This window comes from Halolamina sp. C58, from assembly GCF_051195095.1.
GTDB lineage: Archaea > Halobacteriota > Halobacteria > Halobacteriales > Haloferacaceae > Halolamina.
Window position 1 is genome coordinate 1 of record NZ_JBNTJY010000002.1, and the last position, 434,638, is coordinate 434,638.

A 434,638-nucleotide genomic window follows, 5' to 3' on the forward strand; every position below is an offset into this window, starting at 1 on the left:
TGGTCTTGCGTATCGGTTACCGTTCGCTGTCCGCCGGCCGAACCGGGGGACACCGAACTACCAAGGCTCGCATCAGAAGCCGTCCTGTGGCGGACCACGGGGGCGGCGTCCTCATCTTTCTTCGGACCCGTATGTTTCGCTCGATGGGTCATAAACCCATCGAAGCGAGCCGGGTCCACGCACCGTCCCGGATCGCCCCGGGCCGCGGCGCGTTCTTCGCATTCCATTCGATGGGTGTGGAATACTTAACCCTGATGTTTCGATCGGCCACTGGGTGGCGTTACCGTGCGAGAACGTTCCCACGATTCGCCGTCGATACCGGCGAGCCGGTATATAAGGGAACCGTTTATAAGGACTGGGGGAGCAATAAAGGGTGAACGATGAGTTCGCCGGCAGACTCAATTGAGATCCAGAACGTGGTCGCATCGACGGGTATCGGGCAGGAGCTCGACCTCGAAGCGTTGGCGGAGGACCTCCCGGGCGCCGACTTCAACCCCGACAACTTCCCCGGCCTCGTCTACCGGACGCAGAGTCCGAAGGCGGCGGCGCTGATCTTCCGCTCGGGGAAGATCGTGTGCACGGGCGCGAAGAGCATCGACGACGTCCACGAGGCGCTGGGCATCATCTTCGAGAAGCTCCGCGACCTCACCATCCCGGTCGAGGAGGACCCGGAGATCACCGTCCAGAACATCGTCTCCAGCGCCGACCTCGGGCACAACCTCAACCTCAACGCGCTCGCGATCGGGCTGGGGCTCGAGGACGTCGAGTACGAGCCCGAACAGTTCCCCGGTCTCGTCTACCGCATGGACGAGCCCGACGTGGTGATCCTCCTGTTCGGCTCGGGGAAGATCGTCATCACGGGCGGGAAGCGCACCGAGGACGCACAGGAGGCAGTCGAGCAGATCGTCGAGCGCATCGAGGGGCTCGGGCTCCTCAGCTGAACCGGCGACGCCGCCTCCCGACCCGTTTTTCGTCGCGCTGACGCAGTGTGATACCGGCGCAAGAGGAATAACCCTCCAGTACGAAGCCGCCGGTAGTGGCATCCCGTGACCACGGCCCGGACGGCCGGGGCGCCCCGGGCCCAGAGACGACGCACCGTACGGCCGAGCAGGCGGCGGTCCCCGAGGCTGCCCGGCGACGGCCGGAGGACCCGCCGATCCGGAACCCCGGCCAGTACTCCCTGACCGACCACGTCCGCGAGCGGCTCGCACAGGGCGGCCGCTACGTCACCCTCGACGGGATCGACGCCGCGATCCGCGGGGGGCAGCTCCGCTGGAACAGCAGCGACGGCTGGCGGTTCGCCCGCGTCGAGGCGGGCGTCCGGCTCGTCGTGGTCGTCTGTGACACCGAGACCGCCTCGCCGGTGGTCGTCACCGCGTGGACGGAGATCGCCGACATCGGCGCCGCCCAGCGCTCGGAGCGGTGGGACCGGACCGACGTGGAGACGATCCGGCTCCGCAGCACGCTCTCGGAGCGCTCCGACGAGCACGTCCCCGAGCACATCCGCCCGCGGGACGTCCCCCGGCCGTTCTACGTCCGCGGCCACGAGCTGGTCACCGAACCCGGCGACGGCCACCTGCGCTGTGTCGACTGTCACGGCCGGTTCCGGTCAAAGGGCGAGCTCGACCGCGCCGACTGCTCGCGCTAGTCGAGCGGCCGCGCCCGCGTCGTCCCCGGAACGAAACACAGCGCGTCGAACGCCTCGCCGACCGAATACGCTGTCAGATACCCCGTCGGGTCGCCGTCGTACGTCGCCCCGACCGAGAACCGTTCTCGCGGCGCCGTCAGCCACTCACGCAGCCGCGGGTCCCCACCCCCGCGCCGGAGATCCAGCAGCGCAGTCCCGACGCCCGCCTCGTCGAGCGCCGACTCGACAGTCCCCGGAACGGGATCGGAGAGTTCGAACGACGTGAGCCCGCGTCCGTCGCCAGTCCGATCGATCGCCTGGAACGATCCGCGACCGAACGCGAACCCGACCGCGTAGTAGTCGTCGCCGTACCACGCCGCGAGCTGGCTGCCCATCGACGGTGCGGCGACCTCGAACGCGCGGTACGCGTGCCGATCTCGGTTGACGTGTGCGTCGTGTCCCCAGATGGCGACGGGCCCGTCGGCCCGCTCTTCGATCCGTGCGACGTTCTCGGCCATCACGCGGTCACGGACGCGAAGCGCTTCCCGCATCGCGGCCGACTCGGCGTCGCTGCCTTCGTCGGCCGCCTCCCAGTCGACGAGCGTACGTTTGTACGCCGTCGCCTGTTCGATCACCCGGAGCGGCCGACGCGCCTGCCCGTCGCTCCCGAGCGCGTCGCGTACGCGAGGGATCACACGCTCCGCAGTGTCGATCCGCGCCTCGACCCGATCGTCGTTCGCGGGGCGAGTCCCGTCGTCGCCGATCAGGTGGAGAGCGTCCGTGAGAGCCGGCGGGAGTTCGTCGCCGAACTCGGCGAGGAGCGCGTCGACCGCGCCCTGCGTGTACTGTGCGTCGAACCCACGGAACCGAACACGGTCGTCGAGCGGCCGCCCCTCGTTGAACCCTCGGAGCCACTCCACCAGCGCGAGCAGTTCGTCGGTCTGCCACGTCCAGAAGTAGAGATCCGCGAGCCCGGCGTCCGGCTCCCCCCGGCCGTGGACGACGTACTCGTCGAGTGCCCGCGCCTCCGGCGCGTTGGCCTCCATCGCGAACGTGCGCACGCCCACCTCGGTCACGAGCCAGCGAAGCAGCCGGTGCTTGAGTCGGAAGAACTCGCGTGTCCCGTGCGTTCCCTCCCCGAGCGCGACGACTGCGGCGTCGCCGATCTCCTCGGGCAGCGCGTCGTCCGCGATGTCGGTCGTTGGGTCACACGTGCCGAGTTCGTGTGCGTGTGCACGCAGGCCCGCGATGACGGACGCGGGGTGTTCTGTCTCGTCGGTCGATTCAGTTCGTGTCGTGCCGGTGGTGTCGTTCGTCATCGTCGTGGATGTCGGTAGTGAGCGGGCGCTCCGGGGTCGAGAAAACGGGCGGCGACGGCCGGCGGACGCGCGGCTACCGCACGCGATCCACCGACGATCGACCGACGCTCACCGACGAACGACCAGCATCGTCCGCCTGCTCACGCGGGCGACCCAAGAGCGTTTCCCCGACTGCTCGACGACGCCCCGCGGTCGCAAGCCGTATTCCCCACGACCGCCAACCGCGGGTAATGACGGATCTCACTCTCTCGGAGTTCTACGACGCCGTCGAGGCGGAGGGGCGGCCGCTGCTCACGGCCGACGAGTTCGCCCGCCGCCTCGACGAGTCACAGGCCGACGCCGACGAGGCGCTCTCGTCCCTCGCCGAGGACGGGCTGCTCGAACGCGTCGACGTGGAGAACGATCCCGTGGTCTGGTACCCGACCGAGTGGGGCGAGCTCGCTTCGCGTGAGCGCGTGGTCGTCTTCCCCGAACGGCGGGAGATCGTCGTCGACCGCCCGACCCAGTACACGCAGGCCCGCCTCTCGCAGTTCGCCCACCTCGTCGACACCACGGGCACCGAGCCCGGCACGCGCGGCTACCTCTACCGGATCCGTCCGGAGGACGTCTGGTCCGCTCCCTTCGACGGCGTCGCCGACCTGATCCTCGCGATGCGGGGCGTGTTCCCCCGCCGGTACGAGGGGCTGGAGGAGTGGGTCGAGAGCCAGTGGAAGCGGGCCAACCGCTTCCGGCTCGACACCCACGAGGACGGCTACACCGTCCTGACCGCCGCGACCGACGACCTGATGGGCAACGTCGCGATGGAGAAACTCGACGACGACGCGATCCGGGCGCCCATCTCCGACACCGAGGCGTGGGTCAACGAGGACGCGATCGCGAGCATCAAACGCACCCTCTACGAGGCGGGCTACCCCGTCGTCGACGACCGCGACCTCGAGAGCGGCGACCCCATCGACGCCGAACTCACGACGGACCTCCGGGAGTACCAGCAGTCCTGGGTCGACAGCTTCCTCGAGAAGCAGGCCGGCGTACTCGTGGGGCCGCCCGGCTCGGGGAAGACCGTCGCCGCACTCGGTGCGCTCGCGTCGGTCGGGGGAGAGACGCTGATCCTCGTCCCCTCGCGCGAACTCGCGGGGCAGTGGCGCGAGGAGATCGAGCGCCACACCACGGTCGACGCGGAGCAGGTCGGCGAGTACCACGGCGGGCAGAAGCAGCTCCGGCCGATCACGATCGCCACCTACCAGATCGCGGGGATGGACCGCCACCGCTCGCTGTTCGACGACCGCGAGTGGGGGCTGATCGTGTTCGACGAGGCCCACCACGTCCCGGCGCCGGTGTTCCGTCGATCCGCCGCGCTCCAGAGCAAACACCGCCTCGGGCTCACTGCCACCCCGGTTCGGGAGAGCGACGACGAGACCGACATCTACACCCTGATCGGCCCGCCGCTCGGGACGGACTGGTCGGCGCTGTTCGACGCCGGCTTCGTCGCCGAACCGGAGGTCGAGCTCCGCTACCTCCCGTGGGACGACGAACTGGCCGAGAACGAGTACGCCAGCGCCGACGGTCGGGAGCGCCACCAACTGGCCGCCACCAACCCCCGGAAGGTCGAGGAGATCGAGCGCCTGCTCGCCGACCACGACGGGAAGGCGCTGGTGTTCGTCGACTACCTCGATCAGGGCGAGGCGATCGCCGACGAGCTCGACGCCCCGTTCGTCTCGGGCGAGACCCCCCACCACCGCCGCGAGCGCCTGTTCGAGTCGTTCCGCACGGGCGAGCGCGACGCGTTGGTGGTCTCCCGCGTCGGCGACGAGGGGATCGACCTCCCCAACGCCGAACTGGCGGTCGTCGCGTCGGGCCTCGGCGGCTCCCGTCGGCAGGGTGCCCAGCGCGCGGGCCGCACGATGCGCCCGGTCGGGCGCGCGGAGGTGGTCGTGCTCGCAACCCACGGCACCCGCGAGGAGGAGTTCGCCCGCAAGCAGATGCGCCACCTCGCGGAGAAAGGCGTCCGCGTCCACGAGACGGTCGTCGGCGACGAGACGGACGAGCCGGACAGCGACGAAGGTGACGGCGCGAACGACGACGAGGGGAGCGGCGACGGCGAAGGCTCGACGGAAACAGACGCCTGAGCCGGAGCGAGTTCCCAGCCGGGCGCCGAAATCAGTCCCCGCGAATCCGGCGGACCGAGAGCGTTTAGGCGCCGGCCGCCGGCGACGGGCACATGGGCGACGAGCGACAGGCGACGTTCGGCAGCGACGGCACGCTGGAGACCGATCGGCCACCGGAAGCGACCGGCGAGGACGACTTCGGCGAGGAGAAAGACCCCGACGAGACCGACGGCGGCTTCAGCCGCTACGTCGTCTCCAGCCTGCTCCAGAAGGCGGTCCGGCGCTCCGACGAGGAGATCGCGGCGTGGGCCGCGTGGGAGCTCGCGCGCTCGGGGTTCGGCTGGAACCTCTGGGAGCGACTGAACCTCTACGTCGTCGAGGACCTCCGGGCCGGGCAGGACATCGCGACGCAGGTGGCGCGCTACGAGGAGCTGGCGACCGAACGCTGGGAGCCCGACGAGTGGCGGGGCCGCCTCTGTGCCGTGCACGCGGCGCTCGCGTGTGCCCGCGCGGAGTCCTCCCGTGAGGCCGCCAACGCCGACGAGTACTTCGGCGCCGTCGCGGAGCGCCGCGCCGAGGCCCGCGAGCGCGGCGAGGAGCCGAGCCACGACTTCCCCGTCAGCGACCTCGAACCCGGCGGCCGCTTCGACGCGGTGTTCGACGGCCACACCGGGGAGGGGTCGCGCCGCGGCCGTGGCACGGAGTTCTTCAAGACCCACGGCGCCCGCGTGGGCCCTGAGGGCGAGGGCGACCTCAGCGCCCGCTGGCAGCGCCTCGCGATGGTGCTGTCCTCCACGGAGTTCGACGAAGCCGACATCGAGCGCGCACTGGAGCCCACGGACGCCGACGATCCGTGGGCCGAGCCGGAGTCGTAGGCAGTCGGCTCGTCGCCGATACCGGTCGGGAGCGAGTGGAGCGGACCCCCTCCGGAACCACTTTTTAAGCGTGTTCGGGGTGGAGGCGGCGTATGGATCTCACGGGGGTTCGCGTTCTCGACCTGACGCGGCTGCTGCCGGGGCCGTACGCGACACAGCTCCTCGCGGACATGAACGCCGACGTCGTCAAAGTCGAGGAGCCGGGCGTCGGCGACTACGCGCGGTCCATGGCGCCGAAGACGCAGGAGGGCGTCGGGACGATATTCGCGGCGGTGAACGAGGGGAAGCGGAGCGTCACGCTCGACCTCGAGGACGACGACGGGCGCGAACTGTTCGCCGAACTGGTCGAAGACGCCGACGTGGTGATCGAGCAGTTCCGGCCGGGCGTCGCCGAGAAGCTCGGCGTCGACTACGAGTCGGTTCGCGAGCAGAATCCGGAGATCGTCTACTGCTCGCTCTCGGGGTACGGGCAGGGCGGGCCGTACCGCGATCGAGTCGGGCACGACCTCAACTACGCGAGCGTCGCCGGGCTGGTCGACATGACGCGGGAGCGGACCGACGGGAAGCCCGCGATCCCGGGCTACCCGATCGGCGACATGGCCGGCGGGCTCTTCGCCGCGTTCAGTATCGTGAGCGCGCTGCTCAGCCGATCGCTCGGCAACCGATCGGGGAGCTTCGTCGACGTCTCGATGACCGACGCGATACTGTCGTTCGCCCAGCCAGTGGCGTCGGCGGCGTTCGCCGGGAACGATCCGCGCCCGCGGGAGACCGAACTGACCGGGAAGCTCCCCTGCTACGACCTCTACCGGACCGCGGACGACCGATACGTCTCGATCGCCGCGCTCGAACCGAAGTTCTGGCGGAACCTCTGTACGGCGCTGGACCACCCCGAACTGATCGAGAAACACCACGCCGAGGACGACGCCGTCCGGGAGGCGGTCCGGGAGACGCTCGCGACGACGTTCCGGTCGAAGACGCAGGCGGAGTGGGAGGCGGAACTGGGCGAGCAGGACGTGATGTTCGCGCCCGTCCGGACGCCGAATGAGGCGATCGACGATCCCCAGATCAGGAGTCGCGGCATCGTCGGGGACGACGGCACCCCCCGGGTCGGGTTTCCCGCGAAAGCGACGCCGGAGCGCCGGCGCGGGCCCGATACCGGACTGCCGGAGATGGGCGAACACACGAGGGAGGTGCTCGAGTCGGTCGGCGTCGACGCGGCAACGATCGAGGCGCTGCGCGAGCGGGACGTGATCTGATCCGGAGCTCGGACCGTCGCCGACGTACGTGACGCTGGTCGATCGAGCGTCGGAAGGAGAAAGTCCGCCCTCCCCGATTTGAACTCCGGAAGACGACCTCGCTGCGCTCGGCTGCACTTCCGTGCTCAAATCGGGTCGGTCGTCCTTCACACCCAACACCGTTCGCTATCGCTCACGGGTGTTGAAGTTCAGTCCGCCCTCCCCGATTTGAACGGGGGGCAAGCCGATCTACAGTCGGCTGCTCTACCAGTCTGAGCTAAGGGCGGGCACTTCCACGTAGGTCCGGGTTCGGACTTAAGGATTGTCTCTTGGCCTCGCTACGTGAGTCAGTATCGCCCGACGACGACGGCCCCTCTGACGACCGAATCGGCCGGGGACGCCACTCGATTGCTCCCTCCGAAACGGGTAAGCACCCGGCGAGAGGAGCGTTCCCCGTGTCTTTCGCCGCCGTCGAGGATCGAGTCCCGCCGATGGCCGCGCTGGCCGTCGCCGTCGTCGCCGTCAGCACCAGCGCCATCCTGATCCGCTGGTCGGGCGCGCCGAGCGTCGTGAAGGCGTTCTACCGCGTGCTGTTCACGACCGCGTTCCTGCTGCCGTGGGCGGTCGGCCGCTACCGCCACGAGTTCCGGGCGATCGAGCTCCGGGATCTGGGCGTGGCGGGGCTCACCGGCGTCGCGCTCGCGCTGCATTTCGCGTCGTGGTTCGAGAGCCTGAACCACACCTCCGTCGCCGCCAGCGTGACGCTGGTCCAGAGCCAGCCGCTGTTCGTCGCCGTCGGCGCGTGGGGGCTGCTCGACGAACGGCTCACCCGTCGGATGCTCGTCGGCATCGCCGTCGCGCTGGTCGGCGCCGCCACGATGTCGCTGGGCGATCCCCTGCTCGCGGCGATGGGGATCGGCAGCTCGTCGGGGCTGGCGGGCACGAGCACGTACGGCAACGCGCTCGCGCTCGTCGGCGCCGTCTGCGCCGCCGCGTACGTGCTCGCCGGGCGGTCGCTCCGACAGCGCGTCTCACTCGTCCCGTACGTCGTCGTCGTGTACGTCGCCTGCTCGGTCGTCCTGCTCGCGATCGCCGTCGCACAGAACGCCCCGCTCGTCGACTACCCGCGCCACGAGTGGCTGCTGTTCCTCGGGATGGCGGTCGGTCCGGGGATCTTCGGCCACACCGTGATCAACTGGGCGCTCGCCCACGTCGAGTCCGGCGTCGTCTCGGTCAGCCTGCTGGGCGAGCCCGTCGGGAGCACCGTGCTCGCGATGCTGCTGCTCCCCGGCGAGGTGCCGACGCCGACAACGATCGTCGGCGGCGCCGTCGTCCTGCTGGGGATCTACCTCACCGCCGAGGCGCGGAACCGTGACTGACCCGTCCCGTTTCGCGACCGGCCGGCCCATCGATTCCGACACGGCGCGGCGGTACGTCGGCAGTCAGATCGCGCTGTTTCTCGCGACGCTGCTCCACGCGCTGCTGACGTGGCCGCCCGCGGAGGCGGTCGCGCTGTTCGCCGGCGGTATCGCGGTCGCGTTCGCCGTCGAGGCGCCCGCGATCCGGGCCGGACTGTTCACCCACCACCTCCGGCCGAAACTGGCGGGCGTCCCCGTCTCGATCCTGCTCGCGTGGCCCGCAGTCGTCTACCTCGCGGTCCGCGCGGCGTCGCTGGTCGTCGGCGGCCCGGTTGCCGTCGCCTGGCTGGCGGCGGTGCTCGCGACGCTGGCCGACGCCGCAGTCGAACCGCGAGCGGTCCGCGACGGCGCGTGGGCGTACGCGGACGTGCTCCCCGGCCCGCGCGTCCGCGGTGTGCCGTGGTGGAACGCCGCGGGCTGGCTCGGCGTCGTGTTCGTGACGGCGCTGCTGCCGGCCGCGGTGTGAAAAGTGGCTACTCCAGCAGTTGCTTCGTCCGCCGGTGGCGGTAGCGGAACATCGGCTCGAACCCGACGACGCCCAGCGGCCCGAGCGCCCGCCCGAGCCCACCCAGCGGGAGCCGGTAGACGACGCGGTCCTCGATCACCGTCCCGTCGCCGTCCCCCCGGAAGCGGTGGGTGTGCTTCCAGCGCGGGAACGGCCCGCCGCGCATCTCGTCGCGGAACCACGCCACGCCGTTGCCCTCCTCGCGGTCGGTGATCACCGAGGTCCAGCGCTGGCGCGGCCCGACGCCGAACGGGCGCAGCGACATCTCGATCTCGCTGCCCTGCATCAGCACTTCGGGGTCGGGCTCGCCGTCGGGGCCGCGGACCTCCCCGACGGCGAGGTTCATGAACCCGGGGGTGAGTGCCTCCAGCCCCTCGACCCGGGAGTGGAACGCCCAGACCTCCGAGAGCGGGGCGTCGACGCGAGTGCGGCGCGTGTACGTGGGCATAGGTAGGGCTACGGGCGGCGTCGGGATAACGGCGGGGGCTACCGGCCGGTAGGCGTGGAGAAACGTCTGGCGCACGACGCCACGACAGCGGCGACACGAATCGCTCGGCTACAGCCTATCGGCGTCGATCTCCATCCCGGGCGGGGTCACGACGAGGAACCCCCGGAAGTGGGTCAGCGACCCGCCCTCCGCCCGGATCTCTCTGGCGAACCCCGCCGCCAGCGTGTTCAGGTCGCCCGCCACGTCGAGGACGAGCACGTCGCCCGACCGGACGGCGTCGATCCATTCCTCGTCGTCCGTCTCGCCGTCCAGCACACCCAGCACCACGTCACCCACCGCGTCGTCGTTGTCGGGGAGCTCCTCCTCGGCGCGGGTGAGGTCGAGGCCGAAATCGCTCATACCCGCCGTTGGGCGGGAGACGGTTAAAAACCAGTCGGCGACGGCCGATGTACTGAAACGGGTGGCCGCACAAGAGGTGGTATGGCCTGTGACCACGAGCTCGACAGCGAGTACCTCACGACCACCGACAGCACCGTCACGGATATCCGCGGTGCCGGCGAGTCGCTCCGGATCGACGTCATCGTCCCCTGCCCGGACTGCGGGCAGGCGCTCGAACTCACGCTGACCGAGGAGAGTCGCGAGGAGGTCGACGTCGACTTCCCGCTCGACGACGCCGAGATCGCCAACAGCTAACGCCGGCGTCGGGAGCGCCCTACTCCTGGTACGCGATGCGGACCTGTTCCCAGCGGCCTTTCTCGACCAGGTGTTCCTGTAGCGTCTCGGCGTAGCGTTCGAGCAGCTCCTCGGCCTCGTCGATCCGTTCGGGCTCGCCGCCGTCGTCGCCGCCGACGCCGAGGGCGTCTTTCACCGAGGAGAACACGCCGCCCCCGCCACCATCGCTGCCGCCACCGGGGCCGGGGCCCATCCCCTGTTCCATCTTCTCGACTTCGGGCATGATCCCCGCCAGCTTCTCGGTGTTCGGCACGATTCGGGCGTTCTCGGGATCGTCGGCGTCGACGATCTCGAACTCCGCCGCCGTCATGATCAGCCCCCACTCCTGGTTCGAGAACGGGGAGTCACGGACCTCCGCGGAGAACTGCTGGTCGACCGCCATCCGTTCGCCGACGATGGCGTCGGTCCAATCTGACTCGCTCATACCGCCCCGTACGCCGAGGGTGCGTTTCAGGGTTTCCCCAGCGCAGTCGCCGCGCACCATCGATCGAACGCCTGCATAACTTACAGCGATACTCCCCATGAGCCCCGCGCGTTATCGCCCGTCTTTATCCGATATCCCAGTCCGATTTCCCTCGACACAACTAGAGTAGAAACGCATGCAAGCGTCGCGGTGAGTCCGAACCCGACCCCGACAAGTACTTATACCACGACCCGATCCGAACGGGCACGGAGATGAGCCGAACCATCCGCCGCGTCGCGCTGTTCGCACTCTACCAGCTCACGGTCCTGCTCGGGATCGCGCTGCTGCCGGTCGCGCTGTTCACCCGTCGACTCGGGATCCCGCTGCCGCTCGGCCGGGCCGTCGACGGGACGAAGGCGGCCTACGAGGCGACGGAGTAGCGGGACTGTTTTCGCCGAACGCCGGCCCCCGAAGCGGCGCCGCCGGGGGTTTCGAAAGCGGGGAGTTCTCCCCGAAGGGGTGGCTTTATCAGCGTTCCCCGATTAGCGTTCGTCAATGCGAACACCTGCTGATCGGTCAGGACTCGACCCGCTGAGCGGCGACCAGTCCGACGTTTTCGGCCCCGAACTCGGGGAGTTCCCCCACGCCGACGAGCGTCGTGCTCAGGCCGCGACTGACGAAGGGATGAAGACCGGGACGACCACGATCGGCATCAACGCCGGCGACGCGGTCGTGCTCGCGACGGACATGCGTGCCAGCATGGGCAACATGGTCTCCAGCAAGGACGTCCAGAAGGTGGAGCAGATCCACCCGACGGGCGCGCTCACCATCGCCGGCTCGGTGTCGGCGGCCCAGTCGCTGATCGAGACGCTGAAAGCCGAGTCGAACCTGTTCGAGGTCCGCCGCAGCAAGCAGATGTCGATGCAGGCGCTCTCCACGCTGACGGGGAACCTCCTCCGCTCGGGCGCGTTCTACATCGTCTCCCCCATCCTCGGCGGCGTCGACGACACCGGCGCGCACGTCTACTCCATCGACGCGCTGGGCGGCACGACCGAGGAGAACTACGCCGTCTCCGGCTCCGGCTCCCAGTTCGCGCTGGGCGTGCTCGAACAGGAGTTCGACGAGGAGATGGGCGTCGAGGACGCCAAGACCGTCGCGACGAAGGCGATCAAGAGCGCGATGGAGCGGGACACCGCCTCCGGCAACGGGATCAACATCGCCGTCGTGACCGACGAGGGCGTCGAGGTCACGAAGGAGAAGGACATCGACTCGCTGCTGTAAACCGATCGCGGCGCGCGACCGGCAGCGACCGTCGTGTCGCTGCTCGGAGCCGATGCCGCGATCGTGTCTGCCACATCGGCACGACGTTACCTCCACGTTCTCCCGCGTTTTCCACGATCGACCAGCCGTGCGGCCGTTCTACGTCCAGTCCGCGAACGCCCCCTGTAGCAGCGTCTCGCGCTGCTGGTGGACGTACTCGCGTTTGGTGTCCTGCACCGCGTCGGCGAACGACTCGCCGCTCTCGATCCGGTCGCGTACGCGGTCGAACTTCCAGGACGCCGGCGTCACGCGGTTCTCGACGCGGTAGCGCAGCGGCGTGAGATACTCCTCGGCGGCGGCCGCCGAGCAGCCCGCCGACTGCAGCCCCGCCCTCGCGTTCGCGAGCAGGTCGTCGTACAGGTCGTCGGTGTCGGTCGTTCGCTCGCCGTCGGCGGTGATCCAGTGGAGGTCGGCGTCGAGCCCGGACCGCATGGCGTCGTAGAAGTTCGACTCGGCGGTCGCCCAGTCGAGCTCGTCGACCGGATGGCCGTGCCGGGGGAGCTGCTGCATCAGCCCGGCGAAGGCCGCGAGGAAGGAGACGGTGTCCTTCACCGTCGGCTGGCCGGGCAGCGGGCGGAACTCGATGCGTGCGTTGGCGTCCGAGCGGGTCGAGCCACCGAACACCGGCCGCACCCAGCGCCAGTACGTGCCGTGTTTCGCCCGGAACGTGGGGAACTGGTCGTCGAAGCGGTCGCCGTCCTCGTCGTCGGTCGGGATCGGTACCACCACGTCGTCGCCCGCGATGCGGTCGACGGCCTCCTCGACGGTGTCCAGATCCGGCGGGAACGTGACCTTCTCCGCGTCGGCGGTGTTGAGCACCGACTCGAAGACGGCGATGCGGTGCTCCATGTACGCCTCGTCGAGGATCGTCTCGGCGTCGACGCCGTCCGCGTAGAGGTCCGGCGGGAAGAACGGCGCGTTCACCCCCAGCGCGAGCAGCGGGCCGGCGATCCGGAGCGCGTACGTGTGGTGCCGGGGGAGGTCGGCCGCCCGACTCATCTGGTAGTGGGGCTGGATCGACGTGATCAGGCTCTCGGGCATCACCGTGTCCGCGTCGAGGTCGACGTTGGGCGCGTCGACGCTCATCGGCGGGTCGATCGCGTCGGTGTTGGACATCGCGTGGTAGCGCACGGCGTCGCTCATGTTGACCGCGATCCGGACGCCGTCGTCGACGACGCTGTCGGTGAGGTACTCCCGCGCGGTTTCGCCCGCGGGCGGGATCGTCCAGATGCCGTCGCTGACCAGCCGCATCCCCTCGGCTTTGGTGCAGTCGCGAGCGTTCTGGAGGTGTGAGCGGATCTCGGCGGACTGTGCGGCCATCCCGTAGCTGTTGAACGGCTGCGGGCTGGTGGTCATCTCGGCGTTGTGCAGCCCGAGCTCCTTCTCGAAGTCGATCAGATCGAACAGCCGTCGGGGCACCCGCATCAGCGTGCCGTCGGTCGCGTCGTTCTCGGCCCAGCGGCCGTCGGCGGCGGCGTAGAACTCGTACTCCATTCCCACCACGGCGCGGTGGTTGTCGAACGCCCCCTCGCGGAGCAGCGACTTCACGACTTCCGCGTCCTGAGCGGCCTGTTGGGCGAACGCGTCGGGGTCGACCGACTGCAGTTCCCTGACGCGGTCGGCGAGCGTCTGCTCCATGCTCGTGGCTGTGTGTACGGACAGGGAAGAACCCGTGGGCCGACGGTCGGCGCCGCATCGGCGGCCTTTTTTGGGGGTTGCTCCTACCCCCCTCAGATGCAGTTCGCCGCCTTCGCCGACCGCGCCGCCGAACTGGAGGCCGAGCCCGCCGACCTCGAGACCGTCTCGCTGGTCGCGGGGCTGCTCCGGGACGCCGGCGACGAGATCGAGACCGTCGCGCGCTTCCTCCAGGGCCGGGTGTTCCCCGGCTGGGACGCCCGCACGCTCGACGTGGGGCCCGCGCTCTGCTACGAGGCGCTCGCGAAAGCCGCCGGCACGAACGTCACCGCCGACGACGTGGAAGAGCGACTCGCCGACGAGGGGGAGATCGGCGCCGTCGCCGAGGGGCTGAACCTCGGCGGCCAGCAGGGACTGGGCGCGTTCGCGGGCGGCGACGAGGACACCGACGGCCCCACGCTCGCCGAGGTCGACGAGGCGCTCCGGAAGGTCGCCGCCGCCGAGGGGGCTGGCAGCGAGGACACCAAGCTCGCGACGCTGTTCGGGCTGTTCTCCCGGGTGAGCGACGAGGAAGCGAGATACCTCGCCCGGCTCGTGCTCGGAGAGATGCGCCTCGGCGTCGGCGAAGGCGCCGTCCGCGACGCGATCACCGAAGCGTTCGCGGTCGAGGCCGGCCTCGTCGCCGACGCGCTGCAGGTCAGCAACGACTACGGCCGGGTCGCCCGGATCGCCCGCGACGAGGGCGACGAGGGGCTCCGGGAGATGGGCCTCACCGTCGGCCGGCCCGTCCAATCGATGCTCGCACAGGCCGGCACGGTCACCGGCGCGCTGGAGTCCTGGGAGGAAGTCGCCGCGGAGATCAAGTTCGACGGCGCACGCGTCCAACTCCACCACCACCCCGACGGGATCGCGCCGCCGGCAGCCGACCGCGAGCCGATGCCCGACGATCCGACGGTCCGACTCTACTCCCGGAACACCTCGGAGGTGACCGACGCGCTCCCCGAGATCCAGGAGTTCGCGGCGGAGCGACTCACGGCGCCGGCGATCCTCGACGGCGAGGTCGTGGCCGTCGACGACGACGGCGGGCCGCTGCCGTTTCAGGAGGTGCTCCGGCGCTTCCGTCGGAAACACGACGTGGAGGAGATGCGCGAGGCGGTCGAACTCGAACTCCACGCGTTCGACTGCCTGCTCGACGGGCGCGAGGGGAGCGAGGGTGCGGACTTGCTCGACGCGCCGTTCCGGGAGCGCCACGCGCGACTGACCGAACTGCTCCCCGACGCCGCGAGCGAGGTACTGTACAGCGACGACGCCGACGAGATCGAGGCGTTCGAGCAAGAGGCGCTTTCAGCAGGCCACGAGGGGATCATGCTCAAGCGACCCGACTCGGCGTACACCCCCGGAGATCGCGGGCAGGACTGGCTCAAGCGCAAGCCCGACGTGGAGACGCTGGACTGCGTCGTCACCGGTGCGGAGTGGGGCGAAGGCCGCCGCGCGAACGAGTTCGGCACGTTCCTGCTCGCGGTCGGGAGCGACGACGGCTACGAGACCGTGGGGAAGGTCGCGACGGGGATCACCGACGAGGAGCTCGCCGAACTGACGGCGCTACTCGAACCCCACGTCGTCCGCGAGGACGGGCAGACCGTCGAGTTCCGGCCCGAGGTCGTGTTCGAGGTGGGGTACGAGGAGATTCAGGCGTCGCCGACGTACGGCGCCGGCTACGCGCTGCGGTTCCCGCGGTTCGTCGGCGTTCGTGAGGACAAGTCGCCCGAAGACGCGGATACTGTCGAGCGTGTGGAGCGGTTGGCCGAGGGTGTGGATTCGGGGTCGGTGGACGACTGATCGATTCGGAGATCGTTTGCGTCGACGGTTTCGCTTACTGGGTACTGCAACAGCGACAGCATCTCGTTCGTAGACCACTTGCGACCGCACCGCCCCGCACAGCCCTCACGCCTCCCCAACCGATTCGCTCCCTACGGTCGGTCATCCCTCGCGCGCTCGTTCGCGCCGTCGGCGTCGTGCGGGCGACCCACGCGTCGCCCGCACTGCCAGCGGGACCTCCGGTCCCGCCCTGCTCACGTCGCGCGCCACCGCGACCGCGGTGCGGTGGCGGTGGACGCCTCGCGATCGGCGACCGTCGCCGATCGCGGGGGGAGGGGTGGGGACTCCGGTCTGTGCCGGGCCTCGTGCCCGGCACCCTGCGGTCACAAGTGGTCAGCGATCGAGATGCCGTTGCTGTCGGGGTAATCACCGAAAATCGATCCACCGACCCAAAATACCGCTCCACAAACCCCTAAGACCGCCCCGGCCAACTCACGACCATGACCGTACACCACGACGGCCTCGCCGTCACGTGGCTCGGCTACGCGACCACCCGCATCGAGACGCCCGGCGGCTTCGTCGCCTACCTTGACCCCGGCCGCTACGGCGTGCTCACGGGCGACTGGACCCCCGTCGGCGGCGGGAATCCCACGGAGGCCGCCCATCCGCGGGCGACCGACCACCGTCCCCAAGACGCCGATCTCGTCTGTGTCACCCACGACCACCACTACGACTCCGACGGCATCCGCCGCGTCGCGAACGAGGAGACGACAGTCGTCGTCTACGAGGCCGTCGACCCGTCGGGGATCGACCGCGACGTGGACCCGCTCTCGGAGCTCCCGGGCGAGGTGGTCCGGATCGGCGAGGAGGACCACCTCGCGGTCGACGGCGTCGACGGTGGTGCGGATGTGTGGTCCGTCCCGGCGTACAACGAGCCCGACGGCCCGCGGGCCGACGCGGGCGGCACCGTGAGCCACCCCAAAGGGTTCGGTGTGGGCTACCGGCTCTCGCTCGGCGGCACGTCCGTGTTCTGGCCCGGCGACAGCGACGCGCTGGACGCGTTCGCGGAGCTCTCGGCGTCGCTGTTCCTCGCGAACATCGCCGGCACCGTCGTCAGCACCGCCGAAGAGTCGGCCGACCTCGCCGAGCGGATGGCGCCGGATCTCGTGCTGCCGGTCCACTACAACACCATCGAGATTCTGCAGGCCGACTCCGGCGCGTTCGCGAAAGACGTTGCGAAACGCGGGATTCCGGTAGTACTCGACGAACAGACGCGGTAGAACAGCGAGAGTCGAACCGCCCGCTCAGTGCCCGGTCTCGCCGGACGGCGCCTCCATCGACTCGATCTGGAGGATCACCACGTTCGCGGTCGTGTCCTTCCCGTCGACGGTGCCCTCGACGACCAGCGCCGACAGCGGGGTCGGGCCCGCGCGCACGGCGTCGCCCTCGTGGAACTCCTTGACCGAGCCGCGCAGGTGGAGCTCCGCCCGACAGAGGTCGGGGTTGTGAACGCTCGTGAGGCGGATCTCCTCGACGTTGACGCCCGAGAGCTCCTCGCCCTCGTGGACCAGCGGCACCGACGCCGGCTCGTCCAACTGCTGGACATCGAGCGCGTCGAACGCGTTCGTCGTCGGCTTGTAGCCGCCCTTCGGGCCAGGGACGCCCTCGACCAACTGGAGCGCCTTCAGGCTCTGCATCTGGTTGCGAATCGTGCCGGGGTTGCGGCCCACCTCCTCGGCGATCGCCTCCCCCTTGACTGCGGACTCCTGCTCCCCGTGGAGGTTGACGAGCGCCCTGAGAATCGTACGCTGGCTGGCTGTCAGCTCTATCGAAGACATTTGTTGACTGATTGCCCACCGGAGTACATAAATCTGCGGCCCACTCCGGAATCGCTGGAAACAGTCTGGAAGGATGCGACGAAAAACTGCTGTATCCGTTCAAAAGGCCGGCGCAGCCCGGACGGATGTGGGTATCGCCGAACGACAGGCCTTTGCCGCCGCCGGGTGGAGGCCCGGACATGAACGGCAAGCGCGTGCTCGTCACCGGCGGCGCGGGGTTCATCGGCTCGAACCTCTCGAACCACCTCGCGGCGGACAACGAGGTGATCGCGCTCGACAACTGCTACCTCGGCACGCCCGAGAACCTCGCTGACGACGTGATCTTCGCGGAGGCGGACGTGCTCGACGACGACCTCCCGACGGACGTGGACGCCGTGTTCCACCTCGCGGCGCTGTCCTCCCGGGAGATGCTGGAGGAGAACCCCCGGGACGGCGCCCGCGTCAACATCGAGGGGTTCGTGAACGTCGTCGAGCAGGCGATGGCCGACGGGTGTGAGACGTTCGTCTACGCCTCCACCTCCTCGATCTACGGGAGTCAGGAGGAGCCCTGCAGCGAGGAGATGCCCGTCGAGGCGTCGACGGGGTACGACGCGTCGATGATGGGCCGGGAGCGCTACGCGGAGTACTACTCCGACTTCCACGATCTCACCCTCGCGGGGATGCGTTTCTTCTCGGTCTATCAGGGGTACGGCGGCAACGAGGAACACAAGGGGGAGTACGCCAACACGATCGCGCAGTTCGCCGACGCCATCGCCGACGGCGAGTCGCCGGTGCTCTGGGGCGACGGCACCCAGACCCGCGATTTCACCCACGTCGAGGACATCGTCCGCGGGCTCGAACTCGCCGCGGAGAACGAGCTCGACGGCGTGTACAACCTCGGCGTCGGTGATCCGTACACCTTCAACGAGATGGTCGACATGATCAACGAGGAGCTCGGCACCGACGTCGAGCCCGTCTACGAGCCCGTCCCGCTGGAGAACTACGTCTACCACACCCACGCCGACCCCTCGAAGTTCAAGCGGGAGACGGGCTGGGAGCCCGAGATCAGCTTCGAGGAGGGAGTAAGTCGAGTGTGCGAACCGTACAAGGAGACCGAGAGCGAGCGCGAACGGCTGACGGAGTAGCTACTCGCTGTCCGCCAGCCCGGAGGAGTCGGGCTGGAGGACGCCGATCAGCCCGAAGAGGTACCCGAGGCCGAGCAACAGGAGGCCGACGCCGCCACCGGTAGTAGCCGCGCCGAGTGACACGAAACCGCCGAGGAGGAGCGTCAACAGTCCGAGTCGGTAAACTGTCTGATTCACGGCCCGCAGCTTCCCGCGGTCGCCACCTCGTTCTTTCGCCTCCTCGCCCGGAGCGCCGAGTTTATCACCCGGAACCGCCCCACTCCAGCCATGCGCGTCGAGAACTCCTTCATCCCCGTCCGCGGCGTCGGCGAGACGACCGAACGCCGGCTCTGGGAAGACGACATCACCCACTGGGACGATTTCCACCCGAGCGCGGTCGGTCGGAAGACCGGCGACCGGATCAACGAGTTCATCGACGAGGCCCGCCCGCGGCTCGACGCCGGCGACGCCGCCTTCTTCGACCAGCAGTTCCCCTCCAGCGAGCGCTGGCGACTCTACGAGAACTTCCGCGAGGGCGCGTGTTTCTTCGACATCGAGACCACGGGGCTGGATCACGATCGGAACAAAGTCACGACCGTCTCGTTCCACCGCGACGGCGAGACGACGACGCTCGTCAACGGCGACGACCTGACCGCCGAGAACGTCCGCGCGCAGTTCGCGAACGCCGACCTGCTGGTGACGTTCAACGGGAAGCGCTTCGACGTGCCGTTCCTCGAGACGTCCTTCGGCCTCGACGTGGAGACGCCCCACCTCGACCTGATGTACACCTGTAAGAAACTCGGGCTCTCGGGCGGGCTCAAACCGATCGAGCAGGAGATCGGGATCGAACGCGAGCGCCCGGACATCTCCGGCCGCGACGCGGTCCGCCTCTGGAAGGAGCACGAGCGCGGCGAGGACGGTTCGCTGGAGACGCTGATCTCGTACAACCGCGAGGACGCCGTCAATCTGCGGACGCTGGCCGACGAGGCGACCGAACGACTCGACCGTCGGACCTTCGTGGACGGCTGAGTCGGCGGCTCCCGGAGACTTTTGTACCACCGGACAGAGTCCCGCGGATATGGGAGAGAACGGCGGCGACGAGAGCAGCGACGCGTCCGGCGGCGAGCCACGTCGGCGCTCGGCCGACGCGTCCGGAGAGGACGGCACCGTCCCGCGGGTCGATCTCGGGCTACGGGAGCTGTCGGTGTCGGTAACCGGGCAGTCGGACGACGATCTCGAAACCGTCGCGGAGAGCGCCCAGGAGCTGATGGGCTACCTCGTCGCGGAGGCCGACGGGCTGGAAGAGGACCACGACGAGTACGGGCTGAGCTGACGGCCTATATCGACTGGACGATGTCGCCGACCCGGCGGGGCTCCCCCGAGATGCTGGGGTTCTCCTCGACGATCTTGAGCACCTCGTGGTCGGTCACGTCCGGGTAGGACTTCTCGGTCGCCTCCTCGATCAGCGCCTTCTCCAGCCGGAACTCGGTGCCCTCGTAGACGACGTCGACGCCCTGCTCGTCGAACGAAAGTGCGGTCATGCGCCGACGTACGACCGCGTCGGGGTTAACCCCACGCTTCCGGAGCGAGCGTCGGCGGCCTCACCGCCGAACGCGGCCGGATGGCCGGGAATCCTGTCGGGATTCAGAGCTATGTCTGACGGAGCCTTTTAAGTGTGGAGACCGATCCCTCGGGTATATGTCGCTCCGTCAGGACCCGCTCGACGAACTGTCCATCCCCAGCGGCACCGTGGTCGAGGAGCACGACCTCGTCACCGACGGTGACGTGCTGGTCGGTGGGCAGTCCACCGTCGAGTTCGGGGTGCGCGGTCGCTCGGTCGCGGCCGGCGAACGGAGCAGCTTCGGCGGCCACATCGAGGCCGAGAACGACTGTCGGCTGGACATGTGGACCGACGTGGACGGCGACGTGCTCGTCGGCGACGACGCGTACTTGGGGGAACGGGCGCGGATCGGCGGCCAGCTGATGGTGTCGGGCGACCTCGACATCGGCGACGACGTGGAAATCGAGGAGGGGTTCGAGGCCAACGGCTGGATTACGATCCGGAACCCGATGCCGACGCTGGTGTTCTACTTCATCGTGCTCTCCCAACTGCTCCGGCTGGGCGAGGAGGAAGCCGCCGACGATCTGGCGTACGCGCTCGCCGACGGCGGCGAGGCCGAGCAGGCGCCGCTGGTGATCCCGCGGGGCTCGTCGGTGTCGGACGACGCGTGGCGGGTGTCGACGCCCGCGACGATCGGCTCGGACTGCCGGCTCCACGGGAACATCCGCGCGACGGAGGTGACGATCGACGAGCGCTCGGAGCTGTTCGGCAGCGTCCGCGCCCGCGGCGACGTGCATCTCCACACCGGGAGCGTGATCCACGGCGACGTGAGCACCCGGGACGGCCGCGTCACGATCGACGCCGGCGCGAACGTCCGCGGCGACGTGTCCTGCGGCGACCTCCGGGTCCACGAGCGCGCGAACGTCGAGGGGACGATGCGCGCCGACGGCGAGATCCAGTTGGTGCAGTCCGACGACGGGCCCGAACCCGGGGAGAACCCGCAGGAGCAGACGCCGGACTTCTGAGTTTTCGACGACCGATGTTCACGGTTGCTGTCGGCGCGAAGCAGGAGCGCCCCTCGTGGGCGCGACCAGCGCGAGGGACGACTGAGGCGAGCGTAGCGACGCCGAAGGAGTCGGCTGGGGAGGTGTGTGGGCTGTGCGGGCGGGCGGGACTGAAAGGGGCTGTCGGCTCGACGAACCCGGACGACGTAAGCACCGCAAGGAGCGAAGCGACTGAGGAGCACAGCGAGTCCCGGGAGTCGAGCCGACAGGGGCTTTCACGGTGTTGCTGGCCCTGTACACTCGACGGACGACTCAAAGCGACAACCGATCAGAAGCAGTAGAAACCCTAGCGCAAACCCAGAACTCGCAGTATCGACCGAAAGGCAGTTCCTCCCGTCCGGAGAACCCACACCCAAATGCTCTCGGTCGCGCTCGCCGGCAAACCCAACGCCGGCAAGTCGACGTTCTTCAAGGCCGCCACGATGGCCGACGTGGACGTGGGGAACTACCCGTTCACCACCATCGACCCGAACCGCGGCGTCAGCCACGTCCGCACCGAGTGCCCCTGTCTCGATCGCGACGAGCGCTGTGACAGCGACAACTGCCGCGACGGGAAGCGCTACGTTCCGGTCGAACTGCTCGACGTGGCGGGGCTCGTCCCCGGCGCTCACGAGGGGCGCGGGCTGGGCAACCAGTTCCTCGACGCGCTGACCGACGCCGACGTGATCCTGAACGTCGTCGACGCCGCCGGCGCGACCGACGAGGAGGGCGAACCCGTCGAAGTCGGCACGTACGACCCGACCGAGGAGGCCACGTTCGTCGAGGAGGAGATGGACCGCTGGCTCACGGGCATCGTCGACCGCAACTGGGAGTCCGTCGAGCGCAAGTCCCGCTCGCCCGACTTCGACATCGACGAGGCGCTGCACGAGCTCCTGACGGGGTTCGGCGCCGACGAGTACGACGTGACCGCGACACTTCGGGGGATGGCGTACCCCGACAACCCCCGGGACTGGACCGACGAGCACCGCGAGACGCTCGCCCGCGACCTGCGCGCCCGAACGAAGCCGATCGTCCTCGTCGCGAACAAGATCGACATCGCGCCCGAGGAGAACGTCGAGGCGCTGCGGGAGACCGACAAGCCCGTCGTCCCCTGCACTGCCGACGGCGAGCTCGCGCTCAGAAACGGCGCCGAGGCGGGCATCCTGAACTACGACCCCGGCGACGAGGAGTTCGAGATCGTCGGCGACGTGAGCGAGAAGCAGGAGCAAGGGCTGGAGAAAATCCGGGAGACGATGGCCGCCCACGGCGGCACCGGCGTCCAGCAGTCGCTGAACGAGGCCGTCTACGGCCTGCTCGACCGCATCACCGCCTACCCCGTCCAGAACGAGTCGAAGTGGACCGACGGGACGGGGACCGTCCTCCCGGACGCGTTCCTGCTGCCCGAGGGGTCGACGCCGAAAGATCTCGCCTACGCCGTCCACTCCGACATCGGTGACGGCTACGTCCACGCCGTCGACGCCCGTGCGGGCCGGCGGATCGGCGAGGACCACGAGCTCGAAGAGGGCGACGTGATCAAGATCGTCTCCACCGCGTCCTGATGAACGGGGGCGGAAGCGAGAACGGGGGCCTCGAACGACGGCTGCTCGCCGACCTCCAGCCGAGCCAACTGCTCGTCAGCAGCGAGAAACTCCGGGACGTGCTCGACTGGTGGGACGCCGACGACCCCGACCCCGAGCCGCTGCCGTACCTCCACCCAGTCGAGGACCTCGGACTCGCTCCCGAACGGGTCGAGCCGGGGCGAGTCGTGCTCGCGGACGGGCACACGCGCGCACTCGCAGCGGTGCTTTCGGGGACCGAGACGCTGCCGGTCGTCCGTGATCCCGACAGGGAGACGCTCTCGATGGGGATCTACAGGACGTGTCTCGGGTGGTGCGTCGACGCCGGCGTTCGCCGGCCAGCGGACCTCGTCGGGCGCGTGGTGAGCGACGAGACGTTCCGGACCGAGTGGGTCCAGCGGTGTCAGGCAGTCGCCGAGGAGTGAGCGCGACCCAAAAACGCTATTCCGCCGTTCTCCCACCGACCACACAGTGGTGGGCGAGTTCCGCACCAAGGACGGCCGCTGTATCGTCGCGGAGGACGGCCTCCGCATCCGGGTCGGCGAGCGGAGCCCGCTGGGGACGCTCCGCGACGCGCTGACCGACGAGGAGATCCCCCCGGTTCGGCGCGCGGGCGTCGCGCTGTTCGGCCTCGCGGTCGTCGTCGGCGTCGCGCTGGCGGTCCGGACGCTGCCCGTGTGGCTCTCGGGCGCCGGCGCGGGGCTGCTGCTCGCGTGGCTCGCGTGGTCGCGCCTCCGCGGCGGGCAGCCCGAGAAGGAGATCAACATCCAGTACGACGCCGTCGAGAGCGTCGAACCGGAGTACGGGCTTCCCCTCCTCACGCGGCCGCGGTTCGTGATCCGCTACCGCTCGGAGGGCGGCGTGAAGCGGCGCTACGTGCTCTGTCCCTCGCGGCTCTACGGCTTCGGCGCCTACGAGCGCGGGAAGGAGCTCTTCGCCGAACGGGGGCTGTGGCAGGATCCAGGGACGACCGACGACGAGTAGCCCGACCATGGCCCGCGAACCCGACCCGAAGCGCGCGTCCCGTCGGGTCGCCGCGGACCTGCGGGTCTGGCTCGGCGGCGCCCCGGTGACGTGGGGCGCCGTCGCGCTGCTGGTCTGCTGGCACGCGCTCGTTCCGCGGCTCGCGGCCGCGTTCGGCGCGGACCGCTTCGGGACGTGGTTCGTCGCGCGGGCGTCGCCCTCGCCGGGGTGGGTGCTCGCGGTGCTCAGTCACGCGGATCTGAACCACCTCGCCGCGAACCTCCTCTTTCTGGTGATCTGGGGGACGATCGCCGAGCACGCGCTCGGGGCGCGCCGCTACGCTGCGTTCCTCGCCGGCACCGGCGTCGCCGGGATACTGGCCCAGGTCGCCGAGTACGTCCTCACGGGCGTCAGCGGCGGGGTCGTCGGCGCCAGCGGCGCGGCACAGGCCACCGCCGCGTTCGCCGCCGTGGCGCTGGCGCGGGGTCGCGGCCCCGTCGAGACGCCGGCGCTGCGCCGCGGACTGGTCTCGGGCGCGGTCGCGATCGTCGCCATCCAACTGCTGAACGACTTCGCCGGCACGTCGACGGTCGTGCCGGAGAGCTCCGGCGTCGCCCACCTGACGGGGATGGTGCTCGGCGCCGGGTACGCGCTGGTCGAGACGGGGCGTGACCCTCGATCGGGCAGTCGATAACTCCCCGCCGCACGCGCTGAATCGGCCGCTGGCTACTGGAGCCGGGCGACGCGCTCGCCGTCCTCCGTCTCGACGGCGACCAGCCCCTCGTCGGCCAAGTCGTCGAGGATCCCCTCCAGCCACTCCCGGCCGTGCTCGCCGTCGGGGGTGTAGTCCACCCGGATGCGATGGCCGAGATCGTCGACCGCGACCGCGTCGTGCTCGCCCAGCACGCGGACGATCCGCCCGCGGAACTGCCGGCGGGAGCCCTCGAAGCTCGGCTGCTCGGGCACGTCCGGCGCGGTGAAGTCGCCGGTCTCGTAGGCGTGACACCACCGGCGCCACGGGCAGCCCGCCTCATCGCAGTTGGGCGATTTCGTGCAGGCGACGCCGCCGAGCTCCATGATCGCGTTGTTCCAGACCCGCGACTCCCCCTCGGGCATCAGTTCGCCGGCGGCCGCCTCGAACGCCGCGTCGTCGTCCGGCACGTCGAACGCGCGGTAGGTGACGCGCTCGACGTTCGTGTCCACGACCGCGTTTCCGTTGTTGAACGCGAACGACGCGACCGCGTTGGCGGTGTACGGGCCGACGCCCATCAGCTCCTCCAACTCTCCGGGCTCCTCCGGGTACTCGCCGCCGTACTCCTCGACGATCTGGTTCGCGGCCTCGTGGAGGTACTTCGCGCGGTTGTTGTAGCCCAGCGAGTGGTCGGTCCAGAACGCCACCACCTCGCTGCGGTCGGCGTCGGCGAGGGCGTCGACGGTCGGCCACCGATCGCGGAAATCACTCCACGCCGAGATGATGCGGTCCAACTGAGTCTGCTGGCTCATCACCTCGCTAACGTGGATCTCGTAGGGGTCGTCGGTCTGCCGCCACGGGAACGGCCGGTGGTCGGCCTCGTACCAGTCGATCAGCGCCTCGCGGACGGCGTCGAGATCCAGATCCGGAGGGAGAGGGGCGTCGGCGGCGCTCGTCCCGCCGTCGGCGTCGGTCATGCACGGGAGTGAGGGCCGGCGTCGCTAAAGCGGCGCGGTCGGGGACCGGACAGAGGAGCGATCCCACCCCGGCCGACCGTCGCCGGGGTGCGAGCCACAAGCCGTATTCCCCTCCCGCCGAACCGTCGGGCATGAGCCTCGACGACCTCGACGAGAACGTGACCGCGAACTACGCCGCGCTGGGCGAGGAGACCGAAGTCGCGCTCGACCCCGAAACACGGAACGAACTCGCGATGCTGCAGGCGGCGATGGGCACCGACGCCGACGAGCTCCTCCGCCGGGGGATCCACGCGCTGTTCCAGCAGGCAGTCAGCAGCGGCGACCTCGACTTCCACCTGCGGACCGGCTACGACGTGACGTACGACGAGTACCTCGCGGGCGCGACGTACGAGGAGATGACCGGCGCCGATCAGTACCCCGAGCGCGACGAGGACCGACGGTACAACATGTAGCTCGACCTTTTGCTGCGGGCCCCGGAGGGCCCTTGCAAAAGCTCGACCAAAAGCCTGCGTCGGCCCCTTCGGGGCCTCCTTGGCCCGCTCGCTCCCTTCGGTCGCTCGCGGTGATACGCGAGAACAGTATCCGCAGCCCGTGACGGCAGAAACGGAGGAACCCGACGGCCGCCTCAGTTCGCGGCTTCGATCGCGTCGACGAACAGCTCCGCACCGAGTTCGATCTCGCGTTCGGTCACGTCCATCGGCGGCAGCACGCGGATCGTCTGCTGCCCGCAGGCGAGCAGCAGCAGGCCGCGCTGGAAGGCGGCGTCGACGATGTCGTCGCGTAGCTCCTTCGACTCGAAGTCGACGCCGAGCATCAGCCCCTTGCCGCGGACGCTGGTGACGCCGTCGAGGTCGGCGTCCCGGAGGAGCTCCTGGAACTGCCGGCCGCGCTCGACCGCGTTGTCGAGCAGGTCGTACTCCGCGATGGCGTCGATGGTGAACGCGCCGCGGGCGGCCGCGACGATGTCGCCGGCGCCCCACGTCGAGGAGAGCCGCCCCGTCTCGTCGGGGAACGTCTCGCTGTCGGAGATCGTCGCGCCGACGCGCATCCCCTTCGCGGAGGTGATCACGTCGGGGTCGTAGGGGTAGTGCTCGGACGCCCACCACTCGCCGGTGCGGCCGAGGCCGGACTGAATCTCGTCGGCGATCAGCGTGATGTCGTGCTCCTCGGTGACATCGGCGACGTCCTGAGCGAACGCCTCGCTGGGGAAGCGGTAGCCGCCCTCGCCCTGGATCGGCTCCATGATCAGGAACGCGACCTCCTCGGGGTTGACGTGGCCCGTCTTCGGGTCGAGTTTGGAGCGCAGCGCGGACGTGCCGCCCGCGAAGTAGCCGCACTCGCAGTTCTCGGGCGCGCCGTCACACGAACAGAACGGGAAGTCGTGCACCGACGCGATCTCGGGGAAGCGACGGCGGTACACCTCCTTCGAGCGGTTGAGCGAGAGCGCGCCCAGCGTCCGGCCGTGGAACGCGCCCTCGAAGGTGAGCGCGTACTTCCCGAGGGGGTTGTGGTCGTAGGAGATCTTCATCGCGTTCTCGACCGCCTCGGCGCCGGAGTTCGAGAGGAACACGGTGTCCATGCCGAACTCCTCGGCGGTGGCGGTGATGCGATCCATCAGGCCGGCGGCGCCGGGCAGCCCCTCGCCCGGCGGCTTGCCGTCGGCGGCGTAGAAGTCCTGTCCGGCGATCTTCACCGGGTCGAACAGGTCGAACTCCGAGAGCGGCTCGGTGATCTTGGGGTTGTTGTACCCCAGCGGCGCCGCGGCGACGTGGCTGGTGAAGTCCATCAGCACGTTGCCGTCGACGTCGGTACAGAACGGACCCTCGGCGGGGGCGGTGTGATCCCAGACGAACTCGTAGACGTACGTGCTCGGTGCGGCGAACTCGTGGTGGTAGTCGACCCACTCCGTGGCTCGGTCGCCGGGGAGGTCGCTAACCTCCGGCTCCGCGGTATCCCGGTCCATGCTTGAGGGAACGGGGGGGCTGTTGTTAAGCTGGCGGTCCGCTCAGAACCCAGGCCCGAACAGCATCGCCGCCCCCGCCACCGCCGCGGTGACGGCCAGCAGCAGCACCGACCAGATCGCCACCGAGCGGGCGAACCGCCGCGGCCCGGAGAGGGTGAGGCCGGCCTTGACCGCGATGCTCGACGCCGACGCCAGCAGCACGGCGATCACGGCGGGGCCGCCGGCGACGCCGCCACCGATGTACAGCAGCGTCGCCGAGGTGGTCGCGCCCGCCGAGGAGACCAGCCCCGAGATCGCCGCGCTGACGAACAGCCCCGCGGTGCCGAAGCGGGCCTGGGCGAACGCCGAGCCGACGAGGATCACCGCGAACACCGCGCCGAAGGTGAGCGCGTTCCGCATCGAGAACGGGCTCTCCAGCTCGACGTCGAGCGACGTGTCCCAGTCGGCGGTCAGCGCGGCCGCGCCCACGCTCGCGAGCACCAGCGCGCCCAGCGGCGCCGCCGCCCCGACGAGCACGGGCACCCCCGAGGTGAGGGTGAAAAAGAGGACGATCCCGAGGTTGCGCGCCGCCATCGCGGCGTCGGCCAGCAGCACCGCGGCGACGGCGTACTCCGTCACCGAGTCGCGCTGGCGGACGTGATCGAGCATCGAGCCCACGACCGCCGTCGACGACGCCAGCCCGCCGAAAAAGCCCGTGATCGCGACGCCGCGCCCCCCGTAAGTCCGGACCAGCGCGTAGTTCGCGATCCCGATCCCGGCGACGGTGACGACCATCAGCCACGCGACCCGGGGCGGGAAGCCGACGCCGAAGAGATCCATCTCCTCGGCGGGCAGCAGCGGGTAGATCACGAACGCGAGCACGGCGAACTCCGTGGAGGAGCGCAGTTCGGCGCGATCGAGTCCGCCGGCGAAGGAGTGGAGCTCCCGTTTGAGCACCAGCAGCGCCGAGGAGATCACCGCCACCGTCACCCCCTCGATCACCAGCCCGCCCGCCACGAGCGCGCCGATCCCGTAGGCCACGAACATCGAGACGCTGGTGGTCAGCGAGAGCGAGGCGTCCGCGCTGTCGCTCTGGAGCTCCCGGACCGCGAGCAGCCCGCCCAACAGCAGGACGAGCAAGCCGCCGACCGCCACCAGCGCGCCGGTGGCGGCGACACGCTCGGCCAGCAGCGTCGTCGTCGCGCCCGACAGCGTCAACAGCGAGAACGTCCGCACGCCCGCCGACTTCTCGGACCACTCGCGTTCGAGGCCGAGAAACAGCCCCAGCGCGCCGGCGATCGTCAGCCTGACCACCGGCTCCGAGAGGGGGGCGGCGAACAGCGTGTCGGCCTGCAGCGGCAGCATGGGTCGCTACGTACCGCACCCGGCACGTAAAGGTCTACGGGCCCGCGAGCCGATCGGGCCGGGAACACGCTTATACTCGCGCCGGTCCCCTCGGGAGGTATGGAGTTCTCGGCGGTCGACAAGGGGCGACTGGCGTGGGGGCTGCTCGGCCTCGCGCTCGCTGGCGCGCTGGCGTTCGTCGCCTACTCCTTCGTCGGGACGTTCGTCTTCGGCCTCTTCGTCTACTACGCGACGCGACCGATCTACCGGCAGCTCCGACGCGCGTTCGACAGCCCCAGCCTCGCCGCCGCCGTGTCGCTGTTCGCGCTCGTGCTGCCGGCGCTGGCGCTGGTGGCGTACGCGATCACCATCGTGCTCCAGGAGCTCGACCGCTACGCCCAGACGACCACGATCGACGTCGAACAGCTCGGCATCGACCCGGCGCTGCTCGACGGGATCGCCGACCCGGAGAGCCTGCTGCAGGACGGGATGGTGGAGATGCTCACGTCGGCCGAGCTGTCGGGACTACTCCGATCGGTCGAGTCGGCGTTCGGCACCGTCGCGGTGCTGGGCATCGCCGGCATCCACCTGTTCGTGATGCTGGCGATGGCGTTCTACCTGCTGCGGGAGGACCACCGGCTCGCGCGCTGGTTCGTCCGGAACTTCGACGACGACCGGGGGACCGTCCGGAGCTTTTTCCGCGCGGTCGACCGGGACTTCAACTCGATCTTCTTCGGCAACATCCTCAACGCGATCCTGACCGGCACGATCGGCGTGATCGCCTACTCCGTGCTGAACGTGTTCGCGCCGTCCGGCGGGTCGATCCCGGCACCCGCGCTGGTGGGGATGCTCGCCGGCATCGCGAGCCTGATCCCCGTCGTCGGGATGAAGCTCGTCTACGTCCCGGTGGCGCTGGTGCTGTCGGTCCAGTCGGCGCTCGCTGGCACGCCGGGCGGGTTCGCGTTCGTCGTCGCCTTCGCGGCGGTGTCGTTCGTGATCGTCGACACGATCCCGGATCTGGTGCTCCGACCGTACGTCTCCGGCCGCTCGCTCCACGTCGGCGCGCTGATGCTCGCGTACACGCTGGGGCCGCTGCTGTTCGGCTGGTACGGCATCTTCCTGATGCCGATGCTGCTGGTGTTCGTCGTCCACTTCACCCGCATCGTCCTGCCCGAACTCGTCGCCGGGGAGCCGATCGAGCCGTACGCCGTCGATCCGAGCTACATCACCGTCGATACGGGGGAGTTCGTGGAGGGCGAAGACGACACACCGGGCTTGGGGACCGAGAGCGAGGGTTAGTCGAGGTCGACGTACTGCTCCTCCCACTCCCGTCGAGCCTCGATCTCGCGGGTCCCGCGGCGGGTCAGCGTGTAGTAGTTGGTCCGGCGGTCGCGCTGGCCCTTCTCCACGAGCCCCTTCTCGACCAGCGTGTCGAGGTTCGGGTAGAGCCGCCCGTGGTGGATCTCCGACTCGTAGTACTCCTCCAGCTCCTCCTTGATCGCCAGCCCGTGTGGATCGCCCTCGCCCGCGATCACGTACAGCAGATCGCGCTGGAACCCGGTGAGGTCGTACATCGTGTTACTTTCCAATTATTTCGTAGACCTGATAAAGATTACGCAGATCTCCATGTTCACGGCCGTTGACGCCCGATCACCGGCGATCGAGTGACGGGGGTCCGATCCGGCGAGTCGACATATCCGTCACGGGGAACGAGTCGAGCGACGTGACTACTGACGTGAGAACGAAAACGCCGGGCGGGCCGAGAAAACCGGCCGGGCCCGGCGTCGAAACGGTCCCCGCTGACGCTTCGGCCCTCCAGACGAAGCGTCATCGGTCGTTGGCCGTCCCCTCGGTTAAACGTAGCGTTGTCCCGAATCCGACACTAGATGTGTTCCTCCTCGAGCACCCACCCCAGCGCCCGCTTGTAGTAAGTGAACATCTCCCTGACGCCCTCGTGGTTCATCTCCTCGCTGTCGAGCTGTTCCTGCAGGAACTCGTACTGCTCACGGATCTCGGACTCGTCACGCATGGGCCGGCGTAGGACCCGCGGGCGCTTGGGCGTGGCGGCGCGGTGTCGCGACTCGCGGGCTCGCCGCTCCCGCTACTTGCGGTCCAGCCGCTGGAGCCCGTGCCAGATCGCGTCGACCATTCGGTCCTCGCCCTCGCCGTCGGCGTCGTCCCAGCCGCGGGCCAGCGCGTCCTCGACGACGGGCAGCGAGTGGTTCTCGAAGTTGTTCATCCCGCGGAACGCCTCCAGCGCCTCGCGCTGGGGCTCGGCGAACGCGGCGACAGTTTCGGCGTCCTCGACATCGAGGTGGCCCAGATCGACCAGCGTGTCGGCGACCGCCTGTGCGGTCTCGCCAGTCAGTTCGGTTACGTCCTCGGGCTCTTCCCGGGCCAGCAGCGTCACGTCGTAGAGCTTGAACACGCGTTCCAACTCCTGAATCGGCGTCTCGTGGTCGTCGACGCGCACGTCGATCCAGCGATCGTTGCCGCCGTCGTAGCCGCCCTCGGGCTTGACGACGTACAGCGCCGCGGCCTGCTTCCCGCGGCTGTCGCCGCCGGCCTCGTCGCCGGCCTGGAGCGCGGCGAGCAGCCGCTCGGGCAAGCCGCCGTCGGCCTCCTCGAACGTCTCCGCCATCGCGTGGATCGTCTCCTCGTTCTCGAGGATGTTCCCCTGGGCGGTGTAGTTCTCACCCTGCACGTCGAGCGCGGTGTCGAAGCAGTCCTCGCCCGTGAAGCCGGCGACGGAGCCGTCCGCCCCGACGATTCCGACCTGTCGGCGCTCGGCCTCGTCGTCTTCGTCGGTCAGTCGCTCGATCGTCTCCTCGGCGGTCAGCCCGTTTCGGAGGTGGTCGAGCCCGTCCGCGCCGTAGGCGACGTTCGCGAAGCTCTGCGTCGCGATCGCGCCCGCCTCGGCGTCCGCGAACGGGACGACCGAGCCGACGCTGACGAACTTCGACTGGACGGCGATCCCGATCGCATCGTCCTCCGTGGCCACGATAGAGAACGTCATGGACGATGGATCGGTCGGCGGCGAGAAAAGCGTTGACGCCGCGGCAGCCGCAGTGGGGGACGATCAGTCCGTCGACGCGGCCGCGGTCGCCCGTGTCCGGCGGTCGTGTCCGGTCTTCTCCGCGGTCAGGGGCTGCTCCGCGACCAGTTCGCAGTCGAAGGCGGGGTGTTCGGCGAAGTGCCGGACGAGCAGGTGTCGGCGGCTCCCCGACACCGCGTCGTCGCCGGCGGCGGCCCCGACCGCGCTCGCGTCGAACCGCTCGGGCAGCCGCTCGTACAGCGTGGTTATCGTCCGGAAATCCCGGAACTGCTTCGCGTTGCCCGCGGAGTCGGCGCCCCGGCGCGAGACGACGTAGCTGCCGTCCGGGCGGTTCTCGCCGGCGGTCCGAACGAACTCCCGTCGCCCGGTCAGCGCCGCGGTCAGGTCGTCCCGCAACGCCGTCGCGGCCTCGCGGGAGAGTCGGTGCTCGCCGTCGGGGAGCGACAGAACCAGTTCGCCGTCCCGGGTGGCCTCAGCGCCGACCGATTTCTCGATCAGCCGCCTGTCGACGGCTTCCTCTATCCTCGACGGATGTCGGGTGGGACATCGTGCCCGATGGTAGGACTGGTCCTCACTTATCCGTGACGGGTGGACGGGGCGGACTCACACACGACCACGCCGCCCGACCACCGTCGTTTTGCCGCCGGCGCCTCCACGGTCGGACATGAAGATCCGCGGCGAGCGCGAGTGCAAGAACTGCGGCACGCGCTGGTCCTACTACGAGACGGGGGAGGCGAGCTGTCCCGACTGCGGGAGCCTCCGGAGCGTCGCGGTCGAGGACGAACGCCGGCGCCACACCGACAGCCCCGCCGAGATCGACCTCACCCCCCACCGGACCGCGCTCGCGGACGGCGAGGAGCTCCTCGACATCGCCGACGACGTGGCGTCGGACTGCCGAGCGTACCTCCGCAAACGGGGGTTCCTCCGCGGGGGCGAGCTGCTCGCGCTGGACGACACGTACCTCGCGGTCGGGGAGCTTCGCGCGGCGATCACCGACTACCGCCGGGACGCGCGCTTCGGCGCCGGGTACGACGAGCCCGACCGGGAGGCCGCCGAGCGCTACCTGCTCGACCTCCTCCAGGGCGCCGACGCCGGCGAGCGCCCCGCGCCCGCGGACGTACCCGACTCGCTCGCGCCCGCCCGAGGACTGGCGTACGCGGCGGCCGTGGAAGCCTACCGCGACGACGTGGCCGCCTTCCTCGACGACGAGCCCGACGAGGACGCCCGCCGGACGCTCGGCCGGATCCGCGATCAGGAGAAGCGACTCGACGCGCTGGAGGGCGATCTCCCGCCGGAGACGGTCGAGTCGCTCGTGCGGGCGTGTCGGGACCTGTACCGCTACCTGAACGGCGATGAGTCGGCACTCGCGACCGCGCGGCAGCGACTCGACGAGCTGGCCGAGAGTTGAAGGCCGATGGCGCGACCACTCACGCCGTGATCTGACGAACCGACGGCCGGACGCCGGAGGCGGGCGGGAGCAGGGCTCTCCCGTCCCCCTCGATCGCGGGAGCGCGGGGCACGTCCGGTCGCATATCTCTCCCCGCCTGTTCGCCATATGGTAACACGTTTTCAGCCAGCTTTATCACCGGACCCTCGCATTTGCGGCGTATGGAACACGCACTCGCAGTCGTCGGACCGGACGACGTGACAAAGGAGCTGGTTCGGGAGGCCGGCGAACTCGCGGCCGGGGTCGACGCCCGGCTCACGCTGCTCTGTGTCGTGAGTGAGGAGGAGTACGCCGAGGAGCGCGAGGCGCTGGAGGCGATCCCGGAGGCCGACGTGAGCTACTCCGTCGGACAGGCGCTGGAGGGCGCCCGGAGCTTCGCGAACGACATCGGCGTCGAGACGCTGGAGGGCGTCGACATCGAGTACGAGACCGCCGGCGCGGTCGGCGACCGGGCCGAAACCGTGATCGACGGCGCCCAGAACCACGGCTGCGACCACATCTTCATGACCGGCCAGCGCCGCTCGCCCACCGGGAAGGCGATCTTCGGCGACGTGACCCAGCGCGTCATCCTCGACTTCGAGGGGCCGGTGACCGTCGTGACGGAGTAAAGATCAGCCACGGCGCGTGACCTGCGACAGCCTCCGTGCTGTCGCGACGGAGCCGACGCCGTGACTGTGTGAAACCAACTCGGCGCGTGACCTACGACAGCCTCCGTGCTGTCGCCGCGGAACCGACGCCGAAACTCTACTCCAGATCGAGATCCACACCCGACTGCCGAGCCGCGGCCGTCACCGTGTTCCGTAGCAGCATCGCCCGAGTCATCGGTCCGACACCGCCGGGGACGGGCGTGATCGCGCCGGCGACTTTCGAGGCGCTCTCGTACTCAACGTCGCCGATCAGTTCGCGGTCGTCGCCCTCGCCGACGGCGTTGATCCCCACGTCGATCACCGTCGAGCCGGGCGCCAGCATCTCGCCGGTGACGAGTTCGGGGACGCCCGCGGCGACGACCACCACGTCCGCCCGGGAGACGTGGGCCGCGAGGTCGTCGGTCTTCGAGTGACAGACCGTCACCGTCGCGTCGGCGCCCTCGCCGCGACCGAGCAGAAGGTTCGCGAGCGGCTTCCCCACGAGCTCCGAGCGACCGACGACGACCACGTCCGAGCCGGGGATCTCCACGCCCGCCTCCAACAGCAGTCGCTGGATCCCCAGCGGCGTACACGGGACGAATCGGGGGTCGCCGGTCACGAGCCGCCCGACGTTCTCCGGGTGGAACCCGTCGACGTCCTTCTCGGGGTCGACCCGGCGCAGCGCCGCCGGCTCGTCGACGCCCTCGGTCAGCGGCCGCTGGATCAGGATCCCGTCGATCGCGGGATCCTCGTTGAGTTCGTCGATCGTCTCGAACAGCGCCGACTGGGGAGCGTCGGTGTCGATCTCGACGTGGCGGCTCTCGATACCCACGTCCTCGCAGTCGCGCTGCTTCATCCGGACGTACGTCTCGCTCGCGGGGTCGTCGCTCATCAGCACGGTCGCCAGCCCCGGGGTCACGCCCTCGCTCCGGAGGCGATCGACCGCCCCCGAAACGCTCTCTCGTACCGCCGCAGCGACGGCCTCGCCGTCGATCACGTCCGCCCGGTCGGCTCGCTCCTGAATGGCCTCGCTCACGGTCGATACGGGGGGCTACGCCCACTTCAACCCTCGGGTACGTGCATAGATCGAACGACACACCACCCACAGTAGACAAGAACGTGAATTACTCCGTCATCCGTCGGAGTCGGAGCCGCACGACTGTGTTCCCGTCCCGGCGCTCGAACGACACGTCGCCGCCGACGGATTCGACCGCCCAGCGGACGAGCCACAGCCCGAGGCCGCTACCGTGCTGGAGCTGCGTGATGTCGCGGCTGCCCGTGACGGCGGCGCGCTCGGCCTCCGGGATTCCCGGCCCGTTGTCGACCACGAGCAGATCGATCCACTCCTCGGGGGCTGGCTCGAACGTCTCCGCCCGGAGGTCGACGGTCGGTGAGTCGGCGCCGTGGACGATCGCGTTCTCGACCAGCTCCTCCAGCGCGAGCCGGAGATCCGAGGTCGCGAGCACCGCGAGATCGTCGAGGTCGTCCTCGACGCGGACCGTCGCGCCGGGGAACTGCTCCCTGGCGCCCGCCGCGACCGTCCCGAACAGGTTCGCGACGTCGATCGTCGATCGCTCGGTTTCGGGGCTCTCGATGATCTGTCGGATGCGCTTTGCGGTGTCGCTCAGGTCGATCAGCCCGTTGGCGGCCTCGACGAGCGCGGCGGCCTCCGACTCGATATCCGGATCGTCCGCCCGGTCGAGCACGTTCTCGGCCCGGCCGATCACGACGCCGAGGTCGTTGCGGAGGTTGTGTCTGAGCAGTCGGTCGAGCACTTTCACGTGGCGCTCGCGGCGCTCGATCTCGGTCACGTCTGTGTAGATGCCGAACGCGCGGACGGAGCCGTTCTCGGCGTACGGAATCCCCCGGAACAGGAACGTCCGCGCGCCGTGGGCGGTCTCCCGCCTGACTTTCGCCCCGGTCACCTCGCCCTCCCGGACCCGTTCGTTGATCGCTTCCGGCGGCGTGTCCCGGGCTCGCTCGCCGGCGGGCAGGCTGAGCACCTCGTCGATCGGCTGCCCGACGATCGCCTCGCGGTCGACGCCGAACACGTCCGCGAACGCGTCGTTGGCCGCGCGGATCACCGGCCCGCCCTCGGCGTGTTCGGCGTCGACGACCGGATCGGGGAGGTTCTCGAACAGCGTCCACAGGCGCTCGTGCTCCCGGCGGAGATCCTCGCGGGTCTCCGCCAGCGTCGAGCGGTCCTCGACGATCCCGACGAGCGTCCGGCCGCGGTCCGTGTGTTCGAGCACCGAGAGGTCGACGCGGGCGGGGAACGACTCCCCGTCGGGCGAGTCGATCCGGAGGTCGAGCGAGAGCTCCGAGACGCCCTCGCGGAGCCGGCTCTCGGCGCCGTAGAACTCCGTCACGTCGACGAACTCCACGACGTGTTTGCCGACGATCTCCTCCCGGTTCATGCCGAGGCGTTCGGCCAGCGGCGTCGAAACGTAGTCGATCAGCCGGTCCTCGTCGAGCACGAACACCATCCCCTGAACCGATTCGAGAACGGCTTCCCGGCGACGCAGTTGGGTCTCGCGCTCGGCCCGATCGAGCGCCGCGGTCACCGTCGTCGACAGCAGCCGCGCCAGCGAGACGTCGGCCTCGTCGAACGCGTCGGGGGCGGTCGAGCCGACGCTCATGACGCCGTGGTCGCCCAACGGGAGCGAGATCGTCGAGTTGACCTCGCCGAACTGCGCCTCGTCGAGGTCGAGCGAGATTCGCGAGCTCCCCTCCTCGTAGACGGCCCCGGCGATGCTCTCGCCGACCCCGTAGCGCGACCGTGTCGGCATCAGTTCGTCGACCGGGTCGGTCTTGGCCGCCACCCGGAGCCCGTCGTTGCCGCGGTCGGAGAGGCGGACGACCACGACTTCGAGGCCGAGCACGTCCCGGGCCGCCTCGCACGCGATCTCCGCGATCGCGTCGGGCGTCTCGGCCGCGAACAGCCGGCGAGTCGTGCCGTGGAGCCGGTCGAGCACCACCCGCCGACGCTCGGCCGCGTCGAGTTCGACAACCGTGATCGTCGCCCCCGCGTCCGTCGGGCGGGCAGCCAGCTCCAGCCAGCGGTTCGCCGGCATCAGCCGCTCGACCGTCGACACCGTCCCGTCGTCGGCGTCGAGATCGTCCATCCCTTCCAGCCGGCCGAGGTCGGCCCACGGTAGCGCCTCGTGGAGATCGCTGGCCAGCAGTGACTCGGCGTCCCGGCCCAGCAGTTCGGCAGCGCGCTCGCCGACGTAGCTGATCCGCCCCTCCTCGTCGACGGTCAGCGTCCCCCGCGGCGGGCGTTCGTCGGTCGGCGTCGCCGTTCCGGTCGGTGCCGGCGGGTCGCCGGCGGCCTCCCGAGCAGTGTCGTGGTTCGAGCCCCTCCCGTCGGCGATCGAGTGTGAGCCCGACTCGACGGTCGCGAGGCGGTCGAGGAGCGTGTCGACTCCCCACTCGTCGGTATCCTGAGGGAGCACGACATCGACGCCGGCCGCGCTCGCGGCACCCACGCCGTCGGCGGTCGTCGCCGGCGGACAGTAGGCGATCGGCGCCGGCGTGGCCGCGCGGAGTCCGTCGAGGTCGGCGTCGTCCGTCCCGACCACGACCGCCCCGGGACGGTAGCGAGTCGCCGCACTACTGCCCGTTCCCGGGTCGGCACTCCGGAGCGACCAGCCGCGCCGCTGGGCGAGGCTGTCGACCGCGTCGGGCGGCGCCGAAGCGCCGATCCAGAGGAGGGTCTCGCTCATCTACCGTCTACTGCCGTCCCTGAGGCATAAACGGTCCGCTCCGACTACTCGTACAGCGGGTGTTTCTCGGTCAGCTCGCCGATAGTCTCGGACACCTCGGCGAGCACGTCCTCGTCGTCCGGGGCGTCGACCACGTCGGCGATGCAGTCGGCGACGGTCCGGCAGTCGCTCGCGGTGAACCCGCGGGTCGTGATCGCGGGCGTGCCGACGCGGATGCCGGAGGGGTTGAACGGCGAGCGCGTCTCGCCGGGGACGGTGTTGGCGTTGAGGACGATCCCCGCCGTCTCGAGCGCCTCCTCGACGTCCTTCCCGCTCGTGTCGGGGTGGGACGGGCGCAGGTCCGCGAGCACGAGATGGGTGTCGGTGCCGCCCGACACGAGGTCGAGGCCGCGATCGCGCAGGCGCTCGGCCATCGCCTCCGCGTTGGTGACGACGCGGGCGGCGTACTCCTCGAACTCCGGCGTGAGCGCCTCCTTGAACCCGACCGCCTTGCCCGCGATGTTGTGCATCAGTGGGCCGCCCTGCATCCCGGGGATGACGGCCTTGTCGACGGCCTCGCCCCACTCCTCGCCGCACATGACCATCCCGCCGCGACCGGCGCGGATCGTCTTGTGGGTCGAGCCGGTGACGAAGTCGGCGATGCCGACCGGCGACGCGTGCTCGCCGGCGGCGACGAGCCCGGTGATGTGGGCGATGTCGGCGAGGTGGAGCGCGTCGACGGACTCCGCGGTCGCCTGGATGCGCTCCCACTCGACCTCGCGGGGGTAGGCGGAGTAGCCCGAGACGATCATGTCGGGCTCGAACGCCTCGGCCTGCTCGGCCAGCCCCTCGTAGTCGATGTACCCCGTCTCGTCGTCGCACTCGTAGTGCTGGACCTCGAAGTGCTCGCCGACGAAGTTCGCGGAGTGGCCGTGGCTGAGGTGGCCGCCGTGGGTCAGATCGAGGCTCAGAATCTTGTCGCCGGGGTCGAGCGCGGCGATGTAGACGGCCATGTTGGCCTGCGAGCCGGAGTGGGGCTGGACGTTGACGTGCTCGGCGCCCCAGAGCTCCTTCGCGCGGTCGATCGCGAGCTGTTCGACGGTGTCGGCGTGCTCGCAGCCGCCGTAGTAGCGCTGCCCGGGGTATCCCTCGGCGTACTTGTTGGTGAGGCTGCTGGACTGGGCGTCCATCACCGCCTCGGAGACGTGGTTCTCGCTGGCGATCAGCGTGATCGTGTCCCGCTGGCGGCCGGTCTCGGCTTCGAGCGCGTCCGCGAGCTCGGGGTCGACCTGTCGGACGTGATCGTGCTCCATACGCGCAACCGGGGCCAGGTCCGGGTTAAGCTTGACTGTCGCCGCCGCCCGACAGAGATTTAGCGCCGGCCTCACGTATCGCGGGACGGACGCATGGACGTCGAGATCGACGGGGACGGTGTCCGCGCCGTCGACGAAGCTAAAACCGCCGTCCGTGTCGAGGCCGACGGCTGGGAGCCGAGCGCCGCCGCGCCCGCGCTGGACGCGCCCGTGGATGCCGAGCTCACCGGCCGGACCGAGCGACTGGAGTTCCCGCCCGTCGTCGTCGCTGTGGACGACGTCGATGGCGAGGAGTCGACGACGCTGGGTGGTCGCGAGGGGCCGATCTCGTTCTCCCCCGGCGCGTACGAGCTCCGGATCGCCGCGCCGGTCCGGACGTTCCTCCGGATCGACGGGCCGTTCAGCCTCGCTCAGCCCGAGTTCGACCGGACCGTCGTCTCCTTTCCCGGGCCGACGGCCGTCAGGCTGGGGTTCCAGAGCCGGGCCGACTCGACACGGGAGTCGGTCACCGTCCCCCGAAGTCCGGAGGGGGTCGCGACCGCGCTCTCGACGCTTTCGGCCGCCTTCCGGTCGACGACGGCCGACCGGTCGTTCAGTTCGATGCGGGAGCGCCCGCCCTCGCTGACGTTCGGTGAGACGGTCTCGATCCCCGACGCCGTTCGCGAGGCGGTTCCCGAGCACTCGGTCGAGCTCCGGCTCCCCCGCTCGCTGTCGGCGCTGCTGCCGGCGGCGTCGCTGGCACACTACCTCGGCGCCGAGGTCAGCGTCGCCGAGGGGGTCGAGCCGTCGCTCCGCGCAGGGGGTGAACGGATCGATTTGGGACAGGGACGCTGCTACGAGCGGCGGGTCGCGGCGCTGCTCCGGCGGACGTTCTGGCTCGACTGTCTGGTTCGAACCGCCGGCCCCCACGACGCCGCCGTCCGGACGGCCGACCTGCTCGACCGGCTCCCGATCGACGCCGACGCGCTCTACGACGCGGAGATCGCCGAACGGCTGCTGGCGTACCGGGCGGTCGACATCGACGCCGTCGCCGACGCGTTCCCGGAGTGGCACCTCTCGATGTACGTCGAGCCGACGTACGACGGCGTCCGGTGTCTGCCGTTCATGCTCGCCGACGTGCCGCAGCTGTTCACCCCCCGGAGCAGCCCGCTGAGCGACGAGGACCGGCTCGACAGCTCGCTCTCGGCGTTCTACCGGGCGGGCGTGGCCGCCCCCGACCCCGTCGAGCTCCGGGACGCCGAGCTGGGCCCGAGTCGATACCACGGGTGGCTGGCCGACGGCGTCGCCATGGACACGTTCAAAACGCTGCCGGCGGCGTACGAGAACCGATCCCTCTACCGGGGGCGGGCCGACGGCCCCATCTCGGTGGTCGCGGTGCTCAACGAGGCCGAGATGCGGGAGGAGCACTCCCGGGCCGCCGACATCTACCGGCGGCGGGCCGAGAAGCTCGACATCGACATCGACGTGCGGGAGTCGCTGACGGTCGACGAGCTCGCGAACGTGATCGAGCAGCGCCACGACCTGCTCCACTTCGTCGGGCACTGCGAGCCGTCGGGGCTACGCTGTCCCGACGGGACGCTCTCGATCTCGTCGGTCGACCGCTCCCGGGTCCAGACGTTCTTCCTCAACGCCTGTGGCTCCTACGAGGAGGGGAAGGCGCTGGTCAGGAAGGGGAGCGTCGCGGGCGCGGTCACGTTCGAGAAGGTGCTCAACAGCCACGCGGCGAAGGTCGGGACGATGTTCGCGCGGCTGGTCGCCCACGGCTACGCGATCGAGCGGGCGCTCGCGTTGGCCCGCCGGCGGGTGATCATGGGGAAGGACTACGCGGTCGTCGGCGACGGCACACACGTGCTCACGCAGACGGACTCGCTGGCCGGGACCGAGGCGAAGCTGGTCCGGGACGGCGACGCGTTCACACTCACCCACGGGATGCTGTCGCCGTCGCTCGCGGGCGGTCGTGCGTTCCTCAACGTCGACCGAGACTGCCCGCCGGTGTTGATCGGCAACGAATGGGAGCTCGAGATGGACGCCGCGGAGGTCGTCCAGTTCCTTCGACGGGGGGAGTTCCCCGTCGTCTACCGCGGCGACATCCACTGGTGTACCGAGCTCGCCGAGGAGCTCGCCGCCGAGACGGCCGGTCGCTAATCCTCTATCGGCTCGGGGCCGGGGTCGGCCGAGGCGTCGTCGGCCGGTTCGAACGGCACCCCGTCCGCAGCCATCGCCCCGTCCTGCACGGCGAGTAGGACGAGCATCGCCGCGACGGCCACGACGAGCCGCGGGTGGCGCGCGACGAACTCGCCGATCCGAACACCGATACCCGATAGCGTTCCGTTCCGTGCCATGTAGTATCATGGTTCGCCGACACTGAAAAGAGTTGTCCCAATTACACGACGAAGGCGGGGTTGTTTTCCTCGATACGATCGTTCAGAATTTCCGTTAGAAGCCCTGAGACGGCAGTATACCCGTTAATATTAAATACCGAGTGACGCATATACTCTCCTAGAAATGAGTTCGAATTTACTCGGCGACGAAATCGAGGATATCCTGCGGGAGAGCATCGAAGACGCCGACGGCGAGATACTGTTCGTCGGTCCCTCGGCGGCCGCGGTAGAGGCGCTGATCGGGCTCGGCACCGAGTTCGACGGCGAGTTCCCGACGGTGAAGCTGCTGGCCGACGAGCGCCTGCTCAAGGACGTGATGGACGACTTCCTCGTCGCCAGCAACGCCGCCGACCTCGTCGAGGCCGGCAGCCTCGAGCTGCGGACGCTCGAGGGCGGCGTCGACAACGCGCTGCTCGTGACCGAGGCACGGACCATTGCGGTCGTCACCGCCGGCGACGCCGTCGCGGGGCTTGCCACCGACGACGAGTCGTTCGTCGGGCAGGCCCACGAGGACTACAGCGCACGCTTCGAGGCCGCCGAGACGTTCAACCTCCGGACGCCCGCGATCTCGCGGGTTCGGGAGACGATGGAAGACGACATCGGCGAGCAGTCCCGCACCGACTTCGACGCGGTGCTCGACTCGCTCGAAACCGCCCGCGGCGACGGCGACGGGCTCGACGAGGTGACCATCTCGCTGCTGGTCGCCGCGAAGAACGACGTGCTGCTGTACGACATCAGCAAGTGGGGCGAGGACGTGGGAATCGCCTCGAAGGCGACGTTCTCCCGGACCAAGACCCGCCTCGAGGAGCTCGGCCTGATCGACACCGAAAAGGTGCCCATCGACGTGGGTCGCCCCCGCCTGCGTCTGAAGCTCGGCGACGATCGGCTCCACGACGCCGACGCCGAGGAGCTCGCCAGCGTCGCGCAGTCGATGATCGCCAGCTGAGCCGGCACCCGTTCCTTTTTGCGAGCGGCGCCCCCCTCCCGAGGTATGGATATCGGAATCGTCGGGAGCGGCCCCGCCGCCGACGCGATCGAGGCGGCGATGGGCGACCTCGACGCACGCGTGGTCGAGACCGGCAGCGGCGAGTTCGCCGACGTCGGGCTCTGTTTCGTCGTCGGCGCCGCCGGCGCGGACGCGTTCGAAACCGCGGCCGCGAGCGGACTGGATCGGTGGATCGCCGTCGAGATCGGCGGCGTCGGCGGCCACGCCGTCGACGAAGTGGACGCCGCGGTCTCGGCGTTCACGCCCGGCTCGGGCTGCTACCGCTGTCTGGAGCGGCGCGTCGCCGCGACGGTCGAGGGGGGTGACGACCCGTCCGCGCCCACGAGCGCCGTGCGCTACGCGGGTGCGGTCGCCGGCCGCCGGGCGACGAGGATCCTGACTGGCGAGGATTTGGGCGGCACGGTCGTCGAGATCGGCGAGGCAGACGTGCAGCGCCGGTTCCAGCCGGTGCCGTACTGTCGCTGCGCCGGCGGGCGGGACCGGACGCTCTCGCTCTCCTCCCGAGAGACCGACCTCGACGACGCCGTCGGCCGTGCCGAAGCCGCGGTCGACGACCGCGTGGGGCTGATCGAACAGGTGGGCGAACAGGCGTCGTTCCCGCTGCCGTACTACCTCGCGTCGATCGCAGCGACGGAGGGGTTCTCCGACGCGAGCGCGGCCCCCTTCGCCGCCGGCGCGGCCACCGACTGGAACGAGGCGTACATGAAGGCGCTGGGCGAGGGGTTGGAGCGCTACGCGGCCGGCGTCTACCGAAACGCGGAGTTCCGGCACGCGCCCGCGACGGCGCTCGACGACGCCGTCCAGCCGACCCGCTTCGTCACGAGCGACGGCTACGACCCGGATCCGGACGCCGAGCGCCCGTGGCTGCCGGGGCTGGATCTCGTCGACGAGGCGGGCGTCTGGCTCCCCGCCGAGGTCGTCCAGTACCCGCCGCCCGAGCGGCGGATCAAGCCGCCGATCACCACGGGGCTCGGCCTCGGGAGCTCGACCGGCGAGGCGGTGATCTCGGGGCTGTCGGAGGTGATCGAGCGCGACGCGACGATGCTCGCGTGGTACTCCGACTACGAGCCGCTGGGGCTGGCCGTCGACGACGAGCGCTTCCGCGAACTCGAGAAGCGTGCTCGTGCCGAGGCGCTCTCGGTCTCGGTCACGCTGCTCACGCAGGACGTCGACGTGCCGGTCGTCGCCGCGACGGTCCACCGCGACGACGAGTGGCCCCGATTCGCCGCCGGATCGGGCGCCGCGCTCGACCCCGTCGACGCCGCCACGGGCGCGCTCGCGGAGGCGCTCCAGAACTGGATCGAGCTCCGGGACATGGGCCCCGAACAGGCCGCCGAGGAGGGCGGCGCGATCGGCGAGTACGCCGACTTCCCCGACCGCGCTCGGGAGCTCACCCACCCTGAAACGACGGTGCCGGCCTACTCGGTCGCCGACCCCGCCGCCGAGCTCTCGGGCGATGCCGCACTCGACGCCCTCGTGGAGCACGTCGACGACGCCGGACTCACGCCGTACGCCGCCCGGACGACGAGCCGCGACGTGGCCGCGCTGGGGTTCGAGGGCGTTCGCGTCGTGATCCCGGAGGCACAGCCGCTGTTCACCGGCGAACCGTTCTTCGGCGACCGACTGAATCGCGTGGCGGCGGCGATGGGGTTCGAGGCGCGGCCGGAGCGGGCGTACCACCCGTTCCCGTGACCACGCGGCGAGCAACGGACTCTCCCCTCCGTCGGACGGTCACCGGCGATGCCGCGGGTGGGTGTCACCGAACTCAGCCGATCAGCAGCCGGAGGTTCATCGAGGTGGTGAACGCCCCGATCAGCGCGAGCGCGACCGGCGGGAGGTAGTACAGCGCCCGGTCATCTCGGCCGGTCGCGCCCACGCTGATCGCGAGACAGAGCAGGAACACCCCGAGTTTCAGCCCGACGAGCCCGGCCGGGCCGAACGCGTCGGTCGCCGCCCGAACGAGCGCGTTGGTCTCGACCACGTTCGGGTTCCGGTACAGCAACACGAGCGTCGTGAGCACGTCGCCGGCGCCGTAGGTCGCCGCGGCGATCGCCCACAGCAGGACGAACTCCCGGCTGTCGGCCCCGGTCGGGAGTCGAAGACGGTTCTCCATCCGTCCCTCAACGCCGCGGGAGCGCAAATAGGTAGCTGGTCCGAGTAGGTCGCTATAGCAGCACGTCCTTTACGTCGCCCTCGCCCGCCCGGCGAACCACCGCGCGGACCGGCTCCTCCGCGCCCGCGAGGTTGTCCGAGTCGCCGTCGAGCGTCAGCAGCTTCGCGGGTCTCCCTTCCTCGATCAGCCCGTACTCCTTCCCCGCGAGTTCGGCGCCGTTTCTGGTGGCCATCCGGAGCACCTCGGTCGCGCTCACGTCGGCCAGCTTCGCGGCGAACTCCATTTCGCGGAACATCGACGGGGAGTTCAGCATCACGTTGTCCGTCCCGAGCGCGACGGTCGTTCGCTCGACCAGCTCGTGGATCGGCGCGACGCCGACGTTCGTGACGAGGTTCGAACGCGGGCAGACCACGACGGGGAGCGCCTCGTCCTCGATCCGGTCGAGGTGCTCGTCGCGGGGGTGGACGACGTGGATCAGAAAGGCCGGGTCGAGATCCATCGCGGGCGTGAGGTCGTGCGGGTCGCGCTCGCCGGCGTGGATCGCGAACGGTTTGCCCGCCTCGCGACAGGCTTCGCGCAGGTCGCCGAACTCGCTGTCGCGGGCGCCGCTGGCGCCGAACCCGTCGGCGGCACGCATGGCGGCGGCGCTCTCGCGGCCGAAGATGACGGGATCGATCTCGCGGTCGGCGAGCGCGTCGCGGATCGCCTCGACGCCCTCGACGCCGCCCTCGCGGAACTCCAGGAACGCCGCGGTGCCCGAGGACTCCATGAACCGGAGGCTCCGAGCCATCGCGGCGACTTTCTTCTCACGGCTGGCCTGCCGCAGGAGGCGGTGTTTGAGCCCGTCCGGCGGCGCGACCAGTTCGTCGAGCGAGAGGCCGCCGCCGGCCTCCTTCGCGATCGAGTCGCCGATGTGGGTGTGGGCGTTGACGAACGCCGGGAGCACGATGTCCGTCGAGTCGGTGGCGGTCTCCTCGACGGCCGCGATCTCGCCGTCCTCGACGACGACGCGCCCCTCGATCGGGGTGAACGACTCACCCCGCAGGATCGTCCCTTCGAGCGTGGTAGCCATACCGGAGCATGAATCCGGGGAGGCATGAACGCGACGGGACGCTGCCGTCGACGACCGCCGCTGTCGGACTGGCCGGGACGACGAACGTGGCGTCCGGCGGCATGGGGGGTGCCGACTCGCGCGAGCGCCGGGAACCTTCGGGTCCGGAACCGACAAGCCGTCGGGGGGCGAACAGCGAACCGGCCGATGACGACGGCACCGGGCCGAGCCGGACTCGGCATCCGGCGACGACGAGCCCTATGAGTGCCGAGGCCGACACTTTCGGTCCCGTTAGTCAGTTACCGGAGAGGAGACACTGGACCGGCGTTGCGTGCCAGCGCGCCCGCTACCGCTCCCAACTCGCGTCCGTCGCGCCGAACGCAAATTGTACAGGAACATTTATTATATTTCTCGTCACAGTGGGCAACACGTCATGTCGGTCGTACCTGTACGCGAATGACTCCTTCTCGGCCGTACAGCTCCCAGACCGACCCGCAGATACTCCAGCCGTGAAAACACACCCCCAGCACCCGACCGAACCGAACCCGACCACCGGCGCGCCGACCGACGCGACACCCGCCGAGACGGCGACGCACGCCGAGGCGTCGGCCGACGACGACGGCCGACAAGACGAGCCCGAGTCGTGGGTCGCCCGGTGTCAGGCGCAGTTCGACGCCGCGTCCGCCGACCGCCTCCGCAACCTCGCCGACGACGCCAACCACGCGATGCCCGACGGCGTCTGACCCCGCGGCGCCGTTTCATCCACCCGTCGTGACGGGGATCCGTCGACTCGACGCAGTGAATTTTTATATCCCTCCGGCGGAGAGGGTGAGTGTGAAATACACACATGGCATCTTTTGACGACTACAGGGATGCGGGTCGGACGCTAACTGAACGACCCGCGGTGGCCGCGGTGGGGCTCGCGATCGGCTACCTCCTCGTCGATCTCGTCGCCAAGCTGGCCGGCGTCGAGGTCGGCGCCGGCGGCGTCCACCTCCTCGGGGGGTCGACCGCGGTCTCGCAGGTCGGCCGGTACGTGCTGGACGGGCTGATCGTCGGGCTGGTGATCGGGCTGGCCGGCGTCGGGCTCTCGATGACGTACAGCATCCTCAGCTTCGCGAACTTCGCTCACGGTGACTACATCACGACGGGCGCCTTCTCGGGCTGGTTCGCCGCCTATCTGGTCGCCTTCTTCACGCTCAACGTCGAGGTCCCCTTCGGCGAGGCGTTCCTCGTCACCGCGCCGTCGTTGATCTCGGTCGTCAACGCCCCGCTGGCGCTGCTCGTGGGGCTCGTCGCTTCGGGGGGGATCACCGTCGGTGTGGTGCTCCTGCTCGACCGGATCGTCTACGAGCCGATGCGGGACAAGGGCGGCATCCCCCTGCTGATCGCGTCGATCGGGGTCGCGCTCGCGATGCGGTACGCGATCGTGTTCGTGTTCGGCACAAGCACCCGCGGCGTGACCGAGACGGGGTCGATCCCGTCGCTCGACATCCCGATGGTCGACGGCTACGTGCCGCTCAACGCCCACGAGGCCACGCTCATCGTCGCCGCGGTGACGCTGATGTTCGGTGTCCACTTCCTCCTCCAACGGACGAAACTGGGGAAGGCGATGCGCGCGATGGCGGACAACAAGGACCTCGCGCAGGTCACGGGCATCCCCACCGAGCGCGTCGTCCGCACGACGTGGATCGTCGGCGGCGGGCTCGCGGGGATCGCCGGCTTCCTGATGGTGCTCGAACGCGGGACGCTCAACTACAACGTCGGCTGGCGGCTGCTGCTGCTGATCTTCTCCGGGGTGATCCTCGGCGGGATCGGCAGCGTCTACGGCGCCATCGGCGGCGGGATCATCATCGGCATCGCCTCGCGGCTCTCGCTGGTGTGGATCCCCTCCGACTTCGCGCGGGTCGTCGCGTTCGCCGTGATGATCCTCGTGCTGCTGTTCCGCCCGTCGGGGCTGTTCGGAGGGGTGAAAACCGCATGAGCGTCGCCGACCGCGCGTGGGCGGCCGTCCCGGGGTACTTCAAGGAGAACGACACCCGCCTGATCGCCGGGCTGTTGCTCGGGACGTACGTGTTCCACGGCGTGCTGGCCGGCTTCCTCGCCGGCGTCAACAACGCCTCGGTGGCAAACGCCGTCGCCAACTCCGCCAGCAACATCACGTTCCTGATCGCGGTGTACGCGCTGCTGGCGCTGGCGCTGAACCTCCACTGGGGGTACACCGGGCTGTTCAACATCGGCGTCGCCGGCTTCATGGCCGTCGGCGTCTACTCGATGTCGATCCTCGCGGCGTCGCCGACGGGGTCGCCGCCGGGGCTGGGGCTGCCGGTGCCGGTCGCGATCGTCGGCGCGCTGCTGATCACCGCCGTCGTCGGCGGGCTGGCGGCGCTGCCCGCGCTGCAGTTGGACGCCGACTACCTCGCGATCGTCACCGTCGGACTCTCGGAGATCATCCGGCTGGTGCTCAACGCCAGCTACTTCGCCGGCACCGTCACCGATCCGGAGGCGACCAGCTACAACGTCGTCGACGTGTTCGGACTGCAGTTCGGCACCGGCGGGGGGCAGGGGATCTCCACCCCGATCAACAGCCCGGCACGGGCGATCTACGAGACCGAGTCGGGACTCACCGCGATCGGCGACGTGGTGTACGGGCTCGCAGACACGGTCGGCGTCGGGACCAGCGTGGTCGTCGGCGGGACGTACGCGGTGGTGCTGCTGGTCGTGTTCGTGACGCTGTACTACGTGCTCCTCAGCCGCATCGGGAACTCCCCGTTCGGCCGCGTGCTGAAGGCGATCCGCGAGGACGAGCTCGTCGCCCGCTCGCTCGGCAAGGACACCCGGCTGTTCAAGATCAAGGTGTTCATGGTCGGCTGCGCGCTGATGGGGCTGGGCGGCATCCTCTGGCAGGGCTCCTACGGCTTTGTCAACCCCAACACGTTCCGCCCGATCGTGACGTTCTACATCTTCACCGCGCTGATCGTCGGCGGCTCGGGCTCGAACACCGGCAGCGTCGTCGGCGGCGCGGTGTTCGCGGCGTTCCTGCTCGAAGGGCCCCGCCGGATCGCGGGGTTCGTCGACGCCGTCGCGCAGCTGTTCTTCGGCTCGCTCCCGCGGCCGACGAACTTCTACGAGGCGATAGTCACGCTCAATCCGCTGGCTTGGGCCGGCTACCTGGTCGACAACGTCGCCTACCTGAAGTTCATCTTCCTCGGGGCGGTGTTGGTGTACCTGATGCAGAACCGGCCCGAGGGGCTGCTGGGCGGCCGCAGCGAGATCGCCGCCAGCGTCGACCTCAGCGACCGAACGGGGGGTGAGAGCGATGAGTGACGCCGACGGGCCCGAGAAGCCGGTCGACGCGACGCCGCCGGAGGAGCTCTCGGACACGCAGGACAGCGAGACCGAGCGTGCGGCACAGGAGATACCACCGTCGATCCCGCTCCGCGTCCAGAACCTCGAGAAGCACTTCGGAGGGATCACCGCCGTCGACGGCGCCTCCTTCGAGGTCGAGTCCGGCTCGCTCACGGGGCTGATCGGCCCCAACGGCGCGGGCAAGTCGACGACGTTCAACTGCATCACCGGCGTTCACGAGCCCGACGGCGGCACCGTCACGTTCCAGGGTGAGGACATCACGGGGCGCTCGCCGCCGGAGATCGCGACCCGCGGGCTCGTCCGAACGTTCCAGATCGCCCGCGAGCTGGAGGAGATGACGGTGCTCGAGAACATGATGCTCGCCCCGCAGGACCAGATCGGCGAGAAGCTGTACAACGCCGTGCTGCCCGGCCTGCGCGACGACGTGATCGAGCAGGAGATCGAGCTCCGGGAGGCGGTCTGGGAGATGCTCGAACTGTTCGAGATCGACCACCTCGCCGAGGAGGAGGCCGGCAACCTCTCGGGCGGCCAGCGCAAGCTGCTCGAACTCGCCCGGGCGCTGATGGTCGACCCGGAGATGCTGCTGCTCGACGAGCCGTTCGCGGGCGTCAACCCGACGCTGGAGGAGAAGCTGCTCGACCGCATCCACGACCTGACCGAGCAGGGGTACACGTTCCTGCTCGTCGAACACGACATGGACCTGATCATGGAGAACTGCGAGCACGTCATCGTCATGCACCAGGGGACCGTCCTCGCGGAGGGGACGCCCGCGGAGATCAAAGACGACGACCGCGTCGTCGAGGCGTACCTCGGGGGTGAGGTATGAGCGCCGACGGCGAGGCACAGCCGGCCGACCAGCAGGACGCGGCGGTCAACGCCACCGAGTTCGTCACCAGCGAGGAGAGCCTGCTGCAGGTGGACTCGCTGGACGCCGGCTACGGCGACCTCCAGATTCTCGAGGACGTGGACCTCAACGTCGAGGACGGCGAGTACGTCACGATCGTCGGCCCGAACGGCGCGGGGAAGTCGACCGTGATGAAGTCCATCTTCGGGCTCACCACCCTGATGGGCGGCACCGTGGAGTTCGACGGCACCGACATCACGGGGAAGAAACCGGAGGACGTGATCCACCTCGGCCTCGGCTACGTTCCCCAGTCCGACAACGTGTTCCCGACGCTGACGGTGCTCGAGAACCTCGAGATGGGTGCGTACATCCTCGACGAGGTGCCACAGGACCAACTGGACGCCGTGTTCGAGCGGTTCCCCATCCTCGAGGAGCGCAAGGGACAGAAGGCGGGAACGCTCTCCGGCGGCCAGCAGCAGATGCTCGCGATGGGGCGGGCGCTGATGCTCGACCCCGACCTGCTGCTGCTCGACGAGCCCTCGGCGGGGCTGGCGCCCGACCTCGTCGAGGACATGTTCGACCGCATCGACCGGATCAACGACGCCGGCACGGCGATCCTGATGGTCGAGCAGAACGCGAAGGAGGCGCTGCGCCGCTGTGACCGCGGCTACGTGCTCGTGCAGGGCGGGAACCGGTTCATGGACGACGGCGACGCGCTCCTGCACGACGAGCAGGTCAGACAGGAGTTCCTCGGCGGCTGATCCGAAAAACGGGAGAGTCGGCGGCCGATCTCGAAAACGCGGAGTCGGGGTCGGCTACCCGCCGAAGGCGATCGAGTCGACCTCGGTGAAGTCCCGATCCTCGACCTCGTAGATGCCGTAGGAGACCGCGGTCATGTCGCCGTTGTCGTCGAAGTTGACCGCCGACGACGCGCCCTGATAGTTGACGTCGTCGCCCGCGGCGGCGGCCTCGACGGCCTCGACGAGCTCGCCCGGGGCGAACTCCTCGCCCTCGGGGTTGGCCGCACGGCGCATGTTGTCACGGACGGCCGGGCCGTCGTTCTCTCCGGCGTACACGTTCGCGAGGAAGCTGACCGCCGTCGCGTCGTAGGCGTGAGCGTTGAACACGCCGGGTTCGCGGTCGTACTCTTCCATGTACAGCTCGTCGAACGCGTCCCGCCCGGGGCCGGACGCCTTCGGCCCCGTTCCGGTGACGTTGCCCATGTCGTTGTCGACCTCGTCGGGGAGCTGATCGTCGAGCAGCCCGTCGGTGACGACGATGTCCTCACCGGTGTCGTAGTTGCTGTAGTAGTCACGGAACAGCTGGATCCCCGAGGCCGGGTAGCCGATCACGACCAGCGTGTCGGGCTCGCCCTCGAGTGCGGACTCGAGCTGTGAGCTGTAGGAGTTCTGCTCCTGCTCGAAGGAGACCTGACTGGAGACGCTCCCGCCGTGTTCCTCCTCGAACGTGCTGGTGAACGACTCCGAGAGCGCCTGCCCGTAGTCGTTGTTGACGTACATCGTCGCGGCCGTGCTGTTGCCGAGCTCCTCGGCGGCGACCTGCGCGATGACCTGCCCCTGCAACGCGTCGGACGGGGCCGTCCGGAAGATGAAGTCGTCGTCGTCGAGGTCGGTCACCGCGGGGGAGGTCGACGACGGCGAGCAGCCGACCGTCTGGTTGGGGATGAGCACCTGCTGGGTCACCTGCATGTTCACCCCCGAGGACGCCGGCCCGGTGATCGCCGGATAGCCGTTGTTGACCAGCGTCTCCGCGCCGGAGATGCCCGCCTGTGCGTTCGTCTCGGTGTCCTCCTCCTGGATGTCGAACGTGAACTCCGTCTCGCCTTCCAGCTCCGACGCCGGGAGGATCGCCCCGTCACGGATCGGGCCGCCGAGGTTCGCGAGGTCGCCCGTCAGCGGCAGGAGGACCCCTTGCTGTATCGTCCGGCTCCCGCCGCCGCCGCCGAGGCAGCCGGCGACGCCGGTCACGCCGGCCGCACCGACCGCCCCGGCACCTTTCAAAACGTCACGGCGTGTGACTTTTCGTACCATAGCGGGCGTGTCTTCTATGTTCACCCTTATAAATGTGTGTCAATGTCAGGCACAACACGCCCCCGTAGTCGTCGAGAGAGGACGCCGGCCCGCTCGCTCAGCGTCCCTCGTCGAGCAGTTCGCGGGCGACGATGTTCTTCTGGATCTCGGTCGTGCCCTCGTAGATCTGGGTGATCTTCGAGTCGCGGTAGAGCCGTTCCACGTCGAAGTCGTCGACGAACCCCGCGCCGCCGTGGATCTGGACCGCCTCGTCGGCGACGTCGGTCGCCACATCCGAGGCGAACTCCTTGGCCATCGACGCCAGCATAGTGAGATCCTCCTCGGCGTTGTCGACGCTCCAGGCGGACTTGTACGTGAGCTGGCGGGCGGCCTCGGTCCGGGTGTGCATCTCCGAGAGCTTGTGCCGGATCGACTGGAACTCGGAGATGGAGCGGCCGAACTGCTCACGCTCCTCCGCGTAGGAGAGCGCGCGCTCGGCGGCGCCCTTGGCGATGCCGACGGCCTGCGCCGCGACCATGGTTCGCGTCTCGTCGAAGAACTGCATCAGCTGGGGGAACCCCATCCCGCGCTGGCCGACGAGGTTCTCCTCGGGCACGCGCACGTCGTCGAATCGGAGCTCCGCGGTGTCGCTCGCCCGAATCCCCATCTTCCCGGTGATCTTCTCGCTCTCGAACCCGTCGCGGTCGCGCTCGACGAGGATCTGTGAGAACCCCGTGTAGCGGTCGCCCACGTCGGGGTCGGTCTCGCACATCACGACGAAGTAGTCGCCGACGGAGCCGTTGGTGATCCACATCTTCGACCCGTTGAGCACCCACTCGTCGCCGTCCTTCCGCGCGCTCGTCGAGATCGAGCTCACGTCGGAGCCGGCGTGGGGCTCGCTGATCGCCGCGCCCATCACCGCCTCGCCCTCGGCGATCGGTCGGAGGTACTCCTCCTTCTGTTCCTCGGTGCCGTACTCCATGATCGCTTCGGCGCCGAAACCGGCGCTGGTGACACAGAGCCCGATCCCGGGGTCGACCGCGAACAGCTCCTCGGTGATCAGCGCCATCTCCAGCGTCGAGTAGCCGACGCCGCCGTACTCCATCGGGAAGTGCGCGCCCGTCAGCCCCATCTCGGCGGCCTTCTCGACGATCTCGGCGGGGTACTTCTCCTCGCGGTCGTACTCGCCGGCGACGGGCGCGATCTCGTTCTCCGCGAACCGGCGCACCTCGTCCCGTAGCTGCTCCTGCTCCTGAGTCAGTCCGAACTCCATGGACTATACAACGAGAAACAGGTGAAGAATTTTTCGCCGAACGGGAGCGTAAGCCCGCCGATCGTCGCGGAGGTCGGCTGAACGCCTTCGTGGTCGCCACTAACCGGCCCGTCTGCTCGAACTCTCCCAGTCCGAACGCTGTCCACGCCGCGCGAAGGTCCGGGAGACGCTCTCCGAACTCGGCGACTGATACGTGATCCACAACCCCCGACTCCCCGGCGGCGACGTGCCCAACGAGGTGACGGACGACGAGCTCACGGCCGGCAGCGAGGACCAGCTCCCGTACCTCGTCGACACCGACCGTGGTGTGACGCTGTACGAGGGCGACGAGATCGTCGAGTACGTCGAACAGCACGACGAGTACTCCTGCCAGTCTACGGGGGAACCGTTACCAGAAGAACCGGAACAGGATCGTGAACGCGGCGTAGGCGCCCACCGTCGAGAGCACGGGCACGACGTTCTGCATGATCAGCACCCGACCCGTCGTCGCCGGGTCGAACAGATCCGAGGCGGCGGGGATGTCCTCGGGCTCCTCCTCGCCGATCTCCGGGACTTCCTCGCCCGGCTCCTCGGCGGCCAGCGCGCCGACGGAGACTTTCGCTTCCTCCTCGCCGCGAACCCCGCCGGAGACCGTCGCCGTCCGGGTCGCCCGCCCCCAGCCGAGGCCGACGATGGAGGTGGTCGCGATGATCACGAACGAGGCGGGGATCCCGATCGCCGAGAGCCCGATCACGATCGACGAGGAGACGACGGCGACGACGATCGCGGCCGTCAGCGGCAGGTCGGTGATGTCGTTCCCGAGCGTGTCGAGCGTCCGCCGGGCGATCGTGAACGCCCCGACGGCGACGGCAGCACAGCCCAGCAGGATCATCATGTTCACGTCGACGCCCGCGCCGACCAGCGGCGCGATCGCGTTCGCGATGTTCGACGTGCCCGAGGCGAACGCCATCAGGCAGCCGATCGTGATGACGATGATGCCGCCGAACAGCTCCCGGCGGGTCGTGTTCGGACCCGGAACGGGCCGCGGGACCACCCCGGAGCGTTCGACCTCCATCAACGGCCCCTCGCTGCTGTTGATCGCGACCCACTGGTTGATTCGGGGGTAGAGGTAGCGGCCGATCATCCCCGACACCCAGAAGCCGACGATGGGCGCGACGATCCACCAGACCGCGATCTCGCCCATCACGACCCAGTCGAGCTCGCCCGTCGCGACGCCGAGGCCGGCGATCGAGCCGACCGCGGTCATCGACGTCGACGCCGGGACGCCGAAGTAGTTGCCGACGAACAGCGCGCCGCCGATGAAGAAGAGGACGACGATGCTCGTCTCGATCGTGAACACGCTGGCGCTGGTGATGAGCTCCTCGCCGAGCTTGTCCACCACGCGGCGACCGATCGTCCACGCGCCGACGAAGAAGAACACGCCCATCAGCGCCGCGGCGCCCGTCTTGGAGATCGCGTCAGAGCCGACCGCCGGCCCGAACGCCGGCCCGGTGGTCGACCCGCCGATGTTGAACCCCACGAACAGCGCCACGGCGATCCCCACGAAGAGAAGAACCTCGACCATACAGGAGGGAGTGGCGGCGTGCTCTTAAGCAGTTGGAACGGCCCGTTCCGGCGGTCGGCAGTCCGAGGCGGGGACGGCCGAGCGCCGCCGCGATGGCCCGCCGAGAGAGATGGGTATACCCGTCTGGAACTCGATGTTTCGATATGACCGTCCACAGACAGCGCTCGCAGGAGGAGCCCCGATGAGGGCGTCACGCGTCGACGCCGTCGTCGACATCGCTTACGGCCTGACGATCTTCGTGGCCATCGTCCTGATCCTCGAACTCGGGACGCAGGTCGGCGTCGCGTTCGGGCTCGGGGCGCTGCTCTCCTACCTCATCCACATCGCCTGGAAGATGGCGCGGTTCGACCCCGAGTGGATGACGCAGGAAGTGACCGAGAAAGTGAGCGAGGAGGTCGAGGAAACCGTCACCGAGACCGTCAGCGAGACGGTGAGCGAAGAAGTCGAGGAGACGGTCAGCGAAACCGTCAGCGAGGAGGTCGAACAGACCGTCAGCAAGGAGGTCGATCAGGTGAGCGACACCGTGACCGAGAAGGTGTCCGAGGAGGTCGAGGAGACCGTCACCGAGACCGTCAGCGAGACGGTGAGCGAGGAGGTCGAGCAGACCGTCAGCAAGGAAGTCGACGAGGTGGCCGACAAGGTCAGCGAGGAAGTGACCGAGGAGGTCACGGAGAAGGTCACCGAGGAGGTCGAACAGACCGTCGAGAAGACCGTCGCCGAGGGCGTGGACGCGGCCGACGAGGCTGACGGCGAGAAGCCGAGAACCGACGACGAGACGGCCGAGGACGAACCCGAGAGCGACGACGAGCCGGAAACGGACGACGGCCGGCCCGACGACACGGAGGACGAACCGGGCGAGGACGAGCCCGATCCGGAAGACCGGAAGTAGCTCGTCACTCTCGCGCCCGTTCGGGGCGGCAGAGTCGCCATCGTCCCGAGAGAGTTCGTGTTCTCTTTTCGAGACGATCGCCTCGACCACCCGGCGAACCGCTCCCCGATTCGTTTTTCGACGCCACGAGCCCGACAGCGTGTGGTAACGCCTCCCCGATACGTTCATACGTATCTGTCCGATAGGGGACGACACGATGATGCTCCCGACCCACGCGCTGTTCGGGATGCTGCTGGCGCTGCCGGTCGCCGCGCTCGCGCCCGAACACGCCACCGTGGCGCTGGGCGCCGGCCTCGCCGGCGGCGTCCTGCCTGATCTGGATCTGTACGCCGGCCACCGGCGCAGGCTCCACTACCCAGTGGGGTACAGCGTGCTGGGCGGCGTCGCCGCGGTCGGCGCGGTCGGCGCCCCGTCGCCGCCGATGATCGCCGCAGCCGTGCTGTTCGCCGCCGCCGCGAGTCACAGCCTCCTCGACGCGTTCGGCGGCGGACTGGAGCTCCGGCCGTGGGAGGCCACCGACGACCGCGCGGTGTACGACCACGTCCGCGGCCGCTGGATCGCCCCGCGACGGTGGGTCCGGTACGACGGCGCACCGGAGGACCTGCTGCTGTCGGTCGGGCTCGCGATCCCGGTGGGACTCCACGTCGCGCCGCCGTTCGATCGCCTCGTGGTCGCGTCGCTGGCCGTCGCCGTCGCCTACGCGGCCACGCGGCGCGTGCTCCCGCGGCTCGCGCGAGTGCTCGTGACGGAGGTGCTCCCCGGGCGCGTCCCGCCGGCGCTGTTGGCGCGGCTCCCCGCGCGGTACGTCGAAGACGATCCGGGACGGGGAGCGTGAGCCGTCCAGAAGCTACTTCCGTGTGGTATGGCCTCCTCGACACATGGAGCCGCTGACAGTCGCCGTCGTCGCCGTCGAGGGGGCGTTGCTGGTCGCGCTCTGGGTCGGCTACCGGCGGGGGAACACGGCGGCAGTCGTCAACACCCTCGGGGCGGCCTGTCTCACGCTCGTCCCCCCCGCGCTGGCGTGGGCGCTCGGTACCGGCGCCGCCGGCTTCCGCACGCTCACGTTCTGGGTCGCCGTCGCGGGGTTCCTCCACGCGCTCGGCATGCTCGGTCGCTACGAGTCGGTGGGCTGGTGGGACCACCTCACGCACACGCTCTCGGCGGCGCTGGTCGCCGCACTGCTGTACGCGGCCCTGCTCGTCGTCGCGCCCGGGAACGCCGTCGTCGGCACGCTGCTGGGCACGTTCGCGCTGGGCGTTCTCTGGGAGATCGGCGAGCTGATCGCCCGCGATGTCGCCGAGCGCTACGACATCGAGCCGGTACTGGTCCACTACGGCCGCCGGGACACCGCGCTCGATCTGGTGTTCGACGTAGTGGGCGCGGGGCTGGTCCTCACGCTCGACCTGCGGTCGTTCCTCCCGGTCGCCGAGGCCGTCGTCGGCTGAGTCGGCCGAACCGCCGGCTCCCCGCCCATTGCTGTCGATATCCGGCACGTCGATCGTCGAACACGACGGCGAAAGAAGACCCATTATCAGTGCGGAGCACGAGCGTGGGAGTAACGCTCACATGTCCGAACAGTACGACCTCGTCATCGTCGGTGGCGGCATCAGCGGCGCGTCGCTGCTGTACACGACCGCGAAGTTCACCGACATCGACTCGATCGCGCTCGTCGAGAAGGAGCCGGAGATCGGCGCGATCAACACGCATCACACCAACAACTCCCAGACGCTGCACTTCGGCGACATCGAGACCAACTACACCTTAGAGAAGGCCGAGGAGGTCAAGGAGGGCGCCGAGCTGCTCGCGGGCTACCTCGAGAACCACGACCCCGACCGCGAGATGCACGCCAAGCGGAGCAAGATGGTGCTCGGCGTCGGCCGCGAGGAGGTCGACAGTCTCGAACAGCGCTACGAGGAGGAAGGGTTCGGCGACCTGTTCCCCAAGCTCGAACCGATCGGTCGCGAGGAGATCGCCGACCTCGAACCCAAAGTCGTCGAGGGACGCGACCCCGACACCGAGATGCTCGCGCTCCAGACGCCCGACGGCTACGTCGTCGACTACGGCGCGACCGCCGAGTCGTTCGTCGAGGCCGTCGCGGACGACGCCGGCGTCGACGTGTTCACCGGCACGAAGGTCACGGAGATCACCCCCAAGCCCGACAGCCACACGATCGAGACGGACGCGGCGGGCACGTTCGAGGCCGACGCAACCGTCGTCGCCGCCGGCTCCCACAGCCTCCAGATCGCCAAGGAACTGGGCTACGGGCAGAACAAGGCGCTGCTCCCCGTCGCGGGCAGCTTCTTCCTCGCCGACGACCTGCTGAACGGGAAAGTGTACACCCTCCAGATGAAGAAGCTCCCCTTCGCCGCGGTCCACGGCGACGCCGACGTGCACGACGGCAGCATCACCCGGTTCGGCCCGACCGCGAAGCTGGTGCCGGCGCTGGAGCGCGGCCGGCTCTCCACGGTCGGCGACTTCCTCGACGTGTTCGGGCTCAACGCCGCCTCCTTTTTGAGCTACGCGAACATCCTCGCCGACCGCATCCTGCTGCCGTACGTGCTCCGGAACCTCGTCTACGACGTGCCGGAGATCGGGCCGCGCCAGTTCCTCCCGCACGTCCAGAAGGTGGTTCCCAGCGTCGAGCTCGACGACATCGAGCGCGCCAAGGGGTACGGCGGCGTCCGCCCCCAGATCGTCGACACCGAGAAGAAGTCGCTGGACATGGGCGAGGCCAAGATCGTCGGCAACGACGTGATCTTCAACATCACGCCCTCGCCGGGCGCCTCGACCTGCCTGAAGAACGCGATGCGGGACACCCACACGGTCGTCGAGTTCCTCGACGGCGAGTACGAGTTCGACGAGGACGCGTTCCGCGAGGACACGATCGGGGAGTTCCCGCGGGCGGAGTAGTCAGCCGGACTCGTCGGCTCCGGCCGGCGTCACGTCGTACGTTTTGAGGAACTGCTGGACCGCCTCGTCGGTGCCGACCAGCGTGAGCTCCTCGCCGCCGGAGAGCGTCCGTTCGGGGTCGACGACCCTCGTCTCCCCGTCCTCGTCCTCGACGGCGACGACCCGACAGCCCGTCTTCTCGGCGATCCCGGAGTCGGCGATCGTCGATCCGGCGAACGGCGTCGCGGGCACGCGGATCAGCCGGACCTGCCCGCCGGGATCCAGAACCTCCTCGCCGCGGAGCGCCCGGGCCACCATCCGTGCGCTCACCCGCGGCACCGACAGCACGTAGTCGGCACCGGCGCTCAACGCCTTCCGGGTGGCGTCGCTCTCGGTCACCCGCATCAACACCTCGATCTCCGGATTCATCTCCTGGGCGAGCACCGCCGAAAGCAGCGCCGCCGAGTCGTCGGGCAGCCCGATCACGATCGCGTCGGCGTCGGTGACGCCGGCCTCGCGCAGCGTCTCCCGCGCGCTGGCGTCGCCGACCACGTCGACCGTCTCGTCCGCGACGAGATCGATCGTGACGGTCTCGATCCCGGCGTTTTCGATCGTCTCGTTGGCGGCCTTCCCGACCTCGCCGAGGCCGGCGACGACGATGCGGTCGTGGCGGCCGAACTGTCGGCGCGAACGGGTGAACTCGCTCAGCTTCTCCAGCGCCTCGGTGCGCTCCGAGACGAGCAGGACGGTGTTGTCCCGGATCACCGCGTCGGGGTCGGGCGGGAGCTGGAGCTCGCCGTCGATCCAGGCGCCGATGATGTTCACCCCGGTCCGTTCGCGGATCTTCGAGTCACGGATGCGGCTCCCGACCAGATCGCTCCCGTGGGACACCGGCACCTCCGCCACCTCGATGTCGCCGCCGAGCTCCACCGTCTCCCGGATCTCGGCGGTGAACGACTCGACCGCCTTCGCCGCGAGGTGGTGGCCGAGCACGCTCTGGGGCGAGAGCACGGTGTCGGCGCCGGTCGAGCGCAGCACGCCCGCCATCTCGCTGTCGTCGGTCAGCGCGATCACGTCGATGTCCTCCCGGATCGACCGGACCGTGAGGATCGTGTTGACGGTGGCGTCGCCGGCGTCGGTGATCACCGCCCGCGCACTGTGGATACTCGCGCGCTCGAACGCCGCGGCCTCCTGTGGCGACCCGTGGATCGCGGCGTACCCCTCGTCGGCGAGCGCCTTCGCCTCCGCCTCGTCCGAGGAGAGCAACACGTAGTCGATGTCGAGCTCCCGGAGTTCGTCCAACAGCACCGCCGAGTCCCGGCTGTACTCGCAGATGATCACGTGGTCCCGCTTGGGCGAGAGCCGGCTGTCGAGGTCGACCTCCGCCTCGTTGAACAGCGGGATTACCACCAGCCGGAGCGTGAAGAAGCCGACGGCGATGCCGCTCAGCTGGATGAGCACCATGAAGACGTTCATCAGCGGGTGGTCCCAGGGCGAGTCGGCGCCGTACCCCGTGGTCGTCATCGTCTCCACGACCGTCGTCAACGCGTTGAAGATCGTGTACTCCGCCCCCTCGCCCTCCAGCGTTCGCATCCCGTAGAAGTAGACGACCGTGAGGAGCAGGACCATCGCCACCAGCCCCACGATGTAGTACGCGACCAGCCGGTGGCGGCGGGAGAGATCGGAGAGAGAGTCCGGGAGTGAGACCATTCAGTTGCCGGATGGGGGTCCCCCGACTCAAAAAGCGTTGCTGCTGGCCGGATCCGCCGCAGCCGCCTCGCGGCGTTTAACTCCGGCCGGCCACAACCCCCGGCGATGGCAGACGACTACGGCGGCATCCTCGGCGCGTTCCCCTACGCGTTCCGGCGGAGCGACTCGCTGCTGTTCCGGTCGTACGTGCTCGTCGCCGGGCTCGCGACGCTGCTGTTGGCGCTGACCTGCGTGCTCGCGATCGTCGTCGTGTTCGGGCAGACCGCCGGCGCCCGCGGCGGGAGCTTCACCCTCTCGCGGTCGTTCATCGCCCTGCTGGGGCTGCTGGCGGTGCTGCCGATCGTCGGGCCCGTCCTGCTCGCGGCGCGCACGCGACGGCGTGGGGGCCGGCTCAGCAAGTCGTACGACCCGCCGGCGAACTACGAGCCGCTGCTGGCGGTCGGCGGCTACCTGTTCCTGCTCTCGCTGTACCTCGGCCTGATCGCGTCGATGCCCGAGACGTTCGTCCTCGACGGCGAGACGGTCACCCGACCCGAACCCTCGGGTCTGTTCGCGCCCGTCCTCGCCGCGCTGTACGCGCTTCCGGCGGCCGCCTCGCCCATCCTCCCGCTCACGGCGGCGGCGGTGATTCTCCTGATCCACCGGCGGCTGCGCTGAGCCGCGGGCGAAATCCGGAAGGGGCTCGGGCGCCCAGTGAGCGTATGAGCGACGCCGAGATCGACGACGCGGTCGAGGGGACGTTCCTCGTCACGCACGCCGACGACGACAGCGCAGTGTTGCGGGACGTGGACCGCGGGCAGGTGCACACGCTCTCCTCGAACCCCGGGCTCTCGGAAGACGACGCCGTGGAGGGGGTCGTCGCCCCCGAGCCGCCGCTGGAGGTGACTGCGGAACTGGTCGAGGTCGAGGAGCGACGCTCGCTGTCGATCAGCGAGAGCCGCGAGCCGCCGACGAAGCAGGAGCAGGAGATCGCCGCCGCACAATCCGTCGGCGAACTCACGAAGGAGGAACGCGCCGGGATCGGCGAACTTCACGTGATCAGCGTGCCCGAGGAGGAGACGGAGGCGGCCGTCGAGGACGTGCTCGAGGACCGCGAAGCGACGCTCGGGCGTGCAGCCCGCCTCGGCGTGAACCGGGTCGAGATCCGCTCGGAGCCGGGGATCGTCAGCGTTCGCTACCTGCCGTAGCCGTCGGTCTCACCCACACCGTTATTCCCCTCGCCGCGTCAGGGGAGGTATGACCGTCTACGAGACCGACCTGCCCGGGGTCGGGCGGAAGTTCGACCTCGACCTCGACGCCGGGGGGGTCGTGTCGGTAGTCGTCCACCACGACGGGCGGTGCGAGCTGTACCGCCGCCCCGCCCGCGACGAGAGCGGGGAGAAGCTGCTCGACCTGAACGGCGAGGAGGCGAACAAGCTGGGCTCGATCCTCGAGGGCGCCTACTTCGAGTCGGTGAACGTCGACGCGCTGTCGGCGCCGCTGGGGGACGCGATCATCCAGTGGGTGGAAGTGACCGAGGGATCGGCGTTCGACGGCACGACGCTCGGGAACGGCGAGTTCGAACACGAGACGGGCGCGACGGTGATCGCGGTCCAGCGCGGGGAGGAAACGGTGTCGAACCCCGATCCCGACTTCGAACTCGCGGGCGGGGACCTGCTCGTCGCGGTCGGCACCCACGAGGAGCAGGCCGCGCTGAAACAGCGCGTTCAGGACTGATCCGTCGCCGGGAGTCGTTCCGCCACTCGCTGGATCAGTCCCGCGTTCCGCATCAACACCGTTCCGAGCACGCTCGTCAGCAGGACGTACCCCACCGTGAACGCCGGGATCGTCTCACGCAGCGCCGGGGTGGTTCCGGCGGTCAGGAGGAACGCGGCGATCACCAGCGAGAACTCCCCCCGGGGCACCAGGGCGGCGCCCATCTTCGACGCCCCCTCGACGGAGAGCCCCCAGCTCCGCCCGGCGGCGTAGCCGCTGCAGATCTGGCCGGCGACGGTGACCGCCGCCGCGGCGAGCACGAGCCCGGCGACCGAGCCCACCACCCGCGGGTCGGTACCGAGCCCGACGACGAAGAAAAAGACCGCCGCGAACAGGTCCCGGCTGGGCGCGAGCAGGTCCTGAATCCGGGCGGCGTGGGAGGTCTGCCCGAACGCCGCGCCGACGAGGAAGGCGACGATCGCGTCGCTGACACCCGCAGCAAGGCCGAAGCCGGAGACGAGCGCGGTCGCGCCGAGCACCGCGAGCAGGAACAGCTCGCCCGAGCGCACGTCGAACACGCGGTCGACCCACTCGCTGCCGTAGTACGCCAGCAGCGTGAGCGCGGCCAGCACGACCGCCGCCTGCCCGAGCGTCCGGCCGAGGGAAGCCACGTCGGCGCCGCCGAGCAGCACCGCCGAGAGCACCGCGAACGCCGCGGCGGTGAGCACGTCCTCGATCACGATCACGCCGAGGATCGCCTCGCTTTCGGGGTCGGCGATCCACTCCAGATCGATCAGCGACTTCGCGATGATCACCGTCGAGGAGTTGAACGTGATCAGGCCGACGAACAGCGACTCGACGAGCGAGAAGCCGAACGCGAGGCCGACGACGATCCCCAGCGGGAAGCTGACCGCCACGTCGACGGCGCCGGAACGGAGGAACTGCGAGCGCTTCCGGATCAGCGAGGCGAGGCTGAGTTCGAGGCCGACGAAAAACAGCAGCAGCACGACGCCGAGATCGGCGAGCAGGCCGACGACCTCCGTGGACTCGACGACGGTGAGCGAGACGCCGCCGACGGCCGGCGCGTACGGGCCGAGCAGGACGCCGACGAGGATGTACGCCGGGATCACCGACTGGCCCAGTCGGAGCGCGAGTAGCCCCCCGAGCGCCAGCGCGGTCAGGAAGATCCCCGCGGTGAGGACGAGGTTCGCCTCGACCATACCCCGAGGGGACGCGCGGGGGGAATGACTGTTGCGGTGGGGCTATCCGGCGCCGAACGCCGCGGCGAGCGTCGCGACGTACAGCACGCTGCTCACGGCGGCGAACGCCGCGTAGACGAGCGCGGGGACGGCCAGCGACTCGGTCGCGTCGTACGCCGCGGCCGCGACGCCGATCACCGCAGTTCGGGTCGCGACCACGAGCACGCCGCCCGGGGAGCCGACATCTGGCACGAGAACGGCTGCGACGAGTCCGAGCCCGAGGAGCACGGGGAGCCACGGCAGCACGCCGGGCGAGCCGTCGCGTTCGTCGGCGTAGACGCCGACCCCGAGCGCGAGCACGAACAGGATCGCGACCGCGGCGCGGTCCCCCCAGATCGACAGCCACGGGCCGTTCCCGAAGCTGCCGTACGTGACGACGGTCGGCGCCGCCAGATAGGCCCCAAGCAGCGTGGTCGCGACGACGGCGAGAGTGCGCTCGTCGCCGAGCGCGTGCCGGAGCGCCCCCTGAACCAGCCCGTGGTAGAGCAGCGCCATCCCGGGCACGAACAGCGCGATCCGGGCGAGCGTGCGGACGGTGAAGACGCGACCCGGGTCAGCGACAGTCGACGCGACGTGATCGACTCCCGTCCCCGTCCGGACCGCGAGGTAGAAGAACGGGAGCGTGGCGAGAAGCGCCGTCGCGGCCACCACGGCGGCGACGAGCCGTCCGTCGTTCCGGTCCGGCATCGAGGTCGGGAGCGGGTAGCCCCGCCACGCCGCGCACGACGCGACGAGCACGCCCGCCCAGCCGAGGGCGAGCGCGTTCCGGACGAGCAGCAGCGACGTGGCGCTGTCGAGGAAGAACGGGTCGAGCGCGGCGTCGAGGAGGACGGTTCCGGTGACGAAGCCGAACAACAGCGTGACGACGATTGCGAGTTCGACGACGACGGCACGCTGGCGCAATGCGTCGAGGGAGGCACGGGCGGCGTGGCGGGGAGCCATACTCTGAGCCGACGGCAGGGTCGTAAAAATAGCTTCCCGTGGCGCTACTCGTCCTCGAACTTCAGCGCGACCGAGTTGATGCAGAACCGCTTGCCGGTCGGCTCGGGACCGTCGCTGAACACGTGGCCCAGGTGCCCCTCGCAGTTGGCGCAGACGACCTCGGTGCGGGTCATCCCGTGGCGGGTGTCCTCGCGGGTCTCGACGGCGTCGTTCTCGGCGGCGTAGAAGCTGGGCCAGCCGCAGCCGGAGTCGTACTTCGTCTCGGAGTCGAAGAGGATCTCCCCACAGCCTTTACAGCGGTAGACGCCGTCGTCGTCGCGGTTCACGTGCTCGCCGCTGAATCGGGCCTCGGTGCCGCGCTCGCGGAGGATCTCGTACTCCTCCTCGGTGAGCTGTTCGCGCCACTCCTCGTCGGATCTGTTCGGTTTGGTGTCCGGCTCGCTCATGGGTGGTGTTGGGGGTGGACGGGTCTAACGTTTCCGCCGATTTAGTTGGTGAGTGGTTCGTCGGTGCTTGACGGGACGTGGCTGTTGCGACTGCGACGGTAGTCGGCTCCCGCGACAGCAACAGCATCTCGACGCCTGGCCACTTGTACCGCAACCGCACCGCGATGGTCTTCCCCGCATCCTCGCGGGTCACTCCGTTCCCCGCTCGGTATCCCGCGGCCTCCTGTCAGTCGGCCGCGCCTCCTCCCCACGGGCTCGCCGACCGGTGGCGAGCCCTCGCGTCCACCGCGACCGCACCGCTGCTGCGGTTGGCGCGAAGCGCGAGGGACGAGTGAGCGACTGTAAGGAGCGAACGAGTCGGCTGGGGAGGTCTGAGGCTGCGGCGCGGTGCGGTCACAAGTGGTCTAGCACCGAGATGCTGTCGCAGTCGCTGTTCCCGTCTCGAACGCAGTCGCGGTCGCTGTTCCCGTACGTGACAGGTCGTTCACTACCACGACTATCCACCAAACCTACACCAGCCGCTCCTTCGTCGACGCTCCCGGAAAACCGAACGTCCGTGAGGAACTACCGACAGAGCGCCCGCACGTCGTGCAGATCCGCCACCTCGTGGTCCGGCTGCACCGATAGCTCGTGGTGCTCGCGATGCGGCCGACGGATGAACGCCGACTCGACGCCGGCGTTGACCGCCGCGGTGATGTCGCTCTCCCGGTCGCCGACGTACAGCGCGTCCTCGGCGTCCAGATCCGACAGCGCCTTCTCCAGGAAATGTGGGTCGGGCTTCTTCCGGCGCAGGTCCGAGATCGTCGGCTGCCGGCCGTAGGCGGTGTCGAACAGTCCCGACACCCCGTAGTGGTCGAGCAGGAAATCCACCGTCTCCTGCTGGTTCGAACTCACCACGCCCATCGGGAGATCCAGATCCGACAGCGTCGACACGTCGTCGAACAGCTGCTTCCCGCCGGCGTGGACGTGCTCGCGCTGGGCCTCGTGGGACGCGCGATCCCGCACTCGCCAGAACTCCTCGACAGAGAGACCGTACCGCTCGCAGACTTCCGACAGCGACTCCGGCGTCACACCGACGACGACCTCCTCGACGTGCTCGGGATCGGGGTCGTCGACCCCGGCCTCCTCGAACGCACGCCAGGCGGCCTCCTGCAGCACGTCGTAGTCGGTGGTGTCCACCAGAACGCCGTCGTTGTCGAACACGACCGCGTCGTAGCTCATACGTATCAGACGTGAACGGCGGTGAAAAAGCTTGTGTGGGCCGAAACAGGCGGGCAGTCGGTCACCGCCGCGGTTGCCCGGCGGCGCTCAGTCGTCGGCGGTCCCCGCCGCCCCGTCGCTCGCCTCGTGGATTCGCTCCCCTTCGTGGAGCCGCGACGCGATCGAGTACGTCTGCTCGCGCTCGCGCCGGGTCGGGTAGTGCGCCGCGAGGTAGCGCGCGACCGCCGTCGCGAGCACGCGCCGCTCCGCGGGGTCGTCCCGGCGGTCGAACTGCCGCAGGCCGGCTTCGAGCGCCTGAAACGTGTGGAACCCAGTGTCCTCCCGCAGCAGCGCGCCCCCGAGTTCGGCCTTCAGCCGCTCGGGGTCGCCGCCGGCGTCGAGGAAGTTCGCGGCGTGGGCGCCGGCGGCGTTCACCTCGCCCTCCATCTCGAAGCAGTGCAGGAGTTCTCGAATCGCCGCGTCCGGGTCGGCGCTCTCGTCGATCGAGGGCTCGGGCGCCGGCGGCGTGTTGAGGAAGCGGTCGAGGTAGACGTTCGTCGCCGCGTCGTACACTCCGCGGTACAGTTCGGTCGTTGGCGCGCGCTGGGCCGCGCGGTGGACCGCGTTCGCGTACGTGAACGTGTGGTGCACCGTGTTCCAGTCGTTGAACTCGTTGGCCGTCGAGAACTGCGCGACGCGTTTGCCCGCCGCGAACGCCACCGCGCTGGCCAACTGCTCGACGGTCGCGCCGCCGCGGATCGCGTCGTCCAGCGCCGCGTACACGTCTTCGGGCTCCTCGCTGTGGAGGCGGTCGGTGAAGTCGTCGGGCTCGGTCCACTCCGTCCCCTCTCCTTCGGCGACCATCTCGTCCAGTCGGTCGAACGACTCGGCGCTGCGGCCCGCGAGATCGTCGGGCTGGCGCCACGAGGAGAGCTCCTCGCTGCGTTCCGCCATCGCGAGGCCGCGCACCAGCGACGCGAGCACGTCCGCCGTCTCGGGGTGGTCCCAGCCGATATGGTCGAGCGCCTCCGTGGCCTTGTTCAGGTGGTCGAACCGGTGGCCGGTGTCGAGGTAGCGGTGGTCCGTCGCCGCCGCCGTGAGCATCTCGGTCAGCTGCTCGGGCGTGCAGTCGGCGGCCACCGCGGTCCGGAGCACGCGCTCGGCGCCGTCGGCGTCACGCACCTCGACGTTCTCCCGGAACCACGCCTTCAGCCGGGAGAACGGCACGTCCGTCGCCTCGAACGCCTCCTGATCGAACTTCGGCGGCTGGTCGGCACAGTCGCTCGCGACCTGTACGAGGCCCTGATAGAGCGCGCGCTCCCGGTCCGCGGCGTCGAGGTCGGGCAGCCGGTTCTGCAGCGCCGTCAGGATCGTCAGCCCGGAGCTCCAGCCGCCCTCGCGGTACTTGGTGCCGAAGACGACGGCCGTCTCGAACGGCTCCACGGGGTCGACGCCGGCGCGCTGGAGACCGATCGCGGATTTGGCGAGCACGAGCCGGAGGTTCTGCTCCAGCCCGTCCTCCAGTCGCTCGGCCCAGTGGACCGCCGGCGGCTCGTCGCGCTGGGGGTCGGGATCGACGTACACCGTGCCGTCGACGACTTCGACGGGGTAGCTCTCCACGTCGTCGGCCCACGGGTCGAACGTGTCCCCACAGGAGAGTTCGAACCGCGCGTGGTGCCACTCGCAGGTGAGTACGCCCTCGTCGACGCTGCCCTCCGAGAGGGGAAAGCCCATGTGCGGACAGCGGTTGTTGACCGCTCGGAACTCGCCCTCGTGGTGGAATACGACGACGGGCGTGCCGTCGGCGCTCGCGACCGTCCTGCCCTCCTCGCGGAGCGTCGATTCGTCGGCGACTTCGACGAAGCCGTCGGGGACTGTGGCATCCATACCCACGGATGGGGCCGAGAGTCACTAAAGCGTATCCTGAAGAACGTTTCACCGCGTCGCTTCGACGAGGACGGGATCGCCGGCGGCTCAGTCGGAGGCCATCGCTGGCGCGTGGTTCTCGGCCATCTCGAGCACGTCGTCGAAGAAGTCGAGCGAGTCGTGGGGGCCGGGGTTGGCCTCGGGGTGGTACTGACGCGTGAGCACGTCGATCCCGACGCCCTCCAGCCCCTCGGCGGTGCCGTCGTTGACGTTGACCTGCGTGACCGCGAGCTCGCCCGGGTCCGCGACGCTGTAGCCGTGGTTCTGGGTCGTCATGATCACGCGGTCGGTGTCGAGGTCACGGACCGGCTGGTTCAGGCCGCGGTGGCCGAACTCCATCTTCTCGGTCTCACCGCCCAGCGAGCGGGCGACGACCTGCTGGCCTAGGCAGATGCCCGCGATCGGGAGCTCGCCCGCGAACTCGTCGACGACCGCGCCGGCGGCCTCGAAGTTCGCCGGGTCGCCCGGCCCGTTCGAGACGAACACGAGGTCCGGCTCGACGGCGGCCACCTGCTCCGGCGTCGAGTCGTACGGCAGCACGTGCACCTCGGCGTTCCGGGCGGTCAGCGAGTCGACGATCGACCGCTTCGCGCCGCAGTCCAGCAGCGCGACGGTGAGCCCGCTGCCCTCGTACACCTGCGGTTCGTCGACACTGACCTGCGCGCCGATGTCGGTGTGCTCGCTCATCTCGACGCACTGCTCCAGCTGTGCTTTGGCCTGCTCGGGCGTCGCGTCGGGGCCGGCGGCGACGCCACACCGCATCGCCCCCTGCTCGCGGATCGAGGTGACGAGATCCCGCGTGTCGACGGCGTCGATCGCCGGAACCCCCTCGCGCTCGAGCCAGTCGGCCACGTCCTCGGTGAACTCGTGGGCGACGGCGACTCGGGGCTGGACCGAGTCGGACTCGAAGCGCTCCTCCCGGACGCCGTAGTTCCCGATCAGCGGGTAGGAGAACGTCAGCGCCTGCTCGGCGTAGGAGGGGTCGGTCAGACTCTCCTCGTAGCCGGTGTAGGCGGTCGTGAACACTAGCTCGCCCCGGCCCGTGCCGGGGGCACGCGAGCGTCCCTCCACGACACGACCGTCGGCCAGCGCGATGTACGCGCTCATTACGAGATACGTACTCATCGTCGCGTATAACTGTGTCGTTCGAAGGTTTCCTACGAAATTCGTAATCGGTATGACGGGGGCGTCCCAGAGGACTGTATGGACGAACTCGATCGGGAGATCCTGAACATCCTCCGGCGGGACGCCCGGACGCCCTACACCGAGATCGCCGAACGGGTGGGGACCAGCGAGGGGACGGTGCGGAACCGCGTCGAGGGGATGGTCGACGACGGCGTGATCGAACGGTTCACCGTCACCACCCGAACCGGAAACGTGAAGGCGATGATCGAGATCTCGGTCGCGATGGACGTAAACACCGACGAGGTGGGGAAGCGGCTGGCGGAGTGGGACGAGGTGGACTTCGTCTGGCAGGTCTCCGGCGAGGACGACATCGTGCTGATCGTCGACTGCGTCGACACCCGCGCGGTGAACGAGCTCATCTCGCGGGCCCGCGAGCAGGAGGAGGTCGAGGAGAGCACCACCCGGCTGATCCTCGACGAGCGGCTCGGCACCTAAAGCGCTCCGGCGGGCGGATCGCGTGCCACGGCGGGAGCGTTTTTCCCTCCGAGTCCCCGACTGTCGAGTGCATGACCGACGCGCTGTTCATCGTCAGCGAGGAAGGCTACTGGGCCGAGGAGTGTATCGACCCGCTCACCACACTGGACGACGCCGGCGTCGACGTGACCGTCGCGACGCCGACGGGCGAGCCGCCGGTCGTCGACGAGCGCTCGCTCGATCCCGAGGACATCGGCGAGGAGGAGGCCGACCGCCTCCGCGAGATCCACGAGACCGACGAACGGCTGAACGACCCGCTCGCGGTGGCCGAGGCCGAGCCGGGCAGCTACGACGCGGTGGTGTTCCCCGGCGGCCACGGCACCGAGTGGGACATCAATCAGGACAAACACGCCCGCGCCGCGCTCCGGACGGCCGTCGAGGGGGAAGACGGCAAAGCGCTGGTCGTCTGCCACGCGGTCGGCATCCTCGCGTTCACCCGCGACAGCGACGGCGAGTTCCTCGCCGCGGGTCGTGACGTGACGGGGTTCCCCAACGCGTGGGAGGAGGGGATCGTCGACGAGAACGACCTCTTCGAGGGGCGGAAGCTGCCCTACTGGGTCGAGGACGAGGTGAAGACCGTCGGTGCGAACTGGGACGCCGAACTCGACGCGGACACGTCGGTGACCGTCGACGGCGATCTGGTCACGGCTCGGGGCCCGGGCTCCTCCCACGAAGCGGCGCTGACGCTGCTCGAGGAGCTGGGCGTCGAGGCCTGATCGGACTCGTTCGGCATCGAAGCGACCTTACCCCCGGTGGCCAATGACCCCCGTATGAGCACCGAGAACGCCGACGCGGGCGGGGGCACCGAGCCCCACCCCAACGCAGCGCAGGACGTGATCGCCGTCGACGGCGACGACGAACCGACCGGGCTCGCGAACCGCCTCGACGCCCACACCGGCGAGGGGCAGCGCCACCGCGCGTTCACCGCGCTGGTGTTCGACGAGGAGGGGCGGATCCTCCTCGCCCAGCGCGCCGCGAACAAGCGCCTCTGGGACACCCACTGGGACGGGACGGTCGCTTCCCACCCCGTCAAGGGACAGAGCCAGATCGAGGCCACCAAGCAGCGACTGGAGGAGGAACTCGGCGTCACGCCGGACCAGTACGACGATCTCGAAGTGACCGACCGCTTCGAGTACAAGCGGCGCTACGAGCGCGAGGGGCTGGAGTGGGAGGTCTGTGCCGTGCTGCAGGTGACGCTGCAGGACATCACGCTCGATCCGGACACCGAGGAGATCGAGGGGCTGCTCTGGGCGGACTACGACCTGCTGTACGAGAACCCCGAGTGGTACCGCCAACTGCGGCTGTGTCCGTGGTTCGAGATCGCGATGCGCCGGGATCAGGAGGGCGAGACGGTTGCGGACGGTCGTGTCGGCTTCGAGCGGTAAGCGGGGGTACGAACCGCAGACCGAATTCTTTCGGCGGTGGTTGGACAGCCACCGCGAACAGCAACTCGATCAGCGACCACGAACAGCAAGGGCATCTCGATCGTTGGCCACTTGCGACCGCACCGCCCCGCACCGCCCACAGACCTCCCCAGCCGACTCCCTCCTTCGCTTCGCTCAGTCGGTCGTCCCTCGCGCTGACACGCGGCACGAGGCCGCGTGCGCTTCGCGCCGACCGCCGCAGCGGTGCGGTGGCGGTGGACGCCTCGCGATCGGCGATCGCCGCCGATCGCGGGGGGAGGGGTGGGGACTCGGCGCTGCGCCGGACCCTGTGTCCGGCGCACTGCGGTCACAAGTAGTCAGGCATGGAGATGCTGTTGCTGTCGCGGTTCCGGTTGCCGTCGCGGTTGCTGCCACCGTCCCAGTCCAGTAGTCGACGATCAGACCGATCCCGAAACCCGACGAAAAACGGCCGAATCTACTCCTTCATCGCCCAGACACCCACGACACCCAAAAGCAGCGCCGGGACGAACGGCAGCGCCAGCATCGCCACCATGAACGGGACGTGATCCGCCAACAGCGTCGGGTAGACGTAGATGATCCCGGGAATCACCAGCGTCGCCAGCGCGACGACGGCGACGAGCAGCGTGCCGCTGGGGCCGCCCTGCTCACTCTCGCCGTCGGCGTCGTCCGTGCCACCCTCGACGCCGCCGGGCGTGTGCGTGTACCCGTCGTCCTCAGAGCTCACTGTCGGGCTTTAGCACCACCTTCCCAAAGCCCTCCCGGTTCTCCAGCATCTCGTGGCCGCGGGCGGCCTCGGACATCGGCACCACCTCCCGGATCCGGGGCTCGAACGTCCCGTCCCAGACGAGCGAGAGCGCGTCGTCGGCCTCGCCGGGGGTGGCCATCGTCGACCCCAGTACGGAGAGCTGGTTCCAGAAGATGCGGTTCACGTCGGTGTGGGGCTGCCCGCCCGCGGTCGCGCCGCAGGTCACCAGCTTCCCGCCTTTCGCCAGCGAGGCCAGCGAGTCCGACCACGACTCGCCGGCGACGTGATCGACCACCACGTCGACGCCGCGCTTGCCCGTCAAGTCCCGGATTCGCTCGGCGTAGTTCTTCTCCGTGTAGTCGATGACGTGGTCGGCGCCGCAGTCCGCGGCGTAGCCCAGCTTCTCCTCGCTGGAGGCGGTGGCGTACACCTCGCCGCCGACGTGGTCGGCGATCTGGACCGCCGCGTGGCCGACGCCGCCGGAGGCGCCGAGCACGAGCACCGAGTCCGTCGGCGAGAGCTCCGCCCGCGTCACGAGCATCCGCCACGCGGTCTGGAACACGAGCGACGCCGAGCCCGCGACCGCCCAGTCGACGCCCTCCGGGACGGGAACGAGGTTGTCCGCCGGGACGACGGCCTGTTCGGCGTGGACGCCGGGGCGGTGCTCGCCGATGATCTGGTAGCGCACGCACATCGATTCCTCGCCGTCGCGGCAGAACTCACAGCGACCGCAGGCGACGCCCGCCGACACCGCCACGCGGTCGTTCTGCTCGAACCGCTCGACGTTCTCCCCGACCTCGACGACGACGCCCGCCGCGTCGCTGCCGGGCGTGTGGGGCATCTCCAGATCGACGCCGGGCATCCCCCGCCGCGTCCACACGTCGAGGTGGTTCAGCGCCGCGGCCTTCACGTCGATCTTGACCTCGTCGGGGCCGGGCGTCGGGTCGGGGGTTTCGTCGTACTGGATCACGTCGTGGCCGCCGTGGCCGTGGAACTGGACGGACTTCATGCGTGGATGGTTGACGGCCGGGCGACATAACTGGTCGGGGCGGCGGGCCGCTCACTCGACCGCCCGGCGGTCGATCGCCGCGGTGAGCTCCCGCATGAACGTCGCGACCGTGTTGCCCATCAGATACACCGGGTAGCCGTCGTCGAGGCAGCGATCGAGCACGCGATCCGCCGGCATGGACTCGTCGTGGTGGACGAAATCGGCGTCGACGCGCCGCTCCAGCAGCCGGGCGTGCGAGCCCGCGACGTGGACCCGCCCGACGAGGTCGTGCTCGGCGAGCCACGTGAGGTAGTGGACGAACGCCGCGGTCCGGCCGGCCCGGTCGCGGCGCGTGTAGACGAACGGCGTGATCGTCGGCTCCGCGAGGCGGTCGACGAGGAACTGCCGGAGGAGCTCGGTCGACTCGATGTCGTTCATCATCGCCCCGTTCGCGACGAGCCCGCCCCCCGCGAGCCGCCGCCAGCCCCACTCCGCCCGGAGCTCGTCGACGTAGGACTCGATCCGGGCCGGCGACAGCGGGTCGAGGTCGAGCGTGCGCAGCACCTCGTCGACGGCGAACGCCGACCGCGCGCCGAGCACGTCCTCCATGGGAGAGCCCGACCGCGGCTCGGCGACGGTGAACGCGTTCCCCGTCTTCTCGAACTCCCGCCGGAGGTAGTCGTTGATCGCGTCGTTGCGGTCGGCGCTGATCACGTGGGCGTCTTCCGGAACCGTCCGAGCGAACACGCGGGCGATGTCGGTGAGCTCCGCGCCGAGCGTCGACTGGTGGTCCCGGCGGACGTTGAGGATGACGACGACCTGCGGGTCGAACAGCTCGTTCGCGAGCCGCGTCGTGTACTCGCGGATCCCCTGATTCTCGGCGACGACGGCGTCGACGGGGGCGTACCTCCGGAGCTCCCGTTCGTTCTCGTACAGCCGGGTCGGCCCGCTTCGAGCGATCTCCTCGCGCTCGCGGTTGTGGTAGGAAAACGAGCGGTCGCCGGTGACCTTGGCGTACGTCTCGAACCCGCGGTCGACGAGCAGCTCGTTGAGCCAGCGGACGACCGTCGACTTCCCCCGAACGCCGGAGACGGTCACGCGGATCGGCGTCCGCTCGACCCGCTCGTAGTGTGATCGTCCGCGGTCCGCGACGTGTCGGACGGCACGGATCGAGTCGGCGACCGACTCCCGGAGCCGCGAGAGTGGGTGTCGGTCGCTCATCGCTCCTCCTCCGTCTCCGCGACCAGCGGCGAGTCGTCGATGTCCGCGCCGTCGACCGAGACGTTCGCGAACACCGACTCGCGGGCGAACGCCGCCGCGTCGGGGATCGACGCTTCGAGCCGGCGGAGTTCGACGGCTGCGAGCCCGACGACGACGATCCCGACGAGAGCGTACGGGACGGGGCCGTCGGAGATCAGCCCCGTCGCTGGGACGTCGACGAAGGCGTAGATGGTGGCGTAGAAGATCGCGAACAGGGCGGCGGAGATTCGGATGTGGGCGCGGCGGTTCGTCGGCGTGACGCGGTGGAGGTTGTACGCGCCGATGCCGACGAACAGGCCGATGAAAAACAGCGTGATCCCGGGGGCGGAGACGGGGCGGAGCACGCCGATCGCGAGCGCGTAGAGGACGCCCAGCCCGAGCGAGAGCGCGAGGAGCACTCGCCCGTACAGGAGCGTCACCCAGTGGACGTAGGAGACGAGGAAGAACACCGCGGTCGCGCCGATCGAGAACACGGCGATCGCGGGGCCGTACCGGACGCTGAACACGGCCAGCAGCGGGATGATGATGATCCCCGCGAGGCGGAGGTCGTACCGTTTCCGGAACCCCTCGTAGATCGCGACGTCGACGAGGAGCAGCGAGATCGAGAGCCAGCTCGGGGTGACCGTCGCGAGAGCCGTCCCGCGGGGCTCGATCCCGATCCAGCCGACGAAGTCGCTGGTCGGCAACGCCAGCACGGGCGGCGTCGGCGGTCCGACGCGCGCGAGCAGCGCCAGCGAGAGCGTCCCGACGGCGACGAGCGCCGCGTAGCAGCCGGCCATCGCGAGGAGGTCGGCGCGGCGGTTCTCGGGCTCGATCCGCATCAGGTTGTACGCGGTGACGCCCGGGAAGATGCTGGCGATCACCTCGGCGTTCTCGAAGGGAAGCTGTGCCGGCAAAAGCCGGGAGACTGCGAAGCCGACGGCGACCGTCGCGATCGCGCCAACGCTGACGGCCGCCAGGAAGAGCCGCCGGCCGTAGTTGAGCGTGTACTCCCTGAGCGCCCAGAGGACGCCCCACGCGGCGGCGGTACCGGTCACGAAGATGACCAGCGAGAGCGGCTCCCGGAGCGTGTAGATGACGAGCAGCGGGACCACCATCACGCCGCCCAGCCGGTAGCCGTACGCCTGTGAGAGGAACGCGACGACCCCGAGGCCGACGATCATCACGACGCTCGCGGCGATCATGGACTCCTCAGATCGATGGTCGGGCAGGCGCATTAAGCCGTTTGCTCATTGGTCCGAACGGAGCCGGACGACCTCTCGGTCGGTTCGGGCGCCGTGGGGCCACGGCGAACCGCGAGCGCCCGGAGTTTTGTGTCCCGCGCCCGGACGGTCGGCTATGGGCGACGATCACGCGCACGACGACCACGGCGAACCCGGCACGCACGATCATCACCACCACGACCGCGACCACCTCGGCGTCGCCGTGCTCACCGTCTCCTCTTCCCGATCCCTCGACGAAGACCCCGCCGGCGACCGGATCGTCGACGCCCTGAAGAGCGCCGGTCACGAGATCACCACCCGCGATCTGGTCCCGGACGACTACGACACGGTACAGGGCACCGTCGAGCGGTTCGTCGATCGCGACGACACCGACGCCGTGGTGACGACCGGCGGCACCGGCGTCACGCCGGACGACGTGACCGTCGAGGCCGTCGAGCCGCTGCTCGCGAAGGAGCTCCCCGGCTTCGGCGAGCTGTTCCGGCGGCGCTCCGCCGAGGAGATCGGCACCATGGTCGTCGCGACGCGGGCGACCGCCGGCGTCGCCGACGGCGTCCCCGTGTTCTGTCTCCCGGGAAGCGAGAACGCCGCTACGCTGGGCGCGGAGCTGATCGTCTCCACCGCCGGCCACCTCGCGGGGTTGGCGAGTCGAGACGAGGAGGACGGCCCGCACGAACACGACGACGAGGGAGACGACCACGGCGACGGGCACGACCACGGCGAGGACGGCGCCGACGGGCACGCTCACTGACGCTCGGTCCGGACCGACAGAATCACGTCGGCCCTGCGAGAACCCCCTCCAAGAATGTTCGACAAGGTGCTCGTCGCGAACCGCGGTGAGATCGCGGTGCGAGTCATGCGCGCCTGCGAGGAACTGGGCGTCGACACCGTCGCGGTGTACTCCGAGGCCGACAAACACGGCGGCCACGTCCGCCACGCCGACGAGGCGTACAACGTCGGCCCCGCCCGCGCGGCCGACTCCTACCTCGACCACGAGGCCGTGATCGAGGCCGCGGAGAAGGCCGGCGCGGACGCGATCCACCCCGGCTACGGCTTCCTCGCGGAGAACGCCGAGTTCGCGGGCAAGGTCGAGGCTCACGACGACATCACCTGGGTCGGCCCCGCCGCAGACGCGATGGAGCAGCTCGGGGAGAAGACCAAGGCCCGACAGACGATGCGGGAGGCCGACGTGCCGATCGTCCCCGGGACGACCGAGCCCGCCGAGAGCGCCGAGGAAGTGAAGGCGTTCGGCGAGGAGCACGGCTACCCCGTCGCGATCAAGGCCGAGGGCGGCGGCGGCGGCCGCGGGATGAAGATCGTCGAGGGGCCCGAAGAAGCGGAAGACCAGTTCGAGAGCGCCAAACGCGAGGGGGAGGCGTACTTCGACAACGCCAACGTCTACCTCGAACGCTACCTCGAGAACCCCCGCCACATCGAGGTGCAGATCCTCGCCGACGAGCACGGCAACGTCCGCCACCTCGGCGAGCGTGACTGCTCGCTCCAGCGCCGCCACCAGAAGGTGATCGAGGAGGGGCCCAGCCCGGCGCTCACCGAGGAGCTCCGCGAGGAGATCGGCGCGGCCGCCCGCCGGGGCGCCGACGCCGCCGGCTACTACAACGCCGGCACGTTCGAGTTCCTCGTCGAGGAGGAGGACCGCGACGCCGAGGCCGGCGAACTGCTCGGGCCGGACGCGAACTTCTTCTTCCTCGAAGTCAACACCCGGATTCAGGTCGAACACACCGTCACGGAGGAGCTCACGGGCATCGACATCGTGAAGTGGCAGCTCCGGGTCGCCGCGGGCGAGGAGCTGGACTTCTCGCAGGACGACGTGGACCTCTCGGGCCACGCGATCGAGTTCCGGATCAACGCCGAGCACGCCGACGAGGAGTTCCAGCCCGCAAGCGGCGGCACGCTCGACACGTACGACACGCCGGACGGGATCGGCATCCGCGTCGACGACGCGCTCTCGGAGGGCGACGAGCTGGTGACGGACTACGACTCGATGATCGCGAAGCTGATCGTCCACGCGAGCGACCGCGAGGAGTGTCTCGCCCGCTCGAAGCGGGCGTTCGGCGAGTACGACATCGAGGGCGTCGTCACCATCTCGCCGTTCCACCGGATGATACTCGACGACGAGGCGTTCGTCAACGGCACGCACACGACGAAGTATCTCGACGACGAGCTCGACCACGCCCGCATCGAGGAGGCCGTCGAGACGTGGGGCACCGAGTCCACGAGCGAGGAGGGCGAGGAGAGCGAGACGACCACCCGCGAGTTCACGGTCGAAGTCAACGGCAAGCGCTTCGACGTCGAACTCGAAGAGGAGGGCGCGCCCGCGATCCCGACGCCCGAGACGAGCAGTAGCGGCGGGAGTCGTCCCTCCGGCGCCGGCGGGAGCGGCGGGAGCGACGACGGCGGCTCGGGCGGCAGCGAGCCCGACGTGCCCGAGGGCGGCGAGTCCGTCGCCGTCGACATGCAGGGGACGGTGCTCTCCGTCGACGTCGAGGTCGGCGACGAGGTCGCGCCGGGCGACACCGTGGCTGTGCTCGAAGCGATGAAGATGGAGAACGACATCGACGCCGAGCGCGGCGGCACGGTGTCGCAGGTGCTCGTCGAGGAAGGCGAGAGCGTCGACATGGGCGACGTGCTGGTCGTGCTGGAGTAAGGTCGGCGTTTTTCGCGTTCGTTCTGAGGTTTCTCTTTTCTCGGACGGTTCAGTCGTTGGCGACTGGAACGGCTACTGCGACGGCGACAGCGTCTCGATCGCTGGCAACTGGGACGACGACCGCGACGGTAACAGCATCTCGATCGCTGACCACTTGCGACCGCAGGGTGCCGGACACAGAGTCCGGCACAGCACCGAGTCCCCACCCCTCCCCCCGCGCTCGCCGACCGTCGGCGAGCGCGAGGCGTCCACCGCCACCGCACCGCGGCCGCGGTGGCGCGCGACGTAAGCCCCTCCGTGGGCGAGCCAGCGCGAGGGACGAGTGAGTGAACGCAGTGAACGAACGAGTCGGCTGGGGAGGTATGAGGACTGTGCGGCGCGGTTGCGGTCACAAGGTGCCAACGAACGAGCTGCTGTCGCTGTTCGCGGTCGAAACACCGAACTACGGAGTGACGTTCGCGGTCGCAGTTCTCGAACGGTCTCGAGCGATCACTGGAAACGAAACGCCGCCGTCGACGGAACTACCGCAGAATCCGCAAAACTACTCAGACGGCGCCAGCTCCACCTGCGTCAGGTCCCGGTCCAACGCACACGTCTCGTGGGGCGGCTCCCCCTCGACCTCCTGAATCTGGTACTCCTCGTCGAAATCAGCCCCGAGCGGCTCACACAACGGGTGGGAGGGGCAGTCCGAGTGGGGACACTCACCCGCCAGCTTCGCCTTGCTCCCCGAATACGCTGACTTCGAGGGGACGTTCGCGGGGACCGACGTGGGCTCGACCTCGACGGCCCGCACCCCCTCGTCGTGGACCGCGCAGTCGAGGATCTGCGTGTTCTCCCGCACGTCGACGACCTCGTAGCGGGTACCCGCCTCGATGTTGAGACACTGACTCCGGTAGGGACAGCCTTCACAGCCCGAGGCCTCCCCCTGATAGACGAACTCCTGTCCCGGCTCGGCGAGCCGGGCGCCGACGAGCGTGACGGTGGTCATGGGCGAACGTAGCTCCGCGGCGGGGTTAAGGCTCTCGCCCCGGTTTCAATCCTCCCGGCCGGTTCGTTCGTCCAGTTCCGTGAGGTACGCCTCCCGGGGCTGCTGATACGCCGCGCGGTAGTCGATCTCCCCGTTCGCGAACCGCTCAGCCACGTCGATCGCGGCGTCGACGGCCGCCGCCCGACTGTCCCGCGTCTCGTTTTCGAGTTCGATCTCGGGCTCCGCGAACAGCGTGGCGTGCCACTCCTCAGTGGCGTACTGGCCCGCGCCGGGGCGGTTCGCCCGGGAGCCGTTGGTGACGTAGATCGTCGGCAGACACGGCGCCGGAAAGGCGTCGGCGTCGAACACGTCCGGACGGTAGGCGAGGATGATCCGGCCGTCCCGCTGCTCGGTCCAGACCGTCCAGGACTCCGGGAGGTCGTCGAGACCCATACTCGGCCGTGGGTCGCCGAGGTGGATAGGCCTCTCGCTCCGGAGAGCGCCCGGCCCGCTACCCGAACTGCAAAGCGGCGGCCGACCCCACGGCCGGCATGGAGACCGCCCTCTGGTGGGTCCGGGCCGACGCCCGCCTGCACGACAACACCGCCCTCGTCGCCGCCGCCGAGGCCGACGAACTCCTCCCGGTGTTCGTGGTCGATCCACGGCAGTACGGGGAACGAGCCTACGGCGGGCAGCGCTCCTTCGCGTTCCAGAAGACCGGCGCGTACCGCGCGCGCTTCCGGCGGGAGACAATCGCGGACCTCCGCGAGTCGCTCGACGACGAAGGGTCGGGGCTGCTCGTCCGCGAGGGGCGGCCGGGCGAGGTGGTTCCCGAGGTGGCCGCCGCGGTCGACGCCGACGTGGTCCACTTTCAGGCCCTCCCCGCGCCCGAGGAGCGTGAGGCCGCCCGCGCCGTCGTGAGCGCGCTCGGGGACGCGGGCGTGCGGACCGAGAGCCACTGGACGTCCACGCTCCACCACGTCGCCGACCTGCCCGAGGGAGTGCAGGGAATCGACGACACGTTCACGCCGTTCCGGCAGTCCGTCGAGAGCGACAGTCGGGTTCGGGAGCCGCTTCCCGAGCCGGAACTGCCGCCGACGCCGGATCTCGGCCGGCTCGACGGCGGTCACGGCGCGTTCCCGACACTCGACGATCTCGGCCTCGAACGGCCCGAGTACGACGACCGCGGAGTGCTGGCGTTCGAGGGCGGGGAGACCGCGGGACTCGACCGACTCGAGGCGTACGTCTGGGAGGGAGATCACCTCCGGGCGTACAAACGGACGAGAAACGGGCTGCTCGGGGCCGACTACTCCTCGAAGCTCTCGCCGTGGCTGGCGGCGGGCTGTCTCTCCCCGCGGTACGTGAAGCGGGAGGTGGACCGCTACGAGGCCGAGCGCGTCGCGAACGACTCGACGTACTGGCTGCTGTTCGAGCTCCGCTGGCGGGACTTCATGGCGTTCCAGACCGCCAAGCACGGCGGGCAGTTCTTCGCCCGGAACGGGATCAGGGAGCGCGAGGATATCGACTGGGCCGACCCCGGGAGCGACCCGGCCGCTCGCGAGCAGTTCGAGCGCTGGAAACGTGGGGAGACGGGCATCCCGTTCGTCGACGCCAACGTGCGCGAACTGAACGCGACAGGGTTTATGAGCAACCGTGGCCGGCAGAACGTCGCCTCCGTCCTCGCGAACAGCTTGCGTATCGACTGGCGCCGCGGCGCGGCCTACTTCGAGACGCAGTTGGTCGACTACGACCCCTGCTCGAACTACGGCAACTGGGCGTACGTCGCCGGGGTCGGCAACGACAGCCGGGACAGCGCCTTCGATGTCGTGGAACAGGCCAAACGGTACGACGAGGACGGCGAGTACGTCCGCCACTGGCTCCCCGAACTCCGGGGGCTCCCGCCCGGCTACGTTCACGAGCCGTGGAAGATGGACCCCGAAGAGCAGGCGGCCTACGGCGTGGTACTCGGGGAGGACTACCCCGAGCCGATGGTCGACCTCGAAGCGAGCGACGAGCCGTTCCGTTAGGGGAGTCCGGCACCCCTCGCCCACGAGACGAGCGTGAGCGCGACAGCCAGCGCGCCGACTCGGAGCGCGACCGACACCGGCGACCGCCGGGAGAGGCCGTACCAGCAGAGCCCGAGCGGGATCGAGACGATCCCGAACGCGATCGGGTCCGGAAACGAAGGGTTCCACCACAGCAGCACGCCGAACAGCACGAGGCCGAGGAGGGCGACGGCGAGCCGGCGCGGGGAGTGTGAGTCCACCGTCGGCACGGACGGTCGCCGGCGAGAAAAACGTACTGACGGCCGGGGCTACTCCTCGAACGCCTCGGCGTCGAACCGCGTCGCCCGCTCGCGGATCGACTCGTACTGATCGCGGTAGTTCGCGACCGCGTCCGGGCGGTCGTTGCTCAGGACACCGACGACCGCGCCGCCCTCGTGGACCGTGATGCCCGCGTGTTCGAGCGACGACCCGTTCAACAGCCAGAGCGCGTAGGGGAGCGACTCCTCGGTCACGAACACGTCGACCGCGTCGGTCGCGAAGAACTCGGCGACCTCCGCCCGCGCCGGCGTGCTCGACTGGAGGGAGTCGAGCGTGTCGGCCGTCACGACGATCTCGACGGCGAGCCCCTCCTCGATCACGGCGTCCTCGAGCATCGAGACGTAGTTGGTCTTCACCACCGGCGCGAACCCGCGGAGCGTGTCGGCGTCGGGCAGCCGGGAGAGCACCTCCGACAGCGCCGTCTCCGGCAGCGCCGGGTCGGCGTAGGTCACCGTCCCGCCGTCGAGGATATCGGGGCTGACGGGCGCCTCGTCGGGGATCGCGGCGAGCAGCGGCTCCGCGGCCCCGAGCGTGTCGGTCGTGTCGCGGTACGCGCGGTGGGTCTCGAGCGCGAGCTGTCCGGCGTGGGTCGCCTCGAACCGGCCGCCGACCCCCTGGACCAGCCCCGTCTCGACCAGATCCGTGATCGCGCGATCCACCGTCGATCGGGAGACGTCGACGGCGTCACCCAGCTCCCGCTTGTCGAGTCGGTCGGTCGAGAGGGCGGCGAGCACGTCGCCGCGCTTGCGGAGGACGTCACGGACGCGCTGTCCGTCGACGCCGTCTGTATCCATACTCGATGCTGGGGAACGCGACCCTAAATCGGTTTCCGCTGCGTCACGGCTCAGAGCAGCCCGCTCCCGAGGACGTGCCGCCAAACTGACACCGCGAGCGCGCCGTTCACCACTGTCGCGACCCACGCGATGGTGAACCGTTCGGAGAGGATCCGGGAGGCAGACGCCGGGTCCGTGCCCTGAACCGAGTGGTACACGTCGACGTAGAACGCCGTCACACCCCCGAGGACGACCGCGGCGATCGGGTAGCCGAGCGCGAACGAGAACCCCGCCGCCGCGGCGGTCGCGATCGCTCCGACTGCGACGGTGGTGGCCACGCCGAGCGCGGTCGCGAACGTCTCGACGCCGGCCTGTCGGTCGAAGTGCACGTCGGCCGCCTGGTGGAGGACGTGGTAGCCGAAGCTGTAGCAGGCGACGACGCCGACCGCGACGAGGATCGCCGGCGCGATCCCGCCGGCGATCAGCACCGCGACGGGCAACACGAGCAGGCCGGCGTCGACGCCGGTCGTGACGACGTGGTTCCAGACCCCCCGCTCCTTGAACCGCGGCGGGTAGGAGTAGGTGAAGCCGAAGCCGATCACCGCGACGCCCGCGAAGAGTACCCACCAGCCGGCGACGGTAGCGACGGCAGCGTACAGCGCGAGCGCCGCCACGAGGTACCCCCCGAGCAGCCACCACGCGCGATCGACGCCGAGGCGTTCGACCGCCGACGCGATCACGTCCTTCTCGGGGTTCGTCGCGTCGACCGCGCGGTCGTGGATGGCGTCGGCGACCGACGCCTGAAACTTCGCGGCCATCGTCGCCGCCGCGTAGCCGACGGCGACCCACCGCGCTGTCGGCCCGGGCCAGCCGCCGACGCGGACGCCGAGACCGACCGCGAGCAGCACCGAGGCGACGTTGTAGCCGGCGGTCGCGGACAGCCGGCTCACGACGGCGACGGCGCGGAGCTGGGAGACGAGCTGTCGGCCCATTCGGGGGAACGTCCGCGTTTCTGTGGTTAATGGCTGTCCGTTCGCGACGAGTCGACCGGGAGCTGCACGGATCGGCAGCCAGTGAGCAGATACTCGGGCCGCGAAACCGTGCTCGGCCGGCCCGAAACGAGCCGAGAACCGAGGTAAAGGGGTTCGATCCACTACGATCGACTACCGCCGGAGGTATCCCACATGACCGACTCCCCCGCAGTTCACGGAACGAGACGCAGCGTGCTCAAGACGACTGGCGCCCTCCTCGCGGCCGGCGGGCTGCTCGGGAGCGCCGGAACGGTGGCCGCCGCCGACGGGTGGGCGACCGCCGAAACGCCGACCGACCGAACGCTCCACGCGGTCGTCGAAACCACTGTGGGCGCGTTCGCGGTCGGCGGCGGCGGCGACGTGCTGCGACGGACCCAGAACGGCTGGACCCGGGTCGTCGACGGCGGCCCGACGGGGAACGGCAACGACCTCTACGGCGCCGCGACGACCGACGACGGCGAGCGGCTCTGGGTGGTCGGCGCGTCGGGCGCGATCGGCGAGTACGACGTGCAGACCGGCTCGCTGGTCGATCACTCCGCGCCCAACGACGTGACGAACAACTTCAACGACGTGAGCGTCGTCGGCGAGGCCGGCGACGCGAACGTGTACATCGCCGGCGACTCCGGGAAGATCTACAACAGCTTCGACAACGGCGCGACCGAGACGTGGGACCAAGTCACCCCGGGATCGGGGTCGGCGATTCAGGCCATCGACTTCCACGGCCCGACCAGCGGCCACGCGGTCGACGGCAACCAGACCGTCTTCGAGACGACCGACGGCAGCGTCTACGAGAACATCGGGATCGCCAACGCCAACGTGAACTTCTACGCCGTCGACTCCGACGGGACCGACAGCGTTCACGTGGCCGGCGGCGGCGCGATGGTCCACCGCTGGGACGGCGCGCGCTGGACGCCGACGGATCTCGGCGACGCCTCGCTCCGGGATATCGAAGTCGAGGGCGGCGCGGGGTACACCGTCGGCGGCGGCGGCGCCGTGTTCGAGTACGCCGACGGCGAGTGGCGTCGCGAGTCGACGCCGACCGGCGCGAACCTGAAGTCGGTCCGCCGCGGCGACACCGACATCGCCGTCGGCGCCAGCGGGACGGTCATCGAGAAGTAGCGTCCCCGACGTGCGTTCGTACGGTCGGGGCTGTCAGAGGCAGCCCGAACCGATCGATTCCGACCGACTCCGGACGCGTGCGGTGTCGGCCCTCCGACGTGCAGCCGTTCTTCCGGGAACGACAACAGTGGCTGGCAAGTCGCGGGCGACGGACAGCCTCGAGTCGGGTATCGGCGACGACGGCTCGCGAAGCTCACCGCTCGAACAGCGGCGTCGACAGAAATGCTCGGTCGGGGATTTGAACTCGACGAGACGTGCTCGCGTTCGCTGCGCGCGACTCGTCTGCTCAATTCCCGCTTCCCTGCGCCGCTCCTCGTCACGAGTTCCTCGGAGAATGCTCGGTCGGGGATTTGAACCCCGGTCATCGGCTCGAAAGGCCGAAATGATTGGCCGGACTACACCAACCGAGCGCAACCGAATATCGGCGGGCGGATCGTATAAACGCTACCCTTTGGGTCGCCCGTGGGGGTCGGAACCGAGGAGCGTTACTTCCCCTCGAACTCCGGCTCCTCGTCGCCCATGAACGCGGTGACGCCCTCCATCAGGTCGTCGGTGTTCATCAGGTGGCCGAACGCCTGACTCTCGACTTCGAGGCCGGCGTCGGTGTCGTCGCGGCCGGCGAGCATCGCGCGCTTGGTGTAGCGCTGGGCGATCGGCGGGCCGGCCGCGAGGTCTCGGGCCAGCTCCCAGCCGCGGTCGAGCAGTTCGCTGTCCTCGGTGACCTCGTTGATGAAGCCGTACTCCTCGAGCTCTTCGGCGTCGTAGCGGTCGGCGGTGAAGATGATCTCCTTCGCGCGGCCCTCGCCGACGATGTGGCGCAGGCGCTGGGTGCCGCCCCAGCCCGGCAGCAGGCCGAGGTTGTGCTCGGGCTGACCGAGTTCGGAGCGCCGGCTGGCGACACGGAGGTCGGCACAGGTGGCCAGTTCCATCCCGCCGCCGAGGCAGTAGCCGTCGATGGCGGCGACGACCGGCGCGTCCAGCGACTCGAGCTTGCCGAACGTCTCCTGTCCGAGCTTCGAGAGCTCGACCGCGTGCAGCGGGTCGCCGCCGCCGGCGGCCATCGACTGCACGTCCGCGCCCGCCGAGAACGCACGGTCGCCCTCGCCGGTGAGCAGCACCGAGCGCACGTCCTCGTGGGCGTCGAGCTCGTCGATCGCGGTGTCGAGCTCGTGGAGCAGCTCCTCGCTGATCGTGTTCATTCGGTGGGGCCGCGCGATCTCGATGTGGCCGACGTAGCCGTCGACGGAGACGTTCAGCACCTCGTACGCCGTCTCGCCGCTTTCGTCGTCACCCGCGCCGTGGAACCCCGCGCCGGACTCCGCGAGTTCGCGTAGCGACTCCTCGGCCTCGTACCGGTCCTCCTCGGTCGCCTCGTACAGCTCGTCGAGCGTCTCGACGAGCGCGTCGAGCCCGTAGTCGTCGGCCATCTTCGCCGGGCCGTCGGGGAAGCCGGCGCCGAGCTTGACCGCCTCGTCGATCGCCTCGGGGTCGGCGACATCCGCGGCGACCAGCCCGGCGACCTCGTTGGCCATCACGGCGAGCAGGCGTTCCTGGAGGTCCACGCGGCCGGCGTCGGTCGGGATCTGGGCGCCGTCGCCGCCCTCGTAGTCGTAGAAGCCGCGGCCGGTCTTCTTGCCGAGCTCCTCCTTCTCGACTTTGTTCGCCAGCAGCGGGCAGGGCCGGTAGGCGTCGCCGAGCTCCTGGTACATGTACTCCAACACGTGGTAGCCCACGTCGATGCCGACCTGATCGGCGAGCTCGAACGAGCCCATCGGGAGGCCCAGATCGTACTTCGTGGTGGAGTCGACCTCCTCGATCGTGCCGTCGTCGGCCTCGACGATCCACGCCGCCTCGTTCATCAGCGGCACGAGCACGCGGTTGACGATGAACCCCGGCGAGTCCTTCCGGACGCGGACGGGCGTCTTGCCCAGCGACTCGGCGAGGGACTCGATCGTGTCGAGGGTCTCGTCGGCGGTGTGGGCGCCGGAGATGACCTCGACCAGCTGCATCCGCACGGGCGGGTTGAAGAAGTGCATCCCGCAGAACTGCTCGGGGCGGTCGCTGACCTCCGAGAGCTCCGTCACCGAGAGGCTGGAGGTGTTGGTCGCGAAGATCGCCTCCGGCGGCGCGTGGTCGGCCACGTCGCGGTACACCTCCTTCTTGATGTCCATCTTCTCCGGGACGGCCTCGATCACCACGTCGGCGTCGCCGACCGCGGCGTCGAGGTCGACGACCGGCGTGACGCGGTCGAGCGCGCCGTCGGCGTCGGCCTGACTGATCTGGTCTTTCTCGGCCAGCTTCTCGAGGCTCCACTCGATCTGCTCGTAGCCGTTCTGGACGAACTCCTCGTTGATGTCCCGCATCGTCACGTCGTAGCCCGCGAGCGCGGCGACCTCGGCGATGCCGTGGCCCATGTTGCCCGCGCCGAGCACCGCGATCCGGTCGATATCGTCGGGATCCATGCGCGGGTAGTCGGCCGGACAGCGGTTGAACGTTTCCCTCTCCCGTATCGGGAACGGGCTCGGAGTTGCTCCGCGTGGATCGCGGGCACCGCGGCCGACACCTCTTACCCCACGGCGGACCGAGGGGGAGGGGAATGGAGATCGAGCCGGCGACGATGGACGACGCCGACCGGATCGCGGAGCTGTGGGTGGATCTCGCGCGCGACCAGCGCGCACACGGCTCCCACCTGTTGGCGGCGCCCAACCGCGAGTCGGTCCGCGAGGGGCTGGCCCGGGCCATCGTCACCGAAGGCGTGCTGATCGCCCGGACCGCCGAGGGCGACCTCGCGGGGTTCGTGGAGTTCGCCCCGGAGACCGGCGGCTTCCGGCAGGACGTCGATCGCGGCGTGATCGAGAACATCTACGTGCGGCCGAGCCACCGCGGCAGCGGCGTCGGCGGCGAGCTGCTCGCGGCGGCCGAACGCCGGCTGCTCGACGCCGGTGTCGACCGGATCTCGCTGGAGGTGCTCGCCGACAACGAGGCCGCCCGCCGGTTCTACGCGCGCCACGGCTACGACCCCCACCGCGTCGAGATGGAGAAGGCACCCGAAAACGACACGCACTCAAAGGAGGACTGAGTAGCGACGGCTGCGCCTGGAGAGCATGGGTGGTTCATGCACTCGACTTGTAATCGAGACTTCCCGGGTTCGACTCCCGGTCCAGGCTTCCTGCGAGGAGCGAACGCGACGAGCGGAAGCGCCGCCGTCGGAACCCATTTCCACGACCGCCGAGAACCACCGGCGAATGGCGTACGAATCGTGGCAGCCGCTGGTCGCCGGCCTGTTCCTGCTTCTCGCCGGGGGGATCCACGCCGTCGCCCCCTATCAGGCCGCACGGAAGGCCGCGATGGAGGAGGGGAACGAGGACGAGGTCGCCGACGAGTGGGAGATCGACGCCACACAGATCGTCGGCGCGATCACCGCACTCGTCGGGTTGTCGATCCTGATCTCGTCGATCTGGCTGTGGTGAGCCGGCGTCCGATATCCCCAGAAGTTACCTGCTCCGTCGTGTAGCCATCGCCAATGCCGGACGGCGATGATCAAGAGGAGTCGGTACGGGAGGCGATCGAGCAGTCCGAGCACGGCGCACCCGCGGCGGGGGCGGTGCTTCGCGACCAGTTCGAGACCCACGAGGTGTTCCAGCGCATCATCGCTGCCGCCGACGAGGAGGCCACCACGGGTGGGCGCGAGCTGTTCTTCAGCAGCCTCGCGGCGGGGTTCTCGATCACGGTCACGTTCCTGCTGTACGCGTCGCTGACCGCGTCGACCGACGGCCATCCGATCCTCAGCGCGCTGCTGTACCCGCTGGGGTTCGTGTTCATCATCATCGGCGGCTACCAGCTGTACACCGAGAACACGCTCCCACCGGTGGTGCTGGTGCTGGAGCGGCTGATGAGCCTCCCGCGACTGCTGAAGATCTGGGGGATCGTGATCGTCGGGAACTTCGCCGGCGGCGGGGTCGGCGCGCTGGTGCTCGCCCGGACGGGTGTGCTCTCACCGGAAGCGGCGCAGGCCGCGACGTACGTCGCTCGGAAGGGTGTCGAGACGAACTTCTGGCCCCTCTTCTTCAAGGCGGGCTTTGCGGGGCTGATCGTCGCCGGCGTCGTCTGGCTCGTCTACGCGGTCCGGGACAGCGTCGCCCGGCTGCTGATCGTCTACCTCGCCTTCCTCGCGGTGCCGCTGGGGAACCTCTATCACTCCGTCGTCTCCTTCACCGAACTCGCCTACCTCGCCTTTGCGGGCTACCCCGTGTTCCTCGACGGGCTGTTCTGGTTCGTGCTCCCGGTGCTGCTGGGGAACACCGTCGGCGGCGTGCTGCTGGTGACGGTGGTCAACTACTTCCAGACGACCGAACAGCGCCTCGACATCGCCCGCCGCGACGGGTTCGACCGGGAGCTCACCCCCCGCGAGCTCCTGTTCGGCGGGCTGGCCGGGCGGTCGTACGTCCACAAGCTGGTCCACGAAGAGGAGGAGTAGCCGTCGACGCCCGCGCTCGGGCCGCGAACGGCGCCCCGATACTGTTTTGTAGCTGTGGTAGCTACTTTTCGGCCGTAATGGGTGAAGTCTGCTCGACGTGCGGGCTGCCTGAGGAACTCTGCGTCTGCGAAGACGTCGCGAAAGAGTCCCAGCAGATCAGTATCCGCATCGACGAGCGCAGGTACGGCAAGGAGGTAACGATCATCGAGGGGTTCGATCCGAAAGACGTGGACATGGACAGCCTGTCCTCGGACCTGAAGTCCAAGTTCGCGTGTGGCGGCACCGTCGAGGACGGCGCCATCGAGCTCCAGGGGAACCACAGCGGTCGCGTGGAGGACTTCCTCCGCGACAAAGGCTTCAACGTGGCCTGACCCCCTCCCTGCCGGCCCGGTTCCCGCCCGGTGACGTGGGAACTATGTCGGTCCCGCACCGAGCAGCACCGTGCACAGAGCTGTCGCCGTCGCTGTCGTTCTCTTGCTCGCCGGCGTCCAGCCAGCGACCGCCGTCACGGCAGGCGGCGCCGACGCGAGTTCGTGGACGGCCCACGACGCCGAACGAGCCGTGGATTCCGCGGCGTCGCCGACGATCGCGGTCGACACCGTCCTCTCGCTTACGCCCCAACGCCCGGGGTCGATCGGCGTCGTCCAGACGTTCGAGATCCCCGCGGAGGTGACCGAACTCAGGGTCACGCTCGATCCGCAGTCGAACGTCACCGACGCCGACGGGTTCAGCCACGTCGACGGGCAGACCTGGGCGTGGGACGGCGAGACCGCCGCGCCGCGGCTCCGCTACGGGATGGCGGCCAACCGCACCACCGACCGGGACGGCCCGATGGGCGCCGACGGGTCGTACCTCTACGCCGACGTCGGCCAGTGGGCGCTGGTCCAGCAGCCCAATCTCGGCTACCAGTGGCGCTACCGCGGCGCCGACTCGATCAGCGTCGACCGCACGACCCGCGTCGACGGCGCGGGCGCCGTCGGCGAGACGACGGCGTTTCTCGGCGCCCACACGACGTACACGCGGGCGGTCGCCGAGCAGGAGATCACGCTGATCGTGCCCGAGGCCGCCTCGCTCGCCGACCCCCCAGAGGAGATCCTCGACGGGCTCGGGAACGCCTCGCAGGCGCTCCACGTGGGCGACCGTGACCCGACCGTGTTCGCGGTCGCGGCACCCACCGATCGAGTGAACTGGGCGGCACAGGGTATCCAAGTCGGCGACACCGACTTCTGGGTCCGTGCGCCACAGTCGATCGACGACGTCGGGAACGCGTGGCTCCACGAGTACGTCCACACCCGGCAGTCGTTCCGGACCGCCGACTCCGGGCGGTGGGTCACGGAGGCCAGCGCGACGTGGTACGCCGCGCTGCTGAGTCACCGACACGAGGGGGTGAGCTTCGCCCGCTTCACCGAGTTCCTCGACCGAGGGACGAACGAGCCGCAAGCGAGCTCGGTGCTCGCCGACCCGACCGACTGGGCGAACAACGCGAACTACTGGAAGGGGGCGCTGGTGACCGGGGAGATCGACCGCCGGATCCGCGTCGCGACCGACCGCGGCGCCACGTTCCAGCGCGTGCTCGCGTCGCTCAACGAGCGCACGTCCCCGATCACCAACGAGGACGTCCTCGCGGCCGTCGCGGACGCCGGGGGGCAGTCCACCCGGACCCCCGCGGAGCGGCTCACGACGACCAGCGACGCCCCCGAGGTCTGGAACCGGAGCGCCCACCGCGAGGCGTTCGGCGGCGACGCCGCGCTGCTGCGGGTCGAGTTCGACCCCGCGACCGACGTGCGCGCGACCGGTCCGTACCGCAACGCGACGCTTTCTCCCCCGGTCACGCTGGCGGCCGGCGAGACGCTCTCGCTACGAACGGCCGTCGAGAACCTCGGCGGCGCGTCCGGCGAGTACGCGGTCACGCTCCGGGTCGACGATCGAACGGTCGCGACGGCGAACGGGACGCTCGCCCCCGGCGAGCGGACGGCGGTGTCGCTGACTCACGAGTTCGAGGAGCCGGGGCGCTACACCGTCTCGATCGCCGGCGAACGACTCCCCGTCGCGGTCCGCGAGCCGGCGACGCCGACGGTGACCGATCTCGCGGTCGAGCCGCGGACGGTCGAGCCGGGCGGCGAGACGACCGTGACCGCCACCGTGGCCAACGACGGGCAGGTACCGGGGAACGCGACGATCCCGTTCACCCGGAACGGCGAAACCGTGACGACTCGGACGGTCACGCTCGGCCCGGGCGAGCGTGAGACGGTGTCGGCGACCGTCGAACTACCGGCGGCGGGCGAGTACCGCGTCGGCGCCGGCGGCCGCGCGGTCGACGTGCGTGCGGTCGCGCCGACGACGGAGACAACCACTCCCGGGTTCGGCGTCCCGGTCGCGATCGTCGCCGTGCTCGCGGCGCTGGGGCTTCGACGGTCGGGGAGCTAGCTGCTGGAGCGCGATCCTCGATCGCGAGAAAGGTTCGGAAACCGCCGAGAGTCGCCCTAGAACGGCGCCGCCGGCCCCTCGTCCGGCTCCGCGTCGTCGCCGCCGGACTCGATTTCGCCGTCCCACTCGCTCAGTCCGCCGGCCATGCTCTCGACGGTCGCGTCGGTGATCCCCTCGTACGACTCGATCAGCTTCGCGGCCTGCACGCTGGACTTGCCGTGGGGACAGACCGTCACCACGTGGTCGGCGTCGGCGAGTTCGGCCACGCGGTCGGGGAGCTGTCTGAACGGGACGTTCAGGCTGCCGGGGATGTGGCCGCGCCGGAACGCCGGCGGCTCGCGAATGTCGACCACCGTCGGGGGCGCGCCGTCCGCGAGCAGTTCGGCCACGCGCTCGGTCGAGATCTCGTCCATAGTGACCGTGGCTCGCTCGGACGGTTGAAGCTCACGGACCGCGACGGGGCTACAGCAGCCCCTCCTCGTCGGCCAGCGTGAGCCCCTGCAGCGTGGCCTCGTTGATCGGCCGCGAGCGGACCGTCGGGATCGCCTCCTCGATCGGGATCGCCCGCGGCGTGAGGAACTCGTTGTCGTCGAGCTCCTGTCCGACCGGTTCGAGCCCCTCGGCGAACACGTAAGCGCGCTTGTGTCTGAGCGCGCCCGTCGCGACCCAGACGTCCTCAAGGAGCGACAGCGAGTCGGCGCGGAACCCCGTCTCCTCGCGGAGCTCCCGCCGGGCCGCGGCGGTGAACGACTCCTCGGCCTCGACGACGCCGGCGGGCAGTTCGAGCTGCTCGTGACGGATCGTCGGCCGGTACTGCTCGACGAACAGCACGTGGTCGTCGGTGACGGCGGTGACGACGACCGCGGTCGCGAGCTCGGCCCAGTAGTAGCGCTTCCGGCTGCCGTCGGGCTGTTCGATCAGGTCGTACCCCCCGACGAACCAGCCGGTCTCGTACTCCGGCACGCTCTCGATCACGCGCCAGTCGGGGTGGGGGTCGGGCAGCGACTCGTGCCGGCGACCGTCGTCCGGCGGGTACTCACCCATCCGACTGCTCGGGCGCGTCGTCTTTCAGCATCGGCTGGTAGATCCGGCCGAACGCCTGCCGGCGGAGGGTGCCGATCGCCGCCTCCTCCTCGGACTGGAACGTCGCCGCGACGGCTTCCTCGGTGGCGGGGGCGGCGTGCCAGACCACTCGCTCGACGCTCTCGGAGCCCGTCTCGTGGACGTCGTACCCCGGGTGGGCCTCGCGCCACGCCTCCCACTCCTCGCGGTCGCCCACGCTGACCGACAGTAGCGACGCGAACAGCGCGTCGCGGGCGGTCTCGACGACCTCGCCGGTGACCCGACGGTCGTACTCCTCGCGGTCGAACTCCATCGCCTTGGCGGTCTCGCGAACGACCGTCTGGGCGGCGGGACCGACGCTCTCGAACGCCTCGGCCGCCTCGGTCGGCGTCTCCGGGGAGAACACTCCTTCGGTTCGCATACGTGGGAATCCCGGGCGGACGGGCTTACCGGTGACGATGGTGGGTCAACTGTCGCTCTCGTCGCTGTCGTCGTCCTCGGCGGCCTTCTCCCGGCGCTTCCGCGTCATCTCCCGTGCCTCGGCGACGGCCTCCTCGGCCGCCTCGTCGATGAACCCCGAATCGGGCACTTCCGCGGGATCGGCGATCTCTTCGGTCGGATGGCTGCCGGATCCGTCGTGGTCGTGCTCGTGATCGTGGCCGTCGCCGGTCGGAATCTCGGTCTCCGCGCGTTCGGCGGTCGCGTCGTCGTAGTCGACTTCCTCGGCGTCGTCGACGATCTCGGCGGCGAGCTCGGGGGGCGTGTGCTCGCTCCACTCCTCGACGTGCTCGTCGAGCCACGCCTCGTGGTCCTCGCCGTGGAGCATCGCGGTCATCGCGAGGTGGTTCGCCAAGTGCTCGTCGTCCTGCTGAGGCGAGCCACAGACCGGACAGCGGTATCCCATACCCGGGTCTCGGCCCGGAGGGGGAAAACAGGTGTGCTCGGCGGGAGCGATCCAGCACGCAGGCTGGAGCGGGTCGCGCGCCGCGTTGAGTCCCACAGAGCCGCGGCATGGCGCTCCGTCGCTCCAGCACGCAGGTTGGAACAGGTCACGCGCCGCGGCTCAGTTCCACAAAGCCGCGGCATACGCTCCGTCGTCGCGACACGGAGGTCGCGACAGGTCGCCAGCCGCGGCTTAGTTCCGCCACTCCTCGACGTCGAGCACCATCACGAACGCGTCCTCGCCGTCGTCGTAGTATCCGGCCACCCGCCGGACGCGCTCGAACCCCACGTCCTCGTACAGCGACTGGGCCACGTCATTGCTCTCCCGGACTTCGAGCTTCACCACGTCCGCGCCGGCGAGCGCCAGCGTGAACAGCACGCGCCGGAGGAGCGCGCGACCGACGCCCTCGCCCTGCATCTCGGGGTGGACGGCGATATCCTTCAGGTGGCCCAGATCGCGGCCGTGGTTCGCGTTCACGTCCGCGATCGCGTAGCCGACGACGGCGCCGTCCCGGACCGCGACGAGGAACCCCCGGTTGCCCAGGAACCGCTCGAAGGAGGCGAACGGCCACGGCTGGGGGAACACCGACTTCTCGATCCGGAACACCGCGAGGAGGTCGGCCCGGTCCGCCTCCCGGATGGTGAGATCCGTGGCGTCCGTCGCGTCCGGGTGGGAAGTCACGTCCGTGACGTAGGGGGGTGATCGGCATAAACGGCGTGGCCGGCGACGACGCCGGCGAACGCGGCCCGCTGCGGCAGCCGTTCAGTACGTATCAGACCGTTCACGCTTCGGTGCTTACTTGCGTCGGGGTCGAGAACACGAACGGACACGATGCCCCACCGAATCCTCGTCATGGGTGACAACCACGGCGACGTGCAGTCGCTCCGGCGAGTGCTCGAGGACGCCGGCGACGAACCGTTCGACTACGTCGTCCACGTCGGCGACTTCACGAACGCTTGGCGGACGGCCAGACAGACCGACGACGAACGGAGGGGGAAGGAACGCGGGGCGGAGCAGTTGAGGTCGGTGGCGCCGGTACTGGAGCGGTTCGACGAGCTCGCGGCGCACGGGCTGGTGTGGGTGTACGGCAATCAGGACTACTTCGGCGACCTCGACGAGGACCTCTCCGTGGGGACTGAGCTCCCGGACGACGACGTGGCGACGGTCGGAGAGCTGGCGTTCACCAACTCCCTCGATCACGTCGGTCCCGAGACGGTGCTGGTCACGCATATGGAGCACTGGCGGCTCGTGGACAGTTTCGACGGGCTGGCGCACTTCTGTGGCAACTCCCACCGCGGCCGACACACGGGCCGGCGGCTGAACTCGGCGTTCCTCCAGTTCCGCGACCCGCGGGCCGAGGAGCGGCGCTTCGGCGGCTACTTCGTCGCCGAACTCGACGGCGACGGCCTCGACGTGGAGATGCGGTCGATCGGCGAACTCACACGGGTCGAGTGTGACCGCCACGGCGAACGCGGGGTGCAGTTCCAGCCCGAGTCGAAGGGGTGTATGTTCTGTAACGAGGACGGAACCCTGTGGCGGGAGATGTGTGCGTCGGGGTACTACGGCCTCACCCACGATAGCGACCGTGAAACCGTCGATGACGAGGAGCTGATCGAGTACGCGGCGCGCCTCTGGGACGACCCGCCGGCGGGGTTCCGCGAGCAGTTCGAGTCGTACCTCGCGGACCTATCTGACGATCGGTACTCGCCGCTAACGCGGACCAACGACGGCGCGCTCACGGTCGCCGAGAACAGCTACTCGTACTGACGAGCCGAACGGCGGTCGACACTCTCGGATCGAGGAGGCGATCCGCGAGCCCGCAAAAAACCGAAGAGGTTGATCGGGGAACGAGAGCGACGCTCCCGTCGACGTGATTGGCTACACGATCACGGCAGCAGGCTCCGGGCGATCACCCGACGGTGATCGCCGCTCGCGAACCGTGATCGGTTTTCAGTCGTCAGCCGGCGCGGCGCCGCTGCCACCCTCGGCCTGCTGCTTCGTCCACGACAGCTTGCCACCGGCAGCGAGGATCTCGCGCTCGCGCTCGGAGGCGTCAAGGTGGGCGGTGCCCTCCCACTCGTCGTTGACGCGGAAGGTGAACTCCTCCTGCCCGGAGCGCACGCCGGCGCCCACGTCGTCGACGATCTGGACGTTGTCGCCCTGCTCGATCTGCTCGTAGTCGTCCTCGTCGATCGTCAGCGGGACGAGGCCGAAGTTGAACAGGTTCGCCTTGTGGATGCGGGCGAAGCTCTGTGCGAGCACACCCTCGACGCCGAGGTACATCGGACAGAGGGCGGCGTGCTCACGCGAGGATCCCTGACCGTAGTTCTCGCCGGCGACGAGGAAGCCGCCGTCGGCGTCCAGCGCGCGCTGGGCGAAGCTCTCGTCGACACGCGAGAGCGTGAACTCGGAGAGCTTGGGCACGTTGGAGCGGAACTTCAGGATGTCCGACGTGGCCGGGATGATGTGGTCGGTCGTGATGTTGTCGCCCATCCGGAGCAGCACCTCGCCTTCGAGGTTGGACTCCAGGGCGTCCTTCAGCGGCACGTCGCCGATGTTCGGGCCCTTGACGAGCTCGTCGTCGACGGCCTCGTCCGGCGAGATCAGGTCGGCGTCGTGCTGGTCGTAGTCCGTCCCGAGCTCGAAGCCGGGGTCCTCCAGATCGCCGAGTTCGTCGGCCAGATCACGCGGGTCGATGATCTCGCCCTTGATGGCCGCGGCGGTCGCGACCTCCGGCGAGCAGAGGTAGACGGAGTCGTCCTCGATCCCGGAGCGACCCTCGAAGTTGCGGTTGAACGTCCGCAGCGAGACGGTGTCGCTGCCGGGGACGTGGCCGATCCCGATACAGGCGCCACAGGTCGCCTCGGAGAAGTTCACGCCGGCGGCCATCAGCTCGGCCGTCCAGCCCTCGCGGGCGAGCATCTCGGAGGCCTGCTTCGAGGCGGGCGCGATGATCATCTCGGTCTTCTTGTTGACCTCGCGACCCTCGAGCATCTTCGCGGCGGGGAGGATGTCCTCGTAGGCGCCGTTGGTACAGGAGCCGATCATCACCTGCTCGACGGACTTGCCGGCCGCCTCGCGGACGGGCACGACGTTGTCCGGCATCGACGGCTCGGCGATCATGGGCTCGATCTCCGAGAGGTCGACGACGATCTCGTCGGCGTACTCGGCGTCCTCGTCCGGCTGCAGGTCGACGTAGTCCTCGGGGCGGCCGACCTCGTCGAGCCACTCCTTCGTGCGCTCGTCGGTCGGGAAGATCGAGGAGGTGGCGCCGAGTTCCGTCCCCATGTTGGTGATCGTGGTCCGCTCCGGCACGGAGAGCGTCTCCACGCCCGGGCCGGTGTACTCGAACACCTTGCCGACGCCGCCCTTGACGCTCAGGCGCCGCAGCAGCTCGAGGATGACGTCCTTCGCGGTCGCCCACTCGCCGAGCTCGCCCTCGAGTCGGATGTTGACGACCTCGGGCATGTCGACGTAGTAGGCGCCGCCGCCCATCGCAACGGTGATGTCCAGCCCACCAGCACCGATCGCCAGCTGGCCGAGGCCGCCGGGCGTCGGCGTGTGGGAGTCGCTCCCGAGCAGCGTCTTGCCGGGCGCGGCGAAGTTCTCCTTGTGGACGTTGTGACAGATCCCGTTGCCCGGCCGGGAGAAGTGGGCGCCGTAGGTGCCCGCCGCCGAGCGCAGGAAGCGGTGGTCGTCGGTGTTCTTGAAGTCGAACTGGTACGTCTGGTGGTCGCAGTACTGCGCGGCGAGTTCGGTCTGAACTTCGTCGAGGCCGAGCGCCTCGAACTGCAGCCACACCATCGTCCCGGTGGTGTCCTGAGTCAGCACCTGATCGATCTCGATCCCGATCTCCTCGCCGGGGGTCAGCTCGCCCTCAACGAGGTGATCGTCGAGGACTTTCTCCGTGATTGTCTTTCCCATATCGTACTGAGATGGGCTCGGAGCAGTGATAAATCCGGCGAGAAACGGCGCAGGCGGCGAGGCCGCCACACGCGGTCGAGAGAGCCGGTCACGACGCCTTCGGCAGGGTTTTGTCGCCGACGGATCGACACCAATCCATGTTCCACTCCGGAGCCGAGGTCGCCGCCGCCGTCGACGGCGCCGACGACGACGCGGTCCAGCCGAACGGCGTCGACCTCACGCTCGACGCCGTGTTCGAACAGACCAGCCCCGGCTACGTCGGCCGGGAGGGGAAGTCCGTCGGCGAGCGCAGCGAGGTCGACCCCCACGGCGACGACCCGCCGATCTACCGGCTCGAACCGGGCGACTACGTCGTCCGCTACGGCGAGCGGCTGGCGGTCCCCGCGGACAGCGTGGGCTTCGTCCTGCCGCGCTCGACGCTGCTGCGCAACACCTGCTCGCTCGATACGGCCGTCTGGGACGCGGGCTACGAGGGCCGCGGGGAGGGGCTGCTGCAGGTCGGCCGGGCGATCGAGATCGAGCAGGGCGCCCGGATCGGGCAGTTCGTGCTCGCCGACGCGGAGAGTGCGGGGACGTACGACGGGAGCTATCAGGGCGAGAACTGAGGCGGCGATGGGATTCGTCGGAGCAACGGGCTGAGAGGGACTTGAACCACGGTCACTCCCGTTCGCTCTCGCTGCTCACCTCCCGCTCCCTGCTTCAACTCCCTCTAGCGACGCTTCTCACAGTTCACTGCGTTCACCGGAGAAGCGGGCTGAGAGGGACTTGAACCCCCGACCGTCTGGTTAAAAGCCAGACGCTCTCCCAAACTGAGCTATCAGCCCTCACGCCGACCAAGGACGAGCACCGGGTAAGCGTTTACGGTTCCCCCGGAAGCTAAACCCTCTCCCGCCGACCCCTCGGTCATGGAGATGCGCACGTTCGCCGAGCGACTGATCGAGTTCCCCACCGTCGGCGGCGGGGAGGCCGAGGCCGCGGCGTGGACCAGAGCGCGCCTCGACGACCTCGGCTTCGAGACGTACGAGTGGGAGGCCGACGCCGAGGAACTGGCCCAGCACTCGTCGTTTCCGGACGACCCCGACCTGATCGACACGGAGAACCGCCCGAGCGTCGCCGGCGTGCTGGAGTTCGGCGATCCCGACGCCGGCCCGACGCTGATCTTGAACGGCCACCTCGACGTGGTGCCGGCCGACGAGGACGCGTGGTCGTCGCCGCCGTTCGAGCCGGTGTGGGGCGAGACCGACGACGGCGAGGAGGCGCTGACCGCACGCGGTGCAGTGGACATGAAGGCACCCGTGGCGGCCTGCGTGTTCGCCGCGCTGGACGCCCGAGAGCGCGCCGAGGACGCCGACCTGCAGGGCCGACTCGTCGTCGAGGCCGTCGCCGGGGAGGAGGAAGGCGGCATCGGCGCCGCGGCGGCCGCGCTGTCGAACCCCTACCCCTTCGAGCGCGACGCGGCGATCGTCGCCGAGCCGACCGAACTGCGGGCGATCACCGCCACCGAGGGGACGGTGATGAAGCGACTGGAGATTCAGGGCCGGGCCGCACACGCCGCCTCGCGCTGGCGCGGCGAGGACGTGCTCCCGCACTTCGAGCGCATCCGGGCGGCGTTCGAGGATCTCGAAGCCGAGCGGTCCGAGAGCGTCACCCACCCGCTGTACGAGGAGTACCCCGTCCCGTGGCCGATCGTGATCGGCACCGTCGAGGCGGGCAACTGGGCCTCTTCCGTGCCGAGTTCGCTGACCGCCGAGATGCGGTTCGGCGTCGCCCCCGGGGAGAGCGTCGACGAGGTGGAGCAGCAGTACGAGGAGGCGCTACAGGCCGTCGTCGACGCCGACGACTGGCTCGCCGAGCACCCGCCCAGCTTCGAGCGGTTCAGCATCCAGTTCGAGCCCGCCGAGACGGACCCCGACGAGCCGATCGTCCGGACGCTCCGGGAAGCGATGCTCGACACGGGGCTGCCGGATACGGACCCCCGCGGCGCGACGTACGGCGCCGACTCCCGACACTACGTCGCCGCCGGTATCCCGACGGTCGTGTTCGGGCCGGGCAGCATCGAACAGGCCCACTTCCCCGACGAGACGATCGAGTGGGCCGACGTGGAGCAGGCCCGAGAAACGATCGCGGCGACCGCCGTCCAGTTCCTTCAGTCGTAGCGCTCGGCGAGCAGCTCCCCCACCAGCTCGCTGGGGGTGGTGTTGTTCATCGACGCCTCGCGGCGGAGTTCGCGGTACGCTCCGACCGACAGCGAGAGCTCGATCCGGCCGAGCTCGATCCCCGCCTCGCGGAGCGCTTCCTGCGCCGACGCGCCGTCGTTGACCCGGCTCGCGAGCGATCGGACCTGCCGGACCGTCAGGTCGTGGTCCAGCACCGCCCACGCGAGATCCAGCCGTGCGGGGCCGTCGACCCGGGCGAGGTGTTTGGCCGCCGAGGGCGCGATCTCGCCGCGGGCGACGTGGCGCCGCACCGACTGCGGCAGGTCGTGGACCCGCGCCCACGTCCGGATGAACGACACCGAGACGCCGCCGGCGCGCTCGGCCGCCTCGCGGTAGGAGCCGACCCCGCGCACGAGCGCCGCACACGCCGCCGCGCCCCGGAGCATGTCGACGCAGTCGTCCTCGCCCTGACAGCCGGCGAACTCCTCGAGCACGTCGGCGGCGCGGGCGACGCTCTCGGGGTCGTCGGGGTCGAAGTCGATCGCGTCGCTCGCGCGCTCGCCGGTGATCTCCGGGTCCGCACGCACGACGGGCTCGCCGACCCGCGAGCGCCGGTCGGTCGTCGCCGGCACGTCGTCGGTCGGTTCCTGCCGGCTCGCTCGCCGGTCGCCGGCGCGAGCCTCCTCGTCGCGCTCGGGGTCGGGTTGTGACATTACCTGCCGGTTCGGCCCCCCGGTGGAAAAGCCTCCCGCGCCCGGGTGGACGTGACACACACCGGCTCGAAAAACGAATCGCCGTCGCGGCTCAGAACGTGATGATCTCGTAGTCGTCGTCGACCAGCGACCGGATGCTCGGGTGGCCGTCGTGGTCGTCGAGTTGGACCACGCCGGCGTCCTGTACGGCCTCGTCGACGCCGAAGGCGCCCGAGCAGTAGTCACACGCCGAGGCGTCGTCGCGGACCGCGGCGTAGAGCTCGTGGTAGTCGTGGCTCTCGTCTTCGAGTTCGGGGATCCACTGGGTGCCCGCGCCGTCGAAGATCAGTTCGAGCTCGTCCTCGTCGTTCTCCGCGAACTCCTTGGCGGCTTCGAGCCCGTTGACGAGTCGGCCGAGGTTGGTGTGTCCGTCCGTCCCTGCGAGGATCACGATGGCTGCGTTCGTCATGCGAGTGGAGCGACGGCCCCCGGAGGGAAAAGGAGGAGCGAACCGCCCGGTAACGGGGTTACGTCGCCCTCACCCGGGCGGGGCGCTGTCGGCTCAGTGGTGGTGCTGGTGGCCGCCCCCGCCGCGGGAGAACTGCCCGGAGAACGCGCGCTGGACCACCTCCGGGAGCGCCGGGTGGACGTGGATCGACTCCCGGATGTCCCGGACGGTGCCGCTGCCCGCCGTCATCGCGGTCACGACCTCCTGGATCAGCGTCGACGCGTCCGGACCGACGATGTGGCAGCCGAGGATCTCCCCCTCCAGATCGATGAGCACCTTCACGAACCCGTCGGCGTGCATCGCGTCGCCGCGGGCGGTCTCGTCGTAGCGGTACGTGTTCGTGGCGTACTCCCGATCCGCGGCCCGGAGCTCGTCCTCGGTCGCGCCGACGCCGGCGACCTCCGGCGAGCCGAACACCGCGTACGGCATCGCCGAGTAGTCCACGGGCTCGGGCTCCTCGCCGAAGATGTTGCGCGCGACGGACTGCGCCTCGTGGTTGGCGCTGTGTTTCAGCAGGTACTCGCCGACGATGTCACCCAGCGCCCAGACCCCCTCGGCGTCGGTGCGGAGGTACTCGTCGGTCTCGACGAACCCCGCCTCGTCGGTCTGAACGGCCGTCTGCTCCAGATCGAGCGTGTCGGTGTTCGGGACCCTGCCGGCGGCGACGAGCAGTTCGTCGCCGGCGACGCTGAGCGCCTCGCCGCCCTCGACGACGCCCGGGTCGTCACCGTACTCGTAGGGCAGCGCCTCGACGGTGATCTCACCGTTGGCTTCCGCGACCTCGGTGACGGCGTACCCCGTCTGCACGTCGAACCGCCCGCGGTAGCGGTCGGTGAACGCCGCGGCGACCTCGGGGTCGGTGTTCGGGAGCAGCTGCGGCCGCCGGCCGAGTATCGTCACATCGCTGCCGAACGTGCCGAAGAAGTGGCCGAGCTCCGCCGCGATGTAGCCGCCGCCGACGATCACCAGCCGGTCCGGCGGCGACTCCAGTTCGAGCGCCTCGGTGCTCGTGAGGTAGTCCACCGCGTCGATGCCGTCGATGTCCGGGATTCCGGGGCGCGTCCCGGCGGCGATCAGGACCGTCTCCGCGCGGATTCGGGCGCCGTCGTCCTCGCCGGCTCCTCGTGCCGGCGAGCCGTCGTCCTCGCCGCCGTGAATCTCGACCGTCCGATCGTCGACGAACCGCGCCTCGCCGTCGAACAGTCGGTGTCGCTCCGATGACTGCAGGCCGCTGCGGATCGACGCCGAGGACTCGGCCACGTCCTCGTTCACCTCCCGGACCATCTCGGCGAAGTCGACGGCCTCGATCTCGGCGTCGATGTGGAACTCGCCGGCGCTTTCGATCGTCTCGTACACGTCGGCGTGGTAGAGCAGCTGTTTCGAGGGGATGCAGCCGCGGTTGAGGCAGGTGCCGCCCAGCGGCCCCTTCTCGACGACGGCGACGGACTGCCCCCGGTTCGCGGCGACGTTCGCCACGTCGAGCCCGGAGCCTGAACCGATCACGAGAAAGTCGAACTCCTCCATACCCGGGGTACGGCCCCACGGGCCTTCAATCACGAGTTACCGGGAGGTAACCGTCTCAGACCAGCGAGACGCTCGGATCCTCGGGCTCGGTGATGTGCTGTTTCCCCCAGTCCCGCATGGCCGAGATCACCGGCTCGAGCGACGCGCCGTGGTCGGTCAGCGAGTACTCCGTCCGGACGGGCTTCTCGCTCACGATCTCCCGGTCGATCAGCCGCTTGCTCTCCAGATCGTCGAGCACCTCCGACAGCACCTTGCTGGAGATGCCGTCGACGCTGTCCTCCAGTTCGCTGAACCCACTGGGCCCCTCGTTGAGCAGCCGGTGGATCACCACCGGGTGCCACTTCTTCCCGACGAGCAGCGCCGTCGTGGTGACCGGACACCAGTCCTCGCCCGCACACCACACCTGCAGTTTCTCCCCGTCGTCGTCCGTGCGACTCGTCATACACGGCGAGTGGGGCGACGGCGACTTAGAGGTTACTACTGGTAACTGAGTTACAGTTGGGTAGCTTCTCTCCGCGGTCGACCGGACGTTTAAGCGGCGGACGCCGTACGGCCAGATATGGGCAGCGAGTACCGCCGAGCGCTCGCGGTGTGGAGCGTACTGTCCGTCCCGTTCGTCCTCCTCGCGGCGTTCCTCTGGACGCGACAGGATCTCACCCTCGGCTTCGTCGGCCTCTACTGGTTCGCGCCGGTCGTGCTGGCCATCGTCGGCGTGCTCCCGGCGCCGTGGGCGGCTCTGCGCGGCTGACCCGGAGTTCGTCGGGGGGCTCGGTTGGGAACATGTTCGGCCATCCCCCCTTGGTCGTCGGCGTCGAACAACGACGTAAGCCATGTCGCAGCACGACCACGACACCCCCGATCCCGTCACCGACCGCGTGCACGACAACTCCTGGTCCGCGAACCTCGAAGGGCCCGAACACGCCGAGGACCGCGATCTCCTCGTCGAACAGGGGATCGAGGCGGTCGAACACACCGCCCCCGGGAACCACGTCAACCTCGTGACCCACGGCGAGCACGGCCACCCCGAGACGTACCTCTACGACGCGCTCGACGACGAGTTCGGCGACGACGTAGCGTGGGAGTACGTCGAACAGTGCGGCTGCGGCGGCCACGTCCTGCGCGTCCACGTCCAGTAACCGCGTCTCCGACATCCAACCTATGCGCCCATCCACCATCGACACGAGTCAGCGCCCGTTCGTGCTGGTCTGGGAGCTCACGCAGGCCTGCGAGCTTGCCTGCAAACACTGCCGCGCGGAGGCCCAGCCCCAGCGCCACCCCGACGAACTCACGACCGAGGAGGGGAAGCAGCTCCTCGACGAGGCCAGCGAGTTCGGCGAGAACCAATTGGTCGTCCTCTCGGGGGGCGACCCGCTCTACCGCGACGACACGTTCGAACTGATCGAACACGGCGTCGAGCAGGGCCTGCAGATGACGCTCACGCCCAGCGGCACGGCGTCGCTGACCCCCGACCGGATTCAGGAACTGGCGGACTCGGGGCTGCGCCGGCTCGCGCTCAGCATCGACGGCGCCACCCCCGCGGCCCACGACGGCTTCCGGAAGGAGGAGGGGAGCTTCCGGCAGACCGTCGAGGCCGCCCGGGCGGCCAACGAGGCCGGGCTCCCGCTCCAGATCAACACGACCGTCTGTGCCGAGACGGTCGAACAGCTCCCCCAACTCCGCGAGCTCGTCGACGACCTCGGTGCCGTGCTCTGGTCGGTGTTCTTCCTCGTCCCGGTCGGCCGGGGGCAGGTGCTCGATCCGGTCTCCCCCGAACGCGCCGACCGCGTGATGGAGTGGTTGACCGAGGTGAACGACGAGGCCGACTTCGGGATCAAGACCACCGAGGCGCCCCACTACCGCCGGGTCGCGATCCAGCAGCGCCGCTCGGCGACCGACAAGCCCGACAGTGACGCGATCGGCCGCCGGACCGGCATCACCGCCGGCGACGGGTTCGCGTTCGTGAGCCACACCGGCGAGCTCTACCCCTCGGGGTTCCTGCCGGAGCCGGCCGGGAACGTGCGGACGGACAGCCTCGTCGACCTCTACCGCGATTCGCCGCTGTTCGAGAAGCTCCGCGACCCGGACGCGCTGTCGGGGAAATGCGGCGCCTGCGAGTTCCGGAACGTCTGCGGCGGCAGCCGCTCGCGGGCGTACGCGACGACGGGCGACCCGCTGGAGAGCGATCCGCTCTGCCCGTACGTCCCGGAGGGGTACGACGGCCCGCTGCCGAACCCGGCTGACTGACGATGCGGGTCGGCATCGTCGGCGCGGGGATCAGCGGCCTCGCGCTGCAGCACCAACTCCGCGAGCGTGGCGTCGACAGCGTCGCCTTCGAGGCCGATTCGGAGCCGGGCGGCGTGATCAGGAGCCGATCCGTCGAGGGCCACGTCGTCGAGGACGGGCCCCAGCGCACCCGGCTCTCGCCGCCGGTCGCGTCGCTGGTCGACGATCTCGACCTCGACGGTCGAGTCGTCGAGGCGGCGGACCCCCCGCTGTACCTCTACCGTGACGGCTCGCTCCGACGGGTCCCGTTCTCCGTCCGCGAGGGCCTGTCGACGGACCTGCTCTCGCTGCGGGGGAAGCTCAGGATGCTGCTCGAACCGCTGACCGGGCCGCCGCGGGGCGAAGAGACCGTCGAGGCGTGCCTGACCCGGATGCTCGGGGCGGAGGCCGCCCAGTATCTCGTCGGACCGCTGTACGGCGGTATCTACGGCACCCACCCCGACGAGATGCCGATGCGACACTCGCTCGGGCGAGCGCTCGAAAAGCGTGGCGTCGATCGGAGCCTGCTCGTCGCGGCGGTGCGGGCGACCCGGCGGGGGTCGACGCCGCCAGTCGCCTCGTTCGACGGCGGCCTCCAGACGCTCCCGGAGACGCTGTTCGAGCGCCACAGCGAGCGTGTTCGACTCGACACGCCGGTCGAGGCGGTTCGACAGAAAGAGGGTGGGTTCGCGGTCGAAACGCCCGGGGAGACGACGACTGTCGACCACGTCGTATTCACGACGCCCGCAGACGTGACTGCGGAACTGGTCGAAGCGTTCGCGCCCGAGAGTGCGGACGCCCTCCGCCGACTCACCTACAACCCCATGGCGGCCGTCCACCTCGACGCCGCGAGCGACCTCGACGCCGCCGGCTTCCAGGTCCAGTACGACGAGTCGTTCCGGACGCTCGGCGTGACCAGCACCGGCGCGCTGTTCGACCGCGGGAGCCGCCACACCGCCTACCTCGGCGGGGACCGGAACCCCGGGCTCGTCGAGCGGTCGCCCTCGTCGATCCGCGAGATGGCCGAACGGGAGTTCGCGGAGCTGACCGGCGTCGAGGCGACTGCCGTCGACGTCCGCCGGCTCCGCCGCGGGATGCCCGCCTACGACACGACGTGGGACGCGCTGGAGGCGGTCGACCTGCCCGACGGGGCGCACATCTGTGCGAACTACGCCGCCAGAGCGGGGGTTCCGGGGCGGCTCCGCGAGGCCGAGCGGCTGGCCGAGTCGCTGGCCGACGGCTGAACGGGCCGGACGGAGATGTTCGTCCCGAGCGTTTTCAATCGAGGCGCCGTAGCGCGGGTATGAACTCGGTCAGCGTCTCCCGGGAGATCGAAGCGCCGCCGGACGCGATCCGCGAGCGGATGGACGACCTCGGGGCGTTCATGCGCGCCGCGGGGTTCGACGAGGTGGTCGTCGAGGGCGACCGGATCGACCTCGAAAACGGCGTCGGGATCGCGACGATCGAACTCTCGCTCGAACTGGTCGAGGAGCCCGACGCCGCGCTCGCGTACCGCCAGCGCGAGGGCATCTTCGAGGAGATGGTGACGCGGTACACGCTCGAAGAAACCGACGCTGGCACCGAGGTGACCGCGGAGACGGAGTTCGCGATCGACGTGGCGCTGGTCGGGAAGCTGCTCGACTCGACTGTGATCGAGCGCCAGCGTCGCCGGGAGCTGGAGCAGCAGTTCGACTGGCTCGAACGCGAACTCGGCGGTCAGACCGAGTAGGTTGCGCCCAGTTCGGGCGCAGCGGCGTCGTAGCCGTCCGCGCGGAGTTCGTCGGCGAACGCCTCACAGCGGTCGCCGTGGTTCACGAGGATCTCCGCGCCGTCGTAGCTGTCGAGGAACCGCCGCAGGCCGTCGTGGTCGGCGTGGGCGGAGAAGTCGTACCCCTCGACCTGCGCGCTGACGGGCATCACGCGCCCGTCGATCTCCGCCCGGCCGGTCTCCAGCAGTTCGCGGCCGGGCGTCCCCTCGACCTGATAGCCGGTCATCGTGATTTTGTTCACGGGGTTCGCCCGGATCTCGGGGATGTACGTCATCGCCGGGCCGCCGGAGAGCATCCCGCTCGTCGTGACGATCGCGGCGGGCTGGTCGGCGATCCGTTTTCGCTGCCCGTCGCGACCCGTCACGAACCGCGCGTGGGACTTCGCCCGCCGCAGCGCGTCGGGGTCGCGGACGAACTCCGGGTGCCGACGGAGCATCTCTGTCACCTCCTTCCCCATCCCGTCGACGTAACACGGGATGTCGTGCGCCTCACAGATCAGCAGCATCTCCTGTGTCCGCCCGATCGCGAACGCCGGGACGACCACCGTCCCGCCCTCCCACAGCGTCGTCTTCACGCTCTGGGCGAAGCGGTGCTCGACGCTCGCCCGGGGGTCGTGCGCCACGTCGGAGTAGGTGCTCTCACACAGCACCACGTCGGCGTCGGGCCGGGCGGTCGACCCCGCGACGAGCCGCTGGCCGACTGGGGGCTCCCCGGCGTCGAACCCCGCAGGCGGGTCGGCGGCCTCGGGTTCGTCGACGTGGAAGTCCCCGGTGTAGAGGAGTCTGGTGTCGCCGTCGTCGCCGGACTGCGTCCGGCTGCCAGCGGGGCTTCGCCCCGCGTCGTCGACCAGCACGTGCGCGCTGCCCGGGATGTGGCCGGCGTTGTAGAACGTCACCTCGTACCCCGCGGCCTCGAAGGACTCGCGGTAGCCGTGGGTCTCCGAAACCTCGGTCACCCGTTTCACGTCGTTCTCGGTGAACGGACAGTGCGGCGACTGCCCGTGGAGCTTCAGCGTGTCGCGGGCGAGGGTGAGAGCCAGTTCCCGCGTCGGCGGCGTCCAGTGGATCGGCGGCCGATTCCGGCCGGAGAGCAGCGCCGGGATCGTCCCCACGTGGTCGAGGTGGCCGTGGGAGACGACGACGGCGTCGGGCTCGGGCGTCCCGACGGGGTACTGCGGCGGCTCGGCGGTCAGCAGACCGAAGTCGAGCAGCAGTGAGTCGTCGACGAGGACGGCGCTGCGGCCGACCTCGCCGGCGCCGCCGAGGAAGCGTAGCTGCATTCGGTCGCAGTCGGCGGTCCCGGGGTTTCCGTCCGTCGGTTCGTCACCAGACGCTGGGGCTGTACTCGAACTCGTAGCCGGCGACGCGGTCGGCCGGCAGCCCCACGGCCGCGAACATCTCGCGGAACACGCCGCGGTACTCCGCCTCGGGCAGCTCCTCGCCCGCAGGCAGGGTCACCTGCAGCCGGAAGCCGCCGGCGTGGTCGAGTTTGATCTCGTACTCGTGGCCCGCGTCGGTCGTGGAGATCCGCGCGCTCGGGACGACGATGGCGAACGAGCCGAACTCGGTCCCCTCGGCCGCGAACGCGAGGTCGACCCAGCCGTCGCCCTGCGTCTCCGAGGCGGTCGTCGCGGTCGCGCGGTCGGCGAAGGCGGTGTGGGTCCCCGCGAAGTCGGGGTCGGCGTCGACGCCGACCGTGACGAACGGATCCTCGGTTCGCGAGGCTTCGGCCCCGAGTTCGGCCGCCAGCGCGTCGGCGTCGGCGTCCGGGAACAGCAGTTCGATCCGCTCGCGAAGCCAGTCAGCCGGCGGCAGATTCACGGGCCGGAAGGGCTGCTCGACGCCGAGTTCCTCGTCGACGGCCACCAGCCGCGGGGCAGTGACGCCCGTGAAGTCGGCCTCGAGAAAGCGCGTTCCGGAGTAGTGGAAGCGTACCAACACGGCGCGGGCGCCCTCGCCGAAGCGATCCGCGAGCGCGGGAACGTCGAGCGGGAGACCGATCCGGTTCCGGGCGTTGACGTAGAACGGCGATTCGACGGCGTAGCCCGCCGAGCGCGCGCGGTCGAGGGCGGCGTCGTAGTCGAGGTCGGAAACGCTGTCACCGAGCGTGCTGTAGCTCGCGTGGTTCGGGCCGGGGCTGTCGAGACAGCCGGCGAGACCGAGGGCTGTACTCCCTCCGAGCGCCGTGAGGAACTGTCGGCGCGAGGGAGCACGATCCGGAGACATACTGCGAATCATCCACGGCCGAGGCTAAATCGGTTCGGGCCCGAGTGGTCAGCCGTCGTCCTCGGCGCCCGGATACCGCCGCACCGCGAACCGCTCGTAGCCGCCGTAAGCGACCGCGAGCACGCCCATCCACCAGTTCCAGCGGTCGGCGGGGGTGCCGTCGGGCGCGTCCGCGAGTTCGGCGACGATCAGGTCGACCGTGAGCTCCCGGCCGGTGTCGCGGGGGTACCGGCCCGTGTCCGCGAGGTCACTCGCCTGTCTCGCGACGGTGCGGCGCTCGGGCTCGCTGCCGCCGAACCGGTCGAGCGCCGCCGTGAGCGCCTCGGGGTCGAGGCCGCTCTCGGCCGCGGGCTCGTCGGTCATCGGCCGCCCCACCCCCCGGCGGCGAGCGGGAGCGCACGGTCGGGTGTCATCGTGGGATCGAGGGCGTGATCGTTCAAAACGGTTCGGGCGGCGCTGGCGGTCCGAAGCGGCTGAGAGGAGTAAGCCCCCTTCTGTTTCGACCCGGCATTCGGCTGAGCACCCGCGCCCTGCCGTCTCCGGCCGTCCGGACTACCTTCGGGCACGGGCTTGCACCGGCGAGGGTTCGCCGTTCCATCCGTTCCTGCCCGTCGATCTTCGGTGGGTTAGCTCCCTTCCCTTACGGGTCGGTTCGCACACGCTCGCGGGCGAGGCCCGCAAGCGCGTCCCGGCGGCCGTGGGCCGCCGAGCACCTCATCAGTCGAGGCAGGCGGTCTCGTTTCTGTTCCAGAGCCAGCCGTCTCCGGCTCCGGGCTTGCGCCCGGTCGCCCGTCCGGACGGTGGGGGGACTTTCCTCACGCCCCTTGCTCGCGGGCCGGGGCGCGGGAACCGGGCTCTCTCTGCCGGTTCGTCGTAGACGAGTGGCGGGGTTAAGCGGTTCGGTGGGGAGAGCGGGCGTCGGCGGGGGAGAGCAGGCGTGGGCGGGGAGAGGGCGTCAGCGGGGATCGGGAGAGCGAACTCGCGGCTCAGCGCGCCGAGAGGTGAACGTCGCCGGTGCGAGTCTCCACTCGGAGCGTCGGGCCGCCGTCGCCGAGTGCGCCCGAGACAGAGCTCTCGGTCCGCGTGCCGTCCGCCAGCGAGAGCCCCTCGACGGTCACGTCGCCGACGCTGGTCTCCGCGACGAGGTCGGCGTCCAGTTCCGGGGAGAGCGCGGCGTCGATGTCGCCCGTCGAGGTTTCGAACGTCGTGTCGCCGTCGATCGCCGACACGGCGAGGTCGAGATCGCCGACGTCGGCCCGCACGTCGCCGACCGCCGACGCGCCCTCGATCCGCACGTCGCCGGTGCTGGCCTCGGCGGTGACGGTGCCCTCGACGTTCCGGATCGTGGCGTCCCCGACCGAGGAGTCGACGGCGAGGTCGCCCGTCACGTCCTCGACCCGGACGTCGCCGACGCTGGCGTCGATCTCGGCGACGCGGAGCGAGCGCGGGACGCGGATCGTGAGATCCATCGACGGCGTGCCGCCGAGCAGGGAGCTCTCGCCGGTGTAGCGGCTCGCGAGCGTGAGTCGGTCGCCCTCGCGCTCGACCGCGAGATCGAGCTTCGAGAGGTCGCCGCCGAGGGAGCTTGACTGCTTGACCGTATGGACGGCGAGGTCGTCGCGCTCCTCGCCGCGGACGGTCACGTCGCCGATCCGGGCCTCGACGGCGAGCGCCGCGGCGTCTTCGATGGAGACCGTTCGGTCGTCTTCGAGCCGCTTGCCGACGAACGGCGTCGCGCCGGTGCAGCCGGACAGCCCGGCCACGAGAGCCGCACCGACGCCGCCGAGCAGTCGTCGTCTGGTAGGGCTTCGGGTCACACCTCGACTGTCGGGGGCGTCCCACTTCAACCGTGTTCGCCGGCTGTCACGGCGCCCAACCGTCGAAAGCTATTTGTGTCAGGTTCGTTCCGTGAGTCAGGTCCCTTCGAGCGAGTACAGCACCGCGAGGAGGCCCGCGATGTTCGCGAGCAGCACCGCGAGCAGCGTCGCCGCGTCCGAGAGCCCCAACAGCGGGCCGGCGCCGTAAGTGAGGACGAACGGGACGACCGCGATGCAGACCACCCCGATCGCGAGGAAGCGCATCGCCCGGCTGTCGTTGCGGCGGTAGCCCCGGTGGGCCAGCCACGCGACGACGCTGCCCGCGGCCGCGGTCGCGCCGGACGCGAGGACGAGCAGCGTCGCGGCGTCAACCACGGTCGAACACCACCGTGAGCACGATCAGGAGGCCGGCGAGCTGGCTCGCCGTCGCCGCCAGCGCGCGCGTCGTCGCCGACACGTCGCCGACGTTCGTCAGCACGATACGGAGCACGAACGGCACCGTCGTCAGCAGGACCAGCCCGACGAGCAGCCCCAGCATCGGCCGCCCGCCGCCGCGGCGGTACCCCCGGTAGAGCCGCGCCGCGACGGCCAACGAGAGCACCGTCGCGACCAGCAGCGCGAGCAGCGCGGCGAGGACGACGACGGCGGAGCCGCCGGTGGCCGCCTGCAGCAGGGCCGGGTGTGCGGGTGGAACGCTCATTTGAACTCCTCGTACAGGCGGGTGAAGCGGTCGGCGGGCTCCTCCTCCTCGACGTAGTCGACGTCGATCTCGTACCCCTCGGCGCGGACGTGGACGTGGACCGCCTCCAGCACCGCGTCGTACTCCTTGTAGTGGTGGCCGCCGGGGTCCAGCCGCTGCTCGTCGGTCAACAGCCCCGCGGCCTCGAGGCGCTCGACCCGGCGGTAGATCGTCGAGGGGTCGGCGTCGCAGGCGTCGCTGAGCGCCTCGACGGACTTTGGCTCCTCGCGGGTCTCCGCGAGGATCGTCCGGACGTAGTCGTCCCCGAGGAGGTCGACCACGTCCTCGCCGCCGTCGCTCATCGGGTGGGCTGTCGGGGTCCCGGTCGAAATATCCACGGGATACGCACGGCCGGCGGTTCGCGGGGGAGCGGTAAACCGACCGACGCCGAGCTGTCGGCTCGACAGATCGACCCGAACCCTTATTCCGGCACGCACGCCAGCATCGGCCGAGATGCCCTCCATCACGGCGCTACCGGCGCGTGACGGCCGGCTCCGGTCGGTCCTCGCCGCCCCGGTCCGGCCGCAGACGTACCTGAACCTCGCGTCGCTCGTGCTGGCGTTCCCGCTGGGGCTGGTGTACTTCGTGTGTGTAACTGTCGGCCTCGCGCTCGGCGTGGGGCTCTCGTTCGTCCTCGTCGGGCTCCCGCTGCTGGCTGCCGTGGTCGCGGGCTCGGTGGTCGTCGCCGCGTTCGAACGACGGCTCACCGCGTGGCTGCTCGGGGTCGACGTGCCGTCCGGACCGGCGCCGGCCGGGGAGAGCCGGCGGGAACGGCTCCGCTCGCTCGCGACCGAGCCCGGGACGTACGCGCCGCTTTTGTACCTCCCGCTGAAGTTCGTCGTCGGCACCGTCGCGCTCGTCGTCGTGCTGAACGCGCTCGTGACCGGCGTCGCGCTGCTGTCGGTCCCGCTGCACTACGGCGAGCCCGGGCTGTACGTCGGGCTGGTGACGGACCGCCCGGTCGAACTCCACCCCGCACTCCACTTCGGCTGGAACCGCCTGCTCGTCGGGTTCGAGGCGGTCGTGACGATCGACGCGTGGCGGATCCGGACGCTACCGGGGGCGCTCGGCGTCGCCGGGGTCGGAGTGGTCCTGCTGCTGGCCGGCCTCGCGTTCACGAACTGGCTCGCCGGCGTCTACGGGCGGCTGACCGCCCGACTGCTCGCCCGAACGTACGACCCCCTCTCGCTGCTCGGCGACGACTGACCGCTCACCACGCCGCGTCCAGTACGTCCTCGATCTCCGCGACCGAGGGCTGGACCGGCGCCTCCGCGAACAGGCCGTCGTCGTGGATGATCTCGGCGATATCCGGCAGGTCGGCCTGCGAGAGTCCCTCGATCGCGCGGAGTTGGCTGGGGAGGCCGAGATCGTCACTGACGCCCGCGACGGCGTCGACGACCGCCTCCGCGAGTTCGTCGTCGTCCATCGACGGCTCGGCGACGCCCAGCGCGTCCGCGAGCAGCTCCCGCCGGCCGTCGACCTCCGAGAACACGTAGCGCAGGACGTGGGGCGCGAGCACGCCGTGGACCGTCCCCTGGTGGGCGTCGTAGTCGTTCGAGAAGCCGTGCCCGAACGCGTGGATGATCGAGGCGCGGTAGGCGCCCGGCGTGGAGATGCCGTACTGCGCGGCGACGACGCCCGCGACCGCGTCGTCGAACGCCGCGGGGTCGGGATCCTCGGCCGTGAGCGCCGCGAAGCCGGACTGCATCAGCGAGAGCGCGCGGCTCGCGGTGCCGTCGGTGATCGGCGTCGCGTGGGGGGAGTACAGGCACTCGACGGCCTTGTCGAACCCGTTCATCGCCGACGCCGTGAGCACCGAGCGCGGCGTCGTCTCGAACAGTTCGGGATCGTAACACAGCGCCGTCGGCATCAGCCGGCGGTCGCTCACGCCGCCGCTGGGGATCTCGCTAGGGTCCGCGTCGGCGTCGAGCGAGAGGCCGACGCCGCCGATCACCGAGAGGTCAGCGCCCGCGAGCGTCGTCGGCACCGCGATCACCGGGGTGGGTTGGCCGTCGTCGGCGACGGGGACCGAGCCGGAATCGAGGGCGTGCTCGGCGGCCGCGGCGGGGTCGGCGTAGCTGCCGAGCGCGCTCGCGACCTTCGCGGTGTCGAGGCTGGAGCCGCTGCCGACCGCGACGATCGCTTCGGCGCCGGCGTCGCGCACCTCGCGGGCGGCCGCGAGCGCGGCGCCGAGCGTCTTGGCGGGCGTGGTCTCGTCGAACACGCCCGCGAGGAACTCGCCGAGGCCGGCCTCGACCGGCTCCATCACGGCGGGGTTGGCGCCCACGTTCTCGCCGGTGACCACCAGCGCCGAGGCCAGCCCGCGGTCCGCGAGCAGGTCGCCCAAGTCGTCGGCGGCGCCGCGGCCGAACCGGATCTCCCCGGGGTCGTAGTCGAGGGTGAACTGTCGGTCGTCCATACCGGCCACTGGGGGCGGTGCCACATCAAGCCGGCTACCCCGACATCAGTCGAGCCCGTCGAGGAACGCCGCCAGCTCGCGGTTGTAGCGGTCGATCGACTCCCGGAACGGGCTGTGGCCGGCGTCCGGGTAGATCGAGAGTTCCGGGTCGGGCAGGCGCTCGGCGGCCGCGCGGGCGGCGTCGGCGTCGACGACCGCGTCGTGTTCGCCGTGGGTCAGCAACACCGGGATCGACAGCTCGTCGAGGGCGTCGAGGTGGGAGAGCTCACGGTTCCGCATCGCGTCACGAACGTACGGCGGCGCCGCGGCGTTCACCCCGAGCAGCAGGTACCGCTCCTCGGGCGACGGCGCGTCGTGGAAACAGATGCGGACGAAGCGATCGAGCGCCGCGGTCGCGGTCTCGGCGTCGGTCGAGACGATCTCCGGGAACAGGTCGACGTACTGCTGGCCCAGCCACTCGTTGGTCTGCGGCGTGCCGATCCCGAGGACGATCCCGACGAGGTTCGCCCCGCGGACGCGGTCGGTGCCGTGGACCGCGAGGTAGTCGAGCGCGACCAGCGAGCCGTACGACCAGCCCACCAGCGCGAACGAGTCCAGCGAGAGCGCGTCGGCGACCGCGCGCACGTCGTCGGCCCACGCCTCGCTGTCGGCGTACCCCGACTCCGGCTTCTCGGAGTCGCCGTGGCCGCGGAGATCCATCGCGACGAGGCGGTACTCCTCGGCGAGCGACGACCGGAGTTGGTCGCGCCAGCAGAGGTGGCTCTGGGAGTAGCCGTGGACGAACAGGACCGCCGGCGCGTCGCGCGGCCCCGACTCGGCGACGTGGATCGCCGGCCCGTCCGGGCGGGAGACGGTGTGGGTTCGCATCGGTGGCCGTTTCGGCCGGAGGGCCGTGAGCTTTCGGCCGGCGGCACCCCGCGCGGGAGTCAGTCGGATCGACCGCCGTCCACACGCGCGGCCAGCGACAGCGCGCGTTCGCGCAGCGTCTCCGCGTCGGGGGCGAGCAGCCGGACCATCGGCTCCTTGCCGTGGGCGCCGTCGTCGACGATCGCCGCGGGCGCGTCGCCGTCGCGCCGGCTCAGCACGCGCTCGGCGACCCAGTCCATCGTCCCGTCGGCGTCAGCGGGTTCCTCGGTTCGGTCGACCGTCGCGACCGCGAACTGGGCCTCGACGGCCGCCCGAACCGCGTCGCTCGCCCGGAGGTTACAGGCCGCCGTCACGCTCGGGTCGTGCTCGCGGACGCCGAGCAGGAGGCGGGCGACGTGGCTCGACGCGCCCAGCGCGGCGCCGCCGGGGGCGCGCACGCCGCCGGGGACGCGCGTGAGCCGTCCCTCGGTGGCAGCCACGTCCGCGGGCTCGGTCGCCGTCTCGGGGGCGACGGCGACGGTCGTGCCGACCTCCGGGATCAGCGGGGCGACTTCCGGGGTTTCGAGCGCCCGGACCGTCTCACGTACCGCGTCGAGCGCCGCGGGCGCGTCGGCGCGGGCACGGAGCCCCGCGAGGTGGTGGACCGGCCCCGTTCCCGCGCCGAGATCGAGGCCGTGCTCGATCGCGCGATCGAGGAGCGTCTCCGCGTTCTCGACCGCCGCGGGGAGGTCGAGCCCCCGGGCGAGGTCGGCCGCGATCGCCGCCGAGAGCGTACAGCCGCTGCCGTGGCTGTTCGCGTCCGGAACGCGGGACGAGCGGAACTCACAGGTCTCGTCGCCGACGAAGACATCGACCACCTCCTCGCCCGGAAGGTGGCCGCCCGTCACGAGCGCCGCGTCGGCGCCCATCTCCCGGAGCGCTTCGCCGGCCTCGCGAGCGCTCTCGGCGTCCTCGACCGCGGTGTCGGTCAACAGCTCCGCCTCGGCGGCGTTTGGGGTCACCAGCGTCGCCGCGGGGAGCAGTTCCTCGCGGATCACCGCCTCGCCGGCCTCGGAGAGCAGCCGGTCGCCGGCCTGCGCGACGACGACGGGGTCGACCACGACGGGGAACGCGGCGTCCCGGAGTTCGTCGGCCGCGGCCTCGGCCACCTCGGCGTCCGTGAGCATCCCCGTCTTCGCGGCGTCCACGCCGAGGTCGTCGTCGACCGCGCGGATCTGCTCGCGGACCATCGCGGGGTCGGTCCGTTCGCTGGCTCGCACGCCCGCCGTGTTCTGGGCGGTGAGCGCCGTGATCGCCGCGGTGCCGAACGCGCCGCGGGCCTCGATCGTCTTCAGGTCGGCCTGTACCCCCGCGCCGCCGCCGCTGTCGGAGCCGGCGACGGTGAGCGCGACGGGGCGGTCCATCAGTCGTCAGCGGGGCCGGGCTGTGTGCTGGGCATCCCGACGCTCGGCGCGTCGTGACCCAGTTCGTCGATCGCGACCTGTGCGGCCTTCTTGCCGGAGAGCAGCATCGCGCCGAACGTCGGCCCCATGCGTGTCAGACCGTGAGTCGTCGCGGTCGAGAGCCCCGCAGTGATCAGCCCGTCGTGGACCTTGCCCGTCTGTTCGACCACCGCGTCCTCGCTCTCGCCGACCCACATGGAGTCGTGGCCGGGGGAGTCGTGGCCCGGCGCGCCGTACTCGCCGTCCTCGCTGGTGTCCATCCCGACCTCGCCGGTCTCCTCGATCCCCGCGGCGTCGATCACGCCGCGTTCGTGGAGCTTGGAGACGACGACGGCCTCGTGGCCCGTAGCGTCGATCACGAGGTCGGCCTCGACCGCGACGGGGTCGACGCAGGTGAGTTCGCGGGGGAGGGAGTGGACCGGCGTCCAGTTGAGGACGACGCCCGAGACCTCGTGGTCCTCGCGGACGACCACGTCGGTGAACTCCGTCATGTTCTGGATGCGGGCGCCGGCGTCGCAGGCAGCTTTGATCAGCGCGGAGCTCGCGTGGGGCGCGGTCGCGACGTGGAGCCCCTCGACCTCGTCGGTCTCCTCGTAGGGGACGCCGAGCTCGTCGAGCACCTCGTGGGCGGGCTCACGAACGGTGAGCTTGTTCATCAGGAAGCCGCCCAGCCAGAAGCCGCCGCCGAGGTAGTTGTTCTTCTCGACGACCGTCACGTCGACGCCGCGCTCGGCGAGCTCCTTCGCGGCCACCAGCCCCGAGGGGCCGCCACCGACGACTACCACCTCGCCCTCGGTGAACTCCATGAACTCGTCGTGCCACTCGTCGGCGATCGCGCGGGTGACCTGTGCCTCGCTCGCGTCGCTGAACCCGTCGAAGGACATGCGATTACTACGTGGTACTACCGAGTAGTTAAGCGTTGCGTCACCGAGGGGGCCGAAGGGTGCGATCGCGGTCGGCGCGTCGTTGACGGAGCGCTTAGGAACCCCCCGGCGGTACGTCCACGCGATGAGTAGCGACACGGACGGGCGACGGAGCGTCACGTTCACCCGCGACGGCGCGTGGGAGGGGTTCCGTCGGTGTCTCCCCGTCGCCGCGGGCGTCGGCGGCTACGGGCTCGTGTTCGGCGTCGTCGCGCGCCAGTCGGGGCTGAGCGTCGCGGAGGCGGCGCTCATGAGCGCGACCGTGTTCGCGGGCGCAGCCCAGCTGATCGCCGTCGAGCTCTGGGCCGACCCGATCCCGATCGTCGCGGTCGTGACGACGACCGCGGTGGTCAACGCCCGCTACGTGCTGATGGGGGCGGCGCTGCGGCCGTGGTTCGCCCGGCTCCGGCCCGCCCACGCCTACGGCAGCGTGTTCTTCCTGATCGACGAGACGTGGGCGCTGACGATGGGCGAACTGAGCGAAGGGAGCGGCCGCGGCGCGTTCATGCTCGGCAGCGGCGTCGCCGTCTGGCTGTTCTGGGTCGCCGCGACCGTCGTGGGCGCGAGCGTCGGCGCCGCGATCGGCGACCCCAGCCGCTACGGGCTGGACTTCGTGCTGCCCGCGATCTTCGTCGCGATCGCGGTCGGGCTCTGGGAGGGGAAGTCGACGCTGCTGCCGTGGGGCGTCGCGTTCGTCGTCGCGATCGTCGCCGCCGACGTGCTCACCGGGCGGTGGTACATCCTCGCCGGCGGGGTCGCGGGCAGCCTCGTGGAGGTGATCCGTGTCAGCCGTTGACCCGACGGTGCTCGCCGTCGTGGCCGCGATGGCGGTGCTGACCTACCTCACCAAGGCCGGCGGCTTCTGGCTGCTCGGCCACGTCGACACCTCCGAGCGCGTCGACGCCGCGCTCTCCGTGCTGCCCGGTGCGGTCGTCGTCTCGATCGTCGCGCCGGAGCTGCTGAACGGCGGGCCGAGCACGTGGATCGCCGCGGCGGCGGTGGCGTTGCTCACCCGCAAGACGGGGAGCCTGCTGGCCGCGCTGGTCGGCGGGATGGGCGTCCTGCTCGCGGTTCGGGCGGTGCTCTAGGGATCGCGGACCTCGTCGAGCGCGTCGACCGTCGGCGCGTTCACGATCCGGACAGTCCGCCCTTCGCGCGTCACGCGGAACGCGTCCGCGAATGAGCCCGCCGGCACGCGGTAGACGCCCTCGCTTTCGGCCGTCGCGTTCAGCGACTCGGTGAGCAGCCCGCGGTAGGCGCGAGCGAACTGCCGGGCGTCACGCTCGCTCTCCCAGCGCGTCTTCAGGACGTAGCCGTCCGCCGACGAGTCGTCGCCGTCCGCGTCGAAGTACGGCACCAGTTTGTCGCCCGCCCAGCCCGCGGTCACGGGGTGGGAGTAGTTGTACGCGGAGTAGGGGCCGGGGTCGCTCGACAGCGTCCCGCGCTCGATCGCGCGCTGCTGCCACAGCATCGCGAACAGCGTCGCCTCGCCCAGCGTGGTCGCGCTCGCCCGGTCGAACGCCGCGGTCGAGCGGTCGGGGACGATCACGCTCGCCGGGCGGTCGGTCGGGTAGTCGCGGGGGTGGATCAGCTGCTCGCTCGACCGGGGCGGTCGGACGTACAGGTCGTTCACGGCCGCCCAGCCGCCGCGCTGGTGGGCCCGGTGGACGAACGTCGGCCCCTCGCTGTAGGGGGCGTAGACGGTGAGGTACAGCCCGAGGTTCCGGTCGGCGATGCTGCCCGCGCTGCTGCTCGCCGGCCGGTCGATGCAGTCCCACTGCTCGCCACAGCGCTGCTCGTACCGCGCCTCGACGTAGCTGGCGTCGCCCTCGACGACGCCGGTGTGAGCCATTCTCTCGTCGGGGTTGTCGGCGCCGCCGAGCAGCGAGAGCCGCTGGTCCTGCAGCGCGTGCAGCAGTTCGTGGGCCAGCGTCGTCCGGTCGACCGTCGGCGTCTCGTTGCCGCTGACGAGCACGATCCGGTCGCTCGCCGAGGAGTAGTAGCCCAGCACTGAGCCGCCGTAGATCTCGGCGAACGCGCCGCCGACGGTTCGGTCCTCGCCGACGAGCATCGCCGCCTCGTAGCGCTGTTCGCGGGCGCGCTCGGCGGGCGTGTCGACGGTCGTGTCACGACTCGACCCGTTCAAGTACTCCTCCCGGGAGATGATCTCGACGGGGACAGTCTTCCGGAACTCCAGCCGGCGGATCACCTCGACCCGCGCCATCGTCCGGGCGACGACGGCGTCGAGTTCGGACTCGTTCAGCCCGTCGCTCGCGTCGACCGCGAGATCGTCGGTCGCGGCGTAGCCGTTCTCGACGCCCAACCGATCGCCGTCAGGCGACGGCGACGGCGCCGCGGGGGCGGCACAGCCGGCGAGCAACAGACAGCAGACCACAGCGAAGAGGCGGCGGTTCACACCACCCACCTCCGGCGGGGGAACGGAAAAGAGCTACCGCCGGCGGAACAGGAGCGCGCCCCCGAGCAGCGCGACCAGCGCGGTGACCGCCGAGAACCCCGGCGACTCGGCCGTGACCGACGGCTCGGTCACCGTCGGGGAGATCGACTCGGTTGCGGGGGCATCGGTCGGGGTCGGCTCGGCCGTCGGCGTCTCGGCCCCCGCGTCGACCGACCCGCGCACCTCGGAGAGCTGTTCGACCGTCGGCGCGTTCACGATCGTCACCGTGTCGCCCGCGACGGTGACGTGGAACGCGTCGGCGAACGGACCGTCCTCGATTCGGTACGTGCCCTCGCCGATCTGTTCGGCGCCCCAGTACGCCAGCAGCTCCTCGTACGCGTCACGGAACTCGATCGCCTCCGCGTCGCTGTCCCAGACGAGCCGCCAGACGTAGCCGCCCTCGCCGGCGTCGTTCTGGTAGAAGTGCATCCGGTCGCCGTCCCAGCCGGCGGCGGCGTCGAACCCGTAGTTCAGCGGGTCGATCGGGCTGAGGTCGCCGGAGTCGGTGTAGTTGAACCACGTGTTCCGGAAGTTCGGGATCGCGTCGTACCCCTGCGGGGAGCGCCCGGCGTACCACGGGTAGACGAACATCGACGCGACGCCGGCCTGCCCGACCTCGGCGTAGTCGAGGCGGCTCTCCGGGCGGATCCGCTCCCAGTTCTCGCCGTGCTCGTCGGCGAGTTCGACCTCGGTCGGCGGGTCGGTGCCGTAGCGCTCGGGGTGGATCACCTGCTCGGCGCTCTGGGGCGGGGCGTCGTAGAGGTCGTTGACCGCGTCCCAGCCGCCCTGTCGCTTCTGGGCGGCGATAAACGTCGGCCCGTCGCTGTAGGGCTGGTAGTTCACGAAGTAGACCCCGATGTTCGCCGGCCCGCCGCCGCCACCGCCGCCGCTGGCCTCGGGGCGGAGGCAGGTGCCGTTCCACGCGCCGCCCTCGCCACAGCGCTCGCGGTACTGCTGCTGTACGTAGTTGGCGTCGCCCTCGATCAGCCCGCTGTTGGCGTTGGCGCCGTCGCGGGTTTGGCTACTGAAGTTCCCGAGGTCGAACTTCTGGTCCTGTACCGCGTGGACGAGCTCGTGGCCGAGGGTGAGCTCGTCGACCTGGAGGGTGGTCTCGTTGTCCGTGACGAGCACGATCGAGTCCGCGGCGGGGCTGTAGTAGCCGCCGACGGTCGCGCCGCGGTTGGACTGCTGGACCGCCAGCGAGCCCTCCTCTTCGCCGATCAGGAACAGCGCCTCGAACTTCGCGTTGTCGAACGCCCGGAACGCCTCGCTGTAGGAGCTGTTGCCCGAGGAGTTCGCGAACGCCGAGCGCGAGACGATGTCGACGGGCACGGTCGTGTTGAACTCCAGCTCGCGGATCACCTCGACGCGGGCCATCGCCCGCGCGACCGTGGCGTTGAGCTCCGCCTGCGTCAGCCCGTCGCTCTGGTTCACGTCGATGCTCTCGTTGTACCAGTAGCCGTTCTCCCAGCCGATCCGGTCGGTTTCGGGATCCGGCGGGGCGCTCTCGTTGGTCGGCGTCGACTGTTCCGTCGCCGCGACGCCGCTCACCGCGGCGTCGGCGCCCGCAGGTGCCGCAGCCGCGAGGGGGGCGAGCCCGGCGAGGACGACCAGCGTGACAGCGAGGACCGTCGCGACTCGTCGCATAGCCCCACATGGGGAGGCCCACGCAAAAAGACCCCGGCGAGGGAACTAAGACGGCGAGGACCCATCTCCCCGCCGTGTACGATCCAGACAGCACCGCGGTCGTCGTCGTCGACATGCAGCGCGGGTTCTGTCACCCGGACGGCAGCCTGTTCGCGCCCGCGAGCGAGTCGGCGATCGAGCCCGTGACCGATCTCGTCGCCCGCGCCCGCGACGCCGGCGCGAGCGTCGTCTACACGAAAGACACCCACCCCGAGGAGCAGTTCGACGGGAACCACTACTACGACGAGTTCGAGCGCTGGGGCGAACACGTCGTCGAGGGGACGCCCGACGCCGAACTCCACGACGATCTCGACGTTCGCGAGGACGACTACGTCGTCGAGAAACACACCTACGACGCGTTCTACCGGACCGGGCTGGAGGGGTATCTCGACACCCACGGCATCGACGACCTGCTGCTCTGTGGGACGCTCGCGAACGTCTGCGTGCTCCACACCGCCGGCAGCGCCGGGCTCCGTGACTACAAGCCCGTGATCGTCGAGGACGCGCTGGGGTATATCGAGGCGGAGCACAAGGAGTACGCCGTCGAGCACGCCGACTGGCTGTTCGGCGAAGTGAGCGATCTGGGAGCCGTCGAGTTCGCGTGACCCACCGACGCCGTTCGCGAGCCCGGCGTGCCCACTGAACTCACCGGTCGGTCGTTCCTTCCACGCTTCTCCCTGCCGAACCCGAGTAGCGGTTTTACTATCCGAAGCGTCGACTCTGGCAGCGTATGGCGTGCCCGAACTGCGGCCAAGACAGCAAACCACCCGTCCCGCTCGAACACCCCGACTACACCGGTCACCAGATCTGGCAGTGTCCGCGGTGTAACGCCGACATCGGGATGACCTGACCCCGGCGAGGGTCCGACGCTACCGAAACAGCCGGTAGGAGGGCTGGCCGGTCGCGACCAGTCGCTCCTCACCTTCTTCGACGCCCCAGTCCACGTCGTCGTCGCCGTCCTCCGGCACCGTACTGACCACGTCGACGCGGCTGACGCCGATCGTGGAGCCAGCTCGAACCACGTCCGCGGTCGCGTGGAGATCGCCCGTGGCGCGCCGGAGGTAGTTCACGTTCAGGCTCACCGTCGCCACGTCGACGCCGAGGGGGTCCTCGGCGGCGAGCCGCAGCGCCAGCCCGCCCGCAGTGTCGATCAGCGTCGCGGCGACGCCGCCGTGGATCGTCGGCTTCGACGCGAGGTTGGTGAGCTTCTCGTCGAACGGGATGGTGAGCCCGATCCGGCCGCGCTCGACGGTGTCGACCTCGGTGCCCAGCCACGAGAGGTAGCCGTGCTCCTCCTCGATCGCGTAGCGGAGGAACTCGGCGGCCTCGTCGGGCAGCGGCGGAACGTCGGTCATACTCCCGCTGGGAGCCGGCCCACCAAGTAGCCGCCGGGTTCGGGGACAGTTTCAGGCCGGCGCCGGCCCAACCGCCGTCGATGCCCGCGATGGCCGACCTCCCCGAGAACGACGACGGCGAGTACGACCACGACTTCCGAGCCGACCCCGAGCCCTACCGCGTCGGTCGCGGGGAGGAGGGCGTCTTCAAGGTGCAGCCGTACAAGTCCGAACTCCTGCCGCTGTGGGGGTACGCCGACCCCGAAACCGCCGCCGAGGCTGCCGAAGCCATCTACGAACAGTTCCTCCGCTACCGCCGCGACGACGAGTTCGTCGGGATGGACATGGCCCGGAAGTACCTCCGGATGGGGTACACGCGGGCGATGCGGTACGCGCACTACCCCGGCGGGAAGAAGTACGACGAGGACGGCGACCAGCGCGAGACGGTCCGCTGGGCCGACCCCGAGAAGCGCAAGGCCGCGGTGATCTTCGACCACGTCCTCGGCCGAGTCGAGACCGACGAACGGTATCGCGAGCGCAAGCGGGAGTGGCGCGAGCGACGGGGCTAACCCAGCCGGATCGACGCGTCCGCGGGGTCGATCGACACCCGTAGCTCGTCGCCGACCGCGAACCCGTGGCCCTCGTGGAAGACGATCTTGGCGCCGAAATCGGCGAGCGACGCGAACAGCGACAGTCCCGTCGCGCGCTCCGCCCGTTCCGCCCCGCGGACCTCGATCGCGACCTCGCCCCAGTCCACGTCCGCGCCGCCGCCGGCCCGCGGCGTCACCGTCCCGACATCCGTGTCGAGCAGCGAGAGCGACTCCGCCGCGGCGTCACCGTACGCGCCGCCGCCCGAGTAGTGGGCCAGTCCACCGTCGAGCGGCGTGCCGTCGTCGGCCGCGATCGACGCCCAACTCCCCGGGTCGGGGTGGGTCGGCGCGTCGAGGCGGACGTACGTCCGCCCCGTCTCGATCACCTCGCCGGTGCCGCCCCACGGGACGCCCGCGATCGACACGTCCGGCGTCACGGGGATCGAACCCGACGCCCGGTAGGGGTTCGCGTCGGCGGGGCGGAAGCCGAGGTGGAGGTGGTCGTCGACCCAGCGGCCGAAGAAGCCCGATCGGACCGTCTCGCCAAGCGAGTCGCCCGCGTCGACCCAGTCGCCGGCCGAGACGCCGGGATCGACGTGGAGGATCCGGGCGAGCAGGTCCGTGCCGCGTCCGCCGGCCCAGTCGTCGGCCACGTCGAGCACGATCAGGTGGTCGTGGTCGACTGCGTACGGGCGGTCCGGGCACGCGACCGTCCGGGTGTCGATCACCTCGCCGGGAAGCGGCGCGGGCGCCGTGCCGTCGTCGGGGTAGAGATCGACCGCACAGCCGCGGTCGTGGGCCGGATAGGGGGAGTTGTAGCAGGAGAACCGCGCGTAGCGGGCGAGCAGCGCCTCCGGAAGCGGGACGGGCGCCGCACTCGCCGCCTGATCCGCAGCCATGTCCGAGGGGTCGCGACGGCCACGCTTAGGTACGTCGGAGCCGGAGAGTCGGTATGCGCGTGATCCGCGGGCGGGCGGCGACGCCCGACGCCGACCGGGCGGCCACCCGCGAGCTGCTGGGCGCGGTCGCCGACTCGGGAACGCCGGCCGTCCGGGCGTGGACGCCCCACCGCCAGCTGGCGTTCGGCCGGCGGGACGCGAACGAAACCGGATACGAGACTGCCCGGGGCGCCGCACGGGAACGGGGGTTCCCACCCGTCGAGCGCTCGGTGGGCGGGCGCGCGGTCGCCTACACGGGCACGACCGTCGCGTTCGCGTCGCTCGAACCGGTCGCGGACAGCCGCTCGGGGTTGACCGATCGCTACGAGGCCGCCGTCGGTACGGTCGTCGCCGCGCTCGACTCGCTGGGCATCGACGCCGAACGCGGCGAGCCGCCGGAGTCGTTCTGCCCCGGCGACTACTCGGTGCAGGCGCCGTGTTCGACCGGAGACGGTGAGCGGCCCGAGAAGCTGGCGGGGATCGCCCAGCGCGTGACCGCCGGCGCGGCGATGGTCTCGGGAGTGGTGACCGTCGCCGACCGCGAAGAGATCGGCGACGTGCTCGATCCCGTGTACGACGCGCTCGGCGTGCCGTTCGACCCGAACTCCGTGGGCAGCGTCGCGGCCGCGGGCGGGCCGAACGACCCCGACCGCGTGGCTCGGGCGCTGGAGGACGCGATCGTCGACGGTCGACCGACGACGATCGAACGGCTCGCCGACCCGGGCCGGGAAACTTAGGGCGGGGCCACACCCAGTGGACGTATGCTCATCACCGGCGCCGAACTCCCGGACGGCCGCGTCCGGGACGTTCGGACCGACGAGGGCCGCATCGCCGAGATCGAGGACTCCCTCCACTCGCTGCCCGACGAGGAGACCGTCGACGCAGACGGGCTGACCCTGCTGCCGGGCGCCATCGACGCGCACGTCCACTTCCGCCAGCCCGGCCACGGCCACAAGGAGACGTGGGCGACCGGGAGCCGCTCGGCCGCGGCGGGCGGCGTCACCACCGTCGTCGACCAGCCCAACACCTCGCCACCGACCGTCGACGGCGCGGCGTTCGACGAGAAGGCCGAGTTCGCCGAGAACGCCGCGGTCAACTACGGGATCAACGGCGGCGTAAACGACGAGTGGGACCCAGACTCGCTGCTCGCCCGGCCCGTGTTCGCGCTGGGCGAGGTCTTTCTGGCGGACTCCACGGGCGAGATGGGGATCGACGAGGCGCTGTTCGAGGACGCGCTCGCGGCGGCCGCCGAGGCGGGGATTCCCGTCACCGTCCACGCGGAGGACGCCGACCTGTTCGACGAGTCCGCCTCCGGCACTGACGCGGGCGGGGCCGGCCGGGACGCCGACGCCGACCTGTGGAGCCAGTACCGCACCGCCGAGGCCGAGATCGCGGCCGTTGAGGCCGCCTGCGAGGCCGCCCGCGGCGCCGGGGTGGAGATCCACGTCGCGCACACGTCGACGCCGGAGGCGGCCGATCACGCCGACGACGCCGGGATGACGACCGAAGTCACCCCACACCACCTGCTGCTCTCCCGTGACGACCTCGACGAGCTCGGCACGTTCGGACGGATGAACCCACCACTCCGCAGCGAGGCCCGTCGGGAGGAGCTGTACGAACGCGTCGCCGACGGCACCGTCGACATGGTCGCGACCGACCACGCGCCGCACACGGCCGCGGAGAAGGAAGCCGGGCTCTGGGACGCGCCCTCGGGCGTCCCGGGCGTCGAGACGATGCTCCCGCTGCTGCTCGCCGAGGTCCGCGACGGCGGGCTCACGCTCGAACGCGTCCGGGATCTCGTCGCTTCGAACCCCGCCGAACGGTTCGGGCTGGCGGAGAAAGGCCGGGTCGAAGTCGGGTACGACGCCGACCTGACGCTGGTCGACCTCGACGACGCCGAGCCGATCCGGGCCGACGCGCTCCACACGAAGTGTGACTGGACCCCCTTCGAGGGGCGCGAGGCGGTGTTCCCCGAGCTCACGGTCGTCGACGGCGAGATCGTCTACGACGGTCGGGTCGGCGATCGGTTCACCGTGGGAGTCGGGACGAACGTTCGGGCGTAGCGGCGCCCGAGGGTGCCGGACCGTGCAGTTCTCGTATGGGAGCTACCCGCCCAAGAGCGGCGACGCCGTCCCGGCTGTGACAGTCTCGCAAGGCAAGCTTTACATGGAGGTTCAAGTAAATTAGAACGATGCCCGAATGCCAGAACTGCAGTTCGTTCGTTACGCGGCGGTACGTCCGGGTGTTCACTCCCGAGGGACAGGAGACGCCTCGGGTCTGCCCCTCCTGTGAGGACAAGATCCGGGACGGCAGCGACGTACGCGCCGCGCGTTCGACGCGAGGGAACTAAGCGGTAGACGGGTCTTCTTCGACGCTCGAACCGCGGTCGCGGGGCGCGCCCCGCGACAGTCGGCCGGGAAAAACGGGAACCGCAGTCAGTAGCTCCGCTCTTTCGGCTCGTACGTCTTGGCTTCGCCCTCCAGCACCGCCGGCTTGTACCAGAGGCCGGGGCTGCCGTCGTTCCAGGACAGCATCGTGTGCTTGAGCCACTCGTCGTCCTTGCGCTCCTGGTGCTCCTTGCGCCAGTGGGCGCCGCGGAACTCGTCGCGGGCCAGCGCGCCGACGGTGATCGCCTCGGCCACGTCGAGCAGGTTCCGCGTCTCGATCGTGTGGATCAGGTCGGTGTTGTACGTCCGGGAAGGGTCCTCGACGGTGACGTGCTGGTAGTCCTGCCGGGCCTCGCGGATGTCCTCGAGGGCGTCTTTCAGCGCCCCCTCCTCGCGGAACACGTTCACGTTCTCGGTCATCGTCTCCTGCAGCTCCGAGCGGACCTCCGCGTGGTTGATCCCCTCCTCCTTCTCGAGCAGGTAGTGGACCCGGGTGCGCTCGGCCTGTACTGCCTGTTCGACGACGCCCTCGGCGCCCTCGGCGTCGACGGCGGGGTCGCTGTCGCCGGAGGGTGAGGTCGCGCCGCCGTCCGCGAGCGCGCCTTTCTCCGCGGAGGGGAGGTCGGCCTCGCCCAGCGGCACCGGCGAGACGTTCTCGCCCTCCTCGCTGTCCTCGTCCCAGCCGGTGGTGATCTTCGCTGCCTCGTCGACGGCGCCGGCCGCGTGCCGGCCCGCGCGGGCGCCGAACACCGCGAGTTCGGGCAGCGCGTTGCCGCCGAGGCGGTTGGCGCCGTGCACGGAGGCACACGCACACTCGCCGACGGCGTAGAGGCCGTTCACGCAGGTCGAGCCCCACTCGTCGGTCTCGATGCCGCCCATCGCGTAGTGCTGGCCGGGCTTGACGGGCATCGGCTCCTCCAGCCCGTCGACGCCCTCGAAGTCCTCCGCGAGGTGGAGGATGTTCTCCAGCCGGTCGAGGATGCGCTCCTCGCCGAGGTGGCGCATGTCGAGGTGGACGTACTCGTCCTCGATCCCGCGGCCGTTGTTCACCTCGTTGAGTTCGGCGCGGGAGACCACGTCACGCGAGGCGAGTTCGCCGTCGTTGTTGGCGTACCCGTGTTCGAACATGAACCGCTCGCCCTCGCTGTTGTAGAGGATCCCGCCCTCGCCGCGGACCCCCTCGGAGATGAGCACCCCCGTCGACGGGAGCGTCGTCGGGTGGAACTGGATCATCTCCATGTCCTCGATGGGGACGCCGGCGCGGTAGGCCATCGCGACGCCGTCGCCGGTGTTGGCGATGGCGTTGGTGGTGTGGTCGTACACCTGCCCGAGCCCGCCGGTCGCGAGGATCACGCCGTCGCGGGCGCGGAACCCCTCGATCTCGCCGCGCTTGATGTCGTAGGCGACGACGCCGTGGCAGTCGCGTTCCTCGGGTTCGTCCTCGTCGGAGACCGCGAGCCGCGTGACGTACCACTCGTCGTACACCTCGATCCCGCGTTTGACCACCTGCTCGTACATCGTGTGGAGCATGTGGTGGCCCGTCTCGGCGCCCGCGTAGGTGGTGCGGGGGAACGAGAGGCCGCCGAACGGCCGCTGGGAGACTTGGCCGTCCTCGTCGCGGGAGAACGCCATCCCCCAGTTCTCCAGCTGGATCGTCTCTTTCGGACTCTCACGGGTCAGCGCCTCCACCGCGGGGGCGTCGCCGAGGTAGTCCGATCCCTTCATCGTGTCGTAGGCGTGGTCGCGCCAGTCGTCGCCCTCGCGGAGCGCCGCGTTGATGCCGCCCTCCGCCGCGCCCGTGTGGGAGCGGACGGGGTGGAGCTTGGTCACCATCGCCACGTCCGCGCCGTTCTCCTGTGCGGCGATCGCCGCACGGAGTCCGGCGCCGCCGGCACCGACCACGATGACGTCGTACTCTCTCATCTTACCAGAACTTCAGGTTGGATTTGACTGCCTCCCGCTTGAGCTCCTGAATGTGCTCGGTCAGCGGGATGTCCTTCGGACAGACTTCGGTACAGGAGAACTGGGTCTGACAGCGCCAGACGCCGTTCTCCTGCTCGATCAGCTCCATGCGGTGCTGCTTCATCTCCTCGCCCTCCCGCTCGTCCATCGCGAAGCGGTACGCCTTGTTGATCGCCGCCGGGCCGAGGTAGGCGTTCTCGCCGGCCGCGACGTTGCAGGAGGACATACAGGCGCCACACCAGATACACCGGGTGGACATCTTGATCTTCTCCCGGTTCTCGGGCGTCTGGAACTGCTCTTCCAGCTCGTCGTCGGGCGTCTCGTCGGTCTGGAAGTACGGCTCGACCGCCTCCATCTGGTCGTAGAAGTGCTCCATGTCCACGACGAGGTCTTTCACCACGTCCTGGTGGGGGAGCGGTTCGACGCGGACCACGTCGCCGTCCAGATCCGCGATCTGTGTCTGACAGCCGAGGCGCTGGCGGCCGTTGATGAACAGCGCGTCGGAGCCACACACCGCCTGCCGGCAGGAGTGTCGGAACGTGAGCGAGGAGTCGTACGTGTCCCGGGCGGCGATCAGCGCGTCGAGCACGGTCATCCCCTTCTCGAAGGGGATCTGGAACGTGTCGAATCGGGGTTCTGCCTTCGCCTCGACCTCGGGGTCGTAGCGGAACACCTTCAGGGTGACCGCGTCCTCGCCGAGGTCCGGTTCGGCCTCGGCCTCCTCGCGTTCGCGTTCGGCGGCGCGGGCGGCCTTCTCCGCGCGGCGGCGCTCGCCGGGGCTCTGTGGCTCCGGCTCGGCCTCCGGCGTCGATTCGGTCTCGTCGTCGGTCTCGGGTGGTTCGGTTTGCGTACTCATAGTTAGAACAGGTTGGTCCAGACGAGCGCGGTTCGCAGCCCCTGGACGATCAGCACGAGGCTGGCGACGACCAGCACCGCCGTGATCGCGGTCTGCTTCCAGCCGTCGACGCCGTCGCGGTGGACGAGCGTGTTGTGGATGCCGTTGACGCCGTGGAACGTCGCCGTCAGCAGGAACAGCACCATCAGCGAGAAGTACGTCCACGTGCTCATCCGGGCGGACGTGCCGGCGAACGTCACGTCGGCGGCGTGGTTCACGAAGTGCAGGAGGAAGAAGTGGAACGCGAGCACGACGACCAAAAAGGCCGCCGTGATCCGCTGGAGCAGCCACTTCGTCCCCGAGCGGTCGAACGAGGAGTAGTGTTCAGCCATCTCAGAACACCCCCGAGAGGAACGTCGGGACGCTCGCGACGGTGATCGCGCCAGTGATCACCAGCGACGCGTAGAAGCTCTCCTCCTGTGCCTCCAGCCCCTTCCCGAGGTCGATGAACAGCAGCCGGACCCCGTTGAGGATGTGGAACACCGCCACCGCGAGCAGGCCCACCTCCAGCAGGCGCACGATGGCGAGGCTCTCGAGCCCGACGATGGTGTCGTTGTACATCCCCGGGTTCTGGAGCGCCGTCGAGAGCACGGCGATGTGTGTGAACAGGTAGCCGATGAGGACCCAGCCGGTGAACTTGTGGAACAGCCACGCCCACATGCCGGCGGTGAACGAGCGCCACCGTCCGAAGTCCTCGACGGTTCCCCGGTCGTACGACTGACTCATGTAACAGGATCACTCGGTTCGCGGAGGGTATAGAAGTTACCGTCTCGGTGACGCCGGCCGCCGAACGTGTTCCCCGTCGACTGTCGATATCTTCCCGAACCTGCGTCGGGTCAGAACAGCCCCGAGACGAACCCCACACCCATCACGATCAGCACGGCCGCGGAGAACGCCGGGAGGTAGGGTGTGAACCGCTCGACGCGCTCCTCGTGGCGCTCGTAGCCGGCGACCAGCAGCATGGTGAACCCGACGATCCCCGCGATCACCGTCAGCGCGTAGGCGCTCATCAGTTCCAGACAGTGCGTGGAGCCGGCACACAGCGCGATGATCTCGAACTCCTCCTCGTGGGCGAAGCCGAGCAGGAACGCGAACCACGCGATCCCGAACAGGCCGCGCTCGGCCGCCTCGTCGCCGCTGGCGTGGCTGTGGCCGCCGACGAATGGGAGCGCCGTCTTGACTCGATCCCACCAGCTCGGGTCGTCGTGGTCGTGATCGTGTTCGTGGTCGTGGCCATGATCGCCGTGCTCGTGGCCGTGATCGCTGTGCTCGTGGTGGTCGTGTTCTTCCTCGCCGTGGCCGTGGCTGTGCCCGCCGTAGTACTCCCGCAGTCCGAGCAGGATCAGGAGGACGCCGGCCACGAGGCTGATCGGGCCGCCGATCGTGATCCCGTCGACGACCGTGATGGGCTCGTTGACCTGCGTGAGGCTGAAGTACGATTTTGCGTAGAAGAACACTCCGACCATCGCGATGCTGCTGATCAGGTGGCCGACGCCGAGGATCAGGCTGGCCGCGAAGCCGTAGAGCCACTTGTTCGACTGATCAAGCGCGTAGGAGGCCGCGACCGGCCAGCCGTGTCCGGGCTCGACCCCGTGGACGGCGCCGAGCGCGACGGCGCCGACGAGCAGGCCGACCGCCTCGCCGTGGAGCATGTCCGGTAGCCGTGGAGGGATGCGTTTAGAGGTTGGCAAGGCGGAAGTGGGTGGTTGGACAGTAGTTCGATTCACTGCTTCCGCGGCCGCGACAGCATCTCGATCGTTGGCCACTTGCGACCGCACCGCCCGGCACAGCCCTCGAACCTCCCCAGCCGACTCACTCGCTCACGTCCGTTCGCTCGTTCGTCCTCCGAGGGAGCAAAGCTCCCTCGTGCCCTCGCTCGTTTCACTCGCGAGGACCTCGCGCTGACTCGTCCACGGAGGGACTCGCGTTTCGCGCCGACAGCGACCGCGGTGCGGTGGCGGTGGACGCCTCGCGCTCGCCAGCGGTCGGCGAGCGCGGGGGGAGGGGTGGGGACTCGGGACCGTGCCGGACCCTGTGTCCGGCACACTGCGGTCGCAAGTGGTCAAGCATCGAACTGCTGTTGCGGTCGCAGTCTCCGTCGATAACGATCGAGACACCGTCCCTGTCGCAGTCTCAGCAACCCACGGAGGGTCCCGACAGAACCACCCCGAATCGACGGCCACACCGTTCACGTCCCTCCGTGCCGAACCCCCGCGTATGGACCTCACAGACCGCGTCGCCGTGATCACCGGCGGCGCCAGCGGGATCGGTCGCGAAACCGCCATCGAGATGGCCGAGCGCGGCGCGGACGTGGTGATCGCCGACGTGCGCGAGGCGCCGCGGATTCCCGAGTCGGAAGGCGGCGCCGAGGACCCGCGGCCGACCCACGAGTACATCGACGACGAAACCGACCGCGAGGGGCACTTCGTCGAGTGTGACGTTCGCGAGCGCGACGATCTCGAGGTCGCCGTCGAGGCCGCCGAGTCGCTGGGCGGGATCGACGTGATGGTGAACAACGCCGGCGTGTTCCGCACGATCCCGTTCGCGGAGATCGGCGAGGACGAGTACGACCGGATGATGGAGATCAACGCCAAGGGCGCCTTCTTCGGCACGCAGGTCGCCGCCGCGGCGATGGACGAGGGCGCCGTCGTCAACCTCGCCTCCATCGCCGCGCTGCACGGCACGGGGAACCACCCCGTCTACTCGGCGTCGAAGGCGGCGGTGCAGAACCTCACGAAGTCGATGGCCGACGCGCTCGGGCCGGAGATCCGGGTGAACTGCGTGCTGCCGGGGGTGATCGACACCGCGATGACCCGGGAGGACGTGCCGACCGTCGGCGGCGAGCGTGCCGAACGCTACGAGGACGAGATCCCGCTGGCGCGCTTCGGCGATCCCGGCGACGTGGCCGACGCGATCTGCTTTCTCGCGAGCGACGCCGCGAGCTACGTCTCCGGCGCGGGGCTGCCCGTCGACGGCGGACTGAGCGCGGTCTGACGGCCGCCACACCCAAACCGCTCGGCGAGCTACCCACGGCGCGATGAGTCTCCAGCAGGCGTTCCACGAGCTCGTGACGCTCGAACTGGTGCTCGCGTGGTTCGCGGTCTCCCTCGTCTCGGTCGGAATACTCTGGATCGATCTCCGGCGGAACAACGAGGCGCTCCCGTCGATGATGAAGCTCGTCTGGACGCTCACGGTGCTCTACTCCGCGGTGCTCGGGCTCGCGGTGTACTGGTACAGCGGCCGCACCCAGATCCCCGAGGACAGCTTCTGGCGTCGCGGGATGCGCTCGACCGCCCACTGCTACTCCGGCTGTGGGGTGGGCGAGGTGCTCGGCATCACGCTCGCGGCCGGGATCCTCTTGTTGAGCACGCTCGGCGTCGCCGCGACCACGTTCGCGTTCGCGTACACGTTCGGACTCGCGTTCACCGTCGGCCCGCTGCTGCAGGAGGGGGTCGGGCTCCGCGAGGCGCTCTCGGACGCGGTGTACAGCGAGTCCGGCAGCATCGTCGCGATGGAAACCGTCGCGATCGGCTCGGACATCTACCTCGCCGGCGAGGCGACAATGGGCGAACCGGTGTTCTGGGCGTCGCTCGCGGTGTCGCTCTCGCTGGGCTTTCTCGCGGCCTACCCGATCAACCTGGGGCTGCTCCGGCTCGGCGTGAAGGAGGGGATGGGCGATCCCTCCGAGATGTGACCGAGCGCGTTCGCGGGGGCGAGCGTCGGTCGGTGGGCCAAAGGCCCTCGCGCTCCTGCCCCCGACCATGCACGATTCGGAGCGGATCACGCTGGCGCGGCTCCCCTCGGGCGTCGAACTGGAGACGACGGTCCACACGTACGGCGACGGCGACGGGCCGACGCTGTACGTGCAGGCGGCCCAACACGGCCGCGAGATCAACGGGAGCGAGGTGCTCCGACGGCTCCACGGCGAACTGCTCGCGCGGGCGGACGAGTTCTCCGGCACGCTGATCGCCGTCCCCGTCGCCGACCCCATCACGTTCGACCGCGTCTCCTACACCGCGCCGGAGGCGCTGGACTCGGTGAACGCGAACATGAACCGCTGCTGGCCCGGCGATCCCGAGGGGAGCCTCCACGAGCGGATGGCGGCGACGCTGTGGGAGTACGCCGGCGACGCCGACGCCATCGTCGACCTCCACACCGGCGGGAAGGAGATGCTGAGCCACACCGTCTACCTGAAAGGCGACGGGGAGTGTCGCGCGCTCGCGGAGGCGTTCGGGCACGACCTGCTGCTCGCCGAGGCGGCGGGGGAGGACGCCGACGCCGAGTGGCAGGACCGAAACTTCGGCGGGAAGCTCCGCGTCGCGGCCACACAGGAAGGGATTCCGACGATCACGCCCGAACTCGCCCACAACACCGAGCTGGTCGAGGACGCCATCGACGCCGGCGTCGCCGGGATGCTCGACACGCTCCGGCACCTCGACATGCTGCCCGGCGAGGCGGCGCCGACGAACGCCACGATCGCGCGGAACCACCTCGGCCGAGTGAAAGCCGACGACTCGGGGCTGTTCCACGTCGACGGCGACGTCGAACTCGGCGACTACGTGGAGCCCGGCGACCACGTCGGCGCCGTCCACGACCCCACGAGCTACGAGGTGCGACAGGAAGTGAGCGTCGACCGCGAGGGGATCGTTTACTCGCTGGAGCGGGAGGCGACGGTGACCGCGGGGTCGACGCTGGTCGGCGTCGCGCTGCTGCTGGAGGAGTAGCGACCGAAACCGACTTCCGGGGTTGCGGGGTATCTCGAACCGCGCGAGGGTGGCCGAGTCAGGACAAAGGCGGCGGGCTTAAGACCCGCTCCCGTAGGGGTCCGTGGGTTCGAATCCCTCCCCTCGCATCGTCTCCGAACGACAGTGAGGAGCGATGCGTCTCGGAGGATTCGAAGCAGGGAGCGGGAGGTGAGCGAGCGGTAGCGAGCGAACGGGAGCGACCGTGGTTCGAATCCCTCCCCTCGCATTTTCCGGCGCGACCGTCGATCCCAACCCTCTCGGGTCTCGTCTCGACACAAAGCCTTTCAGGAACGTCTAATTATATGTAATTACCATGCTCGGCGGTCTCGCGCGTCCGGACTACCACCTGCTCTTCATCCCTGCCGCGCTGCTGTGTGGTGTCGTGGCAGCGGTTCTCTCGCCGCTGTCGCTCAATGCCGGCGCGGGCGTCGGGTCGCTGCTCGCGAGCGCTGCCGTCGTCGACGGCGTCGCACTCAATCCGCCGACCCAGAACTGAGCCGTCGCTGGTCGAGTAGTTTCAGCGAAAACGGGCCGCGCCGCCGCGAAAAAGCGCGGCGGCGCGAGCCCGGTTGGTCCCCGCTGACGCTTCGGCCCTCCAAAGCGAAGCGTCACCTGAACCATGTGGGTGGAGAAACTTAAAACTACTCGCTACCGGAACTGCTGGTTGCCTTTCGAAACCCACCGACTACGGAGTGATCGCTACTGCCGTCCCGGGTGGTCGGCGGGGAGCCGAGACCGCCCCTCGCCGTAGAGCCGCTCTCGAAGCGTCTCGCCCTCGTACTCGGTTCGGAACAGCCCTCGGTCCTGCAGCTTCGGCACGACCTGATCCACGAAGTCGTCGAGGCTGCCCGTGCGGACCGCCTCCTTCACGTTGAAGCCGTCGACGCCGACCTCCTCGTGCCAGTAGACCAGTTCGTCCGCGACCTGTTCGGGCGTGCCGACGACGATCGGGGAGGTGGAGCCGAGGCCGGAGAACTCCGCGACCTCGCGGACGGTCCAGTCGTGGTCGGGGTCGGACTGCGTGAACGCGTTCATCGTCCCCTGGATCGCTTGGGTCTCGATGTGCTCGACCTTCTGGTCGGGGTCGAGTTCGGAGAGATCCATGTCGAGGAAGCCCGAGAGGAGCGCGAGCGTCGACTCCACGTCGACCGACTGCTTGAGCGCCTCGTACTTCGCTTCCGCCTCTTCCTCCGTGGGGGCGACGATCGGGACGATCCCGATGAAGAACGCGATCGAGCCCTCGTCGCGGCCGGCGTCGGCGGCCCGCTGCTTCACGTCCGCCATGTACTCCACGACGCCCTCCTCGGTCGGCTGGGAGCAGAACACCGCCTCGGCGTTGCTCGCGGCGAAATCCCGGCCGTACTCGGAGGAGCCGGCCTGATAGATCACGGGCGTACGCTGGGGTGACGGCTCGGAGCCGTGGGGTCCCGGAACGTCGAAGAACTCCCCCTCGTGGTCGATCGCGTGGACCTTCTCCGGGTCGGTGTAGCGCCCGGCGTCGGCGTCCCGGACGACCGCGTCGTCCTCCCACGACTCCTCCCAGAGCGCGTAACAGACGTCGAGGAACTCCGCGGCGCGCTCGTAGCGCGTCTCCTTCTCCATGCGCTCGTCGAGCCCGAGGTTCGCGGCGGCGGATTCGAGGTAGGAGGTGACGACGTTGAACGCGACGCGGCCGTCGGTGACGTGATCGAGCGTCGAGAACTCCCGGGCGAGCTGGTAAGGGTGGTTGTAGGTGGTGGACTTGGTGATCGCGAAGCCGAGGTCCTCGGTGGCCTCGGCCATCGCGGGCACGACGAGCGCGGGGTCGTTCGACGGCGTCTGGACGGCCTTCTCGATGGCGGTCTCGCGATCGCCGCCGTACACGTCGTAGATCCCGCGCACGTCGGCGAAGAACACCGCGTCGAACTTCCCGCGCTCGGCGGTGCGGGCCACGTCGGTCCAGTACTCCCGATCGGTGTACTCGCCCGAGCGGTCGCCGTCCCGCCGCCACGTGCCGGGCGAGACGTGCTCGACGGAGTTCATCGTGAAGAGATTGAGGTGGAGCTCGTCGCTCATCTTGGTTGTTGGTTGGCCGCTGTGGGTTAGGAACTACCGGAAGCCGGCGAAACGGTGGGGTTTCGCGGTTCGGAGTCTGGGTTCGTGGATGGGGTGTGTTGGTCGGTATCGTCGACAGTTCTCGCGACCGCGACAGCAGTTCGATCGTTGGCAACTGCAACAGCGACCGCATCTCGATCGCTGGCCACTTGCGACCGCAGGGTGCCGGGCACGAGGCCCGGCACAGCACGGAATCCCCACCCCTCCCCCCGCCGGCGCCGACCGCTGGCGAGCGCGAGGCGTCCACCGCGACCGCACCGCTGCGGCTGTCGGCGCGAAACGCGAGCGCCTCTGTGCGCGAGCCGAGCGCGAGGGATGAGCGAACGAACGTGAGCGAATCGGTTGGGGAGGTCTGGGGGCTCGCGGGGCGGTGCGGTACAAGTGGTCTACGAACGAGCTGCTGTTGCTGTTGCGGTCGCAGTGGTCAACGATCCGAAACGGCACGATCCCGAACACACCGACACACCAATAAACCGAACCGTCTATCCAAACCACTCACCGACCGAATCGACCTAACAGGAACAGTAGTACTCCCGGTCCGTGAACTCCGTATCCAGCAACTGCGCGACCGGCGCCGGATCGCTCGGCCGGTACACGCCCGTCGTCAGATCACCGCTCTCCTCGAACGCGCCCGACACCAGCGACACCCAGTCTTCCGTATCGAGCACGTCCCAGAACGTCTCCTCGCTCGCGAGCAGCGTCAGGTAGTCACGCAGGTACACCCACCGCCCGTCGTCGATCTCGCCCGGCTCGAACGCCTCCCCCACCGTGTCGGCGTACGCCGCGTACGGCAGATTCGCGCCGATCGAGACGGGCAGCGAGATCCACTTCCACGGCCGGGTGTTGATGTCCAGCAGCACATACTCCTCGCGGTCCTGATCGTAGACGAACTCCGACTCGCTGATCCCCTGATAGCCGGCGTCCTCGATCACCGAGAGCGCACGGGCCTCGATCTCCGGCGCGTCGACGGTCTCGACCAGACAGGACGTGCCGAACTCCAGCGGGAAGCGGACGGCGGCGTTGCCCACGACCGCCAGCGGCTCACCCTCCGCGGGCACGTACGACGCCAGCGAACGGTCCTTCCCGGTCGCGATGTTCACCTTCTCCTGCAGCATCACCTCGACGCCGGCCGCGTCGGCGGCCTCCAGCACGTCGTACAGCTCCTCGCTCGTCGCGACCTCGACGACGTTGCTCCCGATCGCCTCCTCGCCCTCGCGCTTGCGGGCGGGCTTGATCACGAGCGGGAAACCGAGCTCCTCGGCGGCCGCGTCGGGGTCCGTCTCGGCGGGGAAGTACGTCTCCGGGTACGGAACGCCCAGCTCCTCCGCGCGACGGTACAGCCGCGTCTTGTCGAGCACGCTGACGTGGTTCTCCCACGGCAGGTGGACGTTCTCCACGCCGGCGTCGGCGAACCCGTGGACCCACTCGTCCATACAGCCGAACGCGACGACCTCGCCCGCGGCGTCCGCGATCGCGGCAAGATCGTCCGCGAACCCCTGCGGATCGTCGAGCGGGTAGCGCACTTCGCCGGCGAAGTCGATCGCGTCCGAGGGGTAGGCGACCCCGTCGGCCATCCGATCGACGGCGATGACGGGCACCCCGTGGGCGTCGAGCGCGCGGGCGACGCTCAGCCCCGTGATGTGTGCGTTCGCGACCACCGCGGGCGTGCGGTCGAACTCGGCGTCGGCGACGGCGTCGACGAGCGCGTCGGTGTCGAGGAACTGCTCGGCCATATCCGCGTTTCGACGCCGGGAGGGAAAAGCTCCGCCGAACCGGCAGTACAGCGGCCGTTCCGGGGTCGCGCCGGCCCGTCCCGCGGCCGTGCGTCGCTGAAAGGGACGCGCTTATTCGCCGCAACCACTTGGGACGGGTATGAGCGAGCTCCCCGACAGAGCCCGGCGGGCGTTCCGCCGTCACGACGCGTTCGCGGCCGAGAGCGACGACGAGGACCGGTTCGCCGCCACAGCGACCCCCTTCGAGGGGACCGTCGCCGCCGAACCCGGCGAGGGCGGCGAGATCCGGTTCGAGATCGTCGTCCGCGTCCCGATGCTGGACGAGGTGACCGAGAGCGACGTGGCCCCGGTCGTCGAGGAGGGCTGGTACGAGACGTTCGAGCGCCGCCTCGACGGGATCGGCGGCGGCGTGCTCGCGGGCGATCACGAGCTCGAACCGACCGTGACCGAGACGGTCCACGAGGGAACGCGGACTGCGGAGGTCCGAGCCACGTTCGCGGATATCGACCCGACACGCGGCGTCGACGACGCCGCCGCAGTCGTCGACTTCGTCGAGGGAACGTTCGTGCAGGGCGTCATCCCCGGCTACGACTACACCGAGCCCGTCTCGGGGATTTTGACCGAGGCGCGGCGGGCGGGCGGCAGCGACGGGATCGAGCAGTAGTTCGAGAACGCTCGCCGGCCGACAGCGACAACGAAAAGGTCACGCGGCACCGAGAGCCGGGTAATGGCTTCGGCGCTCTCGATCGGGTTCCTGCTCGCGCTCGTCGCGGCCCACACCCTCCTCGCGGCGGTGCTCACGCGCTACTTCCGGATCGCGCTCGACACCCGCGGGGGAGCCGCGGTGTTCACCGTCACCGGGATCCCCGTGGTGTTGGTGGGGTCGACGTACCTGTTCTCGGGGCTGCTGGGGCTCGGCCCGGAGCTGGCCAGCCCCGCGATCGTCCTCACCCTGCTCGTCGCGGTGCCGGTCGGGCTGGGCGCGCTCGTCGACGTGCTGTACGTCCCGCCGCCGGAGCAGGTCGAGCTCCCCGAAACGTGGGAGTAGCGGCCGTCACCTCACTCGTGGTCGGCCAGTAGCCGATCGATCACGTCCTCCACCGACGCGATCACCTCCTCGGGCGACTGCGTGCCGTCGACGCGCACGAACCGCTCGGGCTCGGCGTCGATCAGGCGCTCGTAGTTCGACTCCACTTGCGCGAGGAAGGCGGCGTCCTCGAACTGGTTCGTCGAGCCGCTCCGGGCCGCCGCCGTCTCGGGGTCCACGTCGATGTAGATCGTCGCGTCCGGCGGCTCGGTGAAGGCGGCGTGGATCCCCTTGATGTACTCCAGCGGGCGCTTGAGCTCGCTGCCCGAGAGCGCGGCGGCCTGATACGCGTACCGCGAGTCGGAGTAGCGGTCCGAGATCACCAGCTCGTCGTTCTCCAACGCGGGCCGGATCGTCCGCGAGAGGTGATCGGCGTGGTCGGCGGTGAAGAGGAACAGCGTCGCCAGCGGGTCTTCGTCGTCGTCGATGGCGCGGTTCACGGCGTCGCCGTACCACGACTCCGTCGGCTCCCGGGTGAACGTGGCCTCGGGGTGGGAGTCGTGGAGGGCCTCCCAGACGGTGGTCTTGCCGCTGCCGTCCAGCCCCTCCAGCGTGATGAGCATGGACGGAGGGTGTTCGTCGCGGGATTAAGGCGCGTCGGTTCCGGGGCTGCTGCCGCCGCGGCCGGCCGCCGCTGCCGCCGCCATTTAAGTTCGTGTGCGCCCAATTCGCACGTATGGAGATACTCGTCGCCGGCGGTGACGGCTTCATCGGTCGCCCGCTCTGTGCCGAACTCGCCGAGCGGGGCCACGACGTGACCGCGATGTCCCGGAGCGAACCGGCGGAGTCGCTGCCCGACGGCGTCCACCACGCGACGGGCGACGTGACCGACTCCGACTCGACCGAGTCGGTCGTCGACGGTCACGACGCGGTGGTGAACCTCGTGGCGCTCTCGCCGCTGTTCAGCCCGAGCGGCGGCGAGGAGAAACACTTCGAGGTCCACCTCGAAGGAACGAAGAACCTCGTCGCGGCCGCCGAAGAAGCGGGTGCCGAGCGCTTCCTCCAACAGAGCGCGCTGGGCGCCGACCCCGACGGGCCGACCCACTACATCCGGGCGAAGGGGCAGGCCGAGGCGGTCGTCCGCGACTCCGACCTCGACTGGACGATCACCCGCCCCTCGGTGGTGTTCGGCGACGGCGGGGAGTTCGTGAAGTTCACGAAGCTGCTCGCGCCGCCGTACGTCACGCCGCTGCCCGGCGGCGGGAAGACGCGGTTCCAGCCCATCCACGTCGGCGACCTCGTGCCGATGCTCGCCGACGCCGTGCTGGAGGACGAACACGTCGGGGAGACGTACGACATCGGCGGCCCGGAGAAGCTCACGATGGCGGAAGTGGCGCGGCTGGGCCACCGTGCGGACGGTCGGGGGGTGAACGTGCTCCCGATCCCGATGTCGCTGTCGAAGATCGGGCTCTCGGCGCTCGACTACGTGCCGGGGTTCCCGTTCGGGAGCGACCAGTACCGCTCGCTGCAGATGGACAACACCGTCGACGACAACGACGTGTCCGCCTTCGGCGTCGACGAGGACGAACTCACCACGCTCGCCTCGTTCCTCGGCGTTTAACTGTCACGTCGGGTCATCGCTGCCCCGGTGTTTTTTCAACCCCCCGTCTGACCCCATGGTCGTACTATGGCGTGGGCTCCGGGGCTGCCGTCGCTGCTCCTGTTCGCCGTCAGCACGCTCTCCGCGCTGCTGGCGCTGGCAGTCCGCTGGAACCGAAGCGAGCGCTACGCCGGCGGGTTCGTCGCGCTGGTCGCCGTCATCGGCACGTGGACGTTCAGCTACGGCGTGCAGCTCGGGTTCGCGGCTCGTCCGGCACAGCTCGCGTGGTGGCAGCTGACGCTCGCCGTCGCGGGGTTCATCCCCACCGTGTGGCTGCTGTTCGGGCTTCGCTACGCCGGCAAGGACGAGTGGCTCACCCGCGGCGCCCGCCTGACGATGGTGTCCGAGCCGGCCGTGTTCGCGGCGTTCGTGCTCACTAACCCCGGACACCGGCTGATCTGGTCGGAGCTCGATCTCGTCGCCACCGGGCTCGTCCGCGTGTTCGCCCCGGAGTTCGCGGTCGGCTACTACGTCCACATCGCCTACGCGTACGCGATCATCGGCTTCGGTATCTACCTCGTCCTCCGGACGGCGGCCCGGTCCTCGAAGCTCTACCGCCGGCAGGCGGCGACGCTGCTGGCCGCGGTCGTGCCGCCGATGCTCGCCAACGTCGCGTTCACCGTCGGGGCCAGCCCGGTGCCGGGACTCGACCTCACGCCGTTCACGTTCGGCGTCACGGTCACGCTGATCGGGTTCGCCCTGTTCCGGTTCGACCTGCTCGACCGGACGCCGATCGCCCGGGAAGCGGCGCTTGACGTGGTCGGGAACGGGCTGGTGGTGCTCGACGCCGAGGGGATGGTCGTCGACGCCGACGAGCGCGCGCGGCGGGTGCTGACGCCCGCGCCCGCCGCCGGCGACCACGTCTCCGGCGTCTTCCCCGACACGCCCCTCTCCCGGCTCTCGGGGACGACCGTCGAAGGGGAGATGGAGGGGATCCGCCGGACGTACGAGGTGCAGGTCTCCCCGCTCAGGGACGACGAGGAGACCCTCACCGGCTACGCGCTCGTGCTGCGGGACGTGACCGACCGGCGCGCGTACGAACAGCGGCTACAGGTCGCCAACCGCGTACTCCGGCACAACCTCCGCAACGACATGAACGTCGTCCACGGGCTCGCCGAGCGGATCGAGTCGGGCGCGGCCGACGATCCGGCGGCGGTCGCGGCGCAGGTCCAGTCGAAAGTCGACGGCGTGGTCGAGACGAGCGAGAAGGTCCGGGAGATGACCCGGATCGAGCCCTCCTCGGTCGAGGCGGCCGAGCCGGTCGATCTCGGGACGATCGCCGAGGAGGTGGTCACGCGGTTCGACGCCGACCACGCGACCGTCGAGTCCGAACTCCCGCGGACGCGGGCCGCCGTCACCGACGAGGCCGCACTCGAGACGGCGCTGCGGAACCTCCTCGAGAACGCCGTCGAACACAACGACGGCGAGGAGCCGTGGGCGCGGCTGCGGATCGAGGAGACCGACGGGACAGTCTGTCTCCGCATCGACGACGACGGGCCGGGGATCCCGGCGGAGGAGCAGGAGGTGCTCAGACGCGAGACGGAGACGCCGCTGAAACACAGTCAGGGGCTGGGGCTCTGGCTCGCCTCCTGGAGCGCCCGCGCGGCCGGCGGCGAGCTCAGCATCGAGTCCACCGGGGCCGAGGGGACGACGGTCCGGATCGAGTTCCCCGCGGCCGACCCCGAGTAACCGACCGCACAGCCTTTCCCCGCCGGCCGCCCACTGCCGCCCATGCGCGTCACGCTGCTGGGGACGGGGAGCGCCATGCCGCTGCCCGACCGCGTCCAGACCGGACTCCTGCTCGAACGCGACGACCGGGCGCTGCTCGTCGACTGCGGCGCCGGCGTCCTCCACCGCCTCTCGGAAACCCCCGTGGGCTACGAGGACGTGTCGACGGTGCTGCTGACCCACCACCACCTCGACCACGTCAGCGACCTGCTCGCGCTGCTGAAGGCGCGGTGGCTCGCCGGCGAGGAGTACCTCGAAGTGATCGGGCCCGCGGGGACGAAGGCGCTGGTCGACGACCTGCTCTCGGTTCACGACTACCTCGAGGGACGGGTCGACCTCTCGATCCGGGAGGTCAGCGCCGACAGCGAGTTCGAGGCCGCCGGCTTCGAGATATCGACCCACGAGACGGTCCACTCGATGGACTGTCTCGCCTACCGGTTCGCCGGCGAAACGGGGGAGAATGGGGACGCCGGCGAGTTCACGTTCGGCGCCGACGGCGAGGCCAGCAGGTCGATCGCCCGCTTCGCCGACGGCTCGGAGGTGCTGCTCCACGACTGCTCGTTCCCCGACGAGGTGGACGTGGACAACCACCCGACGCCGACCCAGTTGGGCGAGGCGCTAGCGGGAACGGGGATCGACCGCCTGCTGCTCACCCACCTCTACCCCCACACCGAGGGGAAACACGACGAGATGATCGAGAGCATCGAGCGCGCCGGCTTCGACGGCGACGTGACCGTCGCCGAGGACGGGATGCGCTTCGAGGTATGACGGTGCCCGACGACGTGACCGACGAGGACGCGTTCGAGCGCCTCCGCGAGGACGAGTACCTCGGCCCGATCGTCGCCGAGGTCGGCCCCGTCTCGATCGACCCCGCCGAGGACGCCTTCGAGCGCCTGATCGTCTCGATCCTCCGCCAGCAGGTGTCGATGGCGTCGGCGGCGGCGACGCGGGAGCGCCTCTTCGACGCGGTCGAGGTGACCCCCGAGGGGATCCGAGCCGCGGACGACGAGATCCTCCGTGACGCCGGACTCTCCCGGCAGAAGACGCGGTACGTCAACGAGATCGCCGACGCGTTCGCCGAGGCGGGGTGGGACCGCGACGACTTCGCGGCGATGGGCGACGACGAGGTGCGCGAGACGCTCACCGACATCACCGGCGTCGGCCCGTGGACCGCGGACATGTTCCTGCTGTTCGTGCTCGGCCGCCCGGACGTGTTCCCGGTGGGCGATCTCGGCGTCCGTGAGGGGCTGAAGACGCTCGTGGATCACCACGGCGGGGAGCCCGAGATGACCCGCGGGGAGATGCGCGAGTTCGCGGCGCGCTGGGCACCGGTGCGGAGCTACGCGGCGCTGTATCTCTGGCAGGTCGAGGAGGAGCTCGGAGAGCGCGTCGGCGACGTGAATCCGGAGTGAGAGCGGCCACCGCCGGACGACAGCCCGGGACTGCTTAGCTGTCCGGGCCGGACGGATCGAACGCCTGCCACTCCCGGGCGTGTCCGGGCAGCCCGCGCGCCCGGAGTTCGGGGCCGTCGTCGCCCTCGCGAACGTCGATCCGACCGGAACAGAACTGCGAGAGCGTCCTGACGGTCTGGTCGTCGTGGATCGCCGGGTCGATCAGCAGCACGCCGAGGCCGTCGAGCGCGTCGATGCGCCCGACGAGCGTGTGGACGAACCGCGACACCGTCTTGAGGTCGCCGAAGGAGAGCAGCGTCGACAGCGAGAACAGTCCCGTGCGGACGCGGTCGATCCCGGACTGCTCGAACTCGCGGTGGACGTCGGAGTAGCGCATCCCGATCCCGGTCAGGTCAGAGGGGCCCGACACCGGGAGCACCCGCGCCGGCACGTCCGCGTCCTCGTCGCCGACGCAGTCGAGGATCGCCGTGCTGTCGGCGGTGAGCTCCAGCCCCACGTGCTCGCAGTCGGCCGCGATGCGCCGCGAGCGGCGGTTGGTGGTGACGACGATCGCCCCCTCGCCGGCGGGACCGGCGAGCAGGCTGAGGCCGAGTTCGCGTGCTCCCGAGTGCGCGGGGCCGGCGAGGAGGACCGTCGTTCCCGGGCGGATCGGGCCCAGCGGGAGCCCCGGGAACGCGTAGTCGTCACTCATCGGCCACCTCCGCCCCGCCTCGGTCGCCGCGGAGCGTCAGCTGGTCCATCGCTTCCGCCCCCAGCAGTTCGAGCAGCTCCCGGTCGCGCGTCGAGAACTCCCGCGGCGCGTCGTCGTAGATACAGAACGTCCCCACGGCCTCGCCCTCGGGCGTCCGGAGCAGGCTGCTGGCGTAGAAGCGGATGTTCGCCGCCTGTAACCCCTCGTTCTCCGCGAACCGTGGATCCTCGCGGACGTCCTCGATCACGGTCACGTCGTCGTCGAGGATCGCGTACGTGCAGACGGTGTCCTCGCGGTCCATCGGTTCGAGCGAGATGCCGTGACAGGCGAGAAAGCGCTGTTCGTGGGCGTCGATCAGCCCGACTGCGGCGGCGTCGACCCCGAACAGTTCGGTCGCGATCTCGGTCAGTCGGTCGAACGACTCGCCGAGTGCGTCCGGCTCGACGGCGTACCGCTCCAGCGCGGCCAGTCGAGCCTCCTCGTTCTCGGGCAGCGGGTAGGCGGTCTGACTCCGGAACGCGACGGCGTGTTCGACGAGATCGAGTAGCTCCGCGCGGGCTTCGGGGGAGTCCTTCGGCACGTACTCGACGACGATGTCGCCGAACGCGGCGGTGTCGATCTCCTCGATCGGCACGTCGGTGAACAGGAAACAGGGGGTGTCGGGGACGGTCTCGCGGACCTCCCGGACGAGCTCCAGGCCGGTGCCGTCGGGCAGCGACTGTTCGGTGACGAGCGCGTCGAGATCGTCGTCGACGTGGTCGCGAGCGGCCGCGGTCGTCGCCGCTTCCGCGACGGTGAACCCGGCGTCCCGCAGCGTCTCGGCCGTCGCCTCCAGCGAGGCGGCGTCCGAATCGACACAGAGCAGCATACCCCTTATCGGTGGAGGGGGGTTAGGAAACTGGCGACTGATCAAGCGGGGGTCCGCTCGACGATCTCGGCGAGGATCTCGTCCAGCGCGCGGAGCAGATCTCGATCCCGTGGCCCGTCGGCCCACGTCCGGCGATACGTCGCCGTTCGGTTCTCGAACGTCACGCCGACCAGCAGATCCGGGTCCGGGTCGCTGTCGGCCGCTCCCCGGTTCTCGAACGCGTCGAAGGCGTCGCTGGCCTCCCAGTCGAGCCACGTGGGTTCGGCGTCGTCGCCTAGCAGCGCGATCGCTCGGTCGGCGGCCAGCCAGTCGGCGGCCTGTTCGGCGTCGACGTCGGTGTCTCCTGGGAGGAGCAGCAGGTCGGCGTTGTTCGTCGCGCTCACGGTCGGGACCTCCTCGTGGAGCGTGAGGTCGACGCCCTCGGCGACGTACGTCGGCGTCTGGTGGAGTTCGTCGAAGACGAGCTCCTCGGCGGTGCTTCCGGTGCTCGGGAGGCTCGAACAGCCGGCGACGGCGCCCGTGACGGTGGCGCTGATGGCGGCGAGGGCGCGGCGGCGGGGGAGAGCGTCGTGCGACATGGGTCGCGGTTCCGTCGGGACCAGTAAAGGCGTCACTCAAACGCAAAGAGCCGTTTGAGTGTCGGCGTGACACGGGGAGTGGCCACACGCTCCTCGCGACGCTCGTCGCTGCGAGGGAGCAGAAGTGGGCCCTGGCGGATTTGAACCACCGATCGCCCGGTTATGAGCCGGGTGCTCTGAGACCAGACTAAGCTAAGGGCCCTTGTCGAAACGGCGGCATGGCTCACTATTGAGGGTGTCGAAAGAAGCGACGCCGTCGCCAGGGCTCGAACCTGGGACAACCACGTTAACAGCGTGGTGCTCTACCAGCTGAGCTACGACGGCTCACTTTCTCGTACCGTGGTTTCACACAAATGGGTTTCGTTTCCCCCCGGCGGCCCGACCGACACGGTTTCCTCCCGCGCCGCGGAACCCGGAGGTATGACCGACGACGCCCTCGACGCCGTGCTCCAGCGCGTGAGCGAGCGCGTCACGCCCGACGCCGACGAGCGCGAGCGCCTGCGTGCGGTCGCCGCGGAACTCACGGAACGCGCCGAGGCCGCGATCGACGACCTGCCCGTCGACGCCGACGTGACGCAGGTGGGCTCCAGCGCGCGCTCGACGTGGCTCGCCGGCGATCGCGACATCGACCTGTTCGTCCGCTTCCCCACCGAAATCGACCGCGAAGCGCTCGAACGCTACGGGCTGGACGTGGGCCACGCCGTCCTCCCCGAGGGCCACGAGGAGTACGCCGAGCACCCCTACGTCAAGGGGGAGTACGAGGGGTTCGACGTGGATCTGGTGCCGTGTTACGCGGTCGACGCCGCGACCGAGATCCGCTCGGCGGTCGACCGGACGCCGTTCCACGACGCGTTCCTCCAAGCGAGGTACACCCCCGAGCTCGCCGAGGCCGCCCGGCTCCTGAAGCGGTTCATGAAGGGGACCGGGGTCTACGGCAGCGACCTCCGGACCGAGGGGTTCTCGGGCTATCTGGTCGAACTGCTCGTTCTGGAGTACGGCGGCTTCCGGCCGCTTGTCGATGCCGCCGCCGAGTGGCACCCGCCGGTTCGGTTCGATCTCCGCGGGGATGGTGGACCGGCAGCAGTCCCGCCCGACGTGGCCGAGGCAGCCGAGTTCGACGACCCCCTCGTCGTGATCGACCCCACGGACCCGGATCGCAACGTCGCCGCGGTGCTGTCGGCCGCGAACCTCGCACGGTTCCAGCACTACTGCCGGGAACTGCTCGACGAGCCGCGGGAGTCGCTGTTCTTCCCCGAGTCGACCGACCCGATCGACGCCAGCGAGGTTCGTGAGCATCTCGACCGCCGCGGAACGCACGCGGTGGCGGTCGTCTTCGAGACGCCCGACGTAGTCGAGGATCAGCTCTACCCACAGCTCCGGCGCTCGCTCGGCGGCGTCACCGACGAACTCGATCGCCGGGGGTTCGAGACCCTGCGGGCGACGACGTTCGCGAGCGGCGTGGGGGAGGCGTCGTCGGGGCGATCGGTGCTGTTCGTCGAAACGGGCGTCAACGAACTCCCGGCGGTCGAACGCCACGAGGGGCCGCCCGTCCACGTGGGCGACCACGCCGCGTCGTTCTACGACGCCTACGCCGACGACGAGTCGACGTACGGCCCGTTCGTCGACGGCGACCGCTACGTGGTCGAACGCGAGCGCGAGCACCGGACGCCCGAGGCGCTGCTCCGGAGCGACACGCTGTTCGACGTGGCGCTCGGTGTCCACGTCGAAACTGTGCTACAGGAGGAGTACGAGGTGCTGGTCGGCGACGAGACGGCGACGCTGGCCGAGGAGTTCGGGAAGGAGCTTCGGGCGTACTTCGAGCCGGCGGTCTGATCCGACTCAGAGGTCGTGGATCTCGCGGATCCGCTCGACGAGTTCCACCACTTTGTCGGCCGGATCGTCGTCCTCGGGGATCGGTTCGCGCCCGTCGAACGTCTCGTGGACGACGCCGACGCTCTCCGAGAGCGTGTCGAGGCCGTACCCTCCTTCGAGGACGAACGCCAGCGGGGCGTCGAGCCCCTCGCTCAGTTCGCGGACCGCGTCGGTGAACTGGGCGTACCCCTCCGTGGAGACGCGCATCCGGGAGATGGGGTCGTGGCGGTGGGCGTCGAACCCCGCCGAGACCAGCACCAGATCGGGGTCGAATCGCTCGATCGCGGGCGCGATCGCCCGCTCGAACACGTGGCGGTACTCCGCGTCGCCACAGCCCGCCGAGAGGGGCGCGTTCAGCGTCGTCCCCTCGCCGGCGCCCTCGCCGGTTTCCTCGATCGCGCCGGTGCCCGGGTAGAGCCCCTCCTCGTGGGTCGAGGCGTAGAACACGTCCGGGTCGTCGGCGCAGATCTCCTGCGTGCCGTTGCCGTGGTGGACGTCCCAGTCCCAGATCGCCACCCTGTCGACGCCGGTGTCGGGGTCGTCGATCACCGTCCGGGCGGCGACGGCGGCGTTGTTGAAGAAACAGAACCCCATCGCGTCGTCGGACTCGGCGTGGTGGCCCGGCGGCCGGCCGAGCGCGAAGGGGGTGTCCCGGCCGTCGGCGCCGTCGATGGCCGCCCGGGCGGCCCAGATCGCCAGCCCCGCGGACTTCCGGGCGACGTCGTAGGTGTCCTCGCCGGCGACGGTGTCGGGGTCCCACTCGCCGCCGCCGTCCTCGCAGAACTCCCGGACGGCCGCGACGTGTTCGGGGTCGTGGGCGCGTTCGATGTCTTCCGGGTCGGCGGCGGGCGCGTCGACGTACTCGACGCAGTGGCGGTCCTTCATCGCCTCCCGGATCGCGCGCATTCGGTCGGGCGACTCCGGATGTCGGGGGCCGGGATCGTGATCGAGACACCGGTCCGAGTAGCCGAACTGCATTACTCGAACAGGGAGAAGTACGTCTCGATGTCCTCGGCCTGTACGGTTCGGCGGTCGGCGTGGCGGGCGAGCTTGGCGGCCGCGCGGGCGACGTTGTCGGCGTAGTCCTCGAGGATGTCCGCCAGCGCGATCCGGGCCTCCATCGACACCCGATAGCGGTCGTCGATCCGCAGGCGGGCGATCCGGTCGACGGGCGCGACGGGGAGGTCGACGGCGTCGCGTTCGATCACCTGCTCGACGCCGAAGTCCTCGGCCATGAGCGTTTTCCGGCCGTCCTCGGTCGCTCGCTCGGCGGCCTCGACGGCGAGTTCGGCGCCGCGGTCCTGCACGTGCGCCGCGAGTTTCTCGGCCGCGTCGGCGCTCACCCGGAGCCCGTCCGCGTTGCGCCGGATGATGGCGTCGACGGGCGCGAACGGCAGCTCGACGGTCATACTCACACCCCGGGCGTGGCGCGTAAAACGCTTCCCCTCCGCTCTGAGGGCGTGAGGGTGGCTGTGCACTCGTCGTTTCGCGTCGGACGGAATACGCGTGAGCGTCGGCGCGGCTGAGCGAAACGGGGTGTTCAGACGGGGAACGTGAGAGCCACGCGTCGCTCGTCACTTTGCTTCGTGAAAACGTCCGGACGGAGTCCACGCGAGCGAAGCGAGCGTGGGCACGTCCAGTCGTGACTGAACGAAGTGAAGGAACGTCCGGACGGAGATTTGAACGCGAGAGACTCGCTGCGCTCGTCTCTCTGGCTCAAATCTCCGCGACAGCCGTTTCGCTTCACGGACTCCTCGCTATCGTTCGTCGTCGTTGTTCAGCGAAAACGTCCGGACGGAGTCCACGCGAACGAAGTGAGCGTGGGCACGTCCGGTCGTGACTGAACGAAGTGAAGGAACGTCCGGACGGAGATTTGAACTCCGGTCCCTGGCTCCGCAAGCCAAGAGGATAGTCCACTACCCTATCCGGACTCATTTCTACAGACGCCCGACCCGCATAAGTCGGTTCCGGTTCCCGGTCGGCGTGGGGGCGAGGAACAAAGGAGATTTTGTCCGTACCGCGCCCTTATGCAAGGAGCCCCCGTTGTGGGAGGTATGGAACGCAGAACGTTCCTCGCTGGCACCGCCGCGGCGCTAAGTGCGGTCGCCGGCTGTGTCGGCGAGCCGCCCGAGACGCCGGACGACGGGGCAGAGCCGACCGACACCGACGAGGAGACGGACACCGACACGCCGGGAACCGATACGCCGGCGGACGGCACGCCGGACGACACCGATACCCCGGGTGACACCCCGTCCGGGGCGTCGACGGCGATCGTCTCCCGATCGCTCGAACAGCAGGGAGAGTGCGACTCGGGGGGGAACGCGAGCATCAGCACCGAGGGCACCACCGTCACCGTCGAGGGCTGCATCACCGGCCGGAACGGCTGTATGTATCCCGCGCTGGCGGCGGCGAGCTACGACGCCGACGCAGACGAGCTCACGGTCCGCGTGACGACCGAGGACGAGTCCGATCCCGACGAAGCCTGTACGCAAGCGCTCGTCCAGCGCGGCTACCTGGTGACCGTCGAGTTCGACGGCTCGCTGCCCGGGACGACGACGGTGTTCCACGACAGCATGGACGAGGAGCGGCAGGTCGCCCGAGCCGAGACCGACGGCTGAGGCCCGCCCGCCGACGAACCGCCGTCGACCGCAGGACTAAACGCCGGGCTCCCGAACGGGCGGTATGGGCATCTTCGACTCGATCAAGTCCGTGCTGGGCACTCGGGCGGAGGCCGACGCCGCGAGCGCGGCCGACCCCGAGGCGCTGTTCGGCATGAGCACCGCCTACGTCACGATGGAGGCCGAACTCGGCTACGAGTCCGCCGGCGCCGCCGCGCTCTGTTTCTCCGAGGTCGACAGCACCGCCTTCGCCGACGCCGTCGACGAGGTCGAGGCGATCCTCCGGGCCGGCGAGATCGAGACCGGCACCGAGTTCCGCCGCCGGTCGGACGACCACGGCTACCACTGGGTGATTCTCGAGGACGACGACCCGGAGGATCTCGTGACGAGCGTCCACTTCGCCGCCGACGAGTTCGTCGAACAGGGGTTCGGCTCGCGGCTGCTCGCCGCCGCCTTCGGCTTCCAGAAGATCGACGGCGAGGCCGCCGAGTCCGGGGGAAGTTCGGGCGATCGCGGTGCGAGCGCGAGCCGCGCCAGCACCGATCGCGCCTACTGGATCTACTCGTTCCGCCGCGGCGCCTACTACCCGTTCTGCCCCACCGGCGACCACGACCGTAACACCAGGGCGGAGTTCAAGCTCCGGTCCGTGCTGGACGGCGAGCTCGAAATCGAGGACGACGAGTCCCGCTGGTACCCACTCTGGCCGGACACCACCGGCGGCCACCCCTGGGAGTGACCGTGACCGACGAGCCCGCGGTGTACGACCACTACCGACTGAGCGACGGAGCGGACGCCGGCGCCGTCTTCCGCGTCGTCGGCGTCGACGACGAGCGAGTGACCCTCCTCCGCGTCACCGACACGGAGGGGAACCGCGAGGCGACGGGTGAGTTGCGGCATGTCGCGCACGACCGACTCGACCGCGCGTTCACGCCCGCGGACAACCCCGATCCGCGCTTCGAGACGCCGGACTACCTCGCCGCCCTGCTGCTCGTCGGCGGCGTCGCGCTCGCGGTTCACCCCGCCGGCGACCGTCTCGGGGGCGCGATCCTCGCGGTCGGCGGCGGCTACCTCCTCTGGCGCCGGCACTGACGCTGCGTCATCCGTTTTGAGTCCTCGGCCGCGACGAGAGTGCTCACGCCACACGCCCACAGTTTCACTTTCACCCTACTGTTAACGAGGGTTTATCCCGGGTGACGCACAACGACTGGGTATGGCAGAAGACGACCTCGAAAGTCTCCCCGGCGTCGGCCCCGCAACCGCAGACAAGCTCACCGAGGCGGGCTTCGACAGCTTCCAGAGCATCGCCGTCGCGAGCCCCGGCGAACTGTCCAACTCCGCGGACGTGGGCGACTCGACCGCGTCGGACGTGATCAACGCGGCCCGCGAGGCCGCCGACGTGGGCGGCTTCGAGACCGGCGCGACCGTGCTGGAACGCCGCGAACGCATCGGGAAGCTCTCCTGGCAGATCGACGAGGTGGACGACCTGCTCGGCGGCGGGATCGAGACCCAGTCGATCACCGAGGTGTACGGCGAGTTCGGCTCCGGGAAGTCACAGGTCACCCACCAGATGTCCGTCAACGTCCAGCTCTCGAAGGAGAACGGCGGGCTCGACGGCGGCGCGATCTTCATCGACACCGAGGACACGTTCCGCCCCGAGCGGATCGACGACATGATCCGGGGGTTCGACGACGAGATCATCGCCGAGGAGCTCGAACGCCGCGAGATCGAGGGCGAGCCCGGCGACGAGGAAGCGATGGAGCAGCTGCTCGAGTCGTTCCTCGACAACATCCACGTCGCGAAGGCGTTCAACGCCAACCACCAGATGCTGCTGGCGGAGAAGGCGCTCGAACTCGCGAAAGAGCACGAGGAGGGTGACTGGCCGGTCCGCCTGCTCTGTGTCGACTCCCTGACCGCCCACTTCCGTGCGGAGTACGTCGGTCGCGGCGAGCTCGCCGAACGCCAGCAGAAGCTCAACAAACACCTTCACGAACTCGACAAGGTCGGCAACCTCCACAACGTCGCCGTCCTCGTCACGAACCAGGTCGCCTCCAACCCCGACTCCTACTTCGGCGACCCGACTCAGCCCATCGGCGGGAACATCCTCGGCCACAAGTCCACGTTCCGGATGTACCTCCGCAAGTCGAAGGGCGACAAGCGGATCGTCCGCCTCGTCGACGCACCGAACCTCGCCGACGGCGAGGCAGTCATGCGCGTGCAGGACGGCGGCCTGAAGCCCGAGTAAGCCCGCACCGCGGTCTCGTTTTCACTCGTCGGCGTCGTGAGCGGGCAGCGCGTCGACGTCCGCCGTCGTCGCGTCCCGGTCGTCGGGCAGCCGTTCGATGCAGTCGAAACAGAGGAAGAACTCGGCGCCGTCGGCCAGCTCGAGGTCCATCCCCTGCGTCGGGCCGTCGTTGCTGAACGACCAGAAGTCGCCGATACCGCCGCCGATGCGGACTCGTCGATCGCAGCCGTCACAGCGCTGAGTGGCCATCGGCGGCGCTTCGTGGCCGAGGCGGTTAGGGGCTCCGGCGGCGCACAGTCCCGGCCGGATCGCCGGCGCCACGGCTGCCCGGTCGGGCTGCCGGAGAAGGAGCGTTCGGATCAGTCGTCTTTGATCTCCTCGAACTGGTCGAGCAGGGCCTCCGCGGATTCGCCGGAGTCGTAGCTGACGGTCCCGCTGAACTCCTCTTCGGCCTCGGCGAACTCGGTGTCCGCCTGAGAGGTCAGCTGCTCGCGGCGTTCGTGTTCTCCCTCATCATAGGCACCGAATGACATGACAACTACTCTCTTTGTGGGAAGGTAGCATATACGTGTCGGTTAGTTTCACCTCGATCACCGTGACAGACGGGGCTTCGGGAGGCCTCGAAACGTGTAAACCCCCGCCCCGCGGAGTGAAACTGTGGCAAAGCCGCTTCGGTTCCGATACGCCCCCGGGTCGTGGTCCGAGGCGCGCGTTCGTAACGAGCTTCTGCAGGCGCTACAGGCCAACATGGGGGCGGAGATGACCGACCCGTGGTATCGGTCGCCGGACGGCGTCGACGCGGTCCGGTTCGAGATGGACAACGGCGACGTGGCGCTGTTCTGCTGGGACGACGACGCCGGCTACTGGATGGGCAACACCGAGACCCCCTCCGCACTCTGGCGCACCGACAAGGTCGGGTTCGAGGAGGTCCCCTACCCGATCCGGCGGTGGACCGAGCGGGAGCTGCTCGCCCAGCTCACCGAGGAGTCGCCGTGGCTGGAGGCGTACCCGCACCTCTCGTGGTTCTTCCTCCCGGTGTTCCTCTCGAAGGACGGCCGGGAGACCACCCGGGAGTTCTTCCGCGATCACGCCGCCGGCTTCCCCGACGCCGAGCGCGACGAGGCGCTGTCGTTCTACGAGGAGCTGCTCTCGACCGGCGCACTCGACGAGTACCGCGAGACGATGGCGGGCAAGCTCGGCACCTCCGAGACGATGGACCTCACACGGATGTCGGCGACGATGGGGGAGTTCAACGCCGCCGCCCTCCTCCTGGAGGCGGGCTACGAGGTGACCCCCGAGGCAGCGGTGACGACCGGCCACTCGATCGACTACCGCGCCAGCCGCGACGGCGACGACGAGGCGTCGCTGGTCGAGGTGACGCGGCCGCTCCCGCCGAAACACCGCGCCGCGGGCTCACCAGTGACCGCGATCCGGGAGACGGCCGAGACGAAATCCTCCGGCCAGCTCGAGGAGCACGGGGGCGGCGTCACGCTGTTCGTCGACTGCTCCTCGTTCCCGGACGACGACTGGCTCGCGATCGCCGGCGAGCGCCCCGAGGTCCGCCACCGACCCGCGGTCGTGTTCCGCGTCCGACCCTCGGGGCGTATCGAGGCCTACCGGAAGGGCGGGCTCCCGCTGGATCTCGGCGACGCCGTCGAGTGGGTCGACGGCTGACACCGCAAGCGGTTTCTCCCGCGGCCGACAGATTCCACCGATGAGCGTCGTCGCCGACCTCCACACGCACACGACCGTCTCCGACGGCACCTTCTCGCTCGACGGGCTGATCGAGACCGCCCGCGAGGCGGGGCTGGACGCCGTCGCCGTCACCGACCACGACCGCTACCACCCCGAGCTTTCAGTTCCGGTCGAGCGCCGCGGGGAGCTGCTCGTGGTCCGCGGGATCGAGCTCCGCGTCGAGACCGACCACGAGCGCGTCGATCTGCTCGGCTACGGGCTCGAACCCACCGACGCGCTGACCGCGGAGGTCGAACGGCTCCAGCAGGACCGCGTCGACCGCGGCCGGAAGATCGTCGAGAACGTGGAGGCGGAGTTGGGCGTCGACCTCGGCATCGACCCCCACCCGGGGCTGGGCCGCCCCCACATCGCCCGCGCGGTCGTCGAGAGCGACGCTGACTACGACGCCGTCGGCGACGTGTTCGACGACCTGATCGGCGACGACTGCTCGTGTTACGTCGCCCGGACCGTCCCCGACTTCGAGAGGGGCCGGGAACTGCTCGAAGAAGCGTGCGCGTTCGTCGGGCTCGCCCACCCGCTGCGCTACGACGACCCCGAAGCGGCGCTGGAACTGACCGCCGATCTCGACGCCGTCGAGCGCTACTACCCGTACGATCGCCCGGTGTCGCCCGACGACGCCGAGGCGCTCGATCCCCGACCCGTCGAGGCCGCCATCGCCGACCACGACCTGCTCGCGACCGGCGGCACCGACGCCCACGAGCAGGAACTGGCCGTCGACGGCCTCCCGCAGGCTGCGTGGGAGCGCGTCCGCGAGCGCCTGCCCGAGCCGGTCGAACTCGCGGAGAGTAACTGATTTATCCGCCACTCCGGTAACGCGGGCCGTGAACGAGGGGATCGTCGCCGAGATGCCGGGGTGGCTGCAGTCGCTGCTGACCTCGGAGTGGGCGTACGTCGTCCTGTTCGGGGTGTTCGTGCTCGAAGGGGCGATGCTGATGTACTTCGTGCCCAGCGAACTCCTCGTCCCGGGATCGCTCGCGCTGCTGGGCCACGGTCCGGACGAACTCCTCCCCCTGCTCGGCGTCGCCGTCCTCGGCGCCACCGTCGGGCAGGTCGCGCTGTTCACGGTCGCTCGGCGGGCCGGCCGGGAGTATCTCCTGCAGAACAGATGGTTCCGGGTGAGCGAGCGCACGCTGACCCGGTTCGACGGCTGGTTCGACCGCTGGGGCGGCTACGCGGTCGCCGGCAGCAACGCGATGCTGTTCACCCGCGGGATGCTGACGGTGCCGGCGGGGCTGGCGTCGATGGACCGGAAACGGTTCGTCGCCCTCTCGGCGCTGGGGACGCTCGTGTTCGAGTCGGCGCTCGCGGCGCTGTACGTGTTCGGCGTCGACGTGCTCTGGTGAGCTACTCCGCGCGGTCGATCTCGGTCTGCTCCCGCAGCGCTTCGAGCCCCTCGTCGTCGGCGAGCTCCTCGACGCGCTCCTGGAAGTGCTGCTCGCAGAGACCAACCTTGATGCCGTCCGTTTCCGCGGCGTAGACGGCATCGTCGTCGCAGTAGTGACACTTCATACACGAACTGCTAGGCGGGCCAGTCGGTTAAAATCGCGGGTCGCGGCCGACCGGAACGACGCGGTTTTGCCGCCGGAGGCGCTGTTGCCGGCATGGAGCAGCTCCCCCGTCCCGGCCGCGACGACGCCCGGCGCCCGCGGCGCCTGCGGGCCGACGGCGTCCGCTCGCTCGTCTCGGAGACCAGCCTCGACGCGACGGACCTGATCGCGCCCGTGTTCGTCGACGCCACGACCGACGAGCGCGTCCCGATCGAGTCGATGCCCGGCCACGAGCGCGTCCCCGTCGACGACGCCGTCGCCCGCGTCGAGGAGGTGCTCGCGACGGGCGTCGAGGCGGTGATGGTGTTCGGCATCCCGGAGTTCAAGGACGACCGCGGCACCCGCGCCTACGCCGAGAACGGCGTCGTCCAGCGCGCCGTCCGGCAGATCACCGCGGAGACGGACGCCTACGTGATCACGGACGTCTGTCTCTGTGAGTACACGGAGCACGGCCACTGCGGGATCGTCGAGGGCGGCGCCGAGGAGGACCCCCACCTCACGGTTCGGAACGACGAGAGCGTCGAACTGCTCGCCGAGACCGCGGTCTCTCACGCCGAGGCGGGCGCGGACATGGTCGCCCCTTCCGCCAGCCTCGACGGGATGGTCGGCGCGATCCGGGACGGACTGGACGACGCGGGGTTCCGGAACCTCCCGATCATGTCCTACGCCGCGAAGTACGAGTCGGCGTTCTACGGCCCGTTCCGCGACGCCGCCGACGGCGCGCCCGCCTTCGGCGACCGCCGCCACTACCAGATGGACCCCGCCAACTCGCGGGAGGCCCGCCGCGAGGTCGAACTCGACGTGACGGAAGGTGCGGACGTGCTGATGGTCAAGCCCGCGCTGCCGTACCTCGACGTGGTCGCCGACGTGCGCCGCGAGCACGACCACCCCGTGGCGGCGTACAACGTCTCCGGCGAGTACGCGATGCTGCACGCCGCCGCGGAGAAGGGGTGGCTCGATCTGGAGGCGGTCGCCCACGAGTCGCTGCTGTCGATCAAGCGCGCCGGGGCGGATCTGATCCTCACCTACTTCGCGGAGGACGTGGCGCAGTCGCTCTGAGTCGCGCTACCGTCCACGCCCGACCGCTCACGCGAGCGTGTCGCCGAGCGCGATCAACACGGCGAGGCTCCACAAGAACACGCCGAGTCCGTAGAGCAGGAGCGTGAGGCGGAGCGGAACTCCCGTACTCGTCTGGGGTAACAGCCCCGCAGCGTCGAACTCCGCCCCGCCGTCGTCCGTGCTTTCGGTGCCGCCGAGGCTCGTTCGCCCGGCGGTGCCGCCGTTGAGAACGGCGACGAGCAGGCCGACCGCCGTCAACACGAGGATGAACGCGAGCGAGTGCGTCGCGAGGTACACCGTTCCGACCGTGAGCAGGCCGAGGAGGCCGGTGTAGAGCAGGACTGGTTTCCAGAGGGCTCGGAGGGCCATAGGGATCGTCGTCGGAGCGAACGCGGAAATCCCTTCCGCCGAGCGGTGGCTCACGGGGAGGCCGGCTCGCACGGCGTTGGGCGTTTCCGGCGCGCTGCTCGCGGGTCGTTACACTCCCCGCTCGCTTCCCGAGGTGGTTTGCCGTCGCTCGGTCGTTACACTCCCTCGCGACGTTTGCCCACCTCGCGACCGAACCAAACGGTTTTGCGTCGCCGCGTGGACTCCCACCCATGGAGCCGTTCGACCGCGTGCTCGTCGCCGTCGACGGGAGCGAGGAGTCGACCCGGGCCGTCGAGTACGCCGTGACGGTCGCCGACACGTACGACGCCGCGGTTCACGTCGTCTACGTGCTCGGCGACGACGTCGCCGAGAACTACGAGTCGGAGGGGTACGCCGACACCGCCGAGGAGATCGCCGCCGAGCGCGGCGTCGAGATCGAGGCCTCCGCGGTTTCGGGGTTCTCGAAGAACCGCCTCACGCAACACCCCGGCAGCGTCGTGCTCGACACCGCCGAGGAGATCGGCGCGGACTTCCTCGTCGTCCCGCGGGAGCCACAGACCGGGACTCGCGCGGCCGTCTTGGAGAAAACGGCGGAGTACGTGCTTCGCTACGCGAGTCAGCCGGTGCTCTCGGTCTGAAGCCGGATCGCCATCTCCAGCTCGAAGCTCTCGGCATCGGTCGTCTCGAACCCGATCTTCTCGTACAGCCCGACCGCGGCGCGGTTCCAGCGCTCGACGGTGAGCCACACCTTTGTGATCCCCTGTTCGGCGCCGTAGCCCAGCGCCGTCTCGATCAGCGCGGTACCGATCCCCGCGCCCTGGTGGGACTGCAGCACGAAGATCGCGAGCTCGTACGGCGACTCCGTCCCGTTCTCCGGCACCAGCGTCACGTGGCCGATCACCTCCTCGCCGTCGAGGGCGAACACGTTGTAGCAGCCCTCGTCGAGGATACGGTCGAGCCAGTCCTCGAGCTGTGAGGGGCGACTCGGCGGGATCCCCTGTGCCCGGTCGGCGGGGTCGAACGCCTCGTACATCGCTCGCAGCGCCTCGCGGTCGCTCTCGCTGCCGTCGTACGCGCGGATCCGGATCTCTCGCTCCTCCGCGTCCTCGACGGTTCGGGGCGGCGTCGGGAGCTCCCCGACGGCGTCGTCGGGGTAGCGCTCTGGTCCGGTCATACTCACCGAACCAGCTTGACGGTCGTGTGCGCGTTCAGCAGGACGAACTCCGCGATGCTGCCCACGTTGATCTTCCCCATCGGGCTGGTCTGCCCGCCGCCCAGCGCGATCTCGTCGAACCCCTCGCGCTCGGCGATGTCGACCAGTTCGCTCCCCGGGTCGCCCTCGACCTGTCGGATCTCCGCGTCGAGGCCGGCCGCATCGAGCTCCTCGCGTGCTCGCTCGGCGACCGCGTCGCGCGAGCGCGGCGAGCGAGGGTTCTCGACGATCGCGATCGTGAGCTCGTCGCCGACCGCCGCCGCGCGCTCCACCACGGACTCGAGCGCGCGGATCGAGTCGTCGCTCCCGCCGATACCGAGCAGCACCTTCATGCCCGGCCGCATGACCGCTCGGCTGATAAACCCCGCGGGCCGGGTCGGCCGGCCGCGGTGGACAGCCCTATGTCCGTGGCTGTGTCAGGTGGAGGCATGAGCGACGATCCGACGCCGGCGGGGGCGGAGTCCGACGGCGACGACGCGACCGACCGGGAGCGTGAGACGACGGCCGACTCCGCCGAGAACGAGGTCGGCGACGGGGACGATGTCGGCGACGAGAGCACGACCGACGCCACCGAGTCCGGCGCCGACCGCGGCGGGAACGAGAGCCCGACGGCCTCCCGGGACGTGGAGCTCCCCGAAGACGTGCCGGAGGACGTGGCCGAGTACGAGCGCTTCACCAAGATGGACCGCGCGGACTACGACCGCGTCAACGAGTTCCTGCGCGATCGGACGTACATCACCGCCCGCGAGTGGGCGATCGCCCGGCTCTGTGCGGACTTCCGGACCGAGACTGGCGTCGAGATGACGAAGATCGGCGAGAACCTCCCGCGGCTGGTGCCGTTCATGACGGACACGTACACCCCGCAGGCGGTGAATCAGGCCCGCGCCTCCTTCGAGGAGAAAGTCACCAAGGCCGGCGCGACGTTCCTCTACGGCGCGATGTCGGGGTTCTACACCGCCGAGGAGCTCGACGAGACGATGTACGAGGTGACCGAGATCGCGAAGTTCCTGCTGGAGGTCGAGGGCGTTGACCTCTCCGTCGAGGAGGAACTGGAAGCGGAGGACGAGATCTCGCGGGTGATGCGGGAGGTGCGGGAGGCCTCGGCGGAGGTGCGCGGCGAGGAGGTGAAGTGCCCGGAGTGCGGGCACGTTCACGAGGCCGAGTGAGTCAGTGGAGGCCGGGCGCCTCGTCGTCGAGTTCGGTTTCGACGTAGTCCCGGCCGTGATCGGTGATGACGTAGCAGGACTCCACGTCGTCGAGTCGACGGATGAACCGGGTCTCGGAGAGCTCTCGAACGCCGTTGAGGACGGCGGTCCGGCTGGGCGGGTCGTCCATCCGGTCGTCGAGGTTGGCGGCGATCCCGCCGGGCGAGATTCCCACGCCGGACTGGTAGAGCAGTCGGAGCGTCGGCTCGACGGCGTCGGAGTCGAACTCGGGCATGAGCGTGGGTTGTGCCGTCCGGGTGAAAACGTCCGTGGCCGTTATTCGTGGGTGTCGGTTTCTGCGGCGTCGTCGCTGTCTCGATCGTCGGCTACCGGCACAGCGACCGTACCAGCAACAGCATCTCGATCACTGACCACTTGCGACCGCAGTACGCCGGACACGAGGGTCCGGCGAGACCACGAGTCCCCACCCCTCCCCCCCGCGAGCGCCGACGGTCGGCGCTCGCGAGGCGTCCCCCGCCACCGCACCGCGGCCGCGGTCGGCGCGAAGCGCTCGCGGCTCCGTCCGCGAGTCAGCGCGAGGGATGAACGAGCGAACGGATGTGAGCGAGTGAATCGGCTGGGGAGGTATGAGGGCTGTGCGGCGCGGTTGCGGTCACAAGTGGCCAGGCTCACTCCGTGGTGACGTTCGCGGCTGCAGTCGTCGACGAACACGTAGAAGCAGCAGTTCCGGAGCCGACCTATTCCTCGATCCCGCCCTGCTCGCGTTTCCCCGACCTCGCTACTCCCACCGGAATGTCCCGTTCCGCTGCACCACCTCCCCATCCACCTCCATCCGCGAGTCCTCGCTCATGTCGGTGATCATGTCGACGTGGACCGCCGAGTCGTTCGCCTCGTCCTCGCTCCCCTCGGGGAAGTTCGACTCGTAGGCGCGCCCCACTGCCAGATGCACCGTATCGCCCATCTTCTCGTCGAACAGGATGCTGTCGGTGAAGCGGTCGATGCCGCGATTCATCCCGATGCCGAGTTCGCCCAGTCGCTTCGCGCCTTCGTCCGTATCCAGCACCTCCGCGATGGCGTCCTCGTTCTGCTCGGCCGCGAAGTCGACGACCTCGCCGTCCTCGAAGGTGAGGTGGACGTTCCGCACGCGCTGGCTGTTGATCGTCATCGGCACGTCGAAGAACACCTCGCCCTCGGTCGCGTGGGGCGCGGTGAACACCTCGCCGGAGGGGAGGTTGTGGGAGTCGTACGCCACGCTCGCCGCGGAGTTCACGGCGGTGCGGCCCTCGATGGACATCGTGAGGTCGGTGTCCTCCTTGACGATCCGGACCTCGCTCCCGTCGTCCAGCAGCTGCTTCATCTTCGCCATCTCGTCGGCGAGTTCCTCCCAGTCCCGGAGGACCGCGTCGTAGACGAACTCCTGATACGCCGCGTAGCTCATGCCGGCCTGCTGGGCCAGCGCGCGCGTGGGGTGGACCGTCGACACCCAGTCGGTGTCCATCCGCGCCTCGCGGATCCCCTGCCGGGCGCGACCCTTTGCCTGTCGCTTCTCGGCGGGCACGTCGGCGCCCTCGGTGGTGTTTCGGCCGCCGCCGAGGCGGAGCACCGCGTCCGCGTGCTCGTACAGCGCGCGCTCGTACTCGGGGTCTTCGTCGAACTCGGCGCTGTGGGCCCGCGTGTACGCCCGGTCGATCTCGTCGGAGCCGTACAGCGTGACGACGTTCGCGTCGCGCTCCCCCAGTTCCTCGGCGACCGCGACCGCCAGATCGTGGGCCCCCTCGGCGACGGAGAGCACCACGTCGTCGCCCGCCTCGATCCGGGCGCTCCAGTCGACCAGCGTCCTCGCGTGTTCGCGGACTCGTTCGTCCATGTCCGAGGCGTCGGCCCGGGCGCGCAAAATACCCGCGGGACGCCGGCGACCACCGGCCGCGGTTCCGGTTCCGCGACCGCTCGGGACCGCAACGGCTACACGCCTCCCCTCACAGCCTCAGGGTATGGAACTGGGCGTCATCGGACTCGGGCGGATGGGGCAGATCGTCGTCGACCGGGCTCTCGACGCGGGCCACGACGTGGTGGCGTTCGACTTGAGCGCGGAGGCGACCACCGAGGCTGCCGAGGCGGGCGCGACCGCCGCCGACAGCGTCGCCGATCTCTGTGACCGACTGGGCGAGGAGAAACGGATCTGGCTGATGGTGCCGGCGGGCGACCCCGTCGACGCCACGCTCGCCGACCTCGAACCCCACGTCGGTGAGGACGACGTGATCGTCGACGGCGGGAACTCCCACTTCGAGGAGTCGGTGCGCCGGTCCGGAAACACCGACGCGGCGTACCTCGACTGCGGCACCTCCGGCGGCCCCGCGGGCGCGCACCTCGGCTTCTCGCTGATGGTCGGCGGGCCCGAGTGGGCGTACGAGGCGATGGTCCCCGTCTTCGACGCCGTCGCGACCGGGAACGCCGGCCACGACCACATGGGCCCCTCGGGGTCGGGCCACTACGTGAAGATGATCCACAACGGCGTCGAGTACGCGCTGATGCAGGCGTACGGCGAGGGGTTCGAACTGCTCGCGAACGGGCGGTACGACCTCGATCTCGAAGCCGTCGCGCGGACGTGGAACAACGGCGCCGTGATCCGCTCGTGGCTGCTCGAACTCTGCGAGGAGGCGTTCCGCGAGGAGGGGAACGACCTCGGCGACGTGGCCGACCACGTCGCCGGCGGCTCGACCGGCACGTGGACCGTACAGGAGGCGCTGGAGCAGGAGACGCCGGTACCCCTGATCTATCAGGCGCTGGCCGAGCGGTTCGGCTCCCGGGCGCCCGAGGAGGGGCGGTTCTCCCGGCGGCTGGCGAACCGGCTGCGCTACGGGTTCGGGCGGCACGACGTCAAACGCGAGTAGCGCGCGGAAACCACGTTTTCGGAGGTCTCGAACCCGAGACCTCAACATCTAGAACGAGAGATCGAGCCGCCGAAGCCGTCGCTCAGGGTCGTTGAACGACGGGGTAGGCCAACGGGAGTACCCCCGTGGAGACCACGAGGGCGAAAGGCCCCCGCTGTCCGTGCCGTCACCTGTACTCCCCGCCGCCGACGGAAAACACCTCCGACATCCCCGTTCGACCGACGGGGCGCCGAGAGCGCCGACGACTAGAGGTCGGCGTCCCGGAACCAGACGATCCCGACCGCGAGCGGGACTGCCAGCCACAGCAGCATCGCGAGCAGGACGACGCCGTCCGAGAACACCGGCGAGAGTTGGGGACCGAGCGCCTGTGCGGCCCGCTGGTTCGGGATCATCCCCAGCAGCAGGCTGAACATCCGGATCCGGGCCTCCAGATCGCTCATGAACAGGCTGTCGACCAGCGACTTGTACGCCTGAATCGGGTTGAGGATCTTCAGCGCCAGCCGGAGCTGGAACTGCTGGGGCGTCGAGAGGCCGAACAGCTCCGTCGCCGCGCGGTTGACGCCGGTGACGAAGAAGTTCCAGAGGAACCAGAACGTCGCGAACAGCCCGCCGGCGCCGACGAGCGCCTGCTGGTTCGTGTTCGCGGCCGCGGAGACCCCGACGGCGATCCCGACGAACACGACCCCCAGCAACGCGGTCAGGAGGGCGAACTCGACGTAGACGAGGATGTCCAGCCCCGACGCCGCCGGCAGCAACGCGAGCAGCGCGACGAAGAAGCCGATCAACACCGGGAGGCTGACGACCGCACTCCGGCCGAGGAACTTCCCGAGCACCACGTCGTCACGCGAGTGGGGCAGCGAGAGCAGCAGCTTGATCGTCCCCGACTCCCGCTCACGGGTGATCGAGCCGTAGGCCACGACCAGCGCCGTCAACGGGATCAGGATCGCGGTCCCCTGCTTGAGGTAGAACAGGAACCCCCGGAGGATCGCCGCCGCCTCTTGCTGGCTGCCGCCGCCGACGTAGAGCCGGCCGATCGCGGCCCCGGCGAACACCAAAATCGACAGCGCCGACAGCACCCAGAGCCACCGGGAGCGCACCGCGTCCCGGAAGTCCTTCCGGGCGACGGCCTCCCAGCTCATGCGTCCACCTCCTCGGCGGCCCCGCCCTCGCCGGGCGTGTCACCCTCCGTGTACGCGAGGAACAGGTCCTCGAGCGACGACTCGCGGGTCGAGAAGTCCTCGACGACGACCCCAGCGTCTTCGAGCGCGCCGATAACCGCAGTCTTGGCCTCGGGGTCGCACTGAACGGTCACGGTCGTCCCGTCGGTCGAGGCGGCGTCGACGCCGTCGAGCGCGCGCACCGCGTCGAGATCGTCGTCCGTGACGCCGTCGGCGGTGATTTCGAGCGTCGCGCCGGTGCCGACCGCCTCGCGCAGCCCCTCGACGGAGTCCTTGGCGACGAGCTCCCCCTTGCGGAGGATCCCCACGCTGTCACAGACCGCCTCGACCTGCCCGAGTACGTGGCTGGAGAAAAAGACCGTCGCGCCGCGGTCGGCCTCCTCGCGGACGATGTCGCGCATCTCCTTCGCCCCCGCGGGGTCGAGCCCGGAGGAGGGCTCGTCGAGGATCAACAGGTCGGGATCGCCCACCAGCGCCATCCCGAGCGCGAGCCGTTGGGCCATCCCCTTCGAGTAGCCGCCGGCCTTGCGGTCGCCGTCGCCGGCGAGGCCGACGCGGTCGAGCACGGCGTCCGGGTCGGCGTCGGCATCCTTGGACTCGATCGCGAACTCGAGGTGTTCGCGGCCCGTCAGGCGCTCGTACACGGAGAACCCCTCCGGGAGCACGCCGGTGCGCTCCCGGACCGCGACGCTCTCACGCTGGGGGTCCATCCCGAGCACTTCCACCTGTCCTGCGGTGGGACGCACGAAGTCGAGCAGGACGTTGATCGTCGTCGACTTTCCGGCCCCGTTCGGGCCGAGGAAGCCGAACACCTCGCCCTCCTCGACCGTCAGATCGAGCCCGTCGACGGCGGTCACGTCGCCGAACCGTTTCGTTACCCCGTCGAGTTCGATGGCGGCCATGGGCCGGCTTGCCCCGGTTCCCGATAAAGGGTTTCGGCCGGGTCCTCAAGCGTCCCGGCGGACCGATCTAACGCACCCGGCGCATGCCGGGCGAGCGATCAGTTTCGCCCGCCCGTTTCGCGCTCGAATCGACGCTGCAGCGCCCTCCCGGGGGGGTCAGTCACATTTAACGGTACTGGGGTGGTGGATTCTCCAAGGTGATCCGATATTCTTCGTGTCGAATTCCAAACGATCCCGTCCGGCGTCGTCGCCGATCTCGCCTCTCAGATACCCGGCGTGCGGCGGATCGACTACGAGAACGTGTTCTACGCCAGCGACGGTGACTGGATCGAGTCGCTCGTCGTCTCCTCGAGCGTCGACTTCGACCCCGCAGAGGTGCTGGAGTCGCTCGACCGCGTCGAACTGTTCCACCACCAGCTGACGTCGGGGGACTCCGCGACCCAGACGACCCGCCGGCTCACCGTCGTCGCTCACGAGCCGTACCCGTTCCTGCTCGGCGTGGTCCTGCGCAGGAAGGCGATCCCGAACCGACTCGAACTCCGTGACGGCGTCCTCACCGGGATCGTCACCGTCCGGGAGTGGGAGGACTTCCGCTCGCTCGCGGACACGATTCAGGAGCAGTTCGGCCGGTTCGAGCTCCTGAGCGTCAATCAGGTCGAGACGACCGGCGCCCCCCTCGGCTCGGGGCAGATCGGCCGGGTCCTCCGGGACGAACTCTCCGCCGAACAGCTCACGGTGCTCCGAACCGCCTACCGGCTCGGCTACTTCGACGTGCCGCGTGAGGCCTCCGCGGACGACATCGCCGCGGAGCTCGACATCGCCCAGTCCACGCTCAGCGAGCGACTGCGGCTCGCCGAGCGACAGGTGTTCGATCTGGTCTTCTCCATCAGCGGCGACGCCGAGGACGCCGAGACGATCGGCGACTGATCGCCGTCCCAGTTCCCGGTCCAACACCGCCGCGACCGCGGCCCGGCGGATGGGCGTTCGAACTGACAGGAACGGCTCGGCCCCCGGTTGCACATAAAGGATGATGATCATTAGCCCAGTTCGGGGGTAGTTACAGGGGTGTTATCCAGTAACGAGCAGTCGCTATGCCAGACGACCTGCCGTTCGAGATCGAGACGGGGAAGAAATCGCGGCGAAAGTTCCTCCGGATCGCGGGGGCCGCGGGCGCGGCCGGCATCGCCGGCTGTGGCGGCGGCGGCTCCGGCACCGAAACCACCGACGGCGGCGGTGGGGGTGGCTCCGGCGACGGCCGGTCGGTCGAGTCCCAGTTCTGGGAGGAGTGGCCCGTCGAGACGAAGGGGTCGGACGTCAACGACGAGGCGGTCCAGTTCGAGTACACCGCCGTCGAGGGGCAGTCGCTCCCCGCGGTGGACATGCACTTCGCGCAGTCGGAGACGCCGTGGATGCGCGAACATGCGCTGATGATTCAGGATTCGTTCAACACGCTCGGCGTGCCGACGAACCTCATCAACGTCCAGCCCAGCACGCGGTACGGCGAGTTCTGGCGGGCCGACATCGGTCACCCGGTGCCGGTGACGATGAACCTCCACGGGCCGGACCCACAGCGCGGGCTCGACCCCAACCCGTTCCTGATGCGTGCCCACCCCGAGACCGGCGGGAACTACTACAACTACAAGAACGACGAGATCACCGAGCTGCTCGACGAGCAGTCCCAGATGCTCGGCGACACCGAGGGCCGCGCCGAGATCTGTCGCGAAATCCAGCAGCTCCTCAGCGAGGACGCCTACATCATCGCGTCGAACTTCCCGGACGTGATCACGGTGGCGAACACCGCCGACTGGGAGGGGTACGTGCCGACCCCCGGCAACGGGACGACGCGGGACTCGTTCGTCTGGACGCAGGTGAACCTCCAGCCCACGGGCGACTCCTCGACGTGGGTCAAAGGCGTCACCGCCGGGATGCAGGGGACGAACCTGCCGTTCTCGACGGGCGGCCTCGAAGAGAAGCGGCTCCTGAACGTGTACGACGGGCTGTACGACGCCTCGCCGCAGCTGGAGATCGTCCCCGCGCTCGCGGTCGATCACGAGGTCGTCGACGACACGACGATCGAGATGGATCTCCGCGAGGGCGTCACCTGGCACGACGGCGAGCCGTTCGGGCCGGAGGACGTGAAGTTCAGCGTCGAGATGTACAAGGAGAACACGGCGCCCCAGCAGGGGCCGTTCTACACCCCGATCGAGAGCGTCGAGATCGTCTCGACCGAGGGCGGCGGGCGCGTGCGGTTCAACCTCACCGAGCCCGACGCCTCGTTCCTCACGCAACGTGCGGTCCGGAGTGCTATCGTCCCCAAACACCGCTGGGAGGACGTCGACAGCCCCAGCGAGCACAACCCCGACAACCCGGTCGGCACGGGGCCGTTCCAGTTCGAGAACTGGGCGCAGGGCGACGAGCTCCGCCTGTCGAAACACGACGACCACTGGCTCTGGGACGACGACACCCGCCGCGAGCTCGTCGGCGAGGAGCACTTCGTCGCCGGCGACGGCATCGACGAGATGGTCGTCGTGAACGTCGGCAACGTCTCGACGCTGATCGGCGCGATGCAGTCCGGCGACATCGACGCCATCGGGACGACCGTCTCGAACCAACAGGCCGAACGGGCTTCGCAGGCGCAGGGTGTCGAGAAGCAGACCTCCGAGAACTACGTCCCGACGGACGTCCACCTCAACCACATCGTCCCGCTGTTCCGCGACAAGACGTTCCGCGTCGCGCTCAGCCACGCCGTCGACAAGGAGGGGTTCGTCGAGGGCGTCCTCGGCGGCCGCGGGACCGCCATCGAGGGGCAGCGACTCCTCTCGCCGCTGCTGACCCCCTACGCCGCCGAGACCGAGCCCTACGAGTTCGACCGCGAACAGGGGCGGACGCTGCTCCGGCAGGCGGGGTACACGTTCGACGACAACGAGATGCTCCGCTGGCCCGAGGGCGACGCCTGGGAGGCGTTCGCCGAGCGTGTCGACCACGGTCACGCGACCCGCTCGGAGCTCGATCAGCCGGACTTCTCGTAAGTAATGAGTTTTCGTAGATTCCTGATCAAACGGACCGCGATCGCGCTGGTGCTGACGCTCGTCGCCGTCAGTGTCATCTTCGCGACGCTGCGGTTCCTGCCGAGCGACCCGTTCAGCGGGCTGGTCGCGTCGGGCTCGTTGACGCCCGAACAGGTCGCGGAGCTCCGGGCGATGTACGGGCTCGACGAGCCGCTGTACGTCCAGTACCTCAAGTACGTCCGGAACCTGTTCACCCTGCAGTTCGGCGTGTCGCTGACCCAGCAGCGGCCCGTGGGCCAGATCATCGTGCCCGCGCTGGTGAACACGCTGGTGCTGCTGCTGCCCGCGCTCGTCGCGACCGCGATCATCAGCTCGCTCGCCGGGATGTACGCCGGCTGGAACCGCGGCTCGTGGTTCGAGCAGACCGGGATCGTCGTCACGACGTTCTTCCGCGCGACGCCGGTGTTCGTGACGGGGATCCTCCTGCTGATCGTCTTCTCCTACGGGCTGGGTTGGCTCCCCGCCTTCGGGATGCGGAGCCCCGTCGCCAGCCCCGAGGGGTACGCCGCGACGTACCTCTCGGTAGACTTCTTGAAACACTACATCTTGCCGTTCACGGCGACGGCGCTGTTCTTCAGCGGCGACTTCCTGATGCTCGCGCGCAACTCCGTGGTCGAGCGCAAGGGGTCGGAGTTCCTCACGCTCCACCGCGCGAAGGGGCTCTCCGAGTGGGAGCAGCTCGGTCGCGCCGGCCGGAACTCGCTGCTGCCGTTGGTGACGTACTTCGCGCTCCGGACGGGGATGCTGTTCCAGGGCGTCATCACCCTCGAAGTGGTGTTCGCGTGGCCGGGGATCGGCCGCGCGCTCGTGCAGGCGATCCTCAACCAGGACTACCCGACCGTGCAGGCCGCGGTGTTCATCATGGCACTCGCGGTCATCGTGATGAACCTGCTCGCGGACGTGGCGTACGCGAAACTCGACCCGACGATCGACGCGGGTGATGTCTGATGTCCGGATACAACTTCGACACCGAGACCGCGAAGGACCGCCTCCGCTCGGAGGTCGAACGGGGCTGGCGAACGCTGCGTGTGGTCTGGCAGGACAACGGGGCCAAGGTCGGCCTCTCGATCCTCGCCGGCTTCATCTTCATCGGGCTGTTCGGCCCGTATCTCGCGCCGCACCACCCGATCGAGGACACGCTCCGCCAGCAGGGCGCGATCATGCGCCTCCACGAGCCGGCCGCGAAGGCGCCGCTGGGGACGACCTCCTTCGGCAAGGACATCCTGAGCCAGTTCCTCGCCGGCGCCCGGCCGACCCTGATCATCGGCCTGTTCGGCGGCCTCGGCACCGGCGTGCTCGGCTTCCTCGTCGGCCTCACGAGCGGCTACTTCGGCGGCCGCGTCGACGAGGTGCTGATGCGGATGACCGACCTGACGTTCGCGCTGCCGCTGCTCCCGATGTCGCTGGTGATCCTCTCCTTCGTGACCCCGAGCGTCTGGCTCATCACGCTCGTGCTCGTCATTTTCCTCTGGAAGATGCCCGCCCGCGTCATCCGTTCGGAGGTGATGACGGTCAAGGAGCGGACGTTCGTGAAGTCGGCGCGGGCCCGCGGGGCGAGCCACACGCGGACGATGTTCCTCCACGTCGCGCCGAACGTGCTCGGGATCGGCTTCCTGTACACCGCCTACGCGGTCGGCTGGTCGATCGTCGCCGGGGCGTCGCTGGCGTTCCTTGGCTTCGGCGACCCGACCACCACCTCGTGGGGGCGGATGCTCGAACAGGTGTTCCGCGCCGGCGCGATGCGGGTCGCCTGGTGGTGGGTGCTGCCGCCCGCGATCGGTATCGCCGCCGTGACCACTGCGGTCTTCCTCGTCGGTCGCGCCTTCGAGGAGATCGTCAACCCCGAACTCCAGACGGATCAAGAATGAGTCTGCTCGAAGTCGACGACGTGAAGATCACGTACAGCATGCCGGGCGACGACGTCCACGCGGTGAACAACGTCTCGTTCAGCATCGAGGAGGGGGACAACTACGGCCTCGTCGGCGAGTCCGGCTGTGGCAAGTCCACCCTCGCCAAATCGGTGCTCGGCCTCCTCGACGACAACGGGCAGATCGAGTCGGGGAGCATCGAGTTCAACGGCCGCGAACTCCGAGATCTCTCCGAGAGCGAGTGGCGCGACGTGCGCTGGGAGGAGATCGCCTACATCCCACAGAGCGCGATGGACTCGCTCGACCCGGTGATGACCGTCGGTTCGCAGATCAGGCAGGCGATCCGCAAACACCGGGACGTGTCGAAAGCCGACGCCAACGAACGCGTCTCGGAGGTGTTCGACATCGTGGGACTGGACGCCGACCGGACGAACGAGTACCCCCACGAGTTCTCGGGCGGGATGCGCCAGCGCGTCACGATCGCGATGGCACTCGCGCTCGACCCCGACCTCATCATCGCCGACGAGCCGACCACCGGGCTGGACGTGATCGTCCAAGACAAGATCGTCCACAAGCTGATGGAGATACAGGAGGAGATCGACAGTTCGCTCCTCCTGATCACCCACGACGTGGGCGTCGTGGCGGAGACCTGCGACGAGGTGTCGGTGCTCTACGGCGGGAAGGTGATGGAGCAGGGCGCGACGTTCGACGTGTTCGACGACCCGCACAACCCCTACACGATGGGGCTGAAAAACGCGTTCCCGGAGGTCGACGAGCTCGGCGAGCAGGCGATCTCGATCCCGGGTTCGTTACCCGACCTCAACGAGGAGCCCACCGGCTGCGTGTTCCGGGACCGCTGCCCGTTCGCGACCGAGGACTGCGCGGAGGAACACCCGCCGCTCGTCGAGGCCGGGAACCAGCTGTCGGCGTGTTACTACGCCGACGACGCCCCTGACCTGCAGGCGCGGGCGGCCGACCCCGAGACGTGGGGAATCGACGTGGCCGAGGACACCGCGGCCGAGGAGACCGGCGAGGTGATTGTCGAGACCGACGGGCTGGAGAAGTGGTTCAAGCAGAGCCAGCCGATCCTCGACGACCTGCTCGGCGCGGACCCCGACTACGTCAAGGCGGTCAACGGCGTCGACCTCGACGTCCACGAGGGGGAGATCGTCGGCGTCGCCGGCGAGTCCGGCTGCGGGAAGTCGACGCTGGGCGAGGTGCTCTCGGCGCTGCAGTCCCGGACCGGCGGCGACATCCAGTTCGAGGGGCAGTCCGTCGACCAACTGCTCGACGAGGACACCCAGCAGTTCCGCTCGGCGGTCCAGTTCATCTTCCAGGACCCGTTCGACTCGCTGAACCCGCGGCAGAAAGTCCGCGCCGCCGTCGCGGAGCCGCTGGAGATTCAGGGCGTCGCCCCCGACGAGATCGACCGCCGGGTCCGCGAGACGGTCGCCGACGTGGGGCTGAACCCCCCGGAGGAGTACTTGGATCAGTACCCCGAACAGCTCTCGGGCGGCGAGCGCCAGCGCGTCGCGATCGCGCAGGCGCTCGTGCTCGACCCGGACTTCCTGATCTGCGACGAGCCGGCGTCGATGCTCGACGTCTCGCTGAAGGCGAACATCCTCAACATCCTCCGGGAGATGGCGACCGAGCGCGACATCGGCATCGTCTACATCTCCCACGACCTCGCGAGCCTCTCCCAGATCACCGACCGGCTGGCGGTGATGTATCTCGGGCAGATCGTCGAGCTCGGCGCGACCGCGGAGGTCGTCGAGAACCCCCGACACCCGTACGCGGCGTCGCTGCTCGCGGCGTCGCCGAAGGCCGACCCGGACACCGACCGCCAGCGCGTGCTGCTCCCCGGGGAGCCGCCGAACCCGGTGGACCTCCCGAACGGCTGTAACTTCGCACCGCGCTGTCCGAAAGCCACCGAGGAGTGCTGGGAGAACGACCCCGAGCGGTCGGCGTTCCAGGACGGCGACCACGAGGCCGCCTGCTTCTTCCCGGTCGAGGACACCGAGGGAGAACTGCTCGAGGCGTACGCCCGCGAGCGCGAACGCCAAGACGCAGAGGAGGACGCGGAGACCGAAGAGCTGGCGTCCTGACCGGCTCGCCGCGTCGTTCCCTTCGCTGTCTCGGGTCCCACCCAACTACTTATTCTTTGCTGTCACGTAGGGGCCAGATAATGGCCGAAACCGAGCGTTCCGAGGCGGCGTCGCCCGACGAGGGGGACGGGATCGGCTCCCGTCGATTGGAGGCCGAACTCAACACGGCCCGCGCGGAGTTCGAGAGCCTCGTCGCGGAGAGCGACCTCGAGCAGGGCGACGACAACTGGATCCAACGGGGCCGCGAGCTTCTGGACGACGCCGACGCGTCACTCGCGGAGGGGAACGTCGAACAGGGGTGGGCCTACCTGCACGCGGCGACGCGGCTCTCGATGTACGGCGTCGAAGCCGTCGGCGGCGACGAAGCGCTCCGGGGGGAGGGGCGGGCGCTTCTCGTCGAGGCCGAGAACGCCCCGCTCTCGTGGCGTGAGGAGGCGATCCGGAACCGGATCGCGACCGCCGACGGAACCCTGCGGGAGCGACTGACGGCGACCGACCTCCGCGCCGCACAGGAGCTCCTCCACGAAGGGTACGAGAGCCTCCACCGGAAGCGACACTACCTCCAGACACAGTTCCGCTATCTCCGGATCGGCGCCTCGGTCGCCCTCCTCCTCTTCCTGGTGGTCGCCGTCGCCGGAGCGTGGTCGGGACTGTTGCCCACGCCGTTCTTCGAGTTCGGGACCGGCGGGTCCGAGGGGTCCGCCCCCGCGAACTCTGTCTACCCCGTGGTGTTCCTGATCTACGTCGTCCTCTCGGGGATGCTCGGTGCCACAGTGTTCGGGCTCCGATCGCTCCGCAGGCAGCCGGTTTCGACGAGCACACCACAACACCTCACGGGGTTTCAGGCCACGGTGGCTCGGATGGTGGTCGGCGCCGGCTCGGCGCTAGCAGTGTTCTTCTTCGTCCGTTCGGAGTTCCTCGTCGTCGGATCGAGCGCCAGTTTGACGCGGGGCTCGTTCCTCCTCGCGATCGCCTTCGTCGCCGGCTACTCCCAACGGCTCGTCCACACGACCGTCGAGGCGGTCGCCGGGATGGCCGGGTCGGAGCCCTCGGCCGGCCAGTAACGCACGGGGCTACTCCGTCCGGATCAGCACGTCGACCGCGGTCGGCCCGTCCTCGGTGACGACGACGGGGTTGAGATCGAGTTCCGCGACGGCGTCGACCTCGTCGACGAGTCGGCCGACGTTCGCCACCAGATCGACGAACGGCTCGACCGGGAGCGACGGCCCACCTCGCCGGTCTTCGAGCAGCGTCGCGAGCGCGGTCGACTCGACCGCCCGCCGGGCGTCGGCACGGGAGAACGGCGGGACGAGCGTCGCGCGCTCGTCCAGCGCCTCGACGGCGACCCCGCCCGGGCCGACCGTCACCGACGAGTCGAACACCTCCCCCGGCGCGGCGCCGACGAACGCCTCCGTGCCGGCCGTCACCATCGGCTGCACCAGCGCGTCCTCGATCGCCTCGTCACCGACGTACTCCCGGGCCGACTCCACGACCGACTCGTACGCCTGCCGCGCGGCCGCCGGCGAGTCGACACCGAGTTCGACGGCGTCGGCCTCGGTCCGGTGGGGGAGCGACGGCGAGTCGACCTTGATCGCGACCGGCCCGTCGAGGTCGGCGGCCGCCGCGGCAGCCGCCTCGGGCCCTGAGACCGCTCGCGTCGGAACCGTCGGGACGTCGAACGCGTCGAGCAGCGGCGCCGCCTCCGTCCACGTCAGCACCCGCCCGCTGGGCAGATCGAACGCCGGAGTGGCTGGTTCGTCCTGTGCTGCCGAGTCCGGGTACGCCCGAAGTCGGTTTCGCGCGTCGACGAACGAGGTCGTCGAGGCGACCGCGTCGAGACAACGCGAGGGGTCCTCGTAGACAGGAACCGCCGCCCGCAGGCGTTCGTAGGGCTGTGTGGCCGTCGGCTCGTCCGCCTGCTTGCGTCCGGTCCAGAGGACGTACACCGGGTCGTCGGCCCGTTCGACGACGGTTTCGAGGTCCTCGGCGATCGTCTCCGCGCGCTCGTCGACCGCCGAGAGCGCGATCGCGAACACGTAGGCGTCGAACGCCGGGTCGTCGAGGAGCACGTCGGCGATCTCCGGCAGCACCTCGGAGCCGTAGCCGCGGATGTCGGCGGGGTTGTGGAGCTCGCCGTAGGTCAGCAGCTCGTCCATCTCCAGCAGCGCCCGCTCGGTCTCGCCGTCGATATCCGGGAGCTTGAGGTCCCGTTCGGCGGCCATATCGGCGAGCAGGCTCGCGAGGCCGCCGCTCGTCGAAGCGACGCAGACGCGATCCCCCGCGGGCGGGTCGTACGCCGCGTGGGCGCTCGCCCGCGAGAGCAGGTCCGGGATGTCCGGCACGCGCTCGACGCCGCTCTGGTCGAACGCGGCGTCCCACGCGTCGTCGCTCCCGGTGAGCGATCCCGTGTGCGACAGCGTCGCCTCCTCCGCGAGGTCGGACTGCCCGATTTTCACCGTCAGCACGGGAGTGCCGTCCCGGACGGCGCGTCTGGCGACCTGCATGAACCGCTCCGGCGCCTCGATCCCCTCGACGTAGGCACAGATCACGTCGACCTCGTCCTGTTCGGCGAGGTAGGCCACGTACTCGGTCAGTGTCAGGTCCGCCTCGTTCCCCGTCGAGACGACGTGGCTGAAGTGGCGGTCCTCGTCGGCGGCCCGCTCGAAGAACGTGGTGAACGCGAGCGCGCCGGACTGACTGACGAGGCCGATACTCCCGGGTTCGGGCTCGCGAGAACAGGTCGAGGTCAGCGTCGCCCCCCTCGAAGCCATCACACCGATACAGTTCGGGCCGGCGACGCGGATCCCGCTCTCCTCGGCGACGTGTGTCAGTTCGCGTTCGAGGTCGGCGCCCGTCTCGTCCGCCTCGGCGAAGCCGGCGGTGAGCACGAGCGCGGCCGGAACCCCTCGCTCCCCGGCCGACCGCACCACGTCGACGACGTACTCCCGGGGGACGCTGACGACCGCCAGATCGACGGTCTCGGGCACTTCGTCGATCGCGTCGTAACACTCCCGGCCCCACACTGTCTCGCGGTTCGGGTTCACTGGGTAGAGCGCCCCCTCGAACCCGTACTCGAGAAGGTTGTCGACCAGGTTCCCCGAGTAGAACGAGTCGGGGCTGGCCCCGACGACCGCGACGGCGTCGGGGTCGAAAAGCGGTGTCAGATCCGGAACGCGTCCTGCCGGGAGCGTGTCGGCGTCGGTCATCTCTACAGGTGGGTTCGCCCGACGGGGCCTCAACTTCCCGCCGATCCCGACCAATGATCATCCTCGTTTAAACGTCGCTCAGTCGGTGTCTGCCGTCCCGGGGTCGTGACCGTCCTGCCCGCCGAGGGGGTGGAAACACGCCGCCGTGTGGTCGCCGTCGGCCCACGCCGCGGCGTCGGGCTCCTCGCTCCGGCACCCCTCGGTCGCGTTCGGGCACCGCGGGGCGAACCGACAGCCGGCCGGCAGATCGCCCGCGTCCGCGGTGCGGCCGCCGAGGGAGACGCGACGGCGCGACCCGCGCGGGTCCGTCTCGGGAACGGCGTCGAGTAGCGCCTCCGTGTACGGGTGTTTCGGGCGGTTCAGGACTCGCTCGGCCGGCCCCTGTTCGACGAACCGGCCGAGGTACATGATCGAGAGGCTGTCGGCGATCTGGACGAGGCTCGCGAGGTCGTGTGAGATGTACAGCACGCCGATGTTCTCGGTGTTCGCGAGCCCGCGGAGCAGGTTCAGCACCTCCGCCTGGAGCGAGACGTCGAGCATCGACGCCGGCTCGTCGCAGATCAGGAAATCCGGATCGACGACGAGCGCCCGCGCGATCGCGACGCGCTGGCGCTGCCCGCCCGAGAGCTCGTTGGGGTACTTCTCGAGGTAGTTCTCGGCCGGCGCCATCCCGACGCGTTCCAGCGTCTCCCGGACGGCCGCGTCCCGCTCGTCGAGCCGGTGTTCGTGGATCGTCAGCGGCTCCCGGACCAGCTGCCCGACGGTGAGTCGCGGGTTCAGCGACTCGTAGGGGTTCTGGAACACGATCTGGAGCTTCTGTCTGAACGACTGCAGCTCCCCGTCGGCGTAGTGCTCGTGGGACCGACCGTCGAACGTGAAGCCGCCGCCGGTCGGCTCCTCGAGGAGCGCGAGCGTCTGCGCCAGCGTCGTCTTCCCGCAGCCGGACTCCCCGACGACCCCGCGGATCTCGCCGCGGGACACCGTCATCGACACGCCGTCGACCGCGCGGACGTCGGGCTTGTCGCCGCCGAGCACCCCGTCGACGATCTCGCCGCGCTGCTCGTACCACTGCTTGAGACTGCCCGTCAGCCCCGTCACCGGGAGCGACGGCCCGTCGACCGGGAGCCGACCGATCAGCGACCCCGATCGCTCGTACCGCTTCTCGAGGCCGTCGACTTCGAGCAGCACCTCGCCGTCGGCGCTCCGGGTGCCGTCGACGGTGCCGCCCCACGTCGACGGGTCGGCCGCCTCGCGACGCATCCGGCTCGCCTGCTCGGCGTTGTGGCAGGCGACCGTCTGGTCCCGGTAGGGGAGGGACTGGAGCGTCGGGACCGTGCTCGTGCACTCCTCGTCCGCGAACGGGCAGCGGGGTTCGAACACGCACCCCTCCGGCGCGGCGTTCAGATCCGGCGGCTTCCCCGGCACCGACATCAGCTCCTCGCTGTCGTCGCCGACGGCGGGGTTGACGTTCGTCAGCCCCATCGTGTAGGGGTTGGTGGGGTTCATCAGCACGTTGTCGACGCGCCCCTGCTCGAGCACGGTGCCGCCGTAGAACACCGACATCTCGTCGCAGGTCTCCGCGATGACGTTGAGGTCGTGGGTGATCAGCAAGAGCGAGCTGTCGGTCTCCTCCTGTATCTGGAGGATGTTGTCGATGATCCGGTCCTGAACGATCACGTCCAGCCCCGTGGTGGGCTCGTCGGCGATGATGAGCGCCGGATCGAGCGCCAGCGCCATCGCGATCACCGCGCGCTGACGCATCCCGCCCGAGAACTCGTGGGGGTACTCGTCGACACGGTCCGGATCGAGGCCGACGATCTCGAACAGTTCGGCCACCCGTCGCCGGGCGTTCCGCTCGGCCATCTCGCGGTGGGTCTGGATCGCCTGTCGGACCTGCGCGCCGACGGTCATCACGGGGTCCAGCGCGTCGATCGCCGTCTGCGGGATGAACGCGATCTCCTCCCAGAGCAGGTCTTGCCGTGCGGAGGGGCTGAGCGACATGAGGTCCTCCCCGCGGAAGCGGACCTCGCCGGAGACGACCTCCGCGTGGTCGGGCAACAGCCCGAGGATCGCCTTCGCGGTCGTCGTCTTCCCCGAGGCAGACTCCCCCGAGAGCGCGTAGTTGACGCCGTCCTCGATCGAGAACGACACCCCGTTGACGCTGTGGAGGTCGCCGTCATCGGTGTCGTACCGGACGACCAAGTCCTCGACCTCGATGAGCGTCACCGCCGACCCCTCACGACGACTGCCCGAGGCCGTGCGGCGGTGTTTCGAGGTACCGACCCCCGTTTGGGACCCATTGTCGATCGGATCGTTAGGGAATCATCGTTAAGAACTCTCGGGTACCGAGGCGGGCGGTGTTCGAGCGAGCGGCCGAGTACGCACGCTGGGTTCGACAGCCGGTACTCTCGGTGGATCGAAGCCGAAACCCTCAGGGTCCAGTTGTCGCCCGCAGAACTCCCCTCAGAGCACGTCTTCGGGGTCGTGCGTTTCGGCCACACGCTCGGCTTCGGCCGCGTACCGCTCGGCGATCTCGGGGTCGTCGACGGGATCGAGCCGGTCGTCCTCGACGTCGACGGCGGCAGTGGGGCCGTCGCGGGTCGCGAGGCGGTCCAGCGCGGCCTGTCTGGTGAACGCCCGCCCGCCGTCCGGGGTGGCGTACGTCATCGTCACCGTGTTGCGGCTGTCGACATCGCGGTCGACCAGCCAGACGCGAGTCATGGAACCGCGTTGTGGTGGGCGCGGCTTGTAGCCGACGGTCGGATGCGTCCCGCGACACCGAGGGCGTCACGCTCAAACGCGCCGACACCCTACCGCGGATAGATGGACGCGAGCGAGGTTCGAGCGCGCGCCGCCGACCTCCCCCGGGAGCCGGGCGTCTACCGGTTCCTCGAACGCGGCGGCGACGCCGACACCGTGCTGTACGTCGGCAAGGCGGTCGACATCCGCGATCGCGTGCGCTCCTACGCGGACCACCGAGGCGGCGAAGCCGCCTCGAGCCGCGCGAACGGCGAAGCCGTGAGCGGACCGCGGAGCGACCGCATCCGGAAGATGGTCGGGCGCGCCGACGCGATCGACACCGCGGTCACGGACACCGAGACGCAGGCGCTGCTGCTCGAGGCGAACCTGATCAAGCGCCACCAGCCGCGGTACAACGTCCGGCTGAAGGACGACAAGTCCTACCCGCTGGTCCAGCTCACCGACCACGAGTACCCCCGGATCGAGATCACCCGCGACCCCGACGACGCCGCCACGGTGTTCGGCCCGTACACCCGGAAGGGCGAGGTCGAGACCGTCGTGAAGGCGATCCGAGAGACGTACGGGCTGCGGGGCTGTTCCGACCACAAGTTCGAGAACCGCGACCGACCCTGCCTCGACTACGAGATGGGGCTCTGCTCGGCCCCCTGCGTCGACGCGATCGGCGCCGAGAGCTACGCCGAGGACGTGTCGAGCGCGATTCGCTTCTTCGAGGGTGAAACGGGAATCCTCGCCGACCCGCTCCGGCGGGAGATGGAGCAAGCCGCTCAGAGCGAGGAGTTCGAGCGCGCCGCCAACGCCCGGGACCGCCTCGAAGCGGTCGAATCGTTCCACGGCGAGGGCGGCGAGGCGGTCGCCTCACCCGGGAACCGCCGGGAGATCGACGTGCTCGCGGCGGTCGTCGAGGGCGGCGACGCGACCGTCGCGCGGCTCCACGCCGATTCAGGCCAGCTCGTCGACCGCTCGCGCCACCGGCTCGACGCCCCCGAGGGCGAGGACCGCGTCGCGAGCCTGCTCTCGGCGTTCCTCACGCAGTACTACGCCGAGCGGGAGCTGCCCGACGCGATCCTGCTCTCCGAACGGCCCGACGACGAGGACGTGCTCGACTGGCTCGAAACCGCCGGCGTCGACGTGTCAGTCCCCGGCGCGGGGCGGGAGGGGAAGCTCGTCGAGTTGGCGCTCAAGAACGCCCGGAGCGGCATCGGCGGCGACGACGACCCCGTGGGCGCGCTCGGGCAGGCGCTCGACGTGCCCCGCCCGGAACGGATCGAGGGGTTCGACGTGAGCCACGCACAGGGGAAGGCGGTCGTGGGCAGCGACGTGTGTTTCGTCGGCGGGGGCGCGGAGAAGTCCGACTACCGCCGGAAGAAGCTGCCCGACCGCAACGACGACTACGCCAACATGCGCGAGCTGGTGCGCTGGCGGGCCGAACGCGCCGTCGACAGGACGGACGACCGCCCCGACCCGGACCTGCTGCTGATCGACGGCGGGGAGGGGCAGTTGGGCGCGGCGATGGACGCCCTCGACGAGGTCGGCTGGGACGTGCCCTGCATCGCGCTGGCGAAGTCCGAGGAGTTGGTCGTCACTCCCGACGGCGTTGAGCGGTTCGACGACGACGCGCCCCACCTCCACCTGCTCCAGCGCGTCCGCGACGAGGCCCACCGCTTCGCGGTCCAGTACCACCAGAGCGTCCGGGACGAGGTCGCGACGGCGCTCGACGAGGTGGAGGGGGTCGGCCCCGAGACGAGAAAGCGGCTGCTCCGCCGGTTCGGCTCGGTCGACGCGATCCGCGAGGCCGGCGAATCGGCGCTGCTGGACGTGGACGGCGTCGGGCCGACGACGGCCGAGCGGATCGTCCGCCGGCTATGAAAATCTCGTTTCAGTCTCCAGTACCTATTTGCCGTGCGGCGTCGAACCGCCGCCCGTTCGCCGCTCTTGCCCTCCATGGCGAGTCGACGGCGTACCCGAACCATGAAACGAGTCATACTCGTCACGTTACTCGTCGCGCTGGCCGGCGTGCCAGCCGCGGCGGCAGTCGCACCGATCGACGGCGCGACCGACGCACCGGCCCCCGCAGTGAACGACGCCGTCTCGACCCAACAGACCGACGACGGCGACGGGAACTACACGCGGCTCTACGTCGACGCCCGGGACAGCTACCTCGACCTCAAGCCCGGGGAGAGCGACACGTACACCGTCGTCGTCGAGAACGGCGAGGACGAGGCGGTCGACGTGAACCCCCGCCTGTTCACGTCGCCGACCGACCGTAACCCGATCAACGAGTCGTGGGTCGAGATCGACGGCCCCGACACGATCGACGCGGGCGAGGAAGTGGAGTACGAAGTGAGCGTCTCGGTCCCCGAGGACACCGAGATCGCGCGCTACTCCGGCGCGATCGCGTTCACCGACCAGACCGTCTCGACGCCCGGTCGACCGGACCGCCCGATCCACGCGGCCCACATGAGCGTCACCGTCTGGAAGGAGCCGACCGTCCGCATCCTCTCGGAGACGTACATCCACACGCAGGTCGAGGCGGGCGACTCGATCAGCAAGCAGATCGTGATCGAGAACACCGGCGACGAGTCGGTGCCGCTGAGCCCCGAGCGCGCCGAGCAGCGCGGCCACTGCTACGGCACTCACTGCCCGCAGCAGGTCGACCAGTCCTGGATCGATGTCGACGCGCCGAGCCAGATCGCGCCCGGTGAGACCGCGACCGTGACGGTCACGATCTCGCCGGACGCCGACGCCGAGCGCGGCCGCTACGACACCTCGCTCGACCTGGGGCTGCAGGACCCCAACCGCCGCGACGACAACAACTACTGGCAGGAGGTCAGCCTGAGCTTCGTCGTCTGGGAGCAGCCCGAGGAGCCGTACGAGGCCGAGTTCGACGTCTCCGAGCGGACTGACAACGTCACGCTGACGCTGAACCCCCAGAACCGCCGCACCGCGCAGAACGCCGAGGCAGCGAGCTTCGACGTGACGTTCGTCTCGCCCGACGGCGAGCGCATCGAGGCCGAGCGCGTCGAGGTCAGTCAGAGCGGCTACGTCGACCTCGGCTCCTCGCCGCAGCGCGGCGCCCAGCAGGACGGGCCCTACGCCACCAACGGCGGCCAGACCGAGTTCGTCTACGAGCTCGAGGAGCCGGCCGCCGGCGAGTGGACCGCCGAGATCATGCCCGACAACACGATCGGGTTCCAGTACGAGATCACCCAGAACGAGTCCGACGAAGAGTCGGACGAGTAACCCTCTCGCTTCCCCCATTTTTCACGTATCGCGACCGGCCAGCCACGCGTGCCGCGACCGCCGACCTCTCCCCTCGGTGGCCCGAACCCCGAAGCGATGCCATCGGAGATGACCGCACACGTCATCGAGGAGTACGGCGACCCGGACGCCTTCACCGAGACGGAGCGACCGGTTCCCGAGCCCGGCCCCGGCGAGATCCGCGTCGAGGTCGTCGCGTCCAGCGTCAATCCCGTCGACTACAAGATCCGCGCCGGGCACATCCCCGACTTCGCCCCCGAGTTCCCGGCGACGCTGGGCTGTGACGTGGCCGGCGTCGTCGACGCGGTCGGCGAGGGCGTCGACCGATTCGAGCCCGGCGACGAGGTGTACGGAATGCCCGGCGGCGCCGGCCGACAGGGCGCGCTCGCCGACTACGCCGTCGGCCACGCGGGCACGTTCGCCGACGCCCCCGAGTCGATCCCGCTCGCCGACGCAGCGGCGCTGCCCGTCGTCGCGCTCACGGCGTGGGAGATGCTGACCGACAAGGCCGACGTGGGGATCGACGACGACGTGCTCGTCTACGGCGCCAGCGGCGGCGTCGGCCACGTCGGCGTGCAGGTCGCCCGCTGGCTCGGCGCGAACGTGGTCGCGACGGGGTCGACCGCCGCGAAGCGTGACCTCGCGCTCGATCTCGGTGCCGACGCGGCCGTCGACTACACCGAGACGACGACCGCCGAGTACGTCGAACAGTACACCGGCGGTGCCGGCTTCGACACCGTGTTCGACCCCGTCGGCGACGGTCACCTCGCGACCGCGTTCGAGGCCGTCCGGCCGTTCGGCAGCGTCGTCACGACCGAGTCCAGCGCCGCCGAGGAGCTCTCGCTCGCGCCGATGCACCAGAACTCCCTCGAACTCGGCGTCGTGCTGGTGATCCTCCCGGTGCTGCTCGGCGAGGGGCAGGAACGCGTCGGCGACGAGCTGGACGAGATCGCGTCGCTGGTCGACGACGGCGCGATCACGCCCCACATCGACGAGCGGTTCGCGTTCGACGAGGTGGCCGCGGCCCACGAGCTGGCGGAGTCCGGCGAGTTCGTCGGGAAGATCCTGCTGGAGAACGAGTGACGACTCAGTCGGCCCGTTCGATCACGAGCCGGTAGTCCGCGACCGCGCGAGTCTCTTCGCCGCTCCCCGGGTAGAGCAGTTCGACCGACCAACGCCCGCCGGTCGGGAGATCGGTCGTCGACGCCTCGCTCTCGTCCAGCACCGCCCCCTCGTCGTCGAAGAAGCGGGCGGTCGCGGTCACGTCGGCCGGTTCCGACCTTCCGTTCTCGATCGTGGCCTCGACGGCGACGAGTTCGTTCTCGCTCCCCTCGTTCGACCGCGAGAGCGTGTGTTCGACGACGGCGAGCGAGCCGCTCTCCGGCGTTTGGATCGTCGACGGGGTGGGCGTCGGACTGGCGGTCGGTGAATCGGTCGGGGAGTCGCTCCCGTCGCCGACGCTGGAGCAGCCGGCCAGTCCGGCGGCGGTGGTCAGGAGGGCGGTGCGCGCGAGGAGGGCACGGCGGCGCATACGGGTCGCTGGGGGCCACGGACCATATCTTCTGTGACTACCGCCGGAGCAACCACGCGGCGACGAGCAGCCACGGCAGCGCCGCCAGCACGCCCACCGGCGTCGGCCCGAGCAGCGTGTTCGGCTGGCCGGCGACGAACAGTACCGAGACGCTCGCGATCGCGTTGATCGCGCCGTGACCGATACTGGCGGGCCAGACGCTCCCCTCCCGGATCGTGAGCGCGGCGAGGAACGTCCCCGCACCGACCGTGAAGACGAGGAACGCGAGCATCCCGGTCCACGGGAACCCGGGGTAGTCGAAGCCGTAGTTGTACCCCATCGCGACCAGCGGCCAGTGCCAGACCCCCCAGATCACGCCCGAGAGGACGACCGCGCGACGTTTCCCAAGCGGCGCCAGTTTCGGCAGCAGGTACGCCCGCCAGCCGAACTCCTCGCCGAACGCGAACAGCCCGTTGACGAGCGGGGCGATCGTGAGCGCGCTGACGATCTGGATCGCGGCGAGCAGCCACGGGGCCATCCCGACGCCCATGCTCGCCACCTGCTCGCGGAACGCGGCCATCGTCGGGTCGAACTGCCCCGGGAAGACGGCGAAGTAAAGCGCGGCGCCGACGACGGTCAGCACCGCGGGCGCCAGCCACGCGGCGGCGTACGTCCACATCGTCCCCTCGAACTCCGGGCGCAGCCGGTGGCGCTCCCACCCCTCCCCGGTCGCGAGCCGGGCCGCCACGTTCCCCACCGCGGGGCCGAACATGTAGGCGGTCGGGAGCAGCACCGCCGCGAGCGTGATCCCCTCGGCGATCTCGGGGCTGTCGGCGAGTCCGCCGGTGAGCCAGAGCGCGAGCGCGGTCGCCCAGGAGACGCCGAACGCGACGGCGAGGAAGACGCCGATCCGTCGGCGTTCGAGCGTCTCGGGCGTGTCGAGTCGGCCGTCCATGACGAGCGTATCGGCGCGAGGGAAGAAAAATTGTGGCCGTCTGTCACGTCGACCGCGGCGACTACTCGATCTGTGCGTACTGGTCGCGGAGCTTCTCGGCGGCCTCGTCCATCAGGTCGGCCTCGTACTCGGAGAGCTCCCACTCGACGACCTCCTCGACGCCGTTCGCGCCGAGTTTGACGGGGACGCCGAACGCGGTGTCCTCGTAGCCGTACTCGCCGTCGAGCACGATACTCCCCGGCAGCACCTCACCGGTGTCGCGGAGCACCGCCTCGGCCATGTGGGCGACGCCCGTCGCGGGCCCCCACTCGGTCGCGCCCTTGCGCTCGATCACGTCCATCGCGGACTGCTGGAGGTCGGCGAGGATCTCCTCGCGTTCCTCGGGCGTGAACTCCGGATCGCGGCCGTCGACGCGCACCTTCGAGAACACGGGCACCTGCGCGTCGCCGTGCTCGCCGAGGATCGTCGCCTCGACGTTGCCCACCTGCGTGTCGAACCGCTCGGAGAGCACGTAGCGGAACCGGGCGGAGTCGAGCCGGCCGCCGAAGCCGATCACCTTCGAGCGGTCGCGGTCGCCCGTCTCGTACAGGTGACGGTTCAGCAGATCGACGGGGTTGGAGGTGGTGATGGTGACGAAGTCGTCGTTGTGCTCGGCGAGCGAGGCGCCGATGTCGTCCATGATCGGGGCGTTGTCGCCCGCGAGGTCGATCCGGGTCTGTCCCGGCTCCCGGGGGATGCCGGCGGTGATGATGACCACGTCCGAGCCGGCGGTGTCGGCGTACGTTCCCTGCCGGACGGTCGTGTTGGAGTCGTAGGCGACGCCGTGGTTGGCGTCGGCGGCCTGCCCGACGGTCACGTCCTCCTGCTCGGGGATATCGACGTAGACGAGCTCGTCGACGATATCTCGGAGCGCGAGGTTGTACCCGGCAGCCGCGCCGACTGTTCCTGCCGCACCGACGACGCTGACTTTCGTCATGACGCCTATGGGTTGGGCCAGTTCGGGATTAAACGCACCGATGGCGGCGATCAGCCTCCCACCGCGCGTGCCGCGGAGTTCGGAGAACGGACGGCGGGGCGATGCCGAACGGTTATCCCCGTCGGCGGGCTACCGTTCCCGAACATGCCACGGACGCGGAACCGTCGATCGACCCTCCACAGCCCACCACAGGATGCCGAGCGCTGACAGCATCCTCCACCGCTGTCATCTGCTACTCGTCGGCGAGACGTCGTGGCTGACTGGGTTCGCAGACGAGCTCCGGCGGCGGACGACGGCGAGCGTCGACGTGGAATCCGGCGCCGACGCGGCGCTGGATCGCTTCCGACGCGGCGAGGTCGACTGCGTCCTCAGCGCCCAGCAGTTGGCCGACGGCTCCGGCGTCGAACTGCTCGCGACGATGCAGGAGGAGGCGCCGGCGTTCCCGCTGGTGCTCGGCGCCCGCGACGGCTCCGAACGGCTGGCCAGCGACGCGATCGCCGCGGGCGTCACCGATTACGTCCCGATCGACGGGGCGGACGAAACGACGTGGGAGACGCTGTTCGAGCGGCTGGAACGCGCGCTCTGGTCGGCGCGACACACCGCCACCCAGCGCGATCGGGCCAGACAGTTCGAGGCCGTCTTTCAGGACTCCCGAACGGCGACGTGGGTGCTCGACGTCGACGGGGAGCTGCTCCGAGTGAACCACACCGCCCGAGAGATGACCGACGCGTCGGTCGAGCAGATCGTCGGCGAGCCGTTCTGGACGCTGCCGTACTGGGGCGACGCCACGGCCCGGGACGTTCGACAGCTCGTCGAACGGGGCGCCGCCGGCGAGTTCGGCGACGTGGCAGTGGTCGGCGATCCGACCACCGCGGACCGACGGGTGATCGAGCTCTCGATCCACCCCGTCGAGGACGAACGCGGCCGGGTCGTCTCGCTGGTCGTCGAGGGGTTGGACGTCTCCGAGCGGGTCCGGCTGGAGCGGGACCTCCGCCGGTCGGAGAAGCTTCACCGGGCGACGCTGAAGTACATGACCGACACGGTGTTGCTCACCGACGACGACGGCGAGTACCAGTACGTCTGCCCGAACGTCCACTTCATCTTCGGCTACACCGCCGAGGAGATCCGGAACGAGCACCCGATCGAGGAGCTGCTCGGGGACGACCTGTTCGACCGCGAGGAGCTGGCCGCCGAGGGCGTGCTCAAGAACCTCGAGTGTACGGTGACGGACAAGGCAGGCCGGGAGCACACGCTGCTCGTCAACGTCCGGGAGGTCTCGATCCAAGACGGCCGCATCCTCTACACCTGCCGGGACATCACGACCCGGAAGCAGCGCGAGCGGGCGCTCACCACCCTCCAGGGGACGGCACGGGAGTTCCTCTACGCCGAGACCGCCGCGGGGATCGCCCGCCACGTCGTCGACGACACCCCGGACGTGTTCGGCGTCGACGCCAGCGCGGTCTACCTGTTCGACGCCGACGAGAACGCGCTCCGACCGGAGAGCTGGTCGACGGCGTTCGAGCGGCATCACGGCCCGCCGCCGACCGTGCCGGTCGACGCTGACAGCCCCGTCAGCCGGTCGTTCGTCCGCGAAGAGACGCTGCGGTTCGAAGACGTCCACGACGCCCCGGGGTTCGACGATCCGGCGAGCGAGCTCCGGCAGGCGGCGTTCGTCCCGCTGGGCGAGCACGGCGTGCTCGTCGTGGGGTCGAACGAGACCCGGGCGTTCGACGCGGTGACGGTCGAACTCGTGGATCTGCTGGCGGCGACCGCGGAGGCGGCGCTGGATCGCGTCGAGCGGGAGTCCCGGCTGCGCCAGCAGGAGCGGGAGCTCCAGCGGCACAACAGCCGGCTCGCCCAGCTGAACCGGATCAACGAGACGATCCGCGGGATCGATCAGGCGCTCGTCCGCTCGGGGACGCGCGAGGAGATCGAACGCGGCGTCTGCGAGCGACTCGCCGCCGACGATCGCTTCCGGTTCGCGTGGATCGGAACGATCGACGAGAGCGTCGAGGCCGTCGAGCCGCGACGCTGGGCTGGCGACGGGCAGGAGTACCTCGACAGTCGGTCGTTCCCGGTCGGCACCGGGGGAGAGCCGACCGGCCGCGCGGCCGCGACGGGCGAGGTCGCGGGCGTCGACGACGTGGCCGACGACCTGCGCCAGCCCTGGCGCAAGGACGCCCTCGCCCGGGAGTTCCGGTCGTGTCTGAGCGTGCCGCTGCGGTACAACGACCTCTCCTACGGCGTGTTGACCGTCTACGCCGACGAACGGGACGCGTTCGACGGAATGACCCGTTCCGTCGTGGCCGAACTCGGCGAAACGGTCGCCTCGGCCATCAGCGCGACCGAGCGCAAGAACGCGCTGTTGAGCCCGTCCCGCACCCGACTCCAGTTCGCCGTCGACGACCCGAACTTCGTGCTCTCCCAGTTGGCACGACGGGCCGACTGCACGCTCACCTACCGGGGGGGCGTCAGGCAGACGATGGAGGGCAACGACGTGTTCGTCGCCGTCGAGGACGGCGATGCCGACGCCGTCGAAGCCGCTGCTGCGGAGCTGGTCGCCGTCTCGGGGATCAAGCGGATCACCACCGAGGGGACGCGGAGCGTGCTGCGGCTGCGGTTCGCCGAGCAGTTCCTCGCGCTCGAACTCGCCGACCACGGCGCGGTGTTCCACAGCGCGACCGCGACGCCAACGGGGACGACACTCACCGTCGACGTGCCCGAGACCGTCGACGTCCGGTCGGTCTCCTCCCTGATCGCCGGTGAACTCGACGGGGTTGAGCTCCGGTCGAAACGGACGCTCGACGACGCCGCCGATCCCTACGCCGAGTTCCTCGACCGGCTGACCGAACGCCAGTTCGAGGTGCTCCAGACCGCGTACTACAGCGGCTACTTCGAGTCGCCGCGGGGGAGCTCCGGGGAGGCCGTCGCCGAAACGCTACGTATTTCGCCGCAGGCGTTCTACCGGCACGTCAGAACCGTTCAGCGAAAACTGTTCGACACGCTGTTCGACGACGCCACCGATGGGGGTGGTTCATAGTAAACAACGACAGAAAACCGATGTTGAATAGTAAACGGCCAGACTCTGGCGGGTCGAGGCCGTCGGTCGGGACGGAGCGGCGGACGAACGCCCTCCGGCCATCACATGACCGACGACACCCGCGACGAACCCATCCCGTACGAGTGTTTCTCGTGTGGGAACATCGTCCGTACCGACAGCCAACCACTCACCTGCCCCGACTGCGGCGGGGAGATGCGGAACCGACGAACCAGACTCGAGTAACAGTGAGCTCCACGACAGAAGACACGACCGAGCGGGAGAGTAGCGAGGCGACAGAACACGAGTCGGCGCTGGAGACGGCGAAGCGCCAGCTCCACAGCGCGGCCCAGCACGTCGACGTCGACGAGAACGTGATCGAGCGGCTGAAACACCCGAAGAAGGTCCACGAGGTGACCGTGCCGATCGAGCGCGACGACGGCTCCGTCGACGTGTTCACGGGCTACCGCGCCCAGCACGACAGCGTCCGCGGCCCGCACAAGGGCGGGCTGCGCTACCACCCCGAGGTGACCCGCGACGAGTGTGTCGGGCTCGGGATGTGGATGACCTGGAAGTGTGCGGTGATGGATCTCCCCTTCGGCGGCGCGAAAGGCGGGATCGCGGTCAACCCCAAAGAGCTGAGCGAGGCCGAGACAGAGCGGCTCACCCGCCGGTTCGCGGAGGAACTCCGCGACGCGATCGGGCCGAAGAAGGACATCCCCGCGCCCGACATGGGGACCAGCCCGCAGACGATGGCGTGGCTGATGGACGCCTACTCGATGCAGGAGGGGGAGACGACCCCGGGCGTCGTCACGGGGAAGCCGCCGGTCGTCGGCGGTAGCGAGGGTCGCGACGAGGCGCCGGGCCGGAGCGTCGCGATCGTCGCCCGCGAGGCCGCCGACTACTACGACATGCCGCTGTCGGACACCTCGGTCGCGATCCAGGGGTACGGCAGCGTCGGCGCCAACGCGGCGCGCCTGCTCGACGAGTGGGGCGCGAACGTCGTCGCCGTCAGCGACGTGAACGGCGGGATCTACGACCCCAACGGGCTCGACACCAGTTCGATCCCCAGCCATCACGAGGAGCCGGAGGCGGTGCGCAGCCACCCCGCACCCGAGAAAGTGGGCAACGACGAACTGCTCGAACTCGACGCGGACGTGCTGATCCCCGCCGCCATCGGCAACGTCATCACCGCCGAGAACGCCGACGACGTGCGCGCCGACGTGATCGTCGAGGGCGCGAACGGCCCGACGACCAGCACGGCCGACGAGATACTCGAAGAGCGGGGGATCCCCGTGATCCCGGACATCCTCGCCAACGCCGGCGGGGTGACGGTGAGCTACTTCGAGTGGCTGCAGGACATCAACCGCCGCGCGTGGTCGCTCGACCGCGTCCACCGCGAGCTCGAGTCCGAGATGGTCGAGGCGTGGGAGACGGTGCGCGACCGCCGCGAAGAACACGACGTGAGCTGGCGCGACGCCGCCTACATCGTCGCGCTCACGCGGATCGCCGAGGCCCACGACAGCCGCGGGCTCTGGCCGTAACTACCGACCGGCGTTCACATCTGGCCGCCTTCCTCGTACGGCTGGACGACGACGAACCCCGACTCGCCGGTGAACTCCATCTGCATCGACTCGCCGGACTGCTGGCCGATCTCGATCATCTTGTTCGTCCCGATCGACGGCGAGAGGTCCGAACTCCACGCGACGGTCGCGTCGGGGTCGGTCGTGACTGGCGGCGACATCACCAGCGGGTCGCCGTGGGTGGAGATCGCCACGTCGCCGGGGCCGGAGAGGAACACGTTCGTCAGCCCGCCGGCGGCGGCGCCGGAGAGGCTGCCGATCGTGCCGATCTCGTAGTCGACCTGCTCCTCGAAGGCGAGCACGTCGGTGCCGTTGACCGAGATCGACTCGCCGGCGTCGAGCGAGAGGATCTGGACCTTCTTCCCCTGATCGGCGAGGTAGAGCGAGCCGGTTCCCTCCGCCTCCATCACCGGGGTACCCTCGTCGGTGACGGCGTCCTTGACGAGCCCCGTGAGCCCGCCCTCCGCGGACGATTTCCCGGTGAACGTCAGATCGCCGGTGTAGGCGACCATCGTGCCGACCTTGACGGTGACGAGCCCGTCGACCGGAATCTTCAGCAGCCGGTTGTTCTCCTTCTGAAAGCCGTTCGCTTCGCTGTCGGGGCCGTTGGCGTCGATGAACTGCTCCAGTTCCATGGGGACGGTCGACGTTGTGTCGGGATTCGTGAAAAATCCCGGGCGTCCAGAACCACTAACCCCCGGCCACCCGACGCCCGGGTATGGAGCAACTGTTCGCCCCCTGGCGGATCGACTGGGTGGAGCGCGACCCCGAGGACGACGAAGTCGACGGCTGCCCGTTCTGCGTGCTGCCCGAGCGCGACGCCGACCGCGAGAGCCGGATCGTCGCCCGGGGCGCGCACTCGTTCGTCATTCTGAACAACGCCCCCTACGCCCCCGGACACGTGATGGTGATCCCCGACCAGCACACCGGCGAGTGGGCCGACCTCTCGGACGCGGAGCTACTGGACCACGCGAAGCTGAAGGTCGCCGCCATCGACGCGCTGGGGGCGGCGTTCGACCCGGACGGCGTCAACGCCGGCGAGAACCTCGGCGGCGACGCCGCCGGCGGCTCGATCGACGACCACCTCCACACCCACCTGATCCCGCGCTGGAGCGGCGACACCAACTTCATGCCCATCGTCTCGGACACCAAGGTGATCGTCGAGGCGCTCGAAGACAGCTACGACAAGCTCCACGACGCGTTCACCGGGCTACCGGAGGCCGTCGACGATCCCGAAAAAACGGACGCGGTCGAACTGCGGTTCGACTAGAGGAACGGCAGCCCCGGCGACGCGTAGATCGAGGTGACGCCGAGGTACAGCGTGACGAACACGCCGACGAACACGACCGTTCGCAGCCACCAGATCCAGAGGCGGGCGACGCTCGCGTCGGCGCTGCTGCCCTGCTTGATCTCGTCGACCGCCTCCGGCCCGTACACCCAGCCGACGAAGATCACGCCCAGCAGCACCGACGCCGGCAGGAGGACGCTGTACGCCAGCGTGTCGAACCAGCCCAGCCACGCGGTGTCCCACGCGGCGAGCGTGCCGAGCAGGAACAGCGCGCCGCCGAAGCCGAACGCGGTCGCCTTCCGGTCCCAGTCGTACTTGTCGACGCAGTAGGAGGTGACGACCTCGAGCAGGCTGATCGCGGAGGACAGCGCCGCGATCAGGACGACGAAGAAGAACAGCGCGCCGACGGCCCGGCCCGCCATCCCGAGGTCGGTGAACGCCTGTGCGACCGAGACGAACAGCGCCCCGGGGCCGCCGCCGGCGGCGCCCTCCGGCACCGTGCCGAACTGGACGAACAGCAGCGGGATCACGACCAGCCCCGCGAGCACGCCGATCGCGGTGTTGAGGCCGACGACGAGCCCCCCGTCGGCGGGCAGGCTCTCGTCCTCGTCGATGTAGGAGGCGTAGGTGATCATCGCGCCCATCCCCAGCGACAGCGAGAAGAACGCCTGACTCACCGCGAACGGGATCACGGAGCCGAGGTTGTTCGCGAGGTAGCCCAGATCCGGCGAGAGGTAGTAGCCGTACGCGGGCCCGCTCCCGTCGAGCGTGAACGCGTACACCGCGAGCCCGAGCAGCATCACGATCACCGAGGGGACCATCAGCTTCGTCGCCTTCTCGATCCCGTCCTCGACGCCGAACGCGACGATCCCCGCGGTCAGCGCCATGAACACGCCGTGGAACGCGATCGCCTCCCAGCCGACGGAGACGGCGCCGAAGTACGCCCCCGGGCCGCCGAAGTAGCCGCCGGTCAGGCTCCCGATCACGTAGCGGAGCACCCAGCCGCCGACGACGCTGTAGTACGAGAGGATCCACAGCCCCGTGAACAGCCCCAGCCCGCCGACGACGGTCCACGCCGGGTGGTCGAGCCGTTCGAACGCCTCGATCGCGTTGATCTTCGCCCGGCGGCCGATCGCGAACTCGCCGAGGATCGTCGGCAGGCCGATCAGTACCGCCGCGAGCAGGTACACCAGAACGAACGCCGCACCGCCGTTCGTCGCGGTCTTGAACGGGAACTGCCAGATGTTCCCCAGTCCGACCGCGCTCCCGACCGCGGCGAGGATGAACCCCGCACGCGTCGTCCACGTCTCTCGTTGTGCCATGTGTCCACAGGCCGGGCATCCCGGAGAAGTTTCTGTCGGTTTGGCTCGAAACGAACGTCAAAAATCGAACATATGTCCAGATCGACGGTTACCGCTCAACTCAAGTACCGGCGCGCCCCGAATCCGGCCGCATGGACCGAAAGGGGGCTGTCCGGCGCGTCGGCGTCGTCGTGCTCGCCGCCAACCTCGCGCTGGCGCTGCTGAAGACGGGCGTCTGGCTGGAGACGGGGAGCCTCGCGCTCGTCAGCGAGGCGGTCAACAGCGCCTCCGACGCCGTCTACAGCGCGGTCGTCGTCGCGGGGCTCTACCTCACCACCCAGCCGCCGGACTTCGAACACCCCCACGGCCACGAGCGGATCGAGCCGTTCGTCGCGCTGTTCGTCGCCGCGGGCGTGCTCGCCGCCGGCGTCGGGGTGGCGTACTCGGGCGCCACCTCGCTGCTCGCTGGGTCGTACGCGGCCGTCTCGCCGCTGCCGGCGGTCGTGCTCGGCGTCGGTGCCGTCGCGAAGTACGGGCTGTACCGCTACTGTCTGCGGGCCGGCGAGGAGCACAGCTCGCCCGCGCTGGTCGCGACGGCGAAGGACAACCGCACCGACGTACTGACCGCGCTCGCGGCGCTTGCCGGCGCCGGCGGCGCCGCGGTCGGCTACCCCGTGCTCGACCCCATCGCCGCGCTGGTCGTCGCCGTCGGCATCCTGCTGACCGGCGTCGACATCGTCCGGGACAACGTCGACTACCTCGTCGGCGCCGCGCCGCCGGAGGATCTCAGAGAGGAGATCGTCGCCGCCGCGCTCGGCCACCCCGAAGTGCAGGGCGCCCACGACGTGGTCGCCCACTACGTCGGCCCGGAGGTCGACGTGAGCCTCCACATCGAAGTCGAGGGCGACATGACCGTCCGGGAGGCCCACGAGATCGAGACCGAGGTGATCAACGCCATCCGCGACCTGCCCGAGGTCGACGACGCGTTCGTCCACGTCGATCCCAAGGAGCTCGGCGAGTGGAAGGAGGATGACCGGTGGCGCGACGAGCGCGTCGGCTAACGGGCGAGCGCTTATTCGGTTCCGGGCCCCAGCACCGCCATGGCCGGCTACGAGGCGGGGTTTCGGGACCTGACCGCGGAGGTCCGCGACCGCGATCTCCCGGTTGAGGGAACGGTTCCGGCGTGGCTCGACGGATCGCTCTACCGCAACGGCCCCGCACGCTGGACCGTCGGCGACGCCGAGGCCGACCACTGGTTCGACGGGCTCGCCCACCTCACCACGTTCCGGTTCGACGACGGCGCGGTGCGGTACACCAACCGCTTCCCGCGGACCGAGGCGTACCGCGCCGCCGTCGAGGACGGCAGCTTCGCCGGGCAGTTCTCCTCGACCGACGGCTATCTCAGCCGCGTGAAGTCGCTGCTCGACGGCGACGCGACCGACAACGCCAACGTCCACGTCGCCCGGATCGGCGGCGAACTGGTCGCGTTGACGGAGACGCCGAACTGGCTCCGGATCGACCCCGAGACGCTGGAGAGCAAGGGGACGCTCGACTACGCCGACGAGCTGACCGCCCACCACGTCACCGCCCACCTCCGGCGGGACCCCGAGAGCGGCGCCCACTGGGGCTACTTCACGAAGTTCGGTCGGCGGAACGTGTACGTCCTCTTCCGGATACCCGAGGGCACCACGCGCCGCGAACGGGTGGGGAGCGTCCGGGTCGAGAAGCCGGCGTACATGCACAGTTTCGCGCTCACCCCCGAGCACGCGGTGCTAGTCGAACCGCCGCTGGTCACCCGCCCCGCGAAGTTCCTGCTACCCGGGGCCGGCGGCTTCATCGACAACTACGACTGGGAGCCCGACCGCGGGACGCGCTTCCTGATTTTCCGACGCGACTCCGGCGAGCTCGTTCGCGAGACGACAGTGCCGGCGTTTTTCACGTTCCACACCGCCAACGCGTTCGAACGCGAGCGCGACGGGACGACCGAACTCGTCGTCGATCTCGTGGCGTACGACGACGACAGCGCGGTGACCGACCTCTCGATGGGCGCGCTCCGCGGCGGCAATTCTGGCTTCCCGTCGGGCGAACTGCGGCGCTACCGGCTCCCGCTCGACGGCGAGGAAGCGACCCACGAGCAGCTCGCGGACGAGGTGGAGATGCCGCGGTTCTCCCCCGAAGTCCACACCCGCGAGTACGAGCACGCCTTCGCGCAGTCGACGGAGATGGACGGCGGCAACGCGCTCGTTCGTGTCGACGTGAGCGAGGAGGGGAGCGAGCGCGGGATCGCCCGCCGCTGGGAGGAACCGGGCGTCTACTCGGGCGAGCCGATCTTCGTTCCCCACCCCGACGGGGGCGCGGAGGCCGACGGCGTCGTGCTCTCGCTCTGTCTCGACGCCGAGGCCGAGCGGTCGCTACTGGTGGTGCTGGACGGCGACCTGACGGAGCTCGCGCGGGCGCCGCTCCCTCACGCCGTCCCGTTCGGCTTCCACGGTGAGTACTTCCCTGACGGTTAGGCGGTGCTCGTCCCGCCGACGACCGTGACCTCCCGCTCGGCGTCGACGTGGCCCGAGAGGCGGAACGTCGCCGACCCCTCGTCGGTCTGCGTGTCCCCGGTGTCGATCGAGAGCGACGCCATCACCGTCTCGCCGGCGTCGACGGACTGTTCGATCAGGTGGGACTCGTCGTCGTCGGCGATCCGTGTCGGCCAGTAGGCGGCCGCGAGGAACCGACCCGGCGTCTCGGTGGTGTTGGTGGCGGTGAGTTCCACGTCGAGCGTCTCGCCGCGGTCGACGCTGTCGGGCACCGAGAGCGCGTCGAGTTCGAACGACGGCGCCGACGCCGCGAGCGTCTCGCGGGCCTCCTCGGGCAGTTCCCACTCGCCGGACTCGCCGCCGCGTTCGAGGACGATCCGCGGCTCCTCGGCGTCGAGCGGCGAGTCGAGCTCGAACGCGACGTAGCGGGCGTCGTCGCTCCCGCCGAGCTCCGGGCTGCCGACGACTCCGCCTTCGTGGTCGGCGACGGCGTAGTTCTGTGCGCCTTCTTCGCCCGGGTCGACCGCCGCCCACGACTCGCCGCCCGCGTCGAGGCTGAACGCGTCCATCTCGAGTTCGGTGTCGCTGCGGACCGAGGCGACGACGAACTGCTTCCCGTCGGGGGCGACGACGCCGCCAGAGCCCATGATCGACTCGTACGTTACCGCTTTCTCGGCGACGATATCGAACACGGCAACGGTGGCATCCCCGACGGTCCGCTCGGTCGACGCCGGCGGCGGCACCTCTGTTTCGGACGGGGACCCGTTCGGTGATTCGGGGGAGTCGGTCGGTGAGTCGGTGTTCCCCGGCGAATCGCCGATACAGCCGGCGGTCACGAGCGCCGCGGCGAGGCCGAGGCTCCCGGCGAGGAACTCTCGTCTGTTGGAGGGCATCGGGCGAAAATCGGGGCGGCGAGCGTAAGAAGCCTTGTGGGGGAAAGGGCTCGAACTCAGACCGGCGTCCCGAACGCGTACACCGTCTGGTGGCTGTCGACCTCGACCTCGGCGAAGTCGCCGGGTTCGAGGCCGTGTTCGCTGGCGTTCTGGACGACGATCTGCCGGTACGCGGAGTCGCGGCACTTCACCGAGTCGCCGGTGCCCTCCTCGACGACCAGCACCTCGCGGGTGGTGCCGACGAGTTCCTCGTACGCCTCGGCGACGATCTCCCGCTTGAGCTCGCTCATCGCCTTCGAGCGGTCCTTCTTCGTCTGCCCGCCGAGCCCCTTCATCTCGGCGGCGTCCGTCCCGGGGCGCTTGGAGAACCGCGTCACGTTCACCTTCTCCGGGCGGGTCTCCCGGAACAGCGCCATCGACTGCTCGTGGTCGGCCTCGGTCTCGGTGGGGAAGCCGACGATGAAGTCCGTCGAGAGCGTCCAGTGGTCGAGCGTGTCGTCGAACGTCTCCACGATGTCGACGAACTTGTCGACGCGGTGCTGGCGGCGCATGTCTTCGAGCACGTCGTCGCTGCCGGACTGCACCGGCGCGTGGAGGAAGTCGTACAGCTTCTCGTTCTCGGCGTACACCTCGGCCAGCTCCTCGCGGATCCCGTGGACGCCGCCGGGGTTAGCCATCCCCACGCGGACCCGGAACTCGCCGTCGATGTCGCAGATGCGATCGAGCAGTTCGGGCAGCTTCCGCTCGCCCTCGTCCCAGCCGTAGACGCCGGTGTCCTGTCCGGTGACGCGAATTTCCTTCGCGCCGGCGTGGACCAGCGCGCGGGCCTTCTCGACGTTCTCCTCGACGCTCGGGGAGTCGATCCGGCCCGTGGCCTGCTTGGTGATGCAGTACGAGCAGTTGCTCATACATCCCCGGGCGATGGGGAGGATGCCGACGACGCCGTCCAGCACGGGCTCGGTGCCCGGGCCCGGCGTGGGACACTCGCCGTTGGTGACCGCCTCGGGCACGTCGTCCCAGTGGAGCACCTGCGCGTCGAGGTCGGCCTGCTCGAACTCCTCGCTCTGAGCCAGCGCCATGCAGCCGGTGACGATCAGGTCCGCCGTCTGCTCGTCGAGTTCTTCGGCGCGGCGGAGCATGTTGCGCTCGGTCTTCTCGACGACCGTACAGGAGTTGAGGATCGACACGTCCGCCTCTTTCGGCCCGTCCACCCGGTAGTGGCCGGCGTCGCGCAGCGCGCTCTCGATCGACCGACTCTCACCCCGGTTCGACGTACAGCCGTACGTCTCGATGTGGTAACGGGCCATCCTGTCGGAACTGGGCGAGCGGCGCGCAAAAGCCCGACGGTTCCGCGCCCGTTCGACAGCGGGTCGCGATCCGGGAACGGATGGAGGCACTTTCTTGCGCGTGGCCCCGGAATCGGGGGAGTGATGCCCTCCAGACGCGCGTTCCTCGCGGCGATCGGTACCGGCGTCGCCGGCGGCCTCGCCGGCTGCATCGACGGATCCGGCGGCGCTCCCTCACCCGGGAGCGACGAGAGCACCGAGTGGCCAGTCCGGAACTACGACCGCTACGGCACGGCGTCCGTCCCCGACGCCGCCGTCCCCCGGTCGGAGCCGGGCGAGCGCTTCAGCACGCCCCTTGACGGGACCCCGCGCGAACGCCCGATCGTCGCCGGCGGGCGGGTGTTCCAGCCCACCTGGGCCGGGATCGAAGCGCTCAACGCCGAGAGCGGCGAGAAGCTGTGGACCTACCCCGAGGGGAGCGACGAGGGCGCCAGCTTCTACCCCTCGCCGGCGGTCCACGACGGCACCGCGTACGTGGGCACCGAGTCCGGGTTCGTCGCGCTCGACACGGAAGACGGCGAGGAACGGTGGCGGGTCGAGACCGACGGCCGGGTCACCGCGTCGCCGGTCCCGGGCCCCGAGTGGGACGCGCTGTACGTCGGAACCGGGTACGGGGAGGTGCTCCGGGTCGCCCCGGACGGCGACGTCGAGTGGCGGACCTCGGTGTACGGCGAAGTGACCCATCTGGTCGCGGCGCAGATAGCCGGCGTCACCGCAGCCACGAGCGGCGGCGAACTGTTCAATCTCTACGACGGTCGCGGGCTCTGGCGGCAGAAGGTGCCCGGGAAGGTGACTGCCGTCGCCGGTCAGACCGGGAACGACCTGTTCGTCGCGACGTTCGGCGGCGGCGTGCTGAAGCTGCGGACGGCGGCCCATGCCGGCAGAGTCGCGTGGCACGCCGAGAACGGCCCGGTCGCGGACGGGGCCCTCGTGCTGGCCGACGGCGCGGTGTTCGGCGGCGATCTCTCGGGCATCCACCGGCTCGACGCCGGCGACGGAACGCTCGGCTGGGAGCTCGGCGACGACACGTACTCCGTCGCGGCCGCGGGGGACACGCTGTACACCGGCACCGACGGCGCGGTCGTCGCCCGGCGGCTCTCGGGCGGGACGGGTGTCGGTGGGGCCCGGGTGAACGCCGAGCGGTTCCGATACGGGGTCGGCGAGGAGGCCTCGGTGATGGGGGTGACGCCAGCCGACGGCGCGCTGTTCGTCGGCGTGAGCGACAGGGGAGACGGCGAAGAACGGCTGGTCGCGTTGGAGTAACGGGGGCGGTTTATTGGGGCGCGCCCTCGACGATCTCGACGCCCGAACTCGCGCCGATCCGTTCGGCGCCCGCCTCGAACATCGCCATCGCCTCGTCGTAGCTCCCGACGCCGCCGGAGGCTTTGACGGGGAGGTACTCGCTCATCAGTTCCACGTCCGCCACCTCCGCGCCGCCGTCGGCGAAGCCGGTCGAGGTCTTCACCATGTCGGCGCCCGCGGCCTCGGCGGCCTCGCAGGCGGCGTGTTTCTCGTCGTCGCCGAGCAGCGCCGTCTCGATGATCACCTTCACCGGCAGCGGCGTGGCGGCGACGATCTCGGCCAGTTCGTCCGCGACGGCGTCGGTCTCGCCCGCCCGCAGCCGGCCGACGTTGATCACCACGTCGAGCTCGTCGGCGCCGTCGCCGTCGGCGACGACCGCCTCCTCGCGCTTGGCGGCGGGCGCGTTCTGTCCGTGCGGGAAGCCGATCACCGTCGCCAGCGTCACGTCGGGCGCGTACTCGGCGGCCTCGGCCACGTAACACGGTGGGATGCAGGCGTTCATGCCGTACTCCGCAGCCTCGTCGAGGACGCGCTTCGTGTCGGCCCACGTCGTCTCGGGGCCGAGGACGGTGTGGTCGATGCGGGCGGCGAGCTCGTCGCGGTTCATAGCCGCCTCTGCGTGGGCCGCGGTGAAAAACACCGCCGCTACGCGCCGACGCCGGGCGTCGGCGGGCTCGCAAGCGCTCCGTAAGCCTTTCCGCCTCACCGCTCCCCCCGGGAACCATGGTACTCCCCGCCGGCTTCGCGCTGCCGCCGCTGCCGTACCTGCTCGGGCTGCTGCTCGCGGGCGGCGCCGTCGCCGTCGGCCTGCGGCGCCGCGACCCCCCGGTGTCGGCCCGGCTCGTGCTCGCGCTCGTGCCGTGGATGCTCGCGGGCGCGTGGCTCCACGTGCTCGACGTGGTCGGTGCCGTCCCGGACGCGGTCGCCCCGCTGCTGGGCACCCCTGCGGCGTACGTCACCACCGCCGTGCTCGCCGGCGCAGTCTGGCTCGCGGTCGAGGCCGACGACGGGAACGAACGACCGTTCGCCGCCGCCGGCGCCGGGCTCGCCCTGATCGCGCTCGTCGTCGGCGTCCGCTGGGGGCTCGCCGAGGGAACGGTCGGTGTCGTCTGGCCGGCGATCGCGGCCGTGCTCGGCGTCGCCGTCGGGATCGGCGTCTGGGTCGGCCTCCGCCGGGTCGCCCCGGCCATCGACGACGCCGGCGTCGCGGGCGCGCTGGCGATCGTCGCCCACAGCCTCGACGGCGTCTCGACCGCGGTCGGGATCGACGTGCTCGGCGCGACCGAGCGCACGCCGCTCTCGCGGGCGGTGATCGAGTTCGGTGCGACCCTGCCGACCGCCGACCTGCTCGGGAGCGCGTGGCTGTTCGTGCTGGTGAAGCTCGCGCTCGCCGCCGGCATCACGGCGCTGCTGGCGGAGTCGGTCCGGGAGGCGCCCCGCGAGGGCCGGCTGCTGCTCACGTTCGTCGCCGCCGTGGGGCTCGGCCCGGGCGCGCACAACCTCCTGCTGTTCTCGATCACGGGCTGACAGCCCGACTGTCCGACCGACAGCGACAGGTGACTCCCCCGACGACGCTCGGTATGGTCGACCTCCGCGAGGCAGCGCCGGCCGACCGACACGCGATCCGCAACGCCCACGTCGCGTCGATCCGCGGACTCGCCGCCGCGGCGTACGACGACGCGGTCGTCGAGGCGTGGGCCGATGCCGAAAACCGTGATCCGGACGGGTACGACGTCGAATCGGCGGAGAACGTCTTCCTCGTCGCCGTCGCGGACGGCGAGGTGGTCGGGTTCGGCGAACTGGCGGACGGTCCGGACGCCGCCGCGGCGTACGAGTTCGCTGCCGACGCCGAGATCCGGGCGGTGTACGTCTCGCCCGGCCACGCCGGCGAGGGAGTCGGGACCGCGCTCCTCGGGGAGCTAGAGCGCCGGGGACGCGACCGCGGCGTCTCGACGGTCGCGCTGACGGCGTCGGTCAACGCGGCCGGGTTCTACGAGGCGAACGGGTACGAGCGAGTCGCGGAGGCCGAACACGCGTTCGGCGACGGAGACGCGACCGGCCCGGTCGTCGTGATGCGCAAGCGGCGCTGAGTCAGCCCCGTCGGCGCTCCCGGCGTTTGCTGTACCACTCGCGGTCGCGCCGCCAACGCCGGAGGCGCGAGCGAACCGTCCCGTCCAGCATTCCGTGGCCCGGATTCGCGAGGAACTGGACGGTTGCGACCGCGAACACGGGGAGGCTCAGCGCGACGGTGAACGCGGTGAGCGCGAGGTACTGCCCGGTGACGAGATCGACGAACAGCGTGATCGCGAGCAGCCGGAGGCCGGCGACGAACAGGAGCCCGTCGAGCCGGGCGACCAGTCGCTCGCCGAGGCTCCGCCGGCCGGGCCGGCCCGAGTCGAACAGCAGCCGCTCGACGCGGTCGAGCGGGCGCGGCCGGAAGTACGCCCGTAGCGCGCGGGAACGGTGTCTCCGACGTGCCGACATAGTTGGTGAAAGGTAACAAGCCACAAAGAAAGCTCCGCCGGGAGCGGCCGGACCGCGGCGCTTTTGCCCTCGCCGCCGGCAACCGCGAGTATGGCCAAACAGCCCCACCTGCTCGTCGGCGAGGGTGACGTGAACGAGATCGCGCTCATCCCGGGCGACCCGGGCCGCGTCGACCGCATCGCGAAACAGTGTGAGAACGTCGAGGAGGTGTCCCAGAACCGCGAGTACAAGGTCGTCAACGCGGAGTACGAGGGGACCGAGCTGACGATCTGCTCGACGGGGATCGGCTGCCCCTCCGCCGCGATCGCGATCGAGGAGCTGCACAACGTCGGCGTCGAGACCGTCCTCCGCGTCGGAACGACGGGCGCGCTGCAGGAGAACATCGAGATCGGCGACATGGTCGTCGCCACCGGCGCCGCCAAGGAGGAGGGGACGAGCAAGCGCTACGAGTCCGCGACCTACCCGGCCGTGCCGGACTACGGCGTGCTCTCGAACCTCGTCGACGCCTCGGAAGCCAACGGCGAGGACGTGCACGTGGGGCCGATCGTCTCCGACGACGCGTTCTACAACGAGAGCGACGAGTTCGTCGAAGACTGGGAGGAGGCGGGGCTGCTCTGTATCGAGATGGAGGCCGCCGCCGTGTTCTCGCTGGCGCGGCGCCGCGGGATGGCCGCGGGCGCGATCTGCACCGTCGACGGCAACCTCGTGAAGGGGACCCAGAAGGGCGCGACCGACGACGAGGAGCTGCCCGAGAAAGCCAAGAACAACGTCGAACGCGCCATCGGGATCGCGCTCGACGCCGTCGCCGCGCTCTGAGGGATGGATCGTCTCCGGGAACGGGTCCGCGCGGCCTGTCGGCGCGGCCGGTCGATCGAACGCCGCGAGGTCGGCGAGTTCCGCCGCTGGGCCGAGAACACCGACAACCTCGTCCGACTCTCGGCGCTGGTGTTCGTCCCGCTGCTGATCGCGCTGGTGACGCTGCTCTCGAACGCGGTCGCGGCGCTGCCGTACCTCCTGTTCCCGCCGCTGGCCTCCGGGGCGTACACGCTGTTCGTCCGGCCGGAGAGCCGCTACGCGTCGCCGCGGCGCTTCGTCGGCGGGATCACCGCGGGGGCGGTCTGTGGCTGGATCGCGTTCGTGGCCGCGGAGCGACTGCTCCCGGCGGGCGGGACCGTCCCGCCGATCGCCGCCGCGAGTGCGATCGCGTTCACCGCGATCGTGACGTGGGTGTTCGACCTCGAGGAGCCGTCGGCGTTCTCCTCGGCGCTGCTGGTGTTGGTCGTCGACATGGGGACCGGCACGGTCGTGCTCCGACCGCTCCCCGAGTTGGTGTTCCGGCTCTCCCCGCGGTCGGCGTACGTCGTCAGCGTCCTGCTCTCGACGGCGCTGGTGGCCGGCGCGTTCGCGGTCTGGGACAAGACGTTCTACGAGCGCCGGGCGACGTACCTCTACGGCACGACCCACGGCGACGACCACGTGCTCGTCCCGGTCAGAGGCGAGAACGACGGGGAGACCGCGACGATGGCCGCACGGATCGCCGCCGATCACGACGCCGGCAAGGTGGTGTTGCTCGACGTGCTCGACGGGATCGACGCGGACGTGCTGGCCGCCCACCGCGGCGAAGGGGAGCCCGAGTCGGTCGACGAGGCCGACGCCGAACGCGTCCGCGAAGCGGCCGAACGCCTCGACGGGATGGCCGAGCGCCTGCGGACGGACTACGGCGTGCCGTGTGAGGTGATCGTCGCCAGCGGCGACCCCGCGGCGACCGTGCTCGACACCGCCGACCGCGCCAACTGCGACCTCGTGATCACCCCCTACGAGACCGAGGAGGGCGCGCTCTCGCCGTACGTCCGGCGGGTGCTCTCCGGTCCCGTGGACGCGATCGTCCACCGCTCGACCGGGACGACGGACTGGCGGCGCGTGATGGTGCCGATCGCCCGCCCCGGCGACACCGCCCACGCGATGGTGGACTTCGCGAGCCGGCTGGCCGGCGACGACGGCCGAGTCAGCGTCTGTACCTGCATCGACGCCGACGGCTCGCGGCGGGGCGCCGAGCACCGCCTCGCGAACGTGGTGGAGGCGTTCGACGGGCCCGTCGAGACCCGGGTCGCGCGGGCGGAGATCACGACGTACATCGAGGAGAACGCCGGCGCGTACGATCTGGTGATGATCGGCTCCTCCGGCGAGCGCTCGACGGCCTCGCGCCTGATCTCGCCGCCGACGTTCAAACGGTTGCGGACGGTCGACTGCGACGTGGCTGTGGTGGATCGGGGCGACGCCGGGCGATGATTCGTGGTCGTCGATGGATGGGACAGCGACGTTTTTGCGACTTTAGACGACTGAGACGGTAAACGAGACAGCGACAGCATCTCGATCGCTGGCCACTTGCGACCGCAGTGCGCCGAACACGAGGTTCGGCGCAGCGCCGAGTCCCCACCCCTCCCCCCGCCGGCGCCGACCGTCGGCGCCGGCGAGGCGTCCACCGCGACCGCACCGCTGTGGCTGTCGGCGCGAAGCGCGTGCGCCCTCGTGGCGCACGTCAGCGCGAGGGACGAGGGAGCGAAGCGACCGAGTCGGTTGGGGAGGCGTGAGGACTGTGCGGGGCGGTGCGGTCACAAGTGGCCAGGCTCACTCCGCGGTGCTGTTCGCGGTCGCGGTAGCAGGGTTGAACACGCGGCGTCAGTATTCATAGTCGCGGTAATCACCTCGAACCAACGCCGACAACACGCCGAACCGTCGAGAAACCACCGCCGGCCCGAACCCACGAACCGGGAAACGACTACTCCTCGCCCAACAGATCGCTCGCTTCCCGCTCGCTGTCGCCGTGGCCCATCGCGGCCTCCACGAGCAGATGCCCGCCGATCGCGGCGGGGCTGATCACCGTGTCCGCGCCGGCCCGCTTGAGCTTGCTCACGTTCTCCCGCTGGGTCACACCCACCGCGATGTGGATCTCGGGGTTGAGCTGGCGGGCTGTCAGGATGCTCAGCGCGTCCTCGGCGTCGCTGTTGGTGGCGGCGATGACGGCTCGCGCGCGGTCGATCCCCGCGCTCTCCAGCGGCTCCTCGTCGCTCGGGTCGGCCGTCAGGACGTGCACGTCGCGGTTGGCCAGCCGTCTGGTCGCCGCCTCGTCCTCGGTGATGACGACGAACTTCGCCTGTGTTTCCAGTTCTTCGAGGATCGGTTCGGTCAGGTCGCCGTAGCCGAGAACCAACACGTGGTTCTCGAGCGTGTCGAGTTGTTGTTCGGTCATGCGTCCGAGTGCGGCGGAGAGTCGGGCCTCGATCATCGGCGTCAGCACGACACCGAGCGCGACCGCGAAGGAGGCCACCGAGAGCAGAATCGCCGACATGGCGAACAGCCGCGCCTGCTCGGTCTGGGCGTAGATGTCGCCGTACCCCACGGTGCTGCCGGTGACGAGCGTGTAGTAGAACGCGTCGGTGAGGCTGTCGACGCCTTGGAACTCGTCGCGGAACGCGTAGGTGCCGGCCGTGCCGTACGCCTGTGCGGCCACCAGCGAGCCGATCGCGGCGAGCTGGGTCGTCGAGAGGTCGAGCTCGTTGTCGAACGTCCGACGGTTGAGCGCGACGACGGGCAGCGCGAGCAGCGACAGCGCCACCAGCGGGTAGGAGTACTCGCTGGCCTGCAACAGCCCCTGTGCGGCCGTGATCGGGAGCATCACGACCGTCAGGTACCAGCCGGCGCGGTAGCGGCTCCGGAGCATGAACGCCCCGGCCAGCGTGAGAAACCCCGTCAGCGCGCCCGTGAACCCCACCGTCTGCCGGACCATCGGCGGGATGTACGGCGCCAGCGGGCCGGTGACCGTCGTCGTGGAGATGTTGACGATGCCGGTCCCCACCGACAGCGCGGCGACGGCGAACGTCAACAGGATGGAGGCACGCACCCCAAGCCAGTCCCGGTCCCACTGCATACGTGACGGGTGACGGAGCGGGGACTTAAATGGCAGCCGATCCGGCCGCCGCCGGTACGTCTATGTCTCCCCCACCGCTGGCTGTGCGTATGGCGTCGTTCCCGCTCCAGATCCTGCTCGGGGTGTATCTCGGGCTGGTGACGGGCATCGTCCCCGCGCTGGTCTCCTGGGGGCTCGGCTTCACGTTCAAGTACTTCACTAACGTCACCATCCCCGGGTTCGGGACCGTCGTGCTCGCGCTCGCGATCGCGGGGGTCAACGGCGGCCTGCTCGCGCTCAACGACAAGGCGATCACAAACAGCACCAACGGCGTCGCGATCCTCGTCGCGATCGTCGTCGTGCTGATGCTGTCGATGTACGCCCACGCGAAAGGCGACCAGATGGGGGCGGCGACGCCGAAACGGCTCACGCTGAAGAAGCTCGCCGACCGCACCCTCTCCAGCGACGTGGTGGAGTTCGTCGGCAGCCGCGGGCAGGTGAAGCTGAACATCACGGGCGAGGTCGGCGATCTGGAGGGGTACCCGCCGCTGCCCGCGGAGCTCCGGACCGAGATCCGCGAGGCCGAGATCGCGCTGCCGGCGGACCTGCCCATCTCCGAGCTCGAACACCGCGCCGAGGATCGCCTCCGGACGGAGTTCGATCTCGTCGACGCGTCGGTCCGGATCAACGAGCGCGGGCACGCGACCGTCGCCGCCGCGCCGCCGACCGCCGGGCTCTCCAAGCGCGTCCCCAACGGGAAACGCGCGGTGTCGCTGACGACGCTGGTGCCGACGGGGCTGGCCGCCGGCGACGAAGTCCGGCTCCGGACGGCCGACGCCGAGTACGACGGGACGGTCGTGAGCGTCCGGCCCGGGAAGGAGGCGGAGACGCCCGCGGTCACCGACGGCGGCGAGGACGTGGCCGCGCCGCCGACGCCCGCCGCCAAGACCGCCGCGGGCGGGCGTGACCGCGTGACCGTCGCCGTGAGCCGCGAGGCGTCGCGGGCGCTCGTCCAGCACGACGTGACGGGGCTGACGGTGCAGTCCCGCGGCCAGCGCGAGGAGTTCGAGCTGCTGGCGCTGCTGCGGCGCTCGGGGAAGCGCCTCCGCCGGGTGACGGTGAAGGAGGGCGGCCCCCTCGACGGCCACGGGCTGGGCGAGGTGGGCGTCCGGTCGACGTACGGCGTGGTCGTGCTCGCGGCCCGGGGCGACGGCGGCTGGACGGTCGCGCCCGGGAGCGAGTACGTCCCCGCGGCCGGGCAGGAGCTGTTCGTCGTCGGCACGCCGACGGATCTCGACGCGTTCGCGGAGGTGGCGGCGTGATCCTCCAGATGCTGCTCGGGGACGTGGATCTCCTCCCGGCGCTCGGGGGGCTGTTCGGGCTCTCGGTGCTCGCCTTCCTCGTCGCCGCGGGCGTGTCGGTGGCCTACCGCTGGTACTTCCGGGAGCCGATCCCGCGCGGACTCGCGGCGCTGTTCGGCGTCGCGACCGTCGCGCTTTACCTCAACACGGTCGGGCTGCTGGGCCGGGTGATCGGGACGCCCGGCGGCGACCCGTTCGACGCGGTCGGGATCGGGATCGATCTGCTCACGCTGCTGTCGGCGTTCGTCGCGACGATCCCCGGCCGACGCCTCGGCGACTCGCTCCGCTCGGGGGTACTGACCGCGGCGGGCGCCCGCGAAGTCAACGCGAGCGTCGGGCGCGCGCTCCGCGGCGTCGCCCGCCTCTCGTCCGTCGAACTCCCGCCGGCCGACGAGATCGAGGACATGCAGAGCTACGACCCCGTCCCGGCAGCAGTGAAGGCGGAACTGGGCGGGAAGACGCTGCTGTTCCCCCGGGCGGGGACGGAGACGCTCCGCGATCGACTGGTGACACGGCTGAAGGAGGACTACAACGTCGGCTACGTCGACGCCGAACTCGCCGACGACGGGACGGTGACCTACCTCGCGCTCGGCTCGCGGCTCGCGGGGATCGGCCCCACGCTCGGGCCGGGTACCTGTGCCGTCGCGGTCGAGGCCGACCCCGCGAGCGACGCCGGCCCGGGCGACATCGTACAGGTGTGGACGATGCCCGCGCCCCCCGCGGAGGGGAACGACGTCGAAGCCGCCGAGGCTCCCGACGCCGCCGCGCCGGCGCCGAGCGAGGTGGAGGGGGCCCGGCGCGTGACGACCGCGGAACTGCGCGCGACCGCGGGCGAGACGGTGACGCTCGTCGTCGACGAGGGCGACGCCGCGGCGCTCTCGCCGGACGAGCGCTACCGGTTGGTGACGCTGCCCGTGAGCGCACGCGCCGATCAGGAGTTCGCGTCGCTGCTGCGTGCGGCCGACGAGACGCTGGGCGTCGTCGACGTTCCCGAGGGGAGCCCGCTCGTGGGAGTCACGGTCAACGAACTCGATGTCGCCGTCGTCGCGATCCGGGCGTCGTCGGGGACGCTCGACTCGCTGCCGGCCCGCGAGCGCGCGCTCGAACCCGGCGACTCGGTGTACGCGATCGGTCGCCCGGACGTGCTGCGCGGGCTGGAAGAGCGAGCCCGGGGTGGGTGAACGCAACCCTCTTTTCCGCCCGTCGCCCACCCTCGCCCATGCAGTGGAAGCTCTTCGCTGATCTCGCCGAGGCCGCCGGCGAGCGCACCGTCACGGTCGACGTCGACGCCGGCGCGACCGTCGACGACGCGCTCGAAGCGCTCCTGACGGCGAAGCCGGGGCTCCGGGATCGGGCACTGAACGAGGACGGCGAGCTCCGGGAGCACGTCAACCTCCTCAGGAACGGCGAGAGCGTCGAAGCGGACGCGACCGTCGAGTCGGGCGACGAACTCGCGCTGTTCCCGCCGGTCAGCGGCGGATAGATCCGATCCTCTGCAGTTCTCCGGGTAGTTACTCCCGCGGGAAGCCGACGCGCTCGGCGTCGGCGAGCGCGCGATCGGCCGCCGCGTCGATGTCGAACTCCCGGACCAGTTCGCCGTCCCGGAGCAGCGGCTCCAGCAGCGCCTCGCCGTCGGCATCACGGTCGGCGAGCGCGACGTGGTGGCCGCCGTCGTCGGTCCGGTACACCTGCTTCGCCCCCGAGAGCTTCCCGCGCTTGGCGGCCGGCTCCCCGTCGACCGCGACGATGTCGAGCGCGAAGTCGACCGGGTCGGCGTTGCTGACGTAGCCGCCGACGCCGAACCCGTCGGCGACGTCGCGGAGGTGGCGGATGCTCGACGGGTCGATCCCGCCGCTGACGAACACGTCCACGTCCGCGTGGTCGCGGGCGTCGAGCTCCCACCGGACCTCCCGGACGATGTGGCGGAAGTCGCCGCGACGGGAGCCGGTCGTGTCGAGGCGGACGCTGTCGAGGTCGTCGCCCAGCGTCTCGACCGCGCGGAGCACCTCGTCGACCTCGTCGGAGTAAGTGTCACACAGCGTCACTCGCGGCACGTCGGGGTCGACCGCCTCGTCGAACGCGCGCCACGCGTCCTCCTGATTCCCGCGACCGAAAGCGATCAGCAGCGCGTGGGGCATCGTCCCGCCGGCCTCCCGGCCGAGCACCGCGCCCGCGGCGACGTTGGAGATGCCGTCGAGCCCGCCGATCAGCGCGGAGCGTTCGACCATCGCGCCGATCGAGGGGTGGACGTGGCGCGTGCCGAAGCTCAACACGGTCGACTCCGGCGCGGCCCGGCGGGCCCGGAGCGCGTTGGTCGCGACCGCCGAGGCGTGGGAGAGAAAACCCAGAAGCGCCGTCTCGTAGCGCGCGAAGTCGAGGTAGTTCCCCTCGATCCGGCAGACGGGGCCGCCGTCGAACAGCGTCCCCGCCGGCAGCGCGTCGGCGTCGATCGGCAGCCCTTCGAGCAGGTGGGCGGCGTCTTTCAGCCCCGCGAGCAGTTCGAACTCGCCGGTCGGGAACTGGTCGGCGGTGACCTCCGCGACGACGTGGGGGTTCCGTCCCGCGTGGGAGAGCGTCTCGGTCGTCCGGTCGAAGTAGGCGTCCGTCGCGTCGCCTGACTCGATCGCCTCGGGTGGGATGATGTCGAACTCGCTCATGGTGTGATCCCCGCAGTCGCGGGTGACAGTCCGTAGCCGAACTCGTGGGCGTGTGAACAAAAAGTCCCGTCTATCGGGGCGGGCGGAGAACGAGGCTCTTCGACCGCGGCGTTCGAACGCGACGCGTCTCCTTACTCGGGCTCGTCCAACTGCTCGGCCAGCGTGACCGCGTCGCCGGCGACGGTCGTGTAGTCGACGCCGGCCTCGTCGGCGACCAGCCGGATGTGCGACGCGAGCAGGGAGAGCGCCTGCATCCCCTCCTGCTGGGCGTCGTCGGCCTGTTGAGCAAACGTGGAGTCGACCTCGCGGCCGTCGCGGACGACGCCGACGTAGAGGGCGGTGGCGTCCTCGTCGAGCAGGTCGCGGGCCTCCTCGACCCGGCGGGCGAACTCCGGGTCGTCGTCGGCGTCGGTCGGTTCGGCGCCCTCGGAGTCGTCGGCCACGGGAATCAGTCGGGGCGCGGCCGGGCGACGAACAGCGTCTCGACGATGCTGAACGGGTCGTAAACGGACTGGTGGCAGGCGCAGTAGACGCCGTCCGCGCCGCCGAAGGAGGCGGAGGACTGGGTCTGCTTGTACCCCGGCACACAGCAGAAGTGGGTACACTTGTTGAGCCACGCGATGAACCCCTGCTCGGTGCTGGCCTGCAGCCAGTTCACGATGGACTGGTCGGCGTCGGTGTTCCCGTTCGCGATCTCCTCGATGATCGGACTCCGGATCACCTGGATCGGGATGGTGTTCTCGGTGTCCTCCGAGCGCCAGCGACCGGTCGCCGGCTTGCCGAGGCCGGCCTCACCGATGCCGTTGCCCCAGCTCTCGTAGTTCTCGAACATGTCGACGTTGAGCCGGTCGCCGCCCTCGACTGCCTCGCTCTGCCAGTCGTAGGCGGGGCCGGAGTCCGAGCGGAAGTAGTTCTCGGACTCGTAGCTCGGAACGATCCCCTGATACGACTCGACGCCGCAGTACTGGAACCACTCCGAGGAGTAGGTCTGCCCGCCCATCTCGGTCTGGGCGACCTCGATCGTCCGGCCGCCCTGTTCGACCTCCTGAACCTCGGGCCAGACACCCTTGAGGTACCCCTCGTCGTCGATCTCGACGGGGATCTGGGGCATTCCGCGCGGGGCGGGCCCCGCGGTGTTCTCGATGGCCATCGCCGTCGTCGAGCCACCGCCCGACCCCGGCGACTGGGTCGCGGAGTTGATGCCGACCGCGCCGGTCATGCCAACGGCGGCCAGCCCCGCGCCACCGACGACCCCCTTGACGAACCGCCGACGCCCGGACTCGGCGGGATACTTGTCCTCGTCTGCGCTCATGCCCGATATGTCGGTACCGCGTTCTCAAAAGCATGACGAAGCACCCATGCGGGCGACGGGTCGGCCGAAGCGGCGACGAGGCCCGCGGGGACGGCCGTCCGGGGGCGCGAACCGAACGCCGTGACCGTGGCTCGGAGCGGGACGACGCCCGCGACCGCCGGCAGCTACCGGACCTTCCCCCGCGCCTGCACTTCCCAGAGATCCGCGACCTCGCCGTCGCGAACGCCGACGAGCAGATCGTGGAGGTTGATCGTCGTACAGACGTGCGGGACGACGAACTCGATCCGGTCCCCGACCGCGAACGTCTCGTCGGACTCGCTGGTGTCGATCCAGCCGTGCTCCTCGCTGGCGTTGACGTACTCGATATCGTCGCGGTTCTTCGGCACGGGCAGCTGGGGCTTGTCGAGCGAGAACGTCTTGCTGCCGCCGTCGACCACCAGCCGGTCCTCGTCGGGCACCGAGATCACCGTCGTCAGCACCGTCGCGGTGCAGTCGGCTTTCGACACCTCCCACGGCCGGAGTTCGAGTTCGCCCACGTCGTTGAACGGGTACATGCCGGGGTTGATCTCGGTGACGACGGGGTGGCGGGCGCTGTACCGCGAGGTGGCGGTACCGCCGACTTTCACCTCGTCGACGGCGACGCCGGCGGCCTCGATGTCGTCGACGACCGACTCGGCGAGAGCCATCGCTTCCCAGCAGCGCTCCTCGAACTCGGCTTCCGTCGACGCCTCACTCTTGACGTGGGCGTCGTACGCGAGGATGCCGTCGAACGCGAGCGCGTCGGCGTCGGCGATCCGCGCCGCGAGTTCGGGCGCGTCCTCGGGCGCGACGCCGGTCCGGTTCAGTCCCATGTCGACTTCCAGCACTGCGTGGAGCGTTCGGTCGTTGCGCTCTGCCGCGGCTTCGAGCGCGTCGATCGTCGCTTCGGAGTCGACCGTCGTCGCCAGCGCGTCGAGTTTCCCGTCGAGCCAGCAGAGGCGGTCGAGTTTCGACTCGCCGACGACCTGATACGAGAGGTAGATGTCGTCGACCCCGTTGCGGGCCATCGTCTCCACCTCGCCGAGGGTCTGACAGCAGATGCCCGTCCCGCCAGTGAGTTCGACCTCGCGGGCCGCGAGCGCCGCGTTCTTGTGCGTCTTGACGTGCGAGCGGAGATCGACGTCGTGTTCGTCGGCGACGGCGGCGTACTCGCGGATGTTCTCCTCCATCGCGTCGACGTGGGCGAGCAGCACCGGTGTCTCGAGGTCGTCGACCGACTGCCCGAGGCGGGGCGCCATCTCGTCGCTGGTCCACGTGGTCATGCAGGAGAACGCGGCCGGGGACGGCAAAAACGGACGGGAAGGGGCGAGCTATCCGAGCAGCCGCGAACAGGAGCCACAGAGGTTCTCCTCCTTCACGTCGACCTCGCGCACCGTCGGGGAGAACGACATCACGCACTTGCTGTTGTCGCAGTGTTCCAGCCCGAAGTTGTGGCCCATCTCGTGGACCACCTCCTTGCGGATGCGGTCGGCGAACACCTCCGAGGTTGGCTTGTTGGAGATGCCGCCGTCGGAGGAGGTGTTGAGCCGGTGGGTCGAGATCACCGAGCCGCGGCCGTTGAGGTACGCCAGCCCGAACACGTAGTTCCGCTGGCGGTAGTAGAGATCCTCGGTCGTGATGGCGATGTTCTTCTCGCCGGTGCCGGCGTCGCTGGCCACCTCGATGAACCGCTCGGCGCGGTACTGACTCCGCCCGCGGTCGAACGCGTCGTCCGGGATCGCCTGCTCGCTCCGAACGCCGACTTCGCAGTCGTAGACGGCCCGCAGCGCCTCTGACGCCTCGCGTTTGGCACGGCTGGGGACCGACCCGACTGGAACGATGTCGACGCGCATATCTTCACTCACGCCGAGGACCAGCATAAACCCTCGGCATGTCACGTCAAACCGACCCCATGATCGTCAGACGGCTCCGGGACGACGAGCGTGTGCTGGAGGTCGGGATCGGCGACCGAACCGGCGTCGCGGCCCGCCTCGTCGAGGCCGGCGTCGACGTGCGTGCGACCGACGTTCGCCCCGTCGCCGTCCCCGAGGGCGTCAGCTTCCGCGTCGAGGACGTGACGACCGTCGACGAGCCCGAGGCGTTCCATCGCGTCGACACGGTCTACGCGCTCAACGCCCCGGCCGAGCTCCACCGACCGATCCGGGCGCTCGCGGCGGCGGTCGGCGCGACGTTCCGGTTCACCACGCTGGGCTACGAGGCGCCGTCGATCCCCGTCGAGCACGAGACGCTCGGCGGCGGCGACACGCCGCGGGTGACCCTCTACACCGCCGCGACGCGCGACGAGCCTCGCCCGGGGAGTCGCTGACGCCGGCGCGAGCCGCAAACGCCTTTCCGCCCGGGGTCGGAGCGGGGGTATGCACGCTGACGCGGTCGTCCTCGACGTCGACGGGGTGCTGGTCGACGTGGCCGACTCCTACCGGCGGGCGATCATCGAGACGGTGCAGCGACGCCACGGCGGGACGATCGAGCGCGCGACGATCCAGCGCTTCAAGGACGCCGGCGGCTTCAACAACGACTGGGAGCTCACCGACGCGGCGACGCTGTTCGTGCTCGCCCGCGAGGCGGGCTATACGGGTGACGCCGCCGAGTTCACCGACGCGATCGCCGACCACGAGGAGGGCGGGCTGGCCGCCGCCCGCGCGGTGCTGCGCGAGGCCGCGACGCGCGAGGGGTTCGACGCCGACGCGGTCGAAGCCGAGTGGGATCCCGAGGGCGTCCGGGAGACGTTTCAGGCGCTCTACCTCGGCGCGGAGCTGTACCGCGAGATCGAAGAGGCGGAGCCGCCGTTCGAGGCGCCGGGGTATATCCACGACGAGCCGGTGCTGGTCGAACCGGGGACGATCGAGCGACTCCAGTCGGGGTTCTCCGTCGGGGTTCTGACGGGGCGACCCGCCGCCGAAGCGGATATCGCGCTCGAACGCGCCGGGCTCTCGGTCCCCGACGAGCACCGCTTCACGATGGACGACTGGGAGGAGGGCAAACCCCACCCGAGCGCGCTGGTCACGCTCGCGGAGCGGTTCGGCGCGGACTCGGTCGTGTTCGTCGGCGACACGCTGGACGACGTGCGGACCGCGACGAACGCCGGCGAGGCCGACCCCTCGCGCGAGTACCACGGGGTTGGCGTGCTCACGGGCGGGCTGACGGGCGAGTCGGGGCGCCGGAAGTACGAGGCCGAGGACGCGGCGGCTGTGCTCGACTCGGTGAACGACCTGCCAGAGCTGCTAAAGTAGGGTCACGGCCTAACGAGAGCGCTGACTGTCGTACTGACCAGGAGTCCCCGCGGAGCTGTTGTGTGCTACCGGTGTTTTCTCGCGTGTTAGCACCCAACGCTTTTGAAAACCGGCGATGCAACCACCAGTATGGCTCGAGACATCACACGGCGTCGGATGTTGGGCGCCGGTGCCACGATCGGCCTCGGTTCCATCGCGGGCTGTGGGGACCGCGATGGAGCGACACCACAGGACACGGCCTCGGGGGGCGGGTCGCCAACGGCGGGCGTGGAGACGAACACCGAGCAGACCGTCGAAAGCGCGGCCGAGCTGATGGGGGTTCTCCCCGCAAAGTACGTGATCACGAAGAAATCCGGCGAGATCCGGGCGTACGACGGATCGACGCTCAAGATCGCGTTCCGTGGCGAAGCCGGGAGCGACGACGGCGAGGTGCTCCAACGAACGTTCGACGCGACGGACGGCGGCCGGGTGTTCATCCGCCGAGGGGCCTACACCGTTGAACGAGGGCTGCGGGTACCGAACGACTTCACCGAGGTACGGTCGGACTTCGCGTGGCTGCGGTTCGAGGACCACGAGCCATCCGGCTCGGCCCAGGTGGATTTTGCCGTCGAGTCAGCGTCGAACGTCACGGTGAACGGGCTGGTTCTCGACGGGCAGAAACGTGAGCGGACGGGCGGGACACGAACGGCGGACATCTGGGGCGAGTCCTCGTTCGTGACGTTCAGGAACTGCGTCATCTTCGGGGGGAAGTCGGTCGACGGGAGCGCAGGCTACGGGATCGGCGAGGACAACGACGCCGATTACGTCACGATCGACAACTGCGTGGTCCGGGACAGCGACCGACACGCGTACCACCCCTCCGCGAGCCACCACCGGATCGTCAATTCGACGTTCATCGACAATGCACAGCGGACGGGCGACATCTTCGACCTCGCGCTGACCAACGCCATTGTCGCGAACAACCACTTCGAGGCCAACGGGCACGGGATCAAGATCGACGATACCGACGGCGACGTCGCGGGCGGCCATATCGTTATCACGGGCAACGTCTTCGCCGACAACTACCTCCCCGACATCGCCTCCGGACAGATCGAGTTCGCGGACACGAGTGTCGGGTCAGTGACCATCTCGGACAACACCTTCCTCCTGCCCGAGATCGACGCCGAGGAGACCTCGGCACACGTGCTCTTCAACTCCGACCTGGACCTCGGGACCGTCACGATCCGGAACAACCACTTCGAGGGCGGGGGCCCGAACGCTCTCACGTGGTTTACCGAGACGGGCCGCCGGCTCGACACGCTCGTCGTGGAGCACAACACGTTCGAAGACGTGCCACGGGACGTGGGGCTCCTCGCGAGTGCCAACCGACTACTGTTCCGGGACAACTTCATCACCTGCTCCGGCTCGCAGGAGGGTCGTCTCACGGTCACCGAAACCAACTCCGGCGTCGTCTCCGGGAACGTCTGTTACAACGCGACGATCGAGGTCGCCGACGGGTTCGGCCTGGTCACTGAACGGAACCACGAGTTCTGAGTTCGGGACGTGCCCCGATGCGATCCGTCACCGTCGCGAACACGGCGACATGTCTGCCACTCGCGCAATCCTTACGTCGGAACCGGCCCCACCTCGGGTATGGAGATCGCGATACTCGGCGGCACCGGCGACATCGGCGAGGGGCTCGCTCTGCGACTGGCGTACGACACGGGCCACGACGTACTGATCGGCTCCCGCGACCCCGAGAAAGCCGAGACGAAGGCCGCGGAGTACGAGACCGAACTCGACTCCCGGGGCGTCGAGACGACGATCGAGGGCGGCGCCAACGCGGACGTTGCCGCGCTCGCGGACGTGGTGGTCGTCGCGGTCCCGCCGTACTACGTCGACGACACGATCGAGGCGGTCGCCGACGACCTCGACGACGGCGACATCGTGGTCACGCCCGCGACAGGGATGGACCGCGACGACGACGGGTTCCACTACGCGCCGCCGCCCGCGGGCAGCGTCACCGAACACGCCGCGAGCGCGGTGCCCGAGGGGGTCCACCTCGTCGGCGCGTTCCACAACCTCGCGGCGGGGCGGCTAGCCAATCTCGACGCCGAACTCGGCGTCGACACGTTCGTCGTCGGCGCGGACGACGACGCGAAGGGGATCGTGACCGACATCGCCGAGGGGATCGAGGGGCTGCGCGCACTCGACGCCGGCGGCCTCGCGAACGCCGCCGAGGTCGAGTCGCTGACGCCGCTGCTGGTCAACGTCGCCATGAACAACGACGGGCTGCACGATTTGGGATTGGAGCTGAAGTAGCTCAGAACCGCGACTCCAGTTCCTCCCGCAGGTCGTCGGGCTCCATCCCCTTCATCGAGAACAGCACCAGCAGGTGGTAGAGGAAGTCCGCACTCTCGGCCGCGAGTTCGGGGCGGTCGTCGTCTTTCGCGGCGAGGATCAGCTCCGTCGACTCCTCGCCCAGCTTCTCCAACACGGCGTTCTCGCCTTTCTCGTGGGTGAACAGCGAGGCGGTGTAGCTGTCCTCCGGCAGTTCGCGCTTGCGCTGCTCGATCGTCTCGAACAGGGCGTCGATGGTGTCGGCGTCGAGCGGTTCCTCCCCCTCAGTCGCGTTCTCGGGGTCGCTCACTGGCCGCTCACCTCGACCGTCTCGAAGAACGCGAGGTCGTGGATCCGAGAGTCGGCGGTGAGTTCGGGGTGGAACGACGTGCCGACGACGGGGCCCTGTCGGACCGCCACGGGGTCGCCGTCCCAGCGCGCGAGCACCTCGACGGAGCCGGCGTCGTTGATCGGCGCGCCCGAGCCGTCGCCCACCTCGTCGATCAGCGGCGCGCGGATGAACACCGCCGGGAACGGCGAGTCGAGCCCCGCCACGTCCAGCGGGGCCTCGAAGGAGTCCTTCTGCCGGCCGAACGCGTTGCGGTCGACAGTCACGTCGAGCAGGTCGAGCGTGTCGACGCGGTCGTCTTTCGCGTCCGTGGAGGCGACGATCAGGCCGGCACAGGTCGCGAGCACCGGCTTCCCGGCCGCGACGTGGTCGCGGATCTCCGCGTCGATCCCCTCGCGGGCGAGCAGTCGGGAGATGGCCGTCGACTCGCCGCCGGGCATCAGGAGCACGTCGCAGTCCGGGACCGTGCCGGACTGGCGGATCTCCACCACCTCGGCTGCCTCGCCGTGGGCCCGGGCGGCGCGCTCGATGGCGGCGGCGTGTTCGCTCACGTCGCCCTGGACCGCGATGACGCCTGCTTGCATGGCTAGTGATGGGTGAGCGGCGCGCAAAAAGGGTGCGTTCCCGGGGCTCAGAACGCGGCGCGGAGCACCAACACGAGGATCCCGAACAGCGTCCCGGCGGCGACGACCGTGCGGGGGTCCATTCGGATGGCGTTGCGGTCCTCGGCATCGAAGTAGCGGACCAGCCCCGCGCTGGACATCAGTCCGCCGCTGTCGCTTCCGCTCATACAGCCACATCTGGACGTGAGCCGCCTAAAGCTTCCGGAGCGTGGCGGGGAGCGCGAACGGAGAAACCGAACGGAACACCGCCGGCGGAACGCTTATGCGCGGCCACGGCCAACTCCGGGCCACGCATGACCGTCCGACTGAAGGACTTCTACGCCGACTGGTGTGGCCCGTGTAAGACCCAGGACCCGATCCTGGAGGAGCTCGAAGAGGAGTTCGGCGACGTCGAGTTCGAGAAGATCGACGTCGACGCGGATCAGGAGACCGCCAACGAGTACTCCGTCCGCTCGCTCCCGACGCTGGTGATCGAGAACGACGACGGCGTCGTCGAGCGCTTCGTCGGGGTCACCCAGCGCGACGAGCTGGAGGAGGCGCTCGACCGCGCCCAGCAGGGCCAGCAGGCCGCCTAACCGGTTTTCGACCGTTCTCTCGCGTCGCGAACAGCCCGACTAGCCGCCGGTGAGTCGGTCGACGCCCGTGGGAGCTCCCCCGAACGGCGGCGTCGGCCCGCAAGGTAAGCGTTAAACGCCCGCCGAGAGAACCCACGCGTATGGCTAAGTTCGAAGAAGCGGAGGAGCGCATCCTGAACAAACAGATCTGCATGCGCTGTAACGCGCGGAACCCCCAGCGCGCCGAGGAGTGCCGGAAGTGTGGCTACGGGAAGCTCCGACCCAAGGCCAAGGAGCCGCGCTCGGCCTGATCCGGCCCCGTTCTCACACGTTCGCTTACCCCGCCAGCCGCGCTACTCGTCGGGGTACTTCGGCTCCCGGCGCTCGGCCCGCTCCAGCGCGCGCTCGATCACGTCCCGCACCGAGTCGCTGTCCGCCTCGAACGGGTCGCCGTGGCCGGCGTACATCCCCTCCACCGAGTCCGGGAGTCGGTCGAGGATCGTCCGCAGACTCTCGATCAGTCGCTCACGGTCGCCCGACGGGTGGTCGGTCCGGCCGAAGCTGCCGTCGTCGAACGCGCCGTCGTTGTACACCACCACGTCGCCGCTGAACAGCGCCGTCTCGCCGACGAACGCGACGTGGTCGTCGGCGTGGCCCGGCGTGTACACGACCTCGTGGGTCTCGTCGCCGATCTGAACCTCGTCGCCGTCGGCGATCTCGTGGCTCCGGCGCGGGTGGTCGTCGTAGGCGTACAGCTCCGCATCGAACGCGTCGAGCACCGCGTCCAACTGCTCGACGTGGTCGCCGTGCTGGTGGGTGAGGACCACCCGGTCGAGATCGTCGACGTGCTCGCGGATCGCCTCGACGACGCCGGGCATCGCGCCGGCGTCGACCAGCGTCGTGACCTCGCCGTCGACGAGGTAGACGTTCGCGGTGAACTGCTCGGCGTCGGCGGTGACGTTGATCGGAGTCATGCGTGTCGGTTCGGCCGAGTTCCGTAAAACGGCGGCGGCAGCGGCCGACGGTGATGAACAACCGTCGGCGGCGGCAGCGGCCGCCGGCAACGGGCAGCCGGCGTCGGCGGCAGCGGCCGCCGGCACGCAGTCAGCCGGGGGCGGCGACAGCGGCCGCCGGCAACGGGCAGCCGGCGGCGGCGGCAGCGGTCCTGCCGTTCCTTCCGTCGACGTAAGCCCCATCCCGACGGCGATCGTAGCCGTTCCGTATGTCAACGACGGATGCCGGCGTCCAGTTGGTGCGGAACGCCACCGTTCTCGTGGACGTCGGCGACACGACGTTCCTCGTCGACCCGATGTTCGCGTCGCCGGGCGAGAACCCGTCCGTGCCGAACACGCCGAACGACCGCCGAAACCCCCTCGTCCCGATGCCCGACGTCGACCTGTCCTACGACGCTGTGATCGTCACACACCGACACACCGACCACTGGGACGAGGCCGCAAGCGCGGCGCTCGACGCCGACGTGCCGCTGTTCTGCCAGCCCCAGGAGTCGGACGCCTTCGTCGAGGAGGGGTTCACCGACGTTCGTCCCGTCACGGACGACGCCTCGTTCGCGGGCGTGACGATCCACCGAACGCCCGGGCGTCACGGGCACGGCGAGCTCGCGACGGAGATGGGGCCGGTTTCGGGGTTCGTCTTCGAGGCCGAGGAGACGGTGTACGTGGCGGGCGACACGGTCTGGTACGAGCCGGTCGCGGAGACGCTCGACCAGTTCGACCCGGACCTGGTCGTTCTCAACGGCGGCGAAGCGCGCTTCGAGGAGGGCGAGCCGATCACGATGGGCGTCGACGACGTCTCCGCCGTCCGTGCGGCGACTGACGCGACGGTCGGCGTCGTCCACATGGAGGCGATCAACCACTGCCTGCTCACCCGCGAGGAACTGCGGTCGGCGACAGAGAACGTTCGCGTTCCCGAAGACGGGGAACGGATCGGCTCGTGAGGGGGGTCGGCGGCGGAGTCAATCAGCGCCGTCCCGCGGCTCGGCCGGTCGTGCCGGATCGAGCAGTTCCACGGGGTGGGTCGCCGGTCGGTCGAGCAGGTCGCTCAACTGCTCTTCGCAGGAGGTGCCGCTGGCGACGACCCGGCGGGCTTGCTCGCCGTCGCGTTCCCGAACCTCCTCGGACAGCGACTCGCCGACGGCGACGCTGAGTTCGTAGTACTCCGACTTGTAGCCGAAACTGCCCGCCATCCCGCAGCACTCCGCTTCGGTCGTCGCCACGTCGTAGCCCAGCCTGCCAAGCACCGCCTCGGTGTGGGCGTCGAGGCCGAGCGTCCGCTGCTGACAGTGGGCGTGGTACGTCACTCGCTCGCCGTCACCCCGGGTGAGCCGCTCGGGCTCGACGCCGTTCTCCAGCAGGCCGTACACGTACTCCAGGAGCTCGAAGCTCCCCGCGGCCAGCCTCGCCGCGCGTTCGTCGGACAGGAGCTTCCCGTACTCCGCACGGATCATCGCGAGGTCGGAGGGTTCGACGACCACCACGTCTCGGCCGGCCTCGACGTGCGGTTCCAGCGCGTCGGCGACCGACTCCGCCCGCTCGCGGGCGGTCGCGAGCATCCCCTGTGAGAACGGTGCGCGGCCGCTGCCGACCTCGCCGGCGACCCAAACCGGGACGCCAAGCGCCTCCAGCACGCGAACCGCGGCCTTCCCGCGTTCCACGTCGACGTGGTTGGTGAACACGTCCGGGAACAGGACCACCTCACGATCCGCCCGCGGGGTCGCGACGTCGGGGTCGCGCTGTTGATCCCACTGCCGGAGGGTCCGCCGTTGGAACTCGGGGAGCTCTCGCCGGCCGTCGACGCCGAGACGGCGTTCGAGCACCCCCCGAACCGGCGCGCTGTCGGCGAGCCAGTTCGAGACCGGCGCGGTCGCGCTCCCCAATCGCGCGAGCGTTCCGACGTTGCCGAACGCGCGCTTCCCCCAGTCCATCCCCGCTCGCTCGGCGTCGGGGACGAGCCCGTCGACGAGGCCCTCGACGGCGTCCGGCTCCGCGCCGCGGTTGATGCGATCCCGGACGACGGTGTTGATCCACGGCACGTCGATCTTCACGGGACAGGCGTTCACGCAGCGCGAGCAGCCGGTACAGAGGTCGTTGAACTCGGCGGCGGCCTCGGGGTCGAGGGCGTCCTCGCCGGTGCCGGCCTCCCAGCCCGTCGCGATCCCGCCCGTGTACGTGTCGCCGCCGAACGCGTGGCCGCCGACGTGCTGGAAGTTCGCACACGAGTTGCTACAGGCGCCACAGCGCACGCAGTACAGCGTCTCCCGTAGGTCGTCGTCCTCGCGCATCTCGAAGCGCCCGTTATCGACGAGTACAAGGTGGAACTCGCGGTCGTCCTGTCCGCCCCCGATCGGCTCCTCGGCGTCGAAGTCGATCGTCGGCGAGTCGGTCGGCGGCGTGAGCAGGGAGACGTACTGGGCCATCTCCTGCCCGGTCGCGCTGCGGGCCAGCAGCTCGACGAACGGCGGGAGCTCGTCGATCGAGGGGATGAGCTTCTCCACGCCCGCGACCGCGACGTGGGTGTCGGGCGTGACCGCGCACTTGCGCGCGTTGCCCTCGTTGGTGACCAGCGCGAGCGTGCCGCTGTCGGCGAGCACGAAGTTCGCGCCGGTCATCCCCACGTCGGCCCCGCGGATGCGCTCGCCGAGGTGGTCCCGGGCGAACGCGGTGAGCTCCTGGGGGGTCTCCAGGGGCTCCTCGGGGTCGAACCGCTCGTTGAACAGCGTCGCGATCTCGTCGGTCGACTTGTGGAACCCGGGCGCGATGAGGTGGGAGGGCGCCTCGTCGGCGACCTGCAGCACGAACTCCCCGAGGTCGGTCTCGGTCACGTCGACGCCCCGCGCTTCGAGGTGTTCGTTGACTTCGAGCTCCTCCGTCGTCATGGACTTCGACTTCACCAGCGAGCCGGCGTCGGCACACACCTCCGCGACGTACTCGTTGGCGTCCGCGGCGTCGTCCGCGAGGTACACCGTCCCGCCGTTCTCCTCGACGCGCTCGCGGACGGTCTCGATCAGTTCTGGCAGTCGCTCGATGGCGTCTTCCTTGATCTCGCGGGCGTCGGTGCGGAGTTTCTCGCCGTCCACGTCGGCCATCGCCGCGTACCGGCCCTCGTTGAACCCCTGTGCATTCTGCTTGACCGTGGGACCCTCCGTCTCGAGCAGGCGGCGGATCCGTTCGGCTCGGCTCTCGTTCCGGGGCGTGTCGTCGGTACTCATCGATCGGTGAGGACGATCACGTGTACCTCGCGCGGGCCGTGGACGCCCGTGACGGTCGCGCCCATGTCCGCGGTCGCGCTCGCGCCCGTCGCGAGCACCGCGCTCCCACGGTCCGTTTCGATCCGGTCGCGTAGGTCGTCGGCCGCCTCGTCGACGCCGGCTCCCGCCGCCGACGAGCCTCCGTCAACGCCCGCGACGAGGCCGCTCTCCCGCAGGACGGCGACGTGGCGCTCGGGGTAGAGCGAGACGAGCTCGTCACCCTCCGGGCGGGACTCGACGACGACCGTTCCGTAGTCGGCGATCCCGCCGAACGCCGGCGTGACGCCCGTCGTCGCCGCGTCGAGTTCGCCGGGCGTCGGCGGGACAGTGACAGCCTCGGGGAGCGAGACGCCGTCAAAGGGCAGCGGCGTGCCGACGGCTGGCTGTTCGACAGCGTCGGCCATCGCGGCCGGGAACTCGGCGGCCGTCGTCCGCGTCCAGCCGACGCCGAGGCCGTCGAGCGCGTCCGTGAACGTTGGTCCGAGCGACTGACTCATGCGGTGGAGATGGGGCGTTCACCCGATAAACTCTCGGCAGATCCTGTCAGTTGCTAACGATACTGAACGGCCAAGCGTTTATCCACCCTCGGACACAAAGTTTGTATGTAATGGGCTTCGGGAGCTACGATGAATCCGAGCAGGAGAATCAGCAGCTCGACATGAACGACGGCGACGACGCGGTCGACGCCGACGGCGGATCCCACGAGGGCTCCGTCGAGTTCGACAACGGAGCCTCCAACGACGAACTCCTGGACCGGCTTCAGGACATCAAGGACGATTAAGCCGGGCAAGCGCGCACTCGGCGTCGCGTTCTCCGACGGCGAGGCCGTCTCGACCTGTGCGGGCGCCGTGGTCCGCGCCGACCGCGCCGTCGACGGGCTCGCCTTCGAACGCTGTACCGTCGGCGGCGACGACGCGACCGACGCCGTGATCGCGCTGGTCGACCGCATCGACAGACCCGACGTGTCGGTCCTTCTGCTCGCGGGGGTCGCCCCCGCGTGGTTCAACGTTCTCGACCTGCCCCGAATCCACACCGAGACGGGCCTCCCCACGCTCTCGATCTCGTTCGAAGCCAGCCCCGGGCTTGCGCCCGCGATCCGGGCGCAGTTCGACGGCGAATCTCGGGCGTGGCGACTCGACGCCTACGAGTCGCTTCCCCCGCGGCGCTCGCTGTCGGTCAACGACGAACAGCTGTTCGTGCGCGGGGTCGGCGTCGACACGCCGGCCGCGGCTGGCGTCGATACCGAGGCCGACGAACTGCCGCCACTGGCGCCCAACTGCGAGGCCGCACAGCTCGTCCGGGGGTTCACGCCGGAAGGCGGTCGACCCGAACCGCTCCGGGTGGCTCGGGTCGCGGCACGGGCCGGCAGCGAACTGGGCGACCGGCTCGATCCCTGAGCCGGGAGCGACGCGGATAAACCCCGCCAGCGTCAACCGCGAACGATGAGCGAGGAGCCGCCCGAACCGTCGGTCGCGCCGCTGCTCGACGCGCTGTCGGTCCGACGCAACGCCGCCGTCGGCGCCGCCGCCGGGGTCGCGATCGCCGTGCTGGCGTACGTGTTCCGCCTCACCCGCGCCGCGGGGCCGTTCGCGGGCACGCGCGAGTTCCCCGTGCTCGGGGAGACGGGCTGGTTCCTGCTGCTCTCTGTCGTCCTCGCCTCGGCGGCGGCGCTGCTGGTGACGACGGTTCTGACCCTGCTCTCGTTGATCCGGCTGGTCCGCGCGGAAGCGTAGCTACGCGTCGAACTCGCGGGGATCGCCGGCCATCGCCGAGAGCCGCTCGGTGCCCGCCCGCGTCCCTTTCGCGACGAGCACGTCGCCCGTCGAGAGCCGGGTGTCGGCGTCGGGCGAGACTACCCACTCGGTCTCCTCGCCCGGCCGCCGGACCGCGATCACGCGACTCCCCGTCTCGGTGCCGAGTTCGAGGTCGCCCAGCGTGTGGCCCGCGATCTCGGCCGCGTCGGCCACCGTGAGGCGGACGATCACCTCGTCGCTCTCCTCGACGGCGGCGGCAACCACAGGATGGGCGTCCAGCCCGCGGAGCACCCCCTCGCTGATCTCCAGCGCGGCGTCGCTGATCTCCTCCGTCGCGGCCGCAAGGTGGACCAGCCCCCGGAGCTCGATGGGGTCGTCGACGCGGCCGGCCGCACGGAGCGTCCACGCCTCCAGCCGGGACTTGAGCGCGTCGACCTCCGCCTCCAGTTCGACGACCTCCTCGGCGACGGCCTCGCTGTCGAACAGCACCGAGCCGTACGCGAGATCGACCGCGAGCTCGCTGGTGTCCTTCATCGTGACGATCGAGCCGACCGCGCGTTCGAGGTCCTCGATCGGCGACTCCGTGAGTTCGGGCGGCTCGTAACGTTCGCCGGTCGCCGCCTCGTACACCGCGGCCAGCCCCTCGTCGAGCCCGCGGAGCAGGAGCACGTCGCCGGCCCGGATCTCGGTGCCCTCGTCGGGGTTGGTGATCCACGCTCGCTTGCCCGTCTCGCTGGCTCGGCGGACGGCGATGACCCGGACGCCGCGCTCGGTCTCCATGTTGATCTCGCCCAGCGTCCGGTCGGCGTACGCGGAGTCGGCCGCGACGGTTGCCCGGACGAGCGCCTCGGTCGCCTCGGGGATCGCCGCCCGCATCGCCTCGGGGAGACCGATGTCCTCCAAGACGATCTTCGCGATGTCGCCGGCGGCGTCGGCGATCTTCTCGGCGGCGCCGACGACGCCCAGCACGGGCGCCAGCTGCTCTGCGTCCTCAGGGCTGCGGGCGGCCAGCAGCACGCTCATCCGGGCCTGCAGCTGGAGCACGTCCATCCGTTCTTCGAGGGCGAGCACCTCCTCGGCCACCTCGTCGCTGCCCGACAGCACCGCGGAGTAGGAGAGGTCGATGAGCAGCTCGGCGGTGTCTTTCATCTCGGACAGCACCGCTTTCACGCTGACCGGCTCGTACTCGACGTCGGGCATGCCCGGCGGTTCAGCGGGACGGGGGATAAGGGTTGTCGGCCCGCAGCGGGAACGGGGACGGATTCCACGCCTGAGCGGCCGGAACGGCAACGCTTTTTCGTCGACCGACCGAACCCGTAGCCTATGTCAGGCGAGGTTCAGAAAGGTCTGGAAGGCGTCGTCGTCGCGGAGTCCCAACTCAGCTTCATCGACGGGGACGAGGGGCGGCTGATCTACCGCGGCCACGACATCGAGACGCTGGCGGCCGAGGCCAGCTACGAGGAGGTGCTCTACCTGCTCTGGCACGGCTCGTTACCGACCGCCGACGAGCTCTCGGCGTTCACGGCGACGATGGCCGAGGAGCGCGCCGTCGACGACGAGGTGCACTCCGTGCTCGCCGATCTCGCCGCCGTCGACGAGTCGCCGATGGCCGCGCTCCGGACCGCGGTGTCGATGCTCTCCGCGAGCGACCCCGAGCCCGACGCCGATCCCGAGGATCAAACCGCCCGGCTCCGGCAGGGGCGACGGATCACGGCCAAGATCCCGACGATCCTCGCGGCGTACCAGCGCCTTCGCGACGGCGAGGAGCCGCTCTCCCCGCGGGAGGGGCTGAGCCACGCCGCGAACTTCCTCTACATGCTGACCGGCGAGGAGCCCGACGAGGTGGCCGAGGAGACGCTGGACATGGCGCTGATCCTCCACGCCGACCACGGGCTGAACGCCTCGACGTTCACGTCGATGGTGATCGCCTCGACGCTCGCTGACACGTACTCGGCGGTCGCCGGCGGCGTCGGCGCGCTGTCGGGGCCGCTCCACGGCGGCGCGAATCAGGACGTGATGGAGACGCTGATCGAGGTCGATCGCTCGGAGAAGGACGCGCTCCAGTGGGTGAGAGATGCCCTCGACAACGGGCGGAAGATCCCCGGCTTCGGCCACCGCGTGTACAACGTGAAGGACCCGCGAGCGGTGATCCTCGAGGAGAAGTCCCGCGAACTCGGCGACGCCTCCGGCGAGAAGAAGTGGTACGACCACGCCAACGAGATCGAGCAGTACCTCGTCGAGGAGCAGAACTTCGCCGAGAAGGGGCTGGCGCCCAACGTCGACTTCTACTCCGGGACGGTGTACTACCAGCTCGGCATTCCGGTCGACATGTTCACCCCGATCTTCGCGATGAGCCGCGTCGGCGGCTGGGTCGCGCACGTGCTCGAACAGCTCGAGGACAACCGCATCATGCGGCCGCGGGCGAAGTACACGGGCGAGAAGGACGCGGAGTGGGTGCCGCTCGGCGATCGGTAGTCGATTCGGTTGAGACTCTGTTTTTCGAGGGAGAGACGGGCGTTTAAGAGGGATCTTCATCGTCGGGACAGCAGCCGTGAACAGCAGCTCGATTGTGATCTTCATCGCCGGGACAGCAGCCGCGAACAACGCCTCGATCGCTGGCCACTTGCGACCGCACCGCCCCGCACAGCCCTCACACCTCCCCAGCCGACTCCTTCGTTCACTACGTTCACTCCGTCGTCCCTCGCGCGCTCGTTCGTGCACGGAGGCACTCACGTCGCGCGCCACCGCCGGCTGCGGTGGCGGTGGACGCCTCGCGCCGGCGAGATTCGCCGGCGCGGGGGGAGGGGTGGGGACTCGGTGCTGCGCCGAACCTCGTGTTCGGCGCATTGCAGTCACAAGTTGCCAGCGATCGAGCTGCTGGTGCTGTCGCGGTCGCTGTCCCAGTTACCAACGGTCAAGCTGCTGTCGCTATCGCCATCTCATACCCAGCCGAAAAAGACGAACTCACTCCCGGCCACGAAACACGATCACCGTACTGCTCACGAGCAGACACCCCACAAGCCCGGCGAACGCGACGTCGAAGTTGACGTACTGGCCGACGACGCCGACGTACGTCGCGCCCAGCGAGCCGATCCCGATGTAGATGCTGCGCATCGCGCCCAGATCGCCGCCCATGCTGTCGCCCGGGAACGAGTCCATCAGGTACGCCTGCATCACCGGCGGGTACGCCAGCAGCCCCGCGGCGAAGGCGGCGACGGCCGCCAGCGCCACCAGCGAGGTGGAGGCGCTCACCAGCACGATCAGCGAGCCGGCGGCGACGACCAGCACGGCCGGCGCGAGCAGCCCCCGCGGCACGTGATCGCCCAGCCCGCCTGCCAGCGGTTTCACGATGGCGCCGACGACGAACAGCACCGCGAGCGACGCGTTCGCGACGACCGGCGAGAGCTCCTTCGCCTGGAGGTACGTGGGGAGGAAGCTGGTCGCCGACTGCCAGGTGAACGCGTACAGCGCGTAGGCGACGAGCAGCCAGCGCAGCCGCGGGATCCCCAGGATGCGCCGGAACGTGTCGACGATCGCCAGATCCACGGAGGCGAGTTCGTACCCCTCCTCGCTCCAGACGTGGAGCAACAGCGCGATCAACAGCAGCGCGACCGCGACGGGGGCAAACGCCGCCCGCCACGTCGCCACCGCGATCACGACCGTCCCGATCCCGGCCGCGAGGATCCCGCCCACGTCGCCCGAGGCGGTATGGAGGCCGAACGCGCGGCCGCGCTTGGCGACGAACAGGTCCGACACCAGCCCTCGCGCCGGCGTGGGGTAGAGGCCGACGCCGACGCCGATCACGACCGCACCGAACAGGAAGGCGAGGTACGACGGCGCCGCCGACAGCGTGAGGAAGCCCACGGCCGCGAGCGTGAGCCCCGCGACGAGCAGCGTCGTCCGGGAGAGTCGGTCCGAGAGCCGGCCACTCGGATACTGGAGGATCGCGTACGTTCCCCAGACGACCGTGATGGCGAACCCCGACGCGCCGCTGCCGATACCCAGATCGGCTTCAATCGCCGGCAGCAACGGCGAGATGCTCAGCCGGCCGGCCTGTAGCAGCGCCCACCCCAGCGAGACGACGAGCAGCAGGCGTCCGGAATACCCCCGGAACAGACGCTCCTCGTCGGTCGTGTCGTTCACGACGTAGCCCCCGGGCGCGACTCACTTGAACGCGGGCGTCCCGGCCGTTCTCCCCTACTCCTCGTACCGGTACGTCCGGGTTGACTCGCCGCGGAACCGCGGACCCGAGCCGGCAGCCTCGAACCCCGTCGCCGCCGCCGCGGCCCGCATCGCGTCGTCGCCCTCCCGAAGCACGAGCTCGACGGGCAGCCCCTCGGCGCGGGCGAAGCGCAGCGGCTCCCCGAGCAGGCGCTCGCAGGCCGCCCGGTCGCCGCCGAACTGCGTGACGAACACCGCGTCCTCGCGGGCGTCGAAGCTCACGAAGCCCTGCACGTCGTCCGCCGTTTCGTCGTCCACCGCGTCGGCTGCCTCCCCGTCGCCCTCTTCGACCAGCACGCGGACGCTCCGCTCGTGGATCACGTTCCGGAGCACGGGCTCCGGCGCGTCGGTCAGGGCGGCCATCGCCGCCGCGTCGCGTTCGACCGCGTCGCGGACCTCCATTCGACCACCCCTTTCGGTCGTGCCGACTTAAACGCCGGGGCACGGGCGGCGTCGGATTGATTGTGCGGCCGACCGACCCCCCGAGTATGACTGACAGCCCGAGCCCGCCGGTCGCACTGGTGATCGCGCTCACGCTCGCGGTCGGGGGGCTCGTGGTGAGCGGCGTCACCGGCCTGCTCGGCACGTTCAGCGGCGCGCTCGTCGGCGCGGGGACGAACCCCGACGCGGCGGTGCCCGTGCTGGTCGGCGTGGCGCTCGCGGCGTCGGAGGTCGGCTTCGTCGTCGTCGGCTACGCGTTCCGGCGGACCGACGACGGGCGCGATCTCGTCGTGGACTGGATCGGGCGGCCGGGCGCCCGCGACGCCGCGCTGATCGTCGGCACCACGGCCGTCCTCGTCGCGTTCAATCGGATCGCGTTCGCGGTCGGCTCGCTACTCGGGATCGATCCCGCGACCGCCGTTTCCACGCCCGAGGAGCTCTCCGTCGCGGTGCTGGCCTTCGTGATCCCCGCGATGCTGTTCGCGGTCGGCCCCGCCGAAGAGTACCTGTTCCGCGGGGTGATTCAGGGCTACCTGCGGCAGTCGTTCTCCGCGCGGGGCGCGATCGGCTGGAGCGCGGTGCTGTTCACGCTCGTCCATCTGCCGAACCTCATTGCCAACCCCGAGTCGGGCGTGGTGTCGATCCCGGTCTGGCTGGGGATCGGCCTCGTGCTGGGGTGGCTGTACGAGCGGACGGCGACGCTGCTGGTGCCGGTCGCGGTCCACGGCCTGTACAACGTGAGCGTGATCTGGCTGCTGTTCGCCGAACTGGGGATCGTGTGAGGGGCTACCCGAGCAGTTCGTCCAGCCCCCGCGCGGGGTAGCCGACGACCGTGTCGACGCCCGCGCCGTGGAGCCCCTCGACGCGACCGCGGACCGTCTCCTCGTCGCCGACGATCGCGAAGTCCTTGCTCGCCGCCAGCAGCACCTCGCGGGCGCGGCCGGTCGCCGCCGCGTCCGTCTCGTACTCGTCGGGCAGCGCGCGCCGGACGGGCGCGCGCCGGGAGACGTACGCGCCGACGGCGTCGAGGATCGCGTCCTCGTCGTCGCTCAGGACGGTGGGGGCGTACACCGCGAGCTCGCCGTCGAAGCCGGCAGCTCGCAGCGCACGAACGTCCCGCTCAGTCGAGCGCGAGAGCAGTTCGAACTGGGTCGCGCCGGTCGCGAGCGCGACCCGTTCGACCCCCTCGGTGCCGACCCACGCGTCGGAGAAACGGTCGGTCGCCTCGCCGAGCCGCGGCGCGACCGCACGCTGGCCCTCCGCCTCGGTGAGGTACGCGCCGTTGCCCGCGACGAGCACGCGGCCGACCCCCTCGGGGATCGAGTCCGACAGCGAGTCGTCGCCCAACGGGTCGAGGCCGTCGGCGCGAACGGGCGTGGTGACGCGAACGTCGGCCGTCTCGGCCAGCGCCCGGAGCGTGTCCGTGTCCGGGAACGCCTCGCGACCCTCGTAGTCGACGACGAGCGTCGACGCCGCGAGGTCGGTGGCACGGGCGAGATCGACCTCGGTGGGCTTGAGCGCGACCGCGTCGATGCCGACACGCGGGAACGGCCCGACGGCGTCGCTTGTCGTTCGCTGCGCGGTGCTGTCGGGCTGTGTGGTGTCGGGCGTAGTCATAGCTGGCGCTCGTGGGTACTGCGGTAGCTGTGCGAGAACTGCGCGGATTTAGAATCGCGGAACGCGATCCATCGCCTGTGCGGCCATGCACTCTCTCGTATCGTGGTCAGCGGGATAAGCGTGTCGTCACTCCAGCAGCACCGAGAACCCCCAGTCGGCCGACTCACCGTCGCCGAGGTCGTCGGGATCCGGGTAGCGGGCGATCGTCGTCTCGAAACGGTGTTCGCCGACCGGGAGGCAGGCGGCCTCCTCAACCCCGGCAGCGTACAGTTCGAGGTCGGACGTGTGGCTCGCCCCCGGTTCGAGCGTGACCGTCCGGTACTCTTCGGTGGTCCCGACACCCTCGTTCAGCCGCCAGCAGCCGGGATCGGCGGCGTACTCCCCGTCGGCGGGCAGCAGGGCGAGATAGCCGCCCTCGGAGTACTGGTACTCGAACACCGCCGCGCGGGCCTCGCCGATCGCGACCGCTTCGTCGCTGTCGTTCGTCACCGAGACCGCGAGCCGGGGCGGGTGGGCCTCGGTCGCGACGGGCTCGGTGACCGCGACCTCGATAGCGAGCGGGAGATCCGGCTCGTCGTCGACGCTCGCGAGCGTGACTGCCGGCCCGCCGGTCCCCTCGGGTCGCGTGCTGCCCGCGCCACCGTCGCCGTCGGGCAGACCGCTCGTCGGCGTCCCGATCGGGGGGGCCGAGAGACAGCCCGAGAGGGTCAGCAGGGAGGCGCCAGCGAGGACGGATCGTCGGGTGTGCATACGACAGAATGGTCGCGAGCGAGCTTGAACGCTGCGTAGAGACAAAACCGGGCTTGTCTCATACAGCCACGGCATCGGCTCCGTGGTCGGCGCACGGAGGCGTCACCAGAACGCGATGCGTTCTGGTTGGCAGACGAGAGCGACGCTCTCGTCTACGCCGACCAGTCGCGCGCCGTGATTTGCTTACACACAGCCACGGCATCGGCTCCGAGACCGCGCGACGGAGCGCGCGGTCGGTCGCGCGCCGTGGCTGGTTACACGGGGAACTCGGCCTCGGCGTCGACGACGCGGTCGGGGGCCTCCGGCGCGCGCCAGTCGGTCGTGAGTTCGAGCAGCTGCACCAGCATTCGCCCCGTCACGCCCCAGACGGTGTAGTCGCCGACGTGGAAGTAGTGGACGCGGACGTCGCCCAGCTCGGGGCGTTCCCGGCGCTCGGACTCGTAGTTCGCGGGGTCGGTCAGATCCGAGACGGGCAGCGTCGCGATCTCGGCGACCTCGCGGTCGTCGGGCTCGTACTCGCGGTCGGGCACCTGCGCGACGAACGGGCGGATCGCGTAGCCGGAGGTGGTCGTCGTGTCGTCGAGCCGGCCGACGATCGAGGGGTCGGACTCCGGGAGGCCGATCTCCTCGAACGCCTCGCGGCGGGCGGTGGCGGTCAGGTCCGGGTCGAACGGCTCGTGACCGCCGCCGGGGAACGCCATCTGTCCGGGGTGGGAGCCGAGGTGGTCGGCCCGCTTGATAAAGAGTAGCGAGGGCTCGCCGTCGCGCTCGACCACCGGCGCGAGCACGCTAGCCCAGCGCTCCGCGTCGGCGATCGTGACCGGCTCGTAGCTGCCGAGCCCCGACAGTTCCATATCTCACTGTCGGCGGTAGGCGGTCAAAAACGCTTCGTCGGTCTCAGTCGACGACGTCGAGCAGGCGCTCGCGGGTCTCCCGGAGCTCGACCGGCCCCCACGCCTCCACGTCGTAGGTCACGTCGGCCAGCGTCGCCACCCGCTCCTCGTCGCCCTCGTCGACGGCCGTCGCGGCCTCCGCGCGCAGGCGCTCGGCGGCGTGTTCGGCCGCGGTCGCGCGGTCGACCGAACGCGGGGGCACGTCGAGGATGTGGGGCAGGTCCTCGCCCTCGTCGGGGAGCATCGGGAACGCGACGGGGCCGACGATCAGCACCGCGTCGGCGGCCACGTCGCCGTCGATCGCGTCGGCGGGGAGTTCGACGAGGTAGTACTCCCGGATCGCCTCGGCGACGGCCGCGGAGACGGCGTCCTCGCGCACGTCGGCGCCGCGGCGGTAGGCGACCTCCACCAGCGCCTGCTCCAGCTCCTCGCGGGTCAGCGCGTCGAACAGGTCGACGATCCCGGCCAGCTCGTCGTGGGTGGCCTCCTCCATACCCGGAGTGGGGCGGCGGTCGGCAAAAGCGCGCGGGGTCCGTGTTCACTCGGCCGCGGTGTCGCTCTCGACGGCGACGGTCACGGTCGTCTCCCCCACGGGCGTCCGGATTCCGTACTCGATCTCCTCGACGGACTCGGCGTCCCGGACCTCCGCCGCGACGCGCTCGGTGCCGGACTGTCCGGGGTCGAGCGGGATGTCGAACCCCTTCGGAGCGTAGAGGGGGTACGAGAAGTTCACCGCGCCGCGGAACGCGCCCGGGCCGTCGCCGACGTTCTCGGCGGTGATCGCGATGTCGAACGTCGTGTCGGGCGCGACCGTGTCGGGGGCGTCGACCGACCACTCCCACGCGGGCGGCGGCGCCGTCGCGAGATCGGCGTCGAGGGTCCACTCCGCCGGCGCAGGGTCGCGGTCGAGCCGGAGCGTCGGCGGCGATTCGAGTTGGGCGGGCGTCTCGAAGACGAGCCAGCCCCGAGGGGCCTCATCCTCGCGGTCCGGGACGTACGCGCTCCCGGGTACGTCGAGGTCGACGGCTTTCCAGCGCCGAATTTCGGTGGGGGCGTACTGCTCGTCGTCGGCGACGAGCGTGAACGCCGAGCGGGCAGGGGCGGAATCGGCCGGCCGCGCGTCGACGGTGACGAACACGAACTGACCGTCGGCGGGCTGGATCCCGTTCCAGTCCACCTGCTCGATGTGGCGATACGAGTACTGAACGGCCGCCGCCTCGACGATCACGTCGGAGCGCGCGATCGTCCCGGGCGCGGTCGTGGCCGTCGGACTGTCCGTGTCAGTCCCCGTGCCGGGGCCCTCGCCGACACAGCCGGCGAGCCCTGCGGCTACGAGAGTTGTGAGGTACGCGCGTCTGGAGGGCATCCCTCCGGGGTTCGCTGGGGCGTGGTAAGTGCCTTCTGCGGGACGTTGCCGGGAGGAAACGAGAAAACACCCAAACGGTAAGACAGTAGACGGCCAAACGACGCGTATGTCCGGCGGCAGCATCGACATCACGGAGTTCGAGTCCGGGGAGCCCGACGAGTTCCGCGGCGGGAACCCGACCGAGCGGATCATCGAGTTCCTGGCCAGCCACGACGACCGGGCCTGGAAAGCCGCGACGATCGCCGAGCGGACGGGGATCGACGTCGAGACGGTCAGTTCGCTCCTCTCCCGGCTCAAAAAGCGGGGACTCGTCCGGCACAAGAGCCCGTACTGGGCGATCACCGACGACGAGCAGCGTCTCGCAGAAGCACGCGGCGTTCACGCCGTGACCGAGCGATACGACGAGCAGTTCGGGGAAGAGGACCCCGAGGAGTGGGAGACGGCGGACTCGGAGGAGCTGTAGTGAGGCAGATCCGGAACGGCGACATCGTCTGGAGTGACGACGTCTACAAGTCCGGTGACTCCGGCCGACCGCTCCTCGTGGTGGGGAACGCCGAGATGGCCGACCACGGGATGCAGTTCGTCTGCGTCGCGCTCACCTCGCGGACGTACCACGAACATTCGATCGCGATCGGGGAAGACGAGTACGAGGGTGCACCCCTCCCGCTGGAGAGCCACGCACCCTTGGGTGTTCCAGACGCTCTCCCGGGAGCACGTCCGGCGCTACGTGACCACTCTCACTGCCGAGAAACTGCACGAGATTACCCAAGAAGGGAGCGGTTATCTCGGACGCGAAGCGTAGCTCACGGACGCGAAAAAACGGGAGAACGGGTGTTCGACGGAGCGGTACGCGGGTCGGTGGGGACGGTGTGAACTAGCGGCCTACGTTCACATCGCGCCGCCCATGCCACCCATACCGCCCATGCCGCCGCCGGGGCCGCCCTCGTCCTCGTCGCCCGAGGTCGAGAGGTCGCCCGCGGCGATGATGTCGTCGATTTTGAGCACGAGGTTCGCGGCCTCGGTAGCACTGGAGACCGCCTGCTCCTTGGCGTGGGCGGGCTCGACGACGCCGGCCTCGTAGGTGTCCTCGACTTCGCCGCTGAACACGTTCAGGCCGGCGACCTCGTCGCCGCTCTCGTGGGCGGCGCGCAGGTCGACCAGCGTGTCGATGGAGTCCAGCCCGGCGTTCTCGGCGAGCACGCGCGGGACGAGTTCGAGCGAGTCGGCGAACGCCTCGACGGCGAGCTGCTCGCGGCCGGTGACGCTGTCGGCGTACTCGCGCAGGCGGCTGGCGAGCTCGACCTCGATCGCGCCGCCGCCGGCGACCACGCGGCCGTCGGAGACGGTCGTCGCGACGACGTCCAGCGCGTCCTCGACGCCGCGCTCGAGCTCGTCGACGACGTGGTCCGTGGAGCCGCGCAGCAGGAGCGTGACGCCGTGGGAGTCCTCGCCCTCGACGTAGAACATCTCGTCGTCGGCGTCACGGCTGATCGAGCCGTGGCCGAGATCGTCGCTGGTCAGGCCGTCGAACGTGCTCACGACGTTGCCGCCGAGCACGTTCTTCAGGAAGCCGATGTCCGAGGACTTCACGCGGCGGATCGCGAGGATGCCCTCCTTCGCGAGGTAGTGCTGGGCGAGATCGTCGATGCCCTTCTGACAGAACACCACGTCGGCGCCGGTCTCGACGATGGCGTCGACCTTGTCGCGGAGCTCCTGCTCCTCCTGATCGAGGAACGACTGGAGCTGGTCGGGCGAGTCGATGGAGACGTTGGTGTCCACGTCGGCCTCGTCGACCTCGATGGCCGCGTCGAGCAGGAGCGTGTCGGCGTCCGCGACCTCGCTCGGCATGTTGTCGTGGACGGGGTCCTTCGAGACGACCGCGCCGTTGAGCAGGTCGCTCTCGGAGACGCCGCGGCCCTTCTGGGTCTCGATGTTGAGGTTGGCGAGATCGACGACGTGGCTGCCGTCCTCGGCCTCGACGGTGACGGCCTCGACGGCTTCGACGATCAGCTGGGCGAGGTGCTCCTTGTCGAGCTCCGCGCCCTTGCCGGTCATCGACGTCTCGGCGACCTTCGCGAGCAGCTCGGTGTCGGTCGGGTCGATCTCACGCGAGATGTCCTCGATCTCCTCGCGGGCCTGCTCGGACGCGAGGTGGAACCCCTTGATCACCGCGGTGGGGTGGATGTCCTGTTCGAGCAGCTCCTCGGCGTTCTTCAGGAGCTCGCCCGCGATCGCGACGGCCGTGGTCGTCCCGTCGCCGGCCTCCTCCTCCTGAGTCTCGGCGACCTCGACGATCATCTCGGCCGTCGGGTTGTCGATGTCCATCTCCTCGAGGATGGTGACGCCGTCGTTGGTGATAGTGACGTCGCCCATCGAGTCGACGAGCATCTTGTCCATCCCTTTCGGGCCGAGCGTGGAGCGTACCGCCTCGGCCACCGCGCGAGCCGCGGAGATGTTGTACTCCTGTGCGTCCTTGTCCTTCACTCGCTGGGAGTCCTCGCCCATGATGATCATCGGCTGGCCTCCGCCTCGCTGTCGTTGACTCATGTTCAACGACAGATTGTCCGTGGTTCTATATAAATCTGTCGTTGGTGCCGGCCCGATCGAGCCCGCCACCGGATCACGCGAATCGAATAAACCGGCAGAAGGAAGCCCATTCTGGAAAAATCATGTGTCGTAGTAGCATGGCACACCGAGCCCGAATTTGCCGCCTTTATGTACTACTCGGGTAACAGCTGTCCGGACTGAGGACGCGGGAGACGGACGGGGAGGCTCGACGAGGGAGGTCGACGCGGCGAAGCGTCTACGGAAGCTGACAGCTACGGAGAAGGAGTAACACTCGAGGAGTCGAGAGACGGCGAAAACCGCAGGCAGGAGAGGAGAGGGGTGATCGGCGCGGCGGACGGTCAGTTCTCGGACGAATCACCCCCGTCCGGATCCACCAGGTATTCGGCGTCGGCCGCGTCGGGTTCGGGGAGCTCGTCGTCGAACTCCGTCTCCACGTCTCGGGAGGCGAGGCGGTGCTCCAGCTGTCGACGCTTGTTCCGCCCTTTCCGTTCGCGACCGGTTTTCGTGTCTGGCATCGTCACCCGTGACAACGACACACATAGTTATCAACGTTTCGGGGGTGTGCGACCCGCTCCGCGGATCTTTCACGAAAGTTCGGGGTGTTTCGAGGGACAGAGTAATAAACTATGCGGAATACTCCCAAACACCGTGTCAGAGAGTACCACGAACCGAACCGCCCGCCTCGCGGATCCGTCCGAGGCGCGGTCGAACTGCGGCGTCGGCGCCGTCGTCGATCTGGCGAACGGTGCGTCCCACCGGACGGTCGCCGACGCGTTGGAGCTGCTCGGCAACCTCGAACACCGCGGCGCGACGGGCGCCGACCCCGACACCGGCGACGGCGCGGGGATCATGCTCCAGCGCCCCGACCGCTTCTTCGAGGCCGCCCTCGACGCCGACCTCCCGGAGACGTACGCGGTCGGCAGCGTGTTCATGCCTGACGACGCCGACGCCCGCGAGTCGCTGATGGATCGTTTCGAAGACCACCTCGCCGCCCACGGGATCGAGACGATCGCGTGGCGCGACGTGCCCACGAACAACGAAGAGCTGGGCGACACCGCGCTCGACGCCGAGCCGGACGTGTGGCAGCTGTTCGTCGCGCCGGACGGCCTCGACGAGGCAGCGTTCGACCGCGCGCTCTACGTCGCCCGGAAGGAGACCGAGCACGCGATCGAGGACGCCGACCTGCCGGGCTCGGATCGCTTCTACGTCTGCTCGCTCGACCGCGAACGCCTCGTCTACAAGGGGCTGCTCACGAGCGAACAGCTCCCCACGTACTACCCAGATCTCACCGACGAACGCATCGAGTCCGAGATCGCGCTGGTCCACGCGCGGTTCTCGACGAACACGCTGGGCGCGTGGCACCTCGCCCACCCGTACCGAGGGATCGTCCACAACGGCGAGTTCAACACGATCCAAGGGAACATCAACTGGATGCGCGCCCGCGAGACCGACCTCGCGGACGACGCGTTCGGCGACGAGCTCGAGACGCTGAAACCGATCGTCGACGACCCCGAGCAGTCCGACACCGCCAGCGTCGACAACACGCTCGAACTGCTCACCAGCACCGGCCGCAGCGTCGAGCACGCCCTCCGGATGCTGATCCCGGAGGCGTACCGCGACGACGACGAGATGCCGCCCGAGCGCACGGCCTTTTACGACTACCACGCCAGCCTGATCGAGCCCTGGGACGGCCCCGCGCTCGTCGTCGCGACCGACGGGCGGAAAGTCGCGGCGGCGCTGGACCGCAACGGCCTGCGTCCCTGCCGCTACGACGTGACGAGCGAGGGGCGGCTGATCATGTCCTCGGAGGCCGGCGCGCTCGACACCGACCCCGCCGAGATCGAGCGCCGCGAGCGGCTCTCGCCCGGCCAGCTACTCGTCGCGGACCCCGAGGAAGGTCGGGTCGTCCCCGAGGACGAGGTGTTCGACGACCTCGCCGACGAGCAGTACGCCGAATGGGTCGAGCGGGAACAGCGACGGCTCCCCGAACGCGAGTCGTTCGAACCGCGGAGCGACGACGAGCCGCTCCGGGCGAGACAGGCCGCGTTCGGCTACACCCACGACCAACTGGAGGAGATGATCGAGCCGATGGCCCGGGACGGAAAGGATCCCGTCGGCTCGATGGGCGACGACACGCCCATCTCGGTGCTCTCGAACCACGAGCGCCCGCTGTTCAGCTACTTCAAACAGCTGTTCGCGCAGGTGTCCAACCCCCCGATCGACTACATCCGCGAGGAGCTGGTCACCTCCCTCGAAACGCGACTGGGCCACCAGCGCAATCTCCTCGACGAGACGCCCGAACACGCCCGCCAGCTCGTGCTCGACTCGCCCGTCCTGACCGACGACACGACCGAGCGAATCAGGGAGCTCGACGGCGACGACGGGCTCCGTTCGGCGGTCGTCGACACGACGTTTGAGCCCGAGACGGATCTCGAAACCGCGGTGGAGGAGCTGCGCGCCGACGCGACCGCAGCGATCGAGGACGGCGCCGACATCGTCGTGCTCTCGGACCGCCGCGTCGGGCCGGAGCGGCTGGCGATCCCCAGCCTGCTCGCGACGGGCGCGGTCCACCACTCGCTGGTCCGGAGCGGGCTCCGGAACCACGCCGGCCTCGTCGTCGAGTCCGGCGACCCCCGCGAGGTCCACCACCTCGCGACGCTGGTGGGCTACGGCGCGGGCGCGGTGAACCCCTACCTCGCCTACGAGACCATCGAGGACGCCGTCGCCGGGCCCGACGGCGCCGACCGCGAGACGGCGATCGCCGCCTACGTCGAGGCGCTGGAGGACGGCCTGCTCAAGACGATGGCCAAGATGGGTATCTCGACGGTCGAGAGCTACCAGGGCGCGCAGGTGTTCGAGGCGCTGGGGCTCGACGACGACCTCGTGGCCGAGTACTTCGAGGGGACGCGCATCCGGACCGGAGGCATCGGCCTCGACGTGATCGAGGACGACCTGCGCGCGCGCCACGCCGAGGGGTTCGATCGCGAGCCCGAACTCGAACGACAGGGCGAGTACGAGAGCCGCACCGGCGGGATCCGGCACGGCTGGAACCGGAAGACGACGGGAACGCTCCAGCAGGCAGTCCGGCAGGGCGACTACGGAATCTACGAGGAGTTCGTCGACCTCGTCGAGGGTGACGGCGGCGGCCCGGAGACGCTGCGCGGCCTGCTCGCGTTCGACAGCGACCGCGACCCAGTCGATGTCGAGGAAGTCGAGTCGATCGAGTCGCTCGTCGAGCGGTTCTCGACGGCGGCGATGAGTCTGGGCAGCCTCTCGCCGGAAGCCCACGAGAACAACGCGGTCGCGATGAGCCGGACCGGTGGAAAGGCCAACACCGGGGAGGGCGGCGAACCCCCCGAGCGGTTCGATACCGAGCGCGCCTGCGAGGTGAAGCAGGTGGCCTCCGGGCGCTTCGGCGTCACCGCCGACTACCTCGCGAGCGCCGAGGAGATCCAGATCAAGATGGCACAGGGGTCGAAGCCCGGCGAGGGCGGCCACCTCCCCGGCGAGAAAGTCAACGAGATGATCGCTCACGTGCGCTACGCGACGCCCGGCGTGGGGCTGATCTCGCCGCCGCCGCTGCACGACATCTACTCGATCGAGGACCTCAAACAGCTGATCTTCGACCTGAAGTCGGCCAACCCCGACGCCGACGTGAACGTGAAGCTGGTCTCGGAGGACGGGATCGGCACCATCGCCGCCGGCGTCGCGAAGGCCAACGCCGACGTGCTCCACGTCTCGGGCCACGACGGCGGCACCGGCGCCTCGCCGAAAACGTCGATCAAAAACGCCGGGCTGCCGTGGGAGCTGGGACTGGCTGAAGCGAATCAGTTCCTCCGGCAGACCGGGCTGCGCGACCGGATCCGGGTCAGCGTCGACGGCGGCTTCAAGACCGGCCGCGACGTGGCCGTCGCCGCCGCGCTCGGCGCCGAGGAGTACGTGTTCGGCACGGCGTCGTTGGTCACCTCGGGCTGTGTGATGGCCCGGCAGTGTCACGAGAACACCTGCCCGGTCGGCGTCGCGACCCAGAACCCCGACCTGCGGGACCGCTTCCCGGGCGAGCCCGACCACGTCGTGAACTACGTGACGTTCGTCGCCCGCCACCTGCGGGAGATCATGGCCGAGCTGGGAGTCACCGACCTCGACGAGCTGATCGGCCGGCCGGAGCTGCTGACCCAGTGCGACACCGACCACCCGCGGGCGAGCGAGCTCGACCTCTCGCCGATCCTCGCCGACCCCGGCCCCGAGCCGCGGCACAAGGTGCGCGAGCAGGCGCACCCGGGCGTCGAGGACCACTACGACCGCGACCTGCTCGACGCCGCCGAGCCGGGGATCGAGTCGGCGCAGTCGGTCCACCTCGACCGCGAGGTGACCAACGCGGACCGCGCGGTCGGGACGATGCTGTCGAGCGAGATCGCCCAGCGTGTCGGGCTCGACGGCCTGCCGGACGGGACGATCCAAGCCGACCTCGCCGGCACCGCGGGGCAGTCCTTCGGCGCGTTCCTGAAAGGTGGGGTGACGCTGAACCTGACCGGCGCCGCCAACGACTACGTGGGGAAGGGGCTCTCCGGCGGCCGGCTGACGGTCCAGCCGCCCGCGGCGGCCGGGTTCGACCCCGCCGAAAACGTGCTCGTCGGTAACGTCGCCCTGTACGGTGCGACCGACGGCGAACTGTACGTCAACGGCACCGCTGGGGAGCGGTTCGCGGTGCGCAACTCGGGCGCGACCGCAGTCGTCGAAGGGGTCGGCGACCACGGCTGTGAGTACATGACCGGCGGGATCGTCGCCGTGCTGGGCGACGTGGGGAAGAACTTCGCCGCGGGGATGTCCGGCGGCGTCGCGTACGTGTACGACCCCGACGACGAGCTCGAACGGCGCGCGAACACGGGGATGGTGACGCTCTCGACCCTGAGCGAGAAGGACGAGGGCGTGCTCCGACGGCTGGTCGAGAACCACGTCGCCCACACCGGCAGCGAGCGCGGCCGGGAACTGCTCGCGGACTGGCCGGCCACGCTCGCGGCGTTCACGAAGGTGATGCCCGACGCGTACAGCCGCGTGATCGAGGAGGAGGGCCGCGCGGACGTGCGCGACAGCCCGCCGGCGGCCGTCGACGACGCGCCCGCGGAGCCGCCGCGCTCGGCGTCGACGGGCGACTGACGGGTTCGTTTTACTTTTTCAAGGAGAGTGAGGGAGTAGCGTTGTAGGTGTTGTACCACACGAACGCACTGACCTCCGATTTCAGTATTCGGTTGTAGTTTCAACAGAGCCCGGGTTTTATGCCGATGTATTCCTAATAGGAATAGTATGCTCAATGGGAAAGAGAGGCCCACAGTTGCTCTGGAGTACCCGTTTCCGGAGGAGCGTGTCTTCAGATACCAGGCGATGCAAGACGTTCTCGGTCTCCTCATCGAGGAACCCTACCAGGAATTCACAATCAACCAACTTGCAGAGATGGTCGGTGCGAACCAGGCATCCGTCTCGAAAGCCGTTTCGCTCCTGAAGGAGCTCGGTCCGGTTCAGACTCGGAGAGAGGGACGAAAACAGTACGTGAGTATCAACCGCGACAGACTGACGAAAACGGATCCGGTGCTTTCGATCCCGCAGCCGGAGTTTCAGAAACCGGTTCGTGCATTCGTTGAACGAGCGGAAGAAGAAATTGCTGAGTTAGTCGGGATCGTTCTCTTCGGGAGCGTTGCTCGTGGTGATGCTGACCGGGCGAGTGACATCGACTTGCTGGTTTTCGTTAATTCCGACCGGACGGAAGCACGGCGTACTGTCCAAGAGATCGTGAGTGATCTGGAAGCGACGAAATTCGACGGCAACCGGTTCGAGTTCGAGACACTGGTCGAATCAACGGATAGCGCGAAACGGATCGGTAACCGACTCCGCGAACAGTTCGAAGACGGTATCACTATCGTGGGATCGGACCAACTATCTGAGGTTCGTGCGGAGGTGTTCGATGATGGAGAACAGTGACGTTGAGGACGCGTTGGCTGCAGCCGAACGCAGCTTCGAGCAGTCACCCGAAAACATCGAAGCGGGCCTCGATGTCGAAGAAGCTGAATTAGTCCAACTCCGGCGAGCGTGTCGGCTGTTGGCAGCTGCGTCTCGCTTGCTCAACGACGGCTACTACACTGTCGTCATCGAGTCGTCGTTTGTCGCAATAGAACGGTCGATCCAGTTCCGACTAATCCACGACGGCGCAATGGAGTCCTCTGAAGTGATTAGTAGTCACCGTCGACTGTACCAACGAGGCGCCGAGGTCGGCCTCTACAACGAGGCGTTCGGGACACGACTCGCTGAGCTGTGGAACCAGAACCGAACAAAGACGTACTACCGACTCGGGGTCGCCACCGAAGCGCAAGCGAAGGCGATGCACGAGCTTGCATCGAAGGTCCACCAGAACCTGGTCAACGGAAGTCGAGTACGGTACGAATGTCTCTGCTGACCAGTGCCTTCAGACCGTTTCTGGTTTATCAGCAGAGCTTATTCCTCCTCCGAGTTCGACGACTCGAATTAGTTGGCCGACTCGGAACCACGGATCCCGAGGAATCGTGACGCGCGCGCTTTCGCCCAGTCACCGAACCACTCTGTGGTAACTACCCACACACTTAACACGAATACCGCCCAACTGCCACGTGCATGGTGCGCACGGTCCCACCGAACGAGGAAGCGAGGAGCGTTTTCGAACGCCTCGGCTACGCCGTCTCCGGCGACGGACCGGAGTTCGTCGCGGAGCGGAAGTGGCGGTCCGTCCGGGTACGGACACTCTGTGCGGAGGACGCGGCACGGCCGGGAGCTCTCGACGGGGAGTACGGCCTCGAATGCCTCGTGACGTGGACCGACTGCGTGGACGAACTCGACGAACGACTGGCCGAGCAGTCGCCCGAGGGCGAGTGGGCGATCATCGGCGTCGACGACGACGGGGAGTACGAAGTGCACCGGGCAGCGTAACCGACCGCGGCGCGTGACCCGCGGCAGCCTCCGTGCTGCCGGGACGGAGCCTGTTGCCGCGGTCGTGTCTGAGCACGACTGCCAACGGCCTCGGCTCCCACATTTTTACGCTCGACCCCCGACGGGTAGCCCATGCTGTCGCTCCAGTTCGGCGTCGTGCAGGAGGGGATCAACCGATTCGTCGACGGGATCGCGGGCGCGATCCCGCGGGTCCTCTCGGGGATCGTCTTCCTGCTGATCGCGGCGGTGCTCGCGAAAGTCGTGATGGCGATCGTCGAAGTCGCGCTCCGCCGCGCGCTCCCGAAGGAGTCCGACGTGTACCGACAGTTCGTGAGCACCATCGTCGCCGCGTTCCTCTGGTTCGGGATCGGGCTCTCCTTCCTCTCGATCGTCGGCCTCGAACAGATCGCCGCGTCGATGGGGACCGCGGCCGGCTTCCTCGCGCTCGGCGTCTCCTACTCGCTGTCGAGCATGATCGCCGACGCCGTCGCCGGCGTCTACCTGCTGCGCGACCCGGACTTCATGCCGGGCGACCGTGTGAAGGCCGGCGACGTGACCGGGACGGTTCGTGCCATTGAACTCCGGAAGACGCGGTTCGACGACGAGAACGGCGACACCGTGGTCCGGAGCAACGCCGAGATCGAGAAGAAGTGGACCCGACTCGACCAGAAGCCCGAGACAGCGGCCAGCGACGGCGACGAGCCGCCCGTGTGACTCGGTACCACGCGTGTCGGGAGGCTTATCACGACCAACGGCAAAGGTCAGGTAATGTTCGTCGGTCACGCGCTGCTGGCGTTCGCGCTGGTAGGGGGAGCAGCGGCGCTGCTGACCGACCGTAGGGTCGCCCTCCGGCTGGGGGTCGTCGCCGCGGCGTTCGCCGCGGTCCCCGACGTCGACATGGTGTACGCGCTGGTCGGCCTCGTCGGCGCCGAGGGCGGCGTGATGGGCACCGTCCGCTCGTTCTGGGCGGCCAGCACGGCCGTCCACCGGACGATCACCCACTCGCTGCTGGTCGCGCCCGTCGCCGCCGCGCTCGCGGCCGCGTGGCTCCGCGGCCGGCGTGACCGCGCTGGCTCGTGGCTCGCCGTTGCCGCCCTGCTCGGAGTGGGGCTGACCGCCGTGGCGGCCGTCGTCAGCGGCACGCTCGGCGGCGCGGTGATGGCCGTGTTCGTCGTCGCCGCCGCGCTCGTCGCCGAGGGCGTTGGGCGCTACGCCACGTTCGACGCGCGAGCGACGTTCGCCGTCGCCCTCGTCGGCCTGCTCTCCCACCCGTTCGGCGACCTCGCGACCGGCGAGCCGCCCGCGTTCCTCTACCCGCTCTCGGCGCCGCTGGTGACCGAGCGCGTCGCGCTCTCGGCAGATCCGACGCTGCACCTGCTCGGCGCGTTCGGCGTCGAACTCGCCGCCATCTGGGCCGGGCTGTTGGTCGCGATGTGGCTGCTGGAGCGCCCGATCCGCGAGGCGATCGACTTCCGGGCGGGCGCGGGCGCGAGCTACGCGCTGGCCGCGCTGGCGATCCCGGCGCCGACGCTCGACTTCTCCTACCCGTTCGTGTTCTCCGTGCTCTCGGTGGGGATGATCGGCGCCGTCCCGCGGGTCAGTCTGCCCGACGTCGCCGTCGAACGTCCCGACGCCGTCGGTGCCGCACTCACTGGGCTGGCGGCGGTGACGCTCGCGGGCGCCGCCTACGCCGTCACGTACGTCGCGCTCTAGAGTCCGAACGCCAGCGGGCCGAGCAACACCCCCATGAGGTACACTCGACGCGCGCCGATCCGGACCGCGAGTAAGCCGACGAGCGTCGCGATCGAGAACACGGCGACCCCCGCAAGCCCCGCGAACAGCGCCGCGAGCCCGACGAGCAGGCAGAGCACCGCGAGCGCCAGCCGTCGCTGATCCAGTCGCGCGACTGCCCGGAACGCCGCGTCGCCCAGCACGCCGACGAGGACGAAGCCGACCGCGGCCGCGACGACGACCACCGGCAACAGCACCGACAGCGAGAGCGGCACGCCGGCGTCGTCGACCGCGACGAGCACGCCCGAACGGGGCGCGCCGAGCGCGACCAGCGCGAACAGCGAGAACACCGCGGTCGAACTGTTCGCGCCGCTGGTCGCGACGACGAACCCCCGGAGGTCACTCCGGGCCGGCACCGCGGGCAGCGAGATCGTCGCCGCGACGCCCGCCGACACGCCCGGGAGATAGCCCACCGCCGCGCCCGAGAGCCCGCCCGCGGCCGCCGAGACGCCGAGGTCGAGCGGCGGGATCGCGAGCGCGGCGTCGTCCTGCTCGGGCACGCCGCCGCCGTGGAGGGCGTCGAGTAGCACCGGCGCCCCGAACAGCCCGCCGAACAGCGGCGCGAGCACGCCGCCCGCGATCGGCCCCGACAGCGAGAGGCCGAGCGTGACCGCGCCGAGCGCCGTCGCCGCAGCGAACGCGAGCAGCCCGGCCAGCCGCGCGCTGTGAGAGGGTTCGGTCGCGAGCAGCAGAGCGAGCACCGCGGCGGCGACCAGCGGGAACCACGCGGTCAACAGGGGCGCCAGCCGGAGCATCGCCCACGTCACGGGGAACGCGAAGAGTGTTGCCACTGCGACAGCGGCGCCGGAGCCGAGCGCGGAGAGCCGCAGCGCCTCGCGGCCACGGCCGCGGAGGACCAATCGGTGGCCGGGGAGCGCGGCCGCCGCCATCGCGCCGTCGGGAACGCCCAACGCGAGCGAGGGGACGATGTCGAGGAACGTGTGGACGACGCCGGCGGCGAGCATCGCCGCGCCCAGCGCCAGCGGGTCGAGCGGGACGCTCGGCGCCGCCCCCGCCAGCAGCAGCGCGAAGTTGTTGGCGTGGAGGCCGGGGACCAGCCCCGAACAGGTGCCGAGTAGGCAGCCGGCGAGGGTCGCGAGGGCGACGGGGACGAGCGTGGCGGTGTCGGCCCGCGGACCCAGCGGGACGCCAGCGACGCTGCCGAACGTCCCGGCCGCGACTGGGTGGAGGTCGGCGAACGCGCGGGGGAGCGACGCGGGCCACATCCGGGCAGGAGTGGTCCCGTCACCCTACTTCAACTCCGGGGTGAGAACGGGAGAGCGATCAGGAGCCCTCGGTGGCTGGGACGCGGATCAGCCGTTCGGGGCGTTCTCGGGCGACTTCTCCCCGGAGACGAGGAAGTCGAGCAGGTTCCCGACCAGCTGTTCGTTGTCCGCGCGGCGGAGGAACTCCTGTGTCGCGACGCTGGTGTCGCCGACGGCGACGACGTTGTCCGAGCGGACGACGACGCCGTAGCTCCCCTCACGCCGGGTCTGGGAGAGGGTCGTCTCCTCGGCGGTCAGCACCGTCTCGCCGCCGGTCACGGGCGTCGCTTCGTAGAAGACGGCGCGGTCGACGCCCTCGGTCAGGTCGGCGTCGCCGGTGGGCGTCCCGGCGACCGCGCGGTAGTTCAGCGTCTCCTCGCCCTGCGTGTAGAGGTAGCCGTTGTCGGTCGCGAGCCCGTACTGCGAGAGCATCGGCGCGAGCGGGCTCGGCACGCTGCTCTCGCCGGTCGAGAGCGAGAGCAGGGCGGTCGAACCGCTCGCCTTCTCGGGCTCGTCCATCACCAGCACGCGGCCGCCGGCGTCGGTGAACGCCCGGAGTCCGTCCAGTTGGGCGTCGGTGTAGGTGCTTCCCCCGCCGAGCACGACCAGCGCGTCGGCCTCACTCAGCGAGTCGTTGAGGGGCTGTCCCTCGGCACGGGGGCCGAGGTGGAACGTCACGGTCGCGCCGTTCTCGGTCAGCGTCGTCACGATCGGCGCGAGCGCCTCGCGGTCGATGCTCGCGCTGTGGGCCGTGTCGATCACGATCTCTTTCCCCTCGGCGTCGGCGGCCATGGTGAGGTCGCCGGACTGCTCGGGCACCGTCGCGACCGAGTCGTCGGCGTTGAACGACGGCGCGTTCACGTCGCCGTCGATCGGCGTCGAGCCGGCGCCGCCGGCGGTCAGCCCGCCGAGGGCGCCTGCGAGGACGACCACGAAGAGGAAGAACACGACACGTGCGAGCGTCCCCAGATCAGGCATCGACGGTCACCTCCCGTGCAGCGGTGGTGTTCGCGTCGATTCCGTCGGGCGTCCCGTAGATCATCAGGAAGTGGACCGAATCCACCCCGCGGTGGGTGTACGGCGCCGTCTTGCCCGCGACGCTGCCGTTGGCGCCGAGCAGGCTCGCGATCGACGCCAGCTGTGCGGGGTTGTAGTAGTCGACGCGGTAGTCCGAGAGGCCCGCCTCCGCGGCGGCGCCGGCGATCGCGCTCTCGAGGCCGCCGATCTCGTCGGCGTAGCCGGTCTGGATCGCGCGGCCGCCGTGGTACGCCGACGCCTCGGCGACGGTCGCTCGCGAGACGTTGAGTCGGTCGCCGCGTTCGGTCAGCACCGCGCCGACGAAGGCGCGCTTCATCGATTCGAGTGCGGCGAAGTACTGGTCGCGGGTCATCCCGCGGTGGGCCTTGTCGGCGCCGGTGGTCGACTGGGCGCTGAGCCCGTCGCTCGGCGCCGTGCCGATCACGCCGACGTGGCCGACGATGCTCGCCGGCGTCACGTAGATCTCCTCGCTCGGGACCGCCGTGTAGTACGCGCCGGAGGCGGCGTACTGGCCGACGCTCGTGACCACCGGCTTCTCGTCGGCGAGGCGGGTGACCGCGAGGTAGAGCCGCTCGCTGGCGGCCGCGCTGCCGCCGGGGCTGGAGATCCGCAGCACGACCGCCTTCACCGAGCCGTCGGTGCGGAGCTGCCGGAGGCGTCTGATCGTGTCCTGTGCGGTCGTTCCAGTGATCGTCTCGTCGATGCTGACCACGGCGATTCGGTCGGGTTCGCCGCTCACCACGCCCGCAGCGAACGGCGCGGCGACCGTCGCGCCGATCAGCAGGCCGACGATCGCGAGCACCGTGTACGACCGGAGGGCCGTCGCGACGTACTTGTCGATGGGGTTGTCCATGACGGGGCTCTGCTACTGACGCCGCGCGGGCCTCCCAAAAACGTTCGGCACGCCAACTGGTTCGCCCCGACTGCGCCTGCCTACTGCGCCGTCTCGCCCTCCGCCGACACCGTGATGACGGTGCAGTCGAGCTGCTCCTCCAGATACCGGCCCACGTCGGGCGACTCGAACAGCCGGTTCAGCATCTTCCGCCAGCGGCCGGCCTGTTTCGAGCCGATCACCACCACGTCGGCGTCCTCGTCGGCGACCTCCTCCATGATGGTCTCCTCGACGAGAAAGCCCTGCCGGACGACGTAGCGCGCGCGGTCGATCGTGCCGATCTCGGACTCGATCTCCCGCTTGAGGTCGGCACGGCTCACGTTCCGGTTCTCCTGATAGAGATCGACGTGGAGCACCGTCAGGTCGGCGTCGCGCTCGTCGGCGATCCGGACTGCCTCCCGCAGCGTCGCCGTGGAGTGTTTCGAGAGCGGGTACCGAACCGGGACGACGACCAGCGTCATGGAGAGGACTCCGACAGGAGCGGACAAATGTGTACCCCTTCGCGGAGGCTACGGCTCGAACGTCACTCGGCCCTCGACCGCGACGTCGAAGCCGCCGTCGCGGGCGTGATCGGCGAGCACCTCGTGCTGGATCCCCACCTCGCCCGCACGGTGGCGCTGCTCGATCGTCGGGAACTCGTGGTCGGAGTGGAGCAGGTACTCCGCGGTCGCGACCGTGTAGCGCCGATCGGGGTCGATCGGCTCGCCGTCGACGCGCGCGTCGAGCAGTTCGCCCGCCTCGTCGTCCCAGCGCAGGCTGGCGCCGCTGAGGTGGGCGTGCCACCAGTGGGGTTCGCCGAAGTCGAGTTCGGCGCCGTCGGCCTCGCTGAACGTTTCGAGGAGCTCTCTCCCCGTCAGTTCGACGACGACCACGGGCTCCTCGAACGGGAGCACGCTCACCAGATCCGCGATCGTCACCTCCCCCTGTAGCGGCGGCCCCTCCCGGATCCCGCCACCGTTCTGGAGCCCCACGTCGGCGTCGGCCGCGGCGCGGTAGGCGTCGGCGACGAAGTTGCCGATCCGGGACTCGCCGCCGAACGTGGTTTCGTCGGTTCGTTCGAGCGGTTCCGCGACGGTTGCGACCGTCTCCGTGAGGCCGGCCGCCTCCCGCCGGCGCTCGAGCGCGTCGGTCAGGTTCTCGTGCACGGGGCCCTCGCTGGGGTCGATCACGCGCGCGCTCGCGGCGACGCCGCCGTCACCTCGGGCCGCTTCCGCGCCGTCGGCGCCGAGTTGGACCTCGACGAGCTCGTGGCCGTTCACCCCCGGCCGTGTACAGAGCGTTCCGTCGACGTGCTCGGTGCGGACGCTGTGGACGTGGCCGCCGAGGATCGCGTCCACGTCGACCCGCCGGGCGAGTTCGTCGTCGCCGCCGCCGAGGTGGGAGAGCGCGACCACGTAGTCGACGCCCTCGTCGCGGAGCTCCGCGACCGCGTCCTCGGCGGCCTCATAGGGGTCGGTGAACGAAAGCGGCGCCGCCTGCGGATTGATCGAGTCGGTCGCGGGGTCGGTCAGCCCGAAGAATCCGACGCGTTCGCCGTCGGCCTCGGCGATCGTCCACGGCACCACACCCGCCTCGGCGCCGAACCGCTCGCCGTCCTCGTCGCGGGCATTGGCACTGACCCACGTGAACGGGCTGTCCGCGACGAGCTCGCGGGTCGCGTCGGGGCCGTAGTCGAAGTCGTGGTTGCCGAACGTGTCCGCGACGGTGTCGACGGCATCGGCGAAGTCGATGATCTGCCGCCCGCTGGCTGCGAGCGAGACCACGCCGGGGGCGCTGTTGTCGCCGGTGCCGACGACGAGGGCGTCCTCGCCGTCGAGTTCGCGGATCCGGCCGGCGAAGCGGCCCGCCCGCTCGGCGTCGTCGAAGAGGTTCTCGATATCGGAGTAGTGAAGCAGACGAACCATCGAGTAGCCGGAAGGAGTCGGTCGGCAAGCAAGAAGTCGTCGGACCGCGGGGGCGTTCAGCCCTGGAGTTCGAACGCGACCTCTACTTCGGCCTGATACTCCCGGTCGTCGACGCTCGCGAGCTCGACGCCGAGCTCCTTCACCTCGACCCACTTCACGTTGTCCAGCGTGTCCTCCGCACGGTCGATCGCGGCGTCGGCCGCGTCGTCGAAGCTCTCGTCGCTCGATCCGATCAGGGTGATCTTCTTGTGAACCATCACCCCACTGTTCGGCGAGCGGACACATAAACGGGGCGGCCGTCGCCCGGGCACCGTCGGAGCCCGGACGGTTTTTGCCCCGTTCGCCCGAACGGCCCGTATGGCGACCGACAACACGTACGTGAACGCGGTGGTCGGGGCGGCAGTCACGGTCTGTCTCTCCTTCCTCGGCGTCTCCGCGCTGCTGGGCGGCGCGACTGCGGGCTATCTCGAACGCCGGGACGGCGGCCGCGTCGGCGCGCTTTCGGGCGTGTTCGCCGCGATCCCGATGGCGGGAGTGGTACTCCTGTTCGGTGGCTTCCTGTTCGCCTTCCTCGGCTTCGGCGACGCGTTCGCCGGCGGGATCGTGATCCTGCTGGTGGGCGTCCTGTTCGTCGCCGTCACGACCGTCGCGCTCTCGACGGTCGGCGGCGTGCTCGGGGTGTATCTCGCAGAGGAGTTCCGGGACTGAGCGGTCAGGCAGGGACGCATAGGCAAGCGAGGCGGCGGCGAATCGGAACTGGGCACCCAGACGGCCGGTTTCTCTGGGGGAACATCGCCTCACGACCTCGCGGGTCACTGCGCTTCCGGCGCGCGGGCCCCTCGCGGTCGCGACGGTGGGGAACTGACAGTCCGCCGGGAGACAGCTCATCGATGGTCAGTCTTCCGTCGCCCACTGGACTGCATCGACCGCGTCCGCGATTCGCCGTTCGGCGCTCGCGCGGCCGGGGGTTCGTTCCCGGTCGTCCTCCCCGACGACCTCTCGGGCGAGCGCCTCGATACGGTCCCGATGCGCCGCGAACGTTTCCGGCGACTCCCGGGCAGCCACGGCGACCAGTTCGAGGAGCAACGCCCGGGCCAGCGGTTCCTCGATCTCCGCTGCGGCGCCGAGGAGCGCGCCGCCGGCGTCCCGTGTCGCGGGGCCCGCGTGGCCGAACGCGCTCCGCAGTCGGGCCCAGTCGGCCGCCTCGACCGTTTCCTCGGGGTGGGTCGCCAGGAGGTCGGCGACGAGGACGAGACGCTTCGTGGCCGTCTCGCGGGGATCGGGGCCGGACTCGGTATCCGCGTCTGCCGCACGGAGCCCCGCCGCGACGCTCGCGACAACGGGGTCGACGTGCGGGGTGACGGCGTCCGGCCGCGCCTCGGCGACCGAGACCAGCACGCTGCGGGCCGCCGGGAACGCGCGGCTCCGCGGCGAGAGCTCTCGGAGCGCTCGAACCACCTGTTCGAGGACGCGCCGGTCGGCGACCGCGTCCGGGTCGATCGCCGCGATGCCGTGGAGTACGACGAGCGCCGCCCTCGCCGTCTCGGACGTCTGTGCGAGCCCGGGGTCGTACTGTCTCGCCAGGACGGCCGCGATCGAGTCGGCGTGCTCGGCCACGCTGTCCGCATGTGCCGAGAGAGGGACGGTGTCGGCCGTGAGGGGGGTTTCCGGGGCGCCGTGCTCGTCGCGTTCGATCTCGCTCTCGGCGAACTGCACCCGGCGGATCGTTTCGAGGAGCGACGTTGCGCCCTCGTGGCCCTGGGGCTCCCGATCGAGCGCCGCAACCAAGTCGTCGACGAACGTCCCGGCGGTGGGGTCGTCCCGGGACCCGAGCGCGTCGATCGGCGTCGTCACGTCGTGGACGTAGTTGTCGTCGTGGATCGGGCCCTCCCGAAGCGCCGACCCCAGCAGGCTGGGATGGGCCGTCAGCAGCACCGGCTGCTCGACGCGGCGGCAGTACTCGGCCACCGCGTAGTGCGGTGGGTCATCGAACCGTTCGACGGCACGGGCCACGTCGTCGATCGTGGTCTCCTGGCTGCCCGCCGCCGGCGAGACGGGGAGCGCACGGATCGCGCGGCCGGCGACCGTCGGGTCACGCGTGGCCGACAGCAGCTCCCGAAGCTCGTCCGTGGGTCGCGCCGCGAGCTCGTCACGGGTCGGGCCGTCGTCCTCGCTCATCTCGTCGCTCCCTTGGCGCCGCCCCAACTTGAATCCGCGTTCAGCGCCCGGCTCCGCGTCGCTTCCTCCCGAGGGAGGGTGCTCACTCGGTCGCGAGCCGGTCGTAGGTGGCGGCGTTTCGTTCCCGGTCGAGCGCGGCGAGCCGGCGAACCGCGGCCACGCGCGTGTCGTCGCTTGTCGTCGTGATCCGGTCGACCAGTGCCAGCCGTTCGTCGTCCCCCGGGGCGGCGAGTGGCCTCGCCGTGGACCGGAGGTACGCGGTGACGGCCGCGGTCTCGACCCCAGCGGCGTCGACGCCGAAGCGCTTCAGGATCGAGCGGATCCGTTCGTCGCCGTAGGGGAGCGCGTAGCCGTTCATCTCGTACACCACCACGGCGGTGTTCAGTGCCGTCCGCTTGTTGCCGTCCACGAACGGGTGCTCGGCGACCAGCAGCCGGAGCAGCTCCGTGGCGGCCTCGTGGACGGTTTCGGGCGCGTGTCCGAAGTGGCCGACCGAGACGGTCGACAGCGCCGACGCCACGGCGGCGGGCGTCCTGACGCCCGGCTCCGAGTCGGGCTGGCCCTCGACGATGTCCTCGTGGACCGCCAGCACGGCCGCGGGGTCGGGGTAGAGTAGCGTCTCCATGTCGGTGTCGTGTCGCGCAGTTCGAACCGCGGGCACGAGGGTGTTGCGGGCGATCGGCAGCCGGGCCGAGGTCGGCTGCCGGTGCGGCGACGCCAGGCGACGCGAACCCGTCGCCGAGCGGCGGGACGGGGCGGCCCTCACTCGTCGTCGCTTTCGTCCTCCAGATCGTCGAGTACGAGCTCCAGCGCCTGCCGCGCCAGTACCGGGTCGAGGTCGGCCTCCTCGACCAGTTCCTCGACGGCCCGTGCGAGCTCGGTCGGCGTGTCGACGCCCGACAGGTCGGGGCCGAAGCCGCGGCCAGTCGGGGCCTGCATGCTGCTCGCCGAGGTGTGCGCGGACTGGGTGCCTGCTTGTGGCTGTCCGGCGGTGACGCCGTACTCCGACGCCTCCTCGGGGCCGTCCGGGAACGCACTCGCCGGGCCGGGTCGCTCGCCGTCAACGCCTTCGGCCAGCAGCACGACCAGGCGCTCCTTGAGGTCGGCCCACTCCTCAGTCGTCAACGCGCCCGTCACGTCGAAAAACGCCATCGGCGGGTAGCGATCGAGGAGCTGGTCGACGAGCACCACCGCCGAGTCGGGGTCGATCTCCGTCATCGTGAACGCCGGGTTGCCGAACAGGAAGTCGGTGTAGCTCCGCGGGTCGTCGCCGTGATCGATCGGGAGGTCGTCCACGAGCGCCTTCGCCCACACGGTTTCGACGCTCTCGGTCCCGGGGTCGATGAACTGGTTGGTGTCCGCCTCGGGGTCGAAGAACGGGTCCGGCGTCATCGGCCTGTCTCCCAGGAGTGGCTCGTGCCGACGATCTCGCCGTCGGACAGGTACGCTTCGTTCTCGTACTCACCGTTACGGGTGCCGTCGTGGACCTTGTCCATCGCCTCGCGCAGCCCGTCGGGAACGAGGTCGTCGAACGGCGTCTCCAACTGGGCGTCCTCCTTGCGGCTCGCCGCTTCGTCGGTCATGCTGGCCGGGGCGGCGCCGTCAGTCGAACCGTCGTCCGTCGACGCCGTCGCGGCCGCCGGCCTGTCGTCGCCCGCCGCGGTGGTCGGTGGGACGCGTTCGATCGAGTCGTCGTACCGAGCGAGTAGCTGGAACATGTTGAGGTGTTGTTTGATGGCGTTCTCGACGGTCTCAGTCGTCAGACGACCGAGACCCGAGAAGTCGCCGACTGCCCGGAAGTCGACGGCGTGGCGGTCGATGTGGTCCGGGTCCCCCGCCGGTTCGTCGCCCCTGAGGAAGGTGATATCGGGCTGCTCGGTGGGCACCTCGTAGGCGTGGACCGACACGTCGCCGTAGTTGATCAGTTCGATCAGGTCGACGCTGTCGTCCGGGAGATCGAGGCGGTCCGACTCAGTCAGAACGGCGTACAGCAGCCCGCGGAGCGGCCGTCCGCTCCATCGGTGGTCGCCGGTCCGAACCCAGTCGTAGCCGAGAACGCCGTCCGCGGGGTCGGGCATCGCCGGCGCCCCGCCTTCGTCGTCCGACTCGTCGTCGACTTGTAGGCCGAGCCAGTGGATCCGCCTGTTCAGCTCGTACCGGGTCTCCCGGAGGTCCTCGCGTTCGGTCGCCGGGTCCGAGCCGCTCCGGGCGGCGATGTACGACTCGCGGCCGTGTTCGAGAGTGTCGTCGATCCACTCGACGACGGCTTGGGGGTCGGTGTCGGGGTCGAACCCGACCGACTCGAGCAGTTCGGTCAGCCGCTCGTCGTCGGTGTCGATCCCCGGCTCGTCGGTGGCCTCGCCCTCCCCATCGGCCGTCGCCGCCTCCGTCTCGAGGCGGCGGTCCGCGATCAGCTCCGCGCCGACGTAGCGGAGCGCGCGCCGGGCTCGTTCCCCGTCGGGGAGCTGGATCTCGTGGTCGCTGTCGGCCGTCGCGATCGTCCGGAGCATCGCCTGCTGGTAGCTGTAGAAGGCGTACAGCCCCTGGTCGTTCGCGCTGCTCCAGATCGGCGGGACCCGGAGTGACAGCCCTGCCCAGTCGAGCAGCTCGTGTTCGTGGTTGCTGGTGAGCCGGCCCTTCCCGCGGTCGGCCGCGTCGGCCAGCTCCGAGAGCGTGGCCACCAGCGGCACCGCCGCGGCGCCCGCCGCCGTGGCCTGTCGCGCCTCATTGCCGACGAAGTCACGCCTGATCGCCGTCAACAGCGCCGCTTCGCCCTCAGAGAGCGTGACCGCGTCGGCGGCCGCCTCGCCGTCGGTGACGGCCGTCGGTCGCCCGTGGCTCACGGTGACCACCATCGGTCGTGCTCCGCGTCGGGGGGTCCGCTGTGGGCCAGTGTCATACGCACTATCAGTTCGTGTGCTCACAAGACGTTTTGGGCCAGGGACGTCCGTTCAGCCGCCGCCTGAACGGTCGCGTAAGCCGGTACAGCCTCACGCCCGTCGGCCGTGTTCGGGACACCCAACGTAAAAACCCGCGTTCAGCCGCCGGGCTGACCGGCCCCTGACGCACCGACGGGCACTACCTCGACCCACGATGGCACTGACAGACCTCCCGAGCGACCTGCCGAACGGCGAGTACGACATCGCGGTCGACGCCGTCGAGCGGGCCTGGAGCGGTGACGACCCCACAGTCACCGCGTTCGTCGAGCTCCGCCCCCGGGATTCGGGGCTCAGCCGGACCGTCAGCACCCCGATCGACGGGGAGGCGTTCCCGGACGAGCCGGCCGAGGGCGGGCGGTACCGGGCCGCCGTCCGCGACAGCGAGATCGCCGACATCTCGCGCGACTGGGAGGGGTCCGTCCGCGAACACGCGAGCGCCGTCGACGACGACCTCGTGTTGCCGCTGAAGCAGTCGACGCCGCTTGCGCCCGGGGCGCTCGACACCCCGTCGATGGCCACCATCGCGCGGAACAAGTCGCTGCTCGTGACGGGCGAGCCCGGCGCCGGCAAGACAGAGGCGATCAAGCTGCTGCTGAACCAGATCGGGGCCGACGACGACACGCCGGTCGTCGTGTTCTCGTACAAGGACGACTACACCGACTGGGCCGAACAGCGGGAGGACGTGGTGAAGCTCTCGACGCGCGACGCCTCGCACGTCTACAACATCTTCGAGGAGATCGACCCCGACAGTCCGGAGGGGGAAGACGAGTTCAAGGAGATGGCGGACGTGCTGTTCAAGGAGCACCGCGCGGGCTCGAAGAACGTGTTCTTCCCCGACGCCGCGAGCAACCTGCTCAGCGGGCTCCTGCGGTACCTGTATCGCGAGGGGAAGCGGGCGGGGGTCCGGCCCGACAACAAGGAGCTGCTCGATTTCATCCGCCGGTTCAGCCAGGAGGAAGCCCACGAGCTGCTCTCCGCGGAGGGCGACGACGGGACCCCGCGCTACTCCGACATCCAGGGCGCTGCCGGGGCGATCACGCCGAAAGCTCGCAAACAGACCGCGGGCGTGTACACCACGCTCCGGCTCATCCTGGAGCGGACGTTCGGGGTGGGCGACCTCTGTCGGAGCAGCGACAGCGGCGAGACCGTGTCGATCCGCGAGTACATGGAGAACCCCGACGGGCGGGTCCTCCTGTTCGACTACCCGATCGCGGAGGGCTCGCGGATCAGGCCCGCGTTCCGGTTCTTCCTGCACCGGGCGATCAAGTACGGGCTCCGGGACCGTGACCAGACGTACTTCGTGCTCGACGAGTTCGCCCGCATCCCCGACGTCACCAACATGGAGGAGCTCATCGACACCGGGCGGGCACGCAACGCCCAAGCGATCCTCGGCCTCCAGAGTGTGAGCCAGCTCGACGACAAGTACGGCGATCTGGCCGGCGACGCGCTACGCTCGGGGATGCTGTACGAGCTCCACCTCCGGAGCGGCGATCGGCGCACCGTCGACTACGCCCGCTTCCGGCTCGGGGGCGGGAGCAAACGGACGACCAACGGGCGCGGGGCCGGCGACGCGGGGGGCAACGAGCCCGCCATCACGAGCCCCGTCGGGGTCTCGCTGATGCAGGAACTCCGGGACGGCGAGGGGTTCCTCGTCACCCCCAACGGCCGGGCTCGCGTGCGCCTGCCGATGTACGCCGAGCTCGACCAGGACACCCGTCGGGCGCTCACGAACCGCGGGTCGCCCCAGTCGCGCGGGGGCGACCGCATCTGGCAGGAGTGATCGATCGCCCGGGGTCCACGGGGTACGCGCTGTGACTCGGGTGGTGGATGAGGCGGTGAAAGGGAACCGTCGCGTGGCGGGTGGCTAGCGTGGCTTCCTCCACAGCCGACGGTAGGTGACGTAGCGTTCCACTGCGAGCCAGAGGCCGCCGATCGCGGTCCCGATCACGTTCGCGAACAGGTCGCCGAAGCTGAAGTATCGGCCGGCGATCTGGCCCTGGAGGAGTTCGATTCCGATCCCGTAGAGGAGGACGGCGACCAGCACTGCGACGCCACGCCGGACGGAGCCCCGGCGCCACTTCGCCGTCGCGTACACCGCCGCCGCCGCGAGGGCGGCGTACGCCGCAAGGTGGAGCTGCTTGTCCCACCACGGACTGGGTGTCGGCGGCGCCGCGACGGTGTCGAGCAGCGAGAAGTAGAAGATCACCGCGACGACGGCGACGACGCCCGCAGCGCGGACGATCCGGGGGAGCAACGGAACGCGAAACTGCCGCATGGGCCGAACCCCTCGCCCGCCACGCAAAAACCTCCCGACTGGAACGTCGGATCGACGATCGCCGGCGTGAAAGGGAGGTTTTTACGCCGCGGCTGACTCCCTTTGGGCAATGAGCGACGTGCGGGAGGCGACCGCGACCCTCCGTTCAGAACGCCCTGGCGTCGACGAGGAGCTCCGGGCTGTGCTCGACATCGACGCCGACAACGAGACGTGGACGTTCGACGACATCCCGCTCGACTCGGGGACGTTCGGCGAACTCGTCTCGCGAGGGATCGTCGAGAAGGCCGACGGTGAGTACCGGGTCGCCGATCGCGAAGCGGTGCAGGCAGTGCTGGACGGCGAGGAGGTCCAGTCGTCTGCGGACGACTCCGCGCCAGCACTGGAGTTCGATATTGATCTCCCACCTCGACGTGTCGGGATCGCGCTCGCCGCTGCGCTCGCGTTCGTCGTCGCCGTGCGACTGGTCGCGTTCCCGTCGGTGTTCCGAAGCGAGCACGTGGTGTTGCTGGGGAACGATCCGTACTACTACCGCTATCTCCTCTTAGAGTCCCTCGAACAGGGGGCAACTGTCACCTCGCTTCCCGACTCGATACTTCTCGGCGAGCCACTGCTGACCGCGACGCTGCTCGCCGCGACCAAGTTGCTGGGCGGGACCGTCGAAGCCGCGGACCTCGTCCTCGCGTGGTACCCCGTCGTCGCCGGGGTGCTGACGGCCGGTGCGGTCTACGTCCTCGCGGTCCAGCTCACCGACGACCGGCGTATCGGTGTCGCGAGCGTCGTGATGCTCGCGGTAACGCCCGTCCATGCCTACCGGACGGCGATCGGCTTTGCGGACCACCACGCGTTCGACTACGTCTGGCTCGCGATCACGGCCGTCGCGGCTGTCGCGCTGCTCCAACGGACGTCGACGACGGATTCGGGAACACGGGAGCTCTTCAGTCCGGTGACGACCGCGCTCGCGGGCGTCGTCAGTATCGGCGTCGCCGGCCAGGTGCTGGCGTGGAACGCTGGCCCAGTCCTCCTCGTGCCGCTGGCTTTCTACGGGGTCGTGCGAGCCACGGCCGCCGTGAATGCGGATGTGTCGCCGCTCGGTGATCTGGTGCTCGCTGGCGCCGTTGGTGTCGGTGGGCTGCTCGCGTTCGCCGTCCACACGACGTTCGGTTGGCAGGAGCCGTCGGTCGTGGTGACGCCGCTGCTTCTCGCCGCCGGACTGGCGGCGGTGATCGGCGTCGGGGAAGTTGCCCGGCGGCAGGAGCTTTCGGCCCAGCTGACGACGGCCACGGTTGTGGTGGCCGGGGGCGTCGTGTTCGCCGTCGCGTACACCGTGGTTCCGGAGTTCGGGGCGGAGTTCACACAGGAACTGGACCGGCTCGTGCAGGCCGGCTCAGTCGCAGGTATCGCCGAGACGGCCTCACTGTTCGGAACGCAGTACGGAACCATCGTTGGCCCCTTCTTCTTCTTCGGGCTGAGCCTCTTCTTCGCGTTGCCGTATCTTGCATGGTCGCTCGTCGGTGGCTGGCAGCGGAATAACCCGATCTGGCTGCTCGTCGGAAGCTACGGCTGGGTGTTCTTCCTGCTCGCGCTCCTGCAGGTCCGGTTCGCGGGGCAGCTCGCGCTGTTCTCGTCGGTGTTCGCGGGCGTCGCCGTTGTCCACCTGAGTGCGATCACGGGCGCGACCGTGCGGCCGGCGATGGTCGCCGACGACGGCCGTGACTCGTGGTCCGACCGCGCGCCGGGCGCGCCGGCGTTTTCAGTTCCGAACCGGCAGACGATCGTCGCGATCGGGTTCATCGTACTGCTCGTCGGTGGGCTCGGTGCCGTGATCAGCCCCGCTCGTACCTCAACCCTCATGGTGAGCGACGAGAGCTACGAGGCGGCGACGTTCATGGACGAGTACGCGACCAACCAAGGGTGGGAGTACCCGCAGAGCTACGTGTTCAGCGAGTGGGGCGACAGCCGGATGTACAACGCGATCGTGAGTGGGGAGTCGCGGGGGTACGGGTTCGCTCAGTCGAACTATGGCAACTTCTTGAACTCGCTGAACGCGTCTGAGTGGTACCAGCGGCTTGATGGTCGAACTGGATTCATCGTCATCGATCGGCACAGCGAACTGTCGAGCGCGGGTGAGGAGACGATGTACAGCCGACTCCACGACTGGGGGAACGGAACGGGGCACTATCGCGGAGTGTGGGCCAGTGACGACGGATCGATGAAGGTGTTCACGCTAGTTCCAGGGGCAGTCGTGACCGGCTCGGCCGAGTCGAACGCGACGGTGACGGCGACGACGACCATCGAGGTTGCGGGGACCGAGGTCACGTACAGTCGGACGACGACGGCCGACGCCTCGGGGAACTACTCAGTGCGCGTGCCGTACGCCGGGACGTACGTGATCGGTGGTGAGGAAGTGACTGTTTCTGAGGAGGCCGTGGAGTCCGGACAGTCCGTGCGCGTTGACGGCGGGTAGGCGTCGGCTAACGCAGTCGGTGTGTTTATCCTTCGTAACGTCTGATAGCTACGTAATGAACGGGGGCTGGCGGTACCGGGTCGGGAGCGCGCTGGGGGTCGCAGTGATCACTGCGATTGCTGTCAGCGTTGTGAACAGCCCGTCCGCCCAGGCCGTTTTGACTTCGGTGCCGCTGTTGGACCGTTTGTCGGCCAGCCCACCGGGAACCGTCGAGGGGATGTACGAGGTCGCGACGACCGTCGCCGTCGTTGTGGCGGCGCTGCTTCCCCTGTATAAGCCGCGTCCACGTCGGATCCTCGACGCGGTCGTGCTTGCCCAGAAACGCGTGCTCGTTGGCCTGCTCGCGCTAGCAGCGATCGGCTACTTCGACTACTCCTACCGACTGCCCCGGCTGGCACTGCTCGCAGTAGCGCCGGTACTGCTGACCGCACTCCCGGCATGGTTCGTCTGGATGCGGCGCAAGCCGTCGAGCGAGTCGGAGCGGGCGATCGTCGTTGGCGACGATCCGGCAGAGATCGAGCGTCTGGTTCCGGATATCGACGTGCCGTTGCTAGGGTACCTCTGCCCAACGATCGCGTTCGAGGTGTCGGATGAGTCGGCAGCGGCGCCGATGGTCGCCGACGGCGGCGTCGCGAGTCTGGATCGATTGGGCGGGCTCTCTCGGATCGAGGACGTGCTCGTGGAGTACGACGTGGACACGGTGGTGCTGGCGTTCGAGCACACCGACCGTGCGGAGTTCTTCGGGGCGCTCGACGCGTGTTTCGAGCACGGCGTCGACGCGAAAGTCCACCGCGATCACGCGGATCAGGTGTTGACTTCCGGCGACGATGTGGGGACCCTCGTGAACGTGGACGTGGAGCCGTGGGACGTCCAGGACTACGTACTGAAACGGGGGTTCGACATGGCGTTTTCTGTGGTGGGGTTGGTGCTGTTGAGTCCCGTGATTCTCGGGGTCGTGGCGGCGATCAAACTAGACGACGGCGGGTCGGTGCTGTACGAGCAAGAGCGGACAGCCGTGTTCGGCGAGACGTTCGACGTATTCAAGTTCCGGTCGATGGTGCCCAAAGGCGAGTCGGCGACGCCCGTCGAGGACGAAGAGAACGACCGTATCACTCGGGTCGGGCGTGTGTTACGACGCACGCATCTCGACGAGATTCCACAGCTCTGGTCGATCTTGGTGGGCGACATGAGTGTCGTCGGCCCGCGAGCAGTGTGGACAGAGGAAGAGTCGCTGTTGGAGGCCCAAGAGCGGTCCTGGCGGAAACGATGGTTCGTGAAGCCGGGGTTGACTGGCTTGGCGCAGGTGAACGACGTCAAGAGTACGAATCCGGAGGAGAAGCTCAGGTACGACCTCCAGTACGTGAAAGAGCAGTCGTTCACGCTGGATGTGAAGCTAGTCGTTCGACAGGTGTGGAAGGTCTGTATCGACGTGGTGAACACGGTTCGGAATTGACCAGGGCTGGTCGCCGAAAGATCAGGAGAGTCCCAACAGTCCGAGAATTGGCGAGAGACAACACCCGTCTATCGACAGAGAACTCTCCGAAAGTCGCCCACCGAATCGGTTTTGCCGGCCGGGTCGCACTTGGGAGTATGCTCCATCGGCTCCGTGCGACTGCCCCCGCGGCGCTGGTGCCGTTGGCGTGGGGGTTCGCCGCCGCTGCCCACACGGAACTGCTCACGGCACACACCGTCCTCGTCGGCCACGTCGTGATGACTATGCTCCTGATCACGTTCGCCGGCCTCTCGTGGCGAGAGATGCGCACCGATCCGGTCTTACGGGCGTGGCTCGCCGTCATCGTCGCCGGGATACCCGTCACGCTCGCGGGGGCCTACGGGGTCGCGACAGGGGAGTTGCTCGGCACTCAACTCGCCGTGTTCAGCTGGATGCTGCTCCCGACACTCGCCCTCGTGCCGACCGCGCGTCATGTGGGTGGCGCCGACGGCCTAGACCGACGGTACACGCTGGCGACGGGGCTCGCCGGCCTCGGAGCGCTCCTGTTCTTGCTTCCGGGCAGTTCGCTGGTCCTCGCCGCGATCGCGCTCGTCGGCGCGGGACAGACCCTCTCGATTCTTGTGGCGGTGTGGGACGCGGAGCTCGCCGACTGATTCGGCATCGGCCAATGAGGGCTCCGTCGTCGCCAGTACTACAGAGCGTCTAGAGTCCGGAATCAGGCGTGAGCAAGCGCGTGTAGGCAGTCCCCCGGTACCGTCGATGAACCAAGGGGCAGTCACGCAGCAGTGGGCAACCATGCCGTGTTGGTACTCTGATCGTCACTAGCTCCAACCGCGTGGCGTGCCAGCGACGCCGATGCAGAGTTGAGCACCAATCTCCCGATCGACCACACTGTGGCGGGACAGCGGTCCAACGCAGGCCCGCGAAACGTCGCGCCAGGCGTGAGGAGCAAGTTTAGTACCCGGCTGTCTCGATCGAGACGTCGACGCCACCCAAGCTCCCAGTCCTACTCGCGGAGATGAGCACGCCGTACTGTCGCTACACACCGATGCCTGCAGGCAGTTCGTCGACGCTAAAGACGACACATCGATCCCTGATCACTCACTCGGAAGCGTTCAGCTACCCACTCCACGCCGATACGGTAGCCATGTGGACGCACAGTTCTGGCACAGTCCCTTCGGTGACGCACACCCCGCCTGGTGACTCGAAACGCCAGCAACGCTGTTCTTGCGGACGATACAGCCTCTGTAGTTCCGAGCCCACCGCCGCTCCCCGTCGAACCGACGGTTTACCGCGGCTGGTCCGCATCAAGCAACGAATCCCGCGCGTACTCGAACGTGTACACCGCCGTCAGCCCGGGGGTGTCGAGCCGGTACTCCCGGGGCGCCATGTTCTCGCTGTACGTTCGCGGGACCCGCGACTCACCATCAGGCGGGTCGTTGAGCGCCCGCAACACTTCGTGCCCGTCGCCGCGGGTCTTGACCAGCCACCACGCAGCCTCCGGGTCACAGGCCGCCATCTTGTCGAAGTCCGCGGGAATCGCCTCCCGCCGGTCGTTGTTGATCCGCTCCGCCTCAAGCGCCGCAACGACGGCATCATCGGTATCGAGTACCGCCGCATCCAGCCGGCCGTCATCGACGCCGTAGTAGCGTTCGACACGCGTCCCCGGCTGATCGTCGGGTTCGACGAACTCCTCCTCAAGTAGGCGGGCGCCGACGGCGACCATCGCGACGTGCAAACTCGATTCCGAGAGATCGCCCGTCCCGTCGCCGTAGGCGATCCCCTCCCGATGCCCGACCTCGATCGCGTCCCGGCCATCAGGCGTCACCGTGTACAGCTTGTGCGGGCGGCGACAGTCAACCCGTAAGAGCCCGTCATCAAGCAGTTCCTGCACCTCGTCCGTGTCGATCCCGACGTAGGCCTCCAGGTTGGTCATGGAGTCCCAGACGATGTCGTACTCCAGTTGTTGGTCGAACCGCTGCTGGTGAGCCATGTAGACAGCCGCGAGCAGGCGTAGCTGCGCATCACTGTACGGGCTCGCGGCGCGCTCCCCGCTCGTGAGCAGGAGATCGAGCGAGCAGATGGGAATATCGGCCCGATCGACGGCGTCGAGCGAGTGGTGGCACGTGATCGCCCGCCGCATCCCCTCTGGCGTCGCTGCATAGCGCTTCTCACGCGTGTCACAGACGAGGGGGTACGGCGGCTCGTCGATGTAGGAGAGACAGTCGGGGAACCGCTCCGTGTGCGGGATCGTGGCCGTCGCCGCCGCGAGTCCGGCGACCGATCCTTCGATCGGTCCCTCCATACCCGCGGGGTCTGCACTCCCGCTGGCCGTGCGGCCAACGGCGACGCCCACTTCCTCCCGGGTCCGTGTTTTCGCGTCGTCGAACGCCTCCCTGAACGCTTCCTCGCGAGCGCCGGTGAGCGGATCGTCACTCTCGGGGTGCCCAGCGGGCAGCGACGGCGAGGTCACCGTGAACGGGCGCGGCTGCCGGTCGGCGAACGGGGCCGCGGGCCGGACGAGCCACTCCCCGCGCTGGAGATCGCGAAGGCGGTCCGCAACCGCGTCCGCGTCGGCGTCACTCGTCGCCAAGCGCTCGGCCAGCCGGCGATCGACGCCGACGGGGCCCGTGATGATGGTGCCGACGTCGTTGAGCAGTTCGGCGTACACTCGCTGGTGGGAGTCCCGGAGCTGTTCGGGGAACTGCATCGCGAGGGTGAGCGCGAGATCGAACGCCCGGCCCTGGGAGAGCAGCGTGTCGAGGATGCCGGTCGTCGCCAACTCGGCCGCCTCCTCGATGTAGCAGTTCACGAGCGGGTGGTCGGTCGCCGTCCCGAGGGCCTGCCGCCGCTGGAGGGCCCGCCAGAGCTGGGAGAGGATCGCGATCGCCAGCAGCGTCCGCGAACGGTCGCCGTAGCCCCGGAGGTCGAACACGATGACGCAGTCCTCGTCGAGCGCGGCGCGGAGGTCGAAGGTCACCGTGTCGTGCTGGGCCTCGAACAGTGGGGCGAGCCGGGTGTCGTTGGTGGCGATGCCGATGCGCCGAGTGACGGCGCTCATGATGCTGTCGAACGTCGTCGGGGCGTTGGCGGCCGTGCTCGCGAGCTTCTGGTGGAGCGCGCCGTCGGAGACGGGTGGTGGATTGCCGGTTTCGTGGAACTGCGCGGCGGCCGCCAGTAGCTCCTGCTGGCTGATGCTGTCGGCGCCGTGGACGGGGTCGAACAGCGCGCGGACGAGCTGCTGGATCACCTCGACGGCCGCCTCCGCGCTGTAGAACTGCTCGGGACCCATCGCCGCCGCAAGCAGGTCGATGTAGTGCTCGGCGACCGTGTTGACGGCCCACTCCCGATCCAAGCCGGCGTCGAGTAGCGGCTCGATCGTCAGGAACGGGAGTGCGGGCAGGTACTCGGTGCAGTCGAAGTAGTAGACATCATCGAGATCACCGTACCGTGCGAAATGGGTGCGGGCGTACTCGGCCGGCGCGTCGTCGCCTTTCGCGTCGATGTAGATGGTGGCGCCCTCAGTCGCCGCGTGGTTCGTCAAGTGCATCCTCTGGCCGACCGCGGTTTTCCCGGCGCCGGTCGCCCCGAACAACGCGGTATGGAGGGCTTGGATCGACGGCGGGAGCGACAGCGTTGCGTCAAGCGCTTCGCGGTCGGCCGTCTTCGGGTGGCCGACCGTCATCCCCGGCTGGGCGAGATAGCGGTCGAGGACGGTCCGCGGTGGGAGTTCGATCCCCGTGCGGTCGGTCGGCGTCGGTTCGAGGGCGCGACTCGCCGCAGGGCTGAGTGCTGGCCCGTTCGTAATGCAGAACGCCGCAACGCTTCCCGGATCGGCGACGATGGCCGGGCTCGCGTTCGTCGTGCCCGGAACGAGGTGGGTGTAGCGCGTCGGCGACTGGTGGGCCTTGCGCTGGCAAAGAGCCATGAACTGATCGTGGGCCGCGTCGGCCCCGTACTCGTGCTGCGTTGGTGTGACCCGATAGTCGTCGCCGCGGATTGCCTCGAACCCCGTTGCCACCGACTCGACCGTTTGGGTCGCGTTGGCGGCGTCATTGTCGAGGGCGACTGCCCGGGCGTTGACGGTGAACGACCGGCGGACGTCGACCGTTTCGAGCGCCTCGATCCGTCGTCGATTGGCCGGCGCAATCGACGTGTCCGTACTGGCGTCGTCGGCCGCGTTGGTCGCCGTGCCCGTGTCGGCCGAGCCCGACGAGCCCAGGAGTGACTGCAGCAGGGCGTTGCGTCGCAGGTCGCTGTTGAGTTCGAGGTCGATGATGCGGTCCTGTTTGGTCGCGCGCCAGTCGGGGCGTGGGGTCACGAGCAGCTGGACGAGTGCAGGCGCATCGCTTGTCGCCAGCGCGTCGAGGAGGCTCGCGAGCGGCCAGTTGCCGGCTGGCGCCTCGTCTGTCTGTGGCGCGTCGTCGACGGCGAACGCCTTGAGCGAAGGCAACGGACACTGCCAGTCCTCGGGGCGATCGCCCACTCCCTCCCACTCGACGGCGGCGACGTCCCAGTCAGGTTCCCCCGGGTCGTCATCCGGGTCGGGTATCGGCGGCTCATCGACGGCTGCGCGATACGTCGTGTCGGTCTCGACGAGATCGACCGAGTCGGGGAGTGTCTGTCGGAGCGTCCGTTTGACGGGCGCAAGGGGGCCGTCACAGCCCACGTACCACTCGATATGCCGGTCGCCTGTGCTGTCGGCCGTGCCGGTGGCTGCGAACAGCCACTCGTACGTCGGCGGGGCATCGCCGTCACCGCCCGTCGTTCGGTGAAGCTGGGCGATCGCCTGTGGCACCTGTTCGGCGCGAAGCGGGTCGTCACTCGGCTGGATACGGAGGTACGACCGCTCGGTAGTGAACTCATCTGGGACCATGGATTAGCCCTGCCGGTCGTCGGGCACGTCGTCCGATTCGGTAGCTAATTACGGCCGGTTCGACGTATATTCTTTCCCGGATTCCGCATTCAGTTACCGCTGCCGACACGAGCGGTGACCAGCACGCGGCGGTTTTTCGGCCCCTGGGAGGGGTGCGGGGCGCGCCGACGTGGCGTGACCTCGTGCAGGTGAGTCCAATGCCCACGAGCAACATCTACGATCGCGGCTTCGACGAGGACGTCCAGTGTGGCACAACCAGCCCGTGTCCCGAATGCGGTGGACAGGTGCGAACGAACACGGCCGAGACCGTCTGCGAGGACTGCGGCCTGGTCATCGACGACCAAGCGATCGATCACGGCCCGGAGTGGCACGTCGACGACGAGGGTGAGCGACGGCGGACTGGCGCGCCGCTGACCGCCGCCCGGCACGATCGCGGCCTCTCAACCCGGATCGGCTCGGGCCAGGACGCAGCAGGGTGCGAGATCGCCCCCCAGAAACGTCGCCGCCTCGCTCGACTGCGCCGCGAGCACGCCCGCGGCCGGTGGCAGTCGACACAGGACCGGAACCTCGGCCACGGCCTCACGGAGATCCGGCGGATCGCGAGCGCACTCGGCCTGCCTGCCTCCGTGCGGGATCAGGCGTGTCAGCTGTTCCGGACGGCGCAGAACGAGGGACTGCTCCCGGGGCGGTCGATCGAGGCGATGGCGGCGGCGAGCGTGTTCGCGGTCTGTCGCTGTAACGGGCACTCGCGGCTCATCGCCGACGTGACGCCGGTCGCCCAGGTCGCGCAGTCGCGCGTCGAGAACGCTTACACAGTGCTCAACGAGGCACTCGGGTTACCCACGTCGCCGATGGCGCCCCCACAGTTCGTGCCCCGGCTGGCGTCGGAACTCGGGTGTACCGACGCCGTACAACACGACGCGACACGGCTGGCTGAGCAGGCCGTCGACGCCGGCGTCACGACCGGCGTGCATCCCGCCGGGTTCGCGGCTGCCTGCCTGTACATGGCGGCCTGTGCCAACGACGAGCCGTTGACGCAAGCCGACGCGGCGACGGCCGCCGAGGTGACGATCGAGACGGTCCGGGCCCATCGTGACCGGCTGCTCTCCGTTGTAGAGTGACCGTCGAACCAGACATATGGCGGGGGTCAACGCCAGCGCTACACAGGAGTAGCTCTCCTAGCTTCTCAACCGATCTCCGCTGACTCCCTAGTTTAGAAATACGTCGATACAGCTAATACATTCGCTGACAAAGAGATACATATGCCCATCGACATCGAGACTTTCGAAGCCTCCTCCGAGGACCGCCTCAAGCACAATGGGGAGACCAACGCCGACCGCGTGATGCGGTTCCTCGCCACGTATCCCGACCAGGCGTTCACCCAAAGCGAGATTCGCGACGCGACCGACGTGAACGCCGGGAGCATCAGCGTCGTCCTCTCACGGCTCGAAGATCGCGGGCTCGTTCGCCACAAAGGCAACTACTGGGCGCTTGGCGAGGCCGACAACGTCGCTGCCTACACGAGTATGGTCGAGAGCACGCGGGCCGCGAACGACCGGTTCGGTGAAGAAGACATGGACGAGTGGTTGGAGCACGCGGTCGACGACGAGGCGACTGAATGAGCTATCAGCGCGGGGATGTGGTCTGGGGGCCGGACCCGTTCAAGCCAGGAGAAATCCGCGACCGTGGCTCATCCTGAACAACGACAGGCACCCGTTCGGTGACGAGGAGTACATGACGGTCACGCTGACGACGACGCCCCACGACGAAGGGATCCCCCTGGATGACGCTGATTGGGTCGAGGGCGGGATGCCCCGACAGAGCTACGCCTCACCGTGGGCAGTCGCGTCGCCAAAGCACGCTGCGATCGTTCGGCGGCAGGGTCGTCTCGAGGAGTCGTTCGTCCGGACCGTCGTCGACGCGCTCGGAACGTATCTCGAACCCTCGGCCGAGGAATGACCGGTTACGCGACCGTGGACGAAATCCAAGAACGAACTGGGAATACCCTGTTTGAGCAAAGCCTTAGTGGCTCTCGGCTCGAAACGTGGGTAGCCCGACTCGAGGTCGACGCCGAGTATGCCCGACTCAAACGTGCCTGACGATCTGGACGCGAAACACGCCCGCAACCGCGAGCAGCGCATCGCCGCGATCAAACGCTGGGTAGCGTATATCGAGTCTGAACCTCCAGAGAAATGGGGGGCCCAGCAGAACGCGATCGTCAACGATCAGCTCGAGGCCGCCCAGCGCGTTCAGACATCGGCAGCACACAAGCAGCACGTCACTGACGTCGCTGCGGATATCGCTGATGCCGCGGCCGATACTGACGACACCTAGCGAATCCGTATTGGCGAGGCGATACTGGCCTACGACTGCCGTTCGCTGATCTCGGCAGCGATGCGATCGCCGGGCTCCCGCAGTTCGCCAGACTCGACCTCGTACACGTACCCCGAGACAGTGGTGTCGTCCGGGATGAGCTCCGACTGGCGCAGGTACTCGACCTGTGCCGCACAGGCCTCGTCGATGTCGTCGGTCATTTTGACCCAGTCGAGGAGGTCGGCGTCGCCGATAGTGAGTTCGGGCAACGACGGGTCGAGGTCGACGTCCTCGAGGTCGCCTGCCTGGGCCTCGAGTCCCTCCCGAACGGCCTCGTCGGGGCGCTCATCATCCCACAGTCGGTGTGGTTGATGACGATGATCTCGTCGGTCTCGAAGAAGTTCGTCGTCAGCGCCGCCGAGCGGATGACGTCGTCGGTCACTTTCCCGCCGGCGTTCCGGTAAATCTGGGCGTCGCCGAGTTCGAGGCCGAGGACATCCTCAACGGGGATCCGTTCGTCCATGCAGGCGATGACGAGGAGGTTCTTGTTCGTCGGGATACCTTCGCGGCGACGCCGGGCCCAGTTCGCCCGCTCCGCGACCGTGTCGTCGACGTGTTCGTGGTGGTTGTGGGATTCTCCCATACTCGTTACAACGGTCGTGGTAAGAGGAGCGTTGCGACAGTACGGAGCTTTGCCGCCGGCTATGACACGTAGCGAGCGGAAGCCCACCCCTTCAGGGGTGGGAGGATGTCAAGCTGCACGGCGGGCGAACGGTCGATACTGCGTGACAGCCAACGAAATCGCCACCGCCGGCCGTTCACCGGTCAGCAGCGACCTGCCACCATTCGGTCGTCGGCGAGCCTGCCACAGGAATCGGCGGCTGCATCCAATCTCTATCGGCCTAACTTAACCAACAGAACTGGTCGGTACCCCCACTACGTTGGTTAACGATGGGCTTGATTCACTCTCTCACCCCTACCCACGACACCACTTTCCGCATAAGCGTATTCTGGTGGTTCGTCAATTCGACAAGATACCGAATCTGTCAATCATGGGGTATTTCTCTGTGCCAGGAGGCGTGCAGCGCGCGACAGTGTGCTGCGTGACCCACCATGGCCTGGTCCCGATCCGCACGACGACACGAGTGCCGACTACGAGCGATTCGAGAAAGAACAGCTCGCCCAGGACCGCGATGCCACCGGCGTCGACACGGCGGATGTCGACGACAGGACGGCCCGAGGCCTGGTCAGCGACCTCGAGGCACATCTCGTGTCCGACTGATGCCCGGCTGGGCGTGGCTCACGTTGTACACACGAGAAGGGCTAAGTGGCTGGCTCACAACGGACACATAATGAGTAGCGATAAGAAACGCGTCCAATTCCGGGCGCCACACCGGCTTATTGACCGGACCGACGCACTCGCAGAGGTACTCGGCGAAGACCGGACGAACATCCTTGTGACCGCGCTCCGGGAGTATCTACAGGAGGCCACGCACGACGATGCGCTAACCCAGGAAATCGCCGCCGCCTACTACGACGACGAGATCACCTTCAAGCAACTCAAAACCCTCGTTGGTGCCGAGGAGGCGGCGAATCTCCGGGTGTTGAAACAGCAGCTGGATGCGGACTTCATCGACGAGGTCGCCGACGCATAGATGCCAACACTCGTTGCCGATGCCTCCGCCCTCGTCAGTCTCGGGATCGTTGCTGACGACGACCCTGATCCGCTCGCGCTCTGCCTCGCCCAATACGAAATCGTCGTCCCAACGGCGGTCATCGAGGAACTCCAGGAGATCGCCTCATACGATGACGCACACGGTCATGCTGCAGCCATCGTCCTCGATCGAACCGACGCGCTCGAGACACGGTCAGTTGTCCTTGAGGCCGAGTTTCCGCTTGACGATGGCGAGAACGCGGCCGTCACTCTTGCGAACGACCCCGATGCCGAGCTCCTCCTCTGTGACGAATTCACCCAGCTTGGCTTGATCCATGCGTCGCTCGCTGATACCCGGCTCGTCACCTCACCGACGCTCCTCTCAGTGCTCGTTCGAACTGAACAGCTCTCAGCTGCCGATGCACGGCTGCTCCTTGAAGCGATCAGGAACGCCCGTAGCTGGGACGCGAACAGCTACGTGCAACGGACCCGCTCGTTGTTCGAAGAGCCTTGACGGCATTCGAAGACCTGGACCGTTCTTTCGGTTTTTGCGGTTCTCGTGGGTGCTCAAGCGATCCAGTTTGGCCTGTTGGGCTCGGGACTTGGTGCGCTCGGGCTCATCATCCTTGGAGCATTCATCAGCCTCTGTAGCCTGTACCTCCTGTACGCACTCCACTGGGCCTCCTAGGCGTTCAATGGACCCTCCTTATTCTACCGGATACGCGACGGCCCACCCCGCTCGCCGCGTGCCGCCCTTCACGCCACTGGCGACAGGGCCTTTTCGAGACACATTAATGAGCCCACCGCCCTTTTCTCTAGGTAGCCCCCATGGCTACTGATCGTCGCCGTAACGCCGTTGAGGACAAGCAGGAGCTCGCGACCACGATCGGGCTCTACGTCCTCGGCGAGATCTCGCTTGGCAAGGCCGCCGAGCGCACCGCCGTGACTCGCTGGGGGATGGAGGAAATCCTCCAAGAAGCCGGTGTTGAGCTGCGCCTCGGCCCGCAGTCCATGGACGACCTCGACGATGAAGTCGATGTGGCGCTCGACCTTGAATGAGCGAGTCGTTCTCGCGGCCTGTTGTGCTCGATGCAACAGTGCTCAGCAACTACGCGAGCACTGACTCTGTTTCCTGGCTGACGACGACGCTCGATGCCCTCCAGACAGTTCCCGCTGTCCGAACTGAACTGGAGTAGGGTCGTGAGGTCGGCTACGTGTATCTGGAGCATGCACTCGACGTCCTCGAATCAGGAGAGATCGGGATTGCTGAGACCGCACCGGAGCAACTCCAGCAGGACTATCCGGCCGTGCAGACCCATCTCGATCCCGGCGAAGCCGAAGCCCTCGTGGCTGCGCACACGGCTGGTGGGACGCTCGTGACGGATGACGGGACCGCCCGAGCGCTCGCGGCCGACTACGACGTTGCACTCACCGGGTCAATTGGCTTGCTGGTTCGCGGCGTCGTTCTCGAGGAATTGACGGTCGAGACGGCGGATGAGTGGCTCACAACGTGGATCGAGGAGCGGAACTACTACGCACCGGTCGACAGCGTGACTGCGGCTCTTCCTGAGGACGTCGAGGACTAACCAGCCGTCTTCGTGGTAGCACAGGAGTGGTGCGCAGGCCAGCACATACGAGAACGTACGCTGGCCAGGATGGGTGAACCACTCCCGAAATCCCTCGGCCGCTCGGCATCTCGCGACCCACGCTGCGCGCCTCGTCCCTGCGGTGCTTACGGGGCCGAGGGACGACCGAGGCGGCCTCGCCCTTTCTGAGTCCGCCAGGACGGTAGATGCCTCACCGAGCGACGTAGCCGGTTGAACAAGGGTGTACGATACGGCCCGCCCCGCTCGCCGCTGCCGCCCTTCGCCTGCTCGCGGGTCGCTTCGCTTCCCGCTCGCTGTCGAGGCGCTCATTGTGGTCGCGCCTCGCTTCGCTCGCGACCGATTATTCCGGGTGTGCGGGCGCTCTCCGCATCGCCCGCACCCGTTCCGGGCTCAACTGCATGTGCCCTCGGCGCCAGCGGGATAGCGCGAGTGCTTGCGCGGCGTCGCTGCTCACTGCCTTCCCCCCCAAGCGTTATGAGTATGAATAGGGTATGAATATGCATGAGCAAGGGCGAACGGCGAAAAATCGGAAAACGAGGACAGGTGACGATCCCGAAAGATCTCCGGGAACGCTTCGGAATCAAGGGGGGAGACGACGTCGTGATTCGCGAAGAGGGAGGGAAGATCGTTATCGATCAATCCGCCACTCGTGAGGAGTTGGCCGAGGGGTACCGTCAGCGTGCCCAGCGGACCCGCGACCTCGCTGAGGAACTCGCGGGCGTCTCGACGGAAGCTGATGACCATCTCGGCGATGCCCCAGAGTGGTAGCGGATGGCAGCGTCTGTCCGTCGAGGCGACATCGTAATCGTTGAACTCGACCCCACACAGGGATCCGAACAACGGGGAACACGTCCGTGTCTCGTCGTGCAGAACGATATCGGAAACGCAAACGCACCCACAACGATCGTTGTTCCGTTCACTACCTCGTTTGACGAGCAGCTCTATCCCTTCGAAGTACTCGTTCCAGCCGAGGAGTGTGCGCTTCGGGAGGACTCCGTTGCGCTCTGTAGCCAGATTCGAACCATCTCTATCGAGCACCGGATCAGCGAGAATCTCGGCTCGATCCCGCCAGAACGGATGGCCGAGGTTGATACCGCACTCGAACACAGTCTCGGGCTCACGGAGATCTGAGACGGGCTGGCGACCGTTATAGCGTTTCGAGGAGAAAGCTCACGGCTTCAGTCGTGGATGAATCCGACAACAGCGGAAACAACTACGACGGTTCGTGCTGTTGGCTGTCACTCCGGGTTGGCCGCCCGGTCGCCAGGCAGGCTCTTTTCTGCTGTGTACGATACGGCTCGCCCCGCGCGCCGCTGCCGCCCTCCGCTTGCTCGCGGGTCGCTTCGCTCCCCGCTCGCCGTCGAGGCGCTCCCTGCGGTCGCGCCTCGCTTCGCTCGCGACCGACCATTCCGGGCGTGCGGGCGCTCTCCGCACCGCCCGCGCCCGTTCCGGGCTCAAGTGCATGTGCCCTCGGCGCCAGCGGGAAAGCGCGAGGGGTTGCGCGGCGTGGCTGCTCACCCCCCACGCTTTCTCCGCTGGTCGCTCGCTCCGGGCGGGTCGCTGGAAGACTCACTCCGTTCGTCTTCCAAGCCCTGCCTCGCTGCGCTCGGCAGGACGGCGCGCGGTGCTGGTTGGGGCCTCCGCATGCAGGCGCGCTCTCGCTCGCGCCCAAGAGGGCGCTCGCGAAGGCGCGAGCGAGAGCGCGCAGCTGGTGCTGTCGGTCGGTAGCGTCGGAAAACCGCGATATAGGAGCATCGCGGCGTCGGCGCGTGCGCGCCTTCGGAGTGAGTTCATGTCCAGTACTAACTCCAGCCGAAAGGTCGTTACGGTGGATGAACAGGCGTTCAAACACGCGGAAGACGAGGCCGTCGATGCAGACGGCGTCCCGGTCGTCGACGACACGCCGGTGATCGAGGCGACGGTCGAGCAGGAGACACAGGCGAAGGTGGATGCGAACCACCCAGAGGGAATCGCGGACACGAGCACCGAGCGGATTCACGGTGTCACCCTCGAACAGGAAGAGCGCATTCGGGCACGGGAAGCCGAACTGGAGCGCATCAGTGCCCAGGCCGAGCTGGGCACGCAGGACGGTCGGGAGCAGCGCACGCGAGCGGTGGCCGCGCAAGGGAGCACAAAGCGTCGGCGGGAGTTCCAGACGCGGGCCGCGAGCGTGGAGCCGATGGCCGACCCCGAACGGGATGATCCCCGAACGGAGCTCTCCCAGGATGAACTGGCGACGGTGAACACGGAGGCAGATCGACTCGCGACGCGGCTGGATGGCTGGTCGCGGGCGGCGATCAGTCGATGCCTGGCCGAAGCGGTCGTCGACGGCCAGGACCTGACAAGTGCGGTCGTGCGGGTGTTCGAAACGTTGCAGACGGCGCCCACAGGGTCGGTGCCCATCGACGCCCTCGAAGAGGTCGATCGCGGCACGGTCACGATCGACGGTCGCGTGAAGACCCTCTGGGACAGTGATTCGCCGGCCATCCAACAAGTCGGACTGATCGCGGACGAGAGCGGGCAAACCAAAGTGACAGTTTGGAAAGCATCGGACGCCCCGTGGATCGAGGAAGGCGAGCGCGTGCGGATCCATGAAGCGGCCACGAACTGGTACGAGGGCCGGATCTCGGTGGCCGTGACCGGGTGGAGCAGTATCCACTTCCCGGAACGCGGTCGCTGGTGGGACGCATAGCCAGTCTGAGCACCTCTCTTTTTTGCTGTGTGCCGGGCCGACCCAGACCCCACTGCCCCACCCTCCGCTCCGTGCTCGCTCCGTGAGACTCGCAGTTGCTCGTCTCACGTGCCCTCGTTCGATGTGCTCACGAGGACTTCGCTGCGCGCGCAGCCACAACCGTTAGGAAGAAAGGATAATTTTCTCAGAAAACTATTTGCGTACACAATACGTAGCATCCAGTATGCCCGAGACGTGGGACGACGTCAACGAGCAAGTCAAAGCGGACTGGAAAGAGGAGACTACGCCGTTCGAGCGGGTGTACGAAATCGTCGAACAGACCCACGACGGGCAGTCGGCGGCCGAGATCGCCGACCGCGCCCTCGTGAGCGAGCCGACGGCACGTCGCCACTGCAAGACCCTGGTGAACACCGGCTTCGCCGAGACGGAACCGGACGGCCAAACCACGCTGTACAAGCGCAACAGCGACCGGGTGTTGATGTCCCGGATCCGCGAGCTCCGTGAGGACGTCGAGCGGCCGGAGTTGCTCGACAGTATCCAGGAGATGAAGACCGAGATCCGGCGCTACGAGGACCGCTACGACGTGGTGTCGCCGGAGGAACTCGCCCAGCAACTCGACGCTGACGAGACGGAGGGGTGGGACGATCTGACCGCGTGGCGAACGACCCGACAGAATCTCGCCGTTGCGCACGCCGCACTCGCCTACGACGAGGCGAGCCACCAGCTCGCCGTATGACCGGTGGCGACCGCGCCGGTGAGTTCGGGCCGATCTATCTCCCGGCGCTCCAGCGGATTCGTGACCTCTGGCTCGAACTTGAACCGCTCGTCGACGCCACGGCGTACGACGACATCGTCGACCCCACAGAACTGCAGATCAGTCTCAGCGATGGGTTCGGCGACGCCGAGAGCGCTCGGCTCGATATCCAGTGGAGCGAACTCGGGATGTATTCGTTCCACTACGTCGATAGCGACGACGTCAACTGGCGCTTCGATCGCCACCCGAACACACACTCCCCCGAGATCCATTTCCACCCGCCGCCCGAGACCGCGACGACGGACGCCGAATCATCCTGTATCGACGTGACCGAGGTGTCACTCGTGACGCGTGCCGTGCATGCGATGTGGCGGGCAGCGTACGAGGACGACGATAGAGAGCAGCGGAATAGCGCCTCAAACCCGCCGTGAGACGGGATTAGCGGATGGCGCGGTCAGCCATGTCCATCATCTGTTCACGAGCGGCTTCGACATCCGAGTAGAGCGCCAACGCGTGCTTGATGAGGCGACGGTCTTCCAGATTCTCCTCCCACCGCGTGATCACGTCACGGCGCTCGTGGAGTTCGGCACTTGTGAGGTCGCCGTCGGCGAGCGACTGTTCGAGCTCCTCCCACGTCTCGACGTCGTAGGTCGCCTGCCACGCCTCGATCTCCTCAGTGATCGCGGCCAATTCGTTGCGCAGCTCTTCGCGCGTGTTCTCCTCGATGAGCGTCCGGATTTCCTCGAAGAGCAGTCGCGTATAGTCCGGCTGGTAGCGCGTTGTATCGTCGGTCTCGACGCGGCGCAGGTGGCCCTGGTCGACGAGATCCTGGAGTTCCTCGTTGGTCGTGCTCCAGGCGGCGTCGGCCTGCGCTGATCCAGTTGACTGACCGCGGTTCACGGAGCGTCTCGGCGACCGCTCGAATGCGATCGCGAGCGCTCATCGACTCAGTCCACGACTGAACGCCGTCCTGCGGGGATTCGGACATACTTGTCACCGCTAGCTCTGATTACGATACGGAAGCGTTGTCACGTCGAACGCATCGTAGTGCCGGTCGTACGTAAGGATGTGATCGACCCCTAAGGCGTCCATATGGGCTGCAACAGTGAAATCGGTGAGTGACGCATCAAGATCCGTCCACTCGACGAACGTTGCTTTGGCGTCATCGAAAACGTCCTCGGAGACGGATTCGAACTGATAGAGCGTGCTCTCGTCGAGCGTCGTCAGGAACGAGGCTGCGTTCCGCATCGACGCTTGCTTTTTCAGCCGTGTGGCAGCCTCGTCGACGATGTGATCGTTGACGATGAGGCGACGATAGGGGAGGTCACCGTCGCGGACAAAGGTCATGAACGCCCGCGAAACTGCGTGCATCTGATCTTGTGGGTTGAATAATGCGTACAGGAACTTCGGCCCGACGACGACCTGATGGCGGACGTGTCCCGGGCGAAAATGCTCGGGGGTGATCGTCCCAATCGGGGTTTCGACTGGTTCAGCCATCCGAATTCAGGATTGCGCAGACGGGTCATCGGCGAGCGTGAACGACTCGTCGCTGCCGTCCCACTCCTCGACGATATCGTCTTCCTCACGGGCATCCGTCGCCGCCGACGCTGGGAGCGATTCGTCCTCGAGGTCGTCGAGGACTGTGAACGCCGGGTCGTTCGGGTCAGCCTGCTGCTGGCGTTCGATCCACTCGATAAGCGCCTCGTGGCCGGCTTCCTTGAGCGAGAGGCCGTGCTCTCGCGCGAACTCCCGGAAGCGTTCGTATTCGTCCTCGTTCAGTTCCGTTTGCACGTGCTTGGTGTCGTTACTGCTCATAGGGATCCCAGTTGCTACTCCCATCTACTTGCTCATGAAGTATAAGATGTTCGCATGAAATAATTCATATCCCATATTCAAACGGGAGACAGAGCGGACTACTGGCCCTGACGTTGAAATACGAATTCGGGACAAACCACACCAACCGATGCGTGATCGCCATCTGGATTTCGAGGAACTGCGGCCGACCGGCGAGGCGTCCCACATTCCGGACACGAGGCTGGACGACGGCTGTGAGGGCACCCCCCGGTGGCAGCGCGTCGCGACGAGCGCTGGTGGCTACCCTGATGCGCCGACGGCCGCCGATGGCGAGTGCCGGTCCTGTGGGGCGTCAGTCCCAGACGGCCAGACGAAATGCCGGTTCTGTCTCACCAACCATCTCGGAAGTGGCGCCACTAGCACGAACGAGGCAGCGTCGGCGAGAAGGCAGCAGATGGGGCGAAAGTCCAGCGGTGGTACGACTGCCTCGACTGTGGATACGAAGCCCCCTCACGGATGGTCTACGGCGCTGAGCGGGGAGTGAATGAGCGCTGGGTGCTGTTTTTCGGCCGGGCACGAGGAAGTGGCCCGGACTGATCGGGCCTGATTCACCGATGAGTGTGGAAGTACTCGATCGCCACAGTGAGGCACTGTTCGAGTTCCTCTGGTGTCCGGTCTGCGGACACGAGGTGTTTAGTCACATCCCATTCGAGGGGGTGTTCTGCAAGCACTGCAACACGCAGGTCGAACTCCGGGAGCCACTCGAGACACGCGGCCACGAGGACGCCGCGATCGCGCGCTTCACCACCGACACGACGTGGAACCTCCACGTCGACGAGAAACTCCGTCGCGACCTCCCTGACGGCGCAGCGCGGGCGAAGATCCTCGGCGCACCGGGAGCCTACGAGGTGGACTGGTGGAGTCCAGCCCCCGGCGAGGAGTGGGAACCCGTCGAGCGTGGCGAGTTCGACGACGTCGACGAGCCGGATGACGTCGCCCACCTGGCGTAGTGGTCCCGCTTCGCAGCCTCGTCTAGATAGTCGAAACCAACAACCCGTCTTCACGGAGGATGGAGCACCCACCATTCGCCGAACTCGACCCGTCGAATCGCGTGCGCAAACGTGCCCAGTACGAAGCCTTCGCGTTCTCGCTGCAGGCCGGCGACGTCCGGGTTCGTAACGAGAGCCACCTCGATCCCGCCAAGCACGAGTACCGTGTCGCGGTCGTCGACGGCCTCCCGGTCAGCTGTTCGTGTCCCGCCGACGAACGGGACGACGGCCCGTGCAAGCATCGCGTCGCCGTCGCGATCCGTCCGAAGCTCCTCGAGCTCGCGATGGCGATGCAGGCCGTCAGCGACTGCGGGCCCTGATTTTCACCCCCAGGAAGGGGTGCGGGAGTGCTCGCGTTGCCTCTCGCAACCCACTATGAGTGGAACGATCGACGACCACGCGACAGCACAGTCGACGACCGAAAGGACCGAAGTTCGGTACGTGGGGACGCGCGTTCGGGGCGGCGTCCGCGTGCTGACGTACCCCGGACCGGCGGAACTTACGCCGGACCGGAGCCTCGAGATCGTGAGCCACAGCCCCTCGGGCTTCGAGTGGGGGTACGGTGGGAGTGGCCCCGCCCAACTCGCCCTCGCGATCCTGCTCGACTACACCGACGACCGCGAAATCGCACGGGCGCACTATCAGGCGTTCAAACGAGAGGTCGTGAGTCAACTCGAGTGTACGGGGGGTGATGGGACGTGGACGCTCACGACTGGCGAGATCGAGCAGTGGCTGCCCGACAACTAGCGGTTTCGTCAACTAAAACCAAGAAACGTATTTATACGATCAGGTGTTAGAGTATACACAGATGATCTCAAAGGCCGGACTCGCCGTAATCGACGCACTGAGTACCGGCCGCGAAGCGACGCCAGACGATCTCGCAACTGTTACGGGGTATTCACAGACACACATTTACGCAGTGCTCGATGAGCTGCTCGATGCGGGGCTCCTTGTCGAACGGCGTGGGCCCAACAACCAGCGGTACGTCCGTGTTGCGGACCATCCGGTCATTGAAGCGTACCGGAGCCTACAGTCGAAACTCAATCACGTTGACTGGGCTGATCTTCTCTCGCCTGCTACCCTCCGAGTATGCTGGTTTCTCGATGAACCCCGTCGAGTATCCGAGATTGCAGAGCGACTGGCGATTACTCGACAAGGCGTTCACAAGGCGCTATCGCCGCTCAAAAACCGGGCGATGCTGTCCTCGTCCGGCCCCGAGTACGCGGTGAGTGAGGACCTCGCGCCGCTGCTGGCGTTCGCGCAGGCCATCGTGACCCACGAGCACCGATCGCGAGCCCGGGAGATCGCGCCGAGTGCGACTGTGGAGTGGTACGACCCGAAACGCGCACTCGTCCGTGTACAAACCGCCGCGGATACAGACGCACTACTGGATACGCCTGATTGGCAGGTGACTGGACTCGGTCGGTTCGAGAAGTACGGTTTGCAGTTCTTCCTTGCAGGTGAGCCTGCGTTCTGGTATGCGCCCGACGAGGGACTCACGCCGAGCGAAGTGGTGTGCCACACACTCGTTCTCGATAGCGGATCCCGCCGGGTTAGCTATGCGATGCTGTTGATCGAGGCGTTGGATATCGATCAGGAGACGCTCACAGACACTGCAACGTGGTACGATCTAGAATCTATGATCGCTGCGATGTATCAGGCACTGCAGGGGAGGGTCAAGAACCCGGACGAGCTCCCTGTCGTCCTTCCAAGTGAATCAGAATTCATGGCACTCAAAGCGCAGTACGGGGTTGCATGACGGTATTCAAGGGTGGCGAGGCGATCAAAGCGTTCCTCGAAGAGTTCGACAGCTGGCTGTCGGAGCCCGTGACGGTGTATCTCCTCCGCGGGTCCGCGATGACGGCCGCCAAGCCGGCCCGTATCGACGTGAGCGAGGTGTCACTCGTAACCCGTGTGTCCATTCAAGTGAAGGGCAGGGTCCGATAGCCACGACGTTGATCAACTGCATAGCGTATCACCCCCACAGTCGCGGTTGAGAACATCGGCGGCAACCCACTACCTGCGGTGTAATAGTGACCGAGAGGCCCTTCGACACCGTAGCCATCAGTAGTCGCCGAGCACGCCCAGCCGGCGAGCACGCCGCGTGGTGAGGCCGAAGATAGCGTACCCCAGCGCCAGGTAGCCAACAGAGGTCCCGACGAGCACGACGATCGTCAGTGGGTCGAACTCCCAGAGGCGGACGCCGTCGCGCATGGCCCGCTGGAGCATCGCGCTCCCCTGGGCCAGCGGCAGGAATCGGGCCCACGGGATGTCGAAGACGGGCGCCGAGATGAGGCCGATAAACGCGAACTGGAGGAGGTTGGCCACGTTCGAGATGCGCTTGTAGAGCACGCTCAGGCCGCCCATCACCAGCCCGAGCCCGAGCGCCCCCGCGATGGTCAGCGTCGCCACCGGAAGCACGGTCACGAAGTTGAGGTCGAGCGTCGTCCCGGTGATGAGCAGCATCACGACTAGGACCACCGCGGAGGTCATGAACGTCCGGAAGACGATCGCGATGGATTTGGCGACGACGACCGGCCCGAAGCCGAACGGCGTCATGAAGTGCCGCTCCAGGGTCCCCCAGCTCGCTTCGGACTGGATGTCGTTCATGATGCCCGAGTAGGCGCCGATGGCGAGCGTCCACAGGAAGTAGCCGACGATCAGCCCCTCGATGGAGTCCGAGAACGCCTGGCCCGCGACCATCGTCCCCCCGTAGAACATCAGCGCGAAGAAGAACACGCCCATGAAGATCCCCAGCGCCGCGTTCAGCGGGTAGCGAACCCAGATCAACAGGTCGCGATAGATGACGGCCGTCAGGAGGTGGGAGTACCCCCCGGTTCGCTCGGGGGTGGTGAACCGTGGCGGTCCATCCGCGCCGCTGGCCCCATCGCCCTCGCGTCGGTCGTCGCCCGGAGCAGTCGTCATCGGCGATCACCCCGCTTGCTCGCTGGCGGGCGATCGGCCGGTGACTCTCGGGTCGGCGACGCGTCTTCCTCGCTCGCGCCGTCGGCGTCGGCAGTGCCGTTCGTCATCTCGACGAATACCTCGGCGAGATCCGGCTGGACCGTCTCGACGCTCGCCACATCGAGGCCGTGGGCCTCCATCGCATCGGTCAGGCGGTAGAACGTCGCCGTGTCGGCGGCCACCTCGAAGCGCAGTCGGTCGCCGGCGTGCTGGACGTCGGTGAGGTCGAAGCGGTCCTCGAGATCCGCACGCGCCGTCTCGGACCCGCCGCGGGCGGTGATTCGGTACCCCCGCGTCTCGAACCCCGCCAGCAGGTCCTCGACGGTGTCGTCGACGACCACTCGCCCCTCGTTCATGATCACGACGCGGTCACAGACGTCCTCGATCACGTCCATGTCGTGACTGGATATGACCAGCGTCAGGCCTCGCTCCTCGGCGAGTCTGCGAAGCTCGGTCCGCAGCTTCAGCGAACTCTCAATATCCAACCCGAGGGTGGGTTCGTCGAGGAAGGCGACGGAGATGTCCCCGGCAAGAACGCTCGCCAACGACACCTTCTGCTTCATTCCGCGCGAGAGATCCCGGACTGCCGTGTCGGCTTTCGCTTCGAGGTCGAGGTGTTCCAAGAGTTCCTCGTGACGGTCGGCGACGGCATTCGGATCTTGCCCTCTGATCGCGGCGAAGTACCGGAGGTTCTCCCGGACGGTGAGTCGCCAGTAGTCGTTGCGCGCGCCCTCCAGCATGGCGTCGACGTGCTCGTAGGCCGCTCGCGGGTTGGCGTGGACGTCGATGCCGTGGACGCGTACCGTTCCCGCATCGGGCAGGATCAGCCCGAGGATCGACTTGATCGTCGTCGTCTTGCCTGCGCCGTTCGGCCCGAGTAACCCGACGACCTCACCGGGCTCGACGGCGAGGGAGACATCCTTGACCGCGGTGACGGCATCCTCGCCGCTGCCGAACGTCTTCGCCAGGCCGTCGACGTAGATGGCGGCGTCGTCGGGATCGAGTGCCGGGGGGTCGTCGCTGGCGCTCACGGGCCGTTCGTCGCCGCGCGCCTGGCCGTTGGTGGAGGGCTCGCGTGCCATCGGATAGCAACCGATTCGAGGGTTCGGGTCAAAAGGTTACTGTCGATACTGCTGCTACGCTCCCGGTCAACTACCCCACCCTAAGCACCTTCGGCGCTTTGAGGGTGGGGCTTGTCCGTGAACTCGGCCTCGAACCCTTTCCGGGTGGGCGGTGAATCGGTAAGTAGCACAGCCAGTGAGCAGCGGATCACTCCAAATTCGAGGATAAACTCCTTCTCAATACGAGTGTCTCCAATGCACAGTTGACGATTGTTGTTCCGCCGAAACGACTATTGGTAAGACCAGCGTATTACGTCTATATGTCTGAAGCAGCTACAAACGACGATGACGGAGACGACATTGCCACGGTGAACTTCAAACTCACTGAGTCGTTCCTCGAACAGATAGACGACACGTGGCAGGGGCGGGGGTTCAACAGCCGGAGCGAGTTCATCCGGTACACGCTTCGAGACGCCATCGAGTTCCCGACGTTCGACCGCGATGAACTCGTTGCGCTCCTCGAAGCCGAGGAAGACATCCGTGAGGGTCGGACGACGAACGCCGAGGAGGCCCGCGAGCAGTTCGGCGCGAGCGATGAGTGACGACGGGTGGACGTGGGAACTCTCCTCGACGGCCGAAGACGACCTCGACGGGCTGTCTTCCACCGACCAAGACCGGATACTCGACAAGCTCGATGAAATCGTCTCATCGCCGTGGCGCGACCCGCCGGATTACGGAGAACCGCTCCAAAACAGCCCGTACAAGAAGATACGCGTTGGGGAGTTCGGCGGTGTTCAGATAAGGATGAAGAGTGAGGCGGAACGATTTGTGAGTGGTTCATGCTCGAAATCGCCCGCCTCAACGCTGGTAGCGACTGCTTCGAGTTAGATTTTCTGGAGCGAGAGGCGACACCCGAGCCCGCGATGAAGCTCGGTATCCGACTCTATTTGGCTGGACTATCACTTTCGGATACCATTTCGGTTCTCGATACATTGGGTGTCGAGCGCTGTCGGACGACCGTTCATAACTGGGTGCAGAAGGCCGATCTACAGCCCCTCGACGGTGCGAACCCGGATCACGTCGCGGTTGACGAGACCGTGATCCAACTCAACGACGACCGCTTCTGGCTGTACGCTGCTGTCGATCCCAACACGAACCGCTTGCTGCACGTCAAGCTCTCTCCGACGAGGAATCAAGCGATTACCGAGATGTTCCTCGCCGAACTCCGCGACAAACATCTCGTCGATAACGCAGTCATTCTCGTCGATTCTGCACCGTGGCTGCAAGCAGCTCTCCACCGACACGGCCTCGATTACAGATACGAAAAACACGGTAATCGCAACAGCGTCGAACGTGTCTTCCGAGAACTAAAACGCCGAACCAACCAGTTCTCAAACTGTTTCAGTCACGCCGAAGCAGAGACCGTTGAAAATTGGCTTCAAGCGTTCGCCTTCGCATGGAACCAGCTAATCTGAACACTACCGGAGTTCCGTCTCTCTGTGAGCTTCCGGCAGCGCGACGGGCGGCTCGTCGTCGCACGTATCAAGCGTCGTGGCGGCGCGTACACCGCTGACGACGACTAAGTGTCGGGGCTCGATGTGACGAGAAGCGGATGCGGGATTCGATCGATTTGGCCTCAGTCGTGAGCCAGATTATAGAAAGTACGAGGTGAAAACCCACGGCTTTAGCCGTGGGATGAAACCGACAACTGAGAACCAAACCACGCAACAGTAGCAGGATGACTCCCCAGCGTTTAAGAAATACTAGTGCTTCATATAATGTATGGAGGTGCGGCGTAATGTCCCCGTTGCTCTCGATGTAGACAGTGATGACGCCGCACTCCTCGAAGATACTGTAGACACGTTCTTGTGGTCAGCCCAGTACGTCGTTGATCACGCGTTCGAAGGCGAGTACGTCACCACCAGCAAAACACAATTGGACGACGAAACGTACGACGATGTGCGGGAAGCCACGGATGGATTCAACGGTGGACTGGTGCAAGCCGCTCGGAACAAAGCAGCCGAAGCCTGCAAAAGCGTCGTGGCACGCTGGAAACAGGGGAAGAAAGCCTCAAAACCGACGTTCACCAGCCCACACGTCGTCTACGATCACCGCACCGCCACGTTCCGCGACGACTACGTGAGCCTCGCCACGACAAACGGTCGCATCGAAACTGACTACGTGCTCCCTGACGAGGATAGTGAAACGCCGCACTCAGAGTACCTGTTTTCAGACGAGTACGAAACAACGGGTGCGGAACTCCACTATCACGACGGCGATTGGGTGCTTCACATCCGCTGCAAGAAGGAAGTGGAGTCTGACACGCCGGCACAGGCAACCACTGAGAACGGAACGGTTCTCGGGGTTGACCTCGGCGTGAACAACCTCGCCGTCACATCGACGGGCACGTTCTGGACGGGCGACGATTTCGACCACTGGCGGCGCGAGTACGAGAAACGGCGTGGCGACCTCCAGCACTGCGGAACGCGCTGGGCGCACGAGAATATGCAGTCCGTCGGACGGAAAGAGGAAGGGCGGTTCAAGCTCATGATGCATCGAATCGCCAACGAACTCGTCGCGGAAGCCCGCGAGAACGAGTGTTCGGTAATTGCGTTCGAGGATTTAACCGACATTCGTGAGCGAACTGGTGCGTCGTGGGGGCACAAATGGGCGTTCAACCGCCTCTACGAATATGTCGAATACAAAGCTGCAGAGTACGATATCGACGTAGAGCAGGTTGACCCGGAGAACACCTCTCGGCGGTGTTCACACTGTGGGTTCACGCACCCGGACAACCGTGACGGCGAGGGGTTGGAGTGCTTGAAGTGTGGGTACGAAAACCACGCGGACTACAATGCCGCAAAGAACATCGGATTGCGGTATCTCCGTCGCAACCAAACTGGGGGCGACGGAGGCGCACCCTTGGGCGTGCGCTTGAACAGCGGGACGTTGAACGCGAACGGAGGCTATTCTCCTGCCTCAACTGAGGCCAGAACGGGAGTCCACGCTGAATCCCACGGCTTCAGCCGTGGGTAGCTCAACACGGGCCTACTCATTTTCCATGGCAGCGGAATCGAGTCCGACGGGTCGTCCCTGCTCCCAGTTCACAGCGAGAACGGCGTCTCGAAGCGAGTTGCGTCTGCGCTCAACGACGTCCAGCGGATGTGAATCGATGAAGTCCGCAGGATCGTGCGCGACTGGTGTCGCACCGTCGTTCACCTGCAGATGAACTGGTCCGAGGTCGTCGTGCGTGTCGTCTTGATGCCAGCCGACTAGCAGGCTTCGGTCTGGCTCGATCCAATTGAACCAGTAGTACTCGTGCGGCTCACCAGTCTGCAGTTGAAAGCCGATTTCGATCCGCGCAGCGGCCACCGGATATTCGTCGTCGGTCAAGAACTGCCGCGGGTTCACGTCGGCGACGACCCGGTACGGACCCGCTTCGCGTGGTTCACCGCGTCGTCGACGAACATTGTCGAAATGGCTGCTAAGTCGATCTTGGATGCGATCGTGGAGTCGCTTGCTCTGCAGATTCGCCCGGTTAGCGAGGAAGACAACCATCAGGCGAATGTCGACGGGGAGTCAGTCCGCGGTGACGAGAGCTCGGCAACATCATCATATAGGTGCAGGGCATGCTTCACGAGCCCGAGCTCCGTGTTTATCGCCTCCCACGTGGTGATAACGTTCCGACGCTCACGAAGCTCCGCAGCCGCGAACTCCTCGTTAGCGAGTTGGTTTCGGAACTCGTCGAGTGAACTGACGCCGTACTCCGTCGCCAACTCTTCCTGTTCCTCCGTTAGTTCTGTGAGCTGGCTCTCCAGTTCGTCACGCGAGTGAGCCTCGATCAAGTCCGTCACTTCGTCGAAGAGCATCCGGACCGGGTTCAGGTCGTAGGCCTTCGTCCCGTCGACGGTCGTTTCCGTGACCCAGTCGTCACTCTGCAGTCGCTGGAGTTCGTCGTCGGCTGTCGCGCGCGAGACGTCTGCCCGGTCCGCGATCTCCTGCACCGACGTTGGCTCGTCTAGCAGTTCCACGACGTGCCGGACACGCTCACGGCCACTCATATTCTCCGTCCACGACGCCGAATTCGAGTCAGCCATCGTACGAGCGCTTGCACCGCGTGGTGCAAATAATTTTCCCATGTTCAAATATTCAAACCGGAGTAGCGGTTATCAGGGTAGTGTCCATTCACATCTTCCCGACAACAGGCGATCCAGCAGCAACGAATCTCAAGGCCTCGAGAGAACGTCCCCACCGATGTATCGACGGCAAATGCTGGTCCTGCAGGGCGTCAGTCCCGGACCGGCTGACGAAAATACCGAACTGCCTCTCCCACCCATCTCGGTCGCGAGCCGCGGTTTTTCTGCCCCCGGAATGGGCGAGGGCGTAGAGAGCGTCCTCACGAAGGTGACGCCAAATGAGTCAGAATCAGCAATTCGACGACGACATCTCGGTCGACTCGATCCCGATCGATCTGTCGAACACTCACTCCGGCGACGTTGCCCCGGACGAGGTCCCGGCAGAGATCGAGTCGATCACGCTTGCACTAACCAATGAGCAGCCCCCGACGAACCCGCTCGTCGTTCTCAAGGCGGCTCGATGGTGGTACCTCCACGGCACGGGCGGGACGGATCCCGCGTTCACGTGGGCCATCGAGTGGACTCGGCATCTCGCAACGGGCGAGCCCAGTGACTCTGCACACTTCGACGCGTTCTGCGAGTACCTCGTCACGGTTGGCTTGGCGGACGACCGCCACGAACTCCGGTAACCGCAACTGAGTTTCGAAGACTGCATCGGAATCAGCGGTTTCGGACGTTCCAGACGAGAATCCTCTACTCGTCGTAATTCATATATTGTATGAAGAACGTACACCGAGTGAAGGCATGTCCCGAACTACTGCCACCATCCCGGACGATTTGACCGATCTGATGGACGGGGCCATCAAGGCGGGGATTTTCGAGAACAAGAGCGACGCGATTCGCCACGTTCTCCGGGAGTATTTCGAGGAAAACCAGAGTGCTCGGATCTCGGCCGCAGTGTCGCTATACCAGGAAGAGGAGATAACACTCGGTACTGCCGCGCGACTCGCCGGGATCAACCGGTTCGAGATGCGGGATATACTGCGCGAGGAAGGTGTCGAACTCCGGTTCGGCCCTGAAGATATGGACGCAGCCGAAACGGAAATCGAAGCCGCGCGAAATCTCGAATGACGGCGCCACCAGAAAACGCGACAGTTCTCAATACAACGGCGCTGTCGAATTTTGCCCAAGTTAACGACGTCGAACTGTTGGTCGATCTGCCACGCCTGGTGACGGTGGAAGCTGTTCGGGAAGAGCTCAACGCAGGCGCTAAGACCCACTTGTATCTCGACCACGCACTCGCGGTGCTCGATGAGGAGATCCCCGTGTTCGCCCCGTCCCCGGCGGCGACGGACTTGGAGGAAGAGCTTGTCGAAACATTGGACCCGGGAGAGGCACAGGCGCTCGCCGTCGCGGAAGTTGCTGAGGGGATCGTCGTGACCGATGACGGCGACGCACGTACAACCGCGGCACAGCGGGATGTGGACGTAACCGGCTCAATCGGCCTCTTGGTCCGGTTCGTCGAAAATGATCAGATTACCGCAGAAACAGCCGACGTGTACCTCAAGCGGTGGATCGACGACGCCGGGTTTCGCTCCCCCGCTCGAGACATTGACGCGTTTCTAGAGGACGGATAGAGAGGACCGCAACGGCAGTTTTTCGTCGCCCCTGAGGGGTGCGGCGCGTCCTGTATCGACGGGCACGCCGTGAACGTGATTCGGTAAACACGATGTCCACGACTAGCGACGCGTCGGTCTCCTTCGACGAGGCCGACACACGGCACGACGAGATGCACAGCACGATCGAACAGTGGATCGACGACCTCGTCGCCGGCGTCGACGACGCGCAGGCGAGCGCCGAGTTCCAGGCGTGGCTTGACGTCCAGAGTCGCTTCCACGATTACTCCTCCCGGAACACGCTCCTGATCAAGCGGCAGTGCCCCGAGGCGACGAAGGTCGCCGGCTACCGGACGTGGCAGGCGGAGTTCGACCGGCACGTCACGGAAGGCGAGTCGGCCATCTGGATCTGGGCGCCGATCATCGCCAAGCAGTGCCCCGAGTGCGAGAACTCGCCGAGCTATCACGAAGACAGTGATTGTGAGTACGACGAAACGCCGCCCGAAGAATGGTCCGAGGGCCTGGTCGGGTTCAACCCCGCGCCAGTGTTCGACGTCTCCCAGACTGAGGGCGAACCACTTCCCGACCTCGACACGGCAGCGACCGGGGAGGCCGGCGATCTCGTCGACCGGCTGACTGCCGCCGCTGACGAACTCGGCGTGACGGTCGAAATCGTTCCGGACGCGGAGTGGACCCACGGCGAGGCGAAGGGCATCTGTCAGCAGTTGAACGTCGTCGACGGCCAGCCGCGCGTCGAGATTCGTGATCGGTCGAACGAGGCCGACCTCGCGCGGACGCTGATCCACGAGTACGCCCACGCCCTGCTCCACGGCGACGTCGACGACGACACTGAACGATCCAAGCGGGAAGTCGAGGCCGAAGCAGTTGCCTACGTCGTCGGTCGGTACTGTGGGCTCGATACGAGCGGGTCGGCGTTCTACCTCGCTGCGTGGGAGTCGGACGATCCCGAAGTCGTTCACGACCGGCTCGGGCGGATTAGTCGGACGGCCGAGGAACTCATCGACGTTCTGGAGGGCGAATCCTCGTCCTAACTCCGTTACCAATGGTCTGCCACGTGCAGCCAATATTCGCGAGTATCGGTGCCCTGAACGGCGATCTTGGCTGGTCTGTTCGCGGTCTATGGACTTTGGTCCATAGGCTTATACCGATGGAGGCTGTACCATAGGGTGGCGGATGGCGTCGTACACCACCATCGCGGACTGGCGGGATGTCGAAGCTGGCTACGTCGTTGCTGTGACCATCCGGCAGACGACCGACGAACAGTATCCGTGCGGGTGGAGCTACAGTCTCCACCTTGGAGAAGTCGGTGGCGACGTCATCCTTCGCTACGATAACGCCCACGAACGGACGAAAGGGCACGAACGACACATCCGGGATGATGTCGAATGTATCGAGTTTCCCGGGATGTTGACGCTCTACAACCGATTCAAACGCGAAACCGAGACTATGTCCCCTGTGTCGTGGGAGTGGCCGGAGTAAGACGCCGCCTGGAGGGAGAAATCATGCCCACACTCAAAGTAACCGTCGGCGAACGTGACCGCCTTGACCAGCGCACACGGAGTCGTATCGAGACCGCCCAAGAGGGAGAAGCGCTTGACGATGCCCAGCCGGTGCTAAACTTCGATTCGTACGCAGAATTGAGTCGCCTGCTTAGCCCGAAGAACCTCGAGCTGCTGGAGGCGATTTCGGAACACGAACCCGAAAGCATTCGTGAAGCGGCTGACTTGGTGAATCGAGACTATAAACAAGTCCATCGGAACCTTACGGAACTCGAAGACATCGGCGTCATCGAGTTCAGTGGTGGCGGATCGGGCCAGGCCAAGATCCCGATGCTGACCTATGATGGTCTTGAAATCGACATCCCGTTTGGAAGTCCAAACGGGAATATCGGCGCAGCAGCGCCGTAAGTGCCGTCGCCGGTTACAGGGGTAGGTTTATTCAGTTAGAATAGGTGGCGATGTAATTCGACCTCCGTCGATTGGTCTCTGAACCAATCTCACGACGATCGGGGGCGAGCGTTTCAGACAGACTCGCAACTAGAGGAATATAGAACTATACCAGAGTACTATATTCCTTTGAGTCGTGTGTTTCCACATGACCGACCGAAGTCCGCCAGCGGAGTTCACCGACATCAACGAAGCGGTCGGTGGGGAATGGGAATCCGAAACGACGCCGTATGAACGCATTCGCCACGTTATTGCGCATACGTACAACCCTGCCGCAGCTGATGCGGTCGCCGCCGATGCACTGACAACTCCGAAAACCGCACGAAAACACTTGAACACGCTCGCCGATGAGGGGTTTGTCGAGACGACACCTGGTGAGCAGGGCGGCACGCTCTATCACCGGTCACCCGAATCGCTCGTCGTCGAACAGGCTGCCGACATCCTCGACAACGTCTCGACCGACGAACTCGTCACGCGAATCCACGAGATGCGCGACCAGCTTACCGAGTACCAGGCTGAGTTCGGCGTCGACTCCCCTGAAGAGTTGGCTGTCACTCAGACAAATCAGGCGCTGGCCGAATCCGGGCCCCCACAGAACGAGATCGGTCCAGAGACGATCCGTGAGTGGAAGACGCTCCGGCGGAATCTCGCATTCGCGAACGCTGCCCTCTCAATCAGTAACGCGGAGCAATTCGTCGACGGCGATCGTCGGTCGACTGACACGTAGCGAGTGGAAGCCCATCCTTTTAGGGGTGGGTGTAAGCGACAGGGTGGCTCGAACATCCACCGAGCGAACGATGCCGACCTTGCCACGACGGTAATCCACGAGTACGCACACACCCTGCTCCACGGCGACGTCGACGCCGAGCGATCGAAACGCGAAGTCGACGCCGAAGCCGTTGCCAACGTCCTCGGGCGCTACTGCGGGCTCGACACCAGTGGGTCAACGTTCTACCTCGCTGCGTGGGAGTCGGACGATCCCGAAGTCGTTCGCGACCGGTTCGGGCGAATCAGTCGGACAGCCGAGAAGCTCATCGACGCGCTGGAAGGAACCTAACAGCCAAGTATTAACCAACAGCTGTGCGGCATCTCCCTGGATCGTTGGTTAAGTCTTTTTGAGTACCTGGGTAGCTTTCCCTTCGCGGATCGGGAGAGAGCGTTGACGTCCTCCTACCGCATAATGGGTGGGACTTCCACGCTCTACCGCTATGAGTTCGACGACATCGACGAGCCCGAGGCAGTCCCCCATTTGACCGAACAGAACGGGAGTCACGGACGAAAATGGCGGTTAGCGGTGTTTACTCAGCATTAGTAAAATCACGATTAGTAAAATCGTGATTTAGATATTCGGTAGTATTACGGGTGATGGGGAGCAACGGCCAGTATGGATCAATCGAGTTTCGTGAACCGTGCTGACGAACTCGAGATGCTGGAAACCCGTTTCGAGAGCGGGCAGGCCGAACTGATCGTTGTCTATGGCCGTCGACGCCTGGGGAAGAGTGCGCTCGTCAGGGAAGCGATACAGGACCAGGAAAACGCGGTCTATTGGCAAGCAACTGAGGAAACGCAGGAGGCGCAATTGGCGAACTTCGTTGCGACTGCCAGTGCATCGTTCCCAGTTCTCGACGATATGCAACGGGATTGGGAGACGCTACTCAAAACCCTTGGACAGCAGGACACGGTCGTCGTCCTCGACGAGTTCCCGTATCTGATCGAATCGGACGATAGCTTGCCATCGAAGATCCAGCGGGTCTGGGATCTCCACCTCGAGGAGACGGAGATGACGCTGGTTCTCGTCGGGTCCTCGATCAGCATCATGGAGGACAAAGTTCTCGGTGGCGGCAGCCCGCTGTACGGTCGTCGAACGGGCACGATCGACCTTCCCCCGCTTAGCCTCGCCGATGCAGCGACGTTCTATCCTGAGACAGACCCTGACTCAATCATCCGGTCGTGGGGTGTGTTTGGTGGCACGCCCTTCTATCTCCAGGCGCTCGATCAGTCGGCATCGCTTGTCGAGAACATCCAGTCACAGGTTCTCGCAGAACACGGCGTGTTGCACAACGAGCCGGAGTTCCTCTTGCGGACGGAGTTCGGCATTCGGGAACCACAGACCTACTACACGATACTCAGAGCGATCGCGATGGGAAAGCGTGCAGCGAACGAAATCGCCGACTTCGTCGGCGTCGAATCCAATCGGCTCGGGTCGTATCTGTCGAAGCTCCAGCGTTTACGGCTTGTCGAACGGGATATCCCCATCACAGCGAACCCGAACGCAACTCGAAAAAGCCGATATCGGCTGCAGGAGCCCCTGTTCCGGTTCTGGTTCCGATACGTCTACGGGCAAGAAGCGGAGCTGACACAACTCGGTGAGCAAGCGTACGACCAGCTAGTGGCGCCCACATTCAACGAGTACATGGGGTCGATGTTCGAACAGGTGTGTCAGAACGCACTGCCGTCACTCGTCCCGAAGGTGTACGAAGGAATCGGGTACTGGTGGCACCAGAATCACGAGATCGATGTGCTCGGGCTCGGGAGTAATGGAACACTCGTCGCGGGAGAATGCAAATATACCACTCGAGAGATGACGGAGGGGGATCTTGCCGAGTTGGAGCGAAGTGCTGCACAGGTTCGCTGGTCGCCCAAATCGGGTGACGACCCAGACTACCACTACTGTTGTTTCTGTCGCGCTGGGTTCTCAGACGACCTCCAGCAAGCCGCGACGAGCCGGGATGATATTTCCCTGTTCACACCAGCTGACATCGTCTCATGACGCACGAGAGGGAACCGAGCAGCCGACTCTTAACCAACATCTGTGCGGTATCCCTTGGATTGTTGGTTAATTTTGAGTGCCTGGGTGGCTTTTGCTTCGACATCACGTAGTATCTTCGCTAGAAAGATACGCCATAGTATCAAACTCTGAAATACGATTCTGGAAAGTATTATAGCGCCTCGAGATCCGCGTCGACGTGGTCGTCGGCGACCCAGCTGATGTCGTGTTCCTTTGCGAGCTGGGCGAAGTCCCAGACGGACATCCCGGCCAGCTCAGCCGCCTTGCTAAACGTGATCGACCCCGCCGCGAGTTGCTCAAGTGCCTGTTCGCGACGCCACTCCTCGAGTCCCTCGGAGAGGAGCTTTCGAACCGCCGTACTCCGGTCCAGATTCTCATCCTCGAGATACGCGTCGAGCTCCGCTTCCAGTTCATCGTGGACCCGCACCGAGATCACTCCCATGGTGTATACATTGTACTCGATGTACAAACACTCCGGTGGTCCCCAACTGCACGATACTCCAGCGTTCCGTGCCGGCTCGGTCGGACGGTAGCACCCGTACAGCTACCGTGAGATCGACGTCATGGCCGACGCGTCCCGTATGATTTCCTCAGCCATAGATTCTCGACAGGTCTGTATTGGTTTTCTGTTTTGGCAAAAGAAATAAGTTCCAACTATGTATATTGTTACCGCGTACCGAGACCCAACCAACACACACCCCCCGCCACACACATGATCACCCGCTCAGTCACGATCGAGCCGATCGATGAACTGTACCTCCAGTGGCACGACCACATCAACGCCTCAGCCCTCTATCGGCGTGCACTCCGCGAGGAGATGGCCGTTCGCGGTGTCGACAGCGACGAACTCCGCGACCTCCTGGAGCGGGCCCAAGAGCAAGGGTACACACTGGACGAGATCGCGACGGAAACCAACCGGTTCGCGGATCTGGAAACACTCGTCGCCGACCAGGAGCGCCAGTCACCGACGGCCGACACCACGACGGAGTGATCACGATGGCCCAGCCCACCGCTCCCGATAACCCGGACTCGAGTGCCGACGACGCATCGGCACGGATCTATCGACGCACGCAGCAGGCGGCCCTCATCGTCGTTCTCTTCAGCGTCGTCGCCGTCGACCCCGTCGCCGCCCAAGAGAACGCCGTCTGTAGCGCGGACAACCTGCCCAGCATGATCGAGGGATTCTTCCAACTGACGACGGCGCTGGGGATCATCGGCCTCGTCGTGGTGTGGCAGGCCGACTCCCTGCTCGAGATGTTCACTATCGACCGCGAGCAGAAGGAGCGCTTCAAACGCCACAAGCGCTCTGCGATGAAGTCCGCGGTCGTGCTGGTCGTCCTCGGGCCGCTGTACACCGTCGCCGGCTCGATGATGAGCCTGCCGCTGGCTGAGTGCGTGAATCTCGTCCCCTGGTAGCCACCGACCGCTCCATGCCGCCACGCGTCCCCGTCGTGGTCACCGCCGTGCTCTGCCTCGCCGCCGGAGTCACGGCTGTCGGGACCGCGAACCCCCCAGCGCCGGGGACAGAGGATAACGGCCTCACCGAGAACGAGTCCGCGACGCTGTGGTCGCGTGACGACGATGCCTACATGTCCCAATCCGCGTATCGCCGCCGGTACGGCAAGTCGCGGACGGCGATGCAGCAGCTCGCGAACGGGACGGACATCACCTTCACCCGGCCACCGGCGACGGCGGCGACGTGGACGCGGAACGATTTCGGGGATCTCGAGGCTAGCGGTGCGGACACGTCGATCGCGCCGCAGAATGCCGCTCTTGAGGATGGCGTCTTCATCGCCGACGCCCACGCCACGGTCTTCGCCGTCCAGCCGTCGACGCGCGTCCACGCTGCCCCGAACGAGACAACCCACTACGTGGCGCCGAACGGCACGCTCCGCGGGTCCGTCGACTACCGCGTGCGGGTCCCGGCCAGGAGTACGAACGGGAACCGGACGACCGAGTGGACACTGCAGCGGCACGAGATCGAGTCAGTTCGCCTGTTGCGCGACGGTGAGCCGATCGTCACCCGTGACGGCACACACACGCCAGCACTGGAGTACGCCCTCGACGCCCACGACGAGGTGACGCTGACCCTCGAAGCCGACATCCACGTTCGGCTCCGGGCAGTCACGCGAGGCCCCAACTCGACGGTCGTCAACACCACGACTCGCACGGAGACGGTGACGGTCGCGGACTCGCTCAGCGTCGACGTGTACGATCCCGAGGCCACGGTCTACTACGCTGACTACCCCGGCGGCGACACTGGCGTCGCCGTCTTCCAGATCCAGCCGTGGCAGGGGTACACCCTCAGCGACGACGGCTCCCGACGCGTCCGTGGTGTCTGGCGGTTCTACACCGCCCGTGACACTGGGTGGGACAAGCTCGTCCGGCGAAACGGCACTGCACAGGAGACAGTCACCTCGGACGCGATCCCCGTCTCGGTCCACGCCTATCCCTCGCGGATCGGGCCGCGAGCGGAACCGGTCCGCGACGGCCCGGAGATCCTCGACACGTGGCAGGTGACGAACGCGACCCGGGCGCCGCCGTTGGGGGAGAACATCAACGTCGACGTCGTGAACGGCTCGTACACGGCGAGCCACGGCGTCGCCGTTCGCGCCGGCGACGTCGACCCCGACACGATCCGCGTGGCCGGGATCGTCCGCGGCGTGAACGCCTCGATCACGGAACCCGATAGCGGGTTCGAGCGCCCCCTGTTCCGGAGCAACCTGACGGCGACCGTCGTCGAGCAGACGCGATCGGCGACGACAGTCCGGCTGACGCTGCGGAGTGCGTACTCGGGTGCCCCGGTCGTCCTTGACGACGATGCGGGGCCGCGACCCGGCGTTGGCCCGGCGCGCAACGGCTACATCGCGATCGCCGGCCAGCACGTCGAGACGAACGCCTCGGGCGTCGCGGTCGTGACGCTCGATCAGCCCGGGATCTACACGGCACGGTACCACCCCGGCTCGTGGGTGGACCAGCGCTCGGCCTACGTCGGCGACACGGCGACCGTTCGCTGGCACCCACTGACCACGGTGGACGGCTGGTTCGCACTGCTCGTCGCGCTCGGCTGGCAGTTGCTCCCGTTCGTCGTCGCGCTCTACGCCGGCCGTCGCCTCTTGGCGTTGCTCAGCCCCGCAACCGGATTCTCCGACCGACCATGACCACCACAAACTCCCCGATCGATCGACGTACCGCCCTCCGAACGCTCGCCGCCAGTGCCGTCGTTGGCGTCGGTGGCTGCCTCACGGAGAGAGGACCGCGGTCCGATCCTGGAACGGGATCCGCGACCGATACCGACGGGCCGAGTGACGGGCCGTTCCAAGCTGTCGGCGTCGACGGCACGACGCTGGTCGTCGAACTCGCCGCTGAGACAGCAGTTGCGCAAGTGAACCTCATCAAGCCGAACGGCGAACTGTGGGGGACCCGCGACGTCGCCGCCGGGGCCGAGCAGGTGTCGTTCGTGTTCCGCGGCGCCTACACACCGGGCGAGTACGACGTCGTCGGCGTCGACGGCGAGGAGACGGTCGCGGAAACGTCGCTGGAGATCCGCCCCGAGCTCGAGATCCGTGCAGTCGGGCTGTATCGCAACCATCCGGACAAACCGTGGGAGGAGGTGTACGGGGAATCGAGTTCGGACTCAAACTTCCTGATTAACGGTGAAGCATTCGTGACCGTTGAGAATACGGGAACTGGGCCAGAGAGAATCAATGAGCTGACTTTCACCGGAGACGTTCCAAACCCACTTGATAACCCACGAGGGAGCGGGATTCACGGGAAGGACAATGTCGTTGTTCCAGTAGGAGAGACAGTTGACGTGTTCAGCGGATCATTCCCCTTTGGTTCTGTATCTGAGGAAGGGATGGGTTGCTCGCCAGATGGGAACAGTGGGGAATTCACAGTTACACTTGAAACGGCCGTGAAAGCACCTCCAGTAGCTCAGACGTTCCACGTTCAGTACTCCGGTTCCACGCAGATAGATGACTGCGAAATCAGCATTTCGGAGGAATAGCCATGGTTGACCTGATTGACGTAGTTCTAGAGGGAATTCAGAATTCGGTTGATTGGTTTGTCGGCCTGTTCATGGACGGTTTGCGTTCGGGTTACCGGACTCTATCGGAAGCGATGTTTGGGACACCAACCCCTGAAACGAATGGCCCATTTGTGTTTGGGGATCCGACGAACCAACCCTGGATACAGCTGCAGGACACACTCGTTGGTGGCGAGATCATCGTCATCTCTCTATTACTTCTCGTGATGAGTGTCCAAGGACGACACGCGATTCGGGTGTTCAATATTGGGAGCACGTATGAGGCACAAAAGACGAAGAAGGCTGCCTGGTCTGGTGCGTTCCTAATCATCGTGTGGTACTGGGTCGGAACGCTGGCGCTGTATCTAATCAACGGGTTCACAATCGCACTTCTGCCAGAGTTTACAGTAATCAAGAGCGCGATGACGAGGTTCTTAGAAGCATCTATCACCAACCCCGCCCTCTCCCTCCTCTTCGCGCTCGCCGGCGGCATCTCCATGTGGGCGTTGCAGGCACTCCTCTACATTCGGGAGATCCTGCTCTACGTCTACCTCTACGGGATGCCGATCGCCATCGCCGTCGCCTACGGCAACGTCCCGGTACTCTCACGGATCGGCCACGGGTTCGCGAAACGGTTCGTTCCACTCGCCGTCCTCCCACTGCCGGCGGCGATCGTGTTCAAGGGGTACGACATCGTCTACTCGACGGGTGGCCTCTCGCCCGACACCGCGTTCCTGCAGTATCTCGTCGCCGTCTCCCTCCCCGTCGTCGCCCTCTACGCCACGTGGCAGACGTTCAAGTACGCCACCCCACTGACCGCGAAAGCCCTCAGCGGCGTCACCCATGGCGCGGCCCTCGTCGGTGGCGTCGCCGCCGGCGCGTACGCCGGGAACGCGAGCGTCGCGACGACCGCCGCGCGGTTGGGGCCGAAAGCCGCTGCCGGACAGGCCGTGGCCCAGAAAGCCGCTGCTCGACGTGAGGACAGCAATGGGGATGGAGAGCCCTCCTACCGGCGAACCGAGAACGACCCGAGCGGGAGCGAACCGAACGACGACGACGGGATGGACTTTGACCGCAGGATCAACTAATCCATGGCTTCAGACAACGACGCAGCCCCACGACGCATCATGGACCAGTTCGGCGAGGAGAGCCGGATCCCCTACCTCAACATCGAGGAGGGGGACGTCGGCGTCCTGATCGCGTTCCCGATTGCCGGCCTGTTCCTCGCCAGCCTCACCGGCGTCGAATCACTCGCGCTCCCCCTGATCGCTGCGGGGGCGGGGTTCGGCACGGCGCTCGTCTACGTCACGCCCGAGCACCTGAACGCGTGGACGTGGACGACCGACGTGTATCAGTACCTCAAGCGCCCCCGGTTCACGTTCAGCGCGCCTGCGGATGCCGACGGGACGACGAACGAGACGGAACGCAACGAGGGCGGCCTCGCGAACTACACGCCGTTCACGCCGGACGAGCGAACGCAGGACCTCACCAACATCGAGCGGGCGTGGCCCGGCGCCGGCGCGGTGCAGCGCGCCGACGGGACGATGGAGGCGTTCATCGAGGTCGACCCGGGGAACATGGACTTCGCCATGGCCGAGGACTGGGCTCAGCTGCAGGGGGCCGGCGCGGCGTTCGCGAACAAGGAACTCGACGCGAAGCTGAAGTTCCACGCGACAACCCGGTCGTTTCCGGTGGCACAGCTGACTGAGACGATCGAAGACCGCCTCAACGACGAGGACGTCGAGGCGAACCCGATCTTCCGGGAACTGCTCGAGGAGTACCGCGACACGCGGCCGAAAGAGATGCGTGACCGGGGGATCCAACAGGTACAGTACTACATCGGCGTCGAGGTCTCGCCGCTGGACGTGTACGACCGCTACCGCGAGGAGGCGACGCCGGCCGAGAAACTGACGCAGCTCCCCGTGGTGGGCATCCTGTTCACGCCGTTCGTGACGCGGCGCGAGGACCTCACCGACACCGAGCGACGGGCGCGGATGTTCGACGAACTGGATAGTCGGGTTGCCGACGTGCGAACGGAGTTCATCCAGCAGGCGTCGGGCTGGTCAGCCCGCCGGCTCAGCACGGTCGAACTGTTCGTCCTGAACATGGCGTTCTGGAACGGTCGCGAGGACGACTACGGCGACGCCGAGGCCGTCGTTCGCGACCAGCCGGTCGTCGGCCACTCGCGCCGTGAGGAGGGACAGGATGCATAGCGTGCTCGTCCAGCCGGGCGTTGTGAGTCAGCTCCGAGAGTGGCTTGCGTCGCCGACCACCGTCGAGGGCGCCGCCGTCTATCTGGTGCTCATCGGCGCCGTCGTTGTTGGTGGCACACTCCTTCGGGGTCGGTACGCTGCCGACGACGAGGCGACAGTGGACTTCGCGGAAGTCCTCGACGAGGCGACGCTCGCGGATGGGGAGGCCGAAGGGCAACTCCTCGACGACATCGCGGAGTCCCACAAGACCGCCACGGCGCCCGCCGCCATCGAGTGGGAAACGCGCGCCGCCCGCGTTGGGAAGCAGTGGACGTCGACGCTGTACATTGCCGACTACCCGGACTACCCGAGTGACGGCTACCTCTCCGACCTGTTCGAGCTGACCGACGTGCAGTTCGATCTGACGGCCCACATCACGCCGAAGAATCAGGAGCGAGCGCGGACCGAACTGCAGGAGATCGCCGACGACCTGCAGGTGGACGCCGATCTGGAGCAGAGCGTGCGGAGTTCGTACCTCCAAGAGCGGGCGGACGAAGCGGCGGCGACGTACACGGCCGTCGAGAACGGGGCGCGCGTGTTCGATCAGGGTGTGTTCGTGACGGTGCGTGCCGACGATCGGGAGACGCTGCGGGACGACGTGCAGCAGGTGAAGAGCACGTTGCGCGACGAACCGGCGAACCTCACGCCGAAGACGGCGATCTGCCGGCAGGACGTGGCGCTGCAGTCGGCGGCGCCGATCGGCGCGAACGAGTTCGGGCGGGAATCGATCGCGCTCGGCGGGGCCGTCGGCGCGCTGCTGGCGTCACCGCACAACGCAACGATACTCGAGGAAGGTGGCGTCGAGTTCGGGATGCACAAGGACACGCGGAGTCCGGTCGTCATTGACCCGTTCGCGCGGGACAACGGCTACGCGATGTTCACGGTCGGCGATCCCGGCTCGGGCAAGTCGTTCAGTTCGAAGCAGAACTTCATCCGGTCGATGGAGCAGTCTCGGGATCGCATCGGCGTCATCCTCGAACCGCTGAACGACTGGGCCGGCGTCGCCGAAGCGCTGGACGCGAAGCGGATCACGGTTGGCGGGACGTTGGGGTTGAACCCGCTCGAGATTCGGGAGACGCCCGAGCGTGTGCAGCGTGCGATGGGGGAGGACGCCAGCCCGTTCAACGAGAAGCTCGACGACGCGATGAGTTTCCTCACCAACTTCTTCGCGTTGCGGGGGATTTCGCTGGGTGATCGACGGACGACGTTAGAGCTGGGGCTCGAGCGTGCGTACAAGCGGAAGGGGATCACTGACGACATCTCGACGCACGGGAATCAGAGTCCGACGATCCGGGACATGCTGGACGTGTTCGAGGACATGGTTGAGGATCCCGAGGCGTTCGTGGTTCGGGCTGACGAGGAGGCGGGGAAGATCGAAGAGGATGCGACGTGGTTGCTCGACCAACTGCGGCCGTTCGAGGAGGGCGGGCGCCACGCGAATCTGGGGACGGAGTCCGAGTTCGACATCCGGGACGAGAAGGTGATCTATCTCGATCTCGCCCAGCAGGAGGGAAGTGTGGATAGTGGGACGGCGCTGACGATGCAGTTACTGATCTCGTTGGTGTACGAACGGGCGAAGGTGTCCGAGAAGGAGGTCGTGTTCTACATCGACGAAGCCCGTTACCTCATGCAGGACGCCGCCAGTCTCGCGTTCTTGGAGACGGTGTTTCGACATCACCGCCATCACGATCTGTCGATTCGGCTAGTGACCCAGACCGTCGACGAGTTCTTCGAGCACGCCGAGAGTGAGGCGATTCTTGACCAGTGTGCGGTGAAGCAGTTCCACCGGTTGGACGGGATGGACGAGGCGTGGGCCCAAGAGTTCGGACTGAACTACGCCCAGATGCGGTATGTGCAGGACGCAGTACCGGGGAACGAGGATGCCGGGTTCGCGGAGGCGTTGGTCGGCGTCGATGGGGAATGGCGCGGGATAACGGTGGAGGCGATGCCCAAGGAGAAGGAAGTGATCGATTTCGACCCGGCGGGGGAAGCACCCTCGTCGCTACCCGGCGCCGATAGTGAACAGAGTACGAACGATCGGCGGGGTTCAGCAGACGAGTAGTCGACGACGGATGGATCATGGGAATCCTCGTGAACTTCATTCTGTCTAGCGTTTTCTCGTCGGGTTTTAACCAACAGTTGCTCCATCTGCACCCAAGTGTTGGTTAAGCCTTCCTTCGGTAGTGAGAGGGACTGCTGGCGTCGATATAGCGAGTTCCGCGGGATACGTGAGAGAGAAGTGGCTCAATACTGAATGCGGGTCGGTCGATCCGGCTTGTAGTCGCTTGGATCAGCGCCACCCCACTCCCCGAGGAAGACGATGGCGTCGAGGTTGCCACGGGTAAATCTCGCCTCGTACGACCAGTCGAACCCGTCTTCGATATCGTCGTGGTTCCCCACCCCCATGTCGAATGTTCGCCGGACTAACAGAGTGGTCATCTGGTCGTCTCGGCACTTACTCCTTAGTCCCTCACACCCCACCGTGTCGAGTGTTCCGTCGACAAAGTCGAGCGGTTGTTTCTCTATGGGGGTTTTGTCACTTCACCGACTATAGCTGAGGTTTTACCAGGTGAGCCCCTCATAGGTCAGGCCATCGCGGCGTTCGATGACGCGGCGGCCGTCGACGACGACGGGCTTGTCCATGGCGTCGAACTCGTCGTCGAGTGCGGCAAATTCGTCCCAATCGGTACAGACGAGGCATGCGCTTGCGCCTTCGAGTGCGTGCTCGGGCGAGTCAGAGTACTCGATGTCGGGGAAGTGAGCGCGTATGTTCTCGGCGGCCACGGGGTCGTACGCAGCGACAGTCGCACCACGCTTCTGAAGGCCCTCGATGACGGGAATCGCTCTCGAGTTCCGGACATCGTCGGTTCCAGGCTTGAACGAGAGTCCAAGGACGGCGACACGCTCGCCTGCCACGTCAACGTGATCGTCAAGCAGCGAGAGAAGTCGTTCAGGCTGCCGATCGTTCACGTCGACGGCGGCCTCGAGCACCGCTGGCTCGTAGCCGGCGTCGTTCGCGGCGTGGATGATGGCCTTCGTGTCCTTCGGGAAGCAGCTGCCACCCCACCCGAGGCCACTCCGGAGGAACCGCACGCCGATACGCTCGTCAAGGCCGATGGCGTCGGCGACTTCGTAGGCGTCGACGCCATACTCCTTGCAGATGTTCCCGATATCGTTGATGAGGCTGACTTTGCTCGCGAGGAACGCGTTGTTCGCGTACTTGATCATCTCGGCTTCCTCGACGCCCGTCTCGACGACCGGTATGTCGGAGGACTCAACGAGGGGGGCAAAAACCTCGTAGAGTGCATCGAGTGCTGTGTCGTCGTCTGTTCCGAAGACGACCTTGTCCGGGTTTCGGAAGTCCTTCACAGCTGTCCCCTCTCGGAGGAACTCCGGATTCATCGCGGTATGTAGGTCCTCCCCGAGCTCCTTTCCGGAAGCGTCCGCGAGGATCGGCGCGAGCGTCTCCGCGGTCGTCGTCGGGATAACCGTGCTCTTCGTGACGACAACATGATCGCCGTCCTTCGTGCGGAGGGTGTCACCGAGGGTTTCGGCAGCCGCCTCGATGGTCGACGTATCGATACTACCGTCCTCTCTGGAAGGCGTAGGGAGCGCGAGGAACGTGATGTCTGTCTCGAGTATGTCCTCGTAGTCCGTGGTTGCCGTAAGTGCGTCACCGCCGTGGGTCGCGAGGAGGTCGTCGAGGCCGGGCTCGTGAATCGGCGACCGTCCGTCGTTGATCGCGTCGACGGTTTCCTCGTCGATGTCGACGTTGACAACGTCGTGACCCATGTCGGCGAAACAGGCGGCGATCGTCGTGCCGACGTAGCCGCTCCCGACGATGCTGACGCGCATTACGTGGAAGTTCGCGGGGTAGCGCTTCAGCGTTTGGTTACGAAGTCAATAGACCTAACACCGAGTAGCGGAATCTTCACACAGTATGAAAGCGGTCGTGCTGGCAGCTGGTGAAGGAACGAGGCTTCGTCCACTTACTGAGGACAACCCCAAAGGGATGGTCGAAGTCAACGGCAAGCCGATTCTGACGCACTGTTTCGAGCAGCTTGTAGAGCTCGGTGCGGACGAGCTGGTCGTCGTTGTCGGCTACCGGAAACAGGACATCATCGACCACTACGGTGACGAGTTCGAGGGGATCCCGATCACGTACGCCCACCAGCGCGAACAGAAGGGGCTAGCGCACGCGCTGCTGACCGTCGAGGAGCACATCGATGACGACTTCATGCTCATGCTCGGCGACAACGTCTTCCAGGCGAATCTGGAGGACGTAGTTCGCCGCCAGCAGGAAGATCGCGCCGACGCGGCGTTTCTCGTGGAGGAGGTCGACTGGGACGAAGCGAGTCGGTATGGGGTGTGCGACACGAACAAGTACGGCGAAGTGACGGATGTGGTCGAGAAGCCCGACGATCCGCCGTCGAACCTCGTGATGACCGGGTTCTACACGTTCAGTCCGGCTATCTTCCACGCGTGTCACCTAGTGCAGCCGTCGAACCGTGGCGAGTACGAGATCTCGGAGGCGATCGATCTGTTGATTCAGAGTGGGCGGACGATTGATGCGATCGGTCTGGAAGGGTGGCGGATTGACGTTGGGTATCCCGAGGATCGGGAAGAAGCGGAGGAGCGGCTACAGGAAAAAGAAGTGGAAGCTGCAAATTCGTGAAATCCTCCGTTGTAAATCGGCACACTTGTGTTCGGACGATAACTACGACAACGTAATGCGTATTCTTCGGGTCGCACCGTGGATTTACCCCGACACGAAGGGGGGTGGTGATTACCACGTCCACGCCATGTCGAGGGACCAAGCAAAGATGGGCCACGACGTGACTGTGCTCACGACGCGCGAGGACCCGTCGCTGCCGCGGATCGAGGAGACGCACGGGTACACAGTGATCCGTGTCTCTCCAGGTGTGACACTACTTGGAAACGACGTCTCGCCCGCGGTCGCGCGATACCTGTGGGGCGTCGGAAGTGACGACTTCGACGTAATGCACGCACACTCGCACTGCTACTTCGTCACGAACCTTGCGGCGCTAAAGCGGCGGCTCGGTGATGTTCCACTGGCGATTACGAACCACGGGCTGTACAGCCAGAATGCACCGAAGCGACTGTTCTCGCTGTACCTGAAGACGATCGGGCGGTGGACATTCAATCAGGCGGACGTGGTGTTCTGTTACACCGACGTGGACCGAAAGCGGGTACGGGATTTAGGCGTGAATTCGCGGATCGAGGTCGTTTCCAACGGAATCGACACCGAACGGTTCACGCCGGAGGGACCCGAGAGCGAGTTTATCGACGCCGATGGGGCCGTTGTGTTGTTCGTCGGGCGGTTTGCGGAGGGAAAGCGACCGTGGCTGGCGGTCGAGGCATTCGCGGAGGCTTTGGAGGAGTACCCGAACGCGGAACTGTACCTATGTGGCGAGGGGGCGTTACGCGATGATCTGGAAGCGCAGGTCAGGGATCTGGGGATCGGTGATTCAGTGACGTTCCTTGGACACGTTCCTTACGACGAGATGCCGAAGGTGTACCGGAGTGGGGACGTGTTGGTGTTGCCGAGTCGGGCGGAAGGGGTACCGAGGACAGTGTTGGAGGCAATAGCGAGTGGGGTGGAGATCGTAATGAGCGACTTAGAACAGGTTACATCGACAATCGGGAACCAAAGCCATATCATCGCCGCCAGCGGGGATGAATCGTTCACCGACGGGATGATCGGAGCGATTGGGGATTCGAGTGAACCGGCCAAGCAGGTCGTATCGGGCGATCATCAGTGGACCGACACGGTTGAGCACACGACTCAACATCTCCAATCGCTCGCCGAGAACAATTCATAAGTAATCGCTCTCCTCACATTGGGTGTATATGCGACCGAGCCCGGTAGAGATCATTAAGAGATCACTCCTGTATCGGGTCTTGACAACGGTCGCCGAGTGGGCCGAAAAGAGCTTTGTCGTACGAGCGCTGAACGACGAGCGCGTACTGGTAGGGATCCTCAGTTTGGGACTACTTGCCAGCCTTGTTCGGATACTTTCCTCGGGGCTACACGTGACCATCCAGTTCCTGAGTTTCGCGCTGCTTTTCGTCGTGCTCGCTGCGATTACATGGAACTACACCGAGCCACTGACGCACGAGTAGTTCCCAGCGATCGATTACGGGTGCAGCAACGATGATGAGGATGAATTCAAAAATGACTCGATGGCGAACACCCGTTCCGAAGTTGGAGTTGATCGCACCGTAGCCGGCGCTCCCCGTGAGGAAGACGACAACTAGGAGGACTGCAATCCGCTCGTCGAACTCGCATTCGTAGAGTGATCGAACTGCGCTGACGAAGAGAACGATTACGATCGGTGTCGCGGTGAACGTGAGCAAGTGGAATATCGACTCAACGTGAAGGGGAAATGGGGTGAACAGGAAGTAGAGAGCGCGGCCAGGAGCTGCGAGCAGAAAGTCGAACCACGAGTTGTACTGCATTCCGTCAAGGTAGACTGCGCCGCCCTTTGCACGGTAAGCGAGTTCCTCGTTGACACTCTCAAAGGAATAGAGCACTTCGGCGAACAGGCCGAATCCGATCGCACCGATACCACTAAGCACGATCGCTAATGACGGAATCGATAGCTCTAATTTTAGCGTTCGGATGAGGTCTACGCTACCGGCAGCACCGAACCCAATAAGCCCGATCAGTCCAAGTTCGGGTCGCAACAGAAAAATCATCCCCCACAGGGGAAGGATCGTTAGTCCCACAGCAATATCCCGTTCACGAAGCACGTACACTGCGAGCGCGAGAAATGAAATGAAACTGAAGACGGAGAGTGCGTCTCGCATTGGAAGGCTGAAAAAGAGGAAGGGAAGAGGGAGATAGAGAATTAATGCCATAATTCCGTAATTGTGCTCGGTCATCCACGGGTAGAGCGAACGGTATAGGTAGGCAGCTGGGATGTAAACGAGGACGGCGAAGAAGCCGTTGAATACTGCGGCGGTGGTCGGTTGTGAAGGGAAGAAGACGTAGAGTAGTCCTTGGACCGTGCCATAGGCGGTAACTGTTGAGGAGGCCGACACGAGGTTGCCGGATACAATTCCGGAGGCGACCGTATGGAATTGGCCAATATCCCACGTGTAGGGGAGCCGCGGAACAACGACAATCGAGACGAACAAATGACCAAAAAATGCCGGGAGAGCAGCGAGCTGATACAGGTGGTTTCCATACCATTTCGTGATTAAAAGGAGCAGAAACAGAGTGACCAGAACTGCCGTAGCGACCATACTGACTTTTGAGGATCAAACTGATAAAAAGCCCTCGTTCACTCAGAGAGATATCCGTCCGAAATCATTCGTCGGTGCCAGTGAGCGAAGACGTATACGTTCCAGAGAAACCATTCGTGATCACGCTGTCCACTCATATGTTGTTCGTGAATATCGAGAACGGCCCCGGTATCGATCTGTGTTGCGGTCGACTCAGCCACGACCGATCGAAAGTCATCAGCCAATTCATTCTTGAACCAGCTACCGATCGGCATATCGAATCCCTGTTTCGATCTAGAGAGGATTTCAGAGGGTAGTACGTCCTCAAAAGCGTGTTTCAGGATCCGTTTTCGGTTCTGTGCGGTGATCTTGTACTTTGTCGGGAGTCCAAGGGCGTATTCGACGACTGCCGTGTCGAGAAACGGAACGCGAACTTCCAAGGAGTTGTACATACTCGCCAGATCGACTTTCTGGAGCATCTGGTTCGGCAGCCCATGATACGTGTCGACTGCCATAATCCGGTCAAGGTCGCTTTCCCTTTGTTTCGGTAGCCACTCAGTGACGGTTTCGTGTTCGCCAGCGATCACGGACGATCCAGCGGCCGTCGGATCACAATTCACGTACGCAGAATCCGTGTTCTCCGAGTTCTTCCGCACCCACTGGAAGTGTCGCTGGCGGGCATCATCTACATCGGCATCAACGAACACCTGGCCCTTTCTGAGGAGTTCACCGATACGTGACTCTCTCGAAGCCGGAAGCCGGTTCACTGCTGGTTCGATCAGTGCCGATCGAATCGGGTCCGGTAGCTTCCGATACAGTTGAGAATAGTACTCCCCGCGATAGCGATTGTATCCCGCGAACAGTTCGTCCGCACCGTCTCCGGAGAGGGCGACCTTGACGTCTTGGCTCGTTTCGCGCGCGACAACATACGTCGGGATTAACGATGGGTCCGCGAAGGGTTCACCGAGCCGATCGAGGACCGACGGAATCACTTCGCGAACGTCATCGGAGGAAACCACGTACTCGGTATGGTCTGTATCGTGGTACTCGGCGACACTCCGGGCTATATCAGATTCGTCGTATCGGTCGTCCTCAAAGCCGACAGTGAAGGTCCGAACTGGATCCTCGGAGAGCTGAGACATTACTCCAGTAACGATCGAGGAGTCGATGCCGCCGCTCAGGAATGTCCCGAGCGGGACATCGCTCATCAACCGTTTCTCCACCGCGTCAGTGACGAGGCTTCGGAGAGTCGAACTCGCGTCGTCGAACGAGTCGTTGACAGCGTCGATAGACGGTTCGTAAAAACGGGTTTGTTTTATTCCCTCCCCGGAGATCGTGACCACTTCACCGGGACGAACCTTCCGAACGTTCTCGAACGCGGTTCTGGGTGCCGGCACGAATCCGAGCGAAAAGTACTCCGAGATCGCAGTCTCATCAAGTCCACCTTGGTCGACATCTGATCGGAGAAGTGACGGGAGTTCAGATGCGAACCCGATCCGATCGCCGTCATCGGCGAGAAGTAGCGGCTTGATACCGAGCGGGTCGCGAGCAAGGATCAGTCGCTCCTCGTCTCTGTCCCACAGCGCAAACGCGAACATTCCGTCAAGCCGTGAAACGAACGAAGGCCCATGTTCCTCATAGAGGTGTACGAGAACTTCTGTGTCTGTGTCCGTGGTGAAGGTGTGGCCGGCGGATTCCAGTTCCTCACGAAGTTCTAGATAACTGTAAATTTCTCCGTTGAAGATGACGACGACGGACCGGTCCTCGTTTTCTATCGGCTGATCTCCCATATCGAGTCCAACGATACTGAGCCTACTGTGTGCGAAACCAAGTAGATCGTCGAGAAAGTAATCCTCGCTGTCGGGACCTCGATGACGCTGGCACGCATTCATCGACTCCAGTTCGGTTTTCGAGGGAGGATCGTGGGCGGCGTAGACACCAGAGATTCCACACATTACTGGGTTCAAAGTGATCAATATATAAGAGAATGTCCGTTTAGATAGTGTAAAAGCATGTACTATTTTGCATGTTTTGAATATCCATATCGAAAGATGGAAATTTAGTTGTTAGGATGTGAATTATTTACCCTCTATGAATTATATAGAATTTGGTATAATTTCAGATATGATTCTGCCATCTGCTCTATGTCAAATAATTCTTTTGCCCGAATATATCCAGCCTTTCCGTACTGTTCCAGATCGTCTTTTGAACTCATCTCTTCAAGCAGTTGTGTGAGTTCCCCCATGTCACTTGCTGGATACAAATATCCAGTCTCCCCCTCAATGATAAGTTCACGGACTCCAGGTATATTCGTTGCAATAATCGGTAATGAAGATGCCATTGCCTCAATAAGGGTAACTGGCATTCCTTCTGAATATGATGAAGAAACAAAAACATCTGAGAGTTTGTAATATGGTTCCACGTTTTCAACCCGACCAGTTATGTGAACTGTATCTTCTACACCTAATCGTTTAACATTTGAAATGAGTTTTTCTTCTAATTGTCCATGTCCAACAATCATCAACCTACAGTTATTAGTCTGTGAAGATGCGAAACTCTGTATCAAATCTTTCTGACCTTTGTCTGGAGCGTACCGGCCAACAGTTAGAAACACTCTTTCGTTACTACTTATATCGTACCGCTCCCGGATATTATCAATATTAGCAGAATTAACTGATTTTTTAAACTTATCCACATTTATTCCATTATATATTGTGGACCATCCTCTTTGTGGATTGTTCGGTTCGTGGGTAGTCCCTGTAAAAGCGCGTTCAACACCACACGATACTGCAACTGTTGCGTCATCTAGTGGCCGTGTAAGTCGTTCTCCTACTCGTGTCACGATATGGTAATTGGAGGGCATATTATGCTGTGTACTTACTACTATGACGTCCTCCTTCACTTGGGCAGCAAGACGTCCCAATGTCTGTGAGTACGGGAGATGAAGATGAATAACGTCAAAATCGCGATCTCCAAGAAGTTGTACAAGACGGTATGCTGAGCGTGGATCAAATCGAAAGTTTTCATCAAGAGAGTGAACCTCAGCACCAACCGATTCAAGATCTGAGCGTAATGATTCATCGCCACCGAAATGGACCACTTCGAAGCTTGGTTCTTCCAACTCATCAATCAAATCTACTAATAAATTCTCTGCTCCGCCGTATGAGAGTGAATTTATTATAAAACAAACTCGCAGGTCCTTACACATAGTCCAGACCAAGAAGTGATGATACTTATGTCGACTGAATCTAATTCGAATCGCTCTAGATGATCCTCCGGATAAAGCCGCTGCTCAGATAAGCATGAAGGGTGAGCGGTGTGATTTATAGTGAGCTATGCAAGAAATTGACCGCCTCAAGCGAACTACCGGCTGTTTCGAGTTAGAATTTATCTAGCGAGAGGCGTCATCGGAGTGTGCGATGAAGCTCGGGATTCGACTCTATTTAGCGGAGTTCTTATAGTCAAATAATGTCGCAGAGCTTTATCGATTGGGTGTAAATCGGTTCGTTCCCCCATTCATAACTGGGTGCAGAAGGCCGGCCTAAAGCCCATCAAGAGCCCAGATCAAGTTGCAGTTGACGAGATTGTGATGCAGATCAATGATCAACAGACTGGCTGTACGTTGCGGTCAATCCCGGCACGAGCGAATTTTTCCCTAGAATCTCACAAAATCTCAGTCTTTCCGAGATCTTCCTCGGCAAGCTACGCGAGAAACACGACATCAAAGACGCCGTATTTCTCATCGATGGCCCGCAGTAGCTTCAAGAAGCCTGTCGCCGCCACGGACCCCGATTCCAACACGTTACACACGGGAATCGGAACGCCATCGAACGCTTGTGTAAACAACTCAAACGCCGAACCAACCAGTTCGCCACCTACTTCTGAAACATCGAGCCAACAGCCGCCGAATCCCGACTTCTCGCAGAAGCCTTCTGTCAAAATCAGCTAATCTGAAGAGTACCCAACAGCCACCGCAAGTTTTTCAATAACATATTTCATTATCATAGTAGATGACGGAGCCGTTAGTCTCCGCTGTTATTCCGTCGTACAACCGCCCTGAACGGACACAACGGGCAATCAATTCGGTCAGGGACCAAACGTACGGAAATATCGAACTAATTGTAGTGGATGACGGGTCGGATACCCCCGTTTCAGAAGTCATTAATGCGCCACAAAATATTCCGTACGAGTTTATCAGACATAATACAAACAAGGGGGCTAATATAGCTCGTACGACGGGTATTGAAGCTGCAGATGGCGATTACATCGCGTTTTTAGATTCTGACGATGAGTGGAGATCCAAAAAAATAACCAAACAGATTGATGCTATCAATTCAGGTGACGCAGAAGCAGCGTATACGACTGTTAAAAACGTTGATTCCGACGGCGAATTGATTCAGCTGGACCAGGCTATGTACAGCGGTGATATCCAAACAAAATTACTTAGATATAATGTTGTTGGTACGTTCTCGTCACTATTGATTTCTTCTTCAGTCGTTAACAAGATTGGCTACCCTGATCCTGACCTTGCGTGTTGGCAGGATTGGGAGTGGTACCTTCGATTAAGCGACGTTATCAAGTTCGTCCCTATTCAGGAACCATTAACAATCCGTCACATAGAAGGAGGTCATATCAGCAAGACGTTTGGTCCTGATCGAGAAGTTGCGTATCAAACTCTTAAGCAACGACTCAAAGATCGCGCTGAGTCAGTTGACGAGGCGCAGGTAGCTATCGCACATCTCAAATACCGGTTCGCATATATTGCGTTGACTAATAACGAGTTCACCACGGCACGACGATATATTCTCCAAGCGATTCGTGCGTATCCATGGAATCTGAGTTTCTATAAACATTTTGTAGTTGCTGGACCTCATTATTCAGTTGCTAAAAAGGTGAGAAGAAAGGTGGTACAGATGGTAAGTCGATATTGGCCTTTCGTCTCGGACCGATAGAGATCACATGCTTGTCACTCTTTGAAAAGACACGCTGTTTGCTGACGATCGTCACGAGACACAGAACGTTCTTTTTTGTACCCGGCATTCCTATTGTTGGTGACTCGGCCATTTAATCAATTCTCTTCCGTATATTCGGTGCTAACAGGAGAATTAGTTACACATTAAAATTTATAGGATTAGAATTGTGTTAAATGCTCGATTAGAATCGACGAATACTTTATATCTCATTAGCTTTTAACGGCAATAGAATGTCCCCAACTTCTAATTTAGGAGAACAACTGCGCTATATGCGATCTCGGTTCTATTCTGGCAGAGTTCGTCAGGCCATCCGTAAAACGGGGTTAAACAGACTCCTCTCGAAGCCATACTGGCAACTCGTGTATGCCCTTTCTGAAAAAACACAAACACATGAAATTGCTAATCGATCAATAGACTTTCGAACCGATACGTTCTCCGAGTTTATGCGTTTTCGCGATCTCGCTGGCGAACGTTCGGTCGTTAAAGATCTACTGAAAAATCTCGATTCGGACGATATTTTCTACGATATCGGTGCGAACGTTGGAACCTACACTTGCTTTGCTGCCGCCGAGCTCGGCCCGGGAAGAACGGTCGCGTTCGAGCCTGAACCGGAAAACGTAGATGCACTACAGAAAAATCTCGAAATAAACGGTCTTGGCGCTGAAATCGTCCAGGTCGCACTGTCTAACACCAACGGTACTGTCGATCTCGCTCTCACAGGTAACGAGGCTGGTGAGGGTGAGCACTCTATTGTAACCGACGATAACGGGCAGACTATTGAAGTCGAGACTATCAGGGGTGACTTGGTAATCAAAAAACGTGGACTCCCGAAACCAACAGTCATCAAGATTGATGTTGAGGGTGCCGAATTGGAAGTGCTTCGTGGTTTATCCTCCACAATCCAAGAAAGCTGTCGATATATCTATTGTGAGATTCACGATGATAAACTAGATGGCTTTGATCAAACTAGATCAGACGTTGAGTCTCTTCTTACAGACCTTGGATTCCAAATCCGACGAATTGATGAACGAGGTGATGAGTACTTCTTACTGGGAGAAAAATCAGTTTAGACCTCAGTATTCGTTATTTTATTAAAAATTGTCTTTACTTCATCACTATCAATTGCTCCAGTAGTGATACATAGTCCTGCGAATATGAGGAACCCTATTGGTGGAATAATAACTAGAGATATTATATCACTTAGAATTAATCTATCAAATATATATATGATAGTACTAGAAGTGACGGAGACGATTATGATTCGAAAGAGTCGGAGATCTGCAATTGGATTAAACCCAATTTCTTGGGCACTCATTATATGTAAAAATATCATAGAAAGATAGCTGATACTGGTTGATACCCCTGCACCGAAAATCCCGTATTTAGGGATAAGTACTGCGTTGAGTACGAGATTTATGAGAGAGGCAATTCCGGTCGCCAGAATGAGTGCTCGAAGCCTTCCATTACCTTGCCCAATAGCGTAGATCGGCTTTGCAACCGCAAATCCAATAACCCCGGGTAATAATATTAATAATGGACCAATAGAACGGTTAAACTCTGAACCAAAATAAATGGGTATTAGTGAATCCGCTAGGGCTCCGAGCCCAATCGCAAGCAATAGAGAGAGAAGTAGAGTGTAACGAGTAGCTATTGATGCCAACTCAGTTATCCTCTGGATCTGGCCATTTTCCCAAAGTTCTGACGTTGAATGGACAAAAACTGCGTGAATTGCAGTCGGTGCGAACCAGAGAAATTCAGCAATCTGGAGTGACGCTTTATATATACCTGTTTCTGTACTTCCTGTAAGGACTCTCAACAGGATGATATCTGTATGATAGAGAGACGCAGTTAATAAGATCAGTGCGGTAGATGCTAAATTATACCGCAGTATTCGATCCATAGATATTTTCGAATATCCAGTAAAAGAAAACACGGCCCTTTTCAAGTCTAACTTGTTTCGTAGTGCCCAAATACCGAGTAAACCAGAAAGGAATCCAGCAAGTACATGGGCAAAAAGTAAGCCAAGAACACCGAAGCCAGTAAGTAATAAACCTATTCCAACTGCTGAAAGAATGATTTTCCTAATAGCATTTAGTCCCTCTGCATAATGTTCAAGATTATAGCCCATTAGTGAACTCCAAGAAATGCCATAAATCTGATTCCCAAGCAAAACAATTGCTAATATCAACATGTATTTGTCCATAGGATGTCCTATGAACCCTACTTTCTGCAATATAGTGACTACGAGAACAATGATAATCGCAGATATAATTATTAGAGCAATTCCTATATGTACATATACTCCGAATACAGCTGTAACCCACCTTTTATCTTCAATATTCTCTGAAAGGTATTTTCGGAGGCTAGTTCGTATGCTCGTTACGATAAATATGCTCAATATGGATAGGACGGACAGAACAAATGAGTAATCGCCATAATCTGTAGGCCCAAGTAATCTCACAATTACGGGTGTAGTTACTATGGATATCAGGAGAATAGCTACTTTTCCAGAAAGAACAGATAGAACTCCTCTGAAAATATCTCTGTTCACAGGAGTCATTAACCGGGGGAGGGATATAACAACTTATATTCTCCCAGGAATACAGGTATCGTGTGATGGTGAACTCTATAACCCATGTCTGAAACCCGCCCTAATGTTTTATGTATTTCTATTGATAGTCTTAGAATGGATTTCTGCTCGGTATTTAATTCTGAAGAAGCGACAACACCGAACCTAGAATCACTGGCTAGTTCCGGAGCGGTGTTCCCATTCGCCATTTCACCCTCAACGTGGACGCTACAAGTTCATGCTTCAATATTCACCGGTCTCTACCCACCGGAGCATCAAGTATTTGATAAAGACCGGGTATTGGGTGATGTTCCTACGCTCCCTGAAAAGATGAGTGATACTGGGTACGACACTAAATCGTTTGGCTACAACGGGTGGCTTGAGGCTGGAGATATCCTCAGAGGATTTGACCATACGTCTTCATCACCTCCTCATAGAGGTTTAGAAAATAAACTTCGGAAAGCCAGTTTCACGCACACTCCCAGAGACAAACTCACAATAAGAAATTGTATCAATGAAATTAAAGATTCGACAAGGCCATTCTGCCATTTTATTCATCTAAACAATACACATTATCCATATATACCTACAAATCCAAAACACAAAGAATTCACTAATATCGCAACTCCTCGTCTGACATATAACTTATTAAAACAACGTCAACTGTATAACAACCGTGCTAAGATCTATACCGGTGATTTCTGGCCCGACGAATCAACTGTAAATACCGCAAAAAATCTGTATCGAGGTACAATAAAACAAGCTGACGAAATGGTAAATCATCTATTAGAAACACTTTCAGAAGAGAGCCTCCTAAAAGAAACTATTATAATAATCTTCGGAGATCATGGAGATAGTTTTGGAGAAGATGGGATATTTGGACATCAGTATTCCGTCTCCGATTCGATTATTAGAGTTCCACTAATTATTCGAGATCCAACAAATGTCTTGGCACAGGGTAATCATTCGGATATAGTCCAATTAAACGATCTTTTTCCCACTATTTTGGACCTCTGTGGAATAGAACCTCCGGAAACAAACAGTCACTCTCTGACAAACAAGAACTCTCGAGAGACTGCATTCACTTACTACAGTGTCCCCGAATCATTTGTAGAACGAATTAGTTCTGACGTTGATATAGACGAATTACCGCCTAAGCGTCAGTACGCTGCCTGGCAATCGCCAGAAAAAAAGATCATCCACTATCCTGATGAGGACACATGGAGTGGGCCTGCTTCTAAGAATGAGACATTCCGCTCGAAGTTAATTAAGCATCAATCTAACCTCAACCCGGTTGATGTATCTAATGATGATGAACTAAATGAAAATGTACTTCAAAATTTGAAAGATATGGGATATATATAGACAACTATTCACGTGCATGAATATTCCGTTGAGGTGCGGCTCCGCACTTCGGTGCCGATGTAACTCGTCCGGATTCGCTCATGACCCCCGCACCAGCGGCTCGTACCACACTCTATTCGCCTCGTACCACTCAATGAATTCCCCAACGCCCTCCGCGATCGTCCGCGATGGTTCGTACCCAATCAGCTCCCGGGCCTTCGCCACCGAGGCGTGCGTGTGCTCGGCGTCGGCCTCGCGAGCTGACTCGTACTTGATCGCCAACTCGGGCGCGAGCTGATCACGCACCGTTTCGGCCAACTCTTGGATGGAGATGTTGTCCGAACTTCCGATGTTCAACACCTCTCCATCGGCCGCGTCTGACTCCAACAAGGTCCGGTTCGCGTCCACCACATCCGCCACATAGGTGAAATCGCGTGTCTGTTGTCCGTCGCCGTAAATCACCGGCGCCTCTCCGTTCACACACCGCGAGACGAAGTTAGAGATCGCCATATTCGGCCGCATCCGCGGACCATACACGGTAAAGTACCGCAGACAGACGGTCGGCAAACAGTGAAGCTCTGTGTACACCCGCGCCATGTGCTCCTGCGCCAACTTCGTCACGCCATAGGGACTCACCGGCTCAGTCGGGTGATTTTCCTCATACGGTAACGACTTGGGCTTGCCGTACACTGACGATGAACTCGCGAGGATCACCCGGTCCACATCCGCTTCCTTCGACGCTTCAAGGAGGTTAACCGTCCCGTCGACATTAATGTCGGTCACCTTCCGAGGATTGTCCACGCTCTCTCGCACGCCAGCCTGCGCGGCCTGATGGACAACTACATCAACGTCGTCAACGACCTCTCGGACCGTCTCAGGGTTCCGAACATCGCCCTCAACAAACCGATAATTGGCGTCGCTCTCGCTCGCCACCTCACGATGGACATCAAGCGTATGGCGCTTGATTCCCTCAGCGTAGAACGGTTCGAAGTTGTCGATGACGCGAACATCGTGACCGTCTTCGAGGAAGGACTCGGCGAGATGACCGCCGATAAATCCAGCCCCTCCCGTCACGAGAATCTGCATACAGGCTTTTTCGAAGACTAACACAAAACTCGCGCGATTCTTTCGTCATCTGCGGAGGCAACGATGTCGTCAAGGGAGTATACACCCCAGCGTATCACCGACTGCCACGTTTTGTCCATTCTCTCGACTGACTATAAATACATCCATGCACTCAACTACGACCCCGAGGTCGACTTCCGGGGAGGTCTGAAGCGAACCATCCCCTACTACCGCAACGACTGACACCCCGTTCCGGAAGCGTTTTGCCACTCTGCCGAGCAGTCGCAACCAACATGAACGGTGATCGCCTCTATGGAACTCCTTGACGACGACGGCAACCTCTTCGGCGTCGTCAACGTCGTCGACGCCCTCGTCGTCCTGCTCGTGCTCGCCGTCGTCGCCGCCGGCGCAGCATTCGTCCTCCAGCCCGCACCCGAAGAACCGGACGTCGAAACGACCCACGTAACTCTCGACCTCGGCACCCAGCCGGACTACCTCGTCTCGGCCATCAACGAGGGCGATAGCCATAACGCGGGCGGGGAGAGCAAGCTCACGATCACCGACGTCCACCTCACGCCGCAGGGGGACCAGACCCGAGTCATCGTCCGCGCGGAGCTCCACGGGCTCGCTAGCGGCGACAGCATCGACTACGCGAACGCTCCCCCGCGCCTCGGCCGCGCGCTCGACATCTCCACAGCTACCTACCAAGTCGGCGGACGCATCCGCGCCATCGGGCAGAACGACACCCTCTCGACCGATCGAACGACGGTCGTCCTCAGCGACACCATGTCGGCCGCCAACGCCGATGAAGTGACACAGGGCGACGAGATCCAGCTCGCCGGCCGCACCGTTGCGACCGTGGAGGACGTCGCCGTCTACGCGACCGACGACTCCACCCAGCGCCGCGTCATCGCCGAAGCCACCCTAGAGACGTACACGCAGTTCGGCGAACGCCGCTTCGGCAACACGCCCGTCAAGCCCGGTCAGACGGTCACCCTCCCGGCGAGCGACTACACCCTGGACGGCCAGATCGACCGCGTCGGTGCCGGCCTCGAACGCGGGAGCGCCGACGTGCTGATCGAGGACGTCGTCGACGTCGAGACAGCGGACCGCATCACCGAGGGCGACGTGGCCACGGTTGCGGGCCACGACACGGCGACGGTCGAGTCGGTCACCAGCTACGCGACGCAGAACCCCGACCGGAAGCGCGTCGCCGTCGGCCTCTCACTGGAGACGCTGACCCAGGGCGAGCGCGAGCGGTTCGGGACCACGCCGGTCCAGCGCGGGAACGCCATCACCGCCGACTTCGGGAGCTACGAACTCGGCGGGACGATCGAGCGCGTCGGCGCGCTCGAGCCCCGCGGCGCCGTCACCACACGGACGGTCACACTCCAGATGTACGAGGTGCGCGAGGATCTCGCCGACGCCATCCAGCCCGGGATGGCCGAACGCTCGGACGGAGAGACCATCGCCCGCGTCACCGACGTCGAGACCGAGCCCTCCGTCATCATCACCACCGGCGAGAACGGAGAGGTCCACGTCGTCGACCACCCGTACAACCGGAAGGTGACGATCACGGCCGAGCTCCGGGTCCGCGAGACGACGTCCGGGCTCACGTTCAAGGGCGAGTCGCTCCGACAGGGCACGACGGTCGTCATCGACCTCGGCACCATCACCGTCGAGGCGACGGTCGTCGGCGTCGGCGGCTAACCCGCCGTCCCGTTTCCAGTACCGAAACCGACATACTCCTCCTGCCGAACTAGCAAAGTAGATGGCCGAGAACTCGCGGCTCCCCGACTCGCTCGCCTCCCGCCTGGAGCGAGTCGACCGCGTGATCGACAACTCCAGCGTCGTCGGCGCCGTGCAGACGATCGCCGACCGAACCGCGACGTTCGTCCGCAACTCCTGGCTCTACGGCTGGCTCACTGCCGAACCCGAGCCGGAGGTGATCGTCATCGACCTCCGCGAGACGTGGACCGTCGGCCCGTTCATCGAGATCCTCGACTGGGCGATCGAGACGGCGACGCCGTGGTACCGCGAATCGACGCTCAAACGCGGCGTTGACGCAGTCGTCGCCCTGGGCGAACGCGCTGCCGAGACTCGTGCCGGCGAACTCCTGATCGCGCTGCTCGAACCGCCGGAGCCACCTGAAGATCGGGAGAAACCGGAAGACGACGACCGGACCGAGAAGTAGCAGTCGTTACTCCACGGTCACGCTCTTCGCCAGATTCCGCGGCTTGTCGATACTGCGACCCAGCTGCTTCGCGACGTGGTAGCTCACGAGCTGGAGCTGCACGTTCGCCAGCACGGGCGCCAGTCGCGGATCCGTCTCGGGCACCTCCAACACTTCGTCCGCGTACCGCTCCACGTCGGTCCGCCCGTCAGTAACAGCCACCACGGGCGCGTTCCGCGCCTCGACCTCCTTCACGTTCCCGACGGTCTTCTCCGAGCCCGTCTCCCCAGTCACGACCGCGAACACCGGCGTGTTCCCCGTCACCAGCGCCAGCGGGCCGTGTTTGAGCTCGCCGGCCGGGAACCCCTCGGCGTGCTTGTAGGTAATCTCCTTCATCTTCAGCGCCCCCTCCATCGCGACCGGGTAGTCGTACCCGCGGCCGATGAAGAAGTACGCGTCCGCGTCGACGAACCGGTCGGCAACCGCCTCGGCGTTGGTCTCCTCGAGCACTGTCTGCACCTGTCCGGGGAGATCTCGCAGCGCGCTCACGAACTCGTGGCTCGTGTCGCCGTTGGCCATCACGGCCGCAACCAAGTTGGCCGCGACGACCTGCGCGGAGAACGTCTTGGTCGCGGCGACGCCGATCTCCGGCCCCGACCGAATGTAGAGCACGCCGTCACACTCCCGAGCGGCCGTACTCCCGACGACGTTCGTCACGGCGAGCGTCTCGACGCCGCGGCGCTGGGCGTCCCGCAGCGCGCTCAGCGTGTCCGCGGTCTCCCCGCTCTGGGTGATCCCGATCACGAGCGTGTTCTCGCCGTGGGGTGCCGGCGAGGTGACGTACTCGCTGGCGACGAACGCCTGTGCGCGAACGCCCTGTGAGCGGAACAGTTCGGCCGCGTACAGCGCGGCGTGGTACGACGTGCCGCAGGCGACCAACTGCACGTCGTCGACGCCGCGGAGCGTCTCGTTGACCGCGTCGCCGAGGTCGACCGTCCCGGCGAGTTCGTTCACGCGCTCCTGGAGACACTGCCGGAGCGCCCGCGGCTGCTCGTGGATCTCCTTGAGCATGTAGTGGTCGTAGCCGCTCTTGCCCGTGTCCTCGGACTCCCAGTCGACCGTCCGGATCTCCTTCTCGACGGGATCGCCGGCGAGGGTTGTCACGGTCCAGCCCGCCGGTGAGAGTTCAGCCACCTCGCCGTCCTCGAGGTAGACGACGCGGTCCGTGAACTCGAGGAACGCGGGCACGTCGCTGCCGAGGTACGTCGCGTCGTCGCCGACGCCGAGCACGAGCGGCGAGTCGTTCCGCGCCGCGAACACGGTGTCCGATCCCGCGAACACGGCGGCGATGGCGTAGCTCCCCTCGACCCGGTCGACCGCCTGCCGGAACGCCGTCCCGGGCGACGCGCCGTCGGCGAGCAGGCTCTCGATCAGGTGGGGCACGACCTCGGTATCCGTCTCGCTCTTGAACTCGTGGCCCGCGGCCGCGAGCTCGTCCCGGAGCGACTGGTAGTTCTCGATGATCCCGTTATGGACGACTGCAACCGAGTCCGTGCAGTCAGTGTGCGGATGCGCGTTCGCGTCGGTCGGCGCCCCGTGGGTCGACCAGCGCGTGTGGCCGATCCCCGCGTTGCCCGAGAGCGACTGGCCCTCCAGCGCGTCCTCAAGCACTTCGAGTTCGCCAGACCGCTTCGCGACCGACAACTCCTCCCCGGAGACAGCAAGCCCAGCCGAGTCGTAGCCGCGGTACTCCAGGTTCGAGAGCCCGGCCAGCAGCGTGTCGAGCGTCGCGTCCCCGCGACCGACGGCACCGATGATCCCGCACATCAGCGCACCACCTCCGCGCCGCGCGACACGCGCCCGACGATGTGCGTCCCGACACCGAGCGAGGCGTCAGTCCCGACGATCGCCCCCGGAGCGAAGCTATTGGCGCCCGCAGCAGCCACACGATCAGCGAGCACGGCGCCGACGGACTGCCCTTCGATGACCTGCCCGGCGACGGGGATGTCCGCGGGACCGCTCGGTGCGACGGTCCCCGCGCCGATGTCGACTGCGCGGCCGGTGACGACCTCGCGTAGCGAACTGTTCGGGCCGACGCGGGTGTCCATGTCGAGCACGGACCGCGAGACGGTCGCGTTCGCGCCGACGGTCGCGTTCCGGCCGAGCGACGTGGCGGGCCCGACCACCGCGTTCGGGCCGACCACCGCGTCGGGGGCGACGACGACCGGTGCCCGAAGCACGGCCGAGTCGTGGACTTGCGCGGACTCGGCGATCCAGACGCCGTCGTGCTCGGTCACACCCTCGATCCACTCGACACCGAGGAGGTGTTCGGCGACGGCAAGCAGGTCCCACGCGTACGTCGCGTCGACCCACAGGCCGTCGGTCCGCACCGCGTGCAGTCGCCCATCAACGTCGTTGTCGACGACCCGTTGCAGTGTCGCTGGCAGCGAGAGTTCGCCGTCGGTCCGCGGCGTCGCGTCGATCGCGTCGAAGATCCGCTCGTCGAACGCGTACACCCCCGCGTTCACCAGGCCGGAGTCGGCGTCCGGGGTCTCGGAGACAGTCCTCACGGCGCCGTCGGCGATCGAGACGGTGCTGTAGCGGACGACGCCCGCGTGTTCGATCACGCCCAGCGCGCCGACCTCGTGGGGGGGGTCGTAGGCGTCCCGCACGTCGATGACCATCTCGGGATCGACGATCTGGTCGCCGTTGAGCACGAGGAACGGCCCGTCGACCGCGTCGCGGGCCTGCAGCAGTGCGTGCCCGCTCCCCAACTGTTTCTCCTGCACGACGTACTCGAGCGGCGTGCCCCGGTACGTGTTCCCGAAGTGATCGCGGATGTGGTCGCGCTCGTAGCCGATCACGACGGTTATCGAGTCCACGCCGGCGTCGACGAGCGTGTCGAAGACGTACGAGAGGATCGGGCGGTTCGCGGCGGGGAGCATCGGCTTGGGGCGTGACTGGGTCAGCGGCGCCAGCCGTTCCCCCTCGCCGGCCGCCAGTACGACAGCATCCATGTTTGGCAGACATCTTTCCCCACCATAGGAGACTGTTTCGGTACCTACAGTTTCGTCAGCGAAACAGAACGGAACGATCATACGGTTCGCCCGATCCAACGGCTGTATGGCCCGGGACTTCGTCGTCGCCCTCGTCGTCGGCATCCTCCAAGGGATCTTCGAGTGGCTCCCGATCTCGAGCGAGGGGAACATCACCATCGTCCTCTCCGCGCTGGGGCGCTCGCCGGAGGCGGGCGTCGCGTTCGCGCTCTTCCTCCACCTCGGGACCGCCCTCGCCGCGACGGTGTACTACCGCAAGGATCTCTGGGCGGTGCTGCAACTCCTGCCGACGTGGCGGCCGACCAACGCCACGGAGGGCGAGCACGCGACGATGACGTTCCTCGCGATCGGCACGCTCGTCTCCGGCGTCGTCGGCATCGCCGCGTACCTGACGCTCGTCGACGCCGTCTCCGAACTGGGCGGGGGCGTGTTCATCGCGCTGATCGGCGTCCTACTGGTGCTCACGGGGGCGTTCCAGTACCTCTCACAGGACCGGCTCGGCGCCGGACGGACGCCGACGCCCCGCGACGCGGTGCTCGTCGGCGTCGCCCAGGGGATCGCCATCCTCCCCGGCGTCTCCCGCTCCGGGATGACGACCGGGACGCTACTCCTCCGCGGCCACGAGGGGCCGCAGGCGTTCCGCTTCTCGTTCCTGCTGGCGATTCCGGCCTCGGTCGGCGGCGGCCTGCTCGGCTACCTCGATACGGGACTGAACACGTCGCTGGTCGCTGCAGGAGTTGCCCTCGGCGCCGCGGCCGTCGTGGGGTACGCGTCGATCGGCGCGCTGCTCCGAATCGTTGACGAACTCCCGTTCTGGGGCGTCTGTGTCGGCCTCGGCGCGCTCGCGATCGCCGGCGGCGTGCTGGTGGTGTAAAGCGAGAGGCAGAGCGGGAGGGGCGTAGTCCAGCGTCGCTTCCAGATCGCCGAATTGGGGATGGAGTTTCCTGACACGTAGCGAGCGGAAGCCCATCTTTCAGGGGTGGGTTGGTGGCTCACCCTCCCGTCATCACACAACCATAGGCGTGGAACCGACGAGCTGACAGAGAACTATCCCCCGAACGCTATGCCGGGCCGAGGGCCCCAACTCCAGCGGATCAGCGATGTGCTCGAACCCGTAACCGACGAGCCGGCCGGCTCGGTGTGGGAGGTCGGGCCCAATGGCGTGGATTTCGACCCGTACAACGCCGACGCGCCGTTCGACATCCTCGACGCGCGTCGGGCGGTCGCCCTGCAGCGCGGCGTCGTCGACGACAGCCAACTCGAACGAATCATCGCAGAGCCCGGCGAATCAGCCCGGTTCGACGTGCAAGCGCTCCGCTCGGCGGTCGACATCGGCATCGAGCGCGGCCACACGACCGTCCAGTCCTAAGACGTCGACGACTGTTTCCAGCGGGCGAACGAGCGCATCCGACAGCAGCAACTGGAGTCGCTGGGCCGCCAGCACCACCTCGTCTATCGGGCGATCCGGGAGCACGGCCCGCTGCAGCCGGTGGAGATCTACGACCACTACGAAGACCTCGGTGGGTCGAACTCCCGGACGGCGACGCTGAAGTATCGCCGCAAACTCGACGAGTACGACTTGATCGAGAAGACTGCCGACGGCTGGGTCGTCGTCGACGAGACGCTGGCGGCGCCGCAGCGGGAGCAGCGAGTTGCTTAGCGCGATAGTCTAAGTCTTAACCAACGCTACCCGTCCGACTGATGGGTTGTGTTGGTTAACTCTCTCTCAGGCCAACCCGAGTTCCCGAACTGCGTCGGCGCTGACGTAGATGTCTTTCCCTGAAACCGACGCCGACGCGCCGAGACAGTAGAGAACACGACCGAGGACTGACCCTTCGGTGCCGACGCCGATGAGCGTGCCGTTGATGCCGGTCCCAGCTTCCTCGGACTCTCTGCTGTCGAGATCAAGCATCGTCAGCGCCGCGTCGAGTCGCTCCCGAGCGCGATCGTCGTCGACGACTGTTTGCAGCGCGCGAACGAGCGCATCCGCGAGCAGCAGCTGCAGAGCCTCGGCCGCGGTCACCATCTCGTCTACCGGACGATCCGGGAGCACGGGCCGCTGCAGGCGGTCGAGATCCACGAGCACTACGAGGCGCTCGGCGGGTCGAACTCTCGAACGGCGACGCTGAAGTACCGGCAGAAACTGGACGAGTATGACCTGATCGAGCAGACCGTCGACGGGAGGGACGTTGTCGACGAGACCCTGGCGTCGCCGCTACGAAAACATGCGTGACCGAGATGGATGAACCCGACATCGTCACCGGAGAGCGTTTGTTTGAATATATAAACTACAAAATCAAATTTAGTGTGGATAGATGTGTTATCTCAGTCAGATTTATTACCACCAAGGACGCTATCCTACCTTATGGATGACATTATACCAAAGGATTGGCGTAGCAAGATCGCAGGTGCGTGGTTCGAATTGCATTCGGACGACAGAGGTGTAAGCAGCGTCATTGGTGTGGTTCTAATGGTGGGCGTCGTTACTATTCTTGGGGGAATCATTGGGGCAGCAGTCCTTGGAATAGACATCAATAGCTGGGTCACAACAGCCGAGGAGATACTCGATATGGACAATGCCGCTCAACCTTAGGGCGGAGGGTGACATCTTCTCGTCGTAAATGCCGAGGTGGATATCTCTACTTGTGGTGACGGTGGCTAGTGTGGTGTGCCAATGCGGGGATGTCAATCAGAGTGTCCAGAATTGCTGGTTGATTGGACGTGAAAACCGAGTCCGTGGATTTAACGCTGAGACACAGCGTTTGAATAGTTAAGAAATGCTTCGAGGATTATTCAGTAGCACTGGTTAACTCTCTCGGTCCAATCCGAGTTCCCGAACTGCGTCGGCGGTCACGTAGATATCCGACTCGGACGCTGACGCCGACGCCCCGGTGACGTCCTCGACGAGCTCAACGAACTGCCGCTGATAACTCGCGGGTCGGTCCTCACCGAAGGAGATCCACGGCTCCCCATCCTGCTCTCGCCGACGGTTCTTCAGGTACTCCCTGAGCCATGCCCGCTGGATGCCCTCGGGCGCCCGATCGAGGTACGGTGGGAGTTGCACGTCGGGCCGACGCTTCCCCTCGCCCTTCGGCGCGCCGAGGCTGTGGAGGACGCGGCCAAGCACTGACCCGTCGGCGCCGACGCCGAGCAGTGTCCCGTTGATCCCGGTGCCGGCTTCCTCATACTCCTCGGCGTCGAGTTCGAGCATCGCCAGCGCCGCCTCGATCCGCTTTCGTGCACGATCGTCGTCGACGACGAACTGGACGTCCCATCGCTCACCGTGAATCGACCCGGAGGACATCACCCACGCGACCAAGCGGTTCATCGCCCGGAACTCGACGCTGTCGAACGACATGGGAATCCAGCCGCGCGTTTCAGCAGTCCGGAGTCCTTGAACGACATACGGAACGGCGCCGTCGTCGACCCACTTACGGATGTTTGATCGTGAGACACCGAGTTTGTTCGCCAGCTTGCTGCTCCCGGCGTTCGGGTGCTTCGCGCGGACCTTCTGGAAGTCGTTGTACAGGTCGACGAGTGCAGCGGGATCTTCGGAGTGGCTGTAGGTGCGCGCGAAGACGGCGACGAAGGTGTCGTAGTCACTCGGGTCAGCGACGACATCGGCGTCGACGTTTGCGAGCCCGTCGCCGTACTCGTCGGTTATCGGCATTCGTGCAAAGAAAGGTGGGATGTCCTACTAAGGCTGGCTACGATCCGACAGTCGAATCCAACAGCACGGATTCGGACGGGATGTGGATGAGCCGGATACGGTCTCCATCGGCGACCCCAATGTTGGTTTGGGCCGTCTGGCCGACGGAGAATTCTTCCTCCGCATTGTACCCCGCACCTGCGTTGTTTAGGGTGCCCTCGTCGGTACCATCCACCGTGATCCTGAGATCGCCAGCAACGATGCTGTCGCCCCCGTTGTGCGAGATCTCGAGATCCGAGTTCCCGGCGCTGCTAATCTCTAGCTGCGCTTGGGGCGCCTGATTGAGGCTGTCTCCAAGGCCTAAAACGAAGGTCCCTATCACAGCGGCGAGGATCACCGTGATGGCGACCATGAGGATCACGCCAATGACGGGGCTAACGGCCCGTTCATCTTTCGAAAACCCGGTTGATTGTTGTTTCATGAGTGAGATTGATATGGAGATTAGCTGTTACTAGACCTCAACTTCCGTGTCGAGGAGAATAGACTGGGATGGGTCGTGAGTGATGGTAACTGTAACAGTACCACTGTACGAATTGGCGTCGGTCATCGACTGACCGACATTTAATTCATCTTCGCCAAGGTTGTTGAAGATTTGAGTGGTACGATCGTTCCCGCCAATCGTGACCGTCACATCAGATTCGACTAGTGCATCCCCGCCGTTGTGAGAGATGGTCACTGAGCCACCAGCAGAATCGCCACTCGCTTCCAGTTGCGCCTGCGGCGCCTGATTCAGGCTATCGCCAAGGCCTAAAACGAAGGTGCCTATCACTGCGGCCAGAATCACCGTGATGGCGACCATCAGAATGACGCCGATGACGGGACTAACGCCTCGCTCGTTATCGCTGAGGTGGTCAAGTATGGTCATTTTAGAAGGTCACCTCAAGGAGGATAGACTGGGATGGCTGGTGGACAAGTGTGATTGTCTCTCCAGACGCGTCCACGTCAGTAGCAGTATCCATATCGACTACAATCTCTGAATTCCCAACTGTCAGTTGGTCGCTAGGATCCTGCACGGAGACATCGGTACCTCCACTATTGGTGTACTCGATTCCCACATCCGCCCAATTAATTGGGTCGCCCCCATTGTGGGAAATCACGATCTCATCATTACCGTCAGTATCGCCTTCGGTAACCTCTGCATCCAGCTGCGCCTGCGGCGCCTGCTGAAGACTGTCGCCGAGGCCTAAAACGAAGGTCCCGATCACAGCTGCCAGAATAACGGTAATGGCAACCATGAGTATAACACCAATGACAGGTGACACACCGCGCTCTTCTTGTAGGATCGATTTGATTTTTTGCTTCATTGTCTTCCTTGAACCCGACAGCGAGGCCACACTACTACACGGTAGTGCGAACCTGACTGCCGCGGTTGCCAATCAGTACTCAGAGGTGACGTATAAACAGCGTGGCCCAATTATCAGGCGCGAAAAGACATATCCAACTTGATACGCCCCATCGAAGACAGCAGTTGAGGGCCAGTCTGGCCCTCGCGCACTGTCGGGTTCAGGGAAAGCCCCGTATGCGGGGCCGTTGGATGATTGGTGTCAACCGGGATAATCTCTCCGCCCCCTTTATCAGTTGAGATAGTGCAACCGAATTTGTCGTCGCTCCGTCGCCGGGACTTAACACACATCCGCCGCAATCCTGCCGGTAATGGAGGTGAAACTGTGGTCGAAAAGCGCGCGGAGATCACCGAGTCCCAAGACGAGTACCTGGAACGGGAGTTCGGTGATGACTGCAAGTCGGACGCCGAAGTGTTCCGAACCCTCATCCGCGAACACCGGCGGATGCCCCGACTGCTTGAGTTCGATAAGTACGCGGATGACGTGCCTGAGTAGTCACTCGTACGCGAGCGAGAAACAGAGCCGACGTATTCTCACCGTAGGAGTTGCTTATTCACGCAATTGGCACACGAAGTTCGGCGGTACTGCTACTCCATTCGGTCACGCGTCACCGTCTCGTTTGGCGTTGTTCGCGTTCCAGCGCCGAGCTTGACCCCCGCGTTCAGGCTCGTGTCGATCCCGGTCTTCGTTCCGTCGCCGACGACGACGCCGAACTTCCGGCGACCAGTATCGACTGACTCACCCTTCACACGCACGCGAATCGTCTCGTCGTCGTGCCGGAGGTTCGCGACGGTCGTCCCCGCCCCGAAGTTCACGTCGGCGCCGAGCACCGAGTCGCCGACGTAGGAGAGATGCCCACAGGCGGTGTCGGCCATCAGGATGGAGTTCTTCACCTCGACGGCGTTCCCCACGCGGACGTCGGGACCGATCACGCTCGCCCCGCGGACGTACGCGTTCGGCCCCACGTCCGCGCCCGCCTGCACGACGACCGGCCCCTCGATGTACGCGCCGTTGCGGACGCGGGCGCCCTCTTCGACGACGACCGGCCCGTCGAGCGTCGCGCGCGGTTCGACGGTACCCTGAACGTCGCCCGCCAAATCGGCGAGCAGGTGTTCGTTCGCCGCGAGCAGCTCCCACGGGCGCCCCACGTCGAGCCACGGACCATCGTACTCGACGGCGGTCACGTCGCCGCCGGCGTCGATGTAGCGCTGGAGCGACTCGGTGATCTCGTACTCCCCGCGCTCGCTCAGTTCGGTCGCCTCGATATGAGCGAACGCGTCGGGTTCGAACGCGTAGATGCCGAGGTTCGCGAGGTCGGTCGGCGGATCGGCGGGCTTCTCGACGACGTCCGTCACCCGTGTGCCGTCGAGCGAGACGACACCGTAGTTCCGGGGGTCGTCGACGGGCTTGACCGCCATCGCGCTGCCCTCGCTTTCGGCGAGGTCGGCGACCAGTTCGGGCTCGATCACCACGTCGCCGTTCAGCACGAGGAAGCGCTCGTCGACGTACTCGGCGGCCTGTTCGACGGCGTGGGCCGTCCCGAGCTGTTCGGCCTGCGTGACGTACTCGACGGGCGAGTCGGCGTACGCGTCGCCGATCGTCTCGCGGACCTGCTCGCCCTCGTAGCCGACGACGATCACGTAGCGATCGACGTGATCGGCGCACGCGTCGAGGACGTGTTCGAGCAGCGATCGGCCCGCGGCGGGGAGGAGTGGCTTCGGTCGACGCTCGGTGAGCGGGCGCATCCGCGTTCCCTGACCGGCGGCGACGACGACGGCGACAGTCATGCGGCGGAAGAGGAGGAGCAGCGCCTTTGGCGTTCTGTTCGAGTGGCGGGAGACAAGCTCTGCTGGGGTGGTTGCATATCCCGCGCGACAGAGATCCCCGACTGGCGTAATCCTTATCCATACACAATTTCAACACAGAGTATGGCGGAAGCGGAGTCTCCCCCTGACAAAACGACGGTGAACATCCGGATCACGGAGACGTTCCTCGAGGACGTCGATACGACGTGGGAGGAGCAGGGGTTCAACAGCCGGAGCGAATTCATCCGGTTCGTGCTTCGCGATGCGCTCAAGCATCCCGAATTTACCCGCGCGGACCTGAAGGCGATGCTCACCAGCGAAGCGGAGATCCGTGAAGGACGAACCCACGGTAGCGACGACGTGAAGGCCGCCTACGGTCTCGAGGAGACGACAAGCGAGAGCGATGAGTGAGTGGGACTGGGAACTTACCGACACCGCACGGCGTGATTTTGACGGGTTGGACGATTACGCACGCGACCGGATCGCCAGTAAGCTCGACGAGATCGTAAACGACGAATGGCGGGAGCCGCCCGACCATCTCGAACCGTTGCAGGGGACGCCTCATCAAAAGCTCCGAATTGGTCAGTTCCGGCTCGGATGTCGTACAGACCGGACCGAGCAGATCCTCTACATCTTACGGGTTCGGAAACGCGGTGGCGATGCATATCGCAGTGACGACGATTGACACGTAGCGAGCGGAAGCCCACCCCTTCAGGGGTGGGAGGATGTCAACACTGCCTCGCACCGTTCGGGCGAGCAGATTCGCACGGACGGTACGATAGGCCACAGGTCAGAGCAAAGTACTCAATTCCTCCGGGCCGAACAGCGACCAGTCTTCGTCAACGTCGTCCGCGAGGCCATCGACGAACCCGCTGCGGGAGAACAGCGCGAACGATTCTGTCCGATCGGCCGGACCCCAGCGAACGTCGTCTGCTTTCTCAGCTAAGGAATCAACGAGTCCGTGGCCGATCGGCTCCGTGGTCCACTTACATTCGCCGAAGAGGATTCGGTCGTCACTCGGCGCGAGACCGACAATATCAATTTCCTGTTCGCCATACCACCAGCGACCAAGATCGGCGTAGGGGTCAAGCTCACCCTGCCTGATCGCTTCCCAGATGGCTTCTTGGCAAATATCCTCGAACGTCGACGAGACGTGATCCGCGAATCGAGGTGCAATCGTTCCCTCATACACCATCTCCGGTGCCTCCTCGATACTCGAGCGATTCGGCTCGACAAACCGAAACCAGAATCGGAGAAACTCGTCGGCGACGACGTACTGCGAACGTTTTGACTGCTTCATCGACGCCGTAACCGGCGTTTCCCGCGAGATCAACCGGAGGCGCCGGAGTGTCTGGAGATACTTCGAGAGGGGCCCCGATCCGATCCCAGTTGCCCCAGCGATCTCGTTCGGCGTTGTGTGGCCGGTCGCAATCGCCTCGAGGATGCTCAGATACCGTGCTGGGCTCCGGAGTTCAGTCCGCAACAAAAACTCCGGTTCGTTGTACAGCATCGCTGTCGGCGACAGGACCTCCTGCTTGATGTTCTCCGCGAGCGAGCGGTCGTAGTCGAACTGGGTGAGGTACATTGCCGTCCCGCCAGTGACACTGTACGACTGTACGGCGTCCTCGAACTCGTAGGAGATGGCGGCCCGTGCATCACGGAAGGAGAACGGCTGGAGATCGATCTGTCCAGTCCGGCGGCCGTGCAGCGGGCTTTCCTGACCGAGAATCTCCGACTCCATCGTACTCACACTCGACCCACACAGCACGAGCATCGAGTCGGTCCCAGAAAGCTGCTCGTCGATGAATGACTGGAAGTACGAGGGAAGTGACTCGTTCTCTGCCACGAGATAGGGGAACTCGTCGATAGCGACGACCAATCGCTCGTCCTGTAGCTTCTCGGCGAGGTACGTGAGCGCATCTTCCCAGCCCGAAACCCGGGGCGGGCGTTCGTCGGCGTGAGCGGCGACCTGTTCGACGAACTTCTCCCGCTGACGCTGTTCGGACTCCTGTGCAGCGAGGAAGTAGATATGCGGCCGGTCCATACAGAACTCCTTCAGCAGCGCGGTTTTCCCGATTCGTCGACGCCCGTAGACGACGAAGTACTCGCCCTTCCCCGATTCGTAGGCGGTCTCCAGCGCCTCGAGCTCCGCCTCCCTGTCGTAGAAGGTCATTATCTAGATAATCATTACTGCGATAATGACTTGTGTGTTTCGCCCGGAAGAACTGGTGTCCCGATAGAGCCGATATCGATTGCGGACATCCCCGAGGGTGGTGGCGGATCGACTCCCGTCCCAAACTCCCGCACCGAGAACACGAACGCCGGATAGCTACTCCGACCCAAGCAGAAGAGATCGACAGCTAGCGCTTCACGGCGTAGCGAAACCGCAGAAATCGTCGGCGACCGTTACAGCCGGCCGACCGAGTCGACGTCGATGCTCTCGACGCCCTCGACGTCGCGGAACGCCTCCTCGACTGCCTCGGTACCGCCCGCGTCGTCGGGGACGACGACGGTCGGGAGCAGCGCGGTCAGGCCGAACGCCACGTCCTCGCGCTGGAACCCGCGGATCTCGGCGCCCTCGGGCAGGGCGTCCTCGAGCCGGTCCTCGAGCTCGTCGAGGTCGACGTCGGGGCTCTCCGGCATGACCTTGATCTTGGCGGCGACGTCGCCCATCTTACGGCCCCCTGAATCCGCAGTCCGGGCACTCGTAGAGGTTGCTCTGCTTCCGGCACTTCGCACACCGGAAGATGACGGTGCCGCAGTCGGGGCACTTGAATCGGGCCGCGTTAGTCCCCGTGACGGAGATCCCACAGGAGACACAGGAGCGCTCCTGTTTCGTGTCTGCTTCGCTCATGTACGGGAAACCGGGCGGGTGACGTTTAACCGTTACGAGGCTAGGTTCTCAGCTTCGAGGAGAAGTTCGAGGTCCCCCATGTTGGGACGACAACGCAGGTGATGCGACCGAACAGCGTTACGAGATGCGAAGCTGTTGGTACAGATCAGAACGGTATACTGAGGCGCACTACAGCGAGATAGAGCAGATTCAGGACGCAAAATCATTCCACCATATGAAGCACATAGCCGAAATATAAGAGTGATAGAGCGGTAGTCTAATAGTGGGGACCACCCGGGGCGTGAGGACGAATGAAACAGACTACCAAGAAGACGATCGTGGCGAAAATCCTCACCGACGATCTTACCCAGGCGAAACTCGACGCGATCAACCATGAGTATGAGGCGTTCCAGCGGTATATTCGGGGCAACGAGGGTGTCGATCTCTACTCGGCCACGAAGCAATGTGCTGATTCCTACGTGGACACCGACAACCTTCGCGACGATCACGACTACCCCTGGTTCATCCGCAACGACGTATTCGACGTAGGAGTTGACGTAGAACAGCACGACACCGACCTGACGGACTGGTGGTTGAAACTCCCCGTCTCGGAGATTTGGGATGGCGTGAACGTACCGATTCAACCACACGACGAGATTCCCGACGAGGCTGACGTAAAGGACTCGAAAATCGTTCGGGACAACGGTGACTACTACGCACATCTGACGGTTCAGCAAGAGGTGAAGATCAGCGAGGAGTACGACGGCGTTATCGGCGTGGACTTCGGGGTGAGGTGGGCGGCAACGTCGGTGGCGTTGCCGTCTCGCAACACAGAGTTCTACGGCAGAGAGGTTCGCCGTATCCGCCGTCACCATCACGATCTTCGCACTCGTCTGCAAGCGAAGGGCGCCTACGAGACCCTCCAGTCGGTCAATTCAAAGGAGTACCATCGAGTGAACGACCGTCTCCACAAGATTTCTCGCGCTATCGTGGAGGAAGCCAAAGATCGAAATGCGCTTATCGTGGTCGGGAATCTCGAAGGTATCCAAAACCAAGACCTTGGGGCGGAGATGAATCGTCGGCTCCACTCCATGCCACACCTTACTCTCAAGAACTACATCGAGTATAAGGCGATGTTCGCGGGTATCGCGGTGAAGTCCGTGAATGAGTATATGACGAGTCAGACGTGTTGGCGGTGTGGCGAACAGGAAGCGACGACTCGGAAGGGACAGGGCCAACACCTGTGTCGTGAATGTGGATTGGACGACAACGCGGACAAGAACGGCGCGACGAACATCGCAAAGAAAGGACTGGGTAAGGACATCACGCGCCCACTATCCAGTCTCGGCGCAGTCTGTGAACCTGCGCTCGAACCGAGCGGTGCTGACCAAGCCGCTGCAACGGTACGCTTGCGAGCCGACTTGGAAGCCCCTGTCTCAACGAAGCGAGCCGACAGGCGAGCGAAGTAGGTAGGGGTAGTTCACCCGTTACCTTCCCTGGTCAAACCGGTTGAATCGTTCCATGAACCGGCCACAACGGCATTGGCCTCCCCAGTCCCATCCAGCCCGTCAAGCGCGGGTTGCCTCACCCGGCATCAGGTGGCATCGATCCCGCTCTAGATCGGTCAGATCGTCTCCAAGCAAACAAAGTTCGACTGGAACGCCTACGCGGTTGCATTATGCGGCGACCAGGTGGCCAGCAATCGGTTACAACCACCTACAAGACGACGTAGTAGGCGAGGACGCCACGTAATCGATCCCTCGGTCTGACTGGCGGCAGATCGCCGACACTTATGACGCAGCCGAAACGTTTTGTTCGTACCCGCGAACAGCGTGTGTATGGACACTTCGGGGCTGGGGCTCGTCGAGGACGAGCGCAGCAACGCGCTGCTCGGCTGGGCGATCCTCCTGTTCCTCTTCGCGGCCGCAGCCGTCGAACTCGCGACGGGGGCGATCGTCTGGGCGGGGTTCGTGTTCGTGGTGGTCGTCATCGGCGCCCTCCCGGCGGTGTTACACCGCGACCGCGAGGCGATGCTGCCGTGGGAGCTGCTCGCGCTGGCGGCGCTACCGATGGCCGGGCGGGTGTTCGTTGCCGGGCGCTCGATCGGCGAGATCACCCTCACCGGCCGGGTGATGACGTTCGTCGCCGTCGCCGCGGTCGCGCTGATCGTCGCCGTGCTGCTGGACCAGTTCACGCAGGTCCGGATGAACGACACGTTCGCGGTGGCGTTCGTCGTCGTGGCCACCACCGCCGCCGCGGGCATCTGGGCGGTCGCGCAGTGGCTCTCGGACATCTACCTCGGCACCCCGTTCCTCGACCGCCCCCACGCCGAGGAGGCGCTGATGTGGGACTTCACCGCCGCGACGATCGCCGGGCTGCTGTCGGGGCTGCTGTTCGCCTACTACTTCCGCCGGCGGGCGAACGGGCGACGCGGCGGCGCGGTCGAGGTCGGGGGTGAGCGGCTGTGAAGCTCCGCGACCGGATCGGGCTGGGCGATCGTCAGCAACGGATCGCCGCGCAGGCGATGCAGTACGGGCTGTTCGGCATGATCGCCGTCGGCTTCTACGAGGGCAGCGTCGGCGTGATGGTCAACGCCGGCGTGGGGTTCGTGATCACGTACGTGCCGGCGCTGCTGGAGCGCGACTACGACATCAACCTTGACCCGGCGCTGGTGCTCTGGATCACGCTCGCGGTGTTCCTCCACGGATTCGGGACGGTCGGCCTCCCGGGCGCCGAGGCCCACCCGTACCGCTCGATCTGGTGGTGGGACCACATGACGCACACGTTCTCCGCCAGCCTCGTCGCCGGCGCGGGCTACGTGACCGTCCGGGCGCTCGACGAACACACCGACGCGGTGCGGTTCCCGCCGCGGTTCACCTTCGTGTTCATCCTGCTGTTCACCATGTCGTTCGGGGTGTTCTGGGAGGTGATCGAGTTCGCCATCGCGCTGATCGCTCAGGCGACGGGCGCGCCGTCGGTGCTCACCCAGTACGGACTGGAGGACACGATGAAGGACCTGCTGTTCGACACGCTGGGCGGCATCGTCGTCGGGCTCTGGGGGACGGCCTACCTCACCGGGCTGACCGAGACGCTGACCGAACGGCTCGGCCCGGGGAGCGAGTAGGCGGTCCCGCCGCTGTTCGGGCGAAAGAACCGGAAGAAAGCGCGCAGATCAGGCTTCGGCGAACTGCTCGTCGTAGTCGCCGGCGTCGATGCGCTCCTTGAACGTTCGCGCGTCCTGTCCCTCGATGGTGACGCCCAGCGACACACACGTCCCGGCGACCTCCTTGGCCGCGTTCTTGGTGTCGTAGGCGAGCAGGTCAGAGGACTTCTGCTCGGCGATCTTCCGGAGCTGGTCGGCGCTCAGGTCGGCGACGAAATCCTCCTGGGGCTCGCCGGAGCCGGTGTCGAAGCCGGCCTCGTCCTTGATGAGCTCCGCGGTCGGCGGCACACCCACCTCGATGGTGAACGAGCCGTCGTCCTCGTACTCGATGGTGACGGGGACCTCCATCCCGTCGAACGCGTCGGTCTCCTCGTTGATCTCCTGTACGACCGCCTGCACGTCGACGGGCGTCGGACCCAGCTCGGGGCCGAGCGGCGGGCCAGGGTCGGCCTCGCCGCCCGCGACGAGCACTTCGATGGTTCCAGCCATACCCGAAACGTGCCCGGCGGACCGTAAAACGGTTTCTTTCCTGCCTCGGCCCGGAGCGACAGCGGTTTGCCCGCTCGCGCCCCAGCACCGCCGGCATGGCCCCCCGTACCCGGACGGTCGCGCTCGTCGCCGCCGGGGGGTTTGCGGGGGCGATCGCGCGCTGGCTGCTTGCCGTCGCGCTCCCGAAGCTGGGCGGCACGCTCGCAGCTAACGTCCTCGGCGCGTTCGCGCTGGGCGCCGTCGTCGCGGTGGACGCGAACGACCGACTCCCGACCGCGCCGCGGGCCGTGATCGCGACGGGGTTTCTCTCCTCCTTTACGACCTACTCGACGTTCGCGGTGGAGTCGGCGACAGTGGGGTCGCCCGCACTCCTGATCGGGAACGTGCTCGCGACCTACGCGCTGGGGTTCGCCGCCGCGGCGGTCGGCCTCGCGATCGGGCGACGGATCGTCGACGGCGACGAGATGGGGGGTGGGACGGCGTGATCGCGCCCGCGCCGCTACTCGTCGGCCTCGGCGGCGCCGTCGGCGCGACGCTACGCTACGCGGTCGGGCGCGCGCTGGCCGACGCTGACACGCCGTTCCCGGCGGCGACGCTCGCGGTCAACGGGGTCGGCACGTTCGCGCTCGGCCTGCTCACGTTCGCCGGCGCGGGGGAGGCGGCGCTGCTCCTGTTCGGCACGGGCGTCTGCGGCGCGTTCACGACGTTCTCCTCGTTCTCGGTCGAGACGGTTCGGGCGTGGGAGTCGGGGAAGCGCGGGCTCGCGGTCGCGTACGCGTTCGGGACGCTGCTGCTCGCGGGCGCGGCGCTTGCTGCGGCGGCACTGCTTGTCGGGTGAGGGGAACGTTCTTCGCTCATGCGAGCCGAAGCTGCCGTATGGACCGGGATACCGCCGTCCGCGTGGTACTGGGCCTCCTGATCGTGCTGGGCGGCGCCGGCATCATCGTCGCCACCGCGACCGGCAGGGACGCCTACCTCAGCGCGGGCGCCGCCGTCGTCTGTCTGCTGAGCGCCGCAGCGATGGCCTACACGAACCACGCCGGGGAGCCCTGACTGCCTAAATATCGACCGCAAACGGCGCGTGCTCGCCCGCCCGCTCGGCCATGGCGGCACAGAGATCCGCCACGGCGTCCAGGTCCTCCACGTCCACCACCTCGACCGGCGTGTGCATGTAGCGGTTCGGGATACCGACGTTCAGCGACGGCACGCCGCCTTTCTGCGTGAACACGCCGTCGGCGTCGGTGCCGGTACGGCTCCCCGCGGCCTGTAGCTGGTAGTCCACGTCCTCGTCGTCGCCCGACTCGCGGGCGAGTTCGACGAGGTTCGGGTGGTTCGCGCTGCCCCGGCCCACGACCGGCCCCTCGCTGAGCTCGACCGGGCCGCGCGCGCTGCCGGCCACGTCCGGGTTGTCGGTCGCGTGAGTCACGTCGACGGCGACGTAGGCGTCGGGATCCACGTCGAAGCCGACCATCTGCGCGCCGTTCAGGCCGACCTCCTCCTGGACCGTCGAGACGGCGTAGACGGTCGCGTCGGCGCCGGACTCGGCCGCGCGGCGTAGCGCCTCGGCGGCGACCCACGTCCCGGCACGGTTGTCCACGCCGCGGGCCGCGATGCGGCCGTTCGCGAGCTCCTCCACTTCGGAGGAGAACGTCACCGGATCGCCGACCGAGAGCAGTTCCTCGGCGTCGTCCTCGTCCTCGGCGCCCACGTCGACGAACTGCTCGCTGATGTCCTCGTACTCCTCGTCGCCCTTACGCAGGTGGATCGCGGTCTGCCCGATCACGCCGCGTACCGGCCCGTCGTCGGCGTGGACCGTGACGTGCTGCCCCTTCGACACCGTGCGGTCCGAACCGCCGACGCGACTGATCCGGAGGTAGCCGTCGTCGAGGATGTCCCGGACGATGAACCCGATCTCGTCGGCGTGGCCGCCCACGGCGAACTCGGTGTCGACGGCGGGATCGCCCTCGTGAACCGCGACCGCGTTGCCGTACGCGTCGGTCTCGACGCGGTCGGCGAACTCGGAGACGTAGTCGACCCAGACTCGCTGGCCGCGCGTCTCGAACCCGGAGGGGCTCGGGGTGGTGAGCAGTTCGTCGAGGAACGCCCGCTGGCTGTCGTCCATAGCCCAGGCGTCGGAGCCGAGCCAAATGAGTCCGACGATAGGCGCGGTCGACGCCGGCTCTGACGCCCTGTCAGCTCCCGCGACGGGCGCGGAAACGTGTCGCTCGGATCGGAATTTTCGCCAACCGTTAAGGTCCGGCGAGCCGAAACCGGGCGTATGCGCCCCGACCGAAACTCCCTCCAATCGGTCACGGGCGCGGCCGCCGCCACGGTCGCGTTCCTCGTGACCCGGTTCGCCGAGACCGGGAGCTCGGCGCTCGAACTGCTCCGTCGCGTCGTCGCCCGCGTTCGCGGCCTGCTGAAACGCGGGAAACGACGCGCGGTCGAACTCCTCGCCGGCCCGGGCAAGCGGTTCGTGACCGGCCCCCTTCGAGCGGCGCTGCTCGGCCGCGAGACGCGTCGGTCGCTCGGCGCCCTGCTGTCGGCGCCGGTGCTCGCCCTCGCCGTCGCGTGGTGGGTCGGCTCGACGGTGGGGTACGCGACGCTCGTCGCGTGGGTTCGCGGGACGTGGTTCGGCACCGCCCCCTCGCTCGCGGTGTTCGCCGCCGTCGCCGCGTTGCTCCTGCTGGCGACCGCCAGCGCGGCGGTCAACTCCGGGCTGCTCCCGACGACGCTGCTCGTGAGCGCGCCGATATTCGGCGCCGCCGTCACCCGGTACGGCACGACCGTCACGTACGCCTGGGGTGCCGAGGTCGTCTCGCTCCCGAACGCTGTCGGTACCGCGACGGCTATCGGGCTCGGGTTCGGCGTGCCGATCGCCGTCGCCGGCTTCCTCCTCGGGAGCGTGCTCCGCCGCTCGGCGACGACGCTCCGGATCCGCGGCGCCGCCGAGAGCGCGTAGATACGCCCCAAACGGCTTTGCCCACGCCGCCCCAACGGACGTGTATGTCCGACAAGCAGTTCACGTTCTTCGAGTTCCACTTCCACGACGGCTTCCAGCTCGGCCCGCGCAGCCTCGGCGACGCCGACGAGCTCGGCGAATCGAGCGACGAGCCGACGACCGCCGAGGAGTCGAGTGAGAGTTCCGGTCCGAGCCTCCTCGGCCCGCTGCTGGGGGTGGGCGTCCTCGCCGGGCTCGCCTACGCCGTCCGGAAGCTGCTCGCCGGCGTCGATCCGGAGGGGCTGGACGCGCTGGACGACATCGAAGAGGAGGTACAGGCCGCCACCGACGATCTCGAGGCCGACGAGGAGTCGGTCCCGATCGAGATCACCAGCCCCGACGAGGAGGCGGACGGGAGCCTCCTCCGTCTACTCGCCGGCGCGGCCGTGCTGCTGGTGCTGTTCGCGCTCGGCGCGAAGAAGCTGCTGCGCGGGAGCGAGGAGATCGTCGTCGAGGAGTAAACAACCCCACCCTACTCGCTCACGGCGTCGCCGTTCGCTTCGTTGGGGGTTCCGTTAGCCTGCATCCGATGACCTTCATATGATCATTCACTGGGCGATACATTTTTACACTGATAATCAGAAGAACTGTTTGCGACGTTCGACCTCGCCCGAACGTGGCTGTGTCAGAGGCAGCTTCCGCCCATCTATAATATTTCTGACGGTTTGCTCCGCTGGCGCCGGTATTTTTGGTGTGAGGCTTCTCGCGATTACGTACGTATAGACAGCGACGCCGATAATCGGGACGATCGAGATGAACATCAGCAAGGCCATTGACTGATCGATATATCATATTTATTATTAATATAACTATGTGTATTGGTATCGATGACATTTTCTTCTCCCCCCATATCAGAAAATGGATATGAATATGCTCTCCTGACCGGCAGAGTTGGCCCCCGTCGCTACTCGTTATTGTTGTACCGCTCAATGATAATCAATACGTGCTGGAGTGTCACCTGTTCTCCGCCAGTATTTGGAACGGCCTCGCCGGAGTTGTAGTACTCAATAGTGGTCAATAATTCGGCGAAACTAACCTCGCCGTCAGTGCCAGTGAGGGCGTCGATTACGTCCTTCGTTTCGGCAGTAGCAGTCACCTCGACGGCGGTAGTTCCTCCATTCTGATCAGCTGTCTCGATGACAACTTCGAGCGTGCCTGAACCCGCCTCAATCCCTTCAACGGTGAACGTCGAAGTCGCCTCTGCGTCGTTCATCAGCGTGCCAATTTGGGCATTTTCCGGCGATACTGCAAGGAACGATGGCGGCGACAGCGAGACGGTGACATCACTGGCTGTCGCATCACCGATATTGCGGACGGTTATCTCAACCTGCTTTGTCGAACCTGCCGCGAGTGTCTCGGGGACTGCCGCGCCGGGGTTAACCGCGGTGATCTTCGGTGGAGTCGTTGTCTCGTCGGCGAGCTGCTCGCCGGCCTTGTTGACCCAGTTCCGGAGGCTCCATATCGTCGAGACCGAGAGAATCGGTTCGGCTGTCGCCCGCGTCGCGCATCTCTGAGAACGTGTCGATCGAGGCGGCCAGTGTCGGTGACACGAGGGCCTCACGAAACTTATCGCCCTTCCCCCCACACTCGGATCATGGTGCCGGCGTCGGTGTCGACTACGTCGCGAGGCGTCACGTCGAGATACTCACCCGAGTGGAGCCCACAGCGGGGACCAAAGTCGAATGCGATCCGCTTTTCGATTAGGTCCGCCGCCGCGAGGAACGTTTCAGACGTACTCTCGTGGATTGGAGTGACAGTATCTTAGAAGGGGAGTGCCCAAAAGGGTGGATATCTCCCACACCAGCGCCGCCGTAGCAGCAATGCAAGGGCAATACTACGGTCAAGGCGCCATTCTGAGACTATAGTTAAGAAGCAATCAATCTTCTGCTTACAAAAGGGACAAGGCGAGTGGCAGACCGGTATAACGGTCAGGATCGTTAGTCATCGGGGCGATCCTCGGCTGTAAGGACATTCTCGAGTGTGAGGTCCTCAGGAATGGCGTCGACAATCGCTACACGATGCACATCGCTCGGTGGGCGAACGCCTCGTTCCCAGCTGCCGACCGTCGCCCGTGTCACACCGACCACCTCGGCAAACTCTTTTCGACTCTCCTGGCGCGTCTCACGAATCAATCGGATCCCAGCCGGAGGAAGTTCAGGAGCGATATCAGGCATAGTGTACTGACATCCTCCACGGATAAGTTAGATTTTGTGGAGCGAGAAGTGCACTCGAGACCGCGATGCAGCTGGGCATTCAGCTCCATCTGCCGAACTCTTACTTTCGGATGCCACATCAATTCTCGATAGGGTCACATGCTGTCGGTCCAGCGTCCACAACTAGGAAGAAAATGAAGTTTGATTGAATACGGGTCAATTCTGCTCTGAACGGTGAGGCTATCGTCTCGAATGGTCCGTAATCCTGATTGGGGTGAGTCTGTTCTTTCCGGCAAATGAGCTCAACTGGTTCTATTCCACCCGAAAGACAAGTGCTAGAGTACATTGAAGACCAACTCAGTGCAGGACAAACATTTGCTAAGAGTCGGCATATTGCTGGTAAGGTTGAGATCTCGGCAAAGCAGGTAGGGGCAGTAATGAGCTCAATCGAAGATTCCGAGTCTAGCCTTCAGGTGCAAAAATGGGGCGGCTCCTCAGATGGGACAACATGGTACATCGAACGTGTTGAGCAAGACTGACCGGTGACGGGATGACGACGACCTGATTAAAATTTCGGTAGAATATTAGAGATCCACTTTACGGGCCTTTTTAAAGTACTTGGATAGGTCGGTTGTAAAGATTATATATTGACCAGAATCCTTATTGATCCCCTTGTGATCTAATAAGTTTGTCGTTAGATAAAGACGTGAACGATTCCCGCGAGCCAGATCTCGTTCGTCAGTGGTCCGTGTCTCGTCGGAAGTTCGCAAGTACTATCGCCAGTGTCGGTACTCCAATTACTCTCACTGACTGTGGGAGTAATGGAGGGGAACTGAAGCACCGACTGTATCTGCCTCCCCAACAACCACAAAGGCTCCCACAGATACAGTTGCAGGAACCGAACCAAACGATGGGAAATCTGATATAGAAACAGCTATCTCCGGGACATCAACCAATGGACTGGATGAGGTGACTGCTGTTGAACCAACAGATGGCGTGCTTGACACCGTAGGTAAGTACAAGTATGTGATGGAAAATGCTGATATGTGTATAAGTCAACAAATTAGTTGACCATAAGTCACATATATGCAGATATTTGGTGATTACCTCGTATTCCGAGCTATTGAGTATGAGTATACTATGCCGTTCCTTATCGCTACAGATGAAGGGGAGGAAACAGCAAACGGATGGTCATTCACAGGAACATTTGGTGGAACTCAGACAATTGATGGTCACGAAGTGATTGTCGTTGAAGACGCCACAGTTACCGCTCTGAGCTCTGAGTGGAAATTCCCTAAGTTCTCCCCATTCATCATCGCCTCACACAACGAACAGACCTAACAGCCAACGCTCCCCGAAGTCCCCATCTTGGGTGTGCCAGCCACACAAACACGTCTTACCTTTGTATTCGCGTAGATGAGCGAATCGATAAAACTTCCATCCCTGAAGTTTCTTGTCCTCCCAACCCACGAATTGCCGTCCCCGTCTTCGCGGAGTCACTAAGGTCGCCAACGGCGATCTTCTCCACACCCTCTTCAACAACCACTCATCGAGATATCTCGAAATTCTGAAAAGTGACATTTTCGCCGGGGGAGTACCGGATGAACAGCAGTCGCTACTCGGTATAGCGTTCGAAAGAAATGAAGGCGGAAGACCGGCGTGAGCCGGTAGTTAGTTACTGGGAGTCGCGAGAGTTAGTTACTCTCGGCGACCGGCCAGCAGCGCAGCGGCGAGCAGGGCGACCAGCGCGACAGCGACGCCGAAGCCGGGCGTCGTCGTCGTGGTGGTCTCCGTGTCGGGCTGCTCAGTCTCCGTGTCCGGAGCCTCGGTCTCCGTCTCCGGAGCCTCGGTGGCCGTGGCCGTTGCCGTGGCCGTCTCAGTAGCCGTCGCGGTTGCCGTCGCGGTCTCCGTACCAACGCTCTCGACAACCTCGCCGTCGACCTGCGTCAGCTCACTGCCCGCTTTCCGCACGCTCACAGTGAACGTGTCGCCAGTGGACTGATCGCTGAAGTCGAACGTCGCTTCGAAGTTACCGTCAGCACCAACCGTGACGGTGTCCGTGTGGTAGAAGCCCGGCTGCGTGTCAACCGAGCGCACACGGATCGTCAGTTCCGTACCGGGTGCCTGGTTCGTCTGGCCTGCGATCGTCTGGCCTTCAGCTGCCTCGACCTGAACAGGCTCACTAGCGAACGAAGTCGACGTCGACTCGACCTCGAAGGTGGCACTCACGGACTCGTGATCGTCATCGCTCGTGGAGCCCAGGAGACGGTCGTCAGCAACCGTGAAGGTTGCCTCGAACTCGTCGCCACTTGCAAGGTCGACATCGTCGCCGTTACGCTCGAACTCAGCGCTGTCGAGGTCGACGAGGACGTAGTAGGTCCCGTCGCCACTGATCACGTCGATCGCGTTAAGCGAACTCGTGACGTTCAGCGTCTTCGGATCGCGGTTCTGGATCTGGTTCGTCTGCTCGACCGTGAGGCCGAGGCTGCCCGATTCGATGGCATCCGCAAAGCCACCGTCGGCAGCGATCAGACCCTCAATCCCCGTCGCGGAGATCTCGTGGATCGCGTAGTCACCCATCGTGATGGAGCTGTCCTCCGTGACAGCACCAGCGTCGACGAGTGCCGACACGTCGGCGGCGGTAACCGCACCGTCCTCGTTCGCGTCGAGGTCAGCGTTACCAGGCGCCGTCCACATGGTCATCCCGTCAGTCGAACGCTCGCTGATGAACAGGGTGCTCAGCTGCTGCGGCTCGTCCAGCGTCTGAGCCGCGGAGCCCGCCGTACTCACGGCAAGCGTGTAGTCACCCTGTGCTGCGAGCGCGCTCAGCTCCGACTCACCGGTCAGAGTCGCGCTGTCGTCCTCACCAGCAGCGCTGACGATCGCACTGTCGTCCGCGTCAGCGTTGCCCGCAAGGTACGTGTTGAACTGGACAGTCACCTGTCCATCGTCGTCACCGTCAGTGAAGGAGACGTTCGCCTGGTAACCGTCCTGGCTCTCGTCACCGATGACGAGCGTCCCACTCGAGGCAGCACCGGTGAGATCAACCGTGATCTCTGCGACGCTCCCCTGCGGGGCGTTCAGCGAACCGGTGTGGTTGAACGAAGCGGAACCTTCGCTGGTGTCACTGACCTCGATATCGGCCGACGCCGTCGCGGTCGTGTCAGTCACAGCGAAGTCGAAGGTGTAGTTACCAGCGTCAATGTCAGCGAAGCTGACATCGTACTCGGTGCCATCACCGATGTTCTCGACAACAACACCGTCGCCGGACGCGTCGCCGTCAGCGTCGACGTCAGTGTTCTCAACACCGAAGATGGAAGCGAGCTCGTCGTCGTCAAGGTCCTCGGACATCACGATGACGCCGAAGTCCTCGGCACCGCGGTTGTCGGACTCGAACTCGACCGTCGTGTCGCCAGCCGCACCGATATTGCCGATCTCGTCAGTTGCGAACGACGCGGAGAAGTCCTGAACGATGACCTCGAAGGTGAGGTCAGCGGAGTTCGGCCCGTCGTTCGTGATGTAGTAGCTACCCGTGTCGAGCCCGCCCGTGTCGATGACGATCAGCCCGTTGTCCTGAACGCTCAGGGTTCGCTCGGGCGAGTTGTCGTCGTCAGGCGAGCCGCTGCGGAGGACGTACTGGTCAGCACCAGCGTCGTCCGTCGTGTCGAAGACGACATCCTCACCGGAGAAGACGATCGCACCGTCGGAGGTCTCCTCAGGCGCGTCGTCTTCCGGCGGCTCCGGCGTCGGCGTCGGCGTGCCGTCGTCAGCACTGGTTTCGATGGTGTCGCTGCCGAGGTCAGCCTCGGTACCCTCACTGGATGCGGTGCCAGTGATCGTGTACGACGCGCCCGCGGAGTCTTCCGTTGTGACCGTGTAGGTCACGACGACTTCCGCGTTCGCCTCAACATCCTGGAGCGTGACGACAGCACCGGTGCTGTCGGCTGCCCCGACAACCGGGCTGACTTCCTCACCATTGACGGTGACGCCCTGGAAGGTTGCGGACTGGACTTCGGGACTGAACGATTCGGAAACCGTCAGTGCTCCGCCGTCACCGTCCATGTTGACTGTTGTCGTTACCGTTACCTCTCCACCAGGACTCACTTCCGAGTCACTGATAGTACGATCGCCACTGGCGACGCCTGCAGCCGCTGTACCCGCAAACGCAGCGGATACGGCGACCACTGAAGTCACCATTAGCACAGCCATCAATAGGCTGCGCATCTTCTTTCTATTGTTTGTCATTTGTTGTGTGGTTGAGTTGTTGGTTAGCTCGAGTACGCGGTTGCAACTTGGCTGAGTTCGGTAAGCGAGATCTGGCCGTTAGAGTAGTCAGTTGCTGCACTGCTGAGCTCCGTCAGGCTGATCTCGCCGTTGTTGTCCGTGTCGTACTCATCAACGATACCACCATTGCTGCTGGAGTTGGACTGGACCGTGAGGTCTCCAGACACGGAGCCAGCATCCGTCACGATCGCGTGAGTGTAGTCACCGGTCTCCGACGGTGCGGTGACGTCGAACGTCACGGTCGTCGTTTCGCCCGCATCGAGCGTGACGTTCTGCGTCGCGACGGTCGTTCCGTTGACCTGGAAGCTCACTGCCTGCGTGTCGGCCACGCTAGCGTCGTTGGTCACCTGTGCGGAGACCTGGAGCGACGCACCGGGCTCGACAGTCGCGCTGGCAGGCGAGAGGTTCCCCACAGTGAAGATACCCGAAGCCGTGAAGTTCGAGACAACGATGTCACGCGTGTTCGTCCCGGGCTGAAGGTCCGAGATAGTCGCGAACCCGGTCTCGCCACCGACAGTGACGTTGACCCGGTAGCGGTTGTTCGTCTCGACGTCCGAGAACACGTAGGTCCCGGCCTGGGAGACAGGCTGCTCAGCGATCTGCTCGAAGGCACCGCTCGACGCGTTGAACTCGAGCAGGTTGACCGTCGCGGCACCCGCCTCCTCGAAGAAGATCGGGTTCCGGTTCTGGTCACGGACCTGGCCAGTGATCGAGCCGACACCGAACGTCTCGATAGTGACGGTGTCGTTGTACAGAGCACCTTCACTGTTCTCGATCTCTGCCGTGATCGTCGTTGTCCCCTGAGCCTCAGACGACTGGAACGTCGTCAGAGCAGGGCTCATGTTGGTCGTGAGCGGGTCATCGCCCACGGTACCAATGGTCGAATCAGTCTGGGTGAAGTTGATGTCCACGTCGTCGACCAGGTTCGACTCCTGGATCGGCGTGAACTCACTGTCAGGCTGCGTCGTGGTCTTGACCTCGACCGTCACCTGCAGGTCACGCTCGTCCGTCGTGGGCATCTCGATACTGTCGTTCGCGTAGTTCCCGTTCTCGTCCTCGGCGGCGAGCGTCACGCGGTAGTCGAGCGTGACATCCACCGGAGTGAGGACGAAGTCGTGGTTCTCGGTCGTCGCCTCGGGCCCTGAAGTCTGCTCACCGTCAGAGGCCGCAACGAAGCGGTTAACCGAGGTATCAGTCAGGTTCTCCCGGTTGTAACCTTCCGCAAGCACATACACCGTGACGTCGGTGTCGTTGCCCGCGAGACCGGGGATGGCGTACCGACCATCATCGTTCGTCGTGTCGACGAGGAACGAACCGTCGTCGCCAACGAACGTGTTGTTCGTGAACTCGAGCGACTGGTTAGTCTGGGAATCGTAGACTGCCCAGACGGTCGCTCCGGAGACAGGTTCGCCGTCAGTGTCAACCACTTCGCCAGTGATCGACTCTTCGCCTTCGAGAACGTACTGCACGCTCGCGTCACGGTCCTCGAGGTTGGTCTCCGCGTTGCTCGCGTTGATACCGACGTTGGTCAGCGGATTCGCGAGAGTATCACGGCTCGCGTTGTCCGCCGTAACGGTTACCGTACCGTAGGATTCGCTGTAACCGTCGCCGTCGACGTCACCGCGCTCGGACGTCGTCACCGTCGTCGACGTGTTGATCGCATCGTTGTCGATGAAGTCACCGACGTTCGCGTCAGTGCCGTTGAACTCAAGGGCAACATCCAGAGTGAACGACGACCCGTCAATCGGAGTGCCAGATGTTTCGACACTCGAGTTCTCGACGATGACGGCGTACGTCGCCGTGTTGTCGGATTCGCCGTTACCCAGGAGTGTGCTCGAGTTACCGACGATGCTGCCGTCCTCGATCTGCTGAACCTCGAGGCTGTCAGCAGCGAGGTTGAATTCGAGCGTCACCGGGAAGTCGACGGTCTCCTGCGTCCCAACGAACTGGGTCTGGGAGTACGTCGTGTAGCCGAAGCGCTCGACGTTAACAGTGTAGTTCTGGCCGGGCGCAACGCGGACACGGCTCGGGTCGAAGGACCCGTCAGCATCCGTGCTGAGGGTCGCGACCGTAGCGCCGGTGTCAGCGTTGACGATTTCGACCTGTGCGTTCTCGATGGGGTCACCATTCGCGTCTTCGACCTGACCGCCAATGAACGAAGACTGAGTGGTGAGGTTCTGAGTGCCAGCAGTGTCGTACGGTGACGCTCCGCTGAAGCTACTGCCGTCGTCAGCGAAGATCTCGACACCGGCGTCGATGGTTTCGTTGCCATCGACGACCGAGCTACCGGCGAGCTGCGCGTAGACTTCGACGGCCGTCACGGTGCCGCTGTCGGCAGCGGTGCCGTTGAAGTCGACAGTAACGCCGCTCTGGTCGTACGACGTGGACTGTTCCGCGACCACGCTGCTACCGTTGAATGCGACGACCCGAACATCAGTGATGTCGTCAGCCGACAGATTCGCGGCATCGCCGCCGTAACTCGCGTTAACGGTGACGTTGTCCACTGTTCCGGCCTGACCACTGAAGTCAAGGTCGGCGATTAGCGTGTTTTCGTTCGCGAGTGCACTAGTCGAGGAGGTTTCGTCCCCCCCGAAGCTGCCAGCAGCGTAGCTGCCAGCAGCGGGTGCGCCGGATGCACCGGCACTGATGTCGAACGTATCCTCGAAGGACTCGAAGGTCTGACCCTCAGTCGTCCCCTCAAGAGAGAGGTTTGCGTTGTACGTCCCGACAGAACCGGGGTTTCCAACGTTTGCAACCTCCAGCGTAACCGTGTCGCCATCAACAAGGTTACGCGAGTTGCTCATCTCGATACTGAGGTTGCCGTTCTCGACTACAGCCTCAGTGTAGCCGTCCTGATACTCGACACCATTGATCGACAGATTCAGATCGCTGGTGCCGACGTTGCTGAGGTCAGCACCCGAGGCGTTGAAAGTCAGGTGCTGCAGAGTTTGGCCACTTGTCAATTCTACATCGCCAGTTGCTGTGTACGTCGTCGTGGCATCAGCCGAACTGTCGGCCGGGCTGATGCTGACGTTGTTAGCTGCCGCAGCTGTCCCTGCGAACGCGACGGTGCCTCCGACGACGGAGAACACCATCAACGCTGTTAGGAACAGCGCGCGGACTTTTTCATTTGCGTTTGTCATGTTTTTTCTAGGTTCTTATTACGTCAGTCGGTAACAACGGCCGCTCCAATTTCGGGCCCAGTTAACTGGCCCGAATGTCCTGGAGCTACTGGCTGTCACCATGGGTAGGGGCATTCATAGCCAGTTTCCCTCGTTATAAATGTCTTGTGGTGAATCATGGATTGTGTCACCTACCCACAAGCAGGAATGATACCGCAGTCTTGCGGTTATGATTCTCATCATGTCCAGGATGGTGCTTCGGCTATCAACATAAATGAACTCAACAGATCGCTCCGCCAGTGGTCAGGCCAAGTAACTCTAAGTGTGAGGGAAAAATCCGACCAGTATAGTAGGCCCAACTGATCTAGAGCCTGAGTACATGATTGAGCAGCGGATAGAAATGTAGGTCCTGGCAGTGGGTCGCGAACAATAACGTGAGAAGGAGCCAAGATAACGGAGAATTACGGGAGGATCTACACGCCCGAGAGATACGGTAATACAATTGAATTGTCCATCAAGAACGTCATCGAAATGTGAAATAATAGAAATTATTGGTTAGTCAATATAATACAGAGCCGGTGTGGCGGGTATTAACCAACAGAAGCCGTGCCAGAACGACCAATTGTCGGTTAAGGTCGACGTGAGCCGTATGGTCGGCGACATCCTAGTAGTAACCAAAGTAAAGGTGATTTCTTCATAAGAACCTCTTCAAGATATCCCGGAATACCAAGGATACCGGCCATTCGACGGCGCTTCCATCGTCTCCAGCACATCCAGGTCTTTGACCACTAAGATGTCGCACCCTCGAGTATAGTAGTTCGAGAGTTTGTGGAGGAAGTTATCACGGTTTCGTCGGAATCAGCATAACCCCTCTCGAGTATCCGTGCAGAGCCAGACGGCTGATCGCGCACCATTAACGTCATATCGGATGCCCTATACCTACTTCCAAATGGATCCCGAAGTGGCTGCCGATCAAGCCGGTGACGTGATCGACGAACTGAGCGCGGCGGTTGTCACCGACCGCACGTTCCTCGAAACGGTGATGACTGGCGTGCTTGCCGGGGGCCACGTGCTGCTCGAGGACGTCCCAGGCACGGGAAAGACGCTTGCCGCCCGCAGTCTCGCCGATGCGCTAAATCTCTCTTTTACACGGATCCAGTTCACCCCGGACCTCCTGCCGGCAGACATCACCGGCTCCAACGTGTTCGACGAGGGTTCGGGCAATTTTCAGTTCGCGGAGGGCCCGATCTTCGCGAACGTGGTGCTAGCCGACGAGATCAACCGCGCGCCGCCGAAAACACAGGCTGCGCTGCTAGAGGCAATGGGTGAGGGGCAGGTCTCCGTCGACGGCGAAACCCACCAGCTTCCGGACCCCTTTATCGTCATCGCGACGCAGAACCCTGTTGAGCAGGAAGGGACCTTCGGCCTGCCCGAGGCCCAGCGCGACCGCTTCATTGTGAAGACATCGATGGGTTACCCCGACTTCGACGGCGAGATGGAGCTCATCGACCGCCGTGCGGGCCGCACCGAGTCGGTGCCCAGCGTCTCAGCGGTTGCCGACACAGCAACGGTTCGCGACCTCCGGGCGGTGCCGGAGACAGTCACTGCCGAGCAGAACGTCCGAGAGTATCTCGTGAAACTTGGGCGAGCGACCCGGGAGCACCGCCACGTCTCTGTCGGCGTCTCGCCCCGCGGGATCCAGCATCTGTTCGAGGCAAGCCGTGCCTACGCGACGTTGCAGGGCCGTACGTATCTCGTGCCAGACGACGTAAAGCGGATCGTCGACGACGTGTTCCCCCATCGGCTCGTACTGACTGCGGAGGCCGAGATCGAAGGTATCGACGCCGCTGACGTGCTGGAAGACGTGAAGGGGCAGATTCCCGTGCCCACGATGGAAGCCTAGCGGGCGAGCACCAGACTCGCAAGCAACGCCACGCCGACCGCCGCGATTAGCGCTACTGCGGCCGCGGACTCGGTGGCGATGGCCACGGGGGTCATCGAGACGGCTGCGAGCCCGAACGCGGCGGTGACCGCACCGATCAGTGCGGCAGTGAGCACGCGCACGAACTGCACTGGGAGCGACGGTGCCCGGCGCCCAACGTCTCGGCCAAGACTAACGCCGAAGCGGCCGAGGTCCCAGACGACAACGGCGCCGACCAGCGCACCAAGCGACGCCGGCAGCGGTGCGCCGAGTGCCGCCCCGAACCCACCGGCTCCGAGCAGGCCGGCACTCGCGAGTGCATGACCGCTGTGACGCCCCGGTACTACTTGGAACAGCATCCCCAGGCGGAGCATTGCCAGCGATAATGCGGCCGTGATCCCACCCAGCGCGACGAGTCCCAGTGCAACGACCTCACCGGTGTAGTACTCGATTACGCTGTCGACTTGCTGGAGCACTACCTCGCCGACTCTTCCGGGGAGCGCAGTCTCTAAACGTCCCAACAGCGTGTTCAGGATCAGATCATGACCCATCCAGCCGACGGCCAACGCGAGGGCGGTGCCGGCGACGATCGCGATCTTCCCGAGATGCTTTCGGATGCCGGCGTGATAGAGCCGTCGGATCAGGCGGACCAACACGACGACGATGACACTGACGACCAGCAGTCTCGTTGCTAGCCAGCGCAGGAACGGTGCACGTGTGAGGCCGTCAAGCAGATCGACCACGATCGGCGGGAGCATCACCCAAAGCTCGACGTAGGACGGTCCGAGCAGGATGCGCGCGCCGATGAGCAGAATCCCGATTATGACGCCGATGGTGGTGCGCCCGAGCGTCGACTGGAGCTGTTCGAACCTCTTGATCGCGGCATCGTCATCGCCGGCGCGATCGTCGAGCAGTTCCGCGACCGGGAGCGCCGCCAACGCAGCCCGCAGTGCGAGTAGTGCCAGCGAGGCGAGCAGCAGAAAGCTCCCGAGCGGTGGGACTGCCGTCGCGTCGGGGATCAGTTCTGGTATCCTCTCAGGCAGCGGGAGGTCGGCGAACGGCTCCATCTCCTCCCTCTGCCGGACGGTGTTCCCGATCAGCGTAGCCGCCACCGCGAGCAGCCCCACTGTGCTCAGCAGCGTACTCCATGTGGCTGCACTCACGCTGTCGCGGTCGGCGGCGTCATTTGGGATCGCCACCGCGCCGAATCCAGCGAGTACGACGCTCACCCCGACGAACACTGTTCCCTGTGGTGCGAAGCCGGCCAACTGGGCGATTAGCGTGTAGCCCAGCCCCGCGAACAGCAGGCCGCCGGCCAGCGGGCCGACGGCGACGCCCAGGAGCGTGCCGAGAGCGGCGGGGCGTGCCCGGCTGGCTAGCCAGACGACGACCGCGATACCGGCGCCGCCAACCGTCGCGACCGCCAGTGAGTCCACCACACCCAGTGCGTCCGCCAGCAGCCAGCATGCGACAGCGACGATCGCCACCGCAAGCGTCGAGCCAGCACGCGGCGGTCGCCAGTTCGTCTCGGACACTGTCGTCACGGCCTCCTCGTCGTTAGTCTCGGCTGCCATCACCGGCCACCCCCATTGATTGCCGCGGCCACCGCCGAGAGCGACCGCTCGGCAGGCCAGTCGATCACGCGCTCGCAGACGCCGCGGGCCTCCCGGAGCCGAATCTCCCGCCGAGCACCGTGGAGGCGGCCGCCAGCGCTTGCCTCGCCGGTCGGATCTGGTGAGAGCAGTGTCGGTTCGTTGCCGACTACTGCGGCCCGCTTCGCGTACGATAGTGGTGCCCGGTCGACAAGCGGCGAGACGATCAGTAACTCCGCACGCTCGGGGAACTGTGCGATCAGCTCCGAGACGTCGCGGCGGTCCAGCTCGGATTCGTTCACGGCGAGCGAGGTGAGCGCAGTATTGGCTGCGGTGCGGCGGGCAGCCACATCGGCGGCGGCCGAGAACACTGCGTCGGCGGCGTGCTGACCTGTTTCGGTGCCGGCGTTCTCGACCCAGAGTGCGTTGCCGGCCTCCTGGATGGACATTTCGACGGCGGCGGCGTCGACGCCAAGCACGGCGAGCGAGACGCGGTGGCCTAGCCCGCGGTAGTGCTCGACGGCCGCCTCAGCGGCGTAAGCGGCGTACTCAGCGCCGGTCGGATGGGTCGGTGCGAAGGATCGGCGAGTCTCGGAGCGCACGTCAAGCAGTACGATTTCCCGGGCTGCGCGTTCCTGTCTGAACTCCGTGGTAACTAGATCGCCGGTTTTGGCGTACTGCCGCCAATTCACTCGGTTCTGGGCGTCGCCTGGACGGTACTCCCGCGTGGAGTGGAACTCCAGCCCTTCGCCACCTTGATCGCTCTGGGTCACCCCGGTCCGGAGCTTCGTCGCCTGATCCAGCCCGTCGAGGGCCGCCGGATCAGTGCAGTTGACGGAGTCCGCACCGCTGACGGTCGCCGAAAGTGTCGCGGTGTCAGTGCCCAACAGCGAGCGCGCGACCAGCCGTGCATCGCCGAACCCGAAGTCCCCGCGCTTGGCGATCACAGTGTAGGAGAACGAGCCGGTAGAGCCGGGCCGCAGCGCCAGCGATGCCCGGGCCGACCCGTCAGTAAGGGCCAATTCCTTGGGAACGCTATCGACGATCCGGAGGTCCGTCACCACCGAGTCGCCGGTGTTGGTGACCGATACCGTCACCTCGACGGGATCGCCGGGAGTTAGCCGCCGGTCATCGACGGTGCGCTCCACGTCGATCGAGAGGTCTGCAGGCAGTGTTGATAGCGCGGCGTACCCTACGTAGACGAATGGGATCGCGGCGCCGGCGACCAGCGTCGCTTCGGCGTAGAACAGTCCCAGACCAAGCAGGAAGAAGCCACCGACGAGCCAGACGCTCCAGGGGCCGATGCGACGCACGCGGCGTAGAAGCGTCAGTATAGAGCTAGTCGATTCTGCCGCTCCAGCTGTCCCAGTCTCGCTCGGTGTCGCGTCATCGCCGGACTGGGATGGGGTCGGCTGGCCGGTCGTGTCCTGTTCTTCGCGCGATCGCTGCGTTGCGTCACTCATCTGTCTCCTCCTCGATCGGTGTTCGCGTGGCGGCGTCGGGGGCGGTTGCGAGCGTGGCGACGGCGTCGATGCCGCGAACGAGACGTCGCCGGCCTTCGGCGGCCTCGTCAAGCCACCCCCGCAGCCGAGCGAGCAGTGGTACCGGGGCGGCGTCGCCCAGGAACCCTGCCGCGAGGTCGTCATCGGTCCACGCACCCTGTTCGATCCGACGGCGGGCCGCTTCGGGGCTTTCGCCTGCGGTCTGGAGTGCCGAAACGGCAGTCTCTCGAAGATCATTGCGGTACTGACGGGCATCGTCAAGCGACTCAACGCCGTCGAGTGCCTCGTCGGCAGCGTAGCCCGTGACGGTCGCCGGGTCGACGTTAACGGACTCCGGGAGTCGCTCGTCGTCGCCGACGAGAACTGGGTCCGCCTCGCCGGTCGTACCTGAGAGCTTCCGGATCGCGACGATTAGCAGTGCCATGGCGGCGATGGCGCCGACCGCCGTGTTCAGTAGCTGGTCCGTGTCGTACTCCGAAATCTGGTCGTAGATGGGTGTCAGCACGTCTTCGGCCGGAGCGAGCAGTTCGGGCGCGAGCAGCAGCGCGGCTGCGACGCCAAGCAGGGCCAGCAAGGTGAGTGTGAGTAGCCCGCGTCGGAGCAGGCCGAGTACACTCACGCGGCATCACCTCCGGATTCGTCACCGTCATCTGCTGCCTGTTCGGAGTTAATCGACTCCATGGCCTCCTCGGCGACTTCCTGTCGCGTGGTGGGATCAGCGCTGTCGTAGGTGACTTCCCGGTAGGCGTCCCGTAGGCGCGTGACCGGGCCGGCAGGAAGGTTGGCATCCTCCACCGCGTATCGGGCAATTTCGCCCGGCGTCAGGGTGCGTACCTGTCGGAGTGGGAGGATACTGAGGAACCGCTGCCACGCCTGACGGATCCGCTCACGGGCGGCCACGGTCTCGGGGTCCGCTTCAGTCGTGTCGTCGACGCTTGATGCAGCTCCCGCCGTCGGTTCTCCGCCCCGAAGGTTTCGGAGCCACGCGAGCAGGTGTTTCGGGAGTGACTGGATAGCCACGACAGTTGCGGTGGCCCACGCAGTGAGGGAGGTGATGATGATCTGTGCAACTTCGCCCGGGGTCTTGGTGCGCTTCCGGAGGGCCTGTGCGAGTTTGACGAGTCGGTCTATGGCGTTCGAGAGTGCCACAATCACTGCTTCGACGCCGCGACTCAGGGCATCGGCCAGTGAGACGACCGTGACCAGGATCAGTTGGTAGCCCCGTCTGATGCTCCACCGCGCCCGCGCGAACAAGCCACGGGGAGTGATCCCGCGGTAGTACGCGATCCCGAACACTGCGCCGACGCCGGCTAATACACCTCCGACAACTTGTGCCAACGTGCTGAATAGCCCCTTGACGTCGACCGACGCGCGCTGACCGTGCGCGCTCACGGCGAGCGTGACCGAGTCGGTGGGGGGCAGCCGCCCGACTGCGGAGCCGTCGATGCCAGTGGTACCGACGGCCTCGCCGTCGATCGAGACGGTGGCGTTGGGGAGCGCTTCGTCACCGAGGGTGGCGTTGAGCGTTACCGGCGCAAACGGGATCGTTGCGGGCCAGCCCACGCTGTAGTTGAGTTCGAGCGAGCGGATCGTGACGGTCTCGGAGCCTTCGACGCTGCCGCGGCTAACAGCGTACTCGTACTCCCCCGGATCGTTGGGAAGTCGGAACTCGAAGCGGCCTTGGGCGTCGGTACGGCCGATCTGATCGCCGTTCAGCGTTACATTGCCGTCGCGAACGGGCACATCGTCGATGGTTGCGACCAGCGTCACCCGGGCGTCACTGCGCACCTCGCCGACGAGCGAAATGGAGGCGTTGGTGTTGAGCGTGAATGTGGTGTTCTCGCTAGTCTGGACCGCGTAGCCGTCGACGGCTCGCGGCGCGTCACCTGGGGGCGGCAGCACGCCCGCAGTGTCGGTCCGTACTGTCACGTCCAACTGTGCGGTGTATGGTACTCTGGTGACGACGGTCCCCTCGTCGTCGGTCCGGCCGACAGGCTCACCGTTGAACAGCACTTCGGCGCCGACAACTGGCTCACCTTCGCGCAGCACGGTCACCTCGACAGTGGCACCGGGGACGGCGGTCCTGTTGAGCGTCACGTTCAGTGGCGGTTCACTCTCGGTGGGCGTCGCGGTGGGTCTCGGCGTGGGCGTGGAGCTGTCTGTCGGGGTTGGTGTTGGGGTCCGTGTGGGGGTTGGCGTTGGGGTGGATGTCGAGGCCAATGTCCCCGTTCCAGTCGGCGTTCCAGTAACCGTCCCAGTCACGGTCCCCGTTCCAGTCCCGGTTCCAGTTCCCGTTCCCGTGCCTGTGCCAGTGGTCGTCTCGGTAGTCGTTGACTCAAGCGCCTCGTTCTCGGCAGACTGGCGTGCCGAGCTCGGGGTTGGATCGAAGCGGACCCAGCCGATCTCGGGGAAGTACACTTCAACCCACGCGTGTGCGTGCATCCCTCGGACGGTGTACTCGTTGGGGCCGGTCTGTTCGCCCGTCGCGTAGCCCACGACGTAGCGTGCGGGGATACCCTGTGAGCGCAGCATCGTCGTCATCGCGGTAGCGAAGTACTCGCAGTAGCCCTGATCCATCTCGAACACGAACTGCGAGGTGATCGTGCCGTTCTCGCGATCGTGGCTCGCGTTCAGTGAGTACTCTTTGTTCGACTCCAGCCACGACTCGATCTGGGTTGCCGTCTCGTAGGGAGTCTCCGCTTCGGTGGTGAGTTCGGTCGTGAACGCGGCGACCTGCTGGGTGTCGTTGCCGGCGGGAAGGTCGGTATAGGTCGACTCCACCTCGTTAGGGTAGTCCTCGCCGGCCGAGCGAAGCAGGCCGGGATCGTCTGGCGGCGCTACGGACTCGCCGACGTAGGTCGTGTCAGCCGGCATTGGCTCCTGACTCGAGATCGATCGCCCCGGCTCCAACTGGAGTACATCGCTCTCGAGGGAGAGTGACTGCGGCCGCCAGACGGTCGGCAGCGCCGTCGCCGACTTGGCGAGCGTCACCTCATAGCTGATCCGCTCGCCTGCGGCACCCTCGACAGGGGTAGTCCCGTCGAACGGCTGGGCGTCGCCAGTACGCTCCCACCCCTGACCGGTGTAGCGGTCGAACGAGCCGGTACGCCAGTAGCTGGGTTGCTCACTCCTGACGACGAAGTGGACTTCCTGGTTCAGGCTGTTGTAAGCATTCGACGCGGTCGAGCCTTGGCTGCTTCCAGCATTCATCTGGCTGTCCGCCGATAGTGCGCCAAGCCCGCCCGACGCTGGACTCGTGGCGCCGCCATCTTCCCCGCCCAGCGGCTGGCCAAGGTTGAACTGTGCTGCAGGCGCTCCACCGCCGCCGACGAACAGCGGCAGCGCCACGCTGGCGAGCACGACTGCGGCGACACAGACCAACGTCAACAGGACGCGCCACCACCGGCGGTCGCCTCCGAGTTCGACGGCTCCCTTGTCGTCGCTCACGTGTTTCGTTTTCTACCTTTAGCCCGGGGATCATGAATGATGCGATAGGGATAACACCGTCTATTCGGGCGTTTGTCGCCAGCTCCACGCGACCGACTGTTCGCTTCGAGAAACGATAGAATTTCTCGCTTCTGTCGAATCCCATCATTTCTGCTTCATTTACAGTGCAACAACCGGTATACAGGACCTCTTACTCATCGGGCGGGTCTACCGGCGGTCCGGATACTGACTTCCGATGCTTCCACTCACACGCATGTCCACGCCCCTCACGCTCGCCGGCGTTGATGCCACAACCTTACTTCGCTTCGATCGAGATGTCGTCTGACGCACACTGAGGACAGTGTGACCACCGATCGGTGTTTTTGCCCTTTCCGGTCCTGATAGGGAGAACATCAGTTTTTGCCATACAGTCGAGACACGTGATCCGGACCGCATCAGTGACGCTGTAAGGCATATCCAGGAGTGGTTGCTGGACTCAGAAAAGCACATAGGTGGTGACATCCCCCAAAGCGTCGACACACTTCATGATCGCCGGCGTCGACGACGCAACCTTACATCGGCTCGATCGAGATATCCTCCGATCCACAGCGGGGGCAGTGCGACCACCGTTCAGGATCCTTGCAGTTGCCGGATTGGACAGGATCGACATCAGTTTTCGCCGTACAGTGGAGGCACGTGATCCGCACAGCGTCGGTAACGGTGGACGCCATATCGAGGAGTGATTCTTCGACACCGGAAAAGCGTACGGGTGCTCACGTTCCCAATCGCTCGGACGATACCGCCGTTGAGTGACCGGACAAGTTGTATCTCGGGATCGTCGGGATCGCTTATTGCGTCCAGCGCCGGAGTGCGAGCGCGGCTGTCAACAGCAACAGGACAAACATGACGTCGACACCGTCGATGCTAGCGACCTGGAGCGATTGCGTAGTGGGGCCGATCGTGGTCACGGTAAGCGTACCTTCCGACGAACAGTCGGCGACAACATCGCCGCTGTTGTATAACTCGATCACGCGGAGCAGCTCCGGAAACTCGACCTCGACGCCGCTGATCGAGCCGTTGCTGTTGTACGCATCGATCACCGTCAGGAGATCGCGGAACCCGATCTCACAATCCGCACCGGGGACCGGGGGCGCTGCTGACGTTTCTGTCTGCGTAGTGGTGGTCGTTACGGCCGTGGATGGTGCGAAGGCGGCCAAGAGCACCAACACCGCAACGGCCCATACGCGAGAACCCACCATACGTGTCATTTAATTTTGGTTCGTGAAGAAGAGTGCTCCGGCCGCGGCGATTAAGGCAGAAGTGAGCCATGAAGCCCGAGTACTCTCCCCCACCATCGACGACTGCGTACACCTGCAATATAGGTCAGTCCGCCAAACAGCGGGAACGTGACCAGCATGTCGGACCCGTCAAGTATCCCGGTCGGCGTACTCGAGGTAGCCCTGCAGGAGTTCCTGCCTGTCGAACCCATCGTGGGTCGGTTCGCTCTCGGGGTCGGTTCCGAAGGTCACAACGAACTCGTCGAGGCTGACCCGTTCGACGCGTGCAGCCTTGTATGCGATGCCGCCCAAGTGGTAGGTGCGCTGACACTCCCGCCCGCCGTCGTGGTCGATGTCGCCACCGGCGTCGCGGACGGTCGCCAACGCGATCGTCTCTGCGTCTTCGGGGAGTTCCCAGTTAGTCCATTGGAAGCGCGATGCTAGGTAAGTGTGCGTTGTGGTTGGCATTGGTTTTGGGTTCATTGCAGCCGGATGCGTAACGGTGCTTTGCATTGGCAGCGGTGTGGCCGCAAGGTGGTGGAGCTGGCTAGGTACGGCTGGCAGGGTTAGTATATCGACACTATCCCCGTGAGAGAATCAGACGAACCTTTATCCAGTTGAAGAGATCGACGGATTATACTCACTTCGGAAGGTTTCGAACTGAGTGGATAGATAGCTAGACTGGAACCACTTCCGCAGTCCTCACGTTCCCGATCTGAATGTCGGCCGTCGTACCCAGTTCGATGTAAATGGCCACCAGCGATTCCGAACGTTACGGGGGACCAATACCACTACCTCCGGCGCCGCTATCCAGTCCGTTCCATGTGGTTCGAGTGTGTCACAAAGGCAGGTGGGCGATCGGGGGCATGAGCAGCCGCTTTGGGAGCTCACTCTGGAAGGCGTCCGGCCAAGGGCCGGACGATGGATCCTCGTTACAGTTGGCGCTAGAAGCGTTTCCCAAGCGCCATCCGGTTGTTGTGAATCGAGCCGTATGAGCTTTCTGGCCCTGTCTTCTACCCAAGCTCGCTCGAGACAGCGACTGTTGGGCACCGGGCAGGTGGTGTCGTGGAGTGTCACGAATGTGGGCTGGACGACAACACGGACAAGACCGGTACGCTGAATACCGGTAAACAAGCCTTGGGCAAGTTCTGGAAACCGCTGTCTGAGGCGGGAGCTGTACTGGTACAGCCCGAAGCGGAGGTCATCGTCCAGCGTGACGACGAACCTGCGAACCTCGCGCTACTCGTGGATGCAACTCTTAGTGGGGAAGCCCCACGGCATTAGCTATGTGAGATGGCAGACACACGATGAAGCTGAGGAACGTATCCAGACTCTAAGACACTGAGGAGGAATTTACAAACGAATTCAGGGATACCTTGGAACTGCATTGCCTTACACTGGACATCCCCCCGTCCCGGTTTACACTCGACACACCCCCGACCCTTAGCCCATCTTCGGGTGCAGTACCTCATTGACGACTTCACCGATTCGGTCATCGTCGCCAAGGTTTTCGATCACGGGTTCAACTTTGACCTCAAGCTCGTACTGGTTCGTCTGCCCAAGGCCCTGCCCTCGGCCGCTCGTATTCTCCGAGAGGATGCTGGAATCGGCAAGATCATTCAGTTTGTCTCGAAATCGACGTTCGGAAATCGCGTTCGTGTCGATATGCCCGCAGAACGTTTGATAGAGGTCGAGGAGATTCTTCATTTCGGCCACTTCATTACCGGTGATGGTTGCGTGGGTGAAGGTCAACAGTGCGAACGCGCGCTGAAGTGAAAGGGACTGAATATCCTTATCGACGGCGGCCTATTCGAGAAGTCGACCAGTCATGGAGGGCCATTGATTTGGTACCCTGTCGGCCCCCCCTCTCCGACCTACTCGGTCGCTAGGCTCACGCCTCGAGATCGGAGGATCCACCTGGCATGACGCTGAGGGGCGAAGCTTTTGCCCGCCGCCCGCCGAGTGGGGGTATGGATCTCTTCCGCAGCGTCGGCGCCGTGGCTTCGGCCTCCGGCGACGGCGTCGTCGACTGGACGGCCGTCTCCGAGGCCGCCAAATCCGGGACCGACCCCGGCTCGCTCGACCTCTCGGCGGCCGAGCGCGAGGGGTACGCGACCGACGTGCGCGACGCCCGCGACCGCATCCGCGAGGTCGGCGGCCTCGCGTTCGACGTGCCCGAGACGGTGTCGCTCCAGAACCGCCACCACTGGATCGACGCCAACGTCGACACGTTCCGGCGGCTGATCGAGCCGATGGCCGACGAGTTCGACCAGCCGCTGTTCCCCGGCGCCTCCCGCGTCGTCAACACGGGCTCGATGTCGTTCTCGCTGGCGTTCCTCGGTCGACACGTGCTCGGGCAGTACGACCCCCTCCTGCTGGCGGAGGCTGATAGCGGTCCGACCCACGAACTCTACTTCGTCCACCCGAACATCGAACGCACCGCCGAAGAGCTGAACGTCGGCTTCCCGCGGTTCCGGCGCTGGATCGCGTTCCACGAGGTGACCCACGCCGCGGAGTTCGGCGCCGCCGAGTGGCTGCCCGAGTATCTCGAGTCGCGAATGCGCGACACCGTCACCGAACTCGCCGCCGGCGGGCTGAACCGCGAGGCGTTCGCCGAACTCGACGCCGCGATGACCGCCGTCGAGGGGTACGCCGAACTGCTGATGGATCGCGCGTTCGACGAGGAGTACGACGACCTGCGTCGGAAGATCGACGCCCGGCGCGGCGGCGGCGGGCCGGTCGATCAGCTGATCCGGCGGCTGCTCGGGCTGGGACTCAAACGCCGGCAGTACGAGCGCGGCGCGGAGTTCTTCACCGCCGTCGCCGACACGGCGGGGCTGGAGACCGCCGGGAAAGTGTGGGACCGCCCGGAGAACCTCCCGACGGACGCGGAACTCGACGACCCCGAGCGCTGGCTCGCCCGGATCGCGTAGCTACCACTCCCGCTCGGACATGTCCGGCGTGTCGGGCATCACGTCCCGGAGGTTCCGGACGACGAACCACGTCACGACGGCGCCGACGGCGAGCCCCGCGACGCCCGCCAGCAGCGCGAACTGGAGCCCCGCGCCGGCCTGAATCGAGACGAACACCCCGGAGAGACCGATGAGCAGCACGAACCCGAGCTGTAGCGGCAGCGAGCCGTAGCCGTCGCGGTCGCTCCTGTTCATGCCCGGGTGGAGGGGCGACGTGGGCTTGAACGCGACGGTTACGTATCGCCGCGGTGACTGCCCGTCGCGACGGCCCGACAATCGCCGCGCCGGAGGAACGTTTAACAGCCGACCGGGGCATCGCCGTCGCATGGTCTCCACGTTCGAGCTCGTGATGTCCGTGTTCACGGTGCTCCTCCTCGTCGGGATCGTCCTCCTGATCGTCCCCCCGACCTCCATCCACCTCGGCCTCCGATCGTTCGAGCGCCGGACGGGCGCGTCGCCGGCCGCCGTGCTCGTCGCGATCGGGATCGGGCTCGTCGTGGCCGCGCTCGGAATCGCCAGCGCCACCGCCGGTGGGGGCGAGTTCACCGTCGTCGACGCGTTTCCGGTGGTCCTCGGCAGCATCGGTCCCCTCATGGTCGCCGTGGGGCTGGCCGCACGGGCGACGAACGACCGGCTCACCGCGGCAGCGGCGGTCGACGCCGGTAACCCGGAGACCGGTGCCGTCGCGGTCGACGGCTCGCTCCGGGAACTCGACGGGACGTTCCCGGTGCCGGATCTCGACGGCGGCGCGCTGACCTGTCCGTACGCTCTGCAGAAGGATCGCGGGTTCACGTACCGATCCCCGGTGTGGGTCACCGTCGCCGAAGGTGAACGAACGGGGCCGCTCGCTGTCGCGGACGAGACCGGCTCGGTCCGCGTCGACGAGGACGCCGCGACCGTCCGGCGGTCACAGCTCTCCACCCGGAGCTACAGCATCGATCTGCCGGAGGGGGAGCCGATCCCGGAGGAGGTCGAGTCGTTTCTCGCGGACTCGGGCGTCGAGAGCCCGGGGGAGCCCTCAGTCGATCACCGGCTGCGGCTCGGGCCGCTGACCCCGGGTAACACCGTCACCGCAGTCGGCGAGTACGAGCGCGTCACCAAGCCCGGCGAGGCGTTCTGGGGGCTCTCCGGCGACGACGTGCTGCTGTTCCCGGGAGACAGAAACACCGTCCGCAGCCGACTCACCAAACGACACAAGTGGCTCACCGGCGGGGGTGCGGCGATGACGCTTGTCGGCGTCGGCTACACCGCGGTGCTGTTCCTCCCCTGAGCCGTGGATTCCACAAGACACCTATAGCCGGCCGCCACTCGCCCGCTATGGGCGAACACGCCGCCGTCGCGGCCGTCGACGACCCCGTGACGGTCGATCGAATCGCCGCCAACCTCCGCGAACTGGGCGTCGAAGCGGGCGACACCCTCCTCGTTCACACGTCGCTCTCGGAGCTCGGCTGGGTCGCCGGCGGCCCGCAGGCCGTCGTCGACGCGCTCCAGCGGGTCGTAACCGCGGACGGCACGCTGGTGATGCCGACGCACTCGACACAGTACAGCGATCCGTCGGTCTGGTCGAACCCCCCAGTCCCGGACGACTGGATCCCGCAGATCCGCGAGTCGATGCCGCCGTTCCGACCCGAACTCACCCCGAGCCGGGGGATGGGGGCGGTCGCGGAGTGTTTCCGGGACTACCCGGAGACGGTGCGCAGCCGCCACCCGCTGTACTCCTTCGCGGCGTGGGGCGCCGACGCCGAGTCGATCGTCGCCGACCACAGCTTCGAGAACGCGATGGGCGAGGCGTCCCCGCTCGCGCGGGTGTACGACCGCGACGGGTCGGTGCTGCTGCTCGGGGCCGACCACGCGTCGAACACCTCGCTCCACCTCGCGGAGTACCGCGCCGACCTCGACACGGGGCGCGTGACTGAGACCGCGCCCGTCCTGCGGGACGACGAGCGGACGATGGTCGAGTGGACCGACATCGAGCACGACAGCGGCGACTTCCCCCAGGTCGGTGCGGCGTTCGAAAAGGCCCACCCCGAGGCAGTGAGACAGGACGACGTCGGCACAGCGACGGCAAAACTAGTGGATCAGCCAGCGTTGGTCGACTTCGGCGCCGAGTGGATGAGCGACCATCGCTGAGACGGGTTACCGATTCCGGTCGATCCATGCGCAGAAGGCGTCGAAATCCTTCCGCCTGCTTGTTCGGCGATGTCGCGTAGCGTTCCGCGGCTCAGTTCGTCGTGAAGCGGAACGGGGACCGTCCGGGCGTCGCTGTCGTGGTGGGCCGGCGGTTCCCAATGCAGGATCGCGTGGTCGCCGTTGGTGCGATCCCACTCCCAGATACCGCTGTTGACCATCACCTTCACGACTTGCATCCCGGAGAAGGGCCCGCACGCGGTCACTCGAAAATCTCCGAATCCTCGACCGATCCGCTTTCGTTGCTCGCCGGGTCGATACCGAGGTCCCGAAGTTCCTCGTCGGTCGGTTCGCGACCCTCGCCGTGGTACCCCGCCACCGCTTCGTCGAGGTTATCGAGTGCCGCTTTCCGCGTCCGGCCCTGTGAACTGACGCCGGTTTCCTCGTCGCGGGCGACCCACCACTCTTCGTCTACCGCGAGCGTGAGGGTGATCGTCTGGGCCGCGTCTGGTTCACCCGCACTGGCGGGCGTGTCGGTACTCATACGCCTATATCGGCGCCACCGCGGCAAAAGCGTTCGGGGGCAGTTCTCTAATACCGTTAATTCGTACCAGCGGCTGAACCCCGCACCGACACCGTTTACCTCCGCGACCCACTCCATCCCACAATGCGAATTCGGGGCCCGATCGTCGACGTGGGCGAGCAGCGGACCGCCGGCGGGGCCGACCTCGTCGAGCTCACGGTCCGGCCCGAGCGCGGCGCCGCCGACCCGACGACGGTGACGCTGTGGAACAAGTGGGCCGAGACCGCCGACTACGCCGAGGAAGGGATGGAGCTGCTGGTCACCGACGCCGACGAGTCGGAGTTCCGCGGCGAGACGACGTACGAGACGACGCCCGACTCGTGGGTCGTGCTCGAACCCGAGTTCCTCGTCGACGTGACCGGGGTGCGCTCGTGGGTGCAGTGTCCGCGGATGTACTACCTGAACAAGCTCTCCGGCGTCCCGCTGAAGTACCCCGTCGTGAAGGGGACGGTCGTCCACGAGGTGTTCGGCGACCTGCTCCGCGGGCGCGACCTCGACGAGGCGATCGAGCACCGCGTCGCGGAGGCCGGGCTCGAACTCGGCGCGCTGGGCTACGACCGCGAGGAGGTCGAGAACGAGGTCCGGCGCAACGCCGCCGCGGTCGAAGGCTGGCTCGAACAGGGGACGCTGACGGAAGAGGACACGTGGCGTTCGGAGTACACGCTGATCTCGCCCACGTTCGGCCTGAAGGGCCGGGCAGACGCGCTGCGGCGGGGGATGCCCGTCGAACTCAAGACGGGGAAGAACACCAAACGCGAGCCGCGCTTTCAGGACAAGATGCAGGCGGCCTGCTACGCGCTGATGCTCGAAGAGCAGGGCGTCGAAGCCGACACGGGCACGCTGCTGTACACGAAAAACACCGCGCTCGAACGCGCGGAGGAGACGGGCGATCTCGCGCCCGCGAAGGAGTTCTCCGTCGGCCCGGGGCTGCTGAAGTTCGTCGTCCGCACCAGAAACGAACTGGCGGCGATGGAGTTCGACGCCTCCGTCCCGACGGGGTTCGAGGCCGACGCCAACTGCCAGTACTGCTTCGAGCAGGACACCTGCATGGTCGTCTCCGGCCGGCTGGATCAGGAGTCCAAAGCCGGACAGATCGGCCAGCCCCTCCCGCCCGAGGAGCGCGCGTACTTCGAGGGGTTCTACCGCGCGATCGAGGCCGAACGCCGCGAGGTCCACGCCGAGTACCGCAAGCTCTGGGAGCAGGACCCACAGGAGCGAGCGGACGACGACCGCGCGCTACTCGACCTCGAACCGCTCGGCCGCGAGGAGCTCCCGGGCGGGCGCTGGCGCCTGCGCGCCGAGAAGCCCGACGACGCCGTCTCGAAGCTCCGCGAGGGCGACGTGGCGCTCGCGAGCGACGGCGACCCCGTCTCCGGCCACGCCGAACTCTGCCGGATCCAGTCGCTCGGTACGGGGAAAGCTGGCGCGGAGATCGTCGTCGAGGCCGACGAGCCCGTCGACGTTCGTCGGCTCGACGTGTACCCCTCCGAACTCTCCGTGGACCGGATGCTGACGGCGCTCCACGACGGCGTGCTGACGGGCGACCCCGACCGCAAGGACGTGCTGTTCGGCCGCCGCGAGCCCGAGTTCTTGGGTGAGAAGCGTGAGTACATCGACAACAACGAGGCACAGAACGAGGCCGTCAACCGCGCGGTCCACGCCGAGGACTTCGCGCTGGTCCACGGCCCGCCCGGGACGGGGAAGACGTACACCATCGCACAGACGGTGACGGCGTTGATCGAGGACGGCGAGCGCGTGCTGCTCTCGGCCTTTACCAACCGCGCGGTCGACAACGCGCTCGAAGCCGTGCTCGACGCCGGCGTCGACGAGCGCGAGATCGTCCGCGTCGGCACCGAGTCCGGCATCCGCCCGGACATGCAGGATCTCCACCTCGAGGAGGCCGGCGATCCGGGCGAACGCATCTCCGAACTCAAGGACGCCTCGCTCGTCGCGGCGACGACCGCCTCCTGCGGCTCGCGAGTGATGCGCGAGGAGCAGTTGGACGTGGCGCTGGTCGACGAGGCGTCCCAGCTCACCGAGCCCGCGACGCTCGCGGCGATCAACCTCGCCGAGCGGTTCGTGCTCGTCGGCGACCACGAGCAGCTCCCCCCCGTGGTGCAGGCCGAGGGCGGGCAGCAGTGGACCGAGGGGTTCGGCAGTCCCGCGGCGGCGGATGGGGGGACTGCGGCGGAGGGGAGTAGCCCCGACGCCGGCGACGACCGCAGCCCCCAGCTCGACCTCTCGACCTCGCTGTTCGAACGCCTCCACGACCTCGCGCCCGAGGCGTCGGTGCTGCTGGACCGCCAGTACCGGATGGCCCAGCGCATCCAAGCGTTCCCCTCCCGGGAGTTCTACGACGGCGCGCTCCGGCCCGCGAACGGCGAGGTGGCCGCACAGCAGATCTCGGACCTGCCGGGGGTCGACGCGGACGCGCTGCCGGCAGATCTGCGCGATCCCGTCGCGTTCGTCAATCCCGACGGAGAACGCGAGGGGAACACCAACCCCACGGAGGCCGACCGCGTGGCCGAGATCGTCGAGCAGTTCGTCGCGGCCGGCGTCGACGAGGACGACATCGGCGTGATCGCGCCGTTCCGGGCGCAGGTCGCGGAGATCTCCCGCCGGGTCGACGCCACGGTCGACACGGTCGACCGCTTCCAAGGGTCGAGCGAGGAGGTGATCGTCGTCTCCTTCGTCGCGACGGGCGAGCTCTCGGGGCCGATCTACGACGACCCGCGACGGATGAACGTCGCGCTCACGCGGGCGAAGAAGTCGCTCGTCCTCGTCGGCGACGCCGGCGCGCTCGGCTCGGATCCGTTCTACGAGCGCATGCTCGACTGGGCGCGCCGGTAAAACTCAACTATCGAACGTGAATCCCAATTTTGCGCTGATTGACACGTGATTTTCGCCGGTCAGCGTGGGGCTGGCCCACAAGCCTTTTGTTCGGGTTCCCCGTGACTCCCGATTAACGATGAGGGGAGCGCACGCATGAAGCTGGCAATGATTGGGTTCGGTCAGGCCGGGGGGAAGATTATCGACAAGTTCCTCGGCTACGATGCCGAGCACGGCTCGAACATCGTTCGGGCTGCCGTCGCGGTCAATACGGCCAAAGCTGACTTGATGGGACTGGAGAACATCCCGGAGAGCCAACGGGTGCTCATCGGGCAGTCCCGAGTAAAGGGGCACGGCGTCGGCGCCGACAACGAGCTCGGCGCCGAGATCGCCGAAGAGGACATGGACGAGGTGCAGGGTGCCATCGACTCCATCCCGGTCCACGAGGTCGACGCGTTCCTCGTGGTCGCCGGCCTCGGCGGCGGGACGGGCAGCGGCGGCGCGCCCGTAATCGCCAAACACCTCAAGCGGATCTACACCGAACCTGTCTACGGGCTTGGAGTCCTGCCGGGTTCGGACGAGGGTGGCATCTACACGCTCAACGCCGCGCGGTCGTTCCAGACGTTCGTCCGTGAGGTGGACAACCTCATGGTGTTCGACAACGACGCGTGGCGGAAGACCGGCGAGTCCGTGCAGGGCGGCTACGACCAGATCAACGAGGAGATCGTCCAGCGCTTCGGGCTGCTGTTCGGCGCCGGCGAGGTCGAACAGGGCGGCGAGGTCGCCGAGAGCGTCGTCGACTCCTCGGAGATCATCAACACGCTCTCCGGCGGCGGCGTCTCCACCGTCGGCTACGCCAGCGAGGAGGTCGAAAACACCGGCGGCGGCAACGGCGGCCTGCTCTCGCGGCTCACCGGCGGCGAGGAGGAGGACGAACTCGACACCGCCCACACGACCAACCGGATCACCAGCCTCGTGCGGAAGGCGGCGCTCGGGCGGCTCACGCTACCCTGCGAGATCGAGGGCGCCGAGCGCGCGCTGCTGGTAATGGCCGGCCCGCCGAAGTACCTCAACCGCAAAGGCATCGAGCGCGGGCGGAAGTGGCTCGAGGAGCAGACCGGCTCGATGGAGGTCCGGGGCGGCGACTACCCGGTCCGGGGTGCGAACTTCGTCGCCAGCGTGATCCTGCTGTCGGGCGTGAACAACGTCCCGCGGATCAAGGAGCTCCAGCAGGTCGCGATCGAGGCCCAGGAGAACATCGAGGACATCCAGGAGGAGAGCGAGGAGAACCTCGAGGAGCTCGTCAACGACGACGACGACGAACTCGAGTCGCTGTTCTGAGCACGCTTCCCTCGTGCACGTCGTCGTTCCCTTCGCTGCGGACCGCCCGAAGACCCGTCTCTCTGCCGTTCTCACCGCCGAGGAGCGGCGCGAGTTCGCCGACGCGATGCTGCGTGACGTGCTCGCGGCGCTCGACGCCGTCCCACGAGAGCTCGACGTGACGGTGCTCTCGACGAGCCCCGTCGACGATATCGACGCCGCGGTCGAGATCGACGAGCGGCCGCTCACGCCCGCCGTGAACGACCGCCTCGACGCGGTGCCGACGGCGGTCGTGATGGCCGACCTCGCGCTCGCGACGCCCGACGCGCTCGCGGCCCTGCTCGGGTCCGACGCCGACCTCGCGATCGCCGCCGGCCTCGGCGGCGGCACGAACGCCCTGCTCGCCCGCGATCCGGCGTTCCGCGTCGACTACCACGGCACCTCCTACCGCGACCACCTCGAAATCGCCCGCGAGGGAGGGCTCTCAGTCCGGGAGATCGACTCGCGGCTGCTCGCGGTCGACATCGACGAGCCCGCAGACCTCGCGGAGCTGTTGCTGCACGGCAACGGCGCCGCACGTGACTGGCTGGTCGACGCGGGGTTCGAACTCGACGTGGCCGGCGGTCGGGTCGACGTGGTCCGGGAGTGAGCGGTCGAGTCGCGTGATCTGTCGGGACTGAGTCGCTCCGCGGACCGATTTTCAGTTCCTGGCGTTCGGAACCAAGTAAAAGTACGTTCCGGCGGGACGGTAACCCATGCAGGTATCACGCCGGACGCTCGCACGGGCGCTCGTGGTCGTCTTCGTGATCAACCTGGTCGTGATGTCGGGTGGGGCCTTTCTCGCGTACCAGCAGTCCCCCGACCGGCCCGACCAGTTCGTCGGTCCCGACGGCGACGTCGTGACCACCGACGAACAGATCACCGAAGGGAAGGCGGTGTTCCAACGCAACGGCTTGATGAATCAGGGATCGATTCTGGGCAACGGCGCGTACTTCGGTTCGGACTACACGGCCGACGCGCTGGACCGCATGACCCGCCATATGCGGGAGTACGTCGCCCAAGAACGGTACGGCACCGAGTACGCCGAGTTGGACGCGTCCCAACGGGCCGTCGTCGACGACGCCGTCGAGCGACAGATCGAGAACGGCGAGTTCGGCGACACGGTCGAACTGACCGCCGCCGAGGCGTACGCGTTTGAACAGGTCCGCGCGGCGTACGTCGATCGCTACCACGAGGGCTCCCGCGAACACGGGATCCCCGCGAACTTCGTCGGCTCGGAGGCGGACGCCGAGCGCTTCGCCGACTTCGCGCTCTGGACCGCCTGGTTCTCCGCGGTCGACCGTCCGGGCGGGGAGATCTCCTACACCAACGAGTGGCCGTACAACGAGGCCGCCGGCAACACCCCGCCGGTGTCGGCGATGACCTGGAGCGTCGTGGCGATGATCGTCCTCGTCGCCGGCGCGGGGATCGGAATCTGGCTCTACCGCGCGCTCGAACTGCCCGAACCCGAGGCCGACGGGCTGGACGTGCCGCCGCCCGAGGAGATCACGATGTACCCCAGCCAGTTCGCGGCCGCGCGGTTCATCCCGGTCGCCGCGTTGCTGTTCCTCGCGCAGGTGCTGCTGGGCGGGCTGATGGCCCACTACTACATCGAGCGCGGCGGCTTCTACGGGATCGCGGACGCGCTCGGGGTGAACGTGCTCTACCTGATCCCGTTCTCGATCAGCAAGGCGTGGCACATCGACCTCGCGGTGCTGTGGATCACCACGCTGTGGATCGGGATCGGGCTGTTCCTCCCCGCGCTGTTCACCGGGCAGGAGCCCGACGGGCAGAAATCGCTCGTCAACGTCCTGCTCGGCGCGCTGTTCGTCGTGGTCGTCGGCGGGTTCGCGGGCATCTGGCTCGGCTCCCACGGCTACTTCGACGGGAACCTCTGGTGGATCGTCGGCAACGAGGGGCTGGAGTACCTCGAGATCGGCCGGCTCTGGCAGGTCGGCCTGCTGCTCGGCTTCGCGCTCTGGACGTTCATCGTCGCCCGGGGGTTCAAGCCGCTGCTGGAGCGGGAGTCCCGCTACGGACTCGCGCACCTGATCCTCTACGCTGGCGGCTCCATCGGCCTGCTGTTCACCGCGAGCATGCTGTACACGCCGACCACGTCGATGGTGATGACGGAGTTCTGGCGCTGGTGGGTCGTCCACATGTGGGTCGAGGGCGTGTTCGAGTTCTTCATCGTCGCCGTGATCGGGCTGACGCTGGTGTCGATGAACCTCCTCTCGCGGGCCAGCGCCGAGAAGGCAGTGATGGTCGAGGCGCTGCTGGTGATGGGGTCGGGGATCATCGGCGTCTCCCACCACTACTGGTGGATCGGGCTGCCGGAGTACTGGGTCCCCATCGGCAGCGTGTTCTCCACGCTGGAGTTCATCCCGCTGGTGTTCATCCTCTTCGAGGCGACCAACGAGTACCGCACCTACGCCACCTCGGGCGAGGAGTTCCACTACACGCTGCCGTTCATGTTCATCGTCGCCTCCGGCGTCTGGAACTTCGTCGGCGCCGGCGTGCTGGGGTTCTTCATCAATCTCCCGCTGGTGAACTACTACGAGCACGGCACGTTCCTCACGGTCGCCCACGCCCACGCGGCGATGTTCGGCGCCTTCGGCTTCCTCGCGCTGGGGATGGCGACGTACATGCTCCGGTTCACCACGAAACCCGGGAAGTGGGACCCCACGAACCTGAAGCGGGCGTTCTGGCTGTGGAACGTCGGCCTCGCGTGGATGGTGCTGCTCGGCGACGTGCCGGTCGGCTTCCTCCAACTGGAGACGGTGTTCACGCAGGGGTACGACGCCGGGCGGTCGCTGGCGTTCTACAGCCGCGACATCGTCCAGACGCTGTTCTGGGTGCGGCTGCCGGGCGACCTGCTGCTCATCGCCGGCACCGGGCTGTTCTGCTACGACGTGCTGAAAAAGCGGCTCGTCAAGCGCGAACAGGTCGCCGACGCGAGCGGCGGCACGCCGATCTCGCGGCGGATTTTCGGCGGTGACGACGAACCCGACCGGGAGCCCCGCGACGACTGACGCGACGAGGGGGGGACGGCCGCGGCTCCCGCCTTCTGGAAACCTTCATACCCGTCGCCCCGCCACCTTCGGGCGTGATCCCGGCCGCCGACGAGTACGGCATCGACCTCTCGATCAGCGACGGCGAGATCGACCGCCTGCTCGACGTGACGCCCGACGACGTGGACGCGGCCGACGCGCTCACCTTCTCCCGGAACGTGTTCATCCCCCTGACGACGGCCTGCCGGTACACCTGCACCTACTGCACCTACTACGACGTGCCGGGGGAGGCCGAGCTCATGTCGCCCGACGAGATCCGCGAGGAGTGCCGGATCGGTGCCGACGCGGGCTGTACGGAGGCGCTCTTTACGTTCGGCGACGACCCCGACGACCGCTACACCGCGATCCACGAGCAGCTGGCCGAGTGGGGCCACGACTCGATCCACGAGTACCTGCGCGAGGCCTGCGAGATCGCGCTGGCGGAAGGGCTGCTCCCGCACTCGAACCCCGGCGACCAGACCCGCGAGCAGATGGCGGAAGTCGCCGACGTGAACGCCTCGATGGGCGTGATGCTGGAGACGACCGCCGACGTGCGCGCCCACTCGGGCGGCCGACGGAAGACGCCCGGCCAGCGACTCAACACGATCAGGAACGCCGGTGAACTCGGCGTCCCGTTCACGACGGGGATCCTCGTCGGTATCGGCGAAGGCTGGCGCGACCGTGCCGAGAGCCTGCTCGCGATCAAGGAACTCCACGAGCGCTACGACCACGTACAGGAAGTGATCGTCCAGAACGTCGTCCCGAACGAGCGCTCGGAGTTCGAGCAGCCCGACCTCGGGACGATGCGCCGGACGGTCGCGATGGCCCGCGCCGCGCTCCCCGAGGAAGTGTCGGTGCAGGTGCCGCCGAACCTCTCGCCGGCCCGCGAGCTGCTCGACTGCGGCGTCGACGACCTCGGCGGCGTCTCGCCGATCACGGACGACTACATCAACCCCGAGTACGAGTGGCCTGCGCTGCGCGAACTGGGGGAGATCGCCGACAGCGCGGGCGTGCCGCTGTACGAGCGACTCCCCACGTACGACCGCTACCTTCCGGAAGAACTGCGCAGAGAGGGGTTCGACGGGCGGGTTGCCGATCCGCCCGCGAACGGGGGCGAGTGGCTGCCGGCCCCGGTTCGGGAGCGCGTCGCCGCCGCCGACGCACACGGCCGGCGGTTCCGGGCAGTCGCCCGGCGAGAGGGGCCGCTGTCGATCCCTGAGCCGTGAGCGCCATCCGTCGGCCGGTCCGGAGCCAGTAGCTCTTTGCGGCGGGGGGTGTTGAGTCACCCGCATGGATCCACTCACCGCACTTCAGTTCGGGCCCGGCGGCGAACTGTTCGGCATCTCGCTGTCGGAGCTCGCCGGGCAGGCCGTCGCGTTCGTCCTCGGCTTCGTCGCGACGTGGCTGCTCGGCCGGTTCGTCCTGATCCCCGTTCTGCTCCGCGTGCTGAAAGCGCGGGGGTTCACCGAGGCGTTGCGCAGCCTGACCAAGAGCGTCGCCAACGCGCTGGTGCTGTTCGCGGCGACCGCGGTCGCGTTCATGGCCGCCGGCTTCCCCAGCTTCCTCACCGCCGCGGCGACGCTGTCGGGCGCGCTCGCGCTGGCGCTCGGCTTCGCCGCGCAGGACCTCGTCGGCAACTTCGTCGCCGGCGTGTTCATCATCAAGGACAAGCCGTTCGAGGTGGGCGACTGGATCGAGTGGAACGGTATGTCCGGCCGCGTCGAGGAGATCGACCTCCGGGTGTCGACGGTGCGCACGTTCGACAACGAGCGCATCACCGTCCCCAACGGCGACCTCGCGAACAACGCGATCACCAACCCCGTGGCCTACGAGAAGCTGCGCCAGAAGTTCGTGTTCGGCATCGGCTACGACGACGACATCGACCTCGCCCGCGAGGCGATAATCGAGGAGATCAGTTCCGTCGACGGCGTACTCACGGAGCCGGGCGTCACCACCCGCGTCACCGAACTCGGCGACTCCGCCGTCGGCATCCAAGCCCGGTTCTGGATCGACGATCCCGACCGCGGCGACTACGTGGCGGTCCGCAGCGAGGCGGTCAAGGCGGTGAAGGAGCGCTTCGACGACGAGGGGATCGACATGCCGTACGTCCACCGCCAGCTGGTGGGCGAGATCGACGTGAACGAGAACGCCGCCGAGTAGCGCTCAGTCGAGGAAGCGCTCGATGCGGGCGGTCGCTTCGCGGAGCTCGTCCATCCCCGTCGCGTAGGAGACCCGGAGGTGGCCGTCGCCGCCCTCGCCGAACACGCTGCCCGGGACGACCGCGACGCCCTCCTCGGTCAGCAGATCCTCCGCGAACTGTTCGTCGTCGCCCGGACACTCCGGGAACACGTAGAACGCGCCCTCGGCCTCGAAGCAGTCCAGTCCCATCTCCCGGAACCGCGAGAGCACGTAGCGGCGGCGCCGGTCATAGGCGTCGTGCATCTCGTCGACGGCGTCCGCACAGGACCGGATCGCTTCGAGCCCCGCGAACTGAGCGGTCGTCGGCGCCGAGAGCATCGTGTACTGGTGGATCCGGTTCATCGCCTCGATCGCCGTCGGCGGCGCGAGCGCGTAGCCCAGCCGCAGGCCGGTCATCGCGTACGCCTTCGAGAAGCCGCCGATCACGACCGTGCGCTCGCGCATCCCCGGCAGCGTCGCGATGGAGTCGTGCTCGCCGCCGTAGGTGAGCGCGGCGTAGATCTCGTCGGCGATCACCGTCAGGTCGTGCTCGCGGGCGAACGCCGCCACGGGCGCGAGCGCGTCGGCGTCCATCACCGCGCCGGTGGGGTTGTTCGGGTAGCAGAAGATCAGCGCGTCCGCCTCGTCGGCGCCCGCCTCCCGCAGTGCTCGCTCGGTGAGTTCGAAGTCGTCCGCCGCGCGTGTCGGCACGGGGAGCACCTCGGCGCCGGCGAACGTCGCCGTCGGCCCGTAGGAGATGTAGGAGGGCTGCGGGACGGCGACGGTGTCGCCCGGATCGACCAGCGCGCGCATCGCGAGATCGACCGCCTCGCTGGCGCCGGCGGTGACGAGCACCTCCCGCTCGGGGTCGTAGTCGTGGTCGTACCGGGAGACGTGGTCGGCGATCCGCTCCCGGAGGTCGGCCCGCCCGCGGTTCGCGGTGTAGGAGGTGCGGCCGCGTTCGAGCGCGTCGATCGCCGCCTCGCGGGCGGCCCACGGCGCCGAGAAGTCGGGCTCGCCCACGCCGAGTGAGATCACGTCGTCGGCTGCCTCGGCGAGTTCGAAGAACTTCCGGATGCCCGAGGGCGGCGTCTGCCGCACGCGATCGGCGACCTTCATGGGGAGACGGAGAGGCGGTCGTCGTCGCGGTCCTCGCCGAAGTCGACGCCGCGATCCTTGTACGTGTCCATCACGAAGTGAGTCACCGTCTGGGTCACCTCGGGGATGGGGGCGATCTGGTCGGCGACGAACCCCGACACGTCGCGCATCGAGTCGCCGACGACGACCGCCGAGAAGTCGTAGTCGCCGGAGACCAGCCGCAGCGTCTCCACCTCGGGGTGGTTCGCGATCCGGCCCGCGATGTCGTCGTACTTCGTCTCGCGGTCGAGTTCGACGTTGAGTTCGACGTGGGCCTCGACGCGCTCGGCGTCGGCGTTGGCCCAGTCGACGACCGCCTGATAGCCGTGGACGACGCCCGCGGCTTCGAGCTCGTCGATGGTCTCCTCGGCTTCGGCCTCGGTCAGCCCGGTCTGGCGGGCGATGTCCGCGGTCGACTGTCTGGCGTCGTCGAGCAACAGTTCCAGAACGTCGCGCTGGGCGTCCATACACCGGGGTCGGCGTCGCGCGTGAAAGCCTTTGCTCGACCGTGGGAACCGTTCGTCGGCGCGGCGACGCGATCAGTCGAGCAGCGGCGTCCCGTCCGCCCGCGGGCCGAGTTCCGGCCCGTACGGGCCGCCGTCCATCTCCACCCGGCGGGTCTGCTCGTAGTCGGTCGAGCGCTCCGCGAGCGGCCGGCCGATCGCGCCCACCATCTCGACGTAGTCGGCGACGCTGCGGAATTCGCCGTACTCGCCGCCGGCGCGTTTGGTGATCTCCTCGGAGAGGATCGTCCCCATGAAGTCGTCGGCGCCGCAGTTGAGCAGTTTCAGCCCGTGTTCGTCGCCGGATTTCACCCACGAGGACTGGATGTGGTCGACGTTGTCGAGGAAAAGGCGTGCGACCGCGACGAGCAGTTCGTCCTCGGCCCTGCTCGGGCCGCCGTCGACGACGCCCGCCTCGTACAGCGGCGTGTTCTGGTGGATAAAGGAGAGCGGGACGAACTCCGTGATCGCGCCCGTGCGGTCCTGCAGATCGCGGATCACTTTCAGGTGTTTCGCGCGGTGCATCTCGTTCTCGACGTGACCGTACATCATCGTCGAGGTGACGGGCAGCCCCGCGGCGGCGGCGCCCTCCATCGCGTCGACCCACTCGCCGGTGTCCATCTTCCCCGGGCAGATCACCTCGCGCACCTCGTCGACGAGGATCTCGGCCGCGGTGCCGGGCGCCGAATCGAGCCCCGCATCGCGGAGCCGGCGGTAGATCGACTCGTAGGAGCGCTCGGTCCCCCGGCGGGCGTGGTACGCCTCCTCCGGCGTCATCGAGTGGAGGTGGACGCCGCCGACCGACATCGCCCGCAGCTGCTCGACGTACGTCCCGGGGTCGGTCTCGTAGCGCTCCGGCGGCTTGTAGTTCACCTCGCGTGCCGGGTCGTCGTAGCTTTCGAGGATCTCGCGGTGCTCCTGATCGAGCGCGAACGCCGGATGGAGCCCGGAGACGGAGGTGACCTCGTAGATGCCGCGGTCGAGCCCGTCCTCGACGGCCGCGCGGCTCTCTGCGGGCGTCTTGGTGAACCCCGAGTGTTCCACGTCGGCGTCTCTCTCGAACGCGCTGTCGGGGTTCTTGAAGTTACAGAACAGACAGCCCGTGTTGCAGGCGGTCGTGACGTTGTTGTTGAGGTTCGCGACGAACGTCACGGTGTCGCCGACTTCCTCGGCGCGCCGGCGGTCCGCGAGCTCGAGCACGCGCTCCTTGCGCGCGGGGTCGATCCCCGACGACTCGGTGCCCGTGGTCAGCAGTTCGACGGCGTCGTCGACGGAGAGTCGGTTCCCGTCGGCGGCTTTCGCGAGCGCGTTCTCGAAGGACTGGTCGCTCTCGGGGACGCAGTCGAACTCCAGCGCCCCGTCGTCGAGATTCGCCGCCGTGGTCATACAGGGAGGGGTAGGCCGAGCGTGAAAAACCGCGCGGTGGGGGGCGTCGTCGCCCGATCGAACCACGACCGTGCATAGCTCCACGCGAAACGGAGGGGTCCTGCCCACCGATGTGAAGATTCAAGGTCGCTCCCGCCCCCGCTCCGGGTGTGACCAGCGTCAAGGAGTTCCGCGTCGACCGGGCGCCGACCGACGACGAACTGGGTCGGGGGCGGTTCGTGTTCACCGACGACTACTCCGTGTTCGACTGGGGGCCGATGCCCGACACGATCCCCGAGAAAGGGCGGAGCCTCTGCACCATGGGCGCGGACAACTTCGAACGACTGGCCGACGCCGGGGTTCCGACCCACTACCGCGGCGTGGTCGACCCCGCCGAGGCCGGCGTCGACGCGCCGCCGACGGACGAACTCGACGCCGTCTCCGGCCCGCCACGGCAGATGGCGATCGACCTCACGGTCGTCCCGGATCTCCCCCACGGCGACGACGGGTACGACTACGACGCGTTTCACGCCGACGCCGGGAGCCACTACCTCGTTCCCCTCGAAATCGTCTTCCGGAACGAGGTGCCCGTCGGCTCCAGCCTGCGCACCCGGAGAGAGCCCGAGGACGTGGGGCTCGACCGCCACCGCTGGCCCGACGAGGCGGTGTCGCTGCCCGAACCGATCGTGGAGTTCTCCACGAAGTTCGAGGAGCAGGACCGCTACCTCGACGAGGCCGAGGCCGACGCGATCGCCGGCCGCGCCGACCTCGACGAGCTGCGGGAGACTGCGCTCGCGGTGAACGAGACCATCACCGAGCGCGCCACGGAGACGGGGTTCGTCCACGAGGACGGCAAGATCGAGTGTCTCTGGGTCGACGGCGAGGTGCGCGTCGCCGACGTGGCGGGCACGTTCGACGAGAACCGCTTCGCCTACGACGGACAGGAGCTCTCGAAGGAGGTGCTCCGGCAGTTCTACAAGGCGTACGATCCGGACTGGGTCGCCGCGGTGAAGGACGCCAAAGCCGTCGCCGCCGAGGAGGGCGTCGCCGACTGGAAGTCGTTCTGCGAGGAGTCCCCCGCCGAACTGCCGGCCGACGTACGCGAGGTCGCCGGCGAGATGTACGCCGCCGGCACGAACGCCTACACGGGCCGGGAGTGGTTCGAGGCGCCCGGGATCGACGAGGCGGTCGACGCGGTCCGGGATCTGTAACGCTCAACACTTTTCCCGGTCGCGCCGGGCCTTTCGAAGCGTGCTGCCCTCCACCGACAGCCCGATCGACCGACGCGCCGCGCTCGCTGCTGGCGCCGCCGCCGCGTCCTCACTCGCCGGCTGTACGTCCGTTCGCGAACTCCGACGACTGTACGACGACCCCCACACGCACCACAGCGACGCCACTCTCGGCGAGCCGCCGGAGCCCTGGCCGACGCTCGGCCACGACGCCCGCCGGACCGGGTTCCGGGAGACGCCCCCCGAGATCGCCGCCGAGCCGACGATCGAACGCGTCGGCGACGGCGGCGGCGAGTTCCGGGACACCGCCCCCGCGGTGACCCCGGATGCGGTGTACGCGACGACGGTGAACTACGGCGAGAACGACCGGACCAGAGGGTTCGCGGCGACCGGCCGGGACGGCGAGTCCTGGTGGGAACGCCAGTGGTCGGACGGCGACCTCCCCGCGACGCCGACGATCCACGGCGAGACCGCGCTGCTCTCGCGGGCCGGGACGACCGTCGCCGTCAACCGCCGGACTGCGGAGGTCCGCTGGGAGTACGCCGCCGGCAGCGTCGAGGGCGTCCCGACGGCGGTCGGGGAGACGGTGTTCCTCCCCAGCCGACGACTGTTCGCGCTCGACGGCGTCACCGGCGAGCGCCGCTGGGCGGCCGACGACCTGCCGAACCCGCCCGGCCCGGTCGCAGCCACCGAATCGACCGTGTTCGCGGAGAGCGACGGGACGCTCTACGCGGTCGACGCCGCGGACGGGAGCGTTCGCTGGGAGGAGTCCGTCGCCGAACCGAGCTACGACACCCCGGTCGTCGGCGACTCGATCGTCGCGATCACTGGCTCGGACGGGCTCCTGCAAGCGATCCCGCGGACCGACGAGGCCGAACGCTGGCAACGACAGGTCCCCGGCGGGCAGGTCGCGCCGGCGGTCGCCGACGGCCGCGTGCTCGCAGTCAGCGACACGAACGACAGTCTGCTCGCGTTCGACGCCCACACCGGCGAGACGGACTGGACCACCGATCTCGGTCCGACGGTCGACACCCGGGTCGCCGTGGGCGGGGAGACGGCGTTCGTGCTGGGGTACGACGAAGCAGTCGAGGAGGACTCGCTGTTCTGTATCGACGCCGCGAGCGGCGAGATCCGCCGCACCGTGTCGCTCCGGACCGCCGGCGGCGAACCGCTGGTGACCGAAGGAACGGGCGTCGCGCTCGCCGACGACGGCGTACTGTTCCCGGCGGGCGTCGACAGCGAGTACGGAATCTACCGGCTCGGCTGACCGCTCCGAACGGGGGAGGAAACGTTTTCCGCGCCGCGTGTTATCTGAGAATCATGTTCGACGACCTGCGACGCCGCTCGCTGCTGGCCGCGGCTGCGGGCGTCACCTCGCTGTCGGGGTGTGCCGGCGAGTCGCCGGAAACCGACACCGAGAGGAGCGATACGGCGACCCCGACGGCGACAGGGACGAGCGACTCGACCGCCGCCGATCGAGGCCCGAGCGTCGAGATCGACGGAACGGTCGCCGCGTCGTCGATCAGGGCGGGCGAACGCGTCGTCGCCGACGTGACCGTGACCAACGAGGGCGACGAGGGGGAGGTGACGCTGACGCTCCGCCTCGGCGACGACGCCGTGGGCCAGCGGACGGTGACGCTGGGGGCGGACGAGTCGACGACCGTCGAGTTCGAAACGGCGCCCGTCGATCGCTACGGGACGGTCGATGTCGCGGTCAACGGTGTCTCCATCGGATCGATCGAGGTGACGCATCCGCCGGAGATTCACGTCGACCCGGCCGGGAACGACGACGACGCCGGGACTGAAGCGGCGCCGGTCGCGACGATCCAGGCGGCGGTCGAGCGCGCGCGGCCGGGCGAGACCGTCCGCGTCCACGCCGGGGAGTACCGGGGGCCCGTGCTGACCCGCCGGAGCGGCGAGCCGGACGCTCCCATCACGATCACCGGGCCTGCCGACGCGGTGCTAACGGAGAATCCGGAGGACTGGCGCGGCGTGTTCGAAATCCACCACAGCCACGTCCACCTCGAAGGGCTGACGATCGACGGCCTGCTCGACCCCGACGCGCCGGAGACCGCGTCGTCGTACGTCGACAAGACGTTAGTCACCGTCTCGCCGCCGTCCCGGAGCGACCCCTCGCCGGTCAGCGACGAGTACCTGACCGACATCGTGGTCAAACCCGACCGCATCGGCAACACGCAGCGGAACATGGTGATCGTCTGGCGGACCGAGGGGATCGAGATCGGCGAGTTCGAGGTGATCGGGCCCGCGGGCGCCGGCTGGGTGTTCGACGACACCCCGGACCACGTCGGCGAGATCGTCTACCTCGGGCAGGCGCCGGCGAACGTGATCGAGGACTTCGACTGGTACCCCTGGGACCGGTACGACGAGACCAGCGACGTGCACGTCCACCACATCGACAACTCGGCGGGCCACCCCCACTCCGAGCTGGTCGACGCCAAACTCGGCACGCACGACGTGACAATCGAGTACTGCACGGACGCCGGCGGCTCGCAGAACAACGAGACGTACACCGTGTCGGCGCTGGCACTCCGGGGCCACGACGCGACCGTCCGCTGGAACCGGCTCGCCGACGGCTCCGGTCACGGGATCGAGATTCGCGACCGCCGTGGCTACAACGGCCCCCGAATCGAGGCCGAGCCCCGCGACGTGGTCGAACGCGCCGGGACGGGCAACGACATCTACGGCAACGAGATCACCGGGTTCGCCGGCGAGGCGGTGACGATCACCGAGTGGATCGACGGCGAGCCGTTCGAGCAGGGCCACATCTGCGGCAACGAGATCGAGGGCGAGACGGACTTCGCCCCCGAGTCGGACTGCGGCGACGCGGTGCCGTCCGGCGACGGCGTCGGCCACCGCGGCGGCGACAGCCCGTGGGAAGCGTAGCCGGCAGTCGGCGTATCTACCCACGAGCGTGTATACTAGTGGATTACCACAACCCCTTTTACGCACGGACGAACATACCCAGTCGATGACCGCCTACACCGCGACGGTGACGGTGCGGCTGAAGCGCGGCGTGCTCGACCCGGAGGCCGAGACGACCCAGAAAACGCTGGAACGGCTGGGGTTCGAGCTCGCGGACCTGCGCTCGGCCGACCAGTTCGAGGTGGATCTGGACGCCGACGACGCCGACAGCGCCGCCGAGCGCGCCGACGAGATGGCCCAACGGCTGCTCGCGAACCCCACGCTCCACGACTACGACGTGGTCGTGGAGGAGCAGGCGGAATGACTGTCTCCGTCGTCCAGTTCGGCGGGTCGAACTGCGACCGCGACGCCGTACGCGCGCTCTCCCGGATCGGCGTCGACGCCGAGCGCGTCTGGCACGAAGACGGCCTGCCCGCCGACACCGAGGGCGTCGTCCTGCCCGGCGGCTTCTCCTACGGCGACTACCTCCGGGCGGGCGCGATGGCCGCCCACTCGCCGATCATGAACGAGGTTCGCGCGGCCGCCGAGGAGGGGACGCCCGTGCTCGGCGTCTGTAACGGCGCCCAGATCGGCAGCGAGAGCCGGCTCACGCCGGGGGCGTTCACCACGAACGCCAGCGCGCGCTTCCAGTGTGAGGATGTGTTCCTGCGCGTGGAGAACGCCGACACGCCGTGGACAGCGGCGTACGACGAGGGTGAAGTGATCGAACTCCCGATCGCCCACGGCGAGGGGCGGTTCGAGATCGACGACGCGGCGTACGAGGAGTTGGTCGACGACGACCGCGTGCTGTTCCGCTACTGCGACGCCGACGGCGAGGTGACCGACGACGCGAACCCCAACGGCTCGAAGGGGAACGTCGCGGGCGTGCTCGGGGAGTCTGCGAACGTCGCGGTGCTGATGCCGCACCCGGAGCGGGCGTCGTTGGCGGAGTTGGGCGGGAGTACGGACGGGCAGGGCGTTCTGGAAGGGCTGGCGTAGGGGTTTCGGGCGGTTTGGGTGTTTCCGGAGTTGGAGATGGTTCTGTGACGACTGGAAGTGATCGCTGATCCAACAGCGACAGCAACAGCACCTCGTTTGCTGACTACTTGTGACCGCAGTGTGCCGGACACAGGGTCCGGCACAGCCCGGAGTCCCCACCCCTCCCCCCGCGATCGGCGACAGTCGCCGATCGCGAGGCGTCCACCGCCACCGCACCGCTGTGGCTGTTGGCGCGAAGCGGGAGCGCCCCTCGTGGGCGCGACCAGCGCGAGGGACGACTGACCGAGTGAAACGAGGGAAGGAGTCGGCTGGGGAGGGGACGAGGCGGGAAAACGCGACCAGCGGGAGCGGAAAACCGCCTCGAAGCGAGCGGCGAAGCCGCGAGCGATGTGGGCTGTGCGGCGCGGTTGCGGTCGCAAGTGGCCAGCGATCGAGACGCTGTCGCGGTTCGCAGTCGCTATCTCAACACTCGAAACCAAGCCTGAAACACCGACCAGACCGACAAAACCGAAGATTACCGAGCCAGCGGCATGTTGTACGACTCCTCCTCCGAAAGCACCAGTTCCCACGTGAACTCACACTCACACTCCACCTGCTCGAACACCGACGGATCCTGCCGGAGGTCGAAGTCCTTGATCGCCCGCTGGACGCGGTCGTCGCACTCACCGCAGTTGTGCGGGCCGCGATCCGACCCGTGACCAACGGGGTCGGAGACGACGATGGCGTCGACGTCCGTCGTCGACCGCAGCACCTCCGCGACCGACCAGAGCCACGGCGGGCGGTAGCCGCCCTCGTAGAACAGCTCGTCCACCATCGTGTAGCGCTGGACGTTACACGGGTTCATCGAGACGGTGTGACAGCCCTCGACGGCGCCACAGCGCCGGACGCTCGACTTCATGTCCTCCAAGGCTTCCTTCTCGGAGAGGAACGGCGGCTTCATCAGCAGGTACGCCTTCACGCCGGCGTCGCCCGCCCTCGCTTCGGCGCAGGCGTCCTCGAAGTCCGCGAAGTCGAAGTACTTGTTCACGCAGTCGTGGCGCACGCGGTCCGTGGCGGTCTCCAGTCCCACCGCCACGTCCGTTTCGAGGCCCTGTTCGGTGAACTCCCGAACCTTCTCGCGGTCGACGAAGTCAGGCAGCGACTCGACGACGATGCGGTCCCGGTCCGCGAACGTCTCCGCGATCGCCCGTCGGGTCTCGGCGGGCACCTCGCGCTCGTCGAGGAACGAGCCCGAGGTGTAGATCTTGATCAGCCCCGACTCGCCGTCGGCCTCCTCGGCCTCGTGGTCCAGACAGTACTGGATCTGCTCCATCAGCGCGTCGTGGCTCACGCTCCCGCCCTCGACGGACTCGGCGACGTAGCCACACATCGTACAGCCGCCGGCGCGGGCCCAGCGACAGCCGCCGGTGTTGAGGATGATCGTCAGGCTCTGGTACACCCCGTCGGGCGTGTTGTCCTCGTCGATCCACACCCGCGTGGGCTCGCGGGGATCGTAGCTCTGGTCGTTCTCGGCACGGATGTCGCGCATCACCTGATTGTGCGCGTCCATCCCCCGCCCGCGTTCGTACACTTCGGGCGTCGGCTCGCTGCTCATGGCCGAACTGGGCCGGGCACGGGGAAAACGGCTTCGACAGGCCGGGACGCTACGACCGCGCGTCGTCGACCCATGCGGGCACCGCGAACAGCCGCCACGCCGCGACACCCAGCGCGGCGCCGATCGCGTCGGCGACCAGATCGAGAACGGACACCGCTCGACCGGGGACGAACCCCTGCAGGAGTTCGACGCCGCCGCCGAACGCGGTCACGGCGACCGCGACGGCGAGGATCGCTGGAAGCGTTCGCGTCCGCAGCGCGAACAGGCTTGCTGCCGCGAGCGCCGCGTAGCCGACGACGTGGAGGAGCTTGTCGACGCCGACGGGGCCGATCGTCCCGCCACCACCGCCGCCCGGAACGAGCGAGGCGACGAGGACGACGGCGGCGACCGCGATCGGGAGCCAGCAGCGATCCATACCCGAGAGTGGGGCGAGCCGCCCAAAGCGGTTGCGTCCCGCGATCGTCGGCGGGTGGGTTTATCCGGGGCGCGACGGAAGGGTCGAACATGTCCCAGCCCTCCGCCCTCTCGGAGAACAGTAGTCTGTTGATCGCCGCCGGCGTCGCCGTGTTGGTGCTGGTGCTCCTCGCGGGGCTGCTCGGCTTCGGTGGCGCCGTCGGGATCCTCGGATTCGTCGTCTACACCGCCGTCTGGCTGGCGGTCGCGGCGTTCGTGCTGTGGCTGTTCTACCGCCTCGTCGTCGCCGTCGAACGGATCGCCCACGCACAGCAGCGGATCGCCGCGGCGGAGAACCCCCCGAGCGGCTCGCAGGTCACCGCGGCCAGCGGAACCGACGGGGACGGCGCCGACGACACCGATATCGACAGGACGGACGCCGACGGGGGCGACACCGTCGACGAATCCGACGCCGACGGCGACGCCGCGTAGCTTTCACCGGCTTCATAGGAACTTTCACACGTCCACCGCACTCGTGGACGATGAGCGGAAAGAAACGGTTCACCCCCGAAGAGTTGGCGCGCCTCCCCGAGTTCCACCACCCCCGCGTCGGGCCGGACGGCGAACGCGTCGCGTTCTACTACGACGGCACCGGCCGCAACGAGCTGTACGTCCAGGAGATCGAGAGCGGCGAGCGCCGGCAGATCAGCGACGGCGAGGTCCCCCGGGCCGCGCGCTGGCCCATCGCGTGGGACGCCGACGGCAGCCGCGTGTTCTTCCACCTCGACGACGCCGGCGACGAGCAGAACGACATCTGGGCGATCGATCTCGACGGCGACGCCGAGCCCGTGATCGAGACGCCCGGGCAGGCGTCGCTGCAGGACGTGGCCGACGACGGCCGCCTGCTGTACGCCAGCGACGAGGGCGAGCAGATGAACCTCTACCTGTTCGACCCCGCGACCGGCGAGTCCGAGCAGCTGACCGAGAACGACGAGCCGGTCCGGGGCGGCAGCTTCTCGCCCGACGGCGACCGGATCGCCTACACGACCAACGAGACGGAGGCGATGGAGAACCGCGACGCGTACGTACAGGAGCTCGAGAGCGGCGAGAGCCGCCGACTCGACATCGGCGAGACGGGCTCCCAGACCGGTGCGGTCGACTGGCACCCCGACGGCGAGCGCCTGCTCGTCCGCGACGACACGGAGGATTTCACCAACGCCGGCGTGTACGAGCTCGCGACCGACGAACTGCGCTGGCTCAGCGACGGTAGCGTCGAGGAGTCGCCGCAGGCGTTCGGTTCGGACGGCGAGACGGCGTACGTGCTGCGCAGCGAGAACGCCGGCCGTGCGCCGATCGTCTACGATCTCGCTAGCGGCGAGCCCGAACCGCTCGACCTCGCCGACGGCGTCGCCTCGCTGGCCGGTGGGGAGCATTTCCTCACGGACGGCCGGGCCGTGTTCACCCAGACGACGCCCGACACGCGCTCGGCGCTGCTGGCGTACGACGACGGCGCGACCGAGACGCTGATCGAGCCCGACTACGGCGAGATCGACCCCGACGCGTTCGTCGACGCCGAGTACGTCACCTACGAGTCAGAAGACGGCCTCGAGATCGGCGCGCTGCTGTACGACGCGCGGGATCGGCCCGAGGGCGAGGAGGGTGAGGAAACCCCCGGCGTCGTGAAGGTCCACGGCGGCCCGCACGGCCAGTCGATGCAGTCGTTCGACCTCTACGCGCAGTTCCTCGTGAGCGAGGGGTACTCCGTGCTGCTGCCGAACTACCGCGGCTCGATCGGGCGCGGGCGGGAGTTCCAGCAGGCGATCCTCGACGACTGGGGCGGCGCCGAGCAGGAGGACATCGCCGCCGGCGGCCGCTGGCTGGGCGACCGGGAGTTCGTCGACGAGGACCGGCTCGCGGTGTTCGGCGGCTCCTACGGCGGCTACTCGGCGTACTGCCAGCTCACGATGCACCCCGAGATCTGGACGACCGGCGTCGCGTGGATCGGCATCACCGACCTGCAGCTGCTGTACGAGGAGTCGATGCCGCACTTCAAGGCGACGCTGGAACAGCAGCTCGGCGACCCCGAGGAGAACGAGGCGCTCTGGCGGGAGCGCTCGCCGATCACCCACGTCGACAACATGGAGGCGCCGGTGTTCGTCGTCCACGGCGTCAACGACCCGCGCTGCCCGATCTCGCAGGCGCGCGTGTTCCGCGACGCGCTCCAGGAGCGCGGCTGGGAGGAAGGGCCGGACGGCGACTTCGAGTACGAGGAGCTCGAGGCGGAGGGCCACGGGAGCTCCGACGTGGAGCAGAAAGTCCGGGCGTTCGGGCTGATCGGGGAGTACCTGGATCGACGGCTGTAACCGATCACGGCGAGCGACCGGTCTCGACCTCCGTGTCGAGACCGCGGAGCCGATGCCGTGATCGTGTTGTAGCCAGTCCACGGAGCCGATGCCGTGGCTGTGTCTCGCCGACGACGACGCTACTCCCGCCCGACGACTACCGCGGTCCGGATGTCGAGCGCGGCGTCGAACTCGGCGCCGCGGCGCGTCTCGGCGCCGATCCGGAGCAGCTGTCGCTCGTGTGCCTGTCGGACTGTCAGCGCCTCCTGCGGCGTCAGCGAGAGCGTCGACGCCACCCCCTCCCAGTAGTCCGGCGGGACGAAGAACAGTTCGCGGCTCTCGTCGCTGTACGGCGACTCGAACTGCCGGCGGAGCGACGCGCGACTGCCAGTCAGGTGTGCCTCGACCCGACCCAGCAGCTCCGGGAGCGTCCGCGGGTCGACGCCGTCGCTCCCCGCCACCTGCTGGAGCACCGCGGCGTCGAACGGCACCTCGTCGGCGTCGGGAACGGGCGTCGTCTCGGGGCGGTCCGGCCCGTCGTCGGGCTGGCCGGGGAACTCCGAACGCCTCATCGGCGCCCCGCGGGCCGACGGGGTCGGTCGTGGGGTGATCGCGCGGGCGTCGAGAGGGACATACATCCCACTTGTGCGTTCTCGGGCATAAGGAGCGCGACGGCGCTACTGGTTCCAGGGCGCCGCGTCGAAGTCGACGATGCGGTGTCGCTCGTCGATCGCGTCGATGGCGGCCACGTCCTCGTCGTCGAGATCTAGCTCCCGGGCCTCCCAGTTCTCCCGGATGTGGCGCTCGCCGGTGGCCTTCGGGATGGCGACGACGTTCTGCTTCGCGAGCAGCCACGCGAGGCTCACCTGCGCAGGGGTGGCGTCGTGCTTCTCGGCGATCTCCTGTATCGTCTCGACGTCCGCGACCTGATTCCGCGCGATCGGGCAGTACGCCACCAGCGCGTAGTCGTGTTCGACCGCGTGGGCTCGGAGTTCGTCCTGCGGGAGCATCGGGTGGCACTCGACCTGATGGGCCGCGAGCGGCGGATCGAGCCGCTCGATCGCGGCGTCGAGCTGGTCGACCCGGAAGTTCGACAGCCCGACGGCGTCGATCACGCCGTCCGCGTGGAGGTCGTTCAGCGCCTCGATCGTCCCCTCGGGGTCGTAGCTGTTGATCGGCCAGTGGACGTACAGCAGGTCGATCGTGTCGACCCCCAGCCGGTCGGCGCTCTCCCGGGCGGTCTCGACGGCGTCGTCGTACGCGAGGTTCTCCGTGGAGAGCTTCGTCGCGACGAAGGTGTCCTCGCGGGCCACGTCGCTCGCGGCCAGCGCGTCGCCGACCGAGTCCTCGTTGCCGTAGCTCTGGGCGGTGTCGACGTGGCGGTACCCAGCGTCAAGCGCGGTCGTGACGCTCTCGGTACACTGCTCGGGGTCGTCGTTCTGGTACGTGCCGAAGCCGAGCCGGGGGATCTCCTGCATGGCCGGATCGGGGGGCCGGGGGCGTGTCAAGCCTGTGGTGGCGGAACCCCGGGTCAGAGCGAAAGCGTCGCCGGCTCGATCCCGAGATCGTCGAGGTGGGCCTCCAGCGCGTCGACCCGGTCGCCGATCTCCTCGGGGCGGTGTGAGTCGGTGCCGATCACGAACTCGACGCCGTGGTCGAGGAGGCTGTCGAGCAGCCCCGGCGCGGGGTGGAACTCGCCGTACTCGTCGAGCACGCGCCCGGCGTTGATCTCCGGGATCGTCGAGGAGTCGGCGAACGCCGCGGCCACCTGTTCGTAGTGCTCGGCCGTCGAGTACCCCCGGAGCTCGGGTGTTCGTTCCACGAGGTCGGCGTGGGCGGCGATCTCGAACAGCTCCGTCTCCGCCAGCGCCGCGAGTGCGTCGTAGTAGCCGTCGACGACGGCGCGGCGCCCCTCGTCGTCGAGGCCGACGAAGTTCTCGGACCACTGCACGTCGTCGCCGTCGACCGAGTGGACGCTACCGATCGCGTAGTCGAACGCCGCCTCGTCGAGGAACGCGGCGATGTCCGCCTCCCGGCCCGGGACGTAGTCCATCTCGACGGCGTCGTAGATCGCGATGTCGGTCTCGGTCCGTGCCCACTCGATCCCCTCGCGGCGCCGGGGGTACGTCTCGTCGAGCGCGAACCCGAGGCCGTCGAGGCGCCGGCGGGCGTCGCCCTCGGCGGTGACGTTGCAGTGATCGGCGAAGCCGATCCCGTCGAGTCCGGCCGCCTCCGCGGCCCGGACCATCCCCGGGATGAAGTGGCCATCCGAGTAGTTCGAGTGGGTGTGGTAGTCGAACCGGACCATCAGGGGAGAGGCGCGAGCGTCGCGGTGAAGACGGCCGTCTCGTCGGTGTCGTTGCGCGCGCCGTGGGCGACGCCGCGCTCGTGGTGAACGACGCCCGGCGCGGCGATCGCTTCCTCGTCGTCTGCCTGAATCACCGTCACCGTGCCCGAGAGCACGTGGAACACGTTCAGGCTCTCGGGGTGGTCGTGTGCGTCGAGTTCCGCGCCGGGACCGAGGAAAAAGGCCTTCACGAGCGCGGCGTCGTCGACCACCAGTTCGCGGGTCTCGATCGTGCCCGGTTCCGGGGTCACGTCGGGGAGTTCGTCCATACACGCGTATCGGCGGGCGGGGAGAAAAGTCCGGCTACGTCGGCCGCGCTACTCGTCGTCGGGGCCGTCGAGGAACCCCTGATACGGACAAACGTACTCGTCGCGGATGATCTGCTCGTCGACGATCTCCAGCCCCAGCGCGTCGAGTTCCTCGCTGATCCGGTTGAGGTCGTCGTGGTCGCGGCCGATCGTGTTGACGTAGACGTTGCGCTCGCCGGTCATGATCTCCCGGACGGCGGTGACTCCCTCGATCTCCCGGGCCGCGTTCGCGAGCTCGTCGCGCTCGGGGATCGGGGCGGTGCAGATGATCTTCGTGTACAGCGGGTAGCCCGCGAGATCGTAGTCGATGTCGAGGTGGTAGCCGTGGATGATGCCGGACGCCTCGAGCTTGTTGATCCGGGTGCGAACGGTGCTCGCCGACAGGTCGAGCTTCTCGGCGATCTCGCTGGAGGAGGTGTTCCGGGCGTCCTGCTGGAGGTAGTAGAGGATGTGGCGGTCCACGTCGTCCAGCTCTCCGTCTTTCATCGCTACCGGCGTGAACCCCGGTAGCGTCTTAGTACCCCCGATCCCGCCGAGGGAGGCCACAACACGCGATCGGAAACAGTTCCGCCTTCGTCGACGACATCGCCGACCCGTCCGTCGCTCCACCGGCGGCTGGTCGAGCGATTCCTGTCGGCGGCCGCACCGCTTGCGGCCGAAAACTGTCGAGAGAAGGCGACGCCGATAGAGAGCGTCGCACGGGACAAACGCGTGCAGCCAGCGGCTGGGACGGCCATCCCGGTGCCCCGCCTCTGACAGAGGGCACCCCCATCGTCCGCGCCGCCGGACGCACGCCGAGGCCGCCGCCTCCCTCGGTGGAGGATGGGCGGCTCCGAAACCCACTGCGCCGCCGAACCGCGACTCAGCGGTTAGTTGTTGCCGTTCCCGTTGCCGTTACCGGGGTTGGCGTCGTCGTCATCGTCGTCTTCGTCGTCGTCATCGTCGTCATCGTCGTCTTCGTCGTCGTCATCGTCGTCATCGTCGTCTTCGTCGTCGTCATCGTCCGCTTCAGTCTCGGACTCGTCGTCGCTCTCGTCGTCAGCCTGGCCGGGCGCGTCACCGGAGTTGCCCGGCGCCTCGTCGTCGTCAGCCTGACCGGGCGCTTCGTCGGAGTTGCCCGGGGCGTCGCCAGAGTTACCCGGGGCCTCACCGGAGTTGCCCGGCGCCTCGTCGTTGCCGTTCCCGAGCTGCTCCTGGATCAGCTGGCCGAGGTTCCCCTCGCGGTCGCCGTCGAGCCAGTTCTGGATGACGGCGAAGACGTTCTTCGCGCGGTCGGAGGCGTTCTCGTCGGGGCCGGCCTCGTCGTCGCTCTCCTCAACGAGCTCGCCGTCCTCGATCGTGTACTCGAGTTCGAGCTCCTGCTCGCCGGCGGTGATCTCGATCTCCAGCTCCTCGCTGGCGTTCGTCTCGAACGTGAGCGTGCCGTTCGCGTCAGTCGTGCCCACGTCCTCGCCGTTGGCCGTGACCGACGCGTTCTCGACGGCGCTCCCGTTCTGGGTGACCGTCAGGTCGACCGTGCCGTTGTCGTAGCTCACGTCGGCCGCGAGCTCGGGCTCCTCCTCGTCGTCCTCGCGGACGAGCTCGCCGTCCTCGATCACGTACTCGACCTCGTGGTCGATCCCGTCACCCTCGAGCTCGAGTTCGAGCTCCTCGGTGGCGTCCGTCTCGAACGTGAGCGTGCCGTTCGCGTCGGTCTCGCCCACGTCCTCGCCGTTGGCCTCAACCGAGACGTTCTCGACGCCCGTCCCGTTCTGGGCGACGCTGAGCGTCACTGTTCCGTTGTCGTAGGACGCCTCGACTGTCGTGTCGGACGCCTCGGCGCTGTTCTCCGCGTCCGTGGCTGTGACCGCCCCCGCACCCGCGGAGACGACCAGCGCTGCCACCAGCACCGTGAGCAGTTTCGTGGTGTTCATCGCATCCCTCCCAACGACCTACACCCTCTTGAATGGGGAACGCGCCAAACGCCGATTCCGGCGGTTTGAGTCCATTCTAAACCGAATTAAGTCGACTTAACAGACGATTCCGGAGGGGGTCGGAACAGCCGCCGCTTACGGGCGTGAGGTGGCTCGGAACGGGGTCGTCTGCGGCCGCGGCGCGCGGCCGCTGAGAACGGACGCTACGCGAGTTCGTCGACGAGCTCCTCCGCGACCGCCTCGGCCCCCAACAGCGACGGGTCGACCACGAGGTCGACGGTGCCGGCGACCGACTCGGGCAGCTCGCCGCTGCCGAAACAGACCGCCCGCACGTCGGGGTTGGCCTCCTTCGCGAGCGTGATCGAGATCCCCTCCGCGAGATCCGTGAGCACGAACAGGTCCGCCTCCTCGATCCCGGCGTCCGCGAGCGCGTCGGCGAACACGGGGCTGTCGACGCGTTCGACGGTCACGCCGAGCGCGTCCAGTTCCTCGCCGATGCCTTCGGGGTCGTCGCCGGCGACGATGGCGTTCATTCGTACTCGATGGTCGCGGGCGGTTTGTGGGTCACGTCGTAGACGACTCGCGAGACGTTGTCGTTCATCCCGGTGATGCGGCTCTGGATGCGCTGGAGCGTGTCCCAGTCGAGCTGCTGGGCGCGGGCGGTCATCCCGTCCCGGCTCTCGACGGAGCGCACCGCGACCACCCAGCCGTGGACGCGGTTGTCGCCCTTCACCCCCGTGGCCTTGCCGAGGACCGCGCCGAACGCCTGCCAGGGCTCGTGTTCCGCGGTTTCCTCCTCGACGACGTGGCAGGCGTCGCGGGCGACCTCGACTTTCTCCTTGGTAACCTCGCCGACGATGCGGACCGCCAGCCCCGGGCCGGGGAACGGCATCCGCTCGGAGATCACCTCCTCGAGGTCGAGTTCGCGGGCGACCTCGCGGACCTCGTCCTTGTACAGATCGCGGACCGGTTCGACGATCCCCTCGAAGTCGACGGCCTCGGGCAGCCCGCCGACGTTGTGGTGGGACTTGATGTTCCCCTCGCTCTCGATGCGGTCGGGGTAGATCGTCCCCTGCACCAGGTAGTCGGCGTCGGCCTCCTTGGCCTCGCGCTCGAACTCCCGGATGAACTGCTCGCCGATAACGTGGCGCTTCTCCTCGGGGTCGGTGACGCCGGCGAGTTCGGCGAGGAACCGCTCCTCGGCGTCGACGACCGTCAGCGAGTGCATGTAGGAAAAGGTCTCGCGGATGCTCTCGGTCTCGCCTTTCCGCATCAGCCCCGTGTCGACGTAGACGGGGACCAGTCGGTCGCCGATGGCCTCGTACGCCAGCGCGGCCGCGACCGAGGAGTCGACGCCGCCCGAAAGCGCGATGACGGCCTTCCCGTCGCCGACTTCCTCGCGGATCTCTTCGACTTTCTCGTCGATGAACGACTCGGCGTCGACCATCAGGCGCTCACCTCCGTCTCGGCGGCCTCGTCCTGTCCGTCGAGGATCGCGTCGAGCAGGCCGACGAACGGCGGGCTCGCACGGTCCGGCCGGGAGCGGAACTCGGGGTGGAACTGTGTGCCGATGAAGTACGGGTGGTCGGCGCGTTCGACGATCTCCATACGGTTGTCGGCGTACCCCGAGAACGTCAGCCCGTCGGCTTCGAGCTGTGGGATGTACTCCGGATTCACCTCGTAGCGGTGGCGGTGGCGCTCGGTGCAGGACGTGTCGCCGTACACCGCGGCGGCGAGGGTCCCCTCGTCGATCTCGGTCTCGTGCGTTCCGAGTCGCATCGTGCCGCCCATCTCCTCGGTCTCGTACTGCTCGGGCAGCAGATCGATCACGGGGTGGGGGGTGTCGGGCTCGATCTCGGTGCTGTCGGCGCCCGCCAGCCCGACGACGTTGCGGGCGTGCTCGATCACGGCCATCTGGAAGCCCAGACAGAGGCCGAGGAAGGGCACGTCGTTCTCGCGGGCGTAGCGCACCGCCTCGATCTTCCCCTCGCTGCCGCGGGAGCCGAACCCGCCGGGGACGACGACGCCGTCGGCGTTCTCCAGCCGTTCGGCGTGGTGGTCGTCCATGTCGTCGGCGTCGACCCACTGCACGTCGACCTCGACGCCGCGCTGGATGCCGGCGTGTTTCAGCGCCTCGTGAACGGACATGTACGCGTCCTCGAGGTCGTACTTCCCGACCAGCGCGACCTCGACGGTGTCGGTGCGATCGCGGGTGACGAGGTCGCGCCACTCCGTCGAGCGTTCCTCTTCAGGGAGCGCCTCGTCGGCGAGGTTCAGTTCCTGCATCACGTACTCGTCGAGCCCCTCGCTCTCGACCATCAGCGGGACGTGGTAGACGTCCTCCACGTCGGGGTTCGAGAACACCGCGTCGGTCGGCACGTCACAGAACAGCGCGATCTTCTCCTTCGTCTTCTCGTCGAGTTCGTCCTCGCAGCGCCCGACCAGGATGTCCGGCTGGAGCCCGATCGACCTGAGCTCTTTCACGGAGTGCTGGGTCGGTTTGGTCTTCTGCTCGCCGTTCTTCGAGTACGGGACGAGCGTGACGTGGGTGAAGAGGATGTCCTCGTCGTCCTCCTCGTGGGCGAACTGCCGCAGCGCCTCGAGGTAGGGCATCCCCTCGATGTCGCCGACGGTGCCGCCGATCTCGATCAGACACACGTCGCTGCCCTCGGCTGCCTCGCGGATGCGCCGCTTGATGTCGTCGGTGATGTGGGGGATGACCTGGACCGTCTCGCCGAGGTAGTCGCCGGCGCGTTCGCTCTCGATGACGTTCTTGTACACCTTCCCGGTGGTGACGTTGTGGTCGGAGGTCATGTCGACCCCGAGGAACCGTTCGTAGTTCCCGAGGTCCAAGTCCACCTCGCCGCCGTCCTTGAGGACGTACACCTCCCCGTGCTGGTAGGGGTTCATCGTCCCGGCGTCGACGTTGAGGTAGGGGTCGATCTTCACGGCGGTCACGTCGAAGCCGGCGTTCGAGAGGAGGCGCCCGGTGCTGGCGGCGGTGATGCCCTTGCCGAGGCCGGACATCACCCCGCCTGTCACGAACACGAACTTCCGTCCGAGGTCGGGGTCGTAGCGCTGCGGGTCCGTCGGCATACCGACCATCCCCGTCCCCCCGGCAAAACGATTTCGGAGGGACCCCGGGGTTGGTGACGGCTCCCGAGCGATCGCGTCAGCGCGCCGAAATCAATCTTCGTCGATCCCGCCTCTGCTTGCCGGGATCACCCTCCGTCGATCCCGCCTCTACTTGTCGGGATCAATCACTATCGATCCCGTCGATCGCGCCGCGACTCCCGTCGGTGGCCGCGAACTGTCCCGCCGCCGAGGTCTGCCGGGAGACGGTCGTCACCCGGAGGACGTAGCTGGCTACGAGCAGGAACGGGGCGAACGAGATCGCCTCGATCGCGGCGACCAGCAGGTGGCTCTCGGGTGCCCACGCGAGGTAGTGGAGGAACGTCGCGGTCACCGCGACCGCGGGGACGGAGGTCAACACGAGCCAGCGCGAGAGGCTGGCGAACTCGGATTTGGTGTACAGCGTCTTGAAGTACTGCCGCGCCGCCGCGAAGTACTGCAGCAGGCGGAGCAGTTCGTCGATCGCCTCCTCGGCCGACGGCGAGAGCGCGTCGGTGTGCTCGGCGCGGATCCGCCGCAGGTCGTTGATCTGCCGGTCGTGGTTGTAGTTCATCATCGCGACCGTCACGTCCAGCGGCGAGGCGGCGCCGTCGAGCCCCTCGTTCATCCGACCGGTCTCCTCGGCGAGATCCTCGACGTACGCGGAGACGTTCTCGCGGGCGTCGATGTCGGCGGTGACCATCTCGTCTTCCAACTGCTGGGCGCGTTCGAGGATCTCCCCCGAGAGCGTGCGCACGAGCGGCCCCGGGGACGCGGGGACGTGCGCCTCGTCGACCACGCCCTCGAGCTGTCGGCGGAACTCGACGACGCTCTGGACGCGGCCGAACTGCTGGTCGAGGGGGTTCTGCTCGCCGGAGACGAACAGGGAGTTGATCGAGACGACGATCGAGAAGATCAAGAACGTCCCCGACAGCATCGTGCTCAGCAGCGGCACCGTCGCGTCGCGCCCGCCGAGATGGTGGCCGTGTGGCAGGAGCGCGTGCCCGACCGGCGCCGTGAGCACGTAGCCGACGAGCAGGACGACGGCCGTGACGTGCTGGCGGTTCCCCGTCAGCATCACCCACCGGAGCAGGCGGGCGAACGGCCCCACGTCCCGTCTGGGGAGCATGATCGTTTCTCTCGCGTCGCAGTTAGTTACCGCTTGCGACCCGGAACGGTCCGCACCGGCGCACGGTCAGATCTCGGCGAACAGCGCCTCAGCGTACGACTGTGCGCGCTCGCGGACGGCGGCGGCGTCGATCCCGACGTGCTCGCCGCCCTCGTAGCGCACCCGCCCGTCGACCATCGTGAACCGCACGTCGTCGCCGTGGGCCGCGAACACGAGATGGGAGACGGGGTCGTGGACCGGCGTCGACCGCTCGTTGTCGGTCGTGAGCCCCACCACGTCGGCTTTCCACCCCTCCCGGAGCGCGCCCACCTTCTCGAAGCCGGCGGCCTCGGCGCCGTTCTCGGTGGCCATCTCGAAGGCGGTCTCCGCGGCGATCGCGGTCGGATCGTTGTCGTCGACCTTCGCGAGCAGGCTGGCCTGTCGCATCTCGGTGAACGCGTCGAGCGTGTTGTTGCAGGGCGGGCCGTCGTTGCCCAGCGCGACGGTGATCCCCCGACTCAGGTAGTCCTCGACCGGCGCGATCCCCGAAGCGAGCTTCATGTTCGAGGACGGGCAGTGGGTGACGTTGGTGCCCGTGTCCGCCAGCACCTCGCGCTCGGCCTCGTCGGTGTGGACGCAGTGGGCCAGCACCACGTCCTCGCCAGTGAGTCCGACCTCGTCGAGCCAGTGGACGTTCCGCATCCCGGTTTCGGTCTCGACGGCGGCGATCTCGTCCTCGTTCTCGCTGGCGTGGGTGTGGATCGTCACGCCGTCGTAGCGGTCCGCGAGCTCGCGAGCGCCGCGCAGGCACGCTTCCGTACAGGAGACGGCGAACCGCGGCGTGACCGCGTACTGGATCCGGCCGTTCGCCGCCCCGTGGTACTGCCGGATCAGCGCCTCGCTGTCCCGGAGCGCCTGCTCCGTGGACTGTTCGAGCCCGTCGGGCGACTCCTTATCCATCAGCACCTTCCCCATCCGGGCGCGGATCCCGCGGTCGCGGGCCGCCTCGAACGCCTGATCCGCGTGGTGGACCGACAGGTGGTCGATCACGGTCGTCGTGCCCGAGGCCAGACACTCCAGATAGCCGAGGTCGGCCGCGAGCCGCATCCCCTCGGCGTCGAGGCCGGCTTCCATCGGCAGCACGTGGTCGAACAGCCAGTCGAGCAGTTCCGCGTCGTCGGCGACGCCGCGGCCCAGCGACTGGACGGAGTGAACGTGTGCGCCGACGAGCCCCGGCGCGACGATGTCGAACTCGCGGTGCTCGTGGGCCGGAAACCGCTCGCGGAGGTCGCTGGCGGGGCCGACGGCCTCGATGCGGTCGCCCGCCGTGACGACGGCGCCGTCCTCGATGGTCGTCTCGACGTCGACGACGACCGTTCCGGTGAGTAGCATCCCCTGCGTGGGAGGGAGTGGAGGATTAAGAGGCTGACTATCGCCGACAGCGCCCCTCAGAGCCCCAGCGCCTCCAGCAGGTCGAACCCCCAGCCGAGATGTGCCATCACGTAGTAGCCGACGTAGATCCCGACGATCGCGACGACGCCGGGGAGCGCCGGCGGCGCCGGGATGGGGAGTCGGAGGAACGTGAACAGCGCGCCGGTGACGATTCCGACCGCGAGCGCGGCGACGACTGCAGCGACGTTCATGGTTTCCGGAGCGACGCGGTCCGCGAAGGTAAATGCGGCTATCGGCGCCGGGAGTCAGCAGCGTTAACCGTCGCCCCGACCCAGTTCTCCCCATGAGCTACGAAGACGAGATGGAGAACCCCGACAACCCCGTCGCGACGATCCACACCAGCCACGGCGACATCGTGGTCGAACTGTTCCAGGACCGCGCGCCGACGACCGTCCACAACTTCATCAGCCTCTCGACGCACGCCGAGGACTACGAGGACGCCGAGGTCGGTCCCGAGGGCGAGGCGTGGGAGGACGACGGCGAGAAGCGCGTCGACCCGCTGTACGACGACGTGGCGTTCCACCGCATCATCTCCGGGTTCATGATCCAGGGCGGCGACCCGACCGAGACGGGCCGCGGCGGCCCCGGCTACGAGTTCGAGGACGAGTTCCACGAGGACCTGACCCACGACGGCCCCGGGATCCTCTCGATGGCCAACTCCGGCCCGAACACCAACGGCTCGCAGTTCTTCATCACGCTGGACGCCCAGCCCCACCTCGACGGCAAGCACGCCGTCTTCGGCCGCGTGATCGACGGGATGGACGTGGTGCGCGAGCTCGGCAACGTGCCGACCGACCGCAACGACCAGCCGCAGGTCGAGGCGACGCTGGAGTCCGTCGACATCGAGCAGTAGACCAGTCCTCTTGCGGTTTCGTCCGGTTTTCTCCGCACCGCGACCGTGAGTAGCGTGTTTGCGCTCTACAAAAGCCTTCCCGGCAAAGCTTATCCCCGTCCGTGGTAGTTGTTCACACGCACAGCATGTTCGAGCAGTTCTCCAGCGGCTACTACCTGGGCGTGTTGTACGTCCAGCCGGGCGAGGAGCGGGCCGCCCTCAACGTCGAGGACCACGAGGCGGTCAACCGACAGCTCTACGGCGACAGCGAGGGGATCGAGCGGCTCGACTCCCCGCTCGTGATGAAGCTCGACGGGACACACTTCCCGGTACGGGGAGCCGAGGGCGTGCCGACGGGGACGCTGACGGTGCCCGAGCCGCTGGCCGACGACGGGCTGCCGGCGCGCCGCGAGGTGCTGCTGGCCCGCCCCGAACGCGCGGGGCAGCTGCTCAAGTACGGCGGGTGGGAGCCGGCTGACGCCGCGTAATCCACCGAAGGAATCGGCTCGACGAGGGCGGCATGCGCCCCCGGCGAGGTCGCCCTTCGAACCGATTACGGGGCCGAAAGCGGCTCATTACTTTAAGCCGGTAGCACAGTAGTCCAGCCATGGCTACCCGACAACGCCCCAACACCATGGTGGAAGAACAGCTCAAGGAGGCGCTCGACGCCGCCGAGTGCCCGGAGGTACGCTACCACATCCGGGAGTCGATGCAGCTGCTGCATCTCGACGACGAGGAGAACTGAGCCCCGAAGCTACAAACCCCTCCCCGCCCGCGGGTTCGGTATGCTCGACCGCCTGCTGGGCCGGCGCCACCTGAAGGAGCGCATCGAGGAGCTCGAGGAGCAGTGCGAGAGCCTCCGGGCACAGGCCGAGTCGGCCAAGGAGAGCCGCGCCGAGGCCGTCAGCGCCCGTCAGGACGCCGAACGCGAGGTCAACAGGCTCGAGGACCGCGTCACCGAACTCGAGGACCGCCTCGACCGCGCCGAGGGCGACGGCGAGCCGGAGCTGACGTTCCGACACGAGGAAACCGCAAGCGGCGGCCGCGTCGGCGCGGTGGCCGACCGGCTGCGCAGCGTCGAGGCCGGCCGCGAGGGGGCGCTGACCGCGTTCGTCGCCGACGACGAGTCGGTGCCCGAAGCGGTCCGGGAGACGCTGGGCGACCGCGCCGCGCTCGTCTCGCGGGCGGCGCCGTGTCTGGTCTGTGCCGACGACGCCGGCCTCGTCGCAACCGCGCTGTCGCTCCCGATCGAGCCCGATCCGTTCGTCGAGTGGGGCGACGGCTTCCGGGTCGAACCCGAGTGGGTCCGCCCGACGGGGCGGCTCTGCTTCGCGCTCGTACGCTCGGACCGGTTCGCGCTCGGCGTGTACGAGGACGGCGACCGGGTGGCGTTCGCCGGGTTCGAGAGCGACGTGATGAACGAACACTCGAAAGGCGGCTTCTCGCAGGGCCGTTTCGAGCGCCGCCGCGACGCCCAGATCGACGAGCATCTCGAGGAGGCCGCCGCGACCGTCGAGGACCACGCGACCGACGCCGACCGCGTCGTGATCGTGGGCGAGCGCAGCGTGCTCGGGGAACTGCGCGACCTCGCGGACGCGACCGCGCGCGTCGACGCGACCGGCGACCCTGAGGAGGCGCTCAAGACGGCGTTCCGCGACTTCTGGAGCGTCCGCGTGCGGGGGCTGTGAACCCTCGCCGCCTAGTGTAACAGTTCGTTACGCCCCGTAACAGTGAAGTGAGCGCCGCCTCTCGTGAGCGGTATGACCGAGACAGTACGGGTCAGCGACGAGGATTACGAACGGATCGCCGCCGCGTCGGAGGTGTTGGGGCTGACGTTCCCCGAGGTGGTCGAACTGGGGCTGTCGACGGACCTGCTGACGGAGAGCCCCCGGCAGAACGCCCGCCGGGCGCTCCAGAACTACTACGTCTACATCCTCGGGCAGTACGACGAGCCACGCGATGTGCCCGTCGACGAGCTCGAGTTCGAGGGGCCCAAGCAGGCGATGACGGCGCTCACGATCGGCCAAGAGAAACGCGAGAGCCGGATGGCCAAAGCCGCCGAGGAGTGAGGCCGCCGGGGTCGGCGTCGTGCCGACGACGCGAGCGCCGACCCGCCCCCGAACCGATCCGCCGCGAGTGTGACCGCGGACCACCGATTTATACCCCCGCTCCCCAATCTCACCACCATGTCCGACCAGAGACGACTCGCGATCCTGGCCCACGAGAAGTTCCCCGACCGCGCCAAGACCGCCCTCGGCGTGATGCGCTACAGTGACGACGAGACCGTCGCCGTGATCGACCGCGACACCGCCGGCAGCCGCGTCCACGACCACACCGACACCGTGCCGGACGCGCCGATCGTCGGCGCCTTCGACGAGATCGACGACGAGGTGGACGCGCTGCTGATCGGGATCGCGCCCATCGGCGGCGGCTTCGACGAGTCGTGGCGCCCCGACGTGACCGCGGCGCTTTCCGCCGGCGTGGACGTGGTCGCCGGGCTCCACTACTTCCTCAACGAGGACGAGGAGTTCGCCACGCTCGCGGCGGAACACGGCGCGGATATCCACGACGTGCGCGAGCCCCATCCGGGGATCGGCGTCGCCGAGGGGAAGTCGGACGAGATCGACGCCGAGGTCGTCCTCACGGTCGGTACCGACTGCTCGGTCGGGAAGATGACCGCGACCTGCGAGCTGGTCGAGGCCGCACGGGAGGCGGGCATCGACGCCGGCTTCGTCCCCACGGGGCAGACGGGGATCATGATCGCGGGCTGGGGCAACCCCGTGGATCGGGTCGTCTCGGACTTCACCGCCGGCGCCGTCGAGGAGATGCTGCTGGAGAAGGGCGACGAACACGACGTACTGTTCGTCGAGGGACAGGGCAGCATCGTCCACCCCGCGTATTCGGCGGTCACCTGCGGCATCCTCCACGGCTCGATGGCGGACAAACTGGTGCTCTGTCACGAGGCCGGCCGCGAGGTCGTCCACGGCTACGAGGACACTGACCTGCCGCCGATCCCGGAGTACGTCGACCTCTACGAGTCGCTCGCCGCGCCGGTCCACGAGACCGAAGTCGTCGCCGGCGCGCTGAACACGAAAGATGTGGACGGCGACGAGGCGGCCCGCGAGGCGGTTGAGGCGTTCGCCGACGAGATCGGCGGCGTCGCGACCGATCCCGTGCGCTTCGACGCCGCGGAGATCGTCGACGAGGTGGTCGGGGAATGAGCCTCGACACCGAGTTCGAGCGCGTCTCGCTCCCGCTCGCGGACGCCTTTACCATCTCCCGGGGGACGACCGAAGCCGCCGAGAACGTGATCGTCCGGATCACCGACGAGGGCGGGATGACCGGGATCGGCGGCGCCGCACCCTCGGCGCACTACGGCGAGACGGCCGACACCGTCGAGGCGGTGCTGCCCGACCTGCTCGACGTGGTCGAGGACGTTGGCGACCCCCACGCGCTGACGACGATCGAGGAGCGCATGCGCCACACGGTCGAACGCAACCCCGCCGCGCGGTGTGCGGTGTCGATCGCGCTGCACGACCTCGCGGCCAAGCGGACGGGACTCCCGCTCTACCGCCTGTGGGGGCTCGACCCCGAGGAGACGCCGACCAGTTCGTTCACGATCGGGCTCGATACGACGGAGAAGATCCGCGAGAAGACCGAAGACGCCGTCGAGGCGGGCTACTCGACGCTCAAGGTGAAGCTCGGAACCGACCGCGATCGGGAGATCATCGAGACGATCCGGGAGGAGGCGCCCGACGCGACGCTGCGCGTCGACGCCAACGAGGCGTGGACGCCGCGGGAAACCGTGCGGAACTCGGCGTGGCTCGCCGAGCACGACGTGGAGTTCATCGAACAGCCCGTCCCCGCGGAGGATTCCGAGGGGCTGCGGTTCGCGTACGAGCGCAGCGAACTGCCCATCGCCGCCGACGAGTCCTGTATCACGCTCGAAGATATTCCCGAGATCGCCGACCGGTGTGACATCGCGAACCTGAAGCTGATGAAGTGTGGCGGGCTGCTCGAAGCGAAACGGATGGTCCACGCCGCCCGCGCCGAGGGGCTGGAGGTGATGCTCGGCTGCATGATCGAGAGCAACGCCAGCATCGCCGCCGGGGTCCACCTCGGGCCGCTGCTCGACTACGCCGACCTCGACGGCTCGCTCCTGCTCGAGTCGGACCCCTACGACGGGGTCGATCTGTCCGAGGGGGAGATGGGGCTGGCGGATCTGGGGCGCCCGGGCACCGGCGCGCGGCCGCAGTAGTTCTCGAAGGGGGCGCCGGCGTCTGTCCGGTCAGTCCTCGAACTCCGCGTCGCGGTCGGTCTCGCGGAGGATGAACGGCCCGATCGAGAGCGTCCGTTTGGTGACGGTGACGATCCGGAGGATGTACGCGAGCAGCACCGCGAACGGCAGCAGCGCGATCGCGACCACGCCCGCGGTCACCAGCAGCGAGAGCGGGACGCCGAGGACGGTGGCGGCCAGAACCTCGGCGTCGAAGAACAACAGCGCCCACGTCGACACCAGCAGCGACGGCAGCGACGCCCAGAGGATCGACCGCGAGAGGTCGATCAGCTCCCACTGGAAGTACAGCGTCTTGAAATGCTCGCGGGCGGGGCCGAACAGTTCGAGCACGCTCGACAGCGCCTGCAGGCGGTCGATCGCGTGGTCGGTAAGTCGGTCCTCGTAGTCGGCCCGGAGCTTCCGGGCGGCGTACAGCTTCCAGGAGTAGTTGAAGTCGAGCGCCGCACGGATCACGTCGAACTCCCCGAAGTTGGCGCCGTCGAGGCGCTGGCGGACGCCCTCGCTGTTCTCGCGGACACCCTTCGTGAACTCGGTCAGTCGGTCGGCCACCTCGTCGTCGAGGCCCTCGACGGCCGACTCCACCTCCTCGGCGCGGTGCTGGGTCGCCTGCACGAGCGCGCGGAGGAACGCCGAGGGCTCGGTCGGGCTCACGGGCTCTTCGAGCACGTCCGCCACGTCCGAGCGGAACGACATGGCGTCCTCCATCCGGCCGCGCTGGTCGCCGACGGCGCCCTGTTCCTGTGAGAGCACCAACTGCGAGAGTGTGAGGACGAGGGTGACGCCGGTGACCGTCGATCCGACGAGCGCCTGTGCGAGCGTCTCCATCGGATCGCCGTCGGCGATCAGGTCGTGGGCCGGCGTCGGGTGGACGATCCCGCCGACGACGACGCCGGCGAACAGGAAGCCGACGATCCCGAACGCGATCAGGCGGCGGTCGGCCGCCATCAGCAGCCACAGCTTCCGGGTGCTCTCCTCGGCTCGCTCCCGCATCGTGTCCTGTGTCTGCCCGCGGGAGTCGTCGATGTCGGCGTTGCCGTCGCTCACGCGAACTCACCCGTCGGGCGGGTATCGCCGGCTCGCGGAAAGCTGCTGGGGCTCACTCCTCGTCCCGGAGCTCCTCGAGTTCGCTCTCGATCTCGGGGTCCGTGGACTCGCTCTCGGCGGTCGACTCGCTGGCGGACTCCTCGGCGTCGGCACCGTTCTCGCCCTCGCCGAGTTCGCCTTTCAGCGTCGCGAGCTCGGACTCGACCTCGGTGTCGGTCCGCCCCTGTTCGAGCTCGCGGTCGATGCGGTCCTCGTCGGAGAGCGCGTTCTCGAAGGCGCCGGTGTCCTGCAGTTCGTCCATCGCCTCCGCGCGGGCCTCCATCTCCTCGGTGCGCTCCTCGGAGCGCTCGATCGCCCGAGTCACGTCGGCCATCTCGTCGCCGGCGCCGGTCATCGCCTCGGAGACGCGCGTCTCGGCCTCGGCGGCGTCGTGGCGGGCTTTCAGCGTCTCCTTCTTCGTGCGGAACTCCTCGATCTGGCTCTGGAGCTCCTCTTTCTTCTCGACGAGGCGGTCCTGCGACTCCTGGAGATCGGCGATCTGGGCCTCCAGATCCTCGATCTCGTTCATCTTCGACTTCTTCTTCTCCAGCGCCTCGCGGGCGAGATCGTCGCGGTCCTGCCGGACGGCCTCGCGGGCCTGTTCGTTGTGTTTCTCGACGTTCTCCTCCAGCCGGCGCTTCTGGATCTCCAGCCGTTTCTTCTGGGTCGTCAGGTCGGCGATCCCCTGTTTGACCTCCTGCAGCTGGTCGCGCATCTGCTCGTAGGAGTAGTCGAGCGTCTCGTTCGGGTCCTCGGCGCGGTTGAGCACCGAGTTCACCTTCGACCGCACGATGTACGAGGCGCGCGAGAGGATTCCCATGGCCGGGTATGCGGCCGTCAGCGCCTTAAACCTCCCGCGGAGCCGCGGTTCCGAGCGGAAGGCGCTTGGCGGTGGGCGCCCCAGCCGGGGCCATGAGCGACAGCGAGCCGATCGTGATTCCGAGCGCGCGGGACGTGCGGGCGAACCTCGACACAGGGAACGGTGAAGCTGACACCTGCGTCGTCGCCTGCCCGCCCCATCCCCAGCAGGGCGGCCACCGCGGCGACGGCCGGCTCGTCGGGATCAGCGACCACCTCACCGCGGCCGGCGTCGACTGCCTGCGGTTCGACTACGGCGACTGGGACGAGGGGTACGGCGAACTCGGCGACACGTACGCCGCGATCGAGTGGGCCCGTGAGCGCTACGAGCGAGTCGGGCTGACGGGGTTCAGCTTCGGCGCCTGCCTGACGCTGCTCGCGGCGGGCGGGACGACCGTCGACGGCGACGCCGGAACGATCCCGGAGCTCGCCGCCGTCGCCGCGCTCGCACCGCCCTCGCGGTTGAACGACGACCTCCACGCGGTGCCGGCGATGGAGCGGATCGAGGCGCCCGCGACGGTGGCCTACGGCGAGCGCGACGATCTCGCGGACTGGCAGCCGGTCGTCGAACGGGCCGAGGAGCTGGGCTGGGAGACGACGGCGCTGTCGGCCGATCACTTCTTCGTCGGGCGGACCGAGAGAGTCGCCGAGACGATCGGGGGGTTCCTGCTCGACTACTGCGCCTCGCGGTAGCCCGCGACGACGTAGCTCACGGTCAGCACGACGGCCATCGCGGCCACGAACGTCCAGAAGCCGACTTGCAGCGCGTCGGCGAGCAGCAACGCGGCAGATTCCCGCTCGATCGGCTCCCACGCGGCCACGGCGACCGCGGCGACGACCGCGACGGCGAACGGGGCGAGGAAACGCGGGTCCCACAGCGACCCCCCGGCCTCGCTGTAGCTCATGACGTAGTTCCGGAACGTCCCGACGAAGACGTACACCGCGAACGCCCAGAGCAGCCCGCTGAGCACGGCGGTGAGGCCGATGACGAGCGGGAATCCCTCGAAACCGCTACCGAGTAGTGAAGCGCCGGCGCCGACGAGGAAGGCGGGGACCACGAGGACGTGCCACGGGTCGAAGCGATCGGGGAGGGCCATACCGAGGGCGTCGGCGGCGTTTCTGAAAAGCGTACCGCGGGTCAGTTGTACTCCCGCCAGGTGTTGTCGCACTCTTTGCAGCGCAGGAACCGCGTCGGCGGCTCGTCGGCGGAGGCGGTCTGCTTGATGTCGTACCACGCCTCGCCGTGGCCACACGCCTCGCAGGTCACGTCCGAGGCGGTCGGTTTGCCCTCGTATTCGGCGTCCTCGTCGGCCTCGATCAGGTCGCCCTCGGTCTGTTCCTCGGTGGAGACGAACTCGGCGTCCTCGTCGCGGGGCTGGGTGGCATCACACTCCTGACAGACCATCAGGTCGCCCTCCGCGACCATCATCGAGCCGCAGTCGTCGCAGAACTGCATACCCGGCGAAGGGGATCGTCGCAGGAAAGGCTGTTCACTCCCCGTCGCTGGCGAATCCCGACAGCGCCTCGTCGTCGGCGGCGACTTTCGGGCAGCCCCGGACCCGGAAGTGGTCGTTGTCGACGAGCTCGACGATCGTGGTTCCCTCGTTGGTACAGGTGGCGTTCGGCGGCGCGGCAAAGAACTCACAGCGCTGGCAGTACTCCCGCTTGTCGATCACGTGCTCGTCGGGCGCCCCGGTAGGCTCGACCGCGGGCTCCGACTCGCTCTCCACTTGGGGCTCCTCACCCAGCAGCTCCTCCGTCTCGGCGTCGCCCTCGACGACGGCGTCCCAGACCTCCTCGCCGTCGAGGTCGCCGACGTCGACCTCCTCGAACAGCTCCTCCGAGGCCGCGGCGTCGGCCGACTCTGCCTCGGCGACCGTTTCGAATGGGTCGCCCTGCGGCTCGTCTTCGGGCTCCGCCTCGACACGCTCCCGGAGGCCGGAGAGGGGGAGATCTTCCTCCGAGTCGTCCTCGGGATCGCCGAACCCGCCGTCCTCACTCATCGTCCTCGAACACCTCCTCGGCCGTCTCGGGGTCGAACGACTCGCCGGTCAGCGCCGGCTGGTCGCCGGTCACGAGCGTCGGGGAGCCGAAGAAGCGGCTCCCGGGCTCCACCTCGACGAACGCCTCCCCGCAGTGGGGACACCGCGGCGCCGACAGCAGCCCGACGTGGACCTGCCTGCCACACGCGCCGCAGTCGCCCGCGCTCACGTTCCGTCGGTTGGCCTCGGCCTGCAGCTCCTCGACGGCGTGCCGGCGGGCGTCGGCGGCTTCGAGTTCGGTGACCCGCCGGCGCAGGCTCACCACCGCGTTCGCGAGCGTGTCGAGCTTCCCCTCGGCGTCGTCGGCGCGGTCGACCAGCGAGGAGAGCACCGCCTCGTAGTTGTCGAACCCGCCCTCGACCTGCCGGTCGAGTTCGGCGAGCGCGCGCCGGAGCGCCTCGACGTCGTCCGCACCGGCGTCCTCGACCGCCTCGATCCGCTCCTCGAGTTCGGGGTGGTCGTGCTCCTCGTCGGCTTTCGCCTTCGCGACCTGTATGACCCGGTCGCGCACGTCCTCGACTCGGTCGTCGACGTCCGCCTCGATCGCCGCCACTCGATCGGTCAGCGCCTCGATCTGCTGATCCAGCGGCTCCGTGTCGGCCGGGTCCTCGGCCTCCGAGAGGAGCCGGTAGGTCGCGACCGCGCGAGCGAGCAGCTCCCCACGGTCCCGGCCGGTCTCGGCGGCTCGATCCTCGAGCCACGCGTCGAGTTCGGTCGGGAGTGACTGGGGGTGCTCCTCTGCCATCGTAGAGGGGTAGTGTCCCACTACATAAGTAATTCCGTGCTCCGGCCCACCCCCTCACTCCGGCAGCGACGCCGGTCGGTGGTAGCGATTCACTATCAAAAATATTTTTAATTAACTCTCGCGAGAGTCCGACATGTCCCTGAACATCGGTGATGCCCTCTCGACCGGCGCGGAGAAGCTGACGACGACTGGCGGGATCCAGCTGGGCGTGATCTACGTCGTGCTCCAGTTGCTCACCGTGCTCGGCACGAACTCGGCCGTGGCGTCGATCGCGACGCCGGCCGGCACCTCGGGGATGGCGACCACGACGCTCTCGCTCCCGATCGGGGTGGCCGGCGGCGCCGCGCTGGCGACGCTCGGCGGCGTCCTCAACGTCGCGTTCACGATCGTCGCCCTGCGGGCGCTGGACCACGACGCCGCCGACCTGGGCTCGATCCCCGGCGGCGTCACGGACGACATGCTGAAGACGTGGGTGTTCCTCGTGATCGCGCTGATCGTGCAGGGGATCGCGATCGCGATCGGCTTCGTCGCGCTGTTCATCCCGGGGCTATTCCTGCTGGTCAGCCTGATCTTCACGCAGGTGTACGTCGCCGTCGAGGGCGAGGGGCCGTTCGAGGCGCTCTCCTCCAGTTGGTCGCTCGCGAAGGGGAACCGCTTCCCGCTGTTCGGCCTCGGGGTCGTGATCTTCGTGATCAGCCTGCTCGCGAGCATCCCGACGGGGATCCTGACGGTGTTCAGCCCGGTCGCCGGCACGGTGTCGACCTACGTCGTCTCCGGGTTCGTGAGCATCTTCTCGATGGCCGTGCTGATCGACGCCTACCACCAGCTCAAGAACGAGCCGGCGTCGACGACGACCGAGACGGAGAACGACGACGTGGAGCGACTGGACGACGACGACTCCGGCTTCGACTACGCCTGATCGACGCCCCGGGTGCCGTCGATCGGTTCCGGCCACGGTGTTTCGGTCGCCGGCGCTGAAAGATGGCAACTCTTAACCTCGCCGGGTGCCTCGTTTCGCCTGCGGGCCGGTGGGGTAGCTTGGTATCCTTCGGCCTTCGGGTGGCCGTAACCGCGATTCGAATTCGCGCCGGCCCACTACCCCCTTATACTCTTTCCCGGGTTCTCTGATAGGTAGCGGCCGCTCTGCGGGGTGTTCAGCATGAGCACCGAGAGCGGGCTGACGTTCAACTCGCCGCCGATTTGCGACTACTGCGGCGGCTACATTCTCGACACCGACCAGAAGTGTCCCGCGCAGGACGACGCGAGGTGTTCGCCATGAGGTTCTGTCCGGACTGCGGAGCACGGCTCGAACCTCGGCGCCGACGAGGGAGCGCGATCACTCGCCGTGTCTGCCCCGAGTGTAACGGGGGTGAGCAGGCTTGAGCACCGACCGCGTCCCGCCGTCGACGGACCAGCACGCACCGGGTGAGCGTCTCGACTTCGACGAGATCGCCGGCACCGAGGAGACGAGCTGGGCGCGCGCCGATCCGAAGGCCGCCCTGATCGAGAGCACCGGCCGCTACGGGTTCCGCGTGACGCTCCCGGACGGAGACGGCCACCTCGTAGCCGTCGCGATCGAGGACGGGGAGTACGTCGGCACCTGCGACTGCAAGGCGTGGGAGTACCACGATGGGCCGTGTGCCCATCTGTGTGCCGTCCGTAAGGCCGCGTTCCTCGGCGTGACCGACGCCCGGGACGAGCCGGTGTCGATCCCGCGCCTCGACCTCGACGCCCACGAGACGGACGAGTGCGCCGCCGCCGACGGTGGCTACGTCGATCGAGCACATCGCGCTGACGCGACGGGAGGGCGCCGATGAACGTGGTCGTGGCGCACTGCCGACGCCACCGACGCCGGCGGTCGTGGCCGCCTCACACGCGCGCACACGGCCCCGCACGCGAGACCGCACCGCATCACTCCCCACACCCCGTACATACGGACTGCCTTTCGCGGCGCCGTCTGGGTATTCACTCGGTATGCAGCGTATGGGCTGAGGTGGGTGCCTGATGTCCCGCATGGACCACAACCCGAAGCAGCGCGTCTCCTTCGGGTGTCCCGAGGAACACGTCGAGGCTCTCGACGAGATCGCCGGCGAGGACGCCAGCCGGTCGGAACTACTCCGCGAACTCGTCGCTGAGAAGGTTGAGGAGCACCGCGACGACAGCGCCGACGACATCCACACGCCGGACGACCCGATGCTCGAAGAAGCCTACCGGACGCTCCTCGACACCGCTGAAGAGCAAATCCCGGGCGCCGGCCTGCGTCTCACCATCGAGGAAGCGAAGAACGCGCTGTACGACAACCGCACGCCGAAAGACGCGGTGATGACCAAGTACATCCGGCCGCTGAAGCCCGAGTTCGTCCAGATCGACAGCAGCATGTCGAACGTCTGGATCACGGTTCGGCCACCGACGCCGGTCGAGCAGGCCCCGGACACTTCGCCGTCGACGGAGGTGGCACTCGCCGATGACTGACGGTGATGGGTCCACGGTGGCTGTCGAACGCTCTCGAGATCGTGCGTTTGGGGTCGACGGATACCAGACTGGCGATAGGGAGCCTGAGACGCCCAAGCTCGGAGAACCGGAGGGGGTTTAAATGGGCGGAAAGGACACCGCCGGAGAACAGCGAACGACGATGAAGTGCCTCGCGTGTGGCAACACGGAGGAGACCGTCGAAGAACACAACCGCCACCTCGCGACCGCCGATCACCCGGACAAAGGCGAAGTCTGGGTGTAGGCGGCTACGTTCTTTCAGTCGGCACGAACCACACGAGCACGCCGCGCTCCTCGAACACTTCGACCACCGACGGCTCCGCGTGGTCCGTCGGCACCACTACCACCGGCACCGCAGACCCCGACTCCGCCGCGTACTCCATCGCTTGCGCTGCCTCCGCTCGGACGCTGCTGGGGTTGTTCCCAACCTCGATCGCCAGCTCGTGCGTCCCCAAGTCTACCCACACGTCGCAGAACGCACCTGTTCGGTGTATCCAGCGCTCCGTCTCGATGCTCGCGGTCGGATGCCGCTCACGAATCCACGGCAGCACTCGCTGACTCAAGAACTCGGCCTCGGAAAGCTCGGTCATGAATCCCTCACTGCCGCTCCTGTTGGCTCCCCAGCGCGCCACGCCGTCGACGGCGCCGACAGCCACGCCTGCGTTGGCGCCAGCTCGCCCTCACCGTCCGCCGTCGGCTGACGGGACCGAACCCGCAGGTGAACGATGCCCTCCATCTCGGACGCTATCAGCGCGTCCATCACGTCCCGCTCGGGAGGGTCGTCCGGCGCGTCCTCCCACTCCTGGCGGAGCTCCTCACGCGCCGGCATCGTCGCCCTCCTCGGCGTCCTCGGCGTCCACGTCCTCGACCGCCGCCCGCATGGCCTCCTCCCGCTGCATCCCCGGCGGCGGCTGGTACGGCAGTCGAGCGAACAGCGCCCGGCCGAACCCGCGCAGTCGCTCCTGGGCGTAGTAAGTCGGCACCATCGAGCCCGCGATCGCGCCGATCGCGAACGCGACGAGCTGCGGCGCCGACGACGCCACCAACTCGGCCGCGAGTTCCGAAGCGGGGGGCATGGCTTACTGCCTCGCTCTCAGCAGCGCCACGCCGGAGAGCCCCAGCAGCGCCAGCATCTCCCCACTCAGCACCTCCTCGCTGCTGTCGGTCTGGTTGCCGTCGTCGGCTGGCTGGTCGGTATCGTCCGGGAGCTGGTTCAGCAGTTCGGTGAAGCTGATTTCGCCGGCCTCGTACCGCTCGACTAAATCAGCCGGCGCGTCGTCGGGCACGCCCGGAGAGCTGTCCAGTCCACCGCTACCACCGGAGTCCTGTCCGTCCTGCCCGACCGGGTCATCATCGACCGGATGGCCCCCGGTCGGCTCCGGCTCTGTCGGGACGGTAACGGCCCCGTCATTTGCAGGGTCAGATGCCGACTCGTTGGCCCACTCTGGTCGGGTGTCGGGGACGATAGGCTCGCGTGATTGCTCTCCCCAGTCCGTGGTGTCACGGAGAGTTACCACGTACTCCTGCCCGTTCCACTCGACGCTGGCCTCCTCGTAGCGGTCGCCGTCGACCTCGTAGAGCGTCTTGCCGAAGAGGAACGTGATTTCCCCGCCAGCGTCCCGGACCGCAGCCGTCGCGATGCTCTCGGTCTGGGCTTGGCTCGGGTCGGTTCCCCACTCGTCCCGCTGGGTGCTGCTGGGGCTGTACCGAAGCGTCGTCGTCGGCAGCGTCGGCTGGCCCGTCAGAGTGATGCGGTACTTGCCACCACCGAGATGCTCGGTGTGGTACTCCGTGTACGTTTCTCCATCGAGATCGTACACGGGTTCACCGCCGGCATTGTGGGTTTCCCCTCCCTGAGCATCGACGGCCGAGTTTACGATCGTCCCCTCCGCCCAGCCCAGGTTTCCGGGATCAGCGATCCGTCGGTCCGATTCAGTCATGGTGTAGGTGAAGCTCTTGCCACCACTCGGCGCGGGATTGGTGGAGTTGGAGCCGTCCGACGTGTCGAGCCCGCCCGACGACCCGCCGTCAGAGTCCGTGTTCGTGGACTGGTCGGGTTCGTAGCTGCCTCGGTGGTTCACTTCCCAACCCTGTGGGTTGTCCCAATCGCCGCCTTCTAGGTACCAGTCCTCGGCAGTCGGACCACCCTTCTCGTATTCGCTGAAGTGGTGGCCGGGGCCGACGTGTCCCTCGGGTAGATCCAGCGCTTCCGGACCATCTCCCTGGGCGGTTTGCGTCCGGAACTGTCGATGAGAAAGCTCCCCGTGCAGCCACGCTCTGTATGCGTCGAAGTCCGACCCCGAGTAGAGGTATTCCGACTTCCAGTGGCCGTTATAGAACTCACCCATCGCTCTGTCCCTCCTGTCGTGCGGCCGTCTCGGCCGTGCTGTTGCTGTTAGTCATCGGTCTCGATTGCCTCGATCCGGAGCAGGAGGTACCGCTCCAGCGGGGTGAGGCTCCCCCAGTCGATTCGCTGCGCGAGGTCGTCAAGGTCGGAGTCCCCAACCTCGATCGAGTCGTCCTGTGTCAGTTGGGTGCGACCCCGGACGACGTGATCGGGCGGGCCGGCGTGATCCGGCGCGCCAGCGTGATCGGGCGGCCCGGGCGTCACGGCTGCACCACCTCCAGGGTCGCGGTCGCGGTCGCTCCCCTCGGGTCGTTCGGAAGCGGGTGGCTCGCCTCGATACTGATGGCGTCGGCTGACGTGGTCGTCGCCTGGATGTTCTGAGTCCCCGACCCACTGGAAACATCGACCGGGTAGCTGTCGCCAGCAACGGTCAGAGTCGCCGTCCCAAGCTCCTCCTGTGGGACTGCGCCGGCCCCGATAGTCACGCTCACTGTGTCGGAGCCGTCGGCCACGATTGACTGAGACGACAGCGACAGCTCCAGCGATCGGGGATACGGGGGCACCCACTCGTCCCGCTCGACTAACTCGGGTTCGGCGCCGCTGTTGTCGACCTCGAAGCGTGGCCCGTTCGGCCCCGAGTCGTTTTTGATGATGGTAATACTCTCCACGGTGCCATTATCGTCTGTTTGCTTGCGTACTGTCGCCATGATTACGTATTAGTCAGCCACTGGACGCTAAACGTGTACGTCTGTGTGCTGTTGTTCTTGACTCTATACCGGACAACATCCGGCGTTTTGCCAACTTGGCTAGTGAATTGGGACCCAGGCCCAGAGTCTATACTCGTAGACCCAGAATTACCGCCCGAGCTCGCTGTAACTGTGATTGCGTCAGTTGTCCCGTCCTGGTACTCGATCTGAATCTGTGCATCGGCAGACACGTAGGCTCCGCACCGACACAGGATATACCAGCCAATCACCGACCCTGAGACGTTGTAGGTCCTGACGGTAGACCAAGACCCATTCGTGTCGCCCACGCTCTCGTTGAACTGATCGCCGTTGTACTCAGGTGCCGCGTGGTGAGCCGAATTATTCCCGGCGTGGTTGGAAAGCGCAGTTGCCGCCCCCGTCTGGTTGTCGGTGACGTTGTGGGGGTTAGTGGTGTCGCTCTCGTGGTCCGACAGCGCCGCCGCCGCCCCGGTCTGATCGTCGGTGACGTTGTGGGGGTTGGTGGTGTCGCTCTCGTGGTCCGAGAGTGCCGACGTGACCGCGTCCACGTCGTCCTGCCCGGCCACGCTATCGCCCGACGCGACGCCATGCACGCCGCCGGTCGAGCCAGCGTGAGCGTCGAGATCGTTCCCGACCGCGGTAATGTCCGTCGACAGCGCACTCTCCGCGTTATCCAGCTCGGACTGGGTGGCCGTGTCAAAGCCGAGCATGGACTGAGCCACGCCGTTGGCCGGGATCTGGATGTTGCCGTCGGCGTCGATCGTGAGCCCGGCACCGAGAGCGGCCACGAGCGTCCCCGCAGAGTTAGCGAGCCCGTCGCCGATCGACAGGCCGAGGGACTGGTCGGACGGCTGTGTCAGCGGGCCGGAAACGTCGACCGGCGGGTGGTGAGCGTCCCGGGTGACGCCCGTCAGGTCGCCGTGTGCGGTATAGCCCGTCGGCTGCCACTGGTCGCCGTCGTAGACCTTGGCCTCACCGGTCCCGTCGCTCCCGCCGTCGACGTCGAACCAGATTTCCCCGAGCTGGGGATTGGCCGGCTGGCCGGCCTGAACGTAGTCGAAGCCGCCACCGCCGGCGCTGATGAACCCCACCATTATGCGCTCTCCTCCCCGATGACGTGCAGCACGTCACCGGCGTTCGACGCCATCGCTTCGAGGAGTTCGGTGTTCTCGACGCCGAACGTGATGCCGTTCCCTTTCGAGAGCGGCACCGTCGCCGATCCGGTCGGCCCCACGTAGATGGGGCCGGCGTTCGCGGGATCCGCGAGCAGCATCACTTCCGAACCGTCGTCGACGGCGTGGGACGGCAGGATGTCGCCATCTGTCGCCGGCTGGAGCTTGGCGGCGAACACGTCTTCGGCGTTGCCGGTGTGGTCGTTCAACTCCGCCAGCGCGGCGATGATTTGGTCCTGCAGGTCCGCGTTCGCCGGCGGTCTTACCGCACCGTCGCGGTCCTCGACCGCCTCGATCGTGTCCACGTCGGCGGTCGTGTCCAGGACCATCAGGCACCACCCCCGTCGGCGCGCTCGAAGCCGATCGGCTGGACGTGGTACGTCTGGATGTTGCCCGTGAAGTTCCGGATGTACACGGTCAGCGAGTCCTTGAACTGCTTGCACGGCGCCCACGTCACCGTCAGGTCGTCGATGTCCGTGGGCGGGATGTTCGCCGGCCCGTACATCGGCGTGGCGTCGTCCTCCAGCTCGTAGACCGTGCCCCGGACCTTCGAGATCGCGACCGTCGCGAGGTAGAACGTGCTCCCGGACTGCTCCGGCGTGAACGTCACCTCTGCCTCCTCACCGTCCTCCAGTTCGACGGTATAGGGGTCGTTGAACGCCACGTCCTCCTCGTTCGGCCGGGGGACGACGTTCACGCGCCACCCCCGGTGAACGGCGTGCCGTCGTCGTTGTCGACCTCGACGACGGTGCCGTTCACGCGCTCCTTCTGTTGCTCTTGCTCCTGTTCGCTCAGTTCGTTGATGTCGCAGTTACAGCTAGCCATGACTCTCCTCCCTGTTGCGTCGGTCGCGCTTGGTCAGCCCCTCACGCGCGAGTGCCGCGCGGTTCAGCAGGGACCGCTCTTTGTTCTCGCGGCTTCGCTCCTCGTTCTGCTCGCTTCGCTGGCGGTTCCGCTCAACCGTCTTCCGAACGTGGTGCGCCTCCCGGGCGATGTACACGACTCCCGCCGCCGTGATCGACGACGTGACCGGAAGCACGAACTCGGTGAGCATTGTCAGGCTACCGCCTCCACGGTGTCGCTCGCGGAGTTGGCTAGCCACGCGACGACGAGCAGTCCGAGCAGCAGCACGGCTTTGTCCACGGTGCCACCGAAGCCCAGCGGGTTCGATCCAGACGGGTCGCTCCCCGTGGGGACGCCGCCGAAGATCGGCGTGTTGCCGTCGTCGTTGCCGGGACTTGGTGCGTCTCGACTCACCTCCTCGTTGACGAGGATAGTGGACGTGTCCGGGTCGGTTTCCTTACCGCTGCCGACCATCTCGACCCACGCCTCTACTTCGTGCTCGCCCTCCTCTGTGGGCGCCTGGAACTCGAAGGTGAACGTCTCGTCCCCCGTTCCCAGTTCGGAGGTCATGAGGCAGGTTGGGCCCGCCTCCTGACGGTCTCCCGTCGAGTCTTCAGCAACCACCCGGACCTTGTACCCGGGCTCTGCCTGTCCACAGGAGTCGGCGTCCCACGGCTGGATAACGAGCGCGCCGTTCGACACCTTCACATCTACCTCGTAGCCCTCACCGGGTTCGACACGGTTCGGGGTGTCAATCCGACGCAGGATGATGTTACCCCCTTTTGTCGTCGGCTGGGTCGTCACGTCGACCCACCTCCGAGGCCGATAGCGGCCGCCAGCGTCACGATCGCCGCGGCCATCTTCGCTTTCTCGCCGATGCCGTTACCCGACTCCGTGGAGCCGACAGCGTTCTGCACAGCCTGCTGAAGCTCTTGACGGGCCGCCTCGGCCTCGGCGTCGTTTCCGCGGTCCTCGGCCGTGTAGTAGTCCGAGGCCGCTTGCCCGACCTCGATCACTTCCTCGGTTGTCGCACCGTCGAGCGCCCCTTCTTCGAGGCCAGCGAACCGCTCAATCGCCTCCTGCTCGCCGGCACCTCCGGCGGGCGAAGAGTCAGACGGGTCTGAGTCGGAGTCTCCCACGTCGATCGTGTCGTTATCCTCTCCGGTAGTCGTGCCTAGTCCGCCGGTTCCGAGCGTTTGGTCGTCCGGATCGAACGTGATGGTGTCTGTATCCGTGCTGTCGGAGCTGTCGGAGCTATCACCGCTGTCGGTGCTGCCGCCCCCGTCTGTCGGCGGCGCGATCTGCTCACCATCGGGCCCAATCAGCATCAGTTACCAACCTCCGCGTAGGCCCAGTACAGCATGATGAGCAGGATCGATACGTCCAGCAGCAGCGACACGTCCTCGCGGGTCCATGCGGACCCGGCGAAGAACGAATCCAGATGCGACTGCCCGGGGACGCCTCCAGTCCCCTGCTCCATGGTCGTGTACTGCGGACCGTTCGGCCCGGGCTGCGTGACGTGCTGCCCTCCCGTCGTTTCTGCGTCCAGTCCACCAGTCATGATGGCTCACGCCTCCGCGGCGTCGAGCCGCACCTGTCGGGACAGCCCAGCGATCTCGCCGGTGCCGCCCAGGTACGGGATCGACAGTAGGGCGTTGGTCGCACGCTCCTCCGTGTCGTCGCCGCCCACGTCCTTCGCGAACCGGGCGACGTACGGCGCGTTCACGTACACCTCTAGGGTCCAGTCGGTCGGGATCACCGACTCCCAGAAGCTCGCGGTGAGCTCGAACGTGATGGGATCCTTCGAGTGGTTCCGAAGGTGGATGAGCTTCACGTCGCCCGACCAGAGGGTTTCGTGAGTGCCGTTCGGCGCCGTCTTCTGGATTTCGACGCGAGCCTGCTTGCCGCTCGCGTAGAACACGCCCACCGTGTCGCCGGCCGTGGTGTCCACGTCCACCGTGTCGGCCGAGTAGTCGACCGCCGCGGGCTGCACTTCCGAGTCCCCAACGTAGACCACGATGTTGTCCGACGTGGCGCCGCTCTCGATGGGGTTGTGAGAGAGGTTGAGCGTCTCCGGAGCCCCACCGTCGGCCGTGAACTCCTCGTAGGCCATGATGGCGGGTGTGACCGGGACGCCGTTCCGCAGCGCGAGCGGCCGGTCGGTCTTGTACTCCGCGATCTTGGTCCGTCGACCGTTCGATCCCGGCGACGTGTCGAAGTCCGCGACGCTGAACGTGTCCCGGTGCGACACCTCGCTCGCGACCATCTGGCGCAGTTCCTCGCTCATGGTCAGTTACTCCGAACGGTGACAGCGTTCTCGTCGATGTACACTTCCGACGCGGCCCAGTCGATCACTTCCGAGGACAGGACCGCGACCTGTACCTCCTCGTTGTCTTCGACGGTGAGGGTCCGGCCCTTGAGCTCGTTCCGGGTCCGGTCGCGGAAGTCCTCGTTCTGCTGCTCCTTGATCGAGAGCGTGCGGTACTGGCGGATGTTGTCCAGCGCGAAGCTCACGACCTGCGGCTGGTCCAGGTGGGGCGCGTCCCACCGAAGCACCAGCTTTGTGTCGAGGGGGAGCGGGTCGCCGTCCTGCCCGACGAGGTTCGCGTAGATGGGGATGCCCTCCATCCCGTCGACGATGTTCGAGAGGATCAGACGGAGGCCGTCGTTCGGCGACAGGGCCAGAATCTCCGTCATCTGGCCCGTGACGTTCTCGCGCTCCTCTGCGTCGACCTTGCTGGTTCCGAGGTTGGATAGGGTTTCAGGCATCTGTTTAGGCCCCCGCGTTGACGATCGTGCTCTTCACGTCGAAGCGCTCCGCCGCGGCGTCGAGCGTGTGAATCCCGCCACCGAGGGAGAGTTCGTTCGCGTACATCGGCGACATCTGCCCCGCGCCGACGACCGCCACGCCGTACAGCTCCGGCTGGTCGGCCATGTCGGGGACAGCGCCACCGATGAGGTTGCGTAGGACCGTCGGCGCGAAGTAGCCGGCCGTGATGGCCGCCACCCGGGTCCACATCTCTGCGTCCATGATCGTATCAAACGACTGACTGAGTTCTGCCATCTGCAACTCCAACGAATAGCTCCGGGTGAAAAGGCGGCTTAGAGAGCTTTTGCGTAGGATTCCGTAGAAACGCGTAAGATTGCGTGAGCCGGTCAGCGACGGGAGTCGTCCTCAACGTAGTTCTCCATCAGCCTCCGGACGGTGCCCACGTTCGTTACCGAGTAACCCCGTCGCTTCTCCTCGAGCTCTTGCTGAATCTCCCGGAACAGTTCGGCGTCTTCGCCCGTCAGCGTGACTCGTTCCTGTGGCATCAGTATTCAGGATCGTGGAGGGGGTTGCCCTCATCTCCGTAGTGTGTCGACTCCATGCTCATGGTCCGTGTATCGCGCCGTTCCCTCTCCCCGCTGTTGTCAGCGTACACCCATTCCGAACCAATTGTGCTCCCGTCGTCGTCCTCGAACTTCCTTAGCGGGATATTCTGCCCGTCGTCGGTCTGTAGCTCCTCAGCCAGCTTTGGGAGTTTCTCAGCTTGCGGATTGTGGAGGTCCTCCGGGTATTCCGGGTCGAGTTTGTTCCGGTCGTTCTTGCTCTCGAACCCGCCGGCCAGTTGCTCGTCACACTGGGACACAACGTCTTCCTCCAACTTCGCCAGCCGCTGAGTAATCCACAGGCTTGACGCCCCCTCACCGCGGCCCGTTGTCGAAAGCCCCTCGATAGCCTCGGGGACGGATCCACTCTGAGGGGCGACCCAGTGCGCCTCGTCGATTGCGACCAGCGAACCACGCGATTCCGGCGCCAGTTCCCGAAGCGCCGACGTGACCCGCGCCGCGACTTTCTTCCATTCGTCCGTGGTCAGCTTGTGGCGGGCCAGCACGACGGCGCCGTTCTCCTCGAAGAACTGCCGCCACGTCCCCACCGACCAACTGAGTTCCTGCCCGCCGACGATGAAGTGGCTCGCGAACCCCGCCTTCACGAGCCCCCGGTATTCGTCCTTGTAGTCCAACACCGCCACGTAGTCAAATTCCGGGATAGAGGCCTCGATAATGCCCTGTGAGTGGTAGCTCTTACCCCACCCGCTCATCGAGGCTACTAGACGACGGGTCACTCGTCCACCTCCTCGGTCGGTACCTCAACAACGGGCGACCAACCCCGCTGCATGGCCTCGGACCGGCTCCGAGGTACCTCACTCTGCTGAGAGGGAAGGTCTCCGCCCCGGCCGTACCAACCGAGGTCATAGCCGAGCAGGTAGGCGCTCGCGATCACCGCCAGCAAGACCATCGCCGTAATCTTGTCGTTCACTTCCCCACCTCCTCCGCGGCGGCGTCGAGCACGTCCCGCACCGCCCGGAAGTTGCTCGCGAACAGTCGCTCGGCCTCCTCACTGCTGTCGAACTCGACGACCCGCGTCTCGAACGTGTCCAGATCGACACCGAAGACCTCCCGAACGTGGATCTCGGCCAGCTCACGGTCGGACCCCTCGGCACCGTTTTCACGCCACGCTTCAGCCCACGCCTCGATCTGCGCTTCCCACGTCTCAGCGTCCTTGCCGACGTGGTTCTCGGCCTTCTCGGGGTTGTCGACCAGCACCGGGAGATACTGCTCGGTCCACACGTCCCGAACGCTGTCCGTCGCGATCGCTTTCAGGATGTCCTGAATGGCCTCCTTCCGGCGCTCTACGTCCGGGATCTCGCCGATGATCCCGGTTCCCATCGCGGCGTCGACGGGCTCGGCGGCGACCAGGAGCTCGTTCTCGATCTCCGCGATCACCGTGGTCAGTCCGCTCGCTGCCTCCGACTCGAGTAGGTTCATCAGGACCTTCTTCTTGATAGCGTCGCGCATCAGGCTGCCTCCGTGGCTTTGTCCATCAGTCGGCCGATCTGTTCGTCCATCACGTCGGTCTTCTCCAGAATCGGCTGGCCCATCGACATGGCCGTCGCGACGACCAGCGCCTCGTGCGGATCGAGATCGGAGCCGACGCCCATCTCCTCCATGGTCAAGTCGAAGTAGTGGGCGAGATCGAAGTCCTCGAAGTGGTCGCGGTCGACTTCCTCCGAGTCCTCGTTCCCCTTCGCCCGGATCGCTGCGTTCGTCGTCTGGTGGACGAGCGTTACGTACAACTCGCCGGCTTGCACGGGCGACGCAGCGCTCTCCGGCTCCATCGACGCCGGTTCTTTCTGACGCTCGTCCTCGACGTCCTCCGAGTCGTCGGCCTCCTCAGCCTCCTCGGCTGTGTCGTCCTCGATCGCTTCGGCGTCGATGTTCGAGGGGATCGAAGCTTGCTCTTCGGCCGCTATCTCCGGCTGCTCGTCGTCGCCCTCCTCGGTAGCAGGCTCGGTAGCGCCCTCGGAAGGGCCCTCATCGGCGCCCTCGGCCTGCTCTGTTTCGGCCCTTTCAGCTTGCTCTTCCGCCCCTTCAGCCGGCTCTTGCCCGCTATCGTCGTCAGCCACTCAGACCACCCCGCTGCTGGGCCGCTTCGGTGGGCGTCGAAGGTGTCGCTTCGGCGCCCTCCGAGCTTGGTGTAGCTTGCTCTCCGTCGCCGCCGTCCATCACGAAGGAGAAGAGCAGCAGCGCCAGCAGCGCCACGCCGACCCAAAAGAGGGGCGAGCGGCCGCTCACGGTCGACATGAGGCCCGCGCCCCCTGCTGCGGCGGCGGCCGCCTTCTCTCCCCCTGACGGGGCGCTTTCGCCCTCGCTCTCCTCGCTCTGTTCGCCCTCCGATGCTTGCTGTCGCTGATACTCTTCGTCGGTAGCCATCTCTTCGGGCCCTTCGCCGGTCGCTTCCTCCGGCTCCGATTCCGCGCTTTCAGCTTGCTCTTCCTCCCCTTCAGCCGGCTCTTGCCCGCTATCGTCGTCGGCGGCGTCGACAGCAGGCTCGGTAGCAGGCTCAGGGGCCTCCTCGGCGCCCTCGCTTCGGGCCTCGACAGCCTGCTGTTCGGCTTGCTGTCGGAGCCGTGCTTTATCGTCGTGATCTTTGCTCGCGTTGATGTGGCTCTTCACCGAGCCCAAGCTATGCTCCTCGTGTTCGCCGTAGTCGCACCCGTCAGCCGGGCAGGTAACTCCGTTCATGTTTCGATGTGTGCCTCTCCGTCGTGTGCCGTCTCACCGGCCTCCGTGAGCCGGTCGCTCAACTCTTCCAGGCGCTCGAACTCGAGATCATCCTGGCCGTGAGACTGGCGGATGCGGTTGATGGCCGAAGCAGCGCGTTCGGCGTTCTGCTTGGCCTCCTCTGCGTCGCGTAGCTCTTGATCGAAGCGGCTGATCGCGGCCTTGTAGCCGCCCCATGCCCTGCCGAGAGCGCCCTTTGCCTTCCCCGAGAGTTCCTCGTCGGCCTGCCCGGTGTCCTCGTCTTCGAGAAGCTCCGCCACTTCGTCCTCGTCGAGGCCGCAGGCTTCCTGGAGGAACTCGCAAGCCTCCGGGTCGCCGTGCTGACAGTGATCGCGAGCGTGGTCGCACTGCTCGTTTGCCGCCGCCTCGGCGCGCGCGGCGGCGTCACGATCCGGCCCCTCGTTCTCGATCCGGTCGCCGCCGCCGGCCTTCTGGGCCTTCGGCAGTACCGATGAGCGGTGTTCGTCGACGGTGAGGGTCGGGTCGTACCACGCCTCCCAGTCGCTCACGCCGTTCTCGCGGAACAGCGCCTTCACGCTCGCGGCCTTGAGGTAGTTGTTCGGGCCCTCGAAAGGGCCGACTCGCTCCTTCTCGGCGTCGGTGAGGTCGGCTTGCCCAGCTCCGGAGTCGCGCTGGGCGCGGCCGGTCTGTGCCGCAGCCTCGACGCGATCGCGAACGTGCTCGGGCGTGTCGTCGACGAAGAAGACCGTCTTCTCGCGCTTGTCGTCGTCGACCGGACAGATGTACTCCTCGTACTCTTCGCGGGCGTCGTCCGCGCCGGACTTGGCGCTGAACTCCACCGAGAAGCTCACGGAGCGAACCACCTCTCGGCTTGACTCCGTTTCAGAAACAACTTCGTTGCCATACGCCCGGCGTTCCGTGAGCAGCATACTCGGCCGCTTGGGAACCTGATACGTCGGTATATACTCCCGTACCTACTCGCGTAGATATTCGCATAGGTATTTTACCGATCTACCAGCAAGTGAGCATGTGACGACGAAATCTCGGCCCAGCCGGTCGGCGGCTGAAGCGAAGACTGGTAGCGAATCCGAGGTAGTTCCGCTCGGACAGCGAACCCTCGGCAGCAACGACGGGACGCTTACGGTGAGCCTTCCGAAAGAGACTGCCGAGCGCCTCGGCATGGAGCAGGGCGACGATCTCGAGCTCGCGTACGATCCGACGAACGACGAATTTCGGGTTCGGCGCGCGAGTGATTTTGAAGGGTGGGACTGATGCAGTTCTGTGAACACCACCGCGTCGAGTACTACAACACCGACGGCGTCTGTCCCGTGTGCGCTCGTCGGGGCGAGCAAACCTCGCGGGGGCCGGCATGAGCCGCTTCCGAGAATCGGGGCCTTCTCGGAAGATCGAGCGCCGATCACCCCCCGATTCGGCCCGATTCACCCCCCGATTCGCGGGTGAAGGTCGAAGAAAACTTCCGGGAAGCGCGCAAGGAGGAAGGTAGCTATGATGACCGAGGAGTACGACGACAAGGCAGGTCGGCGAGTGTGGCTCAGTCGGTCCGAGGTCGAGCAGCTCCTGGGCGTCGCGGACGACCCGCTACGGAAGGTCGCATTCCGACTCGGCGCCGAGGTAGGGCTGCGGTCTCACGAGGTCGTCGAAGTGCGACCGGAGAACGTCGTCGACGGCGGCAAGGCGGGGAAGATGCTCGTCGTTCCGGAGGGGAAGGGCGAGAAGTACCGTGAGGCGCCGATCCCCGACTCGCTCGCGGACACGATGGACGCCGCGGCGAGCTTCGGCGGCGTCGAGGACGACGAGGTGCTCGTTGATCGGTCCACGCGGTCCGTCCGGAACTGGGTCGAGGCCGCTCGGGACGAGCTGGCCGAGGGGACCGACGAGGATCGCTGGCGGTATCTCACGTTTCACGATCTCCGGCGCACCTGGGCCGGGCAGCTCGCGAACGCCGACGTTGATCAGACCGTCGCGCTGCGGTGGGGCGGGTGGAACGATCTCGATACCTTCCTGAACCACTACCGTGGTGAAGCGACGGAGAAGGCTCAAGCGAGGGAGCGCGGGAAGGTGGAGTGGCTGTAAGCTGTCGGCAGTTCTAAGTTCGCCCTCCATATGTCCGAAAGTATGCTCGATAAGCTGGCCCAAGGTGCTGCTGCTGTGTCGGCTGTCGTCGGCGCATTCCTGCTTGTAGCATCTCCTGCTACTCAGCAACGAGGAACGATCGGCCTAATTGCCGCCGGAGTCGGGGTTCTACTGATAGTGCAGGCCGTATACGGTCTCTTCTTGGTTCGCCAATAGCTACCCGAACCCCGCGTACCAGCCTGGGCGAACGGCCTCGGGTGGTCGCGGCGCCGGCAACGGTCGGCGAAGATCAGCGTCAACTTCGCCCTCAAGGTAGAGCTGGCCCCAGCCGGTGATCGTGAACTTGTCCTCGATGCTCGCTCGCCGGGCCATCCGTACGAACCCAGCACGAGCGAGCACGCGGCAGCGCTCCTCGACGCGCCGCCGTGTCGGCGCCCCGAGGTCGTCGGCGATCATCCACGGCGTCAGCAGCTTCTCGGCCTCCCCAAGGCACTCCATGATCCGCTCGTCAAGATGGCAGAGCCAATCGGCTGACCGTCGTTCAAGACGCGTCCTAGACCGCAGCCTCATCACCATTCTCCTCGCCCTTCGACAGGTCTTCCGCATCGAGTTCCCCGTGAAGATATTTCTGTCCGTCTTCAGTAATCATGTAGACACCATTTCCTAGTGCGCGGAGTAGACCGTGATCTTTCAGAACGCCGCAACGACGTGAAATGTGTGGCTGGGACACACGGATCAGTTCGTGGTCGGCAATATCTCCGACACTTCCGCCATCGTGCTCTGCGATGTATTCGAGAATCCTGTCGTCCCAAATAGACATCCAGTCAGCCGAGGCTCTCATTGACCTCATGTAGTGTATGTACTATCCTATTACTGAGGGATTATTCCCTTAACAATAATGTAGCGGGTTTAGAATAGCCGATACATTTACGTATAGTGGCTGTTTTGGGATTGACTGCGAAGCCCGAGCGCGAGGCCGTCGGCTAGTGAGATTCAGTAGTTCCCGGCGTGGTGCTGGAACCACCCGCCGGGAACGGGTTTCGTGGACACCCATATGTCCACCAAACAGCGCGCGGGGTCGACGCCCCGCACCGATCGAGAGGCACCGACTACAGATAACGTCAGCGGCTGCTACTACTGCGGCGCGCGTCCGATCGGCGTCGAGATCGTCGACGGAGAGACGCGCCGTGTCTGTCGAGAACACGCGCCGATCGGAGGTGGCGCCGATGAGTGAGCACACCTGCGGCGGCGAGTGCAACGACGGGAGTGCCTGCGAGCGCCCCGTCTCGGCCGCCGATCAGCGTTGCCCGGACCACCCGAGGACCGCGACCGACGGTGGCGCTGTCGTCGCCGACAGCGGTCCACGGCCCGAGAACCAGCTCTCGCCCGAGCCCGCCGAGGACGCCTCGGTCTCCCTCGCGAGCTGTGGCGACGCGCTGCGGTCGTTCTTCGAACTGCCGTCCGTACTCGTTCGCGAGTGCATCCTCCGGTTCGACGAGGACGGGCTGCACGTCCGCGCCGTCGACCCGTCGAACGTCGGGATGATCGACGTGGAGATGCCGGGCGAGATGTTCGGCCGGTACGAAGTGAGCGGCGGCGACGAGGTCGAGTTCGGCGTGAACCTCGAACGACTGCGGAAGACGCTCCGCTGGGCACGGAAGGGCCGCGGGAACGCCGACGGCGACCCCGTGACGATCGACTTCCTGCCGAGCGTCCGCCGGATTCGCGTTCGCGTCGTTCGCGAGGACTCCCGGATGGTCCGGAAGTCGGAGTGGGGGACGATCGACCCCGACTCTGTCCGCGACCGGCCGAACATCCCCAACCTCGACCTTCCGAACCGTGCCGATCCGGAGATCGGGGCGCTCGGTGACGCGCTGACCGCCGTCGATGCTGCCGGCGACCACATGGAACTCACCCGCGAGGAGGAGACGCTGGTCCTGTCGTCGCACGGAAACAACAACCAAGGAGACGACGACGAGCGGGTGACGCTGCTGGAGAGCGCGTGGGACAACCGCGACGCCGACGCGGCGGAGCCCTGCACGTCCATCTTCAGCCTCGACTACTGCGAGGACATGATCGGCGCGATCGACAGCGCCGACGCCGACCGACTGACGCTGAAGTGGGGCGACGAGTTCCCGATCAAGATCGCGTTTACAGACGAGAAGTGGAGCATCTCCGGCGTGTTTATGCTCGCGCCCCGGATCGCGAGCGACGGAGGTGGTGCCGATGACTGAGGCGTCGACGATTTTCCGCGTCGTTGACGAACGCGGGCAGACCGAAGAGATCCGCAGTGTCGAGCTCGCCGACCGGCTTTCTCGCGCCGGTTTGCGTGTGACCGCTGTCTCGCACTCGGGGGGTCGCCGATGAGGTGCCCGAACTGCGGCGAGAGGGACATCAGCGCCACCATCGCGGGGCCGTCGACGGCCTCGACCTCGTGCGGCTGTGACGTGCCGCCGGAGGTGATGGATGCCTAAGTGCGTCCGTTGTCGCCGTGAGGCGGACGGTGAGCAGTGTCCGGTCTGCGGCGGTATCACCACGGAGCGGTTCGACCAGGAACTCACCGCGACTACCTCAGGGGGTAACCTGCGGTGAGCCGAGATCGTCCCGATCCGTCGGACATGAGCGTCCGGAAGGCCGTCGAGCGGTACCTCCGCCGGCGGCGCGCCGACGCGACCGAGTCTAGCGTGAAGGCGTGGAAGTACCGTCTCAAGCTGTTTACGGAGTGGACCGAGGGGATCGGCATCGAGGCCGTCGGCGAGCTCCGTCCCTACGACATAGACGAGTACTTCGACCTTCGCAGCGGCCGCGTGGCACCGGCGACGCTGGAAAGCGAGATGTGGACGCTGAAGACGTTCCTCCGCTATCTGGAGGAGCAACTCGACGCCGTCGAGGACGACCTTTCCGACGCTGTGCGTATCCCGGACCTCGACGCCGAGGATCGTTCCGACGACACCACGCTTCGGTCCGAGGACGCTTTCGCGCTGCTCGACCACTACCGCGACGACGAGACCGTTCGAGCGAGGCGCAGCCACGCGTTCCTAGAGCTCGCGTGGTACACGGGAGCTCGGCAAGGCGGCCTCCGGGCTCTCGACGTCCGAGACGTGCACGTCAACGAGGAGTACATCGAGTTCCGCCACCGACCGGACACCGGAACGCCGTTGAAGAACAAGATCCACGGCGAGCGCCCCATCGCGCTACCGTCCGCGGTGATGGACGTGCTCGCGGAGTACATCCGGAAGGAGCGCCACGACGTGACCGACGAGTACGGCCGCCAGCCGCTCCTCACGAGCTCGAAAGGGCGGCCGACGAACAACACCGTTCGGAACTGGTCGTACATGGCTACCCAGCCGTGTCTTCACTCTGCTTGCCCTCACGGGAAGAACCGAGGCACCTGCGACTGGCGGGCCTACACTCACGCCAGTAAGTGCCCGTCGTCGAGGTCGCCCCACAAGATCCGGACCGGGAGCATCACTTGGCAACTGAACCGCGGGCTACCTCCGGAGGTCGTCGCCGAGCGTGTCAACGCCTCGGTGTCGGTTATCGAGGATCACTACGACTGGGCGACCCAGGAGGAGCGCTGGCGCCGGCGCCGCGACCGGATGGAGAGCCGAAGACAGTACGTCGATCAGCTGGACCTGGAGGAGAACGATGATGAGTGACAACACCACCGAGAAGCGGGAGCACAGCCACGTTGGGAACCCAAAGGGGCCCGAGAGGTCATATTCGCGCCGGCCCACTACCTTTCCCGCACTCAACGAACGCCGAGCGACAGCGAGGCGTTCCGAGTGCGGGACATCGTGTCGCCAAGCGAATTCGAGCACGGGGGACGAGCGAAGCGAGTCCCCCGGAGTTCGACATTCGCGCCGGCCCACTTCCCGCATTCTCACATCGACGAGCGACAGCCGTCGTAGCGTGTACTGGGCCACCTCGTTGGCGATCAGTGACACCCCCCACCCCGAAGCGCTGACTATTAGTGCTCGCACCCCACCCAACAAAACGAATGCTCGTCCTCGTGTGTGGGCTGCCCGGCACCGGCAAATCCACCGTCGCCGAGCGGATCGCCGAACTGCTCCCGGCCCGCATGCTGCGGACCGACGTGGTGCGCAAGGAACTGTTCCCGGAGCCGACGTACGAGGCCGAGGAGTCCGCCGCGGTGTACGACGAACTGTTCGACCGCGCACGGGAGCGACTCGACGCCGGCGAGCACGTCGTCCTCGACGCCACGTTCCGCCGGCGGAAGCTCCGCCAGCGCGCCGCCGCGGTCGCCGACGGCGCGGGCGTCGAGTTCCGCCTCGTCCGCGTCGAGTGTGCGGAGTCCGTCGTGAAGGAGCGCATCGAGCGCCGCCAGCGCGAGGAGGACGACGAGAGCGACGCCGACTTCTCGGTGTACACCCAGCTCAAAGACGAGTTCGAGCCGATCGAGGGCGACGACCACGTCGTCGTCGACAACTCCGGCTCGCTCGCAGCGACGCTCGCGGCCGTCGACGACGCGTTTCGAACCGTCGTAACCGCCTGAATCGGTCGAGGGCGATCGTTCTTCCCGCGCTGGCCGTCCTCACAAGGGTTATGCCCCGGCGCCCACCGACTGTACGGTAATGGACCGGAAGCGACGCGGCGTCGTCCTGGTGATCGGCGCCGTGGCCCTCCTCGTGGTGACGATGGGTGCGAGCGCGGCGCTCGCCCCCGACGCGGCCGTCGCCGGCGCCGACGGCGAACGACGGACGATCGTCGGGATACAGGGCGGCGGCCCCGGCTGGCACCAGTACGGCAGCGTCGCGATGTACGAGGGCAGCGACGTGGCGTGGCGCATGGACGACACGGACAGCTACTTCGACGTGACCCAACTCGACAACGGCAGCGTGATGGCCGGGTTCATGGACGGCGGCTACGAGGACTGTGGCCCCTACGAGTCGCCGTGTACCCACACCGGGTTCCGGATCCTCGATCCCGACACCCAGTCGATCGAGTACGAGTACTCCTTCCCCGTCCGGAGCAGCGGCAACAGCGAGGTCCACGACGTGGAGAAGCTGGGTAACGGCGAGTATCTGCTGAGCGACATGGAGCACGAACGGCTCCTGATCGTCCGCGACGGCGAGCCCGTCTGGCAGTGGAACGCCAGCAGCTACTACGACGCCCCCGCCGACCCCACTCAGGTCGACTGGCTCCACATCAACGACGTCGACGTGGTCGACGAGGGGCAGTTCCTCGTCTCGATCCGCAACGCCAACCAGATCCTCGTCGTCGACCGCGACGAGGGCGTGATCGAGACGATCAACGCCGACGACGGCGGCTCTGACGGCTCCTGCATGCCCGGAGGGAAGCGCCAACTGGAGGACACCGATGGCGACGGCGACGTGCGCTGTGGCGACCCCGAAGTGCTCGACCACCAGCACAACCCACAGTGGCTCGGCGGGACGCCCGGCGGCGACGGCGAGGCGGCCGTCCTCGTCGCCGACAGCGACAACAACCGCGTCGCGGAGCTCCACCGCGAGGACGGCGAGTGGGAGGTCGCGTGGACGCTCGAACGCGCCGGCGGGATCGACCTGCGCTGGCCCCGCGACGCCGACCGGCTCGCCAACGGCCACACGCTGGTGACGGACACGCTCAACAAGCGCATCTTCGAGGTCGACCGCAACGGCACCGTTCGCTGGTCGGTCACCACCAACCAGATCCCCTACGAGGCCGATCGCCCTCCGGCGGGTGAGCAGCCGAAGGGCGAGTGGTACGTCGGCGAGACGCCGACCGATCGGGCCGGGGGCGGCATCCCGCTGCTCGACGAGGCCGCCGTGATGCTCCGGGGCGTGTTCCCCTGGCTGCCGTTCTGGTACACCGGGGTCGACCTCAGCCTGACCGCCGTCGCCGCCGGCGTCGCCGGCGTCGGCGCCCGGGATCTCTGGCTGACCCGGTAGGCGCCATCGACGCCACGCCGGACCGACCGCCTTTTCTTGCGGCCGGGCAGCACTCCCGCTCATGGCCGAGGACGACCTCGCGTGGGAGACGCTCGACACCGAAATCGACTACCGCTGTCCCGGGTTCGACGTCCGCCGCGACGACGTGGAACTGCCCGACGGGACCGAAACGGAGTACCACCACGTCGAGGAGGTCGAGACCGTCGTCGTGCTCCCGTTCCTGCCCGGCGGCGACGAGGTGGTGCTGATCGAGGAGTGGCGGCAGGCGGTCGATCGCGTCAACCGCGGCCTGCCCGCGGGCGGGGTCGAGCCTGAGGAAAACGACCTCGAAGCCGCCGCCCGACGGGAGCTCCGGGAGGAGACGGGGTACACGGCCGGCTCGATCGAGCATCTCTGCACCACCGAGCCGGTCAACGGGATCGCGAACTCGCTGCACCACACGTTCGTCGCGCGGGGCTGTGAGCCGACGGCCGCGCAGGATCTCGACGGCGACGAGAGCATCCGGACGCTGACGGCCGACTACGACGACCTCGTCGCCGCGGTTCGAAAGGGCGAGATCCGGGACGGCCGGGCGGCGCTGGCCGTGAGCCGGTACGAACTCGGCTGACAGGGGAACGACTTTGGCCTCGGCGGCCCGCCCTCCGGTATGGACTCACGACTGCGTGCGATCGGCGTCGGGATCGGCCTCGGCGTCGCCGGGATCGGCGCCGCGCTGGTGCTGGTCCTGTTCAGCGGCCTCCTCCTGAACCTCGCCGGCGTCACGATCACCCCCGTCCTCAGCATCGTGCTCTCCCTGCTGCTGACTCAGGGCGTCGCGTTCCTCGGGGTCGGCGCCCTCTACCTCCGACAGCGGGAGATCCCCGTCCGCGCGATCGGGATCCGACTCCCCTCTATCAAGGAGTTCGGGGTCGTGATCGGCGCGTTGGTGCTCAGCTTCGTCTACCTGATCGCCGTCAGCCAGCTGCTCACGGCGACCGGGACCGAGGCCGCCGAGAACCAGGTGGCGGACTTGGCGATGGCGAACCCCGAGATCGTGCTCTACCTGCTGCCGGGCGCGTACCTCCTGATCGGCCCGGGCGAGGAGCTGCTGTTCCGCGGCGTCGTCCAGAACCGCATCCGCGAGGAGTTCACCGCGGTGCCGGGCGTGATCGTCGCGAGCGCGATCTTCGCGGCGATCCACGTCGGCTCGCTGGTGGCGTCGAACCCCTCGGCGATGCTGGTGACGATCGGCGTGCTGATGGGGCCGAGTCTGATCCTCGGGGCGATCTACGAGTACACCCGCAACCTCGTCGTCCCCATCCTCGTCCACGGCACGTACAACGCGATCATCTTCCTCTCGCTGTACCTCGTCGCGACCGGGGCGGTCGAACAGACCGGGAACGCGGCCGCGGCGGTCGTCGCCGCGCTGCCCTGACAACGCAACCCCTTACCGTTCCCCCCCGAAAACCGATCCATGCGCGACGCCTTCGAGATCCGGGCCAGCGACGGGCTGGCTCGCGTCGGCCGACTCACGGTGCCCCGGGCGGGCGTCACCGTCGAGACGCCGGCGCTGATGCCGGTGGTCAACCCCAACCTCCAGACGATCTCCCCCCGCCGACTCCACGAGGAGTTCGGCGCCGAGATCCTGATCACCAACTCCTACATCATCCGTACGACCGACGACCTCCGCGAACGCGCCGAGAGACAGGGCCTCCACGAGATGCTCGACTTCCCGGGCGCGATCGTCACCGACTCCGGCTCCTTCCAGCTCGCTGAGTACGGCGAGATCGACACCACGACCACCGAGATCCTCGAGTTCCAACGCGAGATCGGGAGCGACATCGGGACGCCCGTCGACATCCCCACCCCGCCGGACGTGAGCCGCGAGCAGGCAGAGGAGGAGCTCGCCGCGACCGAGGAGGCCCTCGCGGACGCCGAGGCGGTCGACACCGGCGAGATGCTGGTCAACGCCCCCGTACAGGGGTCGACGTACACCGATCTCCGCGAGCAGGCGGGCAAACACGCCGCGAGCACGGAACTGGACGTGTTCCCCGTCGGCGCGGTCGTCCCCCTGCTGAACAGCTACCGGTACGACGACATGATCGACGTGACCGCCGCCGCCAAGCGCGGGCTGGGCGCGGACTGCCCGGTCCACCTGTTCGGCGCGGGCCACCCCATGATGTTCGCGCTCGCCGCGGCGGTCGGCTGTGACCTGTTCGACTCCGCGGCGTACGCGCTGTACGCCCGCGACGGCCGGTATCTCACCGTCAGCGGCACCGAACAGCTCGACGAACTCAGCTACCTCCCCTGCCCCTGCCCGATCTGTACCGAGCACGACCCCGACTCGCTCCGAGCGCTCGACGAGCGCGAACGGGAGAACGCGCTCGCGGAGCACAACCTCCACGTCACGTTCGCGGAGATCCGCCGGGTCCGGCAGGCGATCCGAGAGGGGAGCCTCATGGAACTGGTCGAGCAGCGCGCCCGCGCCCACCCCGCGAGCGCGGACGGCTACAAGGCGCTGCTCGACCACGCCGAGCAGCTGGAGGCGAACGACCGCGTCTCGAAGGGGACGTTCTTCTACACCTCGCCGGAGAGCGCCCGCCGGCCCGAAGTGCTCCGCCACCACGAGCGTCTCGCCCGGCTCGAAACGCCCGAGCGAACGCTACTGACGGAGTTCGGCGAGCCCGCCGACCACGACCACGACGCCGTCTGGCGGGTCGAGCCGCCGTTCGGCCCGTTCCCGCCGTCGCTGTCGGAGACGTACCCGTTGCACGCCGAGACGCCCGAGCGACTGGAGCCGCCGGCGTACGTCGCCGCCGCCGACGGCGTCGCGTCGCTCGCCGAGGCGAACCCGGAGACGACGTTCACGCTGGGCCACGACGGCTGGCCCGAGGCGGCACTGGCGGCGCTGCCGGCGGACGTGGTGACGGAGGACCTGTCGGAGCTGGGCGAGGACTAGAGCGACTCGATCGCCGTCATCGCGCCGTAGCTCAGAAGCAGCGAGAGCGCGAGCGAGCCGGCCCACGCCAGCACGGTGAACAGCATCTTCTTCCGGCTCACCCCGGCGCCGCCGGCGGCGTACCCCGAGCCGACGATCGCGGAGACGATGATCTCGTTGAACGAGACGGGGATGCCGAACGCGACGGCGGTCTGGGCGATCGCGAAACTCGGAATCAGCGCGGCGATCGAGCGCCGCGGCCCGAGGCTGGAGTAGTCCTGTGCGAGCGCCTTGATCATGCGGGGCGCGCCGGTCCACGACCCCGCGAGGAGCCCAACCCCGCCCCCGAGCAGCAGCGCGACGATCGGGATCGACTGGAACGTATCGAGCAGCGGCACGAGCGGCCCGATCGCCAGCCCGACCTGCGAGCCGCCCGCGGAGAACGCGACCAGCCCGCCCAGCGCGAGCAGGAACCGCCGCTGGGCGTTCTCGGCGTCCCGTCGCGTGTCGGCCGCGAGCGCGAGCGCGACCAGCAGCGACAGCGCGAGCGTGACGGCGCCGCGAATCGCTAGCAACTCCCGCGGCGAGCCGACGCTGCCGCCGAGCGCCACGACGACGACCGTGCCGGCGAGTTCGCCCGCGATCGAGCCGCTACCGCCCGCCGGCCCGAGCAGCGCGAAGTCGACGTTGACGACGATCGCGCCGACCAGCGCCGCGAGCGTCGGCACGAGCACGCGCTCGGGCACGCGCTCGGCGCGGAGCAGCCGCGCCGTGGTGTAGGCGATTCCGCCGCCGACGAACGGGGTGAGCACCCACAGCGCCACGATCTCTCGGTACTTCGCCCACGCGGGGTCCCCGCCCATCGCGAGCCCGACGCCGACGACGGCGCCGGTGACGGTGAACGCGGTCGCGATCGGGTAGCCCCGGAACACCCCGAGCGCGACCAGCGTGGCCGCGATCAACAGCGCCACCGTCGCCGCCAGCGCGGTCAGCGAGACGCCGCCGACGAGCTCGGAGCCGACCGCTTCGGTGACGCTCTGGCCCTGCAACACCGCGCCGGCGAAGCCGAGGATCCCCACGACGAGGCCGGCACGCATCACCGAGATGGCGTTGGCGCCGACCGCGGGGGCGAAGGGGGTCGAGCCGGACGAGCCGGCGCCGATGGCCCACGCCATGAACAGGCTCGCGAGCGCCGCAACGACCGCGGTTCCGATAGTGAGCGGATCTACCACGGCGGCCTCACCGTCCTTTCCCGCTGTCGAACCCCTCGCGGAGGCCGAGCACCGTCCGACGAACGAGTAGATACATGAAGAAAACGAACCCCAGCATGCCGAACAACACCACGGTAAACAGCGGGTTCGAGACGAGGAAATCGAACGCCTCGACCGCGACGTTGGCTGGAGCGACCATACTCGCCGTTCTCCCGGCGGTCGGTTAGGCGTTTCGGCGTCAGTCCTCCGCCGCCGCGGAGTCCCCGGCGCTCGACGCCGCCCCGTCGTCAGCCCCCTCGGGTTCGTCGTCGACCGCCGCGTCGTCGGTCCGGTCGCCGGCGTCCGCAGCCGCGTCGTCGTCCTCAACGACGCCGGCCCCGCCGGGTTCCTCGGCCTCGACGGCCGCGGGGTCCTGCACCCAGAGGTCGCCGAACAGGTCGTCCTGATTCAGCCGCACGTCGCCGCGGTTCGAGAGGAACAGCAGGGCGAGATACGTCATCACCGGCCGGCCGCCGGCGTCGCGCACCTCCGCGAACAGCACCTCGTCGCGGCCGCGCTCGTAGCGCTCGGCCAGCGCGCCGTCCACGTCGGCGATCACCTCGTCGATGTCCTCGGTGTGGGTGGTGCCCGTGACGTCGTCCTCGGTCGGCTCCTCGTCGCGCCGGAAGTCGTCGCCGGCGTGGTAGTCCAGCGTCTGCGGGCCGCGATCGTAGCCCCGAGGGGAGTCGGTCGTGTCGTAGCTCCGGGACTCCTTCCACCAGCTCCCGCGCTCGGCGTCCCGGAGCTCCCGGACCAGTTCGTCCAGCGTCTCCGGCGTGCCGCGGGTCGACTTCCGTTCGAGCCGGCGGTCCATCTCCGCCTCCAGCTGGTCGACGGGGTCGAACCCGTCGTCCTCGCCGGGCGGCGGCGCCTCACCACCCATCGCCATCTCCCACGGCTCGGGTTCGGGCTCGTCGGGCTCGTCGTCGCCGAGCATCGCGTCGGACTTCATCCGCAGCAGCACCGAGGCGTAGAACAGCGCCCGGCCCGATGCACGGAGGTCGGCCTCGTCGAGTTCGGCGAGGAACGCGTCGGTGACCGCGACGATGTCGATGTCCCACGGGTCGATCTCGCCGTTCTCGGCCAAGTTGACGAGCACCTCGACCGGCTCGACTTCGCCGTCCTCCTCGTCGGCATCCGCCGACGGGTCCTCCGTCACGATGTCGTCGTCGACGCCCGGGTCGCCGGTCTCGTGGCCCGCGATGTCGATCGAGAACTCCTCGTCGCTCATCGCCGCCTCCCCGTCGGGCTCCCGTCAGTCGTCATCGGTCGCCACCTCCGCCTCCGGGCTCTCGCCGTCGGCGAGGTCGATCCCCGTCACTGCCGAGACGTTGTTCTCCTGCATCGTGACGCCGATCGCGCGCTCGGAGCGGTCCAGCAGCGCCGAGCGGTGGCTGACGACGACGAACTGCGCGTCGCCCGCGAGGTCGTCGACCATCTCGCCGACGCGCTCGGCGTTGACCGCGTCGAGGAACGCGTCGATCTCGTCCAGCGCGTAGAACGGCGCAGGGTTGTGCCGCTGGATCGCGAAGATAAAGGCGAGCGCCGTCAGCGACTTCTCCCCGCCGCTCATCGCGTCCAGCCGCTGGACGGGCTTGTCCGCGGGCTGGGCCTTCATCGTCAACCCCTCCTCGAAGGGGTTCTCGGGGTCCTCGAGCACCAGCTCGCCCGTCCCGTCGGAGAGCCGCGAGAAGATGCGCTGGAACTGCTCGTCGATGGCCTCGAACGCGTCCATGAACGTCTGTTTCTTCTGCTGTTCGAAGCCGGCGATGCGCTCCTCGATCCCGTCGCGCTCCTCGACGAGCACCTCGCGCTGCTCGCGGAGCTCGTCGAGATCGGACTCGACCTCGTCGTACTCGTCGATCGCGAGCATGTTCACCGGCTCTAACTCCGCCATCGCCTCGCTCAGTCGCTCGATCTCCGCCTCGACCTCGTCGTGGGGCGGGATCTCGTCGGCGTCGTACTCGCCGACCTGACTCTCGAGCTCGGAGATCTCCTCGCTCAGCGCGACCGCGCTGCGCTTGAGCGAGTCGAGCCGGTTCTCGACGCGGTCGACCTCGTCCTTCCGGTCGTTCCGCTCGCTTCGGGCCTCGCGCACGTCGGCTTTGAGCGCCTCGCGCTCCTCTTTGAGCTCGGCGAGCTGCTCCTCGAGTTCGGCGACCTTCTCGTGTTTCTCCTCGAGAACGTCCTCCTTCTCCTCGATCTGCCCTTGGAACTCCTCGATGTCGTCCTCGAGTTCGGCCTTGCGGTTCTGGGCATCCTCGACGGTGTCGTGGAGGTCTTCGAGCGACTCCTCGGCGTACTCCTTCTCGCGGCGCCGGTCGCTCAGTTCGGCGTCGAGATCGTCGCTGCGGTCCTCCAGCTCCTCGATCTCCTCGCGGATCTCCTCGGCCCGGGCGGAGAGCTCGGGAATCTTCGAGTCGGCCATCTCGGCCTCGATCTCCGCGATCGAGTCCTCGGCGGCCGCGATGCGCTCGTCGAGGTCGGCGATCTCCCCGTCGAGCTCGGTCATCTGCTCGTCGACTGCCTCCCGTTCCTCGCGGAGGTCGGCGAGCTCGTCCTCGATCTCCTCGATGCGCTGTTCGGCCTCCTCGACGTCCTCCTCGGCGTCCTCCACGTCGGTCTCGATCTCGCGGACCTTCTCGGCCGCGGCGCTCTTGCGCTCGCGGGCGTCCGTGAGGTCGGCCTCCACCTCGTCGAGGTCGTCCTGGATCGACTGGCGCTCCTCTTCGAGGTCGTGGATCTGCTCGGCCAGCCGCTCCAGCCGACCGCCGCCGGACTTCGAGAACGAGTAGCGCGAGCCGCCGCCGGAGCCGCCGGTCATGGCGCCCGACTTCTCGACGAGGTCGCCGTCGAGGGTCACCATCCGGAAGTCGCCCATGAAGTGGCGGGCGGTCTCCATGTCCTCGACGACCAGCGTGGAGCCGAGGACGTAGGAGAAGATGCCCGAATAGCGGTCGTCGTAGTCGACCAGTTCGCGGGCGAAGCCGACGACGCCGGGGTCGTTCGGCTCGCGAGGGAGGCTGCGGTCGTCCATCTCCGTCATCGGGAGGAACGTCGCCCGCCCCGCGTTCCGGGACTTCAGGTAGTCGATGCAGTCCGAACCGACGCCGTCGTCGTCGACGACGACGTTCGCGAGCCGACCGCCCGCGGCGGTCTCACACGCCTCCGCGTACTCACGCGGGACCGAGGCGAGCTCGCCCACGGGGCCGTGGACGCCCCGCTTCCCGGCGTTCTTGATCGCCGTGACGGCGCGAGGCCACGACGTGTCGCCGCTGTCGCTCGCTTTGGCTTCGAGCTCGGCGTACTCGTTGCGGAGCTCGCGGAGCTCCTCGTCCACCTCGGAGATGTCGCCGTTGAGCTCCTGCTTGCGCCCCTTGAGCTCCTCGACCATCGACTCCGCGGTGGACTCGTTCTTCTCCGCCTTGTCGAGCTCCGAGCGGAGGTTCGACACGCGGGCCCGGAGGTCGGGCAGCGAGTCGCGGACCTCCTGCAGTTCGTCCTCGCGGTCGCTGACGCGGTTGGAGCGCCGCCGGGCCTCGTCGAGCAGGCGGTCCTTCTCGCGCTGCTTCTCGTTTTTCTCCTCGCGCAGCGCCTCCAGCGCCTCCTTCTCGCGTTCGAGTTCGGCCTTGAGCTCGTCGAACGCGGTGTCGACGTTCTCGATCTCTTCCTCGACCTCCTGCAGGTCGCTCTCCTTCGAGACGATGTCGCTTTTGACGTTCGCCTTCTCGACTTTCAGATCGCGGATCTCGTCGTCGAGCTCCTCGATCTCCTCCTCCTTCCGGTCGATGTCGACGAACGCGCTGCGGCGTTCGGACTCGGCCTCCTCGATCCGCTCTCGGCTGGCCTCGATGCGGTCCTCGAGCCGGGCGATCTCGCCTTTGACCTCCTCGATCTCGCTTTTGACCCGGAGCTGCTCGTCCTCGCCGGTGCGCTCGATCTCGCTGTCGAGCTCGTCGAGTTCGTCCTCCAGCCGGCTCAGCTTCCCCTCTGCCTCGTCGAGTTCGGCCTGCTTCTCGGCGAGCTTCGCCTCCGCGTTCTCGATCTTCGTTTCGGTCTGTTCGAGGTCCTCGCGCTTGTCCTCCAGTTCGGCCGCCCGGAGGTACCCCTCGTACTCCTCGCGCTCCTCGCGGAGCTCCTGGTACTCGAGGGCGGTCTCGCGCTCGTCGGCCAGCTGCTCCAGCCGCGACTCCTTCTCCTCGATCCGGAGCTCGGCCTCGTCGATGCGCTCCTCGACGACCTCCAGCTCCTCGCGGGCGGACTCTTTCTTCGCGTCGAACTCCGCGACGCCCGCGATCTCGTCGATGATCCCCCGGCGCTGGTAGGGGGTCATGTTGATGATCTCGGTCACGTCGCCCTGCATCACGACGTTGTACCCCTCCGGGGTGATCCCGGCCTGCGCGAGCAGGTCCTGGATGTCCGAGAGGTTCGTCGAGCGGCCGTTGAGGTAGTAGTAGGAGTAGTAGTTGTCCTCGGTCTCCTTCACCCGGCGCTTGACGGTGATCTCGTCCACGTCGCCGACGTTCTCGCTGCCGGCGGCGGCGGTCACCTGTGAGCGGCTGAGGGTGCCGTCGGAGTTGTCCAGCACGACCGTCACCGACGCCTCCCGCGGGCCGTCGGTGTCGCTCCCCTCGCCGCCGGGGTTGTAGATCAGGTCGGTGAGCTTCTCCGCGCGGATCCCCCGCGTTCGCGCGAGCCCCAGCGCGAACAGCACCCCGTCGATGATGTTGGACTTCCCCGAGCCGTTCGGGCCGGTGATGACGGTGAAGTCCTCGTAGAACGGGATGTGGGTCTCGCGCCCGAAGCTCTTGAAGTCGTCCAGAACGAGTTCCTGAATGTGCATACGGCCTCAGGCGACGATGATGTCGTCGCCGTCGTCGTCGTCGGATTCCTCCTCCCCCTCGGCGGCGGCCTCGTCGGCGCCGTCGTCCCCCTCGGCGACGAACTCGGCGTCGCGACGCTCGGCGCCGCGAGCCTGCGCCTGCTGTTCGGCGGTCGTCTGTCCCTCGGGCTCGCTGTCGTCGGCTTCGAGGGAATCGGTCGTCTCCTCGAGCTGCCGGACGCGCTCTTTGGTCTCCACCAGCTCCTCCGTCAGCCCGTCGACCGCTGCCTGTAGCTCGGCGATCTGCGACTCGAGATCCTCGCCTCGGTTGCTCATGGGCGGATTACCGAGGCCACCTGTATAAAGCCACGGACGGGGATTTGGCGATTGATAAATCGCATACCGCGCTATCGAACGGATATCCTCTCGCCCCCACCACCGATCGCAGAGGGGGAAGGGCTATGCTGAACGAACGATTAGTCAGCTACATGGAACGGTTCGGCGGACAGACGGCAGTAGTCACGGGAGCCTCGTCGGGGATCGGTCGGGCCTCGGCGCTGCGGCTGGCCGAGGAGGGCGCCGACGTCGTCGTCGCGGACATCGACGTCGACGGCGGCCGGGAGACGGTCGACCTGATCGAGCGCGCCGGCGGCGAGGCGACGTTCGTCGAGGTCGACGTCTCCGACACCGCCTCGGTCGAGAGGATGGTCGACGTGGCGGTCGAGACGTACGGCAGTCTCGACATCGCGCACAACAACGCCGGCATCCTGACCGGCTTCGTCGAGACGACCGGGATCGAGGAGGCCCAGTGGGACCGCATCGTCGACATCAACCTCAAGGGCGTCTGGACGTGCATGAAGGCGGAGCTCCCCGTGATGGTCGAAGACGGCGGCGGCGCCATCGTCAACACCGCGTCCGAGGCCGGGCTGGTCGGGATGGGCGGGCTCTCCAGCTACTCCGCGAGCAAGCACGGCGTGGTCGGCCTGACGAAGTCGGTCGCGCTGGAGTACGCCAAACGCGGCGTCCGCGTGAACGCCGTCGCCCCGGGCCCGACGAAGACGAACATCCAGTCCGGGCTGCTCGGCGGGCCGGGCGGCTCGTCGCTGCTGGACCGGGTTCGGACCGCCATCGAGCTCGTGAAGACCGCGATCCGGACCCTGCGGGCCGACTACGACACCTCGGCGATGCGGGAGGTGCCGATGGACCGGATCGCCGGCCCCGAGGAGATCGCCGGCGCGGTCGCGTTCCTCTGCTCCGAGGACGCCTCGTACGTGACGGGCCACACGCTGCCCGTCGACGGCGGGCAGGCGGCCGACTGATCGCCGGGACCGCCCGGTGTGAGAGAACGAGGAAGCGGACCGCAGCGCGACCGCTTACACCGACAGCACCGCCAGCACTCCGATCACGAGAGACAGAGAGCCAGCGAAGGGGATTTCTGTCACACCTCGTCCGATCTGTTTCGTCCGTGGTGATCCGTCTTCTCCCAGTGGAGCTGGTTCGCGTACAGCTGGCGGATCGCCCGTATTTCGGCACCCCAGAGCAACAGCCAGTACGCGAACAGCGTCACGAGGACGACGACCGTGAGCAGTTCCCGGACGGGCGAGCGCCGCTCCGTGACGCGCCAGTACCCCCACGCGTGGAACACGAACATCTCGACGAGGAACACCAGTCCGAGGGTGAGGACGAGCCACACGACCAGCGGGGCGTCGTAGTCCAGGGAGTTGGCGATCATCGTCAGCACGACGATCCCGACGATGTTGATCGGCGCGAGGTGGGGGAGGAACGACTGGAAGTAGCCGTGGAACTTCGCCGCCCGATCCGCGGGTGGGTAGTCGAGGTACTGGAGGAACGTGTACAGCTTCCCCTTCTGCCAGCGGGTGCGCTGTCTGATCCAGCCGTTCACCGAGAGCGGGGACTCCTCGCGCGTGACGGAGTCGATCAGCGCCATCTCGAACCCCTCCTTCCAGAGGAGGATGCCGAGCTCGAAGTCCTCGGTGACGTTCCGGGGGTCCCACGGGACGCTCCCCGACAGGCCGTGCTCCGCGAACCACGCCTGCTGTTCCTCGGTCCAGGGGCTCCCGTACTCCTCGACCCGTATCTCGCTGGCGCGCTCGAGCGTCTCCCGTTTGAAGAAGTTGGTCGTGCCGCCGAGGGGAACGGGGTAACCGACGTAGAAGAAGCTGGGGACGAGCAGCCGGAACCAGAACGCGTACTCCGCACGGAACAGGAGGTTCTTCCACCCGTCGCCCTCGTTCACCATGTCGAGTTTGCCCTGGAGGTAGTCGTACCCCTCCGTCGAGAGCGCGTTCGCGACGGTCAGGAACAGGTCGGGGTCGACGACGTCCTCCGCGTCGATGACGCCCACGACGTCGCCGTCGCTCACGTCGAAGCCGTAGTTCAGGGCCCGTGGTTTGTTCGGCATCCCCGGGTACATCTCGGGGACGACGATCTCCTCGTAGCGAGCCGGGATCGCGACCTCCTGGAACTGGTACTCATCGGCTAACGACGCCAGCGCCGCCCGCGTGTCCTCGTCGTCGGGCTCGACGAGGACGTGGATCCTGAGCAGTTCCGTCGGGTAGTTCGCCCGACGGATGGAGCCGATCGCTTGGTCGATGACGTTGCCCTCCTCGTACGCAGGGACGAGGACGTCGATGCTCGGGAGATCAGTCCGGTCGGTGTCCTCGGGGAGCCGCGTGTAGACGTCCGGATCGCTCCCGAAGAGTTTGGCGACGACGAAGTACTGGAGGTACGGGTAGAGGTGGTAGAAGTTGACGGCGGTCCAGATCGTCCCGAAGG

At 67.4% G+C, this 434,638-nt stretch carries 466 protein-coding genes, 9 tRNA genes, 1 other RNA gene and 12 pseudogenes (1 of these 488 cut by a window edge); 247 read left to right on the plus strand and 241 right to left on the minus strand.

Annotated features, from left to right (window positions below; genetic code table 11):
• Positions 1-380 precede the first annotated feature (380 nt).
• The gene (locus tag ACQUSM_RS10375; RefSeq protein ID WP_435118331.1) at positions 381-941 is read left to right on the plus strand and encodes a TATA-box-binding protein; all 561 of its coding nucleotides are present in this window, start codon (positions 381-383) and stop codon (positions 939-941) included.
• 95 nt (positions 942-1,036) lie between these two features.
• Positions 1,037-1,648: a hypothetical protein gene (locus ACQUSM_RS10380; protein WP_435118333.1), complete on the plus strand. Its 612-nt coding sequence runs from the start codon at positions 1,037-1,039 to the stop codon at positions 1,646-1,648.
• On the opposite strand, the gene ACQUSM_RS10385 is transcribed toward ACQUSM_RS10380, so the two are convergent.
• Positions 1,645-2,946 (minus strand): erythromycin esterase family protein, encoded by a 1,302-nt coding sequence (locus tag ACQUSM_RS10385; protein WP_435118335.1) that lies wholly within the window; start codon positions 2,944-2,946, stop codon positions 1,645-1,647. The genes ACQUSM_RS10380 and ACQUSM_RS10385 overlap by 4 nt on opposite strands.
• A gap of 230 nt (positions 2,947-3,176) precedes the next feature.
• Here ACQUSM_RS10385 and ACQUSM_RS10390 point away from each other — a divergent pair, with 230 nt between their 5' ends.
• The 3 genes from ACQUSM_RS10390 to ACQUSM_RS10400 all read left to right on the plus strand — a co-directional run bounded on the left by ACQUSM_RS10390 (position 3,177) and on the right by ACQUSM_RS10400 (position 7,182).
• On the plus strand, positions 3,177-5,072 hold the full coding sequence (locus tag ACQUSM_RS10390; protein ID WP_435118337.1) for a DEAD/DEAH box helicase: 1,896 nt from the start codon (positions 3,177-3,179) through the stop codon (positions 5,070-5,072).
• Positions 5,073-5,164: 92 nt separating this feature from the next.
• Positions 5,165-5,926, plus strand: a complete 762-nt coding sequence (locus ACQUSM_RS10395; RefSeq protein ID WP_435118339.1) for a hypothetical protein — start codon at positions 5,165-5,167, stop codon at positions 5,924-5,926.
• A gap of 92 nt (positions 5,927-6,018) precedes the next feature.
• Positions 6,019-7,182 (plus strand): CaiB/BaiF CoA transferase family protein, encoded by a 1,164-nt coding sequence (locus ACQUSM_RS10400; protein ID WP_435118340.1) that lies wholly within the window; start codon positions 6,019-6,021, stop codon positions 7,180-7,182.
• Between the two features lie 192 nt (positions 7,183-7,374).
• On the opposite strand, the gene ACQUSM_RS10405 is transcribed toward ACQUSM_RS10400, so the two are convergent.
• A tRNA-Tyr gene (locus ACQUSM_RS10405) sits at positions 7,375-7,448 on the minus strand.
• 204 nt (positions 7,449-7,652) lie between these two features.
• Here ACQUSM_RS10405 and ACQUSM_RS10410 point away from each other — a divergent pair.
• Entirely contained in the window at positions 7,653-8,540 is an 888-nt protein-coding gene (locus ACQUSM_RS10410; RefSeq protein WP_435119689.1) for a DMT family transporter, read from the plus strand.
• Positions 8,533-9,045, plus strand: a complete 513-nt coding sequence (locus ACQUSM_RS10415; protein ID WP_435118341.1) for a carotenoid biosynthesis protein — start codon at positions 8,533-8,535, stop codon at positions 9,043-9,045. Before ACQUSM_RS10410 ends, ACQUSM_RS10415 begins: the two co-directional genes overlap by 8 nt.
• A 7-nt stretch (positions 9,046-9,052) precedes the next feature.
• Here ACQUSM_RS10415 and ACQUSM_RS10420 read toward each other — a convergent pair whose 3' ends face one another.
• Positions 9,053-9,532, minus strand: a complete 480-nt coding sequence (locus tag ACQUSM_RS10420) for an SRPBCC family protein (protein ID WP_435118343.1) — start codon at positions 9,530-9,532, stop codon at positions 9,053-9,055.
• A gap of 108 nt (positions 9,533-9,640) precedes the next feature.
• The gene (locus tag ACQUSM_RS10425; RefSeq protein WP_435118345.1) at positions 9,641-9,931 is read right to left on the minus strand and encodes a DUF5779 family protein; all 291 of its coding nucleotides are present in this window, start codon (positions 9,929-9,931) and stop codon (positions 9,641-9,643) included.
• Between the two features lie 81 nt (positions 9,932-10,012).
• Here ACQUSM_RS10425 and ACQUSM_RS10430 point away from each other — a divergent pair, with 81 nt between their 5' ends.
• Positions 10,013-10,225, plus strand: coding sequence for a hypothetical protein (locus tag ACQUSM_RS10430; RefSeq protein ID WP_435118346.1), 213 nt, complete (start codon positions 10,013-10,015; stop codon positions 10,223-10,225).
• Positions 10,226-10,244: 19 nt separating this feature from the next.
• Here ACQUSM_RS10430 and ACQUSM_RS10435 read toward each other — a convergent pair whose 3' ends face one another.
• Complete coding sequence (locus ACQUSM_RS10435; protein ID WP_435118348.1) at positions 10,245-10,688, minus strand: DUF5799 family protein; 444 nt, start codon at positions 10,686-10,688, stop codon at positions 10,245-10,247.
• A 251-nt stretch (positions 10,689-10,939) separates the two neighbouring features.
• Between ACQUSM_RS10435 and ACQUSM_RS10440 the strand changes: the two genes are divergently transcribed.
• Positions 10,940-11,107 (plus strand): hypothetical protein, encoded by a 168-nt coding sequence (locus ACQUSM_RS10440; RefSeq protein WP_435118350.1) that lies wholly within the window; start codon positions 10,940-10,942, stop codon positions 11,105-11,107.
• Between the two features lie 115 nt (positions 11,108-11,222).
• Positions 11,223-11,948, plus strand: coding sequence for an archaeal proteasome endopeptidase complex subunit beta (psmB, locus tag ACQUSM_RS10445; RefSeq protein ID WP_435118352.1), 726 nt, complete (start codon positions 11,223-11,225; stop codon positions 11,946-11,948).
• A 138-nt stretch (positions 11,949-12,086) separates the two neighbouring features.
• Here the strand turns inward: psmB and ACQUSM_RS10450 are convergent, their stop codons facing one another.
• Complete coding sequence (locus ACQUSM_RS10450) at positions 12,087-13,625, minus strand: hypothetical protein (protein ID WP_435118354.1); 1,539 nt, start codon at positions 13,623-13,625, stop codon at positions 12,087-12,089.
• 96 nt (positions 13,626-13,721) lie between these two features.
• Between ACQUSM_RS10450 and ligA the strand changes: the two genes are divergently transcribed.
• Together ligA and ACQUSM_RS10460 are read left to right on the plus strand one after the other, a co-directional pair.
• A complete protein-coding gene (gene ligA / locus ACQUSM_RS10455) occupies positions 13,722-15,461 on the plus strand; it encodes an ATP-dependent DNA ligase LigA (RefSeq protein ID WP_435118356.1) in 1,740 nt (579 codons plus the stop codon).
• 479 nt (positions 15,462-15,940) lie between these two features.
• Positions 15,941-16,720, plus strand: a complete 780-nt coding sequence (locus ACQUSM_RS10460) for an MBL fold metallo-hydrolase (protein WP_435118358.1) — start codon at positions 15,941-15,943, stop codon at positions 16,718-16,720.
• A 24-nt stretch (positions 16,721-16,744) separates the two neighbouring features.
• On the opposite strand, the gene ACQUSM_RS10465 is transcribed toward ACQUSM_RS10460, so the two are convergent.
• The gene (locus tag ACQUSM_RS10465; protein WP_435118360.1) at positions 16,745-17,278 is read right to left on the minus strand and encodes an Rrf2 family transcriptional regulator; all 534 of its coding nucleotides are present in this window, start codon (positions 17,276-17,278) and stop codon (positions 16,745-16,747) included.
• Positions 17,279-17,457: 179 nt separating this feature from the next.
• On the opposite strand from ACQUSM_RS10465, the gene ACQUSM_RS10470 reads away from it, so the two are divergent.
• The gene (locus ACQUSM_RS10470) at positions 17,458-18,402 is read left to right on the plus strand and encodes an NAD-dependent epimerase/dehydratase family protein (protein WP_435118362.1); all 945 of its coding nucleotides are present in this window, start codon (positions 17,458-17,460) and stop codon (positions 18,400-18,402) included.
• On the opposite strand, the gene ACQUSM_RS10475 is transcribed toward ACQUSM_RS10470, so the two are convergent.
• Entirely contained in the window at positions 18,403-18,579 is a 177-nt protein-coding gene (locus ACQUSM_RS10475; protein ID WP_435118364.1) for a hypothetical protein, read from the minus strand. It abuts the gene before it with no gap.
• A 90-nt stretch (positions 18,580-18,669) separates the two neighbouring features.
• On the opposite strand from ACQUSM_RS10475, the gene ACQUSM_RS10480 reads away from it, so the two are divergent.
• Together ACQUSM_RS10480 and ACQUSM_RS10485 are read left to right on the plus strand one after the other, a co-directional pair.
• Positions 18,670-19,410, plus strand: coding sequence for a ribonuclease H-like domain-containing protein (locus ACQUSM_RS10480; RefSeq protein ID WP_435118366.1), 741 nt, complete (start codon positions 18,670-18,672; stop codon positions 19,408-19,410).
• A gap of 49 nt (positions 19,411-19,459) precedes the next feature.
• The gene (locus ACQUSM_RS10485) at positions 19,460-19,714 is read left to right on the plus strand and encodes a hypothetical protein (protein WP_435118368.1); all 255 of its coding nucleotides are present in this window, start codon (positions 19,460-19,462) and stop codon (positions 19,712-19,714) included.
• 4 nt (positions 19,715-19,718) lie between these two features.
• On the opposite strand, the gene ACQUSM_RS10490 is transcribed toward ACQUSM_RS10485, so the two are convergent.
• Positions 19,719-19,922, minus strand: coding sequence for a DUF5800 family protein (locus ACQUSM_RS10490; RefSeq protein ID WP_435118370.1), 204 nt, complete (start codon positions 19,920-19,922; stop codon positions 19,719-19,721).
• Positions 19,923-20,079: 157 nt separating this feature from the next.
• Between ACQUSM_RS10490 and ACQUSM_RS10495 the strand changes: the two genes are divergently transcribed.
• The 5 genes from ACQUSM_RS10495 (at position 20,080) to ACQUSM_RS10515 (ending at position 24,219) form a co-directional block, all read left to right on the plus strand.
• The gene (locus tag ACQUSM_RS10495) at positions 20,080-20,967 is read left to right on the plus strand and encodes a polymer-forming cytoskeletal protein (protein ID WP_435118372.1); all 888 of its coding nucleotides are present in this window, start codon (positions 20,080-20,082) and stop codon (positions 20,965-20,967) included.
• Between the two features lie 395 nt (positions 20,968-21,362).
• Complete coding sequence (locus ACQUSM_RS10500) at positions 21,363-22,544, plus strand: redox-regulated ATPase YchF (RefSeq protein ID WP_435118374.1); 1,182 nt, start codon at positions 21,363-21,365, stop codon at positions 22,542-22,544.
• Complete coding sequence (locus tag ACQUSM_RS10505; protein ID WP_435118376.1) at positions 22,544-22,987, plus strand: histone acetyltransferase; 444 nt, start codon at positions 22,544-22,546, stop codon at positions 22,985-22,987. Before ACQUSM_RS10500 ends, ACQUSM_RS10505 begins: the two co-directional genes overlap by 1 nt.
• Positions 22,988-23,033: 46 nt before the next feature.
• Positions 23,034-23,546 (plus strand): hypothetical protein, encoded by a 513-nt coding sequence (locus tag ACQUSM_RS10510; RefSeq protein WP_435118377.1) that lies wholly within the window; start codon positions 23,034-23,036, stop codon positions 23,544-23,546.
• A gap of 7 nt (positions 23,547-23,553) precedes the next feature.
• Positions 23,554-24,219, plus strand: a complete 666-nt coding sequence (locus ACQUSM_RS10515; RefSeq protein WP_435118379.1) for a rhomboid family intramembrane serine protease — start codon at positions 23,554-23,556, stop codon at positions 24,217-24,219.
• A gap of 32 nt (positions 24,220-24,251) precedes the next feature.
• On the opposite strand, the gene ACQUSM_RS10520 is transcribed toward ACQUSM_RS10515, so the two are convergent.
• On the minus strand, positions 24,252-25,193 hold the full coding sequence (locus ACQUSM_RS10520) for an A/G-specific adenine glycosylase (protein ID WP_435118381.1): 942 nt from the start codon (positions 25,191-25,193) through the stop codon (positions 24,252-24,254).
• 131 nt (positions 25,194-25,324) lie between these two features.
• Between ACQUSM_RS10520 and ACQUSM_RS10525 the strand changes: the two genes are divergently transcribed.
• The gene (locus ACQUSM_RS10525) at positions 25,325-25,645 is read left to right on the plus strand and encodes a hypothetical protein (RefSeq protein ID WP_435118383.1); all 321 of its coding nucleotides are present in this window, start codon (positions 25,325-25,327) and stop codon (positions 25,643-25,645) included.
• Positions 25,646-25,818: 173 nt separating this feature from the next.
• On the opposite strand, the gene ACQUSM_RS10530 is transcribed toward ACQUSM_RS10525, so the two are convergent.
• Both ACQUSM_RS10530 and ACQUSM_RS10535 read right to left on the minus strand, forming a co-directional pair.
• A complete protein-coding gene (locus ACQUSM_RS10530) occupies positions 25,819-27,156 on the minus strand; it encodes an aspartate aminotransferase family protein (protein WP_435118384.1) in 1,338 nt (445 codons plus the stop codon).
• A gap of 42 nt (positions 27,157-27,198) precedes the next feature.
• The gene (locus ACQUSM_RS10535; RefSeq protein ID WP_435118386.1) at positions 27,199-28,500 is read right to left on the minus strand and encodes an MgtC/SapB family protein; all 1,302 of its coding nucleotides are present in this window, start codon (positions 28,498-28,500) and stop codon (positions 27,199-27,201) included.
• Between the two features lie 99 nt (positions 28,501-28,599).
• On the opposite strand from ACQUSM_RS10535, the gene ACQUSM_RS10540 reads away from it, so the two are divergent.
• Entirely contained in the window at positions 28,600-29,778 is a 1,179-nt protein-coding gene (locus tag ACQUSM_RS10540; RefSeq protein WP_435118387.1) for an AI-2E family transporter, read from the plus strand.
• On the opposite strand, the gene ACQUSM_RS10545 is transcribed toward ACQUSM_RS10540, so the two are convergent.
• The 4 genes from ACQUSM_RS10545 to ACQUSM_RS10560 form a co-directional block, all read right to left on the minus strand.
• Positions 29,775-30,053 (minus strand): PadR family transcriptional regulator, encoded by a 279-nt coding sequence (locus ACQUSM_RS10545; protein WP_435118389.1) that lies wholly within the window; start codon positions 30,051-30,053, stop codon positions 29,775-29,777. The two genes, ACQUSM_RS10540 and ACQUSM_RS10545, sit on opposite strands and share 4 nt — an antisense overlap.
• 308 nt (positions 30,054-30,361) lie before the next feature.
• On the minus strand, positions 30,362-30,508 hold the full coding sequence (locus ACQUSM_RS10550) for a hypothetical protein (protein WP_202594678.1): 147 nt from the start codon (positions 30,506-30,508) through the stop codon (positions 30,362-30,364).
• 72 nt (positions 30,509-30,580) lie between these two features.
• Positions 30,581-31,495: a DUF1028 domain-containing protein gene (locus ACQUSM_RS10555; RefSeq protein WP_435118392.1), complete on the minus strand. Its 915-nt coding sequence runs from the start codon at positions 31,493-31,495 to the stop codon at positions 30,581-30,583.
• Between the two features lie 63 nt (positions 31,496-31,558).
• Positions 31,559-31,987 carry a DUF7528 family protein gene (locus tag ACQUSM_RS10560; RefSeq protein WP_435119691.1) on the minus strand — a complete coding sequence of 143 codons (429 nt, stop codon included), beginning with the start codon at positions 31,985-31,987 and terminating at the stop codon, positions 31,559-31,561.
• Between the two features lie 211 nt (positions 31,988-32,198).
• Here ACQUSM_RS10560 and ACQUSM_RS10565 point away from each other — a divergent pair, with 211 nt between their 5' ends.
• Positions 32,199-32,942, plus strand: coding sequence for a DUF7117 family protein (locus tag ACQUSM_RS10565; RefSeq protein ID WP_435118393.1), 744 nt, complete (start codon positions 32,199-32,201; stop codon positions 32,940-32,942).
• A 200-nt stretch (positions 32,943-33,142) separates the two neighbouring features.
• A complete protein-coding gene (locus ACQUSM_RS10570) occupies positions 33,143-33,589 on the plus strand; it encodes a universal stress protein (RefSeq protein WP_053948760.1) in 447 nt (148 codons plus the stop codon).
• A 136-nt stretch (positions 33,590-33,725) separates the two neighbouring features.
• On the opposite strand, the gene ACQUSM_RS10575 is transcribed toward ACQUSM_RS10570, so the two are convergent.
• From ACQUSM_RS10575 to glyA, 3 genes are all read right to left on the minus strand, one after another.
• Complete coding sequence (locus ACQUSM_RS10575) at positions 33,726-34,643, minus strand: bifunctional 5,10-methylenetetrahydrofolate dehydrogenase/5,10-methenyltetrahydrofolate cyclohydrolase (RefSeq protein WP_435118395.1); 918 nt, start codon at positions 34,641-34,643, stop codon at positions 33,726-33,728.
• Positions 34,644-34,731: 88 nt separating this feature from the next.
• Positions 34,732-37,332 carry a PAS domain-containing protein gene (locus ACQUSM_RS10580; RefSeq protein WP_435118397.1) on the minus strand — a complete coding sequence of 867 codons (2,601 nt, stop codon included), beginning with the start codon at positions 37,330-37,332 and terminating at the stop codon, positions 34,732-34,734.
• 44 nt (positions 37,333-37,376) lie between these two features.
• Positions 37,377-38,624 carry a serine hydroxymethyltransferase gene (glyA, locus tag ACQUSM_RS10585; RefSeq protein ID WP_435118398.1) on the minus strand — a complete coding sequence of 416 codons (1,248 nt, stop codon included), beginning with the start codon at positions 38,622-38,624 and terminating at the stop codon, positions 37,377-37,379.
• Between the two features lie 93 nt (positions 38,625-38,717).
• Between glyA and ACQUSM_RS10590 the strand changes: the two genes are divergently transcribed.
• On the plus strand, positions 38,718-40,769 hold the full coding sequence (locus ACQUSM_RS10590; RefSeq protein ID WP_435118400.1) for a hypothetical protein: 2,052 nt from the start codon (positions 38,718-38,720) through the stop codon (positions 40,767-40,769).
• Here the strand turns inward: ACQUSM_RS10590 and ACQUSM_RS10595 are convergent.
• The gene (locus ACQUSM_RS10595; RefSeq protein WP_435118402.1) at positions 40,766-40,966 is read right to left on the minus strand and encodes a hypothetical protein; all 201 of its coding nucleotides are present in this window, start codon (positions 40,964-40,966) and stop codon (positions 40,766-40,768) included. The two genes, ACQUSM_RS10590 and ACQUSM_RS10595, sit on opposite strands and share 4 nt — an antisense overlap.
• A 163-nt stretch (positions 40,967-41,129) precedes the next feature.
• Between ACQUSM_RS10595 and tbsP the strand changes: the two genes are divergently transcribed.
• Together tbsP and ACQUSM_RS10605 are read left to right on the plus strand one after the other, a co-directional pair.
• The gene (gene tbsP, locus ACQUSM_RS10600; protein WP_435118404.1) at positions 41,130-41,951 is read left to right on the plus strand and encodes a transcriptional regulator TbsP; all 822 of its coding nucleotides are present in this window, start codon (positions 41,130-41,132) and stop codon (positions 41,949-41,951) included.
• Between the two features lie 45 nt (positions 41,952-41,996).
• Entirely contained in the window at positions 41,997-43,703 is a 1,707-nt protein-coding gene (locus ACQUSM_RS10605; RefSeq protein ID WP_435118406.1) for a YcaO-like family protein, read from the plus strand.
• 73 nt (positions 43,704-43,776) lie between these two features.
• On the opposite strand, the gene ACQUSM_RS10610 is transcribed toward ACQUSM_RS10605, so the two are convergent.
• Both ACQUSM_RS10610 and ACQUSM_RS10615 read right to left on the minus strand, forming a co-directional pair.
• On the minus strand, positions 43,777-44,124 hold the full coding sequence (locus tag ACQUSM_RS10610) for a hypothetical protein (protein ID WP_435118408.1): 348 nt from the start codon (positions 44,122-44,124) through the stop codon (positions 43,777-43,779).
• Between the two features lie 52 nt (positions 44,125-44,176).
• Positions 44,177-45,196 (minus strand): amidohydrolase family protein, encoded by a 1,020-nt coding sequence (locus ACQUSM_RS10615; protein WP_435118410.1) that lies wholly within the window; start codon positions 45,194-45,196, stop codon positions 44,177-44,179.
• Positions 45,197-45,684: 488 nt separating this feature from the next.
• Between ACQUSM_RS10615 and ACQUSM_RS10620 the strand changes: the two genes are divergently transcribed.
• The 5 genes from ACQUSM_RS10620 to ACQUSM_RS10640 all read left to right on the plus strand — a co-directional run bounded on the left by ACQUSM_RS10620 (position 45,685) and on the right by ACQUSM_RS10640 (position 50,149).
• Positions 45,685-45,918 carry a hypothetical protein gene (locus ACQUSM_RS10620; RefSeq protein ID WP_435118412.1) on the plus strand — a complete coding sequence of 78 codons (234 nt, stop codon included), beginning with the start codon at positions 45,685-45,687 and terminating at the stop codon, positions 45,916-45,918.
• A gap of 104 nt (positions 45,919-46,022) precedes the next feature.
• Positions 46,023-47,159 (plus strand): branched-chain amino acid ABC transporter permease, encoded by a 1,137-nt coding sequence (locus tag ACQUSM_RS10625; RefSeq protein WP_435118414.1) that lies wholly within the window; start codon positions 46,023-46,025, stop codon positions 47,157-47,159.
• The gene (locus tag ACQUSM_RS10630; RefSeq protein WP_435118416.1) at positions 47,156-48,502 is read left to right on the plus strand and encodes a branched-chain amino acid ABC transporter permease; all 1,347 of its coding nucleotides are present in this window, start codon (positions 47,156-47,158) and stop codon (positions 48,500-48,502) included. The genes ACQUSM_RS10625 and ACQUSM_RS10630 overlap by 4 nt, the downstream gene beginning before the upstream one ends.
• Positions 48,495-49,370: an ABC transporter ATP-binding protein gene (locus ACQUSM_RS10635; protein WP_435118418.1), complete on the plus strand. Its 876-nt coding sequence runs from the start codon at positions 48,495-48,497 to the stop codon at positions 49,368-49,370. Before ACQUSM_RS10630 ends, ACQUSM_RS10635 begins: the two co-directional genes overlap by 8 nt.
• A complete protein-coding gene (locus tag ACQUSM_RS10640) occupies positions 49,367-50,149 on the plus strand; it encodes an ABC transporter ATP-binding protein (protein ID WP_435118419.1) in 783 nt (260 codons plus the stop codon). The genes ACQUSM_RS10635 and ACQUSM_RS10640 overlap by 4 nt, the downstream gene beginning before the upstream one ends.
• Positions 50,150-50,203: 54 nt before the next feature.
• Here ACQUSM_RS10640 and ACQUSM_RS10645 read toward each other — a convergent pair whose 3' ends face one another.
• The 3 genes from ACQUSM_RS10645 to ACQUSM_RS10655 all read right to left on the minus strand — a co-directional run bounded on the left by ACQUSM_RS10645 (position 50,204) and on the right by ACQUSM_RS10655 (position 54,255).
• Positions 50,204-51,439 (minus strand): ABC transporter substrate-binding protein, encoded by a 1,236-nt coding sequence (locus ACQUSM_RS10645; RefSeq protein ID WP_435118420.1) that lies wholly within the window; start codon positions 51,437-51,439, stop codon positions 50,204-50,206.
• A 97-nt stretch (positions 51,440-51,536) separates the two neighbouring features.
• Positions 51,537-52,691: an acyl-CoA dehydrogenase family protein gene (locus ACQUSM_RS10650; RefSeq protein ID WP_435118422.1), complete on the minus strand. Its 1,155-nt coding sequence runs from the start codon at positions 52,689-52,691 to the stop codon at positions 51,537-51,539.
• Positions 52,692-53,079: 388 nt separating this feature from the next.
• On the minus strand, positions 53,080-54,255 hold the full coding sequence (locus ACQUSM_RS10655) for an anion permease (protein WP_435118424.1): 1,176 nt from the start codon (positions 54,253-54,255) through the stop codon (positions 53,080-53,082).
• 181 nt (positions 54,256-54,436) lie between these two features.
• Between ACQUSM_RS10655 and ACQUSM_RS10660 the strand changes: the two genes are divergently transcribed.
• From ACQUSM_RS10660 to ACQUSM_RS10675, 4 genes are all read left to right on the plus strand, one after another.
• Entirely contained in the window at positions 54,437-55,144 is a 708-nt protein-coding gene (locus ACQUSM_RS10660) for a hypothetical protein (protein ID WP_435118426.1), read from the plus strand.
• Between the two features lie 196 nt (positions 55,145-55,340).
• Positions 55,341-55,979: a metal-dependent hydrolase gene (locus tag ACQUSM_RS10665; RefSeq protein WP_435118428.1), complete on the plus strand. Its 639-nt coding sequence runs from the start codon at positions 55,341-55,343 to the stop codon at positions 55,977-55,979.
• A gap of 43 nt (positions 55,980-56,022) precedes the next feature.
• On the plus strand, positions 56,023-56,589 hold the full coding sequence (locus ACQUSM_RS10670) for a hypothetical protein (RefSeq protein ID WP_435118430.1): 567 nt from the start codon (positions 56,023-56,025) through the stop codon (positions 56,587-56,589).
• A 121-nt stretch (positions 56,590-56,710) separates the two neighbouring features.
• Positions 56,711-58,054 carry an FAD-dependent oxidoreductase gene (locus tag ACQUSM_RS10675; protein WP_435118432.1) on the plus strand — a complete coding sequence of 448 codons (1,344 nt, stop codon included), beginning with the start codon at positions 56,711-56,713 and terminating at the stop codon, positions 58,052-58,054.
• Here the strand turns inward: ACQUSM_RS10675 and ACQUSM_RS10680 are convergent, their stop codons facing one another.
• Entirely contained in the window at positions 58,055-59,743 is a 1,689-nt protein-coding gene (locus tag ACQUSM_RS10680) for a potassium channel family protein (RefSeq protein WP_435118434.1), read from the minus strand.
• 105 nt (positions 59,744-59,848) lie between these two features.
• On the opposite strand from ACQUSM_RS10680, the gene ACQUSM_RS10685 reads away from it, so the two are divergent.
• Genes ACQUSM_RS10685 through ACQUSM_RS10695 form a run of 3 tightly spaced genes read left to right on the plus strand, consistent with a single transcriptional unit; the run spans position 59,849 to position 61,459 of the window.
• On the plus strand, positions 59,849-60,400 hold the full coding sequence (locus ACQUSM_RS10685) for a hypothetical protein (RefSeq protein ID WP_435118436.1): 552 nt from the start codon (positions 59,849-59,851) through the stop codon (positions 60,398-60,400).
• Between the two features lie 44 nt (positions 60,401-60,444).
• Complete coding sequence (locus tag ACQUSM_RS10690; protein WP_435118438.1) at positions 60,445-60,930, plus strand: DUF5812 family protein; 486 nt, start codon at positions 60,445-60,447, stop codon at positions 60,928-60,930.
• Between the two features lie 49 nt (positions 60,931-60,979).
• Positions 60,980-61,459 (plus strand): cation:proton antiporter regulatory subunit, encoded by a 480-nt coding sequence (locus ACQUSM_RS10695; RefSeq protein WP_435118440.1) that lies wholly within the window; start codon positions 60,980-60,982, stop codon positions 61,457-61,459.
• Here ACQUSM_RS10695 and ACQUSM_RS10700 read toward each other — a convergent pair.
• From ACQUSM_RS10700 to carA, 6 genes are all read right to left on the minus strand, one after another.
• Positions 61,450-62,658: a cation:proton antiporter gene (locus tag ACQUSM_RS10700; protein ID WP_435118442.1), complete on the minus strand. Its 1,209-nt coding sequence runs from the start codon at positions 62,656-62,658 to the stop codon at positions 61,450-61,452. The two genes, ACQUSM_RS10695 and ACQUSM_RS10700, sit on opposite strands and share 10 nt — an antisense overlap.
• A gap of 42 nt (positions 62,659-62,700) precedes the next feature.
• Positions 62,701-63,639, minus strand: a complete 939-nt coding sequence (locus tag ACQUSM_RS10705; RefSeq protein WP_435118443.1) for a hypothetical protein — start codon at positions 63,637-63,639, stop codon at positions 62,701-62,703.
• A 44-nt stretch (positions 63,640-63,683) separates the two neighbouring features.
• Positions 63,684-64,085 carry a peptide-methionine (R)-S-oxide reductase MsrB gene (msrB, locus tag ACQUSM_RS10710; protein ID WP_435118445.1) on the minus strand — a complete coding sequence of 134 codons (402 nt, stop codon included), beginning with the start codon at positions 64,083-64,085 and terminating at the stop codon, positions 63,684-63,686.
• 564 nt (positions 64,086-64,649) lie between these two features.
• Positions 64,650-65,306: an HAD family hydrolase gene (locus ACQUSM_RS10715; RefSeq protein ID WP_435118446.1), complete on the minus strand. Its 657-nt coding sequence runs from the start codon at positions 65,304-65,306 to the stop codon at positions 64,650-64,652.
• A gap of 87 nt (positions 65,307-65,393) precedes the next feature.
• Positions 65,394-67,172: a Rieske (2Fe-2S) protein gene (locus ACQUSM_RS10720; RefSeq protein WP_435118447.1), complete on the minus strand. Its 1,779-nt coding sequence runs from the start codon at positions 67,170-67,172 to the stop codon at positions 65,394-65,396.
• Between the two features lie 87 nt (positions 67,173-67,259).
• Positions 67,260-68,318: a glutamine-hydrolyzing carbamoyl-phosphate synthase small subunit gene (gene carA / locus ACQUSM_RS10725; RefSeq protein WP_435118448.1), complete on the minus strand. Its 1,059-nt coding sequence runs from the start codon at positions 68,316-68,318 to the stop codon at positions 67,260-67,262.
• Between the two features lie 96 nt (positions 68,319-68,414).
• Here carA and ACQUSM_RS10730 point away from each other — a divergent pair, with 96 nt between their 5' ends.
• The 3 genes from ACQUSM_RS10730 to ACQUSM_RS10740 all read left to right on the plus strand — a co-directional run bounded on the left by ACQUSM_RS10730 (position 68,415) and on the right by ACQUSM_RS10740 (position 70,255).
• Positions 68,415-68,831: an Lrp/AsnC family transcriptional regulator gene (locus tag ACQUSM_RS10730; RefSeq protein WP_435118449.1), complete on the plus strand. Its 417-nt coding sequence runs from the start codon at positions 68,415-68,417 to the stop codon at positions 68,829-68,831.
• Positions 68,832-68,902: 71 nt separating this feature from the next.
• A complete protein-coding gene (locus ACQUSM_RS10735; RefSeq protein ID WP_435118450.1) occupies positions 68,903-69,586 on the plus strand; it encodes a type 1 glutamine amidotransferase domain-containing protein in 684 nt (227 codons plus the stop codon).
• A 54-nt stretch (positions 69,587-69,640) separates the two neighbouring features.
• Positions 69,641-70,255 (plus strand): NUDIX hydrolase, encoded by a 615-nt coding sequence (locus ACQUSM_RS10740; protein WP_435118452.1) that lies wholly within the window; start codon positions 69,641-69,643, stop codon positions 70,253-70,255.
• A gap of 475 nt (positions 70,256-70,730) precedes the next feature.
• On the opposite strand, the gene ACQUSM_RS10745 is transcribed toward ACQUSM_RS10740, so the two are convergent.
• The 4 genes from ACQUSM_RS10745 to ACQUSM_RS10760 are packed head-to-tail and all read right to left on the minus strand — an operon-like array spanning position 70,731 to position 74,486.
• Entirely contained in the window at positions 70,731-71,000 is a 270-nt protein-coding gene (locus ACQUSM_RS10745) for a hypothetical protein (protein ID WP_435118454.1), read from the minus strand.
• On the minus strand, positions 70,990-72,030 hold the full coding sequence (locus ACQUSM_RS10750; protein WP_435118456.1) for a zinc-binding dehydrogenase: 1,041 nt from the start codon (positions 72,028-72,030) through the stop codon (positions 70,990-70,992). Before ACQUSM_RS10750 ends, ACQUSM_RS10745 begins: the two co-directional genes overlap by 11 nt.
• Positions 72,031-72,081: 51 nt before the next feature.
• Entirely contained in the window at positions 72,082-73,230 is a 1,149-nt protein-coding gene (locus ACQUSM_RS10755) for a capsule biosynthesis protein CapB (protein ID WP_435118457.1), read from the minus strand.
• A complete protein-coding gene (locus ACQUSM_RS10760) occupies positions 73,227-74,486 on the minus strand; it encodes a poly-gamma-glutamate biosynthesis protein PgsC/CapC (RefSeq protein WP_435118458.1) in 1,260 nt (419 codons plus the stop codon). The genes ACQUSM_RS10755 and ACQUSM_RS10760 overlap by 4 nt, the downstream gene beginning before the upstream one ends.
• A gap of 121 nt (positions 74,487-74,607) precedes the next feature.
• Between ACQUSM_RS10760 and ACQUSM_RS10765 the strand changes: the two genes are divergently transcribed.
• Positions 74,608-75,240 carry a MogA/MoaB family molybdenum cofactor biosynthesis protein gene (locus tag ACQUSM_RS10765; RefSeq protein WP_435118460.1) on the plus strand — a complete coding sequence of 211 codons (633 nt, stop codon included), beginning with the start codon at positions 74,608-74,610 and terminating at the stop codon, positions 75,238-75,240.
• 54 nt (positions 75,241-75,294) lie between these two features.
• Positions 75,295-77,154 (plus strand): acetyl-CoA carboxylase biotin carboxylase subunit, encoded by a 1,860-nt coding sequence (locus ACQUSM_RS10770; protein WP_435118462.1) that lies wholly within the window; start codon positions 75,295-75,297, stop codon positions 77,152-77,154.
• A gap of 541 nt (positions 77,155-77,695) precedes the next feature.
• Here ACQUSM_RS10770 and ACQUSM_RS10775 read toward each other — a convergent pair.
• Positions 77,696-78,142: a UPF0179 family protein gene (locus ACQUSM_RS10775; RefSeq protein WP_435118464.1), complete on the minus strand. Its 447-nt coding sequence runs from the start codon at positions 78,140-78,142 to the stop codon at positions 77,696-77,698.
• Positions 78,143-78,187: 45 nt separating this feature from the next.
• On the minus strand, positions 78,188-78,574 hold the full coding sequence (locus tag ACQUSM_RS10780; protein WP_435118466.1) for a DUF5820 family protein: 387 nt from the start codon (positions 78,572-78,574) through the stop codon (positions 78,188-78,190).
• A 98-nt stretch (positions 78,575-78,672) separates the two neighbouring features.
• Between ACQUSM_RS10780 and ACQUSM_RS10785 the strand changes: the two genes are divergently transcribed.
• Positions 78,673-80,148 (plus strand): DASH family cryptochrome, encoded by a 1,476-nt coding sequence (locus ACQUSM_RS10785; RefSeq protein ID WP_435118468.1) that lies wholly within the window; start codon positions 78,673-78,675, stop codon positions 80,146-80,148.
• Here ACQUSM_RS10785 and ACQUSM_RS10790 read toward each other — a convergent pair.
• Genes ACQUSM_RS10790 through ACQUSM_RS10800 form a run of 3 tightly spaced genes read right to left on the minus strand, consistent with a single transcriptional unit; the run spans position 80,145 to position 82,210 of the window.
• On the minus strand, positions 80,145-80,387 hold the full coding sequence (locus ACQUSM_RS10790) for a hypothetical protein (protein WP_435118469.1): 243 nt from the start codon (positions 80,385-80,387) through the stop codon (positions 80,145-80,147). The two genes, ACQUSM_RS10785 and ACQUSM_RS10790, sit on opposite strands and share 4 nt — an antisense overlap.
• 48 nt (positions 80,388-80,435) lie before the next feature.
• Positions 80,436-81,239, minus strand: coding sequence for a helix-turn-helix transcriptional regulator (locus ACQUSM_RS10795; RefSeq protein WP_435118471.1), 804 nt, complete (start codon positions 81,237-81,239; stop codon positions 80,436-80,438).
• A gap of 50 nt (positions 81,240-81,289) precedes the next feature.
• Positions 81,290-82,210, minus strand: a complete 921-nt coding sequence (locus ACQUSM_RS10800; RefSeq protein ID WP_435118473.1) for a UbiA family prenyltransferase — start codon at positions 82,208-82,210, stop codon at positions 81,290-81,292.
• 192 nt (positions 82,211-82,402) lie between these two features.
• On the opposite strand from ACQUSM_RS10800, the gene ACQUSM_RS10805 reads away from it, so the two are divergent.
• Positions 82,403-83,368 (plus strand): hypothetical protein, encoded by a 966-nt coding sequence (locus tag ACQUSM_RS10805; RefSeq protein ID WP_435118475.1) that lies wholly within the window; start codon positions 82,403-82,405, stop codon positions 83,366-83,368.
• Between the two features lie 335 nt (positions 83,369-83,703).
• Here the strand turns inward: ACQUSM_RS10805 and ACQUSM_RS10810 are convergent.
• Together ACQUSM_RS10810 and ACQUSM_RS10815 are read right to left on the minus strand one after the other, a co-directional pair.
• Positions 83,704-83,778 (minus strand) — tRNA-Glu (locus tag ACQUSM_RS10810).
• Between the two features lie 75 nt (positions 83,779-83,853).
• Positions 83,854-85,830, minus strand: a complete 1,977-nt coding sequence (locus ACQUSM_RS10815) for a 3-hydroxyacyl-CoA dehydrogenase NAD-binding domain-containing protein (RefSeq protein WP_435118476.1) — start codon at positions 85,828-85,830, stop codon at positions 83,854-83,856.
• A gap of 134 nt (positions 85,831-85,964) precedes the next feature.
• Between ACQUSM_RS10815 and ACQUSM_RS10820 the strand changes: the two genes are divergently transcribed.
• From ACQUSM_RS10820 to ACQUSM_RS10845, 6 genes and pseudogenes are all read left to right on the plus strand, one after another.
• The gene (locus ACQUSM_RS10820; RefSeq protein WP_435118478.1) at positions 85,965-86,447 is read left to right on the plus strand and encodes a GNAT family N-acetyltransferase; all 483 of its coding nucleotides are present in this window, start codon (positions 85,965-85,967) and stop codon (positions 86,445-86,447) included.
• Between the two features lie 14 nt (positions 86,448-86,461).
• Positions 86,462-86,535 (plus strand) — tRNA-Thr (locus ACQUSM_RS10825).
• Between the two features lie 78 nt (positions 86,536-86,613).
• Entirely contained in the window at positions 86,614-86,838 is a 225-nt protein-coding gene (locus ACQUSM_RS10830) for a hypothetical protein (protein ID WP_435118480.1), read from the plus strand.
• 53 nt (positions 86,839-86,891) lie between these two features.
• Positions 86,892-87,815, plus strand: a pseudogene (locus ACQUSM_RS10835) (formate/nitrite transporter family protein); the annotation flags it as partial.
• Positions 87,816-87,922: 107 nt separating this feature from the next.
• Positions 87,923-88,216: a stress response translation initiation inhibitor YciH gene (gene yciH / locus ACQUSM_RS10840; protein ID WP_049979481.1), complete on the plus strand. Its 294-nt coding sequence runs from the start codon at positions 87,923-87,925 to the stop codon at positions 88,214-88,216.
• A gap of 70 nt (positions 88,217-88,286) precedes the next feature.
• Positions 88,287-90,272 (plus strand): CARDB domain-containing protein, encoded by a 1,986-nt coding sequence (locus ACQUSM_RS10845; RefSeq protein ID WP_435118482.1) that lies wholly within the window; start codon positions 88,287-88,289, stop codon positions 90,270-90,272.
• Positions 90,273-90,328: 56 nt separating this feature from the next.
• Here ACQUSM_RS10845 and ACQUSM_RS10850 read toward each other — a convergent pair whose 3' ends face one another.
• From ACQUSM_RS10850 to rimI, 5 genes are all read right to left on the minus strand, one after another.
• Positions 90,329-90,685, minus strand: a complete 357-nt coding sequence (locus ACQUSM_RS10850) for a rhodanese-like domain-containing protein (protein WP_435118484.1) — start codon at positions 90,683-90,685, stop codon at positions 90,329-90,331.
• Between the two features lie 49 nt (positions 90,686-90,734).
• Complete coding sequence (locus ACQUSM_RS10855) at positions 90,735-91,316, minus strand: NUDIX hydrolase (RefSeq protein ID WP_435118486.1); 582 nt, start codon at positions 91,314-91,316, stop codon at positions 90,735-90,737.
• Positions 91,309-91,755 (minus strand): DUF5809 family protein, encoded by a 447-nt coding sequence (locus ACQUSM_RS10860; protein ID WP_435118488.1) that lies wholly within the window; start codon positions 91,753-91,755, stop codon positions 91,309-91,311. The genes ACQUSM_RS10855 and ACQUSM_RS10860 overlap by 8 nt, the downstream gene beginning before the upstream one ends.
• A gap of 45 nt (positions 91,756-91,800) precedes the next feature.
• Positions 91,801-92,238, minus strand: a complete 438-nt coding sequence (locus tag ACQUSM_RS10865) for a DUF5810 domain-containing protein (protein WP_435118490.1) — start codon at positions 92,236-92,238, stop codon at positions 91,801-91,803.
• Positions 92,239-92,469: 231 nt separating this feature from the next.
• Complete coding sequence (rimI, locus tag ACQUSM_RS10870; protein ID WP_435118492.1) at positions 92,470-92,958, minus strand: ribosomal protein S18-alanine N-acetyltransferase; 489 nt, start codon at positions 92,956-92,958, stop codon at positions 92,470-92,472.
• A gap of 150 nt (positions 92,959-93,108) precedes the next feature.
• On the opposite strand from rimI, the gene ACQUSM_RS10875 reads away from it, so the two are divergent.
• Positions 93,109-94,044, plus strand: coding sequence for a metallophosphoesterase family protein (locus tag ACQUSM_RS10875; RefSeq protein ID WP_435118494.1), 936 nt, complete (start codon positions 93,109-93,111; stop codon positions 94,042-94,044).
• A gap of 183 nt (positions 94,045-94,227) precedes the next feature.
• Here ACQUSM_RS10875 and ACQUSM_RS10880 read toward each other — a convergent pair whose 3' ends face one another.
• Entirely contained in the window at positions 94,228-96,201 is a 1,974-nt protein-coding gene (locus ACQUSM_RS10880) for an aconitate hydratase (protein WP_435118496.1), read from the minus strand.
• A gap of 110 nt (positions 96,202-96,311) precedes the next feature.
• Between ACQUSM_RS10880 and ACQUSM_RS10885 the strand changes: the two genes are divergently transcribed.
• Positions 96,312-96,806 (plus strand): deoxyuridine 5'-triphosphate nucleotidohydrolase, encoded by a 495-nt coding sequence (locus tag ACQUSM_RS10885; protein ID WP_435118497.1) that lies wholly within the window; start codon positions 96,312-96,314, stop codon positions 96,804-96,806.
• 145 nt (positions 96,807-96,951) lie between these two features.
• On the opposite strand, the gene ACQUSM_RS10890 is transcribed toward ACQUSM_RS10885, so the two are convergent.
• Positions 96,952-97,025, minus strand: a tRNA-Lys gene (locus tag ACQUSM_RS10890).
• Positions 97,026-97,106: 81 nt separating this feature from the next.
• Between ACQUSM_RS10890 and ACQUSM_RS10895 the strand changes: the two genes are divergently transcribed.
• Positions 97,107-98,357: a M20/M25/M40 family metallo-hydrolase gene (locus ACQUSM_RS10895; RefSeq protein ID WP_435118499.1), complete on the plus strand. Its 1,251-nt coding sequence runs from the start codon at positions 97,107-97,109 to the stop codon at positions 98,355-98,357.
• On the opposite strand, the gene ACQUSM_RS10900 is transcribed toward ACQUSM_RS10895, so the two are convergent.
• The 4 genes from ACQUSM_RS10900 to ACQUSM_RS10915 all read right to left on the minus strand — a co-directional run bounded on the left by ACQUSM_RS10900 (position 98,348) and on the right by ACQUSM_RS10915 (position 101,523).
• Complete coding sequence (locus ACQUSM_RS10900) at positions 98,348-99,070, minus strand: DUF7119 family protein (protein WP_435118501.1); 723 nt, start codon at positions 99,068-99,070, stop codon at positions 98,348-98,350. The genes ACQUSM_RS10895 and ACQUSM_RS10900 overlap by 10 nt on opposite strands.
• A 91-nt stretch (positions 99,071-99,161) precedes the next feature.
• Positions 99,162-99,518: a DsrE family protein gene (locus ACQUSM_RS10905; RefSeq protein WP_435118503.1), complete on the minus strand. Its 357-nt coding sequence runs from the start codon at positions 99,516-99,518 to the stop codon at positions 99,162-99,164.
• A 93-nt stretch (positions 99,519-99,611) separates the two neighbouring features.
• Entirely contained in the window at positions 99,612-101,081 is a 1,470-nt protein-coding gene (locus tag ACQUSM_RS10910; RefSeq protein ID WP_435118505.1) for a dihydrolipoyl dehydrogenase, read from the minus strand.
• A 55-nt stretch (positions 101,082-101,136) separates the two neighbouring features.
• The gene (locus tag ACQUSM_RS10915; protein WP_435118507.1) at positions 101,137-101,523 is read right to left on the minus strand and encodes a winged helix-turn-helix transcriptional regulator; all 387 of its coding nucleotides are present in this window, start codon (positions 101,521-101,523) and stop codon (positions 101,137-101,139) included.
• Between the two features lie 117 nt (positions 101,524-101,640).
• Here ACQUSM_RS10915 and ACQUSM_RS10920 point away from each other — a divergent pair, with 117 nt between their 5' ends.
• From ACQUSM_RS10920 to ACQUSM_RS10940, 5 genes are all read left to right on the plus strand, one after another.
• Positions 101,641-101,829, plus strand: coding sequence for a hypothetical protein (locus tag ACQUSM_RS10920; protein ID WP_435118509.1), 189 nt, complete (start codon positions 101,641-101,643; stop codon positions 101,827-101,829).
• An 82-nt stretch (positions 101,830-101,911) separates the two neighbouring features.
• The gene (locus ACQUSM_RS10925; RefSeq protein ID WP_435118510.1) at positions 101,912-102,217 is read left to right on the plus strand and encodes a CGCGG family putative rSAM-modified RiPP protein; all 306 of its coding nucleotides are present in this window, start codon (positions 101,912-101,914) and stop codon (positions 102,215-102,217) included.
• 22 nt (positions 102,218-102,239) lie between these two features.
• Complete coding sequence (locus tag ACQUSM_RS10930; protein WP_435118512.1) at positions 102,240-103,325, plus strand: TIGR04053 family radical SAM/SPASM domain-containing protein; 1,086 nt, start codon at positions 102,240-102,242, stop codon at positions 103,323-103,325.
• Positions 103,326-103,327: 2 nt separating this feature from the next.
• The gene (hemG, locus tag ACQUSM_RS10935; protein WP_435118514.1) at positions 103,328-104,587 is read left to right on the plus strand and encodes a protoporphyrinogen oxidase; all 1,260 of its coding nucleotides are present in this window, start codon (positions 103,328-103,330) and stop codon (positions 104,585-104,587) included.
• A gap of 59 nt (positions 104,588-104,646) precedes the next feature.
• Positions 104,647-105,072, plus strand: a complete 426-nt coding sequence (locus tag ACQUSM_RS10940) for an SRPBCC family protein (RefSeq protein ID WP_435118516.1) — start codon at positions 104,647-104,649, stop codon at positions 105,070-105,072.
• Here ACQUSM_RS10940 and ACQUSM_RS10945 read toward each other — a convergent pair.
• The 8 genes from ACQUSM_RS10945 to ACQUSM_RS10980 form a co-directional block, all read right to left on the minus strand.
• A complete protein-coding gene (locus tag ACQUSM_RS10945) occupies positions 105,060-106,391 on the minus strand; it encodes an MBL fold metallo-hydrolase (protein ID WP_435118518.1) in 1,332 nt (443 codons plus the stop codon). The two genes, ACQUSM_RS10940 and ACQUSM_RS10945, sit on opposite strands and share 13 nt — an antisense overlap.
• 43 nt (positions 106,392-106,434) lie before the next feature.
• Positions 106,435-107,337, minus strand: a complete 903-nt coding sequence (locus ACQUSM_RS10950; protein WP_435118520.1) for a hypothetical protein — start codon at positions 107,335-107,337, stop codon at positions 106,435-106,437.
• A gap of 48 nt (positions 107,338-107,385) precedes the next feature.
• Complete coding sequence (locus ACQUSM_RS10955) at positions 107,386-107,700, minus strand: hypothetical protein (protein ID WP_435118522.1); 315 nt, start codon at positions 107,698-107,700, stop codon at positions 107,386-107,388.
• A gap of 108 nt (positions 107,701-107,808) precedes the next feature.
• Positions 107,809-108,202: RNase P RNA component (gene rnpB / locus ACQUSM_RS10960), an RNA gene on the minus strand.
• Between the two features lie 121 nt (positions 108,203-108,323).
• A complete protein-coding gene (locus ACQUSM_RS10965) occupies positions 108,324-109,154 on the minus strand; it encodes a DUF4097 family beta strand repeat-containing protein (protein WP_435118524.1) in 831 nt (276 codons plus the stop codon).
• Positions 109,155-109,250: 96 nt separating this feature from the next.
• Entirely contained in the window at positions 109,251-109,529 is a 279-nt protein-coding gene (locus tag ACQUSM_RS10970) for a DUF7521 family protein (protein WP_435118526.1), read from the minus strand.
• Complete coding sequence (locus ACQUSM_RS10975) at positions 109,522-109,854, minus strand: hypothetical protein (RefSeq protein ID WP_435118528.1); 333 nt, start codon at positions 109,852-109,854, stop codon at positions 109,522-109,524. Before ACQUSM_RS10975 ends, ACQUSM_RS10970 begins: the two co-directional genes overlap by 8 nt.
• Complete coding sequence (locus ACQUSM_RS10980; RefSeq protein ID WP_379733167.1) at positions 109,851-110,195, minus strand: helix-turn-helix domain-containing protein; 345 nt, start codon at positions 110,193-110,195, stop codon at positions 109,851-109,853. Before ACQUSM_RS10980 ends, ACQUSM_RS10975 begins: the two co-directional genes overlap by 4 nt.
• Positions 110,196-110,346: 151 nt before the next feature.
• Here ACQUSM_RS10980 and ACQUSM_RS10985 point away from each other — a divergent pair, with 151 nt between their 5' ends.
• Complete coding sequence (locus ACQUSM_RS10985; RefSeq protein ID WP_435118530.1) at positions 110,347-111,099, plus strand: sensor domain-containing protein; 753 nt, start codon at positions 110,347-110,349, stop codon at positions 111,097-111,099.
• A 4-nt stretch (positions 111,100-111,103) separates the two neighbouring features.
• Here the strand turns inward: ACQUSM_RS10985 and ACQUSM_RS10990 are convergent, their stop codons facing one another.
• Genes ACQUSM_RS10990 through ACQUSM_RS11005 form a run of 4 tightly spaced genes read right to left on the minus strand, consistent with a single transcriptional unit; the run spans position 111,104 to position 115,505 of the window.
• On the minus strand, positions 111,104-112,312 hold the full coding sequence (locus ACQUSM_RS10990; RefSeq protein WP_435118532.1) for an iron-containing alcohol dehydrogenase family protein: 1,209 nt from the start codon (positions 112,310-112,312) through the stop codon (positions 111,104-111,106).
• Between the two features lie 45 nt (positions 112,313-112,357).
• Positions 112,358-113,179: an alpha/beta fold hydrolase gene (locus ACQUSM_RS10995; protein WP_435118534.1), complete on the minus strand. Its 822-nt coding sequence runs from the start codon at positions 113,177-113,179 to the stop codon at positions 112,358-112,360.
• A gap of 59 nt (positions 113,180-113,238) precedes the next feature.
• Positions 113,239-114,582 carry a bifunctional hydroxymethylpyrimidine kinase/phosphomethylpyrimidine kinase gene (gene thiD, locus ACQUSM_RS11000; RefSeq protein ID WP_435118536.1) on the minus strand — a complete coding sequence of 448 codons (1,344 nt, stop codon included), beginning with the start codon at positions 114,580-114,582 and terminating at the stop codon, positions 113,239-113,241.
• Complete coding sequence (locus tag ACQUSM_RS11005) at positions 114,582-115,505, minus strand: sulfide-dependent adenosine diphosphate thiazole synthase (protein WP_435118538.1); 924 nt, start codon at positions 115,503-115,505, stop codon at positions 114,582-114,584. The genes thiD and ACQUSM_RS11005 overlap by 1 nt, the downstream gene beginning before the upstream one ends.
• A 124-nt stretch (positions 115,506-115,629) precedes the next feature.
• Between ACQUSM_RS11005 and ACQUSM_RS11010 the strand changes: the two genes are divergently transcribed.
• Positions 115,630-116,340 (plus strand): AzlC family ABC transporter permease, encoded by a 711-nt coding sequence (locus ACQUSM_RS11010; RefSeq protein ID WP_435118540.1) that lies wholly within the window; start codon positions 115,630-115,632, stop codon positions 116,338-116,340.
• On the plus strand, positions 116,327-116,632 hold the full coding sequence (locus ACQUSM_RS11015; RefSeq protein ID WP_435118542.1) for an AzlD family protein: 306 nt from the start codon (positions 116,327-116,329) through the stop codon (positions 116,630-116,632). The genes ACQUSM_RS11010 and ACQUSM_RS11015 overlap by 14 nt, the downstream gene beginning before the upstream one ends.
• Here the strand turns inward: ACQUSM_RS11015 and ACQUSM_RS11020 are convergent.
• Both ACQUSM_RS11020 and ACQUSM_RS11025 read right to left on the minus strand, forming a co-directional pair.
• Positions 116,629-117,960 carry an Hvo_1808 family surface protein gene (locus ACQUSM_RS11020; protein WP_435118544.1) on the minus strand — a complete coding sequence of 444 codons (1,332 nt, stop codon included), beginning with the start codon at positions 117,958-117,960 and terminating at the stop codon, positions 116,629-116,631. The two genes, ACQUSM_RS11015 and ACQUSM_RS11020, sit on opposite strands and share 4 nt — an antisense overlap.
• 33 nt (positions 117,961-117,993) lie before the next feature.
• Positions 117,994-119,646, minus strand: a complete 1,653-nt coding sequence (locus tag ACQUSM_RS11025) for an Hvo_1808 family surface protein (RefSeq protein WP_435118546.1) — start codon at positions 119,644-119,646, stop codon at positions 117,994-117,996.
• A 74-nt stretch (positions 119,647-119,720) separates the two neighbouring features.
• Between ACQUSM_RS11025 and ACQUSM_RS11030 the strand changes: the two genes are divergently transcribed.
• The gene (locus ACQUSM_RS11030; RefSeq protein ID WP_435118548.1) at positions 119,721-120,290 is read left to right on the plus strand and encodes a cysteine hydrolase family protein; all 570 of its coding nucleotides are present in this window, start codon (positions 119,721-119,723) and stop codon (positions 120,288-120,290) included.
• Between the two features lie 264 nt (positions 120,291-120,554).
• Here ACQUSM_RS11030 and ACQUSM_RS11035 read toward each other — a convergent pair whose 3' ends face one another.
• Positions 120,555-121,040, minus strand: coding sequence for a PaaI family thioesterase (locus tag ACQUSM_RS11035; protein WP_435118550.1), 486 nt, complete (start codon positions 121,038-121,040; stop codon positions 120,555-120,557).
• A gap of 89 nt (positions 121,041-121,129) precedes the next feature.
• Between ACQUSM_RS11035 and ACQUSM_RS11040 the strand changes: the two genes are divergently transcribed.
• Positions 121,130-121,588: a DUF4385 family protein gene (locus ACQUSM_RS11040; RefSeq protein WP_435119692.1), complete on the plus strand. Its 459-nt coding sequence runs from the start codon at positions 121,130-121,132 to the stop codon at positions 121,586-121,588.
• Here ACQUSM_RS11040 and ACQUSM_RS11045 read toward each other — a convergent pair.
• Positions 121,585-122,508 (minus strand): hypothetical protein, encoded by a 924-nt coding sequence (locus tag ACQUSM_RS11045; protein WP_435118552.1) that lies wholly within the window; start codon positions 122,506-122,508, stop codon positions 121,585-121,587. The genes ACQUSM_RS11040 and ACQUSM_RS11045 overlap by 4 nt on opposite strands.
• A 53-nt stretch (positions 122,509-122,561) precedes the next feature.
• Between ACQUSM_RS11045 and ACQUSM_RS11050 the strand changes: the two genes are divergently transcribed.
• The 3 genes from ACQUSM_RS11050 (at position 122,562) to ACQUSM_RS11060 (ending at position 124,897) form a co-directional block, all read left to right on the plus strand.
• The gene (locus tag ACQUSM_RS11050; protein ID WP_435118554.1) at positions 122,562-123,284 is read left to right on the plus strand and encodes a lipoyl protein ligase domain-containing protein; all 723 of its coding nucleotides are present in this window, start codon (positions 122,562-122,564) and stop codon (positions 123,282-123,284) included.
• A gap of 24 nt (positions 123,285-123,308) precedes the next feature.
• Positions 123,309-124,610, plus strand: a complete 1,302-nt coding sequence (locus ACQUSM_RS11055; RefSeq protein WP_435118556.1) for a dihydroorotase — start codon at positions 123,309-123,311, stop codon at positions 124,608-124,610.
• Between the two features lie 128 nt (positions 124,611-124,738).
• Positions 124,739-124,897, plus strand: coding sequence for a DUF7563 family protein (locus ACQUSM_RS11060; protein WP_202594681.1), 159 nt, complete (start codon positions 124,739-124,741; stop codon positions 124,895-124,897).
• 85 nt (positions 124,898-124,982) lie between these two features.
• Here the strand turns inward: ACQUSM_RS11060 and ACQUSM_RS11065 are convergent, their stop codons facing one another.
• The 5 genes from ACQUSM_RS11065 to ACQUSM_RS11085 all read right to left on the minus strand — a co-directional run bounded on the left by ACQUSM_RS11065 (position 124,983) and on the right by ACQUSM_RS11085 (position 129,443).
• Positions 124,983-126,857, minus strand: a complete 1,875-nt coding sequence (locus ACQUSM_RS11065; protein WP_435118558.1) for an FAD-binding protein — start codon at positions 126,855-126,857, stop codon at positions 124,983-124,985.
• 1 nt (position 126,858) lies between these two features.
• Positions 126,859-127,752: a succinate dehydrogenase/fumarate reductase iron-sulfur subunit gene (locus tag ACQUSM_RS11070; protein WP_435118560.1), complete on the minus strand. Its 894-nt coding sequence runs from the start codon at positions 127,750-127,752 to the stop codon at positions 126,859-126,861.
• Positions 127,753-127,754: 2 nt separating this feature from the next.
• Positions 127,755-128,123: a succinate dehydrogenase gene (locus ACQUSM_RS11075; protein ID WP_435118562.1), complete on the minus strand. Its 369-nt coding sequence runs from the start codon at positions 128,121-128,123 to the stop codon at positions 127,755-127,757.
• A 1-nt stretch (position 128,124) separates the two neighbouring features.
• Positions 128,125-128,517 (minus strand): succinate dehydrogenase, cytochrome b556 subunit, encoded by a 393-nt coding sequence (gene sdhC / locus ACQUSM_RS11080; protein ID WP_435118564.1) that lies wholly within the window; start codon positions 128,515-128,517, stop codon positions 128,125-128,127.
• Positions 128,518-128,627: 110 nt separating this feature from the next.
• The gene (locus ACQUSM_RS11085; protein ID WP_435118566.1) at positions 128,628-129,443 is read right to left on the minus strand and encodes a hypothetical protein; all 816 of its coding nucleotides are present in this window, start codon (positions 129,441-129,443) and stop codon (positions 128,628-128,630) included.
• 565 nt (positions 129,444-130,008) lie between these two features.
• On the opposite strand from ACQUSM_RS11085, the gene ACQUSM_RS11090 reads away from it, so the two are divergent.
• The 5 genes from ACQUSM_RS11090 to ACQUSM_RS11110 all read left to right on the plus strand — a co-directional run bounded on the left by ACQUSM_RS11090 (position 130,009) and on the right by ACQUSM_RS11110 (position 133,032).
• Positions 130,009-130,785, plus strand: a complete 777-nt coding sequence (locus ACQUSM_RS11090) for an SDR family NAD(P)-dependent oxidoreductase (protein ID WP_435118568.1) — start codon at positions 130,009-130,011, stop codon at positions 130,783-130,785.
• A 43-nt stretch (positions 130,786-130,828) separates the two neighbouring features.
• Positions 130,829-131,485, plus strand: a complete 657-nt coding sequence (locus tag ACQUSM_RS11095; RefSeq protein WP_435118570.1) for a DUF4396 domain-containing protein — start codon at positions 130,829-130,831, stop codon at positions 131,483-131,485.
• Positions 131,486-131,552: 67 nt separating this feature from the next.
• Positions 131,553-132,515 (plus strand): succinylglutamate desuccinylase/aspartoacylase family protein, encoded by a 963-nt coding sequence (locus ACQUSM_RS11100; protein ID WP_435118572.1) that lies wholly within the window; start codon positions 131,553-131,555, stop codon positions 132,513-132,515.
• 43 nt (positions 132,516-132,558) lie between these two features.
• Positions 132,559-132,643, plus strand: a tRNA-Leu gene (locus ACQUSM_RS11105).
• A 206-nt stretch (positions 132,644-132,849) separates the two neighbouring features.
• The gene (locus ACQUSM_RS11110; protein ID WP_435118574.1) at positions 132,850-133,032 is read left to right on the plus strand and encodes a hypothetical protein; all 183 of its coding nucleotides are present in this window, start codon (positions 132,850-132,852) and stop codon (positions 133,030-133,032) included.
• 203 nt (positions 133,033-133,235) lie between these two features.
• On the opposite strand, the gene ACQUSM_RS11115 is transcribed toward ACQUSM_RS11110, so the two are convergent.
• Together ACQUSM_RS11115 and ACQUSM_RS11120 are read right to left on the minus strand one after the other, a co-directional pair.
• Entirely contained in the window at positions 133,236-134,591 is a 1,356-nt protein-coding gene (locus ACQUSM_RS11115; protein WP_435118576.1) for an LLM class flavin-dependent oxidoreductase, read from the minus strand.
• A 551-nt stretch (positions 134,592-135,142) separates the two neighbouring features.
• Positions 135,143-136,363 (minus strand): carboxylate--amine ligase, encoded by a 1,221-nt coding sequence (locus ACQUSM_RS11120; RefSeq protein ID WP_435118578.1) that lies wholly within the window; start codon positions 136,361-136,363, stop codon positions 135,143-135,145.
• A 139-nt stretch (positions 136,364-136,502) separates the two neighbouring features.
• Between ACQUSM_RS11120 and ACQUSM_RS11125 the strand changes: the two genes are divergently transcribed.
• Together ACQUSM_RS11125 and ACQUSM_RS11130 are read left to right on the plus strand one after the other, a co-directional pair.
• Entirely contained in the window at positions 136,503-137,027 is a 525-nt protein-coding gene (locus ACQUSM_RS11125) for a DUF5813 family protein (protein ID WP_435118580.1), read from the plus strand.
• A gap of 63 nt (positions 137,028-137,090) precedes the next feature.
• Complete coding sequence (locus ACQUSM_RS11130) at positions 137,091-137,411, plus strand: hypothetical protein (protein WP_435118582.1); 321 nt, start codon at positions 137,091-137,093, stop codon at positions 137,409-137,411.
• An 11-nt stretch (positions 137,412-137,422) separates the two neighbouring features.
• On the opposite strand, the gene tmk is transcribed toward ACQUSM_RS11130, so the two are convergent.
• Positions 137,423-138,013 (minus strand): dTMP kinase, encoded by a 591-nt coding sequence (gene tmk, locus ACQUSM_RS11135; RefSeq protein WP_435118584.1) that lies wholly within the window; start codon positions 138,011-138,013, stop codon positions 137,423-137,425.
• A 113-nt stretch (positions 138,014-138,126) separates the two neighbouring features.
• On the opposite strand from tmk, the gene ACQUSM_RS11140 reads away from it, so the two are divergent.
• The 4 genes from ACQUSM_RS11140 (at position 138,127) to ACQUSM_RS11155 (ending at position 142,190) form a co-directional block, all read left to right on the plus strand.
• On the plus strand, positions 138,127-139,011 hold the full coding sequence (locus ACQUSM_RS11140) for a complex I NDUFA9 subunit family protein (protein ID WP_435118585.1): 885 nt from the start codon (positions 138,127-138,129) through the stop codon (positions 139,009-139,011).
• 66 nt (positions 139,012-139,077) lie between these two features.
• A complete protein-coding gene (locus ACQUSM_RS11145; protein WP_435118587.1) occupies positions 139,078-140,739 on the plus strand; it encodes a histidine kinase N-terminal 7TM domain-containing protein in 1,662 nt (553 codons plus the stop codon).
• 42 nt (positions 140,740-140,781) lie between these two features.
• Entirely contained in the window at positions 140,782-141,546 is a 765-nt protein-coding gene (locus ACQUSM_RS11150) for an MBL fold metallo-hydrolase (RefSeq protein ID WP_435118588.1), read from the plus strand.
• Positions 141,543-142,190 (plus strand): DNA-3-methyladenine glycosylase family protein, encoded by a 648-nt coding sequence (locus tag ACQUSM_RS11155; RefSeq protein WP_435118590.1) that lies wholly within the window; start codon positions 141,543-141,545, stop codon positions 142,188-142,190. Before ACQUSM_RS11150 ends, ACQUSM_RS11155 begins: the two co-directional genes overlap by 4 nt.
• Before the next feature lie 34 nt (positions 142,191-142,224).
• Here ACQUSM_RS11155 and ACQUSM_RS11160 read toward each other — a convergent pair whose 3' ends face one another.
• The 5 genes from ACQUSM_RS11160 to ACQUSM_RS11180 all read right to left on the minus strand — a co-directional run bounded on the left by ACQUSM_RS11160 (position 142,225) and on the right by ACQUSM_RS11180 (position 144,651).
• Positions 142,225-142,881: a DUF7504 family protein gene (locus tag ACQUSM_RS11160; RefSeq protein WP_435118592.1), complete on the minus strand. Its 657-nt coding sequence runs from the start codon at positions 142,879-142,881 to the stop codon at positions 142,225-142,227.
• Positions 142,874-143,749, minus strand: coding sequence for a GAF domain-containing protein (locus ACQUSM_RS11165; RefSeq protein WP_435118594.1), 876 nt, complete (start codon positions 143,747-143,749; stop codon positions 142,874-142,876). Before ACQUSM_RS11165 ends, ACQUSM_RS11160 begins: the two co-directional genes overlap by 8 nt.
• Positions 143,750-143,790: 41 nt before the next feature.
• A complete protein-coding gene (locus ACQUSM_RS11170) occupies positions 143,791-144,327 on the minus strand; it encodes a hypothetical protein (RefSeq protein ID WP_435118595.1) in 537 nt (178 codons plus the stop codon).
• Positions 144,328-144,452: 125 nt separating this feature from the next.
• A tRNA-Ile gene (locus ACQUSM_RS11175) sits at positions 144,453-144,529 on the minus strand.
• Between the two features lie 49 nt (positions 144,530-144,578).
• A tRNA-Asn gene (locus ACQUSM_RS11180) sits at positions 144,579-144,651 on the minus strand.
• Between the two features lie 96 nt (positions 144,652-144,747).
• Here ACQUSM_RS11180 and cca point away from each other — a divergent pair.
• Positions 144,748-146,160, plus strand: a complete 1,413-nt coding sequence (gene cca, locus ACQUSM_RS11185; protein ID WP_435118597.1) for a CCA tRNA nucleotidyltransferase — start codon at positions 144,748-144,750, stop codon at positions 146,158-146,160.
• A gap of 6 nt (positions 146,161-146,166) precedes the next feature.
• On the opposite strand, the gene ACQUSM_RS11190 is transcribed toward cca, so the two are convergent.
• From ACQUSM_RS11190 to ACQUSM_RS11200, 3 genes are all read right to left on the minus strand, one after another.
• On the minus strand, positions 146,167-147,177 hold the full coding sequence (locus ACQUSM_RS11190; RefSeq protein ID WP_435118599.1) for a histone deacetylase family protein: 1,011 nt from the start codon (positions 147,175-147,177) through the stop codon (positions 146,167-146,169).
• Complete coding sequence (locus ACQUSM_RS11195) at positions 147,177-147,608, minus strand: histone family protein (protein ID WP_435118601.1); 432 nt, start codon at positions 147,606-147,608, stop codon at positions 147,177-147,179. The genes ACQUSM_RS11190 and ACQUSM_RS11195 overlap by 1 nt, the downstream gene beginning before the upstream one ends.
• Positions 147,609-148,057: 449 nt before the next feature.
• Positions 148,058-148,130, minus strand: a tRNA-Arg gene (locus ACQUSM_RS11200).
• 123 nt (positions 148,131-148,253) lie between these two features.
• Here ACQUSM_RS11200 and ACQUSM_RS11205 point away from each other — a divergent pair.
• The 4 genes from ACQUSM_RS11205 to radA all read left to right on the plus strand — a co-directional run bounded on the left by ACQUSM_RS11205 (position 148,254) and on the right by radA (position 151,059).
• Entirely contained in the window at positions 148,254-148,817 is a 564-nt protein-coding gene (locus ACQUSM_RS11205; protein WP_435118603.1) for a hypothetical protein, read from the plus strand.
• A gap of 64 nt (positions 148,818-148,881) precedes the next feature.
• Positions 148,882-149,553, plus strand: a complete 672-nt coding sequence (gene pspAB, locus ACQUSM_RS11210; RefSeq protein WP_435118605.1) for a PspA-associated protein PspAB — start codon at positions 148,882-148,884, stop codon at positions 149,551-149,553.
• Positions 149,554-149,555: 2 nt separating this feature from the next.
• A complete protein-coding gene (locus ACQUSM_RS11215) occupies positions 149,556-149,906 on the plus strand; it encodes a hypothetical protein (protein WP_435118607.1) in 351 nt (116 codons plus the stop codon).
• Positions 149,907-150,027: 121 nt separating this feature from the next.
• Positions 150,028-151,059: a DNA repair and recombination protein RadA gene (gene radA / locus ACQUSM_RS11220; RefSeq protein ID WP_435118608.1), complete on the plus strand. Its 1,032-nt coding sequence runs from the start codon at positions 150,028-150,030 to the stop codon at positions 151,057-151,059.
• Between the two features lie 21 nt (positions 151,060-151,080).
• Here radA and ACQUSM_RS11225 read toward each other — a convergent pair whose 3' ends face one another.
• Entirely contained in the window at positions 151,081-151,308 is a 228-nt protein-coding gene (locus ACQUSM_RS11225; RefSeq protein ID WP_435118610.1) for a DUF7561 family protein, read from the minus strand.
• Between the two features lie 110 nt (positions 151,309-151,418).
• A complete protein-coding gene (locus ACQUSM_RS11230; RefSeq protein WP_202594682.1) occupies positions 151,419-151,592 on the minus strand; it encodes a DUF5786 family protein in 174 nt (57 codons plus the stop codon).
• A gap of 124 nt (positions 151,593-151,716) precedes the next feature.
• On the opposite strand from ACQUSM_RS11230, the gene ACQUSM_RS11235 reads away from it, so the two are divergent.
• The 3 genes from ACQUSM_RS11235 to ACQUSM_RS11245 are packed head-to-tail and all read left to right on the plus strand — an operon-like array spanning position 151,717 to position 154,157.
• Complete coding sequence (locus ACQUSM_RS11235) at positions 151,717-152,733, plus strand: DUF5784 family protein (RefSeq protein WP_435118613.1); 1,017 nt, start codon at positions 151,717-151,719, stop codon at positions 152,731-152,733.
• 40 nt (positions 152,734-152,773) lie between these two features.
• On the plus strand, positions 152,774-153,607 hold the full coding sequence (locus ACQUSM_RS11240; protein ID WP_435118615.1) for a PHP domain-containing protein: 834 nt from the start codon (positions 152,774-152,776) through the stop codon (positions 153,605-153,607).
• A 52-nt stretch (positions 153,608-153,659) separates the two neighbouring features.
• Positions 153,660-154,157 (plus strand): DedA family protein, encoded by a 498-nt coding sequence (locus tag ACQUSM_RS11245; protein ID WP_435119693.1) that lies wholly within the window; start codon positions 153,660-153,662, stop codon positions 154,155-154,157.
• Between the two features lies 1 nt (position 154,158).
• On the opposite strand, the gene ACQUSM_RS11250 is transcribed toward ACQUSM_RS11245, so the two are convergent.
• Positions 154,159-154,323: a DUF6757 family protein gene (locus ACQUSM_RS11250; RefSeq protein ID WP_435118617.1), complete on the minus strand. Its 165-nt coding sequence runs from the start codon at positions 154,321-154,323 to the stop codon at positions 154,159-154,161.
• Between the two features lie 92 nt (positions 154,324-154,415).
• Between ACQUSM_RS11250 and hemB the strand changes: the two genes are divergently transcribed.
• Positions 154,416-155,420: a porphobilinogen synthase gene (gene hemB / locus ACQUSM_RS11255; RefSeq protein ID WP_435118619.1), complete on the plus strand. Its 1,005-nt coding sequence runs from the start codon at positions 154,416-154,418 to the stop codon at positions 155,418-155,420.
• Between the two features lie 27 nt (positions 155,421-155,447).
• On the opposite strand, the gene ACQUSM_RS11260 is transcribed toward hemB, so the two are convergent.
• Positions 155,448-155,789, minus strand: coding sequence for a hypothetical protein (locus tag ACQUSM_RS11260; protein WP_435118621.1), 342 nt, complete (start codon positions 155,787-155,789; stop codon positions 155,448-155,450).
• A gap of 230 nt (positions 155,790-156,019) precedes the next feature.
• On the opposite strand from ACQUSM_RS11260, the gene ACQUSM_RS11265 reads away from it, so the two are divergent.
• Positions 156,020-156,427, plus strand: coding sequence for a universal stress protein (locus tag ACQUSM_RS11265; RefSeq protein WP_435118623.1), 408 nt, complete (start codon positions 156,020-156,022; stop codon positions 156,425-156,427).
• On the opposite strand, the gene ACQUSM_RS11270 is transcribed toward ACQUSM_RS11265, so the two are convergent.
• The gene (locus ACQUSM_RS11270; RefSeq protein WP_435118626.1) at positions 156,406-156,963 is read right to left on the minus strand and encodes a GNAT family N-acetyltransferase; all 558 of its coding nucleotides are present in this window, start codon (positions 156,961-156,963) and stop codon (positions 156,406-156,408) included. The two genes, ACQUSM_RS11265 and ACQUSM_RS11270, sit on opposite strands and share 22 nt — an antisense overlap.
• A gap of 2 nt (positions 156,964-156,965) precedes the next feature.
• Positions 156,966-157,334: a universal stress protein gene (locus tag ACQUSM_RS11275; RefSeq protein WP_435118628.1), complete on the minus strand. Its 369-nt coding sequence runs from the start codon at positions 157,332-157,334 to the stop codon at positions 156,966-156,968.
• 96 nt (positions 157,335-157,430) lie between these two features.
• On the opposite strand from ACQUSM_RS11275, the gene ACQUSM_RS11280 reads away from it, so the two are divergent.
• Positions 157,431-158,168, plus strand: coding sequence for a DUF5806 family protein (locus ACQUSM_RS11280; protein ID WP_435118629.1), 738 nt, complete (start codon positions 157,431-157,433; stop codon positions 158,166-158,168).
• A 1-nt stretch (position 158,169) separates the two neighbouring features.
• On the opposite strand, the gene ACQUSM_RS11285 is transcribed toward ACQUSM_RS11280, so the two are convergent.
• On the minus strand, positions 158,170-158,442 hold the full coding sequence (locus tag ACQUSM_RS11285) for a hypothetical protein (RefSeq protein ID WP_435118631.1): 273 nt from the start codon (positions 158,440-158,442) through the stop codon (positions 158,170-158,172).
• A 504-nt stretch (positions 158,443-158,946) separates the two neighbouring features.
• Complete coding sequence (locus ACQUSM_RS11290) at positions 158,947-160,035, minus strand: aminopeptidase (RefSeq protein WP_435118632.1); 1,089 nt, start codon at positions 160,033-160,035, stop codon at positions 158,947-158,949.
• A gap of 124 nt (positions 160,036-160,159) precedes the next feature.
• Here ACQUSM_RS11290 and gnd point away from each other — a divergent pair, with 124 nt between their 5' ends.
• A complete protein-coding gene (gnd, locus tag ACQUSM_RS11295) occupies positions 160,160-161,059 on the plus strand; it encodes a phosphogluconate dehydrogenase (NAD(+)-dependent, decarboxylating) (protein WP_435118634.1) in 900 nt (299 codons plus the stop codon).
• A 245-nt stretch (positions 161,060-161,304) separates the two neighbouring features.
• On the opposite strand, the gene ACQUSM_RS11300 is transcribed toward gnd, so the two are convergent.
• Both ACQUSM_RS11300 and ACQUSM_RS11305 read right to left on the minus strand, forming a co-directional pair.
• The gene (locus ACQUSM_RS11300; protein WP_435118636.1) at positions 161,305-162,198 is read right to left on the minus strand and encodes an ABC transporter permease; all 894 of its coding nucleotides are present in this window, start codon (positions 162,196-162,198) and stop codon (positions 161,305-161,307) included.
• Entirely contained in the window at positions 162,195-163,139 is a 945-nt protein-coding gene (locus tag ACQUSM_RS11305; RefSeq protein WP_435118638.1) for an ATP-binding cassette domain-containing protein, read from the minus strand. The genes ACQUSM_RS11300 and ACQUSM_RS11305 overlap by 4 nt, the downstream gene beginning before the upstream one ends.
• Before the next feature lie 231 nt (positions 163,140-163,370).
• Between ACQUSM_RS11305 and ACQUSM_RS11310 the strand changes: the two genes are divergently transcribed.
• The 6 genes from ACQUSM_RS11310 (at position 163,371) to ACQUSM_RS11335 (ending at position 171,244) form a co-directional block, all read left to right on the plus strand.
• Positions 163,371-164,066 (plus strand): helix-turn-helix domain-containing protein, encoded by a 696-nt coding sequence (locus ACQUSM_RS11310; RefSeq protein ID WP_435119695.1) that lies wholly within the window; start codon positions 163,371-163,373, stop codon positions 164,064-164,066.
• 164 nt (positions 164,067-164,230) lie between these two features.
• Entirely contained in the window at positions 164,231-166,168 is a 1,938-nt protein-coding gene (locus ACQUSM_RS11315; protein WP_435118640.1) for an ABC transporter substrate-binding protein, read from the plus strand.
• A 3-nt stretch (positions 166,169-166,171) separates the two neighbouring features.
• On the plus strand, positions 166,172-167,155 hold the full coding sequence (locus ACQUSM_RS11320) for an ABC transporter permease (RefSeq protein WP_435118642.1): 984 nt from the start codon (positions 166,172-166,174) through the stop codon (positions 167,153-167,155).
• Complete coding sequence (locus tag ACQUSM_RS11325; protein WP_435118643.1) at positions 167,155-168,075, plus strand: ABC transporter permease; 921 nt, start codon at positions 167,155-167,157, stop codon at positions 168,073-168,075. Before ACQUSM_RS11320 ends, ACQUSM_RS11325 begins: the two co-directional genes overlap by 1 nt.
• Positions 168,072-170,180: a dipeptide ABC transporter ATP-binding protein gene (locus ACQUSM_RS11330; RefSeq protein ID WP_435118645.1), complete on the plus strand. Its 2,109-nt coding sequence runs from the start codon at positions 168,072-168,074 to the stop codon at positions 170,178-170,180. The genes ACQUSM_RS11325 and ACQUSM_RS11330 overlap by 4 nt, the downstream gene beginning before the upstream one ends.
• A gap of 80 nt (positions 170,181-170,260) precedes the next feature.
• Positions 170,261-171,244 (plus strand): hypothetical protein, encoded by a 984-nt coding sequence (locus ACQUSM_RS11335; RefSeq protein ID WP_435118646.1) that lies wholly within the window; start codon positions 170,261-170,263, stop codon positions 171,242-171,244.
• A gap of 9 nt (positions 171,245-171,253) precedes the next feature.
• Here ACQUSM_RS11335 and ACQUSM_RS11340 read toward each other — a convergent pair whose 3' ends face one another.
• The 3 genes from ACQUSM_RS11340 to ACQUSM_RS11350 all read right to left on the minus strand — a co-directional run bounded on the left by ACQUSM_RS11340 (position 171,254) and on the right by ACQUSM_RS11350 (position 176,107).
• Positions 171,254-173,386: an acetate--CoA ligase family protein gene (locus tag ACQUSM_RS11340; RefSeq protein ID WP_435118648.1), complete on the minus strand. Its 2,133-nt coding sequence runs from the start codon at positions 173,384-173,386 to the stop codon at positions 171,254-171,256.
• 78 nt (positions 173,387-173,464) lie between these two features.
• The gene (locus ACQUSM_RS11345) at positions 173,465-175,612 is read right to left on the minus strand and encodes a dipeptide ABC transporter ATP-binding protein (RefSeq protein WP_435118650.1); all 2,148 of its coding nucleotides are present in this window, start codon (positions 175,610-175,612) and stop codon (positions 173,465-173,467) included.
• Between the two features lie 237 nt (positions 175,613-175,849).
• Positions 175,850-176,107 (minus strand): hypothetical protein, encoded by a 258-nt coding sequence (locus ACQUSM_RS11350; RefSeq protein WP_435118652.1) that lies wholly within the window; start codon positions 176,105-176,107, stop codon positions 175,850-175,852.
• A gap of 102 nt (positions 176,108-176,209) precedes the next feature.
• Here ACQUSM_RS11350 and ACQUSM_RS11355 point away from each other — a divergent pair, with 102 nt between their 5' ends.
• The 3 genes from ACQUSM_RS11355 (at position 176,210) to ACQUSM_RS11365 (ending at position 180,487) form a co-directional block, all read left to right on the plus strand.
• Positions 176,210-178,012 (plus strand): excinuclease ABC subunit C, encoded by a 1,803-nt coding sequence (locus tag ACQUSM_RS11355; protein ID WP_435118654.1) that lies wholly within the window; start codon positions 176,210-176,212, stop codon positions 178,010-178,012.
• Between the two features lie 102 nt (positions 178,013-178,114).
• Complete coding sequence (locus ACQUSM_RS11360) at positions 178,115-179,386, plus strand: COG1470 family protein (RefSeq protein WP_435118656.1); 1,272 nt, start codon at positions 178,115-178,117, stop codon at positions 179,384-179,386.
• Between the two features lie 96 nt (positions 179,387-179,482).
• Complete coding sequence (locus ACQUSM_RS11365) at positions 179,483-180,487, plus strand: zinc-binding dehydrogenase (RefSeq protein WP_435118658.1); 1,005 nt, start codon at positions 179,483-179,485, stop codon at positions 180,485-180,487.
• A 4-nt stretch (positions 180,488-180,491) separates the two neighbouring features.
• On the opposite strand, the gene ACQUSM_RS11370 is transcribed toward ACQUSM_RS11365, so the two are convergent.
• From ACQUSM_RS11370 to mdh, 3 genes are all read right to left on the minus strand, one after another.
• Complete coding sequence (locus ACQUSM_RS11370; protein WP_435118660.1) at positions 180,492-180,935, minus strand: FxLYD domain-containing protein; 444 nt, start codon at positions 180,933-180,935, stop codon at positions 180,492-180,494.
• Positions 180,936-180,972: 37 nt separating this feature from the next.
• Positions 180,973-181,869, minus strand: a complete 897-nt coding sequence (locus ACQUSM_RS11375) for a CPBP family intramembrane glutamic endopeptidase (protein ID WP_435118662.1) — start codon at positions 181,867-181,869, stop codon at positions 180,973-180,975.
• Positions 181,870-181,930: 61 nt separating this feature from the next.
• Positions 181,931-182,845, minus strand: coding sequence for a malate dehydrogenase (gene mdh / locus ACQUSM_RS11380; RefSeq protein ID WP_435118664.1), 915 nt, complete (start codon positions 182,843-182,845; stop codon positions 181,931-181,933).
• 193 nt (positions 182,846-183,038) lie between these two features.
• On the opposite strand from mdh, the gene ACQUSM_RS11385 reads away from it, so the two are divergent.
• From ACQUSM_RS11385 to gdhB, 3 genes are all read left to right on the plus strand, one after another.
• A complete protein-coding gene (locus ACQUSM_RS11385; protein ID WP_435118666.1) occupies positions 183,039-185,885 on the plus strand; it encodes a bacterio-opsin activator domain-containing protein in 2,847 nt (948 codons plus the stop codon).
• Positions 185,886-185,990: 105 nt separating this feature from the next.
• Positions 185,991-186,128: a rubrerythrin-like domain-containing protein gene (locus ACQUSM_RS11390; RefSeq protein ID WP_154018277.1), complete on the plus strand. Its 138-nt coding sequence runs from the start codon at positions 185,991-185,993 to the stop codon at positions 186,126-186,128.
• 2 nt (positions 186,129-186,130) lie between these two features.
• Positions 186,131-187,426 carry a glutamate dehydrogenase GdhB gene (gdhB, locus tag ACQUSM_RS11395; protein WP_435118668.1) on the plus strand — a complete coding sequence of 432 codons (1,296 nt, stop codon included), beginning with the start codon at positions 186,131-186,133 and terminating at the stop codon, positions 187,424-187,426.
• 14 nt (positions 187,427-187,440) lie between these two features.
• Here the strand turns inward: gdhB and ACQUSM_RS11400 are convergent, their stop codons facing one another.
• Positions 187,441-188,100 carry an AIM24 family protein gene (locus ACQUSM_RS11400; RefSeq protein WP_435118670.1) on the minus strand — a complete coding sequence of 220 codons (660 nt, stop codon included), beginning with the start codon at positions 188,098-188,100 and terminating at the stop codon, positions 187,441-187,443.
• Positions 188,101-188,183: 83 nt separating this feature from the next.
• Here ACQUSM_RS11400 and ACQUSM_RS11405 point away from each other — a divergent pair, with 83 nt between their 5' ends.
• Positions 188,184-188,735 (plus strand): HIT family protein, encoded by a 552-nt coding sequence (locus ACQUSM_RS11405; protein WP_435118672.1) that lies wholly within the window; start codon positions 188,184-188,186, stop codon positions 188,733-188,735.
• On the opposite strand, the gene ACQUSM_RS11410 is transcribed toward ACQUSM_RS11405, so the two are convergent.
• Positions 188,732-190,075 carry a sodium-dependent transporter gene (locus ACQUSM_RS11410; protein ID WP_435118673.1) on the minus strand — a complete coding sequence of 448 codons (1,344 nt, stop codon included), beginning with the start codon at positions 190,073-190,075 and terminating at the stop codon, positions 188,732-188,734. The two genes, ACQUSM_RS11405 and ACQUSM_RS11410, sit on opposite strands and share 4 nt — an antisense overlap.
• A 131-nt stretch (positions 190,076-190,206) precedes the next feature.
• Between ACQUSM_RS11410 and ACQUSM_RS11415 the strand changes: the two genes are divergently transcribed.
• Positions 190,207-191,115 carry a cation diffusion facilitator family transporter gene (locus ACQUSM_RS11415; RefSeq protein ID WP_435118675.1) on the plus strand — a complete coding sequence of 303 codons (909 nt, stop codon included), beginning with the start codon at positions 190,207-190,209 and terminating at the stop codon, positions 191,113-191,115.
• Between the two features lie 39 nt (positions 191,116-191,154).
• The gene (locus ACQUSM_RS11420; RefSeq protein ID WP_435118676.1) at positions 191,155-192,567 is read left to right on the plus strand and encodes a carotenoid oxygenase family protein; all 1,413 of its coding nucleotides are present in this window, start codon (positions 191,155-191,157) and stop codon (positions 192,565-192,567) included.
• Here ACQUSM_RS11420 and ACQUSM_RS11425 read toward each other — a convergent pair.
• Both ACQUSM_RS11425 and ACQUSM_RS11430 read right to left on the minus strand, forming a co-directional pair.
• On the minus strand, positions 192,564-193,478 hold the full coding sequence (locus ACQUSM_RS11425; RefSeq protein WP_435118678.1) for a hypothetical protein: 915 nt from the start codon (positions 193,476-193,478) through the stop codon (positions 192,564-192,566). The two genes, ACQUSM_RS11420 and ACQUSM_RS11425, sit on opposite strands and share 4 nt — an antisense overlap.
• A 56-nt stretch (positions 193,479-193,534) precedes the next feature.
• Entirely contained in the window at positions 193,535-194,785 is a 1,251-nt protein-coding gene (locus tag ACQUSM_RS11430) for a tRNA (N(6)-L-threonylcarbamoyladenosine(37)-C(2))-methylthiotransferase (protein ID WP_435118680.1), read from the minus strand.
• A 123-nt stretch (positions 194,786-194,908) separates the two neighbouring features.
• Here ACQUSM_RS11430 and ACQUSM_RS11435 point away from each other — a divergent pair, with 123 nt between their 5' ends.
• The gene (locus tag ACQUSM_RS11435; RefSeq protein ID WP_435118682.1) at positions 194,909-196,087 is read left to right on the plus strand and encodes a PQQ-binding-like beta-propeller repeat protein; all 1,179 of its coding nucleotides are present in this window, start codon (positions 194,909-194,911) and stop codon (positions 196,085-196,087) included.
• A 10-nt stretch (positions 196,088-196,097) separates the two neighbouring features.
• On the opposite strand, the gene deoC is transcribed toward ACQUSM_RS11435, so the two are convergent.
• Positions 196,098-196,733, minus strand: coding sequence for a deoxyribose-phosphate aldolase (gene deoC, locus ACQUSM_RS11440; RefSeq protein ID WP_435118684.1), 636 nt, complete (start codon positions 196,731-196,733; stop codon positions 196,098-196,100).
• Positions 196,734-196,849: 116 nt separating this feature from the next.
• On the opposite strand from deoC, the gene ACQUSM_RS11445 reads away from it, so the two are divergent.
• Positions 196,850-197,653, plus strand: a complete 804-nt coding sequence (locus ACQUSM_RS11445) for a DUF63 family protein (protein ID WP_435118686.1) — start codon at positions 196,850-196,852, stop codon at positions 197,651-197,653.
• 53 nt (positions 197,654-197,706) lie between these two features.
• Positions 197,707-198,216 carry a GNAT family N-acetyltransferase gene (locus ACQUSM_RS11450; RefSeq protein WP_435118688.1) on the plus strand — a complete coding sequence of 170 codons (510 nt, stop codon included), beginning with the start codon at positions 197,707-197,709 and terminating at the stop codon, positions 198,214-198,216.
• 1 nt (position 198,217) lies between these two features.
• On the opposite strand, the gene ACQUSM_RS11455 is transcribed toward ACQUSM_RS11450, so the two are convergent.
• A complete protein-coding gene (locus ACQUSM_RS11455; protein WP_435118690.1) occupies positions 198,218-198,610 on the minus strand; it encodes a hypothetical protein in 393 nt (130 codons plus the stop codon).
• A 90-nt stretch (positions 198,611-198,700) separates the two neighbouring features.
• Here ACQUSM_RS11455 and ACQUSM_RS11460 point away from each other — a divergent pair, with 90 nt between their 5' ends.
• Both ACQUSM_RS11460 and ACQUSM_RS11465 read left to right on the plus strand, forming a co-directional pair.
• On the plus strand, positions 198,701-199,426 hold the full coding sequence (locus tag ACQUSM_RS11460; RefSeq protein ID WP_435118692.1) for a nucleoside phosphorylase: 726 nt from the start codon (positions 198,701-198,703) through the stop codon (positions 199,424-199,426).
• Between the two features lie 3 nt (positions 199,427-199,429).
• On the plus strand, positions 199,430-200,899 hold the full coding sequence (locus ACQUSM_RS11465) for a universal stress protein (RefSeq protein ID WP_435118694.1): 1,470 nt from the start codon (positions 199,430-199,432) through the stop codon (positions 200,897-200,899).
• Positions 200,900-201,389: 490 nt separating this feature from the next.
• On the opposite strand, the gene ACQUSM_RS11470 is transcribed toward ACQUSM_RS11465, so the two are convergent.
• Positions 201,390-202,538: an NAD-binding protein gene (locus tag ACQUSM_RS11470; RefSeq protein ID WP_435118695.1), complete on the minus strand. Its 1,149-nt coding sequence runs from the start codon at positions 202,536-202,538 to the stop codon at positions 201,390-201,392.
• An 89-nt stretch (positions 202,539-202,627) separates the two neighbouring features.
• Here ACQUSM_RS11470 and ACQUSM_RS11475 point away from each other — a divergent pair, with 89 nt between their 5' ends.
• The 3 genes from ACQUSM_RS11475 to ACQUSM_RS11485 are packed head-to-tail and all read left to right on the plus strand — an operon-like array spanning position 202,628 to position 205,361.
• Positions 202,628-203,839 carry a potassium channel family protein gene (locus ACQUSM_RS11475; protein WP_435118697.1) on the plus strand — a complete coding sequence of 404 codons (1,212 nt, stop codon included), beginning with the start codon at positions 202,628-202,630 and terminating at the stop codon, positions 203,837-203,839.
• Positions 203,836-205,059 (plus strand): potassium transporter TrkA, encoded by a 1,224-nt coding sequence (locus ACQUSM_RS11480; RefSeq protein WP_435118698.1) that lies wholly within the window; start codon positions 203,836-203,838, stop codon positions 205,057-205,059. The genes ACQUSM_RS11475 and ACQUSM_RS11480 overlap by 4 nt, the downstream gene beginning before the upstream one ends.
• A 38-nt stretch (positions 205,060-205,097) precedes the next feature.
• Positions 205,098-205,361 (plus strand): ubiquitin-like small modifier protein 1, encoded by a 264-nt coding sequence (locus ACQUSM_RS11485; protein ID WP_435118700.1) that lies wholly within the window; start codon positions 205,098-205,100, stop codon positions 205,359-205,361.
• A gap of 28 nt (positions 205,362-205,389) precedes the next feature.
• Here the strand turns inward: ACQUSM_RS11485 and ACQUSM_RS11490 are convergent, their stop codons facing one another.
• The 5 genes from ACQUSM_RS11490 to ACQUSM_RS11510 form a co-directional block, all read right to left on the minus strand.
• Complete coding sequence (locus ACQUSM_RS11490) at positions 205,390-206,535, minus strand: nicotinate phosphoribosyltransferase (protein WP_435118702.1); 1,146 nt, start codon at positions 206,533-206,535, stop codon at positions 205,390-205,392.
• Between the two features lie 131 nt (positions 206,536-206,666).
• A complete protein-coding gene (locus ACQUSM_RS11495; protein WP_435118704.1) occupies positions 206,667-206,978 on the minus strand; it encodes a hypothetical protein in 312 nt (103 codons plus the stop codon).
• A gap of 5 nt (positions 206,979-206,983) precedes the next feature.
• Positions 206,984-207,847 (minus strand): ubiquinol-cytochrome c reductase iron-sulfur subunit, encoded by an 864-nt coding sequence (locus ACQUSM_RS11500; protein ID WP_435118705.1) that lies wholly within the window; start codon positions 207,845-207,847, stop codon positions 206,984-206,986.
• Between the two features lie 164 nt (positions 207,848-208,011).
• Positions 208,012-209,148: an alanine racemase gene (locus ACQUSM_RS11505; protein ID WP_435118707.1), complete on the minus strand. Its 1,137-nt coding sequence runs from the start codon at positions 209,146-209,148 to the stop codon at positions 208,012-208,014.
• Between the two features lie 48 nt (positions 209,149-209,196).
• Positions 209,197-209,718: an archaemetzincin family Zn-dependent metalloprotease gene (locus tag ACQUSM_RS11510; protein ID WP_435118709.1), complete on the minus strand. Its 522-nt coding sequence runs from the start codon at positions 209,716-209,718 to the stop codon at positions 209,197-209,199.
• Between the two features lie 38 nt (positions 209,719-209,756).
• Between ACQUSM_RS11510 and ACQUSM_RS11515 the strand changes: the two genes are divergently transcribed.
• The 4 genes from ACQUSM_RS11515 to npdG all read left to right on the plus strand — a co-directional run bounded on the left by ACQUSM_RS11515 (position 209,757) and on the right by npdG (position 213,417).
• Positions 209,757-210,191 carry a UPF0146 family protein gene (locus ACQUSM_RS11515; RefSeq protein WP_435118711.1) on the plus strand — a complete coding sequence of 145 codons (435 nt, stop codon included), beginning with the start codon at positions 209,757-209,759 and terminating at the stop codon, positions 210,189-210,191.
• Between the two features lie 49 nt (positions 210,192-210,240).
• Positions 210,241-211,116, plus strand: a complete 876-nt coding sequence (locus ACQUSM_RS11520; RefSeq protein ID WP_435118713.1) for a TIGR01548 family HAD-type hydrolase — start codon at positions 210,241-210,243, stop codon at positions 211,114-211,116.
• A gap of 129 nt (positions 211,117-211,245) precedes the next feature.
• Positions 211,246-212,649 (plus strand): right-handed parallel beta-helix repeat-containing protein, encoded by a 1,404-nt coding sequence (locus ACQUSM_RS11525; protein ID WP_435118714.1) that lies wholly within the window; start codon positions 211,246-211,248, stop codon positions 212,647-212,649.
• Positions 212,650-212,748: 99 nt separating this feature from the next.
• Positions 212,749-213,417 (plus strand): NADPH-dependent F420 reductase, encoded by a 669-nt coding sequence (npdG, locus tag ACQUSM_RS11530; protein WP_435118716.1) that lies wholly within the window; start codon positions 212,749-212,751, stop codon positions 213,415-213,417.
• 1 nt (position 213,418) lies between these two features.
• Here the strand turns inward: npdG and hisE are convergent, their stop codons facing one another.
• The 3 genes from hisE to ACQUSM_RS11545 are packed head-to-tail and all read right to left on the minus strand — an operon-like array spanning position 213,419 to position 214,574.
• A complete protein-coding gene (hisE, locus tag ACQUSM_RS11535) occupies positions 213,419-213,745 on the minus strand; it encodes a phosphoribosyl-ATP diphosphatase (RefSeq protein ID WP_435118718.1) in 327 nt (108 codons plus the stop codon).
• Complete coding sequence (gene pdxT, locus ACQUSM_RS11540) at positions 213,742-214,368, minus strand: pyridoxal 5'-phosphate synthase glutaminase subunit PdxT (RefSeq protein WP_435118719.1); 627 nt, start codon at positions 214,366-214,368, stop codon at positions 213,742-213,744. The genes hisE and pdxT overlap by 4 nt, the downstream gene beginning before the upstream one ends.
• Positions 214,369-214,415: 47 nt before the next feature.
• Complete coding sequence (locus tag ACQUSM_RS11545) at positions 214,416-214,574, minus strand: preprotein translocase subunit Sec61beta (RefSeq protein ID WP_435118720.1); 159 nt, start codon at positions 214,572-214,574, stop codon at positions 214,416-214,418.
• Between the two features lie 126 nt (positions 214,575-214,700).
• Here ACQUSM_RS11545 and ACQUSM_RS11550 point away from each other — a divergent pair, with 126 nt between their 5' ends.
• Both ACQUSM_RS11550 and ACQUSM_RS11555 read left to right on the plus strand, forming a co-directional pair.
• Positions 214,701-214,982 carry a thioredoxin family protein gene (locus ACQUSM_RS11550; protein WP_379731309.1) on the plus strand — a complete coding sequence of 94 codons (282 nt, stop codon included), beginning with the start codon at positions 214,701-214,703 and terminating at the stop codon, positions 214,980-214,982.
• Positions 214,983-215,122: 140 nt separating this feature from the next.
• Positions 215,123-215,272, plus strand: a complete 150-nt coding sequence (locus ACQUSM_RS11555; protein WP_435118722.1) for a 50S ribosomal protein L40e — start codon at positions 215,123-215,125, stop codon at positions 215,270-215,272.
• Between the two features lie 42 nt (positions 215,273-215,314).
• Here the strand turns inward: ACQUSM_RS11555 and ACQUSM_RS11560 are convergent, their stop codons facing one another.
• Positions 215,315-215,935, minus strand: coding sequence for an MBL fold metallo-hydrolase (locus ACQUSM_RS11560; protein ID WP_435118724.1), 621 nt, complete (start codon positions 215,933-215,935; stop codon positions 215,315-215,317).
• A 248-nt stretch (positions 215,936-216,183) separates the two neighbouring features.
• Here ACQUSM_RS11560 and ACQUSM_RS11565 point away from each other — a divergent pair, with 248 nt between their 5' ends.
• The gene (locus ACQUSM_RS11565; protein ID WP_435118726.1) at positions 216,184-216,915 is read left to right on the plus strand and encodes an MBL fold metallo-hydrolase; all 732 of its coding nucleotides are present in this window, start codon (positions 216,184-216,186) and stop codon (positions 216,913-216,915) included.
• 18 nt (positions 216,916-216,933) lie between these two features.
• Here ACQUSM_RS11565 and ACQUSM_RS11570 read toward each other — a convergent pair whose 3' ends face one another.
• Both ACQUSM_RS11570 and ACQUSM_RS11575 read right to left on the minus strand, forming a co-directional pair.
• The gene (locus ACQUSM_RS11570; protein WP_435118728.1) at positions 216,934-219,186 is read right to left on the minus strand and encodes an LUD domain-containing protein; all 2,253 of its coding nucleotides are present in this window, start codon (positions 219,184-219,186) and stop codon (positions 216,934-216,936) included.
• Positions 219,183-219,722, minus strand: coding sequence for an LUD domain-containing protein (locus ACQUSM_RS11575; RefSeq protein ID WP_435118730.1), 540 nt, complete (start codon positions 219,720-219,722; stop codon positions 219,183-219,185). The genes ACQUSM_RS11570 and ACQUSM_RS11575 overlap by 4 nt, the downstream gene beginning before the upstream one ends.
• Positions 219,723-219,832: 110 nt before the next feature.
• Between ACQUSM_RS11575 and ACQUSM_RS11580 the strand changes: the two genes are divergently transcribed.
• The 3 genes from ACQUSM_RS11580 to ACQUSM_RS11590 are packed head-to-tail and all read left to right on the plus strand — an operon-like array spanning position 219,833 to position 220,958.
• Positions 219,833-220,006, plus strand: a complete 174-nt coding sequence (locus ACQUSM_RS11580; protein WP_053948942.1) for a DUF5786 family protein — start codon at positions 219,833-219,835, stop codon at positions 220,004-220,006.
• A complete protein-coding gene (locus tag ACQUSM_RS11585; RefSeq protein WP_435119697.1) occupies positions 220,002-220,622 on the plus strand; it encodes a DUF99 family protein in 621 nt (206 codons plus the stop codon). Before ACQUSM_RS11580 ends, ACQUSM_RS11585 begins: the two co-directional genes overlap by 5 nt.
• A 45-nt stretch (positions 220,623-220,667) precedes the next feature.
• Positions 220,668-220,958: a DUF7536 family protein gene (locus ACQUSM_RS11590; protein ID WP_435118733.1), complete on the plus strand. Its 291-nt coding sequence runs from the start codon at positions 220,668-220,670 to the stop codon at positions 220,956-220,958.
• Here ACQUSM_RS11590 and ACQUSM_RS11595 read toward each other — a convergent pair whose 3' ends face one another.
• Positions 220,959-222,179 (minus strand): potassium channel family protein, encoded by a 1,221-nt coding sequence (locus ACQUSM_RS11595; RefSeq protein ID WP_435118735.1) that lies wholly within the window; start codon positions 222,177-222,179, stop codon positions 220,959-220,961.
• Between the two features lie 123 nt (positions 222,180-222,302).
• Between ACQUSM_RS11595 and citZ the strand changes: the two genes are divergently transcribed.
• Positions 222,303-223,454 (plus strand): citrate synthase, encoded by a 1,152-nt coding sequence (citZ, locus tag ACQUSM_RS11600; protein WP_435118737.1) that lies wholly within the window; start codon positions 222,303-222,305, stop codon positions 223,452-223,454.
• A 489-nt stretch (positions 223,455-223,943) separates the two neighbouring features.
• On the opposite strand, the gene ACQUSM_RS11605 is transcribed toward citZ, so the two are convergent.
• Entirely contained in the window at positions 223,944-225,122 is a 1,179-nt protein-coding gene (locus tag ACQUSM_RS11605; protein ID WP_435118739.1) for an MFS transporter, read from the minus strand.
• A gap of 54 nt (positions 225,123-225,176) precedes the next feature.
• The gene (locus ACQUSM_RS11610; RefSeq protein WP_435118741.1) at positions 225,177-225,602 is read right to left on the minus strand and encodes a hypothetical protein; all 426 of its coding nucleotides are present in this window, start codon (positions 225,600-225,602) and stop codon (positions 225,177-225,179) included.
• Between the two features lie 86 nt (positions 225,603-225,688).
• On the opposite strand from ACQUSM_RS11610, the gene ACQUSM_RS11615 reads away from it, so the two are divergent.
• Positions 225,689-226,423: a CPBP family intramembrane glutamic endopeptidase gene (locus ACQUSM_RS11615; protein ID WP_435118743.1), complete on the plus strand. Its 735-nt coding sequence runs from the start codon at positions 225,689-225,691 to the stop codon at positions 226,421-226,423.
• Between the two features lie 4 nt (positions 226,424-226,427).
• Here the strand turns inward: ACQUSM_RS11615 and ACQUSM_RS11620 are convergent, their stop codons facing one another.
• From ACQUSM_RS11620 to ACQUSM_RS11640, 5 genes are all read right to left on the minus strand, one after another.
• On the minus strand, positions 226,428-227,258 hold the full coding sequence (locus ACQUSM_RS11620; RefSeq protein ID WP_435118745.1) for a DUF7388 family protein: 831 nt from the start codon (positions 227,256-227,258) through the stop codon (positions 226,428-226,430).
• A gap of 126 nt (positions 227,259-227,384) precedes the next feature.
• Complete coding sequence (locus tag ACQUSM_RS11625; RefSeq protein WP_435118747.1) at positions 227,385-228,008, minus strand: hypothetical protein; 624 nt, start codon at positions 228,006-228,008, stop codon at positions 227,385-227,387.
• Between the two features lie 254 nt (positions 228,009-228,262).
• A complete protein-coding gene (locus tag ACQUSM_RS11630) occupies positions 228,263-228,862 on the minus strand; it encodes an NUDIX hydrolase (RefSeq protein WP_435118749.1) in 600 nt (199 codons plus the stop codon).
• 43 nt (positions 228,863-228,905) lie between these two features.
• Entirely contained in the window at positions 228,906-229,394 is a 489-nt protein-coding gene (locus ACQUSM_RS11635) for a DUF7109 family protein (RefSeq protein WP_435118751.1), read from the minus strand.
• Positions 229,395-229,439: 45 nt separating this feature from the next.
• Positions 229,440-230,267 (minus strand): hypothetical protein, encoded by an 828-nt coding sequence (locus ACQUSM_RS11640; RefSeq protein ID WP_435118752.1) that lies wholly within the window; start codon positions 230,265-230,267, stop codon positions 229,440-229,442.
• A gap of 106 nt (positions 230,268-230,373) precedes the next feature.
• Here ACQUSM_RS11640 and ACQUSM_RS11645 point away from each other — a divergent pair, with 106 nt between their 5' ends.
• Both ACQUSM_RS11645 and ACQUSM_RS11650 read left to right on the plus strand, forming a co-directional pair.
• Positions 230,374-230,730 (plus strand): MarR family transcriptional regulator, encoded by a 357-nt coding sequence (locus ACQUSM_RS11645; RefSeq protein ID WP_435118753.1) that lies wholly within the window; start codon positions 230,374-230,376, stop codon positions 230,728-230,730.
• Positions 230,730-231,140, plus strand: a complete 411-nt coding sequence (locus ACQUSM_RS11650) for a hypothetical protein (protein WP_435118754.1) — start codon at positions 230,730-230,732, stop codon at positions 231,138-231,140. The genes ACQUSM_RS11645 and ACQUSM_RS11650 overlap by 1 nt, the downstream gene beginning before the upstream one ends.
• A gap of 15 nt (positions 231,141-231,155) precedes the next feature.
• On the opposite strand, the gene thsB is transcribed toward ACQUSM_RS11650, so the two are convergent.
• Together thsB and ACQUSM_RS11660 are read right to left on the minus strand one after the other, a co-directional pair.
• Positions 231,156-232,814 carry a thermosome subunit beta gene (gene thsB / locus ACQUSM_RS11655; protein WP_435118755.1) on the minus strand — a complete coding sequence of 553 codons (1,659 nt, stop codon included), beginning with the start codon at positions 232,812-232,814 and terminating at the stop codon, positions 231,156-231,158.
• 359 nt (positions 232,815-233,173) lie between these two features.
• The gene (locus tag ACQUSM_RS11660) at positions 233,174-233,350 is read right to left on the minus strand and encodes a hypothetical protein (protein WP_435118757.1); all 177 of its coding nucleotides are present in this window, start codon (positions 233,348-233,350) and stop codon (positions 233,174-233,176) included.
• A gap of 133 nt (positions 233,351-233,483) precedes the next feature.
• On the opposite strand from ACQUSM_RS11660, the gene gltB reads away from it, so the two are divergent.
• The 6 genes from gltB to ACQUSM_RS11690 all read left to right on the plus strand — a co-directional run bounded on the left by gltB (position 233,484) and on the right by ACQUSM_RS11690 (position 241,502).
• Positions 233,484-237,992, plus strand: a complete 4,509-nt coding sequence (gltB, locus tag ACQUSM_RS11665) for a glutamate synthase large subunit (RefSeq protein ID WP_435118759.1) — start codon at positions 233,484-233,486, stop codon at positions 237,990-237,992.
• A gap of 147 nt (positions 237,993-238,139) precedes the next feature.
• Positions 238,140-238,811, plus strand: coding sequence for a nucleotidyltransferase domain-containing protein (locus ACQUSM_RS11670; protein WP_435118761.1), 672 nt, complete (start codon positions 238,140-238,142; stop codon positions 238,809-238,811).
• The gene (locus ACQUSM_RS11675; protein ID WP_435118763.1) at positions 238,798-239,283 is read left to right on the plus strand and encodes a hypothetical protein; all 486 of its coding nucleotides are present in this window, start codon (positions 238,798-238,800) and stop codon (positions 239,281-239,283) included. The genes ACQUSM_RS11670 and ACQUSM_RS11675 overlap by 14 nt, the downstream gene beginning before the upstream one ends.
• Positions 239,284-239,477: 194 nt before the next feature.
• Entirely contained in the window at positions 239,478-239,789 is a 312-nt protein-coding gene (locus ACQUSM_RS11680) for a DUF7116 family protein (RefSeq protein WP_435118765.1), read from the plus strand.
• A gap of 132 nt (positions 239,790-239,921) precedes the next feature.
• Positions 239,922-240,503 (plus strand): mechanosensitive ion channel domain-containing protein, encoded by a 582-nt coding sequence (locus ACQUSM_RS11685; protein ID WP_435118767.1) that lies wholly within the window; start codon positions 239,922-239,924, stop codon positions 240,501-240,503.
• A 54-nt stretch (positions 240,504-240,557) separates the two neighbouring features.
• Positions 240,558-241,502, plus strand: coding sequence for a metal-dependent hydrolase (locus ACQUSM_RS11690; protein WP_435118769.1), 945 nt, complete (start codon positions 240,558-240,560; stop codon positions 241,500-241,502).
• Here the strand turns inward: ACQUSM_RS11690 and ACQUSM_RS11695 are convergent.
• The 6 genes from ACQUSM_RS11695 to ACQUSM_RS11720 all read right to left on the minus strand — a co-directional run bounded on the left by ACQUSM_RS11695 (position 241,499) and on the right by ACQUSM_RS11720 (position 246,936).
• On the minus strand, positions 241,499-242,722 hold the full coding sequence (locus ACQUSM_RS11695) for a tripartite tricarboxylate transporter permease (RefSeq protein WP_435119699.1): 1,224 nt from the start codon (positions 242,720-242,722) through the stop codon (positions 241,499-241,501). The genes ACQUSM_RS11690 and ACQUSM_RS11695 overlap by 4 nt on opposite strands.
• 171 nt (positions 242,723-242,893) lie before the next feature.
• A complete protein-coding gene (locus ACQUSM_RS11700) occupies positions 242,894-243,823 on the minus strand; it encodes a DUF4350 domain-containing protein (protein ID WP_435118771.1) in 930 nt (309 codons plus the stop codon).
• Positions 243,816-244,736, minus strand: a complete 921-nt coding sequence (locus tag ACQUSM_RS11705; protein WP_435118773.1) for a S49 family peptidase — start codon at positions 244,734-244,736, stop codon at positions 243,816-243,818. Before ACQUSM_RS11705 ends, ACQUSM_RS11700 begins: the two co-directional genes overlap by 8 nt.
• A gap of 80 nt (positions 244,737-244,816) precedes the next feature.
• Positions 244,817-245,236, minus strand: a complete 420-nt coding sequence (locus ACQUSM_RS11710; RefSeq protein WP_435118775.1) for a universal stress protein — start codon at positions 245,234-245,236, stop codon at positions 244,817-244,819.
• A gap of 48 nt (positions 245,237-245,284) precedes the next feature.
• Positions 245,285-246,679 carry a bifunctional metallophosphatase/5'-nucleotidase gene (locus ACQUSM_RS11715; RefSeq protein WP_435118777.1) on the minus strand — a complete coding sequence of 465 codons (1,395 nt, stop codon included), beginning with the start codon at positions 246,677-246,679 and terminating at the stop codon, positions 245,285-245,287.
• A gap of 56 nt (positions 246,680-246,735) precedes the next feature.
• Positions 246,736-246,936 (minus strand): dodecin, encoded by a 201-nt coding sequence (locus tag ACQUSM_RS11720; protein WP_435118778.1) that lies wholly within the window; start codon positions 246,934-246,936, stop codon positions 246,736-246,738.
• A 100-nt stretch (positions 246,937-247,036) separates the two neighbouring features.
• On the opposite strand from ACQUSM_RS11720, the gene ACQUSM_RS11725 reads away from it, so the two are divergent.
• Positions 247,037-247,387 (plus strand): DUF5518 domain-containing protein, encoded by a 351-nt coding sequence (locus ACQUSM_RS11725; protein ID WP_435118780.1) that lies wholly within the window; start codon positions 247,037-247,039, stop codon positions 247,385-247,387.
• 186 nt (positions 247,388-247,573) lie between these two features.
• Here ACQUSM_RS11725 and ACQUSM_RS11730 read toward each other — a convergent pair whose 3' ends face one another.
• From ACQUSM_RS11730 to ACQUSM_RS11745, 4 genes are all read right to left on the minus strand, one after another.
• On the minus strand, positions 247,574-248,857 hold the full coding sequence (locus ACQUSM_RS11730) for a hypothetical protein (protein ID WP_435118781.1): 1,284 nt from the start codon (positions 248,855-248,857) through the stop codon (positions 247,574-247,576).
• A gap of 82 nt (positions 248,858-248,939) precedes the next feature.
• Positions 248,940-249,482 carry a type II toxin-antitoxin system death-on-curing family toxin gene (locus tag ACQUSM_RS11735; RefSeq protein WP_435118783.1) on the minus strand — a complete coding sequence of 181 codons (543 nt, stop codon included), beginning with the start codon at positions 249,480-249,482 and terminating at the stop codon, positions 248,940-248,942.
• Positions 249,483-249,619: 137 nt separating this feature from the next.
• Complete coding sequence (locus ACQUSM_RS11740; RefSeq protein WP_435118785.1) at positions 249,620-250,249, minus strand: hypothetical protein; 630 nt, start codon at positions 250,247-250,249, stop codon at positions 249,620-249,622.
• Positions 250,246-251,712 (minus strand): hypothetical protein, encoded by a 1,467-nt coding sequence (locus ACQUSM_RS11745; protein WP_435118787.1) that lies wholly within the window; start codon positions 251,710-251,712, stop codon positions 250,246-250,248. The genes ACQUSM_RS11740 and ACQUSM_RS11745 overlap by 4 nt, the downstream gene beginning before the upstream one ends.
• 238 nt (positions 251,713-251,950) lie before the next feature.
• On the opposite strand from ACQUSM_RS11745, the gene ACQUSM_RS11750 reads away from it, so the two are divergent.
• On the plus strand, positions 251,951-253,576 hold the full coding sequence (locus ACQUSM_RS11750) for a type IV secretory system conjugative DNA transfer family protein (protein WP_435118789.1): 1,626 nt from the start codon (positions 251,951-251,953) through the stop codon (positions 253,574-253,576).
• Positions 253,577-253,660: 84 nt separating this feature from the next.
• Here the strand turns inward: ACQUSM_RS11750 and ACQUSM_RS11755 are convergent, their stop codons facing one another.
• Positions 253,661-254,071: a VanZ family protein gene (locus ACQUSM_RS11755; RefSeq protein ID WP_435118791.1), complete on the minus strand. Its 411-nt coding sequence runs from the start codon at positions 254,069-254,071 to the stop codon at positions 253,661-253,663.
• 109 nt (positions 254,072-254,180) lie between these two features.
• Between ACQUSM_RS11755 and ACQUSM_RS11760 the strand changes: the two genes are divergently transcribed.
• The 3 genes from ACQUSM_RS11760 (at position 254,181) to ACQUSM_RS11770 (ending at position 258,641) form a co-directional block, all read left to right on the plus strand.
• Positions 254,181-256,535, plus strand: a complete 2,355-nt coding sequence (locus tag ACQUSM_RS11760) for an STT3 domain-containing protein (RefSeq protein ID WP_435118793.1) — start codon at positions 254,181-254,183, stop codon at positions 256,533-256,535.
• 55 nt (positions 256,536-256,590) lie between these two features.
• Positions 256,591-257,988, plus strand: coding sequence for a sugar transferase (locus ACQUSM_RS11765; RefSeq protein ID WP_435119701.1), 1,398 nt, complete (start codon positions 256,591-256,593; stop codon positions 257,986-257,988).
• A 137-nt stretch (positions 257,989-258,125) separates the two neighbouring features.
• Positions 258,126-258,641 (plus strand): hypothetical protein, encoded by a 516-nt coding sequence (locus ACQUSM_RS11770; protein ID WP_435118795.1) that lies wholly within the window; start codon positions 258,126-258,128, stop codon positions 258,639-258,641.
• Positions 258,642-259,276: 635 nt separating this feature from the next.
• On the opposite strand, the gene ACQUSM_RS11775 is transcribed toward ACQUSM_RS11770, so the two are convergent.
• Positions 259,277-262,864, minus strand: a complete 3,588-nt coding sequence (locus ACQUSM_RS11775; protein ID WP_435118797.1) for a type IV secretory system conjugative DNA transfer family protein — start codon at positions 262,862-262,864, stop codon at positions 259,277-259,279.
• Between the two features lie 197 nt (positions 262,865-263,061).
• On the opposite strand from ACQUSM_RS11775, the gene ACQUSM_RS11780 reads away from it, so the two are divergent.
• The 4 genes and pseudogenes from ACQUSM_RS11780 (at position 263,062) to ACQUSM_RS11795 (ending at position 265,198) form a co-directional block, all read left to right on the plus strand.
• Positions 263,062-263,985, plus strand: coding sequence for a transcription initiation factor IIB (locus ACQUSM_RS11780; protein ID WP_435118799.1), 924 nt, complete (start codon positions 263,062-263,064; stop codon positions 263,983-263,985).
• A 141-nt stretch (positions 263,986-264,126) separates the two neighbouring features.
• Positions 264,127-264,486, plus strand: a complete 360-nt coding sequence (locus tag ACQUSM_RS11785; protein ID WP_435118801.1) for a MarR family transcriptional regulator — start codon at positions 264,127-264,129, stop codon at positions 264,484-264,486.
• Positions 264,483-264,823 (plus strand): annotated as a pseudogene (locus tag ACQUSM_RS11790) (type II toxin-antitoxin system PemK/MazF family toxin). The gene ACQUSM_RS11785 and the pseudogene ACQUSM_RS11790 overlap by 4 nt, the downstream one beginning before the upstream one ends.
• Before the next feature lie 117 nt (positions 264,824-264,940).
• Entirely contained in the window at positions 264,941-265,198 is a 258-nt protein-coding gene (locus ACQUSM_RS11795) for a hypothetical protein (RefSeq protein WP_435118803.1), read from the plus strand.
• Positions 265,199-265,227: 29 nt separating this feature from the next.
• Here the strand turns inward: ACQUSM_RS11795 and ACQUSM_RS11800 are convergent.
• A pseudogene (locus tag ACQUSM_RS11800) lies at positions 265,228-265,820 on the minus strand (beta-class carbonic anhydrase).
• A 709-nt stretch (positions 265,821-266,529) separates the two neighbouring features.
• Between ACQUSM_RS11800 and ACQUSM_RS11805 the strand changes: the two are divergent.
• The 10 genes from ACQUSM_RS11805 (at position 266,530) to ACQUSM_RS11850 (ending at position 272,315) form a co-directional block, all read left to right on the plus strand.
• Positions 266,530-266,832 (plus strand): hypothetical protein, encoded by a 303-nt coding sequence (locus ACQUSM_RS11805; RefSeq protein WP_435118805.1) that lies wholly within the window; start codon positions 266,530-266,532, stop codon positions 266,830-266,832.
• Positions 266,833-267,345: a hypothetical protein gene (locus ACQUSM_RS11810; RefSeq protein ID WP_435118807.1), complete on the plus strand. Its 513-nt coding sequence runs from the start codon at positions 266,833-266,835 to the stop codon at positions 267,343-267,345. It begins immediately after the preceding gene.
• Positions 267,346-267,659: 314 nt separating this feature from the next.
• Complete coding sequence (locus ACQUSM_RS11815) at positions 267,660-267,890, plus strand: UPF0175 family protein (RefSeq protein WP_435118809.1); 231 nt, start codon at positions 267,660-267,662, stop codon at positions 267,888-267,890.
• Positions 267,887-268,027: a hypothetical protein gene (locus ACQUSM_RS11820; protein ID WP_435118811.1), complete on the plus strand. Its 141-nt coding sequence runs from the start codon at positions 267,887-267,889 to the stop codon at positions 268,025-268,027. Before ACQUSM_RS11815 ends, ACQUSM_RS11820 begins: the two co-directional genes overlap by 4 nt.
• 18 nt (positions 268,028-268,045) lie before the next feature.
• Positions 268,046-268,417, plus strand: a complete 372-nt coding sequence (locus tag ACQUSM_RS11825; RefSeq protein ID WP_435118812.1) for a hypothetical protein — start codon at positions 268,046-268,048, stop codon at positions 268,415-268,417.
• Positions 268,418-268,939: 522 nt separating this feature from the next.
• Positions 268,940-269,206 carry an AbrB/MazE/SpoVT family DNA-binding domain-containing protein gene (locus ACQUSM_RS11830; protein WP_435118814.1) on the plus strand — a complete coding sequence of 89 codons (267 nt, stop codon included), beginning with the start codon at positions 268,940-268,942 and terminating at the stop codon, positions 269,204-269,206.
• A gap of 3 nt (positions 269,207-269,209) precedes the next feature.
• A complete protein-coding gene (locus ACQUSM_RS11835) occupies positions 269,210-269,569 on the plus strand; it encodes a type II toxin-antitoxin system PemK/MazF family toxin (RefSeq protein WP_435118816.1) in 360 nt (119 codons plus the stop codon).
• 661 nt (positions 269,570-270,230) lie between these two features.
• On the plus strand, positions 270,231-271,130 hold the full coding sequence (locus tag ACQUSM_RS11840) for a DNA-binding protein (protein ID WP_435119702.1): 900 nt from the start codon (positions 270,231-270,233) through the stop codon (positions 271,128-271,130).
• Between the two features lie 223 nt (positions 271,131-271,353).
• On the plus strand, positions 271,354-271,866 hold the full coding sequence (locus ACQUSM_RS11845; RefSeq protein WP_435118818.1) for a winged helix-turn-helix domain-containing protein: 513 nt from the start codon (positions 271,354-271,356) through the stop codon (positions 271,864-271,866).
• Complete coding sequence (locus ACQUSM_RS11850; protein ID WP_435118820.1) at positions 271,863-272,315, plus strand: hypothetical protein; 453 nt, start codon at positions 271,863-271,865, stop codon at positions 272,313-272,315. Before ACQUSM_RS11845 ends, ACQUSM_RS11850 begins: the two co-directional genes overlap by 4 nt.
• 7 nt (positions 272,316-272,322) lie before the next feature.
• On the opposite strand, the pseudogene ACQUSM_RS11855 reads toward ACQUSM_RS11850, so the two are convergent.
• From ACQUSM_RS11855 to ACQUSM_RS11865, 3 genes and pseudogenes are all read right to left on the minus strand, one after another.
• Positions 272,323-272,872: pseudogene (locus ACQUSM_RS11855) on the minus strand (DUF7342 family protein).
• A gap of 11 nt (positions 272,873-272,883) precedes the next feature.
• Positions 272,884-273,381: a type II toxin-antitoxin system VapC family toxin gene (locus ACQUSM_RS11860; protein WP_225935242.1), complete on the minus strand. Its 498-nt coding sequence runs from the start codon at positions 273,379-273,381 to the stop codon at positions 272,884-272,886.
• A 6-nt stretch (positions 273,382-273,387) separates the two neighbouring features.
• Positions 273,388-273,699 (minus strand): hypothetical protein, encoded by a 312-nt coding sequence (locus ACQUSM_RS11865; RefSeq protein WP_435118822.1) that lies wholly within the window; start codon positions 273,697-273,699, stop codon positions 273,388-273,390.
• 148 nt (positions 273,700-273,847) lie between these two features.
• Between ACQUSM_RS11865 and ACQUSM_RS11870 the strand changes: the two are divergent.
• From ACQUSM_RS11870 to ACQUSM_RS11900, 7 genes and pseudogenes are all read left to right on the plus strand, one after another.
• Positions 273,848-274,117, plus strand: a pseudogene (locus ACQUSM_RS11870) (hypothetical protein); the annotation flags it as partial.
• Positions 274,114-274,275 (plus strand): annotated as a pseudogene (locus ACQUSM_RS11875) (DUF7568 family protein); the annotation flags it as partial. The pseudogenes ACQUSM_RS11870 and ACQUSM_RS11875, both read left to right, overlap by 4 nt.
• Positions 274,276-274,292: 17 nt before the next feature.
• Complete coding sequence (locus tag ACQUSM_RS11880) at positions 274,293-274,688, plus strand: DUF7567 family protein (RefSeq protein WP_435118824.1); 396 nt, start codon at positions 274,293-274,295, stop codon at positions 274,686-274,688.
• A 59-nt stretch (positions 274,689-274,747) separates the two neighbouring features.
• Positions 274,748-275,041 (plus strand): annotated as a pseudogene (locus ACQUSM_RS11885) (SWIM zinc finger family protein); the annotation flags it as partial.
• A 61-nt stretch (positions 275,042-275,102) separates the two neighbouring features.
• Positions 275,103-275,474 carry a DUF6166 domain-containing protein gene (locus ACQUSM_RS11890; RefSeq protein WP_435118826.1) on the plus strand — a complete coding sequence of 124 codons (372 nt, stop codon included), beginning with the start codon at positions 275,103-275,105 and terminating at the stop codon, positions 275,472-275,474.
• A gap of 61 nt (positions 275,475-275,535) precedes the next feature.
• Complete coding sequence (locus ACQUSM_RS11895; protein WP_435118828.1) at positions 275,536-276,486, plus strand: MarR family transcriptional regulator; 951 nt, start codon at positions 275,536-275,538, stop codon at positions 276,484-276,486.
• Positions 276,483-276,674 (plus strand): hypothetical protein, encoded by a 192-nt coding sequence (locus ACQUSM_RS11900; RefSeq protein ID WP_435118830.1) that lies wholly within the window; start codon positions 276,483-276,485, stop codon positions 276,672-276,674. The genes ACQUSM_RS11895 and ACQUSM_RS11900 overlap by 4 nt, the downstream gene beginning before the upstream one ends.
• Positions 276,675-276,791: 117 nt before the next feature.
• Here the strand turns inward: ACQUSM_RS11900 and ACQUSM_RS11905 are convergent, their stop codons facing one another.
• Together ACQUSM_RS11905 and ACQUSM_RS11910 are read right to left on the minus strand one after the other, a co-directional pair.
• Positions 276,792-277,652, minus strand: coding sequence for an ABC transporter permease (locus tag ACQUSM_RS11905; RefSeq protein ID WP_435118832.1), 861 nt, complete (start codon positions 277,650-277,652; stop codon positions 276,792-276,794).
• Positions 277,649-278,773, minus strand: a complete 1,125-nt coding sequence (locus ACQUSM_RS11910; protein ID WP_435118834.1) for an ABC transporter ATP-binding protein — start codon at positions 278,771-278,773, stop codon at positions 277,649-277,651. The genes ACQUSM_RS11905 and ACQUSM_RS11910 overlap by 4 nt, the downstream gene beginning before the upstream one ends.
• A gap of 299 nt (positions 278,774-279,072) precedes the next feature.
• Here ACQUSM_RS11910 and ACQUSM_RS11915 point away from each other — a divergent pair, with 299 nt between their 5' ends.
• From ACQUSM_RS11915 to ACQUSM_RS11935, 5 genes and pseudogenes are all read left to right on the plus strand, one after another.
• Positions 279,073-279,354: a ribbon-helix-helix domain-containing protein gene (locus ACQUSM_RS11915; protein ID WP_435118836.1), complete on the plus strand. Its 282-nt coding sequence runs from the start codon at positions 279,073-279,075 to the stop codon at positions 279,352-279,354.
• Positions 279,347-279,640: a type II toxin-antitoxin system RelE family toxin gene (locus ACQUSM_RS11920; protein ID WP_435118838.1), complete on the plus strand. Its 294-nt coding sequence runs from the start codon at positions 279,347-279,349 to the stop codon at positions 279,638-279,640. The genes ACQUSM_RS11915 and ACQUSM_RS11920 overlap by 8 nt, the downstream gene beginning before the upstream one ends.
• Positions 279,592-280,227 carry an IS6 family transposase gene (locus ACQUSM_RS11925; protein ID WP_435118839.1) on the plus strand — a complete coding sequence of 212 codons (636 nt, stop codon included), beginning with the start codon at positions 279,592-279,594 and terminating at the stop codon, positions 280,225-280,227. The genes ACQUSM_RS11920 and ACQUSM_RS11925 overlap by 49 nt, the downstream gene beginning before the upstream one ends.
• Positions 280,228-280,236: 9 nt before the next feature.
• Positions 280,237-280,335, plus strand: a pseudogene (locus ACQUSM_RS11930) (type II toxin-antitoxin system RelE family toxin); the annotation flags it as partial.
• Positions 280,336-280,534: 199 nt separating this feature from the next.
• Complete coding sequence (locus ACQUSM_RS11935; RefSeq protein WP_435118841.1) at positions 280,535-281,788, plus strand: RNA-guided endonuclease InsQ/TnpB family protein; 1,254 nt, start codon at positions 280,535-280,537, stop codon at positions 281,786-281,788.
• A gap of 12 nt (positions 281,789-281,800) precedes the next feature.
• Here ACQUSM_RS11935 and ACQUSM_RS11940 read toward each other — a convergent pair whose 3' ends face one another.
• Positions 281,801-282,310, minus strand: a complete 510-nt coding sequence (locus ACQUSM_RS11940) for a hypothetical protein (protein WP_435118843.1) — start codon at positions 282,308-282,310, stop codon at positions 281,801-281,803.
• Positions 282,310-282,849, minus strand: a complete 540-nt coding sequence (locus ACQUSM_RS11945; RefSeq protein ID WP_435118845.1) for a winged helix-turn-helix domain-containing protein — start codon at positions 282,847-282,849, stop codon at positions 282,310-282,312. The genes ACQUSM_RS11940 and ACQUSM_RS11945 overlap by 1 nt, the downstream gene beginning before the upstream one ends.
• Before the next feature lie 317 nt (positions 282,850-283,166).
• On the opposite strand from ACQUSM_RS11945, the gene ACQUSM_RS11950 reads away from it, so the two are divergent.
• The 9 genes and pseudogenes from ACQUSM_RS11950 to ACQUSM_RS11990 all read left to right on the plus strand — a co-directional run bounded on the left by ACQUSM_RS11950 (position 283,167) and on the right by ACQUSM_RS11990 (position 289,181).
• Positions 283,167-283,517, plus strand: a complete 351-nt coding sequence (locus ACQUSM_RS11950) for a hypothetical protein (RefSeq protein ID WP_435118847.1) — start codon at positions 283,167-283,169, stop codon at positions 283,515-283,517.
• A gap of 115 nt (positions 283,518-283,632) precedes the next feature.
• The gene (locus ACQUSM_RS11955; RefSeq protein WP_435118848.1) at positions 283,633-283,959 is read left to right on the plus strand and encodes a UPF0175 family protein; all 327 of its coding nucleotides are present in this window, start codon (positions 283,633-283,635) and stop codon (positions 283,957-283,959) included.
• The gene (locus ACQUSM_RS11960) at positions 283,956-284,465 is read left to right on the plus strand and encodes a twitching motility protein PilT (protein WP_435118850.1); all 510 of its coding nucleotides are present in this window, start codon (positions 283,956-283,958) and stop codon (positions 284,463-284,465) included. Before ACQUSM_RS11955 ends, ACQUSM_RS11960 begins: the two co-directional genes overlap by 4 nt.
• A gap of 92 nt (positions 284,466-284,557) precedes the next feature.
• A complete protein-coding gene (locus ACQUSM_RS11965) occupies positions 284,558-285,496 on the plus strand; it encodes an ImmA/IrrE family metallo-endopeptidase (RefSeq protein WP_435118852.1) in 939 nt (312 codons plus the stop codon).
• 142 nt (positions 285,497-285,638) lie between these two features.
• Positions 285,639-285,944: a toxin-antitoxin system TumE family protein gene (locus tag ACQUSM_RS11970; RefSeq protein WP_435118854.1), complete on the plus strand. Its 306-nt coding sequence runs from the start codon at positions 285,639-285,641 to the stop codon at positions 285,942-285,944.
• Positions 285,945-285,967: 23 nt separating this feature from the next.
• Positions 285,968-286,372, plus strand: a complete 405-nt coding sequence (locus tag ACQUSM_RS11975; RefSeq protein ID WP_435118856.1) for a transcriptional regulator — start codon at positions 285,968-285,970, stop codon at positions 286,370-286,372.
• A 187-nt stretch (positions 286,373-286,559) separates the two neighbouring features.
• Positions 286,560-287,138 (plus strand): DUF7342 family protein, encoded by a 579-nt coding sequence (locus ACQUSM_RS11980; RefSeq protein WP_435118857.1) that lies wholly within the window; start codon positions 286,560-286,562, stop codon positions 287,136-287,138.
• Positions 287,139-287,198: 60 nt separating this feature from the next.
• Positions 287,199-287,468, plus strand: a pseudogene (locus ACQUSM_RS11985) (DUF955 domain-containing protein); the annotation flags it as partial.
• Positions 287,469-287,795: 327 nt separating this feature from the next.
• Positions 287,796-289,181 (plus strand): ATP-binding protein, encoded by a 1,386-nt coding sequence (locus ACQUSM_RS11990; RefSeq protein WP_435118859.1) that lies wholly within the window; start codon positions 287,796-287,798, stop codon positions 289,179-289,181.
• A 169-nt stretch (positions 289,182-289,350) separates the two neighbouring features.
• Here the strand turns inward: ACQUSM_RS11990 and ACQUSM_RS11995 are convergent, their stop codons facing one another.
• Positions 289,351-289,641, minus strand: coding sequence for a UPF0175 family protein (locus ACQUSM_RS11995; RefSeq protein ID WP_435119704.1), 291 nt, complete (start codon positions 289,639-289,641; stop codon positions 289,351-289,353).
• A 270-nt stretch (positions 289,642-289,911) separates the two neighbouring features.
• Between ACQUSM_RS11995 and ACQUSM_RS12000 the strand changes: the two genes are divergently transcribed.
• From ACQUSM_RS12000 to ACQUSM_RS12030, 7 genes are read left to right on the plus strand one after another with little or no spacing between them, the layout of a single operon-like run.
• The gene (locus ACQUSM_RS12000) at positions 289,912-290,190 is read left to right on the plus strand and encodes a hypothetical protein (protein ID WP_435118861.1); all 279 of its coding nucleotides are present in this window, start codon (positions 289,912-289,914) and stop codon (positions 290,188-290,190) included.
• Between the two features lie 5 nt (positions 290,191-290,195).
• Complete coding sequence (locus ACQUSM_RS12005; RefSeq protein ID WP_435118863.1) at positions 290,196-290,615, plus strand: hypothetical protein; 420 nt, start codon at positions 290,196-290,198, stop codon at positions 290,613-290,615.
• 14 nt (positions 290,616-290,629) lie between these two features.
• Positions 290,630-292,360: a hypothetical protein gene (locus ACQUSM_RS12010; RefSeq protein ID WP_435118865.1), complete on the plus strand. Its 1,731-nt coding sequence runs from the start codon at positions 290,630-290,632 to the stop codon at positions 292,358-292,360.
• Positions 292,357-293,208, plus strand: a complete 852-nt coding sequence (locus ACQUSM_RS12015) for a hypothetical protein (RefSeq protein ID WP_435118867.1) — start codon at positions 292,357-292,359, stop codon at positions 293,206-293,208. Before ACQUSM_RS12010 ends, ACQUSM_RS12015 begins: the two co-directional genes overlap by 4 nt.
• Before the next feature lie 2 nt (positions 293,209-293,210).
• The gene (locus ACQUSM_RS12020; protein WP_435118869.1) at positions 293,211-294,314 is read left to right on the plus strand and encodes a hypothetical protein; all 1,104 of its coding nucleotides are present in this window, start codon (positions 293,211-293,213) and stop codon (positions 294,312-294,314) included.
• A gap of 3 nt (positions 294,315-294,317) precedes the next feature.
• Positions 294,318-295,439 carry a hypothetical protein gene (locus ACQUSM_RS12025; RefSeq protein WP_435118871.1) on the plus strand — a complete coding sequence of 374 codons (1,122 nt, stop codon included), beginning with the start codon at positions 294,318-294,320 and terminating at the stop codon, positions 295,437-295,439.
• Positions 295,432-297,540, plus strand: coding sequence for a VirB4 family type IV secretion system protein (locus tag ACQUSM_RS12030; protein ID WP_435118873.1), 2,109 nt, complete (start codon positions 295,432-295,434; stop codon positions 297,538-297,540). The genes ACQUSM_RS12025 and ACQUSM_RS12030 overlap by 8 nt, the downstream gene beginning before the upstream one ends.
• Positions 297,541-297,722: 182 nt before the next feature.
• Here the strand turns inward: ACQUSM_RS12030 and ACQUSM_RS12035 are convergent, their stop codons facing one another.
• Both ACQUSM_RS12035 and aglM read right to left on the minus strand, forming a co-directional pair.
• Positions 297,723-297,917: a hypothetical protein gene (locus tag ACQUSM_RS12035; protein ID WP_435118875.1), complete on the minus strand. Its 195-nt coding sequence runs from the start codon at positions 297,915-297,917 to the stop codon at positions 297,723-297,725.
• Between the two features lie 123 nt (positions 297,918-298,040).
• Positions 298,041-299,333 carry a UDP-glucose 6-dehydrogenase AglM gene (gene aglM, locus ACQUSM_RS12040; RefSeq protein ID WP_435118877.1) on the minus strand — a complete coding sequence of 431 codons (1,293 nt, stop codon included), beginning with the start codon at positions 299,331-299,333 and terminating at the stop codon, positions 298,041-298,043.
• Positions 299,334-299,418: 85 nt separating this feature from the next.
• Between aglM and aglF the strand changes: the two genes are divergently transcribed.
• Positions 299,419-300,153: a UTP--glucose-1-phosphate uridylyltransferase AglF gene (gene aglF / locus ACQUSM_RS12045; protein ID WP_435118879.1), complete on the plus strand. Its 735-nt coding sequence runs from the start codon at positions 299,419-299,421 to the stop codon at positions 300,151-300,153.
• A 55-nt stretch (positions 300,154-300,208) separates the two neighbouring features.
• A complete protein-coding gene (locus ACQUSM_RS12050; RefSeq protein ID WP_435119706.1) occupies positions 300,209-301,321 on the plus strand; it encodes a glycosyltransferase family 4 protein in 1,113 nt (370 codons plus the stop codon).
• 205 nt (positions 301,322-301,526) lie between these two features.
• Here ACQUSM_RS12050 and ACQUSM_RS12055 read toward each other — a convergent pair whose 3' ends face one another.
• The 3 genes from ACQUSM_RS12055 to ACQUSM_RS12065 all read right to left on the minus strand — a co-directional run bounded on the left by ACQUSM_RS12055 (position 301,527) and on the right by ACQUSM_RS12065 (position 305,934).
• The gene (locus ACQUSM_RS12055) at positions 301,527-302,747 is read right to left on the minus strand and encodes a hypothetical protein (RefSeq protein ID WP_435118881.1); all 1,221 of its coding nucleotides are present in this window, start codon (positions 302,745-302,747) and stop codon (positions 301,527-301,529) included.
• A gap of 38 nt (positions 302,748-302,785) precedes the next feature.
• On the minus strand, positions 302,786-304,681 hold the full coding sequence (gene asnB, locus ACQUSM_RS12060) for an asparagine synthase (glutamine-hydrolyzing) (RefSeq protein ID WP_435118883.1): 1,896 nt from the start codon (positions 304,679-304,681) through the stop codon (positions 302,786-302,788).
• Positions 304,682-304,815: 134 nt separating this feature from the next.
• Positions 304,816-305,934, minus strand: coding sequence for a glycosyltransferase (locus ACQUSM_RS12065; RefSeq protein ID WP_435118885.1), 1,119 nt, complete (start codon positions 305,932-305,934; stop codon positions 304,816-304,818).
• Between the two features lie 127 nt (positions 305,935-306,061).
• Here ACQUSM_RS12065 and ACQUSM_RS12070 point away from each other — a divergent pair.
• From ACQUSM_RS12070 to ACQUSM_RS12080, 3 genes and pseudogenes are all read left to right on the plus strand, one after another.
• A pseudogene (locus ACQUSM_RS12070) lies at positions 306,062-306,680 on the plus strand (IS6 family transposase).
• A 56-nt stretch (positions 306,681-306,736) separates the two neighbouring features.
• Complete coding sequence (locus tag ACQUSM_RS12075) at positions 306,737-307,678, plus strand: glycosyltransferase family 2 protein (protein ID WP_435118887.1); 942 nt, start codon at positions 306,737-306,739, stop codon at positions 307,676-307,678.
• A 251-nt stretch (positions 307,679-307,929) separates the two neighbouring features.
• Positions 307,930-308,769 carry an FkbM family methyltransferase gene (locus tag ACQUSM_RS12080; protein WP_435118889.1) on the plus strand — a complete coding sequence of 280 codons (840 nt, stop codon included), beginning with the start codon at positions 307,930-307,932 and terminating at the stop codon, positions 308,767-308,769.
• On the opposite strand, the gene ACQUSM_RS12085 is transcribed toward ACQUSM_RS12080, so the two are convergent.
• A complete protein-coding gene (locus ACQUSM_RS12085; protein ID WP_435118891.1) occupies positions 308,766-310,259 on the minus strand; it encodes an oligosaccharide flippase family protein in 1,494 nt (497 codons plus the stop codon). The two genes, ACQUSM_RS12080 and ACQUSM_RS12085, sit on opposite strands and share 4 nt — an antisense overlap.
• 75 nt (positions 310,260-310,334) lie before the next feature.
• Between ACQUSM_RS12085 and ACQUSM_RS12090 the strand changes: the two genes are divergently transcribed.
• Positions 310,335-311,633 carry a sulfatase gene (locus ACQUSM_RS12090; RefSeq protein WP_435118892.1) on the plus strand — a complete coding sequence of 433 codons (1,299 nt, stop codon included), beginning with the start codon at positions 310,335-310,337 and terminating at the stop codon, positions 311,631-311,633.
• Between the two features lie 78 nt (positions 311,634-311,711).
• Here ACQUSM_RS12090 and ACQUSM_RS12095 read toward each other — a convergent pair whose 3' ends face one another.
• Complete coding sequence (locus ACQUSM_RS12095) at positions 311,712-312,698, minus strand: GDP-mannose 4,6-dehydratase (RefSeq protein WP_435118894.1); 987 nt, start codon at positions 312,696-312,698, stop codon at positions 311,712-311,714.
• Between the two features lie 291 nt (positions 312,699-312,989).
• Between ACQUSM_RS12095 and ACQUSM_RS12100 the strand changes: the two genes are divergently transcribed.
• Positions 312,990-314,387 (plus strand): DUF4330 domain-containing protein, encoded by a 1,398-nt coding sequence (locus ACQUSM_RS12100; protein WP_435118895.1) that lies wholly within the window; start codon positions 312,990-312,992, stop codon positions 314,385-314,387.
• Between the two features lie 61 nt (positions 314,388-314,448).
• Positions 314,449-314,871, plus strand: a complete 423-nt coding sequence (locus ACQUSM_RS12105) for a hypothetical protein (protein ID WP_435118897.1) — start codon at positions 314,449-314,451, stop codon at positions 314,869-314,871.
• A 6-nt stretch (positions 314,872-314,877) separates the two neighbouring features.
• Here ACQUSM_RS12105 and glmS read toward each other — a convergent pair whose 3' ends face one another.
• Positions 314,878-316,677, minus strand: coding sequence for a glutamine--fructose-6-phosphate transaminase (isomerizing) (gene glmS, locus ACQUSM_RS12110; RefSeq protein WP_435118899.1), 1,800 nt, complete (start codon positions 316,675-316,677; stop codon positions 314,878-314,880).
• Positions 316,677-317,867 (minus strand): sugar phosphate nucleotidyltransferase, encoded by a 1,191-nt coding sequence (locus ACQUSM_RS12115; protein WP_435118901.1) that lies wholly within the window; start codon positions 317,865-317,867, stop codon positions 316,677-316,679. Before ACQUSM_RS12115 ends, glmS begins: the two co-directional genes overlap by 1 nt.
• Positions 317,868-317,973: 106 nt before the next feature.
• Here ACQUSM_RS12115 and ACQUSM_RS12120 point away from each other — a divergent pair, with 106 nt between their 5' ends.
• The 3 genes from ACQUSM_RS12120 (at position 317,974) to ACQUSM_RS12130 (ending at position 319,566) form a co-directional block, all read left to right on the plus strand.
• A complete protein-coding gene (locus tag ACQUSM_RS12120; RefSeq protein ID WP_435118903.1) occupies positions 317,974-318,780 on the plus strand; it encodes an undecaprenyl-diphosphate phosphatase in 807 nt (268 codons plus the stop codon).
• A gap of 288 nt (positions 318,781-319,068) precedes the next feature.
• Positions 319,069-319,275 (plus strand): hypothetical protein, encoded by a 207-nt coding sequence (locus ACQUSM_RS12125; protein WP_435118905.1) that lies wholly within the window; start codon positions 319,069-319,071, stop codon positions 319,273-319,275.
• Positions 319,276-319,395: 120 nt separating this feature from the next.
• Positions 319,396-319,566, plus strand: a complete 171-nt coding sequence (locus ACQUSM_RS12130; protein ID WP_435118907.1) for a hypothetical protein — start codon at positions 319,396-319,398, stop codon at positions 319,564-319,566.
• Positions 319,567-319,632: 66 nt separating this feature from the next.
• On the opposite strand, the gene ACQUSM_RS12135 is transcribed toward ACQUSM_RS12130, so the two are convergent.
• On the minus strand, positions 319,633-319,818 hold the full coding sequence (locus tag ACQUSM_RS12135; protein ID WP_435118908.1) for a hypothetical protein: 186 nt from the start codon (positions 319,816-319,818) through the stop codon (positions 319,633-319,635).
• A gap of 51 nt (positions 319,819-319,869) precedes the next feature.
• Between ACQUSM_RS12135 and ACQUSM_RS12140 the strand changes: the two genes are divergently transcribed.
• Together ACQUSM_RS12140 and ACQUSM_RS12145 are read left to right on the plus strand one after the other, a co-directional pair.
• On the plus strand, positions 319,870-320,139 hold the full coding sequence (locus tag ACQUSM_RS12140) for a hypothetical protein (RefSeq protein WP_435118910.1): 270 nt from the start codon (positions 319,870-319,872) through the stop codon (positions 320,137-320,139).
• A 132-nt stretch (positions 320,140-320,271) separates the two neighbouring features.
• A complete protein-coding gene (locus ACQUSM_RS12145) occupies positions 320,272-320,499 on the plus strand; it encodes a type IV pilin (protein WP_435118912.1) in 228 nt (75 codons plus the stop codon).
• 213 nt (positions 320,500-320,712) lie between these two features.
• On the opposite strand, the gene ACQUSM_RS12150 is transcribed toward ACQUSM_RS12145, so the two are convergent.
• The 4 genes from ACQUSM_RS12150 to ACQUSM_RS12165 are packed head-to-tail and all read right to left on the minus strand — an operon-like array spanning position 320,713 to position 322,877.
• Positions 320,713-321,576 (minus strand): hypothetical protein, encoded by an 864-nt coding sequence (locus tag ACQUSM_RS12150; protein ID WP_435118914.1) that lies wholly within the window; start codon positions 321,574-321,576, stop codon positions 320,713-320,715.
• A gap of 37 nt (positions 321,577-321,613) precedes the next feature.
• Positions 321,614-322,036 (minus strand): type IV pilin, encoded by a 423-nt coding sequence (locus ACQUSM_RS12155; RefSeq protein WP_435118916.1) that lies wholly within the window; start codon positions 322,034-322,036, stop codon positions 321,614-321,616.
• Between the two features lie 30 nt (positions 322,037-322,066).
• Positions 322,067-322,480 carry a type IV pilin gene (locus ACQUSM_RS12160; protein WP_435118917.1) on the minus strand — a complete coding sequence of 138 codons (414 nt, stop codon included), beginning with the start codon at positions 322,478-322,480 and terminating at the stop codon, positions 322,067-322,069.
• A 1-nt stretch (position 322,481) separates the two neighbouring features.
• Positions 322,482-322,877, minus strand: coding sequence for a type IV pilin (locus ACQUSM_RS12165; RefSeq protein WP_435118919.1), 396 nt, complete (start codon positions 322,875-322,877; stop codon positions 322,482-322,484).
• A gap of 405 nt (positions 322,878-323,282) precedes the next feature.
• On the opposite strand from ACQUSM_RS12165, the gene ACQUSM_RS12170 reads away from it, so the two are divergent.
• A complete protein-coding gene (locus ACQUSM_RS12170; RefSeq protein WP_435118921.1) occupies positions 323,283-323,453 on the plus strand; it encodes a hypothetical protein in 171 nt (56 codons plus the stop codon).
• A gap of 92 nt (positions 323,454-323,545) precedes the next feature.
• On the opposite strand, the gene glmU is transcribed toward ACQUSM_RS12170, so the two are convergent.
• Positions 323,546-324,745: a bifunctional sugar-1-phosphate nucleotidylyltransferase/acetyltransferase gene (gene glmU / locus ACQUSM_RS12175; protein ID WP_435118922.1), complete on the minus strand. Its 1,200-nt coding sequence runs from the start codon at positions 324,743-324,745 to the stop codon at positions 323,546-323,548.
• A gap of 141 nt (positions 324,746-324,886) precedes the next feature.
• Here glmU and ACQUSM_RS12180 point away from each other — a divergent pair, with 141 nt between their 5' ends.
• Together ACQUSM_RS12180 and ACQUSM_RS12185 are read left to right on the plus strand one after the other, a co-directional pair.
• A complete protein-coding gene (locus tag ACQUSM_RS12180) occupies positions 324,887-325,174 on the plus strand; it encodes a ribbon-helix-helix domain-containing protein (RefSeq protein ID WP_435118924.1) in 288 nt (95 codons plus the stop codon).
• Positions 325,167-325,448 (plus strand): type II toxin-antitoxin system RelE family toxin, encoded by a 282-nt coding sequence (locus ACQUSM_RS12185; protein WP_435118926.1) that lies wholly within the window; start codon positions 325,167-325,169, stop codon positions 325,446-325,448. Before ACQUSM_RS12180 ends, ACQUSM_RS12185 begins: the two co-directional genes overlap by 8 nt.
• 105 nt (positions 325,449-325,553) lie before the next feature.
• On the opposite strand, the gene ACQUSM_RS12190 is transcribed toward ACQUSM_RS12185, so the two are convergent.
• The 3 genes from ACQUSM_RS12190 to ACQUSM_RS12200 all read right to left on the minus strand — a co-directional run bounded on the left by ACQUSM_RS12190 (position 325,554) and on the right by ACQUSM_RS12200 (position 327,617).
• Positions 325,554-326,936, minus strand: coding sequence for an ATP-binding protein (locus tag ACQUSM_RS12190; protein ID WP_435118928.1), 1,383 nt, complete (start codon positions 326,934-326,936; stop codon positions 325,554-325,556).
• Between the two features lie 233 nt (positions 326,937-327,169).
• A complete protein-coding gene (locus ACQUSM_RS12195) occupies positions 327,170-327,436 on the minus strand; it encodes an elongation factor 1-beta (protein WP_435118930.1) in 267 nt (88 codons plus the stop codon).
• A 1-nt stretch (position 327,437) separates the two neighbouring features.
• Positions 327,438-327,617, minus strand: coding sequence for an HVO_2753 family zinc finger protein (locus ACQUSM_RS12200; protein WP_435118932.1), 180 nt, complete (start codon positions 327,615-327,617; stop codon positions 327,438-327,440).
• Between the two features lie 290 nt (positions 327,618-327,907).
• On the opposite strand from ACQUSM_RS12200, the gene ACQUSM_RS12205 reads away from it, so the two are divergent.
• From ACQUSM_RS12205 to ACQUSM_RS12215, 3 genes are all read left to right on the plus strand, one after another.
• Positions 327,908-329,065, plus strand: coding sequence for an RNA-guided endonuclease InsQ/TnpB family protein (locus tag ACQUSM_RS12205; RefSeq protein WP_435118933.1), 1,158 nt, complete (start codon positions 327,908-327,910; stop codon positions 329,063-329,065).
• A 369-nt stretch (positions 329,066-329,434) separates the two neighbouring features.
• Positions 329,435-330,064 (plus strand): hypothetical protein, encoded by a 630-nt coding sequence (locus ACQUSM_RS12210; protein ID WP_435118934.1) that lies wholly within the window; start codon positions 329,435-329,437, stop codon positions 330,062-330,064.
• Entirely contained in the window at positions 330,061-330,720 is a 660-nt protein-coding gene (locus tag ACQUSM_RS12215; RefSeq protein WP_435118936.1) for a DUF2238 domain-containing protein, read from the plus strand. The genes ACQUSM_RS12210 and ACQUSM_RS12215 overlap by 4 nt, the downstream gene beginning before the upstream one ends.
• 48 nt (positions 330,721-330,768) lie before the next feature.
• Here ACQUSM_RS12215 and ACQUSM_RS12220 read toward each other — a convergent pair whose 3' ends face one another.
• The gene (locus ACQUSM_RS12220) at positions 330,769-331,248 is read right to left on the minus strand and encodes a 50S ribosomal protein L11 (RefSeq protein ID WP_435118938.1); all 480 of its coding nucleotides are present in this window, start codon (positions 331,246-331,248) and stop codon (positions 330,769-330,771) included.
• Between the two features lie 95 nt (positions 331,249-331,343).
• Here ACQUSM_RS12220 and ACQUSM_RS12225 point away from each other — a divergent pair, with 95 nt between their 5' ends.
• Genes ACQUSM_RS12225 through ACQUSM_RS12235 form a run of 3 tightly spaced genes read left to right on the plus strand, consistent with a single transcriptional unit; the run spans position 331,344 to position 332,301 of the window.
• Positions 331,344-331,733 carry a fluoride efflux transporter FluC gene (locus ACQUSM_RS12225; RefSeq protein ID WP_435118939.1) on the plus strand — a complete coding sequence of 130 codons (390 nt, stop codon included), beginning with the start codon at positions 331,344-331,346 and terminating at the stop codon, positions 331,731-331,733.
• The gene (crcB, locus tag ACQUSM_RS12230) at positions 331,733-332,086 is read left to right on the plus strand and encodes a fluoride efflux transporter CrcB (protein WP_435119708.1); all 354 of its coding nucleotides are present in this window, start codon (positions 331,733-331,735) and stop codon (positions 332,084-332,086) included. The genes ACQUSM_RS12225 and crcB overlap by 1 nt, the downstream gene beginning before the upstream one ends.
• A 38-nt stretch (positions 332,087-332,124) precedes the next feature.
• The gene (locus ACQUSM_RS12235; protein WP_435118941.1) at positions 332,125-332,301 is read left to right on the plus strand and encodes a hypothetical protein; all 177 of its coding nucleotides are present in this window, start codon (positions 332,125-332,127) and stop codon (positions 332,299-332,301) included.
• Between the two features lie 4 nt (positions 332,302-332,305).
• Here the strand turns inward: ACQUSM_RS12235 and ACQUSM_RS12240 are convergent, their stop codons facing one another.
• Positions 332,306-333,370 carry a M20/M25/M40 family metallo-hydrolase gene (locus tag ACQUSM_RS12240; RefSeq protein ID WP_435118943.1) on the minus strand — a complete coding sequence of 355 codons (1,065 nt, stop codon included), beginning with the start codon at positions 333,368-333,370 and terminating at the stop codon, positions 332,306-332,308.
• Between the two features lie 156 nt (positions 333,371-333,526).
• Here ACQUSM_RS12240 and ACQUSM_RS12245 point away from each other — a divergent pair, with 156 nt between their 5' ends.
• Positions 333,527-334,210: a hypothetical protein gene (locus ACQUSM_RS12245; protein ID WP_435118945.1), complete on the plus strand. Its 684-nt coding sequence runs from the start codon at positions 333,527-333,529 to the stop codon at positions 334,208-334,210.
• 44 nt (positions 334,211-334,254) lie between these two features.
• On the plus strand, positions 334,255-334,710 hold the full coding sequence (locus tag ACQUSM_RS12250) for a hypothetical protein (RefSeq protein WP_435118947.1): 456 nt from the start codon (positions 334,255-334,257) through the stop codon (positions 334,708-334,710).
• Between the two features lie 443 nt (positions 334,711-335,153).
• Here the strand turns inward: ACQUSM_RS12250 and ACQUSM_RS12255 are convergent, their stop codons facing one another.
• Positions 335,154-335,810, minus strand: coding sequence for a CARDB domain-containing protein (locus ACQUSM_RS12255; protein WP_435118949.1), 657 nt, complete (start codon positions 335,808-335,810; stop codon positions 335,154-335,156).
• 376 nt (positions 335,811-336,186) lie between these two features.
• Positions 336,187-336,423, minus strand: coding sequence for a helix-turn-helix transcriptional regulator (locus tag ACQUSM_RS12260; protein ID WP_435118951.1), 237 nt, complete (start codon positions 336,421-336,423; stop codon positions 336,187-336,189).
• A gap of 275 nt (positions 336,424-336,698) precedes the next feature.
• Between ACQUSM_RS12260 and ACQUSM_RS12265 the strand changes: the two genes are divergently transcribed.
• Together ACQUSM_RS12265 and ACQUSM_RS12270 are read left to right on the plus strand one after the other, a co-directional pair.
• On the plus strand, positions 336,699-336,941 hold the full coding sequence (locus ACQUSM_RS12265) for a DUF7123 family protein (RefSeq protein ID WP_435118953.1): 243 nt from the start codon (positions 336,699-336,701) through the stop codon (positions 336,939-336,941).
• 601 nt (positions 336,942-337,542) lie between these two features.
• On the plus strand, positions 337,543-337,743 hold the full coding sequence (locus ACQUSM_RS12270; RefSeq protein ID WP_435118955.1) for a hypothetical protein: 201 nt from the start codon (positions 337,543-337,545) through the stop codon (positions 337,741-337,743).
• A gap of 357 nt (positions 337,744-338,100) precedes the next feature.
• Here the strand turns inward: ACQUSM_RS12270 and ACQUSM_RS12275 are convergent, their stop codons facing one another.
• From ACQUSM_RS12275 to ACQUSM_RS12285, 3 genes and pseudogenes are all read right to left on the minus strand, one after another.
• The gene (locus ACQUSM_RS12275; RefSeq protein ID WP_435119710.1) at positions 338,101-340,464 is read right to left on the minus strand and encodes a BGTF surface domain-containing protein; all 2,364 of its coding nucleotides are present in this window, start codon (positions 340,462-340,464) and stop codon (positions 338,101-338,103) included.
• Positions 340,465-340,557: 93 nt separating this feature from the next.
• Positions 340,558-340,647, minus strand: a pseudogene (locus tag ACQUSM_RS12280) (surface glycoprotein); the annotation flags it as partial.
• Positions 340,648-340,670: 23 nt separating this feature from the next.
• Positions 340,671-343,829, minus strand: a complete 3,159-nt coding sequence (locus ACQUSM_RS12285) for a carboxypeptidase regulatory-like domain-containing protein (protein ID WP_435118957.1) — start codon at positions 343,827-343,829, stop codon at positions 340,671-340,673.
• Between the two features lie 928 nt (positions 343,830-344,757).
• Between ACQUSM_RS12285 and ACQUSM_RS12290 the strand changes: the two genes are divergently transcribed.
• Positions 344,758-345,711, plus strand: a complete 954-nt coding sequence (locus tag ACQUSM_RS12290) for an AAA family ATPase (RefSeq protein WP_435118959.1) — start codon at positions 344,758-344,760, stop codon at positions 345,709-345,711.
• Here ACQUSM_RS12290 and ACQUSM_RS12295 read toward each other — a convergent pair.
• The 7 genes from ACQUSM_RS12295 to ACQUSM_RS12325 all read right to left on the minus strand — a co-directional run bounded on the left by ACQUSM_RS12295 (position 345,708) and on the right by ACQUSM_RS12325 (position 355,278).
• Positions 345,708-347,303 (minus strand): DUF7519 family protein, encoded by a 1,596-nt coding sequence (locus ACQUSM_RS12295; RefSeq protein WP_435118961.1) that lies wholly within the window; start codon positions 347,301-347,303, stop codon positions 345,708-345,710. The genes ACQUSM_RS12290 and ACQUSM_RS12295 overlap by 4 nt on opposite strands.
• Positions 347,303-348,784 carry a DUF58 domain-containing protein gene (locus ACQUSM_RS12300; protein WP_435118963.1) on the minus strand — a complete coding sequence of 494 codons (1,482 nt, stop codon included), beginning with the start codon at positions 348,782-348,784 and terminating at the stop codon, positions 347,303-347,305. The genes ACQUSM_RS12295 and ACQUSM_RS12300 overlap by 1 nt, the downstream gene beginning before the upstream one ends.
• A complete protein-coding gene (locus ACQUSM_RS12305) occupies positions 348,777-349,442 on the minus strand; it encodes a DUF7269 family protein (RefSeq protein WP_435118965.1) in 666 nt (221 codons plus the stop codon). The genes ACQUSM_RS12300 and ACQUSM_RS12305 overlap by 8 nt, the downstream gene beginning before the upstream one ends.
• On the minus strand, positions 349,439-352,270 hold the full coding sequence (locus tag ACQUSM_RS12310; protein WP_435118967.1) for a transglutaminase TgpA family protein: 2,832 nt from the start codon (positions 352,268-352,270) through the stop codon (positions 349,439-349,441). The genes ACQUSM_RS12305 and ACQUSM_RS12310 overlap by 4 nt, the downstream gene beginning before the upstream one ends.
• A gap of 827 nt (positions 352,271-353,097) precedes the next feature.
• Positions 353,098-353,508 carry a hypothetical protein gene (locus ACQUSM_RS12315; protein ID WP_435118969.1) on the minus strand — a complete coding sequence of 137 codons (411 nt, stop codon included), beginning with the start codon at positions 353,506-353,508 and terminating at the stop codon, positions 353,098-353,100.
• 168 nt (positions 353,509-353,676) lie between these two features.
• On the minus strand, positions 353,677-353,994 hold the full coding sequence (locus ACQUSM_RS12320; protein WP_435118971.1) for a hypothetical protein: 318 nt from the start codon (positions 353,992-353,994) through the stop codon (positions 353,677-353,679).
• A 975-nt stretch (positions 353,995-354,969) separates the two neighbouring features.
• A complete protein-coding gene (locus ACQUSM_RS12325; protein WP_435118973.1) occupies positions 354,970-355,278 on the minus strand; it encodes a hypothetical protein in 309 nt (102 codons plus the stop codon).
• A 218-nt stretch (positions 355,279-355,496) separates the two neighbouring features.
• On the opposite strand from ACQUSM_RS12325, the gene ACQUSM_RS12330 reads away from it, so the two are divergent.
• Positions 355,497-356,459, plus strand: coding sequence for a zinc-dependent metalloprotease (locus ACQUSM_RS12330; protein ID WP_435118975.1), 963 nt, complete (start codon positions 355,497-355,499; stop codon positions 356,457-356,459).
• Here ACQUSM_RS12330 and ACQUSM_RS12335 read toward each other — a convergent pair whose 3' ends face one another.
• Positions 356,460-356,693, minus strand: a complete 234-nt coding sequence (locus ACQUSM_RS12335; protein ID WP_435118977.1) for a hypothetical protein — start codon at positions 356,691-356,693, stop codon at positions 356,460-356,462. It abuts the gene before it with no gap.
• Between the two features lie 130 nt (positions 356,694-356,823).
• Here ACQUSM_RS12335 and ACQUSM_RS12340 point away from each other — a divergent pair, with 130 nt between their 5' ends.
• Together ACQUSM_RS12340 and ACQUSM_RS12345 are read left to right on the plus strand one after the other, a co-directional pair.
• Positions 356,824-357,768, plus strand: coding sequence for a hypothetical protein (locus ACQUSM_RS12340; RefSeq protein WP_435118979.1), 945 nt, complete (start codon positions 356,824-356,826; stop codon positions 357,766-357,768).
• 47 nt (positions 357,769-357,815) lie between these two features.
• A complete protein-coding gene (locus tag ACQUSM_RS12345) occupies positions 357,816-358,628 on the plus strand; it encodes an aminoglycoside N(3)-acetyltransferase (protein WP_435118981.1) in 813 nt (270 codons plus the stop codon).
• 6 nt (positions 358,629-358,634) lie between these two features.
• Here ACQUSM_RS12345 and ACQUSM_RS12350 read toward each other — a convergent pair.
• Both ACQUSM_RS12350 and ACQUSM_RS12355 read right to left on the minus strand, forming a co-directional pair.
• A pseudogene (locus tag ACQUSM_RS12350) lies at positions 358,635-358,864 on the minus strand (type II toxin-antitoxin system HicA family toxin).
• A gap of 23 nt (positions 358,865-358,887) precedes the next feature.
• Entirely contained in the window at positions 358,888-359,169 is a 282-nt protein-coding gene (locus ACQUSM_RS12355) for a type II toxin-antitoxin system HicB family antitoxin (RefSeq protein WP_435118983.1), read from the minus strand.
• A 123-nt stretch (positions 359,170-359,292) separates the two neighbouring features.
• On the opposite strand from ACQUSM_RS12355, the gene ACQUSM_RS12360 reads away from it, so the two are divergent.
• The 6 genes from ACQUSM_RS12360 to ACQUSM_RS12385 all read left to right on the plus strand — a co-directional run bounded on the left by ACQUSM_RS12360 (position 359,293) and on the right by ACQUSM_RS12385 (position 368,606).
• Positions 359,293-362,058, plus strand: a complete 2,766-nt coding sequence (locus ACQUSM_RS12360) for an AAA domain-containing protein (protein WP_435118985.1) — start codon at positions 359,293-359,295, stop codon at positions 362,056-362,058.
• Positions 362,059-362,193: 135 nt separating this feature from the next.
• Positions 362,194-363,378: a tubulin/FtsZ family protein gene (locus ACQUSM_RS12365; protein WP_435118987.1), complete on the plus strand. Its 1,185-nt coding sequence runs from the start codon at positions 362,194-362,196 to the stop codon at positions 363,376-363,378.
• Between the two features lie 13 nt (positions 363,379-363,391).
• Complete coding sequence (gene cofC / locus ACQUSM_RS12370; protein WP_435118989.1) at positions 363,392-364,006, plus strand: 2-phospho-L-lactate guanylyltransferase; 615 nt, start codon at positions 363,392-363,394, stop codon at positions 364,004-364,006.
• Between the two features lie 106 nt (positions 364,007-364,112).
• On the plus strand, positions 364,113-366,428 hold the full coding sequence (locus ACQUSM_RS12375) for a nitric-oxide reductase large subunit (RefSeq protein ID WP_435118991.1): 2,316 nt from the start codon (positions 364,113-364,115) through the stop codon (positions 366,426-366,428).
• A gap of 74 nt (positions 366,429-366,502) precedes the next feature.
• Entirely contained in the window at positions 366,503-367,672 is a 1,170-nt protein-coding gene (gene cofG, locus ACQUSM_RS12380) for a 7,8-didemethyl-8-hydroxy-5-deazariboflavin synthase subunit CofG (protein WP_435118993.1), read from the plus strand.
• 64 nt (positions 367,673-367,736) lie between these two features.
• The gene (locus ACQUSM_RS12385; protein ID WP_435118995.1) at positions 367,737-368,606 is read left to right on the plus strand and encodes a mechanosensitive ion channel family protein; all 870 of its coding nucleotides are present in this window, start codon (positions 367,737-367,739) and stop codon (positions 368,604-368,606) included.
• Between the two features lie 3 nt (positions 368,607-368,609).
• On the opposite strand, the gene ACQUSM_RS12390 is transcribed toward ACQUSM_RS12385, so the two are convergent.
• The 3 genes from ACQUSM_RS12390 to cofH form a co-directional block, all read right to left on the minus strand.
• The gene (locus tag ACQUSM_RS12390) at positions 368,610-369,743 is read right to left on the minus strand and encodes a pyridoxal phosphate-dependent aminotransferase (protein ID WP_435118997.1); all 1,134 of its coding nucleotides are present in this window, start codon (positions 369,741-369,743) and stop codon (positions 368,610-368,612) included.
• Positions 369,740-370,228 carry an Lrp/AsnC family transcriptional regulator gene (locus tag ACQUSM_RS12395; RefSeq protein WP_435118999.1) on the minus strand — a complete coding sequence of 163 codons (489 nt, stop codon included), beginning with the start codon at positions 370,226-370,228 and terminating at the stop codon, positions 369,740-369,742. The genes ACQUSM_RS12390 and ACQUSM_RS12395 overlap by 4 nt, the downstream gene beginning before the upstream one ends.
• 72 nt (positions 370,229-370,300) lie before the next feature.
• The gene (gene cofH / locus ACQUSM_RS12400; protein WP_435119001.1) at positions 370,301-371,650 is read right to left on the minus strand and encodes a 7,8-didemethyl-8-hydroxy-5-deazariboflavin synthase subunit CofH; all 1,350 of its coding nucleotides are present in this window, start codon (positions 371,648-371,650) and stop codon (positions 370,301-370,303) included.
• A gap of 149 nt (positions 371,651-371,799) precedes the next feature.
• Here cofH and ACQUSM_RS12405 point away from each other — a divergent pair, with 149 nt between their 5' ends.
• From ACQUSM_RS12405 to purQ, 5 genes are all read left to right on the plus strand, one after another.
• Positions 371,800-372,840 (plus strand): phosphoribosylaminoimidazolesuccinocarboxamide synthase, encoded by a 1,041-nt coding sequence (locus ACQUSM_RS12405; RefSeq protein ID WP_435119003.1) that lies wholly within the window; start codon positions 371,800-371,802, stop codon positions 372,838-372,840.
• Positions 372,841-372,880: 40 nt separating this feature from the next.
• The gene (locus ACQUSM_RS12410; RefSeq protein WP_435119004.1) at positions 372,881-374,125 is read left to right on the plus strand and encodes a PQQ-binding-like beta-propeller repeat protein; all 1,245 of its coding nucleotides are present in this window, start codon (positions 372,881-372,883) and stop codon (positions 374,123-374,125) included.
• A 53-nt stretch (positions 374,126-374,178) separates the two neighbouring features.
• Positions 374,179-375,762, plus strand: coding sequence for a hypothetical protein (locus ACQUSM_RS12415; protein WP_435119006.1), 1,584 nt, complete (start codon positions 374,179-374,181; stop codon positions 375,760-375,762).
• 85 nt (positions 375,763-375,847) lie between these two features.
• Complete coding sequence (gene purS, locus ACQUSM_RS12420; protein ID WP_435119007.1) at positions 375,848-376,105, plus strand: phosphoribosylformylglycinamidine synthase subunit PurS; 258 nt, start codon at positions 375,848-375,850, stop codon at positions 376,103-376,105.
• Positions 376,102-376,779, plus strand: coding sequence for a phosphoribosylformylglycinamidine synthase I (gene purQ, locus ACQUSM_RS12425; RefSeq protein WP_435119009.1), 678 nt, complete (start codon positions 376,102-376,104; stop codon positions 376,777-376,779). Before purS ends, purQ begins: the two co-directional genes overlap by 4 nt.
• 514 nt (positions 376,780-377,293) lie before the next feature.
• Here purQ and ACQUSM_RS12430 read toward each other — a convergent pair.
• Both ACQUSM_RS12430 and ACQUSM_RS12435 read right to left on the minus strand, forming a co-directional pair.
• Positions 377,294-378,373, minus strand: a complete 1,080-nt coding sequence (locus tag ACQUSM_RS12430; protein ID WP_435119011.1) for an archaeosine biosynthesis radical SAM protein RaSEA — start codon at positions 378,371-378,373, stop codon at positions 377,294-377,296.
• Positions 378,374-378,422: 49 nt separating this feature from the next.
• Positions 378,423-378,788 (minus strand): VanZ family protein, encoded by a 366-nt coding sequence (locus tag ACQUSM_RS12435; protein ID WP_435119013.1) that lies wholly within the window; start codon positions 378,786-378,788, stop codon positions 378,423-378,425.
• An 89-nt stretch (positions 378,789-378,877) separates the two neighbouring features.
• On the opposite strand from ACQUSM_RS12435, the gene ACQUSM_RS12440 reads away from it, so the two are divergent.
• Positions 378,878-379,258, plus strand: a complete 381-nt coding sequence (locus ACQUSM_RS12440; protein WP_435119015.1) for a hypothetical protein — start codon at positions 378,878-378,880, stop codon at positions 379,256-379,258.
• A gap of 50 nt (positions 379,259-379,308) precedes the next feature.
• Positions 379,309-381,129: a S9 family peptidase gene (locus tag ACQUSM_RS12445; RefSeq protein ID WP_435119017.1), complete on the plus strand. Its 1,821-nt coding sequence runs from the start codon at positions 379,309-379,311 to the stop codon at positions 381,127-381,129.
• Positions 381,130-381,248: 119 nt separating this feature from the next.
• Here ACQUSM_RS12445 and ACQUSM_RS12450 read toward each other — a convergent pair whose 3' ends face one another.
• The 12 genes from ACQUSM_RS12450 to ACQUSM_RS12505 form a co-directional block, all read right to left on the minus strand.
• Positions 381,249-381,680 carry a hypothetical protein gene (locus tag ACQUSM_RS12450; RefSeq protein WP_435119018.1) on the minus strand — a complete coding sequence of 144 codons (432 nt, stop codon included), beginning with the start codon at positions 381,678-381,680 and terminating at the stop codon, positions 381,249-381,251.
• Between the two features lie 105 nt (positions 381,681-381,785).
• The gene (locus tag ACQUSM_RS12455; protein WP_435119020.1) at positions 381,786-382,586 is read right to left on the minus strand and encodes an aldo/keto reductase; all 801 of its coding nucleotides are present in this window, start codon (positions 382,584-382,586) and stop codon (positions 381,786-381,788) included.
• A gap of 53 nt (positions 382,587-382,639) precedes the next feature.
• Positions 382,640-383,416: a PHP domain-containing protein gene (locus tag ACQUSM_RS12460; RefSeq protein ID WP_435119022.1), complete on the minus strand. Its 777-nt coding sequence runs from the start codon at positions 383,414-383,416 to the stop codon at positions 382,640-382,642.
• Positions 383,416-383,724 (minus strand): cupin domain-containing protein, encoded by a 309-nt coding sequence (locus tag ACQUSM_RS12465; protein WP_435119023.1) that lies wholly within the window; start codon positions 383,722-383,724, stop codon positions 383,416-383,418. Before ACQUSM_RS12465 ends, ACQUSM_RS12460 begins: the two co-directional genes overlap by 1 nt.
• Positions 383,725-383,772: 48 nt before the next feature.
• Positions 383,773-384,249 carry an Lrp/AsnC family transcriptional regulator gene (locus ACQUSM_RS12470; RefSeq protein WP_435119025.1) on the minus strand — a complete coding sequence of 159 codons (477 nt, stop codon included), beginning with the start codon at positions 384,247-384,249 and terminating at the stop codon, positions 383,773-383,775.
• Between the two features lie 383 nt (positions 384,250-384,632).
• On the minus strand, positions 384,633-385,676 hold the full coding sequence (locus tag ACQUSM_RS12475) for a hypothetical protein (protein ID WP_435119027.1): 1,044 nt from the start codon (positions 385,674-385,676) through the stop codon (positions 384,633-384,635).
• A 203-nt stretch (positions 385,677-385,879) separates the two neighbouring features.
• Positions 385,880-386,209, minus strand: coding sequence for a DUF7126 family protein (locus ACQUSM_RS12480; RefSeq protein WP_435119028.1), 330 nt, complete (start codon positions 386,207-386,209; stop codon positions 385,880-385,882).
• The gene (gene guaA / locus ACQUSM_RS12485) at positions 386,206-387,123 is read right to left on the minus strand and encodes a glutamine-hydrolyzing GMP synthase (protein WP_435119030.1); all 918 of its coding nucleotides are present in this window, start codon (positions 387,121-387,123) and stop codon (positions 386,206-386,208) included. The genes ACQUSM_RS12480 and guaA overlap by 4 nt, the downstream gene beginning before the upstream one ends.
• Positions 387,123-388,772, minus strand: coding sequence for a CTP synthase (locus tag ACQUSM_RS12490; protein ID WP_435119032.1), 1,650 nt, complete (start codon positions 388,770-388,772; stop codon positions 387,123-387,125). Before ACQUSM_RS12490 ends, guaA begins: the two co-directional genes overlap by 1 nt.
• Before the next feature lie 160 nt (positions 388,773-388,932).
• Entirely contained in the window at positions 388,933-389,916 is a 984-nt protein-coding gene (locus ACQUSM_RS12495; RefSeq protein ID WP_435119034.1) for a hypothetical protein, read from the minus strand.
• Positions 389,917-389,982: 66 nt separating this feature from the next.
• A complete protein-coding gene (locus ACQUSM_RS12500) occupies positions 389,983-391,287 on the minus strand; it encodes a 5'-deoxyadenosine deaminase (protein ID WP_435119036.1) in 1,305 nt (434 codons plus the stop codon).
• A 56-nt stretch (positions 391,288-391,343) separates the two neighbouring features.
• Positions 391,344-391,538, minus strand: a complete 195-nt coding sequence (locus ACQUSM_RS12505) for a XapX domain-containing protein (RefSeq protein WP_435119038.1) — start codon at positions 391,536-391,538, stop codon at positions 391,344-391,346.
• 92 nt (positions 391,539-391,630) lie between these two features.
• Between ACQUSM_RS12505 and ACQUSM_RS12510 the strand changes: the two genes are divergently transcribed.
• The 7 genes from ACQUSM_RS12510 (at position 391,631) to ACQUSM_RS12540 (ending at position 396,437) form a co-directional block, all read left to right on the plus strand.
• Positions 391,631-392,200 (plus strand): peptidylprolyl isomerase, encoded by a 570-nt coding sequence (locus ACQUSM_RS12510; protein ID WP_435119039.1) that lies wholly within the window; start codon positions 391,631-391,633, stop codon positions 392,198-392,200.
• A 125-nt stretch (positions 392,201-392,325) separates the two neighbouring features.
• Positions 392,326-392,667: a DUF5802 family protein gene (locus ACQUSM_RS12515; RefSeq protein ID WP_435119712.1), complete on the plus strand. Its 342-nt coding sequence runs from the start codon at positions 392,326-392,328 to the stop codon at positions 392,665-392,667.
• Between the two features lie 119 nt (positions 392,668-392,786).
• Positions 392,787-392,924: a hypothetical protein gene (locus ACQUSM_RS12520; RefSeq protein WP_435119041.1), complete on the plus strand. Its 138-nt coding sequence runs from the start codon at positions 392,787-392,789 to the stop codon at positions 392,922-392,924.
• Between the two features lie 40 nt (positions 392,925-392,964).
• Complete coding sequence (locus tag ACQUSM_RS12525; protein ID WP_435119043.1) at positions 392,965-393,867, plus strand: Vms1/Ankzf1 family peptidyl-tRNA hydrolase; 903 nt, start codon at positions 392,965-392,967, stop codon at positions 393,865-393,867.
• Between the two features lie 72 nt (positions 393,868-393,939).
• Positions 393,940-394,248 carry a hypothetical protein gene (locus tag ACQUSM_RS12530; RefSeq protein WP_435119045.1) on the plus strand — a complete coding sequence of 103 codons (309 nt, stop codon included), beginning with the start codon at positions 393,940-393,942 and terminating at the stop codon, positions 394,246-394,248.
• 117 nt (positions 394,249-394,365) lie between these two features.
• Positions 394,366-395,400 (plus strand): DUF1611 domain-containing protein, encoded by a 1,035-nt coding sequence (locus ACQUSM_RS12535; protein WP_435119047.1) that lies wholly within the window; start codon positions 394,366-394,368, stop codon positions 395,398-395,400.
• On the plus strand, positions 395,397-396,437 hold the full coding sequence (locus ACQUSM_RS12540; protein WP_435119049.1) for a dipeptide epimerase: 1,041 nt from the start codon (positions 395,397-395,399) through the stop codon (positions 396,435-396,437). The genes ACQUSM_RS12535 and ACQUSM_RS12540 overlap by 4 nt, the downstream gene beginning before the upstream one ends.
• A gap of 30 nt (positions 396,438-396,467) precedes the next feature.
• Here ACQUSM_RS12540 and ACQUSM_RS12545 read toward each other — a convergent pair whose 3' ends face one another.
• Both ACQUSM_RS12545 and ACQUSM_RS12550 read right to left on the minus strand, forming a co-directional pair.
• Entirely contained in the window at positions 396,468-397,466 is a 999-nt protein-coding gene (locus tag ACQUSM_RS12545) for a hypothetical protein (RefSeq protein ID WP_435119714.1), read from the minus strand.
• Positions 397,467-397,572: 106 nt separating this feature from the next.
• A complete protein-coding gene (locus ACQUSM_RS12550) occupies positions 397,573-398,379 on the minus strand; it encodes a PspA/IM30 family protein (protein ID WP_435119051.1) in 807 nt (268 codons plus the stop codon).
• 92 nt (positions 398,380-398,471) lie between these two features.
• Here ACQUSM_RS12550 and ACQUSM_RS12555 point away from each other — a divergent pair, with 92 nt between their 5' ends.
• Positions 398,472-399,110 (plus strand): alpha/beta hydrolase, encoded by a 639-nt coding sequence (locus tag ACQUSM_RS12555; RefSeq protein WP_435119053.1) that lies wholly within the window; start codon positions 398,472-398,474, stop codon positions 399,108-399,110.
• Here ACQUSM_RS12555 and ACQUSM_RS12560 read toward each other — a convergent pair.
• Genes ACQUSM_RS12560 through ACQUSM_RS12575 form a run of 4 tightly spaced genes read right to left on the minus strand, consistent with a single transcriptional unit; the run spans position 399,092 to position 401,204 of the window.
• Entirely contained in the window at positions 399,092-399,514 is a 423-nt protein-coding gene (locus ACQUSM_RS12560) for a hypothetical protein (RefSeq protein ID WP_435119055.1), read from the minus strand. The two genes, ACQUSM_RS12555 and ACQUSM_RS12560, sit on opposite strands and share 19 nt — an antisense overlap.
• A 41-nt stretch (positions 399,515-399,555) precedes the next feature.
• On the minus strand, positions 399,556-399,873 hold the full coding sequence (locus tag ACQUSM_RS12565) for a transcription factor S (RefSeq protein ID WP_435119057.1): 318 nt from the start codon (positions 399,871-399,873) through the stop codon (positions 399,556-399,558).
• A gap of 34 nt (positions 399,874-399,907) precedes the next feature.
• Positions 399,908-400,420: a hypothetical protein gene (locus tag ACQUSM_RS12570; RefSeq protein ID WP_435119059.1), complete on the minus strand. Its 513-nt coding sequence runs from the start codon at positions 400,418-400,420 to the stop codon at positions 399,908-399,910.
• Positions 400,413-401,204, minus strand: a complete 792-nt coding sequence (locus ACQUSM_RS12575; protein ID WP_435119061.1) for a CopG family transcriptional regulator — start codon at positions 401,202-401,204, stop codon at positions 400,413-400,415. The genes ACQUSM_RS12570 and ACQUSM_RS12575 overlap by 8 nt, the downstream gene beginning before the upstream one ends.
• Before the next feature lie 133 nt (positions 401,205-401,337).
• Here ACQUSM_RS12575 and ACQUSM_RS12580 point away from each other — a divergent pair, with 133 nt between their 5' ends.
• From ACQUSM_RS12580 to ACQUSM_RS12600, 5 genes are all read left to right on the plus strand, one after another.
• The gene (locus tag ACQUSM_RS12580) at positions 401,338-402,123 is read left to right on the plus strand and encodes a hypothetical protein (protein WP_435119063.1); all 786 of its coding nucleotides are present in this window, start codon (positions 401,338-401,340) and stop codon (positions 402,121-402,123) included.
• A gap of 103 nt (positions 402,124-402,226) precedes the next feature.
• Positions 402,227-402,299 (plus strand) — tRNA-Pro (locus ACQUSM_RS12585).
• 284 nt (positions 402,300-402,583) lie between these two features.
• Positions 402,584-403,021, plus strand: a complete 438-nt coding sequence (locus ACQUSM_RS12590; protein WP_435119065.1) for an SWIM zinc finger family protein — start codon at positions 402,584-402,586, stop codon at positions 403,019-403,021.
• 187 nt (positions 403,022-403,208) lie between these two features.
• Positions 403,209-403,676 carry a ribbon-helix-helix domain-containing protein gene (locus ACQUSM_RS12595; RefSeq protein WP_435119067.1) on the plus strand — a complete coding sequence of 156 codons (468 nt, stop codon included), beginning with the start codon at positions 403,209-403,211 and terminating at the stop codon, positions 403,674-403,676.
• 121 nt (positions 403,677-403,797) lie between these two features.
• A complete protein-coding gene (locus tag ACQUSM_RS12600; protein ID WP_435119069.1) occupies positions 403,798-403,938 on the plus strand; it encodes a hypothetical protein in 141 nt (46 codons plus the stop codon).
• A gap of 4 nt (positions 403,939-403,942) precedes the next feature.
• Here ACQUSM_RS12600 and ACQUSM_RS12605 read toward each other — a convergent pair whose 3' ends face one another.
• The 24 genes from ACQUSM_RS12605 to ACQUSM_RS12720 all read right to left on the minus strand — a co-directional run bounded on the left by ACQUSM_RS12605 (position 403,943) and on the right by ACQUSM_RS12720 (position 415,779).
• Positions 403,943-404,284 carry a hypothetical protein gene (locus ACQUSM_RS12605; protein ID WP_435119071.1) on the minus strand — a complete coding sequence of 114 codons (342 nt, stop codon included), beginning with the start codon at positions 404,282-404,284 and terminating at the stop codon, positions 403,943-403,945.
• Positions 404,281-404,523 (minus strand): hypothetical protein, encoded by a 243-nt coding sequence (locus tag ACQUSM_RS12610; protein WP_435119072.1) that lies wholly within the window; start codon positions 404,521-404,523, stop codon positions 404,281-404,283. The genes ACQUSM_RS12605 and ACQUSM_RS12610 overlap by 4 nt, the downstream gene beginning before the upstream one ends.
• Complete coding sequence (locus ACQUSM_RS12615; protein ID WP_435119074.1) at positions 404,510-404,770, minus strand: hypothetical protein; 261 nt, start codon at positions 404,768-404,770, stop codon at positions 404,510-404,512. Before ACQUSM_RS12615 ends, ACQUSM_RS12610 begins: the two co-directional genes overlap by 14 nt.
• A gap of 3 nt (positions 404,771-404,773) precedes the next feature.
• On the minus strand, positions 404,774-406,042 hold the full coding sequence (locus ACQUSM_RS12620; protein WP_435119076.1) for a hypothetical protein: 1,269 nt from the start codon (positions 406,040-406,042) through the stop codon (positions 404,774-404,776).
• A gap of 47 nt (positions 406,043-406,089) precedes the next feature.
• Positions 406,090-406,305, minus strand: coding sequence for a hypothetical protein (locus tag ACQUSM_RS12625; protein ID WP_435119077.1), 216 nt, complete (start codon positions 406,303-406,305; stop codon positions 406,090-406,092).
• Complete coding sequence (locus ACQUSM_RS12630; protein WP_435119079.1) at positions 406,302-406,748, minus strand: hypothetical protein; 447 nt, start codon at positions 406,746-406,748, stop codon at positions 406,302-406,304. Before ACQUSM_RS12630 ends, ACQUSM_RS12625 begins: the two co-directional genes overlap by 4 nt.
• 2 nt (positions 406,749-406,750) lie before the next feature.
• Positions 406,751-407,860: a hypothetical protein gene (locus ACQUSM_RS12635; RefSeq protein WP_435119081.1), complete on the minus strand. Its 1,110-nt coding sequence runs from the start codon at positions 407,858-407,860 to the stop codon at positions 406,751-406,753.
• Positions 407,860-408,267 carry a hypothetical protein gene (locus tag ACQUSM_RS12640; RefSeq protein WP_435119083.1) on the minus strand — a complete coding sequence of 136 codons (408 nt, stop codon included), beginning with the start codon at positions 408,265-408,267 and terminating at the stop codon, positions 407,860-407,862. Before ACQUSM_RS12640 ends, ACQUSM_RS12635 begins: the two co-directional genes overlap by 1 nt.
• Complete coding sequence (locus tag ACQUSM_RS12645) at positions 408,267-408,635, minus strand: hypothetical protein (RefSeq protein ID WP_435119085.1); 369 nt, start codon at positions 408,633-408,635, stop codon at positions 408,267-408,269. Before ACQUSM_RS12645 ends, ACQUSM_RS12640 begins: the two co-directional genes overlap by 1 nt.
• The gene (locus ACQUSM_RS12650) at positions 408,632-408,763 is read right to left on the minus strand and encodes a hypothetical protein (RefSeq protein WP_435119087.1); all 132 of its coding nucleotides are present in this window, start codon (positions 408,761-408,763) and stop codon (positions 408,632-408,634) included. Before ACQUSM_RS12650 ends, ACQUSM_RS12645 begins: the two co-directional genes overlap by 4 nt.
• Complete coding sequence (locus ACQUSM_RS12655; RefSeq protein WP_435119089.1) at positions 408,756-408,992, minus strand: hypothetical protein; 237 nt, start codon at positions 408,990-408,992, stop codon at positions 408,756-408,758. Before ACQUSM_RS12655 ends, ACQUSM_RS12650 begins: the two co-directional genes overlap by 8 nt.
• Before the next feature lie 2 nt (positions 408,993-408,994).
• Positions 408,995-409,585 (minus strand): hypothetical protein, encoded by a 591-nt coding sequence (locus ACQUSM_RS12660; protein ID WP_435119090.1) that lies wholly within the window; start codon positions 409,583-409,585, stop codon positions 408,995-408,997.
• Positions 409,582-410,109 (minus strand): hypothetical protein, encoded by a 528-nt coding sequence (locus ACQUSM_RS12665; protein ID WP_435119092.1) that lies wholly within the window; start codon positions 410,107-410,109, stop codon positions 409,582-409,584. The genes ACQUSM_RS12660 and ACQUSM_RS12665 overlap by 4 nt, the downstream gene beginning before the upstream one ends.
• On the minus strand, positions 410,109-410,342 hold the full coding sequence (locus ACQUSM_RS12670) for a hypothetical protein (protein WP_435119093.1): 234 nt from the start codon (positions 410,340-410,342) through the stop codon (positions 410,109-410,111). The genes ACQUSM_RS12665 and ACQUSM_RS12670 overlap by 1 nt, the downstream gene beginning before the upstream one ends.
• Before the next feature lie 6 nt (positions 410,343-410,348).
• A complete protein-coding gene (locus ACQUSM_RS12675) occupies positions 410,349-411,068 on the minus strand; it encodes a hypothetical protein (RefSeq protein ID WP_435119094.1) in 720 nt (239 codons plus the stop codon).
• Between the two features lie 2 nt (positions 411,069-411,070).
• The gene (locus ACQUSM_RS12680) at positions 411,071-411,550 is read right to left on the minus strand and encodes a hypothetical protein (RefSeq protein WP_435119096.1); all 480 of its coding nucleotides are present in this window, start codon (positions 411,548-411,550) and stop codon (positions 411,071-411,073) included.
• Positions 411,551-411,554: 4 nt separating this feature from the next.
• Entirely contained in the window at positions 411,555-411,845 is a 291-nt protein-coding gene (locus ACQUSM_RS12685; protein ID WP_435119098.1) for a hypothetical protein, read from the minus strand.
• 92 nt (positions 411,846-411,937) lie between these two features.
• Positions 411,938-412,096 carry a hypothetical protein gene (locus ACQUSM_RS12690; RefSeq protein ID WP_435119100.1) on the minus strand — a complete coding sequence of 53 codons (159 nt, stop codon included), beginning with the start codon at positions 412,094-412,096 and terminating at the stop codon, positions 411,938-411,940.
• On the minus strand, positions 412,096-412,890 hold the full coding sequence (locus tag ACQUSM_RS12695; RefSeq protein WP_435119102.1) for an ATP-binding protein: 795 nt from the start codon (positions 412,888-412,890) through the stop codon (positions 412,096-412,098). Before ACQUSM_RS12695 ends, ACQUSM_RS12690 begins: the two co-directional genes overlap by 1 nt.
• On the minus strand, positions 412,887-413,084 hold the full coding sequence (locus tag ACQUSM_RS12700) for a hypothetical protein (protein WP_435119104.1): 198 nt from the start codon (positions 413,082-413,084) through the stop codon (positions 412,887-412,889). The genes ACQUSM_RS12695 and ACQUSM_RS12700 overlap by 4 nt, the downstream gene beginning before the upstream one ends.
• Positions 413,081-413,623, minus strand: a complete 543-nt coding sequence (locus tag ACQUSM_RS12705) for a hypothetical protein (RefSeq protein ID WP_435119106.1) — start codon at positions 413,621-413,623, stop codon at positions 413,081-413,083. The genes ACQUSM_RS12700 and ACQUSM_RS12705 overlap by 4 nt, the downstream gene beginning before the upstream one ends.
• Positions 413,623-414,231, minus strand: a complete 609-nt coding sequence (locus ACQUSM_RS12710) for a hypothetical protein (protein WP_435119108.1) — start codon at positions 414,229-414,231, stop codon at positions 413,623-413,625. Before ACQUSM_RS12710 ends, ACQUSM_RS12705 begins: the two co-directional genes overlap by 1 nt.
• Positions 414,224-414,850 carry a hypothetical protein gene (locus ACQUSM_RS12715; RefSeq protein ID WP_435119110.1) on the minus strand — a complete coding sequence of 209 codons (627 nt, stop codon included), beginning with the start codon at positions 414,848-414,850 and terminating at the stop codon, positions 414,224-414,226. The genes ACQUSM_RS12710 and ACQUSM_RS12715 overlap by 8 nt, the downstream gene beginning before the upstream one ends.
• Positions 414,847-415,779 carry a hypothetical protein gene (locus tag ACQUSM_RS12720; RefSeq protein ID WP_435119112.1) on the minus strand — a complete coding sequence of 311 codons (933 nt, stop codon included), beginning with the start codon at positions 415,777-415,779 and terminating at the stop codon, positions 414,847-414,849. The genes ACQUSM_RS12715 and ACQUSM_RS12720 overlap by 4 nt, the downstream gene beginning before the upstream one ends.
• Positions 415,780-415,993: 214 nt before the next feature.
• On the opposite strand from ACQUSM_RS12720, the gene ACQUSM_RS12725 reads away from it, so the two are divergent.
• The gene (locus tag ACQUSM_RS12725; RefSeq protein WP_435119114.1) at positions 415,994-416,122 is read left to right on the plus strand and encodes a hypothetical protein; all 129 of its coding nucleotides are present in this window, start codon (positions 415,994-415,996) and stop codon (positions 416,120-416,122) included.
• A 234-nt stretch (positions 416,123-416,356) separates the two neighbouring features.
• Positions 416,357-416,944, plus strand: coding sequence for a tyrosine-type recombinase/integrase (locus ACQUSM_RS12730; protein WP_435119116.1), 588 nt, complete (start codon positions 416,357-416,359; stop codon positions 416,942-416,944).
• Between the two features lie 216 nt (positions 416,945-417,160).
• Here the strand turns inward: ACQUSM_RS12730 and ACQUSM_RS12735 are convergent, their stop codons facing one another.
• Positions 417,161-417,442 carry a winged helix-turn-helix domain-containing protein gene (locus tag ACQUSM_RS12735; RefSeq protein WP_435119118.1) on the minus strand — a complete coding sequence of 94 codons (282 nt, stop codon included), beginning with the start codon at positions 417,440-417,442 and terminating at the stop codon, positions 417,161-417,163.
• Between the two features lie 55 nt (positions 417,443-417,497).
• Positions 417,498-417,785: a winged helix-turn-helix domain-containing protein gene (locus ACQUSM_RS12740; RefSeq protein ID WP_435119120.1), complete on the minus strand. Its 288-nt coding sequence runs from the start codon at positions 417,783-417,785 to the stop codon at positions 417,498-417,500.
• Positions 417,786-418,170: 385 nt separating this feature from the next.
• Between ACQUSM_RS12740 and ACQUSM_RS12745 the strand changes: the two genes are divergently transcribed.
• The 7 genes from ACQUSM_RS12745 (at position 418,171) to tgtA (ending at position 425,791) form a co-directional block, all read left to right on the plus strand.
• Complete coding sequence (locus tag ACQUSM_RS12745; protein WP_435119122.1) at positions 418,171-419,178, plus strand: hypothetical protein; 1,008 nt, start codon at positions 418,171-418,173, stop codon at positions 419,176-419,178.
• Positions 419,179-419,562: 384 nt separating this feature from the next.
• The gene (locus ACQUSM_RS12750) at positions 419,563-420,603 is read left to right on the plus strand and encodes a tyrosine-type recombinase/integrase (protein WP_435119124.1); all 1,041 of its coding nucleotides are present in this window, start codon (positions 419,563-419,565) and stop codon (positions 420,601-420,603) included.
• Positions 420,604-420,944: 341 nt separating this feature from the next.
• Positions 420,945-421,460: an AAA family ATPase gene (locus ACQUSM_RS12755; RefSeq protein ID WP_435119126.1), complete on the plus strand. Its 516-nt coding sequence runs from the start codon at positions 420,945-420,947 to the stop codon at positions 421,458-421,460.
• Between the two features lie 79 nt (positions 421,461-421,539).
• Positions 421,540-422,853: an aryl-sulfate sulfotransferase gene (locus ACQUSM_RS12760; protein ID WP_435119128.1), complete on the plus strand. Its 1,314-nt coding sequence runs from the start codon at positions 421,540-421,542 to the stop codon at positions 422,851-422,853.
• A gap of 61 nt (positions 422,854-422,914) precedes the next feature.
• Positions 422,915-423,460, plus strand: a complete 546-nt coding sequence (locus ACQUSM_RS12765; protein ID WP_435119130.1) for an NUDIX hydrolase — start codon at positions 422,915-422,917, stop codon at positions 423,458-423,460.
• Positions 423,461-423,499: 39 nt separating this feature from the next.
• A complete protein-coding gene (locus ACQUSM_RS12770; protein WP_435119132.1) occupies positions 423,500-424,267 on the plus strand; it encodes a CPBP family intramembrane glutamic endopeptidase in 768 nt (255 codons plus the stop codon).
• A gap of 39 nt (positions 424,268-424,306) precedes the next feature.
• Positions 424,307-425,791: a tRNA guanosine(15) transglycosylase TgtA gene (tgtA, locus tag ACQUSM_RS12775; RefSeq protein ID WP_435119134.1), complete on the plus strand. Its 1,485-nt coding sequence runs from the start codon at positions 424,307-424,309 to the stop codon at positions 425,789-425,791.
• Here the strand turns inward: tgtA and ACQUSM_RS12780 are convergent.
• The 5 genes from ACQUSM_RS12780 to ACQUSM_RS12800 all read right to left on the minus strand — a co-directional run bounded on the left by ACQUSM_RS12780 (position 425,788) and on the right by ACQUSM_RS12800 (position 432,178).
• Positions 425,788-426,945: an anion permease gene (locus ACQUSM_RS12780; RefSeq protein ID WP_435119716.1), complete on the minus strand. Its 1,158-nt coding sequence runs from the start codon at positions 426,943-426,945 to the stop codon at positions 425,788-425,790. The two genes, tgtA and ACQUSM_RS12780, sit on opposite strands and share 4 nt — an antisense overlap.
• Positions 426,946-427,009: 64 nt before the next feature.
• Positions 427,010-427,180 (minus strand): hypothetical protein, encoded by a 171-nt coding sequence (locus ACQUSM_RS12785; protein WP_435119136.1) that lies wholly within the window; start codon positions 427,178-427,180, stop codon positions 427,010-427,012.
• Between the two features lie 39 nt (positions 427,181-427,219).
• Complete coding sequence (locus ACQUSM_RS12790) at positions 427,220-428,251, minus strand: segregation/condensation protein A (protein ID WP_435119138.1); 1,032 nt, start codon at positions 428,249-428,251, stop codon at positions 427,220-427,222.
• Between the two features lie 24 nt (positions 428,252-428,275).
• A complete protein-coding gene (gene smc / locus ACQUSM_RS12795) occupies positions 428,276-431,863 on the minus strand; it encodes a chromosome segregation protein SMC (protein WP_435119140.1) in 3,588 nt (1,195 codons plus the stop codon).
• Between the two features lie 6 nt (positions 431,864-431,869).
• Positions 431,870-432,178 (minus strand): DUF7518 family protein, encoded by a 309-nt coding sequence (locus ACQUSM_RS12800; RefSeq protein ID WP_435119142.1) that lies wholly within the window; start codon positions 432,176-432,178, stop codon positions 431,870-431,872.
• A gap of 152 nt (positions 432,179-432,330) precedes the next feature.
• Between ACQUSM_RS12800 and ACQUSM_RS12805 the strand changes: the two genes are divergently transcribed.
• Positions 432,331-433,161: an SDR family NAD(P)-dependent oxidoreductase gene (locus ACQUSM_RS12805; RefSeq protein WP_435119144.1), complete on the plus strand. Its 831-nt coding sequence runs from the start codon at positions 432,331-432,333 to the stop codon at positions 433,159-433,161.
• Between the two features lie 119 nt (positions 433,162-433,280).
• Here the strand turns inward: ACQUSM_RS12805 and ACQUSM_RS12810 are convergent, their stop codons facing one another.
• Positions 433,281-434,638 carry the 3' portion of a glycosyltransferase gene (locus tag ACQUSM_RS12810; RefSeq protein WP_435119145.1) on the minus strand. The gene runs 49 nt beyond the window's last position, so only the last 1,358 of its 1,407 coding nucleotides appear in the window; its start codon lies beyond the right edge, outside the window — the gene reads right to left on this strand; the stop codon is at positions 433,281-433,283.

Excerpts from the sequence above, each read along its gene's own strand:
- ACQUSM_RS10375 (WP_435118331.1), top strand. The coding sequence starts at position 381 with ATGAGTTCGCCGGCAGACTCAATTGAGATCCAGAACGTGGTCGCATCG.
- ACQUSM_RS10385 (WP_435118335.1), bottom strand. The coding sequence starts at position 2,946 with ATGACGAACGACACCACCGGCACGACACGAACTGAATCGACCGACGAG.
- ACQUSM_RS10390 (WP_435118337.1), top strand. The coding sequence starts at position 3,177 with ATGACGGATCTCACTCTCTCGGAGTTCTACGACGCCGTCGAGGCGGAG.
- ACQUSM_RS10395 (WP_435118339.1), top strand. The coding sequence starts at position 5,165 with ATGGGCGACGAGCGACAGGCGACGTTCGGCAGCGACGGCACGCTGGAG.
- ACQUSM_RS10400 (WP_435118340.1), top strand. The coding sequence starts at position 6,019 with ATGGATCTCACGGGGGTTCGCGTTCTCGACCTGACGCGGCTGCTGCCG.
- ACQUSM_RS10410 (WP_435119689.1), top strand. The coding sequence starts at position 7,653 with ATGGCCGCGCTGGCCGTCGCCGTCGTCGCCGTCAGCACCAGCGCCATC.
- ACQUSM_RS10420 (WP_435118343.1), bottom strand. The coding sequence starts at position 9,532 with ATGCCCACGTACACGCGCCGCACTCGCGTCGACGCCCCGCTCTCGGAG.
- ACQUSM_RS10425 (WP_435118345.1), bottom strand. The coding sequence starts at position 9,931 with ATGAGCGATTTCGGCCTCGACCTCACCCGCGCCGAGGAGGAGCTCCCC.
- ACQUSM_RS10430 (WP_435118346.1), top strand. The coding sequence starts at position 10,013 with ATGGCCTGTGACCACGAGCTCGACAGCGAGTACCTCACGACCACCGAC.
- ACQUSM_RS10435 (WP_435118348.1), bottom strand. The coding sequence starts at position 10,688 with ATGAGCGAGTCAGATTGGACCGACGCCATCGTCGGCGAACGGATGGCG.
- ACQUSM_RS10440 (WP_435118350.1), top strand. The coding sequence starts at position 10,940 with ATGAGCCGAACCATCCGCCGCGTCGCGCTGTTCGCACTCTACCAGCTC.
- psmB (WP_435118352.1), top strand. The coding sequence starts at position 11,223 with ATGCGAACACCTGCTGATCGGTCAGGACTCGACCCGCTGAGCGGCGAC.
- ACQUSM_RS10450 (WP_435118354.1), bottom strand. The coding sequence starts at position 13,625 with ATGGAGCAGACGCTCGCCGACCGCGTCAGGGAACTGCAGTCGGTCGAC.
- ligA (WP_435118356.1), top strand. The coding sequence starts at position 13,722 with ATGCAGTTCGCCGCCTTCGCCGACCGCGCCGCCGAACTGGAGGCCGAG.
- ACQUSM_RS10460 (WP_435118358.1), top strand. The coding sequence starts at position 15,941 with ATGACCGTACACCACGACGGCCTCGCCGTCACGTGGCTCGGCTACGCG.
- ACQUSM_RS10465 (WP_435118360.1), bottom strand. The coding sequence starts at position 17,278 with ATGTCTTCGATAGAGCTGACAGCCAGCCAGCGTACGATTCTCAGGGCG.
- ACQUSM_RS10470 (WP_435118362.1), top strand. The coding sequence starts at position 17,458 with ATGAACGGCAAGCGCGTGCTCGTCACCGGCGGCGCGGGGTTCATCGGC.
- ACQUSM_RS10480 (WP_435118366.1), top strand. The coding sequence starts at position 18,670 with ATGCGCGTCGAGAACTCCTTCATCCCCGTCCGCGGCGTCGGCGAGACG.
- ACQUSM_RS10485 (WP_435118368.1), top strand. The coding sequence starts at position 19,460 with ATGGGAGAGAACGGCGGCGACGAGAGCAGCGACGCGTCCGGCGGCGAG.
- ACQUSM_RS10490 (WP_435118370.1), bottom strand. The coding sequence starts at position 19,922 with ATGACCGCACTTTCGTTCGACGAGCAGGGCGTCGACGTCGTCTACGAG.
- ACQUSM_RS10495 (WP_435118372.1), top strand. The coding sequence starts at position 20,080 with ATGTCGCTCCGTCAGGACCCGCTCGACGAACTGTCCATCCCCAGCGGC.
- ACQUSM_RS10500 (WP_435118374.1), top strand. The coding sequence starts at position 21,363 with ATGCTCTCGGTCGCGCTCGCCGGCAAACCCAACGCCGGCAAGTCGACG.
- ACQUSM_RS10505 (WP_435118376.1), top strand. The coding sequence starts at position 22,544 with ATGAACGGGGGCGGAAGCGAGAACGGGGGCCTCGAACGACGGCTGCTC.
- ACQUSM_RS10515 (WP_435118379.1), top strand. The coding sequence starts at position 23,554 with ATGGCCCGCGAACCCGACCCGAAGCGCGCGTCCCGTCGGGTCGCCGCG.
- ACQUSM_RS10520 (WP_435118381.1), bottom strand. The coding sequence starts at position 25,193 with ATGACCGACGCCGACGGCGGGACGAGCGCCGCCGACGCCCCTCTCCCT.
- ACQUSM_RS10525 (WP_435118383.1), top strand. The coding sequence starts at position 25,325 with ATGAGCCTCGACGACCTCGACGAGAACGTGACCGCGAACTACGCCGCG.
- ACQUSM_RS10530 (WP_435118384.1), bottom strand. The coding sequence starts at position 27,156 with ATGGACCGGGATACCGCGGAGCCGGAGGTTAGCGACCTCCCCGGCGAC.
- ACQUSM_RS10535 (WP_435118386.1), bottom strand. The coding sequence starts at position 28,500 with ATGCTGCCGCTGCAGGCCGACACGCTGTTCGCCGCCCCCCTCTCGGAG.
- ACQUSM_RS10540 (WP_435118387.1), top strand. The coding sequence starts at position 28,600 with ATGGAGTTCTCGGCGGTCGACAAGGGGCGACTGGCGTGGGGGCTGCTC.
- ACQUSM_RS10545 (WP_435118389.1), bottom strand. The coding sequence starts at position 30,053 with ATGTACGACCTCACCGGGTTCCAGCGCGATCTGCTGTACGTGATCGCG.
- ACQUSM_RS10550 (WP_202594678.1), bottom strand. The coding sequence starts at position 30,508 with ATGCGTGACGAGTCCGAGATCCGTGAGCAGTACGAGTTCCTGCAGGAA.
- ACQUSM_RS10555 (WP_435118392.1), bottom strand. The coding sequence starts at position 31,495 with ATGACGTTCTCTATCGTGGCCACGGAGGACGATGCGATCGGGATCGCC.
- ACQUSM_RS10565 (WP_435118393.1), top strand. The coding sequence starts at position 32,199 with ATGAAGATCCGCGGCGAGCGCGAGTGCAAGAACTGCGGCACGCGCTGG.
- ACQUSM_RS10570 (WP_053948760.1), top strand. The coding sequence starts at position 33,143 with ATGGAACACGCACTCGCAGTCGTCGGACCGGACGACGTGACAAAGGAG.
- ACQUSM_RS10580 (WP_435118397.1), bottom strand. The coding sequence starts at position 37,332 with ATGAGCGAGACCCTCCTCTGGATCGGCGCTTCGGCGCCGCCCGACGCG.
- glyA (WP_435118398.1), bottom strand. The coding sequence starts at position 38,624 with ATGGAGCACGATCACGTCCGACAGGTCGACCCCGAGCTCGCGGACGCG.
- ACQUSM_RS10590 (WP_435118400.1), top strand. The coding sequence starts at position 38,718 with ATGGACGTCGAGATCGACGGGGACGGTGTCCGCGCCGTCGACGAAGCT.
- ACQUSM_RS10595 (WP_435118402.1), bottom strand. The coding sequence starts at position 40,966 with ATGGCACGGAACGGAACGCTATCGGGTATCGGTGTTCGGATCGGCGAG.
- tbsP (WP_435118404.1), top strand. The coding sequence starts at position 41,130 with ATGAGTTCGAATTTACTCGGCGACGAAATCGAGGATATCCTGCGGGAG.
- ACQUSM_RS10605 (WP_435118406.1), top strand. The coding sequence starts at position 41,997 with ATGGATATCGGAATCGTCGGGAGCGGCCCCGCCGCCGACGCGATCGAG.
- ACQUSM_RS10610 (WP_435118408.1), bottom strand. The coding sequence starts at position 44,124 with ATGGAGAACCGTCTTCGACTCCCGACCGGGGCCGACAGCCGGGAGTTC.
- ACQUSM_RS10615 (WP_435118410.1), bottom strand. The coding sequence starts at position 45,196 with ATGGCTACCACGCTCGAAGGGACGATCCTGCGGGGTGAGTCGTTCACC.
- ACQUSM_RS10625 (WP_435118414.1), top strand. The coding sequence starts at position 46,023 with ATGGCATCTTTTGACGACTACAGGGATGCGGGTCGGACGCTAACTGAA.
- ACQUSM_RS10630 (WP_435118416.1), top strand. The coding sequence starts at position 47,156 with ATGAGCGTCGCCGACCGCGCGTGGGCGGCCGTCCCGGGGTACTTCAAG.
- ACQUSM_RS10635 (WP_435118418.1), top strand. The coding sequence starts at position 48,495 with ATGAGTGACGCCGACGGGCCCGAGAAGCCGGTCGACGCGACGCCGCCG.
- ACQUSM_RS10640 (WP_435118419.1), top strand. The coding sequence starts at position 49,367 with ATGAGCGCCGACGGCGAGGCACAGCCGGCCGACCAGCAGGACGCGGCG.
- ACQUSM_RS10645 (WP_435118420.1), bottom strand. The coding sequence starts at position 51,439 with ATGGTACGAAAAGTCACACGCCGTGACGTTTTGAAAGGTGCCGGGGCG.
- ACQUSM_RS10650 (WP_435118422.1), bottom strand. The coding sequence starts at position 52,691 with ATGGAGTTCGGACTGACTCAGGAGCAGGAGCAGCTACGGGACGAGGTG.
- ACQUSM_RS10655 (WP_435118424.1), bottom strand. The coding sequence starts at position 54,255 with ATGGTCGAGGTTCTTCTCTTCGTGGGGATCGCCGTGGCGCTGTTCGTG.
- ACQUSM_RS10660 (WP_435118426.1), top strand. The coding sequence starts at position 54,437 with ATGAGGGCGTCACGCGTCGACGCCGTCGTCGACATCGCTTACGGCCTG.
- ACQUSM_RS10665 (WP_435118428.1), top strand. The coding sequence starts at position 55,341 with ATGATGCTCCCGACCCACGCGCTGTTCGGGATGCTGCTGGCGCTGCCG.
- ACQUSM_RS10670 (WP_435118430.1), top strand. The coding sequence starts at position 56,023 with ATGGAGCCGCTGACAGTCGCCGTCGTCGCCGTCGAGGGGGCGTTGCTG.
- ACQUSM_RS10675 (WP_435118432.1), top strand. The coding sequence starts at position 56,711 with ATGTCCGAACAGTACGACCTCGTCATCGTCGGTGGCGGCATCAGCGGC.
- ACQUSM_RS10680 (WP_435118434.1), bottom strand. The coding sequence starts at position 59,743 with ATGGTCTCACTCCCGGACTCTCTCTCCGATCTCTCCCGCCGCCACCGG.
- ACQUSM_RS10685 (WP_435118436.1), top strand. The coding sequence starts at position 59,849 with ATGGCAGACGACTACGGCGGCATCCTCGGCGCGTTCCCCTACGCGTTC.
- ACQUSM_RS10690 (WP_435118438.1), top strand. The coding sequence starts at position 60,445 with ATGAGCGACGCCGAGATCGACGACGCGGTCGAGGGGACGTTCCTCGTC.
- ACQUSM_RS10695 (WP_435118440.1), top strand. The coding sequence starts at position 60,980 with ATGACCGTCTACGAGACCGACCTGCCCGGGGTCGGGCGGAAGTTCGAC.
- ACQUSM_RS10700 (WP_435118442.1), bottom strand. The coding sequence starts at position 62,658 with ATGGTCGAGGCGAACCTCGTCCTCACCGCGGGGATCTTCCTGACCGCG.
- ACQUSM_RS10705 (WP_435118443.1), bottom strand. The coding sequence starts at position 63,639 with ATGGCTCCCCGCCACGCCGCCCGTGCCTCCCTCGACGCATTGCGCCAG.
- msrB (WP_435118445.1), bottom strand. The coding sequence starts at position 64,085 with ATGAGCGAGCCGGACACCAAACCGAACAGATCCGACGAGGAGTGGCGC.
- ACQUSM_RS10715 (WP_435118446.1), bottom strand. The coding sequence starts at position 65,306 with ATGAGCTACGACGCGGTCGTGTTCGACAACGACGGCGTTCTGGTGGAC.
- ACQUSM_RS10720 (WP_435118447.1), bottom strand. The coding sequence starts at position 67,172 with ATGGATGCCACAGTCCCCGACGGCTTCGTCGAAGTCGCCGACGAATCG.
- carA (WP_435118448.1), bottom strand. The coding sequence starts at position 68,318 with ATGAGCGCGTACATCGCGCTGGCCGACGGTCGTGTCGTGGAGGGACGC.
- ACQUSM_RS10730 (WP_435118449.1), top strand. The coding sequence starts at position 68,415 with ATGGACGAACTCGATCGGGAGATCCTGAACATCCTCCGGCGGGACGCC.
- ACQUSM_RS10735 (WP_435118450.1), top strand. The coding sequence starts at position 68,903 with ATGACCGACGCGCTGTTCATCGTCAGCGAGGAAGGCTACTGGGCCGAG.
- ACQUSM_RS10740 (WP_435118452.1), top strand. The coding sequence starts at position 69,641 with ATGAGCACCGAGAACGCCGACGCGGGCGGGGGCACCGAGCCCCACCCC.
- ACQUSM_RS10750 (WP_435118456.1), bottom strand. The coding sequence starts at position 72,030 with ATGAAGTCCGTCCAGTTCCACGGCCACGGCGGCCACGACGTGATCCAG.
- ACQUSM_RS10755 (WP_435118457.1), bottom strand. The coding sequence starts at position 73,230 with ATGAGCGACCGACACCCACTCTCGCGGCTCCGGGAGTCGGTCGCCGAC.
- ACQUSM_RS10760 (WP_435118458.1), bottom strand. The coding sequence starts at position 74,486 with ATGCGCCTGCCCGACCATCGATCTGAGGAGTCCATGATCGCCGCGAGC.
- ACQUSM_RS10765 (WP_435118460.1), top strand. The coding sequence starts at position 74,608 with ATGGGCGACGATCACGCGCACGACGACCACGGCGAACCCGGCACGCAC.
- ACQUSM_RS10770 (WP_435118462.1), top strand. The coding sequence starts at position 75,295 with ATGTTCGACAAGGTGCTCGTCGCGAACCGCGGTGAGATCGCGGTGCGA.
- ACQUSM_RS10775 (WP_435118464.1), bottom strand. The coding sequence starts at position 78,142 with ATGACCACCGTCACGCTCGTCGGCGCCCGGCTCGCCGAGCCGGGACAG.
- ACQUSM_RS10780 (WP_435118466.1), bottom strand. The coding sequence starts at position 78,574 with ATGGGTCTCGACGACCTCCCGGAGTCCTGGACGGTCTGGACCGAGCAG.
- ACQUSM_RS10785 (WP_435118468.1), top strand. The coding sequence starts at position 78,673 with ATGGAGACCGCCCTCTGGTGGGTCCGGGCCGACGCCCGCCTGCACGAC.
- ACQUSM_RS10795 (WP_435118471.1), bottom strand. The coding sequence starts at position 81,239 with ATGGATACAGACGGCGTCGACGGACAGCGCGTCCGTGACGTCCTCCGC.
- ACQUSM_RS10800 (WP_435118473.1), bottom strand. The coding sequence starts at position 82,210 with ATGGGCCGACAGCTCGTCTCCCAGCTCCGCGCCGTCGCCGTCGTGAGC.
- ACQUSM_RS10805 (WP_435118475.1), top strand. The coding sequence starts at position 82,403 with ATGACCGACTCCCCCGCAGTTCACGGAACGAGACGCAGCGTGCTCAAG.
- ACQUSM_RS10815 (WP_435118476.1), bottom strand. The coding sequence starts at position 85,830 with ATGGATCCCGACGATATCGACCGGATCGCGGTGCTCGGCGCGGGCAAC.
- ACQUSM_RS10820 (WP_435118478.1), top strand. The coding sequence starts at position 85,965 with ATGGAGATCGAGCCGGCGACGATGGACGACGCCGACCGGATCGCGGAG.
- ACQUSM_RS10830 (WP_435118480.1), top strand. The coding sequence starts at position 86,614 with ATGGCGTACGAATCGTGGCAGCCGCTGGTCGCCGGCCTGTTCCTGCTT.
- yciH (WP_049979481.1), top strand. The coding sequence starts at position 87,923 with ATGGGTGAAGTCTGCTCGACGTGCGGGCTGCCTGAGGAACTCTGCGTC.
- ACQUSM_RS10850 (WP_435118484.1), bottom strand. The coding sequence starts at position 90,685 with ATGGACGAGATCTCGACCGAGCGCGTGGCCGAACTGCTCGCGGACGGC.
- ACQUSM_RS10855 (WP_435118486.1), bottom strand. The coding sequence starts at position 91,316 with ATGGGTGAGTACCCGCCGGACGACGGTCGCCGGCACGAGTCGCTGCCC.
- ACQUSM_RS10860 (WP_435118488.1), bottom strand. The coding sequence starts at position 91,755 with ATGCGAACCGAAGGAGTGTTCTCCCCGGAGACGCCGACCGAGGCGGCC.
- ACQUSM_RS10865 (WP_435118490.1), bottom strand. The coding sequence starts at position 92,238 with ATGGGATACCGCTGTCCGGTCTGTGGCTCGCCTCAGCAGGACGACGAG.
- ACQUSM_RS10875 (WP_435118494.1), top strand. The coding sequence starts at position 93,109 with ATGCCCCACCGAATCCTCGTCATGGGTGACAACCACGGCGACGTGCAG.
- ACQUSM_RS10880 (WP_435118496.1), bottom strand. The coding sequence starts at position 96,201 with ATGGGAAAGACAATCACGGAGAAAGTCCTCGACGATCACCTCGTTGAG.
- ACQUSM_RS10895 (WP_435118499.1), top strand. The coding sequence starts at position 97,107 with ATGGAGATGCGCACGTTCGCCGAGCGACTGATCGAGTTCCCCACCGTC.
- ACQUSM_RS10900 (WP_435118501.1), bottom strand. The coding sequence starts at position 99,070 with ATGTCACAACCCGACCCCGAGCGCGACGAGGAGGCTCGCGCCGGCGAC.
- ACQUSM_RS10905 (WP_435118503.1), bottom strand. The coding sequence starts at position 99,518 with ATGACGAACGCAGCCATCGTGATCCTCGCAGGGACGGACGGACACACC.
- ACQUSM_RS10910 (WP_435118505.1), bottom strand. The coding sequence starts at position 101,081 with ATGGAGGAGTTCGACTTTCTCGTGATCGGTTCAGGCTCCGGGCTCGAC.
- ACQUSM_RS10915 (WP_435118507.1), bottom strand. The coding sequence starts at position 101,523 with ATGACGAGTCGCACGGACGACGACGGGGAGAAACTGCAGGTGTGGTGT.
- ACQUSM_RS10920 (WP_435118509.1), top strand. The coding sequence starts at position 101,641 with ATGGGCAGCGAGTACCGCCGAGCGCTCGCGGTGTGGAGCGTACTGTCC.
- ACQUSM_RS10925 (WP_435118510.1), top strand. The coding sequence starts at position 101,912 with ATGTCGCAGCACGACCACGACACCCCCGATCCCGTCACCGACCGCGTG.
- ACQUSM_RS10930 (WP_435118512.1), top strand. The coding sequence starts at position 102,240 with ATGCGCCCATCCACCATCGACACGAGTCAGCGCCCGTTCGTGCTGGTC.
- hemG (WP_435118514.1), top strand. The coding sequence starts at position 103,328 with ATGCGGGTCGGCATCGTCGGCGCGGGGATCAGCGGCCTCGCGCTGCAG.
- ACQUSM_RS10940 (WP_435118516.1), top strand. The coding sequence starts at position 104,647 with ATGAACTCGGTCAGCGTCTCCCGGGAGATCGAAGCGCCGCCGGACGCG.
- ACQUSM_RS10945 (WP_435118518.1), bottom strand. The coding sequence starts at position 106,391 with ATGCAGCTACGCTTCCTCGGCGGCGCCGGCGAGGTCGGCCGCAGCGCC.
- ACQUSM_RS10950 (WP_435118520.1), bottom strand. The coding sequence starts at position 107,337 with ATGTCTCCGGATCGTGCTCCCTCGCGCCGACAGTTCCTCACGGCGCTC.
- ACQUSM_RS10955 (WP_435118522.1), bottom strand. The coding sequence starts at position 107,700 with ATGACCGACGAGCCCGCGGCCGAGAGCGGCCTCGACCCCGAGGCGCTC.
- ACQUSM_RS10975 (WP_435118528.1), bottom strand. The coding sequence starts at position 109,854 with ATGAGCGTTCCACCCGCACACCCGGCCCTGCTGCAGGCGGCCACCGGC.
- ACQUSM_RS10980 (WP_379733167.1), bottom strand. The coding sequence starts at position 110,195 with ATGAGCGACGGCGGCGAGGACGTGGTCGACCTCCTCGGGGACGACTAC.
- ACQUSM_RS10985 (WP_435118530.1), top strand. The coding sequence starts at position 110,347 with ATGCCCTCCATCACGGCGCTACCGGCGCGTGACGGCCGGCTCCGGTCG.
- ACQUSM_RS10990 (WP_435118532.1), bottom strand. The coding sequence starts at position 112,312 with ATGGACGACCGACAGTTCACCCTCGACTACGACCCCGGGGAGATCCGG.
- ACQUSM_RS10995 (WP_435118534.1), bottom strand. The coding sequence starts at position 113,179 with ATGCGAACCCACACCGTCTCCCGCCCGGACGGGCCGGCGATCCACGTC.
- thiD (WP_435118536.1), bottom strand. The coding sequence starts at position 114,582 with ATGGACCGCCCCGTCGCGCTCACCGTCGCCGGCTCCGACAGCGGCGGC.
- ACQUSM_RS11005 (WP_435118538.1), bottom strand. The coding sequence starts at position 115,505 with ATGTCCTTCGACGGGTTCAGCGACGCGAGCGAGGCACAGGTCACCCGC.
- ACQUSM_RS11010 (WP_435118540.1), top strand. The coding sequence starts at position 115,630 with ATGAGTAGCGACACGGACGGGCGACGGAGCGTCACGTTCACCCGCGAC.
- ACQUSM_RS11025 (WP_435118546.1), bottom strand. The coding sequence starts at position 119,646 with ATGCGACGAGTCGCGACGGTCCTCGCTGTCACGCTGGTCGTCCTCGCC.
- ACQUSM_RS11035 (WP_435118550.1), bottom strand. The coding sequence starts at position 121,040 with ATGACCGACGTTCCGCCGCTGCCCGACGAGGCCGCCGAGTTCCTCCGC.
- ACQUSM_RS11040 (WP_435119692.1), top strand. The coding sequence starts at position 121,130 with ATGGCCGACCTCCCCGAGAACGACGACGGCGAGTACGACCACGACTTC.
- ACQUSM_RS11045 (WP_435118552.1), bottom strand. The coding sequence starts at position 122,508 with ATGGCTGCGGATCAGGCGGCGAGTGCGGCGCCCGTCCCGCTTCCGGAG.
- ACQUSM_RS11050 (WP_435118554.1), top strand. The coding sequence starts at position 122,562 with ATGCGCGTGATCCGCGGGCGGGCGGCGACGCCCGACGCCGACCGGGCG.
- ACQUSM_RS11055 (WP_435118556.1), top strand. The coding sequence starts at position 123,309 with ATGCTCATCACCGGCGCCGAACTCCCGGACGGCCGCGTCCGGGACGTT.
- ACQUSM_RS11060 (WP_202594681.1), top strand. The coding sequence starts at position 124,739 with ATGCCCGAATGCCAGAACTGCAGTTCGTTCGTTACGCGGCGGTACGTC.
- ACQUSM_RS11065 (WP_435118558.1), bottom strand. The coding sequence starts at position 126,857 with ATGAGAGAGTACGACGTCATCGTGGTCGGTGCCGGCGGCGCCGGACTC.
- ACQUSM_RS11070 (WP_435118560.1), bottom strand. The coding sequence starts at position 127,752 with ATGAGTACGCAAACCGAACCACCCGAGACCGACGACGAGACCGAATCG.
- ACQUSM_RS11075 (WP_435118562.1), bottom strand. The coding sequence starts at position 128,123 with ATGGCTGAACACTACTCCTCGTTCGACCGCTCGGGGACGAAGTGGCTG.
- sdhC (WP_435118564.1), bottom strand. The coding sequence starts at position 128,517 with ATGAGTCAGTCGTACGACCGGGGAACCGTCGAGGACTTCGGACGGTGG.
- ACQUSM_RS11085 (WP_435118566.1), bottom strand. The coding sequence starts at position 129,443 with ATGCTCCACGGCGAGGCGGTCGGCCTGCTCGTCGGCGCCGTCGCGCTC.
- ACQUSM_RS11090 (WP_435118568.1), top strand. The coding sequence starts at position 130,009 with ATGGACCTCACAGACCGCGTCGCCGTGATCACCGGCGGCGCCAGCGGG.
- ACQUSM_RS11095 (WP_435118570.1), top strand. The coding sequence starts at position 130,829 with ATGAGTCTCCAGCAGGCGTTCCACGAGCTCGTGACGCTCGAACTGGTG.
- ACQUSM_RS11100 (WP_435118572.1), top strand. The coding sequence starts at position 131,553 with ATGCACGATTCGGAGCGGATCACGCTGGCGCGGCTCCCCTCGGGCGTC.
- ACQUSM_RS11110 (WP_435118574.1), top strand. The coding sequence starts at position 132,850 with ATGCTCGGCGGTCTCGCGCGTCCGGACTACCACCTGCTCTTCATCCCT.
- ACQUSM_RS11115 (WP_435118576.1), bottom strand. The coding sequence starts at position 134,591 with ATGAGCGACGAGCTCCACCTCAATCTCTTCACGATGAACTCCGTCGAG.
- ACQUSM_RS11120 (WP_435118578.1), bottom strand. The coding sequence starts at position 136,363 with ATGGCCGAGCAGTTCCTCGACACCGACGCGCTCGTCGACGCCGTCGCC.
- ACQUSM_RS11125 (WP_435118580.1), top strand. The coding sequence starts at position 136,503 with ATGAGCGAGCTCCCCGACAGAGCCCGGCGGGCGTTCCGCCGTCACGAC.
- ACQUSM_RS11130 (WP_435118582.1), top strand. The coding sequence starts at position 137,091 with ATGGCTTCGGCGCTCTCGATCGGGTTCCTGCTCGCGCTCGTCGCGGCC.
- tmk (WP_435118584.1), bottom strand. The coding sequence starts at position 138,013 with ATGCTCATCACGCTGGAGGGGCTGGACGGCAGCGGCAAGACCACCGTC.
- ACQUSM_RS11140 (WP_435118585.1), top strand. The coding sequence starts at position 138,127 with ATGGAGATACTCGTCGCCGGCGGTGACGGCTTCATCGGTCGCCCGCTC.
- ACQUSM_RS11145 (WP_435118587.1), top strand. The coding sequence starts at position 139,078 with ATGGCGTGGGCTCCGGGGCTGCCGTCGCTGCTCCTGTTCGCCGTCAGC.
- ACQUSM_RS11150 (WP_435118588.1), top strand. The coding sequence starts at position 140,782 with ATGCGCGTCACGCTGCTGGGGACGGGGAGCGCCATGCCGCTGCCCGAC.
- ACQUSM_RS11155 (WP_435118590.1), top strand. The coding sequence starts at position 141,543 with ATGACGGTGCCCGACGACGTGACCGACGAGGACGCGTTCGAGCGCCTC.
- ACQUSM_RS11160 (WP_435118592.1), bottom strand. The coding sequence starts at position 142,881 with ATGAGTGACGACTACGCGTTCCCGGGGCTCCCGCTGGGCCCGATCCGC.
- ACQUSM_RS11165 (WP_435118594.1), bottom strand. The coding sequence starts at position 143,749 with ATGCTGCTCTGTGTCGATTCGGACGCCGCCTCGCTGGAGGCGACGGCC.
- ACQUSM_RS11170 (WP_435118595.1), bottom strand. The coding sequence starts at position 144,327 with ATGTCGCACGACGCTCTCCCCCGCCGCCGCGCCCTCGCCGCCATCAGC.
- cca (WP_435118597.1), top strand. The coding sequence starts at position 144,748 with ATGACCGACGACGCCCTCGACGCCGTGCTCCAGCGCGTGAGCGAGCGC.
- ACQUSM_RS11190 (WP_435118599.1), bottom strand. The coding sequence starts at position 147,177 with ATGCAGTTCGGCTACTCGGACCGGTGTCTCGATCACGATCCCGGCCCC.
- ACQUSM_RS11195 (WP_435118601.1), bottom strand. The coding sequence starts at position 147,608 with ATGACCGTCGAGCTGCCGTTCGCGCCCGTCGACGCCATCATCCGGCGC.
- ACQUSM_RS11205 (WP_435118603.1), top strand. The coding sequence starts at position 148,254 with ATGGAACGCAGAACGTTCCTCGCTGGCACCGCCGCGGCGCTAAGTGCG.
- pspAB (WP_435118605.1), top strand. The coding sequence starts at position 148,882 with ATGGGCATCTTCGACTCGATCAAGTCCGTGCTGGGCACTCGGGCGGAG.
- radA (WP_435118608.1), top strand. The coding sequence starts at position 150,028 with ATGGCAGAAGACGACCTCGAAAGTCTCCCCGGCGTCGGCCCCGCAACC.
- ACQUSM_RS11225 (WP_435118610.1), bottom strand. The coding sequence starts at position 151,308 with ATGGCCACTCAGCGCTGTGACGGCTGCGATCGACGAGTCCGCATCGGC.
- ACQUSM_RS11230 (WP_202594682.1), bottom strand. The coding sequence starts at position 151,592 with ATGTCATTCGGTGCCTATGATGAGGGAGAACACGAACGCCGCGAGCAG.
- ACQUSM_RS11240 (WP_435118615.1), top strand. The coding sequence starts at position 152,774 with ATGAGCGTCGTCGCCGACCTCCACACGCACACGACCGTCTCCGACGGC.
- ACQUSM_RS11245 (WP_435119693.1), top strand. The coding sequence starts at position 153,660 with ATGCCGGGGTGGCTGCAGTCGCTGCTGACCTCGGAGTGGGCGTACGTC.
- ACQUSM_RS11250 (WP_435118617.1), bottom strand. The coding sequence starts at position 154,323 with ATGAAGTGTCACTACTGCGACGACGATGCCGTCTACGCCGCGGAAACG.
- hemB (WP_435118619.1), top strand. The coding sequence starts at position 154,416 with ATGGAGCAGCTCCCCCGTCCCGGCCGCGACGACGCCCGGCGCCCGCGG.
- ACQUSM_RS11260 (WP_435118621.1), bottom strand. The coding sequence starts at position 155,789 with ATGGCCCTCCGAGCCCTCTGGAAACCAGTCCTGCTCTACACCGGCCTC.
- ACQUSM_RS11265 (WP_435118623.1), top strand. The coding sequence starts at position 156,020 with ATGGAGCCGTTCGACCGCGTGCTCGTCGCCGTCGACGGGAGCGAGGAG.
- ACQUSM_RS11270 (WP_435118626.1), bottom strand. The coding sequence starts at position 156,963 with ATGACCGGACCAGAGCGCTACCCCGACGACGCCGTCGGGGAGCTCCCG.
- ACQUSM_RS11275 (WP_435118628.1), bottom strand. The coding sequence starts at position 157,334 with ATGAAGGTGCTGCTCGGTATCGGCGGGAGCGACGACTCGATCCGCGCG.
- ACQUSM_RS11280 (WP_435118629.1), top strand. The coding sequence starts at position 157,431 with ATGAGCGACGATCCGACGCCGGCGGGGGCGGAGTCCGACGGCGACGAC.
- ACQUSM_RS11285 (WP_435118631.1), bottom strand. The coding sequence starts at position 158,442 with ATGCCCGAGTTCGACTCCGACGCCGTCGAGCCGACGCTCCGACTGCTC.
- ACQUSM_RS11290 (WP_435118632.1), bottom strand. The coding sequence starts at position 160,035 with ATGGACGAACGAGTCCGCGAACACGCGAGGACGCTGGTCGACTGGAGC.
- gnd (WP_435118634.1), top strand. The coding sequence starts at position 160,160 with ATGGAACTGGGCGTCATCGGACTCGGGCGGATGGGGCAGATCGTCGTC.
- ACQUSM_RS11300 (WP_435118636.1), bottom strand. The coding sequence starts at position 162,198 with ATGAGCTGGGAGGCCGTCGCCCGGAAGGACTTCCGGGACGCGGTGCGC.
- ACQUSM_RS11305 (WP_435118638.1), bottom strand. The coding sequence starts at position 163,139 with ATGGCCGCCATCGAACTCGACGGGGTAACGAAACGGTTCGGCGACGTG.
- ACQUSM_RS11315 (WP_435118640.1), top strand. The coding sequence starts at position 164,231 with ATGCCAGACGACCTGCCGTTCGAGATCGAGACGGGGAAGAAATCGCGG.
- ACQUSM_RS11320 (WP_435118642.1), top strand. The coding sequence starts at position 166,172 with ATGAGTTTTCGTAGATTCCTGATCAAACGGACCGCGATCGCGCTGGTG.
- ACQUSM_RS11325 (WP_435118643.1), top strand. The coding sequence starts at position 167,155 with ATGTCCGGATACAACTTCGACACCGAGACCGCGAAGGACCGCCTCCGC.
- ACQUSM_RS11330 (WP_435118645.1), top strand. The coding sequence starts at position 168,072 with ATGAGTCTGCTCGAAGTCGACGACGTGAAGATCACGTACAGCATGCCG.
- ACQUSM_RS11335 (WP_435118646.1), top strand. The coding sequence starts at position 170,261 with ATGGCCGAAACCGAGCGTTCCGAGGCGGCGTCGCCCGACGAGGGGGAC.
- ACQUSM_RS11340 (WP_435118648.1), bottom strand. The coding sequence starts at position 173,386 with ATGACCGACGCCGACACGCTCCCGGCAGGACGCGTTCCGGATCTGACA.
- ACQUSM_RS11350 (WP_435118652.1), bottom strand. The coding sequence starts at position 176,107 with ATGACTCGCGTCTGGCTGGTCGACCGCGATGTCGACAGCCGCAACACG.
- ACQUSM_RS11355 (WP_435118654.1), top strand. The coding sequence starts at position 176,210 with ATGGACGCGAGCGAGGTTCGAGCGCGCGCCGCCGACCTCCCCCGGGAG.
- ACQUSM_RS11360 (WP_435118656.1), top strand. The coding sequence starts at position 178,115 with ATGAAACGAGTCATACTCGTCACGTTACTCGTCGCGCTGGCCGGCGTG.
- ACQUSM_RS11365 (WP_435118658.1), top strand. The coding sequence starts at position 179,483 with ATGCCATCGGAGATGACCGCACACGTCATCGAGGAGTACGGCGACCCG.
- ACQUSM_RS11370 (WP_435118660.1), bottom strand. The coding sequence starts at position 180,935 with ATGCGCCGCCGTGCCCTCCTCGCGCGCACCGCCCTCCTGACCACCGCC.
- ACQUSM_RS11375 (WP_435118662.1), bottom strand. The coding sequence starts at position 181,869 with ATGGACGGCCGACTCGACACGCCCGAGACGCTCGAACGCCGACGGATC.
- mdh (WP_435118664.1), bottom strand. The coding sequence starts at position 182,845 with ATGACGAAAGTCAGCGTCGTCGGTGCGGCAGGAACAGTCGGCGCGGCT.
- ACQUSM_RS11385 (WP_435118666.1), top strand. The coding sequence starts at position 183,039 with ATGCCGAGCGCTGACAGCATCCTCCACCGCTGTCATCTGCTACTCGTC.
- ACQUSM_RS11390 (WP_154018277.1), top strand. The coding sequence starts at position 185,991 with ATGACCGACGACACCCGCGACGAACCCATCCCGTACGAGTGTTTCTCG.
- ACQUSM_RS11400 (WP_435118670.1), bottom strand. The coding sequence starts at position 188,100 with ATGGAACTGGAGCAGTTCATCGACGCCAACGGCCCCGACAGCGAAGCG.
- ACQUSM_RS11405 (WP_435118672.1), top strand. The coding sequence starts at position 188,184 with ATGGAGCAACTGTTCGCCCCCTGGCGGATCGACTGGGTGGAGCGCGAC.
- ACQUSM_RS11410 (WP_435118673.1), bottom strand. The coding sequence starts at position 190,075 with ATGGCACAACGAGAGACGTGGACGACGCGTGCGGGGTTCATCCTCGCC.
- ACQUSM_RS11415 (WP_435118675.1), top strand. The coding sequence starts at position 190,207 with ATGGACCGAAAGGGGGCTGTCCGGCGCGTCGGCGTCGTCGTGCTCGCC.
- ACQUSM_RS11420 (WP_435118676.1), top strand. The coding sequence starts at position 191,155 with ATGGCCGGCTACGAGGCGGGGTTTCGGGACCTGACCGCGGAGGTCCGC.
- ACQUSM_RS11425 (WP_435118678.1), bottom strand. The coding sequence starts at position 193,478 with ATGCCCTCCAACAGACGAGAGTTCCTCGCCGGGAGCCTCGGCCTCGCC.
- ACQUSM_RS11430 (WP_435118680.1), bottom strand. The coding sequence starts at position 194,785 with ATGGCCCGTTACCACATCGAGACGTACGGCTGTACGTCGAACCGGGGT.
- ACQUSM_RS11435 (WP_435118682.1), top strand. The coding sequence starts at position 194,909 with ATGCCCTCCAGACGCGCGTTCCTCGCGGCGATCGGTACCGGCGTCGCC.
- deoC (WP_435118684.1), bottom strand. The coding sequence starts at position 196,733 with ATGAACCGCGACGAGCTCGCCGCCCGCATCGACCACACCGTCCTCGGC.
- ACQUSM_RS11445 (WP_435118686.1), top strand. The coding sequence starts at position 196,850 with ATGGTACTCCCCGCCGGCTTCGCGCTGCCGCCGCTGCCGTACCTGCTC.
- ACQUSM_RS11450 (WP_435118688.1), top strand. The coding sequence starts at position 197,707 with ATGGTCGACCTCCGCGAGGCAGCGCCGGCCGACCGACACGCGATCCGC.
- ACQUSM_RS11455 (WP_435118690.1), bottom strand. The coding sequence starts at position 198,610 with ATGTCGGCACGTCGGAGACACCGTTCCCGCGCGCTACGGGCGTACTTC.
- ACQUSM_RS11460 (WP_435118692.1), top strand. The coding sequence starts at position 198,701 with ATGGCCAAACAGCCCCACCTGCTCGTCGGCGAGGGTGACGTGAACGAG.
- ACQUSM_RS11465 (WP_435118694.1), top strand. The coding sequence starts at position 199,430 with ATGGATCGTCTCCGGGAACGGGTCCGCGCGGCCTGTCGGCGCGGCCGG.
- ACQUSM_RS11470 (WP_435118695.1), bottom strand. The coding sequence starts at position 202,538 with ATGCAGTGGGACCGGGACTGGCTTGGGGTGCGTGCCTCCATCCTGTTG.
- ACQUSM_RS11475 (WP_435118697.1), top strand. The coding sequence starts at position 202,628 with ATGGCGTCGTTCCCGCTCCAGATCCTGCTCGGGGTGTATCTCGGGCTG.
- ACQUSM_RS11485 (WP_435118700.1), top strand. The coding sequence starts at position 205,098 with ATGCAGTGGAAGCTCTTCGCTGATCTCGCCGAGGCCGCCGGCGAGCGC.
- ACQUSM_RS11490 (WP_435118702.1), bottom strand. The coding sequence starts at position 206,535 with ATGAGCGAGTTCGACATCATCCCACCCGAGGCGATCGAGTCAGGCGAC.
- ACQUSM_RS11500 (WP_435118705.1), bottom strand. The coding sequence starts at position 207,847 with ATGAGCGCAGACGAGGACAAGTATCCCGCCGAGTCCGGGCGTCGGCGG.
- ACQUSM_RS11505 (WP_435118707.1), bottom strand. The coding sequence starts at position 209,148 with ATGACCACGTGGACCAGCGACGAGATGGCGCCCCGCCTCGGGCAGTCG.
- ACQUSM_RS11510 (WP_435118709.1), bottom strand. The coding sequence starts at position 209,718 with ATGCGCGTCGACATCGTTCCAGTCGGGTCGGTCCCCAGCCGTGCCAAA.
- ACQUSM_RS11515 (WP_435118711.1), top strand. The coding sequence starts at position 209,757 with ATGTCACGTCAAACCGACCCCATGATCGTCAGACGGCTCCGGGACGAC.
- ACQUSM_RS11520 (WP_435118713.1), top strand. The coding sequence starts at position 210,241 with ATGCACGCTGACGCGGTCGTCCTCGACGTCGACGGGGTGCTGGTCGAC.
- ACQUSM_RS11525 (WP_435118714.1), top strand. The coding sequence starts at position 211,246 with ATGGCTCGAGACATCACACGGCGTCGGATGTTGGGCGCCGGTGCCACG.
- npdG (WP_435118716.1), top strand. The coding sequence starts at position 212,749 with ATGGAGATCGCGATACTCGGCGGCACCGGCGACATCGGCGAGGGGCTC.
- pdxT (WP_435118719.1), bottom strand. The coding sequence starts at position 214,368 with ATGCAAGCAGGCGTCATCGCGGTCCAGGGCGACGTGAGCGAACACGCC.
- ACQUSM_RS11545 (WP_435118720.1), bottom strand. The coding sequence starts at position 214,574 with ATGAGCGGAAGCGACAGCGGCGGACTGATGTCCAGCGCGGGGCTGGTC.
- ACQUSM_RS11550 (WP_379731309.1), top strand. The coding sequence starts at position 214,701 with ATGACCGTCCGACTGAAGGACTTCTACGCCGACTGGTGTGGCCCGTGT.
- ACQUSM_RS11555 (WP_435118722.1), top strand. The coding sequence starts at position 215,123 with ATGGCTAAGTTCGAAGAAGCGGAGGAGCGCATCCTGAACAAACAGATC.
- ACQUSM_RS11560 (WP_435118724.1), bottom strand. The coding sequence starts at position 215,935 with ATGACTCCGATCAACGTCACCGCCGACGCCGAGCAGTTCACCGCGAAC.
- ACQUSM_RS11565 (WP_435118726.1), top strand. The coding sequence starts at position 216,184 with ATGTCAACGACGGATGCCGGCGTCCAGTTGGTGCGGAACGCCACCGTT.
- ACQUSM_RS11570 (WP_435118728.1), bottom strand. The coding sequence starts at position 219,186 with ATGAGTACCGACGACACGCCCCGGAACGAGAGCCGAGCCGAACGGATC.
- ACQUSM_RS11575 (WP_435118730.1), bottom strand. The coding sequence starts at position 219,722 with ATGAGTCAGTCGCTCGGACCAACGTTCACGGACGCGCTCGACGGCCTC.
- ACQUSM_RS11580 (WP_053948942.1), top strand. The coding sequence starts at position 219,833 with ATGGGCTTCGGGAGCTACGATGAATCCGAGCAGGAGAATCAGCAGCTC.
- ACQUSM_RS11590 (WP_435118733.1), top strand. The coding sequence starts at position 220,668 with ATGAGCGAGGAGCCGCCCGAACCGTCGGTCGCGCCGCTGCTCGACGCG.
- ACQUSM_RS11595 (WP_435118735.1), bottom strand. The coding sequence starts at position 222,179 with ATGCCCGACGTCGAGTACGAGCCGGTCAGCGTGAAAGCGGTGCTGTCC.
- citZ (WP_435118737.1), top strand. The coding sequence starts at position 222,303 with ATGTCAGGCGAGGTTCAGAAAGGTCTGGAAGGCGTCGTCGTCGCGGAG.
- ACQUSM_RS11610 (WP_435118741.1), bottom strand. The coding sequence starts at position 225,602 with ATGGAGGTCCGCGACGCGGTCGAACGCGACGCGGCGGCGATGGCCGCC.
- ACQUSM_RS11615 (WP_435118743.1), top strand. The coding sequence starts at position 225,689 with ATGACTGACAGCCCGAGCCCGCCGGTCGCACTGGTGATCGCGCTCACG.
- ACQUSM_RS11620 (WP_435118745.1), bottom strand. The coding sequence starts at position 227,258 with ATGACTACGCCCGACACCACACAGCCCGACAGCACCGCGCAGCGAACG.
- ACQUSM_RS11625 (WP_435118747.1), bottom strand. The coding sequence starts at position 228,008 with ATGCACACCCGACGATCCGTCCTCGCTGGCGCCTCCCTGCTGACCCTC.
- ACQUSM_RS11630 (WP_435118749.1), bottom strand. The coding sequence starts at position 228,862 with ATGGAACTGTCGGGGCTCGGCAGCTACGAGCCGGTCACGATCGCCGAC.
- ACQUSM_RS11635 (WP_435118751.1), bottom strand. The coding sequence starts at position 229,394 with ATGGAGGAGGCCACCCACGACGAGCTGGCCGGGATCGTCGACCTGTTC.
- ACQUSM_RS11640 (WP_435118752.1), bottom strand. The coding sequence starts at position 230,267 with ATGCCCTCCAGACGCGCGTACCTCACAACTCTCGTAGCCGCAGGGCTC.
- ACQUSM_RS11645 (WP_435118753.1), top strand. The coding sequence starts at position 230,374 with ATGTCCGGCGGCAGCATCGACATCACGGAGTTCGAGTCCGGGGAGCCC.
- thsB (WP_435118755.1), bottom strand. The coding sequence starts at position 232,814 with ATGAGTCAACGACAGCGAGGCGGAGGCCAGCCGATGATCATCATGGGC.
- ACQUSM_RS11660 (WP_435118757.1), bottom strand. The coding sequence starts at position 233,350 with ATGCCAGACACGAAAACCGGTCGCGAACGGAAAGGGCGGAACAAGCGT.
- ACQUSM_RS11670 (WP_435118761.1), top strand. The coding sequence starts at position 238,140 with ATGCTCAATGGGAAAGAGAGGCCCACAGTTGCTCTGGAGTACCCGTTT.
- ACQUSM_RS11675 (WP_435118763.1), top strand. The coding sequence starts at position 238,798 with ATGGAGAACAGTGACGTTGAGGACGCGTTGGCTGCAGCCGAACGCAGC.
- ACQUSM_RS11680 (WP_435118765.1), top strand. The coding sequence starts at position 239,478 with ATGGTGCGCACGGTCCCACCGAACGAGGAAGCGAGGAGCGTTTTCGAA.
- ACQUSM_RS11685 (WP_435118767.1), top strand. The coding sequence starts at position 239,922 with ATGCTGTCGCTCCAGTTCGGCGTCGTGCAGGAGGGGATCAACCGATTC.
- ACQUSM_RS11690 (WP_435118769.1), top strand. The coding sequence starts at position 240,558 with ATGTTCGTCGGTCACGCGCTGCTGGCGTTCGCGCTGGTAGGGGGAGCA.
- ACQUSM_RS11700 (WP_435118771.1), bottom strand. The coding sequence starts at position 243,823 with ATGCCTGATCTGGGGACGCTCGCACGTGTCGTGTTCTTCCTCTTCGTG.
- ACQUSM_RS11705 (WP_435118773.1), bottom strand. The coding sequence starts at position 244,736 with ATGGACAACCCCATCGACAAGTACGTCGCGACGGCCCTCCGGTCGTAC.
- ACQUSM_RS11710 (WP_435118775.1), bottom strand. The coding sequence starts at position 245,236 with ATGACGCTGGTCGTCGTCCCGGTTCGGTACCCGCTCTCGAAACACTCC.
- ACQUSM_RS11715 (WP_435118777.1), bottom strand. The coding sequence starts at position 246,679 with ATGGTTCGTCTGCTTCACTACTCCGATATCGAGAACCTCTTCGACGAC.
- ACQUSM_RS11720 (WP_435118778.1), bottom strand. The coding sequence starts at position 246,936 with ATGGTTCACAAGAAGATCACCCTGATCGGATCGAGCGACGAGAGCTTC.
- ACQUSM_RS11725 (WP_435118780.1), top strand. The coding sequence starts at position 247,037 with ATGGCGACCGACAACACGTACGTGAACGCGGTGGTCGGGGCGGCAGTC.
- ACQUSM_RS11730 (WP_435118781.1), bottom strand. The coding sequence starts at position 248,857 with ATGAGCGAGGACGACGGCCCGACCCGTGACGAGCTCGCGGCGCGACCC.
- ACQUSM_RS11735 (WP_435118783.1), bottom strand. The coding sequence starts at position 249,482 with ATGGAGACGCTACTCTACCCCGACCCCGCGGCCGTGCTGGCGGTCCAC.
- ACQUSM_RS11740 (WP_435118785.1), bottom strand. The coding sequence starts at position 250,249 with ATGACGCCGGACCCGTTCTTCGACCCCGAGGCGGACACCAACCAGTTC.
- ACQUSM_RS11745 (WP_435118787.1), bottom strand. The coding sequence starts at position 251,712 with ATGGTGGTCACCGTGAGCCACGGGCGACCGACGGCCGTCACCGACGGC.
- ACQUSM_RS11750 (WP_435118789.1), top strand. The coding sequence starts at position 251,951 with ATGGCACTGACAGACCTCCCGAGCGACCTGCCGAACGGCGAGTACGAC.
- ACQUSM_RS11755 (WP_435118791.1), bottom strand. The coding sequence starts at position 254,071 with ATGCGGCAGTTTCGCGTTCCGTTGCTCCCCCGGATCGTCCGCGCTGCG.
- ACQUSM_RS11760 (WP_435118793.1), top strand. The coding sequence starts at position 254,181 with ATGAGCGACGTGCGGGAGGCGACCGCGACCCTCCGTTCAGAACGCCCT.
- ACQUSM_RS11765 (WP_435119701.1), top strand. The coding sequence starts at position 256,591 with ATGAACGGGGGCTGGCGGTACCGGGTCGGGAGCGCGCTGGGGGTCGCA.
- ACQUSM_RS11770 (WP_435118795.1), top strand. The coding sequence starts at position 258,126 with ATGCTCCATCGGCTCCGTGCGACTGCCCCCGCGGCGCTGGTGCCGTTG.
- ACQUSM_RS11775 (WP_435118797.1), bottom strand. The coding sequence starts at position 262,864 with ATGGTCCCAGATGAGTTCACTACCGAGCGGTCGTACCTCCGTATCCAG.
- ACQUSM_RS11780 (WP_435118799.1), top strand. The coding sequence starts at position 263,062 with ATGCCCACGAGCAACATCTACGATCGCGGCTTCGACGAGGACGTCCAG.
- ACQUSM_RS11785 (WP_435118801.1), top strand. The coding sequence starts at position 264,127 with ATGCCCATCGACATCGAGACTTTCGAAGCCTCCTCCGAGGACCGCCTC.
- ACQUSM_RS11795 (WP_435118803.1), top strand. The coding sequence starts at position 264,941 with ATGCCCGACTCAAACGTGCCTGACGATCTGGACGCGAAACACGCCCGC.
- ACQUSM_RS11805 (WP_435118805.1), top strand. The coding sequence starts at position 266,530 with ATGAGTAGCGATAAGAAACGCGTCCAATTCCGGGCGCCACACCGGCTT.
- ACQUSM_RS11810 (WP_435118807.1), top strand. The coding sequence starts at position 266,833 with ATGCCAACACTCGTTGCCGATGCCTCCGCCCTCGTCAGTCTCGGGATC.
- ACQUSM_RS11815 (WP_435118809.1), top strand. The coding sequence starts at position 267,660 with ATGGCTACTGATCGTCGCCGTAACGCCGTTGAGGACAAGCAGGAGCTC.
- ACQUSM_RS11820 (WP_435118811.1), top strand. The coding sequence starts at position 267,887 with ATGAGCGAGTCGTTCTCGCGGCCTGTTGTGCTCGATGCAACAGTGCTC.
- ACQUSM_RS11830 (WP_435118814.1), top strand. The coding sequence starts at position 268,940 with ATGAGCAAGGGCGAACGGCGAAAAATCGGAAAACGAGGACAGGTGACG.
- ACQUSM_RS11835 (WP_435118816.1), top strand. The coding sequence starts at position 269,210 with ATGGCAGCGTCTGTCCGTCGAGGCGACATCGTAATCGTTGAACTCGAC.
- ACQUSM_RS11840 (WP_435119702.1), top strand. The coding sequence starts at position 270,231 with ATGTCCAGTACTAACTCCAGCCGAAAGGTCGTTACGGTGGATGAACAG.
- ACQUSM_RS11845 (WP_435118818.1), top strand. The coding sequence starts at position 271,354 with ATGCCCGAGACGTGGGACGACGTCAACGAGCAAGTCAAAGCGGACTGG.
- ACQUSM_RS11850 (WP_435118820.1), top strand. The coding sequence starts at position 271,863 with ATGACCGGTGGCGACCGCGCCGGTGAGTTCGGGCCGATCTATCTCCCG.
- ACQUSM_RS11860 (WP_225935242.1), bottom strand. The coding sequence starts at position 273,381 with ATGGCTGAACCAGTCGAAACCCCGATTGGGACGATCACCCCCGAGCAT.
- ACQUSM_RS11865 (WP_435118822.1), bottom strand. The coding sequence starts at position 273,699 with ATGAGCAGTAACGACACCAAGCACGTGCAAACGGAACTGAACGAGGAC.
- ACQUSM_RS11880 (WP_435118824.1), top strand. The coding sequence starts at position 274,293 with ATGAGTGTGGAAGTACTCGATCGCCACAGTGAGGCACTGTTCGAGTTC.
- ACQUSM_RS11890 (WP_435118826.1), top strand. The coding sequence starts at position 275,103 with ATGAGTGGAACGATCGACGACCACGCGACAGCACAGTCGACGACCGAA.
- ACQUSM_RS11895 (WP_435118828.1), top strand. The coding sequence starts at position 275,536 with ATGATCTCAAAGGCCGGACTCGCCGTAATCGACGCACTGAGTACCGGC.
- ACQUSM_RS11900 (WP_435118830.1), top strand. The coding sequence starts at position 276,483 with ATGACGGTATTCAAGGGTGGCGAGGCGATCAAAGCGTTCCTCGAAGAG.
- ACQUSM_RS11905 (WP_435118832.1), bottom strand. The coding sequence starts at position 277,652 with ATGACGACTGCTCCGGGCGACGACCGACGCGAGGGCGATGGGGCCAGC.
- ACQUSM_RS11910 (WP_435118834.1), bottom strand. The coding sequence starts at position 278,773 with ATGGCACGCGAGCCCTCCACCAACGGCCAGGCGCGCGGCGACGAACGG.
- ACQUSM_RS11915 (WP_435118836.1), top strand. The coding sequence starts at position 279,073 with ATGTCTGAAGCAGCTACAAACGACGATGACGGAGACGACATTGCCACG.
- ACQUSM_RS11920 (WP_435118838.1), top strand. The coding sequence starts at position 279,347 with ATGAGTGACGACGGGTGGACGTGGGAACTCTCCTCGACGGCCGAAGAC.
- ACQUSM_RS11925 (WP_435118839.1), top strand. The coding sequence starts at position 279,592 with ATGCTCGAAATCGCCCGCCTCAACGCTGGTAGCGACTGCTTCGAGTTA.
- ACQUSM_RS11935 (WP_435118841.1), top strand. The coding sequence starts at position 280,535 with ATGGAGGTGCGGCGTAATGTCCCCGTTGCTCTCGATGTAGACAGTGAT.
- ACQUSM_RS11940 (WP_435118843.1), bottom strand. The coding sequence starts at position 282,310 with ATGGTTGTCTTCCTCGCTAACCGGGCGAATCTGCAGAGCAAGCGACTC.
- ACQUSM_RS11945 (WP_435118845.1), bottom strand. The coding sequence starts at position 282,849 with ATGGCTGACTCGAATTCGGCGTCGTGGACGGAGAATATGAGTGGCCGT.
- ACQUSM_RS11950 (WP_435118847.1), top strand. The coding sequence starts at position 283,167 with ATGAGTCAGAATCAGCAATTCGACGACGACATCTCGGTCGACTCGATC.
- ACQUSM_RS11955 (WP_435118848.1), top strand. The coding sequence starts at position 283,633 with ATGTCCCGAACTACTGCCACCATCCCGGACGATTTGACCGATCTGATG.
- ACQUSM_RS11960 (WP_435118850.1), top strand. The coding sequence starts at position 283,956 with ATGACGGCGCCACCAGAAAACGCGACAGTTCTCAATACAACGGCGCTG.
- ACQUSM_RS11965 (WP_435118852.1), top strand. The coding sequence starts at position 284,558 with ATGTCCACGACTAGCGACGCGTCGGTCTCCTTCGACGAGGCCGACACA.
- ACQUSM_RS11970 (WP_435118854.1), top strand. The coding sequence starts at position 285,639 with ATGGCGTCGTACACCACCATCGCGGACTGGCGGGATGTCGAAGCTGGC.
- ACQUSM_RS11975 (WP_435118856.1), top strand. The coding sequence starts at position 285,968 with ATGCCCACACTCAAAGTAACCGTCGGCGAACGTGACCGCCTTGACCAG.
- ACQUSM_RS11980 (WP_435118857.1), top strand. The coding sequence starts at position 286,560 with ATGACCGACCGAAGTCCGCCAGCGGAGTTCACCGACATCAACGAAGCG.
- ACQUSM_RS11990 (WP_435118859.1), top strand. The coding sequence starts at position 287,796 with ATGGATCAATCGAGTTTCGTGAACCGTGCTGACGAACTCGAGATGCTG.
- ACQUSM_RS11995 (WP_435119704.1), bottom strand. The coding sequence starts at position 289,641 with ATGGGAGTGATCTCGGTGCGGGTCCACGATGAACTGGAAGCGGAGCTC.
- ACQUSM_RS12000 (WP_435118861.1), top strand. The coding sequence starts at position 289,912 with ATGATCACCCGCTCAGTCACGATCGAGCCGATCGATGAACTGTACCTC.
- ACQUSM_RS12005 (WP_435118863.1), top strand. The coding sequence starts at position 290,196 with ATGGCCCAGCCCACCGCTCCCGATAACCCGGACTCGAGTGCCGACGAC.
- ACQUSM_RS12010 (WP_435118865.1), top strand. The coding sequence starts at position 290,630 with ATGCCGCCACGCGTCCCCGTCGTGGTCACCGCCGTGCTCTGCCTCGCC.
- ACQUSM_RS12015 (WP_435118867.1), top strand. The coding sequence starts at position 292,357 with ATGACCACCACAAACTCCCCGATCGATCGACGTACCGCCCTCCGAACG.
- ACQUSM_RS12020 (WP_435118869.1), top strand. The coding sequence starts at position 293,211 with ATGGTTGACCTGATTGACGTAGTTCTAGAGGGAATTCAGAATTCGGTT.
- ACQUSM_RS12025 (WP_435118871.1), top strand. The coding sequence starts at position 294,318 with ATGGCTTCAGACAACGACGCAGCCCCACGACGCATCATGGACCAGTTC.
- ACQUSM_RS12030 (WP_435118873.1), top strand. The coding sequence starts at position 295,432 with ATGCATAGCGTGCTCGTCCAGCCGGGCGTTGTGAGTCAGCTCCGAGAG.
- ACQUSM_RS12035 (WP_435118875.1), bottom strand. The coding sequence starts at position 297,917 with ATGACCACTCTGTTAGTCCGGCGAACATTCGACATGGGGGTGGGGAAC.
- aglM (WP_435118877.1), bottom strand. The coding sequence starts at position 299,333 with ATGCGCGTCAGCATCGTCGGGAGCGGCTACGTCGGCACGACGATCGCC.
- aglF (WP_435118879.1), top strand. The coding sequence starts at position 299,419 with ATGAAAGCGGTCGTGCTGGCAGCTGGTGAAGGAACGAGGCTTCGTCCA.
- ACQUSM_RS12050 (WP_435119706.1), top strand. The coding sequence starts at position 300,209 with ATGCGTATTCTTCGGGTCGCACCGTGGATTTACCCCGACACGAAGGGG.
- ACQUSM_RS12055 (WP_435118881.1), bottom strand. The coding sequence starts at position 302,747 with ATGGTCGCTACGGCAGTTCTGGTCACTCTGTTTCTGCTCCTTTTAATC.
- asnB (WP_435118883.1), bottom strand. The coding sequence starts at position 304,681 with ATGTGTGGAATCTCTGGTGTCTACGCCGCCCACGATCCTCCCTCGAAA.
- ACQUSM_RS12065 (WP_435118885.1), bottom strand. The coding sequence starts at position 305,934 with ATGTGTAAGGACCTGCGAGTTTGTTTTATAATAAATTCACTCTCATAC.
- ACQUSM_RS12075 (WP_435118887.1), top strand. The coding sequence starts at position 306,737 with ATGACGGAGCCGTTAGTCTCCGCTGTTATTCCGTCGTACAACCGCCCT.
- ACQUSM_RS12080 (WP_435118889.1), top strand. The coding sequence starts at position 307,930 with ATGTCCCCAACTTCTAATTTAGGAGAACAACTGCGCTATATGCGATCT.
- ACQUSM_RS12085 (WP_435118891.1), bottom strand. The coding sequence starts at position 310,259 with ATGACTCCTGTGAACAGAGATATTTTCAGAGGAGTTCTATCTGTTCTT.
- ACQUSM_RS12090 (WP_435118892.1), top strand. The coding sequence starts at position 310,335 with ATGTCTGAAACCCGCCCTAATGTTTTATGTATTTCTATTGATAGTCTT.
- ACQUSM_RS12095 (WP_435118894.1), bottom strand. The coding sequence starts at position 312,698 with ATGCAGATTCTCGTGACGGGAGGGGCTGGATTTATCGGCGGTCATCTC.
- ACQUSM_RS12100 (WP_435118895.1), top strand. The coding sequence starts at position 312,990 with ATGGAACTCCTTGACGACGACGGCAACCTCTTCGGCGTCGTCAACGTC.
- ACQUSM_RS12105 (WP_435118897.1), top strand. The coding sequence starts at position 314,449 with ATGGCCGAGAACTCGCGGCTCCCCGACTCGCTCGCCTCCCGCCTGGAG.
- glmS (WP_435118899.1), bottom strand. The coding sequence starts at position 316,677 with ATGTGCGGGATCATCGGTGCCGTCGGTCGCGGGGACGCGACGCTCGAC.
- ACQUSM_RS12115 (WP_435118901.1), bottom strand. The coding sequence starts at position 317,867 with ATGGATGCTGTCGTACTGGCGGCCGGCGAGGGGGAACGGCTGGCGCCG.
- ACQUSM_RS12120 (WP_435118903.1), top strand. The coding sequence starts at position 317,974 with ATGGCCCGGGACTTCGTCGTCGCCCTCGTCGTCGGCATCCTCCAAGGG.
- ACQUSM_RS12135 (WP_435118908.1), bottom strand. The coding sequence starts at position 319,818 with ATGCTTGATCTCGACAGCAGAGAGTCCGAGGAAGCTGGGACCGGCATC.
- ACQUSM_RS12145 (WP_435118912.1), top strand. The coding sequence starts at position 320,272 with ATGGATGACATTATACCAAAGGATTGGCGTAGCAAGATCGCAGGTGCG.
- ACQUSM_RS12150 (WP_435118914.1), bottom strand. The coding sequence starts at position 321,576 with ATGCCGATAACCGACGAGTACGGCGACGGGCTCGCAAACGTCGACGCC.
- ACQUSM_RS12155 (WP_435118916.1), bottom strand. The coding sequence starts at position 322,036 with ATGAAACAACAATCAACCGGGTTTTCGAAAGATGAACGGGCCGTTAGC.
- ACQUSM_RS12160 (WP_435118917.1), bottom strand. The coding sequence starts at position 322,480 with ATGACCATACTTGACCACCTCAGCGATAACGAGCGAGGCGTTAGTCCC.
- glmU (WP_435118922.1), bottom strand. The coding sequence starts at position 324,745 with ATGACTGTCGCCGTCGTCGTCGCCGCCGGTCAGGGAACGCGGATGCGC.
- ACQUSM_RS12180 (WP_435118924.1), top strand. The coding sequence starts at position 324,887 with ATGGCGGAAGCGGAGTCTCCCCCTGACAAAACGACGGTGAACATCCGG.
- ACQUSM_RS12185 (WP_435118926.1), top strand. The coding sequence starts at position 325,167 with ATGAGTGAGTGGGACTGGGAACTTACCGACACCGCACGGCGTGATTTT.
- ACQUSM_RS12190 (WP_435118928.1), bottom strand. The coding sequence starts at position 326,936 with ATGACCTTCTACGACAGGGAGGCGGAGCTCGAGGCGCTGGAGACCGCC.
- ACQUSM_RS12195 (WP_435118930.1), bottom strand. The coding sequence starts at position 327,436 with ATGGGCGACGTCGCCGCCAAGATCAAGGTCATGCCGGAGAGCCCCGAC.
- ACQUSM_RS12200 (WP_435118932.1), bottom strand. The coding sequence starts at position 327,617 with ATGAGCGAAGCAGACACGAAACAGGAGCGCTCCTGTGTCTCCTGTGGG.
- ACQUSM_RS12205 (WP_435118933.1), top strand. The coding sequence starts at position 327,908 with ATGAAACAGACTACCAAGAAGACGATCGTGGCGAAAATCCTCACCGAC.
- ACQUSM_RS12210 (WP_435118934.1), top strand. The coding sequence starts at position 329,435 with ATGGACACTTCGGGGCTGGGGCTCGTCGAGGACGAGCGCAGCAACGCG.
- ACQUSM_RS12220 (WP_435118938.1), bottom strand. The coding sequence starts at position 331,248 with ATGGCTGGAACCATCGAAGTGCTCGTCGCGGGCGGCGAGGCCGACCCT.
- ACQUSM_RS12225 (WP_435118939.1), top strand. The coding sequence starts at position 331,344 with ATGGCCCCCCGTACCCGGACGGTCGCGCTCGTCGCCGCCGGGGGGTTT.
- ACQUSM_RS12235 (WP_435118941.1), top strand. The coding sequence starts at position 332,125 with ATGGACCGGGATACCGCCGTCCGCGTGGTACTGGGCCTCCTGATCGTG.
- ACQUSM_RS12240 (WP_435118943.1), bottom strand. The coding sequence starts at position 333,370 with ATGGACGACAGCCAGCGGGCGTTCCTCGACGAACTGCTCACCACCCCG.
- ACQUSM_RS12245 (WP_435118945.1), top strand. The coding sequence starts at position 333,527 with ATGCGCCCCGACCGAAACTCCCTCCAATCGGTCACGGGCGCGGCCGCC.
- ACQUSM_RS12250 (WP_435118947.1), top strand. The coding sequence starts at position 334,255 with ATGTCCGACAAGCAGTTCACGTTCTTCGAGTTCCACTTCCACGACGGC.
- ACQUSM_RS12260 (WP_435118951.1), bottom strand. The coding sequence starts at position 336,423 with ATGCCTGATATCGCTCCTGAACTTCCTCCGGCTGGGATCCGATTGATT.
- ACQUSM_RS12265 (WP_435118953.1), top strand. The coding sequence starts at position 336,699 with ATGAGCTCAACTGGTTCTATTCCACCCGAAAGACAAGTGCTAGAGTAC.
- ACQUSM_RS12270 (WP_435118955.1), top strand. The coding sequence starts at position 337,543 with ATGCCGTTCCTTATCGCTACAGATGAAGGGGAGGAAACAGCAAACGGA.
- ACQUSM_RS12275 (WP_435119710.1), bottom strand. The coding sequence starts at position 340,464 with ATGGACGGTGACGGCGGAGCACTGACGGTTTCCGAATCGTTCAGTCCC.
- ACQUSM_RS12285 (WP_435118957.1), bottom strand. The coding sequence starts at position 343,829 with ATGACAAACGCAAATGAAAAAGTCCGCGCGCTGTTCCTAACAGCGTTG.
- ACQUSM_RS12290 (WP_435118959.1), top strand. The coding sequence starts at position 344,758 with ATGGATCCCGAAGTGGCTGCCGATCAAGCCGGTGACGTGATCGACGAA.
- ACQUSM_RS12295 (WP_435118961.1), bottom strand. The coding sequence starts at position 347,303 with ATGGCAGCCGAGACTAACGACGAGGAGGCCGTGACGACAGTGTCCGAG.
- ACQUSM_RS12300 (WP_435118963.1), bottom strand. The coding sequence starts at position 348,784 with ATGAGTGACGCAACGCAGCGATCGCGCGAAGAACAGGACACGACCGGC.
- ACQUSM_RS12315 (WP_435118969.1), bottom strand. The coding sequence starts at position 353,508 with ATGGTGGGTTCTCGCGTATGGGCCGTTGCGGTGTTGGTGCTCTTGGCC.
- ACQUSM_RS12320 (WP_435118971.1), bottom strand. The coding sequence starts at position 353,994 with ATGCCAACCACAACGCACACTTACCTAGCATCGCGCTTCCAATGGACT.
- ACQUSM_RS12330 (WP_435118975.1), top strand. The coding sequence starts at position 355,497 with ATGGATCTCTTCCGCAGCGTCGGCGCCGTGGCTTCGGCCTCCGGCGAC.
- ACQUSM_RS12335 (WP_435118977.1), bottom strand. The coding sequence starts at position 356,693 with ATGAACAGGAGCGACCGCGACGGCTACGGCTCGCTGCCGCTACAGCTC.
- ACQUSM_RS12340 (WP_435118979.1), top strand. The coding sequence starts at position 356,824 with ATGGTCTCCACGTTCGAGCTCGTGATGTCCGTGTTCACGGTGCTCCTC.
- ACQUSM_RS12345 (WP_435118981.1), top strand. The coding sequence starts at position 357,816 with ATGGGCGAACACGCCGCCGTCGCGGCCGTCGACGACCCCGTGACGGTC.
- ACQUSM_RS12355 (WP_435118983.1), bottom strand. The coding sequence starts at position 359,169 with ATGAGTACCGACACGCCCGCCAGTGCGGGTGAACCAGACGCGGCCCAG.
- ACQUSM_RS12360 (WP_435118985.1), top strand. The coding sequence starts at position 359,293 with ATGCGAATTCGGGGCCCGATCGTCGACGTGGGCGAGCAGCGGACCGCC.
- ACQUSM_RS12365 (WP_435118987.1), top strand. The coding sequence starts at position 362,194 with ATGAAGCTGGCAATGATTGGGTTCGGTCAGGCCGGGGGGAAGATTATC.
- ACQUSM_RS12375 (WP_435118991.1), top strand. The coding sequence starts at position 364,113 with ATGCAGGTATCACGCCGGACGCTCGCACGGGCGCTCGTGGTCGTCTTC.
- ACQUSM_RS12385 (WP_435118995.1), top strand. The coding sequence starts at position 367,737 with ATGGATCCACTCACCGCACTTCAGTTCGGGCCCGGCGGCGAACTGTTC.
- ACQUSM_RS12390 (WP_435118997.1), bottom strand. The coding sequence starts at position 369,743 with ATGAAGGTCGCCGATCGCGTGCGGCAGACGCCGCCCTCGGGCATCCGG.
- ACQUSM_RS12395 (WP_435118999.1), bottom strand. The coding sequence starts at position 370,228 with ATGGACGCCCAGCGCGACGTTCTGGAACTGTTGCTCGACGACGCCAGA.
- cofH (WP_435119001.1), bottom strand. The coding sequence starts at position 371,650 with ATGACCACGGCGGCGAATCTCGACGACGGGGCGCTGGAGTTCGACTGC.
- ACQUSM_RS12415 (WP_435119006.1), top strand. The coding sequence starts at position 374,179 with ATGTTCGACGACCTGCGACGCCGCTCGCTGCTGGCCGCGGCTGCGGGC.
- purS (WP_435119007.1), top strand. The coding sequence starts at position 375,848 with ATGACCGCCTACACCGCGACGGTGACGGTGCGGCTGAAGCGCGGCGTG.
- purQ (WP_435119009.1), top strand. The coding sequence starts at position 376,102 with ATGACTGTCTCCGTCGTCCAGTTCGGCGGGTCGAACTGCGACCGCGAC.
- ACQUSM_RS12430 (WP_435119011.1), bottom strand. The coding sequence starts at position 378,373 with ATGAGCAGCGAGCCGACGCCCGAAGTGTACGAACGCGGGCGGGGGATG.
- ACQUSM_RS12435 (WP_435119013.1), bottom strand. The coding sequence starts at position 378,788 with ATGGATCGCTGCTGGCTCCCGATCGCGGTCGCCGCCGTCGTCCTCGTC.
- ACQUSM_RS12440 (WP_435119015.1), top strand. The coding sequence starts at position 378,878 with ATGTCCCAGCCCTCCGCCCTCTCGGAGAACAGTAGTCTGTTGATCGCC.
- ACQUSM_RS12445 (WP_435119017.1), top strand. The coding sequence starts at position 379,309 with ATGAGCGGAAAGAAACGGTTCACCCCCGAAGAGTTGGCGCGCCTCCCC.
- ACQUSM_RS12450 (WP_435119018.1), bottom strand. The coding sequence starts at position 381,680 with ATGAGGCGTTCGGAGTTCCCCGGCCAGCCCGACGACGGGCCGGACCGC.
- ACQUSM_RS12455 (WP_435119020.1), bottom strand. The coding sequence starts at position 382,586 with ATGCAGGAGATCCCCCGGCTCGGCTTCGGCACGTACCAGAACGACGAC.
- ACQUSM_RS12460 (WP_435119022.1), bottom strand. The coding sequence starts at position 383,416 with ATGGTCCGGTTCGACTACCACACCCACTCGAACTACTCGGATGGCCAC.
- ACQUSM_RS12465 (WP_435119023.1), bottom strand. The coding sequence starts at position 383,724 with ATGGACGAACTCCCCGACGTGACCCCGGAACCGGGCACGATCGAGACC.
- ACQUSM_RS12470 (WP_435119025.1), bottom strand. The coding sequence starts at position 384,249 with ATGAAAGACGGAGAGCTGGACGACGTGGACCGCCACATCCTCTACTAC.
- ACQUSM_RS12475 (WP_435119027.1), bottom strand. The coding sequence starts at position 385,676 with ATGAACACCACGAAACTGCTCACGGTGCTGGTGGCAGCGCTGGTCGTC.
- ACQUSM_RS12480 (WP_435119028.1), bottom strand. The coding sequence starts at position 386,209 with ATGAACGCCATCGTCGCCGGCGACGACCCCGAAGGCATCGGCGAGGAA.
- guaA (WP_435119030.1), bottom strand. The coding sequence starts at position 387,123 with ATGGTCGACGCCGAGTCGTTCATCGACGAGAAAGTCGAAGAGATCCGC.
- ACQUSM_RS12490 (WP_435119032.1), bottom strand. The coding sequence starts at position 388,772 with ATGCCGACGGACCCGCAGCGCTACGACCCCGACCTCGGACGGAAGTTC.
- ACQUSM_RS12495 (WP_435119034.1), bottom strand. The coding sequence starts at position 389,916 with ATGCTCCCCAGACGGGACGTGGGGCCGTTCGCCCGCCTGCTCCGGTGG.
- ACQUSM_RS12500 (WP_435119036.1), bottom strand. The coding sequence starts at position 391,287 with ATGCTACTCACCGGAACGGTCGTCGTCGACGTCGAGACGACCATCGAG.
- ACQUSM_RS12505 (WP_435119038.1), bottom strand. The coding sequence starts at position 391,538 with ATGAACGTCGCTGCAGTCGTCGCCGCGCTCGCGGTCGGAATCGTCACC.
- ACQUSM_RS12510 (WP_435119039.1), top strand. The coding sequence starts at position 391,631 with ATGAGCTACGAAGACGAGATGGAGAACCCCGACAACCCCGTCGCGACG.
- ACQUSM_RS12515 (WP_435119712.1), top strand. The coding sequence starts at position 392,326 with ATGTTCGAGCAGTTCTCCAGCGGCTACTACCTGGGCGTGTTGTACGTC.
- ACQUSM_RS12520 (WP_435119041.1), top strand. The coding sequence starts at position 392,787 with ATGGCTACCCGACAACGCCCCAACACCATGGTGGAAGAACAGCTCAAG.
- ACQUSM_RS12525 (WP_435119043.1), top strand. The coding sequence starts at position 392,965 with ATGCTCGACCGCCTGCTGGGCCGGCGCCACCTGAAGGAGCGCATCGAG.
- ACQUSM_RS12530 (WP_435119045.1), top strand. The coding sequence starts at position 393,940 with ATGACCGAGACAGTACGGGTCAGCGACGAGGATTACGAACGGATCGCC.
- ACQUSM_RS12535 (WP_435119047.1), top strand. The coding sequence starts at position 394,366 with ATGTCCGACCAGAGACGACTCGCGATCCTGGCCCACGAGAAGTTCCCC.
- ACQUSM_RS12540 (WP_435119049.1), top strand. The coding sequence starts at position 395,397 with ATGAGCCTCGACACCGAGTTCGAGCGCGTCTCGCTCCCGCTCGCGGAC.
- ACQUSM_RS12545 (WP_435119714.1), bottom strand. The coding sequence starts at position 397,466 with ATGCGGGAGCGAGCCGAGGAGAGCACCCGGAAGCTGTGGCTGCTGATG.
- ACQUSM_RS12550 (WP_435119051.1), bottom strand. The coding sequence starts at position 398,379 with ATGGGAATCCTCTCGCGCGCCTCGTACATCGTGCGGTCGAAGGTGAAC.
- ACQUSM_RS12555 (WP_435119053.1), top strand. The coding sequence starts at position 398,472 with ATGAGCGACAGCGAGCCGATCGTGATTCCGAGCGCGCGGGACGTGCGG.
- ACQUSM_RS12560 (WP_435119055.1), bottom strand. The coding sequence starts at position 399,514 with ATGGCCCTCCCCGATCGCTTCGACCCGTGGCACGTCCTCGTGGTCCCC.
- ACQUSM_RS12565 (WP_435119057.1), bottom strand. The coding sequence starts at position 399,873 with ATGCAGTTCTGCGACGACTGCGGCTCGATGATGGTCGCGGAGGGCGAC.
- ACQUSM_RS12570 (WP_435119059.1), bottom strand. The coding sequence starts at position 400,420 with ATGAGTGAGGACGGCGGGTTCGGCGATCCCGAGGACGACTCGGAGGAA.
- ACQUSM_RS12575 (WP_435119061.1), bottom strand. The coding sequence starts at position 401,204 with ATGGCAGAGGAGCACCCCCAGTCACTCCCGACCGAACTCGACGCGTGG.
- ACQUSM_RS12580 (WP_435119063.1), top strand. The coding sequence starts at position 401,338 with ATGTCCCTGAACATCGGTGATGCCCTCTCGACCGGCGCGGAGAAGCTG.
- ACQUSM_RS12595 (WP_435119067.1), top strand. The coding sequence starts at position 403,209 with ATGTCCCGCATGGACCACAACCCGAAGCAGCGCGTCTCCTTCGGGTGT.
- ACQUSM_RS12600 (WP_435119069.1), top strand. The coding sequence starts at position 403,798 with ATGGGCGGAAAGGACACCGCCGGAGAACAGCGAACGACGATGAAGTGC.
- ACQUSM_RS12605 (WP_435119071.1), bottom strand. The coding sequence starts at position 404,284 with ATGACCGAGCTTTCCGAGGCCGAGTTCTTGAGTCAGCGAGTGCTGCCG.
- ACQUSM_RS12610 (WP_435119072.1), bottom strand. The coding sequence starts at position 404,523 with ATGCCGGCGCGTGAGGAGCTCCGCCAGGAGTGGGAGGACGCGCCGGAC.
- ACQUSM_RS12615 (WP_435119074.1), bottom strand. The coding sequence starts at position 404,770 with ATGCCCCCCGCTTCGGAACTCGCGGCCGAGTTGGTGGCGTCGTCGGCG.
- ACQUSM_RS12620 (WP_435119076.1), bottom strand. The coding sequence starts at position 406,042 with ATGGGTGAGTTCTATAACGGCCACTGGAAGTCGGAATACCTCTACTCG.
- ACQUSM_RS12630 (WP_435119079.1), bottom strand. The coding sequence starts at position 406,748 with ATGGCGACAGTACGCAAGCAAACAGACGATAATGGCACCGTGGAGAGT.
- ACQUSM_RS12635 (WP_435119081.1), bottom strand. The coding sequence starts at position 407,860 with ATGGTGGGGTTCATCAGCGCCGGCGGTGGCGGCTTCGACTACGTTCAG.
- ACQUSM_RS12640 (WP_435119083.1), bottom strand. The coding sequence starts at position 408,267 with ATGGTCCTGGACACGACCGCCGACGTGGACACGATCGAGGCGGTCGAG.
- ACQUSM_RS12650 (WP_435119087.1), bottom strand. The coding sequence starts at position 408,763 with ATGGCTAGCTGTAACTGCGACATCAACGAACTGAGCGAACAGGAGCAA.
- ACQUSM_RS12655 (WP_435119089.1), bottom strand. The coding sequence starts at position 408,992 with ATGCTCACCGAGTTCGTGCTTCCGGTCACGTCGTCGATCACGGCGGCG.
- ACQUSM_RS12665 (WP_435119092.1), bottom strand. The coding sequence starts at position 410,109 with ATGCTGATTGGGCCCGATGGTGAGCAGATCGCGCCGCCGACAGACGGG.
- ACQUSM_RS12670 (WP_435119093.1), bottom strand. The coding sequence starts at position 410,342 with ATGACTGGTGGACTGGACGCAGAAACGACGGGAGGGCAGCACGTCACG.
- ACQUSM_RS12675 (WP_435119094.1), bottom strand. The coding sequence starts at position 411,068 with ATGAGCGAGGAACTGCGCCAGATGGTCGCGAGCGAGGTGTCGCACCGG.
- ACQUSM_RS12680 (WP_435119096.1), bottom strand. The coding sequence starts at position 411,550 with ATGCCTGAAACCCTATCCAACCTCGGAACCAGCAAGGTCGACGCAGAG.
- ACQUSM_RS12685 (WP_435119098.1), bottom strand. The coding sequence starts at position 411,845 with ATGGCAGAACTCAGTCAGTCGTTTGATACGATCATGGACGCAGAGATG.
- ACQUSM_RS12690 (WP_435119100.1), bottom strand. The coding sequence starts at position 412,096 with ATGCCACAGGAACGAGTCACGCTGACGGGCGAAGACGCCGAACTGTTC.
- ACQUSM_RS12705 (WP_435119106.1), bottom strand. The coding sequence starts at position 413,623 with ATGCGCGACGCTATCAAGAAGAAGGTCCTGATGAACCTACTCGAGTCG.
- ACQUSM_RS12715 (WP_435119110.1), bottom strand. The coding sequence starts at position 414,850 with ATGAACGGAGTTACCTGCCCGGCTGACGGGTGCGACTACGGCGAACAC.
- ACQUSM_RS12720 (WP_435119112.1), bottom strand. The coding sequence starts at position 415,779 with ATGCTGCTCACGGAACGCCGGGCGTATGGCAACGAAGTTGTTTCTGAA.
- ACQUSM_RS12730 (WP_435119116.1), top strand. The coding sequence starts at position 416,357 with ATGATGACCGAGGAGTACGACGACAAGGCAGGTCGGCGAGTGTGGCTC.
- ACQUSM_RS12735 (WP_435119118.1), bottom strand. The coding sequence starts at position 417,442 with ATGGAGTGCCTTGGGGAGGCCGAGAAGCTGCTGACGCCGTGGATGATC.
- ACQUSM_RS12740 (WP_435119120.1), bottom strand. The coding sequence starts at position 417,785 with ATGAGAGCCTCGGCTGACTGGATGTCTATTTGGGACGACAGGATTCTC.
- ACQUSM_RS12745 (WP_435119122.1), top strand. The coding sequence starts at position 418,171 with ATGAGTGAGCACACCTGCGGCGGCGAGTGCAACGACGGGAGTGCCTGC.
- ACQUSM_RS12750 (WP_435119124.1), top strand. The coding sequence starts at position 419,563 with ATGAGCGTCCGGAAGGCCGTCGAGCGGTACCTCCGCCGGCGGCGCGCC.
- ACQUSM_RS12755 (WP_435119126.1), top strand. The coding sequence starts at position 420,945 with ATGCTCGTCCTCGTGTGTGGGCTGCCCGGCACCGGCAAATCCACCGTC.
- ACQUSM_RS12760 (WP_435119128.1), top strand. The coding sequence starts at position 421,540 with ATGGACCGGAAGCGACGCGGCGTCGTCCTGGTGATCGGCGCCGTGGCC.
- ACQUSM_RS12765 (WP_435119130.1), top strand. The coding sequence starts at position 422,915 with ATGGCCGAGGACGACCTCGCGTGGGAGACGCTCGACACCGAAATCGAC.
- ACQUSM_RS12770 (WP_435119132.1), top strand. The coding sequence starts at position 423,500 with ATGGACTCACGACTGCGTGCGATCGGCGTCGGGATCGGCCTCGGCGTC.
- tgtA (WP_435119134.1), top strand. The coding sequence starts at position 424,307 with ATGCGCGACGCCTTCGAGATCCGGGCCAGCGACGGGCTGGCTCGCGTC.
- ACQUSM_RS12780 (WP_435119716.1), bottom strand. The coding sequence starts at position 426,945 with ATGGCGTGGGCCATCGGCGCCGGCTCGTCCGGCTCGACCCCCTTCGCC.
- ACQUSM_RS12785 (WP_435119136.1), bottom strand. The coding sequence starts at position 427,180 with ATGGTCGCTCCAGCCAACGTCGCGGTCGAGGCGTTCGATTTCCTCGTC.
- ACQUSM_RS12790 (WP_435119138.1), bottom strand. The coding sequence starts at position 428,251 with ATGAGCGACGAGGAGTTCTCGATCGACATCGCGGGCCACGAGACCGGC.
- smc (WP_435119140.1), bottom strand. The coding sequence starts at position 431,863 with ATGCACATTCAGGAACTCGTTCTGGACGACTTCAAGAGCTTCGGGCGC.
- ACQUSM_RS12800 (WP_435119142.1), bottom strand. The coding sequence starts at position 432,178 with ATGAGCAACCGAGGCGAGGATCTCGAGTCGCAGATCGCCGAGCTACAG.
- ACQUSM_RS12805 (WP_435119144.1), top strand. The coding sequence starts at position 432,331 with ATGGAACGGTTCGGCGGACAGACGGCAGTAGTCACGGGAGCCTCGTCG.